This is a genomic window from Pseudarthrobacter sp. TE3704 (genome assembly GCF_056279405.1).
In genome coordinates, this window is record NZ_JBWCCJ010000002.1 from 340,036 (window position 1) to 792,376 (window position 452,341).

Below are 452,341 nucleotides of genomic sequence, written 5' to 3' on the forward strand. Positions count from 1 at the left end.
GGCGGTGCAGCCCCGGAGTGTCCACCAGGATCAGCTGGGCGTCATCCCGGTGCACGATGCCACGGATGGTGTGGCGGGTGGTCTGTGGTTTGGCGGACGTTATGGCCACCTTTTTCCCCACCAGGGCGTTGGTCAAGGTGGACTTTCCGGCGTTGGGGCGCCCCACCAGGACTGAAAAGCCTGCGCGGAAGCCGCCGAAGTCTTCCTCTGCTGCTGCTTTATTTTTCTTGCTCACGTGGAACTCCCTGCTGGGTTGTTTCCGCCTCTTCGAGGAGGTCTTCAAGGTCAGTGTCTACTCTTGGCACCGCTGCCGCAATAATGTGGCTGACGCGGTTCCGCCGGCCTTCCAACCGGTCTGCCCGGAGCGAGACTCCGTGGACTTCCACGTGGCTTCCAACGATCGGAACCCTGCCGAGCGCCTTGGCGAGCAGGCCGCCCACGGTGTCCACTTCGTCGTCGTCGAGCTCCATGTCGAAGAGCTCGCCCAGGTCGTCGATGCTCATGCGCGCGCTGACCCGATAGGAGCCATCGCCAAGCTCCACGGCTTCCGCGCTTTCGGTGTCGTACTCGTCAACAATCTCGCCCACGATCTCTTCGATCAGGTCCTCAAGGGTGACAAGTCCAGCCGTGCCGCCGTATTCGTCGATGACGATGGCAACGTGCGTGGATTCCTTCTGCAGTTCACGCAGCAGGTCGCTCACCGGCTTGGATTCCGGCACGTACCGGACCTCCCGGGCCAGTGACTCCACCAGTGGCGGTTCCTCGTCCGGGGCCAGCTCGTGCAGGACGGCGGCAACGTCCTTAAGGTAGATGATGCCGAGGATGTGGTCGGTGTCCTCGGCGATCACGGGGATCCTGGAATAGCCGGAGCGAAGGAACAGCGTCATGGCCTGGCGGAGGCTGGAGCCCGCTTCGATGCTGAGGATGTCCGTCCTGGGCACCATGACCGCGCGCACCAACGTGTCGCCGAAGTCGAACACGGACTGGATCATCTCAGCCTCGGTGTCCTCGATCATGTCCGATTCGCTGGCCCGCTCCACAAGTTCACGGAATTCCTGCTCGCTGAAAAACGCTTCGTCGCCGCCCGGCGCGCCGGGCGCTGCCGCGCTTCCCAACGCCACGAGCCAGCCGGGGATGGGCCCCAGGACCCAGGTGAGGAAGCGGATCAAGGGGGCTGTGAAGCGGACCACGGCAGCAGAATGCAGCCTGCCCAGCTGCCGGGGTGAGACACCCACGATCACGAATCCCAGCAGGGCCATGATGCCGGTAGCTGCCAGGCCGGCAAGCCAGATGTTGTCCAGCAGGCTGTAAAGCAGGACGGCCACAGCCACCGCGGATGCCATCTCGAACCAGATGCGCCAGAACCGGAGGGCCCGGATATGCGCCACGGGCTGGGCGAGGATCCGGCGCATGGCGATATTGCGGCTCTTGAGGAGTGCCTCCTCGGCGTCGTGGCGCGGGAGGAAATTGAAGGCGGCCTCGGCCGCGGTCAACACCGCCGCGATACCCAGGAAGACCAGGGCCATCGCGACAAGGAGCAAAGGCGTCACTGGGTGGTCTCGGCGGGTGCTTCTTTGCCGGTGAAGCCTGACAGGAGTTCCCGCTGGAGCCCGAACATCTCGGCCTTCTCCTCGGGTTCTGCATGGTCATAGCCCAACAGGTGCAGGATGCCGTGTGTTGTCAGCAGCAGCATTTCATCCTGGAGCTGATGGCCCGCGTTCCGGGCCTGGACCACGGCCACCTGGGGGCAGATGGCAATGTCGCCAAGCATTCCCTGCGGGGTGGGCCGGTCGGGTGTTCCGGGTGTGAGCTCGTCCATGGGTACGGACAGGACATCGGTGGATCCCGGCTCATCCATCAGTTCGATGTGCAGCTTCTCCATTGCCGGCTCGTCCACGAGGAGGATCGACAGTTCTGCCTGGGGATGGATATACAGCTGTTCGAAGATGTACCGGGACAGCGCAACGAGTTCCGCTTCGTCAACCTGGACGCCGGACTCGTTGTTCACCTCGATGCTCAAGCGTGTTCCCCCCGTTTTTCCTTGGTTGCTGAATGTTTGACGCGGCGGCGCTGGGCATCGTCCCAGATGCTGTAGGCATTGACGATGTCGCCCACCAGGCGGTGCCGGACGACGTCGGCCGCGTCCAGGACCGAAAAGTTCACGCCTTCGATGCCGGTCAGGATTTCCTCCACGATCCGCAGTCCGGACCGGGTGCCGAAGGGCAGGTCAACCTGGGTTACGTCACCGGTGACCACCATCTTCGAGCCGAAGCCGAGCCGCGTCAGGAACATCTTCATTTGCTCAGGCGTGGTGTTCTGCGCCTCGTCGAGAATGATGAAGGCGTCGTTGAGCGTGCGGCCGCGCATGTAGGCAAGGGGTGCCACCTCGATGGTGCCGGCTGCCATGAGCCGCGGAATGGATTCGGGATCCATCATGTCGTGCAGTGCGTCATAGAGCGGACGGAGGTACGGATCGATTTTGTCGCTCAGGGTTCCGGGGAGGAAGCCCAGGCGTTCCCCGGCTTCAACCGCCGGACGGGTCAGGATGATCCGGCTGACCTCTTTTTGCTGCAGCGCCTGTACTGCTTTGGCCATGGCAAGGTACGTCTTGCCGGTTCCGGCCGGCCCGATACCAAAGATCACGGTGTTGTCGTCAATGGCGTCAACGTAGTTCTTCTGGTTCAGGGTTTTCGGGCGGATGGTGCGGCCGCGGCTGGAGAGGATGTCATGGGTCAGCACGTCCACGGGGTTCTGCAGGGACTGGGTGCGCAAGAGTGCCACCAGCTGCTGGAGCACCGTGGGACTGATCACCGTGCCGCGGGCAACGAGGCCGCGGACTTCATGGAGGAGCCGCATGATCCGCGGTACGTCACTGGTGGGACCGCTGATGGAGAGTTCGTTGCCGCGGACGTGGAAATTAACGTCCGGGAACTGTTCCTCGATGTACCGCAACGCCTCATCATGGCTGCCGAGTGACTGGACCATCTGATCGGAGTTGTCAAAAAGGACTACCTCGGTCCGGATGCCGGGGAGGGAATGGGGGAACTCCCCGGACGTGCCCTCTCCGGTGGTGAGCCGGCGCTTTCCGTTAGCTGATTCAGTCATGGTGCTGGCCCGCAGGCCTGTGGTCCCCTCGAGGTCGGTTCAGTTGTTGGGCTGTTGCGCGGAGGCCGTTGCCCGTTCTCCCCGTCCAGCGATCCTTCCATCTTACGCCAGAGCATCCCCCAGCCGGATAAAGCGAGGCTGCCCTGCAGGGCCAAAAGGGCCTGCCGTGGCGGCGGTGCGTCATAAGGTATCAACTTCATATCGGCCTCATATCGTTCCCGTTGCAGTTGGCCGCCAGTGCCGCTCCGCGGCTCTTCGGCTCCGCGCGTTGTGCCATGCTGGAAATCCAGCTGCAGCTGGAACACCAGGCCGCCCGGGGATCGGCCCTCCATGCAAGGAAAGGACAGGCAACAAAAGTGCCGGAAACCGCTGCGCCCAAGGGCGCCGCCCGTGCCATGGGCCGCGCGCGCGCACTTGTACTTGCCGGTGTCCTTGTTGCCGTCCCTGCCTTGACGGGCTGCATTGCCGAAGCGGGACCGTCACCCACAGCCACGCCGCTCACAGGTCCGGCCGCCTCGGGCACCGCACAGCCTCCATCCACCAGCGCGCCGCTGGAAACCACCCAGTCCTCCAACAAGGCGCCGGTGTACTGGATCGGCCGCAGCGACAGCGGCGTTTTCCTTTACCGGGAATTCCGGGATGTCCCTGACCAGGAAAATCCGGTGACCCGGGCATTGCGGGCCATGATGTCCGACAAACCCCTCGACCCTGATTTTTTTACCCCGTGGCAGAACCCGGGCCAGCTCGCCACGTCGATTTCGGGCAAGGACGTCATCACTGTTGATGTGTCCGAGGATGCGTTCAACAGCAACCTCGACGCCGACATGGCTGCCCGGGCCATCCAGCAGCTGGTGTATACGGCGACGGCCGCGGCTGCCAGCTCAGGACTGATCGACTCGGGGCAGCAGATCCGGGTGCGGATCCTGGTGGACGGACATACGGACTACGTGGCCTTTGACCACATCCAGCTGGGAGCCCTGATGACGCGGACCGCGGGCCTTGTTGCGCCCGTCTGGATTATTGGCCCCCAGGAAAACGTGGAAGTGGGCGGCGGCAGCGTCAAGATCACCGGGCGCAGCACAACGGCAGGCGGCAAGCTCCGCTGGCAGATCCTCCAGTCCAGGGACAACGGCGCCAAGGAGCCGTTCCTCACGGGCGAGACCACCGCGTCTGCTGAACAGGGACAGGCCGGGGTGTTCACCCTGGCGTTAAACCTGCCGCCAGGTGACTACGAGCTGCGGGTGTCCCAGGCGGGCACGGGCGACCAGCCGGACCAGTACGAGGACACCCGGGCCTTTAAGGTGCGGTAGCCTTCCAGCGGCCCAGGATGTCGCTGGCAAGGACGACGGCGGCAGGCCCGGCCGTTGATGAGCGCAGGACGTGGTGGCCCAGGAGTGCTGTCACGGCGCCCTTGTCACAGAGTTTCGTGACTTCCCGGGGGCTGATGCCGCCTTCCGGCCCCACGATCAGGAGGACTTCCCGGGGCACCGCTCCCCCCGCGCCATCCCATGCTTCGAGGACGTTTCGAAGTGGCCGCACGGCGTCCTCATGAAGGATGACCGCCAGGCCGGCCGCTTCCACCACCCCGGACAGGGCGGCTGTGTCGACGGCGGGCCGGACCTCGGGAACCCAGGCCCGGCGCGCCTGCTTGGCCGCCGCGCTCACGACAGACTGCCATTTGGCATGGGCTTTAGCGGCCCGGTCACCTTTCCAGCGCACGATGGAACGCTCGGACTGCCAGGGAATGACGGCGTCGATTCCGAGCTCTGTCGCCGTTTCGATGGCCAACTCGTCCCGGTCGCCCTTCGCAAGCGCCTGGACCAGGACCAGCCGGACATCGGGGCGGTCTTCGACAGCCACCGACGTGCACTCGACCTCCAGAGCCGCGGAAGAAGCCGCGGTGACGCGTCCGCTCATCCGTGTGCCGGCACCGTCCACGATGTCCACAGCTTCACCGGGTGACAGCCGTTTAACCGCAACAGCGTGCCTGGCTTCGGCTCCTTCCAGGATGAACCGTGTTGCGGGCGCGACGCCGTCCAGGGACCCGGCGGGAGTGAAGAAGACGGGGTTGCTCACCGCTACAGGTTACCGAGGCGGTCCCGGAGTTTGGCGAACATGCCGCCGCTGGCAGCGAGTTTGCCCTCGGTGATCTGCTCGCCGCGCATCTTGGCGAGCTGCCGCAGCAGGTCCTCCTGGGCGGCATCCAGCTTTGCGGGGGTCTCAACCTGCAGGTGCACCTTCAGGTCGCCGCGGCCGTAGCCGCGCAGGTGGGTAACGCCGAGGCCGCGGAGGGTGATGATCTCACCGGACTGCGTTCCGGGCTTGACGTCGATTTCCTGGGTCCCGTCGAAGGTCTCAAGGCTTACCTCTGTACCCAGCGCTGCGGCTGTCATGGGGATGTTCAGCGTGGCGTGGAGGTCGTCTCCGTCGCGGACGTAGGTGGCGTCGTTGTTGACGCGGATTTCCACGTAAAGGTCACCGGAGGGTCCGCCGGCGGGCCCGGCCTCGCCCTGGCCCGAGAGCTGGATCCGGGTGCCGGTGGCCACGCCGGCGGGAACCTTGATGGTCAGGGACCGGCGGCTCCGGATCCGTCCCTGGCCGCTGCATTCGTTGCAGGGGTCCTTGATGACGGTGCCGAAGCCTTCGCAGCTGCCGCAGGGCGCAGCCGTCATGACCTGGCCCAGGATGGAGCGAACGGCCCGCTGGACCTGGCCGCTGCCTCCGCAGATGTCACACCGTTCGGGGTGGGTGCCGGGCCGGCAGCATGATCCCTCGCAGGTGGGGCAGGTGACCGCGGTGTCCACTTCGAGTTTCTTGTTGACGCCGAACACCGCATCGCGGAGGTCGATCCGGACACTGATGAGGGCGTCCTGGCCGCGGCGGACACGGGAGGCAGGCCCGGTGGAGCCGCCGGCGCCAAAGAACGTGTCAAAGATGTCCTGGAACGCGAAGCCCTGGCCGGCGTAGCTGCCGCCGCCGAATCCGTTGTCCGTACCGTTTTCGTTGCCGGTGGTGTCATAGACGCGCCGCTTTTGGGGGTCGGAAAGGACCTCGTACGCGTGGGTTACTGCCTTGAAGCGGTCTGCGGCGTCCTCACCCGGGTTAACGTCCGGGTGCAGGGTCCGGGCCAGTTTTCGGTAGGCCTTCTTGATTTCTTCGCCGGTGGCCTCCGGTGAGACTCCAAGGACGTCATAGTGGCTGCTCAAAGTTCGTATCTCTTCCTTGTTGTACTGCCTGCATGCGGGGTGCCCTGCCCGTGGTTCCGGCGGCCTAAGCGCCGGGACCGCCGGTCAGGGTCCCAGGATCCGGGAAAGGTAACGGGCAACAGCCCTGACGGCGGCCATGGTGGTGGGATAGTCCATGCGCGTCGGCCCCAGCACGCCAATCTTGGCCGTGCTGTCCGGGCCATATCCCGTGGCCACGACAGACGCCTCTGAAAGGCCGTCGTAGGGGTTCTCGCGGCCGATGCTGACGGCCACGCCGCGGTGGTCCTGCGCCATCTCGCTCAAGAGCCGCAGCATGACCACCTGCTCCTCAAGGGCTTCCAGGACGGGGCCGATGCTGAGCGGGAAATCGACGTTGGACCGTGCAAGGTTCGCCGTTCCCGCCATCACCATCCGGTCCTCACGGCTGCTGTGCGCCAGCACCTCCAGCCCGTGGGCCAACGCCTGAGCGGCCGGCCTCTGGCTGGGACTGACGGCCGACACCACGGCCGGAAGTGACTGGGCCAGCTGGCCGAGCGGCGTTCCTGAAAGGGAACCCAGGAACCGGGTCCGCAAGGCGGCCAGGGCGTCGTCCCCCATGTCCTGCCCGACGTCGATGACCCGCTGTTCCACTTTGCCGCTGTTCGCGATCAGCACCACCAGCACCTTGCGGGGAGCAAGCAGGACGAATTCGATGTGCCGGATCAGGGCACGGCTCAGGTGCGGATACTGGACCACCGCCACCTGGTTGGTGAGCTGCGACAGCAGGCGGACCGTCCGGTCCAGGACATCGTCGAGGTCGTCCGAGCCCTCGAGCAACGACTGGATGGCCCGGCGCTCGGCCTGCGACAGGGGTTTGACGGCCGAAATCTGGTCGACGAACAGACGGTAGCCCTTGTCGGTGGGAATCCGGCCCGCGCTGGTGTGCGGGGCGGTGATCAGGCCCTCGTCCTCCAGCGCCGCCATATCGTTGCGGATTGTCGCACTGGAGACGCCGAGATGATGCCTCTCGACCAGGGCCTTGGATCCCACCGGCTCGCGGGAGTGGACGTAGTCCTCCACGATGGCCCGCAGTACTTCCAGCTTGCGTGGCTCGCTCACACTCCACCTCCATCCAGGGTCAGGGCGGCCGTGCCGCCCGCACCGTGCCACCACCAGGGTTAGCACTCGACATGCCTAAGTGCTAACAGTCTATTATGCCCCGGGCCGTTGTTAGCATTGGTACCGCTCCGGGCGAAATTCCGGTGGCACTGATCTAGCGCTAGGCGGAGTCGATCCATGGATTACCAGAACTGGGGGCCCCGGGACATGTCCGCGCCCGTCCGGACCCAATTGCCCGAAGTGCCCGTTGAGCGCGGCATGGTGCTGGAGGACGTCCAGTCCGGTTGGGTCGGCGCCGTCACCCGGGTGGAAAAGTCCGGTGGGATGCACGTGGTGGTCCTCGAGGACCGCCGCGGGAAGTCACGGACCTTCCGGCTGGGTTTCGGCTTCCTCCTCGAAGGCCGCGCAATCCGCCTCATGCCCCCAGCACCCCGTCCGGCCACGGCCGGCCCCGCCGCCGGAAGGACAGCCTCCGGCTCGGTGCGGGTTGCCGGCCATCGCGCACAGGTAGCCAAGGCAAGCCGCATCTGGGTGGAGGGAAAGCACGACGCCGAACTGGTGGAAAAAGTGTGGGGAGACGACCTTCGGGTGGAGGGCATCGTCGTCGAACCCCTGCACGGCATTGACGACCTGGCCGGCGCAGTGGCCGACTTCCGGCCCGGACCGGGACGGCGCCTGGGCGTGCTCGTGGACCACCTTGTGCCGGACTCCAAGGAGTCGCGCATCGCTGATGCCGTCATGGCGTCTCCCGGCGCGGCGGGGAACGTGCTCATCGTGGGCCATCCCTACGTGGACGTGTGGCAGGCCATCCGGCCCGCTGTCCTCGGCATCGAGAAGTGGCCCGTTGTGCCACGGGGGCAGGACTGGAAGACCGGGATCCTGGCCGCTTTCGGCTGGCCCCACGCCACGAAGGAAGACATCGGGCTGGGATGGCAGAAGCTGTTGGGGGCTGTCCGCAGCTATGCAGACCTGGAAGCATCCCTGCTGGGGCGGGTTGAGGAAGTGATCGACTTCCTCACTGTTCCTTGATTGGGCAGCCAGCACCCGGATAGCCAGTATTCTTGGTACTGCGGTGCCTGCGAAAAAGGGGCAGGCACCGCACCCAACCACCGGCATCCGCACCATTTGCACTCTCGAAGGAACAGACTGTGTCAGAAAACGCACGTGATCACAGGGACAGCCAGGGCGGCGCGGGCCGCTCGGAATACCACGGCGTCCCGGCGAATGCGCTGCCCCTGACGGCGGGCGAGGACCGGCAGTGGGCCACGCTGGCGCACTTTGGCGGGATCCTCGGCTGCGTTCCTGCGCTGCTGATCTTCCTCATTTTCAGGGACCGGGGCCCGTTCACCGCCCAGGAGTCCAAGGAAGCCCTCAACTTCAGCCTCCCGCCCACCATCGCGGCCGTGGTGGCCAATATCCTGGTTTTCATCCCCGTAATCGGCAACATTTTTGCCGTGATCGCGACCCTCATCTGGATCGCCCTCACCTGCTTCTCCGTGGCCGCCGGGATCCACGTCAACCGCGGCCAGCCGCACCGCTACCCGTACAACCTTCGCTGGATCAAGTAACCGCAACACGGGGTCACTCCCTGCCCAACAACCACGCGCTTTTGGGCCGGGAGTGACCCGTGTTGGTTTAGCGGATTACTCGGGAAGGATGCGGCGGACCACGGCGTCAGCCAGCAGGCGTCCCTTGAGGGTGAGGACCAGTTTCCCCCGGAACGCCGCGGCCGGGTCCACCAGGCCGTCGGCAATCAGCCCGGCAATCTCATGCCGACCCACGGCGCTCAGGGCGGCCACCTCAAGCCCGGCCTGAAGGCGGGCTTCGAGCATGACGCGCTCGATGTTCCGGGTTTCCAGGTCCAAGGTTTCCCTGCCCGCGGCCGGGGACAGGCCCTGGGCCAGGCGGCCGGCGTAGGCAGTGGGGTGCTTGACGTTCCACCAGCGGACACCGCCCATGTGGGAGTGCGCGCCGGGGCCGATCCCCCACCAGTCGTCCCCGCGCCAATAGGCGAGGTTGTGGCGGCAGGCATGGTCCGGGGTACGGGCCCAGTTGCTGACTTCGTACCAGCCCAGCCCGGCTTTGGTGATCAGCTCATCGGCGAGCTCGTACTTGTCCGCATGGTCGTCGTCGTCAATCCCGGGAACCTCACCACGGCGGATCTGGGCGGCCAGCTTGGTGCCGTCCTCGATGATCAGCGCGTAGGCGCTGATGTGGTCCGGACCGTACGACAACGCCGTGTCCAGTGTGTGGCGCCAGTCGGCCAGGGACTCCCCCGGCGTTCCATAGATCAGGTCTAGGCTGACGGCGAGACCCGCCTCGCGCGCCCACTGCACAACCTCCGGCACCCGGCTGGGCGTGTGCGTCCGGTCCAGGACCTTGAGCACATGCGGAACCGCCGACTGCATGCCGAACGAGATCCGGGTGAACCCGGCGTCTTTCAAAATGGCGAGGGATTCGGGCGTGACGGAGTCGGGATTGGCCTCCGTGGTGACTTCGGCGCCGTCCTCGATCCCCCACTGGTCGATGGCCGTCCGAAGAATCAGGGCAAGGTCGTCCGCGGGAAGCAGCGTGGGAGTGCCGCCGCCGAAGAAGACGGTGCTGAGCTTCCGGTCGGGGATCCCGGACCCGGCCAGCACCTTGGCCGCCAGCGCCACCTCGGACGCCGCGGTTTGGGCGTAGGCATCCTGCGACGCACCGCCGCCCAGTTCGGTGGCGGTGTAGGTGTTGAAGTCGCAGTAACCACAACGGACGGCGCAGAACGGAATGTGCACATACAACCCGAATGCCCGGTCCGCCGCACCTTCCGCTGCCTGGGCAGGCAGCAGTCCGTCCGACGGCGCCGGGTCGCCGAGTGGAAGAACGCTAGGCATCGTTGCGGCCCTGGTTATGTCCGGCCACCATCATCACTACTTCTTGGCCTTGTCCTTGGATTCGTCGGTGGTGAGTGCGGCGATGAAGGCCTCCTGCGGGACCTCAACGCGGCCCACCATCTTCATGCGCTTCTTGCCTTCCTTTTGCTTCTCCAGCAGTTTGCGCTTACGGGAGATGTCACCGCCGTAGCACTTGGCCAGGACGTCCTTGCGGATGGCGCGGATGCTTTCGCGGGCAATGATCCGGGAGCCAATGGCTGCCTGGATGGGCACCTCGAACTGCTGGCGGGGAATGAGTTCGCGCAGCTTGGTGGTCATCATGACCCCGTAGGAGTAGGCCTTGTCGCGGTGGGTGATGGCGGAGAACGCATCCACCTGCTCACCCTGGAGCATGATGTCCACCTTCACCAGGTCGGCCACCTGGTCGCCGTCGGCCTTCCAGTCCAGGGAACCGTAACCGCGGGTCTTGGACTTGAGGATGTCAAAGAAGTCGAACACGATCTCGGCGAGCGGCAGGCGGTACCGGATTTCCACCCGGTCCTCGGACAGGTAGTCCATGCCGCCCATCACACCGCGGCGGCTCTGGCACAGCTCCATGATGGCACCAACAAACTCGTTGGGGGCCAGGATAGTTGCGGAGACCATGGGCTCGCGGACCTCGGATATTTTGCCGGAGGGGTATTCGCTGGGGTTGGTCACATGGACCACCTTCTTGTCCTCCAGCGTCACCTCGTATTCCACGTTCGGGGCGGTGGAAATGAGGTCCAGGTTGTATTCGCGTTCCAGCCGCTCGCGGGTGATTTCCAAATGGAGCAGGCCGAGGAAGCCCACGCGGAAACCGAAGCCCAGGGCAGCGGACGTTTCAGGTTCGTAGACGAGGGCGGCGTCGTTGAGCATCAGCTTCTCCAGCGCATCGCGGAGCACCGGATAGTCCGTGCCGTCCAGCGGGTACAGGCCGGAGAAGACCATCGGCTTGGCATCGGCGTAGCCGGGCAGGGAATCAGCCGCCGGTTTGGCGAGGTTGGTGACGGTGTCGCCCACCTTGGACAGGCGGACATCCTTCACCCCGGTGATGAGGTAGCCCACTTCGCCGACGCCCAGGCCCTTGGAGGGTGTGGGCTCCGGTGAGCTTACGCCGATCTCAAGGAGTTCGTGCGTGGCCCGCGTGGACATCATCTGGATGCGTTCGCGGGGGTGGAGCATGCCGTCCACCACGCGGACATAGGTCACCACGCCGCGGTAGGTGTCATAGACGGAGTCGAAGATCATGGCACGGGCGGGGGCGTCTGCGTCGCCTTCGGGGGCCGGCAGGTCGCGGACAATCTTGTCCAGCAGGGCTTCAACGCCCATGCCGGTCTTTCCCGAGACCCGAAGGACGTCCTCCGGATCCCCACCGATCAGGCTGGCAAGTTCGGCCGCGTACTTCTCGGGCTGGGCTGCCGGGAGGTCGATCTTGTTCAGGACCGGAATGATCGTGAGGTTGTTTTCCATCGCCAGGTACAGGTTGGCGAGGGTCTGGGCCTCAATACCCTGGGCTGCGTCCACCAGGAGGATCGCCCCTTCGCATGCGGCCAGCGAGCGGGAAACCTCGTAGGTGAAGTCCACGTGGCCCGGGGTGTCGATCATGTTCAGCGCGTAACTGGTGCCGTCGAGTTCCCAGGGCATGCGGACTGCCTGGGACTTGATGGTGATGCCGCGCTCGCGTTCGATGTCCATCCGGTCCAGGTACTGGGCCTTCATGTCGCGGGACTGAACGACGCCGGTGAACTGCAGCATGCGGTCTGCCAGGGTGGACTTACCGTGGTCAATATGCGCGATGATGCAGAAGTTCCGAATGAGGGCCGGATCTGTCGCGGCGGGCACCGGGGCGGTGCGGGCCATGGGAGACACGCAGGGTCCTTACTGTTGGCATTCACGCGGCACCGCCGGGGCACTGCAAAAGGCCCCTGCGGTTAAGCCGCACATCTGGAACATCCAGTGTCCCACGTCCGGACCTGTGGCACTGCATTCCATCCTCGATCTGCCGTCATTCCCCCGCGCACCGCCGGCTATAGGGTGGCGGAATGGCTATCAACCTCCTCCGTTCCCTGGGAAACGCCGCCGGAAGCGGCTTCCGGCTGCTGCGGAAAGCAGGACGGGCAACACCACCCGCCGGCCTTCGCCCCTCACAGGACCGCGCTTCCCGGGATTCCACGTCCAGGAATTCCGGTTCCCGGAATGCAGCTTCCACAGGTGCTGTTTCCGCGGACCGTCCCGGAGACCCCTACCCCGGCGATTTCCAGGGGCGGTTAGAAATCTCATATGCGCCGCAGCCAGACGGTGCGCCCGATCCGGGCGAAGTGGTGTGGGCGTGGGTTCCGTACGAAGAGGACCACACCCGCGGGAAGGACCGCCCGGTCCTCCTGGTAGGGCGCAGCGGGCCCTACCTGCTGGGGCTGATGCTGACCAGCCGGGACCGCATACCCGCCGCGTCGGTTTCCACCGAATATGTGGACCTGGGCAAGGGAAGCTGGGACCGGCAGGGCCGGCCGAGTGAGGCCAAGCTTGACCGCATCCTGCAGATCAGGCCGGACAGCATCCGGCGGGAAGGCGCGGTCCTGGACCGGGCGCGCTTCGACAGCGTGGCAGCCGGGCTGCGGCAGCGACACGGCTGGTCTTAACGGCAAAATGGCCAGTCCGGCGCCTGACCTGCTATTCTTTATAGCTGTGTGTCCGTGCAGGTCGACGGCCACTGATGGTTGGCCGCCATAGGTATCCCCACGCCGCTCAGTCAATGGCCAATCTGAAAGCCCTCTAGACCATTTCCGCATTAAAAAGAGAGTTCACACGTGGCGAATATCAAGTCCCAGAAGAAGCGCATCCTCACCAACGAGAAGGCACGCCTGCGCAACAACGCAGTCAAGTCCGAGCTGAAGACGGCCATCCGCGCCGTCAACACCGCCGTTGAGTCCACGGACAAGGATGCAGCTGCTGCTGCCCTGGTTACTGCCAGCCGCAAGCTGGACAAGGCTGTCAGCAAGGGTGTTCTGCACAAGAACAACGCAGCGAACCGCAAGTCGGCGATCTCCAAGAAGGTCAACGCACTCTAAGGTTTCCAGTTCGTCTGAACTGATGGTTGTGGCCGGTATCCTCGGGTACCGGCCACACATCTTTAAGCACCAATAGGCAGCACCGTGAAGCGGGGCCGCAACGGGTCAGCGGCCCCCGCGTGCACGGGCGCGGGGGCGCGTTACCTGCCCTGGACGGACATCGCTATCACCGTCACGGCATGCTCTACCGCGTACACCGGGTCGCGGGACAATCCCTTGACCTGGGCGTCGGCTTCGGCAGTTGCCTGGATGGAGCGCACCAGCCCTTCCGGTGTCCAGCGGCGGACGTCGCGTTGGGCCTGTTCCACCAGCCAGGGCTGCATTCCCAGTTCCGACGCGATCTGGGCTGAGGAACCGGAGGCTCCCGCCACCCGGGCTACGGTGCGCAGTTTGGCGGCGAGGGCTGCCACGAGCGGAACCGGGTCGGCGCCGGTAGCCAGTGCGTGGCGGAGCGTGGACAGCGCCAAGGGGCCGTTGCCTGCCATCGCGGCATCGGCCACCTTGAATGCGGTGGCCTCGATCCGCCCTCCGTAGTAGCGGTCCACCACTTCCGACGTCACTGTGGTGCCGGCGTCTGCCACCAATTGGCTGCATGCGGCCGCGAGCTCGGAAAGGTTGGCTCCGACTGCGTTGACGAGGGCAAGGACGGCTTCCTGTTCGATGCGGCGCCCTGCGGTCTTGAATTCGGCGGAAACGAACGCCATCTTGTCGGCGTCCTTTTTCAGGGGCTGGCAGTCAACCACGGGCCAGCCGGCCTTCTTGATGGCGTCCAAAAGCTTTTTGCCGCGCGTTCCCCCGGCGTGCCGCAGGACCAGCACGGCGTCCGGTTCCGTATGGTCCAGGTACCGAAGGGCGTCAGCGAGGAAGGCGTCGTTCATGGCTTCGACGCCTTCCACCTCGATCAGTTTGCTTTCACCGAACAGTGACGGGCTGACCTGCATCAGCAGCGTTCCGGCCTCGTAGCCTGCCGCGTTGATGCGGCTCACTTCCACGTCCGGAGCCGCTGCCCGGACCTGCGCGCGGATCGTGTCCATGGCCCTGATGCCCAGGTATTCCTCAGGCCCGCTGACCAGGACGACGGCGGCAGGGGTTACGTCACGCCAGGTGGCGGCATTCGACGCCGGGGAACGGGTTGCTCGCTTTTGCGCAGCGGCCATCGGGGGTTCCTTCCGGAAAGTTTTGTGGAGTATCCCAGCCTGCCACGTCCCGGCCCGCGGTCAAAGCCGCAGCGGGCCCGGACGGCAGCGACGTGCCGCTCGAGCAGTCCAAGGAGCACCACCGTGTGCCGGTGCGAAGCGAGAACCAGGTCCAGGGCCCGCCGGGGCCGGGCCACCGCCCACACAGCGGCCACTGTCAGAATCGAAAAGAGCACCATGGACAGCAGCCCGGGGACGCCCTCGGGCCAGGCCAAGGCCGAGCCGGGAAGGCCGGCGGCGATCCGGGCCGTGCCGGCCACCCCGGCGCTGAACGTCCCCGCCACCGCGATCAGCACGGTTGCCAGCCAGGGTGCCAGGACAACAAGGGGAACGGCCGCTGTCCCCAGCAGCGTCACGGGCGCCACCAGCGGCGAAGCGACCACGTTGGCCAGGAGCGAATACGTGGAGAACTGGGGCTGCAGCAGCACAATCACCGGCCCGCACAGCAGCTGGGCCGACAACGGGACCGCCACGGCTGCAGCTGCCCAGCGGGGAACTGCAGCAGGCGTCCACTCGATGATGCGCCGGCCCAGGACGATAATCCCGAGCGTCGCGAGAACCGACAGCAGGAAGCCGAAACTGCCGCCAAGCCCGGGGTCCAGGAGGAGTAATCCCATAACGGCCAGGCAGAGGAAGCTCAGTCCCCGGCCTGAACGGCCTCCCGCCAACGCAACCACCCCCACCGCCCCCATCAAGGCGGCCCGCAGGACACTCGCATCCGGGCCCACCAGCACCACGAACAGCCCCAATACCGTGAGGGCAACCGCCGCCGCAGGAATGCGCGGCAGGCGGAACCGCCGGCAGGCGAGCAGGACGGCACCGAGAACCAGGCTGCAGTTGGCCCCGCTGACCGCCGTCAGGTGCGTCATGCCCACAGCTTTCATCGAGTTTTCCAGCCCCTCATCCAGGGCGCTGGTATCCCCTGTGACCATTCCCGGGAGCAGGCCTGCGGCATCAGGCGACAGGAAGGCCGAGGCCGCAACAAAACGCGTCCGCAAATCCTTGGCCGCGCCCTCCAGCCTCTCCCCGCCGGTGGGCATGCCCGGTGCGGATGACGCGGTAAGGGTGCCTGCCTCCTGCCGCCCGGGGTTTGGGGGCCGGAGCTTTCCGGTGGCACGCACGGATTGCCCGGGGACCAGCGCTGCCCACGTGTCGCCACCCATCACCACCAACTGCGCGCGGGTCCGGAGCAACATCCCGCCCGTGGTCACCTCCCGTGTCCAGACCGAAACCGACCAGCGCGCCGGCGGCCCTGCCTGCCCGGGCGCGTCCAGGGCACGCGGCGCCCCGGCCACTTCGACGACGGCCACAACGGACTTGCCCGAGGCTATGGCCGCGGCCAAGGGACCCTCGAACCGCTGGCTTGATGCTGTGGAGGAGTGTGCTGCTGCGGCGGCGGCCAGCACGCAGGCCACAGCAGTGGTGGCGAGGAAGCTTCGCCGGGCGGGTATGCGGCCGGCGAGCCGTGCAAGCCGAACCAGCAGAAATGCCGCCAGGGCAAGCAACCCGATACACAGCACAGCCAGGACAGACGGCGTGAGCCAAAGGCCCGCGATGGATGCACCCCAGACCATGGCGGCCGGCAACGCGAGGCGCACGTCGGTGCGGCGCCTCGGGGCCTCATTGCCGGCGTCGTTCCCCTGTCCCGCACCTTTGGTGCCGGCCCGCTCCCGGGCGTAGTGGGCAAGCCTTCCGCCATATTCACGGATATCCCGGCGATGGGGTCCTGCGGGGCGGGGCGCCCGCCGTCCCGAAGGGCGCTGCCCCGAACGGCCGGCCGGGGCATCCCGGGCAGGCAACGGGACCCGGTCCCCTACGGCATCCACTTCAACGGAGGGAGCATCAGCTGCCCCGCCCCGGACGGCTGACGCCACGTAGCGGCTCCAGGGGCTGGGCCTCCGCTGCCCTCCGCCGGTGCCCATTTGGCTGCCGTTCATGGCCGGTCCCGCTTCATACCGTCACCAGCGGCAGCAACGCCTCAAGCATCTTGGGCCCGACGCCGTCAACGGCATCCAGTTCCTCGATACTCTTGAACGCTCCGTGTTCCTTGCGCCAGTCCACGATCCGCTGGGCAAGCACCGGGCCCACCTTGGGCAGGGCATCAAGTTCAGCGGCCTCCGCCGTGTTGATGTTGATCTTCGACCCCGCCGGTGCGCCCGCAGCCCCACCGGCGCCGGGACCAGGGGTTCCTGAACTTTCCGGTCCCGCCGGAGCTGCTTCCCCGTGCCGCGGGACGTGGATCTTCTGGGCGTCCTCGACAACGAGGGCAAGGTTGAGGCGGTTCAGGTCGGCATCCGGGGTTCCGCCGCCGGCGGCCGCGATGGCCTCGTGGACACGGCTTCCGGCGGGCAGGTGGACCACGCCCGGGCTGGCCACGGCACCGGCGACATGGACCACCAGCGTGCCGGAGGACGGATCACGGCCCGGGGGATCCCCTCCCCCCGGCTCCACGCCACCACCAGGCTGCGCATCGACCTCCGGCTGCCCGGCACCCTCTTCCGCTGCATCCCCGCCTGTCGCTTCGGTTCCGCCCGGGCTGATTCCGCTCAGGGGCAGGATTTCCGGCCGCCCGGATGCGGTCTGCCACCAGAACAGCGCCCCCACAGCTACGGCTAGGATTCCCAGGAGGATGGCGACGCGCATGCCCACCCGCCACCGCAGCGCGGGCCCCACCTTCGGGGAGCCAAGGGATTCGGGGCCTCCACCGTTCCCGTGCCCCTCAAGGCCGTCCGAGTCCCCCTGCTCCGGGCCCAGGTATTCAAACGCCTGCTCCCCGCTCCCTTCCAGCAGGAGGCCCCCGGGGCCGGGCCCAAGGGTGGCCTGCAGCCTGTCCCTGGCATGGCGCGCCTGATGACCTGCTGCTCCAGCATCCCGGCGTGACATGCCTTCACGCTAGGTACATCCGGCCACGCGGCAACAGGACCGGCGGCGGCTATGTGGACAGTTGCGCCGCATCAGCCCCGGCAGTTTCCTGGCCCACGATGACGGCCAGGACCCCCAGCCCCGCATGCGCGGCCAGCACGGCCGGCAGGGAACTGATCTGGGCGGGCGGGCAGTGGGGCAGCGCCGCCGACAGCCGGACGGCCAGGCTTTCGGCTTCCTCCGGATTTCCGAAGTGGTGGACGGCCAGCCTCACGGCCCCAATCCGTGCTTCCGCCTCGGCGACAACGATTTCCTCCAGGCGCGCCACTGCCTTGGCTGCTGAACGCACTTTCTCCAGCGGAACGATCTTGCCGTCATCCACCGCCAGAATCGGTTTGATGGCGAGCATGGTTCCCACCAGGGAGGCCGCCGCGCCGATCCGTCCGCCACGGCGGAGCTGCTCAAGGCTGGGCACGTAAAAATACACTTTGGTGCGCGCAGCCTGGCTTGCTGCGGCAGCAGCGGTCCCCGCCGCGTCCGCACCTGCTGCCGCGGCGGCCACTCCGGTCTGCACCGCCATGCCCAAGGCCATGCCGACGGTGCGTGAGTCAACCACTTCCACGGGAATGTCCACACGCGCAGCAGCCAGCCGCGCGGCGTCGGCTGTGCCCGAAAGTTCCCCGGAGATGTGGATGGACACCACGGCCTCGTACCCCAACCGCTGGGCGGCACGGTAGGCGTTCTCGAACTGGCCCGGGGAAGGCCGCGACGTCTTCACCGCCGTCCCCGCGGCCAGGGCCAGCGCGATGGTCTCGAGGATGTCGTCTTCGCCCTCGCCGTAAATTTCCGCGCCCACCATCACGGGCATCGGAATGACCGTCAGCAGTCCCTCTGCCTCCAGCCCGTTCATCCACTCTGCCGGCAGGGCAGCAGCGGAGTCGGTCACCACCGCCGTGCGTACGACGGCGGCTCCCGGCCTGGCTGGGGGGCGGAGGCCCGCCAGGCGCGCACGGAACCAGGTCCAGGCGGCGGTGTTTCTCTCGGGCAAGTGGCCTCCTGGTGTCGGTGACCGGCCACCGGAGTTATTCCGGTGGCCGGGGCCGGCTTGCTGGGTGCTAGGCCGGGACGATGTTCACCAGTTTAGGTGCGCGGACAATAACGGTGCGGATGCCGCGGCCGTCAAGGGCGCGCTGGACGTTTTCGCTGGCCAGTGCCTGTTCACGCAGTTCGTCCTCGCTGATGTCCGGGGAGACTTCGAGCCTGTCGCGGACCTTGCCCTGGACCTGGACGACGGCGGTGACGGTCGCCTGGACCAGCAGCGCCTCATCGTGGACAGGCCAGCCGGCGTTCGCGACGGAAGCCGGGTGGCCCAGGACGTTCCACATGTCCTCGGCCGTGTACGGCGCGAAGAGGCTGAGGATGACGGCAACGGCCTCGGCAGCCTCGCGGACAGCAGGATCGGCCCCGCCTGCGCCGGCGTCGATGGTCTTGCGGGTCGCGTTGACCAACTCCATCAGCTTGGCCACCACCACGTTGAACTTGTTGTTGTCCAGCAGCGCCGCGGCATCGGCAATGGTCCGGTGCGTGACGGAGCGCAGCGCCCGGTCACCGGCCGAGGGGTCAACACCGGGCTGGCTGGTGACGTCCTGCGCAAGCCGCCAGGCCCGGGCCAGGAACTTCGCGGAACCCGACGGCGACACGTCCGCCCAATCGACGTCGTCCTCCGGCGGGGAGGCGAAAATCATGGTCAGGCGGACGGCGTCCACGCCGTACTTGTCCAGCTGCTCGCCGAGGTCAACACCGTTGCCCAGGGACTTGCTCATGGCCTTGCCGCCGTTGAGCACCTGGCCCTGGTTCAGCAGGGCACTGAACGGCTCGTCGGCGTCGATCATGCCGAGGTCGTGGATGACCTTGGTGAAGAACCGCGCGTACAGCAGGTGCAGGATGGCGTGCTCCACGCCGCCCACGTACTGGCCCACCGGCATCCAATCGTTGATCTTTTCCGGATCGAAGGGACCCTCGGTGTACTGCGGCGACACAAAACGCAGGAAGTACCAGGACGAGTCCACGAACGTGTCCATGGTGTCGGTGTCCCGCTTGGCAGGTCCATGGCAGTTGGGGCATTCAACGTTGACCCAGGCCTCGGCGGCAGCCAGCGGGGACGTCCCCTTCGGCGACAGGTCCTCGCCGCGGAGGTCAGCCGGGAGCGTGACGGGCAGCTGCTCGTCCGGAACTGCCACCTCGCCGCAGGCGGGGCAGTGGATGATCGGGATGGGGGTGCCCCAGAAGCGCTGGCGGCTCAGCAGCCAGTCGCGCAGGCGGAAGTTGACGAACTTTTCGCCCGTGCCCTGCTTTTCCAGGATGGCGATGGCGGCGGGGATGGCTTCGGACTTGGGCAGGCCGTCCAGATCGCCGGAGTTGATCAGGGTACCTTCCCCTGCCGTCGCGGTTCCGGAGACTGCGGGGTCCTCCTCGCCGGTGTCCAGGACGGCGCGTACGGGGAGGTCGAACTTGCGGGCGAAGTCGAGGTCGCGCTGGTCGTGGGCGGGGACGGCCATGATGGCGCCCGTGCCGTAGTCAGCCAGGACGTAATCGGCGGCCCAGACGGGAAGCTTCTCCCCGTTCAGCGGGTTCACGGCATAGCGGCCGGTGAACACGCCGGTTTTTTCCCGCTCGGTGGACTGGCGCTCGATTTCGGTGAGCGCCTTGACCTTCTCGCGGTATTCGTCCAGGGCAGCGGCGTGCTCCTCCGTGACGAGTTCGACGGCGAGTGGCGCATCGGCTGCCACCACGAAGAACGTGGCGCCGTACAGCGTGTCCGGGCGGGTAGTGAAGACCGTAACGTCCTTGGCGGGCTTGCCGCCGTCGGCCTCGATCACGAAGTTGACGTGGGCACCTTCGGAACGGCCGATCCAGTTTTTCTGCATGGCCAGGACCCGCTCGGGCCAGTGGCCCCGCAGCTCTTCCATGTCATCCAGCAACCGGTCGGCGTAATCGGTGATCTTGAAGTACCACTGGTTCAGCGACTTCTTGGTGACCGTGGTGCCGCAGCGCTCGCAGGCTCCGTTGACAACCTGCTCGTTCGCGAGGACAGTCTGGTCCTTCGGGCACCAGTTGACCGGCGAGTCCTTGCGATACGCCAGGCCGCGCTCGTAGAACCGCTTGAAGAGCCACTGCGTCCAGCGGTAGTACTCGGGGTCCGAGGTGTGCAGCCGGCGCGACCAGTCAGCCGAGATGGCGTAACGCTTGAAGGACGCCGCCTGGGTGTCGATGTTCGCGTAGGTCCACTCGCTCGGGTGGGCGTTGCGCTTGATGGCGGCGTTCTCGGCAGGCAGCCCGAAGGAGTCCCAACCGATCGGGTGGAGCACGTCGTAGCCCTGCTGGCGCAGGTAGCGTGCCACCACGTCCCCCATGGCGAACGCTTCGGCGTGGCCCATGTGCAGGTCGCCCGACGGGTAGGGGAACATGTCCAGCACGTACCGGCGTTCCCGTGATCCGTCGTCGACAGGGGTAAAGACCTTCAGGTCTTCCCACACCTGGGGCCATTTGGCCTCCATGGCCGTGAAGCTGTAGGTGCCCTCCTCGGGCCCATCCGCCGCCACTGTTGCTGCTGTTCCGGTCTCTGTCTCCGGCTGAACGCCCACTGCTGCCCTCTTCTGTTCTGTTACGGCATCTGTGCTGCCATAACGGCCTGATCCTCCTGCTGCCGGCCCGGAAATACTCCCGGACACACAAAAGCCCCTCACCATGGAGGGGCTGCCGCTCAGCTGTCCGTTGTCCCGGACACCTGGCGGCTAACTAAGCAGAAGGATCGCACGCATGGAACTACTTTAGCGCACCGTAGCACCGCGGTGCCGCTGCGTAGACGGCCCTGTCCTGCCCGGAAGCGCAGGAATAGACTGGGGTCCGCGCAACAACTGATCCGGACCGGTGACTCCCGTGAGCGAAGACATCCTGTTTCCCCCTCTGGACCACCCCGCCGCGCTGGCAAGGGAAACCGCCGGCAGCAAGGCTGCGGCCTTGTCCGGGCTGGCCGCGGCCGGGTTCCCGGTCCCGGCCGGATTCGTTGTGACCTGCACTGCCCTCGCAACAGCCAGGACGCAGGACGCCGGCGCCGGGCTGGATGGCACACTCCAGGCCGCTGCCCGCAGGGCCGGGCCTGGCCCGTATGCTGTGCGGTCCTCGGCCTCCGCCGAGGACCTGCCCGGGGCGTCGTTCGCGGGCATGTATGAGAGCTACCTCAACGTGTCCGCCGCTGGCCTGGCTGCCGCCGTCGAACGCTGTTGTGACGCTGCCACGGCGGACCGCGTCCGCGCCTACGAGTCGGGCCTCGAGCAGCATCGCTATGACCTTGGTCCGGCGCATGCAGGCCAGGGCATGGCCGTCCTGGTACAGCAGATGGTGGATGCCGCGGCCGCAGGCGTCGCCTTCACCGCCAACCCCCTGACCGGGGACCGCAGCGAAACCGTCATCTCCGCTGTCCAAGGGCTGGGTGAGAGCCTCGTCTCGGGCCTGCAGGCAGGAGAGGAATGGATCGTCCGGGCGGGACGGCCCATGCAGGCGCGCGGTGAGGGCGCAGTCCTGTCGGGTGAAACCGCGACGGCGGTGGCCGCCATTGCGGGCAGGATCGCCCTGCATTTCGGCTGCCCGCAGGACATTGAATGGGCGGCGGACCGCGACGGCCATGTCCAGATCCTGCAGGCCCGCCCCATGACCGCCCTGCCTGATCCCGTGGTGTGGGAACCGCCAGGCAAAGGCATCTGGGTGAGGAATTTCCGGCTGGGCGAATGGCTCCCCGAACCTGTGACGCCCTTGTTCATGGACTGGCTGGTCCCGCGGATGGATGATGCCTTCAACGGGACATTGGGAGAGACCCTGGGAGTCGCCGCGCCCGTGTTCAGCGGGGTAGTCAACGGCTGGTATTACTTTTCCCCGCCCAGTCCCACGTCCATCCCCCGGATGCTCTTCGGTGGGGAGGCCAGACAGTCCTTGTCGTTCTTCATCAACGCCGTCCTGCGGCCCACGTTCGACCCGGCGGGTGCGGACAGGACAATCCTTCGCGGCCTTGAGGGCACATGGCGCCAAGACTGCCTGCCTGCTTACAAGGCCCTTATCGACTCATCGCAGCGGGCAGTGCCTACTGCAACAATGCCGGAACTGATGTCCATTGTGGATGAGGTGGCCAGGCAAGCTGGGGAATATCTCTGGTTTATCTCGGCCACAGGCGGCGCCGCATGGAAAATGGAAGTTGCCCTGGGCAGGTTTTGGCGCCGGCACCTCGCCGGCGCGCTCGCAGCGGCAGCACCCGATTCGGAGAACGCCATGGGGTACCAGGTCCTTCTGGGCGGCCTGTCGCCCCTGCCTGCCGTTGTTCCCCATGCCGTATACAGCATCGACTGGTACCACCCGACGGCGGGTGAACGCTTCCCCTCCTACGCGGAGTCCGGTGGCACGTCCGGACCGCTTCGTGTGCCCGCCACGGTGGCAGCTGAGCGGCGAACAACAGCTGAGGCGGCGTGCCGCGCGGTACTCAGGGGAACCCCTCGGCTGAAAAAGTTCGAAGTCCTCCTGAGCGTGGCACAGCACTACGCAATCCTCCGCGAAGAGCAGGTGCGGGACTTCACCCTGGGCTGGCCACTGCTTCGCCGCTGTGCCGTGGAGTTGGGCGCCCGTCTCCATGCCCGCGGGATCATCGCGGCCCCTGACGACGTCTACTTCGTAACGCTGGATGCCCTGCGTACGGACGCGCCGCCCCAAGAAGGATGCCGTGTCCCGGCGCCGGGCTGACTGGCTCCGGCAGCGAAAGCTGGCAGCCCCGCTGACCCTGGGTAAGATGCCGCCGCTGCTGGGCAACGCCTTTGACCGCATTGCCAATTCGGCCCGGAGCACCAGGAACCTGCCGGGCGGTGCGATTGTGGGGCATCCGGCCAGCCCGGGCCGGGCCATGGGCCGGGTGTGCGTGGTCGACGGCCCCGGGGACTTCGCCCGGTTCATGCCGGGCGAAGTCCTGGTAGCGAGGGTCACGACGCCGGCCTGGACCCCGCTTTTCACGGATGCCGCGGCAGTAGTCACCGACGGCGGCAATCTGGCAGCGCATGCCTCCCTGATTGCACGTGAGTACGGCATCCCCGCAGTGGTGGGCACCGGCAACGCCACCCACGTCCTGAGAACAGGACAGTTAGTAACAGTCGATGGCAACGCCGGCATTATCGAAACCCACGAGGGCTGACAGAAGCCGGGAAACGAGGAAGGCGGCCCCTCGCCCGGGTGTGGTGGGCACCCGTGAGGGGCCCACTGCTGCGAGGGCCCCGACACGAGCTTGCGAGTGTTGGGAGCAGCTGGGGACGGGCGGGGCAGGGGCCGCCTTCCTCGTTCAGACTGGGTTACTTCACGTCCTCGTCCACCCAATCCATGGACTTGGTGACGGCCTTCCTCCACAGCCGCAGCTGCCTGTCCTGTTCGGCCTGGTCCAGTTGGGGTTCCCAGCGCTTGTCCTCGGACCAGTTGGCCGAGAGTTCGCCGAGGTCCTTCCAGAAGCCGACGGCGAGGCCTGCGGCGTAGGCTGCGCCGAGGGCAGTGGTTTCCACGACCATGGGACGGATGACCGGCACGCCCAGGATGTCGGACTGGAACTGCATCAGCGCGTCGTTGGCGACCATGCCGCCGTCGACCTTCAGTTCGGTGAGCGGCACGCCGGAGTCCGCGTTGACCGCGTCCAGCACCTCCCGGGTCTGGAATGCGGTGGCTTCCAGTGCGGCACGGGCGATGTGGTTCTTGTTGACGAAGCGGGTGAGACCCACGATGGCGCCGCGCGCATCGGAGCGCCAATAGGGGGCGAACAGGCCGGAGAACGCCGGCACGATGTACACACCGCCGTTGTCCTTGACGGATGCGGCCAGGGTTTCCACCTCGGGGGCGCTGCTGATCATTCCCAGGTTGTCCCGCAACCACTGGATGAGGGAGCCGGTGACGGCGATGGAACCTTCCAGGGCGTAGTGGGGTGCGGAGCCGCCGAGTTTGTAGGCCACCGTGGTGAGGAGGCCGTTCCTGGAATGGACGATCTCTTCGCCGGTGTTGAAGATCAGGAAGCAGCCGGTGCCATAGGTGTTCTTGGCCTCGCCGGTCTGGAAGGCTGCCTGTCCGAAGGTCGCCGCCTGCTGGTCGCCCAGGATGCCGGCCACCGGAGTTTCCCTGAGCAACTGGGACGTGTGCACGCGGCCGTAGACCTCCGAGGAGGATCGGATCTCCGGCATCATGCTCCGCGGGACCCCGAAGATCCCGAGGATTTCGTCGTCCCACTGCAGGGTCTCCAGGTCCATGAACAGCGTGCGGGAGGCGTTGGAGACGTCGGTGACGTGGACTCCGCCGTCCACGCCGCCGGTCAGGTTCCAAAGAACCCAGGCGTCGGTGTTGCCGAACACCAAATCACCGGCCTCGGCTTTTTCCCGGGCGCCGGCCACGTTGTCCAGGATCCACATGATCTTGGTGCCGGAGAAGTAGGTTGCCAGCGGCAGGCCCACTTTCTGTTTGAAGCGGTCCGCTCCCCCGTCCCTGGCCAGCTCATCCACGATGTCCTGCGTGCGCGTGTCCTGCCACACGATGGCGTTGTACACGGCCTCGCCGGTGGTTTTGTCCCACACCACAGCGGTCTCGCGCTGGTTGGTGATTCCGACGGCGGCAATATCGTGCCGTGTCAGGTTCGCCTTGGCCAGGGCGGAGGCGATGACCTCCCGGGTGTTGTTCCAGATCTCGGCCGGATTGTGCTCAACCCATCCCGCCTGGGGGAAGATCTGTTCGTGTTCCATCTGGCCCGATGAGACGATCGCCCCGCTGTGGTCAAATATGATCGCGCGGGTGCTGGTGGTGCCCTGGTCGAGGGCGAGTATGTACTGGTTCATGTGACGTCCTTGTCTTGGTGGCGGCTGTCGGCAAGCGCCCGTCCCTGCAATGATCGCACCGGACTCGTGACAAGCCCTGGAAGCCACCGCGCGGAGCTGGTGGATTTCGAAGGCCCCGCCACACTGAATGGGTAGAGTCGGTGTTATGAGAACCTCACCCAAGCTCAGCCTGAACAATGGCGTGCTGATCGACCAGCTTGGCTTCGGGCTGTACAAGGTGCCTGCGCAAAACGCGGAAGGGCTTGTCGCCGTCGCACTTGATGCCGGCTACCGGCGTTTCGACACCGCGGCCATGTATGGCAACGAACTTGGCGTGGCACGCGGCATCGGCCCGCAGCTCAGCACGCAACCCGGCAGCGGCGGGTCGGGTGAATCTTTTCCGGCGCTGTCCAGGGAGGACGTGTTCATCACCACCAAGGTGTGGAACGACCACCACGGGTACGACGCCACGCTGCAGGCCTTCGATACCTCCATGGTGAACCTGGGGCTGGACTACGTGGACATGTACCTCATCCACTGGCCCTGCCCGCGGAAGGGGCTTTTTCCGGAGACCTACCGGGCGCTCGAGACGCTCTACCGGGAAGGCAGGGTGCGTGCCATCGGCGTCAGCAATTTCCAGCCCGCCCACCTGGACCGCCTGATGCAGACGGCCGAAGTGGTTCCGGCCGTCAACCAGGTGGAACTGCACCCGTGGCTGCAGCAGGAGGAACTGCGCGGCAAGCACCGCGAGCTGGGCATCATGACCGAAGCGTGGAGCCCCCTGGGCCGCGGCCAGGTCCTGGCTGACCCTGTTGTCCAGGCGTGCGCGGCGGAACACCGCAGGACACCCGCCCAGATCATCCTCCGCTGGCATGTGCAGCTAGGGCACGCCGCCGTGCCCAAAGCCAGCTCCGAGGCCCGCATCCGGGAGAACCTGGACGTGTTCCGCTTCGAACTCTCCGACCGGGACATGGCTGCACTCGCAGGACTTGAGCGGGGACAGCGCACCGGCTCCCACCCGGACAACGTCAACTAAGGCCACGATTCATGAAAACAACAAACCCCGGGCCATCAGCTGCGCCTGCCTACATCAGCCCGGACCTGGCGGCACGCACCACCGCCTCCACCGTCGAGCTTGATGGAACCAAGGTCGCCTTCTGGACTTATGACCCCCTGGAAACCGGCCCGGACACGCGGACCATCCTGGTGATCCACGGGTTCCGCGGCGACCATCACGGCCTCCTGCGGGTTGCGGACCAGCTTCCGGACATGCGCATCATCATGCCCGACCTTCCCGGGTTCGGCAGTTCCGGGCCTTTCGGGTCCGGCCCCCACTCCGTGCAGCGCTACGGCCAATTCATCACAGACTTCATGGCGGCCCTGGATCTGGGACCGGACACGGTCCTGCTGGGGCACTCCTTCGGGTCCATCATCGCGGCACACTTTGTGGCAGGGCACCCAACGGCCGTTACCCCGCTGATCCTCATCAACCCCATTGCCGCTCCGGCCCTCGAAGGGCCAAAGGGAATCATGACCCGGCTGGCCGTGCTGTACTACCGGCTGGCCGCACGGCTCCCCCGTCCCCTGGGACTGGCACTGCTCCGCAGCCCGCTCATCGTCCGGGTGATGAGCGAAGCGATGGCGAAGACGGGCGACCGCAAGCTCCGCCGTTTCATCCACGGCCAGCACCATGCCTACTTCAGCGCCTTCGCCAACCGGGACAGCCTGCTCGAGTCCTTCACCGCATCGGTCAGCAGCCATGTTGCGGAGGTGGCCGCACGGCTGGTCCTTCCCGTCCTGCTGATCGCCGGCGAGAAGGACGAGATCGCCACCCTCCCGGACCAGCACCGGCTGCTGGCCCTGCTCCCGGACGCGGAACTCCGGGTGATTCCCGGGGTGGGCCATCTGATCCATTACGAGACTCCCGGGCCGGCCGCCACCTACATCCGCAGCTTCCTGAAGGACCACCCCGCATGAAGATCGTCATCGATGCCCGGTTCACCAGGACGGACCACCATGACGGCATCAGCCGCTACGGGGCAAGCCTGATCGCCGCGACCGCAAAAATCGCTGACGTGTCCATGCTCATCTCCGACGTCCGGCAGCTGGCACTGCTCCCGGACGTTCCCTACACCCTGATCAGCAGCCCGCTCTCACCGCTGGAACTGTTCGTGGCCCGGAAGGTCAATGCCCTGGGGGCCGACGTTGTGGTGTGTCCCATGCAGACAATGGGCACCTGGGGGCGCAGGTACGGGCTGGTCCTGACCCTGCACGACCTGATCTACTACGAGCACCCGGAACCGCCCGGGTTCCTGCCCGCCCCGGTGCGGTTGCTGTGGCGGCTCTACCACAAGGCGTTCTGGCCGCAACGGCTGCTCCTTGACCGGGCCGACACGGTGGCCACTATCAGCCGTACCACTGAGGCACTGATTGCCAAGTACCGCCTCACCCGCCGGCCCGTGCGGATCATCAGCAACGCCCCGCAGCCAGAGCAGGACCCGCGGCCGGCGAATGCAGCTCCCGGGCAGTCCATTGTCTACATGGGGTCCTTCATGCCCTACAAGAACGTGGAAACCATGGTGGCCGGCATGGCGGAGCTTCCCGGCTACACCCTCCACCTGCTCAGCAGGATCACGCCGCAGCGCCGGGCAGAGCTGGAATCCCTGGTTCCACCGGGCGCCTCGGTGGTCTTCCACAACGGCGTGACGGACGAGGAGTATGCCGCATTGCTGAGGACTGCAACCGCGCTGGTGAGCCTTTCCCGGGCCGAGGGGTACGGCCTTCCGCTGGTGGAGGCCATGGCGATCGGCACGCCCGTCATCGCCAGTGACATTCCCATCTTCCGTGAAGTGGGCGGTGACGCGGCAACATACGTGGATCCGGCATCCCCGCAGCAGTTCGCCGAAGCGGTGGCAAAACTTCAGGACGGCGAACGGTGGCAGGAGGCGTCCCGGCGGGCCGTAAGCCGCGCACGTGAGTTCAGCTGGGAGGAGTCCGCCCGCCAGCTGGTGGACGTCGCCGCAGAGATTGTGAAGCGGCGCCGCTAAAGGACATCGACCCCGTCCAGCCGGACCTGGACGGGTTCCGTGGTGCGCTTGGCCGCCGCCGCTGCCCGTGTCACCCGCAGCACGCGGACGACGGCGGCCGCCTGGCTGTACGGGAAGAACAGCAGGGTGCGGACGTCCTCGGCCGGGCGCCGGATTGAGGGCTGGCTGGTGAGCAGCACGGGTGCCGGGCCTGCGGTGCGCAGGGTGATGCCCGCCGAACCGAGTTCTGCTTCCACCGCTCCGGTGTAGTGTTCGACGGCGGAGCGGGGCCCAGTGACGGATGCGATGCGCACCGCCGGCGGAAGCTGCAGCTCGGCCCGCAGGGACAGTTCCCGCTGTGCATAGCCGGCCGGGTCCCAGCGCAGCAGGGCTCCCACCGCGGCGGTGTCCGCGGCGGTCACCACCACCAGCCCGCCCTCGGGCGCCGGGCGGACCAGGGCTGCAGCGTTGAACCAGCGGCGCACGGTGTCTTCGCCGGCACGGAGCGTTTCGCGGCGCAGCAGCGAATCGCCGTCCAGCAGCAGGGCCGCCGCGTAACCGCCGTCGGCCACCGGTTCGGCGCCCACCGTGGCCACCACCAATGCTTTGCCGCCGCCCACCGAGGCCTTCACCTGGTCGCCGGAGGAGGTGATGACGGTTTTTCCGGGGAACGCACGGCCGAGTTCTTCCGCCGTTCGCAGGACCCCGGTGGCACCCTTGCGGAGCCGGCGGCCACCGCAATGCGGGCATTGCCAGTCCGGGGCCGGGGTGGAACACCAACGGCACTGGGGCATGGCGGACGTACCGGCGAGAGCCAGGGGCCCCTGGCAGGCTCCGCACCGGGCGGGCTCGCGGCAGGTCTCGCAGGCGAGGGACGGCGCGTAGCCGGCGCGGGCCACCTGGACCAGGACCGGGCCGCGTTCGAGGCCCTCCTTGGCAGCACGCCAGGCGGCACCGGGAAGGCGGGCAATGGTGGCCAGCGGATCGCGTTCCTGCTCGAAGCTGTCTGCCGTGTTGACGACGCGCGGCACAGTCCGGCGGGTGGCGGCACGCTCCGACTCGACGGGCAGTGCCCAGCCGGCATCCACAAGCCGCTGGACCTCGGTGCTGCGGGCATGCCCTGCCAGCAGGCACGCGGCGCCTTCCTGCCGGGCGCGCAGGAGCAGGACCTCCCGGGCGTGGGCATAGGGTGCGCGCTGCTCGATATGGAGGTCGTCGCCGTCGTCCCAGCACGCCACCAGGCCAAGTTCTTTGACGGGGGCGAAGGCGGCAGACCTGGTGCCGATGGCCACCCGGGCGGTCCCTGCCAGCAGGCGCAGGAAGTTCCGGTACCGGGGGGTGGGGCCGTCATCTGCGGCGAGCCTGGCCACAGCTTCCTCCGGCAGCATTTCCTTGAGCGCGTCTTCGAGCCGGTCGAGGTCGCGGTAGTCGGGCACCACAAGCACGGAACCGCGTCCTGCGGCGTACGCAGCGGCGGCCGCCTCAGCCAGCAGGCGGGACCAGCCGGCCGGGCCGTATCCCTGCAACGGGTTGAGAACGGCACGGGGGGCACCGCCGTCGGCAAGATGCCTCAGGAAAGCGGGGCCGTTGCGGTAAGCGGCCCAGGCGGAGGAAGGGTCAGGCGGCAGGCCGTCGTCGTCCTGGCCTGTGCCTTCCGGCTCCGCAACCGTTCCCGCCTCCGCGCCTGCGCCGGGAAACTCCTTTTCCAGCCTGGCCACCCTGGGCGGTACGGCAACGCGGAGGACATCACTCACGGTCCCCGCATAGCGGGCGGCAACGGCGGTGGCCAGGTCCCGCACGGCCGGGGTCAGGACCGGGACCGGGGACACAACCTTCGACAGCGGCACCAGGGTGTGCCCGGCATCCGATTCGGCAACCCGCTCCAGGACAAAACCGCTGAGGTCCTGGCCGTTGAAGCTGACTTTGACCCGGACGCCCGGCTGGGCGGCGTGGTCAAGGGCGGCAGGAACTGCATAGTCGAAGGGGCGGTCCAGGTGCGGCAGGGACGATTCCACCAGCACCCGGGCCACGGAGAGGTGGCTGGCCAGGGTGATCCCCGCAGGCAGCTTCCGCGACGGAAAGCCCTGCAGCAGGGAGGGCTGAACGGCATGCCCGGACCCGGCGGGAAAGTCCAGCCCGGGTTGTACTGGGTTGTCAGCAACCATTGCGGCTACCTCCATTCAGCTCCCGGGTGGACATGCCAAGCCAAGCACCGGGCACTGACATTTGCGCCAGGGGCCCGGATGCAATGTTCCTAGGCGTTGAAGAAAGCCTTCAGCTCGTCTACGCGGTCCAGGCGCTCCCAGGTGAAGTCGGGTTCGTCGCGGCCGAAGTGGCCATGCGCTGCGGTCTTGGCGTAGATGGGGCGCTTCAGGTCCAGTGCATCGATGATGGCACGCGGGCGCAGGTCGAAGATTTCGGCGATGGCAGCGCTGATCCGGGCGGGATCGACGGTTTCGGTGCCGAAGGTTTCCACATAGGTGCCTACCGGGCGGGCCTGGCCGATGGCGTAGGCAATCTGGATTTCCGCCCGCTTGGCCAGCCCGGCCGCCACCACGTTCTTGGCAACCCAGCGCATGGCATAGGCCGCGGACCGGTCCACCTTGGACGGGTCCTTGCCGGAGAAGGCTCCGCCGCCGTGCCTCGCCATGCCGCCGTAGGTGTCCACGATGATCTTGCGGCCGGTCAGGCCGGCATCCCCGACGGGGCCGCCAATGACGAACTCGCCGGCAGGGTTGAGGATATTCTTGGTCCGCGAAATATCCAGGTTTGCGCCTGCCAGGACCGGGTTGATCACGATAGCGGCCAGGTCTGCCCGGAGCTGCTCCAGGCTTGCGCCTTCCGCGTGCTGGCTGGAGATGACCACGGTTTCCACCGAGACGGGTACGTCCCGGTCGTAGCCCACGGTCACCTGGGTTTTGCCGTCCGGGCGCAGGTAGGCCAGTTCACCGGATTTCCGGACTTCGGTGAGTCGTTCCGACAAGCGGTGTGCCAGCCAGATGGGCGTGGGCATGTAGGAGGGTGTTTCGTCGCTGGCGTAGCCGAACATCAGGCCCTGGTCGCCGGCGCCCTGCAGGTCGTAGTCGTCCTCCTGGCGTCCCTCGCGGGCTTCCAGCGAATTGAAGACGCCGCCCGCGATGTCGTTGGACTGCTGGCCGATGGATACCGAGACGCCGCACCGGGCGCCGTCGAACCCGTTGGCCGAGGAGTCGTAGCCGATCCCCAGGATGGTCTCGCGGACGATCTGCGGGATTTCAACGTAGGCGTCGGTGGTGACCTCACCTGCCACGTGCACCAGCCCGGTGGTGGCCATGGTTTCCACGGCTACCCTGGATTCCGGATCCGCCGCCAGCAGGGCGTCCAGGATAGCGTCACTGATCTGGTCGCAGATCTTGTCCGGGTGGCCTTCGGTGACCGACTCGGAGGTGAACAGCCGGAGCGCGGTGGGCGCGGCGCCGGAGGTCTGGGGAAGGTGCAGGGGTAAAGTCACTCAACTACCTTACTGGTTGGAGTCCGTACGCCCCGCTGGAGATGTCCCCGTGCTAAGCGAACGTGGCGGGGAACACTCAGGCCCGGGGCGAAACGTGGTTCAGTTCAAAGCCGATCCGGCTGATGATGGCAGCGGCAACCTCTGTCTTGGTTCCGGCCGCCTCCTGTGGTTCGGAGCCTGACCGCGCCAGGATGACCACGGAATTGGTGTCCTGGCCGAACACCTTGTCGGAGCCGACGTGGTTGACCACCAGCAGGTCGCATCCCTTGCGCTGGAGCTTCGCCTGCGCGTAGGCCAGGACATCGCCGTGGCTGTCCCCGGTTTCAGCGGCGAATCCGACGATCAGCTGGTGATCGCCGGCAGAGCCGGCAACGTTTGGAAGTGCCCTGTTACGCAGTTCCACCAGTTCATGGAGGATGTCCGGGTTGCGGACCAAAGTTATGACGGGGTCGGCGCTGTCATCGCGTTTCTTGATTTTGGTGTCCGAGACCTCAGCGGGACGGAAATCTGCCACGGCAGCGGACATGATGATGACGTCGGAGTCAGCGGCGGCTGCCAGTGCCGCCTCGCGAAGCTGCAGCGCTGTTTCCACGGGCACCACGTCCACGCCGGCGGGCACAGGAACTTCCATGTGGGCGGCGAGCAGCCGGACCGTGGCCCCGGCGTTGCGCGCGGCGACGGCCAGCGCCACCCCCTGTTTTCCGGAGGAACGGTTGCCGAGGAACCGCACGGGGTCGAGGGGTTCGCGGGTTCCGCCAGCGCTGATGGTGACGGTGCGGCCGGCCAGCGGCAGCTGGTAGTCGGTTTGTCCCTGCACCAGGGCCATGGCGGCGTCAAAAATGACCTGCGGCTCGGGCAGCCGCCCGGGACCGGAGTCGGCGCCGGTGAGCCTGCCGGTGGCGGGCTCGAGGACTGCGGCACCGCGGGTACGCAGCATCTCCACGTTGGCGCGGGTGGCGGCGTGCTGCCACATCTCCGTATGCATGGCGGGCGCGAACAGCACCGGCCCGCGGGCCATGAGGAGGGTGTTGGTGAGGAGGTCTCCGGCTTGTCCGGTGGCAGCCTTGGCGAGCAGGTCCGCCGTGGCCGGTGCGATGACCACGAGGTCGGCCTCGTGGCCGAGCCTGACGTGATTAACCTGGTGGACGTCGTCGAAAACGCTGTTGCTGACCGGGTTCCCGGACAGCGCCTCCCACGTGGCGGTGCCGACAAAGCGCGTGGACGCCTCCGTGGGAATCACCGTGACGTTATGGCCGGCTTCAGTAAAAAGCCGGAGGAGCGATGCCACCTTGTAGGCGGCAATCCCTCCCCCGACTCCGAGGACTATGCGCACGTGACCTCCGTCAACAGCAAGTCAGATAAGCGGCAGGATTACTCTGCGGCTTCGATCGGTGTGGAAACCAGCTTGCCTTCGTTGATCTCGCGCAGTGCGATCGAGAGCGACTTTTCGTTCAGCTTGGTGTCGACCAGCGGGCCGACGTACTCGAAGAGGCCCTCGTGCAGCTGGGCGTAGTAGGCGTTGATCTGACGAGCACGCTTGGCACCGAAAATCACCAGGCCGTACTTGGAGTCGGCTGCTTCAAGCAGCGAGTCGATCGGCGGGTTGATGATGCCTTCAAGGTTCGTGGACACGAATTCTCCAAATTTCTAGCGGGCTGACGGTTCCGGCAGGTGTGGGTGCGGCGTCAGCCCCATGAGTGAAACAAGCTCGTCCGCTGCCCGGCGGACGTCGTCATTGATGACGGTGTGGTCGAACTCCGGTTCAGCAGCAAGTTCCAGTTTAGCGGTTTCCAGCCGCCGCTGCTGTTCCTCGGGTGTTTCGGTGCCGCGGCCCACCAGGCGGCGCACCATTTCGTCCCAGGTGGGCGGGGCCAGGAACACGAACTGTGCGTCAGGGACGGCCGCCTTGACCTGCCGGGCGCCCTGCAGGTCAATCTCCAGGAGCACCGACCGGCCCTCGGAGATGGCCTGGTTCACCGTGCTCTTCAGGGTGCCGTAGGTGTTTTGGCCATGCACCACGGCCCATTCCAGGAGTTCCCCGGCAGCAATGAGCTGCTCGAACTCCTCCTTGGTTTTGAAAAAGTAGTGGACTCCGTCCACTTCGCCGGGCCGGGGGGCCCTGGTGGTGGCCGAGACGGACAGCCAGACCTCAGGGTAGTTGTCGCGGATGTAGGTAGACACGGTGCCTTTGCCAACAGCCGTCGGACCTGCGAGGACTGTCAGTCCAGGATTCTTGCTCACGTATTCCTTTGCCGGAGTTCGGGGATGGCCGGCCGCAGGCCGCCCTAATGCTCGTCTATAAAATCTACCAGCGCCCGGCGCTGGTGCACGCCCAGGCCGCGGACCCTGCGGGACGTCGCAATGCCCAACTGGTCCATAATTGCCGCAGCCCGGACCTTGCCGATTCCCGGCAGTGCCTCAAGGAGCTCTGAAACCCGCATCCGCGCCAGGGCGTCATCCTCCATGGCGGAGTTGATGATGTCCGCCGCGGACCTCTCGCCGTTTTTCAGGCTTTCCTTGGCAGCGGCCCGGGTAGCCCTGGCCGCGGCTGCCTTGTTCAGGGCGTCAGCCCGTTCCGTCGCGGATAGCGGTCGCAGCACCATGAAGGACACCCCCGGATTCGGCGGATTATGTCCAAGGGCGGCCGCCCTTGGACCTGTCCTGAAACTACCCTTTGGTGCTGCCTGAATCAATGCAAAACGCGAAACGGGGACACTATTCGGCGCGCAGCCCGTCCAGCGTCCGCAGGGCAGCTTCGCGAAGTCCGTGCAGGTCAGGCCCGGCCGAGAGGATGTCCCGGCTGGAGGTGCCCAGAACGTACCGGTAAGCAGCCCCGAATGTGGCCCGAAGGTCCGCCGGCGTTGCCCCCTGGGCTCCCAGTCCCGGGGCAAGGATGGGGCCGCGCACGGCCGCCAGGTCCAGGTCCAGTTCGGTCAGGGCGGACCCGACGGTTGCGCCGACCACCAGCCCGACGGAGCCGAGGCTCCCCTGATAGCGGGCGTTTTCCGCGGCTGCTGCCTCCGTGATCCGGCGCGCCACGGAGTCAGCTCCCCCAGCGTGCTGGACCGAGGCACCCTCGGGGTTGGAGGTCAGGGCGAGGACGAACACTCCCCGTCCGGTCTCCGCTGCCAGGTCCAGCGCCGGACGCAGCGACTCGAACCCCAGGTAGGGGCTGAGGGTGACAGAATCTGCGGCCAGCGGGGATCCGTCGCGGAGCCAGGCATCGGCGTAGGCGGCCATAGTGGACCCGATATCGCCGCGCTTGGCATCGGCGATGGTGAGCACCGATTCATCCCTGGCAGCGGCAAGAAGCTCTTCCAGCACAGCCATCCCGGCCGAGCCGTGGCGTTCGTACAGGGCCACCTGCGGCTTGACCGCGGCAGCGAGCGAAGCCACCGCCTCCAGGACTGTCAGCGAAAAGCGCCGCAGCCCGGCGGCGTCGTCGTCCAGCCCCCAGCTCTTCAACAGCGCAGGGTGCGGATCGATGCCCACGCACAGCGGGCCGCGGGCGGCCATGGCCGCGCCGAGCCGGGAGCCGAAAGACTCCCGGCCGGCTGCGGATACCTGCTCAGGCATGCTGGAGGGCCGCCTTCTGCGAGGCCGCCAACGCCGCTGCGTGCTCCTGCAGGCTGGTGACGGACCACTCGTAGGTGCGCATGGCTTCAATGGCCTGGACCGCGGCGTTGAACTCGGCCACCGTGGTGATGCAGGGGATGCCGATGGACGTTGCGGCGGCACGCAGCTCGTAGCCGTCGCTGCGGGCTTCGCCGCCGGACGGGGTGTTGAAGACCATGTCGATCTCGCCGGCGATGACGAGATCGGCAATGGTGCCTTCGCCTTCGGCGCTGCTGCCCTCGGCCACCTTGCGGACGGGTGTCGCCTGGATGCCGTTGCGGCGCAGGACGTCCGCCGTGCCCCCGGTGGAGACGATCTCGAAGCCGAGGTCCGAGAGCCGCTTGACGCCCATGATCACCGAGCGCTTGTCCCGGTTGGCCACGGAGACAAAGATCTTGCCTTCGGTGGGGAGGGCGTTGTTGGCGCCGGCCTGGCTCTTGGCGAAGGCGGTGTCGAAGTGCTTGTCGATGCCCATGACCTCGCCGGTGGAGCGCATTTCCGGGCCGAGCAAGGAGTCGACCACCTTGCCTTCGAGCGTACGGAAGCGGCTGAACGGCAGGACTGCTTCCTTCACCGAGACGGGGGCGTCCAGGGGCAGGGTGGAGCCGTCGCCGGTTTCCGGCAGCATCTTGTAGGCAGTGCGCAGCTGGTTGATGGTCACGCCGGTGCCGATCAGGGCTGCGGCCTTTGCCATTTGGACGCCGGTGGCCTTGGACACGAACGGCACGGTGCGGGACGCGCGCGGGTTGGCTTCCAGGACGTACAGGACGTCGGAGGCCAGCGCGAACTGGATGTTGATCAGGCCGCGTACGCCCACGCCTTCAGCGATGGCGCGGGTTGCCGTCCGGACCCGCTCCAGGACGTTGCTGCCCAGGGTGATGGGCGGCAGGACGCAGGCGGAGTCGCCGGAGTGGATGCCGGCTTCCTCGATGTGCTCCATGATGCCGCCCAGGTACATGTCCGTGCCGTCGAAGAGCGCGTCGACGTCGATTTCGACGGCGTCCTCAAGGAACCGGTCGATCAGCACCGGGTGGTCCGGAGTGATTTCCGTGGCGTTGGCGATGTAGCGGGAGAGGTTGGGCTCGTCGTAGACGATTTCCATGCCGCGGCCGCCCAGGACGTAGGACGGGCGCACCAGCACAGGGTAGCCGATCTCATCCGCGATCTTCTTGGCGTCCTCGAAGGAAACGGCGGTGCCGTTCTTCGGAGAGATGAGGCCGGCCTTGTCCAGCACGCGGGAGAACATTCCGCGGTGCTCGGCGAGGTCGATGGCCTCCGGCGACGTGCCAAGGATGGGAACACCGGCGTCAGCCAGCTGCTGGGCCAGCTTCAGGGGTGTCTGGCCGCCGAGCTGCACGAACACGCCCATGACGCCGCCGGTGCGTTCCTCCGCAGCGATGACCTCCAGGACGTCCTCAAGCGTGAGCGGCTCGAAGTACAGGCGGGTGGAGATGTCGTAGTCGGTGGAGACGGTTTCCGGGTTGCAGTTGACCATCACGGTCTCGTAGCCGGCCTTGCGCAGTGCCATGGAGGCGTGGACGCAGGAGTAGTCGAACTCAATACCCTGGCCGATGCGGTTGGGGCCGGAACCCAGGATGAGGATGGACGGCTTGGAGTGCAGCGCCACCTCGTCCTCCTCGTCGTAGGCCGAGTAGTGGTACGGGGTGTACGCGGCGAACTCGGCGGCGCAGGTGTCCACGGTCTTGTAGACGGGGCGGATGCCCAGTGCCTGGCGGACGCCGCGGACCACGGCCTCCGGGTTGTGGGTGAGCGCGCCGATCTGTTCGTCGGAGAAGCCGTGGCGCTTGGCGCGCTGGAGCATCTCCTTGGTGAGGGCGCCGGCCTGGCGGATCTCGTGGGAGATCTCGTTCAGGAGCTGGAGCTGGTCGAGGAACCAGGGGTCGATCTTGGTCGCCTCGAAGAGCTGCTCTACGGTGGCGCCGCCCAGGAGGGCGCGCTGGACCTGGTGCAGGCGCTCGGTGGTGGGGCGCTTGGCCTTTTCGATCAGCTCTGCCACTTCCCATTCCGGGACGCTGCTGAAGTCCAGCTGAGAGCCCTTCTGCTCGAGTGAGCGCAGGGCCTTCTGCAGGGCTTCGGTGAAGTTGCGGCCCATGGCCATGGCTTCGCCCACCGACTTCATGGTGGTGGTCAGGGTGTTGTCCGCGGCGGGGAACTTCTCGAACGCGAAGCGCGGAACCTTGACGACGACGTAGTCGAGGGTGGGCTCGAAAGATGCCGGGGTCTTCTGGGTGATGTCGTTGGGGATTTCATCCAGCGTGTATCCCAGCGAGAGCTTGGTGGCGATCTTGGCGATGGCGAAGCCGGTGGCCTTGGACGCCAGTGCCGAGGAGCGGGACACACGGGGGTTCATCTCGATGACCACCACGCGGCCGGTGGCGGGGTCGATGGCGAACTGGATGTTGCAGCCGCCGGTGTCCACGCCCACTTCCCGGATCACGGCGATGGAGATGTCGCGCAGCCGCTGGTATTCACGGTCGGTGAGGGTCAGCGCGGGAGCGACGGTGATGGAGTCGCCGGTGTGGACGCCCACGGGGTCGAAGTTCTCGATGGAGCAGACAACAACGACGTTGTCGTTCTTGTCGCGCATCATCTCGAGCTCGTATTCCTTCCAGCCGAGGATGCTCTCTTCGAGCAGCACCTCGCTGGTGGGGCTGTACTGCAGGCCCTGGCCCACGATGCGGCGGAGGTCATCCTCGTTGTAGGCCAGGCCGGAGCCCAGGCCGCCCATGGTGAAGGAGGGGCGGACCACCATTGGGTAGCCCAGGTCCTCGGCGGCTTTGAGGGCCTCGTCCATGGTGTGGATGATGTGGCTGCGGGCCGATTCTGCGCCGCAGCGCTCCACGACGCCCTTGAACTTCTCGCGGTCCTCGCCGAGTTCGATGGCGGCGATGTTGGCGCCGATGAGCTCCACGTTGTACTTCTCGAGGACGCCGTTCTTGTCCAGCGCAATGGCGGTGTTCAAGGCGGTCTGTCCGCCCAGGGTGGGCAGCACGGCGTCCGGGCGTTCCTTGGCGATGATCTTCTCCACCACCTCGGGGGTGATGGGCTCGACATAGGTGGCATCGGCGAACTCGGGGTCGGTCATGATGGTGGCCGGGTTGGAGTTCACCAGGATGACCCGGAGGCCCTCCTCTTTGAGGACGCGCAGCGCCTGGGTGCCGGAGTAGTCGAACTCGGCCGCCTGGCCAATCACGATGGGTCCGGATCCGATGACCAGAACGCTCTTAAGGTCAGTTCTCTTGGGCATTACTTCTTGTCCTCAGTCTTGTTGTCAGCGGCGTTGCGTTCGATCGGATTGTGCACGGAGTCCACAGGCTCCTTGGACAGGTTGGCGGTCCTGCCGTCCCGGGTTCCCTCCATCAGCTCGATGAAGCGGTCGAAGAGGTAGGCGGCGTCGTGCGGGCCGGCGGCTGCCTCCGGGTGGTACTGCACGGAGAAGGCCGGGATGTCCAGGCAGGCGAGGCCTTCAACGACGTCGTCGTTCAGGCTGACGTGGCTGACCTCGACGCGCCCGTAGCGTTCTTCCGGAGCCTGCGTGGCGCCGTCGAGCGGTGCGTCCACAGCGAAGCCGTGGTTCTGGGAGGTGATCTCCACCTTGCCCGTGCGGCGGTCCATGACGGGCTGGTTGATGCCGCGGTGGCCGTAGCGGAGCTTGTAGGTGCCGAATCCCAGGGCGCGGCCCAGGATCTGGTTTCCAAAGCAGATGCCGAAGTACGGCAGCTTCTCGTCCAGGACGGAGCGGAGCAGCTTCACCTGGACGTCGGCGGTGGCGGGGTCGCCGGGGCCGTTGGACATAAAGACACCGTCCGGGTTGACGGCCTTGACGTCTTCCAGGGTGGCGGTGGCCGGGAGGACGTGGACGCGCACGCCGCGCTCGGCAAACCGGATGGGCGTCATGGCCTTGATGCCGAGGTCGATCGCGGCGATGCTGAACCGCGCGTCGCCGTCCCAGCCGTGGTCCTTGGGATCGACGACGTAGGCCTCGTCCACGCTGACTTCCTCCGCCAGGCGGGCGCCCTCCATGGGGGCGCTGCCCAGGACGGCGTCGAGGAGTTCCTTGTCTGTTGCCTGCGCGGCGTCGCCCGAGAAGATGCCGGCGCGCATGGTCTTGTGCTCGCGCAGGTGGCGGGTGATGGCGCGGGTGTCAACGCCCTGGATGCCCACGATCCCCTGCTCTGCCAGTTCCTCATCGAGGGAACGCTCGGAGCGCCAGTTGGAGGGCCGGCGGGCGGCATCGCGGACGATGTAGCCGGCAACCCAGATGCGGCGGGATTCGGCGTCCTCGCTGTTGACGCCGGTGTTGCCGATGTGCGGGGCGGTCTGGACCACCAGCTGGCGGGCGTAGGAGGGGTCCGTGATGGTTTCCTGGTACCCGGTCATGCCGGTGGCGAAAACGGCTTCGCCCAACGCGGTTCCGGTGGCTCCGTAGCTGGTCCCGCGGAAGATGCGGCCGTCCTCGAGGACGAGGACTGCCGGAGCGGAGGTGGTTGCTGTCACTGTATTCGCTTTCACTGCTGGGTCTGTGGCTGCTGTCTGGTTCGCTGCTGGTGTGGTCGCTGCGTGGTCCGTCACTGTCTTACTTTCCACTGTTGGCGTCGGCCGCCGGGGCTGAGGAAATCAATTGCTGAAGTGCTGTGAACAGCACGTCCTTGTCCGCGGCACGGCGGGTGCGGAACCCGGTGTCCAGCTCATGGGAGCCGAGCACCCATGTCACCACCAGCAGGCCGTCCTTCTCGACGAACTTGCCGGCCATGCCGCTGTCCTGCCGTACGCCGCCCAGGGAGGTGGCCGGGATGTAGAGCGCCGGGGCCCCGGAGCGGTCGAAGAGGACTCCGTGCGGGTACACCGCGAGGGTGGACGTGGTGCGGATCCCGAGGCCGTGCACGGCGATCCGGTCCAGCCAGTCCCCGCCTGTGGTGGTCGCAATGTACTGGCCCTCCGCGACGGCGAGGGGCTCGCCGGGTTCCGCAGGCACCGGGGGCAGCTGTTCGACGTCGGACTGGCGCTTCAGGCGGTTCCGCCACCCCATCCAAATGAGGCCGAACGCGACGGCAATGAGTGCCAGCGTGATGGCCAGCGAGAGCAGCTGGGTATCCATCAGGCTGCGCCTGCGGACGCCGCATGCGGGTACGGGGTGTTGAGCTCGCCGTCCAGGACGGTGGGGTGTCCCTTGAAGAAGGTGGCCACCACCTTGCCCGGCAGCTCCCGGCCCTTGAAGGGCGAGTTGCGGCCCATGGTGGCCATTCGGAACGGGTCCACGGTCCAGCGCGCGGCGGGGTCCACCAGGATGACGTTGGCGGGTTCCCCTGCTTCGAGGGGACGGCCCTGGTCCTCGAGCCGGCCGATGCGTGCCGCCGCGGTGGAGGTGACGCGCGCAAAGTCCGCCCAGCCCATCAGGCCGGTTTCGATCATGGTGTGCTGCACTACGGACAGGGCGGTTTCGAGGCCGGTCATGCCCATGGCAGCCTGCGCCCACTCGCACTCCTTGTGCTCGCTGGGATGCGGCGCATGGTCGGTACCCACAACGTCGATGGTGCCGTCTGCCAGCCCTGCGCGCAATGCCTGGACGTCCGCGTCTGTGCGCAGCGGGGGGTTGACCTTGTAGACGGGGTCGTAGCTGCGGACCAGGTCATCGGTCAGCAGCAGGTGGTGCGGCGTCACCTCTGCGGTGACGTTGATGCCGCGTTCCTTGGCCCAGCGGATAATTTCCACCGAGCCGGCTGTGGAGACGTGGCAGACGTGCAGGCGGGAGTCCACGTGCTGGGCCAGCAGGACGTCGCGGGCGATGATGCTTTCCTCTGCCACCGCGGGCCATCCGGCGAGGCCCAGTACGGCGGACACCTCGCCTTCGTTCATCTGGGCACCGGCCGTGAGCCGCGGCTCCTGCGCGTGCTGGGCCACTACGCCGTCGAACGCTTTGACGTACTCCAGGGCGCGGCGCATCAGGACGGGATCGTGGACGCAGATGCCGTCGTCGGAAAACATGCGGACCCGGGCGCGGGAATCGGCCATGGCGCCAAGTTCGGCCAGCTGCTCCCCCGCGAGGCCCACGGTGACAGCGCCGACGGGACGCACATCCACCCAGCCGGCCGTCCGGCCCAGCGAGTAGACCTGTTCCACCACGCCGGCGGTGTCCGCCACGGGGGTGCTGTTGGCCATGGCGTGGACAGCGGTGTAGCCGCCCAGCGCTGCTGCGCGGGTTCCTGTTTCCACCGTCTCGGCGTCCTCGCGGCCCGGTTCGCGGAGGTGCGTGTGCACGTCCACCATGCCGGGCAGTGCCACCAGGCCGGCGGCGTTGATCACCGTGGCCCCGTCGGCTGAAAGGCCGTTGCCGGTTTCGGCGATGATGCCGTCACGGATCAGCAGGTCCGCCGGTTCACCGCCCAGGATGGAGGCGCCTTGGATCAGATAGGTTCCGGTGTTGCCTGCCATCAGTTGGTCTCCTTGGTGGAATGGGTGCCGGCGTAGGCCAAGGCGGGAGTGGCGGCTGGTTCGCGGGTGTCCCCGGAGAGCAGCAGGTAGAGGGCGGCCATGCGCACCGACACTCCGTTGCGGACCTGGTCCAGCACGGTGGAGCGGGGTGAGTCAGCGGCGGCCGCGGAGATTTCCAGGCCCCGGTTCATGGGGCCGGGGTGCATGATGATGGTGTCTTTCATGCCGAGCTTGTCGAGGGACCGGAGGCGGGTGTCGTCGAAGCCCCAGCGGCGGGAGTATTCGCGGGTGGTGGGGAAGAATGACGCGTTCATGCGTTCGCCCTGGACGCGGAGCATCATGACGGCGTCCACTCCGCCTTCGAGGGTTTCGTCCAGGTTGTAGCTGACCTTGCAGGGCCACTTTTCGACGCCGATGGGCAGCAGCGTGGGCGGCGCCACCAGGGTGACGTCCGCGCCGAGGGTCCGCAGGAGCCAGACATTGGAGCGGGCAACCCGGGAGTGCAGGACGTCGCCGGCGATGGCGACGCGCATTCCTGTGAGATCGGCGCCTTCGGACCCGGTGCCGGCCAGGCGCGACCAGTGCCGGCGCATGGTGAAGGCGTCCAGCAGTGCCTGGGTGGGGTGTTCATGGGTGCCGTCGCCGGCGTTGATGACTCCGGCGTCGATCCAGTCCGTAGCGGCCAACCGGTGCGGCGCGCCGGAGGCCCAGTGGCGGATGACGACGGCGTCCGCGCCCATCGCGGAGAGTGTCTGGGCCGTGTCCTTGAGGGATTCGCCCTTGGACACCGAGGATCCCTTCGCGGCGAAGTTGATGACGTCCGCGGAGAGGCGCTTGGCGGCCGCTTCGAAGGAGATGCGGGTGCGGGTGGAGTCCTCAAAGAAGAGGTTCACCACCGTGCGGCCGCGCAGGGCGGGGAGCTTTTTGACTTCACGGTCGCCGACGGCCGCCATTTCCTCTGCGGTGTCCAGAATCCGGATGGCGTTCGACCGGCTGAGGTCCTGGGTGGAGAGCAGGTGCTTCACGAGCCGCCTTCGATCACTACTTCGTTGACAGGGGTGCCGCCGGCGGGCGTGTCCGTTTCTTCCAGTCGGACCCGGACTTTCTCGGCGGAGGAGGTGGGGAGGTTCTTGCCCACGTGGTCTGCGCGGATGGGGAGTTCGCGGTGGCCCCGGTCGATCAGCACGGCGAGCCGGACAATGCGGGGACGTCCGAGGTCAATGAGGGCGTCCAGGGCTGCGCGGATGGTGCGGCCGGAGTAAAGGACGTCGTCGATCAGGACCACCACCTTGTTGTCGATGCCAGTACGCGGCAGCTTGGTGGGGTAGGGCGGGCGTGTCCCCTGGTGCGAGAGGTCGTCCCGGAACATGGTGACGTCGAGCTGGCCCACGATGGCTGCGGCGTCAACAGTGTTGTCCGCGGCGGCGATTTTTTCGGCGAGCCGGACTGCCAGCGGATAGCCGCGGCGTGGAATGCCCAGCAGGACGAGGTCCTGGGAACCCTTGTTGGACTCAAGGATCTCATGGGCGATACGAGTGAGGGCCCGGTCAATGTCCGCCTGGCTAAGGACTACCCTGGCTGGAACCGGTGCGCTGGTGACAGAAGTCAACGCTCGTCTCCCCTTTCCCCGCCTCACAGGACGGAATTAAAAAAGGATCATGTGCGTACCAAAATTACCACATGGGCTCCGGCCGGCCGGTGCCGGCGGGACGCGGTGCTGGTCACATCCGCGGCGCCACCGCAGCCGGGTCCTTGGTGCGACGGCGCCTCACCCCTAGGCTTTCGGATATGTCGATGTATCCACGCCAGCCGTACCAGGGCCCGCCGGACGATCCACACTTCGGAAGGCCCGGGCCGCTCCCCCGCGAGGCGAATCCGAGCTGGATGGGGCACGTTGAGCCGGAAAACTACCGCCCTGCGCCGGGCCATCAGGGCAGGCCCGTGAACGCGGTGGTTCCGCCGGAGTTCCAGGGCGCGGCAGTACGCGCGGCCCGGACCCGCGGCGGCCTGCTGGGCCTCACCGTGGCCGGCAGCGCGCTGGCGTTCCTCAGCCTGTTCCTGGTGGTGCCGTTCCTGCTGTCCAACACCGGCACGGCGGGTTTCCTGATTGGATTCCTGGCCTCGCTGCTCCCGCTGTCGGCGGTGCTCCTTGCGGTCTACGTCATCGACAAGTGGGAACCTGAGCCGAAGCGCCTGCTGTTCTTTGCCTTTACCTGGGGCGCCGCTGTGTCCATCGCCGTCACGCTCCTCATCCAGCCGTTTTTTGTGCTCACCTTCCAGTTTTCGGACGTCCCTGACCTGCAGACGTACATGGCGACCGTGCAGGCGCCCATCGTGGAGGAGTTTGCCAAGTCCCTCGGCCTGCTCCTGCTTCTCCTTTTCGCGAGGAGGCATTTTGACGGGCCCGTGGACGGTGTGGTGTTCGCGTTCACCATCGCGGGCGGCTTCGCCTTCACCGAGAACATCCTGTACTTCGGGCGGGCGATTGCGGAATCGGCGAGCCCCGCAAGCGACTTTGCGCAGGTCTTTTTCCTCCGCGGCGTGATGTCCCCGTTCGCCCACGCGATCTTCACCGGCACCACGGGGCTCATCATGGGTTTCGCCGCCAGGCGCTGGCATACGGGCGCCTCGGTGGCCGCCTTCGTTGTGGGGCTGCTGCCGGCCATGTTCCTGCACAACCGCTGGAACAGCATGGGCCAGGGCTTCCTGGTGGACTACATCCTGGTCCAGGTGCCCATCTTTTTCCTCGCGGTGGGTGGCATCATCCTGCTGCGGGTGGCCGAGAAGCGCCTGACGCGCCAGCGGCTGCTGGAATACTCCGCCGCCGGCTGGTTCACCCCGGCCGAGGTGGAGCTCCTCGCTACGTTGGGCGGCCGGCGCACTGCCCTGAACTGGGCGGGCGGTTACGGCAGGAAGCGGCAGATGAAGGAATTCCTGAAGGCCGCGACGCATCTCGCGAACACCAGGCAGCGCATCCTGAGCGGACGCGACGTCCAGCTGCACCAGGCTGAGGAACGGCAGCAGCTGCAGCGCATCCTTGCCCTGCGCGCGGCAGTCGCCGCCTGAGGCCCCGACGGCGGAATCCTTAGGTAAGAGCAAAAGGGCCGGCCTCCACGGTGGTGGAAGCCGGCCCTTGTCCCGGTGTGCCGGGTGGCCGCGCCTGGCTAGGCGAGCAGCGAAGGCTTCAGCTGCTGCAGCCGGCCCAGCAGTCCGTTGATGAACTGGGGCGACTCATCGGTGGAAAGCGTCTTGGCGAGTGCCACGGCTTCGCTGACCGCCACGCCGTCCGGGACGTCGTCGTTGTAGAGCAGTTCCCAGGTGCCGATCCGCAAAATGATGCGGTCCACGGACGGCATCCGTTCCAGGCTCCAGCCCTGCGAATAGGTTTCCAGGAACTCGTCGATGGCGGCCTGCTGGGACAGCACGCCCTCGACGATTTCCAGTGTGTAGGGATTGATGATTTGGTCGGTCTTTTCCCTGCGCGCCCGGAGGACGTCGAAGGCTGACACCGAGCGCTGCTCGGCCTCGAAAAGAACGTCCAGCGCCCTGTTGCGGGCTTTACCGCGTGCGCTCACTACTCGGTGACCCGGCCGAGGTAGCTGCCGTCGCGGGTGTCCACCTTGACCTTGGTGTTGTTCTCGATGAACAGCGGGACCTGGATCTCGTAGCCCGTTTCGAGGGTGGCCGGCTTGGTGCCTGCGGAGGAGCGGTCGCCCTGCAGGCCCGGCTCGGTGTAGGTGATCTCCAGCACAACGCTGGGTGGCAGCTCGATGTAGAGGGGGGTGCCCTCGTGGATGGCGATGTTGACCATCTGGTTTTCGAGCATGAAGTTGGTGGCGTCGCCCACCGTGGCGCCCGAGACGGTGATCTGGTCGTAGTCGGAGGTGTCCATGAAGACGAAGTCTGCGCCGTCCTGGTACAGGTACTGGTAGTCGCGGCGGTCCACCGTGGCGGTTTCGATCTTGAGGCCGGCGTTGAACGTCTTGTCCACAACCTTGCCGGACATCACGTTGCGCATCTTGGTCCGCACAAAGGCTCCGCCCTTGCCCGGCTTGACGTGCTGGAATTCAATGATGTTCCAGAGCTGGCCCTCAAGCTTCAGGACCGTTCCGTTCTTGATGTCGTTAGTGGTTGCCACTGGTTTCCTCTGGTTTCTGTGTCTGGTTACGTGGTCAGACGTTCTATGCCGGCCAGGCATGCCATACGGCTTGCCGGCGCGTGTTTGTCAAAAATCGCGTGGTTCGAAAAAATCCAAAAACTATTCTACCGGTAAATACGCGGCAGCTTGCCGGCGGGCTGGAAACCCGGATTCAGCAGGCCAGGTCCAGGGCGTCCCGCGCACGCTGCAGGGCCACCGTTGACGAGTAGATCAGGGCTGCGTCGGCCGACTGGGCAACCCGGAGATCCAGTGCGCGGGTGAATGCCTCAACGGCCGCGGACATGTGGCCGGCCGTGTACTGCGTCTTGCCCAGGTAATGCAGGACCAGGGCTTCACGGTCCGTCCCCTGGAACTCACCGAGCAACTGGCGGAAGAGCTCCACGGCGCGGTCGGTCCGGTGGGTAACCCGCAGCACCTCGGCCTCGAAAGTCCGCAGGCGGAATGACTCGGGATCGTTGAAGCGGGCTTCCGCCAGGAGTTCCGCCGCTTCCGAGGCATGTCCCTCGACGATCAGGACAAAGATCCGGTCGGCCGGATCGGTGGAGTCCGCCAAAGCGGCACGGCATGCGTCCTCGTTGACGATCTCCGGCAGCAGGGTCTCCGGGTTGATCCGGATTCCGGGGAAGCCGGCTTCGGGCCAGTCAGCCGTTCCTTTCATGTCGCCCTGCATCAGGAAGCAATTTCCTGGTAGGCGGCGAACAGGAGGGACGTGTCCGGGACGTCAAGTATGCCCGGTTTTGCCACGCCGTCCAGCACAACGAAGCGCAGCAGGTCGCCGCGGGATTTCTTGTCGCGGCGCATGCCGTCCAGGAGGCCCTGCCAACGGTCCCGGCGGTAGGTGACGGGAAGTCCCATGCCGTCCAGGATGCTGCGGTGCCGGTCGGCATCGGCATCACTGAGACGCCCCACGCTGCGGGCCAGTTCGGCAGCGAACATCATGCCCACGGATACCGCGGCCCCGTGCCGCCAGGAGTAGCGTTCCACGAGTTCGATGGCGTGGCCGAGGGTGTGGCCATAGTTGAGGATCTCGCGCAGTCCCGACTCTTTCAGGTCCTGGGAGACCACATTTGCCTTGACGGCAATGGCCCGCTCGATGAGTTCCCGGAGCGTGTCCGATTGCGGGTCCACGACGGCAGCGGTGTCTTTTTCCACCAGGTCCAGGATGGCCGGATCGGCGATGAAACCGCATTTGATGACCTCGGCCATGCCGGAAATGAGCTCGTTTTTGGGCAGCGTGTTCAGCGTGTCCAGGTCGGCGAGGACCGCCGCGGGCGGGTGGAAGGCGCCCACAAGGTTCTTGCCCTCGGCGGTGTTGATGCCGGTCTTGCCGCCGACGGAGGCGTCCACCATGCCGAGCAGACTGGTGGGCATGTGGATGACCTTGACACCGCGCAGCCACGTGGCGGCCACGAAACCGGCAAGGTCCGTGACGGCGCCGCCGCCGACGGCAACGATGGCGTCGGAGCGGGTGAAATCGTTCTGCCCCAGGACCTGCCAGCAAAAAGCGGCGACCTGGATGTGCTTGCCTTCCTCGGCGTCCGGTATCTCGGCCGTCAGTGAGGTGAACCCGGCTTCCGCCAGTTCGTCGCGCACGGTGTCGCCGGTAAGCCGAAGCGCCCGGGGGTGGATCACCAGGACCCGCCGGACGCGCTCACCCAGCAGCCCGGGAAGTTCGCCCAGCAGCCCGCGTCCAACGACGACGTCGTAGTTATTGGCGGCGGATTCGCCGGTGACCTTGATCACTGTTGATTCGGTGCTCACTTTTCAACTTCCTGTTGGGCAGCTGCGTAGGTCCGCAGTGCTGCTTCGAGCCGGGCGCCGAGCTCGGTAACCGAGCCCTGGCGCACGTCCAGGGTGATGTCTGCCAGCCGTTCATAGACCGGTTTGCGGGTGGCGAACATTGCTGCCCAGCGGCCCATGGCGTCGCCGGCCAGCAGCGGCCGCCCGGAATTGCGGGCGATGCGGCTGGCCACCGTGGTGGCGTCGCATTCGAGGTAGACCACCGTACAGCGGCCAATCAGCTGCTGGGTCCCGGAGTCGAGGACGGCGCCGCCCCCGAGCGAGATCACGCTGGTGGTCCCTTGGGCGGCCTCGACGGCGTTGGCCACGGTTCGGGCCTCAATCTCGCGGAAAGCATGTTCCCCCCGCCCGGCAAAGATGTCGGCAATGGACCCGTGCCCCGCCACGATGACGGCGTCGGTATCCACGAACGGGGCACCCAACTGCTGGGCCAGCTGCTGCCCGATGGCGGATTTGCCGACTGCCATGGGACCGATCAGGACAATCGGCCGGTCACCGACAGGACCGGTATTGCTGCGGTGCGGCACTACTGTCCGATCGAGTCCAGGGACGCCGGAATCCCGTCCAGGTAACCCTTGATGTTCCGGGCGGTTTCCGCCACGGAGTCTCCGCCGAACTTCTCGGTCACGGCCTCGGCCAGGACCAGCGCCACCATGGCTTCGGCCACCACGCCGGCGGCCGGGACGGCACAGACGTCGGAACGCTGGTGGTGGGCCTTGGCGGGCTCGCCGGTGCTGATGTCAATGGTCTTCAGTGCCCGGGGCACGGTGGCGATGGGCTTCATGGCGGCACGGACGCGGAGGACGTCCCCAATGCTCATGCCGCCTTCAATGCCGCCGGCGCGGTTGGTGGTGCGGACGATCCTGCCGTCGGCGTCCCGGACGATTTCGTCGTGCGCGGCGGAACCGCGGCGTGCTGCGGTGCGGAAACCGTCGCCTACTTCCACTCCCTTGATGGCCTGGATGCCCATCAGGGCGGCGGCAAGCCTGGAGTCAAGCCGGCGGTCCCAGTGCACGTAGCTGCCCAGTCCCGGGGGAAGGCCGTAGGCGAGGACCTCCACGACGCCGCCAAGGGTTTCGCCTTCCTTGTGCGCCGCGTCCACCTCAGCCACCATGGCGTCCGAGGTTTCCCGGTCGAAGCAGCGCAGCGGATCGGCGTCAAGCGCGATGACGTTGGCGGGAACGGGCAGCGGACGGCCCTCGGGGACCGTCACGCTGGCGATGGAGACGGTGTGGCTGACCAGCTCGATTCCGAGGTGCTTAAGGAACTGCGCAGCCACGGTGCCCATGGCAACCCTGGTTGCGGTTTCCCGGGCGCTGGCCCGTTCCAGGACGGGGCGGGCTTCGTCGAACCCGTACTTCTGCATCCCGGTGAAGTCGGCGTGGCCCGGCCGGGGCCGCGTCAGGGGCGCGTTACGGGCCTGGTCGGCCAACAGTTCGGGATCCACCGGATCCGCGGACATGATCTGCTCCCACTTGGGCCACTCCGTGTTGCCCACCTGGATCGCGACGGGACCGCCCTGGGTCAGTCCGTGGCGGACACCGCCCAGGATGGTCACAACGTCCTGTTCGAACTTCATGCGTGCGCCGCGCCCGTAGCCCAGGCGGCGGCGTGCCAAGGAGTCGGCGATGTGCCCGCTGGTGATCTCCACACCGGCGGGGACGCCTTCAATAATTCCCATCAGAGCCGGACCATGGGATTCCCCGGCAGTCAACCAACGCAACATAATTTCCATCCTGCCACTAGGGCGGTCACAACGCCCGTCGGGGAAGGCCGACTGCGTCACACATCACATCTATGACAGCTGCATTAACGTCATCTCCACGGCGCGTGAAAAGGCGCACCTGTTCCACGGCCTGGTACAGCAGCATTTCCAGGCCGGGCACCACTGCGCCGCCGCCTGACTGCCACACCGTGGCTATCAGGCTCGGCCAGGGATCGTACGCCACGTCCAGCAGCACGCCCTGGGTAGGGGTCTTCAGCGCCGCCACTTCAGCCGCAAGTCCGTCCGCCGCGCGCGGCGGCAGGGTGGAGATGACGACGTCGGCACTGGCCGTGGGGCGGGCCGCGTCAGTAAGGCTGCGGATCTCCAGCTCCACTCCGAGGGCTTCCGCTGCCGCGCGCACATCGGCGGTGCGGGACGTGTCCCGGACAAAGACCTGGGCGTGGGCCGTCCCGAGTTCCTTGAGGGCAGCGACCGCTGATGCGGCGGTCCCCCCGCCCCCGAGGACGACGGCTGAAGGTGCTGCTGCACCGCCGGCGTGGCGGACCGCGTTGACGATGCCCGCCACATCGGTGTTGGAGCCGATGGCTTTCCGCGTCCCGTTGTGGTCTTCGAAGGAAACCGTGTTTACCACGCCCAGGGTCCCGGCGACGCCCCGTACTTCATCCACCTGGCTGAGCATGGCGGTCTTCAACGGCATGGTCACCGAGAGCCCGCGCCAGCCCTGCTGGTCACGGATCTGTCCCATCAGCGAAGGCAGCAGGCCTTCGGTGACGTCGATGGCCGTGTAGCTGATCCCGATCCCCAGCTGCGTGTACGCGGCAAGATGCAGTGCCGGGGATTTCGAGTGGCTGATCGGGTGGCCCAGGACGGCAGCCCGCAGGCTCATGCGCAGCGGCCCACGTTTGCCATGCACCAGGCGTTGTACTGCTCCACGTAACCGTTGTGTTCAGCCAGAGTGCGCGAGAACTTGGTCTCCTTGGTATCCAGGTTGATGGTCACCCAATACAGGTAATCATTGGTTTTGGGCCTGGCGGCCGCATCGATGGCGGTCTTGCCCGGCGAACCGATGGGGCCCGGCGGAAGGCCGGGGTTTGCATACGTGTTGTAGGGGTTGGAGCTGTCCTGGCGCTGCTCGTCCGTGAAGTTGTAGCTCTTGGTTCCCAGGCCGTAAGTGACGGCCGAGTCCACCTGCAGGAAGCCGTTGGTCTGGTCGTTGGGCTTGAGCCTGTTGTAGATCGCCCCCGCCACGTCACCGTATTCTGCCTGCCCCCCTTCTGCCTGGACAATGCTGGCAACGATGACGGCCTCGTACTGCTTGGCAGGATCAGTGATTCCCTGCGACACGAGTTCGTCGACGGTTATTTTGACCAATGCCTGCAGGATGTCCTTCGCCGGTGTGCCAAGCGGGAACCGGTGCTCACCCGGGGCCAGGTACCCTTCGAGGTTCTTCGCGTTCGCGGGCAGGCCGAACTGCTGCGGCTGGTCACTCAATGCCTGCAGGTCCTGGACGGAAACGCCGGATCCCTCGGAAATCGCCTGCAGTGATTCGTTAACGCGCAGTCCGGCGCTCAGGGCAAAGTAGATAACCTTTGTCTTGTCCTGGCCAAGAAGGACGTTGACGGCGTCCGAATTCTTCATTTCGGATTTGAAGGTGTAGTCGCCCGGCGACAGTATTCCACCGGAAGCGGCGAACGCCTGCAGGAACGTGTCGGCGTTGGCCACCACTCCCTTGCTTTCGAGGTCGGCGGCAACCGACCGGGTGCCCTCGCCATTGTCGACGGTCACCTGGACTTCGCCTGAACCCGGGCCCGGGAAGTCGCTGGGCTTGTCGGTGCCAAGGAGGGGCTTCAGGAACTGGGCGCCCACCGCCACAGCCGTAACGAAGACGGCGAGCGTCAGGAACAGCGCCAGCAGCCTGCGGCGGCGCCGGACCTTCTTCGACGGCTTCGCCACTACCTGCGCGGCCGATGAACCGGGAAGGAACTCATGGTGCGTACCGCCGTCGTGATGCGCCTCGTAGTGGGTTGGGTCATGGTGGGTCGGGTCATGGTGGACGTCATGATGGGCGGCCTCACCATATTCCTGGCCATGGTCCGGGTAGTCGTACCCGCCCGTGTGGTGGGCATGGTCGGCATACTGCGTGTCTGCCGCATACTGGTGGCCCACCAAGGCAGGTTCGGCGTAGGCGTCATGCGCATCATCCTGGTGGTCCGCCTCGTCCGGAAGCGCCTCCTGGATGGACGGGGGCGCCTGGGGAGCGGCCGGTACCGGCTGGGCTGCTGTCACAGGCTCAGCAACGGGAGCCTCAGGAACCGACGGTGCGGGCACGGCCGGCGGTTCATCGGGCAGTGGCGGAACATCGTGTCCGGTCTCGTACGCCTGCTCGGGAACAGTTCCCTGGCCGCCGGTGTTGAGGCTCTTTTCGCGTGCCCGTATTTCCTTGCGGGTCAGCGGCCTCGCTGCCCCGGCGTCCAAGGGGCCGGAAGCGTCGTCAATGTTGGCAGGGCTCACTGTTGCCTTCCATTATCTGAAGATGGGGCCGTGTCCCCCGGGGTACCGCGGATGGACTCGTCCACCTCGCCGACCCCCAGGCCCACGGACGGGGAAGGCGGTGTCACGCGTGAGCCGACATCCGCTCCCCTGGCTTTCTGCATGTCGATGGCGTGCTGAAGGATACCTGCCGCCGCGACCTGATCAACTACTTTACGGTGATTCCTGCTGCTCATGCCAGCTTCATGCAGGCTGCGGTGGGCCGTGACGCTGCTCAGGCGTTCATCCACGAGGTTCACGGGCAACGTCAAACCGCGGGCCGCGAGCTCGGTGGCCACCAGCAGGGCGTACTCCGTGGCCATCCGTGCGGACGAGTGCTCTTCGCCCTTCATGGTGCGCGGCAAACCGACGATGACCTGTACGGCTTCCAGTTCCTCGGCAAGCTTGGCGATGACGCGGACGTCCGAGTTCTTTTTGGCGTTGCGGTCCAGCGTTTTGTAGGGCGTTGCCAGGATCGAGTCGCGGTCACAGATGGCCACCCCCACCCGGACGGTGCCCACGTCCACCCCCAGTTTCACACCCTGGGGGTAGCCGCCGGCAGCTGCAGGATTGGTCATGGCAGGGTTAGCGCCGTTCGACGGCGTCGACGACCGCTGCCAGGGCAGCGCCCACCTTGCCGGCGTCCGTGCCGCCGCCCTGGGCGACGTCGTCCTTGCCGCCCCCGCCGCCGCCAAGGATGCCGGCAGCGAGCCGGACCAGGGCGCCGGCTTTGACGCCGGCCGCCCGTGCTGCCTCGTTGGTTGCCACCAGGATCATGGGCCGGTCGTTCGCCACGCCTGCCACGGCTACGGTGGCTGCGGCGGAGCCGAGCCGGTTCCGCAGGTCAAGGGCGAGGCCGCGGAGGTCGTCGGCGCCGCTGACCGTGCCGGCGTCATGGGCGATGACGCTGACGCCCGCGGCGTCCCTGGCGCTGTTCACCAGCTGCGCGGCGGAGGCTGCGAGCTGCTCCTTGCGGAGGCGGTCCAGTTCTTTCTCGGTGGCCTTGAGCTTTGCGAGGGTTGCGGCGATCCTGTCGGCGAGCTGCCCGGAGGGAACCTTCAGCATGTCCGTCAGCTCCGTCACCAGCGCGCGCTCGGCGGCCAGGTGGCGGAACGCGTCCATGCCCACGAAGGCCTCCACCCGGCGGTTTCCCGAACCGACGGACTGCTCGCCAAGGAGGGACAGGCTGCCGATCAGCGAGGTGTTGGCAACGTGGGTTCCGCCGCAGAGCTCGCGGGACCAGGCGCCGTCGATCTCCACCACGCGGACTTCGCTGCCGTAGTTTTCGCCGAAGAGTGCCATGGCACCCAGGGCCTTGGCCTCGGCCAGTCCCATCACCTTGGTCTCCACCGAGTAGTTGTTGCGGATGGCGAGGTTGGACACTTCCTCGATTTCGGAACGGGTGGCAGTGCTCAGGCCCTCGCCCCAGGCGAAGTCGAAGCGGAGGTAGCCGGCCTTGTTGTAGGAGCCGCGCTGGGTGGCTTCCGGGCCAAGGATCTGGTGCAGCGCGGCGTGCACAATGTGCGTGCCGGTGTGGGCCTGCTCCGCGGCGTGCCGGCGGTCGCGGTCCACGGCGGCGCGGACCAGCGAGTCGGCGCCGATTTCGCCTTCCCGGACGATCGCCTTGTGCACGCTGAGGCCCTTGAGCGGGCGCTGGACGTCGAGGACCTCGACGACGAACCCGTCCCCGGTGATGAGGCCGGTATCGGCTGCCTGTCCGCCCGCTTCGGCGTAGAACGGGGTTTCCGCGAGCACCAGCTCGATTTCATCGCCCGTTGCGGCCTGCTGGACCGGGCGCCCGGCGGCGAGCAGTCCGCGGACGCGGGATTCGCCGTCGAGCTCGGTGTAGCCCGTGAAGACCGTCTCGCCCTGGCCAAGGATCTCCTGGAAGGCAGAGAGGTCGGCGTGGCCGCCCTTCTTGCCCTTCGCGTCGGCCTGGGCGCGCTGGCGCTGCTCCTGCATCAGGCTGCGGAACGCGGCCTCGTCCACCTTGAGCCCGGCTTCTTCAGCCATTTCGAGGGTGAGGTCGATGGGGAACCCGTAGGTGTCGTGCAGGGTGAAGGCGTCTGCGCCGGACAGCGGCTTGTTCGCGGCCTTGGACTCCTTGACGGCGTCTTCGAGGCGTGCGGTGCCGGAGGCGATGGTACGCAGGAAGGCTTTCTCTTCTGCGTATGCGATGCGGCTGATCCGGGCGAAGTCGGTTTCGACAACCGGGTAAACGCCCTTCATGGCGTCGCGGGAGGCGGGCAGCAGCTCGGGCAGGCAGGCCTGCTCCACGCCCAGGAGCCGCATGGAACGCACGGCACGGCGGATGAGGCGGCGCAGGACATAGCCGCGGCCCTCATTGGAGGGAGTGACGCCGTCGGAAATCAGCATCAGGGCGGAGCGGATGTGGTCGGCGACGACGCGCATCCGGACGTCGTCCGTGTGGTGCGGATCCTCGTCGGTTTCGGCGGAGGTGTATTCCTTGCCGGACAGCTCAGCGGCCTTGTCGATGACCGGCCGGACCTGGTCCGTCTCGTACATGTTTTCGACGCCCTGCAGGATCATGGCCAGGCGCTCCATGCCCAGGCCGGTGTCGATGTTGCGCTTGGGCAGTTCGCCCACCACATCGAAGTCTTCCTTGGAACGCACATTTTCGATCTGGTACTGCATGAACACAAGGTTCCAGATCTCGATGTAGCGGGTTTCATCCGCCAGCGGGCCGCCTTCAACACCGTAGGCGGGGCCGCGGTCGTAGTAGATTTCCGAGCAGGGGCCGGCCGGGCCGGGCTGGCCTGTGTGCCAGTAGTTGTCCGACTTGCCCATCTTCTGGATCCGCTCGGCGGGAACACCGGTGTTCTTCAGCCAGAGTTCCTTGGCTTCTTCGTCCTCTTCGTAGACCGTCACCCACAGCAGTTCGGGCGCAAGTCCGTAGCCGCCGTCGTCAACGCTCTTGGTGAGCAGCTCCCAGGCGAATTTGATGGCGTCTTTCTTGAAGTAGTCGCCGAAGGAGAAGTTGCCGCACATCTGGAAGAACGTGCCGTGCCGGGCAGTTTTGCCCACTTCCTCAATGTCGCCGGTGCGGATGCACTTCTGCACACTGGTGGCGCGGGAGTAGGGGGCTTCTTCGCGGGCCGTGAGGTAGGGGATGAACGGCACCATGCCGGCCACCGTGAACAGCAGCGAGGGGTCGCTGGAGACCAGCGACGCGGAGGGAACCGCTGTGTGGCCCTTGCTGACAAAAAAGTCAACCCAGCGCTTTGTGATCTCCTGCGACTTCATGAGCTGTTTCATACCCTTCTTGGTCCGCGCATTGGACGGCGCGGAAATATTCGTTCAGGTGGCAGGACCCAAGGTGTGCGGTTCCTGCCGGTGGTTCAGGCGGTTGGCCGGCGGCAGCCTGCCGGTCAGCGGCGGGCCACTTCCCCGGATTCGACGCCGAGCGCGGTCCGCAGATCCGTTTCCCGTTCCCGCATTCCGGCCCGGACGGCGTCCGCGAAGTCGTAGACACCGTCCGCCAGCCGCCCCACTGCCCGGTTGAGGCCTTCGGGCCCCAGGTTGGACTGCGCTTCGCTCACCTTGCGGAAGGCGATGACTCCGATGGCCACGCCGATTCCCATCCAAACAAGTCGTTTCATTTTAGATCTTTCCGGACTTAGCGGCTGCGGCGGCCGGCAGCGGGCTTCTTGCGGTTGGCCAGCGCGGTGCGGACACCGTAGCTGAACGCAGCCACCTTGATGAGCGGCGAGCCGACGGTGGCGGCAACCAGGGAGGACAAAGCCGAGAGGTTGGCGGAGGCGTCCGAGACGTTGGATGAAATGCCGTCCACCTTCTTCAGCTGCTGGTTGGTGGTTGATACCGTGGCGGTGACCTCATCCATCAGGGGCGTGGCGCCGTCGCTGATGGACCTGATGGCAGTCCGTACCTCGTCGAAGACCTTGCCGAGCTTCAGGATGGGCACGGCGAGCAGCAGCACCAGCAGCGCAAACACCCCGGCAGCGATCAGGCCGGCAATATCGCCACCAGACATAGACGTTCATCTCCTCGAAATTCTGTGGTTCGCAACATCCTGCACGCGGCGCCGAAAAGCGCATTCCGCGGATGTCCCCCAAGTACCTTACATACAAAGAAGCCCGTGGCGCTTGCCACGGGCTTCTTTGGATACGCTGCTGGGATTAGCGTGCGTAGAATTCGACGACGAGCTGCTCTTCGCAGGTCACCGGGATTTCGGAGCGCTTGGGGCGGCGGACCAGGCGTGCCTGGAGTGCCTCGAGCTTGACGTCCAGGTAAGCCGGAACTGCAGGCAGGACGTCGCGGTGGGCGCCGGCTGCTGCAACCTGGAGCGGAACCATGGTTTCGCTGCGGCTGTGGACGTGGACCAGCTGGCCCTCGCCGACGCGGAACGACGGACGGTCAACGCGGATGCCGTCAACCATGATGTGGCGGTGCACAACCAGCTGGCGGGCCTGGGCGATCGTGCGGGCGAAACCGGCACGCAGGACCAGGGCGTCAAGGCGCATTTCGAGCAGTTCGATGAGGTTTTCACCGGTCAGGCCCTTGGTGCGGCGTGCTTCTTCGAAGGCACGGGTCATCTGTGCTTCGCGGATGCCGTACTGGGCGCGCAGACGCTGCTTTTCGCGCAGACGTACGGCGTAGTCGGAGTCCTGCTTCTTGCGGGCGCGGCCATGCTCACCGGGGCCGTACGGGCGGCGCTCCATGTATTTGGCGGCCTTGGGGGTCAGAGCAATGCCGAGGGACCGCGAGAGGCGGGCCTGACGGCGAGCACGAGTGTTGTTAGCCACTTGTGTCCTTCCAATATCTGCGGTGTGTCAGTGTTACTGGCCTCCACGATGGAGAGCATCGGCCAACCGCTGCCTTTTGCTACTGGGCACAGGGCATAACCAACTCGAAGAAATTCGGGGGGATTGTGCGTCCGTGCCTTGCCAGACAAACATCTATCCTACCACGGCGGTTACTTCCCCCGGACAATCTTCCGCAGGCGCTCCAGCCGGACGGCGATGTCCCGTTCGGCGCCGTTCCCGGTGGGCTTGTAGTAGTCCCTTCCCACCAGGTCGTCCGGCGGGTATTGCTGGGCGGCCACGGAATGCGGGGCGTCGTGGGCGTACTTGTAGCCCACGCCGTGGCCCAGCTGCTTGGACCCGGGATAGTGCGCGTCGCGCAGGTGCGCGGGGATTCCGTTGCCAAGGCCTGCGCGGACGTCGGCGACGGCCTGGTTGATCCCCATGTAGGCGGCATTGGACTTGGGTGCCGTGGCCAGGTGGACCACGGCCTCGGCCAGGATGATCCGCCCCTCGGGCATGCCGATCAGCTGGACGGCCTGCGCGGCTGCCACCGCGGTCTGCAGCGCGGTGGGATCGGCCATGCCAACATCCTCGGATGCTGAAATCACGATACGGCGCGCAATGAAGCGGGGGTCCTCGCCCGCTTCGAGCATGCGCGCGAGGTAGTGCAGGGCTGCGTCCACGTCAGAGCCGCGGATGGACTTGATGAAAGCGCTGATGACGTCATAGTGCTGGTCCCCGGCACGGTCGTACCTCACAGCGGCGACGTCAAGCGCGCGTTCCGTGTGCTTCAGTTCGACGGCGACCGGCCCCTCCCCCGCGTCGTCCGCGTCACCGAAGGCCACACCTGCCGCAGCTTCCAGGGCGGTCAGCGCACGCCGGGCATCACCACCTGAGAGCCTGACCAAATGGTCCAGAGCTTCCTCGGTGAGATCCACCTTCCCGCCCAGGCCGCGCGGATCGGCGACGGCGCGCTGGATCAGCCCCTCGATGTCCCCGTCCGTCAGCGGGCGGAGCGTCAGCAGCAGGGAACGGGACAGCAGCGGGGAGACCACGGAGAACGACGGGTTTTCCGTGGTGGCGGCCACCAGCACCACCCAACGGTTTTCCACCCCGGGAAGCAGGGCATCCTGCTGGGCCTTGTTGAAACGGTGGATCTCGTCAAGGAACAGGACAGTGGTTGTTTTGTAGAGGTCCCGGGCGGTGAGTGCGTCGTCCATGACGCGACGCACGTCCTTGACGCCGGCAGTAATCGCGGAGAGCTCCACGAACTTCCGGCCAGGTCCGCGGGCAATGACGTGCGCCAGCGTTGTTTTGCCGGTTCCCGGCGGGCCCCAGAGAATGAGTGAGGTGGGACCGGCGGGGCCCGAGGTGTCTGCTCCCGCCCCTGCAGCGAGCTGGCGCAGGGGCGAGCCCTGGCCGAGGAGGTGCTGCTGGCCTACGACCTCGTCGAGGGTGCGGGGACGCATCCGGACGGCGAGCGGACCGCGGGGGGAAGTGTTGCCCCCTCCGCCGGCAGTCCGGGCGGCGGCAGGCGCATCGTCGTCGCCGTCGTCGTCATTACCGGGCCCGTGCCCGAAGAGATCATCCACATAGATAGGCTACTTCCAGTCGTCCGGCTTTCCTGCCGGCACCCAGCTGCCTACCAAAGGATCCCGCCATGTCCGCCCGAGCTGCCGCCGGAGACCGGCCGACTTCCGTCCGGACCGCATTCGTTCCCGGCAGCCGCCTGGCCGGCTGGGTGCAGCGGTTCAGCGCCGCGCATGGCGGCTACGTGCTGCAGGATGACGACGACGGGCTGCGGCTTGTGGCCGCCGACGGCGCCGCAGCACTCCTGCAGGCGCCGTGGCCCATGGATGGAAGGCCGGGACGCGGCTCGGATGCCTTGGAACGCCTGGCATCGCTCGCATCGCAGCCGCGCCGGATTGGTCTCTTGCTGGTCCGCCGCGGAGGTTACGGCCTGGGCATCGCCGCCGAAGGGCAGCTGCTGACGTCGAAAGCGGGCAGCAGGTACGTGCAGTCCCGGACGGCGGCCGGCGGCCAGTCCCAGCAGCGCTTCGCCCGGCGCCGGTCCAACCAGGCCGATGCGCTGGTGGAGGCGGTGGCGGCGCAGGCAGCTGAAGCGTTTGGCCGGGGATCCTTCGAATATCTGCTTCCCGGCGGCGACCGGGCGCTGGCGGACCAGGTCCTCATGCACCCGGCGCTGCAGGTGTACGCCCGCCTGCCGCGGCTGGCCTACCTCGACGTAGCCGAGCCCAAGGCAGCGGTTGTGAAAAAAGCGGCGGCAGATGCCTGTTCCGTCCGGGTCCAGGTGACCGACGCACAGCCCGGATAGTCAGCAGCCGGTAAGGTGCCGCCTGGGCCGTTCCTGCCGGTAGAGGTAACGTCCCGTTTCCTGGAACCCCGCCTTTGCATAGAGCTCCTGGGCGGCCCGGTTCGCGGCGGTGACCAGGAGCCAGCAGCCTTCCAGCCCCCGTTCGGCCGCGGCCTGCAGCAACGCGTCGAGGATCCGCGTACCGTGGCGGCGGCGGCGTGCGTCCGGATGCGTGCCCATGCAGTAGATGCCGCCCCACCCCTGCGTCCCGTCCGGAAGGGCAAGGCGTCCGACGGCGGCGGGGCGGCCGCCGTCGTCCCGCACGAGGGCGTACAGAGCTGGGCAGCCTTCCAGGATTCCGCGGGCGGTTGCCAGTGCCTCCGCACCACCGCGGCCGTCCACGTCCCACCACACCCGCAGCCATTCATCCGATGGCTGCGCTGAAAGTTCGACGGTGCGGTCAGGCGCCGCCGCAGCCGCCAAAGGCCGCCTTGTCATGATCAGCGTCTCCGACTGCCGCGTGAAGCCCTCCGCATCCAGGAGATCGTTGAGGGGTGCCGTGCGGGCATCGTCAAAAACCTGGAAGATCACCGGCAGCCGCCGGCTGCGGTACCAGGACCTGGCGTCCCGGAGCAGAGCCGGAAAGTGAGGGGAACCGCCGTCGGGAATCCGGCGCGGCCAGATGGAGTTGGCGCGCTGTGTTACTCCGTCCGCGGCACGGAAAACCCAGCCGCCCGATTCGTGCCGTTCCACAGCAGGCCAGGCAGCATCCATGGCCGCCTCGACCGCGAAATGTGTTGTGTGGACGCCCGGCACATTCATCTCCTTCATAAATGGCAGAAGGCTCCCCGGACGTGCCGGGGAGCCTCCTGACGTACGGCCGTCAGCCGTTACTTGGCGACCGCTTCTGCCTTCTTCACCTCGACGGGCCTGGTGGCCTCAGGCTTGAAGTCGACGCCGGCTTCCTTGCGCTGCTGCGGCGTGATGGGGGCCGGAGCGTCAGTCAGGGGGTCGTGGCCGCCGCCAGACTTCGGGAAGGCGATGACGTCGCGGATGGAGTCCACTCCCGCCAGCAGGGAAACCACGCGGTCCCAGCCGAAGGCGATGCCGCCGTGCGGAGGCGCGCCGTACTTGAACCCTTCAAGCAGGAAGCCGAACTTGGTCTGGGCGTCCTCCTTGTCCAGGCCCATCAGTTCAAAGACGCGCTCCTGCACGTCGCGCTGGTGGATACGGATGGAGCCGCCGCCGATTTCGTTGCCGTTGCAGACAATGTCGTAGGCGTAGGACAGCGCGGACTCGGGGTCCTTGTCGAAGGTGTCCAGGAACTCGGGCTTGGGCGAGGTGAAGGCGTGGTGGACGGCGGTCCACTGGCCGGCACCCACCGCCACGTCGCCGGAGGCCACGGCTGCGGCAGCAGGTTCGAACATGGGCGCGTCCACTACCCAGCAGAACGCCCAGGCGCTGGGGTCGATCAAACCGGTGCGGTGCCCGATTTCCACGCGGGCGGCACCCAGGAGGGCGCGGGACGGCGTCTTCTCGCCGGCGGCGAAGAAGATGCAGTCGCCGGGCTTGGCTCCCACGGCGTCGGCCAGGCCGGCCCGCTCGGTGTCGGTGAGGTTCTTGGCCACCGGGCCGGCAAGCTCGCCGTCCTCCTTGTACAGGACGTAGGCCAGGCCCTTGGCGCCGCGCTGCTTGGCCCATTCCTGCCAGGCGTCCAGGGCACGGCGTGCCTGGGACGCCCCGCCGGGCATCACGACGGCACCCACGTACGGGGCCTTGAAGACGCCGAAGTTGGTGTCCTTGAAGAATTCGGTGAGCTCGGTCAGCTCCTGGCCGAAGCGAAGGTCCGGCTTGTCGGAACCGAAGCGGGCCATCGCGTCGGCATAGGTGATCCGCTGGATGGGCGTGGGGATCTCGACGTCGATGAGCTTCCACACGGCCTGGACGATGTTTTCGCCCAGCGTGATGATGTCGTCCTGGTCCACGAAGCTGGCCTCGATGTCCAGCTGGGTGAACTCCGGCTGGCGGTCCGCGCGGAAGTCCTCGTCACGGTAGCAGCGGGCGATCTGGTAGTACTTCTCGAAGCCGCCAACCTGCAGGAGCTGCTTGAAAAGCTGCGGCGACTGCGGAAGCGCGTACCACGAGCCCGGGGCCAGGCGTGCCGGAACCAGGAAGTCACGGGCGCCTTCCGGCGTCGAACGCGTCAGCGTCGGGGTCTCAATCTCCACGAAGCCGTCCCGGTGGAGCAGTTCGCGGGCCACCCGGTTGGCTTCCGAGCGCAGCCGCAGGTTGCGGCTGGGGCCGGGGCGGCGGAGGTCCAGGTAGCGGTGCTTGAGGCGGGCTTCCTCGCCCACTTCCACGTGCTCGTCGATCTGGAACGGCAGTGGGTCCGAGGTGTTCAGGACCGTAACGTCCTCGGCGATGACCTCGATCTCACCGGTGGCAAGCGCCGGGTTCTCATTGCCTTCCGGCCGCTTGGAAACGGTGCCCTTGATCTGCAGGACGTACTCGTTGCGCAGGCCGTGGAAGACCTCTTCCTCGCGGACCACAACCTGGGCCACGCCCGAAGCATCGCGCAGGTCAACGAATGCCACACCACCGTGATCACGGCGGCGGCCCACCCAGCCGGCCAGGGTTACGGTTTGTCCAATGTGCTCGGAGCGAAGGGATCCGAGGTCATGTGTGCGCAGCACAGCACACCTTTCTAGAGAGAACAGAGGGAAAGCAGTGGGAATTTAAAAGGAACCACTCCAGGAACGGTCCCGTCCGAGTTTACCCGCTGGACGGCGGCTGTGACCGCAGGGCGGACCCGGGGCGGGCGAACCGTCCTAGACGGCGGTTGCCACCTGGGTTGCCGTGGCCACCTGGACGGTGAGGTCCTCCGACGGCGGCGCCCAGGTTTCGGGCGCGGCTGCCACCTGTTCCCCCGACCGGATGTCCTTGACCTGGTGGGTGCCGTCGTCGTCCGTGAACCAGACGAACGGGATGCCGCGCCGGTCAGCGAACTTGATCTGCTTGCCGAACTTCTCCGCCTTGGCGGCGACCTCGGTGGGGATGCCGCGGCTGCGCAACTGCGCTGCCACGTCCTGGGCTGCGTCCCAGCTGTCATCGCTCGCCAAAGCCACCAGCACCGCCGTAGGCACCGAACGGGAAGCCTTGGCCAGGTCCTGGCTCAGGATGCGGGAGACCAGCCGGGTAACGCCGATGGACAACCCGACGCCCGGGAACTTCCGGTTGCCTTTGGATGCCAGGGCGTCGTAACGGCCGCCGGAGCAGATGGAGCCCAGCTGCTCGTGGCCCACCAGGACGGTTTCCACCACTGTTCCCGTGTAGTAGTCAAGGCCGCGGGCGATGCTGAGGTCTGCCACCACCTTGCCGGGAGCCCGCTGGACAGCGGCGTCAATGACCTGTTCCAGCTCGTTCAGGCCTTCGTCCAACAGGTCGTTGCTGACGCCCAGCGCCCGGACCTGGGCCACGAAAGAGGTGTCCTCAGTGCGGATACCGGCCAGCTGCAGCGCCTTATGTGCCTGCTCATCGGTGGCACCCAGTTCTTCCTTCAGCAGTTCCGCCACCTTGGCCGGGCCCACCTTTTCGAGCTTGTCGATGCTGCGCAGCACGCCGGCGGTGTCCTCAAGGCCGATGCCCCGGTAGAAGCCTTCGGCGAGTTTGCGGTTGTTGATCCGCAGCCTGAAGTCCGGGATGGGCACCGCGCTGAGCGCCTCCGCGATCACCAGCGCGATCTCAACGTCGTAGCGGAAGGGCAGTTCACCGTCGCCCACCACATCGATGTCCGCCTGCGTGAACTCGCGGGCACGGCCTTCCTGCGGACGCTCACCCCGCCACACCTTCTGGATCTGGTAGCGGCGGAACGGGAACGCCAGGTAGCCGGCATTCTCCACAACGTACCGGGCGAAGGGGACGGTCAGGTCGAAGTGCAGTGCAAGTGCGTGCGGATCGGCTTTGCCTCCCTTGACGGGGTTGGCGCTTTCGTCGTCCTGGAGCCGGCTGAGCCCGTACACTTCCTTGTCGATTTCGCCCTTGCGCAGCAGCTGGCCCACCGTCTCCACGGCGCGGGTCTCGATGGAGCCGAACCCGTGCAGTTCGAAGACGCGGCGCAGGGTGTCCAGGACATGGAGTTCCACCAGCCGCTCCTCGGGAAGCCACTCGGGGAATCCGGACAGGGAGGCGGTGCGTGCCATGGAAGTTCTCCTCTTGGTGCGCCGGATGCAGCCGCATTTCGCCCGCTGTGGGCGCGGAACCGCGGCAGTCCAGCCAGTCATGCATAAACTATGTGCGGCAGTCAGTTTATGCGTCATCCGTGTGCATCTCTAATGCGCCGGACCGGCAGGGCTCGGCCGTCAGAAAACTGTGCCTGCGGCCTTCATGTCCGCTGCGCAGCAGCCCGACAACCAGATGGCGCAGCAGCCCGACAATGAGGAGGACCCTTGGCGGCCAGTTCACGCAGTGCACGCGAAGCCAAACGGCGTATCCAGCAGATGGAAGCCAAGCGCGAGCTGAGGCGGGACCAGGAGAAGCGGCGCAAGCGCGACAATCTCGTGGCCGCAGGTGCCGGAACCGCCGCCGTGGTGCTCGCCGTCGTCCTCCAGCTCACTGCCTTCGCCGGCAACCCGACGGAGGACGAATTCGCTGCAGCCGAGGCCGGCCTGACCAGTCCCTCCGCTACGGCCGACCCCTCTGCCAGCCCGTCAGCCCCACCCACCAATGGCCCCAACATCCCGGCCGCCGATACCGCCGCCGGCAAGACCTTCACTGGTGACCTGGTCCTGAACGGCAGCCCGCTGGGCGTGGAGCTGGACGGCACCAGCGCCCCGCAGGCGGCGGCGGTCTTCAAGTCGCTCAGCGATGAGGGCTTCTACAACGGAAAGACCTGTCATCGGCTGACCACCGCGGATGCGTTCGGCGTCCTGCAGTGCGGGTCGCCCACGGGTGACGGGCAGGGCGATCCCAATTACACCTGGGGACCCCTGGAAAACACGCCGGCCGACAATACCTATCCTGCGGGCACCATCGCCGTGGCCAGGACCGGCAACAACGCCTACGGCAATGGCACGCAGTTCTTCATCGTCTACAAGGACACTGCCATCCCGGCCGACTCGGCAGGGGGCTACACGGTGGTCGGAAGGGTGACGTCGGGACTGGACGTGGTGTCGAATATTGCTGCCGCGGGGATCACGCCGGGCAGCAGCGACACAGACGGCGCGCCTGTTGAACCAGTCACGATAGACTCGTTTTCTCTGAAGTAGGAAGCCGGGCCAACGTGGCCGCGGTGCAGAACGTGAGTATTTCCCTCCAAGCGAAAGACTTTTAGCGGTGACAGACAGTCAGAAATCCGACGAAACAGCAACAGACCTGACCGAAGCGGCGGCCGACGCCACGGACCTCGCAGGAACTGAAGCAGCCAGCACACCGGAAACGGAAGTTCCCGCCGAGGTCTCCGCCGAAGACGGTACCCCCGCAGAGGACGCCGTCGAAGCTCCAGCCGATGAGGCCCCAGCCACTGAGGCTCCGGCTGAGGAAAGCCCTTCCGTCAAGGTTCCCGAAACCGCCGCCGCACCTGCACCGGCCCCCGGCCCCCGGCCCTCCGCCCCGTCGCCCGCAGCCTTCGCCTCCCGTCCCAAGCCGGCAGCAGCAGCCCCAGCCGCAGCGGCGGTCCAGGCACCGCCGGCCACGTCGCTGGCTGAGGCCTCGAAGTGGGGACGCGTGGAAGGCGACGGGCACGTCTTCCTGGCCATCGACGGCGGCGAGCACCCCGTGGGCCAGTACCCCGGCGTGAGCGACGACGAGGCCCTGGCGTACTTTGCACGGAAATACGACGACGTGGTGGCCCAGATTGTGCTGCTTGAACAGCGGGTCAGCTCCAAGGCCCCCAGCACCGACATGCAGAAAACGGTGACGCACCTGCGGGAGCAGCTCGCCGAACGCAACATGGTGGGTGACCTGCGCGCTGCCGAGGCGCGGCTGAACAGCCTTTCCACGCAGATCTCCGAACTCGAAAAGGCGGAGAAGGCCGAGCACGACGCCGTCCGGGCGTCCGAGCTTGCTGCCCGCGAAGCCATCGTGGCTGAAGCCGAGCAGATCTCCGGCCAGGATCCCGCACAGACACAGTGGAAGACATCCAGCGCCCGCATGAACGAGCTGTTTGAGAGCTGGAAGGCTGCGCAGAAGAGCGGCGTCCGCCTGGGCCGCAGCAACGAAGACGCCCTGTGGAAGCGGTTCCGTGCCGCACGCACCGTTTTCGACCGCCACCGCAGGGCCTACTTCTCCCAGTTGGACAGCAACAACTCCACGGCCAAGGCCGCGAAGGAAAAGCTGATCGCCGAAGCTGAGGCGCTGTCCACGTCCACGGACTGGGGATTCGCCGCCGGTGAGTACCGCCGACTGATGGACCAGTGGAAGGCCTCCCCGCGGGCAAGCCGCAAGGACGACGACGCCCTGTGGGCCCGCTTCCGCGCCGCGCAGGATGTGTTCTTCACGAACCGGCAGGCCGCCAACGACGAGATCGACCAGGAGTATGCCGCCAACCTCACCGTCAAGGAAGCCCTCCTGACGGAAGCCAACGCAATCCTTCCGGTTAAGGACCTTGCAGCCGCCAAGAAGGCACTGCAGTCCGTCCGTGACCGGTGGGAAGAGGCCGGCAAGGTACCGCGCGCCGATATGGGCCGCATCGAGGCCGGGCTCCGCAAGGTTGAGGACGCCGTGCGCCACGCCGAGGAAGAGCAGTGGCAGCGGTCCAACCCGGAGCGTAAGGCACGCACCAACAGCGCCCTGTCCCAGCTCGAGTCCGCCATCGCCGGCCTGCAGGATGACCTGGCCAAGGCGGAAAAGAGCGGCGACCAGCGCAAGATCAAGGCTGCGCAGGAAGCCCTCGAGGCGCGCCAGGCGTGGCTTGACCAGATCCAGCGTTCGGCCAGCGAGCTCTCCTGACCTTCCGGCTGTTCCTTCAGCGGACAGGCCCGGTTCCGGTTTTCCACAAAACCGGAACCGGGCCTGTTCCCGTTAACGGGGTTCGCGGCAGGATGGATGGATGGCGACACCATCGGTTCCTTCCACCGCCGCAGCAGGCATTGACCCGCCGCCGGGCGGTTCCCCAGCGGCGCCCCGCTTTCCCGAACTGTATGCGCCGGGCATGCCCTTTGCCTTGCCGGAACTGCAGTCGCTCGCGTCGGACGGACTGCTTGCCCGCTTCCATCAGCATGGCTACACCCTGCCGGAAGTCCTGGCCTCCCCGCAGCTGAGGGCAAGGGCTGCCGCGTCCGCCGTCCCTGCATCCGTGAGGCAGCGGGTGGTGGCGGGCCGGATGACGGCGGCATGGATCTACGGCTGTGCGGCCGAGCCGGACCGGCTTGCACTGCTGGTGGATGCCAAGCGGCGGGTGTCCAGCCTGCGCAATACCAGGGGCTGCACCCTCCACGAGGTCAAACTGGGGCCGTTCGACGTTGTCAGCCTGGGCGGTCTGATGGTCTCCAGCCCGTTGCGGACGGCACTGGACGTCGCGCTGCACGTCGATGCCGAGCGGGCCGTGCCCACGCTTGAGCGGTTACTGGCGCGCCCGCAAAAGGACGTGCGGCTACGGCTGCTGGTCCTCGCAATTGAGGCATCGCCGCGGGTGCCGCACAAAAGGGCGGCACTGGACAAGCTGGCCCGGCTAGCTCCGGCGCTTATTTCCAGTGGTGCGGTAGACGTCAAAGACACCGTCGATCCGGCGGACGGCGCTGAGGACGTGGCTCAGGTACTTGGGGTCGCCCATCTCGAAGGCGAACTTTGAGATGGCCACACGGTCGGTGGATGTGTGAACGCTGGCGGCAAGGATGTTCACATGGTTTTCCGAAAGCACCCGGGTCACGTCGGACAGCAGGGACTTGCGGTCCAGGGCTTCCACCTGGATCTCGACGAGGAACACGCTTGACTGGGTGGGTGCCCAGTCCACATCAACAATCCGGTCCGGCTGGTCCTTCAGGTCCGAAATGTTGGTGCAGTCCGTCCGGTGCACGGATACGCCCGAACCGCGGGTCACGAAGCCCAGGATGGGGTCGGGCGGTACCGGGGTGCAGCAGCGCGCCAGTTTGACCCAGACGTCGCCGACGCCACGGACAACCACACCGGAATCCGAGAACCGCGCCTTGGTGACCTGGGTGGGGATGCTGACTTCGGAGATGTCGTCGTCGGCGCTCTCGTTGCCGCCGAGGCTTTCGACGAGTTTCTCCATCACCGACTGGGCGGAGGTGTGGCCGTCGCCCACGCCGGCGTAGAGGCCGGAAATGTCCACGTACTTGAATTCTTCGGCAACCGCTGCCAGGGCCTCGTGCGTCATCAGGCGCTGCAGCGGAAGGTTCTGCTTCCGCATGGCCCGGGTCAGGAGTTCCTTGCCGCGGTCGATCGCCTCTTCGCGGCGTTCCTTGCTGAACCACTGCCGGATCTTGTTCCGGGCACGTGCGCTCTTGACGAAGTGCTGCCAGTCCTGGCTGGGCCCGGCGCCTTCGGCCTTGGACGTGAAAATTTCCACCCAGTCGCCGTGGTTCAGTTCGCTGTTGAGCGGAACCAGCTTCCCGTTGACGCGGGCGCCGATGGTGCGGTGTCCAACTTCCGTATGGACCGCATAGGCGAAATCGACAGGGGTGGAGCCGGCCGGAAGCGCCATGACCTCACCCTTGGGGGTGAAGACGAACACCTCCCGGGCGTTGATCTCGAAGCGCAGGGAGTCCAGGAACTCGCCCGGATCGGAGGTCTCCTGCTGCCAGTCCACCAGGGAGCGGAGCCAGCCCATGTCGCCGTCACGGGGGCTGCCGGGGCCCACGGCGGTGCGGTTGGGCTGGTCCTTGTACTTCCAGTGTGCTGCCACACCGTATTCCGCGCGGCGGTGCATTTCGTGGGTCCGGATCTGGATTTCCACGGGCTTGCCGCCGGGGCCGATCACCGTGGTGTGCAGCGACTGGTACATGTTGAACTTGGGCATCGCAATGTAGTCCTTGAACCTGCCGGGCAGCGGGTTCCAGCGCGAATGCATCGTGCCCAGGGCTGCATAGCAGTCCCGGACGGAGTCCACGAGGACGCGGACGCCCATGAGGTCGTTGATGTCGTCGAAGTCCTTGTCGCGGACGATCATCTTTTGGTAGATCGAGTAGTAGTGCTTGGGCCGTCCTGTGATGGTGGCCTTGATCCGGGCGGTGCGCAGGTCCTCGGTGATCTGGTCACGGATGACGCTCAGGCTCTTCTCGCGCTCGGGCGTCCTGTCCCCCACCATCCGCACGATCTCTTCGTACACCTTGGGGTACAGTGCGGCGAAGGAGAGGTCCTCCAGCTCCCACTTGATGGTGTTCATGCCCAGGCGGTGCGCCAGCGGAGCGAAGATCTCCAGGGTTTCGCGGGCCTTGCGTGCCGACGATTCGGCCGAGACGAAGCGCCAGGTGCGGGCGTTGTGCAGCCGGTCGGCCAGTTTGATCATCAGGACACGGATGTCCTTGGCCATCGCGACAACCATCTTGCGGACCGTTTCGGACTGGGCTGCCTCGCCGAAGCTGACCTTGTCCAGCTTGGTGACGCCGTCAACCAGCATGGCCACTTCGGGGCCGAAGTCCCGCTTCAGGTCAGCGAGGGTGTAGGGGGTGTCCTCTACAGTGTCGTGCAGGAGGGCAGCTGCCAGGGTGGTTCCGCTGAGCCCCAGCTCGGCGAGGATGGTGGCCACTGCCACGGGGTGGGTGATGTACGGATCGCCGCTTTTCCGTTTCTGGCCCCGGTGGCTCTGCTCCGCGACGTCGAACGCGCGCTGGATGAGGTCGAAGTCCTCTTTGGGGTTGTTGGCCCGTACGGTCCTCAGCAGCGGCTCGAGGATGGGCGAATAGGTGGCGGTGCCGCGCCCGGTCAGGCGGGCCAGCCTGGAGCGGGTTCGCTCCCTGCGCCCGGGAAATGTGGGGCGGGACCCCGAGTTGTCAACGGGCACCAATGAGCCAGGGCGCGCTGATGCCGCAACCCCGGTTTGTACACCGGCAGGATTCTTGTCTCCCTGTGCCGTTGGCGCCGACGCCGAACGTTCTTCCAATGAAGCACCCCTCACCACCGTCTTAATTACTTCAGTCTATTCCCCGCGACGGCGACTTTTATAACCGGCCCCTAAATGTCCGCCGAAGGAACAGGCAAGGGCCGGACACCTGAGGTGTCCGGCCCTTGCTGGCTCTCAGGCAGTCAGCCTGGAGTGTTGCGCCCGTTCGTGCATTGCGCCTGTTCAGGCCTGGGCAGGTTCAGCCGAAGCGGGCCGTTCCGTGGTGCTGGCCCGGCGGTGCTCCACGCGCTTGGCCTGCCTGACAAGGTCCGGCTCGTTCTGCCGCAGCCAGGCGTACATCGGGGCAGCGACGAAGATCGTGGCGGCCGTGCCAATGAGGATGCCGACAAACAGCGCCAGCGAGAGGTCGCGGAGAGTACCCGCACCCAGCAGGCCTGCACCGATGAACAGAATGGCACCCACCGGGAGGATGGCCACCATCATGGTGTTGATCGAGCGGACCAGGGTCTGGTTCACGGCGAGGTTGACTTCCTCCGCGAACGTGCGGCGCGTCGAAGCGTCCAGTTCTGCCGTATTTTCGCGGATCTTATCGAACACCACCACCGTGTCGTAGAGCGAGTAGCTCAGGACGGTGAGGAAGCCGATGATGGCCGACGGCGTCACTTCGAAGTCGCTGAGGGCATAGACGCCGGCCGTGATGAACATGGTCACTGCCATGCCCGCGATCGCAGAAAGCGACATCTTCCAGGTCCGGAAGTAGAGTGCCATCAGCACGGCAGCGAGGAGCACGAAGATCACCAGGCCGATCAGTGCCTGCTTGGTGACGTCGGCGCCCCAGGTGGGTCCCACGAAGGTCGAGGTCACCTCGTTGTCGGTGACGCCGTACGCCGTGGTCAGGCCCTCCTTGATCCGGAGTGTCTCATCATCCGTGAGCTTGTCCGTCTGGATCCGCATGGTGGTTCCGGCCACGTTGGCTACGCGGGGAACACTGCCCTCCACCACGTCCGTGACGGCTTTCTCGCCCAGGGCCGCGTCCGTGGTCTTCACGTTGGAGACCGTGAACTCGGATCCGCCCCGGAATTCAATGCCCAGGTTGAAGCCGCCCTTGGCCACCGGGATGATGATGGACAGGGCCACCGCGACGGCGGCGATGATGAACCAGATTTTCTTGGAACCCACAAAGTTGTAGGAACGCTTTCCGGTGTAGAGCTCGTTACCGAAGTTGGCGAAGCCGGACATTACTTGTTCTCCTTCGCTGCGGTCTTCGAGGAGCCGGCAAGCTGCTCCTGCTTCTCCGCCAGGCGGCGTTCCGCGATGGTCATCCTGCGTTCAGCTTCCGCCGCCGCGCCGGCGTTCTTGGCACGCACCACCGACGGTTTGTCCTCGGGGGTGCGCAGGCGTCCGGCACCGCGATAGAGCGGCACGGCTCCCAGGCGCTTGGGATCAAGGCCGGACAGCGGGTGGCCCTCGCCAAAGAACCTGGTGCGGGCGAGCAGCTGCAGCGTGGGGTGCGTGAACATGAACACCACGATGAGGTCGGCGATGGCGGTCAGGCCCAGGGTGAAGGCGAATCCGCGGACGTTGCCCACTGCTACGAAGTACAGGACCAGCGCGGCCAGCAGGTTGACTGCCTTGGAGGCAAGCACGGTGCGCTTGGCCCGCTTCCAGCCGTTCTCGACGGCGGACACCAGGCCGCGGCCTTCGCGCAGCTCATCACGGATCCGTTCGAAGTAGACGATGAACGAGTCCGCTGTCTGGCCGATGGCAACGATGATGCCGGCGACGCCGGCCAGGGACAGGCGGTAGTTTTCCGTCCAGCCGAGGATGGCGATGGCCAGGTAGGTGAGGACACCGGCCACCACCAGGGAGGCGATGGTGACGAAGCCCAGCGCCCGGTATTGGAAGAGCGAGTAGACCACCACCAGCAGGAGCCCGATCAGGCCGGCAAGAAGGCCCATGCGCAGCTGTTCGCCACCCAGGGTGGCGGAAATCTGCTGCTCACTCTGGATTTCGAAGCTGATTGGAAGGGCGCCGAACCGGAGCTGGTCGGAGAGTGCTTTGGCCGTCTGCTCCGTAAAGCCGCCCGTGATCTGCGGACGGCCGTCGGTGATGACAGCCAGCGAACGGGGTGCGGAGATGACCTGGTCGTCCAGGACGATGGCGAACTGGGCCTTGGGGTCGGTGCCCGATTCCCCGCCGGCGGCGACGTAGAACTGGTTCAGGCGCTCGGTGACTTCCTTGAACTTGGCCGTTCCCTCGTCGTCGAACTGGATGTTCACTGCCCAGTCGTTGGTGACGGCTCCCTGTGCGCCCTGCTGCAGCTGGAAGGACGAGGTGACAATGTTGCTGCCTTTGACCTCAACCGGCCCCAGGATGTACTTGATGGCAGGCGTGGTGTCAGTGGCGGGTTCGCAGGTGACCAGCGGCTTGGCCGGGTCGGAGCGTTCCTGCTCGTCCTGCGACGGATTGTCGCAGTCCAGGGTCTCGAACTGGCGGTAGATTTCGGGCGTGATCCAGTTGATGTCGCTGCTGTTGGCGGGCTGGGCGGTCGGCTTGGGCAGCTGGTCTTCGGGTGCCCGGGACTCCTCGGGAACCGGCGCACCGGCTCCGTTGAGGAGCACGGGGCGGAAGTTCATGTCAGCGGACGCCTGGATCAGGTCGCGGGTCTGGCTGGAGGGGGTTCCGGGAAGGCTGACCACCACGTTGCGCCCGGACTGGGTGCTGATTTCGGCTTCGGCGACGCCTGAGCCGTCAACCCTTTGGCGGATGATGGCCACAGCCTGGTTGAGCTGCTCTTCGTTGATGTCCGAACCGCCCTCAACCTTGGGCGCCAGGATCATCTGGGTTCCGCCTTCGAGGTCCAGAGCCAGCTTGGGCGCCCAGCTTGCCTGCCCGCCCAGGGTGCCGCCGGCCAGGACGGCGGTCAGCGCGGCGATGATTACACCGAGCCAGACCAGGACCCTGAGGCCTGGTTTCTTGGGGCCAGTTCGTGCCATTGTCGATCTTTCTCTTATTCACGGAGGAACCGCCGGTGCCTGCTGTTGCTTGCACCGGCGGTGACCCGCTGCGGTAGAGGTGAAAAGCGGTGCGGGACTAGATGTCCTTTTTGCCCTCATCGTTGAGGCGCTTCAGGGTTTCGTCAGGCGTCTCGGCCGGCACGGCGGTGCTTCCGGTGTCCTGGACGGTGAGGGAAGAGGCATCGTCCGGCACGGCGGGGGACTCGGCTTCCGCCACCGGCACTGCGGCCGGCTCCACGATCTTGGTGACGGCCTGGCGGTGCACGGTGGCCAGGTTGCCGGGGGAAAGCTCAAGGGTGACCTTGTTCTCAGCCTCGTCAATGCTCGCGATCCGGCCAAAGAGGCCGAAGCTGGTCATAACGTCGACGCCCGGGGCGAACTGCGACTGGAGCTCCGCCTGCTGCTGCTGCGTCTTCTTGTTGCGGCGGAACATCATGAAGATGAACACGCCGAGCATGACGAACAGGAGAATTGACATTAGATCCAAGGGGAATTCCGTCCTTTTATTTTTAGCTAGCTGAATTTCCAGCAACATCGGCTTCGCTCCGGCCGGGCCAGGACCCTCAGGCAGGCAGAGGCCTGACCGGTTCCTTCCCCAGCGACGCAGGGGGCCGGTGCCACCCACGAAACAGAGACCCGAACGTGCCGGGCGTCATACCAGTCTAAAGGGAAAAGCTGAAGGGAGCCTGCTATTGGCTTTCCGGAGCCCAATCCCCTGCCGCTTCGTCGCCGCCCGTCCCGGGGTCGAACAGGTCCAGCTGCTCCTGCGCGAAGACACCGGACGGGACGGCATAGCCGAGGTGGGTCCAGGCCGGGGCCATGGCGATCCGGCCCCGCGGGGTGCGGCCAAGAAGCCCTTCACGGACCAGGAAAGGCTCGGCCACCGTTTCCACGGTTTCGGTTTCTTCGCCGACGGCGATGGCCAGGGTGGAAAGCCCCACCGGTCCCCCGCCGAACTTGGTGATGAGGGCCTCAAGCACCGAACGGTCCAGGCGGTCCAGCCCCTTTTTGTCCACCTCGTACATGTCCAGGGCAGCGGAGGCTGCCCGCGCGTCGATTTGTTCGATGCCGTGAACCAGCGCCCAGTCCCGGACGCGGCGCAGCAGCCTGTTGGCGATACGGGGTGTCCCGCGTGAACGGCCGGCGATTTCGGTGAAGCCGGCGGAGTTCACCTTCAGATCCAGCAGCCCGGCGGAGCGGCGCAGGACGAGCTCCAGTTCCGGCACGGAGTAGAACTCCAGGTGTCCGGTGAAGCCGAACCTGTCGCGCAGCGGCCCGGGAAGCAGCCCGGCACGGGTTGTTGCACCCACCAGCGTGAACGGGGGCAGTTCCAGCGGGATGGCCGTGGCGCCGGCGCCCTTGCCCACCACGATGTCCACCCGGAAGTCCTCCATGGCCATGTAAAGCATCTCTTCGGCCGGGCGGGACATGCGGTGGATTTCGTCGAGGAACAGGACCTCGCCCTCGGACAGGGAGGAAAGGATGGCTGCGAGGTCTCCGGCGTGCTGGATGGCGGGACCGCTGCTGATGCGCAGGGGGGCGTTCATCTCGGACGCGACAATCATGGCAAGGGTGGTCTTGCCGAGGCCGGGCGGTCCGGAGAACAGCACATGGTCTGCGCTGCGGCCCCGCATGCGCGATGCCTGCAGAACCAGCGAGAGCTGTTTCCGAACCCGGTGCTGGCCCACAAAGTCGTGCAGGTTCTTGGGCCGGAGGGCGGCTTCGATGGCGCGTTCTTCCGGCTCCTCCCCCGCCGCCACCAGGGACGGTTCAGCCACGGCTGCCTACACGGTTGCCGGCACGCGCCCCGTCCTGGCCGAGCCAGCGCAGGGTGGTGCGCAAAATCTCAGGAACGTTGCCACGGAAGGAGACCTCAGGATCGTCCGCCAACGCCTTGTCGATGCTGGTTGACGCATCCTTCTCAGACCAGCCGAGGCTGGTCATGGCGGCAACCACCTGTGGCTTCCAGGCGGCCTCGGCGGCGGTGGGCGCCGCCGCTGAACCGGCGGTGCCGTGCGGGACGAGTTTTCCGGCCAGTTCCAGCACGATCCGGCCTGCCACCTTGGGACCGATGCCGGGAACTTTGGTGAAGGTCTTGCTGTCGCCGGTGTGGGCTGCAACCCGGATGGCCTCGGGATCATGGACTGCCAGGACAGCCAATGCCAGCCTGGGGCCCACTCCGCTGACGCTGAGCAGCACGTCGAACACATCGCGTTCGTCGTCGGAGGCGAAACCAAAAAGCGTGAGGGAATCCTCCCGGACGATCAGGGAGGTGAACAGCTTTCCTTCCTCGCCGGTGCGCAAGCCACTGAGGGTCTGCGGGGTGGCGTAGACGCTCATCCCGGCACCGTTGAGGTCAATCACGGCCGTGGACAGGCCTACGTGCGCTACGGTTCCGCGGAGGAAACTGATCAAAGCCGGGCTCCTGGTGTCTGCCGGCCTTCTGGGAACGAGCCGGCTATCCGAACATATTTACTAATACCCTAGCAAGAGGCGGGGACATTCAGCGTGCGCGCCGCGCCTTGGCTTCAGCCTCTGCCCATGCCCGCTGCGCCGGAGTGAGCGATGAACTCCCCGGGCCCGTGGTGGCCACGGACGCGCCGCTGCCCGCGCGCCAGGCGTGCGTGATGGCCAGGGCGAGGGCGTCCGCGGCGTCGGCGGGGCGTGGCGGGGCGTCCAGGCGGAGGATCTTGGTGACCAGTTTGGTGACCGCATCCTTGTTGGACGAGCCGCTGCCCGTCACCGCCGCCTTGACCTCCGAGGGCGTGTGCAGGGCCACGGGAATTCCGCGGCGGGCCGCGGCGGCGATCACCACCCCGGAGGCCTGGGCCACGCCCATCACGGTGCTGACATTGAGTTGGGAAAAGACGCGTTCGACGGCGAGCACCTGCGGCTCGTAGCGGTCCAGCCACTCATCGATGGCCAGGGCGATCACGAGGAGGCGCTGGTCAAGTGTCTCGTCCGGGGAGGTGCCCACCACACCAACCGCAACCATGGTGGCCCGCCTGTTGCGTTCGACATCCACCACACCGATTCCGCAGCGGGTGAGGCCGGGGTCCACGCCCAGAACGCGCAGCGTCACGGGCGCAGGACTTCAGCAGGCAAGGCCAAACGTCACTCGGATTCCAGGGCGGCCTGGACTTCGTCGGTGAGGTCGGCGTTGCTGTAGACGTTCTGGACGTCGTCGAGGTCCTCAAGGGCATCGGCGAGCTTGAGGAACTTGCGGGCACCGTCGACGTCCAGCTCCACCTGCATGGACGGCACGAACTCCACCTCGTCGGTGTCGTATTCGATGCCGGCTTCCTTCAGCGCCTCGCGGATGGCAGGCAGGTCGCCGGGCTCGGAGTGGATTTCGAAGGTGTCGCCGTTGTCCTTGACTTCCTCGGCGCCGGCATCCAGGACCGCCATCAGGACGTCGTCCTCGCTGAGTCCGTTCTTCGGCAGGTTCACCACGCCCTTGCGGGTGAAGAGGTAGCTGACGGAGCCGGGATCGGCGATGGTGCCGCCGTTGCGGGAAATGGCGAGGCGGACCTCGGAGGCGGCGCGGTTCTTGTTGTCCGTCAGGCACTCGACCAGCAGGGCCGAGCCCTGGGGACCGCGGGCTTCGTACATGATCTCGGTGTAGTCCACCACTTCGCCGGTAAGGCCGGCCCCGCGCTTGATGGCGCGGTCGATGTTGTCATTGGGGACGGACGTCTTCTTCGCCTTGGTGACGGCCAGTTCCAGGCCGGGGTTGCCCGCGAGGTCCGGGCCGCCCATCCGGGCTGCAACTTCGATGTTCTTGATCAGCTTGGCGAACGACTTTGCGCGGCGGCTGTCAATGATCGCCTTCTTGTGCTTGGTCGTCGCCCATTTGGAGTGGCCTGACATGCTTTACGCTTCTCCTCTGATCATGCGGATAAAAAGTTCGTGTACGCGTTTTTCGCCAGTCACTTCCGGGTGGAAGGAGGTGGCCAGCAAGTGGCCGGAACGCACTGCAACAATTCTAGCCGTCCCGGGCAGCGGGACAGCGTGGGACGCGTGCTCGGGGTCGGCCGGTTCCACCTGTGCCAGGACTTCCACGTCCGGGCCAACCCGTTCCACCCACGGCCCGCGGATAAAGACGGCGTGGACCGGTGCGACGCCCGAATCCGTGGCGCTGAAATCCAGGCCCTTGAATTCAAGGTCCGCTTCGAAGGACTCACGCTGGCGGCCGAAGGCGTTGCGCCGGACAGTGATATCCAGGCCGCCAAATGTCTGCTGCGGATTGCCGGCGAGGTCAGTGGCGGGGTCGGCGATGTCAGAGGCCAGCAGGATCATCCCTGCGCAGGATCCGTAGACGGGCAGCCCCTCGGCAATGCGCTCCCGCAGCGGTTCCGCCAGCTCGAAGGCACGGGCCAGTTTGTCGATCGCCGTTGATTCGCCGCCGGGAATGATCAGTCCGTCCAGTCCGTCCAGTTCCTTGGGACGGCGGACGCTGACGCCCTCGGCGCCGGATGCCTCCGCTGCCCGAAGGTGCTCGCGGAAATCGCCCTGGAGCGCCAGCACGCCGATCCGCAGGCCTGCGCCAAGGCGCGCCGAAGCAGCTGAAAGGGAATTTGTCATCCATCCAGCATACGGGGACCGCGCACTTCTGCCCGTCGGGGAAGCACCCCGGCGGCGGTTGCATGCCGCTGCTGGGATATATTCGAATCATGTTTTCCTTCAGTGTTCCGCTCGGCAAGCTGGTCCGCCGGGCGTCCCGGCTCCGGGGCGGCGGTTCTGCCCTGCCGGGCCTGGTGGTCGAAAAAATCGACCCCGGCTTCATGCGGCGGACGCTCAGCACCCTCCCCCACGGTGTCGCCGTCGTCAGCGGCACCAACGGCAAAACCACCACCACCAAAATGGTGGTGGAACTGCTGGAGAGCCAGGGTCTCAAGGTCTTCACCAACCGCACCGGCAGCAACTTCACGCGCGGCGTCGCCGCGGCCCTGCTGGGCGAGGTGGACTGGCGGGGAAGGCTTAATGCCGATATCGCGGTCCTGGAGCTGGACGAGGCGCACGCCGTCCACTTCGTCAACAGCGTGCCCCCGCGCTATTGCCTCCTGCTCAACGTCCTTCGGGACCAGCTGGACCGGTTCGGTGAGATCGATAAGACGGCGCAGCTGCTCCAGCACATCGCCGCCAAGACCACGGGGACGGTTGTTCTAAACCGTGAAGACCCCCGGGTGGCCAGGATCGCCGACACCCTCACGGGGCAGGAAGTCAGGTACTTCGGCTTGGACGATTCGCTGCTTGGAACGTTCCCCAACGACGACGACATGCGCGCTGCCCCCGGAAGCCCCGCCCCGGCGGGGCTTCCGGAAAAGCCCGCTGCCGACGTCGTACTCCGAAAGGTTGGCGCGGACAGTGCCGACTTTGAGTACGACGGCGTCACGGTCACCACCGGGATGAAGCTCCGGGGGGTCTACAACATCTTTAACGCGGCCGCTGCCCTGACCCTGGCGCGGAGCATCTGCGGAAGCGGAGCGGCCACCGCGGACCACGAATCCCTGCTGGAGGCTTTGTCCCAGGTTGCGCCTGCCTTCGGCCGCGGCGAAAGCCTCACGGTGGACGGCCAGCCCCTGGACCTGGTGCTGGTCAAGAACCCCAGCGGTTTCCGGCTGGGCCTCAAGTCCTTCCCCGCCGGCGGCTACGCCACGATGATCGCCATCAATGACAATTACGCGGACGGCCGCGACATGTCATGGCTGTGGGACGTGGAATTCGACTCCCTCCGCGAGGAGGGCGTGGACCAGCTGACCGGAACCCGGGCCTACGACATGGCGCTCCGGCTGCAATACGACGACGTCCGCACCGGGGCCGTGCAGCCGGAGATAGCGCCGGCACTGGCTGCGTTCATCCGGGATGCCCAGGGCAAGCCCAAGCGCATCTTCTGCACCTACACCGCCATGCTGGCCATCCGGCGTGAACTGTCCAAAATCACCACCGTGGAGGTTGTCTCTTGAGCACTGAAACACCCGCCACGGCTGAGGGCAAGGGCACCCTCCGGGTGGTGCAGCTCTATCCGCGCGACATGAACATCTACGGCGACTGGGGCAACGCCCTGGTCCTGCAGCGGCGCATCGGCTGGCACGGCTACACGCCCGAACTGCTCGAATATAACGTCGGTGATCCTTTTCCAGATGGCGTGGACATCATTGTGGGCGGCGGCGGCCAGGACAGCGGCCAGCTGGTCATCCAGGACGACCTGCAGTCAAGGGCGGGCGCTCTCAAGGACCTGGCCGAGGACGGCGCTCCCATGCTGGTCATCTGCGGGCTTTACCAGCTGTTTGGCCGGTTTTTCAAGACCCGCACCGGCGCCGTGATCCCCGGAATCGGCATCCTTGACGTGGAAACCCACGGTACCGACGAACGCCTGATCGGAAACGTCAAGGTATCGACGCCCGAATTCGGTGAAGTCCTCGGCTACGAAAACCACAGCGGCCAGACGACGCTGGGCAGCGGGGTCCTTCCGCTCGGCTCCGTGGCCAAGGGGACCGGCAACAACAGCGACGACGGTCATGAAGGAGCCCGCTACCGCAACATCGTGGCCAGTTACCTGCACGGTTCGCTGCTGCCGAAAAACCCTGCCATTGCCGATTTCCTGATCCGCACCGCAGCTGAACGGAAGTTCGGGACGTTTGAGCCCGGCCAGCCGGATGACCGCTTCGCTGAACTGGCGAGGGAGCACGCGGCGCGCCGGCCGCGCTGAGCTGTTACTGCTCGCGGGTGATGAGGAGTTCGTGCGCGCCGGCGGCCGGTGCGCCCATCGACTCCACTACGGCCACCGTCCGCTGCCGGGTTGCGGCGTCGGCTTCCGGTCCCGCGCACGGCCCTTGCGGCGCGTCCGCGGCCACCGAGCACCACCGGTAAGGGTCGCGGACAATCACTGAGGGCGCCCATGCGAGGTCGGTGGCAGTCCACCTGCCGGAAGCATCCTGGCCGAACTGGGCGCGGACCAGCAGGCCTTCATTGTTGACCACATGCGAGGGTGAGATCTCTGTGATGCCGTTGCCCAGCCCGTACACGATCCAGGTGCCCTTGTAGTTTTCGATCGGCAGCACCGAGTGGGTGTGGTGCCCGTAGATCAGGTTGAACTGCCCGCTGTCCACAAGGGCGTGCGCCACGTCCTGCTGCTGCATGTTCGGTTGGCTGGCGTACTCGTCGCCCGCGTGCATGGCTCCCACGACGATATCCGCACCCAGTGCACGGGCTTTCTCGGCCTTGGCAATCATGGCCGTCGCGTCCAGCATGTCCACCTGCCAGGGGTGTTCCGCAATGAGCCCGTTGAGCCCATAGGTGGCCTGGATGACAGCCACTTTTGCGGCTGGTGCCTGCAAGATCAGAATCCCCTGGGATTCCGTTTCCGTACGGTACGAGCCTGTGTGCTTGAGGCCCGCCCCGTCCAGTGCGTCCAGGGTCCGCAGCAGCCCGTCCGTGCCGCGGTCGATGGTGTGGTTGCTCGCCGTGGTGCACGCCTGGTAGCCCACCGCTTTGGTGGCTGTGATGATGTGGGGCGGGACGTTGAAGGACGGATAGGCGGAGAAGGGCCCTTCCGGGACCGCCACGGGTGTTTCCTGGTGGCAGATGGCAAGGTCGCCGTTGTTAATGTAGCGGCGTTGGCCCTCCAGCAGTGGCACGAAGTCCAGGCCTGGCTTGCCGGCGGCAGCGGCGTCCTGCTGTGCCTGCTGCCAGAGCTCGGCGTGGACCAGCATGTCGCCCGTGACCAGGACCGACGTGCAGCGGAGGACCGGGCAGTCCGGACCCTTTCCGGGCGTGGGAGTGGGTGTGGGCGTGACCACCGGGGCGGTACCGGAAACTGCCCCTGCCACCGGCGCTGTTCCGGCGGAGGCAGAACCTGCCGGTGCGGACGGAGCCCCGTTCTGCTCGGCGAGCAGCCCGCAGCCCGCCAACGCCCCGGTTAGCCACAGTGCTCCGGCCAATGACATCGCCAAGGCGCGGGCGCTGATGCGCCCGGGCGCCTTACCGGCTACGGTCCCCATAGCCGCCATTCTAAAGAGGTCAGCGCCCGGCCGGTGATATTTCCCCCACATTGAGAAGCCTGCCTTGCTGTGAAAGGTTTAGCCCATGACGACGAACCCCCTTCTGGTCCCCAGTCCCCTGCCGTACGGGCTTCCGCCTTTTGGCGCGATCGATGCCTCCCATTATGGGGAAGCCCTCGAGGCCGGGCTTGCCGAACACTTGGCGGAAATCCGGGCGATCGTGGACGATCCGGCGCCGGCAGACTTCGACAACACAGTGGTGGCGATGGAACGGTCCGGGCGGCTCCTGGAGCGTGCAGCCGCGGCATTCTTCACGCTGGTGTCAGCAGATGCTTCGGAGCAGATCCGCAGCCTCGAGACCGAATATTCACCCCGGTTCTCGGCGCACCAGGACGAGATCTTCCTGAACCGGGCACTGTTCGAAAGGTTTGCGGCGGTTGATGCCTCCGCATGTGACGCCGAATCCGCCCGGCTGGTGGAGGAGTATCTGAAGGAGTTCCGGCAGTCCGGCATCCAGCTCGACGGTCCCGGACGGGAACGGCTGATGGCGATCAATGCCGAACTGGCCCGCCTCGGTACCGAATTCGGCCAGCGGGTCAAGGAAGGCATGAAGTCCTCGGCGTTGCTCCTGGACAGCGCCGGCGAACTCGCGGGCCTGCCGGCGGATGATGTTGCCGGCGCCGCCGAAGCGGCCCGGGCAGCAGGCCATGAGGGCAAATTCCTTCTCACACTCATCCAGCCCGGTAACCAGCCGGCCCTGTCAGCGCTTGAGGACCGGCATGTCCGCCGTCGTCTTTTTGAGGCTTCGGTGGCCCGCGGCAGCGGCGGCGGAAGCCTTGACGTGCTTGATCTGGCGCGTTCCATGGCAGTCCTGCGGGCGGAGAAGGCCTCCCTCCTGGGCTTCGCCAACTACGCGGAGCTGGTGGTGGACCGCCAGACCGCACCGGACTTCGGGTCCGTCCAGTCGATGCTGAACCGCCTGGCCCCGGCAGCCGTCCGTAACGCGGACACCGAGGCCGCCGCGCTGGCAGACGTTGCCGGCCACCCCCTGGAGGCCTGGGACTGGGCCTACTATTCGGCCAAGGTCCGCCGGGAAAAGTACGACGTTGATGAGCAGGCGCTCCGCCCGTACTTTGAGCTGGACCGGGTCCTGACCGATGGAGTGTTCTTTGCCGCGACGACCCTGTACGGCATTACGTTCCATGAGCGGACGGACCTGGCCGGCTACCACCCGGACGTCCGGGTCTGGGAGGTCCGCAACGAGGATGGCAGCGGGTTGGGCCTCTTCCTGGGCGACTACTACAAGCGGGAGTCCAAGCGTGGCGGAGCATGGATGAATTCCCTCGTGGACCAGTCGGCCCTGCTCGGGACCCGGCCCGTGGTCATCAACAACCTGAACATCTCCAAGCCGCCGGCTGGCGAACCCACGCTGCTGACCCTGGACGAGCTGCGGACGGCGTTCCACGAGTTTGGGCATGCCCTGCACGGTCTCTTCTCCAACGTCACGTATCCGCGGTTTTCGGGCACGTCCGTGCCCCGCGACTTCGTGGAGTACCCGTCGCAGGTCAATGAGATGTGGATCATGTGGCCGAAAGTGCTCGCCAACTATGCCCGGCACCATGCCACGGGCGAGCCGCTTCACCAGGATGTTGTGGAGCGGCTCAACGCATCCCGGCTGTGGGGCGAAGGCTTCGCCACCACGGAGTACCTGGGCGCCGCGCTGCTGGACCTGGCGTGGCATGTGCTGGAGCCCGGCGATGTGCCGGAGGACGCGCTGGAGTTTGAGGCGAAGGCCCTCGCCGCTGCAGGAATTGCCCATCCCCTGATCCCGCCGCGGTACCGGACGGGCTACTTCCAGCACATCTTTGCCGGTGCCGGGTACGCGGCCGGCTACTACTCCTATATCTGGAGCGAAGTGCTGGACGCCGAAACGGTGGACTGGTTCACCGAGAACGGTGGCCTCACCCGCGCCAACGGCGAACGCTTCCGCAAGGAGCTGCTGGCGCAAGGCAACAGCCGCGACCCGCTGGAATCCTTCCGCACCCTCCGCGGCCGCGAAGCAAGACTGGAACCGCTGCTAAAGCGCCGCGGCCTCGAGTAAACTCCCCCTCCCAACTGAGTAGCGCTAAGTGTCGTTCTGAGCCCTCAAAACGACACTTTGCGCTACCTACTTGGGTTAAGCGAACGACGCCGGTCCCCCACCACAAAAAGGTGAGGAACCGGCGTCGTACTTCTTTAGCCAACGCACACTGGCGAGGGACGGTGTCATCCGGCAGCGCGCGTAAAAGGGCCCCCGCGCCGGAAGCAGCTACTTAGCTGCCAACAACGCGCGGGGAATAGCGCGCCGAGGATGACGCCGTCCGGCGCCCCCAAGGCGACCAAAGGCAGAAGTTACCAGCCGCGCTCAGCGAGACGGTGCGGCTGGGGGATCTCGTCCACGTTGATGCCCACCATGGCTTCGCCCAGGCCGCGGGAGGCCTTGGCGATGACATCGGGATCATCGTAGAAGGTGGTGGCCTTCACGACGGCGGCCGCCCGCTGGGCGGGGTTGCCGGACTTGAAGATGCCGGAGCCGACGAACACGCCATCGGCACCGAGCTGCATCATCATGGCGGCGTCGGCCGGGGTGGCGATGCCGCCGGCGGTGAACAGCACCACCGGAAGCTTGCCGGCAGCGGCGACTTCCTTGACCAGTTCGTACGGAGCCTGCAGTTCCTTGGCCGCAACGTAGAGTTCGTCCTCGGGCAGGGCAGCGAGCTTGGCGATCTCCGAGCGGATCTGGCGCATGTGCCCGGTCGCGTTCGAGACGTCGCCGGTGCCGGCCTCGCCCTTGGAGCGGATCATCGCCGCGCCCTCGTTGATGCGGCGCAGCGCCTCACCGAGGTTGGTGGCACCGCAAACGAAGGGAACGGTGAAGTTCCACTTGTCGATGTGGTTGACGTAGTCAGCCGGGGTCAGGACCTCGGACTCGTCAATGTAGTCCACGCCCAGGGACTGCAGGATCTGGGCTTCGACGAAGTGGCCGATCCTGGCCTTGGCCATGACCGGAATGGAGACCGCATCGATGATCTGGTCGATCATGTCCGGATCGGACATCCGGGACACGCCGCCCTGGGCTCGGATATCAGCCGGAACGCGTTCCAGCGCCATCACAGCAACAGCACCGGCGTCTTCGGCGATGCGGGCCTGTTCGACGTTGACGACGTCCATGATGACGCCGCCCTTGAGCATCTCAGCCATGCCCCGCTTCACGCGGCTGCTGCCCGTGACGCTGTTCGCGGACGAACCGGCTTCGCTGCTTACATCAGGTGTAGACACAAAAACCCCTATGGGTAGATAGATGACCTTCGCCGGGCGTGCAGGCGGCAAGTGCCGGACTGTGCACACACGGATTTGCCGGATCCATTGACCGGGCAGTCCTAATACTAGTCCCCCCGCGGCCGGCCGGCTTAATCATGCTTAATCAGCCGGCGAAGGTTCCGCCTGGGCCTGCCTGCGGACGGAAATCACGCGCTGCACCACGGTGACGAAGCTTGCCAGCGCGAGCAGCACCAGGGTCACCAGCAGCACCACAGATGGAAGGCCCAGTCCGGTGAACCCGGTCACCACCAGGACCGAAACCAGGCGTTCGGCGCGCTCGGCTATCCCCACATTGGCCGTGAACCCGAGCGACTCCGCCTTGGCCCTGGCGTAGGAAACCACCATGCCCAGGACAAGGCAGACCATGGCGGCCATGGCGATAGGGGTATCAGCGCCGCCGGTGAAGAACCACACGGCCAGCCCGGCGAAGAGCGCGCCGTCGGCGATCCGGTCGAGGGTGGAATCGAGGAAGTTTCCCCAGCGGCTCTTGACGTCCTGCATCCTGGCCATGATGCCGTCCAGGACGTCGGAGAAAATAAAAGCCGTGATGAAAAGTGTTCCCCACCAAAGTTGCCCCAGCGGGTAAAACACCAGGGCTCCGACCACCACACCGGCCGTACCGATGATGGTCACTGCGTCGGGCGAAACACCAATTTTCAGGAGCCAGCGGGCAAGCGGAGTAAACAGGGCGGTGAAAAAACCGCGGGCGTGCCTATTCAGCATCCGTCTCCCCGGGCCAGGCGTCGGCCACCTGCTGGCGGACCTCGTCGAGGGTCTGGGTGATGGCCTTGGTCTGGGCAATGATGGGGAAGAAGTTCCCGTCCCCGCCCCAGCGCGGAACGATGTGCTGGTGCAGGTGGGCGGCGATTCCGGCGCCGCCCACCACGCCCTGGTTCATGCCAAGGTTGAAGCCGCCCGGGTTCGCCACCTTCCGCAGGACCCTCATGGCCGTCTGCGTCAGGTCGGCGAACTCCGCCGTCTCCTCCAACGTCAGGTCGGTGTAATCCGGGATGTGGCGGTAGGGGCACACCAGCAGGTGCCCTGGATTGTAGGGAAAGAGGTTCAGCACCACGTAGCAGGTCTTCCCGCGGTAAACGATGAGCGCGTCCTCATCGGTCCGGCCGGGCCCCACGCAGAAGGGGCAGTCATCTTCATTCTTGAACTGGTGCTGCCCGCCCTTGATGTAGGCCATGCGGTGCGGAGTCCACAGGCGCTGGAAGGCGTCCGGGACACCGGCGAGGTCAAAGTCGTCGGTAACGCCGGCATCACCTGGATACCCGCCGCCTGTGTTCTCCTGCACGGTGCTGTTCCGTTCCCTAGCTGGTCCGGTTACGGACGGCTTCCGTGATCCGCTTGACGGCCTCTGCAACCGGCACGCCGTTGTCCTGGCTTCCATCACGGAAGCGGAAGGACACGGCGCCGGCTTCGGCGTCGTCGCCGCCGGCGATCAGGACAAAGGGGATCTTGTCCTTGCTGGCAGTACGGATCTTCTTCGGGAAGCGGTCCGAGGACGTGTCCACCTCGGCGCGGATGCCAACCGCCTTAAGCTGGTCGACGACGTCGAACATGTACTCGTTGAACGTCTCCGCCACGGGGATGCCCACCACCTGGATGGGGGCCAGCCAGGCGGGGAAGGCACCGGCGTAGTGCTCGGTGAGCACGCCCATGAACCGCTCGATGGAGCCGAACAGGGCGCGGTGGATCATGACGGGCCGCTGCCGCGTGCCGTCGGCCGCCTGGAATTCGAGTTCGAAGCGTTCCGGCAGGTTGAAGTCCAGCTGGATGGTGGACATCTGCCAGGTGCGGCCGAGCGCGTCCTTTGCCTGGACTGAGATCTTGGGACCGTAGAAAGCTGCTCCGCCCGGATCGGGGACAAGTTCCAGCCCTGACTCCTGGGCCACCTCGGCGAGGGTCCTGGTGGCTTCCTCCCAGGTGGCGTCGTCGCCGACGTACTTTTCGGGGTCCTTGGTGGAGAGTTCGAGGTAGAAGTCGTTCAGCCCGTAGTCCTTGAGCAGGCCCAGGACGAAGTTCAGCGTCTTGGTGAGCTCGTCCTTCATCTGTTCGCGGGTGCAGTAGATGTGGGCATCGTCCTGTGTCATGCCGCGCACCCGGGTGAGGCCGTGCACCACGCCGGACTTTTCGTACCGGTAGACGGACCCGAACTCGAACAGTCGCAGCGGAAGCTCGCGGTAGGAGCGCCCGCGGGACCTGAAGATCAGGTTGTGCATGGGGCAGTTCATCGGCTTCAGGTAGTAGTCCTGCGCCGGCTTGCGGATGGTGCCGTCGGCGTTGAGTTCCTCGTCGACGCGCATCGCGGGGAACATGCCCTCCTTGTACCAGTCAAGGTGGCCGGAAACCTCGTACAGGTGGCCCTTGGTGATATGGGGGGTGTAGACGAACTCGTAGCCGGCCTCGACGTGGCGCTGGCGCGAGTAGTCCTCCATCTCCTTGCGGATGATGCCGCCCTTGGGGTGGAACACAGGCAGGCCGGATCCCAGCTCATCCGGGAACGAGAAGAGGTCCAGTTCGGAGCCGAGCTTGCGGTGGTCGCGGCGTTCGGCCTCGGCGATCCGCTCCTGGTAGGCCTTGAGGGCATCCTTGGTGGGCCACGCCGTACCGTAGATCCGCTGCAGCTGCTGGTTCTTCTGGTTGCCGAGCCAGTAGGCGGAGGACGAACGGGTCAGGGCGAAGGCGTTCGAGATGAGCTTGGTGTTGGGCAGATGGGGGCCGCGGCAAAGGTCGCACCAGACGGTGGTGCCTTCCTTGCGTTCCACATTGTCGTAAATGGTGATGTCGCCTGCGCCGACCTCGACGTTGACGCCTTCGCCAGCTTCGGCGGCCTCGTTCTTCTTGCCCAGCAGCTCGAGCTTGTAGGGCTCGTTCTTCATGGCCTCGCGGGCTTCGTCCTCGTTGACCACGCGGCGGACGAACTTCTGGTTCTGGTTGATGATCTTCTGCATCATCTTTTCGAGGGTCTTGAGGTCCTCGGGGGTGAAGGGCTCCGCGACGTCAAAGTCGAAGTAGAAGCCGTCCGTGATGTAAGGGCCGATTCCGAGCTTGGCGTCCGGGCGCAGCTGCTGGACGGCCTGGGCCATGACGTGGGCGGTGGAGTGGCGGAGCACGTTCAGCCCGTCGGGGGAATCGATGGTGACGCCTACGATGTCGGCGCCCTCCGGAAGTTCCTGGTCCAGGTCCTTCAGCTCGCCATTAACGCGGGCCACAACAACGTCGCGGCGCTCAAAGAAGAGTTCCGCACCGGTTGTCCCGGTAGTCACCTTGGTCTCTTCGCCATCGACGAGAAGGGTGATCTGCTGGGCATCTGACACGGGTGTCTCCTATTCAAAGTTAAGGCTTCATAGCTTGTGGCGTACGGGGACCACAGCCAGCCATCGTCAATGCTATCGGTTCAACTGAGGGCCGACCAACGCGGCGCACGGCATGCTCAGCCGTTAAATCCCGTGATGGCGAGGCTCCTGCTGATCCCGTCCAGGGGGTGGGGCACATCCTGCCCGGGCGTGGAGGGGTCCGGAAACGGAAGGGTTTCGGTCCTGCTCAGGTCCCAGGCCATGCTGGCGCTCAGGCTGATCCCACGCGGGCCCGTCCGGCGTGTGGTGCCCCGGATCAACAGCAGCCGGGTGCCAAACAGGAGCATGCCGGCGTTTTCCTGCGCTTCGTGGAAAAACACCGAATCGATGCATCCGGTGCCGTCGTCGATGCTGATGAAGACCACCCTCCTGCCGCCCCTCATGGGAGGCGTCTGGGTGGCAACCCGCACGCCGGCCACCAGCACTTCCGTGCCGTTGCGCAGGCCAAGGAGTTTGTCTGCGGTGATGACGCCCAGCCTGTCCAGCATGGGCCGGTGGCTGTCCATCAGATGCGAGCTGACATCAACCGCCATCAGGTCAAGCTCCGCACGGACATTGTCCACCAGCGTGGGTGCCGGCAGCCCCGGGCTGACGTTGCGCAGTTCAACATCGCCCAGCGGGAGGGACAGTTGCCCCTCAAGGACTTCAACCCCCTTTTTGCTGCTGCTGGTTGCCTGGAGCTTCTGCAGATGGTGCACCAGGTCAGCCCGGTTGGCCGTGCCTCCCGCCTCCCGGTGCAGGGAATCAAAGGCGCCAAGCTGCGCCAGCCGCTTGATGCTCGGCTTACTGATTCTTGACCGTGCCCGAAGGTCCGCCAGGGAGTCGTAGGGCTGGCCTGCGACGATTCTTTTCAACTCCGTTGCAGAGAGCCCGTAAATACCATTAAGGCTCAGCCGGATCCCCAGCTTGCCGGCATCCTGCCCTGACCTGACCCGTTCCACCCGGTATTCGGCTTTGCTCAGGTTGATGTCCAGGGGAAGGATCGGGATGCCAAGCCTTCGCGCTTCCGCCACCAGCAGCCGCTTGGGGTACATCCCGGGATCGTGCTCCCACAACCCGGCAAGGAACGCCTCGGGATGGTGCGCTTTCAACCATGCTGACTGGTAGGTGGGGACAGCGAAGGCAGCTCCGTGAGCTTTGCAGAACCCAAAGCTGGCAAAGGACTTCAGGGTTTCCCATACCTTGTCGATGACATCGGGGGAAAAATTCCTGGCCTTTGCTTGCTTGCGGAAATACTCCTCAACCTGGGATTCGCCATCCTCGCTGCTGAGGGCCCGGCGGAACTCATCGGCCTTCGCAAGCCCGCAGCCGGTCATCACGTCGAATGTCCTGAGGATCTGTTCGTGGAAAACCGTCACCCCGTGGGTTTCCTGAAGAACAGGCTTCAGGAGCGGGTGGGGGTAGACCTCGGGGGCGAATCCGTGCCGGTGTTCCAGGAAGGGCCGCACCATGTCAGATTTCATGGGACCGGGACGGAACAGGGAAATATCAATGATGAGGTCGTTGAACTCCCGCGGCGCCATCTTGCCGATCAGTTCACGCTGGCCCGGGGATTCGATTTGGAAGCAGCCAAGGGTGTGCGTGCTCCTGATCAGCTCGAACGTGGCTTCATCATCGAGGGGCACTGCATTGAGGTCGATGTGGCCGTTGTCCGCGATGTAGTCAGGTCCCGACCCGCCCTGGCCGGGAGGATGATTCCCGGCAGCCACCACGTCCTCTTTCGTGGGATGGATGCGGATGATCTCCCGGACAGCAAAAGCCATGGCGCTTTGCATCCGGACACCCAGGACATCAAGCTTGAGCATGCCCATGGGATCCATGTCGTGCTTATCGAACTGGCTCATGGGCAGCCCGAGACCGCTGGGCTGGACCGGGGTGCGGTCCAGCAGGGAGGCATCACCCAGGATCACTCCGCAGGGATGCATGGAAATGTGGCGGGGCAGCCGGTCAAGGCGTTCAGTCAGGTCAACCAGCAGGTCCAATTGCTGGTTTCCGGCAGCATCGCGCCGCTCAACCCTTCCGGCAAACTCCCGCAGTTCAGGCTTTTCCTGCAGCGCCTCCCGGAATTTGCCGGCCGAAAAACGCCACAACTGTTTGGCGATCTCCCCTACCTCGCCGTCGTCCATGCCCAGCGCCATACCGGCGTCGCGCACGGCACCCCTGGCGCGGTAGCCGTTCTGCATGCTCATCAGCGTGACGCGTTCGGCACCGAACCTCTCGAAAATCCGCCGGTACACGTTATGGCGCTCCGCGCTTTCGACGTCGATGTCTATGTCAGGAAGAGTGGCACGGTCCTGGGAAAGGAAGCGTTCAAAGATCAGGTCATGCTGGAGGGGGTTTACCTGGCTGACATCAATCAGGTAATTCACCAAGCTGGAAGCCCCCGACCCCCGGGCAGCAGCACGGACGCCCATCTCCTGGATCATCCGTGACACTTCAGCGACGGTGAGGAAGTAGGAGGAGAAGCCAAGATTCCGGATGATGCCCAGTTCATGCTCCAGCCGGGTAAGCATGTCCCTCTCCCCGGCTCCGCTTATCCCGGGGAACCTCCTGCCGATTCCGGCGTGGCAACGCTGGACCAGTTCATCATGGGGATCCTGGTTGATCCCGATCACCGAGGCCTCCGGAACCACCGGTTGTTTCCACCCCATGTCCGTAGTGGGATCGATCCGGCACAGATCGGCGAGCGCCTCGGTTTGGGTCATCAGTTGTTTGAGGTCTGCGGCGCCAAATCCTGCTGCGGAAATGATCTCCTTGCCAAGTTGGAGCATCTGGGCCGATGTTTTCAGCCATCCCTGGCCGGTGGGCTGCAGCATGGGCTCCCTGGCAAGTTCCGGCAGGGACTTCAGGGTGCGGGCAGAGTCAAGCACATCGGCAGTGGGCGCTCCATCCGCCGCGCAGTACCTGACGGCGTTGGTCAGGATCGCCGGGATGTGGTGTTCTTCGGCGAGCCGGAGCATACGCACCGCGTGGGAGGTACTCAGCGGGGAACCTGGGGGACTTAGCTGCGAGACAATCTCGGCAACCACTGTCCCGCCGGGCATGACGTCCAGCCACTGCTTGAACAGTGTCCGAGGCCGGAGGTATCTCCGCCCTCCCATGGCCAGGCCGACGTCCGAATCCGGCCCGAGCAGGACGGTCAATACCGGCTTGAGTGTGTGGGGGTCAAGGGTCCGGGAGGCAAGCTCGGCGCGTGTGACAGCCACCGGGACGGCGCCCCCGGACTTCCCTGAGGTCCGGGCATGGGCATCAGAGACCAGCCGGCATAAGGCACGGTACCCTGCCCCGTTGTTATGGCCGCGTGCAAGCACCACCACCCTGCCCGCCACCTGGGTGCGGTGATCGCCGTCGTCGTCAAAGACTGCAAGGTCCACCCCAACAATGGGATCGATTCCTGCCGCCATGCATGCCTTGAGGTGCTTGATGGTCCCGTACAGGCCGTCGCGGTCAGTGCAGGCGAGCGCTGTGGCACCGTCAGCTGCCGCGCTTTGGGCAAGTTCTTCCGGCCAGGAGACGCCATAGTGGGCACTGAATGCCGTGGAGACGTGAAGATGCGTAAAGCTCATGCTGGTGAGGGTCGGAGGCCGTCATGGATCCGCAGCAGCCGCCAGCGGCCGCTGCCAATGTGCCGGGTGAGGTCGAGGGTGAGCGGTTCTTCCTGCTGCCGAGGGGCGCTTTCGCCGGCTTCAACCGGCAGTACCTGGACACGCCAGATTTCGTGGTCAACCACTCCCTGTCCGCTTCCGAGCGGTGCCCGGCTTACTTCATCCCACCATTGCCGCCGTTCATACCAGCGGACTGGTTCAGCACAGACAGCGTAGGAACGTCCTGACCAGGTAAGGCTCACCGGCTGGCCGTCAGGAGCGCAGGCAACATCAACGGATTCGCTGAACATGCCCATGGGCGCCTCCCGGTGAAACTGGACCTATTCGAATATGTATTCGAATAGGTCCAGTCTACGCCCGGTTCCCGGCCAACGCATCTACAGGTGGACAAAGAAGCCCCGCCGGCTTCCTCCGTTTCCTCTTCACAGGGGTGGACGGACCGTACGCCAGGGAGCAGGATTGTGCCATGGACACCAAAGACGCACTCCTCAAGCAGGTCAGCATCAAAGCCCAGGACTCAACCCTGGTGGCCACCTTCGACCTGGACGGCACCATTCCGGGCTCCGGCGCCTACGTGGTGGGGCTTGTCGCAGCCAGCCCGGACTATTCATCCCAGCGGCGGCTCGGCATTGAATTCATGAACGGCGAACCCATCGCCTTCTACTCGTTCAGCCACGAGCAAAGCACGGAAGAGAACTACGACCTCTCGGGCGTAACCCACTCAGAGAACACCATCACCGGCCACTTTCCCCTCGCTGCCATTAATGGGCTCGGAAAGTCACACGTCATGACAGGCTTCAGCGAGGCGGACGGCCGGGAATTCCAGTCCGGCGTTCCGGTGGATGAAGCACTGTAAGAAGGCGTGAGCTGACCTGTAAAGGGTCAGCTGTTTTCTTTGTGGACCCGCATCTCGAGCTCGATGAAGCCGGAGATCATGGCGCGGTAGGTTGATTCGACGATGTCCGGATCGATGTCCTTCTTTTCGGCCGCGGACCGGACATGTTCGATGATCCGTTCCACCCGCCCCGGGGCGCGGACTTCAGCGTCGTCGCCCTTCAGGGTTCCGGCGATGCGGATCAGCCGTTCGCGGCGGGCGATGAGGGTGACAATCTGCTCATCCACTTCGTCAACAGCAACCCGGACGGCAGCGAGCTGTTCCTTGTCGGCCAAAGCGTCTCTATCGTTTCCTTGAATTGTTGCCATCGTCTGACAGTATCGAAGCATGCAGCCCCGAGTCGACTTCATCTCATTAGGTGTCCGCAGCGTCCCGGCGTCCCGTGCCTTCTATGTTGAGGGCCTCGGCTGGCCGGTCCATCAGGAGGTCCCCGGCGACGTCGTCTTCATCCAGGTAAACCACGGCCTGGTGCTCTCGCTGTGGGACGCCCGGCAAATGCAGGCCGAGGCGGGCGTCAGCGCTCCGGGTCCGGTGCCGTGCATCACCTTGAGCCACAACCTCGGCAGCACGGAAGAGGTGGACCGGGTCATGGCGGAGGCAGCAGCGGCGGGGGCCGCCATCATCGCCGAGCCGGTGACGCAGCCCTGGGGCGGCTACAGCGGCTACTTCGCCGACCCCGACGGTTTCCGCTGGGAAGTTGCGTACAACCCCGCCTGGGCCGTGGACGACGGCGGCGCGGTCACCGTATAGGGCGGCGGCAGCGTCCCTGGGCTGCTAGAGAATCCCGGGCTGCTAGAACAGTGCCTCCACCGGCTGGATCAGTTCCGGCCCGTTGTTACGAACGTTGCCTACCTCCTTGCCCACGGACTCCACCCGCCAGTCCGCTGCCACGTCCTTGACCCCCGACCGCACCAGGTCCACCAGCCCGGCGGCGTCATCCACGTCGGGATCGAGCCACGCCTGCATAGTCGCCTTGTCCATGGGCAGGGGAACCCGGTCATGCAGTGCGGTCAGCTTTCCGAAGACCGTCGATTCACTGCCCGGGGGCGGCGTATCGGTCGTAAGGATGGACGTTGAAAGCAACCACTGGCCCGGTTCCCCGGCTGGGACGGACGGGTCCTTCCACCACTCGTAGAGCCCGGCAAAGACCAGGCCCCGGTTTTCTCCGGGATGCACGTAGTAGGGCTGCTTCGATTTCCCGGGGCCCTGTTTCCATTCGTAGTACCCGTCTGCCGGCACCGCGCAGCGCCGGGACTGGACGGCCTTGCGGAAGGCCGGCTTCTCCAGCACCGATTCGCTCCTGGCGTTGATCATCCGTGACCCGATGCCGGGATCCTTCGCCCAGGAAGGGACCAGGCCCCACTTTGCAACATGCAGCTGGCGTACCTGCTTACGAGTCGGCCCGTCGTCAATCAGCCGTTCCAGGACGATCGGGACATCATCGGTGGGCGCCACGTTCCACGAGGGCGGGATGCTCACCTCGTCCTCCAGCTCGGCGTCGAACTCTGCCAGGAGGTCCCCCACGGCACGTGCCATCACATAGCGTCCACACATGGCTCCAGCATGCCATCGGCGCCACATACTGTCATCCACGCGGCACCGGGACCGCCGGGGCAGGGGGAATACCGGGCGGCGCGCTACCGTTGACAGGAACGAAACCTACATCGACGCAGAGGAGAATTCTGTGGACTTCACTCCCGAATCCGGCACCATCACCATGTTTTCCACCACCTGGTGCGGTTACTGCAACCGGCTCAAAAAGCAGCTGGACGCGCAGGGCATCGGCTACACCGAGATCAACATCGAGGAAGTGGAGGGCACGGCCGAACTCGTGGAGCAGCTGAACGGCGGCAACCGCACCGTTCCCACGGTCCTGTTCCCGGACGGCACAGCCGCCACCAACCCCTCCGCCGCCGAGGTCAAGACGCGCCTGGCAGCATAACCACCGCGGCCGCCCGGCCGTTCGAACCGTTGCGGGTCATGCCCCCAGGCTGCTGAATGAAGCAGTTTCCAGGGTGGCATGGCCCGCATACGTCTGCAGGACTGCCTCCACCACGGCCTCCACATGCACGCCGGGAACCAGATCGTCCACCGCCCCGGCCGTGGCAGGGTCCCACTCCAGCCCCAGGGCTGCGTAACTGTCGGTCAGGACTTTCCGTATCGGTGCGGAGTTTTCCACCACAATCACCGAACTGAAAAGCCACCCGCCGGCAACCACCCGCTGCGCTGTGCCCACGAGCTTCACGCGGTGCGCCGGGCGGGCGGGATCAGTGCCGTGCACGCTGAACTCGCCGGGGCAGTATTCACCGGGTATTTCCCCGACAGCCGCCTGTACCCCTGCCCTGCGCAACGCCTGGGCAAACAACTCCCCGAAGTGCCCGAACCGGGTCTTGGAGCCGGCAATGGCATCCGGGTCCGGCTCGATGTGATCCACTACCAGTGTGCCCTGGTGGTAGGCGGCGGCGCGTCCCCCGGCCCTGCGGACCAGCGGCTCGAAGCCGTTGGCCCTGCATGCCTGCGCGGCTGCTTCGAATCCCGGCAGGCGGGTGTCGCGCTGGCCGAAGGCGACGGTGGGGGCGGGCCGGTAGAGCCGCAGGGTTGGCCCGATCTCCCCGGACCTGGCCCTGGCCAGGAGCTCCAGCCCGAATTCCAGGTCACGGCCTGCTCCCAGCGAGGCTTCCTGCCGCACCACTGTCAGTGTGCGGGGTCCCGGACCGGCGTCATGCATGTTGCTGAGCTCCCTTGTGGTCTTGCCATTCCTTGTTCTTGCCGCCGCGTTCGCCGCGATTGACGCCGTCTGACTCTGGCGGGCAAGCCCCACCTAGGTTACGCCGTAGCCTTCCAGATCATTTACATCGCGGCATCGTGTTCGCCTCGGTTCAGCCCCCGGATCACAGGCCGCGGCGCCCCACCCACAGGCCGTGGAGCAGCGGCACCACGGACGCTGCCATCAGCAGGTTGCCCAATGCGGAGTCGTCCGCCCGTATCAGGGCCCCCGCAACCAGGAGTGCAGCGAAGACCACGGCCGACGCCGAACGGCGGGCCATGCGGTCCAGCCGGGCAACCTGCCGCTCAAGGCGCGGGTTGGCAACAGGGAGGTTCCCCTCCTCAGCCCGGGTGATGAGGCCGTCCAGCCGCCCGGGCAGCCGAAGGGCGAGTCCCCCGGCCTCAAGCGCCTGCCGGGCGGCGTCCTGCACGATGTTGCCGCGCTCTTCGCGCAGCAACCGGGCCGCATACGGTTCCACCGAGTCCCAGAGGTTGTACCGGGCGTCCAGGGAGCTGCACACCCCCGATGTCAGTGATACTGCGCGGATGATGAGCAGGAAGTTCTCCGGCAGCTGGAATGGCAGTGAACGGACCACGTCACCGAATTCCACCGCGAAGTCACGGAACTCGCGTGGATCCACCTCGCGAAGTTCCGCGAAACCCATCCCGCCGAACCGGGCGAAGAGATGCGTCATGGCCCGCTCCAGCTCCACGGTGTCGGCCGCCGGTACCAGGACTCCCACTTCACGGATGGCGGCAACGAGTCCCTTGCCATCACGGGCTGCGGCAGCGATCAGGAGCCTGCGAAGGCCGGTGCGGGTGGAGGCAGTGACCTCGCCCATCATGCCGAAATCGATGAACGTCAGTTTCCACGGGTGTTCCCCGGCGCCGGCAGGTGCGGGGGTGACGAAGATGTTGCCGGGGTGGGGGTCGGCATGGAAGAAGCCGTTGGTGAACAGCTGGTCGAACATGACCGCGGCGAAGACGGGAGCCACCGCCGCGGGGTCGATGCCGGCCGCACGAAGCGCAGCCACGTCGGTGATCTTGATGGCCGTGACATCCTCGAGGGTGAGGACGCGGCGGGTGCACCGCTCCCAGACGGGCAGGGGCACCTGCACCCGGACGTCGCCGGCAAAATCGGCGGCGAAACGCTCGGAGCTGGCAGCCTCGTGAATGTAGTCGATCTCCTCAAAGCTGGTCTGCGCGAATTCCTCCACCAGGGCGGGCATGTCGGCACGCTCGGAGACAAAAGTGAAGTGGCTGAGCCAGCCCGCCACCCTGCGCAGCGCGGCCAGGTCGACATCGACGATCGCGTCAATCCCCGGACGCTGCACCTTCACCACGACGTCCTTGATCCCGAACTCGTCGGCGTCGTCAGGAAGGAGCCGCGCACGGTGCGCCTGGCCCAGGGATGCGGCGGCGAGCGGAGTTTCCTCGAACATGGCGAACGCCCGCTCAAGCGGGAATCCCAGTTCGGACTCTGCAAGGGCGCGGATGGCAGGGAATGGGACCGGCGGAACCTCGTCCTGAAGGCCCTCGAGCTCCTCGGTGATTTCGGGTGGCAATACGTCAAGCCGGGATGACAGGAACTGGCCCACCTTGATCATCAGGCCGCCCAGGTCCACGGCCAGGACATGGAAACGCCGGGCGAAGCGCTGCATCCTCTGCGAACGGGTCCGTGCGGCAACCCTGGCCAGCCCGATCCTTGGGAGGAACAGCTCGAACCACCAGGTGACTGCCAGGTTCCAGGCAGCGAACCGGAGGATGCGGCGGTAGCGGGCACGGGTGTCTCCCGCGCCGGGTGCCGGAGCGGGCCGGCCCCGGCGGATGGGCGGCACCCGCGTCAGTCCTGGGCGAGAATCGAGTACATCCGGCGGCGTGCCTCCTCGAGGACCGCCACGGCCTGCCTCACCTGTTCGGGTGATCCCGTGCGTCCCACCTGCGCTGCTGCCTGGGCGAGCTCAACGCCCGCCTTGGGCAGGGACATGAATTCGGCCCCGCCGTGCGGGCCTGCTGCGTCCCATGGAGCCGATGGATGGTCGCGGGCAACTTCCTCCCGGCCGGCTTCGGTGAGGCTGTAGATCTTGCGGCCGTTGGATTCCTCGGCACTGATGACGCCCTCGTCGGCCAGCAGTTGAAGCGTGGGGTAGACGGAGCCCGCGCTCGGCTTCCAGCTGCCGCCGCTCCGGTCCTCAATTTCGCGGATGATCTGGTAGCCGTGCATGGGACGCTCTGCCAGCAGGGCCAGCACCGCCGCCCGCACCTCGCCCTTGCCGGCGCGGGTGCCCGCGCGCTTCTCAAACCGGGAACGCAGTTCGTCCACAGCCTGCCACAGGCCGTCGATATTGGTGCCGCCGAATCCATATGCCGGGTATGAGCCACGCATGATGGTCTCCTCTGTGAATCGCGAACGATATACAACGATACTTAACGATACAACCGGGGAGGCCCGGCAGGACGGCCCGCCAGAGGAGTCAGGTCCTGCGCAGCGTCAGGATCTGCTCGGCGCGGCCGAACGGGCCCTGCCGGTCGTGCAGGACCGTTGACGTCAGTCCAATCCCGTCCCGGCCGAAGGACACGGCGTTGTCCAGGCCCAGCCACTCCCCCTCCGGGCGGCGGTACATGTGAATCTGCAGGTCCAGGTTGGGAAAGGCGTAGCTGTCCTTGCCGGGTGGAACCCGGGCGGCGATGCCGTTGGCTGTGTCCACCAGCCCCATCAGCCGGGCCAGGTCGCTGCTGTCGTTCCGGTCAGTCAACGGATGGTCGGTGCGGAGCCAGACTTTGCCGGCACCCGGCCGGTGCCCTTCGGCCACGCGCATCTCAAGGGACCTGATGTAGCCGCCGGGCCAAACGGCGGAACCGTCATAGGGTTTGCAGTCGTCGGGCCCGGGAATGGCCGCGTCCTCAATGGCTGCCACGGCGGCGGTGTCGCTGGTAATCATCCGCCAGGCGGTGGCGCGGATGGCGGTCCGGCCGTCGGCGACGAGTTCGGCCTGCAACAGCTCGATGGTCCGCCCGGGCCGGAGGGTGGAGGTTTCAATGTGGGACACGCCGCCAGGGATCAGCCCCAGGATCTCGTAGCTCAGGCGTGCCATCCGCATGTCCGCCCGCGGCTGGTGCCGTTCCAGGGCATCAGCCATCAGGCCGGATGCGGGTGCCATGTGCTGCTCGTGGGCGTTCCAGGCGCCCTGCGCGTGGATGGTGGAGCGGAAGCGGCCGCCGCCCAGGTTTTGGTAGTAGGCATTGCCGTGCGCCAGTTCGGGAAGCTCTTCAGTCAACGGTGACCTTTCGCCGGATCTCAGTGAATTGGCACTAACTCTATCCGTTGGGGCCGGAGGACCGGCCAGCGGGTCGGATTGAAATGTTTGAACGTGGAGGAAGGCGGCGGACTAGACTCAGGAACTGGTCCTGTCAGCATCCCTCGGAAGAGGTGTTCCATGCGCGTCATCAGCTACAACCTCCGCAAGCACAAGGCCAGCGGCGAGCTCCTCGCCCTGGCCCGGAATCATGACATCGATGCGCTGTGCCTCCAGGAGGTGGATTCCAGCGACCTGCCGGAAACCCTGGGTCCCCTGCACCTGGCGGACACCACCAAGGGCAACCGGCTGGGTTTGGCCATCTACTACCGCACCAGCCGCTTCACCGCACTGGACACCCAGTCCTTCGCGCTGAAGAAGTCGATGCATGACAGGGTGCTGGCACCGGCCCATGAGAGGCTGATCGGGACGCGGGTGATGGACAATGACACGCAGCATGAACTGGTGATCGGATCGTTCCACGCCGCCCCGCTCACCGCCTCCAATTCGCTTCGCCGCAAGCAGATCCATGCCGCCCATGCCGAGCTGCTGAGCATGGGCAAGGGCCTGATGACCCTGATGGTGGGCGACTTCAACTACCCGTTCTTCACCAAGAACCTTGATATCCACATGAAGAATTCGGGTTATGCGCTGTCCCTGAGCAACCGCCGCACCTACACCCGGTACAAGGTGTTCAAGGGCCACTTCGACTTCGCGACATCGCTGGGCCTGGACATCCAGAGCGTGGAGACACTTCCGCGCGGCAACTCAGACCATCTTCCCATCCTGGTCACTGCCGAATACGGCCCGGACTACTAGGCAGCCCGCTTTACGGGGACGCCAGCCGCTCCCGCAATGCAGGCCATGCCGTCGCGAATCCGGGGTGCAGTTCCTTCGATTCCACCTCGCCCAGCGGAACCCAGAGCAGTTCAATGCTCTCGGGATCGCTGATCACCGGATCGAAAGGCTCCCGCACCAGCACCACCACCGTGGTGTAGGACCAGTAGCCGAGATCCAGCACCGAGGTGAAGAGCACGTCCACGCCCGCAGGCGGCACCGCCGCTTCCTCGTAGGCTTCGCGGAGGGCCCCGTCAACGGGTTCTTCGTTTTCGTGGAGGGCCCCGCCCGGCAACCCCCAGGTACCGCCGTTGTGGCTCCAGACCGCCCGGTGCTGGAGCAGGACGCCTTTGGACGGGTCATAGGCAAGCACTCCCGCAGCCCCGAACCGGCCCCAGTAGCGGCCGCGCTCCCCCTCCACCCAGGCGTCGCCGGGATCCCGGGGACCGGTACGGACGGGCGGAGTGGAGGATGCTGCGGAGGCCGGTGAATGATCCATCACGCCAGTCTGCCAGCTCATCCATCCTGGGCCCAGCACACCGCCCGGCCTCAGGTGCCGTGCCCGCGTTCGACGGCGAAATCACCGCCGGGGTACATGATGGTTTCGTGTCCGTCGTCGAAGCGGACCAGGTAGGGCGGTGTTCCGCCCTGGCCACGCACTTCAACGATCACCCCGTGACGGTCCGTGGATCCCACAGTCCTTCCGTGGACGATGATCCGGTCACCCTGCGCTGCCTCCATGGCAATCACCTCCAGCCCCCAGATTACGTCCACGCGGCGGGCCGGAACAGGCCCCGCATGGCAGGATTTCCCTATGCCGCTCAGCCTCCTCCTGATTGCCGATACCCATGTCCCCAAACGGGCCAGGGACCTTCCCGCCCAGGTGTGGTCCGCCGTCGAACACGCCGACGTGGTGTTCCATGCGGGGGACTGGGTGGAAGCGGCATTGCTGGACCGGTTCGAACAGCGGAGCCGTTCGCTGGTGGGCGTGTACGGGAACAATGACGGACCGGACCTGCGCAGCCGCCTCCCCGAAACGGCGCACGTCACCGTGGAAGGCGTCCGTTTTGCCATGGTGCATGAGACCGGGCAGGCCAAGGGGCGGGAGTTGCGGTGCGAGGCCCTTTTCCCGGATGCCGATGTCCTGGTTTTCGGGCACAGCCACATCCCCTGGGACACAACCTCCCCGGGTGGCCTGCGGCTGCTGAACCCGGGCTCTCCCACGGACCGCCGCCGGCAGCCCGCCTGCACTTTCATGACGGCGACGGTCGACGGCGGCAAGCTCACGCGGGTGCGCCTGGTGGAAGTCCAGCGGGTGTAATCACGGGTTGGCAGGTGGCCGCTCGATGCCTAGGCTTGAACGGTAAGCATGCTTAGCTTTTGGAATCCACCAACCACCAGGAGGACCACCATGACAGACCAGTACACCTTCCGTAACCCGGTCACCGCCTATGAGCAGATCTCCCCGCCGGAACAGCACCAGCCCGAGCCCGGCCTGGATGCGGAGCTGACGCCCAAGGCGGACCTCGGGGAGGACACCTACCGCGGTACCGGCCGTCTGGAGGGCCGGAAGGCGATCGTCACGGGGGCGGACTCCGGGATCGGCGCGGCGGCGGCCATCGCCTTCGCGCGGGAAGGGGCCGACGTTGTCCTGTCGTACCTGCCCCAGGAGGAGGAGGACGCTGCCCGGATTGCCGGCATCATCGAAGCCGCGGGCCGCAAGGCCGTCAAGGTTCCCGGGGACCTCAAGGACCCGGTGGTCTGCCGCGAGGTCGTGGACACGGCGGTGGCTGTCCTGGGCGGCGTGGACATCCTGGTCAACAACGCGGGCAAGCAGGTGGCGCAGGAGGAGCTGGCCAACATCACCGACGAGCAGTTCGACCACACGCTCAAGACCAATGTGTATGCGATGTTCTGGCTGACCAAGGCCGCACTGCCGCACATGCCTGCCGGTTCCACCATCATCAACACCACGTCCGTACAGGCCTACAACCCGTCGCCGACGCTCGTGGACTATGCCACCACCAAGGCCAGCATCAACAATTTCACCAAGGGCCTGGCGCAGCAGCTGGCGCCCAAGGGCATCCGGGTCAACGCCGTTGCGCCGGGGCCCATCTGGACCCCGCTGCAGGTCAGCAGCGGCCAGCCGAAGGAGGACCTGCCGGAGTTCGGGCAGTCCACTCCCCTGGGCCGCGCCGGGCAGCCCGCGGAACTTGCGCCCGCGTACGTGTTCCTCGCCTCTCCGGAGTCCAGCTTCGTCATTGGTGAAACGCTGAACGTCAACGGCGGCAGCCCCACGCCGTAGCGGCTACGCGCCGTCCTGTTCAGCCAGCAGGGCGTCGGTGGCTTCGTCCGGCTGGCCGTCGAAAAACTGGGCCAGGACGGTTTTGAACACCGTTTCGCCCGGCGCGGCGCGGAGGAAAAGGGTCATGGACGACTGCAGTTTGCGGGCGTCGATGCCGCCCAGGATGTCCTCTGCGGCGCGCCCGGCGTGGTTGGTGAGTGCTTGGGCGCATTCGAGCAGGCGCGGTCCCAGCACGTCGTGCTCAAGGTATCCGCGGGCTTCGGCCAGCGAACTGATGGCATATGTCCGGGACGTTGCGCTGTGCCCCAGGCCCGCGATCTGCGGAAAGATGAACCACATCCAGTGGCCGGATTTTCGGCCCAGCTGCAGCTCTGCCAGCGCCTGATCGTAGGTTCCGCCGCTGTCCTGCGCCGAGACGAAGCGTTCGAGGTCAAAGGGCTCGTTCATGGCTGTCTCCTTGTGGTGGGGCTTCTGGTCTGGCTTGCTGGTCAATCAGGGCCGCCGCCTGGCGCAGCCGTGTATCCGGGTCCTTCCGCCACCGGGCCAGGACAACGTCCGCCCTCTGCCGGTCCCGGTCGGGCAGCCCGGCAAGCAGCGGCACCACCACATCGGCCACCAGCGGATCGGCGAGTTCCCAGGTCTGCGCGGAGCGGAGGAAGCCCTCCATCCGGGTAAGGTCGGAGTGCCGGAGGACACCCACCCTGGACTGGAGCAGCACCACGGCCGCCAGCCGCCGTTCGAAGACGGGCCGGGCGCCCGGCTTCGGCTGGCCCCACAGGGCGGAGGCGAGCAGGACCACGCCGTCATGGTCCAGGTCCTTGTACTTCCGGAGTGCATCGCGGACGGTTCCCCGGACTGCGCCCACCGAGGAACCGTAGGAGGCGAGGGCCCCGCCCAGCCTGCCCCCGACGTCGTCCGCCCGGTACCAGGCACCCTCGTTCTTCAGCGTGCGGTCAATGAATCCTGCCGCCGCCGTGACAGTGTCCGCGGCGCCGCTCACTGGCGCCCCGCCGCAGCGTGGTTGATGCAATACGGCGTCCAGGGCCGGGCCTCCAGCCGCCCTTCGGCTATGGCTTCACCGCACACGGCGCAGCTGCCGTAAGTCCCTGCCGCAAGGCGTGCGAGGGCGGCTTCCACCTGGTCCAGGCCTGCGCTGCTCTGCTTCAGAAGCGCCGAAGCCTGCGAGAGTTCGAAGGCGATGGTGGCGCCCTCCGGATCGTGTTCGTCATCCACATTCGAGTCCTGGCGGGCCGAGTTGGCCGACGCGATGTCCGCGCGAAGGGACGGAAGCAGGGCCACCTTCCGTTGCCGCTCCTCCTCGAGCATGATCCGGAACCGTTCGAAATCAGGCATGTGAAAAGCGTAACCGCCCGTGCATCCAGTGGGGGTCAGTACCAGTTTTTCGCCACGGAGTGGTTCCAGGCCGCGCACGGCGAGCCATACCGTTCACGGATGTAGCCAAGGCCCCACTCGATCTGCGTGCGGTAGCTGGTGAGCCAGTCACCGCCGGCGCTGGCGTACTTTCCCGGCGGCAGCGCCTGCGGGATTCCATACGCGCCGGAATAGGGGTTGGTGGCGGTGGTCAGCCAGTTGGATTCCTTGGTCCAGAGCTGGGCGAGGCACAGGAACTGGTCCTGGCCCCAGCCATAGGCGCCCAGGCGGCCGGAGGCATAGGTCTTTGCCCCCGCCGGATCGTTGACGGCGCCGCCGGGCACGGAAGGTACGACGACGGCGGGCGGGACAGGCGGGACAGCAGGCGCCGGCGGAGGTGCTGGAGCGGCGGGAGCCGCCGGGACAGGATTCGCCTGTGCCGGATTAGGAGGGGCCGGATTGGGAGGGGCGGGGTTCAGGAGGCCAGGATTCGCGGCCGGCGGATTCTGAGCTCCGGCACCGGCACCATTGGCGGCGGCTGCCGCGTGCCGACGGGCCTGTTCCTCGGCGGCCGCCCGCTTTGCCGCCCGGGCTCCCTCATAGGCGGCGAGCGCCGCCTGGCCCTGCCGGTACTCCTCCTCCACTGCCGCCGTCGTCCCCTTGAGGGAGGCAAGCTGTGCGGTCAGTTCCCCGCTGCGCCGCTGTTCCTCCCCTATGTGTCGCGCCACTGCATCCTGTGCGGAACGCGCTGCGTCCAGTTTGCTTTTTGCCTCCGCGGAAAGGCGCTCGCGCTCTGCCCTTGCAGCCTTCTCCCGGTCGGCCAGCGAGGCAGTGATTTTCCCGCCGGCCGCCGCCTTGTTGACGAGGGCTGCGGTCTTGTCACCCACAATGTGAACGACGTTGAGTCCATGGACGCTGTTGGCCTCCAGGGCGTCCAGGGCCACGAAGAAACCCATGGCTGTCCCGCCGGTGCGGTAGGACTGGGCGGCCAGCGCTCCGATCTCCCTCCTGTGCTGCAGCAGTTCAGCGCTTGCCCGGGCAGCCTGCGCGGCCAAGGCGTCCACCCTGGCGGTGGCGGACTGCAGGGCGGCGTCGGCCACGGCATAGTCCGCAGCCGATGTCACTGCGGCGCTCCCCAGCGACTCGGACTGGGCCTGGAGACCGCTGAGCAGGTCATTGATCCTGTTGATTTCGGCGGCCTTGCCGGCCGCCGTTTGCTGGGCCTTCTGCACGTCCTCCCAGGACGGATACCCGCCGGGCGGCGCCTCGTCCGCGGACGCCGGGAGCAGCACGGCCGAAGCGGTGAAGGCAACGGCCAGCAGGCCTCCCAGCAACGGGGATCTCGCCTTGGTCACGAACGGGGACATAGTTCCGAAGCCTACCGGTGGCACAAAGGCCCCGTGGGTCACAGTAGCCACATCGTTACATTTCCGTGTGGTGGATACGAAAGCTGAAGACAGCTGTCGCGTAGCACCCGATTCCGCCCTCGGGGCAGTGCCGATCCTAGACTTGTCCCATGGGCGGGAACAGCGCACCGGCACGCACTCGAGCGCTCCTTCCACGCCTTCGCCGCCTGCGGCTCCTGGCCGCAGCGGCAGCGCTGGTGGCGGTACAGGCAACGTCGGCCTGCACGCCGACGCCGGCGCCGCGGGCTACCGGGCCGGCACCGACTGCCGCAGCAGGGCAAGGACCCATAGCTGTCGAGCTAAACCAGTCGCGGGACCAATATGGCAAGCCTGAGGTCCAGCTGCAGCTCACCAATACGTCGGACGCTGCTGTGACGGTGATCCAGGCCGAAGTCATCTCTCCCTTCTTCAAAGGAGCGATCAGCTGGATGCCCGCCGGGGGTGGCATCGAACTGCCGCCCGGCCAGCCGAAAAGCCTGCCGGCGGCGCTTCCCGCTGCAACGTGTGAGGAGCACCCGTCCCCGGACGGGGAAACGGCGACGGCCACCGTGCTCGTGACCTCACCCGGACAGGCCCGGCGCCGGCAACTGACCTTCAACGCCTCAGATCCATTCGGGGTCCTCCGGCGCAACAATGGCGAACTCTGCCTCGCCACCGCAGTAGCCGCCGTGGCGGACATCCGCCTGGGCACCCAGCTGGAGGTGGCGCCGGACGCGCGCACTGCCGTCGTCCATCTTGTGGTGGCCCCGCACATGGCAGCAGATAGGACAAACCCGGACCAGGCGGCCCGATCCCTGACCATACGGAGCATCGGCGGCACTCCCCTGCTGGCCGAAGCGCCCTGGAATCCCTGGCCGGAAAACCTCACCGTCGCGGCGGGTGACGGGCCCAGTCAGTTCCCATTGCACTTCCGCCCCGCCCGCTGTGACCCGCATGCAATTGCGGAGGACAAAGTGGGCACTGTCCTGCCTCTCCACGTCACTGTCAACGCCAGGGAGGGACCCATCCGCGTTCCAGCAGAAGCAGTGTTACGTGCGCAACTTTATGACTTTGTTACGCGGTCCTGCGCGCAGGGTTAGCAGCGGACTATTAGGCGAGGTCAAGACGGGATCCTTCTGTGCAATCAAGACGATTGCCTAATCCGAGAGGAGGGCCTCGTATGTTATCCAAATGTGACAATCAGCGGCTGGGCGGGTTATGGTCTTTCACGTGTCCCTCCCAAGCGGGACATTCCCCTCAGCATGCCGAGCCCTGCCGCTGATACGGGATTCAATCGCTTTCCTGTTGGCAGGGACGGGGGAACCAAGTTTCCGCGGCTTTTTAAAGCCTTGGGGTTAAGTCGACAGCGCCTCGTTCCGTTCGGGGTTGCTTTCGGCCGGGTATCTCCAACCCGAACCCGACAGCTCACCCCGCAGGCATGGGAGAGGCGATCAACCGTGTCAAAAAATTCCATCACCGCCCGTCACCGCGCGACTCCGGCCCGCTCAATCGTGCTTCACGGTTTGGCTGTTTCCGCCAAGTCCCAGGCCCGGACGCTCGGCCGCCCGGCCCTCGCAGTTGCCGCTGCATCCGGCATTGCGTTCGGCGTCGGAGCTCCGGCCCATGCAGGCGTGACCGGCCCGGACAGCACCGAAGCCACTAACGTCCAGGCCTACTCAGCGCCCGCCGCCGCAGTTGCCGCCCCCGCAGCAGCAGCCGCCGCCAACGTCCACACCGTTGTTTCCGGTGACACCCTGGGCGCCATCTCGGCAGCCAACGGCGTCAGCCTCAACGATGTCCTCGCCGCCAACGGGCTGGACATCTCCACCATCATCTACCCGGGTGACCAGATCACCATCCCGGGCGCCGGATACGCAGCACCCGCCGCCGCTCCGGTCCAGGCCGCATCCGCTCCCGCGAACACCGGCATGAACATCTCCTACGCCTCCACCGCCCCCGCTCCGGCACCGGCCCCCGCACCGGCACCGGCTGCTCCCGCCGCCACCGGAACGGGCACCGGCGCAGCCATCCTGGCCAACGCCTACGGCCAGCTCGGCGTCCAGCAGGATTGCACCGCCATGGTGGAGAAGGCCCTCCGCGCCGTCGGCAAGTCCGTGGGAGACCTGGCCCCGGGCCAGTTCTACCAGTACGGCTCCGTGGTGGGCACCCCTGCCCCCGGTGACCTGGTGATCACCGCCGGCCACGTTGGCGTCTTCGCCGGCAACGGCCAGGTTGTCAGCGGCGGCGTTGACGGCTTCAAGACCGAGGTCCACTCCATCAGCTGGCTCAGTGGAGCTTCCTTCGTCCGCGTAGCTTAATTCCGCAGGCGCACCGAAGAAGCGCAGACAAGGGCGGCAGCCGGGATATCCCGGCTGCCGCCCTTGTTTCGTTCCCGGTCTTCCGGGCTACGTACCGCAGAAGGTCATGTAGGTGCCGAAGTCTTCCGGCGGGCCTTCCGTATAGCGTTCAAGGCCCGGGCGTTCATCGTAGGGAGCAGTGACGGCCTGCAGCAGCCCGTGCAACGGATCAAGGTCCCCCTCGGTGGCGGCCGCGAGCGCTTCCTCCACGAGGTGGTTGCGCGGGATGTACACCGGGTTCACCGAATCCATCAGGTCAGCGTCGGGATCCAGTGCCAGCCACTGCCCGGCCCAGGCGTCGAACGCAGCGAGGTCCAGGACCATGCCGCGGGCCGGCCGGACGTTCCCCCGCGCTGCCTGGCCGAGGTTCCGGAAGAACTGGGTGTAATCGACGGGCCCGTCCTTGAGCAGCGCCACAACCCCGTCCACCAGCTCCGATGCTGCGGCGTCCCCGGGGCTCCCGGCAGGGGCTTCCGGCAGGCCCAGCTTGGTTTTCATGCCGCTGAACCAGGCATCACTGTACTGCTTCCGGAATTCGCCCAGGGCTTCCACGGCGGGGGTAACGGCCTGCTCCTGGTCCTCATTGAAAAGCGGCAGCATCGCTTCGGCGAGGCGGGCGAGGTTCCATTCGGCCACCACGGGCTGGTTGGCGTACGCATAGCGCCCGCCGACGTCAATGGAGCTGTAGACCGCGGCGGGATTGAAGGCGTCCATAAAGGCGCATGGTCCGTAGTCGATGGTTTCACCGGAGATGGTCATGTTGTCCGTATTCATCACGCCGTGGACAAACCCCACCAGCATCCACTGCGCCACCAGCGAGGCCTGGGCGGACACTGCGCCCTTAAAGAGCGCCAGGTATGGGTTGTCTGCTTCTGCAGCGGCCGGGTAGTGCCTGGCGATGGCGTGGTCCGCCAGCCGGCGCAGGAGCTCGATGTTGTCCGTCGCCCGCGCGTACTGGAAACTCCCCACGCGCAGGTGGCTGCTGGCCACCCGGGCCAGGACCGCGCCGGGCAGCATGTCGTCCCGGCGCACCTGCCGTCCGGTGCCCACCACGGCGAGCGAGCGGGTGGTGGGGATGCCCAACGCATGCATTGCCTCGCTCACCAGGTACTCCCGCAGCATGGGCCCGACGACGGCGCGGCCGTCGCCTGCCCGCGCAAAGGGTGTGCGGCCCGAGCCCTTGAGGTGGATGTCCCGCAGGCGGCCGTTGGCGTCCACGATCTCGCCGAGGAGCAGGGCCCGGCCGTCGCCGAGCAGGGGCGAGTACCCACCGAACTGGTGTCCGGCATAGGCCTGGGCCACGGGGGTTGCCCCTTCCGGCAGGTGGTTGCCGAGCAGGAGCCGGACGCCCTCGGGCGTGCGGAGGTAGTCCGGGTCGAGTCCCAGCTGATGTGCGAGCGCCTCATTGAAGACCAGGAGCTGCGGGTCGGGGGCTTCCTCCGCCTGCCAGGGAACCGCCAATTCCGCCAGTTCCCTGGCGAAGCGGCCGTCGAAAGTAACTGTTGATTCTGCAGAGGCAGTCATGGATTAACCCTATCCCTGTCGTTTGTCCGCCGGTTGACCAGCCAGGTAACCAGCCACAGGACAACACCGATCGCCATCAGTCCGCCGGCAATCTGGTATTGGATCACATTGCGGCCTACCCACGGGCCGGCAAGGAACGCGCAGAGCAGTGCCGCCACGAGGGGCAGCTGTCCAGGAGAGGTGAAGAACACCTTCCGGTCAGGGTCCCGCTTGCGCCGCAGCACCAGGCAGGCCACGTTCACCACGGTGAAGACGCACAGCAGCAGGAACGCCGTCGTGCCGGACAGGTTGGCCACAATGTTGCTCTTGGGATCGCTGGTCACGTAGAGGATCAGGCCCAGCGCGAGGATGGTGGAGAAGGCGATGCCGGCCCAAGGGGTGCGGCGAACGGGCAGCACCTTCCCCAGGGCCCGTGGCAGGACGTGTTGCCGGGCCATGCCATAGATGAGGCGGCTGGCCATCAGCATGTTGATCAGGGCTGTGTTGGCTACGGCGAAGACGGCCAGGAACGGGAAGACCCTGTCGATCGGGAAGTCGGGTGAGCCTTTGTGGACAACCTCCAGGAGCGCCGCTCCCTCAGCTTCCCGGATCCCTTCAAGCTCAGTGGGGGACAGCACGCTGACCACGGAGACCGCCACCAGCATGTAGAGGAGCACGGCAATGCCGAGCCCGGTGAGCATGGTCCGGGGGAAGATCTTCTCCGGGTTCCGGGTTTCTTCCACCATGTTCACCGAGTCTTCGAAGCCCACCATGGCAAAGAAGGCGATGGAGGTGGCGGCGGTGACAGCCAGGAACAGTCCCTTGTCCTGGTAGTCGTTGAACACGAAGATTTCGCCCGGATTGCCTGTCCCCTGGGCCATCACGTAGAAGCCGACGCCGATCACGATGCAGAGCGCGATCATCTCCACGAGGGTCAGCACCACGTTGAATTTGACGCTCTCCCCCACTCCGCGCAAATTGATGGCCGCCAGCAGGAGCATAAACCCGAGGGCCACCGCAGTGATCACGCCCTGCCCCGGATCACCCATCACCCCGTTGATCTCCAGCCCGCCGAAAAAGTTTTGGGCCAGGACGTTCGCCGATGTCGATGCGCTCGTAATGCCGGAACAGACCACGGCGAAGGCCACGAGGAAGGTGACGAAGTGGATCCCGAATGCTTTGTGCGTATAGAGCGCGGCCCCCGCAGCCTGCGGATACTGGGTGACCAGCTCAAGGTAGGAAAAGGCTGTCAGCGTCGCCACCACGAACGCCAGCAGGAAGGGCAGCCAAACGATGCCGCCCACTGTCCCGGCCATGGTTCCGGTCACGGCATAGACGCCGGCGCCCAGGATGTCCCCCACGATGAACAGCAGGAGGAGTTTGGGGCCAAGCACCCGTTTGAGGGCGGGTTCCTTGTCTTCGGGAGTAACGTCAAACACTTCTTCCGATGTGGCACTCACTGTCCGCCTCCTTGCGGGTTCGGTGGCCGGGCTCCGGTGTCCGCGCCACGTCTTTCACTCTGATCCTCCTTGCGCCCTTTGGCAATGCTCCCGGTGCGCGCACCGGGTCCGGCCGGGACCCCGCCCTCCGGCCAGCGGTCACGCCGGGGGAAGGCGATCCGTTGCAGGTCATGGGCGGCAATGACACGGGTGCTGTCCGCCCGCGCGGCGGCGTGCCCGGCAAGCATGGCGAGGTCGTCGCCGTACCTGGACGAGAAATGCGTGAGCACCAGGGTGCCGGCAGCGGCGCCTGCCGCCAACTCCCCTGCCTGCCCGGCGGTGAGGTGGCGGTACTGGTCCGCCAGCCCGGCGTCGTCGTCGCTAAAGGTGGACTCGGCGACCAGGAGGTCCACGCCGTCGGCCAGCTCTTCCGCGCCCGTGCACGGCGCGGTGTCCATGACGAACGCAAAGCGCTGCCCGGGCCGGGGCACGCTGACGTCTTCCAGGCCGACGCCGGCGAGGGAGCCTTTGCGCTGCAGGCGCCCCACGTCGGGGCCTTCAATGCCCGCTGCCGCAAGCAGGTGGGGCAACAGGGTGCGGCCGTCCGGTTCCGTGAGCCGGTAGCCGTAGGTTTCGATGCGGTGCTTCAATGGCCGGACGTCCAGTCCTTCAGCAACGGCCCCGGACGCGCCGTGGGGGTGGAGCCTCAGGTCGATCCCGGGCGAACTGATGGAAACGAGGGCCTGGACCACATCCTCCCCGGACGCGGGATAGTGGAGGTGCACGGGATGTGTGACCCCGTCCAAAGCCATGCGGGACAGAACGCCGGGCAGGCCGAAGCAGTGGTCGCCGTGGACGTGGGTGAGGCAGATCCTGGTGATCTGGGTTGCCGATACACCGGCATGGATCATCTGGCGCTGGGTGCCCTCGCCGGGGTCGAAGAGCAGGCCTTCGCCGTCCCAGCGCAACAGGTACCCGTTGTGGTTCCTGGTGCGGGTAGGGACCTGCGATGCAGTTCCAAGGACAATGAGTTCACGCATGGTTAAAGGGGGAAACCAAAAAGCAGGCTCCGGAGGAACCTGCCTTGTGGTGTGTCATGTGGGGGTCAGTGCCGCCTGAGCATTCCCATAATCTTGCCGGCGATGCCACTTTGCCTGCCGCCCACCGCACCGGTTGTGTGCGGGGTGCGTCCTGGTGCGCCGATGCCGCGCCGGCGCACTGTTCCGCCGGTCTCGGTCCTGCCTGCGAATCGTCCAGCGGCGTTCTTGATCATGCTTCCCAAGTTCATGTGAAACTCCTTCAGTCTTGATCTTGCCAACCGATATTCATCAGTCTGCTTAGTATTTTAGCCCACTTTGGGCTGAAGGCCAGATGCTGTTGGCTTTAGCGTTCCAAATCGTCGGGATCGAATTCGCTGAGCGGGGAACCGCCGAAGTTCTCCGTATCGTCGCTGCCCTCGGCTTCCGGGCCGCCGGGGTTCTCGCCAAAGTCAACGTCTGCAACGGCTTCGCCGAGGGTCGGCGTGCCAGGGGGCACCTGCTCGTCGCCGGCCTCGTACCGGGCTTCAGCCGTCTCGTCCCGCAGCGTCTGATCGCTCAGGAAGTCCTCTTCTTCGCCGGATACGGCCTCGTCCTGGAGCAGGGGATCTTCCTGCCAGCGGTCCGGATTGTTTTCGGCGGCACCCGGGTAGCTGTCCGGTTCGCCGGAGACGGGGTCGAGTTCGAAGGATGCGGCGGCGCCGGGAGTCTCGTCGAGAAGTACGTCGTTTTCCTCGACAACTTCCAGCTCGTCGTCAGGGAGGTTCTGTTCAGTCATGATGATGCCTTCCTCGTGATCGGCTTACCCAACAATAGTAAGCATACTGATGAACGGCAGGGGTGGAAACTTGCCGTCCACCGGATTAAAGCTGCTGCCCGAACCAGGCCAGCGTGTCGTTCCACGCGGCCGTTGCTTGCGCTTCGTTGTAGCGCTCGCCGGTGTCGTTGTGGAAGGCATGGTCGACGCCGGGATAGACCGTGAGCTGATGCGTTACCGACGTTCCGGCCAAAGCGTCCCGGAGTGCCGGCATGGCTCCGGTAATGCGCTGGTCCAGCTCGGCGTAGACGCCGAAGACGGCCGCCTTGATGGCAGGGACCCTGCTGAGGTCCGGGGCTGGTCCGTAAAACGCGGCAGCGGCTTTGAGGCCGCTCAGTTCTGTGGCCGCTTGCCAGGTAATGCCGCCTCCGAAGCAGTAGCCGTTCATGCCAATGCGGGCAGGGTTAACGAAGTCCTGTGCCGCCAGGTAGTCGAAGGCCGCGGCGAAGTCGCCCACATGGCGCGGTGCACCGGCCTTGGTCAGCGCACCCGGCACGGCGTCGGGGTCCATGCCCGCCGTTCCCCCTTCCCTGCTGAGCAGGTCAAGAGCGAGGGCGCTGTAGCCTGCCTTGGCAAAACGCCGGGCCACGTCCTGGATGTGCGGCGTCAGTCCCCGGTTTTCGTGGCAGATCATCACGGCAGGACCGGCCGCGGCGCCGTCCTGCCGTGCAAGGTAACCACTGATGTCCGTGCCGCCGGAGGGGAAGGTGACGGTCGACGTCGTTATCCCCTGCGTGCCCTCCGGAACGGACAGCGGGCTCTTGGCTCCCGGGACGGCGCCCGACGTCGACGTGCCGTTGCCCGCCGTCGAGGATGACGGACTGGGCGTGGGCATGGGGTCCGTGCTGCGCGGGACCTCCTCGGGCGTGCAGCCCACAAAAAGCATGGCGGCGGAAGCGGCGGTCATGCTCCCGGTGATGAATGCGACCCGGCGGGTGAAGGTCCGGTGGGTCATGTCGCCGGCCCGGTAGTCGTCGAAGAATTCCTCGATCAGGTACTTTTCGAATTTGCCCAGCTGGACCATGGCCGCCTCCTGGAGTAGATCACCATCGTTGCCTAACTCCAGGCCGACGACAAGGGGTTTTCGGCTGCCTGGACCGGTCGGTTGCCTCTTCTCCCCGGGTGCCAATGCTGTTAGATTTGCACCCCTGAAGGCTGGCCGCTGCCAGGACATTCCGGAAGGACCGATGATGCTCTCTGACACGTCACGTCCCGTCATCGAGGCGACCCTGCCCGTGGTGGGAGAGCATATCGGGGAGATCGCCAAACGCTTTTACAAGCACATGTTCGAAGCGCGGCCGGACCTGCTGGACGGTCTCTTTAACCGGGGCAACCAGGCGGACGGCCGCCAGCAGCAGGCGCTGGCCGGATCAATCGCTGCGTTCGCCAAGTATTTAGTGGAGAAACCGGACCAGCTGCCTGACCACCTGCTGTCACGCGTTGCCCATAAACACGTCTCGCTCGGCCTCAGCCCGGACCAGTACCAGACCGTCCATGACCACCTGATGTGGGCAATCGTGGATGTGCTGGGCGACGCCGTCACCCCGCCGGTTGCCGAAGCCTGGGACGAGGTCTACTGGCGGATGGCGAACATGCTGATCAACAAGGAACGTGGCCTCTACAACGCGGTTCACCTTTCACCGGGCACCATCTGGCGCACGTGGCGCGTGGCCGAGCGCATCCAGGAGACCGGGGATGTGGTTACCTTCGTGGTGGAAAGGACCGACGAACGCGAGGTCAAGCCGTCCCTGCCCGGACAGTACGTGACCATCAAAATGCTCATGAACGACGGCGTGCATCAGCCGCGCCAATACAGCCTCACCCGCGCGGACGACGGGAAACACCGGCATTTCGCGGTCAAAAGGGTGCACGGGTTGAGCACTCCCGACGGCGAGGTGTCCAATCTGCTGCACAACGACGTCAAGGTGGGCGACGAGGTGGTGCTGTCAGCGCCTTTCGGCGACGTGGTGCTGGGGTACACGGACAGGCCGGTGGTTCTGGCGAGCGCAGGGATCGGCATCACGCCGATGGCCGGAATGCTGTCCCACCTGGTAAAGGCCGGCTCGCAGCGCCAGGTGATGTTCCTGCACGCAGATGACAGTCCGGCCTCGTTTCCGCTCCGCCGGCAGGTCACCGAAGACCTCAGCCTGCTGGCTGACGGGTCCCTGTACACCTGGTTCCTGAATCCGGAGGAAGATTCAGGCGGCACCTCATTCCAGGGGTTCATGGACATCAACGCGGTGGAGTTTCCGATCGACGCCGAGTACTACCTCTGCGGCCCGCTGCCGTTCCTCCAGGCTGTCCGGAGCGACCTGATCGCTACGGGAATCCCGGCGAAAGACATCCAGTACGAAGTCTTCGGGCCGGATCTCTGGCTCGCCGACTTCCAGTAGCCATAGAGAGAGGAAAACCATGGCACAGTTCACAGGCGCAGTTGCGCTGGTCACCGGAGGTGGCTCCGGCATCGGCGAAGCAATCTGTAAGGAACTCGCGGCCAAGGGTGCCAGCGTGGTGGTAACCGACATCAATCTGGAGGCGGCGGAGCGCGTTGTCCAGGAAATCGCTGGCGACGGCGGGACCGCCTCGGCCGTCCGCCAGGACACGGCGAACAGGGAGGACGCCGAGATGGTTGTCCGCCACGCTTACACCGCCGCAAAGCATGGGGTGGTGGGGATTACCAAGAACGCCGCCGCCGAATACGGACCCCAGGGCCTGCGCATCAACTCGGTTGGCCCCGGTTACATCCGGACGCCGCTCGTTGAGAGCAGCCTCAGCGCCGAAGCCCTGCAGGTGCTCGAAGGAAAGCACGCCCTGGGCCGGCTTGGCAGGTCCGAGGAAGTCGCCCACCTCGTTGCCTTCCTCCTGTCCGAGGACGCATCGTTCATGACCGGTGGCTACTACCTCGTAGATGGAGGATACACAGCCGTCTGAACGGAGAGGCGCCGTCTCTCCGGGCCGCCTCGTTTCGTTCACTCGCAATACGGCCGGGGCGGATGTGGAGTAAGGACAACGGAGTGACTGGAAGCAGGCGGATGAGCGGACCGCACTGGCGGCGTGTGATGGCAGCTCTCGCCAACGATGACGCAAGGGCTGCGTACGCGCACATAGTGCTCGGCGCCGAGGTCCCTGGTGATGCCAACGATCAACGGCGTAAGCGGGCCGTCGCTGCCCTGCTCGATTCCGGTCTTGTGGAACGGAATGCTTCCGGTGACTTGGAGGCACCCGGATCGATATTCCGTGACCTCCTGGGGCAGCAACCGCGACGGCAGGCGCAGACAGGTGTGGACCGCTTCATGCGCCTGGGCAGGATCGAGAGGTATCCCGCTAATAAGGCAGAGCGGCGGGAGCTCCTGGGCTGGATTGTCAGTCAGGCCATCAATCCGGGTGAAACCCTGACGGAGAGACAGGTCAATGAACGGCTCCTCAGCTATACCGACGACGTAGTGCTGCTGCGCCGCTACCTGGTGGACTTCGGGCTGCTGTCACGTACGCCGTCAGGCTCCTCGTACTCGTTGCCGGAAGAAGAACACGCTTAGGGTGCTTTCATCCCGCCACTTATGCTGGTCGGGTGACTCCCGCCCCCTCCCCCAGCCCGCTCGACGTCGTAGTCCATTCAGGGCCGGCCGACTGGTGGGTAATACTTGCCGGCCTGGGACCCCTGGCCGTTCTCATTGCGGCCCTTCTGGCTTTTTACATCAACTGGCGCACGCTCAAGCAGCGTACGGCTGCAGACAAGACGGCACTGGATCAAAAGCGGGAAGCGGACGTGCAGGCGCTGAGGCAGAAGACCGAAGCTGACAGCCGCGCCGAATGGTGGCGGCGGACCCAGTGGGCGCTGGACCGCGCATTGGACGAAGATGAAGGAACCAAGGCCCTGGGGCTCGCAACGCTGGAAGTTCTGGCGCGGAGCGAACTGGCGCGCGAGGAGGAACTCGAGTTGTTCGATATCGCCTGGAAAAACGTCTCGGGCGATGAGAACGGGGAGGACTACGACTCGGCCCAGGATGTCCCGTCCGTGGACTCCGATGGAGACATGGGCGACAATGAAATGACTGGTAAGCACAAGACTGAGGAGGTTGGACAATGAGCGCTGCATCATCTGAACACCGGTTCGTCCATACTCCCCGGAGTACCACTGCCAAACCGGCGAAGAAGAAGGCCACCCCTGCCGAGCACCGTGTCCAGGTTGCAGCGGCCAGGCTAAGGGTGACGCTCGATGAGCGTCTCGGACGTGAAACGCCCGCCAAAACCAAGGCACTGGCCAAGGAACCCATCTAGTCCGGCTGCCTGGCTGAAGCAGTGGCAGCAGTAATTCTGGGATGGAATACGGACGGGCGGAACCCTTGGAACTACCGGGACGCCGTCGAGCAGGTCAGGGAAGCCGGCCGGCTTTTTGTCCGCTGGGATATTAATCGACGCCGGAACATTGGGCCCGGAACGGAAGTTTGGCTTTTCCTCCACGGCAGCAGTGACGCAGGCAGCGGCCTGATCGGCCACGGCGCTGTGCTCACCGGGATCTGCGAAGCGGGGCTTCGCCACGACCCGCAGGCAGACGGGCAGTATGTCGGCGTCGTCTTCGACGCCTTGCTGCCCCTTGGCGAGCAGATAAGGCCGGACGTGTTGACCGCAGCAGTGCCCGGCGTCCGGTGGGGCAACGCGATCCGCCAACCGACGTCGGTCCCGTTGCCAGCGGAGCCTGGGCTTCGCCGGCTGTGGCGGGAGCTGGGACCTGCCGCGGCCACCGTCAACGAACTGGTTCCAGGAACCTACCCGGTGGAGGCGGTCAGCAGTATTGAAGTGAACCGCTATGAACGCGACCCGGACGCGCGGCGAATATGCCTGGCGTATCACGGGACGTCATGCGCGGCCTGTGGTTTCTCCTTCGAGGCCCGTTACGGTGAACTCGGAGAAGGATTCATCCACGTCCACCACACTGTGCCGGCATCCTTGCTGGGCAACGGATACCAACTGGACCCCGTCGCGGACCTTGTGCCCCTGTGCGCCAATTGCCACGACATGGCGCACCGGGACGCCGGCACAGCACGCAGTGTCACGGAACTTCGAAACATGATTGCCAGCGCAGGCCACCTTCGCGGCGAGATGGTCGCTGAGCAAACACTGGAGGCGCAGGAGAACGCCCTGCGGATCCTTAATGCGGGCCTGGACTGACTGACGGTGCGGGCAGGCAGTTACTGCCCTGCCGGCGTTGTCCCGAACATCAGTGTGCGCCGGCGGACGTCGTAGTACACGGTCGCCGAGCGTTTCAGGAGGCCCTGGAGGACCTCGGCGTCCTCTGCGTCAAGGGTGAGGACCTCCTCCCACGCCCCTTGGTCAAGGACCAGCTGGAGGGTCCAGGTACCCGGCTTTCCGGCGTCCCCGGCCACCCAGCTGAACTGGTAGTGGTTAACCTGTCGGACCTGGATGCTGTCATCGGTGATCGGTTGTTTTGGTGTGGGGCTCATGGTCCCCTCCTGGATCGGCGGCGGGTAGGCCCTCTGCATAAGCCAATTACCAATGTAGACCTGGCACCCGTCGTGATCCAGAGCACGTAAGCCAGGATCAGGAACCCACAAAATTCCGTCAACAACCTGAATCTTTGCGCCCGGCGGGGTTATCCTCAGAATGCGTATCCAGTTGCGGGGGCATCCGGGCGGGGGGCTAGGCGCACCCGCGGTGTGACTGCCGCGGGCCAGTTTCATAATTTGCATTCACACCGGGGTGACCCGGCGGATTTCAAAGGAAACGAGCATGGGCCGTCGACGCGCAGCAACTGACCCGATCTATCCGCGATGGATCTGGGTCGCAGCGGCGGCCACAGTGGCGCTTCTCATCGTTGGCGGCGCATTCGTGCTGCGCACCATGCTCTTTCCCGATCCAGGGGAAGGTGGCACGTCCGGGGGGAATGGCAACACACCTTCAGCAACCGAGCCCTTGACGCAGGACAATCCTGCCGCCGTCGCCGGGGCCTCGCCCTGCATCTCCCTGAACATCCTCACTTCGCTCGAAAACGCCGAGATGGTCCGCGCCCTGGCCGCGGCGTACACGGCGAAACCCCGCAGCGTGGACGGTAAATGTGTGACGCCGGCAGTCACCCAGGAAAAATCGGGAGTCGCTGCCGGCAAGGTGGGGGCGCAGTTCCCTGGCGTTCCGGCCAGCGACAGGCCCTCCATCTGGCTGCCGGATTCCTCCGCGTGGTTACGGATCGCAGGGGAAGATGCCACCGGGAGCCCTGCCGGCCAGGAGGGAACCAGCATCGCGCGGAGTGCGATCGTTGTCGCCATGCCGGAGACGATGGTGCGCGCCCTCGGCTGGGACAACACTCCGCCGTCGTGGTCCGACGTCTTCAAAATGTCCGAAGAGCAGGACGTCTGGGAACGCCTCGGCCATGGCGACTGGGGGAAATTCAAGTTCGGCAAGGCCAGTCCACTCGTCTCAACGTCGGGCTTGATGGCCCTTGCTGCTTCCTACGGTGCCGCCGGCGGCAGCCTTGGGGGCTTGAACGACATGGACCTGGATGCACCGTCCCTGGTGGAAAAGGTGCGTGCCGTGGAACTGGGCACCAGCCACTACATGGCCACTCCCGAACATTTCCTGTGGCACGCCAGGGAAGCTGACGACGCGGGGAACGTCGCGGAATTCCTCTCCGCGGTGATCGTGGATGAAAAGGCGGTCTGGGACTATAACCGGGGAGTGGTCAGCGAGGACGGTACGAAAAAGCAGTCCGGCCCCGTGCCCAAGGAGCCCCTCCGGGCCATTTACCCCAATGACGGCGTGCACGTGGCTGACAACCCGGCAGTAATCCTTGACAGCGAATGGGTGCAGAGCCAGCAGCGTCTGGCCGCGCAGGACTTCCTCGCGTTCGCGGTGACGGAGCAGGGCCAGGACGTCGTCAAGGCGTCCGGCTACCGCAGCATCCAGGGAAAGCTGGACGCCACCGTGGCGGCAACCGGCCGGTACGCCGAGACGCTCCAACCGCTGCCACTCCCCAAAGCGAAGGCGCTTGTTGCCATTCAGGACAGCTTCCACGAGGTCCGCAAGCGGGCCAGGGCCTTGTTCCTGCTGGATGTTTCTGAGTCCATGGTGCAGGAGACCGGAGTGACGAAGTTGCAGCGGGCCAAGGACGCCGTTGTCAAGGCACTGGACCATTTCGTGGGTGAGGACGAGATTGGCCTGGCCGCGTTCTCCCATGTGGATGACGGCCCCCTGCAGCCGGGCATCGTCAGCCCGGTAGCCCCGCTGAAGACCAATAAAGAGGACATCATCGCCAAGCTCAACGGGCTCCAGGCCGTGGACGCTACGCCGCTGTTTGAAGCGGTTGGCCGCTTCGCCGGCGATCAGGCCAAGGACTACAAAGACAGCTTCATCAACACCATTGTGCTCTTGAGCGACGGCAAGAATGATTCCACCCACCCCGGAGACCTGCCCGGGCTCACCGAACAGCTGAGCCACCAGAACCACGCGACACCGGTGCTCGTCTTTACACTCGCATACGGGCCCGACGCCGACGTCCCCACTTTGCTTGAAATCGCCAGGGCGAGCGGGGCGCACTACTACGACGCCACCGACCCGAACAGGCTCGAGGAGGTACTCGGCGAACTGGTGACCAGCTTCTAGGCCTTGACGGTTGCAAAACGTTTTGCATATAGTGATGCAAGCAACATACAAAACGTTTTGCAAAGGAACGAAGTCAATGGCGACAAAGGTCAACATCCGGGACGTGGCGAAAGCTGCCGGCGTCTCCGTAACCACCGTGTCGCATGCCCTGAGCGAAGCGCACAGCTCCCGGGTCAACGCCCGGACCGTGGAACACATCAAAGCCGTAGCCGGTGATCTCGGCTACGCACCGAACCGCCTGGCAAGCGGACTGCGCAACCAGCGTTCACAGATCCTCGGCCTTGTCAGTGACGAGATCACCACCACGCCCTTTGCCGGTGCCATGATCCAGGGCGCCCAGGACGCCGCCTCGGAGCACGGGTACTTGCTGATGGTGGTCAACTCCGGCTTGGACAATGAGCTGGAGCGCCAGGAAATCCGGGCCCTGCAGCAGCACCAGGTGGACGGCATCGTCTACGCCCGCATGTTCAACCAGAAGGTGTCCGTTCCGGGCGAACTGGGTGCAGCCCCCACCGTTGTCCTCGACGCCACCCCGGACAACCCCGCACTGTCCTCTGTGGTGCCGGACGAGTTCGGCGCCGGCGAGTCCGCGGCCGAACTTCTGGTTACGGCCGGTCATCGCCGGATTGCCATGGTCAACAACGAGGACGATATTCCGGCCGCCCACGGGCGGCTCGCAGGGTTCCGCGCAGCGCTTGTCCGCCATGGACTGGAACTACCCGCGGACTGCCTGGTGGCCGGACATCCAAGCACTGCGGGAGGCCGGGAAGCGGCGCTTCAGCTGTTGTCCCGGGCGGAACCACCTACCGCGCTGTTCTGCTTCAATGACCAGATGGCCATGGGCGCCTACCAGGCGGCAGGCCACCTTGGCCTGAAGGTTCCGGCTGACGTTTCAATTGTGGGCGTTGACAACCTTGAGCTCATCGCCGACGGCCTCTGGCCGGGCCTGTCCACCATGGCCCTCCCCCACTATGAGATGGGCCGGTGGGCTGTCCTGAAACTCCTGGAGGAGCTTGAGGACCCCGGGGCGCCGCGGGGGCAGGAAAAGATTTCCTGTCCCGTCATTGAGCGGGAGTCCGTCGCTCCGCCCCGGAACTGACATCCAGGCGCAAGAAAACCCCCCGTTAAAAACGGGAACGCAGCCGTTGCAGCGGCCACGTTCCCTGCAGGACCTACATCAATCCCCCGCTGTCCAAGCAGAAAGACCGACCCATGAACAAGAAGTTCACAAAGATCCTGGCGACCAGCATAGCCGCAGCCGCCCTCACTGCCACCCTCGCCGGCTGCGGCAAGGGCAGTGCATCGTCTTCCACCGAAGGTTCCGGCGAGATCGCGCTCTGGACCCACAACGCCGGCAACCCGGAGGAACTGGCCGCAGTCCAGAAGATTGTTGACTCCTACAATGGCAGCCAGGACACCGTGAAGATCAAGGTCCAGGCCTTCCCGCAGGACTCCTACAACGACTCCGTGGTCTCCGCAGCAGCGGCCGGCAACCTGCCCTGCATTGTGGACATTGACGGCCCCAACGTGCCCAACTGGGCCTGGGCCGGGTATCTGAAGCCCCTCGAACTGGATGCGGACCTTTCCAAGCACCTCCCCAGCACTGTGGCTGAATGGGATGGAAAGCCCTACGCCGTTGGCTACTACGATGTCGCCCTGGCCATGATGGCCCGCGCCTCGGACCTGAATGAGGCCGGCGTACGTCCGGCCACCATGGAGAAGCCGTGGACCAAGGAAGAGTTCCAGGATGCCCTCACCAAGCTCAAGGCTCTGGGCAAGTGGGAGCACCCGCTGGACCTGGGCACCGCCGGCACCGGCGAATGGCTTCCGTACGGCTACTCCCCCCTCCTGCAGTCGTTCGGCGGCGACCTGGTGAACAGGGACGGCTTCCAAAGTGCCGAGGGCGCACTGAACGGCGACAAAGCGGTGGAGTGGGCCGAGTGGTTCCGCGGCCTGGCGGACCAGGGCTTCATGGCCAAGAAGAGCGGCAAGGACTCCACGCAGGACTTCCTGAACAACAAGTCAGCGATCGTGTACACGGGCTCGTGGGCCGGGGACAAGGCCAGGGCGGTCCTTGGCGACGACCTCGTCGTCATGCCGCCGGTGGACCTCGGCGAGGGCCCGAAGATCGGCGGCGCCTCCTGGCAGTGGGGCGTCACCAGCGGCTGCAGCAACGCCGAGGCAGCCATGGACTACCTCTCCTACTCCCTGAAGCCGGAAAACATTGCGGCAGTGGCCAAGGCCACCGGCGCGATTCCTGCCAGTGAGGAGGCGGCGGCCCAGATTCCGGCCTTCGCGCAGGGCGGCGCCAACCGGATCTTCATGGACTTCTCCCGCGAATACGCCGTCATGCGGCCCGAGACACCCGCCTACCCCTTCATCGCCACAGAATACGGGAAGGCCGTGCAGGACATCCTGAACGGGGCGGACGCGAAGTCCACCCTTGATAACGCCGTGAAGGCGATCGACGCCAACATCAAGTCCAACGGCGGCTACAAGAACTAGCCGGAGCCCCGGATGGCTGCGGAGCTAAACCACGCGCAGCCGTCCGGCAGCCCGACCTACGGAGATCCTCATGGCAACTGTTCCCCTTCCCACCCGCCCACGTACCGCCACCCCTGAAACTGCCCTGCCGCCGTCGAACGCGAAAGGCAAGGCCCCCAAGTCCCACAGCCGCCCTGGCTTCCGCCGGGAACAGCTCAGCGGCTGGGGCATGATCGCCCCGGCGGCACTGCTGCTGCTCGCCTTCATCTTCATCCCGGCCGTCCTTGGCTTCGGCCTGGCCTTCACCAACGCGCGGCTCATCTCGCCGCGTCCGGTCGAATTTGTGGGTGTGGAGAACTTCGCCCGGCTCTTCTCGGACCCCACGTTCTACCGTGCCCTGCTCAACGTCGCCTACTTCACCGTGGTCATCGTTCCCGTGCAGTCCGGCCTGGCCCTGGTGATGGCGCTGCTGATCAACAAGAAATTCCGCGGCGTGAACTTCTTCCGCACCGTGTACTTCCTGCCTGTGGTTACCTCCATGGTGGTGGTCTCGCTGCTGTGGCTGTTCATGTACCGCAAGGACGGGCTGATCAATGAAATCCTCGCCGCCGTCAGCTTCGGCTTGATCGACGGCCCGGACTGGCTCGGCGACCCTAACACCGCAATGCCGGCGATCATTATCCTGTCCATCTGGCAGGCGGCCGGATTCCACATGATCATCTGGCTCGCCGGGCTCCAGGGCATCTCCGGTGAACTGTACGAGGCCTCGCAGCTGGACGGTACCAGCCGGTGGCAGCAATTCCGCTACGTCACCTGGCCCGGCCTCTTCCACACGCGCAGCCTGGTCCTTGTCACCATCACCATCCAGGCCCTGGGGCTCTTCGACCAGATCAGCGTTATGACCCAGGGCGGTCCCATGGACTCGACCACCACCATCATTTACGAGGCTGTCCAGTCCGGCTACCGGCAGCAGGAAACTTCCTACGCCTCCGCCATCTCGCTGGTGTTCTTCGTCCTCGTGCTGATCGTCTCCGCGGTGCAGCGCTACCTCACGCGGGAGAAAGACTGACATGAAAAACCAACTGCTCCTGAAAAACGCCGGCACCATGCTGGTGCGCATCCTCTTCGCCGTCGTCGCCGCGTTCCCCATCGTCTTTATGCTCGTGTCCTCCCTGAAGCCGGACCAGCAGATCTTCGGCGACATGTCCTCCCTGGCCGCATTCCTGCCGGTGGGCAACATCTCCTTCGACAACTACACCGCCGTCTTCGACCGCGTCCCGGCCGCCCGCTTCCTGCTGAACTCGGTAGGGGTCTCCGCCGTCACCGTGATCCTGGGCATCTTCGTCAACAGCCTGTGCGCTTTCGCGCTGTCCCGCATGCAGGTCCGCGGCAAGAAAATCGTCTTCACCGCGATCCTGGCCACGCTGATTGTGCCTTTCCAGACCCTCGCCCTGCCGCTGGTCTGGTGGGTCAACCAGCTTCCCTACTTCGAGCTGAACGGCTTCAGCCTCGAATTTTCCAAGGGCTGGCTGGACACGTACCAGGTACAGATCATCCCCTTCATCGCCAACGCGTTCTCGATCTACCTGTTCCACCAGTACTTCGAATCCATTCCGAAGGAACTGGACGAGGCCGCGCGGATCGACGGCGCCGGCTGGTTCAAGATATACCGCCAGGTGGTCATGCCGCTGTCCGGCCCCGCCACTGCCACGGTGGCGATCCTGACCTTCCTGCCGGCCTGGAACTCCTATCTCTGGCCCCTCATGGTGGTCCAGTCCGAGGAGCTGCGCCCGGTGATGATCGGCATCCAGTACTTCTTCCAGCTGAACGTCTCCTGGGGCGAGGTCATGGCGTACGCGTCCCTCATCACCGTTCCCGTGGTGGTGCTGTTCATCGCCTTCCAGCGTTCCTTCGTCAACAGCATCGCCTCCAGCGGCGTGAAGGGCTAGGCGACAATGAATTCATTGACGACGACGGCGGCTCCGGCGTCCGCCGCCGCCCCGACGGTTCGGTCGAGGGACCGGTTCCGCCCCGAATGGCACTACACCGCCGATCGCAACTGGCTTAATGATCCCAACGGGCTGGTCTACCTCAACGGGACGTACCACCTCTTCTACCAGCACAACCCCTTCGGCACGGGCTGGGGCAACATGTCCTGGGGCCACGCCACCTCCCGGGATTTGCTCCGCTGGGAGGAGCAGCCGGTGGCCATTTCCTGCGATGCGCAGGAAGCCATTTTCTCCGGCTCGGCGGTATTCGACCGGAACAACAGCAGCGGATTCGGCACTGCCCAGTGCCCGCCGCTCGTGGCCGTCTACACCAGCGCCTACGGTGCTGACTCACCCCTGGCCGGGCGGCAGGCCCAGTCCCTCGCCTACAGCCTGAACGAGGGCAAAACCTGGACCAAGCACCAGGGCAACCCGGTCCTCGACCGCGCCTCGGCGGACTTCCGGGACCCCAAGGTTTTCTGGTACGACGGCGCCGCCGGAAGGTACTGGGTCATGGTCGCCGTCGAGGCGGTGGAGCGGCAGGTGGTGCTCTACAAGTCCGCGGACCTGAAGGCCTGGGAGTACCTGAGCACGTTTGGGCCTGCGAACGCCACCGGCGGAGTGTGGGAGTGCCCCGACCTGTTCGAGCTGCCCGTGGACGGGAACCCGGAGGACAGGAAGTGGGTCCTCATCGTGAACATCAATCCGGGAGGTATCGCCGGCGGCTCAGCGGGGCAGTACTTCCTGGGCGGGTTCGACGGCGTGACGTTCCGGTCCGAATCGACCGTCACCGAGGGCCTCCAGAAGGACGGCAGCCGGATGCGCGAGTACGGCTGGCTGGATTGGGGACGTGACTACTACGCAGCCGTCTCCTTCAGCAATGTGCCCGACGGCCGGCGCATCATGATCGGCTGGATGAACAACTGGGACTATGCGGGCTCAACCCCCACCGGCGGCTGGCGAAGTGCAATGTCGTTGCCGCGGGAAGTTACGCTGGCCCGGGTGGACGGCAAGGTGGTGCTCCGGCAGACGGCTGTCGATCCCTTCGAGGGATCGGAGTTTGGAAGCTTCCACCTGGGACCGCAGCGGCTGGTGCCGGGCACGCTGGAACTTCCGGTCACCGGGATAGTGGCGCGCATCGACGTTGAGTTCGAGCCGGGCACCGCGACCCGGGTGGGACTGATGCTCCGCGCGGGCGGCGCCCAGGCCACGCTGCTCACCTACGATGTGGCGGAAGGAACGCTGCGCCTGGACAGGCGCACGTCGGGGCACGTTGATTTCCACGGAACCTTCGCCTCCGTTGAGACGGTGGCGGTCCCGTTGCAGGACGGCCGCCTCCGCCTTCGCGCCTACCTTGACCGTTGCTCAGTGGAGGTCTTCGCCCAGGACGGGCTGGCCACCATCACGGACCTTGTGTTCCCTGCTGAGGCGGGCACGGCTTTGGCAATCATCGCTGAAGGTGAGGGCGCGCAACTCCTGGCGCTCGACGTCGTCGGCGGCTGAACCCGGGTGTCAGCCCGCTTCCGCTTCATCGTCCGGTGCCGCTCCCAGACCAAGCTCTGCCAGTAGCGATGGATGGTCGAACGTGTCTGCGACGCAGCCGATAAGCGCCGGGGGCACCCGGAAATGGGTGTCAATGGTCAGCAGCCCGAGTTCTGAAAGTTCCTCCAAGCGGGCCATGGCCACCCTGGTCAATTCGGTGACGGCAGCCTTCTCGGCTTCCTGGGCACGATCTGGGGCTGTCTTCATGCGTTCCACGGACGGTGGTTCCGCCGTGGCTGCCGCCAGCAGGATGGACACCTGCACTGCGGAGAGTGGATGCTCCCAGGGCTCCTCGGGATCAAGCCGCAGCACGGCGTGCTCCAGGAAGCACGAGGTGAACATGATGAACTCGTCCAGCTGCTCCGCGACGCTGCCGTCCAGGAAGTGCGCGGGATCCTCGAACGGCACCACTTTCGTCGGCTTGACCCGTATCAGCTCGGCTGCCTGAAGCGTGGCCCAGATTTCGGCAAGCAGTGGCACCTCGTACATGCTGCGCACGGTCAGGACGTCTTCGGGCTCACCTGCCCGCTTGGTGCCGCCCCTGGCCGACACGCCGACGCAGGCGGCGGCTTCCTCGATGTCCTTCAGGCGAAGCGCACCCGTTCCGGTCACGGGCTTCCCGTCGCCGATCCATCGAAGCAGGGCTGTCGCTTTCTGGATCAGGGGCAGTGCGGTGAAGGCTGCCAGTGCCTGCTCCTGGGGAATGTCCGGAACCTCAATGGACTCCTGTCCGTCGTCGCCGTCGGCGAGGCTGTCGAAGAAGTCCAGGGCTTCGGCCAACTGCTCCGCCGGCCCGGTCCACCGGCTGGTTTCAGACAGGAACTCGAGGTAGCTGCGGACAGAATCAACGATCAGGGCGGCCTGTTCCGGGTCAGCGGTTTCGGGGTCCTGCGCACGGCTGGCGGCGGTGACTTCCGCCGCGACGGCGTTGGCCAGGGCAGCCGGGTCGAAGCTTGTCACGTCGGGCGCAGCAGTGGTCTCCAGATAGCGGCTGATGGTGGGTTCCATCAGCTTCAGGTATTGCAGGGCAGCGGCGCCCGCTCCGGGGGTGCCGTCGTCGAACCATTGGACATAGGCCGGCGCCAATGCGTCCAGGGCGCGAGCGGCACGGAAGGAACTAAGGGAGACCGGCCCCGGACGGCGTTGTCCCACCGCACCCTTGCCGGAGCGACGGTTTTTACTGTTCTTGCCCAAGGAGTACCTAACTGCCGGAGAATGTTTTGCGGGAACGACGCTACTGAGTTCTGCAGTGGTCTGCCACTTTAGGCGAAGAAGGCTGGTTAGGCTGTATGGATGGCGACAGTTATCCTCGTGCGGCACGGCCGCACCACAGCCAACGCCGCTGGAATGCTGGCGGGCAGGGCGGCCGGCGTCAGTTTGGACGAGTTCGGGCGCGAGCAGGCAGCCTTGACCGGAGACCGACTCGCAGTGGTGCCCTTAGCCGGGGTGGTATCGAGCCCCCTCGAGCGTTGCCGGCAAACCGCCCAGCTCATCCTCGATCGCCAGGCTGGTAGTCCCTATGCGCCGACCGATCCCGATCTCACCGAGTGTGACTATGGCCAGTGGCAGGGCCGCATGCTCACCGATCTCGCCGCCGAAGACCTATGGGCGGCCGTGCAGTCGCAGCCGTCGGCCGTCGTGTTTCCCGGCGGTGAATCCATGGCGGCGATGCAGGCCCGGTCGGTGGCAGCAATCCGACGGCACGATGCAGCCTTCGAATCCGAGTACGGGCCAGGAGCCGTTTGGGTGGCGGTGAGTCACGGCGACATCATCAAATCAATCCTTGCCGACGCGTTGGGTATGCACCTCGACCTGTTCCAGCGCATCAACGTGGGCCCGGCCTCCGTGTCGATCGTGCACTATGGTGCTGTCCGGCCCAGCGTCTATGCGACGAACACCACCGCGGGGGACCTGTCATGGCTGTCGAAAGGCGTCAACTCCGGCGATGCGCCCGTGGGTGGCGGCGCGGGACAGACGGCGCAGTAAAACCTTATGTGCCTAAAATACTGACATGCCCACACTTGTTCACGAGTTTGCCTGGCCTGACCGGGTCGTCATCGGTACCGTCGGCGCTCCAGGGTCACGCACGTTCTACCTCCAGGTACGCACAGGCAAGCAAATTGTGAGCATCGCCCTGGAGAAGCAGCAGTCGGCCCAGCTTGCCGAGAAGATCGACGAAATCCTCGATCAGCTCCTCACCCTCGAGGGCAACCCCTTCAGCGTACCCACCGGTACTCCCATCGAACTCGTCGACAATGACCAGCTCGAGGCGGTCGAGGAGCAGTTCCGCACCGGTGCCATGACCTTGGGCTGGGACCCGACGACGGCGCAGGTGGTCATAGAGGCATACCCGATCCTCGATGTAGATGACGACGACGAACCGCTTAATGCGAACGGCACTGAAGCGCCCGAAATGTTGCTGGTGCGGATGCCGGTTGGCGCCGCCCGCGCATTCGCTAAACGGACCCGCGAGGTGGTGGGCGCCGGGCGTCCCGCATGCCCGCTCTGCGGTTATCCCGTGGACGCCGACGGGCACGTCTGCACCCTGCCCGAGGTCTGATGCCCGCGCCCGACCTGATGACTGCCGAGCTGACGCTCACGGGGCGGATCACCACGGCGTCGAATGCCACCTTTGTGGGCACCATCGCCGGCACCACGGTCGTTTATAAACCGATAGCCGGAGAGAAACCGCTGTGGGATTTTCCCGACGGCTTCCTTGCGCACCGGGAGGTCGCCGCCTACCTGGTATCTGAGGTCCTCGGCTGGAATGTGGTGCCACGCACCTGGCTCCGCGATGGTCCTTTGGGCGAGGGAATGGTGCAGCTGTGGCAGGACAGGGACCCCGACCAGAACGCGGTGGATCTCTTTGCGGCGGACGACGTGCCGGAGACCGGGTGGAAACACGTCCTCGAGGGCCAGGATGAGACGGGACGGATGGTCGCCCTCGTCCACGAGGACACACCGGAGCTCCGACGCATGGCGGTGTTCGACGTGGTGGTCAACAACGCTGACCGCAAAGGCGATCACATCCTTGCCATGCCCAACCGACACCGGCACGGCGTGGACCATGGACTCACCTTTCACCGTGACCACAAGCTGCGCACGGTGCTGTGGGGGTGGCTGGGAGAGACCCTGACCGAGCAGGAATGCGAAGGCGTCGATCGCGTCATTGAAGGACTGCACGGTGAGCTGGGCCGAAGCCTCGCGAAGTTGCTCAGCGCCGGAGAAATTGCCTCACTCGCCGCGCGCTGCACCCGGTTACGGTTGACGGGGCGGTTTCCGGCTCCGAGCGGTGATATGCCCGCGGTGCCTTGGCCGCTGTTTTAAGGACACCAGGGCTGCAGGCTTCGCAGCCTTGTTCCACGTGGGTGGCCCGAACAATTACCTGGTGTGGATTGACGGGCCGCGTGCCCGGAATAGCGTTCCCGAAGGCGGCGCTAGATCACCTCAAGCACGCGTTTGCGAGTGGGCGGGGGATAAACACGATCCAAGTCGGCCAGGTCGCGGGGCGTGAGCCGAACGTCGAGTGCCTTTCGGCATTCCTGAACATGGTGCGGGCTTGAGGCTTTTGGAATCGCCAGGACGAGCGGCTGCCTGAGCACCCAGGCGAGGGCGATCTGAGCGGGGCTGACATTGTGTTCGCTTGCGATGCGGACCAGCACGGGATCGTCCAGCATTCGGCCCTGCTCCAGGGGCGAGTACGCCATCACCGGGATGCCCCGGCCGATGCACCGGGGCAACAGATCGAACTCGATGCCCCGGCGGGTCAGGTTGTACACCACCTGGTCGGTCGCGACCTTCTGGCCGCCGGGCAGTCGCATAAGGTCTTCCAGATCCGCGACGTCGAGGTTGCTGACGCCCCAGTGCCGGATCTTTCCGGCGCGCTGCAGGTCTTCGAAGGCTTCGAGCGTTTCCGCCAAGGGAACCGCGCCCTGCCAATGCAGTAGATATAGGTCGATGCTGTCCGTTCCGAGGCGACGCAGACTGCCCTCGCAAGCGGCGATGGTTCCGCGCAGGGTGGCGTGATGCGGCAGGACCTTGGTGACCAGGAACGCTTCGTTGCGGCGTGCTGCCAGCGCCCTGCCAACAAGTTCCTCGGCGGCGCCATTCCCATACATCTCGGCGGTATCTACCACGGACATCCCAAGGTCCAGGGCCATCTGGATCGCCGCCGTCTCGCGCGCGGCGTTGCCGGGGTGCTCTCCCATTCCCCACGTTCCGATTCCGAGCGCCGGGACAGCTTCACCGGACGGAAGAAGTACCTCACGCATCGTAGCTCCCATCAGAAATGCCCGGTCCCGTCCTGGGATGCACCGCGTCCCTGTTGCCGGCCGATGGTCGGGCGCTGCTGCTGGCTGCACGGTTGGTGATCCTGCCCGGCAGCAACATGTTCGAATCTACTCCCCCGGACCAGGACAGGATAGGTGCCGAGGTCCGGGCCGGCGCCGCACAGCAACCCGGTAGCGGTCACCTTCGCCTACACCAGTGGCCAACCATGTGATTACGGGGACCCTCGGAAACCGAAGCCGGAGTCCGGCTTGGCCCGTCCGCCTGACCCGCTTTCCCTGCTGCCACTCTTCCGGTCGGCGCGTTTCCCGGCGTAGAGTTTCTGGCCTAGGAAAGCGGTGCAATCGACGAAAGGTCGTGCCGCATACGTCAGGAGCAGCGACGAACGAACGGGGAAAGGGCAATGTCAATCACTCCCGAACACGCTTCACCGATCGACCCCGATGATTCCAGGGCTGAGCACAAGTCCGCAGATCACGAACATTCCCACCAGCACGGCCCCGGGTGCGGACACGAAACTGTGGAGCACGACGGCCACGTGGACTATTTGCACGATGGGCACCGGCACGCCGCTCACGATGACCACTACGACGAGCACTGAGCCCGCCCCTATGAAGCACCAAGAGAGGGCTCTAATTCTATGAACAGAAGAGACCTGGAAGAAGCAGTGCGAGTAGCGGAAGACACGGAACGCCAGGCGGCGGAAGAGTATCGGCGTGAGATTGGCGAAAGTGGAGCAGAAGGAGGTAACGACCCTGGTCTTTCGCCAAAAGGCGCGGTTTGGGTGATCGCCTACGACGAGCTTGCTGCTGCCCGTGATGCTCTCGAAGCAGCCAGCCGGCCACCCGAAAGTCTTTGAACGTTAGAAGCAGGTAACCATTTGACCGGCCACCAGACAGCGACGCCGGCGACGACCCTTTGCACGGCGGCGCCGAGCAGTAGCTCCTCCACCGCCACCCCATTTACAGGACCGGGCTAGGCCGGATTGGCTGCTCCCCCGGTGGGAGGGCGCTAGGTGGCGTCAAGTCAGGTGGGCGTCAATGGGATGCCGCGAATCCACAGCGGTCGTCCATGCTGCGGCGCTCGTCTTGGGGGAAGAGCCCGGCCAGGATCCGATCGGATTCCGCCTGTGCCGCGACGTCGAAGGCTCCGCCTGTGACGAGCAACTCGTTAGCTCCGGAGGTGGCGAGAAGGCGCTGGACTTGAGTCCGCACCTCGGAGGCCGTGCCGTAAAGCGACGTGGACAGGCTGCTTTCGACAGCTTCCTTTTCCCTGAGACTCAGCCCGGCCCACTCGGTCGGACCCACGGGCGCCAAGGCAGCGAATTCGCCGGTGGTCCTGGAGCGGGCCAGCGCGACGGCTTCGGGCAGAAGCAGTTCCCTCGCCGCCTGGCGGGTGGCGGCCACCGCTACGTTGGCGGAAACCAGGATAAACGGCCGCTCGAACCAACGTGATGGACGGAACTGTGAGCGATACCTTTCCAGCGCCGGGAGTGTGCCGTTCTGATCCGTCCGGAACACGGCCGGTCCGCCCAGCACCACAGCCAGGCCGGCACGGGCTGCAATATCGATTCCCGAACCGGTGGCCAGCACGAATACCGGTGTAGCCGAATCATTCCGCGGCCGGGCAGTGATGGGCGCGGCTCCGGACAGGTAAGCAAGCAGTTGGGCCAGCTGGTCTTCAAACTGCTCCGCGTCCTGTTTCCCGGCGCGAAGCGCATTCCGGATCGCCGGGGTGAAACCGACAGACCGGCCAACGCCCAAGTCGATCCGCCCGGGATGCAGAGCCTCCAGCGTGGCCGCCTGTTCTGCCACCACCAGTGGTTGGTGGTTGGGAAGCATGATGCCTCCTGAACCGACCCGGATGGAGTGCGTCCGGGCAGCCACAGCGGCCATCAGCACGGCCGGAACGGAACCGGCGATGCCTGGCACCGCGTGGTGCTCTGCGACCCAGAAGCGGCGGTAACCCCAGTCCTCGGCCCGCTGAGCCCGTTCCAGCACCCGATTAAGGGCGTCCGAAGCAGGAAACCCGTCCCGCGCGTTGGCACGGTCGAGAATGGTAATCCGGGGAAGGGGAAGGGCCATACTGCTTGAACCCCTCCGGGCGCGGAAGAATTCCGTTCCGGAAGGCGGGTACGGCATCCGGGGTCCGACGCTGTCCAACGTGATGTGCGGAGTGCCGAGGGCCACTCCCCTCCCGGGAGGCTGACAAAGCGGGCCCTGCGCGATTTACCGTGCAGGGCCCGCTTAGTGGCAGTTACTTGGAAGAAGACGTCCAACTAGACGACAGGGGGAATTAGAAGTCCCAGTCCTCGTCCTCGGTGTTGACTGCCTTGCCGATGACGTAGGACGAACCCGAGCCCGAGAAGAAGTCGTGGTTCTCGTCAGCGTTCGGGGAAAGCGCCGACAGGATCGCCGGGTTCACGTCCGTAACCGAGGACGGGAACATCGCCTCGTAGCCCAGGTTCATCAGGGCCTTGTTGGCGTTGTAGTGCAGGAATTTTTTGACGTCCTCGGCCAGACCAACGCCGTCGTAGAGATCGTGCGTGTACTGGACTTCGTTTTCGTACAGCTCGAAGAGCAGTTCGAACGTGTAGTCCTTGATTTCCTGCTTGCGTTCCTCGGACAGGCCCTCCAGGCCCTTCTGGAACTTGTAGCCGATGTAGTAGCCGTGAACAGCTTCGTCGCGGATGATCAGGCGGATCAGGTCAGCAGTGTTCGTCAGCTTGGCACGCGAGGACCAGTACATGGGCAGGTAGAAGCCCGAGTAGAACAGGAAGCTTTCCAGCAGCGTGGACGCCACCTTGCGCTTCAGGGGGTCGTCGCCCTGGTAGTAGTCCATGACGATCTGCGCCTTCTTCTGAAGGTTCGAGTTCTCGGTGGACCAGCGGAACGCTTCGTCGATCTCCTTGGTGGAGGCCAGGGTGGAGAAGATGGAGGAGTAACTCTTGGCGTGCACCGATTCCATGAAGGCGATGTTGGTGTACACGGCCTCTTCATGAGGGGTCAGCGCATCCGGGATGAGCGAAACTGCGCCGACGGTGCCCTGGATGGTGTCCAGCAGCGTCAGGCCGGTGAATACGCGCATGGTGAGCTGCTGCTCAGCGGGCGTCAGGGTGTTCCACGACTGGACGTCGTTGGACAGCGGAACCTTCTCCGGCAGCCAGAAGTTGTTGACGAGCCGGTTCCAGACCTCCACGTCCTTGTCGTCCTGGATGCGGTTCCAGTTAATGGCCTCGACGTGGCTCAGTAGCTTGACCTTCTCGGTCATGTCATCCCCTAAACGTTGGGTGGGTTTCTCTAAGTTAAAGCGTACGACGGCGGGCGGGCGCCCGCCGTCGTCATTTCACAAGTTAGTTGAGGCTACAACTACAGCATGCAGCTAACGCAACCCTCCACCTCAGTCCCTTCCAGCGCGAGCTGGCGGAGACGGATGTAGTAGATGGTCTTGATGCCCTTCTTCCAGGCGTAGATCTGGGCCTTGTTGATGTCGCGCGTGGTGGCGGTGTCCTTGAAGAACAGCGTCAGGGACAGGCCCTGGTCCACGTGCTGCGTGGCTGCGGCGTAGGTGTCGATGACCTTCTCGTAGCCGATCTCGTACGCGTCCTGGTAGTACTCCAGGTTGTCGTTCGTCAGGTACGGCGCCGGGTAGTAGACGCGGCCGATCTTGCCTTCCTTGCGGATCTCAATCTTGGACGCCACCGGGTGGATCGAGGAGGTGGAGTTGTTGATGTAGGAGATCGAGCCCGTCGGTGGTACGGCCTGCAGGTTCTGGTTGTAGATGCCGTGCTCCATAACGGAAGCCTTCAGCGCGCGCCAGTCCTCCTGGGTGGGGATGTGCACGTTCTTGAACAGCTCGCGGACCTTCTCGGTCTGCGGCACCCACTCCTGCTCCGTGTACTTGTCGAAGAACTCACCCGAGGCGTACTTGGACTTCTCGAAGCCGCCGAAGGTCTGGCCCGTCTCGATGGAGAGCAGGTTGGAGGCACGGATGGCGTGGTACACCACCGAGTAGAAGTAGATGTTAGTGAAGTCCAGGCCCTCTTCGGAGCCGTAGTGGACCCGCTCACGGGCAAGGTAGCCGTGCAGGTTCATCTGGCCCAGGCCGATGGCGTGGCTCTGGTCGTTGCCCTTCGCAATGGACGGCACCGAGGTGATGTTGGACATGTCCGATACCGCCGAGAGGGAACGGATGGCCGTCTCGATGGTCAGGCCGAAGTCCGGCGAATCCATGGTCTTCGCAATATTCAGCGAGCCCAGGTTGCAGGAGATGTCCTTGCCGGTCTCGTCGTAGGACAGGTCATCGTTGTATGTGGTGGGCTGGGAGACCTGGAGGATCTCGGAGCACAGGTTGGACATGATGATCTTGCCGTCGATCGGGTTGGCCCGGTTCACCGTGTCCTCGAACATGATGTACGGGTAGCCGGATTCGAACTGGATCTCGGCGAGGGTCTGGAAGAACTCGCGCGCCTTGATCTTGGTCTTCTTGATCCGGGAATCGTCCACCATCTCGTAGTACTTCTCGGTGACCGAGACGTCGGAGAAGGGCATGCCGTAGACGCGTTCGACGTCGTAGGGCGAGAACAGGTACATGTCCTCGTCCTTCTTGGCCAGCTCGAACGTGATGTCCGGGATGACAACACCCAGCGAGAGGGTCTTGATGCGGATCTTCTCGTCCGCGTTCTCGCGCTTGGTGTCCAGGAAGCGGTAGATGTCCGGGTGGTGGGCGTGCAGGTACACCGCGCCGGCACCCTGGCGGGCACCGAGCTGGTTGGCGTAGGAGAAGCTGTCTTCGAGGAGCTTCATCACGGGGATGACGCCGGAGGACTGGTTCTCGATCTGCTTGATGGGCGCGCCCACCTCACGGATGTTTGTCAGGGCGAAAGCCACGCCGCCGCCGCGCTTGGACAGCTGCAGCGCCGAGTTGATGGAACGGCCGATCGACTCCATGTTGTCTTCGATGCGCAGCAGGAAGCAGGAGACCAGCTCACCGCGCTGCTTCTTGCCGGCGTTGAGGAATGTAGGTGTGGCCGGCTGGAAACGGCCCTCGATGATCTCGTCCACCATCTGCAGGGCGAGCTGCTCGTTGCCGCGGGCCAGGTGCAGGGCAACCATGCAGACGCGGTCCTCGTAGCGCTCCAGGAAACGCTTGCCGTCGAAGGTCTTCAGCGTGTAGGAGGTGTAGAACTTGAACGCGCCCAGGAAGGTCTCGAAGCGGAACTTCTTTTTGTACGCACGGTTGAACAGGTCACGGATGAAGTTCATCGTGTACTGGTCCAGCGTTTCGCGCTCGTAGTAGTCGTTCTTGACCAGGTACTCGAGCTTCTCTTCCAGGTCATGGAAGAACACGGTGTTGTTATTAACGTGCTGCAGGAAGTACTGGTGCGCAGCCTCGCGGTCAGCCTCAAACTGGATCTCGCCGTTGGGGCCGTACAGGTTCAGCATTGCGTTCAGCTCGTGATAGCCCAGGCCCTTGTAGGCGGCCGGCATCTCAGGCTTTTGGGCCCTGGTTACTTCCGTGTCTGCGACAGTCGTGTCCAAAACGTGTCCAATCCATTGTTTACACGGGACACGTCGTCTGGCGTGCCCATTAATTCGAAGCGGTAGAGGTGCGGCACTCCGCACTTGGCGGCAATGATGTCCCCCGCCAGGCAGTAGTTGTCCCCGAAGTTTGTGTTGCCGGCGCCGATGACCCCGCGGAGCAGCTGCCTGTTCTGCGGGTTGTTCAGGAACCGGATGACCTGCTTGGGAACGGAGCCCTCTCCCCCGGTGCCGCCGTAGGTGGGCACCACCAGCACAAAAGGCCGGGTGGCGAGGAGGGGTGCATCCCTGGAGTACAACGGAATCCGGGCAGAATCGCGGCCAAGCTTCGACACGAAGCGGCCGGTATTCTCGGATGCCGAGGAAAAGTAGATGAGCTGGCTGCCGGTTGTGACCTGCCCTGTGGCATCTTGCTGCGGTGCCGGCGGGGACACCTCCACGCGCTGAGCCGCGTGAATTTGTCGAGCCGTGTGGTTCTGCTGTGCTGTTGGTGCCGCCATGGGAGTCACCTCAGCTGGTTGCTGGTTGCCGGCAGGAAAAACGTGGCCCCTTAGGCCACGGAGGAAACGGCGGAAAGCGCCAGTTCTTCGATCTTGTCCGGACGGAAGCCTGACCAGTGGTCCTGGTCCGTGACCACAACGGGCGCCTGCATGTAGCCCAGCGACTTCAGGCGCTCGAGGGCCTCGGCGTCCTGGGAGATGTCAACGCTCTGGTAGGTGATGCCCTTCTTGTCGAGCGCGCGGTAGGTGGCGTTGCACTGAACACAAGCAGGCTTCGTGTAAACCGTTACGGTCATGGTTCCTGTCCCCTTTTCTGGAAAACTTGCTCGTCCGGTGTTCCCGCCCAAGCTGTATCTAGATACTACATCTAGTGCAGACGCCTCTTAGGAACCCCAAGATGATGTATTACAAGTATGTCATTTAATGCACCTTTAATCCACAGGCAGGTGCCGTCAAAATGTCCGGAATCCCGGCGATTTCGCGGACGGAATCCACATGCTGTGGAGTACTTAGCCACATTTAACGCCCAGCGTGTCGTGGAAAAGACGGCGTGTCGGTCCTGGTGGCGACCCGCGTAAACACACCACAAAGGGGCCCCGACGTGACCTTCGGAACCCCTCCTGGTGACGAAACGCACGGAAGTTAGAGCTGCGCCTCCCGGCGGTCCAGCACGATCTGCTGCACGTCCAGGTAACCGGACTGGAATCCTGCCCTTGAGTAGCAGAGATAGAACAGCCACATCCGCTGGAAGACGGCGTCGAAGCCCAGTTCGCCCACGTCGCGGGAAGTCTCCAGGAACCGTTCCTCCCACAGCCGGAGGGTGGCGGCATAGTGGTCCCCCATTCCCATCCGCTCCCGCACCCGCAGCGTGGTGTGCTGCTGCGTTACACCCTCGATGGCGCGGACGGACGGCAGGAACCCGCCCGGGAAGATGTATTTGTGCACCCAGGTGTAGGCGTTGCGGGTGGCCAGCATGCGGCCGTGCGGCATGGTGATCGCCTGGATGGCCACCCTTCCGCCCGGCGCGAGGACGCGGTCGATGGTCTGGAAGTAGATGGGCCAGTATTCGTAGCCCACCGCCTCGACCATTTCCACCGAGACGACGGCGTCGAACTCGCCTTCCACGGCCCGGTAGTCCTGCAGCGCAACCGTGACCTGGCCCGCGTACCCGGCGGCCGCAATCCGGTCCTGGGCCAGCGCCTGTTGCTCGCTGGACAGGGTGACGCTGTACACGGTGGCCCCGCGGGCCGCTGCCCGCAAGGCCAGCTCACCCCATCCGGTGCCAATTTCCAGCAGCCGCGTTCCGGGACCCACCCCCGCCTTGTCCAGCAGCCTGTCAATCTTGGCCGCCTGTGCTCCCGCCAGCGAGTCCCATCCCACCGAGGACAGCGGACCCGCCTGGAGCGGGAACAGCGCTGATGAGTAGCTCATGGTTTCATCCAGGAAGCTGGAGAACAGATCGTTGGACAGGTCGTAGTGCCGGGAGATGTTGCTCCGCGTGTTCTGCTCGGCGTTGCGCTCCTGCCGGGGCGTGCGCGGCAGGTAGAGGGACCGCAGCGTCTGCAGCGGCGCCGGAATCAGGGTGCCAACGGAAGCGGCGAACACCTCCAGGACACCCGCCAGGTCATCGGCTTCCCAATCCCCTGCCATAAAGGACTCGCCCAGGCCGATCAGGCCGTTCGCGCCGATCCGGGCTTCGAACGCCCCCGGACGGAGCATGGTCATCACCGGCGCGTCCTCCCCGCCGATGCCCAGGACGGATCCGTCCGGATATGCGACGCGCAGGGGCAGGCGCTTAACGGCGCCTTTGAAGAGGAGTCCGGCAGCCTTTCCGGCCACGGCCGCTTTGGCGCCCGACGGCGGCTGGGCCACACCGGGCCAGACCTCGCCGTCGATAGTGGCGGGCGACGCCGGCACACCTGCAGCGGTCCACGCTGCGGGAGTGCCCCGCACGGCTTTGTCCCCGAGCGCAGCTGCAGTCCCGTTATCGTCTATGAGTGTCATTGAACTGCCTCCTGTGAGGGGTGAAGTGGTCGGGCGACGACGGGCAGTCGGCGTGCCCAGAGTTTGATGCCCTGCACCCGGATGAGTGCGGATACGAGAAGCGGGGCGGCCGGTACGGCGACCGCCGCGGCGAGAATGTTGCGAACGCTGGCCGGGTGCCGGCGGCCATCCATGGTGGCGACGAATGGCCGGTGGCCATCCCGCTCAAGCACAATCGACACAGCCAGGCGGTCATCCGGAGCGGGCAGCTTCATGCGGTACTGGCCGTCCACGTCATTGAAGGGTGAGACGTAGAAGGCCTTGGGGACGGAGGCCCGGCCCGCAGGATCAGTCCGCAGCAGGTAGCAGTGGCGTTCGCCGTAGGTGTTGTGGACTTCCGCCACCACGCATTCCAGCTCGCCGCTGGACCGGTAGCACCAGAACAGGGTCAGCGGGTTGAAGACGTGGCCGAACACCCTGGCGCTGGCCAGCATGTGGATGGGGCCGCCGTCGGGCTCTATCCCCTGCGTCCGCAGGTACCGCTCCACGTTCGAGCGGATGGTGGCATCCGGATCCCCCAGGTGGTCTCCCGCGCGGAACACCGCCAGCTGCCGGAGCAGGAACGGCAACCGGGGAAGCCGGTCAACATCAACCAGCCAGCTGTAGCTGCGGTAGGTGAACGCATTCTTCAACGGGCTGTTCCGCACGTGGGAAATGGAGGTGCGGTAGATGGCTGAGCCGGTGGTCATGCGGGTTCGCCCGCGGCAGCAAGTTCCCGCCCGCCGTCATCCGACGCTCCAGGCCCGGCGGCCGTAACGGAAGCGGGCAGCACGGGAGCCCAGTGCCGGCCCAGCTTTTCGGCGGCCCGGACGCCGGAGAGCGCACCGTCCTCGTGGAAGCCCCAGCCCAGGTACGCTCCGGCATAGGCAATGCGGCCGTCACTGAGCGCCGCAATCGCCTGCTGCGCCTGCAGTGATTCCGGGGTGTACTGCGGGTGCTCGTAGACCATGCGTTCGAGCACGGCGTCGCCGGCAATCAGTTCCGACTCCCCCAGGCTCACCAGGTAGGGGCGGCCGTCGCCGGGTTCAAGCCGCTGCAGGCGGGTGAGGTCGTAAGTGACCAGGACCTTGTCCGGCCTGGCCCCGCAGGACGGGAGCCGGTAGTTCCAGGACGCCCTCGCGTTGTCGGCGGAGGGCAACACAGCAGGATCCTGGTGGAACACGGTGTGGTTGACGGAGTAGGGCATCCCGCCCAGCGCCTCTTTTTCGTCAGGCGTGGCGTCGGCCAGGAAGCCGAGTGCCTGGGCCGGGTGCGTGGCAACCACGACGGCGTCGAAGTCTTCCAGCCCGCGGTCCGTTGCGAGTTTCACGCCGCTGGGCAGGCGCCGGATGGCGGTGACAGGGGTGTTGAGCCGGACATCAGCCAGGGTGGCGGCCAGTTTTTCCACGTACCGGCCGGAACCGCCGGTGACGGTACGCCATTGCGGGGAGCCCTTGACGCCCAGCATCCCGTGGTGGCCGAGGAACGTGAAGAGATACCGTGCCGGATAAGCCAGCGCTGTGGTGGGGTCGCAGGACCAGACGGCGCTGACCACCGGGGTCATGAAGTGGGAGATGAAGTACGGGCTGAAGTTTTCGCGGGCCAGGAACTCGCCGAGGGTCAGTTCGGCAATATCGGCTCCGCCGCCGACGGCAGCGGCAGGCGCGGTGTTCAGCAGCGTGCGTGCCTTGCGGTAGAAGCGGGTGATCTCCAGCAGCATCAGCAGGTACCGGCCCCGCAGCAGGGAGGACGGGCGGGCGAAGATTCCACGGGCACCTTCACGCGCGCCGGCGTATTCCAGCCCGCAGCCGTCGCACCGGATGGACATGCTCATCTCCGAGTCCTGGGTTTCGACCCCCAGTTCGGCAAACAGCCGCAGCAGCGTGGGGTAGGTCCGCTCGTTGTGCACGATGAACCCGGTGTCCACGCCAAGGATCGTGCCGTCAGGTTGTGGCATGTCGTGGGTGTGGGCATGGCCGCCCAGCCGGGAATCCGCTTCGAAGAGCGTGACGTCGTCCTGCCTGTTAAGGACGTAGGCGGCGGTCAGTCCGGCCACGCCGCTGCCGATGACGGCCACGCGCCGCCTTCCGCCTCCACCTGCTGCTGGGTCTGGTGACAATTCATGCTCCTCTGCTGAACATTTGCCAATGGTTGGATATACAGAGGGCAATTCGAAGCCGGTGATGGCGCGGATGGGTGCAGTACTGTGGGCTGGTGGTAAATCCGGTACACCTGAAGACCCTGATGGAGGTCACGCGGCTGGGCTCCTTCGCAGCCGCCGCGTCAACGTTGGGCTATACGGCCTCTGCCGTCTCCCAACAGATGTCCGCCCTGGAACGCGACACCGGCGTCGTCCTGTTCCAGCGCTCGGCGCGGAGCGTGGTCCCCACGGAGGCCGCCGTCGTGATGACCCGGCACGCAGCCAAGGTGCTGACGGATATCGAGGCGCTGATGGCTGCCGCCGCCAAAACCCAGGACAGCGCCAGCCAGGAACTCCGGCTCGGAATCTTCCCCAGCCTGGCGACGTACGTCCTGCCGCGGATCCTGAAGAAACCGGCGTGGAAGAACCTGGGCATCGACCTCAAGGTGTCCGTGGCCGAGCCGGGCCAGACCATCCAGGGGCTGCGCGCCGGCGGTGAACTGGACCTCGCCGTGGTCTTCCAGGTGGGCCAGACCGGCGTGGCCTGGCCCGCCACCATCAACAGGCAGTGGATCGGCGACGACGATTTCCGGGTGGTGCTGCCCGCCGGCTGGGGCTTCCGCCCGGACGCGAAGGTAGCGGCAGACCATCTCTCCGAGATGCCCTGGATCATGCACCACCCCGGCACCAGCGACGCCATGGTCATTGAGCGGCTCTTCGCGGGCTGCAACCTTCATCCGCGCGTGGTGGCGCACAGCGACGACTTCCACGCCAGCCTGGAGATGGCAGCCGCAGGACTGGGGGCGGCGCTGGTTCCCGAACTGGCACTGCGGAACAAGCCGGCGGGTGTGGTGGTGCTGGACGTTCCCGAAATCCGGCTGGCCCGGAACGTTTTCGCGCTTCTGATCAACGACCGGAAAACCGCACGGGTGCAGCTGTTTGTCGACCTGCTGGCAGAGACGCTCGCCGGAATGCGCACCTCAGTGAATTAGGCCTGAACGCTGGAATGCACCGCTGTTCGGGTCTATGTTGAGAATATGAACAAGGTAGCGAGCCAGCACTTTGGCGAGATTGAGCTCAATCACGGCAGGGATCACCTGATCGCCGCGAAACATGAGCTGCGCGGCCATCCACTGGAACTCGACCTGAACATCACCGCCCACGACCACTTTGACGAAGCCGCACTGCGCAAGGTGGACTACCGCCTGCGGTTCCTGCCCGAACTCGTGGATGAGGTGCGGGACATGATCGCCGAGGAGCTGGACCAGGAAGGCACCACCCCGCAGGAATACCTGCAGTTCCACTGCAACGCCCTCAAGGATGAGCACCTGCACAAGGTCTTCGGCGTGGAGACCCGCAGCCAGCTCACCAAGGATGTGTTCCTCAAGGCACTGAAGCTGGGACACGTAGCAATCTACCCGGGCCAGCCGGAACGTTACTTCGTGATGGACTTCACGCTCGGCCAGCACTTCACCGATGAAGTCCTGGTGGCCTCCGCCGACGAGGACGGCGTGGTGGACGACGAGATTCTCTGGGAATCCTGAGCCGATTGCTTAACGGCCGACGGCGGCCGGTCACCTGAGGTGACCGGCCGCCGTCGTCGGTGGTTGAGCTTGTCGAAACCCTTACTTGGCTGCTTCCAGCAGGTCCGCGCGGACCGCCTGGGTTGCCTTGACCAGGTTGCGCAGGGACTCTTCGGTCTCGACGTAGCCGCGGGTCTTCAGGCCACAGTCCGGGTTCACCCAGAGCTGGCGGGACGGGACGTGCTTGACGGCGGTGGCCAGGAGTTCGGTGACCTCGGCTTCGCCCGGAACACGAGGCGAGTGGATGTCGTAGACGCCGGGACCAACGCCGCGGCCGAAGCCGTGGGACTCCAGGTCGTGGACAACCTCCATGCGCGAGCGTGCAGCTTCAATGGAGGTTACGTCGGCGTCGAGGCCGTCGATCGCGTCGATGATCACGCCGAACTCGGAGTAGCAAAGGTGGGTGTGGATCTGGGTGGCGTCGGCGGCGCCGGCGGTTGCCAGGCGGAAGGAGTCCACGGACCACTTCAGGTAATCAGCGTGGTCTGCCTTGCGCAGCGGGAGGAGTTCGCGCAGGGCGGGCTCGTCCACCTGGATGACCTTGATGCCGGCAGCCTCGAGATCGGCAATCTCGTCGCGCAGCGCAAGGCCAACCTGGTTGGCGGTCTCGCCCAGCGGCTGGTCGTCCCGGACAAAGGACCAGGCCAGGATGGTGACCGGACCGGTCAGCATGCCCTTCATCGGCTTGCTGGTCAGCGACTGTGCGTATTCTGCCCAGGCAACCGTGATGGGGGCGCTGCGGGTGACGTCGCCCCACAGGATGGAGGGACGGGTGCAGCGGGAGCCGTAGGACTGGACCCAGCCGTGGACCGTGACGTCGAAACCTTCAAGGTTCTCGGCAAAGTACTGGACCATGTCGTTGCGCTCGGGCTCGCCGTGGACCAGGACGTCGTAGCCGAGCTCCTCCTGCAGGTCGACGACGCGCTTGATCTCGTCCTTCATGAGCTTTTCGTACTGCTCGTCGGTGAGGTCGCCCTTGTTGTTGCGGGCGCGGGCCGAACGGATTTCGGACGTCTGCGGGAAGGAGCCGATGGTGGTGGTGGGCAGCGGCGGCAGGTGCAGCGCTTCTTCCTGGGCGGCTTCACGGACCGAGTACTCGGAGCGGCTGAAGTCGGCGGCGGTGAGGGCTTCGGTGCGGGCGCGGACGTCCTCGCGGCGGACGCCTGCGGCGGTGGCGCGGGATGCGATTACAGCGGAGGCTTCGTCGATGGCTGCCTTGGCGGATGCGGGGTCAGCCAGGTAGGACGCGAGGGTCTTGACCTCGACGGCCTTCTGATCGGAGAAGGCCAGCCAGCTGCGGAGCTGCTCTGAGAGCTGGGTTTCCTCGGCTACATCGTGCGGGACGTGCTGGGTGGAGGTGGAGGTGCTGACGGTGAGCTTCCCGGCGGCGGCCTTCAGGGCGTCCAGCTTCGCAGCGGATGCTGCGAGGTCGTTGCGCCAGATGTTGTGGCCGTCAACCACGCCGGCAACCAGGGTCTTGTTGCCCAGGCCGGCAAGGGCGGCCGCGGACGGAACGGCGCCCTTGAAGACATCGATGTGCAGGGCGTCGATGCTGGTGGCGGCGAGGGTGCCGAGCTGGCCGTCGAGGGCGCCGTACGGGGTGGAGACGAGGATCTGCGGGCGGTTGGCAGCGGCGGTGAGGACCTCGTAGGCACGGGCGACGGCTGCTTCGATTTCGGCGGCGGGGGTGTCCTGGTCCACCACGAGGGCGGGCTCGTCGAGCTGGACCCAGCTGGCACCGGCAGCGGCCAGCTTTTCGAGCAGCTGGACGTAGACGGGCAGGATGTCCTCGAGGCGGGACAGCGGAGCGAAACCGGCCGGGGCGTCGTCGGAGGCCTTGGAGAGCAGCAGGTAGGTGACCGGGCCCACGATGTACGGGCGGGTTTCGATGCCGTTGGCGAGGGCGAAGGCGAACTCGTCAACCTTGGCAGTGGAGGCGAGGGTGAAGTTGGTTTCCGGGCCGATCTCGGGGACCAGGTAGTGGTAGTTGGTGTCAAACCACTTGGTCATCTCCAGCGGCTGCTGTTCCTTGTTGCCGCGGGCCAGCGTGAAGTAGCCGTCGATGTCCAGCTGTCCCTCTTCATTGAGGAGCTTGCCGAAGCGGGCCGGCACGGCGCCGAGGTGGGCGGTGGTGTCCAGAACCTGGTCATAGTAGGAGAAGGTGCCCGCGACGGCTGCGGCTTCGGTCAGGCCGAGTTCCAGCAGGCGCTTGGCGATGGTCAGCTGGATGTCCTTGGCGGCTGCGTCCAGTGCGGCGGCGTCGATCTTGCCGGCCCAGTAGGCCTCGACGGCCTTCTTGAGTTCGCGGCGGCGGCCGATTCGCGGGTAGCCGAGGAGCGAGGCGGAGGGGAAGGGCGTGTTCTGTGAAGTCATGGCAGATTCCTAAAGGTGGGAGCTGTAATGTCTGAAGGCTGTGTGCTGGGTGATGATCAGCTGGCGAGCTGCGGGCGCGCCGCAACGCTGTGGCGGCTGGCTGCCCGCTGGTGCCGCGGAAGGGCGAGCTTGTCCAGCACCTCCAGCGCGCTTTGGTGCTCATTGAAGGTGTAGAGGTGGATGCCGGGGGCTCCCGCATCCAGTGCCGCATTAGCAAGGTCAACAGTGGCGCGGACGCCGATCCGGAGGCGTTCGATGTCGTTATCGGCAGCAGCAAGCCGCTCCAGCAGATCCGGAGACGGCTCTACGCCCGCCAGTTCGCCCAGCCGGGTGACCCGGCGGAGGCTGGTCAACGGCATAACGCCCGGGATGATGGGGATGGTGACCCCGGCCCGGCGGGCCCGGGTCAGAAGGCTTACGTACTGCTCAGCGTCGAAGAAGACCTGGGTGATGGCGAAGTCAGCACCGGAACGCTGCTTCGCAAGCAGCACTTCGATGTCGTGTTCCTCGCTCGGCGACTCCGGGTGCCGTGTTGGGTAGGCTGCTACGCCCACGGCGATTTTTCCGGCGCACAGCAGGGCCGACCTCCGCTGTTCAACCCGGCGAATGAGCTCGATCAGGTCCTGGGCGTAACGGAGAGACCCTTCTGCCGGCTGGCCGCCGTCCTTGGGCTGGTCACCGCGAAGGGCAAGGATGCCGCGCGCACCGATGTCCAGCAGTTCGCCGATGATCCCCGCCAGTTCCTGCGGGGTGTTGCCCACGCAGGTCAGGTGAGCGATCGGGCGGAGGGTTGTTTCCAACAGGAGCCGGTGGATCAGTTCCACCGCGGTGTCCCGATTGGAACCGCTGGCCCCATACGTGACGGAGACGTAGTCCGGTGCGGTGGTCTCCAGTTCCCGGATAGTGGTCCAGAGCGTTTCAGCGGCAGCCGCTGAACGCGGCGGGAACAGCTCGTAGGACAGCGCCACGGGAGCGGCGTCGGTAAGATTCGGGTGTGCGTCAATAAGGCTTGGTGGTGACATTTGCGTCCTTGGCTTTGGGCCATTGAGGGTCAGCTGTCAGCAGATGTGACGGCGGGCCGGCAATGAATTGAGTTTGGGGAACACGAAAAAACTCCACAGGAACGCAGCCGCGACTGTTACGCCTGTTATGGAGTTATCCGTGAGCAAATGTCAGGCCCACATGGGGGCACCCACACCCTCCACAAGGAGGATCGCTGACACGTTACCGCGGTAACTTGTATACGACTCTAGGAGCGGCCGGCAGAGCATTCAAGTCGGCCTTCGAATTAAGACGCAGCTTTACGCCTTATTTCGCAACGGGACAGAATTATCTTCGCCTGCTCAACCTCTTTTCTACCTGCCCTGCGCCGCCGCGAAGTCCAGCCCGCCGGCTGATGCCGAGACCATTAGCCGGCGGGCCCCGCCCGACCCAGTCTCTGGACGGCGGGCTTCATCGCTTCCTGGCGCCGAACCGGTTCCCCAAGTGATGCGTGGCCGGTACGACGGCGGATGGCCGGCTCAGTTCCAACTCTCGCCTGCGTGCCGGGCACCGCTTTTCGGGCGAGCGGCGATGGGGGCAGCGGCGCCGGATGTTGACGAGCCTCGGGCAGAGGGGCCATATCCCGTGAAGTCCCAGGCAGTGGGGGTGCTATGGAGTGGTAGGTGTGGCCTGTAGGGGTTCGGGTTTCGACGGTGTGGCGGGTTCCGGGTATGGGTATGGCGGTCCAGCCGGGGTTTTCCTTGGTGTGGTTGCAGGCTTCGCAAAGCCCCTGACCGTTGGTGCCGCTGGTTGGGCCGTCGTTGTGCCAGGGGATGATGTGGTCATCATGCCGGATGGGCGCGTCGCAGTACGGGGTCCGGCAGGTGTCGTCCCGTACTTGGAGGAAGCGGCGGAGCCCGGGCGGGAAGAATCTGGCTTTTGAGTCCATCGCGACCAGCTCGCCGGTGCCGGGTGCTGTGTAGAGCCTGCGGAGCCAGACGGCCAATTCATGCTGGTCAGGAGAACCCGAACCAGAACCGGCGGCAGCCTCAGCACCAACAGCAGTGTCAGCGCCAGAGTCCCCGCCGGCGACAGAACCAGCAACGGCATCGGAGCCAGAAGCAAGGCCAGAGCCGGCATCAGCATCAAAGCCGGGGCTGGTTGTCCTGTTCAGGATGGTTTCGCGTGCCCATTGTGCGGGGACGGTGCCGTAGCCGGTGAGGCGGGCGGGTTCGCTGTCACCTTGGAAAAGGGTTCGGTCGGTCATGACGAGCTGGATGTCGATCCCGGTGATTCCGCCGGGGGTGCCGGTGACGCGTTCGACCAGGGAATCGGCCATGATCTGGCCCTTGGAGCGTTCATCACCGGAGGACCGCAAAGCGTCGGCGTGCCGGCTGATGGACGCGTAGGCGGCCACACCCTCAGCAACGGGCAGCAGGGCGGTCAGGTAAGTCATGGTGTCCGGGGCCGGGCGTAACGACACGGTCCGCTCGGTCACCGCGTGCGATGCCCGGCGCGCAACTGAGCGTGGATCGCGCCGGTACGCCGCGGCACGGACAGCGGCAACGATGGCGCGGTCCCCGAACCCGTCAAGGGCGCCGGTGTCCGCGGCGAGCTCCTCGTCCACCGCGCACCGGTCGTCCACTGACAAGCACACGGTTTCCTTCACCAGCAGCGTGGTCCGCCACTCATTCAGCTGCCCGGACCGGAACGCAGTGAAAGTGCGGGGCATCTCCCTCAGAGCTTTGGCCAGGCCCAGCAGCCTCCCTCCGCGGGACGGTGACTCCCGCCGCGCCAAAGCCACCTGGGCGCCAACCCCGGCACCTTGCTCATCGGCAGGGACCCCGGCCGCGGCCTGCTCCCGCCGCTGCTGCAGGTCAAAAGCAACAGCGATATCAGCCTGCTTCGCAGCCGCAGCCGACTTCAAATCCTCAAGCTCCCGCAGCTGATCAATCATGCCCGCACCATCAGCACAGACCCGCACTGCATCCAGGGCCTCCCGGACAGCGGCAACCGACGGGACACCCGAATGGTCCTCCAAGGCTCCGGCGACAGACGGGACACCCGCAAGGGCACCCCGGACAGCGGCAACGCGGGGCACAGCAGCATGGGCCGCCGGGGCGTGGGCATCCATCGGGATATCCGCAATAGCTTTCTGGGCGTTGGCCACCGAGGGCGCCGCAGGAACAAGCCGCACACCGAGAATGCCCGCCCCGCTCAACCCTGCCAAAGCCCCAGCCGCTTCCATAAACAAAGTCTTCCAGCAGGGTGTGACAATCGCCGGAAGCCCAAGTTCCTATGTGGAAAACCGGGTTGTCACCTCACATCGTGCACTACCAGGGGCGGTCCGGCCCTGCGGCGTAGTCATTGTCGCGCAAGTATTCATCCCGTTCGCGTGCGTTATTGCGTTCGCGCTCAGCCTGCCGTGCGCTGTCCCCGAGCTGCTCCAGCTGGCTTTCGTCGGGGGATTCCTGTCCCTCCGGGCCGTCCTGCTGTGCTCCTTCCGGTGACTCCGCCGCCTGCCCGGCCGCGAGCTTTTCCTTCAGGCGCCCCTCTGCCTCGGCCAGCTGCTCCCCGGGCTCCCCCGCCGCGCCTGCGGCGAAGCACCCCGCAGGCGCGGCCTCCGCCACCGCCAGTGCCTCCCCGTACAAAACAGCGGCCGACGCCGGGCCCTCCTCCCGGAGTTGGGCGTCACCGATCTGTTCAATCGCCAGGCTGAGGTTGACGCGGACAACGCACTCGTCCGAAGACTCCCGGGGCACCCTGACCAAGGCGTCCTCAAACATGCGCCGTGCCGCGGTAAATTCACCGGCCAAAGCATGGGCATCGCCTGCCGCGAACGGCGCCTTGTGGGGTTCGATGACGTTGGCCAGGCCCAGTGCTTGGGCTGCCGTTCCAACCGCCGCTGCATCCCGGGCAGCAAAGGCGCCGGCAGCCTGCCCCGCGAGGAGGCCCAGGCTCAGCAGCTTGCCCGCCACGCAGAGGATGAGCACCACCGGTAGTGCCGACCACAGCAGGAGACGCCGCCGCACCGCCCTTCTGTCGCGGTTCCCGTTGCCTTCGGCCGATCCCGGTCGGGCTATCATCGAACTTCCTCCCCCGCCATACGAGAGCGGTGCGCAGAACGCGTGGCCATCCGGGGTTCAGTAGATTCCGCGTCAGGAAGGGGCCGCAGCTCACGGACCCACCGAAAGATGGTGCCCGCCTCCATCAGGCCCAGGACAAAGGCGCCGGCCGCGAAGACCCAGTAAAGCTCTGTGCGGCCCTCAAGGGATTCGGCATCCTGCCTGTGCTCCAGCGCGCCGGGCCGGGCCTGCTGCAGCATGGCCGCAGGCGGGTCACCGGCCGCCCGGTGGACGTACGGCACGCCCAGCTGCCCTGCGATCTCCCGCAGCCTTCCCTCATCGATACGGGACACGGCGTCCCTGGCAGTCCCGCCGCTGCCGTCCTGGACGTACGGGACGCCCTGCGCTCCGCCGTCGTAATCCCTCCCCGTGTTCTCCTTCATCCGCCCGCCGGCCTCAGTGCCGTAGCCCAGCACAGCTCCCCCGGCCACCGGCCCCTTGTCCGGCACCAGCGGTTCCGGTTCGTCGCCGCTGGTCTGCTCACCGTCGCCGAGGTAGAAAACAAGGTGCGGACGTTCAGGATGGCTGTCCCGCGCTGCCGCCAATCGCTCGCCCAGCACCTGGCGGGCGGCGGTGATGCTGCTTCCTTTGGCGTAGGAGGTCACCTGCGGCTCAAGGACGGACGTGATGGTTTCCAGGGCCAGCGTGTCGGTGGTCAGCGGCATCCGGACATGCCCCTTGGTGTCGAAGGTGATCAGGGAAAACCGTGCTCCCGGCAACCCTTCGGCAATGGCCATGATGTCCTGCCGCACGCCGTCCATCCGGGGCGCCCCGTTTCCATGGTCCTCCGCCACCATGCTGGTGGTTGTATCCACCACGATAAAGACGTTGAGATCCGCGGTGGCCGCATCCGCCGAGCCTCCCGGCAGTCCCGGGCGCAGGATGGCAACGCACAGCAGCGTCACGAGCAGGCCACGGCGTAGCCAGGGTCTTTTGGCGATTCGGAGTACGGATCTGCGCCGGGTCATAGCCGCAACCGCCACAACGCCGTGCAGAGGGCAAGGCCGGACAGGAGGGCAGCGGTCAAGGGAAGCCCGGGTTCGTCCGAGACGACGGCGCGCGGCGCACCCTTCAACGCTGCTGTTTCGGTCTTCTCCACCGCCGCAACGATGCCCGGGATGGCGTCCGGGTTGTCCAGCGGGTAGTAGCCGCCGCCGGTCGATTCCGCAGCAGCCTTCAGCTGCGCCCCGGGCTGGTGGGCACCGGAGCCGTAGTCAAAGTCGCCCGGGTTGAGGGCGTAAACGCGGACTGCCCTGTCCTTCGCCAAGGCCGCCGCCTCAGCGAGGGTCATGATGGGTTCACCGGAGAGGAAATTGTCGGTGGCGAGCACCACGGACCGCGAGCGCTGTGCCGCATCCCCGTCCGGTGCGCTGCCTGCTTCAGTGCGCATCCGCGGGAAGCTGTTCAGGCATGAGGCCAGGCCGTCGCCGATCAGGGATGAGCCGCGGCCGCTCCAGGTCCCGTCCAGGAATCCGGAACTGCCGGGATTCCCGTCGAAGGCGTCCCGTGCCAGTTTCAGCTGCTCCTGGGCGTAGCCGTAGTCGTCCGTGAGTGGAAAGACCTGGATGGCCGTGCTGTCAAAAATTGTCAGGCCGATCCGTTCGCCATCAAACTCCTTGGCGAGGCCCGCAAAAACGTCCACCACCGCCGCGTCGGCGCTGCTCATGGACCCAGAGGCGTCCAAGCACAGCATGATGTCCCGGTTATGCTGCTCTGGGTGGGTGGTGGTGAGCTCCACCGGCCGCGCCGCCGCCACCGCGGCAGACACCAGCAGCGACGCGCAGGCGAGCGCGGCAACTGCCAGCCACCGGCGGTGCCTCCGCAGTGCCGCCTGGTATTCCGGCAGGGTGGTGAGTCTGTCAACATGCGCCGCCGGCCGTCGTCGTGCGTTGTCCTTCCGACCGGACCGGACGACTGCCCACCCACAGGCAGCCGCGGCCAGGGCAGCCAGCGGAACAACCCACCAGAACATCAGCTCCATGTGCTTACCGCGTTCCGGGCGCTGAGGGCGGACACGGCGACAGACGGCAGCGGCTCCATGCCGAACTGTGCCGGGTACAGAATCCCCACGACGGCGGAGGCCGCGGGAAGCGGGTGGCGTTCCAAGTCCTGGCGGGTCATCCGGAGCGCGTCCACGCCCGTGGCGTCACGGACAAAGCTGCGGAGCAGGAGGCTGATCTCCCCGTGCGCGGCACGGAGGCTGAGGTTCCCGGCAGCGGCGTCCTGTTCGACGTCGTCAATGCGTTGCAGGTAGGCCGCCTTGAGCACTGACAGATCAGTCAGGGCAGCGGAACGGCGGACGCCTTCCGCCATCCGCGGGCGGCGGGTGGAAGCAAAGACGACGACGTACCAGCCGGCCACCAGGGCGACGAGTGCAACGCCTGCCCACATCCATACCGGGCTGTACTGGAGGGGGCCGTAAAAGGCGGGATCAGCCTGCACGGCGGTGCCTTTCCAGGAGGGCGAACAGGGCGGTGACCACGTCCTGGCTACCGTCCACTTCGCCGTGGGTGATGCCGGCCTGGCGGAGCATGGCGTGGCGGGCTGCATCCCGCTCAGCAGCGGCCTTCGCGTAGGCAGCCGCTATGGAGGCGGACTGTGCAAGGTGTCCTGGGAGGACCGCGGAATCGGCCACGCTGTAGAACTCAGCGGAGTGGCCGCCGGGGCTACCAGGACCTGGTACCAGCCCGGCGTCGCGTACGGTGAGCCACAGGATTTCGTGCTGCGCCCGGAGCCGGCGAAGTAGCTGGCCCAGTGCCGGGCTCGCCTGCACCTCGTCAGCGACGACAAAGAGGAGATTGCGTCCCTTGACCGTCCGTGCCACGTAGTCCAGCTGGTCCTCGATCCTGCTGGCGGCTGCGTCCAGCGTGGCATGCTCACTGACATGCCGCAGGAGCCGTTCCAGATGCGCTTCCCCCGCCTTGGCGGGGATTGTCCTGGTGCCGGCGGAGTCGCCGCTGACCAGCCCCACAACGTCGCCGTGCCGGTGGGCCAGGTACCCCATCACCCCCAGTGCCATGACGGCGATGTCCTTCTTGGTCTCCCCCGCCCTCGACAGGGCCGACATGTTCCGCCCGGTGTCCGTGAGGAGGAACAGCGTCTGCCGGCGGACCGCCACATACCGCCTGTTCAGCGGGGATCCGTGACGTGCCGAGGCCTTCCAGTCAATGTCCCGCACTTCATCACCGGGGACGTACGCGCGGAGGTCGTCGAAGTCCAGGCTGCGGCCGCGGAAGACGGAACCGTACTCACCGTCGAGCATGCCGCGGGCTTTGCGGTGCGCGAAGATGGCCATCTTCGACTTCACACGCAGGAGGAGGCTGGGCACGCCGGCCTCAGGGGGTCTGGACGGCGGCGACGACGGCGTCAATCACCGATTCCACCGGCACCTGTTCGGCCACCGCGTCAAAGTTGAGGATCAGCCGGTGGCGCAGGACCCGGTGGGCCAGTGCCTTGACGTCCTCAGGGAGGACATGGTCCCGGCCGTTCAGCAGGGCCACCGCGCGGGCGCCCTGGCTGAAGGCGATGCTGGCGCGCGGGCTGGCTCCGAATTCGATGAAGCCGGCCAGCCGGTGATCAATGTATTGGTGGGCGTTGCGGGTGACGAAGACCAGTCCCACGATGTAGTTGATGATGGACGGGTCGATGTAGATGCGGCGGACCAGTTCCTGGACCCCGGTGACGGCATCCAGCGAGGCCGCTGCCGGGGGCGTCTGTTCAGCGGTGAAGACCCCCGCGTCGATGCGGCGGATGATTTCTGCTTCCTCGGCCGGCGACGGGTAGTCCAGCACGTCCTTGAGCATAAAGCGGTCCATCTGGGCTTCCGGGAGCTGGTAGGTGCCCTCCTGCTCGATGGGGTTCTGGGTGGCCAGCACCAGGAACGGTGAGGGGAGCCGGTAGTCCTGCCCGCCGATGGACGTCTGCCGCTCCTGCATCGCCTCCAGCATGGCGCTCTGGGTCTTGGCGCTGGAGCGGTTGATCTCGTCCAGCAGCACGATGTTGGCGTGGACCGGGCCCAGCTGCGTGACGAATGTTCCCTTAGCAGCGTCATAGATCTGGGTGCCCACGATGTCGCTCGGCAACAGGTCCGGGGTGCACTGGATGCGGCGGAACTCCGCGCTGACCGCTTCAGCCACGGTTTGCGCCGCCGTGGTTTTGGCCAGGCCCGGAACGCTTTCCAGCAGGATATGACCCCCGGTCAGCAGTCCCACCAGCAGCGATTCGCGAAGCCGGGCCTGGCCCACCACTTTGGCCTCGAAACTCCTGGAGATGCTGGCCACCACCTGTTGGGCCCGGGCCAGCTCCGCCGGTTCGATTCTCGCGGACGCGCTGGTCTGGAGCACTGTCATTCCCCCTGGTGAACTGTTGATGGCTGTGCCGGCCGGACGGCTGCACTCCGCCCGCCATCCTATCCAAGACCCCACCCCCGGGTCCGGCAATGGGGACCCCTCCCCATCCAGGGAATGCGGGTCTATCCTTTTGCCATGAGTGAGCTTCCAGCCAGCTACAAGGAGTTTCTCGCCGACAAAAGCGAGATGTTCATCAGCACCGTCAAGCCAGTCCTGCAGCAGTCCGCGGCAGACCGGCTTCACGGAGTCCGGGTTGTTTACAACCCCGGCTCCACCGGCCATCAGGCCCACCTCGACGACAGCATTCCCTTCGGTGTGGTGGTGGAGGACATCGACTAGCCCCTCACCGCTCCGGACAGCGCAAAGGAGCCGCCGGCGCCCCTGGCCACAATGACGTACAGGGCCAGCACCGGCAGTGAATACAGGATGGAGAACGCGGCCAGCTGGCCGTAGGCCACTGCACCATGCTGTCCGAAGAAGCTGTAGATCGATACGGCTGCCGGCTGCCGTGCCTCTGACAGGAGCAGCACGAACGGCACGAAGAAGTTCCCCCAGGCCTGGATGAAGACGAAGATGAACACCACACCCAGGCCTTGGCGCATGAGCGGCAAAACGATGGTCCGCAACGCTGCCATCCGCGACGCTCCGTCCACCCAGGCAGCTTCTTCCAGGGACAACGGAACGCCGTCCATGAAGTTCTTCGTCATCCAGATCGCCATCGGGAGGGTGGTGGTGGCCATAAAGAAAATGGTTGCCGGCATCGAATCCAGTAGTTCCAACTGCACGAACAGGCCGTAGACGGGCACCATGATGGCGGTGATGGGAAGGCAGGTCCCGAAGAGGACGGCGTACAGGAACGGTGCGTTGAACCGCGACCGGTAGCGGGACAGCGGATAGGCAGCAAGTACAGCGGCCACAAGCGTCACCGCTCCGGTTCCGGCAGACAGCAGCATGCTGTTCCACAACGGCTGGAGCAGCAGCTGCGGGGTCAGGACCGCGGCGAAGTTGTCCAGCCCGGGCTGCCGCGGCACTTTGGTTTCGTGGCCGGCCTCGGGGTCCAGGGAACCCAGGACAAGCCACAGCAGCGGCAGCAGGAAGCAGGCGCCCACCAGCAGCAGGGCCAGGTCGGCCGGGGCGGAGCCGCGGCGGAGCCGTGCCCGGAGCACCGGGGCAGGGGCAGGCTGCCGTATTTTGGCGGGGGCGGTCATGGCCGGGGCTCCCGGAGCAGTCGGATATAGGCTGCCCCAAACACGCCGCCGATGATGATGAGGACAGAGGCCACCGCGGTGCCGTAGCCGATGTCGCCGAATTTGAAGGCTTCCTGGTACGCGAGGACGGGCAAGGTGGTGCTGGCATTCGCGGGTCCGCCGGCCGTCATCACCCAGATGAGGGTGAACACGGCCAGCGTCTGCAGCGTGATGAGCATCAGGTTGGTGGCGATGCTGCCCCGGATCATGGGAAGCGTGATGAAAACCAGCCGCTGCCAGCTCCTGGCACCGTCCATCTGGGCGGCTTCGGTCACTTCGGTGGGAACATCGTTCAGGGCCGCCCGGTACACCAGCATGGAAAAGGCGGTGCCGCGCCACACGTTGGCCAGCATGATGGCCACCATCGGATACGCGTACAGCCAGTCCGCCTCGGGAAGGCCCAGCCCGCCCAGCACCTGGTTCAGGGTTCCGTCCCTGCTGAAGTAGGCGTAGGCGGCGAAGGCGGCCACGATTTCCGGAAGGACCCAGGCGGCCACCACGGCGGTTCCCACCAGGGAAGACACTGCCGGGCGGGCCCGCCGCATCAGCACGGCGATGGCCAGGCCCAGCAGGTTCTGGCCCAGCACCGCGGAACCTCCCACGAACAGGACCGTGAGCGCCAGCGAGAGCGGAAAGGCGGGGTCCGCCAGCAGCCGCTGATAATTTTCCAGCCCCACCCACTCGGGATTCCGGGCGCTGCGGCCGGTCAGCCCCGCGTTGGTGAGCGAAGCCTGGAAAGCCCAGAGCACGGGTCCGGCGAGGAACACCAGCAGGAGCAGGATGGCAGGGAGGACCGGCAGGTAGCGGACCCAGTGCCGTGTCCGGTGGCTAACGGTCACAGGCTACTTCCGGACGGTTTTGTCGCCGCCCACAATGTCCGTTACCGCTGCGTCGTAGTCTGCGGCCGCCTGCTCCGGTGTCCTGCTCCCCGTGATCACGGCTTCGGTTGCCTCCTGGACAGCCGCCGAGATCCGGGGATAGTCCGACGTTGCCGGGCGGTAGCGGGTCACGGAAACAAGGTCAGAGACGTCCTTCACGAACGGGTTGGCATCCTGGTAGCCGGCATCCGCCGCCACATCCGACCGGACAGCGATCTGCGAGCTTTCCACGGTGAACGCGAGGGAGTTCTTCTCGTTGAGCGCAGTGGTGAGGAATTTGAATGCCAGGTCAGGTTCTTTGGTCCCGGCACCCACTGCCAGGGTCCAGCCGCCGGACATGCTGACGGCCCCGGGCGCCTGGCCGTCCCGGGTGGGGAACGGGGCCACGCCCATGTCCTGTTCGTACCCGGGCCATTCGTAGCTTCCGCCCTCTTGCCAGAACGACGGCGCGTAGGAGCCTTCCACGGTGGCGCCCAGCTTCCCGTTCGGGAACCACTCGCCGAACACCTTTTTCCAGACGTTGGCGTCCAGGGCCTCAGCCGGCGACACTGCGAGTTTCTCGTCGTACAGGGTTTTGAGGAAGGCCAGGGAGTCCGTGAAGCCGGCCGAGCCCACCACCCATTTCTTCGATTCCTCGTCGTAGAGGCTGGAGCCGGTGCCGTAGAGCAGTTCATAGAAGCCCTGCATAACGGTCCCCTCGCCGGTGCCCTTGCCGGCGTACATGTTGAACGGGATCACGGAGGGGTCGTTGGCTTTGATCTTCCGGGCGGCATCCAGGATGTCCTGCCAGCTGCGCGGCTGCCAGGGGTCGCTGATGCCGGCGGCTGCCAGGACTTTTTTGTTGTACCAGATGGCCCGCGTGTCGGTGCCCAGCGGCACTGCGTAGGTGCCGCCGTCGTCCGCCTTTCCTGCGGCCTTGGCGGCGTCGTTGAACGTGTCCCAATCCACCCAGCCGTCAAGGTGGCTGTCCAGCTTCAACAGGTAGCCGGCGTCGACGTCGGAGCGGACCTTGAAGGTGTCCTCGTAGAACACGTCCGGCGCGGTGGACGGCGAGCGCAGGGCGAGGGCCAGTTTGGTGCCGTAGTCGTCGTCGTTGCCCTGGATGGGCTGCAGCTCGACGGTGACCCCTTGGTTCGCCGCTTCGAACTCCTGCTTGGCGGCCTGGAACATGGTGTCCAGGGCCGTGAAGGAATCCGTCTTCTGATAGACCACCTTCAACGTCTTGGACTCTTCAGCGGCGGGACTGCCCGGGGTGCAGGCCGTCAGGGCAACCAGCGCGGAGGCGATCAGGGACAGTGTCTTCAGGGCCCGGCGACGCATGGTGCTCCATTCGGTCTAAAGCTGCGGACCCCATTTGTCAGCGGGCCCCAGCCGCGGCAATATGCACATGCTAGATGGGCGGGGTGCCGCAAGCAAGGTGCCCGCGAAATGCGTCCTGTCAGCTCTCCAGCAGGAGCCGCTGGGCGCGGGGCGCAAGCGTGTGCTCGAGGACCAGCGACGCCGCACCGATGGCGCCCACGTCCTCCCCTACACCCGTGCCAACAACCTGGATGGGGTGGATCAACCGCGCCGCACTGTTGGCATCCAGCAGCGGCGGCACCTTCTTGAGAAAACGCTCTGCCATGCCGCTCCAGAACGGCCCGCCGAAAACCACCCGCTCGACGTCGAGCGTATTGGTGACCACCGATACCGCCCGGGCGACCAGCACGGCGGACTTGTCGATGATGGCGGCAGCACGCTCGTCTCCGCCGTCCGCCAGTTCGCACAGCCTGGCGAAGCTTTGCTGGATCTCGGCCCCGCTGTTGCCCGAACGCGAGCCGTCCAGGATGCCCGCCGCCTCCGCTTCGGCCACCAGCACTTTGGGAATGCAGGAGGATTTCACGCAGCCCCGCTGCCCGCAGTCGCACAGGGGTCCGTCCGGGTCCACCACAATATGCCCGATTTCGCCCGCGTTGCCGGACGTTCCGCGCACCACCTCGTCATTGAGGACAATGCCGCAGCCGATGCCGGTCCCCATGTACATAAACACGAAGCTGCCGGCGCCGCTGGGGCCGCCGGCCCAGGTTTCAGCGACGGCGGCGCTGGTGACGTCCTTGTCCATCAGCACCGAATAGCCCGTTGCCTCGGACAGCGCGTTGCGCAGTTCCACGCGGTCCCAGCCCGGAAGCAGCGGCGGATCCACCACCGTGCCGTTGTCCAGGTCGATGGGGCCCGGGGCTGCAACACCCACGCCGGCAATCCTGTCCCGGTCCACGTCCGAGTCCGCGACAATCTGCGAGATCCCGGCAGCAATAGTGCTGATGATGACGGAAGGATCGTTGCCGCCGGGAGTCTTGATCCGGGAATGCCGGACCACCGCTCCCACGAGGTCCAGGACCACGAAGGTGCTCACGGCGGGGTCGAGGTGGACGCCCACGGCGTACATGCCGCCGGGGTTCAGGCGCAGAATGGTGCGGGGTTTTCCAGGGCCGCTGCCTTCCTTGCCTGCCTCGACGATGAGGTTCTGGTCGAGGAGCCGGCGGGATATGTTCGAGATAGTCTGGGGCGACAGGCCCACGATCTGTGCGAGCTCCACCCGGCTCAGGCCACCCGAGGACCTGCGAATGGCGTCGAGGATGACTGTGAGGTTGAAGTCCCCCATCCTGGGCAGGTTGGTTCCGCGCCTCGGTGAGGATTGGCGGATCTCAGTCACAGTGTCCCCTAAAGATCTTCGGCCACGTGGTTGTGGTGCTGCTTGAATCGTACGTTAAGCGTAGGCACAGACCCATAGGCGGGACCGTGGCGTGGCATACCTTGTGGATACCTTTACCGAACACTGCGCCGGACGCTCCGGGTCACCGTGAACTTGGGGTTTTGGCCCTTGATGGCGGTGGGGCCCACGTGCCGCTCCAGTGCCGGCAGGTAGGGCAGGTGGCGGTTATAGACCGTCCATAATTCCCCGCCCGGCGCCAGTACCCGGCCTGCGGCTTCAATCATCTTCAGCCCGGCGCCGGCATGCACACCGGCACCCACGTGGAAGGGCGGATTGAGCAGCACGAGGTCCGCACTGCCCGGCTCCATGGTGCTCAGCGCGTCATCCTGGAGACCGCCGATCCGGCTTTCCAGTCCATTGGCGCGGGCCGTTGCCAGCGCGGAGGCCACCGCCGCAGCCGACTGGTCCGTGGCCGTCACCCGAGATTCCTGATAGTGCCTGGCATACATCGCTGCAAGGATTCCGGTGCCGCAGCCCAGGTCTATGGCGTGGCTGGCAGGCTTCATCGATGGCAGGAACGTCAGCAGGAACCTGGTGCCGATGTCCAGCTTCGGGCCGGCGAAGACCGCTCCGTGGGCCGCCACGTTAAGGTCCAGCTCAGCGAGGTGTTCGACGACGGGAAACCGGTCCGGCGCGGGTGTCGCCTTGGGGCCGGTGGCCAGGAGGACGCGGGACTTCTGCCGGGCGAGCTGGGGCTGGACGGTATGGAAGTACCGTTCCAGGACGGCATTCATGCCCAGGGACATGTGCTTCACTCGGCCGCCTGCCAGCAGCACCACGCCGGCGGTCGCATACCGGGCGACGGCCGCCGCAATCTGCTCCAGCTCGGCCAGGGTCTTGGGCAGCTGCAGGAGCACAGTCTGTGCGCCTGCCAGGAGTTCTGGCCCGAGCGGCAGGTGCTGGAAGCCGGCCGGCTCAGTCGTGCTGTTCCCTGCCGCGGGCGCCATCCCCGTGCCGGCAGCCCGCAGTTCTTCCGCGTTGCGGCGCAGGGCCCGTTCGCCGGTGATCAGGTCCTGGTGCACGAGGACGCCGGCGGGGTTGAGCACAGCCAGCGCGCCCAGGGTCAGGGCGCCGTAGCGGTCACCGACGACAGCTACCGTGCTGCCCTCCTCCACATGGTCCGCTGCCGTTTCCAGCAGCAACCGGTCGGTGGCATCCCACGCCTGGAGATTGGGCGCTTCCACGTCGGGCCGCCGCCGAAGGATCCCAAAGACGTCCTCAAGCCTGTCTGATGCCACTTAGTGCCTGCCGCTTTCTTCTGTCCCGAATGCTCCCGCGCTGCCTGGCGCGTTCCCGCGGCGGGTCAGCCCCACGTTACCGTTTCCACGGCGGGAGCCAGTCCGGGCAGCTTCAGGATTGCGGCAACGGCCGCCCGGCCGGCCCGGTTGGCCCCGATGGTGGACGACGAGGGGCCGTAACCTACCAGGTGCACGCGCGGCTCGGCTGCCACCTGCGTCCCGTCCATCACAATGCCGCCTCCGGGCCCCCGCAGGTGAAGCGGGGCAAGATGTTCCAGCTCCGCCCGGAAGCCTGTGGCCCACAGGATGACATCCGCCTTCAGGAGGTTCCCGTCCGGGAGCCGGACGCCGTCCGGCTCAATGGCGGTGAACATGGGCTGCCGGTCCAGGGCACCCCGTGCCGCCGCCGCGCGGAGTGCCGGCGTCCAGATCAGCCCCGTTACCGACACCACGCTCTGCGGCGGCAGTCCCTTGCGCACCCGCTCTTCCACAAGTGCCACCGCATCGTGGCCTGCGCGGGAGTCGAACTCCGCGTCGCGCCACACCGGTTCCCGGCGGGTGAACCAACTGGTTGAGGTGACCTGGGAGATTTCGTCCAGCAGCCCGACAGCGGAGATCCCGCCGCCCACCACGATGACATGCTTGCCGGTAAACTCTTCGGCTGCAACATAGTCGGCCACGTGCAGTTGCCTGCCCCGGAAGGTGGACTGGCCCGGGTAGATGGGCCAGAACGGCCGTGTCCAGGTCCCGGTGGCGTTGATCACCGCCCTGGCTGTCCAATCGCCGCGTGATGTGTCGAGCCGCAGCCTGCCTGCGGGATCGTTGTCTTCCCGGCTCACCGCCCGCACTTTGACGGGGCGTTGGACGGACAGGCCAAGTTCCTCCTCGTACTCGCGGAAATAACGGGTGAGGAACTCCGAACTGGGCTCCCTGGGATCGACGGCGGGCTTCGCTATGCCCGGAAGGTCGCTGATGCCGTTCACGGTGGCCATGCGCAGGCTCTTCCAGCGGTGCCGCCATGCACCCCCCGGTCCTTCTTCGGCGTCGAACATCACATAGCTGACGCCGCGGCGCTGCAGATGGTAGGCGGCCGACAGGCCTGCCTGGCCCGCACCAATGACGGCAACATCGGTTTGGGCGGCGGTCACTCCCCCATGATAGCCGCGCCCCTTATGGGGTGTACCTGCCGGACAAGACTCGGGACCTGGACGGAACCTTTGGCAAAAATTTACAGGGCGCTCCCTGACAGCGCGGCGCGCCGGCTTTAGGGTAGGCCCATGGAACCGGCCCGGGAGGGCATCGGAAGCAGGCCCTCCCCGCGGGCGGCCTCAGCGGAAGAAAGGCACCACCATGACCACAGACCGCGGCGCAGCCGCCCGGCTCGCCACAGCCCTGGGGATTGTCCTGGGAACCGAACAGATACCGCTGCGCCTGCGTGCCTGGGACGGCTCGGAAGCCGGCCCGCAGGAAGCGCCAGTCCTGGAATTCCGCTCCCGCCGCGCGCTGCGGCGGATTATATGGTCTCCGGGCCAACTGGGACTGAGCAGGGCGTATGTTGCCGGCGAGATTGATGCGCCCGGCGATATCTTCGAGGCTTTTTCTGCTTTGAGCTCCGCCGGCAAATTCGCGGAACCGGGTCCCTTCCGTCCCCCCACTGCGGCTGAGCTGTGGACATTGGTTCGCACTGCCATTCGTCTGGGAGCAGTGGGACCCAATCCCGCGCCGCCGCCGGAGGAGTCACGGATCGCCAGGAAGGGCCGGCTGCACTCGCGCCGCCGGGATTCGGCTGCTATCTCGCACCATTACGACGTCGGCAATGACTTTTATGGCCTCGTCCTGGGACCGTCGATGGTTTACTCCTGCGCGGTGTGGCCCGAAGACGCCGACGAAGCGCAGGGCCCGGGTTCGGGCGCCAGGTTAGTGGAGGGCCTCGATGCCGCCCAGGAAGCGAAACTGGACCTGGTTTGCCGCAAGCTCGGGCTCAAGCCGGGGATGCGTGTGCTGGACGTGGGCTGCGGCTGGGGCAGTTTCGCCCTCCACGCGGCAGGAAGGTACGGGGCCACGGTGGTGGGTGTGACGCTCTCCTCGGAGCAGGCCAACCTTGCACGCAAGCGGGCAGCCGAAGCGGGGCTCACCGAAAAGGTGGACATCCGGGTGCAGGATTACCGGGACGTCACGGATGGGCCGTTCGATGCCATCAGTTCCATCGGGATGTCCGAACATGTGGGGCGGGAGCAGACCCCAGGATACGCTTCGGCCTTGTTCGCTCTGCTCCGCCCGGGCGGCCGCCTGCTCAACCATGCCATCTCCTGGAACGCCGGGCCCACCAGCCCTGACCCGGATTCGTTCCTCCCGCGGTATGTCTTTCCGGACGGCGAGATGATCAGCCTGGGCGAGATGGTCACGGCGCTGGAGGGCGCCGGCTTCGAGATCCTTGACGTCGAGGCGCTGAGGCGGCACTACGCGCTGACCCTGCGTGCTTGGGTCAAACGACTGGAGGACAGCTGGGAGCAGGCCGCCAGGCTGTCCGGGCTGGGCCGTGCACGTGTGTGGCGGCTGTACATGGCCTCCAGTGCCATCGGTTTTGAAAACGGCCTGACGGGTGTCAACCAGGTTCTGGTCCAGCGTCCGGGCGGGGAAGAGCCTCCTCTGCGCCGTACCGCCTGGCTCTGACGGGAGCCCCACTGGCTTAAACAGAAGAGGAACCATCCTGGGGTGGATGGTTCCTCTTCTGTTCTCCTGAAGGAGATGTCCGGTGGAGCTGAGGGGACTCGAACCCCTGACCCCCTGCATGCCATGCAGGTGCGCTACCAGCTGCGCCACAGCCCCGAACTTTCGCTGTTCCGGGCGATTCCCCCGGAGCAACCTGATCAGCTTAATGCACTTTTGCCTGATGCGCCAATCGGGGGGATGTGAAACCTTTTGGCGGATATTTGAAGCGTACGCCTCCGGCGGGCTGGGTCCCAGCGGCGCCAGCAGACAAACAAAAAATCCGCCGGAATCAAATGATTCCGGCGGATTATCCGGTGGAGCTGAGGGGACTCGAACCCCTGACCCCCTGCATGCCATGCAGGTGCGCTACCAGCTGCGCCACAGCCCCGAATTATTGCTGCTCCCAAGAGCTTTCTTCCGGGCTTCCCCGAAGCAACTCAAATATCTTAGAACAGCAATTCCGAAAATTCCAAATCGGGAATATTCGGCGTGTTTCCGCGGATCTACTCGGTCTCGGAGGCGGCCGTGGCCTTGGCCGAGGCGTCGTCACCCAGCTGGAGGTCCACCACGGGGCAGTCCTTCCAGAGGCGTTCCAGGGCGTAAAACACGCGGTCTTCTTCATGCTGGACGTGGATGACCAGGTCCGAGTAGTCCAGCAGGACCCAGCGGCCACCGGAGCGGCCTTCGCGGCGCACCGGACGCAGGTCCTGCTTGGCCAGCTCCTCCTCAATCCCGTCCACAATTGCATTGACCTGGCGTTCGCTCGGCGCGGACGCGATGAGGAAGACGTCGGCCAGCGCCAGGCGCTCACTGACGTCCAAGGCAACGATGTCCTGGGCGATCTTGTCCGCGGCGGCCTTGGCGGCAGTGCGGGCTATGGTGATGGATGAATCTGATGCAGTCACGGGACTCCTTGTTGGTTTAAAAGTATTGGTGCTGACCGGTCAGCTGGACATGCCGCTGATGATAAGGAAAATGCCTGAGATGAGCGCCACGAGGCCGAACAGCAGGATGCAGAGCTGCAGGATCCGGTTCCGCTTGGCCCGGGCAAGCCCGGCGGTGGCCGCATCCAAAGGATCGAGTCCGTGGGCCGAGCTGGCCGGAACCCTGGGCAGGTCCTCCCCCGGGCCCTCTGCCGGGTTCTCGGGAAAGACCACAGGTTTGGGGCGGGTGGCTGCCCTGGCAGCAGCTTCCGCCCGGGCGATAACCTGCGAACGGCCCGATGCGGCGTCTGCCGAGGCAGCGTTCGGACGGCTGGCGGGGCGCCGCTTTCCGGCACCTCCCGGCTGGGCCTTAATTCCCGTCTGGGCTTTTGTATCGGGCTGGACCTTTGTACCCGGCCGTGTGGTGACGGGGACATGGGAGGTGGCCGGCGGTTTCATGACAGGGCGGTCGACGCCCGGAACCTGGACAAACTCCAAGGGGGTCACCATGGCCAGGTTGTTGGCCGTCGAAGGCGCCGGCCGGTCCTTCGCTCCGGGTTCCCTGCCGGGTGCTGCGGGAGTTCCTGCCTGTTCGGCCAGCTTCTGCTTGGCCAGGGCCCGGCGGTTCATGACGGCGGCACGTTCGGCCAAGGCAATCTGTTCCGCGAGGATGTCCGGATTGACCGCTTCCGGATCGAGGGAAGCGATGTGCTCCATCTTGGCGATCTGGTTCTTTGCCTGCTCGGCGATGAGTGCCCGCGCCTGCAGTGCCTGCTCAACAGTCATCCCGTCGGGGACCCCGGAACGGGACCCGGATGTGGCATTGGCTGTAGCGGCGGTGCTCTTGGCGGTGGGACCGGCAGTTTTCGCGGCTGGCTTCTTTTCCGCTGCCGCCGGAGACGACTGCGAGGATCCGGCGGCCAAGGGTCCGGCAGCCGGACCGTTTTGTGCCGGCGTACCGCCCTTTACCGATGTACCGGTCTGGACTGAGGGACCGCCTGCGGGCGGCACGATGGGGTTGGCCGCGGTCAGCGCCTGTTCCTTGAGCTGCTGCAGCCTGAGCTGGCGCCGGGTAGGGGCGCCGCCGGTGGCGAGCTGGCCTTCTTTTTCTTCCAGCTCCTTGATGGTGCGCAGCGCCGCACGGTCCCGCGCGCGGATCTGTGACGACCGCTGGGTGTGGGTCTGCTCCGGGGCGGGACTGGAGCCGCGGCCCGGCTGCCCGGCGGCCGGTTGGCCTGCCGCGCCCGGGGTGGCAGGCTGCTGGGAGGCAGGCTCCTTCGCGGCCGGCTGCTGTGCGCCCGCCTGCGGTTGTGACACCTCCGGTACATGGGCAGGGGGAAGCTGGTCCGTGCCTGTGGACACGGACGCCTGCTGGGCATCCCTGGCCTTCCGGAGTTCCCGGCGGCTGCGGATGGGGGGCTGTTCCTGACTCATTGAGAACTCATTCAGTACTGGCTGGTTCACGTGCTTCGGAAGTTAACTCATTCCCGACCGCCGGCGCATGGGCGTAGAGACCGTACTTGGCGATGTACTGGACCACTCCGTCCGGTACCAGGTACCAGACGGGGTTGTTCGCTGCAACGCGGGTCCGGCAATCAGTTGACGAGATCGCCATGGCCGGAACCTCAAGGAGGCTGACATCGTCCCGTCCCATTCCGTCCAGGACATGGCCGGGGCGCGTCACACCCACGAAATGGGCCAGCGACCACAGTTCATCGATGTCCTTCCACGACAGGATCTGCGCCAGGGCGTCAGCCCCCGTGATGAAGAACAGGTCGGCGTCCGGGCGCTGCGCACGCAGGTCACGCAACGTGTCAATGGTGTACGTGGGGCCGGGACGTTCGATGTCCACGCGGCTCACGGTGAACCGTGGATTGGAGGCCGTGGCGATGACGGTCATGAGGTACCGGTGCTCGGGCTCGCTGACCTGTTTGTGGGACTTCTGCCACGGCTGGCCGGTAGGGACGAAAACCACTTCGTCCAAATCAAACTCGGCAGCCACTTCACTGGCTGCGACCAGGTGGCCGTGATGGATGGGATCAAACGTCCCACCCATCACGCCCAGCCGAAGCCTGCCGTTGGCACCACTGTGGTGCAGAACGCGGGAAATGTTAGTGGCCCTGCCCGTGATCGTGCTTGTTGGGGTGCTGGCGGTGCGGGTCCGCGTGCTCCTCAGTGGCAGCGTGGCGGTTGCCCAGGTTGGAGTAGGACAGGGTGACGAACATCAGCACCAGCAGGATGGCGAAAATGACGACGCCGAAGACCCACGGCTCAGCCCAGAGCGGCGCGAGTTCGTGTTCTTCGCCTTCGGCGATGGTCGTGGCGATCTGCTGGAACAGCATTTTCTCCCCTAGGGTTCAAAGGTTTATGGCAGCGGAAGTTCCCGCTGCTTTCTGGCGTTCGGTCTATGTTACCGCGTTGCTACCCGCGGACCTGGCCCTCGCCCTGCACGATCCACTTGGTGGTGGTGAGTTCGGTCAGCCCCATGGGGCCGCGGGCATGCAGCTTCTGCGTGGAAATACCCACCTCGGCACCCAGGCCCAGTTCGCCGCCGTCCGTGAAACGGGTCGATGCATTGACGATGACAGCCGCGGAATCCACTTCCGCAATGAACCGTTCGGCGTTGGAAAGGTCGTTGGTGAGGATGGCCTCGGTGTGGCCGGTGGACCAGGTGCGGATGTGCTGAACCGCCTCATCCAGGCTGTCCACCATGGCCACGGCCAGGTCAAGGTTCATGTACTCGGTGCCCCAGTCCTCGTCGGTGGCCGGTTCCGCCTCAATGGATGCGGGCAGGGCGGCGCGGACGCGGTCATCGGCGTGCAGCCGGACGCCGGCCTTGCTCAGGGCTGCGGCAACGGCCGGCAGGACAGTGGATCCGGAGTGGACCAGGAGGGTCTCCACGGTGTTGCAGACACTGGGCCGCTGGGTCTTGGCGTTGAGCAGGATCTCAACGGACATCTCCTCATTCGCCGATTCGTCGATGAAGATATGGACGTTGCCCTCCCCCGTCTCGATGACGGGCACGGCGGAATTGGTGACCACTGCCTGAATGAGGTCGCGGCCGCCGCGGGGAATCAGCACATCAACCCTGCCGCGGGCGCGCATGAGCACGTTCGCGCCGGCCCGGCCGTACTGGTCCACGGTCTGCACGGCGTCGGCAGGCAGTCCCACGGACTCCAGCGCTTCGCGCAACACCCGGACAAGTACTTCGTTGGTGGCCTCAGCCGCGCTGCCGCCGCGCAGGATCACGGCATTGCCGCTCTTGAGTGCCAGCCCGGCGATGTCCACCGTGACGTTGGGGCGCGCTTCGTAGATGGCGGCCACCACGCCCATGGGAACGTTGACCTGGCGCAGGCGCAGGCCGTTGGGGAGGGTCTGGCCGCGGACCACGTTGCCCACGGGGTCGGGCAGGTTGGCTAGGTTTTCCAGCGCAGCCACCAGCCCGGCGATGCGGGCTTCCGTGAGCGTGAGCCTGTCCAGCATGGCAGCGGACGTGCCGTTGGCTTTTCCGGCAGCTACGTCCTTGGCGTTGGCATCAAGGATGGCCTGCGTGTTCTCCTGCAGGGCATCTCCCACGGCGCGCAGGGCGCGGTCCTTCCAGGACCGGTTGGCCATGGCAATCCGGCGGGCAGCCTGGCGGGAACGGTCGGCGATGGCGTGGACTGCCGCTTCGACGTCGGCATCGGACAGCGGGACGTCAGCTGATACCGGCACTGCTGCGGGGGCTGGCTGCTGCGCCTCGGACGCGGCAGCAGTGTCTCCGGAGGTGTGAGCAGTTGTGTGGATCAGGGCCTCAGTCATGTTTCAAGTTTAGGCGAGGGTGGAGCTCAGACCAGCACCAGGTCATCAACATGAACAACTTCACGGTCATAGCCGCTGCCGAGTTCCTCGCCAAGGTCCCGGGTGGACCGGCCCAGCATGCGGGGCAGCTCCTCCGAGGAGTAGTTCACGAGGCCGCGGGCAACCACGGTTCCATCGGCACTGACGATCTCGACGGCGTCGCCCGCTTCGAAGTCGCCATGCACGGCGGAGATGCCTGCCGGCAGCAAGGACGTCCGGTGGTGCCGCACGGCCTTAACCGCACCATCGTCGAGGACCAGGCGGCCCTGGACCGAGGCGATATGTGCCAGCCAGAGGAGCCGGACGGGCTTCCGGGCCCCGTTGACGGCGAACCAGGTGCCTACGTCCTCGCCGTTGAGTGCAGCTGCCGCGTTGGGCGTGGAGGTGACGACGGCATGGATGCCGGAGCCGGCGGCCATGGTGGCGGCTTCGACCTTGGTGAGCATTCCGCCGGTGCCGACGCCCGCCTTGCCGGTTTTTCCGATGGACACGCCCTCGAGGTCGTGGGCGCCCTCAACCAGGGGGATCCGTTTCGCGCCCTGGGAAGGCGGACCGTCGTAGAGGGAGTCGACGTCGGACAGCAGCACCAGCGCATCGGCCCGCACCAGGTGCGCCACCAGGGCCGCGAGCCGGTCATTGTCGCCAAAACGGATCTCGTGCGTGGCCACCGTGTCGTTTTCGTTCACGACGGGGACGACGCCGAGGTTCAGCAGCCGGTCCAGGGCACGGAAGGCGTTGGTGTGCTGGCTGCGCCGCATCAAGTCCTCGGCCGTGAGGAGCACCTGGCTGACCGTCACGCCGTGGGCGCCGAAGGCGTGGGTGTAACGCGCCATCAGCAGGCCCTGCCCCACACTGGCCGCCGCCTGCTGGGTGGCCAGGTCGCGGGGCCGCTTGGCCAGGCCCAAAGGTGCCAGGCCCGCGGCGATGGCGCCGGAGGAGACCAGGATGATCTCCGTTCCGGTGTTGCGCTTGGCCGCCAGGGCGTCCGCCAGGGCGGTCAGGGATTCCTCCGAGATGCCACCTTTGATGCTGGTCAGTGACGACGAGCCCACCTTCACCACGATCCGGCGCGCGTTGGCGAGCACGCTCCGGTCCACGGACCGCACCAAGGGGTCCGTGACGACGGCCCTAGAGGTCATCGTCCGCTTCCAGTCCGCTCTCCTTCAGGGGCTTGGCCACACGCCGTCCGCTGACGGACTCCGTCCAGATGCCGGCCTTCCGCTCTGCCTCGAGCTCGGCGCGGGCTGCTGCCTTGGCGTCCCGGCGCTCCTGCTGCTCTTCGCGCTTCTGGCTGCGGGTGGGGCGGTCGCCGATATCGGCGAAACGGACATCGGTGCCGCGGGGTGACGCCAGCAGTTCGGCGCCGGCCATCATGGTGGGCTCCCAGTCGAAGACGACGCCGTCGTCCTCGCCGATCACCACGGTGTCGCCGGGCTTTGCGCCCTGCTTGAACAGCTCGGTCTCCACGCCGAGCTTGGCCAGCCGGTCGGCCAGGTAGCCGATGGCTTCCTCATTGGTGAAGTCCGTCTGCTTGACCCAGCGCACGGGCTTTTCGCCGAGGACGCGGAACAGCGGCTCGAGGCCCTTTTCCTCACGGCGGATCCGGAACCCGGACTCGTTGACGGGGCGCGGACGCAGGACGGCCGGCTGCACCTTGGGCGGGGCGGCCGCGACGGCGTCACGGGCTGCCTGGACGATCTCGGCCATGGCGAAGCCCAGCTGGCGCAGGCCTTCGTGGCTGGTGGCCGACACTTCGAAGACGCGGTAGCCGCGGGATTCCAGTTCCGGGCGGACGAAGTCTGCCATGTCCTTGCCGTCAGGCAGGTCCACTTTGTTCAGCGCCACCAGTCGGGGGCGGTGGTTCAGGGGGACCACTTCGCCGTCCTGGCCGGCGTAGCTCATATCCACGGCGTACTTTTCCAGCTCGGCCTCAATAATGGCCAGGTCCGAAAGGGGGTCGCGGTCCGATTCCAGGGTTCCGCAGTCCAGGACGTGGACCAGCGCGGCGCAGCGCTCCACGTGGCGCAGGAAGTGGTGGCCCAGGCCCTTGCCCTCGCTGGCACCCTCGATCAGTCCGGGGACGTCGGCGATAGTGAACCGGACATCGCCCGCCTGGACAACGCCCAGGTTGGGAATGAGCGTGGTGAACGGGTAGTCCGCGATCTTGGGCCGGGCAGCCGACATCGCGGCGATGAGGCTTGACTTGCCGGCAGACGGAAAGCCCACCAGTGCGATGTCGGCAATGGACTTCAGTTCCAGGACGATGTCGCTGGATTCGCCTTCGATGCCCAGCAGGGCGAAGCCGGGGGCGCGGCGCTTCTGGGAGGACAGGGCAGCGTTGCCGAGTCCTCCGATCCCGCCGGCAGCGGCAACGTATTCGGCGCCTTCGCCGACGAGGTCCGCCAGGACCGTTCCGTCCTTGGACTTGACCACGGTGCCGTCGGGCACGGGCAGGATGAGGGTCTCACCGTTCTTCCCGCCGCGCCAGTCACCCATGCCGGGGCCGCCGTTGGTGGCGTGCCGGTGGGGGGCGTGGTGGTAGTCAAGAAGGGTGGTGGTCTGGTGGTCCACGCGCAGGATGACGTCGCCGCCATTGCCGCCATTGCCGCCGTCGGGACCACCCAGGGGCTTGAACTTCTCGCGGTGGACGGAGACGCACCCGTGGCCGCCGCTACCGCCGGATACGTGCAGTACTACCCGGTCTACAAAGCTGGCCACGTGGATCTCCTCAGTGCTGTGTTTCGAGACGCCCCAAGGCGCCAAATCGATTGTAATGCGGTTAAAAGAACAGTGGAGCGGGCCATCAGGCCCGCTCCACCGCTTTAGGATCTGTTGTTACTCTGCAGCTGCAGCAGCAACGATGTTGACGACGCGACGACCGCGGCGGGTACCGAATTCAACGGCTCCCGGGGTCAGTGCGAACAGGGTGTCGTCGCCGCCACGGCCAACGCCGGCGCCCGGGTGGAAGTGGGTGCCACGCTGGCGGACGATGATCTCGCCTGCGGATACTACCTGGCCGCCGAAGCGCTTGACGCCGAGGTACTGAGCGTTGGAGTCACGACCGTTGCGAGTGGAGCTCGCGCCCTTTTTATGTGCCATCTGAAATGCCTGCCTCTAAATTCTGGGGAATCTGCTGAAAAACCTGAACGTAACCGGTGGTTACTGAATGCCAGTGATCTTGACCTTGGTCAGTTCCTGACGGTGACCCTGGCGCTTCTTGTAACCGGTCTTGTTCTTGAACTTCTGGATGACAATCTTAGGACCGCGGAGGTCCTGGAGGATTTCAGCCGTGACAGTTACCTTGGCCAGGTCAGCAGCGGCGGAGGTGACCTTGTCACCGTCTACCAGGAGCAGTGCGGGCAGCTCAATGGTGCTGCCAGCTCCACCGGCGACGCGGTTCAGGGTAACGAAGTCTCCAACGGAAACCTTCTCTTGGCGGCCGCCTGCGCGGACAATCGCGTACACCACTTGGGAACTCACTTCTCTCGACGTTTATTACTAGATTTGCGTGCGGTACCCGGCGCTGAAGTGGCTGGGTTTCCGCTGTGCCTCAACGCCGTGGATTCCCCGGGGAAATCCGTGAGCTATCCCCGAAGGGGTCATAACCCAAGTGTTGGCGTAAGCACCGAAGAACTAGACTACGCTAATTTCGTCTTCGGCCGCAAATGAGGCTGGTTCCGGCGCGTTGGCTGTGATAGGAACCACAGGCCAACCAGGCGGCGGGACCGCGCCCCACCATCCTACCGGCAGAGCGCCCGCCTGCCGGTCAGGAGTGGAGGCGCGGCGCGTCGAAGAAGTCCACTTCCAGGCGGCAGGACTGCCGGAAGGCGGTGACCATCGCCGCCCGCTCGGTATCCGAGGCGTTCCGCCCGGCCCCGTCCACGATGGCGATGGCCTTGCGGGTTGCTTCGGCGAAATCTTCGTCCGCGTAGGTACGGAGCCAGTCAGCATAGGGGTGTGCTGCCGGTTCGCCCGCGGCGACAAACCGGGCGTGGAGTGTCTTGCCCACCTCGGCATACAACCAGAAGCAGGGCAGGACGGCGGCCGCGAGCACGGCATAACTGCCCGACGCCGATGCGGCCGTCAGGTGGTCCACGTAGGACTTGGTGACCGGGCCCAGCTCGGCCTGGACGGGGCGGGTGCTCAGCCAGGACCTGTGCAGCTCCGACTCCACTTCCAGGCACTGCCGCGCGGAGGCAGCCCAGAACACCTGCTCCGTTTCGGTGGGTGCCAGGGCGCTTGCCCGTGCCAGGACCCGGGAGTAACCGTTGAGGTAGATGGCGTCCTGGGCGAGGTAGTAGGCAAACTCCTTTTCGGGGAGGCTGCCGGAGGCCAGTCCACGGATGAAGTCCAGCCCGTAGATCGCTTTGAGGTCCTCGTCGGCTTCGGCCCGCAGCCGCGCGGCGAATCCTCCGGCGGGCGGGATGGGGCGCAGGTGGTGGAAATGGTGGACGGGCCCGTTCCCTGTTCCCACGTCCAGGCGTCCGGAGGCTTCCAGGGCCCCTGCCAGCCAGGGCTTCACTTCCCGCAGCGATGCCTCCCAGTCCCCCAGCCGCGCCTGCACAGTCGCCATCGCGGATGAGAGCGAACAGCCGGTGCCGTGACTGTTGGGGGTGGCCACCCGCTCCCCCGGCACCTGGATGACTTCTGCTCCCAGCAATCCGTTCATGTTGACCAGCGCGTCCGGGCATTCGGCCCCGGCCAGGTGTCCTCCCTTCACCAGCACGGTGGTCCCGGTGGCTGCCGCCAGGCGCTTCCCCTGATCGAGCGCGCCTTCCCAGGAATCCTGCGGGCTTTCGCCAACCAGCATGGCGAGTTCGGCCAGGTTGGGCGTGAGGAGATGGGCGAGCGGCAGCAGGTCGCGGAGCGCGGCCTCGGCTGATTCCTGCAGCAGCCGGTCGCCACTGGTGGCGACCATCACCGGGTCGAGGACCACGACGGCGGGACGCACCTTTTCGAGCCATTCCCGGACCGCCCCAATGACGGCGGCGTCCCCCAGCATGCCGATTTTCACGGCGTCGATGGTGATGTCGTCACTGATGGCGTCCAGCTGGCTGGCCAGGAAGGAAGCCGGCGGGACGTGGACGGCTTCCACGCCGCGGGTGTTCTGTGCGGTGAGGGCTGTGATGGCGGCCATGCCGTACCCGCCGTGCGCGGCAATACTTTTGAGGTCCGCCTGGATGCCTGCTCCACCGGAGGGGTCCGAACCCGCAATGGACAGGACACGGGGCAGGTCCCGGCCGGAATCCGGCAGGACAGGAGTGGACTGGAGAGCTTCCGCGGGCATTGCAAGAGTCGAAGACAAGAGACATCCCTTCGCCGGTACTAGCCGGACAGGTTCAACGGGTGTGGATCTCAGCCGGCCCTTCGCGCGGCACCCCGTGTCGGTTCCCCAGCCTAGCCGTTTTGCCGCCGCCGCACCGAAGGTGACGTGCCGCTGCTGTTGGCACCTGATCCGGGCCGAAACATTGTTAACCCCGGATGCCCGGAACCGGCCGTGAGGGCGGTTCCGGGCATCCGGGTTTTTGTTGTGCTGCCTGCGGTCAGAGCTCGGAAGCAGGAACTCCCACACCGAGGATGATCGGAGCCTCGGCCTGCTTGGCGCCTGCAGTGTCCGCACCGGAGGCCGCAGCCGGTTCCGGCGCCTTCGCGGCATGCGAGTGTCCTGCGCTGGCGGCCGGGACGCTCTCATGGTGCTGGACCGACGTTTCGTTGGCAGCACCCTGGGCACGGCTGGCGCTGCGGTTGCGCCGTGGCCTCCGCTGCCGTGACTGCTCCACGGTGTGGTCCGACCAGTCCTTCTCAACGGTGGCGGCGCCGGACGGCTGCCCGGCCTTGGCCGGTTCCGAAGCTACCGGTGCCGCAACTACCGGTGCCGAAACTACGGGTGCCGGAGCTGCCGGTGCCGAAACCGCAGCTTCCGGCTGTTCTGCCGGAGCCTCGGCAGCCGGAGCGGGCTCACCGAGGTGCGCAAAGGCTTCAGCGAGCCGGTCCAGGGTGAGGGCAGGCTGCGGCTGCTGTTCTTCCGCGTGCTCGACGAAGGGCAGGGCAACCTTCTCGCCGCCGAACGTCAGGACAGCGGCGGGACGGGAGGAGGCATCGGCGTCGTGCTTGTCCGCCTCGGCCGGCGCTGCCTGCTGGGCCGGCTGTGCCTGGCGGGCAGCCGCAACCTCATCGTCGTGCAGGTGGGCCGCGTGGGCTGCTGCAGCGATGTTGGCGAGCGCCAGCCGGGTTGCTTCCGCCTTGGCATGGCGTTCGGCGTCTGCCGGGTCCGGGTGGACGGTGTGCACGTGTACGGCTGCGGCCGCCGGGGCAACGTCAGGCTGCTGGCCGCCGCGTCCGCGCCGCCGCTTCCGGTCGGGACGGACGCCAGGCTGGGTGCTGTCGGTTCGCTGGCCTTCGTTGCGGTGTCCTTCAGCACGGGCTTCAGGCCGGCTGTCGGCACGCTGCACGTGGTGCTCGGCGGCAACGATGTTGGCGCGGCGGTGCTCCACGGGATCGTCGTGGGTGACCACGCCGCGCCCGGCGCACGCCTCACACTGCTCACCGAAGACCTCCAGGAGCCCGGTGCCCATGCGCTTGCGTGTCATCTGGACCAGCCCCAGCGAGGTGACCTCGGCAACCTGGTGCTTGGTACGGTCACGGCCCAGGCACTCCACCAGCCGGCGCAGCACCAGGTCCCGGTTGGACTCCAGGACCATGTCGATGAAGTCGATGACGATGATGCCGCCGATGTCGCGCAGCCGGAGCTGCCGTACAACTTCCTCGGCCGCTTCAAGGTTGTTCTTCGTGACGGTTTCTTCGAGGTTGCCGCCGCTGCCGGTGAACTTGCCGGTGTTGACGTCCACCACGGTCATGGCTTCGGTACGGTCGATGACCAGCGAACCGCCGGAGGGCAGGAACACCTTGCGTTCCAGGGCCTTGTGAATCTGCTCGTCGATCCGCCAGGCAGCAAAGATGTCCTGGTCCTTGGTCCACTTCTCGAGGCGGCCCACCAGGTCCGGGGCCACGTAGGTGACGTAGGCCTCAATGGTGTCCCAGGCTTCCTCGCCGGAAACGATCAGCTTGGAGAAGTCCTCGTTGAAGACGTCACGGACCACCTTGATGGTGAGGTCCGGTTCGCCATAAAGCAGTTCCGGTGCCAGGACCTTGGTGGAGGTGGACTGGCTTTCGATGCCTTCCCACTGGGCGCGCAGCCGGTTGATGTCGTGCGTCAACTCTTCCTCGGATGCTCCCTCGGCGGCTGTGCGCACAATGACGCCCGCGTGTTCCGGAAGGCGGTCCTTGAGGATGCGCTTGAGGCGGTTGCGTTCGACGTCGGGCAGCTTGCGGGAGATGCCGGTCATGGAGCCGCCGGGCACGTACACGAGGTAGCGGCCGGGCAGCGAGATCTGGCTGGTCAGGCGTGCACCCTTGTGGCCCACCGGGTCCTTGGTGACCTGAACCAGGACGGTGTCGCCGGACTTGAGGGCGTTTTCGATGCGGCGCTGCTTGCCTTCGAGGTTGACAGCCTCCCAGTTCACCTCGCCGGCGTACAGGACGGCGTTGCGGCCGCGTCCGATGTCAACGAAGGCAGCCTCCATGGAGGGCAGGACATTCTGGACCTTGCCCAGGTAGACGTTGCCGATCAGCGAATCCTGCTGCGTCTTGGACACGAAGTGTTCCGCCAGGACGCCGTCCTCGAGGACGGCAATCTGAATTCTGTCGTCGCGCTGCCGGACGATCATTTGCCGGTCAACGGATTCGCGGCGGGCCAGGAACTCGGCCTCGGTGATCACGGTGCGGCGGCGGCCGGTGTCGCGGGACTCGCGGCGGCGCTGCTTCTTCGCCTCCAGGCGGGTGGAACCCTTGACGCTGGTGACCCGGTTGCTGACGGCCGGTTCGGTGGCAACACGGGGCGCGCGGACGCGGGTCACGGTGTTGGGCGGGTCGTCATCCCCGCCGCCGGTCAGTTCCAGGTCCTGGTCGCCACGGCGGCGGCGACGGCGGCGGCGCGATGTGACGCCCTCTTCCAGCTGCCCGGCCTGCTCTTCGTCGGCATCCTCGGCCGTTTCGTCGTCGCCCTCGGCGCCTGCCTCTGCATCGCGGTCGTCAAGGCGGCCACGGTTCCGGCGGCCACGGCTGCGGCGCCGGCGGCGGCCGGCGGAATCCTCCGCGTCGCTTTCTTCGGCGTCGTCCTCTTCCGGCTCTTCGGTGGCTGCCGCAGCGGGGGCGGCGGGGCGCACCACCGTGCTGAGGTCCGGGGCCTGGAACAGCACGGACGTGGGGGAAGCAGGTTCCAGGAAGAGCGAGCCGAAGGGGCTGGGAGCAGTGCCGGTGGCGGCTGCGTTGCTTTCTTCCTCGGTTTGGGGTTGGGAGACGGCGGCTTCAGGCGTTGCGGCCGACGGCGTCTGGGCCACTTCCGGCGTTACGGCTGCCTCCGCCGGGGTAGCCGCTGCCGGGGTTGCCCCGGCAGGAGCGTCTACTGCTGCGGCAGTGCCCGGGGTTTCTGCCACCTCGCCGGCTGCGTCGGGGGCTTCCGGACCGGCGGAAACCGCTTCGGTGGCTGCTGCTTCGGGGGCTGCAGCTTCAGCCGGAACTTCAGTTTCCACCGCGGGTGCGGAAGTTTTGCGCGTGGCGACACGGCGGCGGCGGACCGGTTTGGTTTCGGCTTCCGCTTCGGGGGCAGTTGCGGACGGTGCACCCTCTTCGGCTGGGGCCGTAACGCCGGCAGTGGCACCGGTGTCCGTTGCTTCGTCGGCGAAGGCGGGAAGCGGTTCGTCAGCTTCCACTTTCTTGCGGGCCCGGGTACGCCGGGCCGGCGCCTTGGTTTCCGCGGCGGCAGCTTCAACGTTTTCAGCAGTGGCGCTTTCCGCGGGGGCGTCACCCACCGGCCTGTCTATGGCGTCCTCGACCTTCGGCGCAGCCTTCCGGCGCGTCCTGACGGCCTTCTTGGGTGCAACAGCGGACTCTTCAGCCGCGGCATCATCGTTAACGGCCAGTTCTTGTTCATTTTCCATATGCAGCAGCGCTCCTGCCCCTGACGTACCGCCACATCCGGCACCCATTGGGGCACATATTGTCAAAACCCGCAGGCGTTGACAGAAGTCAAGTGGATACTCCCAGGTTCGCACCGGCGGTGGGGTGCGGCAGCCCGTGGGAGCCGGTGGGATGTCCTGAAACCCGTTGTTCTGCGTTGCTACAACCAGGTGCCGCCCAATGGAGTCGCGGGAGTGTGCATCGGAAGCACTCCGAAGCCTGCCCTGCTCGTCATTGGCGGTCTTGAGAACAAGCCACCGGACCGGAGTCCGAATGTGGATCGGCTTCCAGCCACGTTTATTCTCTCATACCCGGACTAAATCACGGCGGAGGCGGGCCCCGTTCTCCTTTTGCCTGGGGATGGCTTCCAGCCGCCGGCGTTACAATCGGGCTAGGAGCACCGGACGAAAAGGACGCCACACCAATGCCCAGCATCTCCCCCGCCAGCGACACCCACGCCGCCGACCGGACCCTCGGCACGGACAGCACTCCCGCGTCCGTCCCCACCATGGCCCGCAACCGCCCCTTCGGCTGGCTGCTGGTGATCACCGGCGTGGTCGGCTGGCTCGCCTCCGGGACCCTGGTCCTGGAAAAACTCGCCGTGCTGCAGGACCCCAACCACACCACCGTGTGCGACGTGAACCCCTGGATCTCCTGCGGTGATGTCATGAAAACCTGGCAGAGCTCGCTGTTCGGCTTCCCCAACATGTTCATTGGCATTGTGGCGTTCGCCGTCATCATCACCGTGGGGATGGCGCTGCTGTCCGGGGCCACTTTTGCCCGCTGGTTCTGGGTGGGACTGCAGACAGGCGTCACGCTGGGCTTTGTCTTCGTGGTGTGGCTGTGGTCCCAGGCACTCTACGACATCCACATCCTGTGCCCGTTCTGCATGATCGTCTGGGCGGCCATGATTCCGCTGTTCGTCTGGGTGACCATCCGGAACATCACCGCGGGCGTCATTCCCGTCCCGACCGGTGCTGCCCGCGTCCTGGCTGACTCCGGCTGGATCATTACCGCGCTTCTTTACGTGGCCGTCATCGCCACCATCTTCTTCGCGTTCATCCAGGTGTTCGCGGGTACCTCGGGTTTCTAGGTCCGCACCAGCCAGCGAAATGACAGATAAGGCCGATGTTCACGAAGAACATCGGCCTTATCTGTCATTTCGCTGGGGTTAGCCCTGGAACCAGATCTTGATCTCACGCTCGGCGGAATCCGTGGAGTCGGAGCCGTGCACCAGATTCTGCTGGACCTTCAGGCCCCAGTCGCGGCCAAAGTCGCCGCGAATAGTGCCCGGTGCGGCGGTTGTCGGATCGGTGGTGCCGGCCAGCGAACGGAAGCCTTCGATGACGCGGTGGCCTTCGAAGATGGCCGCAACAACGGGTCCGCTCAGCATGAACTCCACGAGGGGCTCATAGAAGGGCTTGCCCACGTGCTCCTCGTAGTGCTGCTCCAGCAGGTCGCGGGTGGCGTCCACCTTCTTCAGCTCAGCAAGGGTGTACCCCTTGGCTTCAATCCGGGCCAGGATGGATCCGGTGAGGTTACGGGCGACGCCGTCGGGCTTGATCAGGACGAGGGTGCGCTCAGTGGTCACAACTGCTCCAATGCGTTGGTGGGGTTTCGGGATAAGTCTACGGGGAATGCGCTGCGCGGAGTCCGCGCGTCAGGGGGTCTGCGGCTGCCCGGGCCCGGCGGCCTGGTCCGGGTGTGCGGCTTCCCATTCGGCCTGCTCACGGGCGCGCTGGACAGCTTCCCGGTCCAGCCTGATGCCGGTACGGATCCCATACCACCAGGCCAGGGCGAACAGGGCCCCCACCAGGAACATGGCGGGCTCGAAAATGCCCGTCAGGATCAGGATGATCTGCAGGATCCAGCCCAGTCCCACGCCCCAGGGTTTGGTGAGGAACGCGCAGGCCACGATCATCACCACGCTCAGGGCGATGCCCACGCCCAGGATGAGCGCCGGCGGAAACTCACCGCGGCGCAGCCCAAACACCGCCAGGGTGGCGAAGAACATCACGAAGGCTTCCAGCAGCAGGACCGTGGAGGCGAACATCACCTTGGTGGAGCGGCGCTTCTTAGGCATGCCCGGCCGCCATTCGCGCTGGGCTTTCGTCAGTTTGGCCATCCCCTAAGCCTCCGTCTTTCCGAGCAGGATGCGGGCTTCGGCCACAAGGGTGATGGAGCCGGTCACCAGCACGCCGCCGGAAAGGTCGTCGTTGGCTTCGGCCCGTTCCACGGCCCACTCCAGGGCGTCGTCGAGCTTTTCGGCGATGTGGACGTTGTCCTCGCCGAATCCCAGGTCCACGGCAAGCTCAGCCAGTTCCGCGGCGGGGACAGCCCGCGGGGAGTTCGACTGCGTGAAGCAGTACTCCTCGGCCATGCCGCCCAGCGATTCCTTGAGCTGGCGGAGGATTTCCTCGGCGTCCTTTTCCTTCAGCACACCCACCACCGGGACCAGCCGCGTGAACGTAAACGCCTCCTGCAGCGCGGCGGCTGAGGCCTTGATCCCGTCCGGGTTATGGGCGGCATCGACGATGATGGTGGGCGCGGTCCGTACCACCTCAAGCCTGCCGGGCGAGGTGACGGCGGCGAAGCCTTCCTGCAGCACTTCGAAGTCCAGTTCCTTTTCGCCGCCGAAGAAGGCTTCCAGGGCGGCCACCGCAACGGCGGCGTTTTGCGCCTGGTGCTCGCCGTGCAGCGGCACCAGCAGTTCCGGGTAGCGTCCGGCGATGCCTTGGATGGTCACCACCTGGCCACCGACGGCAACGGTGCGGGACTCCACGCCAAACTCCACGCCCTCAAAGCGGAACGGCACCCCCACGTCCTTTGCCTTCTCCAGGAGGACCTGGGCGGCGTCCAGGGGCTGCGCGGCGCTGATGAGGTACCCACCGGGCTTGATGATGCCGGCCTTTTCCAGGGCAATGTCCCCGGTGGTGTCGCCCAGCAGGTCGGTGTGGTCCAGCGAGATCGGCGTGATGACGGAAACCTGGCCGTCACCCACGTTGGTGGCATCCGTGATGCCGCCCAGCCCCACCTCGATGATGGCCACGTTGACGGGCTGGTCTGCGAAGATGGCGAAGCCCAGGATGGTGAGGCACTCGAAGTAGGTCAGCCGGGGATGCCCGTCCGCTTCCAGCTCGGAATCGACAATCTGCAGGTAAGGGCGGATCTCGTCCCAGATCCGGACAAACGTCTCATCCGGGACGGGATGCCCGTCGATGCTGATCCGCTCCGTGACCTTGGAGAGGTGTGGGCTTGTGTAGCGGCCGGTGCTGAGCCCGTGGGCCCGCAGGACGGACTCGATCATGCGGGCGGTGGAGGTCTTGCCGTTCGTGCCGGTCACGTGAATGATCGGGAACGCCTTGTTGGGTTCGCCGAGCACATCCATGGCCCGGAACAGCGGCGCGAGCCGGGGCTCCATCTTGTTTTCGGGCGCCCGCCCCAGGAGCTCCGCATAAACGCTTTCCACGGAAAATTCGTCGGTCATGTCCTAGGCCTCCACTTTTTCGACGGCGACAGCCGGTTCTTCGACGTCTGCCGGTTCGGCTGCCAGGTCCACGGTGAGCGTCTCGCCCTTGACCAGTTCTGCGTTCGCCAGCAGCGCGTCCACAACATTCTGCCGGGCACTGACCGACGTGCGGATCCGGTCACTGACATTAAGCCCGGCGTCCTTGCGTGCCTGCTGGATGGCACGGACCATGTCGCGTGCCAGGCCTTCGGCCTCAAGCTCCGGGGTCACCTCGGTGTTGAGGACCACGAAGCCGCCGCCGGGGAGCACGGCGACAGACGCCGACCCGCCCTCGGATTCGGCCACAACGGTTTCCAGGGTGTACTCCTGCGGTTCCAGCTGGAGCCCGCCGGCGGTGACCACACCGTCGTCGTCCACGGACCAGTCGCCGGACTTGGAGCCCTTGATGGCGGCCTGGACGTTCTTGCCCAGGCGCGGGCCCGCTGCCCGGGCGTTGACCACCAGCTTCTGCTGGATGCCGAACTCCTCCGGAGCGGCGGTGGCTGCGTCGAGCAGCCGCACGGAACGGAGGTTGAGTTCGTCCGCGACGACGGCGGCGAAGCCTTCCAGCACGTCGGCACCGGGTGCCACCACCGTGAGTTCCTGCAGCGGCAGGCGGACGCGCAGGTTGGCTGCTTTGCGGAGGGACGAACCGGTGGAGCAGATCTGCTGGACCCGGTCCATGGCCTGGACCAGGTCCGGGTTTGCGGGGAACAATCCGGCGTCCGGCCAGTCGGCCAGGTGCACCGATCGGCCGCCGGTGAGGCCGCGCCAGATTTCCTCGGACACGAGCGGCAGCAGCGACGCCGCGGCCCTGGAGACCGTCTCGAGGGCCGTGTACAGCGCGTCGAAGGCGTCCCGGTCTTCGTCGAAGAAACGCTGGCGGCTGCGGCGGACGTACCAGTTGGTGAGCATGTCCAGGTAGCTGCGCAGTTCATCGCAGGCCCCGGAGATGTCATAGGTGTCCAGCTGCGCGGTCATGTTCCGGACCAGGTCCCCCGTGTTGGCCAGCAGGTACTGGTCCAGGGTGTCGCTGTACCCGTCGTAGCGCAGGGTGGCGTCGTAGCCGGCGCCGCCGCTGGCCGCGTTGGTGTACAGCGTGAAGAAGCTGTACACGTTCCACAGCGGCAGGATGACTTGCCGGACGCCGTCGCGGATCCCCTGCTCTGTGACCACCAGGTTGCCGCCGCGCAGGATGGGGCTGGACATCAGGAACCAGCGCATGGCGTCGGAACCGTCGCGGTCCAGCACCTCGGACACGTCGGGGTAGTTGCGCAGGCTCTTGGACATTTTTTGTCCGTCGGAGCCCAGCACGATGCCGTGGCTGATGACGTTGCGGAATGCCGGCCGGTCGAACAGTGCCGTCGACAGGATGTGCAGCATGTAGAACCAGCCACGGGTCTGGCCGATGTATTCGACAATGAAGTCGGCCGGGTTGTGCGTGTCGAACCAGGCCTCGTTCTGGAACGGGTAGTGCACCTGGCCGTACGGCATGGAGCCGGAGTCGAACCAGACGTCCAGTACGTCCTCAACGCGGCGCATCACGGACTGGCCCTCTTCCGGACTGCGGGGGTCGTCCGGGTTAGGGCGCGTGAGTTCGTCGATGAACGGGCGGTGCAGGTCCACCTGGCCGTCGTTGTTCAGGGGCAGCCGGCCAAAGTCCGCCTCGATCTCGGCGAGGGAGCCGTAGACGTCGGTGCGCGGGTATTCGGGGTCGCTGGACTGCCATACCGGGATGGGGCTGCCCCAGTAGCGGTTGCGGCTGATGGACCAGTCGCGGGCGTTTTCCAGCCATTTGCCGAACTGGCCGTCCTTGACGTTGCCGGGGATCCAGTTGATCTCCTGGTTCAGTTCGGACATCCGGTCCTTGAACTTGGTGACTTCCACGTACCAGGAGGACACCGCGCGATAGATCAGGGGGTTGCGGCACCGCCAGCAGTGCGGGTAGCTGTGCTCGTAGCTTGCCTGCCGGACCAGGCGGCCCTGGGCGCGGAGCACCTGGGTGATGGGCTTGTTGGCTTCGAAAACCTGCAGCCCCACGATGTCGTGCAGGTCGCCGTGCTTGAACAGGGGCAGGAACTTGGCGCCCTCGTCGACGGACAGGATCACCGGGATGCCGGCCTCTTCGCAGACCTTCTGGTCATCCTCACCGTAGGCGGGAGCCTGGTGGACGATGCCGGTGCCGTCCGTGGTGGTGACGTAGTCGGCCACCAGGATCCGCCACGCGTTCTCCATGCCGTACTTTTCGTTGTCGGCGAAGTCCTGCCACAGCGGCTGATAGGCCAGGCCCTCCAGCTCCGCGCCGGTGTGGGTGGAGACCACGGCGGCCTGGGCATCCTCGAAGTTGTCGTAGCCCAGGTCCTTGGCGTAGGAGCCCACCAGGTCAGCCGCCAGCAGGAAGCTGCCGGCGACGGGGGCATCAGCTGAGGCGGCCTTGATGCCGTTGGGGCCTGCCGGGAGGACGGCATAGGTGATGGAAGGCCCGACGGCGAGCGCGGCGTTGGTGGGCAGCGTCCAGGGGGTGGTGGTCCAGGCGAGGGCCTGGACGCCGGCCAGCTGCCGCGACAGCTCCGACTCCCCCGCCGTGATGGGGAACGTCACGGTGACGGTCTGGTCCTGGCGGTTCTTGTAGACGTCGTCGTCCATGCGCAGTTCGTGGTTGGACAGCGGCGTTTCGTCCTTCCAGCAGTAGGGCAGCACGCGGTAGCCGTTATAGGTCAGGCCCTTTTCGTGCAGCTGCTTGAAGGCCCAAAGGACCGACTCCATGTACTCCACGTTGAGGGTCTTGTAGTCGTTGTCGAAGTCCACCCAGCGGGCCTGGCGGGTGACGTAGTTGCGCCATTCGTCGGCGTACTTCATCACGGACGCACGGCAGGCGTCGTTGAACTTGTCGATGCCCATGGCTTCGATCTGGGTTTTGTCCGTCATGCCCAGCTGCTTCATGGCTTCCAGTTCAGCGGGAAGCCCGTGGGTGTCCCAGCCAAAGCGGCGCTCCACACGTTTGCCGCGCTGGGTCTGGTAGCGGCCCACCAGGTCCTTGGCGTATCCGGTGAGCAGGTGGCCGTAGTGGGGCAGGCCGTTGGCGAACGGGGGGCCGTCGTAGAACACGAACTCGTTGCTGCCGGGTTCACCGCCGGGGGCGTCGGCGCTGCGCTGGTCGATGCTGGCCTGGAATGTGCCGTCCTGGTCCCAGTACTTCAGGATGCGCTCTTCGATCTCCGGGAACTTCACGGAGGCGGAAACGCCTGCACTGCCGCTGGAAGAGGTGCCGCTGGTGGAGGCTGAGGCCTTGGGGTAATACGTCATTCTCGACATCCTGGGTTGAGCGTGGCGAACTGCCGGCAGGTGCCGGGCAGTTCCGTTCAGGATGCGAGGACGGCTGCCGTGCTGTCCTGGGACTGCACGCTCACCGCGGTACCACCTCACTTACCGGCGCTGCACGCTCCCTGGGGAACGGGCTCTGCTCCGGCCTCTCATTGACTGCTGTAACGGGCTTACCCGTCCGGTTCTACTGGCGCTGGCCGCCGTGCTGGCAGTTTCGCGTGTTCTTCCGGAAGCTCACCGGTGATTGCCGGGTCATAGCTGCCTTTCGAGTCTACTATTGCCGCAGCCTCCAGTGCCATTCCCCGTATCCTCAGGGCGTCAGCTTTTCCTGATCAGCTTGTGGTTGGCTGCCTGCGCCACAGGCCGGATGACGATCTGGTCCAGGTTGACGTGGTGCGGGGCGGTGACGGCGTAGCGCACCACGTCGGCGACGTCTTCGGCCGTGAGCGGCTTCTCCACTCCCTGGTAGACCTTGTCCGCGGCCTGCCGGTCGCCGAGCCGGTTCAGGGCGAATTCCTCCGTGTAGACGAGGCCGGGGGCAACCTCGATCACGCGGACGTTGTGTTCGGCTTCCTCCAGGCGCAGCGCTCCCGTCATGGCGTGCTGGGCGAACTTCGCCGCGTTGTAGCCGCCGCCACCTTCGTAGGCCGCCAGCGCCGCCGTCGAGGTCAGGTTGAGCACCGTGCCTTCACCGGTGGCCCGCAGCATGGGCAGGAAAGCCCGGGTCAGTTTCATAGTCCCCAGGACGTTGACGCGGTACATCCATTCCCAGTCGTCCGTGCTGGCCCCGCCGATGGTGTCGGCGCCCCTGGCCCCGCCTGCGATATTGATCAAGGTGTCGACGCCGCCGGCTTCGGTGACCCGGGAGAGGAGCCGGGACACGTCGTCGTCCTCGGAAATATCGGCAGGGATGGCCACCGCGCCCGTCTCAGCCGCCAGTGCCGCCAGGCGGTCCCCCCGGCGGGCCACGGCAAAAACGGTCCATCCTGTGGTCCGCAGGGCACGCACGGTGGCTTCCCCAATGCCGCTGCTTGCACCCGTCACCAAAGCTGCCTTGTTCTGCACGTCATCAGTCATGGCACCACCCTAACCGCGCCTGGTCGGCCTCGGCATGGCCCGCTACTCCCGGCTTCGTTCTGTGGGATTGAACAGAGCATGAAAGAATTGCCGAATGGCTGAAGACAAACAGGGTACAGACACGCCCACCACCGCCCCCATTAACGTTCCGGACAAGCCGGCCCTGGAGGGCCTTGAAGCTGCCCTGACGCAGCGCTGGCTGGCAGAAGGGACCTACAAGTTCAACCCGGACACCACCCGGGAGCAGGTCTACTCGATCGACACTCCCCCGCCCACCGCGTCGGGCTCACTGCACGTGGGGCACATGTTCTCCTACACGCAGACGGACGTGCTGGCGCGCTACCAGCGGATGATCGGCAAGAACGTCTTCTATCCCATGGGCTGGGACGACAACGGCCTGCCCACCGAACGCCGGGTGCAGAACTACTACGGCGTCCGCTGCGACCCCTCCATTCCCTACAACGCCGACTACCGTCCGCCGGCGCAGCCCGCCAAGAACCAGCGGGATTTCGACGTGGTCTCCCGCCGGAACTTCATTGAACTGTGCGAAGAACTGGCCGTCGAGGACGAGAAGGTCTTCGAGAACCTCTTCCAGACCCTCGGACTCTCCGTTGACTGGGCGCTGACGTACCGCACCATCGATGACACCTCGCGCGCAGTCTCGCAGCGCGCGTTCCTTGCCAACCTGGCCGCCGGGGATGCCTACATGGCCGAAGCACCCACCCTCTGGGACGTAACGTTCCGTACCGCGGTGGCCCAGGCCGAACTCGAGGACCGTGAAGTTGCGGGGGCCTACTACCGGTACCCGTTCTTCACCGAAGACGGCGAAAAAATCTACATCGAGACCACCCGGCCCGAACTGCTGGCCGCCTGCGCCGCGCTGGTGGCAAATCCCGACGACGAACGGTACCAGCCGCTGTTCGGCAAGAAGGTCACCTCGCCCGTGTTCGGCGTCGAAGTGGAGGTCAAGGCCCATCCGCTCGCAAAGGCCGACAAGGGCTCCGGTATCGCCATGGTGTGCACCTTCGGTGACCTCACCGACGTCACCTGGTGGCGCGAACTCCAGCTGCCCACCCGGGCGATCGTAGGCCGCGACGGACGCATCGTCACAGAGACCCCCGACTGGATCACCACGGACATCGGCCGCGAGGGCTTCGCCGCGATTGCGGGCAAGACCGTCTTCAGCGCGAAGGAAGCAGTGGTCAAGCTGCTGGAGGCTGCCGACCTGCTGGACGGTGAGCCCAAGAAGATCATGCACCCGGTCAACTTCTACGAAAAGGGCGACAAGCCCCTCGAAGTTGTCACCTCACGCCAGTGGTACATCCGCAACGGCGGCCGGGACGAGGACCGCCGGGAGCGCCTGATTGCCCGCGGACATGAAATCGACTTCCACCCCGCCTTCATGCGCTCACGCTACGAGAACTGGATTTCGGGCCTCAACGGCGACTGGCTGGTGTCACGGCAGCGCTTCTTCGGTGTGCCCATCCCCGTCTGGTACCCCCTGGACGCCGACGGCAACCCGGACTACGACGCCCCTATCGTGCCCTCTGATGAGCAGCTGCCGGTGGATCCCGCCGCGGATGCCGCACCCGGCTACGATGAAGCCCAGCGCGACGTCCCGGGAGGCTTCACCGGCGACGCCGATATCCTCGACACCTGGGCAACGTCCTCCCTGACCCCGAACATCGTGGGCGGCTGGCGCCGCGACGAGGAACTGTTCGCCAAGGTGTTCCCGTTCGACCTGCGCCCGCAGGGCCACGACATCATCCGGACCTGGCTCTTCTCCTCCGTTGTCCGTGCGGATGCCCTGGAGAACAGCGCACCGTGGAAGCACGCAGCCATCTCGGGCTGGATCCTGGACCCGGACCGCAAGAAGATGTCCAAGTCCAAGGGCAACGTGGTGGTACCCACGGACGTGCTCGAGGAGTACGGCTCGGATGCCGTCCGCTACTGGGCAGCGTCAGCCCGGCTCGGGGCTGACACGGCCTATGAGATTGCCCAGATGAAGATCGGCCGGCGCCTGGCCATCAAGCTGCTGAACGCATCCAAGTTCGTGCTGAACCTGGGTGCCACCGAGGCATCGGTGCTGTCTGATGACCTGTCGGTCCTCAGCAACCCGCTGGACCGGGCGGTACTGGCCCAGCTGGCCGAGGTTGTGGCCCAGTCCACCAAGGCGTTCGACAACTACGACTACGCCCGTGCGCTGCAGGTCACCGAGAGCTTCTTCTGGCAGTTCACGGACGACTACGTGGAGCTCATCAAGGACCGCGCTTACGGTGCTGCCGGCGAAGCCGAGCAGGCCTCGGTGCTGGCAGCACTGGCCACCACGCTTGACACCCTGCTGCGCCTGTTCGCGCCGTTCCTGCCGTTCGCCACCGAAGAGGTATGGAGCTGGTGGCGGAACGGCTCGGTCCACCGTGCCGAATGGCCTGCAGCGCTGGAGATTCCGGGCGGAGACACCACGATGCTGGCCACGGTGGGCGTTGCACTCAGCGGCGTCCGGAAGGCTAAGTCCGAGGCGAAGGTCAAGCAGCGCACCGAGGTGCTGTCTGCCACCATTACGGCTCCGGAAGCGCTGACCGCACAGCTCCAGGCCGGCCTTTCAGACTTGAAGGCTGCGTCCAACGCCCGGGAAATCACCTTGGTGGCGGGCGAAGGCGAGCTGCTGGTGAGCGACGTGGACCTGGCGGCTTCGGACGAACCTGCCAAAGCATAGGTCCGGGTCCCTGTTTTAGGGCAAAGGGGAAGCCCCATCAGCGTTTTGCCGTTGGTGGGGCTTCGACTTTTCGGCCATTTGGTGACGTCTTTAATGGTCTGGCAGGATCCTCGGATCTTCAGGTCTTCCTACCTCGTCACTGGTAGCTTATATCCGGCTTTGCCGATGGCTGCGTCAGATATATATCACTGAATCTTTGGTTCCTGCGTCCCACTTCTTTCGAAGTGGGTAAGAACCATTGTTGTCCGGGGCAGGGCCAAGCGCAAGGGCCCCGGGAGAACTACAAGCAGGTAGTTCTCCCGGGGCCCTTCGACGTTTACGGCAGGGCCGGGTCAGCTGAATTCCGGGCGTTCCGTGCGGCTGCGCTTCAGCTCGAAGAAGTGCGGGTAGGCGGCCAGGGCGGTGGTGGCGTCCCACAGCTTGCCAGCCTCTTCGCCCCGTGGGATCCGGGTGAGGACGGGGCCGAAGAACGCCGTTCCGTTGAAGGCCACCACCGGCGTGCCGACGTCCTGGCCAACCAGGGAAATGCCTTCCTCGTGGCTTGCCCGGAGCTGGGCATCATAGGCGTCGCTGGCTGCAGCGTCGGCAAGGGACGCCGGGAGGCCGCATTCCGCCAGGGCCTTGGTGATCACGAGTCCCCGGTCCTTCTCGCCGGCGTCGTGGATCAGGCTTCCCATGGCGTCGTACAGGGCCTTGACCGTCTCCCGGCCGTGCTCCTGCTGGGCGGCGATGATGACGCGGACCATGCCCCAGGCGTTATCCATGGATTCCCGGTAGGAGGGTTCCAGGTCGCGTCCTTCATTGAGGACAGCGAGGCTCATCACGTGCCATTGCGTTTCGATGTCGCGGACGCCTTCAACCTCGCCAATCCAGCGGGAAGTAATCCAGGCGAAGGGGCACAGCGGATCAAACCAGAAGTCGGCCTTGTTCTTTACGGATTCAGGCATAGCGGATCCTTCAGGGGCGGGCGGCTGCACAGGGGGCAGCCACGGCTGGCAGGGTGTATTTCGTGCAGTAGCTAGGCGGACTTCCGTCGCTTGGCGGCATGCGGGATCATGGTGGGCTCCGCGCCCTTCAGCACGACGTCCTCGGTGATGACCACACTCGCCACATCCTCGCGGCTGGGGAGATCGAACATCACGGGAAGAAGCACTTCCTCCATGATGGCCCGCAGCCCTCGTGCACCGGTGCCCCGCTCCAGGGCCTGTTCGGCGATGGCATCGAGTGCCGTGTCATCGAAAACCAGTTCCACACCATCGATCTGGAACATCTTCTGGTACTGCTTGACCAAGGCATTCTTGGGCGTGGACAGGATCTGGATCAGGGCGTCCCGGTCCAGGTTGGAGACCGTGGTGATGACGGGGAGCCGGCCGATAAATTCGGGAATCAGGCCGAACTTGAGCAGGTCCTCCGGCATCACTTCGCCGTAGGAATCGACCTTTTTGCTGGCCTCGTTGAGCGGTGCACCAAAACCGATCCCCTTGCGGCCGGAACGCGATCCGATGATCTCCTCCAAGCCGGCGAAGGCGCCTGCGACGATGAACAGGACGTTGGTGGTGTCGATCTGGATGAATTCCTGGTGCGGGTGCTTCCGGCCGCCCTGCGGCGGTACCGAGGCAACGGTGCCCTCCAGTATTTTCAGCAACGCCTGCTGGACACCCTCGCCGGAGACATCGCGGGTGATGGAGGGGTTTTCGCTCTTGCGGGAGATCTTGTCGATCTCGTCAATGTAGATGATGCCTTGTTCGGCCTTTTTGACGTCGTAATCGGCCGCTTGGATGAGCTTGAGGAGGATGTTCTCCACGTCCTCGCCCACATAGCCCGCCTCGGTGAGTGCCGTTGCATCCGCGACGGCGAAAGGTACGTTGAGGCGGCGGGCGAGGGTTTGGGCCAGGTAGGTCTTGCCGCAACCGGTGGGGCCAATCAGCAGGATGTTCGACTTGGCGATTTCGACGTCGTCATGGTGCCCGCCGTCGGCGAGGCTGCCGGACTTGGGGGCGTGGCCGGCCTGGATGCGCTTGTAGTGGTTGTAGACGGCGACGGCCAGGGAACGCTTGGCAGGTTCCTGGCCGATGACGTATTCCTGCAGGAAATCGAAAATCTCACGGGGCTTGGGCAGTTCAAAGCTCCCCAGGTCAGCGACTTCCGCGAGCTCCTCTTCGATGATTTCGTTGCAGAGCTCAATGCACTCATCGCAGATATAGACCCCGGGCCCGGCAATGAGCTTGCGCACCTGCTTCTGGCTCTTTCCACAGAAAGAGCACTTCAGCAGATCCGTGCTCTCGCCAATCCGAGCCATATGTGAACCCCTTAGTATCCTGCTGCCTGGCAGCCTTGCACCGTTGCTGGAATCTATCCCGGCCCGCGAGGGCCGGTTGTGACAACATCCACTCTAGGTCACATTGGCTCCCAAGGGTGGAAGGAAAAGGCCGGTGGGGCCAAATGAACTGGCCCGCACCGGCGCTTTACGTGCTGCTACCTCGTAATTGCCTGAGGTTTGATCTTGCGTGAATCCAGGACCTGGTCGATCAGCCCGTACGCCTGGGCTTCGTCGGCGGTGAGGATTTTGTCACGTTCGATATCGTTGTTGACCTGCTCCGACGTACGGCCCGAGTGGTGGGCCAGGGTGTCTTCAAGCCATGACCGCATGCGCATGACCTCCGCCGCCTGGATCTCCAGGTCTGAGGCCTGTCCGCCCTGGCCGCCGGAGAGGGCGGGCTGGTGGATCAGGACACGGGCGTTGGGCAATGCCAGGCGCTTGCCGGGGGTTCCGGCGGCGAGGAGGACGGCTGCGGCGCTTGCGGCCTGTCCCAGGCAGACGGTCTGGATTTCCGGCCGGATGTACTGCATGGTGTCGTAGATGGCCGTCATGGCGGTGAAGGACCCGCCCGGCGAGTTGATGTAAAGGGTGATGTCGCGGTCCGGGTCGGTGGACTCGAGGACCAGCAGCTGGGCCATGATGTCGTCAGCGGAAGCGTCATCCACCTGCACGCCGAGGAAGATGATGCGGTCCTCGAAGAGCTTGGTGTAGGGGTCCTGGCGCTTGAAGCCGTACGGGGTGCGCTCCTCGAACTGCGGCAGGACGTAGCGGCTGGACGGAAGATTACCGGCGGACCACCCGAAGTTGTAGTTCATGTCATTGCTCCTGATCTGAGTGTTCTTGATGCCGGGTTAGTTCTGTGAGGCAGTCTCGCCGGAGGTGCCGTTGGCGGTGCCGCCGCCGCCGGACACGGAACCTGCATGCGCGGCGATCTTGTCAAAGAAGCCGTACTCGAGGGCCTCGGTGGCCGTGAACCACTTGTCGCGGTCGTTGTCCTTGAGGATGGTATCCACGGTCTGGCCGGTCTGCTCGGCTGTCAGCTCCGCCATGACCTTCTTCATGTGCAGGATGAGTTCTGCCTGGATCTTGATGTCCGAGGCGGTGCCGCCGATGCCGCCCGAAGGCTGGTGCATCAGGACGCGGGCGTTAGGGGTGGCGTACCGCTTGCCCTTGGTGCCGGAGGACAGCAGGAACTGTCCCATGGACGCGGCCAGGCCGGTTGCCACGGTGACGACGTCATTGGGGATGAACTGCATGGTGTCGTAGATGGCCATGCCGGCGGTGACAGAGCCGCCCGGGGAGTTGATGTAGAGGTAGATGTCCTTGTCCGGGTTCTCGGCGGACAGGAGGAGCAGCTGCGAGCAGATGGCGTTCGCGTTGTCGTCCCGCACCTCCGAACCCAGCCAGATGATCCGCTCCTTCAGCAGGCGGTTGTAAATGTAGTTGTCCTGGGCTGCAGGATCGACGGTCGCCATCCGGGGGGCCTCTGGGTGCTGTGACATGTTTACTTACCTCTCGCTGGTGACGGTGACATCACTGAAAATCACTACTTGGACACTAACCGGTTTCACCGACATTTTGTTCGTGCCCCGAGGGCTGTTCGCTGACGGCGCACGATCGGCGGACCAGACGCGCCGGAGCCCTGCCGGAACGCGAACGGCCCCCGGATCTCGCGATCCGGGGGCCGTTCCATGCGTCGTGCGACTAAGCCTTTGCCTCGGCCTTGTCGTCCTCGGCAGCGGTGCCTGTAGCTTCGGCGTCGACAGCTTCGGTGTCGACCGCCTCGGCTTCTGCAGCGGGAGCTTCCTCTTCGCCGCCCGGGCGCACGAAGTCGCTCAGGTCAACAGCATTGCCCTCGGTGTCGGTCACGGTGGCCTGGCCCAGGACGACGGCCAGCGCCTTGCGGCGGCGGACCTCGGAAACCATCATGGGGACCTGGCCGCTCTGATCGATGATCTGGGCGAACTGGTTCGGGTCCATGCCGTACTGGCTGGCGGTGGTGACGATGTAGTCGATCAGCTCGTTCTGGCTGACGTTGACTTCTTCCTTCTCCGCAATGGCGTCGAGGATGATCTCGTTCTGGAAGGCGCGGGCGGTGTTGGCGCGGACCTCTTCACGGTGCTCCTCGGTGTCATGCTCGCCCTCACCGTGGCCGTTGCCCTCCTTGAAGTGGGCTTCGAGCTGCTCTTCGACCACCGAGTCCGGAACAGGAACCTCGACGAGCTCAACGAGCTTGTCCAGGACCTTGTCGCGGGCCTCGACGCCCTGCTCGACGACCTTTGAATCGGCAGCCTGCTTGGCAAGGTCTTCGCGGAGTTCGGCGAGGGTGTCGAACTCGGAAGCCAGCTGGGCGAAGTCGTCGTTCGCTTCGGGCAGCTCGCGCTCCTTGACGGCTTTGACAACGACCTTGACCTGGGCCTCTTCGCCGGCGTGGTCGCCGCCCACCAGGGTGGTGTTGAAGATGGCGTCCTCGTCGGTGCTGAGGCCGGTCACGGCTTCGTCGAGGCCTTCGAGCATGGTGCCGGAGCCAACCTGGTAGGACAGGCCGGCAGCGGAGTCCACGTCCTCGCCGTCGATGGTGGCGGTGATGTCGATGGTGAGGAAGTCACCGTCGGCTGCGGGACGGTCGACGGACTTCAGCGTGCCGAAGCGGCCCCGCAGTTCGTCCAGGGCCTTGTCCACGTCTTCGTCGGACGACTGTGCGGCTGCAACCTCAACCTTGATGCCGGCGTAGTCCGGCAGTTCGATTTCGGGGCGGACGTCAACCTCGGCGGCGAACTTCAGGCCGCCGTCAGTGGCGGAAGGGTCCGGAACCTCGGTGATTTCAACCTCGGGACGGCTCAGGGGGCGGATGCCGGATTCCTGCACGGCAGCCTGGTACCAGCCGTTGAGGCCGTCGTTGATGGCCGTCTCCAGGACGTAGCCGCGGCCGACGCGCTGGTCGATGAGCTTTGCGGGCACCTTGCCCTTACGGAACCCAGGAACCTGGATCTGCGAAGCAACAGTCTTGTAAGCCGAGTCGATGCTGGGCTTCAGTTCCTCAAAGGGAACCTCAACGTTGAGCTTGACCCGCGTGGGGGTGAGGTTCTCGACAGCGCTCTTCACGGTCTAAGTACTCCTGGGTTTGTGGGATGGGTTTCTGCAAACGCAATGTTTTGTCCAGGCCGAGTGGTCCGGGCCGCAGAGTCGGGGTGACAGGATTTGAACCTGCGACTTCCTGCTCCCAAAGCAGGCGCTCTAGCCAAGCTGAGCTACACCCCGTTAGTGCACAGGCAAGTCTACGGTGATACGCGCCGTCTTTGCACATTTGACACGTAGCCCCTGGATTAGGTTTAGTTGTATCCGGCTTGAACAGCCAGCCCGGAGTTTCCCAGCTGCTAATGTTGCAGATGGAGCTTCCTTCGGGGACGTAGCTTAATGGTAAAGCCTCAGTCTTCCAAACTGATTACGCGGGTTCGATTCCCGTCGTCCCCTCTGCGGAACAAACGAAAAAGGCCCCTCACCGAGGGGCCTTTTTATGTTCGGGGCCTTTTTCGTGTTCGGGGCCCTTTTTATGTTTCGGGCCCTTTTGTGTTTCAGGAACGATTTTCAGGCTGACTGCTGGCAGTACGGGCACCAGTACAGCTTGCGGGCAACCAACTCGGCGATCAGCACGGTGGTGCGGCAGACCCTGCACGGCAGCCCGTTGCGCTTGTAGACGAAGTGCGCATCCTCCCGGGCAGGGAACGTATGGGTCTTCACGACGGCGGCGGCCGGCTTCCCGGTGCCCGCTTTCCCGCTGCCAGCCTGCCCGGTGCCCGTCCAGTACTTGGGCGGGGTGGTGATGATCCGGCCGTCGGCCACGCCGTCGTTCATGAGGGACACAACGTCACGCCACAGTTTCCGGGCAGTGGTATCCGGTACGGCAGCCCCAGGCATCCACGGGTCCAGGCGCAGGCGGAAGAGGACCTCGGCGCGGTACACGTTGCCCACACCGGCAATGATCTTCTGGTCCATCAGCAGCGCGGCCACCGGTGTTTTCCGGTTTTGCAGGTTGGCGGCAAAACGGCCGGCATCGCCCCGGAGGTTACGCAATGGGTCGGGCCCCAGCCGTGCGAGCACGGCGTCAGCTTCGGCGGCGGTGATGGTTTCGCAGGTTGTTGCACCGCGCAGGTCAGCCCAGCCGTGGCTGCCGGCAAGACGTACCCGGACCGCGCCGACCGGGGCGGGCGGCCCTGCATAGGGGGCGACGGCGTCGTCTTCCCCGTCGGCGAAGGCCTCCTGCTCGCCTACCCGGCGGGGCGCACCAATGCTCGAAGACCCCGTGAAGGTGCTGTCGCCGCCGAAGCTCCAGGCACCGTACAGGCCCAGGTGGACGTGCAGCACCAATGCGTTGTCGAAGTGCAGGAAGAGGTGCTTCCCGTGGGCTTCGGCGGCGAGCAGCGTATGGCCGTCGAGCAGCGCCGCTCCCCCGCTGAACCTGCCCTGGGGGCTGGTCACGGCGAGGCTTTCCCCGGTGAAAACGTCCCCGAACTGGCGCGCCAGGCGCCGGACCGAATGCCCTTCAGGCACTACTCGACAACCTCGCCGGTGGCCTCGTAGGCGGCGATCTTGCCAATCCTGCGGACGTGCCGCTCGTCGTTGCTGAAAGGCTCGGCCAGGAAGGCTTCGATAAGTTCCGTTGCTTCCTCCACCGTGTGCTGCCGGCCGCCCACGGCCACCACGTTCGCGTCGTTGTGCTCACGGGCCAGGGTAGCCGTGGAGTGGTTCCAGGCGAGGGCTGCCCTGACGCCCTTGACCTTGTTCGCCGCGATCTGCTCACCGTTGCCTGATCCGCCCAACACGATGCCCAGCGCATGGACACCTGCCTGCTGGTCAGCCACTACAGCCAGGGCGGCGTTGATGCAGAAGGACGGGTAGTCGTCCTGGGCGTCGTAGACCTTGGGTCCGTGGTCCACCACTTCGTATCCCTTGGCCGTCAGGTGGGACACGAGGTGGGCGCTAAGCTCCATGCCTGCGTGGTCGGTGGCGATGTGGACCCGCGGGAAGGCAGGGGAAGAGGTCACGAGCAGAATCCGTTCAGTTGGCGGCGCTGGCAGCCGGCACAAGGGGCGCCGGCCCGTAGAACAACACGGACAAGAATACTAGGACTCCGGCAGGCCCGCCGCAGGCGAGGGGCCGCCGCCCCGCCTCGCCCGGGCAGCCACCCGGGTGAGGACTTCGGCCAGGCGGGCGGCCGAGGCCTGGCTCCCGCCGCTCACCGCCAGCCGCTGTCCGTCCGTTTTGCTGACGACGACGGCGGGGCCGCTGCTGACGAGCATGGCGGCGGTTCCACCGTGGTTCCGGTAGCCCCACCCGCCGTAGTCCGCAGCCCGGACATCCGCTGCGCTGGCGGCCGAGATGGATCCGGCGGGAATGTCCATGACCGGCACGACGCCGGCCAGCAGGACTTTCAGCCCGCCGCGGTCCGCCTTGACGCGGGCGCACAGGAAGGCAGCACCAAAAAATGCCACGGCTATGAGCAGGACACCGAGCCAGGGAACTGCTATGCCGATCAGGACCGCCGGGAACACCGAGGCGATGGCAATCATGACGAAGACCGAGCTCCTGGCATGAACCCACAGCCGGATGCTGTCCCGGGTCAGATCCGGGTCCAGCTCCCTGGCAATGGCGGACTGCAGGGCCCTGTCGTCATCCGGGGACCATTGCTGGTCCGCTTTGTAGACGAGGGCCATGATCACACCAAGTGGCAACGCGGCACCGGCGCCGAGCGCAAGGACCGTCAGGTCAACCCGGGAATCACGGGCATCGGCTACACCCGCCTGGCCCACCAGGCCCGCGGCAAGTGCGCTGGTGATGAAGAGGCTCAGGAAAAGCCCGGCGCCCATCATGATGCGCCGCATCAGGACCGGCCTGCCCACCGGTACCGCCTGGCAGAGGACCAGCCAGCCGAAAACCACAATCATCAGCGCTCCCCCGCCCACATAGGCGCCGAAGGGCGCGAAGGCGGCTCCGCCGTCGTCCGTCCAGCGGATGGCGAGCGGCTCGGGGAGGTCCCGCCGCAGCAATGACGCGCCCAGGACGAAAGCGGCCGCCAGGACGACGGGAAACCCGATGGCAAAGCGCAGGGCCTTGGCATCCACCGAATCCAAAAACTTTCCCATGACTTAACGCTACCCCTGGTGCCGGGCCCCTAACCCGTCAGGTGGCGTCACGGGCTGTGACCAGGGCAACTTGCCAAGGGGTCAGCCAATGCAAGAATGATCAGTGCCGGAGCTGGGTACCCCCAGCCGGCAACCGCAACTTTCTGGAGGTCCATTTGCCAGGCATGAACCTGACGCGCGCTGAGGCCCGCGAACGCGCCGAACTCATTACCGTCGAGTCCTATGACGTCCAGCTGGACCTGACAAGGGGCGGGGAGGTTTTCGGGAGCACCACCACCGTAAAGTTCAGCGCGAAGCCTGGCTCCTCCACCTTCATCGATGCCGTGACCCGCACCGTGCACAGCGTGACGCTCAACGGCCGCAGCCTGGACCCGGCCTCGGTGGCGGACGGCGTGCGCATCCAGCTGCCCGGCCTGCAGGAAACCAATGAGCTCACCGTCGTTGCCGATGCGCCGTACATGAATACCGGCGAAGGGCTGCACCGCTTCGTGGACCCGGTGGACAACGAGGTCTACCTGTACACGCAGTTCGAGGTTCCCGATTCACGCCGGATGTTCGCCGTTTTCGAGCAGCCGGACCTGAAGGCGACGTTCGCATTCACCGTAACGGCACCATCCCACTGGGACGTCATCTCGAACTCCCCCACCCCCGAGCCGGCGCAGGCCACGCCGGGCGACGACGGCGGCGCCCGCTCCACCTGGACCTTCCCTGCCACGCCGCGGCTGTCCTCCTACGTCACGGCGCTGATTGCGGGCCCGTACCAGTCGGTGCGCAGCGAGGTGGCCAGCTCAGACGGGCGGGTGATCCCGCTGGGCGTCTTCGCACGGAAATCGCTCATGCAGTACCTGGATGCGGACAACATCTTCGAACTGACCCGGCAGGGTTTTGCCTTCTTCGAAGAGCAGTTCGGCTGCCCCTACCCCTTTGCGAAGTACGACCAGCTGTTCGTCCCGGAGTTCAATGCCGGGGCCATGGAAAACGCCGGTGCCGTGACCATCCTGGAAGGCTACATTTTCCGCGGAAAGGTCACCGGCGCACAGGTTGAACGCCGTGCCATCACCGTCCTGCACGAACTCGCGCACATGTGGTTCGGGGACCTCGTGACGATGCGCTGGTGGAACGACCTGTGGCTCAATGAATCGTTCGCGGAGTACATGTCCCACCTTGCGGCGGTGGAAGCCACCTCCTTCACCAGCGCGTGGACCACCTTCGCCTCGGTGGAAAAATCCTGGGCCTACCGTCAGGACCAGCTGCCCACCACCCACCCGATCTTCGCCGAGATCAACGACCTGCAGGACGTCGAGGTGAACTTCGACGGCATCACCTATGCCAAGGGTGCATCCGTCCTCCGCCAGCTGGTGGCATGGGTGGGGCCGGAGCAGTTTATGGCGGGCGTCCGTGAATACTTCGCCAAGCACTCCTGGCAGAACACCGAACTGGGCGACCTCATGGTGGAACTGGAGAAGGCCAGCGGGCGGGACCTGGATGACTGGGGACGGCAATGGCTTGAAACTGCCGGGGTGAACACCCTCGCCCCGGAGCTGGAAGCTGATGCCGACGGTTCGCTGCGCTCCTTCACCATCGTCCAGTCCGCGGTGGAGGAATGGCCCAGCATCCGCCCGCACAGGCTCGCCGTGGGCTTCTACAACCTCAACGCTGCCGGAAAACTCGAGCGGGTGCACCGCGAGGAACTGGACGTCGACGGCGAACGCACCGACGTTCCCGGGCTGGTGGGCCTGCCCCAGCCGGACCTCATCCTGGTCAACGACGACGACCTCGCCTACGCCAAGGTCCGGCTGGACCCGAAGTCACTGGCAACGGCCACGGCACACCTCAAGGACTTCCAGGACAGCCTGCCGCGCACCCTGGTCTGGAATTCCGCCTGGGATGCAGCCCGTGACGGCGAGACCCCGGCCCGGAAGTACGTGGAGCTCATCCTCTCCAACGTGGCGGCGGAGACAGACTCCTCGGTGATCCTGGTACAGCTCCGCCAGCTCGCCACCACACTGAACTTCTACGTGGCCGAAGAGCACCGCGAGGCTGCCACGGCAGCCGCGGCGGACAGGCTCTGGGACCTCGCCTCCGGGGTGCCCGGCGGGTCCGACGCGCAGCTGCAGTTCGTGAAGTCCTTTGCGCTGCTGGCCGGCAGCGCGGCCCACCTGGACAGCGTGGCAGGGCTGCTGGACGGATCGGCAGTCCTGGAAGGACTGGCCGTCGACCAGGACCTGCGCTGGGAGCTCGTGGCTTCCCTCGTTGCCGGCGGCCGGATGGAACAGGAGGGGATCGACGCCGAACTGGCGCGCGACAACACCTCCAGCGGCCAGAACGCGGCGGCTCTGGCCAAGGCCGCCATCCCCACCCCCGAGGCGAAGGCCGCGGCCTGGGACTCCATCGTGGTCAAGGGCGAACTGTCCAACGCCCTGCAGGGGTCGGCGGTGACCGGCTTCATGCGGGTCCTCGACCGGTCGCTGCTGGAACCCTACGCGGAGAAGTACTTCGAGGCGGTGCCGGGCATCGTCGAGAACCGCACGCACGCACTCGCCCAGCAGATCGTCGTCGGGCTCTACCCCGCGCTGCTGACCACCCAGGCCACCGTTGACCGTACGGACGGCTTCCTGGAAGCCCTGCCGCCAGAGAGTGCCGCGCTGCGGCGGATGATGCTGGAAAACCGCGACGGCGTTGCCCGGGCACTGCGCGCACGGGCCGCGGATGGCAGCGGGGACGGGAAGGGAAACGCATGAGCCTGTCTGAGCACCGCTACGGCCTGGCCGTGGAGTGGACCGGCAACCTGGGTCACGGGACGTCGTCCTACCGCGGCTACTCACGTGACCATGACGTGGTCATTCCCGGCTTGCCGGTCCTGAAGGGATCCGCTGACCCCACCTTCCATGGCGACCGCGAGCGGTACAACCCCGAGCAGCTGCTCCTGGCCGCCCTGGCCCAGTGCCATCTGCTCTCATACCTGCACGTGGCAGTCAAACACGGGGTAGTGGTGACCGCCTACCGGGACGAGGCCTCCGGCCTGATGCGGCTGAACCGGGACGGCAGCGGCCAGTTCGAGCGGGTGACGCTGCGTCCCCATGTCACAGTCGCCGACGCCAGCCAGGTGGAGCTGGCCGGCCGGCTCCACCACGAGGCCAACCAGGTCTGTTTCATCGCCCGCAGCGTGAACTTTCCCGTGGACCACGAACCGGAAACGGCGGTGGCTTAGGCAGCCAGTCTGCTGACAAGGCGGGCCTCCGTCTCCGGCGCCAGTCCCGCCTTGCGGGGCCGGGCCAGCCCGCGGGCGCGTTCATCCCGGAGCGTGTCCTCCAGGGTTTCCTGCCACGGCCGCAGCACCAGGCCGGCCGCCCGGGCGGCCTGGTTGCTGCGCGCCATGAAGCCTTCATGGTCCGGAGGAAGCCAGAGCGGCAGGGAATCGGGTCCCGCCCAGTACACCACTCCTTGACCCACCAGCCACGCTTCCGGTGCAGGCACCACGGAGCCGGTATGGCCGGTTATGTGGCGGGATGCGCCCACGTACTGGCCGAACGGCACCTGGTCCCCCACGGCGTTGAGCACGCCGCTGGTTCCCTGTTCCGCGGCGAGCAGGATCCAGGCTGCAAGGTCGCGGACGTCGATGACCTGCGTAGGATCCGCGTCAATGTCCGGAACGATGACGGGCCCGCTGTCCCGGGCGAAGCGGCCCGGCCAGTAGCCGTACCGGTCGGAAGCGTCCCCGGGACCGCCAATGAGCCCTGCGCGGCAGAGGTGGACCCTGCCGACCATTGCCCCGAGGGTGGCTTCCTCAATTGCCACCTTGGATTCACCGTAGTTCTCCGCTGTTGACTGCGCTCCGGGCGGCAGTGCAGGCAGAAGGGCCGCGTCCTCCGCCGCGCCCGGCACGCAATGGTTGGCATACACGGAACAGCTGGAAACAAAAGTCCAGTGGCCTGCCCGCTGTGCAAGGGCATCCAGGGCACCCTGTGCGGGGTCCGGATCGCGGGCAACCTCGACGACGGCATCCCAGTCCCCCGACACACCGGCGTAGGGGTTCGCGTCCAGTGAACGGTCGGCCCTGATCCAGGCCGCACCGCTGGGCGGCTGAACCGCTGATCCGCGGGCCAGGCACGCGACATGGTGCCCGGCCGCCACTGCCTGGCCGGCGATTTCTGCGGACAGGAAGGCGGTTCCGCCGAGGACAAGGATGCGCATGGCCCCACGCTACGGCGCTAGGGTTAAGACAGAACAGAGGCTTCCGCCCCGGCATAACCGGCGCTGAAGCAACTCGTCCCGGTTCTGCCGGCACAAACCCCAAGGAGCACTTCTTCCCTATGGTCAGCATGTTGTCAGTCCTCCCTTCCGCCGCCACCGACCCGGACGGCATCAGCATTACGGGGATCGTGATCAGCCTGGGCGTCGGCGTCGCCGTCTGGCTGGCGGCGACGTTCGTCATCTCCCGCATCACCTCGCGGGTGGCGTCCGGGAGCAACTTCTTCAAGAAACCCACGTTCAAGTGGGCGGCTCCCGCTTTCCGGGCCTTGGATCACGAACGCCGGGTGCAGCGGGCGGAAACCATCGGTTCACTGCTGAACAGCATCGTGGGGGTGCTGGTGGTGGTCATCACCGGCATGTACGTTCTGCAGAACCTCGACATCAACATCGCGCCGCTCCTGACCAGCGTCGGTATCCTCGGTGTAGCCATCGGCTTCGGCGCCCAGCAGCTGATCCGCGACTTCCTGGCCGGGATTTTCATTACCATTGAAGACCAGTTCGGCATCGGCGACGTGATCGAAACCAGCGAGGTGGTGGGCGTGGTTGAATCCATGGGCCTGCGCATCACGCGGGTCCGGTCCGACGACGGCGCCATCTGGTACCTGCGCAACGGTGAGATCCTGAGGGTAGGCAACCGTTCGCAGGGCAACTATGTGCCGTTGCATGAATCGGAAGACGGCACCACGGACCAGAGCTCGGATCACGGCGCCGAGAACACGAAGACCGAGCAGAAAGCCGGAGAATAGCGATGACCATTCCCGTAGGACCGCAGCAGCCACGCCAGCTGATGCAGAACGATCCCTTCAGCCAGCCCGGCTACACCGACAACTTCTACGACGCCGTGGGCGGCCACGAAACGTTCGTCAAGCTGATCGACGTTTTCTACGACGGCGTGGCCACCGATCCGCTGCTGCGCCCGATGTACCCCGAAGAGGACCTGGGACCAGCCAAACGGCGCTTCCTGATGTTCCTGGAGCAGTACTGGGGCGGACCCACCACCTACGGTGAAGAGCGCGGTCATCCGCGTCTCAGGATGCGGCACATGCCGTTCAAGGTGTCGCCGGAGGCCAAGGACCGCTGGCTGTTCCACATGCGCAAGGCCGTGGAGGCCCTTGAACTGCCGCCCCTGCACGAGGGGACGCTGTGGGACTACATGGAGCGCGCGGCGTTGTCCATGGTGAACAGCCCGTCCGGCTCCTGACCCTGCAGCTCCGCCCTTAGAGCAGACCGCTTCCGGTGCGCGCCAGCACGTGCCCGCGGCTGCCCGAGAGCCGGAACCAGCGGCCTGCACGGTAGAGCTTCTGGTCGCCGTCGGCGAGGAAGCCTAAGGCAAGGGCCGCGAAGGCCGCTCCCGTCGGCAGCCCCGAGGAGTCCATGTCCCTGCCCCAGACCGCGGCGCGGGCGTTATTCACGATCAGTGCTCCGGGCTTGTCCGGAACAATTCCCGCCACTTCGGCGATGCCGGCCTCTGCCGCCTGCCGCAGGGCGGAGTCGCTGAGCGAGCCCACAAGTTCCCAGCCGCCCCTCGGGGCGCTGACGCCCGTCCAGGACTCGGTGACCGTAGCCGGCGGAACCGGCAGTTCGACGTCGCCTTCCCCTGCCCGGGCGAGGCGGTCCAGGACGGCCGACAGCGGGACGGTCACGTCCGTTTCCGAAGGTGCCGCCAGCGCCATGGTGCGCAGGCCCAGGATGGTGGGCGTGGATTCGCCCAGCAGCCGGGGCCGCAGCACGCACACGTACGCGGCGAGGACGGAACCTGCCGCCTGCAGCCGGATAGCGCCGTCGTCGATCGCTTTTGCCCGTGTGACGTACGTCTTCAGGTCGGCGAGATCCCTGGGGTCGGCGAAACGGAAGGACGAGGTAAGAAGATCAGACACACCAAGAACACTACCGGGTGCACGCTGATTGGACACTGCCCCGGCTGGTTGAGCGGCACCGGGGCTCCGTCTAGAGTCAAACCATGACTGAAGCCGAAGCCGGACTCCTGGCACCTCCCAGCGGTGACCCCACCGCATCGCTGATCAAACTTCTCGACCTTGGCCAGCTGGAAGGAGCCCGGACGGACGAGGACATTTTCCTTGGACCGTCCCAGCAGCAGCCGCACCACCGGGTATTCGGCGGCCAGGTCCTGGCACAGTCACTCATCGCCTCCATCCGGACCGTGGACGACGGGCGTTTTGTCCACTCCATGCACGGCTATTTCCTGCGCCCCGGCGACGCCAACAAGCCCATCACGTTCGGTGTCCAGCGCCTCCGTGACGGCCGGTCGTTCTCCGCACGGAGGGTCCACGCCTATCAGGACGGCGTGCCGATCCTGTCCATGATCGCGTCCTTCCAGGGGGAGGACGAAGGCATCGAGCACGAATCCACGATGCCCGCCGGTATCCCGGACCCGGAGTCCCTGCCCAGCACCGCTGACCTGCTGGGGAAGTTCGACCACCCGGTGGCCAGGCACTGGGCGTATGAGCGGCCCTTCGATATCCGGCACATCGATCCGCCGCTGTACGTTTCGGCCAAGGGCACGAAGGAAGCCCGGAACGCCGTGTGGATGAAGACGTTCGGGCCGATGCCGGACAATGCCAACCTGCACCGGGCCGCCCTGGCGTATGCGAGCGATTACACCCTGCTTGAGTCCATTTTGCGGCGGCACGGGCTGAGCTGGATCACACCGGGCATGAATGTGGCGAGCCTGGACCACGCCATGTGGTGGCACCGCCCCGCCCGGGTGGACGAATGGCTCCTCTACGTCCAGGAGTCCCCGAGCGCGCAGGGTGCACGGGGACTTGCCACCGGCAAGATCTTCAACCGGGCCGGGCAGCACGTTGCCTCCGTTGCCCAGGAGGGCATGGTCCGCGTGCCCACCGACCTGAAGAACAAGGTGGTGGGCGCCTTCCAGTCCAAGGTGTTGGAGCACCAGATCCGCAAGGCTGTGCGGGACTAGCAGGATTGCATTACGTACGGAGGAGGCCGGCACCCAAACGGGTGCCGGCCTCCTTTTGCCCTTGCTGGTGACCGGTCGGGCGGCCGGTGCCTGGATCCCTAGTCGCGGGTCAGGCGGCGGTGGGTGACGCGGTGCGGCTTGGCCGCATCGGGGCCCAGACGCTCCACCTTGTTCTCCTCATAGGATTCGAAGTTGCCCTCGAACCAGTACCACTTGGATGGGTTCTCCTCGTCACCTTCATAGGCCAGGATGTGCGTGGCAACCCGGTCCAGGAACCAACGGTCGTGCGAGACCACCACGGCGCAGCCGGGGAACTCAAGCAGCGCGTTCTCCAGGCTGCTGAGGGTTTCGACGTCGAGGTCATTGGTGGGCTCGTCAAGGAGCAGGAGGTTGCCGCCCTGCTTGAGCGTCAGGGCGAGGTTCAGGCGGTTGCGCTCACCGCCGGAGAGCACACCGGCCTTCTTCTGCTGGTCCGGGCCCTTAAAGCCGAAGGCCGCAACGTAGGCGCGGGACGGCATTTCGACGTTGCCCACCTGGATGAAGTCGAGCCCGTCGGAGACGACCTCCCACAGCGTCTTGTTGGGGTCGATGCCGCCGCGGCTCTGGTCCGCGTAGGAGATCTTGACCGAGTCACCGATCTTCAGGTCTCCACCATCCAGCGGTTCCAGGCCGACGATGGTCTTGAACAGCGTGGTCTTGCCGACACCGTTGGGGCCGATAACGCCGACGATGCCGTTCCTGGGCAGGGTGAAGGAGAGCCCGTCGATCAGGGTCCGGTCTTCAAAGCCCTTCTGGAGGTTCTTCGCTTCCAGCACCAGGCCGCCCAGGCGGGGTCCCGGCGGGATCTGGATTTCTTCGAAGTCCAGCTTGCGGGTGCGGTCCGCTTCGGCAGCCATCTCCTCGTAGCGTGCCAGGCGGGCCTTCGACTTGGTCTGGCGGCCCTTGGCGTTGGAACGCACCCACTCGAGTTCCTCGGCAAGCCGCTTGGCCTGCTTGGCGTCCTTCTTGCCCTGGATTTCCAGGCGGGCACGCTTCTTCTCCAAGTACGTGGAGTAGTTGCCTTCGTAGGGGTACAGGTGGCCGCGGTCCACCTCGGCAATCCACTCGGCAACGTGGTCGAGGAAGTACCGGTCGTGGGTTACGGCCAGGACGGCGCCCGGGTAACTGGAGAGGTGCTGTTCGAGCCAGAGCACGCTTTCAGCGTCCAGGTGGTTGGTGGGCTCGTCAAGGAGGAGCAGGTCGGGCTTCTGCAGGAGAAGCTTGCAGAGGGCCACGCGGCGGCGTTCACCACCGGAAAGGTTGGTAACGTCGGCGTCGGCGGGCGGGCAGCGGAGCGCGTCCATGGCCTGTTCCAGTTGGGAGTCGAGGTCCCAGGCGTCGGCGGCGTCGATGGCTTCCTGAAGCTTGCCCATTTCCTCGAGGAGGGTGTCGTAGTCAGCATCGGGGCTGGCCATTTCCTCGGAAATTTCGTTGAACCGCTGGATCTTGCCGTAGATCTCGCCTACGCCTTCCTGGACGTTGCCCAGGACGGTCTTTTCTTCGTTCAGCGGCGGTTCCTGCAGCAGGATCCCTACGCTGTAGCCGGGGCTGAGCCGGGCCTCGCCGTTTGAGGGGGTGTCCAGTCCGGCCATGATCTTGAGGATGGTGGACTTACCGGCACCGTTCGGGCCCACAACACCGATCTTGGCACCGGGGAAGAATGACATGCTTACGTCATCAAGAATGAGTTTTTCGCCAACGGCCTTACGGGCCTTGGTCATTGTGTAGATAAATTCCGCCATGGTTCCAAATCTAGTGGGTAGGCGGGCATAACTCACATTTACGGCGGACTCAGGACCCTACGAAGCACTTGCCGCTGGCCAGCACCGGAAGGACCGTGACGGTGACTGTTCCTTCCCGGACCTGGCCGATGACGCAGTCGTTCCCCTGCAGCACCGCCGCCTCGATGGCGTCGGCTTCAAGGCCGGTGGGGGTACGGCTTTGCGAAACCTGAAGGACAGCGGGGGCAATGCCCGCGCCGGTGAGTGCATCGCTGACCTGGGCGGTGGCGGGTTTCGGCGCCGCCGCTGCCAGCTGGGTCAGGGTGTTTGTCACGGTCTGCCTGACCGTTTCGGTGGCCGCCGCTTCCGCGCTGGCTGACGGTGCGGCTGAGGTGTCCGCGAGCGCGTCCCCACCTTCCTCGCCGTTGCCCTCGGTACCGCTGTCCTGGGTACCGCTGTCCTGTGCCGCCGCGGCCGCAGTTTCCGTTGCCTGGGTTCCACTGTCTGCGGGTCCGGGCGAAGCGGTGGAACCCGGGATGCAGCCGGCCATGACGGCGACGAGGGCTACACCCGCGGCGAAGCGAAGCATCATGGTGCGGGCCCTGATCGTTTCTGGAGGAGCAGCCGGTGAGGCACCGGCTCCATGATTGTGCCGGTGGTCCAGGTTGTGCCGCATGCTGTCATTCTGCCACGGGTCCCGGAGCCGGTGATGCAGCCTGGGCGGACAGGGCACGGCCGGGGGGTGCCGAAGCCCTGCCCGCCCAGGAACTTGAGAGGGCGTTGATGACAGTTCCTACACTCCTGATTCCGCGAGCTCCCCCGTTTCCAGATCCAGTGGCACAAGGTCGCCGTTGCTGTCCTCGATGTAGGCAGCGGCAGGATCGCCGCCCAGGTCCTCGTCGCCGTCCCCGGGTTCGTCGAACGGTCCGTCGGTACCGGCACTGTGGTCGCCGGCGAGGGGGGCGTCCTGGTCAACGAGAGAGAGAAGCGGCTTGGTGGAGGATCGGATGAAGTTGGCAGTACCCCAGGTGAGGTCGTGACCCACGGCGTCAGCATCGATGGTGTGTGAGTAGTAGACCCTGCCGTCCCGTTCCCAGCTGCGGATTTTCAGCGTGCCAACCACGATGACCGGCTGTCCCTTTCTGATGCTGCAGCCCATGCTTCCCGCGAGGTGGCGGTAGCCCTGGACCAGGAACCAGTTGGTGTGGCCGTCCATCCAGGCGCCCGTTTCCTTGTCACGCCGCCGCGAGGTGGAACCAATCCGGAAAGAGGCGGTCGCCACTCCCCCTGGCGTTGTGCCGCTTTTGATCTCGGTGGCAACGAATCCCCGGATCGTGATGGTGGTGTCGCTCATCTTTACGTCCTGTCTTCAATGGTGGTGCCTTAGCAGGCAAAACCAGCATCATCCCGGCGAACAACAGGAGGTAGGCCGGGGCGCTTCTATGTGGACAAAGCACGGCCCTCAGCTCCTTGTTGAGGAGAAGTCAGGTGTTGCCGGGAAGCGACACCACTGGCAGTCCGGGCAATGTAAACTTTTTGAGGCGCCAGGCTTCAGGCCCGGATGCACCCGCCTCAGTAGCTCAGGGGATAGAGCAGCGGCCTTCTAATCCGCCGGTCGGGGGTTCGATTCCCTCCTGGGGCACCGATGTGATGAGTCGGGTCATCGGTAGCACCCCGGTCTTCGGACCGGGGTGTTTTCTTTCTTAAATTCCCCCAGTGCTAGGGCTGAACCAGGTATGGCGCCTCGACGAGCGAGCGGACCACGCTGCCCGCCGCGCCAAGCAGCGCTCCGGCTTGCCCCACAGCAGTGAGGGACACCTGCTCCGCGGCGATCCTGCCCGGCGCGTACTTTTCAAGGCTCGCCACGAGCGGCGCCCGCAGCCAGGGGTCGAGGACCGCAAAGTGGCCGCCCAGCACCACCGAACCGATGTCCGTCACCCTGGCGGTTGAGGCAAGAGCCATGCCCAGGTATTTGCCGGCACGATCGACGGCGAGCAGGGCACCGGGCTCCCCCGCCGTCAGGGAATCCACCAGGGCGGACATGTTTTCAGAGCGTGTCCGGCTGCCTGAGATGCCGGCTGCCGTGAAGATGGCGTCCTGGCCGGCCACTGTTTCCAGGCATCCGGTTCCGCCGCAGGAACACAGGCTTCCGTCAGGGTCCACCACCACATGCCCCACTTCGCCGGCATGCCCTTCAGGCCCGGTGAACAGTTCTGCCCCGATGACCAGCCCGCCGCCAACACCCACCTCCCCTGATACGAAGAGGAAGCCGGAGCCACCATTGGCCTGCCGGTGCTGGAGTTCGGCCAAGGCGGCAGCGTTGGCTTCGTTGAACAGGGCAACACCCAAAGCAGTACCCGGCAGCAGCCGGGCGAGATCGAGGTCGACGCCGGTCCAGCCGAGGTTCGGGGCGAGGAGGACCCTTGACGTCGCAGCATCCACGAGCCCGGGTACAGCCAGCCCGCCCCCAAGGATCTGGACGCCGCGCTTGCCCGCCGCGCTGGTCACCGTCGCCGCCAGCAGGGCAAGGGCGTCCATGACAGGGCCGCTGTCGCTGTCCCGGTTGTCGCGCTCCTGGATTTCCTGCACCAGCAGGGTACCCGCGAGGTCGATGACTCCGGCCGCGATGTAGTCGACATTGATTTCCATGCCCATCACCGCGCGGTCCGGGTTAAGCTGCAGACCCACACCCGGCCGCCCGCGCTCCCCCTGCGGGTTCAGCCCTATTTCGCGGACAAGCCCGGCTTCCAGGAGCTCCAGGACCAGGCTCGAAACCGACGCCTTGGTGAGGCCCGTGGCCGAGGCAACCTGGGCGCGGGTGAGATGGGTATCAGCGGAGGCCTGGGCGATCCTTCCCAGAACGAGGGCAAGGTTGCTCCGGCGAACATCACCCATGCTGCCGGGCACGGCGGACTCGGTAAGGACTGCGGCCGGCACCGGCATCACCATCAGGACGCTCCTTGAAAAGAATTTTGCCGGCGGGAGGCCGGGGCTGTTGACCCCAGCCTACGTCCACGCATATAGTTCAGGCAATAAACTAATAGCCGCACCAAGGCGGCACCTGACTGCAAGGACGCATCATGACTCTCTCCCCCACTCCCGCGGACAACTTCACCTTCGGCCTGTGGACCATAGGCTGGACCGGCGCCGACCCCTTCGGTGTTGCCACCCGCGCCGCCCTCGACCCGGTCGAAGCGGTCCACCGTCTGGCTGAACTGGGTGCATACGGCATCACCTTCCACGACAACGACCTGGTTCCCTTCGACGCCACCGTCTCAGAGCGTGAGCTGATCCTGAAGAACTTCCGGACCGCGCTGGCCGAGACCGGGCTGAAGGTTCCGATGGTGACCACCAACCTGTTCAGCCACCCGGTGTTCAAGGACGGCGGGTTCACCTCCAACGACCGCTCCATCCGCCGCTTTGCCCTCTCGAAGGTCCTGCGCAACATCGACCTCGCCGCCGAGTTCGGAGCCGAAACCTTTGTTATGTGGGGCGGACGCGAGGGCAGCGAGTACGACGGTTCGAAGGACCTCTCGGCCGCCCTGGACCGGATGCGCGAGGGCGTGGATACCGCCGCGGCCTACATCAAGGACAAGGGCTACAACCTGCGGATCGCGCTTGAGCCCAAGCCCAACGAGCCCCGCGGTGACATCTTCCTGCCCACCGTCGGGCACGGCCTGGCGTTCATTGCACAGCTCGAACACGGCGACATCGTGGGCCTGAACCCCGAAACCGGGCACGAGCAGATGGCAGGCCTGAACTTCACGCACGGCATCGCCCAGGCGCTGTGGGCCGGCAAGCTCTTCCACATCGACCTCAACGGCCAGCGCGGCATCAAATACGACCAGGACCTCGTCTTCGGCCACGGCGACCTCACCAGCGCCTTCTTCACCGTGGACCTGCTCGAAAACGGCTTCCCCAACGGCGGACCCCGCTATGAAGGCCCCCGCCACTTCGACTACAAGCCCTCCCGCACGGACGGCTACGACGGCGTCTGGGAATCAGCAAAAGCCAACATGGCCATGTACCTGCTGCTGAAGGAACGCGCCACCGCATTCCGCGCCGACCCCCAGGTCCAGGAAGCCCTCGCTGCCTCCGGCGTGTTCGAGCTCGGCCAGCCCACCCTGGCAGCCGGTGAGACCGCCGCAGACCTGCTCGCCGACGCCGCCTCCTTCGAGGACTTTGACGCCGACAAAGCCGCGGAGCGTTCCTTCGCGTTCGTCCGGCTCAACCAGCTCGCCATCGAACACCTCCTCAACGCCCGCTAAGCCATGGCTCTTGTAGCAGGCATTGACAGCTCCACCCAGTCCTGCAAGGTGGTGGTCCGCGACGCGGACACCGGAGCGCTCGTCCGGCAGGGCCGCGCCGCCCACCCCGAGGGCAGCGAGGTCCACCCCGACCACTGGTGGTCCGCACTGCAGGAAGCCATCAGGCAGGCCGGCGGGCTGGAGGATGTGGCCGCGGTTTCCGTCGGGGGACAGCAGCACGGCATGGTGTGCCTGGATGATACCGGCAACGTCGTCCGGCCCGCCCTGCTCTGGAACGACACCCGGAGTGCAGGCGCCGCGGCGGACCTGATCAAGACGGCCGGTGACGGTGACGCCGCTGCCGGTGCACGCTACTGGGCCGGTGCAACCGGCACCGTCCCGGTAGCGTCGCTGACCATCACCAAGCTGCACTGGCTTGCACAGAATGAGCCGGAGAACGCGGCGAAGGTGGCTGCCGTCTGCCTTCCTCATGACTGGCTGACCTGGCGGCTGATGGGCTTCGGTCCGGGAAGCGGCGGGGCCGGCCTGAAGGCGCTGGTCACGGACCGCTCGGACGCTTCGGGCACGGGCTACTACTCAAGCGCGGATGGACAGTATCTCCCCGATGTCCTGTCCGCCTCACTGGGTCACGTCCCGTTGCTGCCGAAGGTGCTTGGTCCGCTGGAACCAGCGGGCAGGACCCCTCAGGGCTGCCTGATTGCGGCAGGCGCCGGCGACAACGCGGCCGCAGCATTGGGTGCAGGCGCCGCGCTGGGCGACGTTGTGGTGTCGCTGGGTACGTCCGGCACGGTTTTTGCCGTGTCGGACATCCCGGCAGCCGATCCGTCAGGACTGGTAGCGGGCTTCGCCGATGCCGCTGGCCACTACCTGCCACTCGTATGCACCCTCAATGCAACCCGGGTTTTTGATGCCACCGCGGCGCTGCTGGGCGTGGACCTGCGGGAGTTCAATGATCTTGCGCTCTCCTCGGGATCCGGCGCGGGGGGCCTGACCCTGGTGCCCTACTTTGACGGCGAGCGGACCCCCAATCTGCCCGACGCCACCGGTTCCCTGCACGGCATCACCCGCGCCAACTACACGACCGCCAACCTGGCCCGGGCCGCCGTCGAGGGCGTTGTCTGCTCACTGGCGGACGGCCTGGCGGCACTCCAGGACCAGGGGGTGGTGGCCCGGCGGGTCATCCTGGTGGGCGGCGGCGCACAGTCTCCCGCGGTTCAGGATGCGGCCGCGCGGCTCCTCGGCGTCGCCGTCACCGTCCCGAAGCCGGGCGAATACGTTGCCGACGGCGCTGCCCGCCAGGCCGCCGCAGCGCTCACCGGGCAGTTCCCCTCCTGGGCGCTGGACGCCGTCGACCTTCCTGCAGCGAAGGACGACGGCGGAGTCCTGGCCCGGTACCGGCGCTGGGCTGCCCTGCACGGGCAGTGAGGCCGTAAAGAAGAATGGACCCGGACCGCTGAGCGGTCCGGGTCCATTCATATGTGGGGCGCAGGCTCCTGCCGTGACGTAGCAGGAGCCCGCGGTCTGGACAGGACATCCAGAGCGTGTCAGGCGTACGGGAGGACAAGCTCCGCGTAGCGCTTCTTCACTGTGGCCAGGACGGTATTGCCGTCCGTGTCCCAGATGTCCTGATTGAAGATTTCCACTTCGATGTCACCGGTGTAACCGGCATCCCGGACCCAGGTACCGATCGTGGCGAAGTCCACCACGCCGTCGCCCATGTAACCCCGCGAGAGCAGCGGGTCGGCAGCAATGGGCATGTTGAAGTCGCAGACCTGGTAGGAGCCGATCCTGTTTTCCCGTCCGGCCCGTTCAATCTGTGCCTTCAGTTCCGGGTCCCACCAGACGTGGAAGGTATCGACGGCGACGCCCACCGTCGATGCATCGAACGGTGCTGCGAGGTCCAGCGCCTGGCCCAGGGTGGAGATCAGGGCGCGGTCCGCGGCATACATCGGGTGCAGCGGCTCCAGGACCAGCCGGACACCGTTCTCCTGCGCGAACGGAACGAGGTCCGCGAGGCGGTCAGCAACGCGCCGGCGCGCCGCCACCACGTCCTTCTCCCCCGGCGCGAGGCCGCCCACCACCAGGAAAAGTTCCCGGGTGTCCAGTGCTACGGCCTCAAGGATCGCCGCGCGGTTGTCAGCGAGCGCCGCGGCCTGCCCCTCGGCGTCGGCTGCTGTGAGAAAGCCGCCCCGGCAGAGGGAGGAGACGCGCAGGCCGGCGTCCTTAATCAGGCGCGCAGCCTTGTCCAGTCCGGCTTCCTCCACGCGGTCCCGCCAGGGGCCGATGGCGGGGATGCCCGCCCTGACGCAGCCCTCTACAACCTGGGCGAGTGTCCACTTCTTGGTGGTGGCGCTGTTGATGGACAGCCGGGAGAAGTCGCTCATACTCCCACTCCGTTGATCCGCAGGTAGTCGGACATCCTGAAGGCAGCCAGGGCGGGGTCCTTGAGCAGGCCGGCCTGGTCCGCCAGTTCGAAGGTCTTGGCGAGGTGGCAGACCGAGCGGCCGGAGTGCAGGCCGCCCACCATCTGGAAGCCGGGCTGCTTGCCGTTCAGCCAGGACATGAAGGCGATGCCGGTCTTGTAGTAGAACGTGGGGGCGCTGAAGATGTGCTTGCCCAGTTCGCGGGTGGAATCGAGGATTTCACGGGCCTTGGCGGCGTTGCCTGCATCGTAGTTCTGCAGTGCCACCGAGGCGGCCGGGTAGATCGCCGCGAAGATGCCGAGCAGGGCGTCGGAGTGGTGGCTGCCATCGCCGTCGATAAGCTCCGGGTAGTTGAAGTCGTCGCCGGTGTAGAGGCGCACGCCTTCGGGCAGCGCCGCGCGGAGGGCCACCTCGTGGCTGGCATCGAGCAGCGAGACCTTGACGCCGTCAACCTTGTCCGCATTGTCCCGGATGAGGCCAAGGAACGTTTCGGTGGCGGCGGCGACATCGTCTGAGCCCCAGTAGCCCGCCAGGGCGGGGTCGAACATGGTGCCCAGCCAGTGCAGGATGACCGGTTGGTCCACTTCCTGCAGCAGGGTGGAGTACACCTGCAGGTAATCCTCGGGGCCGTTGGCGACCTTTGCCAGGGCACGCGATGCCATCAGGATGACCTTGGGCCCCGCTTCGCTGATCACGGCGATCTGCTCCCGGTAGGCCTCAAGGACGGCCTTCAGGCCCGCTTCGCCGGTGGGAAGGGAGAGGATGTCCAGCTGGTCGGTGCCGGCACCGCAGGAGACAAGGTCACGGACGGTCTTGCCCGCCGTGGCGGCGTTCCCGGCGGAAACCACCGAGGCAGCCTCCACGCCGGTCCGCTTGATGAGCTGCTGGGTCGCTGCCCAGTCCAGGCCCATGCCGCGCTGGGCCGTGTCCATGGCGTCGGCAACGCCGAGGCCGTAGGACCACAGCTCGTGCCGGTAGGCCATGGTGGCCTCCCAGTCGAGCCGGGCCGGGGCGCCAGGGGTGTTGTCGGCCAGGACTTCAGGGATGACGTGCGCGGCGGCGTAAGCGCGCCGGGCAGTCAGCGGGGCGGTGGGGCGCGCCCAGGTGGTGCCGCCCTGCAGGCGGTACTCCCTGGTGCCGCCGTCGTGGGAAGGAAGGATGAGCGAGGTCATTAGAGGGTGATCTCCGGGATGTCGATGGTGCGGCGTTCGTCGTTGGACTGCAGGCCCAGTTCGGCAAGCTGGACGCCGCGGGCGGCGGACAGCAGTCCGAAGCGGTGTTCCCGGCCGGCGACGACGTCGCGGAGGAATTCTTCCCACTGCAGCTTGAAGCCGTTGTCCAGTTCCGCGTTGGCGGGCACTTCCTGCCACTGGTCGCGGAAGGATTCGGTGACCGGAAGGTCCGGGTTCCAGACCGGCTTGGGGGTGTGGGCGCGCTGCTGGGCGACGCACTTGTTCAGGCCGGCGACGGCGGAGCCGTGCGTGCCGTCCACCTGGAATTCAACGAGTTCGTCGCGGTAGACCCGGACCGCCCAGGAGGAGTTGATCTGGCCGATGACGTCGTCGCCGGCGGGGGTCTCAAGTTCGAAAATGCCGTAGGAGGCGTCGTCGGCCGTAGCCTTGTACTCCTTGCCGGCCTCGTCCCAGCGGGCGGGGATGTGGGTGGCGGTCTTGGCGTTGACGCTCTTGACCTTGCCGATAATGCCTTCGAGGACGTAGTTCCAGTGGCAGAACATGTCCGTGGTCATTCCGCCGCCGTCTTCCTTGCGGTAGTTCCAGGACGGGCGCTGGGCGGCCTGGATGTCGCCTTCAAAGACCCAGTAGCCGAATTCACCGCGGATGGAGAGGATGCGGCCGAAGAAGCCTTCGTCCACCAGGCGGCGGAGCTTGACCAGGCCGGGGAGGTAGAGCTTGTCGTGGACGACGCCCGCGGTAACGCCGGCTTCCTTGCCGATGCGTGCCAGCTCGATGGCTTCCTCGAGGGTTTCAGCCGTGGGCTTCTCGGTGAAGATGTGCTTGCCGGCCAGCATGGCCTTCTTCAGTGTCGCAGCGCGGAGGCTGGTCATGGAGGCGTCGAAGATGACATCCACGGTGGGGTCGTTGATCACGGACTCGAGATCCGTGGTCCATTCGGCAACCTTGTGTTTTTCGGCGAGTTCGCGGATCTTGGCCTCGTTGCGGCCCACAAGGATCGGTTCGACCTGGACCTTGGTGCCGTCTTCCAGGGTGAAGCCGCCGGCGTCGCGGATGGGAAGGATGGAGCGCAGCAGGTGCTGGCGGTAACCCATCCGGCCGGTGATGCCGTTCATGGCGATGCGGATCGTCTTTGTTTCGAAGCCCATGTGTCCTCCACGGTGAGTGAGCAGTTTTACTCAAGCTGTACTGGGAAAGCGCATTCCCACTGCATCCATCATGCACCGCCATGACTTAGTTGGCAAGCGCTTTCCGAAAGGATCTTCCAACTGCCATAATGTGGTAACCGCTTTATTGGCTTATCGACGCCCAGGAGTTGCTGTGGCTGCAAGTACCCTCACCGAGGTGGCCCGGCTGGCCGGGGTATCCCCCGCCACGGCGTCCCGTGTCCTGAACGGCTCTGCGCGCAAGCCTGGAAAGGACATCGCGGACCGTGTCCGGCAGGCCGCCGATTCGCTGGGTTACATTCCCAACGCGCAGGCCCAGGGGCTGGCCAAATCGAGTTCCGGCCTCATTGGGCTCATCGTCCATGACATCGCGGACCCCTACTTCGCCGCCATCGCCCGCGGAGTGCAGGACGCGGCCAGGGAGCAGCGCAAGATGGTCCTGCTCGCCACTACCGGCGGCGCGCCGGCAGAAGAGAAGGAAGCCGTGGCAGCCTTTGCCGCACGCCGCGCCGACTCCATCGTGATCGCCGGGTCCCGCTCGTCCCGGACCGAGGACCGGGACGACAACGCCGAACTGGCTGCCGAGCTCGACAGGTACTGCCGCAACGGAGGGCGGGTGGCCGTCGTCGGTCATCCCGTGGTGGGCGCAACGGCTCCCGAGGGCTACCACGTCATCGCCGTTCCCAACGAGGAACTGGCACGCGCCCTGGCAACCGAACTGGCCGCCGGCTGGGACGGCGACTTTGTGGTCATCGGCGGTCCGGAAGGCCTCTTTACTTCCGACGACCGGATCCGGGGCTTCCAGGAGGGGCTCGCCAAGGCGGGACGGGCACCGGCGGAAATCCTGCGCAGTTCCTTCAACCGTGCCGGCGGCTACGAGGCGGGCCTCACGCTGGCGGCCCGGATCAAGGGCGGCCAGGCTGACACCGGCGAAGCCACCGGCCCCAGGCTGTGCATCTTCGCTGTCAACGACGTGATGGCCATCGGTGCCGCCGCCGCGCTGAGGGCGGAGGGGCTGCGGATTCCCCGGGATGCCACCATTGCCGGTTTCGACGACATCGAGACGCTCCGCGATTTCCGCCCCGCACTCTCCACCGTCCGCCTGCCGCTGGAGGAGATAGGACGGCTCGCCACCCGGGCCACCGCGCCGGGGGCGGACGGCGGGGATGACCACGACGCCGGCCCGCCGCAGCAGATCACCGGCGAAGTCACACTCCGCCGCAGCACAGAAGTGGCAGCGTGACCATGGCTGCCACCCTGACGGCGGTCCCGGCACATCCCGGTGCAGCCGGCGACGGCGCCCGGCCCGCGGTCCTGGTGCTTCCCGGCGGCGGCTACGCCAGGCAGGCCGGCCACGAGGCTGAGCCGGTAGCCGAGTGGCTTGCGGGGCTGGGCATCCACGCCTTCGTGCTCAGGTACCGTGTGGCGCCGGACCGGCACCCGGCACCCCTGGAGGATGCCAAGGAAGCCGTGCTCCACATCCGCAGCGGCGCACACGGCCTCGCTATAGACCCGCAACGCGTGGGCGTGCTGGGATTTTCAGCCGGCGGGCACCTCGCGGCTACCCTTTCCACAGCCGCCGTTACCGGCAGCCCGCGCCTGGACGTCCCTGAAGCCGTCCCGGACCTTTCGGTGCTGTGCTACCCCGTGGTGTCCTGCACGGAGGACGTCCACCAGGGATCGGTGGACAACCTCCTGGGCCACGCGCCGTCGTCGGACATCCTTGCTGCCCTGTCAGCAGACCTGCAGGTCACCGCGGAGACGCCGCCGGCGTTTCTCTGGCACACCGCAGACGACGCCGCCGTACCCGTCAGCCACAGCCTGCGCTATGCCGGTGCCCTGCTGGGCGCCGGGGTGCCGGCCGAACTGCACGTTTTCCCCCAGGGCCGCCACGGCCTGGGCCTGGCGGCCGGAGAGCCAGGGGCGGAGCAGTGGCCTGCCCTTTGCGCCGACTGGCTTGCGCGTGCGGGCTGGACATTCCCGGCCCGCGAAGCAGTGGGCGCGAATTAGCAGCTACGGGAAGGGTGCCGGCAAGGACGCTGCGGCAGTCTCACAGCGCCCGGATGGTCCACGCGGCCGCGTGTGACCCGCCCGGCTGGAGGTGAACCAGGTCCCGGCCCGAATTGTAGGCATCCGGCGGGCAGGTCATTGGCTCGACGGCTAGTCCCAGCCGGTCCGGACCGAAGGGCTTGTCCGCTGTATGGATCTGGACCCAGGGCCACTCGGCGCCCCACTCCAGTTCAACTCCGGTTCCGGACGGGTCCGTCACCCGCACCCGCGCGAGCCCGTCAGTATCCCGGGTGATGGAGGTAAAGGCATGGTCGATTTTCAACGCGCCCAGGCGGCGCGGGCTGCGGAAATCGAATGGATGGCCCATGACGGTACGCATGCCCACGGGCAGCAACCGGTCCGGCGTCACCTCAAGGAACTCCCCCGCCGGAACCTCCTCGGACCACTCGTCCAGCAGTGATGGACCAGCCACCAGGTAGGGATGGGGGCACACGCCGTAGGGGGCTGCCCGGGTTCCGGCATTCATTGCGGTGACGGCACTGCGCAGGCCGTCCGCAGACAGGGTGTAGGTGACTGACAGCTCCAGCTCGCCGGGGAAGGCCGTGCCGGCGTCGATGCGGCAACCAAGGACCACTTCTGTCCCGCTTGTGTGCCGGACATCCCAGATTTTCTCCGTGGCAAGGCCGTGAAGGGCGGAGCCGCGTTCCGGTTCGTTGATGGGGGCCGCATAGGATCCGCCCGCATAGGCGTAGGTGCCGTCGGCTAGGCGGTTGGGCCAGGGAGCGCAGATGACACCCCGGTAGTCGGGGATCCGGCCGTCCGCCCCAAAACTGACCACCAGGTCGCGGCCGTTGTGCTGCAGTTCCCGGAGGGCGCCGCCGCGGGCCGTCACCACGGCGGAGTAGGGTCCGTGGGCGACGGGGAATTCGGTGGCAGTCATGAGCATGCTCCGGGTGGCTCGTAGGCGGGGGTGCCAAAACTTGTTAGCGCTAACCAGCTTAGCGGAGATCGGGAGTCTTGCCCCGCTAGAGTTGCCCCATGACCAATCCCGGCGCGGTTAACCAGGAAGTTCTCGACGCCGTTCGGGCAGCCCTGCGGGAACGGGCGGACCCCGCCCGTGCTGCCGGCGCGCAGGCTTACATGAAGTCCACCCTGCCCTCGCTGGGAGTGCGGGTACCCGAAGTACGCCGGATCGCCGCGTCGGCCGCTTCCGCGGCGCCGTTTGAGTCGGGAGACCAGCTCCGTGCCACGGTACTGGAGCTGTGGCGGACCTCCACCGTCAGGGAGGAACGGTACGCGGCGATCGACCTGACGGGCAGCCGGCTGGTGGCCAGGGACCTGTACATGCTGCCGGTGTATGAGGAGGTCATCCGCAGCGGAGCCTGGTGGGACTTCGCGGACGGGGTGTCGGGCCGCCTGTGCAACCTGCTGCAGGCCCACCGCCCCGAGATGACCGCTGTACTTCTGGGCTGGAGCACCGATGCCGACTTCTGGGTCAGGCGCGCGTCCATTACGGCGCAGCTGAAGGCGAAGGGCAGCACCGACACCGCACTCCTGGCACGCGTGGTCGAGGCCAACCTGGCGGACCCGGAGTTTTTCGTCCGGAAGGCGATCGGCTGGGCCCTGCGGGAATACGCCAAGACCAACCCCGAGTGGGTGGCGGCCTTCGTTGCCGGCCACGCGTCCGCCATCAGCCCGCTCTCCCGCCGGGAGGCGCTGCGGCGGATCAACGGGAAGGCAGGCTAGATGACGGGACGTTCGACGACGTTTTCGTTCACCTTCCGGAACAGGCTCCTGGTCCCCCGGTCCCAGAACACCAGGTACAGGCCGAACAGCAGGCCGGTGAGGGCGGCCGCAACCCGGGCCATCGCCAGCGCAAAACCGAGATCCTCGGTCTGGAGGTAGGGAAAGACTTCCAGCTGGTCGGAAATGGCGTAGATCATGAAGAACGAAACCACGAAGTAGAGTGCCTTGACCTGCCAGTCGTTCCGGATGCCGGTGACGGCAAACAGCGGGATCAGCCACACCACGTACCAGGACTGGATCATCGGAGCCAGCAGGACCACCGCGGCAAACCCCAGCGTCAGGCGCCGCATCAGCCGGTCATAGTCCCCCCGGAATATCTGCGACGCGACCACGCCCACGGCCAGCAGCTTGCCGGCGTCGAACACCACGTCAGCCAGGACCGCTCCGTCCAGGCCAAACGAATTGGCCAGCGAGGCAACCACCATGCCGATCAGGCCCACAGGCGCGTACCAGATGGAGATGCTTCCCGGGGCAGACAGGCCGTTGATCCAACCGAAGCCGAAGCCGTTGACCAGGCTCATCAGGGTAAGGATGCCCAGGCTCAGCCCGCCTGTCATCGCCCAGAAGGCGAACTTCCGTGCCCAGCCGGCGTCACGTCCGGCCCACAGCAGCCCGATGAAGGGCAGGAAGACGATGGTGATGGGTTTGACGGCAATGGAAAGGGTCACCAGGACCACGCCCCGGATCACCCGCCGGGTGGCCGAGTAGTACAGTCCGGCCAGCGCCAGGCCGATCATCAGCGCGTCGTTGTGGACACTGGCGATGAAGTTCGTCAGGAAGAGCGGGTTCGCCACGGTGAGCCAGAGGGCGCGGTGCGGGTTGACGCCGTGCAGTTCAGCGAGCTTGGGCACGTAGATGACGCAAAGGACAACACCTGCCAGCGCCACCAGCCGGAACAGCATCACGCTCGCTTCCGGCTGGACATTGGTAACCCATACGACGAACTGTTCGATCCACAGGAACAGCTGGCCGTACGGAACGGGCGCCTCCGTCCACATCTTGTCCGCACCAAGCTGGAAGTAGTTGGACAGGGCCGAGATGCCGTTTTCGTAGGGGTTGAAGCCTTCCACCATGAGGCGGCCCTGGCCGATGTACGCGTAAACGTCGCGGCTGAAGAGCGGGACGCTGAACATCATGGGCAGGCCCCAGGCCACCACGGCCATCAGGGTGGCATTGCGCGCCTGGTCCCCCCAGACCCGCACTTTTTGGCCCAGCCGCAGCCAGGCCCGGACCAGGAGCATGCCGCCCACGGCCAGGAGAACGATTGAGAGGGCAACACCCGCTGCTTCGGCACGCATCCAAATGAACAGGGGCATCCGGCGAAGTTCCGAGACGGGGGCAAGCCAGCCCACCCCAAGCGAGCCGATGAGCATGAACACGGAGCCCACAAAACCGGCGATCAGGGGCGAGCGGGGATTGTCCACCTCTGCACCGCCTGCTACGGCAGTGGCGGCTGCCGCCAACTCCCCCGTCGCGGGCACAGGCGCCGTCATCTCAGGATCGTCCAATCTTCTTGCGTTTGCGCGGCTTCTGCCCGCGGGCCGCACAGCCGGCCGGGGCGCGTTTCCTCAGCGGCAGGGCGACCCGCCGCGTACCCGAAATCCTAGCACCGGCCGGTTGCCCGGAGGTGTAACGGTAGGCTGGTCCGGTGCCTATATCTAACGAACGAATCGTCTGGATCGACTGCGAAATGACCGGCCTGGACATCAAGAACGACGCCCTGATCGAGGTGGCAGCCCTGGTCACGGACTCCGAACTGAACATCCTCGGCGACGGCGTGGATGTGGTCATCAAACCCGACGATGCCGCCGTGGCCCAGATGAACGATTTTGTCCGGGACATGCACACCAAGTCGGGCCTCCTGAAGGAACTTCCCGCCGGCAAAACCATGGCCGAGGCAGAGGCAGCAGTCATGGAGTACATCGCAGAGTGGGTGCCCGACCCGCGGAAGGCCCCGCTGGGCGGCAATTCGGTGGGCACGGACCGGGTCTTCCTCTCCAGGGACATGCCTGCCGTGGTGGAGCACCTGCACTACCGGGTCATTGACGTCAGCACCATCAAGGAGCTCTCCCGCCGCTGGTTCGCCCGGGCCTACTTCCAATCCCCGGCAAAGAAGGGCGGCCACCGTGCGCTCGGGGACATCAAGGACTCCATCGACGAACTCCGCTACTACCGGGAAGCGGTTTTTGTGCCGTCCCCCGGACCGGACAGCGCCACCGCGCAGAAAATTGCCCGCCGCATCACCGCCGGCGGGAATGCTGAGCTCGCTGAAACGTAATCTGCGCCACGTTTCCAGGATTTTTTGCTGAAAAGGCCGAAAGTGGACAAAGCACTCCCGAAGAGCAGGTAAGCTATTTGAGTTGCCTTTCCAGAGGGCCGGTTAGCCGGAAATCTGCAGGGCGCATGGTGGGCTTAGCTCAGTTGGCAGAGCGCCTGGTTGTGGTCCAGGAGGTCGCGGGTTCAACCCCCGTAGCTCACCCTCACAGGATGGTATTGCAGCCGTCCAGCAAGGAGGCCGCACCGGATATCCGGTGCGGCCTCCTTTGTTTTGTCCTATTGCTTTTGCACGAGATACCGCCGAAGGACCGCTGACATGACCGTTCTGCCGATCACCATCTGGGGAGAACCCGTACTGCACCGCCGGGCTTCCGAAGTGGAAGTGTTCGACGACGAGCTGCGCACCCTGATTGCCGACATGTTCGAAACCAACGACGCCGCCAACGGCGTGGGCCTCGCAGCACCCCAGATCGGGGTGGGCAAGCGGATCTTTGTGTACAAGTACGCCAACGACGACGACGCTCCCCCGGCCGGCGTCCTGGTCAACCCCGTCCTGACACTCTCCAAGATCTCCGGCGCTGTTCCTGATCCCGACGAGGAAGAAGAGGGCTGCCTGTCTTTTCCCGGGGAAGTGTATCCCCTGAAACGCGCAGAATGGGCGCGGGTGGAAGGCTTTGACGGGTTCGGGCAGCCGGTGAAGTTCGAGGCCACGGGCTGGTTCGCCAGGGTCATCCAGCACGAGTTCGACCACCTTGACGGCAAGCTGTACGTCAACCGGCTGATGGACCGCTACGCCCGCAAGGCGATGAAGCAGGCCAAGAAGAACGGCTGGGGCGTGCCGGGGCTGACCTGGATGCCCGGGGTGGACCCTGACCCCTTCGGGCACTGACGCCTGCAGCCGGAGCCGGTCAGTCCGCCCTGATGGTCTGCTGGCCGGGGCAGGATCCCAGCACCCGCTTCATGGCATCCTTTTCCGCCTCCGTTACCCACAGGCTGTAGGCGGCCTTGACGGAAATCTGGCGCGCGACGTAGTGGCACCTGATTGACTTGTTCTTTGGAAGCCAGGTGGCGGCGTCGCCGGCGCCTTTTTGCTGGTTGGCGGGGCCATCGGCCGCGACCAGGTTCAGGGGATCGTTGGCGAGGCTTTGTCGCTGGCCGGGAGTAAGATGCTGGGCGCCCTTCTGCCAGGCATCGGCCAGTGCCACCACGTGGTCGATCTGCACTGCCCGGCTGCTCTCGGAGCCGCGGCGGAAGTCGACAAACCGGGCCGTGTAGGGCTCGTGGAAACGTCCGGCCGCCACACTGCAGGAGGAATCCTTCGCGAAGATAACGTCCGCCAGGTCGCGGCGGAGGATGTCGTTGCGGGTATCACAGCCGTTCCGGTCAACGTCCAGCCAGGCCTGGCCAAAAGCCTCCCGGTCATAGTTGTCCTTGCCCGCCCGTCCCTTAACAGCGAGCTCCTCCAGGGCGTCGAGGGCTCGGCCTTCCGGGATGCGGTTGACCGGCACCACGGGCTTCATCCAGGCGGGATCGAAAACCGGCGCCTCGGCGGGACCGGCCACGGCCGGTTCTGCGACCGCAAACTGGCCGGCCGTGAAGAACCAAAACAGGACCGCCACCGTGGAAACGGCGGCAAGTGCGAGCACCATCCACGCCTGGCGCGAACGGCGGCGGGCCTGCCGGTAGGCGGACCAGCTCACGGTCACGGGATTGCTGCCGCTGGGTCAATATCACGCACCACATGAGCCTAGGGCAGCTGCAGGGCCACCCGGCTGTTTTCCACAGTGTGGAGGGGAGGTGAGGGTTCAGCCGGGGGCAGTCACTGCTCCCGCATCACTCTTCGGAGGTCTTCCTCCGCTATCGCCAGGAGTCCTTCAAGCTGGCGGACGCGGTCCTCGCCCACGTCTCCCGCTGCGTGTCCGGCGCGGGCGCCCTCAAGCAACCGGATGGCTTCCTTGTGGTTGGCTTTGGCGACGTCGAGGGCGTGCTCAAGGGTAGTCTCGTGCTGGAGCGTCGATTCTTTATCCATGGCACAAGTGTGGTCCCGTTTCCCGGCTGATTCCAGAGAACCAGCCGGGAAATGTGGAACCGGGGCGGGACTAGACGGCGATTGCCGCCAGGGCCGCCGCGGTTTCCTTCGCGGGGAACGACGGCGGGTTGACGCCTGCCATCTCTTCCATCACGCGGACAACCTGGCAGCTGTAGCCGAATTCGTTGTCGTACCAGACGTAGAGGACCAGGTTCTTGTCCGTGGACACCGTCGCGAGGCCGTCCACGATGCCGGCACGGCGGGAACCGACGAAGTCTGTGGAAACCACTTCGGGGGAATCGATGTAGTCGATCTGCTTGCGCAGGTCCGAGTGCAGCGACATCTCGCGCAGGTAGTTGTTGACCTCGTCCTTGGTGGTTCCGTTTTCCAGGGTCAGGTTCAGGATGGCCAGGGAAACATCCGGGGTGGGGACGCGGATGGAGCTGCCGGTCAGCTTGCCGAGCAGCTCGGGCAGCGCCTTGGCCACGGCCTTGGCGGCACCGGTTTCGGTGATCACCATGTTCAGCGCGGCGGAGCGGCCGCGGCGGTCGCCCTTGTGGAAGTTGTCGATCAGGTTCTGGTCGTTGGTGAACGAGTGGACGGTCTCCACGTGGCCGTGGATCACGCCGAACTTGTCATTGATGGCCTTCAGCACCGGGGTGATGGCGTTGGTGGTGCAGGACGCCGCGGACACGATCTGGTCGGTGTCCTCAATGGTGCGGTGGTTGATGCCGTGGACGATGTTCTTCAGCTCGCCCTTGCCCGGAGCGGTCAGCAGGACCCGTGCAACACCTTTACTCTGCAGGTGCTGGGACAGGCCTTCGGCGTCGCGCCAGCGGCCGGTGTTGTCCACCACGAGGGCGTTGTTGATGCCATAGACGGTGTAGTCGATGGTGGAGGGGTCGTTCGAGTAGATGACCTGCACCTGGACGCCGTTGGCGGTGATGGTGTTGGCTTCCTCGTCGATGCGGATGGTGCCTTCGAACGAGCCGTGGACTGAGTCGCGGCGCAGGAGGCTGGCGCGCTTGGAAAGGTCGTTGTCGGACCCGCGGCGGACCACGATGGCGCGCAGGCGCAGGCCGTGGCCGCCACCGGCCTTTTCGATGAGGAGGCGGGCCAGGAGCCGGCCGATCCGGCCGAAGCCGTAAAGCACCACATCGGTGCTGGTGCGGTCGTCGCCGCCGCGCTTGCCCACGATCTCGGCGAGCTCGGCACGCAGGAATTCCTCCAGTGTGAGGCCGTCGCCCTCTTCCTTGAACTTCTGGTTCAGCCGGGCGATGTCGATCGCGGCGGCCCCCAGCTCCAGCTGCGCCAGGGTGTTCAGCAGCGGGGCGGTCTCCTCCAGGAGCAGTTCGTCCTTGCTCATCCGGCGCGCAAAGCGGTGCGCCTTGAGGATGTTCATGGTGGACTTGTTGATCAGGCTCCGGCCATGGATGCTGGTCACCACGTTGTTCTCGCGGTACAGCCGGCCGATCACCGGAATCATGGCCTCGGCGAGGGCCTCCCGGCCCATCCACGTATCAAGACAAGAATCTGACGTCTGGCTCACAGAAATACCTTCCTCGGTTCAGCCGCATACGTCTTCGTACGCGAATGTCGGCCACCTGATGATGTCCAGGGGCACCCACGCCTGCAGGGTTCGGCCCCCAGGCGCGTGGATCGTGTGCAAAGAAAAACCGCCGGCTGCGAACGCAACTTTCGGCGGTAGAACCCCTACGTCCGGTATCCATTCTAAGTTGGCTGACTGCCAGGAACAGGCACGGGCCGCGTGAAATCACTCACACGTGACGTCAGTTGTGGAGGGCTGAGTAGAAATTGAGGCTTGAGGAAAACACAACCCAGGAGAAGTACGGCAGCACCAGCAGGCCCGCCGGTGCGCTGACCGGGCCAAACCGGAGGATCAGGAACACCAGGGACAACGCCAGTCCGCTGATCACCGCCAGGGCCCCCCACAACGCAGCGGTACCGAAAACGGGAAACAGGCCGAAAAACGTCAACGGCCACCCTGCGTTGAGCACCAGTTGGACCACATAGCCGGCCAAGGTGCCGCCGTGCAGCGCCCCCTTCCGCCAGACCAGCCAGGCGGCGACGGCAACACCGGCATAAAGCATCATCCACATGGACCGGAACATCCATCCCGGCGGCATCCACGGCGCCTTGACCGAGCCGGCGAACCAGCCGTTCGAGTTCAGGATGATGGGGATCGAGGCAAGGGCCCAGGCGGCAAGCGACAGGGCCAGGAAGCCCAGCAGGGCCAGTGCCTGCCGGCCGCGGCCGGGAGTCAGCACGCGCGGAGCGCCGGCGGGCGGTTGCGGATCAGTATTTGCGGGCACGGTTCAGGATCCCCAACAGAGCTTCCAAGGTCAAACGTCATGAGTGGATGGGCCACCCGATCCGCCGGTTCTGAAGCTTTTCCGCGTAATTCCTCCCCGGCGAGGGCAATCCAGGGCAAAAGCTTCCAAATCCATTGTTACTCCCCCGTGCGGGATGGCGGCAGCGTTTGTGTCATCGGCGCCAAAAAGATGCCCGTATGTAAGGACTGCGGAGGGGCACGCCGGTGCCATTGCTAGTAAAGCCTTCGTACGCGGCCGCACTGGCCTGTGAAGCCGTTTCTCCACAAAGCGCTTCATCTTTTCGGAGGTGGGGCGCTTCCTTTGGTTGGTCTCGGCCATCGCGTTATACACCTCGGTTGACCGGTCTTGTATTCCCTATTGAGGGGACGCATGAAAGCACCAGAGCGCGATAACTTTCTGGGACTATTCGCACCAAGAAAGGCCTTGAAATGAGATTCGCTCTAGCATCAGGTGTCCGTAAAAGGTTGGCGGCCGGAGGCCTGGCCCTGGCGCTCGGGCTGGGAGGAGTAGCAGCCTCGGCTGTTCCGGCCAGCGCCGCCCCGTGGAACTGTCCTATCAGTGGGGCCGGAAATAGCCGCTCGACTTACTGCTTCAATGGTTCCGGTGAGTTCCGAGTAGCAATCCATTGCATCAACCGCGCATCGCTGGGCAGCACAAGCCGCTACGTTTACGGACCTTGGATGCCCATGTTCAGCAAGCCATCCGGTGCATGGTGCGAGTGGTATGAGTACGTCGGTGCTGCTTGGGCGCAGACGCGCTAACGCAGCTTGGTCCCAAAGATGCTGAACGCCCGTCCACTTCGGTGGGCGGGTGCTTCTGGTGTTCCAGGGACCGGTAGCGCGTAGGCCTAGGTCGGATATGGCCCACGTTTGTAGGCTTGTGTCACAAATCAGAGTGTGTTCTAGGGAGCACCAAGAATGGGGGACGCATTGACCGACGGGATCGAGACTCGGAAAGAAGCTCTTGTGCGGCGCCTGGGGGCGCTGGCTAAGCAGAGGCGTGAAGAACTCGGCTCAGCGAGGGCCGCGTTGGCGAAGGAAGCAGGCATCGAGTCAGACAAAACGATCCGAGACTTTGAGTTCGGCCGGAGCCTCCCGCCAGAAGATACCCGCCGGAAGCTTGAGGCGGCTCTGGGATGGCGGCTGGAGATCATCGACGACGTGATTCGGATGACGGGCCGCGCAGCCGACACCCTGACCATGAACTAGACGCCGAAGACAGCTATGACTTGGCGTCACGCGGCGGGGGCACGTCTCTGGCGGCCGCATCGGACGCCGACCTACTAGCCGAGGTTGCACGCAGGATGCGGTCCGGCGCGACCAACTAAACGCCGTGGTTTGCACGACAAGCCAACCAGGTTCACCTGGACGGGGCCGAGTACGAGCATGCCGATCCGCAGCCCGAGGTGGACGTCGGCGGGGTGACCCGGTTCGAGCACCGCATCGAGCCGGAGGTCATCGCCCAGGTTCCACCGGCGAGTGGCGGGACGGTCGAGGTCCACGGCTTCGCCAGGTACTACTCGCGGGACTGGGTGGATGTGGTGTGGACGGACGACAAGTCGCAACACTTCGGATGCTGGGTCCCGGCCGCCGATGTGCGCCGCCCTGCTGAGGGCGAATGGCATGGGCATTACGTCCAGTTCTGAGGCTGGATCTCATGGGCAAATTATGGGCAAAACACCCCACCAAAAGACGATCGAACCCAGTCACAGCGCGACAAGCGGAACTTGCATAAACCCCGGAATGCAGGGCAAAAGCCCCGTAATCACGGGGCTAAACGCCTATTGAGTGGATGGGACAGCCGATACGCCGGGTTCTGTGCCTCCCCTTCCGTTGCCGGAAAGGGAGCGACGGCCATCCATCTACGAGTACCGTTGCCGGCACCCTCCAGCGGCCTACCCGGACACTCGGGCGGGCAGCCCTCAAACGTGTCCTGTCTGGCCTTGCTCCGGGTGGGGTTTACCTAGCCTTCCCGGTCACCCGGGAAGCTGGTGGTCTCTTACACCACCGTTTCACCCTTACCTGCTTCGTGCCGCTTTCAAACCGGCGCGACCCAGGCGGTCTGTTCTCTGTGGCACTTGCCTGCGGGTTACCCCGAGTGGGCGTTACCCACCACCCTGCCCTGCGGAGCCCGGACGTTCCTCGAGCCACTTGCGTGACGCGCGGCCGCCTGGCTGTCCCATCCGCCTCCAGTCTACCGGCGCGGGCCCACCATCAGGGCGCCGGTAGTATCGGACGGTGCTGATTCTGCTTCCCCCCTCCGAAGGCAAGACACCCGCGGTCCGTGGTTCGGCCGTCGACTGGCATTCTTTGGGCTTTCCGGAACTCAACCCGTACCGGGCAAAAGTCCTGGAATCACTGGGCACGGTCAGCGCCCACGAGGACGCACTCGCCCTGCTGGGCGTGGGCACGTCGCTGCGGGACGACGTCGAGCGCAACACCCGGCTCCACGCGGAGCCGGCGGCTCCGGCGCACCGGATCTATTCCGGGGTCCTTTATGACGCGCTGGGCTACCAGAGCCTCACCCCCGCCCAGCGCCGGAAGGCGGAGGAGTCCGTGCTGGTGATCTCGGCACTCTGGGGCGCCATCCGCTTTGGCGACAGCGTGCCCGCCTACCGCCTGTCGATGGGGACGGCACTGCCCGACGTCGGACGCCTCGCCCCGTTCTGGAAGCCCCTCCTGGCAGAGGCCCTTGGCGCCGTGGCTGAGGGGCACCTGCTGGTGGACTGCCGGTCCAGCACTTATGCCGCCGCGTGGGCCCCGCCGTCGGGCCAGACCGTGGCTGTCAACGTGTTCACGGAAACCGGCGGGGTGCGCAAGGTGGTCAGCCACTTCGCCAAGCACACCCGGGGTGAGCTGGCACGGCACCTGCTGGTGCGCCGCGGGAAGGCCCCCGGCACGCCGGAGCAACTGCTCAAGGCCGCCCGGGAGAAATGGGACGCGGAGCTGGTTGAGGGTTCAGCCCGCAAGCCGCACGCCCTGAACATCATCCTGCCCAACTAAGTCTCTCCAAGTGGCGTTTTGAACCCTCAGAACGACACTTAGCGCTACCCAGTTGGGTCAGGCCCACTCCTCCGAGCGGACCAGGATGGCGCCGGAGTCCGGGCAGAAGACGACGTCGTCGGCGGAGGCGGATTTGATCTCGGCGAGGTCGCCGGGGCTGAGCTTCATGCCGGAGGCTTCGGACGTCCCGTGGAACAGCCGCGCGGCACCCACACCGCGCTTGGCCAGCGTTTTCTCGTAGACAGCAAGCAGCCCGGCGTCCAGCCCCTGCGCAAACTCCGTCCGTTTCGCCCGGACCTCGCCGGCTTCGGCGTCCACCGCGGTCAGGGCCTCATCAAGTTCCGCGCGAATGTTTCCGAAGGACCCCTGGATATCGTCCACGATCAGCTGCTGGGCCGCCTGCCGGGCACGGAGGGTGTCCAGCCGCTCTAGGACCTCCAGCTCCACGTCTTCGAGGTCCGAGCGGCGCTTGTTCAGCGAGGCAATGTCCTTCTGGAGGGCAACGAGGTCCTTGGACAGGCCCGTGCCGCTGTTGAGCCGCGCCTCATCCCGCTCGATGCGCGAGGCAACCTGTTCCACGTCCGCTTCCGCGCGCTTCAGCTCGGCCTCGGCATCGTGGACTGCCACTTTGGCTGCCCCCAGCTCACCGCTGGCAACCGAAAGCGCGGCCTCCAGGTCCTTGATCCGGGGATCGTTCTCCAGCGAGCGGCGGCGGTTGGCGAGCGACTTCAGTTTGGCATCCAGCCCCTGCAGTTCGAGCAACTTCAACTGTTCCGCCGGTGCTGCCTTCGCCACTGTTACCTCCGCTTGATCCCTGCCGGCCGGAACCGGGCGCCTGAACGGCGCTTCCTAGACTCTAGCGCTTAGCCCGGAGTGAGTATGAAGTCCCACGGATCGCTGTTGGTGGCACTGACCTGGATTTCGACGTCGTGGCCCTGGTCGGCGAGGACGTTGCCCAGGGCGGCCGCCGCGGCGGGCAGCCACAGCCATTCGCTGGCAAAGTGGGAAACGTCCACCAGGTAGGGCCGGCCGTTGACTGCAGCCTCCCTGGCCTCGGACGCGGGATGGTGGCGGAGATCGGCCGTGACGTAAACGTCCGCATTGCTGGCCCGGACCTCGTTAAACAATGAGTCCCCCGCGCCGCCGCAGACCGCGATGCGCCGGACCAGGCCGTCCTTGTCACCGGAAACCCGCACTCCCCCGGCAACAGACGGCAGGATTCCGAAGACCCGGGCGGCAAAATCACCCAGGCTCATGGCATCGGCGAGGTCCCCGACACGGCCGATGCCCTCTTCCGGCAGTCCGTTCGCGGCCACCGTGAGCGGGGCGACGTCCTGCAGCCCCAGTGCATCCGCCAGGACATCGGATACACCCCCGACGGCGGAATCACCGTTGGTGTGCACGGTGAGGAGAGCCGTCCCCGACTCGATGAGGCGGTGCACGGCGCGGCCCTTCGCGGTAGTGGCAGCGACGGACGTAACACCCTTGAGCAGCAGCGGGTGATGCGTGATGAGGAGTTCAGCCCCCCATTCCACGGCTTCCTCGATGACTTCGAGCGTGGGATCCACCGCGAACATCACCTTGGTCACCGGAGCGGAGGGGTGGCCGGCCACCAGGCCCACCTCGTCCCAGTTCTCCGCCAGGGATTCCGGCCACAGCTCCTCGACGGCCAGGAGCAACTCACCCAGCGTGGGAGCATCCGCGGGACCGGCCGCGGCCGGCTCGCCGGCGGGAGCGTCGCCGTCGGGATTCTTAGGGCCGGTAACGTCGGTGTCCACAGGTTCCATAGTCTTAGTTTTACCCCATTGCCCGGTACCGGCCGCATACCTGCGCGGCGCCACGGCTGCCAGGGAATCATCCGGGGCCGCCAACCATTGAAGAGGTCATGAAAACTTTTGTTCTTGGCGGAGGCTGCTTCTGGTGCCTCGACGCTGTCTACCAGAAGACCAGGGGCGTTACCTCCGTGGTGTCCGGCTACACCGGCGGGCACGATCCGAACCCGGACTACTACTCGGTATGCAACGGCACCACCGGCCATGCCGAGGTTGTGGCGGTGACCTTCGACGAGGACATTGTCCCGGCAGACGTCATCCTGGACATGTTCTTTGCCCTGCACGACCCCACCACGCTGAACCGCCAGGGGTACGACGTGGGCACCCAGTATCGCTCATCCATGTTCTACGAGACCACCGAAGAAAAGATCCTGTTCGAGGAAGCCATTGAGCGGAACCAGGCGCTGTGGGCCCATCCGATCGTCACCGAGGTAAGCCGGCTGCCGCGCTTTTATGTCGCGGAGGAGTTCCACCAGGACTACTACGCCAAGCATCCCGAGCAGGGGTACTGCCAGGTGATCATCAACCCCAAGCTCGCGAAGGCAAGGAAATATTACTCTGCATGGCTTAACGCTTAGCCACGGTTACGCCGCCTCGTTAGGCTGACCTCAGTATTCACCCCTCAGAGATAGGCGTATGTACATGGCACGGATCTATGACGATGTAACGCAGCTGGTCGGCGGTACCCCGCTGGTCAAGCTCAACCGGCTCAGCGAGGGGCTGGACGCCACCGTTGCCGTGAAGCTTGAGTTCTACAACCCGGCCAACAGCGTCAAGGACCGCATCGGCGTGGCCATCGTCGACGCCGCCGAAAAGTCCGGCGCCCTGAAGCCGGGCGGCACCATCGTTGAAGGCACGTCCGGCAACACGGGCATCGCCCTGGCCATGGTGGGTGCTGCCCGCGGCTACAAGGTCATCCTGACCATGCCCGAGACCATGTCCACCGAGCGCCGGGTCATGCTGCGCGCTTTCGGTGCCGAGATCGTCCTGACGCCGGGCTCCGAGGGCATGCGCGGTGCCGTGGAGAAGGCCCAGGAGATCGTGGCCAACACCGAGAACTCCATCTGGGCGCAGCAGTTTGCCAACGAGGCCAACCCCGAGATCCACCGCAGCACCACGGCCGAGGAAATCTGGACTGACACCGACGGCAAGGTGGACATCTTCGTTGCCGGCGTTGGCACCGGTGGAACCGTGACCGGCGTCGGACAGGTCCTCAAGGAGCGCAAGCCCGGCGTCCAGATCGTCGCCATCGAACCCAAGGACTCCGCGATCCTCAACGGCGGCGCCCCCGGCCCGCACAAGATCCAGGGCATCGGCGCCAACTTCGTGCCCGAGATCCTGGACACCAACGTGTACGACGAGGTCCTGGACGCCACCCTGGAAGACTCCGTTCGGGTGGCCCGCGAGCTCGGCGTCAAGGAAGGCATCCTGGGCGGCATCTCCTCGGGCGCCATCGTCTGGGGCGCGCTGGAGCTGGCAAAGCGCCCCGAGAACGCGGGCAAGCTGATCGTCGCCGTCGTCTGCGACTTTGGTGAGCGTTACATCTCCACCGTGCTCTATGACGACATCCGCGGCTGATTAAGCCGCCTGTCGCCCCGTTTCCTGTAGAAAGAACTTTGTGGGCTTTTTCGCAAGACTAAAGGAAGACCTCGAGGCCGCCCGGTCCCACGACCCGGCGGCCCGGGGTTCTTTCGAGAACTTTTTCGCTTACTCCGGCCTGCATGCCATCTGGATCCACCGGCTGACGCACCGCCTCTGGCAGAATCCCGGCCTGCGCTTCCCGGCGCGGCTGCTCTCCCAGCTGGGCAGGTTCGTGACCGGCATCGAGATCCACCCAGGTGCCACGATCGGCCGCCGCTTCTTCATCGACCATGGCATGGGTGTGGTTATTGGAGAGACTGCCGAGATCGGCGAGGACGTCATGATGTATCACGGCGTGACCCTTGGCGGACGCTCGCTGGCACGGATCAAACGCCACCCCACCATCGGCGACCGCGTGACCATCGGCGCCGGTGCCAAGATCCTCGGTCCGATCACCATCGGCGAGGACAGTGCCGTAGGCGCCAACGCCGTGGTGGTCAAGGACGCCCCGCCGGAATCCATCGTCACCGGCGTTCCTGCCAAATGGCGCCACCGCGATGCCCAGCGGGAAACCAAGCCCGCCGTGGACCCGGCCGAATACGAGATCGAGTACCATCTCTGACGCTCAGCCGGCGGCGACGCGTTTGAGCACTATCCTCACCGCCGCGTCGTAGGGCCGGTCCGGCAAAATCCGGCGCAGCGCCAGGATCACTTGGCTCCGCTGCCCACGGGGTAGCGGGTCCTGGGCGGAACGGGCGGCATGCAGCACGGCTCCGGTAATGACTTCAGGCCGTGTGGATGTCCTGGCCCTGTTGGTGGACTCCAGCGCCCCGCCATTTCCGTGCTAACCAGCACGTCGATCCGTCCCCGTTCCGCCAGGACGCGCCCGACGGCGGCTCGCATCGATGCGTCGTCCGTCACGTCAAGCGGCAGGACAGTGACCCCGAGCGGCTTCAGCGGGTCCATCCGGTCCACCCGCCGGGCACCGGTTTAGACGCTGAATCCGTTTCCGGCCTGTTTCCGTGCCGCCTCATAACCGATCGATCCCGGCGGATGCGCCGGTGACGATTGCTACTGGCTGGACCATTCTGGGCTCCCCTGGAACAAACCGCTCTGGAAGAAAGCGCCGGACGCCGGAAACAGCAACGGCCGGCAGTTCCCACAATAAGCGGGAACTGCCGGCCGGAGCAGGGTTCTACAGGCTGTTAGTGCGTGTCAACAGCTGCGATTTCCGACTTGTCCTCGCCCCAGAGGGTGTGGAACGTGCCTTCAGCGTCGACGCGGCCGTAGGTGTGGGCGCCGAAGAGATCGCGCTGGCCCTGGATCAGGGCGGCGGCGACGCGCTTGCGGCGCAGGCCGTCGTAGTACGCCAGCGAGGAGGAGAACACCGGTACCGGGATGCCAAGCTGCACGGCGGTGGCAACCACGCGGCGCCACGCCGGGAGGGCATCGCCGATGGCCTTGGTGAACGCCGGTGCGAACAGCAGGTTGGCCGGCTTCTCGTCCGCGGCGTAAGCCTTGGTGATGTCCTTGAGCAGCTCGGCGCGGATGATGCAGCCCGCACGCCACAGGGACGCGATTTCGTCCAGCTTCAGGTCCCAGCCGTATTCCTTGGCTGCCGACGTCAGCATGTCCAGGCCCTGGGCGTAGGAGACGAGCTTGGAGGCGTAGAGGGCCTGGCGCACGTCCTCGACGAAGGTCTCGGGGATTTCAACCGAAGCTTCGTTGCCCGGCAACAGTTCCTGGCCCAGCTTGCGCTGCCCGGCCTGCGAGGACAGGGCACGAGCGAAGACGGATTCGGCGATGCCGGAAACCGGGGAACCCAGTTCCAGAGCCGAAATGACCGTCCAGCGTCCGGTGCCCTTCTGGCCGGCGGCATCCACCACGACGTCGACGAACGGCTTGCCGGTCTTGCCGTCAACGTGGCCCAGGACCTCTGCGGAGATTTCGATCAGGAAGGAGGACAGCTCGCCCTTGTTCCATTCGGAGAAGATCTTGGACTGTTCGGCGGGCTCGATGCCGGCGCCTGAGCGGAGCAGGTCGAAGGCCTCGCCGATGACCTGCATGTCGGCGTACTCAATGCCGTTGTGGACCATCTTGACGAAGTGTCCTGCACCGTCGGTTCCCACCCAGGCGCAGCACGGCTCGCCGTCCACCTTGGCGGAAATCTTTTCCAGCAGCGGGCCAAGTGCCTTGTAGGACTCCTTGGAACCGCCGGGCATGATGGAGGGGCCGTTCAGGGCGCCTTCCTCGCCGCCGGATACGCCGACGCCCACAAAGTGGAGGTCCTTCTTGGCCAGCGCGGCTTCGCGCCGGCGGGTGTCCTCGTAGTGGGAGTTTCCGGCGTCGATGATGATGTCGCCGGCTTCCAGGAGCGGCTCGAGCTGCTCGATCACGGAGTCAACCGGCTTGCCGGCCTTGACCATGATGAGGACGCGGCGGGGCTTCTCCAATGAGTCCACCAGTTCCTGCAGGGTTTCGGTGCGGACAAAGTCGCCTTCCGAGCCGTACCGCTCCAGCAGCGCGTCCGTCTTCTCCACGGACCTGTTGTGCAGCGCGACCGTGAAGCCGTTCCGCGCCAGGTTGCGGGCCAGGTTGGCGCCCATCACCGCGAGGCCGGTGACACCGATGTGTGCAGACATCAAAACTCCAATTCGTTTCTGTGCGACGGATGCGCAGGGGCGTTTTCCATGCCGGTAACGCCGTGACATTTTTCAAGGGTCGGAATAAAGCATATATATTCAGGAGCCTCGGGGGAAGTGCCGCCCACCCGGTGAACGTTTTGTGTCACCGCCGGTCCGGGCCAGGGCGGGCTCGCATGCCTCTTCGCACTAGGCTTAGCTGCATGACCAGCAGCCTGCACCACCGTGCCATAGAGAATCTTGGCACCCGGATCATCTCCGGTGAGCTGCCTGCTGGCCACGTTATGCTCGCCGAGCATCTCGAGGACGAACTTAAGGTTTCCCGTTCGGTAATCCGCGAAGCTGTTCGGGTGCTGCAGTCGCTGGGTTTGGTGGAAACCACCAAGCGCGTGGGAATCCGCGTGCTGCCGGCCAGCCGCTGGAACCCCTTCGACCCGCAGGTCATCCGGTGGCGGCTTGCCAGCGATGCGCGCGGCGCGCAGCTGCGGTCCCTCGCCGAACTCCGGGCAGCCGTGGAGCCGGCCGCCGCCGAGCTCGCGGCCCAGAATGCGCCCGCCCCGCTGCGGCTGGAGCTGGTGGACGTTGCCTATGCAATGCGCGACGCCGGACACAACGGTGAAGTGCCACGCTTCCTGGAGCTGGACATCCAGTTCCACTCCCTGCTGCTTTCCGGCTCGGGCAACGAGATGTTTGCCAACCTCATGGGACAGGTGGCTGAGACGCTGACCGGCCGCACCGTGCACGGCCTGATGCCCGACCATCCGCATGAGGCTGCCCTGCAGTGGCACGTGGACCTGGCCGAAGCCATCGCCAGGGGTGACGCAGCCTCCGCCAGGGAAACGTCGGACCGGATCATGCGGCGGACTATGTCCCGGATGTCGGATACCTGGACGGAGCAGCCGCGCGTGTTTATCCCCGTGCGCCGTTAAAGTCCGTAGCCCGATTGCGTCACAGACTCGCGGCTACTTTTTGTTTCCGGGAGTTCACGGTATATTCATTTCAGGCCCTCCACCGCGGCATCCCCCAATAGTCGTGGTGGAGGGTTTTCCAATGCCTGGATACTGCCGGTCAGCAGCCCGGCGCCCGCGTCACGCGGCGTCGGCAACTGATTCCCTGAGGCGCCAGCCCCCGCCCAGGCCGTCGCGCTCGAGGAGCATGGTGGTCAGGGCAGAACTCTTGTTGCTACCCAGCCTCACCTGGACCTGCAGGACTTCCACATCCACCCTGCTGTTGCCCTTCGGCATCCTCCGGCGGGTCTCCCACCAGTTGATCCGCTCGAACCATCTGACAGGTTCGGCACCCACTGACCATTCCCTCCCGCGGCTGACAACCGCCGTCGGCATTCCATTTTTGCCAGTGCGGACTATCACGTGTTCCATACCTGGAAAACTATGGCAGGGGTCCGACAATCGGCGCTGCGGGCGGAAGACACAAAAAACCCCGCAATTTTCACCATTACAGGCGAAAACTACGGGGTTTTGCTGGTGGGTCCTACCGGGATCGAACCGATGACATCCACGGTGTAAACGTGGCGCTCTACCAGCTGAGCTAAAGACCCAAGCCGCTGAATCCGGCGTTTCCGCCGCAACCAACGAACATAGACTCTACCCGACCCGGGGCCGTAAACGCGAATCGGACAGGAAGTGCGGCCTGGTGTCCCCTGCACGTCACAGCGGCGGCAGCTCGGCCGCAAGCCAGCTGAGTGATTCTGAGACCCCGGCCTCAAGCTTGATGGTGGATTTGTCGTCCCCGCGGGTCTCTCCCCTGTTGATGATGACTACCGGCTTGCCGTCCTTCGCGGCGTGCCGGACAAACCGTAATCCGCTCATTACTGTCAGCGAAGAACCGGCCACCACCAAAGCGGCGGCTTCATCGACCATGGCGTAGGACTTCTCCACCCGGTCCTTCGGCACGTTTTCACCGAAGTACACAAAGTCGGGTTTCAGCGTGCCGCCGCAGGCCGGACAGGCGGCCACAACAAAGCTGCTGATCAGGGCCTGGTCCTCCACGGTGGCGTCAGCATCAGGTGCCATTTCCACCAGCCCTGTTTCTTTCGCCCGTTCAAGGAACTCCGGATTCAGCTCCTCCAGCATTCCTGCGAGGAGGCGGCGCGAGTAGGTCCTGCCGCAGTCCAGGCAGACCACCTGGTCAAACCGGCCGTGGAGATCGATGACGTTCACGCTTCCGGCATCCTCATGCAGGCGGTCCACGTTCTGGGTGATCAGCCCGGTGAGGTAACCACGGCGTTCAAGCTCCGCCGCTGCGTAGTGTCCCGGGTTTGGATCGGCGTGGCGGAGATGCGACCAGCCGATGTGGTTTCGCGCCCAGTACCGCTGCCGGTTTGCGGCATCCCGGACAAACTCCTGGTAGGTCATGGGTGTCCTGGGTGGCGAACCAGGGCCTCGGTAATCGGGGATGCCCGAATCGGTGCTGAGTCCCGCGCCTGTCAGCAGCGCGAAACGGGTGCCGGCCAGGATGTCCCGGATACGGACCAGGATCTCAAGGTCAGCGGCAGACGGCCGGGCCGGAAGCGACGGCGGCATGCTGGCAAATCCGGTCAGACCTACCCCGTGCCGCCGCGCGTCCATGGCCCGTCAGCCCTGGTCCAGGCCGGCCAGTGCTGTGCGGTACTCGCCAAAGTCGCGGGCCTGGCCCCGCGGGTTCACCACTGTGTAGCGGATGCGTCCGGCGGCGTCGATGATGAACGTGCCGCGCCTTGCCATTCCGGTGTCCGGATCGAAAACACCATACGCGCTGGCTGCGGCGCCGTGGGGCCAAAAGTCCGAGAGCAGGTCGAAACTGTAGCCTTCCTGCGCCGCGTAGGCACGGAGGCTGAACTTGCTGTCCACCGATACGGCCAGGACCGTCGCATGGGCATTCTCGAAGACAGCGAGGTTGTCCCGTATTTCGCAGAGTTCCCCCGTGCAGATCCCCGAGAACGCAAACGGGTAGAACACCAGGACCACGTTCTGCCCGCGGAATGACGACAGCCGGACCGGCTCGCCAAACTGGTTGGGGAGTTCAAAGTCAGGAGCTGTCCCGCCGACCGCGGGTACAGCAGCGGAGGCAGCGGCAAGCGCTGCCGTCACTTGTTCTTCCTGCTCACCAGCCGGGCAGCGCTCCAGTCCTTGGACACGCCGGCTGATGTGGTGACGTGCAGGCCGGCGGTGGGGGCGGCCTCCTGGATGTCCGCCGGGGAGACGTAGCCATCCCTTCCGGACTTCGGGGTAAGGACCCAGACAACGCCGTTTTCGCTGAGGGTGGTCAGCGAATCCATCAGGCTGTCAACAAGGTCGCCGTCACCGTCGCGCCACCAAAAGATCACGGCGTCCGCAACTTCGTGGTCGTCCTCGTCCAGCAGCTCTGAACCGGTGAGGTCCTCTATATCGTCACGCAAGTCGAAATCGACATCGTCGTCGTAACCGAACTCCTGAATCAGATCCCCGTTTTTGAAACCCAATTTTTCCGCCACATTTACCGAAGTGGCGGCGTCGGCCTCGCTCACGTGTTCCTCCAATGCCTCATATATGCGGTGCGCATAGTGATTTCCATTACTCCCAAGCCAACACCCTTTGTGCCTGCGCTTCAAGCTGCCGCCCCCGTGGAACGGCATATTCTGCGTCACATCGGGTGTGGTCAGCCCGCCTTGCAGCGGCTTTTCGTCACACAACCAGTATGACGGCGAAATACAACAGAGGTGCCAAAGGTGCAGCTACGCATCGCCTTGGTGTGAGGGCTAGAGTGGCTGATGACAACTATGCCTGCGGGACAACAACCCTGTAACTCCGTGCAGACATAGGAGCGCTAGGACCCTGCCCGGCACACATGCCCGGGCTGTTGTAACCGATACGTCGCACACGGCGTATGTACGCCGGGCAGTCACCCTGCCTGGCCTGAGTGCGCCGATTCATGCGCGCAAAGAGAGGTTGGACGTGGCTGCAGGAGAAGATACCTCCCATATCCTCAGCGGGTTGACTAACCAGCTGCCTGATCGTGATCCGGAAGAGACTGCCGAGTGGGTTGAGTCCCTGGACGCGCTGATCAGGGAACAGGGCACCGAGCGTGCCCAATACATCATGCGGAGCCTGCTGCAGCGCGCCGGCGCGCAGAGCGTCGGGGTGCCGATGGTGACCACCACCGATTACGTGAACACCATCCCGGTGGACCAGGAAGCACCGTTCCCTGGCAACGAGGAATACGAACGCCGCTACCGGGCGTACATGCGGTGGAACGCCGCTGTCATGGTGCACCGGGCGCAGCGGCCCAACATCGGCGTCGGCGGGCACATCTCCACCTACGCGGGAGCTGCGACCCTGTACGAGGTGGGCTTCAACCACTTCTTCCGCGGCAAGGACCACCCCGGCGGCGGGGACCAGGTCTTCTTCCAGGGCCACGCGTCCCCGGGCATGTACGCCCGGGCGTACATGGAAGGCCGGCTCTCCGAGGAGGACCTGGACGGGTTCCGGCAGGAAAAATCCCGTGAAGGCCACGCCCTCTCCTCCTACCCGCACCCGAGGCTGATGCCCGCGTTCTGGGAATTCCCCACCGTGTCCATGGGCATCGGTCCGATGAACGCGATCTACCAGGCCCAGTCCAACCGGTACCTGCACAACCGCGGCCTGAAAGACACCTCGGACCAGCAGGTCTGGGCGTTCCTGGGCGACGGCGAAATGGACGAGCCCGAATCCCGCGGCCTGCTCCAGCTCGCCGCGAACGAGAACCTGGACAACCTGAACTTCGTCATCAACTGCAACCTTCAGCGCCTGGACGGGCCGGTGCGCGGCAACGGCAAGATCATGCAGGAACTCGAAGCGTTCTTCCGCGGCGCCGGCTGGAACGTCATCAAGGTCGTCTGGGGCCGGGAATGGGATGACCTGCTCACCCGCGACACCGACGGGTCGCTGGTGAAGATCATGAACGAAACCCCCGACGGGGACTACCAGACCTACAAGGCCGAATCCGGCGGGTTCGTCCGCGAACACTTCTTCGGCAAGGACCCCCGCACCAAAGACCTCGTCGCGGACCTCACCGATGACCAGATCTGGAACCTCAAACGCGGCGGCCACGACTACCGCAAGGTCTACGCCGCATACAAGGCAGCCACCGAATTCAAGGGCAAACCCACCGTTATCCTCGCCAAAACCGTCAAGGGCTACGGACTCGGACCCCACTTCGAAGGCCGCAACGCCACCCACCAGATGAAGAAGCTGACCCTGGACGACCTGAAGAAGTTCAGGGACCACCTGCGGATTCCGGTCACGGATGAGCAGCTGGAGAAGGATCCGTACCAGCCGCCGTACTTCCACCCGGGCACCGATGCGCCGGAGATCCAGTACATGATGGAGCGCCGCGCAGCCCTGGGCGGTTCCGTGCCGGAGCGCCGCTCCAAGCACGCCGAGATCACCCTGCCCGAGGACAAGTCCTATGAGGTGGCAAAGCGCGGCTCGGGCAAGCAGCAGGCCGCCACCACCATGGCGTTCGTCAGGCTCCTGAAGGACCTGATGCGGGATAAGAACTTCGGCAAGCACATCGCCCCGATCATCCCGGACGAGGCCCGAACCTTCGGCATGGACGCCTTCTTCCCCACTGCCAAGATCTACAACCCCAAGGGCCAGAACTACCTGTCCGTGGACCGGGACCTGGTCCTGGCCTACAAGGAATCCGCCCAGGGCCAGCTGATCCACCCCGGCATCAACGAAGCCGGCGCCGTGGCAGCCTTCACCGCCGCCGGCACCGCCTACGCCACCCACGGCGTACCCCTGGTCCCCGTTTACGTGTTCTACTCCATGTTCGGCTTCCAGCGCACCGGCGACGCCTTCTGGGCAGCAGCGGACCAAATGACCCGCGGCTTCATCATCGGCGCCACCGCAGGGCGCACCACCCTCACCGGCGAAGGCCTCCAGCACGCCGACGGCCACTCCCCGCTGCTGGCCTCAACCAACCCGGCAGTGGTCACCTACGACCCCGCCTACGGCTACGAGATGGGCCACATCATCCGCGACGGCCTGGAACGGATGTACGGGCCGGACTCGGACGACCGGAACCTCATGTACTACCTCACGGTCTACAACGAGCCCATCACCCAGCCCGCCGAGCCGGAGGAACTGGACGTCGAGGGCGTCATCAAGGGCATTTACCTGCTCGCCCCCGCGAAGATCGACGGTCCCCGCACCCAGATCCTGGCCTCCGGCGTCTCGGTTCCGTGGGCGCTGGAAGCCCAGCGGATCCTGGCCGAGGACTGGTCCGTCTCCGCCGACGTCTGGTCCGTCACCTCCTGGAACGAACTGCGCCGCGACGGCCTCGCCGCCGAGGAAGAAGCGTTCCTGAACCCCGGCGAAACCGCACGCGTACCCTTCGTGACCCAGCAGCTCGAAGGTGCTACCGGACCTGTCGTGGCCGTGTCCGACTACATGAAGGCCGTCCCGGACCAGATCCGCCAGTTCGTTCCCAACGAGTACGCCACCCTCGGCGCGGACGGCTTCGGCTTCTCCGACACCCGCGCAGCAGCACGCCGCTTCTTCAAGAACGACACCCACTCCATCGTGGTGCGTTCCCTGGAGATGCTGGCACGCCGGGGCGAGGTGGACGCGCAGGCTCCCATCAAGGCCATCGAGAAGTACCGGCTGCACAACGTGAACGCCGGCTCAACCGGCAACGCCGGAGGAGAGGCTTAACCACCTCCAGCGCAGCATCAACGACGGCGGCTCCCTCCGGAAGGCGGGGGCCGCCGTCGTTCGTCCGGAGGGGCGCCCATGGTGTGACGCACACCAAGGCGGATTGTAGCCTTTGCACAAATGGAGCTTGCGGGACGCTGCCCGTATGCTCGAAGGATGCCAGCACCAGCCACCCCGTCCGCCAAGCGCAAACCGTCCCAGCCCAAGGTCACCCCGGAGAAGTCCGAGACCCTGAAAAAGCTGCGCGCAAATGTGGGACAGCTGTCCACCACCACCATGCGTGAGCTGGAAAAATCGCTCCCCTGGTACAGCCGGCTGAGTTCCGACGAACGGTCAGCCTTGGGCATGGTGGCGCAGAACGGCATCGCAGCGTTCGTCACCTGGTACGAGCGGCCCAGTTCCCCGTCATGGATCCTTACGGACGTCTTCGGCACCGCCCCGACGGAACTGACCCGCTCGATCAGCCTGCAAAAGGCCCTGCAGCTGATCCGGATCGTGGTGGAGGTGGTGGAGGACCAGGTTCCGGTGATCGCGCCGGAGGCGGACCAGCCCTCGCTCCGGGAGGCTGTGCTGCGGTATTCCCGGGAAGTGGCCTTTGCCGCGGCGGACGTCTATGCGCGCGCCGCGGAATCCCGCGGTTCCTGGGACACCCGCCTCGAAGCATTGATCGTGGATGCCATCCTGCGTGGCGAAAACACCGACGCCTTGCGCTCCAGGATTGCCGCGCTTGGCTGGAAAGCGCAGGAACGCTTCACTGTCATGGTGGGCAATTCACCCTCCGAACCCAGCGCCAGCTACGTCAGCGAGCTGCGGCGGACGGCCGGGCGCTACGCGGAAGACGCGCTCGTGGGCATCCAGGGCGACCGGCTGATCCTCATTCTCGGAGGGGTCCAGGACCGCGAAACCGCCTACGTGAAACTCAGCGAGATGTTTGCGCCCGGGCCCGTTGTGTATGGCCCCGAGGCCGGTTCCCTGCTGGAGGCCAGCGGCTCAGCACAGTCCGCCTTTGCTGGTCTCACCGCCGCCAAGGCCTGGCCGTCCGCGCCGCGGCCGGTGGCGGCCGACGACCTACTCCCCGAGCGCGTCATATCCGGCGACGACGCCGCCCGCCGCTCGCTGGTCAAAAACATATACCGGCCCCTGCTGGCTGCGTCCAATGGACTGGTCGAAACGCTTGGCACCTACCTCGAACTGGGGCATTCGCTCGAGGCCACAGCCCGTGAACTCTTTGTCCATGCCAACACCGTGCGCTACCGGCTGAAGCGGGTTTGCGACGTCACTGGCTGGGATCCGCTGCTTCCCCGCGAAGCGTTTGTCCTGCAGGCAGCGCTCGTGGTGGGCCGCCTTTCGGCCCCTCCAAAAGCCGCCACGGAAAGACAGCCGTCGCGGAATCAACCCTGAGGCGTTGTAGACTTCCTACAACCTGACCCCGTGAGCTTGGTGCGGACAAACACCGCTGGATCACACAGTAATTTGGAAAGCTGGTTACGTGCTTGCAATAGTCTGCCCTGGACAGGGCTCACAAACCCCGGGTTTTCTGGCCCCTTGGCTGGAACTTCCCTCGGTGGCAGGCCAACTGGCCGCCCTGAGCGACATCGCGGGTATTGACCTGATCGCCCACGGAACCACCTCCGATGAGGAAACCATCAAGGACACTGCCGTAGCGCAGCCCCTGATTGTCGCCGCCGGACTGGTGGCCGCGGCGTCCCTCTTCGACGTCGAACTCAACTCCCTGCCGGTGATCCTGGCAGGCCACTCGGTCGGTGAAATCACCGCCTCCGCCCTGGCCGGCGTCCTGACCGAGCAGGAAGCCATGACCTTCGTCCGCGAACGTGCCAACAGCATGGCAGCCGCTGCCTCCGTCACCCCCACCGGCATGAGCGCCGTGGTGGGCGGGGACCCGGCCGAGGTCCTGGCCGCCATCGAGGCGTCCGGCGCCACACCCGCCAACGTCAACGGCGCAGGCCAGACAGTCGCCGCAGGAACCTTCGACCAGCTGAAGGCACTCGCCGACAACCCGCCGGCTAAAGCACGGGTCATCCCGCTGAAGGTTGCCGGCGCCTTCCACACCGGCCACATGTCCCCCGCAGTCAGCGCGCTGAAGGCGCTCGAGCCGCAGCTGAAGCCGCAGGCGCCCACTGTTCCCCTGCTGTCAAACTACGACGGCGGCGAAGTCACCGACGGCCCTGCCGCCGTCGACAGCCTCATCGCCCAGGTATCCCGCCCCGTGCGCTGGGACCTCTGCATGGAGGCCATGGTCCAGCGCGGCGTCACGGGCGTCATTGAACTGGCTCCCGCCGGTACCCTCGCCGGCCTGGCCAAGCGCGGCATGCCAGGGGTCAAGACCGTGGCGGTCAAGACCCCCGATGATCTCTCCGCCGCCCTGGCACTCTTCGCAGAACTGGAGGGCAACGCATGAGCGTTCCCACCCTGAAGCAGGCTCCCCTCCAGGAGCACACCCGGATCCTTGGGCTGGGCGCGTACCGGCCGGACGTCATCGTCACCAACGAGGATGTGTGCCAGTGGATCGACTCCTCGGACGAGTGGATCCGGCAGCGTACCGGAATCGTGACGCGCCACCGCGCCAAGGCGGATGTGAGCGTCATCGACATGGCCGAGGGCGCTGCCCGTGAGGCGATGGAGAAGGCCGGAATCCAGGCCTCTGACCTCGGCGCCGTGATCGTTTCGACGGTGACCCACCCCTACGCCACCCCCTCGGCTGCAGCGAGCCTGGCTGACCGGCTGGGCGCCACCCCGGCACCTGCCTTCGACATTTCCGCGGCATGCGCCGGCTACTGCTACGGCATCGCCCAGGGTGACGCCCTGGTCCGGTCCGGAACGGCCAAGTACGTGCTGGTGGTCGGCGCCGAAAAGCTCTCCGATGTCATCGACAACCGTGAACGAACCATCTCCTTCCTGCTCGGCGACGGTGCGGGCGCCGTCGTCATCGGACCGTCCGAAACTCCGGGCATCGCGCCCTCGGTGTGGGGCTCGGACGGCAGCAAGTGGGACGCGATCGGTATGACGCGCTCCATGCTGGACGTCCGCGACCTCGGCATGGCTGCCCGCCAGTCGGACTCCACCGGCGACCTCGCGCTCCTCGAAGAAGCCCAGGAGCTCTACCCCACGCTTCGCCAGGACGGCCAGACGGTGTTCCGCTGGGCTGTCTGGGAAATGGCGAAGGTGGCCCAGCAGGCACTTGAGGCTGCCGGCGTCGAGGCCGAAGACCTGGTGGCGTTCATTCCCCACCAGGCCAACATGCGCATCATCGACGAGATGGTGAAGAAGCTGAAGCTGCCGGAGACGGTTACAGTGGCACGGGACATTGCCGACGCCGGCAACACGTCTGCCGCGTCCATCCCGCTGGCAACGCACCGCCTGCTGCAGGAAAACCCGGAACTGAGCGGCGGTCTCGCCCTGCAGATCGGCTTCGGCGCCGGGCTGGTGTTCGGCGCCCAGGTAGTTGTCCTTCCCTAGCAACGCCCCCACGGGCCGCATCCGCGGCCCGGCCCATTTCCGGCAGCCCCTGCCGGCAACACAAGAAAAGGAGCCACTAATGGCTAGCAACGAAGAGATCCTGGCCGGCTTGGCTGAAATCGTCAACGAAGAAACCGGCCTGGCCCCGGAGGCTGTAGAGCTGGACAAGTCCTTCACCGAAGACCTGGACATCGACTCCATCTCGATGATGACCATCGTGGTCAACGCCGAAGAGAAGTTCGGCGTGCGCATCCCGGACGAAGAGGTCAAGAACCTCAAGACCGTTGGCGACGCCGTCAGCTTCATCGCCGGAGCACAGGCCTAGTCAAGGCTTTCGCCGTTTCGACGGCATGGCGGGGCTGCCGGTCCGGATGGCCGGACCGGCAGCCCGCCGCTTTTTTCAGCAGGGTGCCCCAGCCGGCACTCCTGCTTCATATCCGGCCGAGCGCCGTTCAACAACACGCGGGACCCTCCGGACGACGGAGACGGATTCCCACCGACAGAGAGTGATCCCATGACACGCAAAGTAGTCATTACCGGTCTGGGTGCCACCACGCCCATCGGCGGCGATGTACCCACAATGTGGAACAACGCGCTCAAGGGGGTCTCCGGTGCCCGCACCCTGGAAGACGACTGGGTCGCCAAGTACGAGCTTCCCGTCCACTTCGCCGCCCGGTGCAGCACCCCGGCACTTGACGTGCTCAGCCGTGTCGAGGCCAAGCGGATGGACCCCTCCACCCAGTTCGGCGTCATCGCTGCCCGCGAGGCCTGGGCCGACTCCGGCATCATCGAATTCGACAAGGACCGCCTGGCTGTTGCCTTCGCGACCGGCATCGGCGGGGTCTGGACCCTGCTGGACGCCTGGGACACGCTGAAGGAAAAGGGCCCCCGCCGGGTCCTCCCCATGACCGTTCCCATGCTGATGCCCAACGGTGTTGCGGCGGCTGTCAGCCTGGACCTGGGAGCACGTGCAGGCGCCCACACGCCTGTATCTGCCTGCGCCTCCGGCACTGAGGCCCTGCACCTGGGCCTGGACCTGATCCGCTCGGGCAAAGCGGACGTGGTGATGTGCGGCGGCGCGGAAGCCGCCATCCACCCCATGCCCCTCGCGGCCTTCGCCTCCATGCAGGCCCTCTCGCGCAGGAACGATGAACCGGAGCGCGCATCCCGGCCCTACGACCTTGGCCGAGACGGCTTCGTGATGGGCGAAGGCGCAGGCGCGCTGGTGCTTGAGGCCGAAGAGCACGCCCTGGCACGCGGAGCCCGGATCTACGGTGAACTCGCCGGAACGTCCGTTACCGCCGACGCGTACCACATCACCGCACCGGACCCCGAGGGCCTCGGTGCAACCCGCGCACTTAAGGCAGCCATGTTCGACGGGCGGATCCAGGCTGAGGACGTGGTCCATGTGAACGCCCATGCCACGTCCACCCCCGTGGGCGACAAGCCGGAATACACGGCCCTCCGCGCCGCCCTCGGTTCGCACATCGACAACGTGGCGGTTTCGGCCACCAAGTCGCAGATGGGCCACCTCCTGGGTGCGTCCGGTGCCGTCGAAGCCGTCCTCACCGTGCTCGCCGTCTACGAACGCAAAGCGCCTGTCACGATCAACCTCGAAAACCAGGATCCGGAAATTCCGCTGGACGTTGTCACGTCTGCCCGCGACCTGCCGGCAGGCAACATCGTGGCACTGAGCAACTCCTTCGGTTTCGGCGGCCACAACGCCGTCGTCGCTGTCCGGAGCGTCTGACACCGGCCCCGGGCCTGATCCCGGACCACAAGAGGAGGCCCCGCCAGCTGGCGGGGCCTCCTCTTTGCTATGGAGTCCTTACTGAAAAACGTACGACGGCGATCAGCCCACCTGGTGGAGCCAGCGCACGGGAGCGCCTTCGGCGGCGTGCCGGAAGGGCTCAAGTTCCTCGTCCCAGGCCTCGCCCAGTGCGAGCGACAGCTCGTGGTAGACCGCTGCGGGATCGCCTGCTCCGGACTCGTACGCGTAGCGGATCCGGTCCTCGGACACCATGATGTTGCCGTGCACGTCGGTGACCGCATGGAAAATACCGAGTTCGGGGGTATGGGACCAGCGGCCGCCGTCCACACCCTGGCTCGGTTCTTCCGTGACCTCGAAGCGCAGATGCGCCCAGCCGCGGAGCGAGGACGCCAGTTTGGCTCCCGTCCCGGGTGTCCCGGTCCAGGACAGCTCGGCACGGAACATTCCGGGCGCGGCAGGTTGAGGGGTCCACTCAAGGTCCGTCCGTTTGTCCACGACGGAGCCAATGGCCCACTCAACATGAGGGCACAGGGCCGTAGGGGCCGAGTGAACAAACAGCACACCACGGGTCATTGCAACAGACATTCCATCCTCCATAGCTCTAGGTACGTCTTCCCCAACGACCTCTGCCTGGATGGAACTGCTGTGCCTTTTCCTGCGGGAGTTGCCTGCCCGGTTATTCAGATGTATCGGATTAAGCTGTGTCCGGACTTGCCGCGCCGCGTAAAGCCTCATGAGCTTCAAGCGTCACTTGAAAGTTGCCGGACGTGACTCTTATTGTGCCGTACCCCGCCGAATTACGCCAGTGCGATTACCCACACTGTCACTCATGCCCGGGGGTGTGCCTGCTGGTAGCTATTGCGCAGCCGGTCCACCGAAACATGGGTGTAGATCTGGGTGGTGGCGAGGCTGCTGTGTCCCAGGATTTCCTGGACCGCTCGAAGGTCCGCACCACCGTCAAGGAGATGCGTGGCTGCGGAGTGACGGAGGGCGTGTGGTCCGGATGCCGAGGTGTCCCCCAGTGACCCGAAGAGGCTGTTCACCAGAGCCCGGACCTGCCGCTGGTCCACCCGTCCTCCGCGGGCACCAACGAAGAGTGCCGGACCGCTGGTGTCCCTGGCCAGCAGCGGCCGGCCCCGCCGCAGCCAGTCATCCACCGCGACAGCCGCCGGAACACCGAACGGTACCGTCCGTTCCTTGTTGCCCTTGCCGATGACCCGCAGTGTCCGGCGGTCCGGGTCCAGGTCATCGATGTCCAGGCCTGCCAGTTCACCCACGCGCACGCCTGTGGCATAGAGGAGTTCCACGATGGCGCGATCGCGGACTGCCATGGGTTCACCGTCGGCTGCCGCTTCCTCCATCTTTGCCAGCAGACGGGTCAGCTGGGCAGTCTGCAGGACGCCGGGCAGGGATTGTTCACGTTTTGGCGCCTTCAGCCTGAGGGCGGGATCGGCTGCGATCCGCTCCTCGCGCAGCGCCCAGGCCGTGAACGACCTTACGGTGGCGGACCGGCGGGCAAGGGTTGCCCGTGCGGCACCTGCCTGGCTCTGCACGCCCAACCAGCGGCGGAGCGTTCCCAACTCGAGGTCCTTGAGCCCGGCGGCCCCTTCGGTTGCGGCGTGGGCCAGGAGGCTCCGCAGGTCACCCAGGTACGCCCGCCGGGTGTGGGCCGACAGGGCGCGCTCCCCTGACAGATAACCGGCGAACGCATCCAGTGCTTCCTCGAGCTCCGCGGGCAATTCCTCATGATCCACTCTCCTACTGTCTCAGTTTTGGCCGGCGAACCGCCGGCTGACACGGCCGGGCCGCTCTACAGCATTTTGTGCCGAATCACGCTGATGCCTTGCCGCGTTTCCAGCCGCCCCGTTCTGAAACTGCCAGCCCGAGCAATCCCAGGCGGCCGAGCCCGGCGCGCACCGATTCGACACCCAGGCCGGCGACTGCGGACAGCTTCTCGACAGAAGTGGTGGAGCGCAGCGGCAGCGCATCCAGGAGGATCAGGTCCTCGAGGGTCAGCCCATCCTGGATCTGGGCGCGGCCCGGCCGTTGTTCCGGCAGCGCTGCACCACTTGGTGATGCCAGCTCCGCCACTTCTGCAGCATCAGTGACGCACACCGCTCCCCCGTCCCGCAGCAGCCGGTGGCAGCCTGCCGAGTTGGCACTGTGCACCGATCCGGGAACGGCTCCGACGGCACGGCCCAGCGTTTCGGCGTGATGGGCCGTGTTAAGTGCCCCGGAGCGCCATCGGGCCTCCACCACGACGGTTACAGCAGAGAGAGCGGCAATCAGCCTGTTCCGCTGCAGGAACCGGTACCGGGTAGGCGCAGAACCCGGCGGTACCTCGGCAAGCACCGCGCCCTGGTTGCAGACAGCCCGCAGGAGATCCTCGTTACCGGACGGATAGAACCGGTCCACACCGCCCGCCATCACGGCGATGGTGGGTACGGCGCCGGAGCCCCCGGCCAGCGCAGCCCGGTGGGCATGGGCATCGATGCCGTATGCGCCACCCGAGACCACGGTGAATCCGCGCTGCGCCAGCGAGTAGGCGAGGTCGCCCGTGACGGCCGCTCCATAGCTGGTGCTGTCCCGCGACCCCACCAGGGCGATACAGGTGCCAGCGGCCGGGAGCGGCTGCTCCTGGCCGCGCCACCACAGGCAAATCGGTTCCTGGATTCCGAGGTCAGCCAACTGGCCGGGCCACAAATCGTCGGACGGGATAATGAGCCGTCCGCCCAGGCGGGCCATGGTAGCAAGGTCGCGTTCCGGCGCAAGGTCAGGGATCCGTGGCTGCCAACGCTTAAGCGCAGCGGCCATTCCGGCCCAGCTTGTGGCGGAGCCGTCGTCAGCAAGGAGTCCGGTGATTTCACGCTCCAGTTCCGGCCCCGCCTTCAGCTGGCCGGTGGCGATTCCGAGGGCGTCCACTGCGCCCGCCAGCTGGACGAGGGCGAGGCCCGCAGCGTCCTGGGGCTCCATGAGCCGTGACAGCGCGGCGCGTGCCAGCCGTTCCGCATCGATGGTTTGTTCCTTCATGCCGCGGCCGCCGCTGCCTGCCGCAGGCCAAGGGCCTGCCCGATGTGGTCCGTATCGGGGATGTCCCGATGGGCCAGGTCGGCAAGCGTCCACGCCAGGCGCAGAACCCGGTCATAGCCGCGGGCTGTCAGGACGCCGCGTTCCAGGGAATGGTCGAGGATGCGGGTGGCAGTTGGGGGAAGCCGCAACTCCCCGCGCAGGATGCGGCCAGGCACCTCCGAATTGGTCTCCAACCCGAACGGGCCTAACCGCTCGGCCTGCCGGGAGCGCGCAGCCCGCACCCGCCGGGCAACTGACGCCGTATCCTCCTCTTCCCCGGCCTGTCCGAACTCGGCCAGGGACACCCGCTCCACCTGGAGCTGGATATCGACGCGGTCCAGCAAAGGCCCCGACATCCTGGCGAGGTAGCGGCGCCGCATCATGGGGGTGCAGGTGCAATCGAGCCCTTTGCCGGAGGCCTTCCCGCACGGGCAGGGATTGGCGGCGAGCACCAGTTGGAAACGCGCGGGGTAGGCAGCGGTTCCTGCCGACCGGTGGATGACCAGCTCACCGCTCTCCAGGGGCTGCCGCAGGGCATCGAGGACCCGGCGTTCGTACTCGGGGGCCTCGTCCAGGAACAACACCCCGCGGTGTGCCCGCGACGCCGCTCCCGGCCGGGGCAGCCCGGAGCCGCCGCCGATGATGGCAGCGGCGGTAGCGGAATGGTGCGGGTTTTCAAAGGGCGGCCGGCGCAAGAGCTGGACCGCGGATGACGGCAGGCCGCACAACGAGTGGATGGCGGTGACCTCCATGGATTCATGGTCGCCAAGGTCAGGCAGCAGGCCTGGCAGACGTTCCGCGAGCATGGTTTTGCCGGCGCCCGGCGGACCGGTGAGCAGCAGGTGATGGGCTCCGGCGGCCGCGACCTCGAGGGCACGGCGGGCATCGCCCTGGCCTGACACATCCGCCATGTCCGGGAAGCTGGCGGCCTCGCCGGGCGCATCGCCGTAGTCCTCGGCGTCGTCCGGTTCGAAATCCAGGGCAAGTTCCTGCGGATCTGCCCCGAAGTCCAGCACCAGCCTGGCGAGCGTCCGGTATCCGCGGACGTTGGCGCCGGGGACCAGCGAAGCCTCTGCGAGGTTGGCCTGCGCCACCACGATCTCCGGATATCCGGCCTGCACGGAGGCCATCACGGCAGGAAGGATTCCCCGGACGGGCCGGAGCCTGCCGTCAAGCCCGAGTTCCGCGATGAAGACCGTGCGGCCGGTCGGTTTGATGTCGTTGGCGGCCCGGAGCACAGCCATGGTGACTGCGAGGTCAAAACCCGATCCACGCTTGGGAAGCGATGCCGGGATCAGGTTTGCGGTGATCTTCCGCCGGCTGAGCGGGATGCCGGAGTTCTTCGCCGCGGACCGGATGCGCTCCTTGGCTTCATTCAAGGCGGCATCCGGCAGGCCGAGGATCACAAAAGCCGGGAGGGTCTGGCCGATATCGGCCTCAACCTCCACTATGTACCCGTTCAAACCCACCAGCGCGATGGAGTACGTGCGGCCCAGCGCCATTCACCCCACCCCCTTGAGGTGCTCCACCAAGGGTTCGCCGCCGCCGTCGTCCACGACCGCTATCACGTCCACGCGCCGCAGGGGCATCCGCAGTTCCCGGTCCCGGCACCACGCCGAACCGAGCCGGTGCAGCCGGGCGAGCTTTTCGGGCCCGACGGCCTCGAAGGGATGGCCGTAATCCAGCGAGCGGCGGGTTTTGACTTCGGCGATGACCAGCGCGTCGCCGTCGAGGGCCACGATGTCTATTTCGCCCTCGGTGCAGCGCCAGTTGCGCTCCACCACCAGCATGCCCAGGGATTCAAGGTATCCGACGGCGAGGTCCTCGCCGTGCCGGCCCAACAGGTCTTTTGATTTCATCTTCTACCTCCGCAACCAGCCTGCTGCCGGAAGCAAGCGGAGGTAAGGGAACAACTGCCCTATGTGGACCGGGCAGGATGTGGAGGAGAAGTGGAGCGGCGAGCCGGGCGCTAGTTGCCCAGGTCCACGTCCTTGGGCATGGCCAGCTCCTCGTTGCGCGGAAGCTCTTCCACGTTAACGTCCTTGAATGTGAGGACCCGGACGCTCTTGACGAACCGCGCCGACCGGTACACATCCCACACCCAGGCGTCCTGCAGTGTCAGGTCGAAGTAGACTTCACCGTCCGCGCTGCGGGCCTGAAGATCAACATGGTTGGCCAGGTAAAAGCGCCGCTCGGTCTCGACAACGTAGCTGAACAGTCCGACGACGTCGCGGTATTCACGGTAGAGCTGCAGCTCCATGTCGGTTTCATAGTTTTCAAGATCTTCAGCACTCATGGTTCCATCTTGCACCATCTCCACCGCCGCAGGCGCCGGGGCATGGCAGGACTCAGTCTTCCGCCGATTCTTCCCCGCCGGGCAGCCCGCCGGGGTCCGGTTCGCCGTCCTGCAGCTCCCCGTCCACCAACTCCCCGCCCAGCAGGCGCCAGCTCACCCGGTGGTAGGGAGTGGGCCCCGCCGCGCGGAGCACGTCGCGGTGCAGCGCCGTGGCATACCCCTTGTTGATGTCCCAGCCGAAGTCGGGGTACTCAACGTGCAGTTCCCGCATGGTCCGGTCCCGCTCGACTTTGGCGATGACGCTGGCGGCAGCCACGCTCAGGCACTGCATGTCCGCCTTGACCTTGGTGTGCACGGGGGCGTCGCAAGCAACGTCCAGGACCGGCGGATCGAACAGGGACGGCTGCCCGGCCGGCGAGAGCCAGTTGTGGCTGCCGTCGAGCAGCACCATGTCCGGGGTGACGCCACCGGCAAGGATGTCACGCCAGGCACGGGTACCGGCCAGACGCAGCGCGGCGATGATACCAAGCGCGTCAATCTCCTGCGCTGAGGCATGCCCCACGGCGGAGGCAACGCTCCACCGCCGCACCAGGGGCTCCAGCCGCTCCCGCTCCGCAGGGGGCAGGAGCTTGCTGTCCCGTACCCCGGCCAGTGACTTCTGCCGTTCGAGGTCAACCACGGCGATGCCCACGCTCACCGGGCCTGCAAGTGCACCGCGTCCCACCTCGTCCACCCCGGCAAGGTACCGGACCCCCTGCGCCTTGAACGACCGCTCGTGGCGCAACGTCGGGGCCTTGGCGCGGACGACCTTGGTGGATCCGGACCGGGTCCTTCCAGGAGCGGCCTTAGCCGGGCTCGCCTTGACTGCCGGGCACATGTCAGGGGGCCGCCGGCACGTTCCGGAACACGTCCGGGTGGTTGTCCAGGGAGGTGATGCGGCTTAAAGGCCACGCGATGACCGCTGCCTTGCCCTCGAGGTCGTCGACGTCGATGAAGCCGCCGTCGGCGTCCATGTGGGCGCGGGAATCGGCGGAGTGGTTCCGGTTGTCACCCATCACCCACACCTTCCCTTCAGGGACAACGACGTCGAAGTTGCGGACCTGCGGGACCTCGGCAGGGTTGACGTACGTTTCGTCAAGGGCGGTCCCGTTAACAGTGATTTTACCGCCGGTGTCGCAGCAGACCACGTGGTCCCCGGGCAGGCCGATGACCCTCTTGACGAGGTGCTGCTCCGAATTGTCCGGCAGCAGCCCAACGAACGTCAGACCGTCCTGCACCCAGGTGAACGGCCCCTCAGCCTTTGCGGGCGCTGCCGGCAGCCAGCCCTTGGTATCGCGGAAGACCACAACGTCCCCGCGGCTGAGCGAGAAGGGTTCCGGCACCAGGAGGTTGACGAAGATCCGGTCATCGACATCCAGTGTGTTCACCATGGATTCGGACGGGATGAAGAAGGCCCGGAAGAGAAAAGTCTTGATGAGGAAGGAGAGCACGACGGCGATCACCACAACGGTGGCTACTTCCTTCAGCCAGGCGAACACCGGGTTGCCGGTCGGCTTGTCCGCCGCTTTCGCAGCGGAACGGCTTTCCGCCTGCGCCGGGGCCGGAGAAGCGGGGGCCGGCGCGTCCGCACCGGGGACAGTTGCCCCGGAGGCCGGGCTGGCCGGGGTATCCGAAGTGCCGTCGTGGCGCGGTTCCGGTGTCCGCGCGTGGTTCTCGGGCATCTACTGTCCGTTCTCTATGGTTGGTTCAGCCGCGGGCGGCCGTGGTACTGGAGCAAATCTATCAAGCGGCCAGATGATCTGGACGGGCCTGCCGATAACGCGGTCTACGGGCACCATTCCCCCGCCGGGTGCGCCCAGCAGGCTGCGGGAGTCTGCGGACAGGGAACGGTGGTCGCCCAGCAGCCACAGCCGGCCGTTCGGGACCACCGCACTGAACCTTTGGGTACTGGGCGCGTCACCATCGAAAATGTACGGCTCCTCCAGAACCTGGCCGTTGACGGTGATCTTTCCTTCCGCATCGCAGCAGACCACTGTGTCACCGGGGAGTCCGATGACCCGCTTGACGTAGGTGGTGTCGCTGCCGGTGAGTCCGAGCCACTGGGTGATTCCGGATGCGGCGTCCGCGAGCGGGCCCCGGCCGCTGTTGAGTGGCGCAAATGTGCCCCGCCCGTCAAAGACAACAATGTCTCCCCGCCGTATCGGTTCCGCCTGGAAGCCGGTCCGGGATACGAGGATCCGGTCTCCGCCCTCCAGGACAGGCTCCATGGATTCGGACGGGATGAAGTAGACATCAATCCACAGGGACCGGACCAGGCCGCTGACCGCAACGGCCAGGAGGAGCGCCAGGAACGCAAAACGCCAGCCCATTTTTGGGGGCTGGCGTTTTGTCTGGTCCATGTCCGTATCCTGCCGCGCTGGTGCTGATTGGCTCCGGCGCTGGCCGGTTACGGCTGCGGCCCAGCCTTCGTAGGTCCGGAAGGGACTTACTTGGCGGTGCTGAAGTCGCGCTTTTCCTTGATCTTTGCAGCCTTACCGCGCAGTGCACGCATGTAGTAAAGCTTGGCACGGCGAACGTCGCCCTTGGTGACAACTTCGATCTTGTCGATGATCGGGGAGTGTACCGGGAAGGTACGCTCAACGCCGACACCGAAGGAGACCTTGCGGACCGTGAAGGTCTCACGGACGCCGTCACCCTGGCGGCCAAGGACGAAGCCCTGGAACACCTGGACGCGGGAGTTCTTGCCTTCGATGATGTTCACGTGAACCTTGAGGGTGTCACCCGCGCGGAACTCGGGAACATCGGTGCGCAGCGAAGCTGCATCTACGGAATCGAGAATATGCATGATTGCACTCCTGGTGAACGCCACAGGTCATTCACTTTGGGTCACGGCAGGCAAGCCCGGGCGCTTGGAAGCGGCCCGGAAATTGCTGCCGAAAGTTAAGTGGTCCGGCCGCCTCAATGGTTGACGAGGCCGGTTGCCTAAGCTGTTGGTTGCGCTCCCCCTATGGCAGGTGCGGACCCAGCAGACACAAGGACTAATTTTGCCACAGTGGAACCGTTACAGCCAATCCCGACGGCCCGGCAGGCAGGATAGGCCGGGTAGCGTGGATCAGGGGTGCTGCCCGGTCGCTTCGGGGCGGCGCGTCAGCCTCCCGTCCACGACGTCGTATCCCAGGTTCTGCAGTTCGGTGCGGTCCGCACGGGGGAGGCTTCCGGCGTCGAACCCTTCCAGCAGGTCCGGACGGCGCGACGCCGTCCTGCGGAACTGCTCGTGGCGGCGCCACTGGGCGATCTTGCCGTGGTTGCCGCTCAGCAGCACGGCCGGGACTTCCCGCTCCCGCCAAACGGCGGGCTTGGTGTAGACGGGATACTCCAGGAGGCCGTCGGAATGGGACTCCTCCACCAATGATTCCGGGTTGCCCACCACGCCGGGCAGCAGCCGGCCGATGGCCTCCACCATGGCCAGGACGGCCACTTCCCCGCCATTGAGGACGTAATCCCCCAGGCTGACCGGCCGCACATCGAAGTGCTCCCGTGACCACTCCATCACGCGCTCATCGATTCCCTCGTAACGCCCGCAGGCGAAAGCAAGATGCTCTTCCTCCGCGAGTTCGTAGGCCAGCGCCTGGGTGAACCGCTCCCCTGCCGGCGAGGGGACGATCAGGACGGGCTTGCCCTCGGCCTGGGGCCGCTCCCCGGCGATGGAAGCAAGGGCCTGCGCCCAGGGTTCCGGCTTCATGACCATGCCCGCGCCGCCGCCGTAGGGGGTATCGTCCACGGAACGGTGCTTGTCGGCGGTGAAGCTGCGGAGGTCATGGACATGGAGGTCCAGGATCCCGTCCTGCCGGGCCTTGCCGATCAGCGAGAGTTCAAGGGGTGCCAGGTACTCGGGAAAGATGCTGACGACGTCGATGCGCATCTAGGCGTTGCCTTCAGGTTCCGAGGGGGCTGCTTCGGCCTCCGCATTCAGCTCGAAAAGGCCGGCCGGCGGCGTAAGGAGGATGTACCCTTCCTCGATGTTGACCTCGGGAACAATCTGCTCGACAAACGGAACCAGGATTTCGTTGCCGTCCGGGGTGGTGACCATGAGCAGGTCCTGCGCGGTACCGGTGTTGAGCGCGGCAACCTTGCCCACCACGTCTGAGCCCACCCGGGCCTCGAGTCCAACGAGTTCGTGCTCGTACCAGCCTTCGTCGTCGTCCTCATCCAGCTCCTCGGTTTCGATGAAGAGCTTGGCCCCCCGGAGGCTCTCCGCTTCATTGCGGGTCTCAATTTCCTCGAAGCCCAGCAGCAGGATGTCCTTGTTCCAGCGCGCACTCATTACAGTGAGCGGGCCGGCGGAGGCCGGCTCAACTACAAACTCAGTGCCGGGGACAAACCGGTCCCCAGGGGCATCGGTCAGGACCTGGACCGTGACTTCCCCGCGGATGCCGTGGGGCTTGCCAATGCGGGCCACCTGAAGCTGCATGTGTTCCTCTGTTCCAATGTGTGGATTGCGGTTGTTCGGGAAAAGCACTCCGGCCCCTCCACCTGATGGTGGAGGGGCCGGAGCATAACTGATGTTGCCGGACGCTCAGCGGCGGCGGTCGGTGTCGACGACGTCAACCCTTACCGGCTCGCCGCCGGCCAGGGCTGCCACAACGGTGCGCAGCGCGCGTGCCGTGCGGCCCTGGCGGCCGATCACCCGTCCGAGGTCATCCTGGTGAACGCGCACCTCGAGGGTGTCCCCGCGGCGGTTGCTCTTCGAGCTGACCTTGACTTCGTCCGGGGAATCAACGATTCCCCGGACCAGGTGTTCCAGCGCGTCTGCCAGCAATTTACTCAGCCTCGGTGGTCTCTGCTTCGGCCTCGGCGGCGTCAGACTTGGCTGCCTTCTTGGTGATGGCTTCCGGGATGATCACGGAACCCTTTTCCGGGGCAACGAAGGCTTCCTTCTGAGCTTTGGTCTTCAGGGTGCCTTCCTGACCCGGCAGGCCCTTGAACTTCTGCCAGTCACCGGTGATCTTCAGGATGGCGGCAACCTGCTCGGACGGCTGGGCGCCGACGGACAGCCAGTACTGGGCACGCTCGGAGTTGACCTCGATGTATGAGGGCTCTTCGGTGGGGTGGTACTTGCCGATTTCTTCGATTGCACGGCCGTCACGCTTGGTGCGTGAGTCGGCGACAACGATGCGGTAGTACGGTGCGCGCATTTTGCCAAAGCGCTTAAGGCGAATCTTTACGGCCACTTTTGTGGTCACTCCTGTTTCAGAAAAGGGGGTGAACCCGGCTTTCTGCACCCGTGGGGCGGGCCGTACTTGCGGGCTCGAAGGACAGGATCCGGACGCGGAGAGAGGGGCCACGCAGATCGAGTACCTGTTTATTGTGCCAGATCAGCGCCGGGATTTCGACTTGACACAGCGGCGGCCGGAAGATGGCCGGGGGCGGGCCGCTCAGGCGGACCAGACGTAGAGCCCCGTCCGCTCCGAATCTTCCACGCTGCCGGCCAGTTCAGCCAGCTGCTGCACATAGGTCCGTGCCTGGTCCGCGCCGAAGGGCATGTCGTCCTGGGCGGCCCACTGCCCGGCAACGTCATCAAGGATGTTGCCTTCGCCTTCGGTTTCATACGAGAGCAGGTCCGCCAGGGCGCGGACCATGGCCGGCGGGACGGCCAGGAGCGAATCGCTGGACACGTCCACCATGGTCAGTTCATAGTCGGCACCGCCGGCATGCACGGCAGTTCCGGCGAGGTCCCCCAGCTGTTCAACTTCGAAATCACTGATCCCCGGGATCCGGACGGCCTGGCCGGCGGGTGCACTGCCGCCTTCGTCCAGGACGCCGGCACGCTTGAGCGCGGCGTCATGGGTGGCAACAAAGATCTCGGTGAAGCCCATGGGAAGTACCCTTCTTCCGTTGACGGTGGTGCCGGCCGGGAGCAATGCCTGCCGCCCGGCCGTTCGGGTTCAGCCTAGTACGGGAACGCCCGGGTCAGCGTGCCGCTACCCGGATGCTGTTCCGCCAGGGGTCTTCAAACCGCAGTTCTGCTCCGGTGTGGTGGGCCGGCACGCCGGCGACTTTCAGGCGGTCCGCCAGCGCGCCGACGTCGTCACCCGTGGGCACCTCGATGAGGACCTCACCCAGGCCCAGTGTGTCTTTGCGCGGCCCGGCGCCGCGGCTGTTCCAGACATTCATGGCCATGTGGTGGTGGTAACGGCCAGCGGAGACGAAGAGGGCCTGGCCATGCCACCCGGCCGTTTTCTCGAACCCCAGGACACCTACGTAGAAATCCCGCGCGGACTGCACGTCACCCACCTGGAGGTGGACGTGGCCCACTCCTGCGGCCGTCCTGCGCTGCCCTTCCAGGGAATCCTCCGTCAGGTGCTGCTCAAGGTACCGCTGCGGCGGCAGGGCCAGGCTGTCCATGACCACGTCGGTTCCGTTCCAGGACCAGTTGCTGCGGGGCCGGTCCCAGTAGAGCTCTATGCCGTTGCCTTCAGGGTCGTTGAAGTAGAAGGCTTCGCTGACCAGGTGGTCGGCGCTCCCGGTGAAGGACCGCGGCTCGTATTGGGCAGCGGTGGCGATGGTCGCCGCGAGGGAGGCCTGGTCCTCGAACAGCAGGGCCGTGTGAAACAGGCCCGCTTCTCCCCTGCCCGGAAGGTTCAGCCCGGGCGCGGGCGCAAGGTGGACCAGCGGCTTTTGCAGCCGGCCCAAGTACAGCCCGCCGTCCTGCTCGGCCACCACCTCAAGGCCAAGGGCGCGCTGGTAGTAATCGGTCATGACCTTCATGTCGCCTACTTTGAGCATGACGGTGCCCATTGTGAGGTCTGCAGGAAGAAGATCCTGGCTGGTGGCTTCTGCAGTCATTGAACGCTCCCTGTGCTGGCGGCCGCCGGGATGGGGCGGCCTGTCACAGTTAAAATTACTTGAAGCTTCAATTTATTCCAAGTGCTTCGACCCGGAAACCTGCTCAGCGGATGATGCGGCCTCCCAGCACCACATGTGACAGTTGACTGACCGCCCGGGGAACCGTCAGCGGATCCTCGCTGCAGAGGACGACGTCGGCGCGCGCACCCTCGTGCAGGCCGTCCGCGCCGAGCCACTCGCGGGCTGACCAGCAGGCTGCGTCCAGTGCAGCAGCCATAGGCAGCCCGGCCTCATGCAGGGCCAAAATCTCGTCCGCGATTCTTCCGTGGTTGATGACGCTGCCGGCGTCCGTGCCGGCGAAGATCCTCACGCCGGCCCCGTAAGCTTCCGCCACCCGCTCCATCCGCCGCTCCCACAGCGCCAGCATGTGGTCCGCGTACCGCGGAAACTTGGGCCGGGCCTGGGCGGCGATGTCCGGGAACGTCGCGATGTTGATGAGTGTGGGGACGATCGGCACTCCCTGTTCGGCGAACCGGGGAAGATGCCGGGGCAGGAGTCCGGTGGCATGCTCAATGCAGTCGATGCCGGCGTCCAGCATCTGGTCCAGGGTGTCCTCAGCGAAGCAGTGGGCGGTGACCCGGGCGCCTTCGTCATGCGCCGCCTGTACCGCGTCCCGCACGACGGCGGAGGGAAAGGACGGCGCCAGGTCACCAATGCCGCGGTCAATCCAGTCCCCCACGAGCTTGACCCAGCCGTCGCCGTCGCGTGCCTGCTTGCGCACGGCTTCCACAAGGCCTTCCGGTTCCACCTCGTCGGCGAAACCGCGAAGATATCGGCGGGTCCGGGCAACGTGCCGTCCAGCGCGGATCAGCACCGGGAAGTCCCGGCCGCCCTGCATCCAGCGGGTGTCGGCCGGGGAGCCGGCATCCCTGACCAGCATGGTGCCGGCCGCCAGGTCTGCCCGGGCCTGGTCTTCGGCGGCAGCAGCGTCCACCGGGCCGCCGGGTCCGAGCCCGATGTGGCAGTGGGCATCCACGAAACCTGGCAGGACCCAGCCTTCCAGCACCTTGTCCGGCACCTGCTGCGGGCGTGTGAAGGTCAACAGCCCGTCAATGGACCACAGGCCCCGCCGCTCGCTGTCCGGCCCGGCAAGCACCGGGCCGCTGAATTCGATGATCTCCGGCATTGGACTCCTTTTCCCGCCAGTCAGGCTAGCACCGGCCATGTGACAAGCCCCTCCCGCAAGGCTGTGGTAGCTTTCTTCCTGACCACACGGGTGCCCCTGCAGGGGCTGAGATCGGGCTGACGCAGCCTGCGACCGTTGAACCTGTCCGGGTAATGCCGGCGAAGGAAGTGAGTATTCCTTGAATACACCCAATGAACAGCTGGACCCTGCCCTGAATCAGTCCCGCGAAAGCGTGGCCGGTGGGGCGGCGGAAGCCCAGGTTACCCAGTCCCTGACGTCGCATTCGCTGGCGTTCATCGAAGACGCGGAGTCGGGAATCCGGGTACCCGTAACGGAAATTGCCCTGGAGCCTTCCCCCAACGGGGAACCGAACGGACCCTTCCGGACCTACCGGACGGCCGGACCCGGCAGCGATCCGGTACGCGGCCTCAGCCCCTTCCGGTCCGAATGGATCGTGGCGCGGGGAGACACCGAAGCGTACGGCGGCAGGGAGCGGAACCTGCTCGACGACGGCCGCTCGGCTGTCCGCCGCGGCGCCGCCTCCGCGGAGTGGCAAGGGGCTCAGCCGGTGCCCCGCCGCGCCGTCGAGGGCAAGACGGTAACGCAGATGCACTACGCCAGGCAGGGCATCATCACCCCCGAGATGCGCTTCGTGGCGCTGCGCGAGAACTGCGACGTTGAGCTGGTCCGCAGCGAAGTCGCGGCCGGGCGGGCCATCATTCCCAACAACATCAACCATCCCGAGTCAGAGCCGATGATCATCGGTAAGGCCTTCCTGGTCAAGATCAATGCCAATATCGGCAACTCGGCCGTCACCAGCTCCATTGCCGAAGAAGTGGACAAGCTGCAGTGGGCCACCCAGTGGGGGGCCGACACCGTAATGGACCTGTCCACCGGCGATGACATCCACACCACCCGGGAGTGGATCATCCGCAACTCCCCCGTCCCGATCGGCACCGTGCCCATCTACCAGGCATTGGAAAAGGTCAACGGGGAAGCCAATGCGCTGACCTGGGAGATTTTCCGCGACACCGTGATCGAGCAGTGCGAGCAGGGTGTGGACTACATGACCGTGCACGCCGGCGTCCTGCTCCGGTATGTTCCGCTGACCGCCAACCGGGTCACGGGCATCGTCTCGCGGGGAGGCTCCATCATGGCGGGCTGGTGCCTGGCCCACCACCAGGAAAACTTCCTGTACACGCACTTCGACGAGCTGTGTGAGATCTTCGCCAGATACGACGTCGCATTTTCCCTCGGCGACGGCCTGCGGCCGGGAGCTACGGCGGATGCCAATGACGCTGCGCAGTTCGCGGAGCTGGACACGCTGGCCGAGCTCACCCAGCGGGCCTGGACATATGACGTGCAGGTGATGGTGGAGGGCCCGGGGCACATTCCGTTCCACCTGGTCCGGGAAAACGTCGAACGGCAGCAGGAACTCTGCAAGGGAGCACCGTTTTACACCCTGGGGCCGCTGGTCACGGACGTGGCTCCGGGTTATGACCACATCACGTCAGCGATCGGCGCCACGGAAATCGCCCGGTACGGCACGGCCATGCTGTGCTACGTCACGCCGAAGGAACACCTGGGCCTGCCCAACAAGGACGACGTGAAAACCGGTGTCATCACCTACAAAATCGCCGCCCACGCCGCCGACATTGCCAAGGGCCACCCGGGGGCGCACGAGCGGGATGACGCGCTGTCCAAGGCACGCTTCGAGTTCCGCTGGCGGGACCAGTTCGCGCTGTCCCTGGACCCGGTGACGGCCGAGGCTTTCCATGACGAGACTCTTCCCGCGGAGCCGGCCAAGACTGCCCACTTCTGCTCAATGTGCGGGCCAAAGTTCTGCTCCATGCGGATCAGCCAGGACATCCGTGACGAATACGGGTCCGCCGAGGCGCAGGCTGCCCTGGCTGAGGCGGCCTCAGGCATGCGCGCGAAGAGCCGGGAGTTCATGGCCGCCGGGGCCAAGGTGTACCTGCCGGAGCTGAACGTTCCGGCAGCGGGACGTAGCTGACTCCCCTCGAGTTTCCCGTCCGGCCGGCAATTGGGGGCCGGCCGGACGGGAAGGCTGCGTGCCCTCCGGGGTCAGGAGGCCCTGGCAGGCTCGGTCCTGCTGACCTCGCTGATGAAGGAGCGGATGGCGCGGTCGCCGTCCCGTGAGTCGTGGGGCCGGTGGCCCCCGGCAGCAACGCGGTGCAGGGCGCCCGTCTCACGGAGGTAGCCGGCGATCTCCTCATAGAGGGGCTCCCATCCCCCGGTCAGGACCAGGGTGGGGACGCCCGGAACGATGTGCAGCGGTGCCTCCCACGACGGTGACTGCAGCCGCAGCCGCCTGGCCGAGCGCTTCTCCTCGGCAGTGACCGGCTCCTGAAGGTCCGTGGCGTAGACCCGCCGGACGAACTCCCGCTGGAAATCCTCGTCGCTGAGTTGGCGGCGGACATCGAACAACGGCTGCATGAGGCGGATATGGGCCGCTGTCGCCGGCAGTTCCGCGGTAAGGGAGAGGCACGCCGGCTCCACGAGGGTCAGCGAATAAACGAGGTCGGGCCGTTCGACGGCGGCCGTCATGGCGGCGATGGCCCCTTGTGCGTGAGCCACGATGTGTCCGCCCGCGGCACCACGGCCGTCGTCCGCCAGGGACCGCAGCACGATGGCCGTGTCCTCGGCGAAGGAGGACTCCACGGGTTCGGCGACGGGATCGTACCCGTGGCGGCGCAGGAACAGTGCGTCGTAGGACAGCGCCATGCCGTGTTGGCGCGGCCAGGCCGCGGCGCCGAAACTCCCGGCGCCGTGCACGAACACTACCCTCTGCTTGAACATGACCCAACCCTATTCCACGGCGCCGGCAACCCCTGCAAACGGCAGCAGGTGTCGTTTTGAGCCCTCAAAACGACACCTGCTGCTACCTGGTTTGGATGCTGTTACTTGCCGAGGAACTTGTCGAAGCCCTTGGGCAGGTTCAGCTGGGACGGGTCGAAGTCGCCGCCCTGCTGGCCGAAGGCCGCGCCGGTGGGCAGGGCCTTGGCTGCATTGGCACGGCGTGCTTCGGCGTCCTTGCGCTCCTGGGCGGCCTTTGCAGGGTTGCCAGACTTTGCCTTCTTCTTCGGTGCGTTCTTGGCGTTCTTCCGGGCTCCGCCGCCCGCCCCGGGCATTCCGGGCATCCCGGGCATTCCCGGCATGCCGCCCTGGGCCATCTTCTTCATCATCTTCTGGGCCTGGGCGAATCGTTCCAGCAGGCCGTTGACCTCGGAAACGTGCACACCTGAACCGCGCGCGATGCGGGCGCGGCGGGACCCGTTGATGATCTTGGGCGCAACGCGCTCGTGCGGGGTCATGGAGCGGACAATCGCCTCCACGCGGTCAATCTCGCGCTCGTCGAACTGCTCCAGCTGCTGGCGGATGTTCTGCGCGCCGGGCATCATCATGAGCATCTTCTTCATGGAGCCCATGTTGCGGATCTGCTGCATCTGGGCCAGGAAGTCGTCCAGGGTGAAGTCCTCCTGGTCGGCGAACTTCTTCGCCATCCGGGCAGCTTCATCCTTGTCCCAGGACTTTTCGGCCTGCTCGATGAGCGTGAGGACATCGCCCATGTCCAGGATGCGCGAGGCCATCCGGTCCGGGTGGAACAGCTCGAAGTCGTCAAGGCCCTCGCCGGTGGAGGCGAACATCACGGGCTTACCGGTGACCGACGCGACGGACAGCGCGGCACCACCGCGGGCGTCGCCGTCGAGCTTGGACAGGACGATGCCGGTGAAGTTGACGCCTTCGTCGAAGGCGTGCGCCGTGTTCACGGCGTCCTGGCCGATCATGGCGTCGATGACGAACAGGACTTCGTTGGGCACGATGGCGCGGCGGATCTGGCGTGCCTGTTCCATCATGTCGGCGTCGACGCCGAGGCGGCCGGCGGTGTCAACGATGACGACGTCGTGCAGCTTCTGGCGGGCTTCCTCGACGCCGGCGCGCGCCACCGCCACGGGGTCACCCGCAGGGTGTTCAAGTTCGGACGAGGTGGCGCCCGGATGGGGCGCAAACACCGGTACGTTGGCGCGCTGGCCCACCACCTGCAGCTGGGTGACGGCGTTGGGGCGCTGCAGGTCACAGGCCACCAGCATGGGGCTGTGGCCCTGGGCCTTCAGCCACTTGGACAGCTTGCCGGCCAGGGTCGTCTTACCGGCGCCCTGCAGGCCGGCCAGCATGATGATCGTGGGGCCGTTCTTGGCGAGCCGGATGCGGCGGGTCTCGCCGCCGAGGATCTCCACGAGTTCCTCGTTGACGATCTTGACGATCTGCTGGCTCGGGTTCAGTGCGGCCGATACCTCGGCGCCCAGGGCGCGTTCGCGGACCCGCCCGGTGAATTCCCGGACAACGGGGACTGCAACGTCGGCGTCCAGAAGGGCGCGGCGGATCTCGCGGACTGTTGCGTCGACGTCGGCCTCGGTGAGGCGGCCTTTGCCGCGGAGATTCTTGAAGGTTGCTGTCAACCGGTCAGAGAGTGAATTGAACACGCGCCGTGCACTTCTTTCAGTGGATGATCGGGACTCGACTATCTAGGGTACCAAGTCGGGCACCCAAGATGGCATGCTGGCAAAATGACGAGCCAAACAACTGTAAGAACCCTGCTCATCCTCGGTGCCTCCGGCGATCTCACCGGCCGGCTCCTCCTGCCCGGGCTGGCGCGGCTGGTGGCGAAGGGCCGCGCCGCAGGGCTGCGGCTCGTCGGGGCGGGATCTGATCCGTGGACCCCGGAACAGTGGCGGGAGAGGGTGCATTCGTCGTTTGCTGCAACCGCCGAAGCCGCAGCCGCCGAGGGACAGGAAGCGCTTCAGGCGCTCGAAAAGGAAACTGTCTACCATCAGCTGGACGTCACCGCCGGCGGCGGCCTTGCCGCACTACTGCGCAGCCTCGAGGGGCCCGTGGCCGTCTATTTTGCGCTCCCCCCGAAGATCAGCCAGCTCGCGTGTGAGGCCTTGCAGCCCGAGGACGTCCCGGACGGGACGCGGCTGGTGATGGAGAAACCGTTCGGGTCGGGCGAGGAATCCGCACGGTCCCTTAACCGGACCCTGGTGCGGCTGGTGCCCGAGGACCACATCCACCGGGTTGACCACTTCCTGGGCAAGGCCACCGTGCTGAACATCCTGGGCCTGCGCTTTGCCAACAACTTCCTTGAGCCCGTCTGGAACCGCCACCACATTGAAAAGGTGGAAATCATCTTTGACGAGGACCTGGCGCTGGAAGGGCGGGCGCGCTACTACGACGGCGCCGGCGCCCTCCGGGACATGATCCAAAGCCATCTGCTGCAGATCATGGCCCTGATGGCCATCGAGCCGCCGGCCACCGTGGGCGAGCGGGACCTGCGCGATGCCATCTCCGCCGTCCTTCGGGCCAGCAGCGTCCGTGCCCCGTTCGCCGCCTCCACCCGCAGGGCCCGCTACACCGCAGGCTCGGTGGCAGGAAAAGCGGTGCCGGACTACGCCAGGGAGGAGGGAGTGGACGCGGACCGCGGAACCGAAACCCTCGCGGAGATCCAGATTGGAATCGACAACTGGCGCTGGAAGGATGTCCCTTTCATCCTGCGTTCCGGAAAGGCGTTGGGAGCCAAGCGCAAGGAAGCCGTGGTCACCTTCCGCCCGGTCCCCCACCTGCCCAAAGGCTTCACGGGCGTGGACTCCCCAAACCAGCTGCGGATTGGCTTCGGCCCGGACACCCTGCAGTTCGACGTCGATGTCAACGGCCCCGGAGACATCTTCAGCCTGAGCCGGGCCACCCTTCAGGCCGAACTGAGTGCCTCCGAACTCCTCCCCTATGGGGAAGTCCTGGAGGGCGTGCTCGCAGGTGATCCCCTGCTGTCGGTCCGCGGCGACACCGCGGAGGATTGCTGGCGGATCGTTGAGCCGGTGCTTCTGGCCTGGCAGCGCAACGACGTCCCGCTTGAGGAGTACGACGCCGGTTCCGCCGAGCCCGCTTCCTGGCACACCGCAGGGCGCGCTGACAGCGGGTCCTGAGGACCGGGCGGACGACTTACGGCGCTTCGCTGTTAAAGGCGGAGCGGGCAGGAAACCTTCCGGTTTCCTGCCCGCTCCTGCTTTGCTCTTCAGGTTTCGGGAGAAGACGCTTCAGCCCTAGATGGCGGCGACTCCCCGTTCACCGGTGCGGACCCGGACGGCTTCGAAAACGTCCATGGTCCATACCTTGCCGTCGCCGGCACGGCCGGTGTTGGAGCTGGCAATGATGACGTCCAGGATGTCGTCAGCCTGTTCGTCCGTGGCCAGCACCTCCACCCGGATCTTCGGCAGGAGATCCACATTGTACTCCGCACCACGGTAAACCTCGGTGTAGCCCCGCTGCCGGCCGTAACCGCTGGCCGCGCTGACCGTCAGGCCCTGTACGCCGTAGGCTTCCAGTCCTTCCCGGATGGCTTCGAGCTTTTCCGGCCTGACGATAGCAGTAATCAGTTTCATGCCCCCACGCTTTCCTTGCCTGTTGCTGATTCGTTCTTCTGGGCAGCCGTTGCGGGCTGGTCAGAGGTGTCCTGCTGGTTCTTGCCGGTGATCATGTCGTGCAGCGGCTGGAAGCTTCCACCGTGGCCGCCCACACCGAACTCGTAGGCGGTCTCGGCGTGCAGGCTGAGGTCCACACCCACCGTTTCCTGTTCCTGCGAGACGCGGAAGCCCATGGTCTTGTGGATGGCGAAGGCGATGATCGCGGTCAGGATTGCCGAGTACGCGATGGCGATGCCTGCCGCTGCCAGCTGTGCCCACATCTGGGTCATGCCGCCGCCGTAGAAGAGGCCGCCGCCCACACCGTCTGTGGGCAGTGCGATGAAGCCGAGGGCAACGGTGCCGATGATGCCGGACACGAGGTGGACGCCTACAACGTCGAGCGAGTCGTCGAAGCCCCAGCGGAACTTCAGGCCAACAGCCAGGGCAGAGGCGACACCGGCCACGACGCCGAGGCCGAGGGCACCGACCGGGCTGACGTTGGCGCACGCCGGGGTGATGGCCACCAGGCCGGCGACCACACCGGAAGCGGCGCCGAGGGAGGTGGGGTGTCCGTCACGGATGCGTTCGGTGACGAGCCAGCCGAGCATCGCCGCTGCAGGAGCCGCGAGCGTGTTGACCCAGATGACGCCGCCCTGTTCAGCAGAGGAGGCAAGGCCGCCGTTGAAGCCGAACCAGCCGAACCACAGGATGGCTGCTCCGAGCATCACGAACGGGATGTTGTGCGGGCGGTGGTTGGGGTCCTTGCCGAAGCCCTTGCGGTTGCCGATGATCAGGACGAGGATCAGGGCCGCCACACCGGCGTTGATGTGGACCACGGTGCCGCCGGCGAAGTCGATGGCCGGGCCGAGGGCCTGGCCAATCGCGCCTTCCTCACCGAAGAGGCCGCCACCCCACACCATGTAGGCGAGCGGGCAGTACACGAGGGTCACCCACACGGGCACGAAGACGCTCCAGGCGCCGAACTTGGCGCGGTCAGCGATCGCACCGCTGATCAGGGCCACAGTGATGATGGCAAAGGTGGCACCGTAGCCGACAAGGATAAGGCCGTCCGGCGTGTCTGCCGTGTTGACTCCTTCGAGGCCAAAGCTGGTGAACGGGTTGCCGACGATCTGCAGGAAGCCCTCACCGCCCGTCATGGAGTAGCCCCACAGTACCCACACAACGCTCACGATGCCGATGGAGATGAAGCTCATCATCATCATGTTCAGTGCTGCCTTGGCACGGGTCATGCCGCCGTAGAAAAATGCCAGGCCCGGTGTCATAAACAGCACGAGTGCTGCCGCCACCATGAGCCAAACGTGACCTGCGGTAAGTTCCATGGTGCACGTCCTCTCTCATCGAATGTTGCGGAATCCTCCGCCTGCCAACGCCTTTTTGCGTCCTGTAAAAATTGTGTCGGCGGCGTGTTTCGCCCGGAGAGGATTTAGATTGCCGCTCTGTTACAAGAACCTCTAGGAAGTAAATGGTGCATATCCGGGTTGTTACGGTTGTGTTTCACCACTCCCGCCGGACCCCGGCCGCACTCTCTGCAAGGAACTCCGCTTCATGACTGCAACACCCCGCGTGAGCGGCGCCACATCAAGGATCTTGGCGCGCCTTCGGCCGCGACGGGAGAAGCTTCCGCGAGACATCAAGGTGATGCTCGCCGCCGCATTCCTGATCGCGCTTGGATTCGGGCTTGTTGCGCCCGTATTGCCGCAATTCGCCACAACCTTTGGCGTGGGAAACACCGAGGCGGCGGTGATCGTGGCGATTTTTGCCTTCATGCGGCTCGTTTTTGCTCCGGCAGGCGGCACCCTGATCGGCCGGCTGGGCGAACGGCCCGTTTACGTGGCGGGCCTGTTGATTGTGGCGGGGTCCACGGCGGCGTGCGCCTTTGCCCAGGACTACTGGCAGCTGCTGCTTTTCCGGGGGCTGGGAGGTGCCGGTTCCGTGATGTTCACCGTCGCATCCATGGCTCTGGTGATCAGGCTGGCGCCCCCGGAGAGCAGGGGCAGGGTGTCCGGCGCCTATGCGTCAGCGTTCCTGATCGGCAACGTCTGCGGTCCGATCGTGGGCGGCCTCTTGGCCGGTTTCGGGCTGAGGATCCCATTCCTGGCCTACGCCGCGGCCCTGGTGATCGCCGCAATCGTGGTGCAGACCCAGTTGAGCCACCAGCGCCGCGGGTCCAGGGAATCCCGGGAAAAGGCGCCGGACATGCACTTCGGCGAGGCTCTGCGGACCGGAGCCTACCGGTCAGCCCTGATTTCCAGCTTCGCCAACGGATGGGCCACGTTCGGGGTGCGCATGGCCACCGTTCCCCTGTTTGCTGCGGCTGCCTTTGGCTCCGGCCCGGAAGCGGCAGGGCTGGCGCTTGCGGTCTTCGCCGCCGGAAACGCAGCCGCCCTGACGTTTTCCGGGCGCCTGGCCGACAGCTTGGGGCGCAAGCCGATGATGATCTGGGGCCTGCTGGTGGCCGGTCTCGCCACCGCCGGCATCGGCTTCACGTCTGACCTCGCCTGGTTCCTGGCAGCCTCGGCGCTGGCGGGTGTGGGATCAGGCCTGTTTGGCCCTGCCCAGCAGGCCGCCGTCGCCGACGTGATCGGCAACGGGCGGTCCGGCGGGAAGGTGCTGGCCGTCTACCAGATGACGTCCGACGTCGGCGCAATCGTTGGGCCTGTCCTGGCGGGCGTGCTTGCCGACCGGCTGGGCTTTGGCTGGGCTTTCGGCGTGACCGGCGGCATCATGCTGGTGGCCGCGTTCGCCTGGTTTGCCACCCGGGAGACCCTCCAGTCCGCCAGGACCCCGGGCTGACCCGGACAGGATCCGGGCAGGCGGGTTATCAGTTCAGCAGGGCGTCAACAAAGCCTTCTGCCTCGAACGGGGCGAGGTCGTCGGCGCCCTCGCCGAGCCCGATCAGCTTCACGGGAACGCCGAGGCTCTTCTGGATGGCTACCACAATGCCGCCCTTGGCCGTTCCGTCCAGCTTGGTCAGGACAATGCCGGTGATGTTGACCACCTCAGAGAAAACCCGTGCCTGGTTCAGGCCGTTCTGGCCGGTGGTGGCATCCAGGACGAGCAGGACCTCGTCAACTTCGGCGAGCTTTTCGATGACGCGCTTGACCTTGCCGAGCTCGTCCATCAGGCCGACCTTGTTCTGCAGGCGTCCGGCGGTGTCGATCATCACGACGTCCACTTCCTGGTCGATGCCTGCCTTGACCGCCTCATAGGCGACGGACGCAGGATCCGCGCCGTCGACGTCGGACTTGACGGTGGGGACGCCAACACGCTGGCCCCACGTGGCAAGCTGCTCAGCGGCTGCGGCGCGGAAGGTATCGGCGGCACCCAACAGGACGTCCTTGTCTTCGGCCACCAGCACGCGTGCCAGTTTGCCCACGGTGGTGGTCTTTCCCACACCGTTCACGCCCACCACCATCATGACGGCGGGCTTGTCGGCGTGGCGCTGAACGTTGAGGCTGCGGTCCATGGTGGGGTCCACCAGCTTGATGAGCTCCTCGCGGAGCAGTTTCTTGACGTCCTCCGGGGTCCGGGTGCCCAGTACCTTGACCCGCTCGCGCAGCGCATCCACCAGCTGCATGGTGGGCTCGGTGCCAAGGTCTGCCAGAAGGAGCGTTTCCTCTACTTCGTCCCAGACGTCCTCGTCGATTTTGTCGCTGGAGAGCAGCGCCAGCAGGCCTTTGCCCATGATGTTGTTGGAGCGGACCAGCCGCTCCCGCAGGCGCATAAGCCGGCCCGCCACGGGCAGCGGGGTTTCCACCGGAATGACTTCCAGCCCGGCGGCGGTGTCGGGAACAGTGGTGGCATCCAGGTCGTCGAGGGCGATTTCCTCCGGTGCCTTCCGGTCCGCCACCGCCGGGCCGTCAGCCACCAGGGTGCTGCCGCCGGACCGGATTTCCGGATCGTTGGCGTCACGGGTACCTGGGTACCTGGTGATGTTCTTCCGAGTCTTCAGCAGGACAGGAATCAGCCCGCCGATAACCGCCAGGGCAGCAACAATGGACAGGATAATGGGAAGGATGTCATTCACTCCCCTAGCTTCTCACAAACGGAACAGGCGTTTTGGGCCGCTGGGGACGCTTGACCTGCCCCGACGCCGCCAGGATCCCGTGCCTACACCTCGGCGCTGAGCCGCTGGCTGATCACGGTGGAAACGCCGTCGCCCCGCATGGTCACTCCATACAGCGCATCTGCCACCTCCATGGTGCGCTTCTGGTGCGTGATCACAATGAGCTGGCTGGATTCCCGCAGTTCCTCAAAAATGGTGATCAGCCTGCCCAGGTTCGTGTCATCCAGGGCGGCCTCCACCTCGTCCATCACATAGAACGGGGAGGGCCGAGCCTTGAAGATCGCCACCAGCAGTGCCACTGCCGTCAGCGAACGTTCACCGCCGGACAGCAGCGAGAGCCGTTTGATCTTCTTGCCGGCGGGGCGGGCCTCCACCTCGATGCCCGTGGTGAGCATGTCCGCGGGATCCGTCAGGACCAGCCGTCCCTCGCCGCCGGGAAAGAGCCGTTCGAAGACCCTGACGAACTGGGCCTGGGTGTCTTCAAAGGCTTCCGTGAAGACCCGCTGGACCCTGTCGTCCACTTCCTTGATAATGTCCAGCAGGTCCTTGCGGCTGGCCTTGAGGTCCTCAAGCTGTGTGCTGAGGAACTGGTGCCGCTCTTCCAACGCGGCGAATTCCTCCAGCGCAAGGGGGTTCACCTTGCCGAGGCTGGCAAGATCCCGCTCGGCTTTCCGCAGGCGCTTCTCCTGCTCCGGGCGGTCGTAGGGCTTTCCCTCCCTGATCTCCTCCCCGCCGGCATCAACGGGGGCGCGAAGGGCCGCCCATTTGTCGGCGCTTTCGTCCGCAGGAACAGGAACAGGCACGTGAGGCCCGAATTCGTCCACCAGCGCGTCGGGGGTGATCCCCAGTTCATCGATGGAGCGCGTCTCCAGGGCCTCGATCCGTGCGCGCTGTTGGGCACGGGCAAGCTCGTCCCGGTGCACATTGTCCGTGAGGTCGGCAAGCTCCCGGGCCAGCGCCTCATTCGCGTTCCGGATCTCCTTCAGCCCCCGGTCCCGCAGCTCACGGTTCTCCTCGGCGAGGTCCCGCTCGTGCCGTGCAAGGTCGACGGAGATGTCCACGTGGCGGAGTGCGAGGCCTACGGCTGCCGAAACTGCCGCTGCGCGCTGGGCCTGTACGCGACGGCGGCGGGCCCGTTCGGCTGCTTCCTCGCGGGCCCGGCGTTCCGTGGCGGCAGCACGTTCCAGCGATGACACGCGGTTGCGGGTGGCAGACAGCTGTTCCTCGGCGCTCCGCAGGGACAGCCGCGCCTCCACTTCGGCGGCGCGGGCCTGAGACGCCGTCCGGGCCAAAGCGTCCCGGTGTTCAGTTGACGGCTCCTGCTCCAGCGGCACCTCCTGCGCCGCCGCCAGGCGGGCAGCGACGGCGGCGAGCGCTTCTTCCTCCGCCACGACATTTGCCTCGGCACGGACCAACGAAGCCGCCAGCCTGTCACTTTCGCCGACGGCGCTGCGCAGCAGGGAGTTCAGGTGGCCGAGGCGTTCCGCCACCGCCGCCAGCCTCGCGTCGGACTCGTGCAGCTTGTCCAGGGCGGCGTCGGCCCGTTCCTGCGCCTCGGCGCGCCTGGCCTCAGCGCCTGCCAGGGCGAACCTGTTTTGTTCCATCGCGGTGGTGACCGCCGAAAGCTGCCTGTCGGCGTCGTCCACGGCGGCCTGAACTTCAAGCAGTGACGGCGCCTTGGCCGAGCCTCCCGCGACTGACAGCGCCGTGAAAACGTCCCCTGCGCGGGTAACGGCCGTGAGGCCGGGGTGCGCCGCCACCAGTGCGGCGGCACCTTCAATGTCGGGAACGACGGCGGTACGGGACAGCAGGTGCCTGACCAGTGCCAGGGACCTGCTTTCGCCGGACACGAGGGCCTCGGCCCATTGGGCGTCCCCGTGCAGGTCGGGCAGGGTTGTGAACTCCAGGTCAGCGTCCGCCGCGGAAGCGATGAGGACTGACGCCCGGCCGGCGTCGTCGTCCTTGAGCCGCTGCAGTACCTCGGCGGCCGTGGACGGGTCCCGTACAACAACCGCCTCCGATGCCTCCCCCAGGGCGGCAGCGACCGCCGTTTCGAATCCGGACTCCACCGTGAGTTCCGTGGCGAGGCCTGCCTGCACGCCGGGGATTCCGGACTGCAGGACATGCCTGGCGCCGTCCTTGCGGTCCAGCCCAAGCTTCAACGCATCCCGGCGGGCCCCCAGCGCATCACGCTTGCGGATCCCCTCGTTGATGGCTGCCTTCAGGTCCGAGATTTCGCTGAGGACGCCGTCCAGGGCAGCACTTGCGGCCTCGTAGTCGGCATCGAGGGATTCCTCGCCCTCTTCAACTCCTGCCACCTGGTTTTCCAGGGCTGTGAATTCGGCCTGTGCACGGGCGCGGCGCTCGGCACCGGCGGCCACCGACTCCCGCAGCCTGCCCAGCTCGGCCTGTGCGGATTCCACCCGCGACCTGGCCGCCGCCACCTGTCCTGCCAGGCGGGCCAGGCCCTCGCGCCGGTCCGCCACTGCCCGCAGTTCCGCGGTAAGCCGCTGATCTTCCGCATGGGCATCCTGTTCGGCCTGGACCTTTGCGGCAGTGGCGGATTCCAGGGCACCCCGCCGGTCCAGGATGGACCGTTCGAGTTCGGCAAGTTCCTCGCGGACACGCGCGGCCTGGCGTTCCAGCTGTTCCGGATCCCGCCCCGGGGGTGGTGCGGAATCCACGGATCCGAGCAGGCGGCTGCGGTCCTCGGCGAGCGAGCCGAGGGAACGAAGCCGCTCCCTGGCCGCCGACAACCGGTACCAGGTATCCCTGGCGGCGTTCAGTGCCGGCGTGGCCTCCGCCGCCAGCTGCTCAAGCGTTGCCTGCTGCCGGCGGCCCTCCTCCAACTCCTGGCCGACGACGGTCCGCCGGGCCTTGAGAGCCTCTTCGTCCGCCACATCCTGTTCCAGGGCAAGCTGCAGCTGGACAAGGTCGTCAGCCAGCAGCCGGGCACGGGCGTCCCGGACATCAAACTGGACGCGCTGGGCCCGTCGGGCCACCTCGGCCTGCTTGCCCAGCGGTGTGAGCTGGCGCCGGATTTCGCCGGTGAGGTCGGAGAGGCGCTGGAGGTTGGCCTGCATCGCCTCGAGTTTGCGCACAGTCCGTTCTTTGCGCCGGCGGTGTTTAAGGATGCCGGCCGCTTCCTCGATGAAGCCCCGCCGGTCCTCAGGGGTGGCATGCAGGATCCGGTCCAACTGTCCCTGCCCCACGATGACGTGCATTTCCCGGCCGAGGCCCGAATCGGACAGGAGTTCCTGGATGTCGAGAAGGCGGCAGCCTGCGCCGTTGATGGCGTATTCGGACCCGCCCGTGCGGAACAGGGTCCTGGAGATGGTGACTTCGCTGTACTCGATGGGCAGGGCACCGTCGGTGTTGTCGATGGTCAGCGAAACGTGGGCCCTGCCCAGGGGCGGCCGGCCCGATGTACCGGCGAAGATCACATCCTCCATCTTGCCGCCGCGGAGGGTCTTGGCGCCCTGCTCGCCCATCACCCAGGCCAGCGCGTCCACCACGTTCGATTTGCCGGAACCGTTCGGGCCGACTACGGCAGTGACGCCCGGCTCAAAGTCGAAGGTGGTGGCGGACGCAAAAGACTTGAACCCCCGGACGGTGAGGCTTTTGAGGTGCAAGGCGTTTCGGATCTCCTGAATGGCTGTAGCGGCTGCTTTCGCAGACACAAATCTACTTCGTCTCCGGCCAAAGTCCGGGATTCCCACGGCTTCCGCCGTGCACTCCGGCGGCCCGGTTCCCACCGTTCATCGGTCCACGCCAGGGATGGCAACCCGCACTTACGTGGTGGCTACCAGTGTCCGTTGCGGGGACGGGGCTGGCAGACCGGGCACGTGTGCGATGAGCGGTTCATAAACTGCTCACGGCGGATCGTGGCGTGGATTCCGGCGGCGGCGCAGCGTTTGCAGGGCTCGCCGGCCCGCCCGTAGGCGTTGAGGGACCTGTCAAAGTATCCGGAGGCACCGTTGACGTTCACGTAGAGGGAGTCGAAGCTGGTGCCGCCTGCTGCAAGTGCATCGAGCATCACCTCGCGGGCGCTGCTGACCACTCTTTCGGCTTCGCCCCTGCGCAGTGTCTCGGTGGGCCGGGCGTAGTGCAGCCGCGCACGCCACAATGCCTCGTCAGCGTAGATATTGCCGATGCCGGACACCAGGCCCTGGTCCAGGAGAGCGCGTTTGAGCCCGGTTTTGCGCTTCCGCAGCCGGCGGTAAAAGAGGTCGAAGGAGAAAGCCGGGTCCAGCGGATCCCGGGCAATATGCGAGGCCTCTTCCGCGATCAGCGGCAGGGGCGATTCGGCCAGGCCGCCAGGGCCGCCGTCATCCGTGGGCACCATGGCCGTGACGAAGAGGCCGCCGAAAATCCGCTGGTCCACGAACCGCAGTTCTTCCGGCATCCCGTCACGGGCGCTGAGCCGGAACCGCACTTTGAGATGCTTTTCGTCCGGAACCTGGCCGTCCTGCATCAGGAGCTGGCCGCTCATGCCCAGGTGCGCCATCAGAGCGACAGCAGGCCGCACGAATGCGTCGGGGCTAGCCGCTTCCCGGGCGCCTGAGTTGTCCGAAAGCGGCAGCCAGAGGAATTTGCCGCGGCGTACGACGTCGGTCACCGTGGTGCCTTCGAGGTTGCCGATGAAATCCCTGACCCCCAGGGAGTGGCGGCGGACTGACCGAGGGTCCAGTACGTCAACGGCTTCGATGGTCCGGCCGCGGACCCAGCTCACCAGGCCGCGGCGGACCACTTCCACCTCGGGGAGTTCCGGCACGGCGCCTACTTGGCTGCTACGGAACCGGTGGACTTGCCGGATGCGTCGGAAGGACCTGTTCCGGAAAGGACGCGCCAGGCATCGGCTGCGGCTTCCTGCTCCGCTTCCTTCTTGGAATGTCCGGAGCCCTTGCCGCAGGGCTTGCCACCGATGTTCAGGACTGCCGTGAAAGTCCGGGCATGGTCCGGACCCGCACCGTCCACAGCGTAGTGAATGGTGCCGAGCTGGCGGCTGGCGGCAAGCTCCTGGATGCTGGTTTTCCAGTCTGTCCCCGCGCCGAGCACGGCCGCGTCCTTCAGCAGGGGCCCGATGAGCCTCATGACCAGCTGGCGGGCGGTCTCGATATCGTTTGACACATAGGTGGCACCGATCAGCGCCTCCATGGTGTCGGCGAGGATGGACGCCTTGTTCTTGCCTTCGGTGAGCTTCTCGCCCTGCCCAAGGTAGATGTAGTCGCCAATTCCGAGGCTGCGTCCAATGTTTGCCAGCGCGCGGGTGCTGACCACGGCTGAGCGGCGCTTTGCCAGGTCTCCCTCGGGGAGGTCCGGGTTGTCCCGGTAGAGGGCATCAGTAACGGAGAAACCCAGGATGGAGTCGCCGAGGAATTCCAGCCGCTCATTCGTGGGAATGCCGCCGTTTTCGTAGGCGTACGAACGGTGTGTGAGCGCAAGACGAAGCGTCCCGGCGTCAATAGTGACACCGAGACGCTTCAAAAGCTCTTCAGTTGAAGACATCAGGTCAGCCTTAGTGGCCGATTAGACGTCAGCGACCTTGCGGCCCTTGTACTCAAGGAACAGCGCAGTGCCAGCAGAGTCGGTAACGACCTTCGCCTGGTGCGGCAGGCTGTAAGTAACCTGGCCGTTCTCAACGGTCTTCACCAGGTGGGGGGCGGTCGCCTTCCACTGCGAGCGGCGGGCGCGGGTATTCGAGCGAGACATTTTCCGCTTGGGAACAGCCACGGCTAACTCATTTCTCTCTAGACAAACACGTACAAATCAATTTTGCCGGTCAGGCTTAGCCATATCAGCTAGGGCAGCCCAGCGAGGATCCAAGACCTCGTGGTGGTGCCCCGGCTCGTCTTCCAGGCGAACTCCACATTCGGAGCAAAGACCCTGGCAGTCTTCCCGGCACACCGGCTGGAACGGCAGGTTGGTGACAACCGCGTCCCGCAACACCGGTTCAAGATCGATTACATCGTGCTCGACTCGACGTTGCTCTTCATCATCTTCTTCGTCCGAAAGCTCAACACCTTCATAGAAGAAAAGTTCTTGCACATTGACCTCAAGGTCATACGCAAGGGGATCCAGGCATCGACCGCACTCACCGGTTACTTCCGTGAGGACGGTTCCTGATACCAGAATTCCTTCGTGTACGGCCTCAAGCCTCAGATCCAGCTCGACATCCGAGCCTTCCTGAACACCAATGAGCGCCACACCAAGATCACTCGGTGCGGGTACATGTTCCTTCAGTGTCCGCATGCTTCCCGGGCTGCGCCCGAGGTCCTTGACGTCGAACGCCAAGGGCGAACCAGCATCTCTTTTAATGAGAACTCCTGTTGAACATATGACCGACGTACCATCTTAGCCTGAAGAGTCACGGGGACTCAAACCGGCGGCCGGCGGCGCCGAAGTACCGGACCAGCCTACCGCTTTGGCGCCTGATCCTGTGCAGGCTCGCCAGTCAGCATCCTCCGTTGGACGGATCTTGGGACATACTCGGACACGCTGCCGCCAAGGGCTGCCACCTCTTTGATGAGGGTGGAGGACAGGTGGACATAGTGGGCCTCGGCCGGCAGGAAGACTGTTTCCACGCCGCTCAGCTGCCGGTTCATGGTAGCCATTGGCAGCTCGTAATCGAAGTCCGAGGACGACCGAAGCCCCTTGACGATGGCCGACACACCGCGCTGCCGGCAATATTCGGCCAGCAGGCCCTCCCCCACCGGCTCAACCACAATGCCTTTGAGCGAAGCGAGGGTCTCGCGTGCCATCTCCAGCCGCTCGTCCAGGCTGAACCTGTACTTCTTGGCGTAGTTAGTGGAAATCGCCACGATGACTTCGTCAAAGAGTCCGGCCGCCCGCGCAATGACTTCAAGATGGCCGTTGTGGATGGGGTCGAAGGATCCTGGGCAGACAGCTCGTCTCATGCTCCGAACCTACCCCATGAAAAGCCCGGGATACCATGACTGGATGCATCCTCCACGGGAACTTTCCCCACCCCTGGCTCCTGCTCCATGGCAGCGCGCCGCGCTGGGCGCCAACCTCCTGGCACCCGACGGCAGCCTGGGTGTCACCATCTTCGAAGAGATGACCGGTTTGGCCCTCCAGACCGGCGCCATCAACCTCGGCCAGGGTTTTCCTGACGAGGACGGGCCGCTGGAGATCCGGGAGGCAGCCCGAGCCGCGATCTCTGCCGGAGCAAACCAATACGCGCCCGGCAAAGGCCTCCCCCAGCTGCGCGAAGCCGTCGCCGCGCACCAGGAGCGCTTTTATGGGCTCACATTCAACCCGGACACAGAGGTCATCGTCACCACCGGCGCCACGGAAGGTATCGCAGCGGCCCTTCTCGCGTTTGCCGGTCCCGGCGACGAGGTGTTGACCTTTGAACCCTTCTACGATTCCTACGGGGCGATGATCGGCCTCGCCGGCGCCACCCACGTGACGGCCCCGCTGCTGGCCCCGGATTTCCAGCCGGACATGGCAGCCCTTGAGGCCGCCTTCAGCGAACGGACCCGCGTAGTACTGCTGAACAATCCGCACAATCCCACCGGTGCGGTCTTTCCCCGGAACGTGCTTCAGCGCGTGGTGGACCTCGCCCGGAAACACGGCAGCATCATCATCACCGATGAAGTCTATGAACACCTCACGTTCGGTGTTTCCCATCTGCCGGTGGCATGCCTGCCAGGCGCAGCGGAGCGGACCATCACCATCTCATCTGCCGGGAAGACCTTTTCCCTCACCGGATGGAAAATCGGCTGGCTCTCAGGGCCCGCGGAGCTCGTGGCCGCTGCCCGCACCGTGAAGCAATTCCTCACCTACAGCTCCGGGACGCCTTTCCAGTCAGCCATCGCTGCCGGCCTGGCACTGCCCGACGCTTTTTACAACGGCATCGCCGCGGACCTGGAGCATAAGCGCAACATCCTCCGCCAGGGACTGGCTGCCGCCGGGTTTGATGTTTTTTCCCCGCAGGGCACCTACTTCATCAATGTGGACACCGCCCCTCTGGGCATCGAAGACTCCGTTGACCTGGCCAGGCGGCTTCCGGCCCTGGTTGGTGTGGCCGCAATCCCGGTCCCGGTGTTCTGCCATCCGGAGGGCGCCGCCAGGACGCGCAGCCTGCTCCGTTTCGCCTTCTGCAAAAGGACCGAAGTTCTTGAAGAGGCCGCGGAACGGCTTGCCACGCTCAGCGGAAGGCTCTGATGGCTGCCAGCCAGGGGCACGCGGCACGGTTCCTGCAGACCACGGGCCAGCATGCCTCCATCGAACCGGACGCGTTCACCGAGGGCAGCTATGTGCTCAGCATCGGCGGTTCCGAGCAGTCGCACGTAAATCTTGCCCACCCCGAAGAGATCTTCTACGAATACCTCCGGCGGATCGGGCACCTGGTGGACCTCGCAGCGCCTCCCGCAGCCCCTGTGAAGGCACTCCATCTCGGGGCAGGGGCGCTGACGCTGGCGCGCTACATCCAGGCGACCCGGCCTGGGTCGCAGCAGTACGCAGTGGAGCTGGAGCGTGAGCTGCTGGACTTTGTCCTGCGCCAACTTCCGCTTCCGGAGGGAACGGACCTGCGGACCATCACGGGCGACGCCCGGGAGGCACTCGGTGAGCTCGACCCCGGCCTGATGTTCGACGTCGTGATCCTGGATATCTTTTCCGGGCCGGAGGCCCCGGCCCATATTGCCACTGCGGAGTTTTACCGGGAGGTGCGGGGACGGCTTGGGCCGCGGGGCGTGCTGGTGGTCAATGTGGGCGACGAGCCGGGCCTGACGCTGGTCCGCAGCCAGGTGGCGGCCATGCGGCAGGCAATGGCTGATGTGGCCGCCTTTGCCGAATCAGGAATGTTCCAGGGACGCTATCCGGGCAACATCATCCTGGCCGGGACGCAGGTGCCGTGGCCGGAGGAGTGGTCGGCGGAACTCGCCGCCCGCGGCCCGCACCCGGCAAAAGTGCTGGCAGGAGTGGATCTGGACCCGCTGGCGGGCTAACCGTGAAATGAGGGCCGCCGGGGTGGCTCCCCCGGCGCCGGGGCTAGTACCCGGATCCTTCCGGTTCTGCCACCGCCGGAACGTCATGGCTGTCGATGGCGTCGGGGACGAAGGGCTCCGCGAACCACAGCCTGGTTTCGCCGTATTTCTTTTCCGCGAACCGTGCCAGGGCGCCGGGCCATTGCGGTTCAGGAGAACGGGACGAGCGTTCCACCACCACCACCGCCGCCGGTGCCAGGTGGGCGGAAAGCTTTTGGAGGACGGCGGCCAGCGCCTCCTCCTCCAGCGGATACGGCGGGTCAAGGAATACGAGGTCCCAGGTATCGTCCGGTTCGGCGCGGTCCAGGAACGGTTCCACCTTCGAACGGTGCACCGTGACGGCTTTGCGGCCGAGGACGCCATTGATGAGGTCGGCGTTACGCTGGCAGACGGCGCTGGCCTTGGCGTCAGACTCCACGAGTTCCACCGTCCGGGCTCCACGGCTGCCGCTCTCCACCCCCAGCGAACCGGAACCGGCGTAAAGATCGAGCACGCGGGCGCCCGCTATGACGTCAAAAGCGTCAAGGCGGGAGAACAGGGCCTCCTTGACCCGGTCGGTAGTGGGCCGCGTCAGGGAGCCCGGGACCGCTGACAAAGGGGTGCCGCCGGCGGCACCCGCGACGATCCTGGTCATTCGCTCCACCTGAATCCACTGCCGCCCACTGCGGCATCCTGGTTAACCGCGCTCAAGGAACGCCTCCTTCTCCGGGTTGAGGTACTTATCAATGGCATCCGCGAGTTCCGGGTGGCCGGACAGGAAGGGATCCTTCCCCACGATGTCCTGCGCGTCCTCCCGGGCCCGGGCGATGACGTCCTCGTGTTCCAGAACACGCAGCAGTTTCAGGGTGGAACGCCCGCCGGACTGGGAGGCACCCAGGATGTCACCCTCACGGCGCAGCTTCAGGTCCTCCTGCGAAAGGATGAACCCGTCAGTGGTCGCAGCCACTGCCTCCAGCCTTCGCCGGCTGGGATGGGCGGGCTCAAGCGCCGTGACCAGCAGGCATGTTCCGGGCAGGCCGCCGCGGCCCACCCGCCCCCGAAGCTGGTGCAACTGGGAGATGCCAAACCGGTCGGCATCCAGGATCACCATAAGCGTTGCGTTATGCACGTCCACACCCACCTCGATCACCGTGGTGGACACCAGCAGTTTGACGCTGTTGGCGACGAACCCTGCCATGGTGGCGGACTTGACCTCAGGATCCTGGCGCCCGTGGAGCGGAGCCAGCGGGACGCCGGCGAGGGACGGTTCGGTCGAGAGGTGCTCGACGACGGCAGCCACCGATGCCAGTTCGCGGACGTCGTCATCCTGCTCGAGGCCGGGCGGTTCGGCTTCGCCGGGGCTGAAATCGCCGTCGTCGTCCGTGCCGATCTTGGGGCAGACAACGTACACCTGGTGACCGGCGTCAATTTCCTCGCGGGCGCGGGCCCAGATACGCCCGGCCCAGGCCGGGTTCTCGGAGAGGCCCACCAGATGCGTGGTGATGGGAGCCCTGCCCTTCGGCAGCTCGTCAAGGGTGGACGTCTCCAGGTCACCGAAGACGGTCATGGCAACAGTGCGGGGAATGGGCGTGGCAGTCATGACCAGCAAGTGCGGGGGCTTTCGGGCCTTGGCACGAAGGGCATCGCGCTGCTCCACGCCGAACCGGTGCTGCTCGTCCACCACGATCAGTCCGAGATCGTAGAAGGACACATTGTCGCTGAGCAGGGCGTGGGTGCCGATCACAATTCCGGCCGTCCCGGACGCCGCGTCCAGCATGGCCTGCTTGCGCGCCGCGGTGGGCATGGACCCGGTCAGGAGGGTGACCTGGACGGAGGCGCCGTCCGGTCCGGCAAGCCCGCCGAGCAGGCCGTCCCGGGAGAGCGGGCCGAGGGTGCGGCGAATTGAGTCGTAATGCTGGGCGGCGAGGACTTCCGTGGGTGCCAGGAGCGCCGCCTGGCCCCCCGCGTCAACCACCTGCAGCATGGCCCGCAGAGCCACCACCGTCTTGCCCGAGCCCACCTCCCCCTGCAGCAGCCGGTTCATGGGGGCATCGTGGGCCAGTTCCGCGGCGAGCGTCTTCCCGACGGCGGCCTGCCCGTCCGTGAGCGTGAAGGGAAGGTTTCTGTCGAAAGCGGCCCGCACCCCGTCTGCCACCGGCCGGCGGGCGGTGGCTTCTTCCGAGGCGATTTGGGCCCGGCGCCGGGCGAGCGCGGACTGCAGGACCAGGGCTTCGTGGTACCGGAGCCGTTCCCGGGCCCGCTTCCAGTCCACAGCAGTCTCCGGCGCATGGATGAGCCGGTAGGCCTGGGCCAGGGTTAGGAACTTTTCCCGCTCGGCAACCTTGGGCGGCACCGGATCCGGAAGCGAAGCGAGATCCACGGTCTCAAGCAGTGTTGTAATGACCTTCTGGATCTTCCAGCTGGGAAGTTTGGCGGTGGCGGGGTACACCGGAATAGGCATGGCCGCCAGCTTCTCCGGATCCTGGCCGCCGTCGCTGAACGGGTCCTCGTCCAGGACATGGAAATCCGGGTTCGTGAGGCCCAGGACACCGTTGAAGCTGGTGACCTTGCCGGAGAACAGTGCACGGCGTCCCTGCAGCAGTTCAGCCTTGGCCCGGTATCCGTTGAAAAAGCTGATCTTGAGTGTCCCGGGGACCTTGCCCCGGTAATCCGTCCCGCCTACCACCCTGAGGCCTGTCTTGCCGTCGTCGTCCGAAACCACGACGTCGGTGATGCTGCCGCGGCGCGCCCGCATGGTGCGGGTGCTGCTGGACAGGACCCGGGCGATCAGGGTGACCTCCTCATCGCGCGGGATTTCGCTGATCGGCGTCAATTCACCGCGGGTCAGGTACCGGCGGGGAAAGTAGTTCAGCAGTTCTTCCACCGTGGTGATGCCCAGGTGCTTCTCGATGACGGCGGCGGAACGTTTTCCGATGCGGCGTTCCAGGCCCAGGTCCAGCTCAGCGTTCATGCCCACTGGAGTTCACTGCGTCCGTGTCCGGATCACGCGGCAGCGCGAGTTCGCTGATGCTGATCTGGGAGGGTTCCCCCAGGGATCTGATGATAGCGACGGCGGGGTCGGGGTCGGGGACGTGGACGTGCACCCGCCACCGGTAGTTCCCGTTGGCATCCACGCCGCTCCCTACCTGGCTCATGATCACCGACTCGCCGATCTCGTCCAGCCGTTGCCGGAGTGTGGCGGCATTCAGGGGTGAAAGGCTGATGGTGCACATGACTTCCACACCGTCGTCGTCCGGCATATCGGTGTGGATGTGCGGATCGGCGACGTCATAACCGTGGAGGCCGTCAAGGAGTTCGCTCTGCAGTTCCTCGCCCAGCACAGCGGAGCGGAGGCAGTCCAGGATCAGGAGCATTCCCACTCCGCCGGCGTCCACCACATGCGCGCTGGTGAGTGCGTCAAGCTGGTCCTCGGTGTGGATGACGGCCGTGAGTGCCGCTTCGACGGCGGCGTCCAGCACAAGGCCCAGGGCGTGGTTGCTGTCATCTCCATTTTGCCCGGCATCCACGGCCGCTGCTGCGCGTGCCGCAGCTTCCATCACGGAAAGCATGGTGCCTGGAACGGGGTCGCTGAGGGCGGACCAGGCACGGATCTGGGCCCGGTTCAGGGCCGCCGCCAACAGCGTGGACGTCAGCCGGGTATGGCCCGCGAGCGGTTCGGCAGCCGCGCACAGGAACACGGAGAACAGCGTGCCGGAATTTCCCCTTGCCTCTTCGAGGGCGGCCTGGCCGGCTGTGGCCAGCACGGCGCCGACGTCCATCTGGACCGGCTGGTCGCCGCTGGTGGCAAGGGCCCGGGCCGCGGCGCGTACCGTCAGGTACAGGTTGGTTCCTGTGTCCCCATCCGCCACCGGGAAGATATTGATGGCATTCAGGCGGTCGCTGTGGTTGCCCAGGGCCGTCTCAGCCTTGCCCAACCACCTCTTCATCGCTTGCGCGTTGGCGGCAACCTTAGTGTGCAAAGTGATCCCATCCCCCGGTGTCCGCGGACCGGCCCGCAATCATGACGCCCGGGCCTTCATCGATTCCCAGTGCTTGTACCGAGCCTATCGCAGTGAATCCCACAGGCAGCTGGAAGCCCGGCGGGAATGTGGCGAGGAGTCCGTGGTCCTCGCCGCCGCCCAGTACCCATGCCGCTGGGTCCATGCCGAGCAGCTCCGCTGCCGGATGCAAAACCGCCGCCAGGCGGGCCAAGTGTCCGGGATCGAGGTCGATGCCGACGTTGCTGGCAACCGCCATGCGCCGGCCATCTCGCAGCAGTCCGTCCGAAACGTCCAGCATGGCTGTCGCTCCGGCTTCCCTGGCGGCCGGACCTGCGGCGAGCGGTGGCCGCGGCCGGCACTGGAGGTCAAGGAAGACGCGCTGCGCCGGGGTGAGGAGCTCCACGTTCACAGGGGATTCAAGAAGGGCCAGGCCTGCGGCGGCATGCCCGGCGGTGCCTGCCAGCGCCAGGATGTCACCCGGGCGCGCGCCGGAGCGGAGTACCGCCTCTCCCCCATGAAGGGTCCCCACCACGGCCACGGTGACAGAGATTTCACGCCCGCGGCCAAGGTCACCGCCTGCCACCGAGCAGCTGTCCGCCCCGAGTTCCCTGATGCCCGCTGAAAGGCCGTCGGCCACGCCTTCAACCCACCTGACGGGGGTGTCCGGCGGCAAGGTGAGGCTCACCACCATGGACGTTGCCGTTGCCCCCATGGCGTTGATGTCGCTGAGGTTTTGCGCTGCCGCTTTCCACCCCACGTCAAAGCCGGTGGTGCGGTAGCCATTGGACCAGCGAAGGCGGAAGTCCTGGTCTTCAACCTGGGTGTCAATGCTGATGACAGTCTTTCCGTCAGGGGCAGCCACCACGGCGGCGTCGTCCCCCGGGCCAAGGAGGGTGGCTGCGGAGTGGGCCCCTGCCATGGAAAGCCGGGGAAAGATCCGGGCCAGCAGTTCGGCTTCGGAGAGGTCAGCCACGGCCGGCTGCTGTCCCGGTCCGGACCCGACCGGGCCGGCCTGGCCTGCGGATGTCCCGTCCGTGCGGGTCTGTTCACTGCTGCTTATGGGCTTTTCTGGCACGGCACTACGCTACAGCGCGGCACCGACATTGGGGCCCGGAGTCCTTTTAGCTACTTGCCCGGTAGGAGCTTGCAGGGAACAGCTACCTGCCAGTTTGCCGGTGTGACCGGGATAACCGCCTCAGTCATCGACGGGTCCGCGGCGCACTGCACGGTAGCGGTCTGGACGCCTGTCATCCACTCGGGGCCGGTTTGCCGGGCAGGCGTGGCCTGCAGGTAGCTGTTGGAGAGAAAGACCGCCAGCAGGACAGGCGCGAGGTACTTGGTCTTGTTGGAGCCGATCACCCCTTTGTCTTCCGCCACTGCGCAGGCTATGGGAACCAGTGCGAGCAAGAACATGGAGGGTGCGGCCGCGTAACGGAAAAACGTGAATTTTGACAACCACTCTTCTTTGGAAAAGTTGGCGAAATCGAATTCCGGTGACGGATTGAGTACCGTTGCGGCAGCCCAGCAGGATGCAGCGGCGGCGAGGGCATACAAGGCAGTCACTTTCCACTGTGCGCGACCGTACGCCACGATGTACGCGAGCAGTCCAAAAATGACGATGACGGGAATGGCCACGGCAAACCCACCGAATGTCACGACATTGAGTGCCATCGTGTCCGCATCCGTCTCCCAGATGGATCCGACCGCTTGCAGGAGAAACCCGTAGATGACTGACAAAGGGTCCATCGAATCGAGACGGGGAGCTTCGGAGTAACGCGGATTTGCGACCGTAGCGAGAAACTGCAGGCCAATGCCAAGAATGAGCGCGGCCGGCGCGGCATAATTCTTCCTTTTGACGATCTCCCAGATCGCCAATGGCAGGAAGATTCCTACGATGATTTCCGTGGTGGCAGCTGCCAGCGTGGCAACAATAAGGACGGCACGCACGGGCCAGGTGCGCGGCTCAAAAATCAGCAGCCATGGACAAAGCCAGAGCAGATACCAATGGAGGTTTGCCGCGTTTCCCAAAACTTCAAGCGGTCCAACAGGTACGAGGACCGGGATGAGCGCCACCATCAAACGATAACTTTTGCGCTGGAAAAGCTGCCCGGACAAAAAGTACGTGCCTGTTGCTATCGCTGCAACCGTCATGCAACTGAGGAAAGTAACAAGCATCGCATACGCCTCAATGGGGCCGACTGTGTAGGCAATAGCAGATACAACCCGCGGAATCGTGTGAAGATACCCCGCATACGGCTCAACGATGCTTTGCCAGGACCCGACGGATATCGTCTCGGCCAGGAAAACAGCGGCATCCTCGGCCCACAGAGTCCCGCGGGATACTTCAGGAAGGCGGAACCACGTCAAGAAGGTCAGCCCTATCACCGCCGCCACCACGCTCACGGCCCTCAGGCTCCGCACACGGTAGGACCGTTTGGCCTTTTTCTCTGGATCCAGCCGGTGGCATGGCGCAGCGACAGCAGTGTTATTCATGATGGAACCAGCTTATAAGGAGAAGAAACCGACACGGGCCACGCACTCGTCAGGCGAAGTGGAACACAGGAGCCAGCCCAGGAGCCCGGCCCTTATGCCTTTCACTGTCCCCGCAGCTCCGGGCAGGCAATCTCGACCTGCGCGAACTTCCAGGCAGCAGGTGCGACTACCACCACTGCAGCGGCCAACGCCCTGTCGTTGCTGCAGGCCGTGCGGGCTGCTTCTACTCCCGGTGCCCACGCCGGGCCCGTTTGCCGGGTTGTGGCAGTGGGAAAGTAGCTGATGAGGAGAAATATGACGAAAATGCCCGCAAAGTAGGGGACGTTGCCGCGACTGATGTGCCCATTCTGCACGGCAGTGGCGGCGGCCAGGGGAACCAGCAGGAGAAGGAACATCCCAGGGGCAGCCGCATAGCGTATATACGTAAAGCTGTTGGCCCAATCCGATTCCGCATAAGCGGCATAGTTGAACATGGTATTTCCACTCAGAACTACTGATGCCGCCCAACACAATCCGGAAGCTGCAATAGCAGCCGCTGCCCCGAATTTCAGAGCTGTGGCGCCTTTCGCCAGTACAAACGCCAGCAGCCCAATAAACAGCAAAGTCGGAATAACAAGGACCCACGAACCGAAGTTCACAATTCCAGACGCCAATGTCCTGCTGTCCGGATGCCAGATCGATCCGATGGGCAGCAGCACGTATCCCATAAGGACAGACAATTTGTCGACTGCATCGGTCGGAGGTGCTGCCCCATCGAACCTCGGGCTGACGAGGGTTGTCATGACTTGGAGAACCAGACCCAGCAGCAGTCCCGCGGGTGCTGCGTAGCTCCGCCGCTTCCAAGCAACCCAAACAGCGAGGGGCAAAAACATGCCGCTGATAATTTCGCTCGCTGCCGTCACGAAGGAAAGCACGAAAAGCACGGCACCAGCGGCCGGGTTGGCTGGCTTCTTTAGCAGGAGCCAGGGCGCCAGCCACAGCAGGTACCAGTGCAGATTGGCTGCATTTCCCAGGACTTCGTTCGGACCAATCGGCAACAGGATCGGAATTACGGCGATCATGAGGCGGACTGACACTGATTCGGTCAGTACGCGGGCCAAGTGGAAAACGCCAATTGATATTCCTGCCACTACAGCACAACTCAGCAGCGACATAGCGATGGCGTAACCCTCCAACGGTACAAAGGCGTGGGAGATGCTGGCCAGGAGCCTGGGCAGGACGTGCAAGTAGCCGTCATACGGCAGAAAAATGCTTTGGAGGTGTCCAGCGCGCAAAACGTCCCGGAGGAACACTCCGCCGTCCTCAGCCCACACGGTCTCCCGGGTCAGGATGGGTAGACGGCCCCACGCGGTAAGCGTCAGGACACAAGCGGCGCCCAGCAGACCGGCTGCCTTCAGTATGCGGCTCCTCATCGGTGGGGAGGCCTCCACAGTCGGACGGGCGGAGTCAATTATTCTTGTCATTGTTTCTTCAGCTTATCGCCCTGTCGACCGGCAGATTGTCCAGTCGAGCGCGGCAGCGTTCGTCTTAGGTTCGTGCAGAGGCCGGCGACCCGGGAAGATTGGCGTGGGGCTCTGTGGCCGGAGATGATGGTTGTCATGCCCACTTTCCTGTCCAAGCCACATCCCGCCCGCATGACGAAAATGCGAACGGCTCTCGCAGCGGCGTTCACCATCTCTTTGTTGGCAGGATGTTCTCCCGCGGTGGACGTCACCGCCGCCAAAGATGCAGCGGATCCCGCCTGCGCACCCATGATGGTGGCACTGCCGGACGCGATCGGGGACGCCCGCCTGCGGAAGACGAACAGCCAGGCCACCGCGGCCTGGGGGGACCCGTCTCTGGTCATCCTCCGCTGCGGCGTCAACGTTCCCGGCCCCACCACCGACCGCTGCGTGACGGTCAATGGCATCGACTGGGTCATCAAGGAAGGCGACCCGGTGTGGACCCTGACCACCTACGGCCGTGAACCTGCTACCGAGATCCTGATGGACCCGGACAAGATCAGCTCCGCCACGGTGCTGGCAGATCTCGCAACGGCGGCCGGCAAGGTGCCGGCCACCCGCAACTGCGTGGGCCAGGAAGAACTCCAGGACCTGCCGCAGAGCCAGTAGGCGCAGCCCGGCCCGCCGGGGTCTTTCGCCACGCTCAACCGTGGGGAAGCCCCTGCTAGCGCAGTCCGGTCTTCCGGTTAAGCGCGAGGTGGATGAGTTCATCGATCAGGTCCGCGTAGCCCAGTCCGGACGCTGCCCACATCTGCGGATACATGCTCTTGGGCGTAAAGCCGGGCATGGTGTTGATCTCGTTGATGATGAGTTCGCCGTCGGGCGTGTAGAAGAAGTCGACGCGGCTCAGGCCCTCGGCCCCGACGGCGTCAAACGCGGCTGCCGCCAGCTCGCGGACCCTTGAGATGGCTTCCTCCGGGATATCCGCGGGGCAGCTCAGCGCTGCAGCATCGTCCTCCACGTACTTTGCGTTGAAGTCGTAGAACTCGTGGCTGCCACCGGCTACTGAGATCTCGCCCGGCATCGATGTCCTGGGGGCGTCGGTGCCCCTGCCTTCCAGCACGGCGCATTCAATTTCACGGCCGGCGATTCCGGCTTCGATGACCAGCTTGAGATCGTGCCGCCGTGCTTCCTCGATGGCGGCATCCAGTTGGTCGAGGGAGTCAACCTTGGAAATTCCCATGGACGATCCGGCCCGTGCGGGCTTGACGAAAACGGGGAATCCGAGCAGGTCCACCTGCTTCCGGACGGCTTCCGGATCCTTGCGCCACTGCCGGTCAGTCACGGCGATGTAGGGACCGACATGGAGCCCGGCCGCCTCAAAGACCACCTTCATGAAGTGCTTGTCCATGCCCACCGCGGAAGCCAGGACACCGGCACCCACGTAGCGGGTGTCGGAAAGCTCCAGGAGCCCCTGGATGGTGCCGTCCTCCCCGAAGGGTCCGTGCAGCAGCGGGAAGACCACGTCCACGGCGCCCAGTTCCCGGGGGACTTCATTCGGCGAAGCCACGATCAGCTGGTGTTCGCCGCCGATCTCGGCCAGGGTCACCGTGTCCGAAGACGGCGCCACCTCCGGGAGGGATGACGCAGCCAGGGACCACTGCGCGGTGTCGGTGGAGGCGAGGACCCACTGTCCGGACTTGGCAATCCCGATGGGAATCACGTCGTACTTGTCTTTGTTGATGGCGCCGAGCACTCCGGCGGCCGTTACGCAGCTCACGGCGTGTTCACTGGAGCGGCCTCCGAAAAGTACGGCCACCCGGGGCTTTGCCGGCACTCCTGCAGTCAGGTTGTCAGGGGACATCGTCAGTAATCGCCTTCAGGTTTCAGTTCCCGGGACAGCAGGAGGGGCCCCAGTTGGTCAACGGACAGCTTGCCGGCCAGCACCGCCACGACGGCGGCCGTGATGGGCATATCGACGCCCAGCTTGCCGGCCAGCTCATGCACGGCCTGCCCGGACTTGATGCCTTCGGCAGTCTGGGTCATTTTTTGGCCCACTTCCTCCAGCGTAAGGCCTTCTCCCAGCAGTCGCCCTGCGGTGTGGTTCCGCGACAGCGGTGATGAGCAGGTGGCCACGAGGTCGCCGAGGCCGGCGAGGCCGGCCATGGTTTTCGCGTTCCCGCCCAGCGCCAGTGCAAGGCGCGAGGTTTCCGCCAGTCCACGCGTGATGACGGAAGCCTTGGTGTTGTCGCCCATCTGCTTGCCCTCGCAGATGCCCACAGCCAGTGCTATGACGTTCTTGACGATGCCACCGATTTCGACCCCCACCACGTCGGAGGTGGTGTACGGCCGGAAATACGGCGCCGTGCAGGTCCTGGCAAGCCAGCCGGCGACGGCTGAATCGGCGCATGCCACCACCGATGCCGTGGGCTCCTCCCGCGCGATTTCCATCGCGAGGTTGGGGCCGGAGACGACGGCGATGCGTTCAGCCGGAAGGGCGAGTTCCTCGCTGATGACCTCGCTCATGCGGGCATCAGTGCCGAGCTCCAGTCCCTTCATCAGGGACACGACGATGGCGCCGGGGGCGATCATGTCCTTCCATTCGCGCAGTTGGGGCCGCAGAGACTGGGCCGGCACTGCAAGGACCACCAGATCCGCTCCCTGGAGCACCTCCCGGACGTCCGAGGAGGCTGTGATACTCGCCGGAAGTTCGATGTCTTTCAGGTACTGAAGATTGCGGTGGATGCTGTTGATCTGCTCCACCACTTCATCGCGCCGCCCCCAGATCCGGATGGCGCGCGTGGTGTCCGCCGCGATGGCGGCGTCCCCGAGGATTTTCGCGAACGTGGTACCCCAGGACCCCGCGCCGAGCACGGCGACGGAACGGGCGGAGCCCGTCATGTTCCCGGAGGTCACTGAGCATCCGCCCCATTGCCGGGCTGCTGCTTCTGCTGCTCGCGCTCCACGAAACGTCCGTGCTTTGCCTGCTGCTGGCGGGTCGGATCCCAGCGCTCTGCCGGTGGCTCCTCGCCCCGGATCCCCGCCAGGAGTCCGGTGATGGCGTCCATGATCGCGTCTGTGGCGGCCGACAGCGTGGCCTTGTCCAGCGGCCGCCCGGAGAATGCGCTGAGGTCCACGGGATCACCCACCACAACCCTGGACTGCTTGCGTGGAAAAATATGGAACCGCTTACCATAGCGGGGAAATACCTCGTGTGCGCCCCAGTGGGCGATGGGAACCACCGGGATTCCGCCTTCGAGGGCCAGCCTGGCGGCACCCGTATGCCCCTTCATGGGCCACAGCTCCGGATCGCGTGTCAGCGTGCCTTCGGGGTAGATGATGATCGCCCCGCCTTCGGCGACAATCTCCTGGGCGACCTGCAGCGAGCGGTTCGCTCCCGCCGTCGAACGTTCCACCGGCACCTGCTTGGTGGCCCGCAGGAGCCAGCCGAGGCCCGGCACGTTGAACAGTGCTGCTTTGGCCAGGAAGTGCGGCGCGCGCTTCTGGTTATAGAGCATGTGCCCCACCACGAGGGGGTCTATTTCTGTGCAGTGGTTGGGCGCGGCGATGAAGCCGCCGGCGGGAAGCTTTTCGATCCCCTCCCATTTCTTGGCCATCATGAGGTTCAACAGCGGGCGGACGACGCCGGCGATGAACACGAATGTGGCCCTGCTCTTGGCAGATTCCTTCACGGCCCGTCCCGTTACTTCGTGGTGGTGATGTCGAAGTCAGCACCCAGGCCGGCGAGCTTTTCGGTGAAACGCTCGTAGCCGCGGTTGATGATGTCGATGCCGGTTACCCGCGAAGTACCGGTGGCCGCCAGGGCGGCAATCAGGTGGCTGAAGCCGCCGCGGAGGTCGGGGACGTCGATGTCGGTTCCCTTGAGCTGGGTAGGCCCGGAGATGACTGCCGAATGCAGGAAGTTGCGCTGCCCGAACCTGCAGGGAACGCTGCCGAGGCACTCTCGGTGGACCTGGATGCTGGCACCCATCCGGATGAGGGCTTCGGTGAAGCCGAAGCGGTTTTCGTACACCGTTTCGTGGACGATGGAGACTCCCTCGGCCTGCGTGAGCGCCACGACGAGCGGCTGCTGCCAGTCCGTCATGAAACCGGGGTGCACGTCTGTTTCGAGGACCAGCGGGTTGAGCTTGCCGCCCCGGTGGTAGAAGCGGATGCCGTCCTCGCCGATGTCCATTCCGCCGCCCACCTTGCGGTAGGTGTTCAGGAAGGTCATCATGTCCCGCTGCGAGGCGCCTTCGACGAAGATGTCACCGCGGGTGACCAGGGCAGCGGATGCCCAGGATGCTGATTCGTTGCGGTCCGAAAGGGCCCGGTGGTTGTAGCCCCCAAGGTCGCGGACGCCTTCGATCCTGATGGTGCGGTCCGTCTGGACGCTGATGATGGCGCCCATCTTCTGCAGCACGGCAATGAGGTCGATGATCTCGGGCTCGGTGGCCGCGCCGGACAGCTCGGTGATGCCCTCGGCGCGGGTGGCGCTCAGCAGCACCTGCTCGGTGGCCCCCACGGACGGGTAGGGCAGGGAGATCTTGGCTCCGTGCAGTCCCTTGGGTGCTGAAATGTGGATTCCGCCGGGACGCTTCTCCACGACGGCACCGAACTGGCGCAGGACGTCCAGGTGGTAGTCAATGGGGCGGTCGCCGATCTTGCAGCCGCCCAGGTCCGGGATGAACGCCTCGCCGATCGCGTGGATCAACGGTCCGCAGAGCAGGATGGGGATCCGGGAGTCGCCGGCGTGCGCATCGATGGCCGTACTTGGTGCCGTCTTGGCAGCCTTGGGGTCAAGGGTGAGGTCGCCGTTTACCGGGTCCTTCTCCACGGTGACGCCGTGCAGCTGCAGGAGGGAGGTGACTACCTCCACGTCCTTGATCTCCGGAACGTTCCGCAACACCGACGGTTCGTTGCCCAGCAACGCCGCCACCATCGCCTTGGGGACCAGATTCTTGGCCCCGCGGACGTTGACGCGGCCTGTAAGCGGGACTCCGCCGCGGATTGTCAGAACACTACTCATATACCGGTTTCCTCACGATTACTCGCCCCCAAATCCTTGCAAAGGCTCCAACCAAGCATAGGAGGTCGCGTTACCGAACCGAAATACGCGGGCTCCGCCGGCAGGGCGTGGCGGACCCGCGTACCGCAGATTCCCGCGTCAGTGCGGCTGGGAAAGCCGCGCGGGCAGGGTCTTGGGCTTGAAGGCAGGGCGCGTGGCTTCGTAGGCCGTGATGTCCGCCTCGTGCTGCAGGGTGAGCCCAATGTCGTCCAGGCCTTCCAGCAGGCGCCACCGGGTGTAGTCGTCGATCTCGAACGGTGCGACGATGGTGCCGCACACCACCGTTTTGGACTCCAGGTCCACCATCACCTCAGTACCGGGAGCGTTTTCCAGCTCTTTCCAGATCAGTTCGATGTCATCCTGGGCAACCTGCGCTGCCAGCAGTCCCTGCTTTCCGGAGTTGCCGCGGAAGATATCGGCAAAGCGTGATGAAAGGACGGCTTTGAAACCGTAGTCCTTCAGCGCCCACACAGCGTGTTCCCGGGAGGAACCGGTGCCGAAGTCCGGTCCCGCCACCAGGACGGAGCCGGCGTTGTAGGGCTCCTGGTTGAGGATGAAGGAAGGGTCCTTGCGCCAGGCGGAGAACAGCGCGTCCTCGAAACCGGTGCGGGTAATGCGCTTGAGGTAGACCGCGGGGATGATCTGGTCCGTGTCAACGTTGCTCTGGCGCAGCGGGACGCCGATGCCGGTGTGCTTGGTGAACTTTTCCATGATGTGTCCTAGGCTGCGTCGGTGCGGATGGCTGCGGGCTCAAGGTCCGACGGCGAGCTGAGCGTGCCGCGGACGGCTGTGGCTGCCGCCACCACCGGGGAAACCAGGTGGGTGCGGCCGCCCTTGCCCTGGCGCCCTTCGAAGTTGCGGTTGGAGGTGGAGGCGCAGCGCTCCCCCACGTCCAGCTGGTCCGGGTTCATGCCCAGGCACATGGAGCAGCCGGCAAAGCGCCATTCGGCGCCGAAGTCCTTGAAGACCTTGTCCAGGCCCTCGGCTTCGGCTTCCAGCCGGACGCGTGCCGAGCCGGGCACCACCAGCATGCGGATGTTCGGGTCCTTTTGGCGGCCGCGGACGATGTCCGCCGCGGCACGGAGGTCCTCCATCCGGGAGTTGGTGCAGGAACCCAGGAAGACCGTGTCAACGCGGATGTCCTTCATGGGGGTGCCGGCCTCCAGTCCCATGTACTGCAGGGCGCGCTCCGCGGCGGCCTTGGCGTTCTCGTCGCCGAAGTCTTCCGGGGACGGGACGGACTGGGACAGCGAGACTCCCTGGCCGGGGTTGGTGCCCCAGGTGACGAACGGCTCAAGGGTGTCGGCGTCCAGGTCCACTTCGACGTCGAAGGTTGCGTCGTCGTCGGTGCGCAGGGTGTTCCAATACTCGACGGCGGCGTCCCACTCCGCGCCCTGCGGCGCGTGCGGGCGCCCGTACATGTAGTCGTAGGTGGTCTGGTCCGGAGCGACGAGGCCGGCACGGGCGCCGGCTTCGATGGACATGTTGCAGATGGTCATCCGGGCATCCATGGACAATGCGCGGATTGCCGAGCCGCGGTATTCGAGCACGTAGCCCTGGCCGCCGCCGGTGCCGATCTTGGCAATGACGGCCAGGATGATGTCCTTCGCGGTGACGCCGGGACGCAGTGTCCCTTCCACGTTAATGGCCATGGTCTTGAACGGCTTCAGGGAGAGCGTCTGGGTGGCCATGACGTGCTCCACCTCGGAGGTGCCGATGCCCATGGCCAGCGCGCCGAAAGCGCCATGGGTGGAGGTGTGGGAGTCACCACAGACCACGGTCATGCCCGGCTGCGTGAGCCCGAGCTGGGGGCCCACCACGTGCACGATGCCCTGTTCGGCGTCGCCCAGGCTGTGCAGCCGGACGCCGAACTCGGCGCAGTTGTTGCGCAGGGTCTGGATCTGGGTGCGGCTGGTCAGGTCGGCGATGGGCTTGTCGATGTCCAGGGTCGGAGTGTTGTGGTCCTCCGTGGCGATGGTCAGGTCCGGGCGGCGGAGCTTGCGCCCGGCCAGGCGCAGGCCTTCGAATGCCTGCGGGGACGTGACCTCGTGGACCAGGTGAAGGTCGATGAAGAGAAGGTCGGGCTGAGCGTTGGCTCCTTCGCCGTCGCCTTTGCGCACCACATGTGCGTCCCAGACTTTCTCGGCCAATGTCTTTGCCATGGCCATCTCCCTTCACTGCTGTTTGGCTGATTGGTTCAACTGAATCAGCATGGCTCATACTGCGCCAGCCGAAAGATTTGCATCTCAGATAATGAGACGGCAATATCATTACATGGACAATTCTAGTGGAGTCGGTGTCATTGATAAAGCGGCCCAGGTGCTTGATGCGCTGGAGGCCGGCCCCACCACGCTGGCACAGCTGGTGGCGGCAACCGGCCTGGCCCGGCCCACCGTCCACCGCCTGGCCCTGGCCCTCGTCCACCACCGGCTGGTCAGCCGCGACATCCAGGGGCGGTTCGTCCTCGGCAGCAGGCTGGTGGAGCTGGCATCGGCCGCCGGCGAGGACCGCCTGATTGCCTCGGCAGGTCCCGTACTCATGCAGTTGCGCGATGCGACGGGCGAGAGCGCGCAGATCTTCCGCCGCCAGGGCGACTGGCGTGTCTGCGTCGCCTCTGCCGAGCGTCCCATCGGCTTGCGGGACACCATTCCGGTCGGCACGCAGCTGTCCATGAAGGCAGGCTCCGCGGCGCAGGTCCTGCTCGCATGGGAAGACCACGACCGCCTGCTCGAGGGCCTGCAGGCCGCACGCTTTACGCCCACCGTCCTGGCAGGCGTACGACGGCGGGGCTGGGGCCAGAGCCTCGGCGAACGCGAGCCGGGGGTCGCCTCCGTCTCGGCACCGGTGCGGGGTCCGTCCGGCCGGGTGATCGCCGCGGTGTCGATTTCGGGTCCGATCGAGCGGCTTACCCGCCAGCCAGGCCGCCTGCACGCCGAGGTTGTGTGCAACGCCGGGCGGATCCTCACCGAAGCGCTGCGCAAGAACAACGACTGACAGCATCCTCCTGAAGCCCGGGCGCTAGGCTGTGGCCATGGGCAGCTACGCAGTGTTTCTCCGCGGCATCAATGTGGGCGGCATCAACATCAAAATGGCCGACCTCAGGGAAGCCCTGAAGGCCTGCGGTTTTCCGGACGCCCTGACCCTTCTGGCCAGCGGAAACGTGGTGCTGACCAGCAGCCTCGGTGCCGCCGCCGTCAAGCGGGAATGTGAAAAGTGCCTGCGCGCCGCTTTCGGCTATGAAGCCTGGGTGGTGGTCCTTGACGCGGGCAGGGTGGCCGAACTGGTGGAAGCCTGCCCTTACCCCGACGATGACAGGTCCACGCACACCTACATCACCCTGTCCTCGGACACAGCGGTGCTGGACGAACTGGATACGGCAGGGGCTGCCCTCGACGGCGCCAAGCAAAAACGGCTGGGACCCGAGGCCCTGGCCTGGCTGGCGCCGGCAGGCGGAACGCTGGACAGCCCCTTCAGCAAGATCACTGCCAAGGCCCGGTTCAAGGCAGCCACCACCACCCGCAACCTGCGGACGTTGATCAAGGTCCGGGACGCCGCTGCCGCCCTTAATAAAGGGTAGGCGCCCGTACAGAACAGGAGCCGGGCTGCTGCCGGAGCCCTACCGGGGCCCGGCCTTCTTCAGCGCGGCGTTGAAGGCGCCCAGCCTGCTGACCTCAACCTCCACGGGTTCCACCACGAGCTCCTGCGCTACAGACGCGACGGCAGCGTTCAGCCGTTTCCGTGCCCTGCCTGACCGTCCGCGGGCTGCCCCGGCCGCAATGAAGCGTCCGGTGATTGCCAGGAAGATCCCCAGCACCACTCCCAAGGCAATCATCAGGGTTGGGACCGGCCACCCTTCCACCCGGGGCACCTCCGGTACGGGCATCTGGAAGTAGCCCAGCGCCGCCAGGACGCCAAGCCAGCCGAGTCCGCCCACGACAGTCAGCAGTGCCAGCCACTGCACCACGTTGAACGCGCCCCACCACCAGGATGTGCGGTTGGCGCCCAGGTCTGTTCCAGCAATGGCCTGGTCCAGGGCATCGGGAAGGCGGTCCCTCCCCTCACGGGCTGCGCCCCGGATGGCGGCGCGCCAGGGGCCGGGAGCACCGGCACTGGCTGCATCGGCGAACTCCCGCACTGCCGCATCCGTCCGGGCCCGCTCCGGTGCACCGGCCGGCGGCAGTGATGTCCGGTTCAGTTCTGCTGGTGTGCTGCTGCGAAGGTTGAGCCGGCGCAGCGGGTCCGGGCGGAACCTGGAGAGCCACCGGGTTACCGGCCAACCGGTCCGGCGCACGGATTCGAGCCGGTAGGACTGGCCCACTGCCCTGACTACCACCGGCACGTTCGCCGCCACGGCCAGCTCATCGGAGAGCCGGGCTTTGGCCGGGGACCGTACGCCTGCGGCTTCACCGTCGCCGGACACGGCCTGCAGCTCGTGTGCTGCCTTGGCGATGTCGGCAGCCAGCCGCTGTGACTGCGCCTTGCGCTGCATGGCCACGCTGCGGATGGCGGCGCGGAGGGCGTCAACGCCGGCACCTGTCGTGGCCGAGGACGCGAGGACCCGGACCTCCCCGAGGCCGTCGCGGGCCAGGATGCCGCGCAGGGAGTCGAGCACGGGCTGCACGTCCCGTGCGGGCAGCCGGTCCACCTGGTTCAGGACGACGAGCGTGACGGCGCCGTGGGAGGCAAGCGGGGCGAGGAAGCCGTTATGCACGGCTGCGTCGGCGTACTTTTGTGGATCCAGGACCCAGACCAGCACGTCCACCAGGCCCACCATCCGCTGCACTGTCTCGCGGTTCGCTTGCCGGGTGGAGTCGAAGTCGGGAAGGTCCAGCAGGATCAGCCCGGTTTCCTCATCGGCGAAGCCGTCAACCGCTGCAGCGTGGTGCCGGTTGCGCACCTCCAGCCAGTCCAGCAGCGGCTCGCTGCCTGCTGCTCCCCAAACCCCGGCCAAAGGTTCCGATGTTGTGGGGCGGCGGGCGGCCGCCGTCGCGATTTCCGCGCCGCTGACCGCATTGAACAGGGACGATTTTCCGCTGCCGGTCGCCCCAAAGAAGCCCACCACAGTGTGGTCCCCGGACAGTGAACGGCGGGAACTGGCCCGTTCCAGGACACGGAGCACTTCCTGCAGTGTTTCATCCGGAAGGACGCCTTCGCCCAGCTCCCGGGCGTCGTCGAGCGCCTGAAGCCGGCCGTCGAGCCGCGTTGACTCCCGTGCGTCGCTGTGCCGGCTCACGCGGTGCCCGCCAGCCGGGCCAGGGCGTCGGACTGGGCCGGCAGCGCATCTTCGGCAGCCCAGTCGGCAGCCGGCAGCCGGAGCAGGAACTTCTGCTGCTCCCCGTCCAGCAGGCGCTGGCAGCGGGCTGCGAGGTCCTCCCGGGCTTTTTCGGCCATGCGCCGCACCGCATCCTCTCCGAAGACCGCTTCCAGCAGCCGCTGGCCCACGACGGCGGTCCCGCCGGCCACACCAATCTCCAGGCCGGTCAGTCCCGCGGTCATCGAAAACACGACAATCATTAGTGCCGCTCCCAGTCCGTTGATCCCGAAGGACAACCAGCGGGCCTGGGTGCGCTTGCCCTGGCCCTCCGTGCGGATGAGTTCCATCAATGCCTCCTGCCAGGCACGGATTTCCTCGGCAGTGCGTTCGGCGAAGCCCGGCGAGGTGCCGGAAAGATCGTCAGTGCCCAGCAGTTGCCTGCCCGCCGGATGGGAGCGCCAGCGCTGGTCAGTCTCCTCGGCAGCGTTGGCCGCTTCATCAACGATCACCGCCTGCAGGCCGGTCTCAATGGCGGCCTCGACCTGCACGGCCGGTGCCGGTTCGCCCCGGAAGAAGGCTCCCAGCCGGTCCCGGAACCGTCCGACGTTCTGTTCCAGGGTCCGGAAGAATTCGCCGGTGCCGACGAAGTCCTGCCAGCGTGCCAGGACTTCACCGCGCAGGAGTGCCCCGTCCCGGGTGGCGTCCAGGATGCGCTCCGCTGCATGCCGGTAGGCTGCCACGGCGTCAGCTTCCAGGCTGCCGGCAGCGCGCTGCTGTTCGCGGGCCGCCTGGGCAATTGCGGCAACCCGGCCGGAGAGGGCACGGACCGACCCGTTCAGGGTCCGGCGGGCAACCTCGGACCGGCCCGCGGCATCGGCCGCCAGCTCGTCCAGCCAGGTTTTCAGCTGACGGACTGCTCCTTCCGGCAGCATGCCCCTGGAGTCCAATGGGGTTTCGGGGATGACGAACATCGGTGCGCTCCCCAGCCCTTCCTTGTCCAAAAGTGCACGGAGGTCCTCGCTGACCTCCGCCTCCGCACCCGGCGGGACCCGGTCCAGCACCACCGCCACCATGATGTCCCGGGTGGCAGCGTCCAGGAGCAGCTTCCAGGGGACGGCGTCGGCATAACGGTTGGCGGTTGTGACGAAGATCCAGAGGTCCGCGGCCGCCAGGAGTTGCCCTGCCAGCTTCCTGTTTTCGTCAGAAATGGAATCGACGTCGGGGGCGTCGAGGAGGGCGATCCCGGCCGGTACGGACGGGTCGGCCAGCAGTACCAGCGACGACATCGGGGCTGCGTCGGACGTGATCACGTCCATGGCGGAAGGAACCCGGGCCACGGCGAGGGCGCCGCGGATCCGGTTAAGGCCGGGCAGGACGCGCTGCCCCTCGAACGAGGCCGCCTCAGCCGGGTTGTGCAGCAGGATGGGCTGCCGGGTTGTGGGGCGGATCGCTCCCGCGCGGGTCACCGGGTGGCCGACGAGCGCGTTGACGAGGGTCGATTTCCCCGCGCCGGTGGAACCTCCGACGACGGCGAGGAGTGGAGCATCCAGGCTGCGGTAGCGGGGAAGGATGTAGTCATCGAGCTGGGTCACCGCGTTCGCGGCCTCGAGGCGGGCCTGCTCCGCTCCCGGAAGAGCCAGCGGCAGGGCGACGTCCGCAAGCCCGTTGCGCACATCCTCCAGCAGCGCCAGCGCTTCGGCGGTCCGCGGCTCCGGCTGCGTGTGATCGTGGGGCTCGTTGGACATAGTCACAGCAACATCATGCCAGCTCAAAGCGGCACGCGCCGGGAAATGGAAAATGGCCCCGGGCTGTTGCCCGGGACCATTTCCGTTGGTGACCCCAGCGGGATTCGAACCCGCGTTACCGCCGTGAGAGGGCGGCGTACTAGGCCGCTATACGATGGGGCCGTGTACTTCCTGCCAGCGTTTCCGCTGGTCAAGCTCAGTGATTGTTTCACACACTGCGCTGTCGTTTCAAATCGGCGGACCGCTTGAAACCGTTCCAGTTCGAGGCCGGAACGGCACTCAAACCAGAGCTGGGATACCAGGACTCGAACCTAGAATGACGGTACCAGAAACCGTAGTGTTGCCAATTACACCATATCCCAATGATACTTTCGGGCCGGTTTTCAAGGCTTTTGCCCTGCTCCGTGCCCCTCAGCACGAGAAATTACTTTACCCGAGACTTCCGGCTCGCACAAATCGGCACGGTGTGACTTAGCTGACCAGCTGGTCCAGCGAGGCAACCATGCCGCCGTCGAACCCCTGCCCCGGCTCCCCCGTCCGGTTCAGCCAGACGCCCAGCAAGCCGGCCGCCGTCGAGCCTTCCGCATCAAGCAGCCGGTTATCGCCGACGTAGAGGGTTTCCGCGGCAGGGGTGCCCAGCAGCCGGACGCCTTCGAGGTAGATGGCCGGGTTGGGTTTGGCCACCCCGAGGGTGTCCGTCCCGACCAACTGCGAGACGCGCTCCAGCCCGGCGCTGTCGAGTTTGGCCCGCTGGTAATCGTGGACATTGTTGCTGACCGCGCCGTAGGGAATACCCGCGCGGTCCAGGACGTCGAGCAGCGGCAGCACGTCCGGGAAAGGTTTGACGTAGGAGGGCTGCTTCTCCACGTAGGCGCTGAGCCACCGGTGCGATTCCTCACCCTCCCCCAGGTCCACGCCAAAGTGCCCCAGCGCGGCACGGCCGCGCAGGAGGCGCTGCTCGTTGAACGTCAGCTCACCGGCGAGGTACTGGTCGTAGTAGTGCGTGGTCTCGTGGGTGAAGATGCGGCCAAACCGCTCCCACCCGGCCTGGTCCAGGCCGGGCAGGAGGTGTTCGCTGACTTCCCGCAAGGCAGTCGTCATCGAATATTCGAGGTCCACCAGGGTGTCGTCAATGTCGAAAAGGACGCCCCGGACTGGCCCGAAGGGCGTTTCCAGGACCCCGCTGCGTGCCTTGCTGGGAGCAGTCATCAGCCGCGGAAGGTCCGGAGCCGGCGCAGGGAGGATTCCTTGCCCAGGATCACCATGGATTCAAACAGCGGCGGCGAGATCCGCCGCCCCGAAACCGCTGTGCGGACGGGGCCGAAGGCGAGCCGCGGCTTGATGCCGAGGTCTTCCACGAGCGCCTGCTTCAGTGCCGTCTGGATGTTGTCCGGGGTCCACTCATCAACGGGTTCGAGCGCCGTGATGGCCGCGTCGAGGACTTCGGCCAGGTTTTCCGGCAATCCCTTGCGGGCGTCGTCCGCGATGTCGATGGCGTCGTCGGCCTTGAAGAGGAAGGCCAGCATTTCCGGTGCCTCGCCCAGCAGCGTGATGCGCTCCTGGATGAGCGGCGCGGCTTCGGTGAGGATCTCCTCTTCACGGTCAGTGAGGATTTCGCCCACCAGGTCCGCGGCGCGCAGGTAGGGTGCCAGCCGTTCCCGGAACACCTCGGGTGAAAGCATCCTTACGTGGGTTCCGTTGATGGCCTCTGCCTTCTTCAGGTCGAAGCGCGCCGGGTTGCCCAGGACGTCGTGGATGTCGAAGTTCTCCACGAGCTGGTCCACCGTGAAGATATCCTCATCGGCGCTGAGCGACCAGCCCAGCAGGGAGAGGTAGTTGAGCAATCCCTCGGGGATGAAGCCGCGTTCGCGGTGCAGGAACAGGCTGGATTCGGGATCGCGCTTGGAAAGCTTCTTGTTGCCCTGGCCCATCACGTAGGGCAGGTGGCCGAACTCCGGCATGTACTGCGCAACGCCCACCGCGTGAAGGGCCCGGTACAGGGCAATCTGCCGCGGGGTGGAGCTGAGCAGGTCTTCGCCGCGCAGGACATGGGTGATGCCCATCAGCGCGTCGTCCACCGGGTTGACCAACGTGTACAGCGGGGCGCCGTTGGCGCGCACCACTGCGAAGTCCGGCACGGAACCGGCACGGAAGGTGATCTCCCCGCGGACCAGGTCGTTGAACGTGATGTCTTCCTCGGGCATCCGGAGGCGCAGGACGGCCTCACGGCCCTGGGCCTTGAACTCCGAAATCTGCTCGTCCGTCAGGGTCCGGTCGAAACCGTCATAGCCGAGCTTCGGGTCCCGCCCGGCCGCGCGGTGGCGGGCTTCGATCTCCTCCGGCGTGGAGAAGGACTCGTAGATGAACCCGCCGTCACGGAGCCGCTTGATGACGTCCTGGTAGATGTCGCTGCGCTGCGACTGCCGGTACGGCTCGTGCGGGCCGCCCACCTCCACGCCCTCGTCCCAGTCGATGCCCAGCCACTTCAGCGCGTCCAGCAACTGGTGGTAGCTTTCCTCGCTGTCCCGCGCCGAGTCGGTGTCCTCGATCCGGAACACCATGGTGCCCTTGGTGTGCCGGGCGTAGGCCCAGTTAAACAGCGCCGTACGGATCAGCCCGACGTGCGGGGTTCCGGTAGGCGACGGGCAAAAGCGGACCCGGACGGGCGTATCCGCGGTGACGGACGGAATGGAGGCAGCAGGCGACGCAGAAGCAGTAGTCATAGTGGCTTCAACTTTACCGCCTGGCACCACGCGTCAGGGCGGCCGGGGTCAGCGGCGGACTATCGGGTTGGACAACCGTCCGATTCCTTCGATCTCCACTTCGAAACGGTCACCGGCATTGACCAGGCCGACGCCTGCAGGGGTGCCGGTCATAATGACATCACCGGGGAGCAGCGTGAAGGCCTGGGAGACCACGGACACAAGTTCGCGCACGCCGCGGATCATCTGGCTTGTGCTGCCGTCCTGGCGCAGTTCGCCGTTGAGCCGGCCCTGGATCTGCAGGTCCTCGGTATCCAGCTCCGTCTCGATCCATGGTCCCAGGGGTGCGGAGGTGTCAAAGCCCTTGGCCCGCGTCCACTGCAGGTCGCTCTTCTGCACGTCCCGGGCGGTGAGGTCATTGCCGCAGGTGTATCCGAAAATGACGTCGTCCACCCGGTCTTCCGGGACGTCCTTGCAGATCCGGCCGATCACTACGCACAGTTCCGCCTCGAACGAGACTTCCTCGGAGAATTCCGGCAGGACAACGGGATCGTTGGGGCCAACGACGGCGGTGTTGGGCTTCAGGAAGAGGAGCGGCTGGGCGGGCACTTCGTTGCCAAGCTCATGGGCGTGCTCCACGAAGTTGCGGCCCACGCCGATGACCTTGCTGCGCGGGATGATCGGCGCCAGCAACCGGACGTCCTCCAGCTTGTGCCGGACGGACGTGCGCTCCACGCCGTTGAAGAAGGGGTCTCCGTGGATGACAGTGATTTCCTCACTGCCCGTTTCACCTTCCACAACGCCGTACAGGGGATCAGAATCGACAACAAACCTGGCAATACGCATGGTCCCTACCCTACCGTCCCGGCTTGGCCGCTTCCTTCAGCGCGCAGGTAGTGCAGCTGCGCGGCAACCGACATTTCGGCTGCCCGCCGGACGGAAGGGCCGACGTCGGAATAGACGACGTCAGCCACCTCACCCACGGTGGCGTCCCGGCCGAGTTGTGCCAGCGCCGCGCGGATCTGGCCGAGCCGCTCCTGCCGGTGCAGGCGGTAATCCCGCGCAATGGACTCCACGGAGGGCAGCACGGGTCCGTGCGCCGGGAGGACGGTGGCCGGACCCAACGCCTCAAGCCTGTCCAGCGTTGCCAGGTAGTCCCCCAGTGTGCCGTCGGGGAAGTCCAGCATGGTGGTGCCCCTGCCCAGGATGGTGTCACCGGTCAGCACGGAACCGTGGGGGCCGTCGTCGGGAAGATGGAAGGACAGCGAATCCGAGGTATGGCCGGGAGTGGGCAGCACGTTAATCTCCAGCCCGGCGGCGTGGACCACCCCGCCGCGCAGGGGTTCTCCGCCGTGGCAATGCACGGGATCGGCGGCACGGACCGGGGCGCCGGTCAGTTCATGCAGGCGCGCCGATCCGGCAGTATGGTCAGCGTGGCGGTGGGTGATGAGGATCAGTTCCACCGGGCCGGCCTCAGCAAGTGCTTGGAGGTGGGCCTCGTCCAGCGGGCCGGGGTCCACCACGACGGCGCCGGGATACCCAGCGGCCCGCACCACGTAGGAGTTGGTTCCCTCGAGGCTCATGGGCCCGGGGTTCGGGGCCAGGATGTACCGCGTCAGGGCGGAGCTGCGCTGCAGAATGGGGCCGGAAGCTGAAGTCACCATCACATCTTTGCATCCGGCGCCGGACCACCGCCGCCCCGCGTCCGGAATAGAACATCGGGGTGCCCGGGTTGACCACCAGTGAATCCCCTCGCTGTCTCCCAGGAAGCCGGAACCACACACCATGAGCACCACAACACTTGCAGACCTCCTCGCCGAAGCCGATTCCGCCGGTCACGACCATGCCACGACGGAGAAGAACAGCGGGCTCCTGCACATCCACAACCATGCAACGGGCGGCATCGTCTGGTTTCCCACGTGGCGGAAGTTCCGCGAAACCGCCGATTGGAGTGAGGCGGTGGAAAAAGCGGCCAGGGACCTGCCTGCGGATTCGGTACCCGCGGAGGAAGCGGCAGCTCGTATTCTGGCCGACGACCTGGAGGATCTCCTGACGCGCGCCGCCGCGGCCAGTGACGCAAACACGTTTGTCCAGGAGAACCTCACACGCCACCTGACCCGGACCTGGGCTGTCGCAGACGCAGTCGCCAAGGCGGCAGGCAAGGATTTGCCCGGCGGCACCACCACGCCGCCCATCTTCGCCGGCTACCCCTACAACGTGTACGCCCAGGACGGCGGCGTCTTTGCGACGACGCTGTGGAACGACATGATCGACGCCCGCCGCAACCGGGCGCTGGAAGAAGAAGCTGCACGGAAGGCCCTGAAGCCTGTTTCCCGCAAGGCCTTGAAGAACGCCGCTAGGAAGGCCGCCCGCCGCTGACCCGGACGGCTGACTCCCGCCGTGGTACGTACACAACGAACGGCGCCCGCCGGGCAGAAGCCCGGCAGGCGCCGTCGTTGTTGCAGGGCTTGAGCGCCGGCTATGCCAGGCGGGTCAGCCAGCCGTGGGTGTCCGGGACCGCCCCGGTCTGGATGCCCAGCAGCTGCTGGCGGATGGCCATGGTGGTCTCCCCCGCCGTAGCGTCCTCGGAGCCAATGAACTCGGTGGCGTCCTTCAGGATACCGATGGGGGTGATGACGGCCGCGGTGCCGCACGCGAAGACCTCGGCAATATCGCCGGAAGCGACGCCGTCGCGCCACTCATCAAGGGTGATCTTGCGTTCGGTGACCTGACGGCCCATGTCCTTGGCCACCTGGATGACCGACATCCGGGTAATGCCTTCCAGGATGGTGCCGGTGAGGGCGGGCGTGACGAGCGAACCGTCCTTCATCACAAAGAACACGTTCATGCCGCCCAGTTCTTCAACAGCATCGTCGTTGAAGTGGTCCAGGAACAGGACCTGCTTGCAGCCGTTGGCTTCAGCCTCCTGCTGGGCTATGAGCGAGGCCGCGTAGTTGCCCCCGCACTTGGCGTCGCCCGTGCCGCCCCGGCCGGCCCGGGCGTACTGGCGCGAAATCCAGATGGAGACAGGCTTGAGTTCGCCGCCGAAGTAGTTGCCGGCGGGCGAGGCGATCACGCGGAAGGAAACTTCACGGGCTGCACGGACGCCCAGGAACGCCTCCGTGGCGATCATGAAGGGCCGGAGGTAGAGTGCTTCGCCGTCGCCGGCGGGAACCCATTCCTTGTCAGCGGCCACCAGTTCGCGGATGGCTCCGAGGAAGTACTCTGCCGGCAGTTCCGGCAGGGCCAGCCGACGTGCCGACTTGTTCAGGCGGGCGGCATTGGCTTCCGGACGGAAGCTCCAGATGGAGCCGTCGGCGTGGCGGTAGGCCTTGAGCCCCTCGAAAATCTCCTGCCCGTAGTGCAGCACGGCAGCCGACGGGTCCAGGGTGATGGGTCCGTAGCCTTCCACCCGGGGATTGTGCCAGCCGCCGTTGCCGTCCGCGTCCACGCTGTAATCGACGATGGCGGTGTGGTCGGTGAAGTGGTTGCCGAATCCCGGGTTCGCCAGGATGGCTGCACGCTCTTCAGCAGACTTCGGGTTGGCCGAAAGCTGCTGGCTGAATTCGACGCCATGGGCAGTCTGGGTCATGGTTCCTCCACGATCGGCCGCCCCGGGTTCAGCGCTGAACGGCAGGGCGGCATTTGGTGATTCGAGACAAGCTTACGCCCGATGCAGGAGGCCTCGGCGCGCTAGAGTCCGGCGGCGATGGCATCGCCCACCGCACTGGTGCTGCGGGGGCTGCCGTCGCGTTTTTCGACGTCGGCAACCACCGCGGATTCGATCTTCCGGGCCGCACCGGCGTAGCCGAGGTGGTCGAGCAGGAGGGCCGCCGAGAGGATTGCCGCGGTGGGGTCTGCTTTGCCCTGCCCTGCGATATCCGGGGCGGAGCCGTGGACGGGTTCGAACATGGACGGCGCCGTGCGGTCCATGTTGATGTTGCCGGACGCTGCCAGCCCGATGCCGCCGGTAATGGCCGCGGCGAGGTCGGTGAGGATGTCACCAAAGAGGTTGTCAGTGACAATCACATCGAAGCGGGACGGGTCCGTGACCATAAAGATGGTGGCGGCGTCCACATGCAGGTAGTCGTGCGTCACGTCAGGGAACTCCTGGGCAACGGCCTCGACGGTGCGCTTCCAGAGATGCCCGGCGTAGACCAGGACGTTGTGCTTGTGAACCAGGGTGACGTGCTTGCGTTCCCGGGCGCTGGCCCGGCGGAAGGCATCGCGGACCACGCGCTCCACGCCGTGGGCGGTGTTAAGGGACACTTCGGTGGCAACTTCGTGCGGGGTGCCGGCGCGCAGGGTGCCGCCGTTGCCCACATAGGGGCCCTCGGTTCCTTCGCGCACCACGATGAAGTCGATGGTGCCGGGGTTGGCCAGCGGACTGCCCACTGTTCCGTAGAGCCGGGACGGCCGCAAATTGACGTAGTGGTCCAGGCTGAAGCGGAGCTTCAGGAGCATCTCGCGTTCAATGATGCCGGAGGGAATGCGCGTGTCGCCGGGAGCGGCGCCCACTGCGCCGAAAAGGATGGCGTCCCGGGTTCGGAGGTCGGCCAGGACCTCGTCCGGCAGCGTCTCCCCCGTGGCCAGCCAGTGCTCGGCACCGAGCTTGTAGTGCGTCTGCTTGAGCTCCACTCCCTCAGCGGCCACAGCCTTTTCCAGTACTTTGACTGCCTCGGCGATGACCTCAGGGCCAATGCCGTCGCCGGGAATAACTGCCAGATCAATGGAGGATGCGCTCATGCTTTCAGGGTAGCCAAGACATCCATATCGTGGTCAAGCTGTCTCAATATGCGGGCGAGGCCACAACGACGACGTTGGTTCCCCAGAGGTCATCCGTGTAGCAGGAAATAAGAACCAGCCTGTTGGGAGCAACGTCCCAAATAGCGCTGTCCTTAAGGCTGGATTTTTCGTAAGTGGTGACCGATTCAACACGGTAGCCGAGTTCGCCGCTACCGGTGGCTACGGTGAGCAGGTCGCCGGCAGTGGCCCGGCTGCTGAGGCGGTTGAAGGGCGCCTCACGGTCCTGCCAGCTGTGGCCCACCACGTAGGTGGTATTGGTCGAGCCGGCTCCCGGTGCACCGTATGGCGTTAGCCAGTATCCGTCCATGGTGGGAGGCGGAATGATGGTCCGGCGTTCCTTGTCGTCGTCGCTCGGATCCAAGGGATGAACCACCACGTCAATGTCCGCGGACGGGTAAACCAGCCGTTGCGGAGGCGCCGCGGGCGGCCAGGCGGGAACGGCCGCCGGCATGTCGGCAGGCAGCAGGGCCGCCGGGGATTCCGGGGCCGTTCCGGAACCCGTCGACGACGGCGGTGCCGAAGCCAGGGACGGGTGGCCGCCAGGCTGGACGCTGCCGCCTCCCATATTTACCAGTGCCGGCAGCAACAGGAACATCAGGCAGCCCAGCGCGGTGAGCAGGCCCAGGGCAGCGATAAAGCGAAGGCGCGGCGCGTGCCATCGGATCCTTTTCCGGGCGGCAGGACCTACTTTGTGATGGGTAGTGGCTGGGCCGGGTTCGTTCACGGGCACCTCGGGCTTCGGTCAATTCGAACAAAGGCATCAGGGAGCAGTTGAAGGCGCAGTGTTAAAGGCACCGGTTGTTAAAGGCACACGGCGCCGTGCCAGTTTCGGGGCACGGCGCCGTGCGCATCATTCAGCGTCTTGCCGACGGCAGGCCAGCCGGCGTGCTAACTGCGGGCTTCACCATGGCGGCCGCCGCCTGCCATGGTTTTCCGTGCTGCAATGGCACCCCCGGCGAGCAGCAGGGCGGCCACGCCTCCGAGCCAGGGAGCCATCCCCGGATCCGCGTCAGACACCGCAGTCTGTACGTTGAATCCCTCGTTGACCGCGGTCACTGCGCCGCCTCCAACGACAGCCCCGGCCGGCGCCGGGGCAGGAATCACAGCACCGGCCGGAGGTACGACCACCGGCGGCACTACGGCAGGTGGAACCACCGGTGGAACTACGGCAGGTGGAACCACGGGCGGGACTACGGGCGGTGCCTTCGTGGGAACGCACCCGTTGTTGTACGTGGCTTTCCCGTCGTCAGTCCAGTTCTGCCCCGCGGGGATTACCTTCCCATGGTTGGGCGGGATGATGTCCTCGGTGTGCTGGTGGTGGTCACCGGCGTGGCCGTTGAGGCCCTGCAGAGCGATGGTGATGACCACGTAGGGATTCGACGCCGATCCCGTCGCGTGGCAGATGGTGATTTTCTTGTCGTTGTCCTCATGCGGGGTTCCGCCCGGCTTGGCGCAGCCGGCATTCCACCAGTCCACCTTGTGGAGGTTTTGGCCTGCAGGCAGCATGCTGTTGGCCGGAATGATGTCCTCATTGTGCTGGTGGCCCAGGTGGGCTTTGAGTGCGTTGAGGCTCATGGTGACCGACACGTAGGGGTTCGTATCTGAGCCCGTCGCGTGACAGATGGTGATCTTCCCGTCACCGCCGGATGATTCCGGCGGCGAGGCCACGGCTGTGGCTGACGCGCCTAGAAGGGCGAGGCCTGTGACCCCGAGTGCGGCTAGGATCCGTTGCATTTTTTCCGTCTCCGTCCATAGTCTGCTTCAAACTGCAAGACGTACGGGAGAACACGACCGCCCCAACCTGACGGGTCACAAGGCAAACAGACAGCATCGGGGCGACGGTTCTCCCAGATGCGAACTGTCAGTTTGCTAACCCGTTCAGGCTATGGAAGTCGGGGCGGAGAGTCCCGAGTAGGAATTACCTGTGTTCGAACCGCCGGACTACTCCGCGACGGGAAAGATACCTGCCCGGACCTTCCGGAGCCGGGCATTCTGCTTAGGCTTCCGCAGGCTCTTCGTACTTCGGGAACACCGGTGCCGGGGCAGGCAGGGCAGTCCCGGCAACGATCGGGGTACTGATGGCCGCAAACTGGCGGGCTTCCCCTTCGGGCTGGCCCAGGGTGTCCAAGAGCGCGGCCGTAGCGGTGGGCATCACCGGCTGTGCCAGGATGGACACAATCCGGAGTACCTCAAGCGTCACGTACAGCACGGTGTTCATGCGTTCGACGTCGGTCTTCCGCAGCACCCAGGGCGCCTGCTCGGCAAAGTAGGCATTGGTATCGCCCAGGACAGTCCAGATGGCTTCCAGCGCCCGGCTGAATTCCTGCTTCTCGAAGGCAGCCCGGGCAGTTTCGAGGAGGCCGCCCGCCTGTTCCAGGATGGCGGTATCCGCGGCCGTAAAGGCACCTGGGGCGGGAACCGCGCCGCCGCAGTTCTTCGCCACCATGGACAGCGAACGCTGAGCGAGGTTGCCGAAGTTGTTGGCAAGATCGGAGTTCATCCGTCCCACGATGGCCTCGTGGTTGTAGCTTCCGTCAGCGCCGAAGGGAACCTCGCGGAGGAAGAAGAAGCGCACCTGGTCCAGGCCATACTGCGCCACGAAATCCGCGGGAGCCACCACGTTGCCGAGGGACTTGGACATCTTGACGCCGTTGTTGTGCAGGAAGCCGTGGATCATCACCCGCTTGGGCAATTCCAGGTCCGCGCTCATCAGGAACGCAGGCCAGTAGATGGCATGGAATCGGGAGATGTCCTTGCCGATCACGTGGACGTCGGCCGGCCAGTACTTACGGAACTTCTCAGAATCGACGTCCGGGTAGCCAACGCCCGTGAGGTAGTTCGTGAGCGCGTCCACCCACACGTACATGACGTGTTTGTCGTTGCCGGGAACGGGAACGCCCCAGTCGAACGTGGTGCGGCTGATGGACAGGTCCTCCAGCCCGCGGCGGACGAAGCTGATCACCTCGTTGAACCGGGACTGGGGTGCGCCGAACTCCGGCTGCGCCTCGTAGAGGGCCAGGAGCCGGTCCTGGTAGGCGGAGAGCCGGAAGAAGTAGCTCTCCTCTGCCGTCCAGGTCACCTCGGTGTCGGTCTCTTTCGAGTAGCGCACGCCGTCGTCCTTGACCACGGTGTCATCCTCACCGTAGTAGGCCTCGTCCCGGACGGAGTACCAGCCCTCATACTTCGACAGGTAGATGTCGCCCTTAGCTTCCATCTTTTTCCAGATGGCCTGCGACGCGGCGTAGTGGTCCTCGTCCGTGGTGCGGATGAAGCGGTCGTACGTGATGCCCAGGGCGGAATGCGCCGCTTTGTACACCTCCGCGTTGCGGTCCACCAGCTCCTTGGGCGTGATGCCCTCCTTCTCGGCCGTCTGAGCGATCTTCATGCCGTGCTCGTCCGTGCCGGTCAGGAACATCACGTCAAAGCCGTCCAGCCGCTTGAAGCGGGCCATGGCATCGGTGGCAATGTACTCGTAGGCGTGGCCGATGTGCGGCACGCCGTTGGGGTAGGTGATGGCCGTGGTGATGTAGAACGGCGTTTTCTCTGAAGCAGTCACGTGCGGACGGTACCTTCGGTGCGGAGGGGCGGGCTAGATCAGTTCAGTCAGGGAATCGCTGAGCCGGACCAGTTCGTGGTCGTGCGACGCCACCAGGACGGCGATTCCATCGGACGTGGTGTCTTTCAGGATACTGATAATGCGGTTGGCGGATGCGCGGTCAAGGCTGGCGGTCGGCTCGTCCACTACCAAAACCCTGGTGCCCAGGATCAGGGCCCGGGCGATGGCCACGCGCTGGCGTTCGCCGCCGGACAGCTGGGCGGGGCGGTGCCGCATCCGGCGGCCCAGGCCCACGAGGTCCAGCAGGTCCTTGGCCATGTCCCGCCGCTGGTCCACTTCACCGTCGGGAACGGCCGGCAGGAGCACGTTTTCGAGGGCGCTCATACCGTCGATCAGGGCCCCGCCCTGGTCCACGTATCCGATCAGCGCACGACGGCGGTCCGCGATTTCGTCATCGCCCATGCTTTCCAGGGAATCGCCTTCCCAGAAGACGCGTCCCGACGTCGGCAGCGTGAGTCCCGCGCCGACGGTCAGGATGCTGGTCTTGCCGGAGCCGCTTCGGCCTGCGACGCAGTGCATCTCGCCGGCGTGCAGGGTGAGGTCGAAGCCTTCCACAACGCTGACGGCTTCAGCACCGCCCTTGCCGCCGCCGTAGCGGATGGTGATGTCGCTCAGCTCCAGCGGGGTGGCGTGGTCAGCCTCCTTGACGATGGTGTTGGCGCGGGTCTGCAGGGGAACCTCGCCGGAGCCGCCCCGGCGGCTCCGCTGGACATTGGTCGGGTTTGTCATTGGACCACTTTCGTTGCAATCGGTATCCAGCAAAGTACAGCCACGAGGCCGGCAACGCCTGCCCACAATGCGGCATAGGGTGCCAGCAGGAGGCCGATGCCCAGGGCGCCCAGCACGCCCAGCGGCAGGGCCACGGTTCCTACCAGCGCGTTCTCGAAGAGCCGGACCTGGCGGAGCATGTCCGGGTTCCATCCCATCGCCTCAAGGATGCCCAGGTACTGGCGCTTGGCGTTGAGCTCAAACCGGCCGGTGACCAGTGTCAGCACCAATCCCACCACAACCCCGGCGAGTGCCAGGAGGATGCTCGGCAGCGCGACGCTGGCGGCGGCCAGCCCGCTCAGGGCGCTGGCGCCGGCCGCGCGGGGGATGTCGATCAGCAGGGCGATCAGCCCGCCCACAGCGGCACCGAACACGCCGACGGCGACGGCCAGGGACAGCGTATTGAACTTGTTGGTGCCCAGCTGCCGGTTGGCGAAAGTCAGCGGCGAGTCCACAGGAATTAGCCGCTCGTCGTGCTGCGGCTCCTGGTCGATGACGTCGCGGTGGCGGAGCTGCTGGGCTGCGAAGAGGGCAGCGCCTGCGTAGAGCACCAGGACGGCAACGCACACCAGGGCGGTGGCCAGGCTCCAGCTGAGCAGGCTGAGCACGATGCCGGCCACTGCCAGCAGCACGGCTCCCACGCCGAATTCCTCCAGCACCCAGCTGCGGATCCGCCGCTGCGTCCAGCCCATGGCCCGGAGGGTGCCGGCTTCGCTTCGCCGCTTGCGGATGTAGCTCACTGTTGACGCGCCGGTCAGCAGGGCGGCACCGCACAGGGTCAGGAAGAGCAGGGTGATGTTGGTTCCCGACAGCGATCCGGTGACCGCCTCCGCTGCATTCTGCCGGACCCAGGACTGCTGGACGGTGCCCAGGGCAGATTCCTTGCCGGCGTCGTCCTTGGAATATCCGGGGACGAAGATGCTGGCGTCCTCACGTGCGGAGCCGGCCACGATGGTGGCTTCGAGGCCCATCGCGCGGATGTCGTTGGCGAGCTTTTCCACCTCGGGCTGGGCTTCCTTCCAGCTGCCCGGCGCCTTGGCACGGACACGGATGGCGTCGATGACGTCCGCGTTGTCCGTGTAGCCGCGGGCGGCAGCCAGACCGTAGTAGTCGGTGATCGCACCGGCAGACTGGCTGGCGAGGCCGGTGGCGCTCAGGGAGGGTTCCAGCTCGGTGGCGGGCACGTCCTTGCCCTCGGCATCCTTGACCAGGGTGAACGGAGTGGGGTCGTAGCCGCCAAGGGGCAGCTTGTTGACGTCGCCGGCGGCCTCTGCCACAGCGGCGGGATCAAAGGTTCCGTAGACCATGGCCAGCGGAGCTGCCACCTGCTCCCCTGTGGCCAGGTTTTCCCGGTAGGAACGCTCATCCACGGGTTCGCGCTGGGTCTGGTCCACGGGTGTTCCGTTGGCGCTCTTTTCAGGCAACCGGTTGATGGTTACCCATTCGCCGGGAACGGCGGTCTTGTCCACGGCGCCGTTGGCTGCGGCCTCGCCGTCGGTGTATTTGGGGGCGGCGGCAAAGTCGGTGCTCCAGGTGGCAGGGGTGTAAAGGCCCTGGTTGAAGTTGCCGGTGCTGCCCAGGAGTGAGGAGTGGTCCGTGGAGCCGGGCCAGGACAGGACGAAGGGGTCCTTGGAGACGAACGGCAGGTAATCCTTGTCCAGGGAACGGGAGACGGTTCCGACGTCCTTGACCACCTTGCCGGCGTCGTCGATCTCTTCGATCTTGACGTTGTACGTCAGGTCCAGGGAGGTGCCCGAGCGGACAATCAGCGGAATGGCCTGGGAGTCGGCGGTCAGCTGGCCGGTCCTCTTTGCCTGCTGGTACTGGGTCATCAGGGGTGCCCAGTACTTGAGCTTGACGCCCAGGAAATCCGGTCCTTCTTCGAGCTGGTCGAGGCCTATGCCGTTGGTGAAGAGGCCTTCGAAGTAGCGTCCGATGGCTCCGGCATCGCGGGCGTCGGCAGGCGGGGCCTTCTCCAGCGGGGCCAGGAAGTCACCGGAGGAGCCCAGCAGGGCACGCTCCGCGGCGGGGTCGACGGCCACCACGGATTCCGTAACCTCGGGGGCCAGCGGCAGGGACACGGACAGGTTGAAGAGGTTGTGCTCGGAGCCGCCGGCCGGTGCGGGGAACTTGATGCCCGTTTCGCCTTCGGGCGCGGCAATCCGGATGCTGTTGCCGCCGGCGGCCTTTTCCTCGACCAGCTTTGCCTTGCCAAGGCTTCCCTCGGCAGTGGATTTGAAGAGTGTTTGTTCGGAGACGCCGTCGGAACTCACGGCGCTGGCGGTGAGGCGGTACTTCTTGGTTTCGTCGCTCAGCACGGACTCCGCCGCGGGCCACTTGTCCGGAGCCGTGGCGCCGGCCGCCTGGTCCGCCGTGGCGGTTCCGGCCAGCCCGGCGTTGTAGCCGAGGTAGTCCATGGCGTCCAGGCGCGGGGACTCAAGGTTTTGCGTGACGCGTGAGACCAGACTGATGGGGGCGGCAACCGATGTGCCGGACAGCTTCCGTATCGAGTCCAGTTGTTCAAAGCTGATGCCACCGGTGCCGTTGGCGATTTCGGGCTGCAGCAGCGCACCGGAGGGCGCTTTCGCCTGGACCAGGACGTCGTAGAGTCCCCGGGAATTTTCATCCACGGTCCTGTTGAGTGCAGCCTGTGACTGGCTTTGGACGAGGACCGACAAGCACATGGCTGCGATCAAGATGGCCGCGGTCAACAGCAGCACTTTGCTTCTGATGAACCTCTGGACGGCGTTCATTGAACTCCCTGAAACCTGGATTGCGTGCGCACACCGGTTCATGCCCGGCGCGGACATGGACGATTAAGGACGGATGTGCAAAAGGTATTGGCCGGCCTGCCGGGCCGGTCCTGAAGCAGGACCCAGCCATTGTAAGCAGACCGGCCAATCATACGTGGCCCCGCCGGGACGCGCCGAGCGGAGGCCGTTGGGACGGCGTTTCGCGGACCGTGGGTTAGTCCTCCAGGTCCACTTCCCGGACCATGTCGGCACCGATGCCGGCCTTGATGGCGTCGAGGACCTGCTGGGGCACGGAGCTGTCGATGGTCAGCAGCGCGAGTACCTGGCCGCCCTGGTCGTGGCGTGCCACCTGCATGCCGGCAATGTTGATGTTGTTCATGCCCAGGATGTGACCGATGGTTCCAATGACGCCCGGGCGGTCCGTGTAACCCACCACCACCAGGTGCTCGCTGATGGGGATTTCAACTTCGAAGCCGTTGATGCCCACCAGTTTCTGGATCTGCTTGGGGCCGGTCAGGGTGCCGGCCACGGAGATCTGGCTGCCGTCGCTGAGGGCACCGCGCAGGGTCAGGACGTTGCGGTAGGACTCGGTTTCGGGGGTGGTGATTAGGCGGACGTTGATGCCGCGCTGTTCGGCGATGACCGGGGCGTTGACGTAGGAGACCTGTTCGGTCACAACGTCGGCGAAGATGCCCTTCAACGCTGCCAGTTCCAGGACCTTGACGTCGAGCGACGAGATTTCGCCGGCCACCTCCACGTCGAACTGGGTCAGGGAATCGTGGGTCAGCGCGGTGAAGATGCGGCCCAGCTTTTCGATCAGCGGGATGCCCGGGCGCACGTCGGGGGCGATAACGCCACCGGCCACGTTGACGGCGTCGGGAACCAGTTCGCCGGCGAGGGCGAGGCGGACGGACTTGGCAACAGAGACGCCGGCCTTTTCCTGGGCTTCGTCGGTGGAAGCGCCGAGGTGGGGGGTCACCACCACGTTGTCCAGCTTGAAGAACGGCAGGTCGGTGCTGGGCTCCTTGGCGAAGACGTCCACGCCGGCGCCGGCGATTTCGCCGTCCTGCAGGGCAGTGAAGAGGGCTTCCTCGTCCACGAGTCCGCCGCGGGCAACGTTAACCACGTAGGCAGTATTCTTCATCTTCTTGAACGCCGCGGCGCCAAGCATGCCCACCGTTTCCGGGGTCTTGGGCATGTGGATGGTGATGAAGTCGGACTGGGCCAGGAGCTCGTCCAGGGTGACCAGCTGCACGCCGAGCTGCGCTGCGCGGGCGGAGGTGATGTAGGGATCGTACGCAAGGATCTTGGTGTCGAAGCCTTTGAGCCGTGCTGCCACCAGGGCGCCGATCCGGCCAAGGCCGATGATGCCGATCTTCTTCTCGAACAGTTCGATGCCGGTGTACTTGGAGCGCTTCCACTCGCCGTCCTTAAGGGCGGCGCTGGCCTGCGGAATGTGGCGGGCGAGGCTGAGGATGTGGCCCACGGTGAGTTCGGCGGCGGAGACGATGTTGGACGTGGGGGCGTTAACCACCATGACGCCGGCCTGGGTGGCGGCCTTGATGTCCACGTTGTCCAGTCCGACGCCGGCGCGGGCGATGACCTTCAGGTTCTTGGCGGCCGCGATGGCCTCGGCATCGACCTGGGTCGCGGAGCGGACCAGGATGGCGTCAACGTCACTGATCGCCGAGAGCAGCTGGGAACGGTCGGCGCCGTCGGTCTGGCGGATTTCAAAGTCCGGGCCAAGGGCCTCGACGGTGGCGGGGGAAAGTTCTTCGGCGAGCAGTACTACGGGTTTTGACACGGCTGATCCTCTGCGTTGCAGTCCTGGGGATGGAACAAGTCTAGGCCGACGGAAAGGCCGGGCTCACATTGTTAAGTGTGAACCCGGCCTCACGTTGCCCGTTATGGGGGGGGAAAGGAACCGGCAGCCTTAGCGGGCTGCGGAGCCTTCAACGTAGTCCACGTCCTGCTGCTGCCAGGAGAACAGGGAGCGCAGCTCGCGGCCAACACCCTCGATGGGGTGCTGCTCAGCCTTGGCACGCAGTTCCTTGAACTCGACGCCGCCGTTGTCCTGGTCCTCGATGAACCGCTTGGCGAAGGCACCGGACTGGATGTCGGCCAGGACGGCCTTCATGTTTTCCTTCACCTCGGGGGTGATGACGCGGGGGCCGGAGACGTAGTCTCCGTACTCTGCGGTGTCGGAAACGCTCCAGCGCTGCTTAGCGATGCCGCCTTCCCACATGAGGTCGACGATGAGCTTGAGCTCGTGCAGTACCTCGAAGTAGGCGATCTGCGGCTGGTAGCCGGCTTCGGTCAGGGTCTCGAAGCCGTACTGGACCAGCTGGGATACGCCGCCGCAGAGGACAGTCTGCTCGCCGAAGAGGTCGGTTTCGGTCTCTTCGGTGAAGGTGGTCTTGATGACGCCGGCGCGGGTGCCGCCGATCGCCTTGGCGTAGGACTTGGCGAGGTCCCAGGCGGCGCCGGAAGCATCCTGCTCGACGGCGATGATGTCGGGGATGCCGCGGCCGGCCTCGAATTCGCGGCGCACGGTGTGGCCCGGAGCCTTCGGGGCCACCAGGATGACGTCAACGCCTTCCGGTGCCTGGATGTAGCCAAAGCGGATGTTGAAGCCGTGGGCGAAAGCCAGTGCCTTGCCGGGGGTCAGCTTGTCCTTGATGGAGTCGTTGAAGATCGAGCGCTGGTGCTGGTCCGGTGCCAGGATCATGATGACGTCGGCCCATTCGGCGGCGTCGGCAACGTTCTTGACCGTGAAGCCTGCGTCCTCGGCCTTGGCGGTCGACGTCGAACCCTCCTTGAGGGCGATGACAACCTCGACGCCGGAATCGCGCAGGTTGAGGGCGTGGGCGTGGCCCTGTGAGCCGTAGCCAACGATGGCAACCTTGCGGCCCTGGATGATCGACAGGTCGGCGTCGTCGTCGTAGAACATTTCAGTCACTTGCGTAACTCCTCTTGAGTGGTGTGTAGATAGGTGTTGTGTGGTGGTGCGGTTACGGGCGGTGGTTCCGCCAGGGCATTCGCCTAGGCGGAGCGCAGCGCCCGGTCACTCATGGAGCGGGATCCCCGTCCAACGGCCAGGGTGCCGGACTGCACGATTTCGCGGATGCCGAAGGGCTCCAGCACTGAGAGCAGTGCCGTGAGCTTCTCGGGATGGCCGGTTGCTTCAATGACGACGGAATCGGTGGAGACGTCGACCACTGAGGCGCGGAACAGGTCTGCAGCCTGGGTCACCTGCAGGCGTGTTGCGGCATCCGCACGTACTTTAACCAGGATGTGGTCGCGTTGTACGGAAGATTCGGGGGTGAGCTCAACGATCTTGATGACGTTGATCAGTTTGTTGAGCTGCTTGGTGACCTGTTCGATCAGGTCGCCGTCGGCGTCGACCACCACGGTCATCCGGGAGATGCCGGGGACTTCGGTGGGGCCGACGGCCAGGGAGTTGATGTTGAAGGCGCGGCGGGCGAAGAGGCTCGCAACGCGGGTCAGGACGCCGGGCTTGTCTTCAACCAGGACGGAGAGTGTGTGGCGGCTCATGGTCAGTCCTCTTCTTCCCATTCCGGGGTCATGTTGCGGGCAACCTGGATCTGGTCGTTGCTCACGCCGGCGGGCACCATCGGCCACACCATGGAGTTGGGGCTCACCACGAAGTCGATGACCACGGGGCGGTCGTTGATCTCCAGGGCCTTCTGGATGGTGGCGTCGATGTCCTCGTCGCGTTCGCAGCGGAACGAGGCGCAGCCGTAGGCCTCCCCCAGCTTGACGAAGTCCGGGATGCGGACGGTGTCATGGCCGGTGTTGAGGTCGGTGTTGGAGTAGCGGCCCTCGTAGAACAGGGTCTGCCACTGGCGCACCATGCCCAGCGAGGAGTTGTTGATGACGGCAACCTTGATGGGAATGTTGTTGATGGCGCAGGTGGCCAATTCCTGGTTGGTCATCTGGAAGCAGCCGTCGCCGTCGATGGCCCACACCACGCGGTCCGGTTCGCCCACCTTGGCGCCCATGGCCGCCGGAACGGCGTAGCCCATGGTCCCGGCGCCGCCGGAGTTCAGCCAGGCGTGCGGGCGCTCGTACTTGATGAACTGCGCTGCCCACATCTGGTGCTGGCCCACGCCTGCCACGTACACGCCTTCGGGGCCGGTGAGGGCGCCGATGCGTTCGATGACCCGCTGCGGGGCGCTGAGCCCGTCGTCGGGTTCGGTCCAGCCCAGCGGATAGGTTTCCTTGAGGTTGTTAAGGAAGGCCCACCAGGTGGTGAGGTCCGGCGTACCGGATGCGTCGAACTGCGTACGGACCGCCTCGGTCAGTTCCGGGATGATTTCCTTCACCGATCCCACGATGGGAACGTCGGCGGTGCGGTTTTTGGAGATCTCGGCGGGGTCAATGTCGGCGTGGATGACCTTGGCCATCGGCGCAAACGTTTTGAGGACGCCCGTCACGCGGTCATCGAAGCGGGCGCCGAGGGTGATCAGGAGGTCGGCCTGCTGCAGCGCGGTAACGGCGGATACGGTTCCGTGCATGCCGGGCATGCCGACGTGCTGCGGGTGCGAGTCCGGGAAGACGCCCTTCGCCATCAGGGTGGTCACCACGGGGGCGCCGGTGGCTTCGGCGAGGGCCAGCAGTTCGGCGCTGGCGTGTGCCTTGACCACGCCGCCGCCGACGTAAAGGACCGGTTTGGTGGACGCGGCGATGAGCTTCGCGGCCTCGCGGACCTGCTTGTTGTGGCCGCGGGTGACGGGCCGGTAGCCGGGCAGGTCCACCTTGGGCGGCCAGGAGAAGGTCATCTGCCCCACCTGGGCGTCCTTGGCGACGTCCACCAGGACGGGACCGGGACGGCCGGTGGACGCCAGGTGGAATGCTTCAGCCATGACATGCGGAATGTCGTTGGGATCGGTCACCAGGAAGGAATGCTTGGTGATGGGCATGGTGATGCCCACGATGTCGGCTTCCTGGAAAGCATCGGTGCCGATCACCCCGCTGGACACCTGGCCGGTGATGGCTACCAGCGGCACGGAGTCCATGTGGGCATCCATGATGGCGGTAACGAGGTTGGTGGCGCCCGGGCCCGAGGTGGCGATGCAGACGCCAACCCGTCCGGTGACCATGGCGTAGCCTTGCGCTGCGTGGCCGGCTCCCTGTTCGTGACGGACCAGCACGTGGTTCATGGTGGAGGCCATCAAGGGGTCGTAGGTGGGCAGGATCGCGCCACCAGGCAAACCGAAAATATCGTCGACGCCGAGTTCTTCGAGCGAGCGGACAATAGCTTGCGAGCCGGTCATCACCGTTGGGGGTACAACGTTGTTCGGCCCAAGGACAGGAGAGACGGCAGCAAGGTCGGCGACGACGGCGGCATGGTCAGCCGTCCGGTCGGCGCGTTCCGGAGCCTTGGTGGCTCCAGCGGACTTGGTAGCCATCAGCGAGGGGCTGATGGGCGATCCTTTGCTCATCGGACTCTTCCTTGTGGATCATCTGTGGTTCATGGAAACAGCGGGAAATAAAAAAACCCCTCAGCCTGGCGGCTCTTCGAGGGGTTTGCGCGTGACGGTTCGTTACCGGAGGAGGCTAATGTGCCACGCGCTTGGTAAGGACGACGACGGTGCCGGCGGTAACGAAGGTCATGCGTTCAGTTTTCCCTCTGGTGAGATACGTGTCAACGAGCCGCTACCCGATCTCACCATGTGGACATCATTGTCCACCTTTTGATCCTGCGTACAGGACCAACCCCTGCCCGCCCTACTGTAGCCAACCGCAAAAGGCGGCAGGGCTTAATAAGGCTAAGGCCGAGGGCCCCAAGGGATTCGGCGCCCCGCGCCGAATCCCTTGGGAAGGCCTTAGCCGCAATAGGCGCCGGTGCTGGCGCTGTGCACCAGCTTGGCGTACTTGGCAAGCACACCCTTGGTGTACCTGGCCGGCAGCGGCTCCCAGCCCACCTTGCGGGCTTCGAGCTCAGCCTCGTCCACCAGCAGGTCGAAGCTGCGCGCTGCGATGTCCACGCGGATGCGGTCGCCGTCCTTGACGAACGCGATGGGGCCGCCGTCCACCGCTTCGGGCGCGACGTGGCCGATGCAGAGTCCCGTGGTGCCGCCGGAGAACCGGCCGTCGGTGAGGAGCAGGACGTCCTTGCCGAGGCCCGCACCCTTGATGGCGCCGGTGATGGCAAGCATCTCGCGCATGCCCGGCCCGCCCTTGGGTCCTTCGTAGCGGATCACCACAACATCGCCGGCGTGGATGCGGCCGTTGTCCAGTGCGTCCAGGGCACCCTGTTCGCGCTCGAAGACGCGGGCGGTGCCTTCGAAGACGTCTGCGTCGAAGCCTGCGCTCTTCACCACTGCGCCCTCGGGGGCCATGGTGCCGTGCAGGATGGTGATGCCGCCGGTCTTGTGGATCGGGTTGTCCAATGCGCGCAGGATCTTGCCGTCCAGGTCCGGCGGGTTGATGGCTTCGAGGTTCTCCGCCACGGTCTTGCCCGTGACGGTGAGGCAGTCACCGTGCAGCAGGCCGGCGTCGAGCAGTGCTCGCATAATGACCGGCACGCCGCCGATCTTGTCCACGTCGGTCATCACGTAGCGGCCAAACGGCTTCAGGTCGCCCAGGTGCGGAATCTTGTCGCCGATGCGGTTGAAGTCATCGAGGGTCAGCTCCACCTCTGCTTCGCGGGCAATGGCCAGCAGGTGCAGGACGGCGTTGGTGGAGCCGCCGAAGGCCATGGTGACGGCAATGGCGTTCTCGAACGCCTTCTTGGTCATGATGTCCCGGGCGGTGATGCCCAGGCGGAGCAGGTTGACCACGGCCTCGCCGGACTTGCGGGCGAATTCATCACGACGGCGGTCTGCCGAGGGCGGGGCGGCGGAACCCGGCAGGGACATGCCGAGGGCCTCGCCGATGCAGGCCATGGTGTTGGCCGTGTACATGCCGCCGCAGGCGCCTTCACCCGGGCAAATGGCCTTTTCGATGCGGGTCAGGTCTTCCATGCTCATCTTGCCTGCGGCGCAGGCGCCGACGGCCTCGAAGGCGTCAATGAGGGTGACTTCCTTTTCGGAGCCGTCCTCAAGCTTGACCCAGCCGGGCATGATGGAGCCGGCGTAAAGGAACACGCTGGACAGGTCCAGGCGGGCGGCGGCCATGAGCATGCCGGGCAGGGACTTGTCACAGCCGGCCAGCAGCACCGAACCATCGATGCGCTCGGCCTGCATGACGGTCTCCACGGAGTCTGCAATGACTTCGCGCGAGACCAGTGAGAAGTGCATGCCCTCATGGCCCATGGAGATGCCGTCCGAGACGGAGATGGTGCCGAACTGCATGGGGAAACCGCCGCCGGCGTGGACGCCTTCCTTGGCGCCCTGCGCAAGCCGGTTCAGGGAAAGGTTGCAGGGGGTGATTTCGTTCCATGAGCTGGCGACACCCACCTGGGGCTTTGCGAAGTCGTCATCCCCCATGCCGACCGCCCGGAACATGCCACGTGCCGGCGCGGCGTGGATTCCGTCGGTAACGACCCGGCTCCGGGGTTTGATGTCAGGCTTGTTCTCGGTTGCGATTTGGGTGTCACTCATAGGGGAAAGTCTATGGCTCCGCGCGGGGCCGCAACGACCGTAAAGCTCCGGTTAAGCGCAAAATCAAGATTATTTCGATCAGATAGTGGACTTTCATCTCGAATAATGAGATGCCCATCGCCGGGCCGACCAGCTCCTGTGGCGCAGGTCACCGGGACGCCCGCTTTCCAGCCCACCTATCAGGCCGTGGTTCGCTGCCCGGGCGGGGAACCACAGCGGGACGCCCGGAGGGACATCCAGGCCGGTCAAAGTGCTGGACAGCGATGTGGACCCGACGTACCGTCGGGGCAAGGGACCTTGCCAACCGACCGAAGGGCTTGCCATGGAAGCTGTCTTCTTGATCATTCTGCTCGCTGTACTGGCAGGTGTTGTGTGGTGGAGGCTGAACGCCAAGAAATCCCCCGATGCCCGGAATAGTGCCGGCCAAGCAAACATCGCCCGCAGCGACCGGGGAACCCGCACTGATGGTGCACTTTCCGGCGGCAGCGCCGCGGCGTCGGCCGAGGCCGCCGGCACCACGGGAATTCCCACAGCCGCGGGCTTTGGCCGGCCGGCCGAGCCCGCCGCGCCCCTCACGGCGGACGAGCCCGCAGAAACCTCGGCCCCGGTGGATGCACCGCGTCCTGAACGTACAGGTTCAGGGTCCTCCGCAGCCTCCCCCGCCGGCACGGCGGAAGCCGGCGCAGCGACCGCGGATGCGGGTGCTGGTGCAGCGACTGCGGGACCCGGCGACGACCGCCGACGCCAGGACCAGGCCGAATGGGAAACCCAGTGGTCCGAAGCCAGCGGCGCTCCCTCCGCCCGGACCAATCCAACCCCGCCAGTGCAGTCGGTCGCAGAGAAGACGGAGGCGCAACAGGACGCTGTGGCGGAAGCAGCACCGATCCATCACCCCGAGTACACGGAACCGCACGCCCCCACGCTTCCCGGGGCCGAGTCCGCCGCCTTGGAAGAAGCGGACGACGACGGCGGGGCAGCCCCCGCCGTCGGACGTTCAGCAGACCGGCCAGAGGCTGCGGGCGTTTCCGGCGGCACCATCCCGGCCGGTGCCGCCGCAGCGGAAATGCAGGACCGCACCCAGTCCTCTGCCCTCGTGGAGACCGGGGCGGACCACCTGCCGGAACAAGAGGCGGCCCCGCGTGGTCACTCGCCGGAGGCTGCCGGCCACCTCGCGGCCGACGAACCGTACGGGGCAGGCTCTGCGGCCGCGCGTGCCGACGGCAGCGGGCCGGCAGATTACGGCGTCAAGGCCGATGCCGGCGCCATGGTCTATTACGAGGAGGGGCACCCGGACTATGAACAAGCCAGGGCTGATGTCTGGTTTGAATCAGCCGCCCACGCGGAGGCGGCAGGCTTCCGCGCCCCACGGCGCAGGCGCCTCTAGGAGCAGGTACGGCCTGACCTCAAGGACGAACCCGCCCTGCTTCCTCCCGGGCGGGGAGGAAGCAGTACGTCCTGTGGCCCATTTCACACGTGCGAAGGGGTGGATCCGAGCCGGGATCTTGACTCCTGAAGGAGGTTTCCGGCTTCCTGCGGGCGACCAGACCCTTGATTTTGCGCGGATTTTGCCGCTGCCGGAATGATCAGCCACCCGAATGGCCGGCCGATTTCACATGCACCAAAAGTTCGTGTAGAGTTTCATGTCGTTGCGGAGATCAACGGGGAAAGAAAAGCCCCGAATGATTGAAACAAAAAGATGCACCTCTAGCTCAATTGGCAGAGCAATTGACTCTTAATCAATGGGTTCCGGGTTCAAGTCCCGGGGGGTGCACCACTGGGAAAACAGCCTCCGGCTTTGCGGAAACGCAAGCCGGGGGCTGTTTTGTTTGTGTCCCCAACTGACGGCTCAACAAAAAAGGGGTTATAGGACAAAACGTGTGTAAATCCCGGGTGTGTCAGGTGCGTCCTGCCCATCCTTTGCGGTGCCAGAGGCCTTCGTCTGCGCTGAGTCCAGCGCTGTAAAGCTCGGGCTTGGGATCCTGGTCGACGGTGGTCAAGGCTTCGGTCTTGGCCGGGCGGTAGTGCTTGGCTTTGATGAGTTTGGCCGGTGGCAGGGGTTGTTCGCTGTGGAGGTAGAGGTACCACCCGATCGCGCGTTTGCGGTGCTCTTCGCTCATGCCCCGGTGCGCCCGGAGCAGCAATCGGAGCTGGGCGTTGGTGCCGCCTTCGATGCGGTTGGTCGTTGAGGCGATCTGCAGGCCGGCGAACTCAGCGCGCAGGTAGGTGAACAGTGTCCCGGCCTGACTGAGCCGTTCCAGGAGCCGGTAGGCCTTACGGAGCCGGTCGTGGGTGTACCACCATGCCTGATTCGCCCTGACCCAGCCCGGCACGACGGCGCTGCCGCTGCGATAAGTGCGGGCTTTGACCAAATGCCCATGACTCTGATGCCAGTCATTCAACCCGCCCAGCCACGCGGCGGCTTCGGCCGCAGTCGTGATCCGGGTCAGGGCCCGACCGAGGCGCAGCAACGCCTTGCCCGCCTCGGTCCTGGGCCGGCCGGTCAGGTAGGTCCGGACGTTCCGTTGGACGTGCACCAGGCACCGCTGAACCGCGGTCTCACTCCAGCATTCGGACAGGGCCGCCGCGATCCCGGAGCCGCCATCGGTGACCACGACGGTGGGGGCGGGAAACCTGGCCAGCAGGGCAGCCCACGCGGCCTTCTTCTCGGTATCGCACCACTGCCAGCCCAGCACGTAATCCCCGGCCACAGCGATCAAACAGCACCATGAGCCCACATAGATCCCGTCGACCTGAATCTGGTCATGGACCTCACCGGTGACCGGAATCTCGGGGGCGATGTTCCAGCACCAGGCGGTGCGGCGCCGGAAAGAACGGCCCGTGCCGAACGAGGTTGCCGCTGATTGGTTTGAGGTGCCCAGCAGCCATCCAAGGAAGGCGTCCAGTTCAGCCCGGCGGCTCACATCAGGACGTTCACCCGAGCGGCTCGCCCCGCAGTGAAGGCACCGGTACCGCTGCTTACCGGCAGCTGTTTTCCCGTTCCGAACCAGCCCGAAGCCACAAATCAAACACTCAAGAGATATGCAAGCACCCCAGCCACCCTAAGCTTCAAAAGCTTAGCTACCCCGGATATCCCGCGCGCTCACTGGGGAGCAAGCCTCTCCCATACACACGTTTTGTCCTATAACCCCAAAAAAGGCGTGACCACAGTTTGCATACTGCGGTCACGCCCGGCCGTCCGGCGGCGAAGTGTAGTCAGGGTGAATTTTCCACGAGCGCGGCGGCGTTGCCGGGCGTGGTGGCGAACTGGCTTGCGAGTTCCCTGACCACTGCCTGGAGCTCCTGGCGAAGGACTTCGGGATCAATGGACGCCGAAGCCAGGACGGAACGCTCCATCTCCACGGCGGCAGCGACCGCCTCCTTGCCCCGTTCGGTGAGGGACACCACGTGGCTCCTGCGGTCCGACGTGCTGCGCACACGGGCGATATGCCCGTGGGACTCCAGCCGGCTGAGGGTCTTGCCCATGGTCTGGGCCTGCACACGCACATATTGGGCAAGTTGGGCCTGGGTCATTGGGCCCTGTGCGTTCAGCACCTCGATGGCAATGACCCCGGCGTGGGTCAGGCCGATGGCACCAAGTTTTTCGTTCCAGGAGTGTTCGACGAGGCGCGCAGCAGTGGACAAGAGGCGCCCCGTGGGCCAGTGATCCATATCAGGCATAGCAGCAAGTATAGCCAAGTGCCGATTAGCACTGGTTCCTCCCCCTTACTAGGCTGTTGTGACCCGCCTGCAACAAGGAGAAAAACATTGGCCGACAGACTCGTTACCGGTGATGAAGCGCCCGGTTTCACATTGAAGGATTCAACCGGCAAGGACGTTTCCCTGTCCCCCGGTGAAGGCCGCCATACAATCGTCTACTTCTACCCGGCCGCTTCCACTCCCGGCTGCACCAAGGAAGCCTGCGACTTCCGTGACAGCCTCGCTTCACTGCAGTCCGCCGGGTACGACGTCCTGGGAATCTCACCGGACCCCGTGGAAAAGCTGGCCAAGTTTGCTGCCAGTGAGGAACTGAGCTTTCCCCTGCTCTCGGACCAGGACCATGCTGTAGCGGACGCCTATGGCGCCTGGGGTGAGAAGAAGAACTACGGCAAGACCTACCAGGGCCTGATCCGGTCAACCATCGTGGTGGATCCGGAGGGCAAGGTGGCGCTCGCCCAGTACAACGTCCGGGCTACCGGCCATGTCGCCAAGCTGCGGCGCGACTTGAAGCTGGACGCCTGACCGGCAGCGTTGCCTGCTCCGGTCCTGCCGGGGCAACGCTACAATAAAGACTGGCATCCGCCGTCGTACCTTTTGTGTGACGCCGGCAGGACGCTTGGCGCGAGTGGTGGAATTGGCAGACACGCAGGATTTAGGTTCCTGTGCCTTCGGGCGTGGGGGTTCAAGTCCCCCCTTGCGCACCCAAAGAAATACAAGAATCCCCCGGTTGACTACCGGGGGATTCTTTGTGTTTATGCCCTGCCAGGCACCCGGGAACTGTTCCCCGAAAAAGGCCGGATTCGTACTCCGCCGAAAAAACTCCTTGGATTCCACCCATCCGTATCTGCGCACCGGCCGAATACCCAGTGAGACACCAGCCAAGGGCAGGTGCCCGCCAGCCAGACAAGAACAATGCCGTGAACACCAGTCCGCGGCAGGCATAACGCCATAATCCAAGGAGAACTCACATGCAGACAATCAAGCGCACAACTTTCACCGTCGCAGGCGTTGCAGCTGCAGCTCTGCTGAGCCTGACCGCGTGTGGCGGATCCGCCGGCTCGTCAAGCTCCTCGGCACCGGCTGAGTCCCCCGCCGCTTCCAGCATGGCCCCGTCCCCGTCGGCCAGTTCCTCGGCCGCAGCCATGGACCCAGCCGCCAACCTGGTGGGCCCCGGTTGCGCCGGCTACGCCGAGCAGGTCCCCACGGGAGCCGGTTCCGTTGAGGGCATGGCCCTTGACCCGGTGGCCGTTGCCGCATCCAACAACCCGATCCTGACCACCCTCACCGCCGCTGTATCCGGCAAGCTGAACCCCAAGGTGGACCTGGTGGACACGCTCAACGGCGGCGAGTTCACCGTCTTCGCCCCGGTGGATGAGGCCTTCGCCAAGATCGATGCAGCCACCATCGAAACCCTGAAGACCGATGACGCCCTGCTGAGCAAGATCCTGACCTACCACGTTGTACCGGGCCAGATCACTCCTGACAAGATCGCCGGCACGCACGCAACCGTCCAGGGCGGTTCGGTGACGGTTACGGGCAGCGGCGACGCCCTCAAGGTTGACGATGCCAGCGTCATCTGCGGCGGCGTCCAGACCAAGAACGCCACGGTCTACCTGATCGACTCGGTGCTGATGCCCAAGTAACCCTTGGCAACCCACACCTTCTGAAGCCGTGCCCGCACAAGCGGGTACGGCTTCAGTGCTGACCGCCCGAACCGGCCTCCCGGGGAGCCTGGACCGGTCAACTAGACTGGGTCCCGCGGCCCGCAAGCGGCGGAGCCGGCAAGATCCAGAGGTGATAAACGAGTGCCCAGCAGTACATCGCGGCGCGCGGTCCTTAAGGCCGGCACCGTCCTCCTGGCGTTGGGGGCAACCTCGTGCACGGCAGTACCATCCCCCTCGCCGTCGTCGGAATCGCCCAGCGCCACAACCCCTGCCGAGCCCACCGCCACCTTTAACTTCGGCACCGCCGCACAGCCCCTGGGACTGGACCCTGCCCTCTCCAGCGACGTGGAATCCCAGCGCATCACCCGCCAGATCCTTGAAGGCCTGGTGGGCGTGGACCAGACCACCGGCAAACCGACACCCCTCCTTGCTACTGAATGGAGCGAGTCCAACGAGGGCCGCTCCTACACTTTTACCCTCCGCACCGGCGTCACCTTCCAGGACGGCACGCCGTTCAACGCCGACGCCGTCTGCGCCAACTTCAACCGCTGGTTCGGCTTCCCGGCAGACCTGCGCCGGCAGGCACCCGGCAGTTCCTTCAAGGGAGTGTTCAAAGCCCACTCGGACGAGCCCGACCTGTCCATTTTCAAGAGCTGCACCGCCCTCTCTGCAGACACTGTGCGGATCGACCTCACCCAGCGCTTCACGGCGTTCCTCCAGGCCCTGACGCTGCCGGCCTTCGCCATGGCATCGCCGGCGGCCCTGGCGTCCGGCACCGCAGACGTCCTTGACCAAAGCCGCGGCGGGCGGCCAGTCTCGGCCTTCGCCACCCGCCCTGTGGGCACAGGCCCATTCAGCTTCGCGTCATGGGACGAGCAGAGCGTCACCCTGGTCACCAACAACACCTACTGGGGCGACCGCGGCCAGATCGCCACCATCAACTTCCTTGCGTACAACCACCCCCAGACCAGGCTCCAGGCCCTGCTCGACGGCAAGATCGACGGTTATGACGCCGTCACGGTGGGGAACTTCGACCAACTGGTCAAACGCGGCAAGCAGATTGTCCAGCGCGATCCGTTCTCGGTGATGTACGTGGGCATCAACCAGGACATCCCGGTGCTGCAGAACCAGAAGGTCCGGCAGGCAATCGAAATGGCAATCGACAAGGACACCCTGATCCGCAGGTTCTTCATCGACAACACCGCCAGGGCAACGCAGTTCGTCCCCCCAAAGATCAGCGGCTTCAACAACGACGCCCCCGAGTTGGGCCACGACCCGGCCAAGGCCAGGGAGTACCTCAAGGAAGGCGGCTACGCCGGCGAGGAACTGAAGTTCTACTATCCGTTGAACGTCACGCGGCCGTACCTGCCCACTCCGGAGAAGGTCTATGCCGAGATCAGCCGGCAACTGACGGCAGCAGGGTTCAACATCCAGCCTGTCCCCGTGGACTGGTCGGACGGCTACCTCCAGAAGGTCCAGTCACCCGGTGACCACGCGCTGCACCTGCTTGGCTGGAACGGATCCTATTCCGACGCCGACAACTTCGTGGGCCCCCTCTTCGGCGAAAAGAACGGTGAGTTCGGCTACCAGGACCCGCAGGTCTTTTCCAAAATCAACCGGGCGCGCGGCCTGCCGGAAGGCGAGGAACGCGATGAGCAGTATCACACCATCAATGCCCAGATCGCAGCCACCGTGCCGGCGGTTCCCATCGCCTTTCCCATCTCGGCCCTGGCCCTGTCCGACCGCGTGGTGAGCTATCCCGCATCGCCGGTCTTAAATGAAGTTTTCACGAAGGTGCAACTAAAGCCTTGACGGACTGGTCCAATTTCAGTATGTCGGCTGCCCGGGGATATTCTGTGACAGCCAGAGCCGCTGCAATCGGAGACTGATCGTGACCTTCATTTCCAAGACCCCACATGCCGACGTCGTCCTGATTGGCGGCGGCATCATGAGCGCCACGCTGGGGGCATTTCTCAAGCAGCTGGAGCCGAACTGGACCATTTCCCTGTTCGAGCGGCTGGACCAGCCCGGACTGGAAAGCTCCGACCCCTGGAACAACGCCGGAACCGGCCACGCTGCCCTCTGCGAACTCAACTATTCCCCTGCAGCCAAAGACGGCTCAGTGAACCCCGCCAAAGCCCTGCTCATCAACGAGCAGTTCCAGCTCTCCCGGCAGTTCTGGTCCCACCTGGTGGACCGGAACCTGATCGGCTCGCCCAAGGGCTTCATTAACACGGTGCCGCACATGAGCTTCGTGCTCGGCGAGGACCACACCCGGTTCCTGAAGACGCGGTATGAGGCGCTGAAGCCCCACACCCTGTTCCGGAGCATGGAGTATTCCGAGGACCACGGCCAGATCGCCAAGTGGGCGCCGCTCATCGTCAAAGGACGCGACCCGAAGCAGCGCATTGCCGCCACGCGCGCCGTCGAAGGGACCGACGTCGACTTCGGGGCACTCACCCGGGAGCTGACCACCTACCTCGGGAACAACGGCGTCGAAATCAATTACGGCCATGACGTGACCGGAATTTCCCGGGCGTCCGGCGGCGGCTGGGACCTCTCCCTGAAGTACCCGAAGTCCGGCGAACACGGCAAGATCCACGCCAAGTTCGTCTTCGTCGGCGCCGGCGGCGGGGCCCTCCACCTGCTGCAGGCCTCCGGCATCCCGGAGAGCAAGGGCTATGGCGGCTTCCCCGTTTCCGGCCAGTTCTTCCGCTGCACCGACGAAACCATCGCCGCCCAGCACAGCGCCAAGGTCTACGGCCAGGCGTCGGTGGGTGCTCCCCCCATGTCCGTCCCGCACCTGGACACGCGGTACGTCAACGGCAAGCGGTCGCTGCTGTTCGGCCCCTACGCCGGGTTCTCCACCAACTTCCTGAAGAACGGCTCCTACCTGGACCTGCCGCTCTCCATCCGCCCCGGCAACATCATCCCCATGCTGGCCGTGGCCAAGGACAACATGGACCTCACCGCGTACCTGATCAAGGAAGTGGCCAAGCGCCACGGGGACAAGGTCGAGGCGCTGCGTGAGTACTACCCGGAGGCCAAGGACGGCGACTGGGAACTGATCACCGCCGGCCAGCGTGTACAGATCATCAAGAAAGACCCGCAAAAGGGCGGCATCCTGCAGTTCGGAACTGAAGTGATCGCCGGCCGTGACGGCTCCATCGGTGCGCTCCTTGGCGCCTCCCCCGGAGCATCAACCGCTGTTCCCATCATGATCGAACTGCTGCAGAAGACGTTCCCCAAGAACTTCAAGGGCTGGCAGTCGAAGCTGAAGGACATGATGCCCGGCTACGGGGTGAAGCTGGATGAAAATCCGGACCTCGCCGTCGAGCTGGAGCAGGCAACCGCCAAATCCCTCCAGCTGGAGGGCGTTTCCGCCAGCCGCTGACCCTGCCGGGGTCCGCGGCCGGCACCATCGGTCCGCACCAGTTAGTCAACCCCACAGGAGTTCATGCGATGTTCCGGCTGGCACACCTTTCACTGGCGAACCGGGCGCTGATCGCACTGATCACTGTTTTCGCTTCCGTTTTCGGCGTGATCACCATGTCGTCGCTGAAGCAGGAGCTCATTCCCTCCATTGAGTTCCCCCAGATCACGGTGCTGACTGCCATGCCCGGGGCTTCCCCGGAGGTGGTGGACAAACAGGTCAGCGGGCCACTGGAGACTGCATTGAACGGCGTGGAGGGGCTGGAATCCACCTCCTCCACGTCGCGCAACGGGGTTTCGCAGATCACGATGGTGTTTACCTACGGTTCCAACCTGGACCGGGCACGGAACCAGATTGACCGGGCCATCTCCAACGCCAAGCGGTCCCTCCCGGAAGACGTCCAGCCGCAGGCTATTGCCGGCAGCATCAGCGACTTCCCCATCGTGTTCCTCGCGGTGTCTTCGGACAAGACCCTCAGTGAACTGAATGCGGACCTCCAGCGGCTGAGCGTGCCCCGGCTGCAGAAGATCGACGGCGTCCGGGGCGCCGATGTCACAGGCGGCGCCTCCCAGCACATCGAGATTCTCCCCCGGAGCGACGCCATGGCGTCTGCCGGGGCGTCCATCACGTCCATCCGGGATGCGCTCGCAAACAACGGCGCGCTGCTGCCGGCCGGAACGCTGGAGGAACAGGGCAAGACGCTCTCACTGCAGATCGGCAGTCCTGTCGATTCGCTCGACGCCATCAAGGCCCTCCCGTTATCCGGAGCAAAGAATGCGGCCACCATCGGCTCGGTGGCGGACGTCTCCCTCCAGGACGACGAGCGGACGTCCATCACCCGCACCAACGGGACCGAAACCCTGGCCGTGTCCGTCACCAAGAAACCCGAGGGTGACACGGTGGGCATTTCGCACGCAGTGCGGGACACCCTGGACGAACTGGAGGCAGAGCTCGGCTCCAACGCGAAGTTCACTCCGGTCTTCGACCAGGCACCCTTCATCGAAAAATCCATCAAGGACCTCACCACCGAGGGACTGCTGGGGCTGGGCTTCGCCGTCGCCGTCATCCTGGTCTTCCTGATGTCCGCACGCTCCACCCTGGTTACCGCGGTATCCATTCCGCTGTCCCTGCTGATCACCTTCATCGGGCTCTCAGCCACCGGCTACTCTCTCAACATCCTCACTTTGGGTGCGCTCACCATCGCCATTGGCCGCGTGGTGGACGACTCGATCGTCGTCATCGAGAACATCAAGCGCCACCTTACCTACGGCGAGGACAAGGTCACCGCCATCCTCACGGCCATCCGCGAGGTGGCCGGCGCCATCACGGCATCCACCTTGACCACCGTTGCCGTATTCCTGCCCATTGCCTTCGTCGGCGAGCTGGCAGGTGAGCTGTTCCGGCCCTTCGCCCTGACCGTCACCATGGCGCTGCTCGCATCCCTGCTTGTCTCGCTGACCATTGTTCCGGTGCTCGCTTACTGGTTCCTCCGGACCCCCGGTGCTTCCGGAAGCTTCCAGCCGGATTCCCCCGCCGCCCGGTCATTTGCCGCCGAGGCGCGGGCGAAGGCCCAGGAAGCCGAACAGCGCAGCAGGCTGCAGCGGGGCTACCTGCCCATCCTCAGTAAGACGCAGAAGCACCCCGTCATCACCCTGGTGGCAGCAGTCCTGGTTCTCGGCGCCACCGCCGCCATGACCCCTCTGCTGGCCACCAACCTCCTGGGCAATTCGGGCCAGAACAGCCTGACGGTCCGCCAGGTGCTGCCGGCCGGAACCAGCCTGGCGGACACCAGTGCCGCGGCCATCCGCCTTGAGGAGGTCCTGCGCGGGATCGACGGCGTCAAGGACGTCCAGGTGACATCCGGCAACGCGCAGGCCGGCTTCGCCGCCCTCATCTCCACCGGCTCCTCCAACTCGACATTCACCGTGGTGACCGACGAGAAGGCAGACCAGGTGCAGCTGCAGGACACCGTCCGTTCGGAGCTGGTCAAGGTACCGGATTCGGGCAAGGTATCCGTGGGAACGCAGCAGGGCGGCTTCGGCACGTCCTCCACCGTGGATATCACCCTCAAAGCCGCCACCACGGCGGATCTGCAGTCAGCCAGCGACACCATGGTCGAAGCGATGAACGGTGTGCCCGGCACCAGTGAAGTGGCAACCAACCTTGCCGCCACCCAGCCGGTGGTGCAGGTCAAGGTGGACAGGGCCAAAGCCGTGGCGGCCGGCCTCAACGAGGAACAGGTTGCAGGCGTCCTGGCATCCACCATCAGCCCCATCCCGGCAGGGGAAGTACGGATCGACACCGATGACTTCCCCGTCCAAATCGGCAAGGGCACCAGATTCACCAGCATCGAAGCCGTCCGCAATATTCCGCTGCCGGCAGGGGGCGCCCCCGTCACCCTGGGCAGCATCGCCGCCGTGGAGCAGGTGGAGGTCCCTGCTTCCATCACCGCCAGCAACGGCCAGCGGACCGCACGCGTGTCCGTGACGCCGTCGGGGTCCAACCTGGGAGCGGTCAGCGCCGAAGTCCAGAAGCGGCTCACGGACGTGCAGCTGCCGCCGGGCGTCACGGCGGAAATCGGCGGAGCGACAACCCAACAGGCCGAGTCCTTCAGACAGCTTGGCCTGGCCCTGCTGGCGGCCATCGCCATTGTGTACGTCATTATGGTGGCCACCTTCAAGTCCCTTATCCAGCCGCTGATCCTGCTGGTCTCGGTTCCCTTCGCTGCCACCGGAGCCGTGGCGTTGCTCCTGGTGACCGGCGTCCCGCTCGGCCTGCCGTCCCTGATCGGCATGCTCATGCTGGTGGGCATCGTTGTCACCAATGCCATCGTGCTGATCGACCTGATTAACCAGTACCGGCAGCCGCGGGACGGACAGCCGGGCATGAACGTTGCCGACGCCATTACCCATGGGGCCCGGCAGCGCCTCCGGCCCATCCTGATGACCGCACTGGCAACCGTGTTTGCCCTGACCCCCATGGCCATGGGGCTCACCGGCGGCGGAGGCTTCATCTCGCAGCCGCTGGCGGTAGTGGTGATCGGCGGCCTGATCTCCTCCACCGCCCTGACCCTGGTCCTGGTCCCGGTCCTGTACAGGCTGGTGGAGGGCCGGCGCGAGAAAAAGGCCCTGCTGCGGGAGCTTCAGGAACGTCCCGAATTCGGGGCTGCAACCGATGTGGACGAGGAATTCCAGGACTGGACCACCGGTATGGTTCCGAAGGTCAGCGGACGCCGGGCGGCTCCCGGCAGCACGGAGTAAAACAGCGGAATATTTTCGTGCGGGATGTGTTGTATCCGTCGATAGATGCAAATGCATCTAAATTGGTCTACACTGGAACCAAGCCAGCAAGTCCACGAACGGAAAGGCACATCATGCAGATCGGTGTTTTCAGCGTCAGCGACATCACCACGGACCCCACCACGGGCCGGACCCCCACCGAGAACGAGCGCATCAAGGCCTCCGTTGCCATCGCCAAGAAGGTCGAAGAAATCGGCATGGATGTCTACGCCCTGGGTGAGCACCACAACCGGCCGTTCTTCTCCTCCTCCCCCACCACCACCCTCGCGTACATCGCCGCGCAGACCGAACGCATCACGCTGTCCACGGCCACCACACTGATCACCACGAATGATCCGGTCAAGATTGCCGAGGATTTCGCCATGCTCCAGCACCTTGCCGACGGGCGCGTTGACCTGGTGCTGGGCCGCGGCAACACCGCCCCGGTCTATCCGTGGTTCGGGAAAAACATCCAGGACGGCGTGGAACTGGCCATCGAAAACTACAGCCTCCTGCGCCGGCTCTGGGACGAGGACACCGTCAACTGGTCGGGCAAGTTCCGCACGCCGCTCCAGAACTTCACCTCCACTCCACGCCCGCTCGACGGCGTCGCCCCCTTCGTCTGGCACGGCTCCATCCGTACCCCGCAGATTGCGGAGGTGGCTGCCTACTACGGCGACGGATTCTTTGCCAACAACATCTTCTGGCCCAAGGAGCACTACCAGCAGCTGATCGGCCTTTACCGTGAGCGCTACGAGCACTACGGGCACGGCAAGGCGGACCAGGCGATCGTGGGCCTGGGCGGCCAGTTCTTCATGCGGAAGAACTCCCAGGATGCCGTGAAGGAATTCCGCCCCTACTTCGACAACGCTCCTGTCTACGGGCACGGACCGTCGCTGGAGGACTTCACATCGCAGACACCGCTGACAGTCGGCAGCCCCCAGGAAGTCATCGAAAAGACCCTGACGTTCCGTGAGTACTTCGGGGACTACCAGCGGCAGCTGTTCCTGATTGACCACGCCGGGCTTCCGCTGAAGACCGTGCTGGAGCAGCTGGACCTGTTCGGCGAGGAAGTCCTTCCCGTCCTGCGCAAGGAGTACGCTGCCCGGAAGCCGGCGCACGTCCCCGAGCCGCCCACCCATGCAGCCCGCGTGGCCACGCTGCTGGCCTCGCAGGACGCCGAGAAGACCTCCGCGGAGGCGTGATGGCTGCCGGAGGATCGGAATCACCCGTCCGCCTTGCCGCAGAGACCTGGGAGTCGCTGTTCCGGGCACAGGTGGCGGTCATGCGGAAGCTGCAGTCGGGCCCGGCCTTCCGGAAGCTCGCGGTGAATGAGTACGACGTCCTGTTCACGCTCTCCCGCTGCCCGTCCGGCTGGCTCCGGCTCAACGAGCTCAACGACAACGTCCTGTTGAGCCAGTCCAGCCTGAGCCGGCTGGTGGAGCGGCTGGAGAAGCGGGGGCTGGTGGCCAGGATGCCGGCCCCGGAGGACGGCCGCGGCGTGCTGCTGAAACTGACCGACGAGGGGCGGGAACTCCAAAAGGAGATTGGCCGCGAGCACGTGCGTGACATCTCCGCGCTGGTGGGCCCGGCCCTCACCGCTGCTGAGCAGAAGGAACTCCGGAGGCTGACCGAGAAGCTTCGGAGCTCCCTGGGCCCCCGCCCGCCCCGCTAGCGATCCCGCGTCGCTGTCGCTCCGTGATGGGAGAAAGTATGCCCTCGGCAGCAGCACGCGAGGGCCCCGGCCCTGGCAGGTGGCAGCCAGTCAGCCCAGCTGCACCAGCCGGGCAGGGTCCTCCACGGGCAGGTCGCCGTTCACCACGGCGGTAACCCCGAGCTGGTTCAGGACCAGGCTGCCGCCCACGGTGGACAGGAAGGCAGTGTCGGACGAGTCCCGGCCGGCCGTGATGCGCAGCATCGACTCCCGCGGGGCCAGCCCCGTGGGGTCGATGACGTGCCAGGCACCGTCCACGTAGGCCTCGGTTACCGCGTGGAAGTCCATGGGGCTGAGGCCGGGCGCGTAAACAGCCGCCAGCCTCGCCGGGATGTCCTTCGAGCGAAGCAGGGCGATGGCCAGGTGTGCAAAGTCCCGGCAGACGCCGCGCCGGCTCAGGAGCGTTTCCACCGCGCCGTCCGTGCCCCGGGATGAGCCGCTGAGGTAGCGCAGCTCGCCATGGACCCAGTTGCGTACCGCATGCAGCAGGTCGCTGCCCTGGACAGTGTCGAATTCCGCATAGGCGGTGGGCAGCAACCGGTCTGATTCCGCGTACCTGCTGGGGCGGACGTACCGGATGCGGTCCGCCAGGTCTGCGTCTTCCGGTTCCGCCCTGCCGGCCACGGTGGCGGAGTACTCCACGGTCACGTCCGCGGGCTCCGCGAACTCCATGTAGTGGAGCCGGCCGCCGTGGTGGTCGGAGACCTCGGTGAGCGGGACCTGTTCGCCGCCGGCCATCACGGACAGGGATTCCTCAAACGAGGAGTAGCCGCTGTTCCTCGCTACGGCGATGGCCATGGCCACCTTGGTGTTGGCTACGGTTCGAAAGGCCAGGCGTGCGGAAACAGAGCGTTCCATGAATCTCCGGGGGTATCGGCGTCGGAAGGAAAGCCGCCGTTTGCCCCGGCACCTGTGGGAGCCGGAAACGGGGACTAGTTTTTGATCTCCAGAGACATTAGCATCCGCTGGACGTTCGCGAATTCCGAACTTTCGCCGGCGTACTCAGCGGCCTGGCCCAGGGTGTCAAACGCCTTTGCCGGAGCCACCTTTTCATCCGGTGCGAAAGCCTTCAGGGACACCAGGTCCCCAAAGGACCAGTCTCCCTTGCCGGCCGGTCCGCGCACCACATTCCGCAGCTCGCAGGCCTGGTTGTCCGCACCGCCCACCACGTTGGTGATGCCGTAGGAACCGAAATACCGGTAGCCCTGGATGACGCGGAAGACCATACGCGGCGGGATGGTTCCTTCGCCACCCGTAACGGACACGTCCACGGGAACGCTGCTGATCACCGTATAGGCCCGGCGTGAGCCTTCCGGGCATTCAGCGGACGACGGCGGCAGTCCCGTCCGCAGGGCAGCGACGTACGTGCCGTCGGGTTTCTTCACCTCGATTTTGAGCGCTCCGGGCAGGGTGCCTTCCTCCGGCGTCACGGATTGGGCGATCCACTCCTGCGGCAGTTCGAAACTCACCGTCTTTGCGGGATCGGAGAACGTCTTCCAGGCAGAGGCGGTGGCAGCAGCCTGCGGCGTCGCGGAAGCGGAAGCATCGCCGGTGGCTGACGGCGTTGCCCCGGCAGACGGGCTCGAGGTTCCGGAGTCCCCCGGGCGTTCCGAGGTGTCCGGCTGCACTGTCGGACCCGGCTGCGCCGTCCAGCCCGCACCGCTGCCCTGCGGACTTGAGCAGGCCGCCAGGACAAGCGCGACCGCCAGCAGTGGTGCGCCGGACAGGACTGTCTTTGATGCCTTGCCTCTCATGCAGCCAGCCTAGCCGCGGAGCCCGTGCCGGCCGTCCACCCGCCGGGCGTTTCCTGCCAGGCCCCGTGGGCCGGAACCGGTGCACCCGCGGGGCGTGTCGCCGTCGGACGGCTGTGCCTGCCCCGGGGGCTAGGCTGGGGCTATGGCGGAACAGCACGGCACAGCCGAAGAAAGCCCGGCGGACATCTCCGCCGTCGACATTGCGGACTGGCGGCTGCGGACATTTGCGCTGTATGACAATGTCCGGAAGCTCTCCGCGGAGAATCCGGCGGAGGCGCATTCCTACTGGCGGCACCAGCGCGACCTGATGTTCGCCACGCACCCGGCGTCCGCGCTGACCGCGGCAGACAAGGCACGGTTTTCCGGGCTGAAGACTGCGGACTACGATCCGATCTACCGCTTCCATGTGCCGCTGACCAAGGAAGGTGCCGGCCGCGAACTGACCGTGGATACGGGCACCGACGGTGTGGTCCGTTTCATCCGGCTGGGCACGTTCGACCTGCCGGAGATGGGCCAGCTCGCGGTCTGGAAGCTCCACGGTTACGGCGGCGGAATCTTCGTGCCGTTCCGCGACGCCACAGCCGGGCAGTCGGGTGGAACCTACGGGGCAGGCCGGTACCTGCTGGACACCATCAAGGGCGCTTTCCACGGCGTCCAGGGCACCGGCCCCGCAGCCACCTTCGTCCTGGACTTCAACTTTGCCTACAACCCCTCGTGTGCGTACAACGAGGCCTGGGCATGCCCTTTGCCCGGCCCGTCCAACAGGCTGGCCGTGGAGATCCCGGTAGGCGAGCTTTACTGACGAGTGACGGATTATTCCCGTCCCTGCCCTTGCGGAGGAATAACAGCCCGTCCGCCGCCTGCTCACGACCAGGCACCGCTAGCCCCCGCCGAGGGTCCTGACACTCGCGACCGCCGTGCTGACTGCCCCGGCAGCAGCGTCCAGGTCTTCCATCGTCACCGACGCGTCAAAACTGAACCGTACCGCCGTCTGCGCCACCTCGGCGGAAATCCCGAGGGCGGTCAGCACGGGTGAGGGCGCATCGGAGCCTGCGGCGCATGCTGATCCGCTTGAGCACACTACCCCCTGGCGTTCCAGTTCCAGGAGCACGGATTCGCCGCTCGTCCCGGGAAAGCAGAACGACGCCACGGATGGAAGCCGCTCCGTGGGATGGCCGGTGAGGACCGCCCCGGGTACAGCGGACAGCACGGCACTGATGAACGTGTCCCTGAGCGCCGTTACCCGCACTTCCTGGTCCCGCTGCCGGGACTGGGCAAGTGTCAGGGCGGTGGCCAGGCCAACGGCTCCGGCCACATTTTCCGTCCCGGAGCGCCGGCCGCGTTCCTGGCCGCCGCCGTGGATGACCGGCTCCAGCCTGGTCCGGCCCCGCACGAACAGCACGCCGCAGCCTTTGGGCGCACCGAGTTTGTGCCCGGAGATGCTCATGGCATCAACGCCCAGCGCCTTGGTGTCCAGCGGCAGCCAGCCCGCCGCCTGGACGGCATCGGTGTGGAAGGGCACACCGTGTTCCCGGGCCAGCGCGGCCAGCCGGGCGATGGGCTGGACGGTGCCCACCTCGTTGTTGGCATACATGACGCTGACGAGCGCGGTTTCCGGCCGGAGAAGGCCGGCCAGTGCTTCCGGCGTGACCTGGCCGGTGCTGTCCACGGGAAGCACATCGATGGTGAAGCCGTGGAAGCGCTCGAGGTACCGGGCTGATTCCTCCACCGCGGGATGTTCGACGGCGCTGATCACCACCCTGGTCAGTGCCGGGTCGGCGGCCTGCCGTGCCAGGGCAATACCTTTGACGGCCAGGTTGTCCGCCTCCGTGCCCCCGGAGGTGAACGTCACCTCGCCGGGCCGGCAACCGAGGACGGCAGCAACCGAGGCCCGCGCATCTGCGAGCGCCCGGGCCGCTGCCTCACCGAGGGTGTGGTGGCTCGAGGGGTTCCCGAATTCGCCGGTCAGGTAGGGCCACATGGCGTCCAGCACTTCCCGGCGGACCGGGGTGGTGGCGGCGGCGTCGAGGAAGATCACGGCGTGTTCACCCTACGGTCAGTTCGACGTCCAGGCCGAGGTCCAGGGCCGCCACCGTGTGTGTGAGGGCGCCGACGGAGATGACGTCCACACCCGTGGCGGCGATGGCTGCAACGGTCTGCAGGTTGACGTTTCCGCTCGCTTCCACCCGTGCCCGTCCTGCCACCAGGGCCACGCCCGCCTTCAGCTCGTCCACGGTGAAGTTGTCCAGCATGATGGTGTCCACGCCTGCGGCCAGGACGGGTTCGATCTGGTCCATGTGGTCCACTTCCACTTCGAAGTGCGTGGTGTGGCCCAGCTGGGCCTTGGCGGCCAGCAGGAGTCCGGTGAGCTTGGCCGGGTCCCCGCCGGTCATGACGGCAAGGTGGTTGTCCTTGGCCAGGACGGCGTCGGAGAGGCTGTAGCGGTGGTTGGCTCCCCCGCCGCAGCGCACGGCGAACCGTTCCAGGACGCGCAGCCCGGGGGTTGTCTTGCGGGTGTCCGTGATTCGGGCGGACGTGCCCTGCGTGAGCTGCACGAACTCGGCGGTCCTGGTGGCGATGGCGGACATCCGCTGGACCAGGTTGAGCGCTACCCTTTCGGCAAGGAGCACCGACCGCGCCGGTCCGCTGACCCGGGCGAGGTGGGTTCCGGCGTCAAACGTTTCCCCGTCGGCCACCAGCAGCTCAACGGAGGTGCCGGGGTCCACGAGCTGCATGGCGTCCCGGAAGACTGTTGCCCCGCTCAGGACTCCGGCGACGCGGGCGTTCAGCACGGCCGTGGCGCGCGCGTCGGCGGGAATGAGGAGCTGTGACGTGATGTCACCGGCAGGAGCGTCCTCGGCAAACGCGCGTTCGAGGATCTCCCGGACAGGGGCCGCGGGCAGGGTCAGTGCGGGCGCCGCGTGCCTGCGGATGGCCTGGTCCAGCACGGAGTGTTCAGTCATTGAGGAGGCTCGCTTTCGGGCGAAGGGAATAAGTTTCGGGTTCTTCGGGCTCGTCGCTGCGGTAATGCGCCCCAAGGGAGTCGCGGCGGGCAAGCGCGGCAGCGACGAGCAGCCGGGCTGCCAGCAACAAATTCCGGTCCTCGAGTTCCACAGGATCGCCATCCCCGCCGGCAGCAACAGCATCGGGAAGAACGACGGCGGCCCACCGGTCAAGGATTCCGGCCGCCTCTTCCAACAGTTCCTTGGAGCGGAGCACCCCGGCATGCGACGTCATCAACCGCCGAAGAGCATCCCGCGAAAACGGCTCACTCCCCCCACCGAAGTTGGCAAGCAGGCTCCCCCCCGAAGCACCAAATTCGGCCGCCGCGTTGATCGGAAGCCCTTCTGAAGGTGACCCGCACTCGTCGACTGCCGGGGCTCCGGAAGCGTACGTCAAAGGGAGGCCGCCCGCGGCCGAGCTAGTACGCGGAGGAGCGCCGTCAGGCGACACCCATGCAGAGCAGGAAAGAAAGGATTCAACAGCTCGGCGCCCGAAGACGAGTCCTTCGAGAAGGGAGTTGCTGGCCAGCCGGTTTGCCCCTTGGACGCCGGTGCAGGCAACTTCGCCGGCCGCGTACAGGCCGGGGATGCTGGTGCGGGCGTGGAGGTCGGTGGTGATGCCGCCCATCCAGTAGTGGGCAGCGGGGGCGACGGGGACCAGTTCGCGGGTCCAGTCGATGCCGGCCTCGCGGGTTTTCCGGGTGAGGGTGGGGAACCGGCGTTCGAGGAAGCCGGTGCCGCGGTTTTCTTCGATGACCCGGGCGTCCAGGTAGACGTGGCCGTTGGGGTCGCCGAGTTTGGCCAGGTGCAGGGCGATGCTGCGGGATACCACGTCGCGCGGGGCAAGTTCGGCGTCGGGGTGGTAGGCCCGCATGAAGCGGCGGCCACCGGCATCCAGCAGGACTGCCCCTTCACCGCGGACTGCTTCAGAGATCAGCAGGGGCCCGTCCAGGCGGGAAGGATGGGCCGTGGCCGCGTTCACCAGGCAGGTGGGGTGGAACTGGAAGAACTCCAGGTCTGACACGGCGGCGCCGGCGCGGACGGCGAGCGCGAGGCCGTCGGCGGTGGCCACGGCGGGGTTGGTGGTCTGGGCAAACAACTGCCCGGCGCCCCCGGTGGCCAGGAGGACAGCGTCCCCCTGGATGCTGCAGCGGCGGCCGTCCCGCAGGTACTCCAGGCCGGTAACTTTGCGGTCCCGCTGCACGAGGGCGGTGGCGTAGGCCCCCGCCAGGACGGTGAGCTTTCCCTCCGCCTCCCGTGCCAGTACCGAGCGGATGAGACCTTCAGCCACCTTGGCTCCGGTGGCATCGCCGCCCGCATGCAGGATGCGGGGGGCACTGTGTGCCGCTTCCAGGCCCAGGGCCGGGCCGCCGTCGTGCCCCAGGTCGAAACGCACGCCGAAGCGCTGCAGCCCTGCGATGTCCTGGCGTGCTTCGGTGCACAGCAGGCGGACGGCGTCCTCGTCGCAGTGCCCGGCCCCGGCCTGGAGCGTGTCGGCAATGTGCGCAGCCACGGAGTCTCCGGGTGCGGGGTGGGCGAGCACGGCCGAGATGCCGCCCTGGGCGTACCAGGTGTTGCTTTCATCCAGCTGGCCCTTGGTCAGCAGGACAACGTCGGCGCCTGCGTCCGCTGCCAGCAGCGCGCCGTACAGTCCGGCGATGCCGCTGCCGACGACGATCAGCCGCCGCTGCGGGACGCCGCCCGCGTTGCCCCGCGGCATAGTTGCCGTCCTGGGGGCGGGCATGTTCGGCTGCCTTTTCATTACGGCCTTGCGGCGAGCATGCGCTCGAGCGCGGTCCGGGCGTTGGCCTGCACAGCGTCATCTACGGTGATCCGGTTGACCACCCTGCCGGCAACGAGTTCCTCGAGCACCCAAGCCAGGTAGCCCGGGTGGATCCGGTACATGGTGGAGCAGGGGCAGATCACGGGGTCCAGGCAGAAGATGGTGTGCTGCGGGTATTCGGCCGCCAGCCGGTTCACCATGTTGATCTCGGTGCCGATGGCAAACGTGGTGGGCTCCGTGGCGCCGGCGATGGCCTTTTTAATGAAGTCCGTGGAGCCCGCCGAATCCGCAGCGTCCACCACCTCCATGGGGCACTCGGGGTGGACGATCACCTGGACGCCCGGGAAATCGGCCCGGGCCTTCTCGATCTGCGCCACGCTGAAGCGCTTGTGGACCGAGCAAAACCCGTGCCACAGGATGACCCGTGAATCAAGGAGAGCCTGTTCGTCATTCCCGCCGAGGTCCTTGCGGGGGTTCCACATGGGCATCTGCTCCAGCGGCACACCCAGGGCCTTGGCGGTATTGCGGCCCAGGTGCTGGTCGGGGAAGAACAGCACGCGACGGGCCCGCTGGAAGGCCCATTCCAGGACGGTTTTGGCGTTGGACGAGGTGCAGACAATGCCGCCGTGCTCGCCGCAGAAGGCCTTGAGGGCTGCGGAGGAATTCATGTAGGTGACGGGGATGACCGGAACCCGGCCGTCGGCGTCGGGCTCGGTACCGAAGATTTCCTCCAGCTGTTCCCAGCACTCAGCCACGGAGTCGGCGTCCGCCATGTCGGCCATGGAGCATCCGGCGGCAAGGTTGGGCAGGATGACGGCCTGTTCGGGGGTGGAGAGGATGTCTGCGGTTTCGGCCATGAAGTGGACGCCGCAGAAGATGATCGCCTCCGCGTCAGGCCTGGTGAGTGCGGCGTTGGCCAGCTGGAAGGAGTCACCCACGAAGTCCGCGTACTGGATCACTTCGTCCCGTTGGTAGAAGTGGCCCAGGATCACGGCGCGGTCCCCCAGTTCAGCCTTTGCCGCGAGGATACGTCCGGCCAGTTCGGCATCGCTGGCCTGCTTGTACTCCTCGGGAAGTTGACCCTGGCGGGGCGTGGCGGCCGGGGCAACGTCGGCACTGGACGCCCCGGGACCGTAAGCGGGCACGCCGGCGAGGGCCTCGGCCAGGTCGTAGTCCCACGGGCCCTTGGCGAGGGCGGGGCTGCAGGTGCTGCCCTTCGCCGCCGCGCCTTTTTCGGCCTGTTCGCGCGTGATCAGCTGGATTGCTGTGTTGACGCTGCTCATAGTGTGCTCCTGTTGTCTGGGTCAAGGCCGGGCCGGCCGGTAAAGCGGTAGAGGCGTGGCGGGCGGTGCTTGCCGCCCTGGAGGAATTGGTCTGTTTCTTCGATTTCGGGGGTGGACCTGAGTTGCCGGCGAAAGTTTGCGGGATCCAGTTCGCGGTCCAGCACGGCCTCGTAGACTTCCCGGACCTGCGCCAGGGTGAAGTACTCGCCCAGCAGGTGGTAGGCCACGGAGCCGTAGGCAAGTTTGTTGCGCAGTCGCCACAGCGCGTAGTCCACGATGGCGTTGTGGTCGAACGCCAGGTCCCCAAGGCGGTCCGCGCGGAACCAGCTCACGTTCTCCGAGACGTCCGCCAGGGCAGCCTCCGTCGGCTGGACCAGCGCCCAGTAGACGATCGAGACCACGCGCTGGGTGGGTGAGCGGTGCAGGCCGCCGAAGGCGTACAGCTGTTCCAGGTAGCTGGGGGCCAGTCCGGTTGTCTCCCGAAGGTTCCGTGACGCGGCGTCCTGCAGCGATTCGCTGTGGGTGAGCGGCCCTCCCGGCAAAGCCCAGAGTCCTTTGAAGGGCTCCCGGATGCGGCGGACCAGCGGCAGCCAGAGCGTGGGCCGACCGGACGTTTCGCTGGGCCGGAGCGCGAAAATGACGGTGGAGATTGCGAGTGACGGCGGCGCAGCCTGGCGCTCCGAGACATTCGCTGAGCTGCTGTACATGCTTCCACCGCCTTCGGCCGATATGGGCGCTGAGCGCCCGCTTTAGTTATGGTCATCGTGACCAAAACTAATTCTACGGGGATTCCGGCCGGAATGGGAAATGTTTCCGGCCGCACGTAGTCCAGCCCCGGATGTGCCGGGTACGGCCGGCGCCCCCAACACGGTAAATTCAAGTGGTCCCACGAGGAGCCCTTTCCCTAGACCCCAAGAAGGTTCAGCCCGCATGACAACGAAGTCCGCCACCGCGCGTCCGCACAGCCACCTCGGCCACAGCATGAAACCCCGCCAGCTCACCATGATGGGGCTGGGCAGCGCCATCGGCGCAGGACTGTTCCTCGGGTCGGGGGCCGGCGTCCAGGCGGCAGGCCCGGCCGTGCTCATTTCCTACCTGGTGGCGGGAACCCTCATCATCCTGGTGATGTGGGCGCTGGGTGAGATGGCGGCCGCGAACCCGAACAGCGGCGCCTTCTCCGTCTACGCCGAACGGGCCATGGGCAAGACCGCGGGCGCCACCATCGGCTGGCTGTGGTGGCTGCAACTGGTGGTGGTGATCGCTGCGGAAGCACTTGGCGCAGCGGGCCTGCTCTTCTCCGTCTGGCCCGTGGTTCCCGTCTGGGCGCTGGCACTGGTGTTCATGGTGGTGTTCACCGGCATCAACCTTGCCGGCGTCCGGAACTTCGGTGAGTTTGAGTTCTGGTTCGCCATCCTCAAGGTGGCGGCCATCGTGCTGTTCCTGGCCGTGGGCGCCGCCCTGCTCCTGGGCATCCTTCCGGACGTCGCGTCCCCCGGCCTGGCCAACCTCACCGCAGATTTTGCCCCGCAGGGCCTGGGCGGCGTCGCGTCGGCGCTTTTTGTGGTGATCTTCGCGTTCGGCGGCACGGAGATCGTTTCGGTGGCAGCCGCGGAGACCGAAGACCCTGAACACAGCGTGGGCAAGGCCATCCGCACCGTGGTGTGGCGCATCCTGGTTTTCTACATCGGTTCGGTCTTTGTGATTGCCGCCGTGCTGCCGGCCACCTCCGAAGGTTTGGCCTCACCCTTTGCGGGCGTCCTGGACGCGGCCAGGATTCCCGGCGCCGCAACCGCCATCACCCTGGTGGCCGTCGTCGCCCTCCTGTCGGCACTGAACGCCAACCTGTACGGGGCGTCGCGGATGGTCTACTCCCTGGCCGAGCGGGCGGAGGCGCCGCGCTTCCTGTCCCGGCTGAGCGGTGCGAGCGTCCCGATGCTGGCAGTCGGGGTGTCCGTGGCCTTCGGCTTCATCGCCACGGTCCTGGAACTGCTGTTCCCGGAGCGGATCCTGCCTGCCCTGTTCCAGCTGGTCGGGTCCACCTGCCTGGTGGTGTGGGGCAGCGCGCTGGTGTCCCAACTGGTCCTGCGGCGCCGCGCCGACCGCGACGGCACTCCCCTGCCCCTGCGGATGAAGGGATTTCCAGGGCTTACCATCCTGGGACTGGTCCTGCTGGGCCTTATTTTCACGGTGGGTTTCAGCGCCGAGAGCAGCCGGGTGCAGCTCTTCAGCACCTTCGCACTGATTGCGGGCATCGCGGCGGCCTGCGCAGTGAGTGCCCGGCTCGCCGGCCGGACACGGCAGGACCGGTAGGCCGCGCCACGCCCGGGGTGGAAACGGGCAGCGGGCCTTGGTTTTTCCGGTTCGCCCGGCAGGTAGAGTGGTGCCTACCTTCGCGGGCACGGCTCCGAAGGATGAGGAACCGTAGCGCCGGGTCCCCGGGCGCCGTAGTTGATGAGGACTGACACCATGAGCGGCAGGCACACAGGGCAGCAGCAGACGCACACCGTGGAGGGCACCGACCCGCAGCTGTATGTGGCGCTGCATGATCCCGCCGTTGACGCCGGGCTCCGGCCAGTCCTGCTGCTCCACGGCTTCTCTTCCTCCTCCAAGCTGAACTGGGAGGACACCGGCTGGGTGGCCGCCCTCCTCGAGGCCGGACGCCGGGTCATCACCGTAGACCTGCCGGGCCACGGCCGCAGCGGCGCCCCCGAGGACCGCGACTCCTACTCCCCGAGCAGGATCCGCGCGGACCTGCTGCAGACAGCGTTCGACGCCGGCGTGCGGCCCCTGCAGGACGGTGACCCTTCCAGCGGCCTGGACGTGGTCGGTTACTCACTGGGTTCCCGGCTCGCCTGGGAGTTTGGGGCCACCCAGCCTGAGCTCGTCCACCGCCTGGTCCTGGGCGGGCCGAACATTGCCGATCCGCTGGCCGAGTTCGATCTTGTGGCCGCCCAGGACTACCTGGCCGACGGCACGCCGATCGCCGACGAATCCACGGCCAGGCTCCTGAAGATGGCCCTGCTGCTGCCCAGTAACAACATCTTCGCGCTGCTCTCCCTGGTGGAGGCAATCAAGGCGGAACCCTACGACCCGTCCGAAGCCGTCCCGCATGTGCCGATGCTCCTGGTGGCCGGTGACCAGGATGAACGGATTGGGAGCCTGCCGAAGCTTATGGAGCTGGCACAGAACGCCGGCTCCATGGCCGAGCAGCTGGTCCTGCCGGGGCGGAACCACACCAACGCCGTCACCAGCAGGGCCTTCAAGCAGGCCGCCATCACGTTCCTGTCGGTGTGACGTCCGGTTTCCCCAGCGGAACGCCCGCCGAACGCACCGTGCCGGGTTCCTGGCGGTAGGCTGAAACCGGGGGCCTGGAAAGCCTGGAGGAGCAGATGGCTACGCTTTTTGAAGACCGCACGGAGGCGGGTGAGCGCCTGGCCGCGGTGCTTCCGCAGTTCCGCGAGCGGCCGGACACCCTGGTCCTGGGCCTCGCCCGCGGCGGGATCCCGGTGGCCGCTGCTGCAGCAAAGGCCCTCTACCTCCCCCTGGGAACCGTGCTGGTACGCAAGCTGGGGATTCCGGGCCATGAGGAAACGGCCTACGGAGCGCTGGCGTGGGCACGCGGCCGAACCGTCCGGCTGATCAACAAGCCCCTGCTGGACCGCGTCGTGGAGCACGGTGTCCGCCCCGAGTGGCTGGACGAGGTGGAGAAACGCGAGCGCGCCGAACTGCTCCGGCGGGTGGACGTCTACCCCGGAACCGGCCATGACGTGGCCGGCAAGACCGTCCTGCTGATCGACGACGGCCTGGCCACCGGCGCCACCATGCGGGCCGCCGTCGAGGCAGTTCGCGAGGGCGGGGCGGCCGCGGTGGTTGCCGCCGCCCCGGTGGGGTCCATCGACGCCGAAGCCTCGGTGGAGCGGGTCTGCGACGCTGTGTTGTGCCTGCACGTACCGGGCAAGTTCCGCGCGGTAGGCAGCTTTTACCGGCATTTCGAACAGCTGACCGACGACGACGCCATCAGCTTCCTGAAGCAGTAACAGCGCCTGGAATTGGTAGGCAAGGACGGCGGGCCCGGACTGGAGAAGTCCGGGCCCGCCGTCGTATGAATGGGCCCACGCCGTCAGGGTTCCCTGGCCGAAGCGGAGCGAGGTTAGGGGGACGGTGGGGATTAGTGGTGGCTGACGCCCAGCGGCCGCCCCTTCGTTTCCTTTGCCAGCAGCACGCCGATGGCGGAAATGACGCACAGAACCATGATGTAGATGCCAATGGACCCCGTCCATCTGGTCGTCTGCAGCAGGAATTCGGCGATGGTCGCGGCGAAGGCGCCGCCCAGGATGGCGCCGAAGGCGTATCCGATGGAGATGCCCGAGTACCGGACATTCGCGGGGAACATCTCGGCGTACATCGCGGACATGGGACCGTAGGACAGGCCCAGGCCGATCGTGAGGACAAAGAGCGCCAAGCCGTAAAGCCAGATGTTTTTGGTGTCGATCAGGGCGAACATCGGGATCATCCAGGCAAAGATGATGGCGTAGCCGGTCAGGAAGGTCTTGACCCGCCCGATGCGGTCCGAGAGCCAGCCGCCGGCCAGGGTGAAGATCAGCCAGCCGAAGGAGGCCAGGGTGGTGGCCAGGAGGATCTGCGGGGTGGGCATCTGCAGTGTGCGGGTGGCGTAGGCGATGAAGAAGGCGATCAGCAGGTACCCGGCCGCGTTGTTGGCGATGAAGATCATGGTGGAGTACAGGACCGGCTTCTTGTGGCTGCGGACCAGCTCGCCCAGGGGCGCCTTGCTTTCCGCTTTCCGGGCCGCCATTTCCTGGAAGACCGGGCTTTCCGCCACGGCCCGGCGGATGAGGTACCCCACCACGATCAGGACGATGGACAGCAGGAACGGCACGCGCCAGCCCCAGGCAGCGAAGTCCTCACGGGACATGCTGCTGTTGAGGAAGAACAGCAGGCCGGTGGCCAGGATCATGCCGATCGGCACGCCGATCTGCGGGTAGGCGCCGAACAGGCCACGCTTGTTCAGGGGCGCGTGTTCCACGGCCATGAGCGCTGCGCCGCCCCACTCACCGCCCGCCGAGAAGCCCTGGATGATCCGCAGGAGGATCAGGAGGATGGGAGCCCAGGCGCCGATCTGCGCGTAGGTGGGCAGCATGCCGATCAGTGCGGTGGCGGCACCCATCATCACCAGGGTAAAGACGAGCATGGCCTTGCGTCCCAGCCGGTCGCCGAGGTGGCCGGCGACGACGGCGCCCAGGGGCCGGAACAGGAAGCTGATGCCGATCAGGGCAAAGGAGAGGATCTGCGCCAGCCCCGGGTTGGACTGGTTCAGCGGCGCCAGGAACAGCGGTGACAGCAGCGTGGCGGTCAGCTGGGCGAAGATGAAGAAGTCGTACCACTCGATGGTGGTGCCGACGAGGGTGCCGGCGAGGACTTTGCGTTCCTCCTGCCGGGTACTGGGACCGGCAAGAGTGTCCACCTTGGAAGGTGTGGTCATTGAAACTCCATTGTTTATCGGCAGCAGTGCCGCCGGGACGCCTTCATGATTACCGACAGAACGGTCAGTTAGTTAGTAGGGTACTACGAAAATGTGAGGCGGGACACGCCTGGCGCAAACTTTGCCTTGATGGACTCCGGAAGCGGTGAGTTCTATATTGGAACCGCCTGTTCTTATTCAGGAACGCTAGCCTTGTAAGGGCTGCTCAACAAGAGCCGCACTACCGCGGCGGACGGCCACCTAGGATGGACACCATGACTCCCACCGCCGCAGCCCCGGCCGGAGCAGCGCCGGCACAGGCTTCTCCGTCCCAGACTCTCTCCCGCGGGATCCGCGCCCTGGAAATCCTCGCAGCGGCGCCCGGCCCGCTGACCATCGCAGAACTGGCCGATGCCATGGGTGTGCACCGCTCGGTGGCCTATCGGATCCTGCGCACCCTTGAGGACCACTCGCTCCTGGTCCGGGATGACGCCGGCCGGGTCCAGCCGGGACCCGGGCTTGCGGTGCTGGCGCGGGGAGTTTCGCGCAACCTCCAGACGGCCGCCCTCCCCGAGCTCACGCACCTGGCCAACACCCTGGACATGACAGCCTTTGTGGCGGTGTGGGACCACCACGACTGCATCACCCTTGTCACGGTAGAGCCCCGGCATTCAGGGGCAACGGTTGCCCAGCATCCCGGTACCCGGCATCCCATCAACGCCGGCGCTCCGGGTATCGCCATCCAGTCGGCAATGACCGAGGCCGAATGGGACCGGCTGAACACGGGCATCCCCTACCGGGCGGAGGCCGGCGAGGCCCGCCGGAACGGATACTCGGCCAGCCACGACGAAGTGATCGCCGGCGTATCGTCCCTGGCAGCCCCGGTTCGGGTTCCGGGTGGACGGCCGGCAGCACTCGCCGTCGTCTACATCCGCTCATCACACGAGCCGGAAAGGGTCGGCGCGGCACTGGCCGAAAGCGCGGCCCGGATCGAGCGCCAGCTGGCCTGACGGCAAGGGCGCCACCGCCGTACGGAGTGCCCCCGCAGGGGTAACTTTGCGGGAATGTTCCCCTTGGTCAGGGCACTTGTGTCCGGTTGCGTTTGCGGCGGAGGACGACGGCGGCAGCAGCTCCCAGGAGGGCCAGCGACACCGCGGCGCAGACGGGCACCAGGAAAGCCGCGTGGTGGCCGCCCGCCTCGGCGAGGTGGCCGCCGATGGACGAGCCAAGGGCCGTTCCCGCCACAATGCCGCTGGCGAGCGCCGTCATGACCGTGCCAAGGCGTCGTGCCGGCGCCACCACACCGCCGACGGCGAAGACAGTCACCATGACCGGCCCAACCGGGAGCCCCAGGATCAGCAGCACCGCCACCATCGCGGCCAGCGACGACGGCACCAGCAGGAGCAGTGCCAGCGCCGCCATCAGGCCGGCGCACAGAACCCAGCGCCAGGACAGGCTGAACCGCCGGGGCCAGTAGGCGACCGACAGCGCGGTGGCCGCTGAACTCAGGCCCATCACGGCGTACAGCAGGCCGGCGATTTCCGAGCCGGCGACACCTGCCGAGAAGGAGCTGAGGGCAGCCTGCGTTGAACCGAAGAACGTTCCCATGCAGACCATGGCGAACACGGGCAGCGCGACCGCCGGCGGGATTCTGCCGGCAACCGGGGCGGTGCCCGTCGCCTTGCCCGCCGGCCGGCGGTGTGGCCGCACCGCACGGTGTGTGGGGTGGGCGGCGAAGGCCGGCACCAGCGTGATGGTCATGGCGGCTGCCAGCGCCAGCGGAAGCCAGGGTGCCAGGAGGCTTGCCAGGATCCCCACCAGCGCCGGTCCGAGGACAAAGGTCACCTCGTCGGCGGTGCTTTCATAGGAAAGCGCGGTGTCCAGGTCGCGCGCGTTGTCCTGCAGGCGGCCGCGTGACGTCAGGGCCATCCACCTGACCCGGGCCAGCGGGCCCACCTGTGGGCAGCTGGCACCGGCCGCGAAGGCTGCGGCAAGGACGGCAGCCTGGAAGCCGGACGTTCCCATGCCGGCGGCGGCGAGGATCAAAGCCAGCACGGCTGCGGTGTTGATGACGGCGGCGGCGACCAGCACCGGCCGCTGTCCCTGCCGGTCGGCCAGGGCTCCCAGTAGCGGGGCGCCCAGTGCGGAGCCGATCCCGACCGCTCCTGCTGCAACACCGCCCACAGCGTAGGAACCACTGACGGAGGTGATCATGGTGAGGGTTCCCACCGTCAGCATGGCAAGGGGCAACCGGGCAAGGAGGCCAAGTGGGATGAAGCTGCGGCCAGCCAGGAGCGGAAGGCGGGCGAAACGGCCGCGTCCGGCAGCCCCCGCTGAGGCGGAACGACCCGGGCCTGTGCCGGCGGCGTGGTCAGGGGAAGCGGCGTCCGGGGTGGCGTGTGGACTGGTGGCGTGTGGCGCGCCGCGGGTTTCTGCCGCGCTGGTGGTTGAAGGGGAGGTTGATGATGTCAATTCCGGGCTCGTTCAGTCATGCGCATCGTCCCTCCTCCCGATGCGCGCAACCCGGTAACTGACCCAGTATACCGCCGTAGCAGGGCAGCCCTATGCTCCCACCAGTACGTCCAGCGCCTCGGAAATCCGGAGGGTGGATCCGTTGCGGCCTTTCAGCACCTGGAGCTGAGTGCCGATGCGCTGCTTCATCTCCCCGACGTGGCTGACAAGCCCTACCACGCGGCCGCCGTCGCGCAGGCCCTCGAGGGCGTCCATGACCTGTTCCAGGGACTGCTCGTCGAGGCTTCCGAACCCTTCGTCCACGAAGAGCGTCTCGATTTCCACTCCGCCCGACTCCTGCTGGACGACGTCCGCCAGCCCCAGCGCCAGTGACAGCGACGCCATAAAAGACTCACCGCCGGACAGGGTGGACGTGTCACGCCGGTATCCCGTCCACTGGTCCACCACTTCCAGGCCGAGCCCCGATTTTGCACCGCGGGCGGCCTTCGCGTCCGTGTGCTGCAGCAGGTAGCGGCCGTCACTCATGGCCACCAGGCGTTCGGACGCTGCGAGGGCCACCTGCTCCAGGCGGGCGGCCAGGACGTAACTGTTCAGGCTCATCCGGTAGCTGTTTTCACCCCGGCCGGCCGCCGCGTCCGCCAGCCCTGCCAGCATCTGTGCCCGTTCGGCCGGTTCCCGCGCAGACCCGGCGAGAGCCTCATACTCGGCTCTGATGGCGGTAAGCGAAGACAAGCACCGTTCGGCCAGGCCGGCTGCGAGGTCCGCTGTGCGGGCCTCCTCCCGGGCGGCAGCAGCCTCGTTGCGCATGAGTGCGAGCCTCTGCACGTCCACCTCGAACCCGGCAGACTTTTCCTGCAGGGCCAGCACGATGTCATCTGAAGCAAACAGTTCGCTGACACGGGCAGCCTCGTCCTGGGCGTCACGGACCTCAGCGTGCAGCGCGGTTGCCTCCGCCGCGGCAAGCAGCTGGCTGCGCGCTTCATCAGCCGATTCGAAGCCCGCCTTGGGCAACGCGAGTGCCAGCTGTTCATGGGCCTCGGCCGCCTGGGCATGTGCAGCCGCAAGGGACGCCTGCGCTTCCACTGCCTTGTCCAGCACAGCGACGGCGTTTTCCAGCGACCGCAACCGCTGGGCCAGGCTGCGGTGGCTTCCCCTGAGTCCGGAAAGTGCCTTGTCCAGCGCGGCCGACTGTTCGGCCGCGTCCCCAAGCGAGGCCACAGCGTGGGCAAGGTCGGCTTCGGTAGCGGCCTTCGCCGTCCGCGCGGCTTCAATGCCGGCGTCGAGGGTCTCAAGCCGCCGCCTGACCGATGCCAGCTCCTTGACTGCCTGCTGGGCGTCCGCCGCCGCAGCCCGCGCCTGCTCAGCAGCGGCAACAGCCTCCGCTTCTGGAGTGTCGCCACCCTGGCCGGCGAGGACCGCCACCAGCTGGTCGGCGTTGGCCAGTTCGGCGCTGACCCGGGTGAAGGCGGCCTCGGCCGCCTCGAAAGCTGCGTGTGCAGCCTCCTCTTCCTGCGCAAGCCCTGGCCCGCCGCTGCCCGCGGCAGCAGGGGCAGGATGCTCTCCGCTTCCGCAGACCGGGCACGGCTCCCCCTGCTCCAGCTGGCCGGCAAGTTCGGCGGCGGCATTGGCCAGCCGTTCCTCCCGGATATCCAGCCAGCGGCGCTTCCCTTCCAAATGGTCATCGCGGGATTCGTCGTACCGCAGCTTCACGGCATGGCGTGCCGCAACGGCGGCAGCATACCGCCGGACGACGTCCAGCAGTTCTCCGGCCGATGCAGCTTCCTTGGTCCGCAGGGCGGCGGTACCCGCACGCTCTTCCAGGCGCTCCAGCCCTGCCTCGATGCCTGCCTTCTCCTCGCGGAGCAAACCCGCGCGATTGTCCAGCTCCGCGGCAGCCGCGGCAAGGTCCTCCCGCTTTTTCACCAGCACCCCGTGCCGTTTGCGGAGGGCCTGGAGCCTGTCCTCGTCCGGCAACCTGGCCTCGACGACGGCCAGGAGCGACCGCAGGCGCCCCAGTTCTTCCGCGGCAGCGCCGGCCGTCGCGGCGTAATCCTGTCCGCGGTCTTCGGCCACGTCCAGGTCCAGATGCGCCAAGTCCAGGTTGGCCAGTTCATCGTCCTCGGCGACGGCCATGCGCAGCAGGGTGAAGGCTGATTCGGCAGCCCTGGCGGCGCTGCTGACCTTGGCTGCGGCGGCGTCGGCGCTGCGGAGCTGCCCGTCCAGGACCTCCGCCTGGCGGTGGCGGGCAAGCCGCATGGACAGGTCTTGAAGCCGGGGCGCTGCTTCCTCCACAGCGCCCTGCCGTGCTGTTGCTTCCTCCAGTTTGCGGCGCCTGTCCTGGCGGGCGCCTTCCTCCTCAACGGCGTCAGCCCGCCGCGTACTCGCCGCGTGTGCAGCCTTTGCCTGCCCGGTCAGTTCACCCAGGCGTTCCTCAACGGCGTTCCGCAGCGACGAAAGCCGGGCTTCGGTGTTTTCCACGGAAGGGGAACCTGCCTCATCAAGCCCGAGTGCGGCCGCTTCGGACTCTGCCCTTGCCGCCAGGAGCCCAAGCTGCCCGGCCAGGACGGATACGTTGTCCCGGGCATCCTGCGCCTGGCGCGAAAGTTCCTGTTCCAGGGCTTCAAAGCGCTGGGTGCCGAAAAGCTTCTGCAGCAGTTCCAGCCGGTCCGCGGCTTTCGACCGCAGGAAGGCGGCGAAGTCACCCTGCGGCAGCATGACAACGCGGGTGAACTGTTCGCGGTCCATCCCCAGCAGGGCCATGATTTCGGCTCCGGCTTCATCGTTCCGGGCGGACTTTTCCACCCAGGCGCCATCCACGCGCTCGCGCAGCAGCGTCTTGGCCTGCTGGGTGGTGAAGCCGTTCCTGCCGCGGGCGCTTGGCTTGTCCCAGGCGGGCGACCTCGTCACTTCGAAGCGCCGCCCCTGGGCGGAGAACTCGCATGTCACAGCCGGTTCCTGCGCCGGCTCCGCATGGTCGCTGCGGAGGCGTTTGCCGTCCTGGCGGGCACCGGGAACGGAACCGTATAAGGCAAAGCAGATGGCGTCCAGGACGCTGGTCTTTCCCGCGCCGGTGGGTCCGTTGAGGAGGAAGAGGCCGTGTGCGCTCAGCCGGTCAAAGTCGATGTCCTCGGTACCGGCAAAGGGGCCAAAGCCGGAAATCCGCAGATGGTGGATCCTCATCGTGAGCCCTCCAGGAGGCGGACGTTCTCCAGGGCTGCGGCGAGCGCTGCCGTCTCTGCGTCGTCAGGGACGCGGCCGCGGACGTGCTCCAGGAACCCGCAGCATACCGAGAGGTCATCCGGGGCCTCGGCCAGCCTGCTGCTGTACGTGGCGGCCGGGGCAGCGGTGGCACCTTCCGGATCGAATCCCAGCACAAGCGTGTGGGGGAACCGCGCACGGAGCCGGTCCATGGCCCGGGCGGGGCGTTGCGCATCCGTCAGCGTGATCTGGCAATACGCGGCCTCAGCCCATTCATGCTTCGGTGACTCCACGAGGTCTGACAGGGAACCCCTGAGCACGGCAAGGGCTCGCGGGGCTTCCCACAGAACCTCCTCCACGGCGCTGACCCCGCCGGGACCGATGTCCACCAGCCACGCCCCTTTTTGGTGCCTGGCTTCAGAGAAGGAGTATGCCAGCGGAGATCCAGAGTACCTGACCTGCGGCGACAGGGACTGCCGGCCGTGCAGGTGGCCCAGGGCTGTGTAGCTGAAGCCGTCGAACAGGTCCAGGGGGACCGCCCCCACACCGCCGATGCTGAGGTCGCGCTCGCTGTCCGAGCTGATGCCCCCACTGGCGAAGGTGTGGGCCAGGACCACTGAATGGACCACGGAGGACGCTTCACGGCGTTCGATGTCCTGCCGGATCAGGGCTGTGGCCGCCCGGGTCACCTCGAAGTGGCTGGCGGTATCCACCCCGAGCTGCTCGGCAACGAGCCGGGGTTCGAGCCACGGGATGCCATAGATGGCTGCCACGCTTTCTTTTCCTGCCGCATCCTGGCCCAGCGGCAGCAGCAGCGGCTGGTCCAGGCTCTCCAGCCTGGTCCGGAGGTGTACTCCCCCGCGCTCCAGCAACCGGGCAGCGAAGCCCAGACGGATGGCCGAGTCATGGTTGCCGCTGGTCAGCACCACTTTGGCCCCGGCGGAGGTCAGCCGGACCAGGGCGTCGTCCAGCAGGTGCACGACGTCCACTCCGGGCAAGGCGCGGTCATAGACATCACCGGCAATCAGGACGACATCAACGTGGTGCCGGGACACAGCAGCCACGAGCTGGTCGATGAAGGCGCGCTGGGCGTCCAGCATGCCCACGCCGTGGAAGGAACGGCCCAGGTGCCAGTCCGATGTATGAAGTAACCGCATATTCCTAAGCTATCGGCTGCCACTGACAGTGTGCGTAACCGCCGCAGTTGCCGGCATCACGCCCGCTTGCCCTCGAAAAACTCCTGCGCCTCGCTGTCTGCCTGCGCACCGCGTGATTGGGCTTTGTCCGCCTGCACACCGTCCGCCGGTACGCTGCCCGTTGCATCCGCAGCGCTGGCCCCGGGCACTTCCTGGGGTTCGTCGTCGGCGTCCCCGGCGGGGGTTCCCGTCGTGGTCGCTGCAGCGCCGGGGCCAGCGGACGCTGCAACCCGGAAACTGCGGAACAGGAGGCCTGCAATGGCAGCTCCCACCAGCGGCGCGGCCAGGAAAACCCACAGCTGTTCCAGCGCCCAGCCGGAACTGAAGATGGCGGAGGCAGCAGCCCGCGCCGGATTGAACGGCAGGTTGCCCACCGCCTGGCCCAGCTGCAGCAGGGCAGCGAAGGTCAGGCCAACGGCAACCGGGGCAGCGGCCCCGCTGATGCGGTCGCGGGCGGCCGCACCAAGGAAGACGGCCACGATGATGGCAGCGCCCAGGACCTCAAGGAGCAGCACCGCTGCCAGTGGCGCAGAAATGATGGAGTGCTCGCCAAAACCGGCGGTGACCGTATCAAACGCCGTCCGGCTGTCGGCGATGCCGGGAAGCGTGCGCAGTACCGCGTGCAGGGCCAGGGCGCCAACCGCGGCACCCGCCAGCTGCATTGCGGCATAGGCCGCGGCTGCGCCGGCCCTGATCCGGCCGGCCAGGAGGTGGCCCAGCGTAATGGCCGGGTTGAGGTGGCCACCGGAAACGTGGCCGACGGCGAGCATTGCAGCCGTCACCGCAAGGCCTGCGGCGAGCGCCGCGGGCAGCGGGCTGGACTGCGGGATGCTGAAGAGGGGCACCCCGAGCCCGGCAACCGCAACGAAGAGGCTGCCGAAGCCCTCGGCGGCAAGCCTGGGCAGAAGCCCCGGCGGGGCAGCGTCCGGACTGCCTGCCGGCAGGTTGTCGTGTCGGGCTGGATCGGGCGTGCTCATGGGGGAACCTTCAGGTTGTTGTGTGGCGTACGGGGTGCTGCCGCCGGGCAACCCAAGCATTATTCCAGCCCAGACTGTGCGTTTGCTGGGCTGTACTTTGCTGGCCATGCTTCTACTGGGCGTGCTTTTTGGGACGGTACGTTTTGCTGGTGCGGGCTGCCGGCGCCTGTCCCCCGCCACGGTAAATTTACTGCATGAGCATCGAGACCCGCGCTTCCGCGCCCACCCTGAAGTCCCGCATCAACGGCTGCCTGCTGGGTGGCGCGCTGGGGGATTCCTTGGGGTACGCGGTGGAGTTCGACGCGATCGATGAGATCCGGCGCCGCTTCGGGGCGCAGGGCCTCACCGGTTTTGCGGAGCTTCCCGACGGCACCCATTTCTCCGACGATACCCAGATGACCCTGTACACCGTGGACGGGCTTGTGGAAGCCCTCGAATGGGCCAACTCGGGCGTCGGCGCGGACGTCAACGCCTGCCTCTGGCTGGCATACCTGCGCTGGCTCGCCACGCAGGGTGAGGACGCGGGTCCGGCTGCACCCGCCCCGCAGCCACGCTGGATCGACGGAAACACGGTTCTCCACCAGCGGCGCCACCCCGGGAAGGCCTGCATCTCCGGACTGGCAACAGGAGAAATGGGAACCTCCGTGCGCCCGGTTAATCCCGAGTCCAAGGGCTGCGGCACGGTGATGCGTTCTGCCCCGTTCGGACTGATCCCGCACATCACGCCCGACGCCGTCTACAAGTTGAGCGCTGACGCCGCCTCACTGACGCACGGCCACCCGTCCGCCCGCCAAAGCGCCGGAATCTTCAGCCTCCTCATCCACCGCCTGGTCACCGGCGAAAGCCTGCAGGAGGCGGCCGCCGGCGTGGCCGCCCACGCCGCCACCCTCACCGATGTGGCGCCGGAGCTGCCGGAACGCCTTGCGGCAGCCCTCCGCCTGGCGGACAAGGGCGTTGTGGCGCCGGAAGAAGTTGTCAGCACCCTGGGCGAAGGGTGGGTGGCCGAGGAAGCGCTCGCCGTCGGACTCTATGCGGTGCTGGCCACCATCCCTGACCCGGCCGCCGCCGGCGGGGACCCCCTGCCTGTCCGCCACTTCCGTGCCGCGGTGGCCCTGGCTGTCAACCACAGCGGCGACAGCGACTCCACCGGATCGGTGGCCGGCAACATCCTGGGGGCCTACTACGGCGAGGACTGCCTGCCCGGACAGTGGCTGGAAGCATTGGAAGCGCCGGAGGTCATCCGTGGCATGGCTGACCAGCTCGTGAAGGTCACAACCGGCGAAGGCTGATGTTGTTGCAGGCCTCACAGACCTCCGCCGGAATAAGGCCGCGGCGCTGCAGGAGCCCAAAGATCGCGCACCCCAGGCAGAAGCCCAGGAACGCTTCCAGGGAGGCCGCTACGACCAGGATGCCCAGCACCGTCCATGCAGCCGGTACGGCTCCGGCAGCGTAGAGCAGCAAGGACGCGGTTGACACGAAGGCACCCATTCCCTGGGCAAACCGCTTGGGCGGGCCGGGGACCAGCTTCACCTTCCCCAGCCTGGGCGTGATGACTTTCACCGACAGAAGAGCCAGGGGCGAGATCCGCGGACCGAACAGCAGGCGCAGCCAGAAACCCGCGGCGATGGCCAGCAGCCCCCACACCGATCCGGACGCGGCGGTGAGCAGCGCCAGGAGGACAACCAGGCCCGCCGTGACGCGGGCCGCGTATTCATTGACGGGATTCGGGAACGCAAACACGGACATGGTGCAAGGGTAGGAGCGGGCGGAAGGGCAGGGAAGGTTTATTGCGCCCCGTGAACCTGACCGTGCCTGCGTGGCGAGGCAGCCCGGCACCAGGCAGCCCTACGCGGTGGCTCCCGCAAAGCTGCCCACCATCTGCAGGAATTCACCCTCGGACAGCACCTCGATCGACTGTCCGCGTTCGTGGAGCTCCAGCACGCGGCGCGCCTTGCCCGTCAACCGGCCCGAGCGGAGGTCTGAAGCCACAAAGCCGTCACCCACCACCAGGACAGTGGTGCGGCCGGTCACCCGGCTTTCCGTGCGGGCGCCCACCTCGGCTGAGCGCACCTTGGCTTCCGGGCGTCCGATGGAGAGCTGGCCGGTAAAAACCACGGTCTGCCCGAACAGCGGATGGCCGGGCTCTGCCTCCGGATTCGGGTCAGGATTGATGCCCTCCTCGGGCCAGCCGGACTGGAACGGCCGGACCAGCGCCGCGCCATTGGTGGAGGAGCCGGCGACGGCGGCCAGGCTGGCTTTGGACAGGGCGTCGACGGCCGGGTCGAATGCCTGTTGCCGGGGCATCACCAGGCCGAGCGAGAGGTAGAGCTCGGCGAGGCTGTTGGCGCCGTTGCGCCGGGCGATGTCGATCAGGATGCCGGCGCAGGCCCGGGCGTCCTCCGCGGCGTCGTGGTGCTTAACCAGCGGCACGCCGGCTTCCTCGGCGGCAAACGGCAGGGAATTGGACACCAGCGAATAGCACCGCCGGGACAGCATCACGGTGCAGACGTAGTCGTAGGCCGGCCCGGGAAGCCCCGACACCTCCAGGGCGGAACGGATCACGCCCAGGTCGAACGCCGCATTGTGGGCGGCCAGCACGTCATCACCGATGAAAGCACCGATCTCGGCGAAGAGTTCGCCGAAGCGGGGCTGCCCGGCGACGTCTGCGGCGCTGATGCCGTGGATCCGGACGTTGTGGTAGTCGAAGTGGTCGTGGTTCCGCGGGGGCCGCATCAGCCACGAGGCTTCCTCCACGATCCGTCCGCCCCGGACCTTGGTGAGTCCCACCGAGCAGGGCGAGCCCCGGAAGCCGTTCGCCGTCTCAAAGTCGATCGCAGTAAAGTCCAAACCCACGGCCCAACCTTACCGCCGGAAGCAGGCCAAACCTGTCAAGTACCCTTGAGGGGTGAACTTTCCTGTGATGAACGACCTCGCTGTGTCCATGCTGGGCGGGGCAGGACCGGTCCAGCCGCAGCTGGCCTCCTTCCTGCCCGACTGGCTGAACCCCCAGATCTTCCTGGCCGATCCTGCCCTCGCACCGTGGGTGGTCCTCCTTGTGTGCGGAATCGTCTTCGCGGAAACCGGCCTGCTGGTGGGGTTCTTCCTGCCGGGCGACTCCATGCTGTTCACCGCTGGCCTGCTCGTTGCAACGGACACCATCAAGTTCAACGTATGGCTGTTTGCGCTGCTGATTGTGATTTCCGCCATCATCGGCAACCAGACGGGGTACCTGATCGGTTCCAAGGCCGGCCCCGCTATCTTCAACAAGCCCAACTCCCGGCTGTTCAAGCGTGAGAACGTGGAGAACGCGCACGCCTTCTTCGAAAAGCACGGCGGCAAGGCGCTGATCCTTGCCCGGTTCGTTCCCATCATCCGTACCTTCGTCCCGGTGATCGTGGGCGTGGCCCAGATGAACCGGAAGAAGTTCTTCCTTTACAACGTCATCGGCGCAGTGCTGTGGGGCGGCGGCGTTACCCTGCTCGGCTACCTCCTGGGCGACCGCATCCCGTGGGTCCGCGACAACCTGGACATCATCTTCATCGTCATCGTGCTGGTGTCGGTCCTGCCCATCGGGATTGAGGTCCTTCGCGGCCTGTCCGCGAAGCGCCAGGCAGCGGCGTACGGCACAGACCCGGTGGACGAATTCATCGAGGAACACGCTCCGGAGGACGAGCAGAAGACGCCCCGCCTTCCGTAGTGGCTGGACGAAAAAGGTGTGCTCCCCGGCCGGGGAGCACACCTTTTTTTATTCAGCAGGCAAGGGACGGCGGCCTCAGGCGTCTGCGGCCTCCAGCGCTTCGACGATGGACGGCAGGAGCGCGCGGAACGCCTTGCCGCGGTGGCTGATGGCGTTCTTTTCCTCGGCGGAAAGTTCGGCGCAGCTGCGGTGCTCGCCGGCGGGCTGCAGGACGGGATCGTAGCCGAATCCACCCGCGCCGCGGGGCTCGCGGAGCAGGACGCCCTCCAGCTGCCCGTACTCCACCACCTCGCGCCCGGGCGAGCCATCCACCGCGGGCACGGCAAGGGCTGCCGCGCACACGAATGCTGCGCCGCGGTGCTGGTCCGGAACATCGGACAGCTGGTTGAGCAGGAGTGCCAGGTTGGCCGCGTCGTCGCCGTGGCTGCCGGACCAGCGGGCGGAAAAGATGCCGGGCGCTCCGCCCATCACGTCCACGGCGAGGCCCGAGTCGTCGGCGATCGCAACCAGTCCCGTGGCCTGCGCGACGGCGCGGGCCTTCAGCAGTGAATTCTCCGCGAACGTCACGCCTGTTTCGACGACGTCGGGGGCACCTGCCGCCGCTGCGTCCACCACCTGCGTGTCGACGTCGAGCCCTGGAACCTGCCCCCGCAGCAGCTCACGCAGCTCCCGGAGTTTGCCCTTGTTGTGCGTGGCGAGGACCAGCCGCGGGGCGGCGCCTGCGGCGGTCACAGTGTGTCGGCCAGGGTTTCGCGCTGGATGGCCGCGAGCTGGGTGGTGCCCAGCAGTGCCAGGTCAAGGAGCTGGTCCAGCTCGGCGCGGTCGAACGGCGCACCCTCGGCGGTTCCCTGGACCTCCACGAACTTCCCTGAGCCGGTGACCACCACGTTCATGTCGGTTTCGGCGCGGACATCCTCGACGTAGGGCAGGTCCAGCATGGGGACGCCGTCGATGATTCCCACCGAGACCGCGGCAATGGTGTCGATGAGGGGCTGTGCGTTCCTGGCGATCAGCTTGTTGTCGCGGGCGAAGCGGATGGCGTCGGCCAGCGCCACATACGCGCCGGTGATGGCGGCCGTGCGGGTTCCGCCGTCGGCCTGGAGGACGTCGCAGTCAAGCACAATGGTGTTCTCGCCCAGGGCCTTGGTGTCGATGATGGAGCGGAGGGACCGGCCGATGAGCCGGGAAATTTCGTGGGTGCGGCCGCCGATCTTGCCCTTCACGGATTCGCGGTCGGAGCGGGTGTTCGTTGCGCGCGGCAGCATGGCGTACTCGGCGGTGACCCACCCCCGGCCCTCCCCCTTCAGCCAGCGGGGGACGCCGGCGGTCAGCGAGGCGGTGCACAGGACCCTGGTGTTGCCGAATTCGATCAGTGCCGATCCCTCAGCCTGGTTGGACCATCCGCGGGTGATGCTGATGGGCCGGAGCTGGTCCGGGGCGCGGCCGTCGGCGCGCACGATGGGCACTGCAGTTGCTTCAGAAGTCATGCCTTTAGCTTATCCACTGCAGGTGGCGCCGGCCGCTGCGGGAGCCCGGACCCCGCCAGGCAACCTAGATGGTGTAATGCACTCCGGCAACGGCCACCGCAACGTCCCCGCCAAACACCGGCCGGGCCTCAGCCATCACGGTGGTCTGGGACGTCCACACGGGAATGTGGGTCAGCAGGAGGCGTCGGGCCCCGGCCGCAGCGGCGGCCTCCCCGGCGCGCTTGCCGGTCAGGTGGACGTCCTTGATGCCGTCATCCCGGCCTTCCTCGAAGGCCGCCTCGCAGAGGAAAAGGTCGGCGTCCTTGGCCGCTTCCTCGAGCCCCGCACAGGAGTCCGTGTCGCCGGAATAGGTCAGGACGCGGGAGATCTGGTTGCCGGCCTTGTCCGGCTCCACCACCTCGACGCGGAGTGCGTAGCACTCCTCGATGGGATGGTTGACCGCGAACGGAGTGACCGTGAAGGGTCCCACAGTCACGGGCTGCCGCTCGGCCCAGTTGGTGAAGTCGAATTCCTCGTGCATCCCCGGGTCGAGGTCCAGTCCGTACGCGGTGGCCATCCGGTCCGCCGTCGCCGCCGGCCCCCAGACGGGGATCCGGTCGCGGCCCCAGCCGCCCGGCTTCCACCGGACCGCTACGTGCAGGCCGCAAAGGTCCATGCAGTGGTCCGGGTGGAGGTGCGTCAGGAAGATCGCGTCGATGTCCTCAAGGTCCGTGTACCGCTGGATGGCGCCGAGCGCACCGCTGCCCAGGTCCATGACAACTTTCCAGGTCCGTTCGCCGTCGGTGGCGGTCAGCAGGTAGCACGACGCCGGGGAGCCGGGGCCGGGAAACGAACCGGTGCAGCCTACGATGGTCAGCTTCACAGCGCGGAACCTCCGGCGCGGCCGGCATCCGCGAAGCCGGTGTCCACGAAGTTGGAGATCCGGGGGCGGTTCCGGGCGGCCTGCGCGGCGGCAATCATTTCCGGGGTGATCCGCGCCAGGCTTCCGGTAGGGTACTGCGCTGCCACATGGTCGACGTGGCGGACGGACAGCACCTCGGGGCCCAGGAACCTCCTGGCCAGGGCCTCGAACTGGGCGGCGTCGCCGGTGGCCACGAAGTGGTGTTCGGGCGGCGTCCCGGCCGTCCGCTGCAGGTCATGGGTGGCCAGGGCCCTGTACACGTCCTTGGCGGTTTCCTCGGCGCTGGACACCAGGGTGACGTCGGCGCCCATGACGTAGGAGATGACGCCGGTCAGCAAGGGGTAGTGTGTGCAGCCCAGCACCACGGTGTCCACTTCGGCGGCCTTCAGCGGCGCCAGGTATTCCTCCGCGACGGCCAGCAGGGCGGGCCCGGTGGTGATGCCGGCTTCCACATAGCTGACGAACTCGGGGCAGGCCACGGATGTGATGGCGAGGTCCGGAGCGGCTGCGAACGTATCCTCGTAGGCGCGTGAGCCGATGGTCGCGGACGTCCCGATCACGCCCACGCGTCCCGTCCGGGTGGCCGCCACGGCCCGGCGGACGGCAGGCTGGATGACTTCGATGACCGGGATGCCGTACTTGGCCGTGTACCGTTCGCGGGCGTCGCGGAGCACAGCGGCCGACGCCGAGTTGCAGGCGATGGTCAGCAGCTTGACGCCGGAGTCCACCAGTTCGTCCATCACGCCCAGGGCGTTCGCCCGGACTTCGGCGATGGGCAGTGGGCCATAGGGCCCGTGGGCGGTGTCCCCCACGTAGAGGATGGACTCGTTGGGGAGCTGGTCGATGATGGAGCGGGCCACGGTAAGGCCCCCTACACCGGAATCGAAGACGCCGATGGGGCGTGCTTCCAGGGCGGCGGCGGGGAGGCCGCCGGCTGCGGAGGCCTGTTCAGCTGCCGCTGACGGGTCCATGCTCGAGGCTGTTGTCATGATTATTCGAGGATAGGTGCTCGCTGAAGCGTCAGCCATCATCTTGTGGCCCGCGACTCATGTCTAATTTGTCACAGGGCCGGCAAGGACGGTGGCGGGCACCCCTCAACGGCGGCTTTCCAGCGACTGCAGCATGGCCTGGACCAGCGATTCCTGCAGCCAGGTGGCGAAGTTGTAGACCAGGGCCAGGTAGCTTTCCACGTCCTCGGCCTGGGACCAGTCCTGCATCAGGTGGACGTGCTCGGCGTCCTCCTCGTCCCGGATGTCCAGGCGTTCGGCCAGCACCAGCCGGACGTCGTTCAGCGCCATGGACCAGTGCTTGGCCCCCTCGGGCGTCAGCACGATCTCCGCTTTGTCCAGATCCAGCGCGGCGGCCCGCAGGGCCCCGATCTTCGTCTCGCGCAGGGACCGCTCGGTGAGCTGGCGGAACTCCAGGGACGCGGCGCCGTCGTCCTTCACAACGTTGGGCAGGAGGCGCTTGACCGCACGGTCGGACGGCTCAGCCACGTCCATGTCCAGGCCAATGAGCGCAGCAAGGGGATCCTGGCCCGTACGGTCCTCCGGCTGCAGCATGGAAATAACGTCATCAATCAGGCTCCGCAGCAGCTCCCGCTCAGCCGGTTCGAGGTAGCCCGTGATGCCTTTCAGCCCGTTCTTGAATGCCTTAGCCACGTTTCCCCTTGCCCTGGCCCGGTCCGCCGGACTTCCCCGAGTTGCCGCCGGGACCGCCGCTGGCTTTTTCCACGGTGGCCCACAGCCCGAAGCCGTGCATGGCCACGGCGTGCCGCTCCACCTGTTCCTTACTGCCGTGGGTAACGATGGAACGGCCCTTCTTGTGGACCTCCATCATGAGCTTGTTCGCTTTGCTTTCCGAGTAGCCGAAGTAGCTTTGGAACACGTAGCTGACGTAGCTCATGAGGTTGACGGGATCGTTCCAGATCACCAGGTTCCAGGGGATGTCCGGTGCGGTCAGGGAATCTGTGGATTCCGCTGTTCCGGTCCGGGTGCCCTCCTGCGTATCAGGGCCGAGCGCAACGCTTAAGGTCATCTGTCCATTCTATGGGGAGGATGGGCCCACACCGGCGAGGGCCCCGCGGCGAAGCGAAGCGAGACGTGGGAGCCGGTGGGTGGGCCCACACCGGCGAGGGCCCCGCGGCGAAGCGAAGCGAGACGTGGGAGCCGGTGGGGACTAGAGTGAATTTCGTGAGTACCTCTGCCGGCTGGGACCATCCCCGCACGTCCTTTTACACTGACCACTACGAGCTGACCATGCTGCAGGCGTCACTCCATTCGGGCGCCGCGCACCGCAAATCGGTATTCGAGGCGTTCGCCCGCAGGCTCCCCGACGGCCGGCGCTACGGCATCGTTGCCGGGACAGGCCGGCTCCTGGAAGGCATCGCCAACTTCCGCTTCGGCGACGCCGAGCTGGAGTTCCTGGAGCGCACCAACGTGGTGAACCGGCAGACACTGGAATACCTGGCCTCCTACCGTTTCTCCGGTGACATCTGGGGCTACGCCGAGGGCGAAGCATACTTTCCCAACTCCCCCATTCTGATCGTGGAGGCAACGTTCGCCGAGGCCTGCATGCTGGAGACGTATCTCCTGTCCGTCCTCAATCACGACAGCGCCATCGCCTCCGCCGCCTCCCGCATGGTCAGCGCGGCGCACGGCCGCCCGTGCATCGAGATGGGTTCCCGGCGCACCCATGAGGAAGCGGCCGCATCCGCCGCGCGCGCTGCAGTCATCGCCGGATTCGACAGCACCTCCAACCTGGAGGCCGGTATCCGCTACGGCATCAAGACCGTGGGCACCGCAGCCCACTCCTTCACCCTCCTGCACGACACAGAACGGGACGCCTTCGAGGCGCAGATTGCCGCGCTCGGCGACGGCACGTCCCTCCTGGTGGACACGTATGACGTCGAAACGGCCGTCCGCACGGCCGTGGACCTGGCAGGTTCCCGGCTGGGCGCCGTCCGGCTGGATTCCGGCGACCTGGTGGACCAGGCCCAGTGGGTGCGCCGGCTCCTGGACGACCTCGGCAACGAGAACACCAAGATCGTGGTCACCTCCGACCTCGACGAATATGCGATCGCCGCGCTGCAGTCCGCCCCGGTGGATTCCTACGGTGTGGGCACGTCCCTGGTGACCGGTTCCGGCGCGCCCACCGCGAGCATGGTCTACAAGCTGGTCAGCCGCACCGACGATGACGGGGACTTCGTCTCAGTGGCCAAGGCCGCCAAAAACAAGGCCAGCGTGGGCGGGCGCAAGTACGCGCTCCGCAAGCTGGACGAACGGGGCATCGCCACCGCCGAGATCGTGGGCGTCGGCCGCCGCCCGGAAGATGACGGCAATGACCGGTCGCTGCTGCAGCAGTTCATGAAAAACGGTGAGCTGCTGCCGGGATGGACCGGACACGAAGGCGTAATCCGCGCGCGCCGGCGCCACGCTGACTCGATGGCCGAACTGCCGCCGGTGGTCAACCGCCTGCAGCGGGGCGAGGCTGCCATCCCCACCATCTACGAGGAGAACTGATGTCGCGTGCGCTGATCATCGTCGATGTCCAGAACGATTTCTGTGAGGGAGGCTCGCTCGCCGTCGAGGGCGGTGCAGCGGTGGCCGGCGCCATCAGCGACTATGTGGACGCCCACCACAACGAGTTCGACCACATCGTGGCCACCCAGGACTGGCACATCGATCCCGGCGACCATTTCTCGGAGAACCCGGACTTCAAGGACAGCTGGCCGCCGCACTGCGTGGCGGGCACCCGCGGCGCCGAGCTCCATCCGGACCTGGATACCGAATACATCCAGGCGTACTTCCAGAAGGGCCAGTATGCCGCAGCGTACTCCGGCTTCGAGGGGCTCCTGGCTCCCGAGGACGCCGTGCCCACTGGAGAGCGCCAGCCCGGCGCCCTGCCCGGCGGCGATGGTGTGGACAGGTTCGCTCCCGACGAGGACGCCATCGGCCTGGACGACTGGCTGCAGAGCCATGACGTGGAGGACGTTGTGGTGGTGGGCATCGCCACCGACTACTGCGTGATGGCCACGTCCCTCGACGCCGTCCAGGCCGGGTATGCGGTCACCGTGATCCGTTCCCTGACTGCGGGAATAGCCGGGGACCTCGAGGAGGCCGTGACGGAAATGGAGCTTGGCGGCGTGGACGTCGCCTGACGCCGGCCCTCCCCGGCAGGCAACTGCAAGAAGCAGGACGTCACAGGGGCCCGGGTGCTTAGCACCCGGGCCCCTGTTATTGCATCACCGCTATTTCCGGCCGATGAACCAGTCCTGGAGCTTCCGCAAACGCGACTGCAGCTGCTCCTCGTTGGCCTGCGCCACGGGCGGGCCGCCGCACACGGTGCGCAGTTTGGTATGGACCACGCCGTGCGGCGTACCCGTCCGGGCGGACCAGGCTGCCACGTTCTTGGCCAGCTCGTTCCGCAGGTCCATCAGCATCCGGTGATCGGGGACGGCCGGGGCCTGGCTTTCCGCGGCCGCCGCGGGTGCCTTCCGGTTCTTCCGGTTCAGCTGCTCGTGCTGCCGCTGCCGCAGGAGCGTGCCCACCTGCTCGGCGTCCAGCAGGCCGGGGATGCCCAGGAAGTCCATCTCGTCGTCGGACCCCACCTCGCCGCCGGTGCCGAACTCGCCGCCGTCGAAAAGCACCCGGTCAAACGACGCCTGCGAGTCCAGTGCCTCGAACTTGCCCTTGGTGAGGCTGTCGGAGGCCTTGTCCTCGCGGTTGGCCTCCGCCATCAGCGAGTCTTCCGGGTTGAACAGGCCGTCGCCGTCCTCCTTCTCGGGGCGGTCCAGGGCATGGTCCCGCTCCGCTTCCATGGAGTTGGCCAGCGCCATCAGCTGCGGGACGGACGGCAGGAAGACCGACGCCGTCTCGCCCCTTTTACGGGCACGCACGAAGCGGCCCACAGCCTGGGCGAAGAACAGCGGCGTGGACGTGGACGTCGCGTAAACCCCGACGGACAGCCGCGGGACGTCCACGCCTTCGGAGACCATGCGGACGGCCACCATCCAGCGTGTTTCCCCCGCGGAGAACTCCTCGATCTTGCTCGAGGCCTTGGCGTCATCGGAGAGGATCACCGTGGGCGACTGGCCCGTGATCTTCTTCAGCTGCCCTGCGTAGGCACGGGCATCCTCGTGGTCCGTGGCAATGACCAGGCCACCGGCGTCGGGAACGGTGCGGCGCACCTCGCTGAGGCGCTTGTCGGCCCCGGCCAGGACGGCCGGAATCCACTCGCCGGCAGGGTTCAACGCCGTCCGCCAGGCGTGGGAGGTGATGTCCTTGGTCACCGCGGCCTCGCCCAGCGATGCGGCCATCTCCTCGCCGGCGCTGGTGCGCCAGCGCATCTGTCCGGAGTAGGCCATGAACATCACGGGCCGGACCACGTGGTCCCGCAGCGCGTTCCCGTAGCCGTACGTGTAGTCAGCCTTTGAGCGGCGGATGCCATCCCGGTCCTCGGCGTATTCCACGAACGGGATGGGCGAGGTGTCCGAACGGAACGGGGTACCCGTCAGGGACAGCCGCCGCACCGCGGGGTCGAAGGCCTCGCGCAGGCCGTCGCCCCAGGACAGCGCCTCGCCGCCGTGGTGGATCTCGTCCAGGATCACCAGGGTGCGCGCCGCTTCAGTCTTGGCCCGGTGCAGCAGGGGCTTGCTGGCCACCTGCGCGTACGTGACGGCAACCCCGATGAAACCGCGGCCGTGCTGGCCGTCGGAGTTCTTGAAGTTGGGGTCGATGGCGATTCCCACCCGGGCCGCCGCGTCCGCCCACTGCCTCTTTAGGTGGTCCGTGGGCGCCACAATGGTCACCCTGTTGACGGCGCCGGACTCGATGAGCGTGGACGCCACCCGCAGTGCGAAGGTGGTCTTACCGGCGCCGGGGGTGGCTACCGCCAGGAAATCCCGGGGGTTGTTCCGCAGGTAGAGGTCGAGTGCTTCCTGCTGCCAGGCACGCAGTTTCGGGGCGGTTCCCCAGGCTGCACGTTCCGGATAAGCCGGAGGCAGGGTGGGGCCGCCAAAGAGTGTTTCCGTCACTATTTGTTGTTGCCTGAGTCCCCTCCGGGACCCTTGCCGCCGTCGTTGCCCGGGCGGAGGCCATCGTAGACCTCTTTGCACATCGGGCACACCGGGAACTTCTTCGGATCCCGGCCCGGCGTCCAGACCTTGCCGCACAGTGCGATGACGGGTTCACCGGTCAGCGCGGACTCCATGATCTTTTCCTTGCGCACATAATGCGCAAAGCGCTCCCGGTCGCCCGGCTCCACCTCCTGGCGCAGTTCCTCGCGCTCGATGGTGGCTGTGGACGTTCCAGCCCCGGAAAGCTCGCGCATCGGGTCGTTTTCGAGAGGGTCCGTCATGCTAGTCATGCCAACCATCTTAGCCGTTCCGGCGGACAGGCGTTCGACGGCGGCGCCGCCGTGGCGCCGCCCGGAACCTCCCGCCGTCGGGCGTTTCAGCCCTGCTCCAGGCAGGAATCCGGGGCGCTACAGGCCTTGCCAGGCGGGCTTGTTGTCATAGGTGTGCCGGTAAAAATCGGCAAGCTTCAGCGCCGAGGCCGCCGCTTCATCCAGCAGGACGGTGGCGTGGGGATGGAACTGCAGCACCGAGGCCGGGCAAATGGCCGAGACCGGGCCCTCCACAAAGTCGCGGACTGCCTGCGCCTTCTGTGCCCCGGTGGCGAGCAGGATCACATGCCGCGCCTCCATGATGGTTCCCAGCCCCTGCGTGAGGACATGGTGCGGGACCTCGGCCAGGCTGTTGAAGAACCGGGCGTTGTCACGGCGTGTCCGTTCGATCAGGCTCTTGATCCGGGTGCGGGAGGCAAAGGAGGACCCGGGCTCGTTGAAGGCGAGGTGGCCGCCTGTACCCACGCCCAGGAGCTGCAGGTCTACGCCGCCGGCGGCCGCGATGGCTTCCTCATAGGCCTGGCACGCGGCGGGAATATCCTGTGCCGTACCTTCCGGTCCGTGGACGTTCTCCGGAGCGATGTTGACCCGGTTGGTGAATTCGCGCCGGATCACCTCCCGGTAGGACTCGGGGTGACCGGCGGGCAGGCCCACGTACTCGTCCAGGGTGAACGCGGAGGCCTGGCTGAAGTCCAGGCCGCCCTCGTGCCGGTTGGCCAGCTCGTCGTAGACCGGCAGCGGCGAGGAGCCCGTGGCGAGGCCCAGCACGGCGTTGGGCTTGTGCCGGACCAGGTCCTCGATGGCGTCCGCCGCCAGCTTTCCGATCTGCTTGCTGCTGCCCAGGATGACGATTTCCATGCTGTTTCCTCCCCTGCCGTGACGGTTTCCGTCAGCGGTTGACGGCCACCTGGGCCAAAAGCTCCGGGCCGCGCGCGTCAAGCCATTTTCCGCCCAGCCGCACGCCCACCACAAACAGAACAACGCCCAGGACGGTTCCCACCGCGAGGTTGATCCAGCCAAAGACGCTGTTTCCCGTCACCAGCTGCGCGAACAGCAGGGCAGCCTCGGGCAGCACCAGGACCAGCAGGACCAGCATTCCGCCGAACTGCACAGCAAGTGTCTGCCCCACGTTGCCGGGCGGCTTCTTGAAGGGGCTGTCCCCGGGCAGCGGAACGGCCACGGTATAGCGCGCCGACACGACGGAGGCCAGCCCCAGGCCCGTAAAAAGGATCCCCAGGCTCAGCCCGAGCTGGCCCGGCAGCCCGGACCAGTCGCCGGTGAATGCCGCATGGCCCACGGCGAACACGAGCACTACGGGGAGGGCGAACGCCAGGCAGGCCAGTGCACGGCCCAGCCGGTCGGCCACTCCCCGGACGCCCGTTGCGACGTGCAGGGCGAAGGCCGTGTTGTCGTAGGAGACGTCGGCAGAGATGGACCAGGCGAGGATGAAGGCGGACAGCGGGGCAAGGACAGCAAGGCTGGAGAAGTCACCCACCTGGGCCCCCTGGAATCCCAGCACCACGGGCAGCAGCGGGATGACCACCAGGGACCCGGAATAGCGCGGGTCGCGGAACCAATAGGTCAGTGACCGGGCCATCACCGCGCCGGCCGGTACCGCCGGCAGGAGTCCCAGGAGCCCCAGCTTGCCGCCCTTGCGCTTGCCGCTGCCGGCAGAGGGCGGGGTGACCAGGGCACGTTCCAGCAGGAGCTTCCAGCACCATGCCAGGGCAGCGAGCGCGGCAACGGAGACCAGGAGCTTCAGCGCCGCCGGCCCAAACTGGCCGGCATGGACATTTCCGGCCAGGGACCACGGCGCGCCCAGCGGCGTCCAGGACAAAGTCCGTGCGAAATCCGGCAGGAACCCTGTGGACGCCGAAATTCCCTGGCCCACTCCCGCCACGATCGGCCCCAGCAGGACCAGCGGCACCATGAACGCGATGGCACTTAGGTCCTTGAAGCGCCGGGAGGCGGCAAGGCTGGCGGTGGCCGTGGTCACCACCTTGGCGAGCACAACGCAGGTGAGGACGCCCAGCGCAGCTCCCAGCAAGGCGGCGAGGGCGGGCAGCACGCCCCGGAACCAGGTCATCACCGTGGACAGGGCCACCAGTGCCGTGGCCAGGCCCGGAATGCCGATCAGTCCGCCCAGGGCAAGCCCCGCCAGCATCTGCTTCATGGGTATGGCGAAGGTGGTGAAGCGGGCAGGGTCCAGGGTCATGTCGGTGGCGGAAGCCACCACCGGGATGATTCCCCACCCAAGGACAGCGGCGGACCCGCCGAGCACCACGGCGGTCTGTGCGAGTTCGGGGTCGGCCGTGCGCAGCAGGACCAGGGCCACCACCAGCGTTGCGATAATGCCCAGCGCGTAGAGTCCCGCAAAAGCCATGCCCACCAGCTGCCACGGGCTGCGGCGGAGGCCGTTGCGCAGCAGGGTCAGCTTCAGCCTCAGAAGGTGCGCAACCATTCCAGCCCTTCCGTGTGGCTGCGGCCGCCCACCAGCTGGACGAACCGGTCCTCGAGGGATGCACCGCCGCGGACTTCATCCACGGTGCCGGCAGCCAGCAGCCGGCCGCCTGCCACCACGGCCACGTGGTCGCACATCCGCTGGACCAGGTCCATCACGTGGCTGGACACGATCACGGTGCCGCCGGACGCCACGTAGCTGTCCAGGATGGAGCGGATGTTGGCCGCGGACACCGGATCCACGGCTTCGAAGGGTTCGTCGAGGACCAGCAGGCGCGGCGCGTGGATCAGGGCGGAGGCGAGCGCAATTTTTTTGGTCATGCCGGCTGAATAGTCCACCACCAGCGTTCCGGCGTCCTGCGACAGGTCCATGGCCGCCAGCAGCTCGCCCACCCGGGATGCCACCACGTCTTTCTGCATCCCCCGCAGGAGGCCGGAATACGTGATCAGCTGCTCGCCCGTGAGCCGGTCGAACAGCCTGACGCCGTCGGGCAGGATGCCCATCAGCTTCTTGGCTTCCAGGGGCCGGGTCCAGACGTCCACGCCGTGCACCACCGCCGTGCCGAAGTCAGGACGCAGGAGCCCGGTGGCCATGGACAGCGTTGTGGTCTTGCCGGCACCGTTTGGTCCGACGATGCCGAAGAAGGAGCCGGCCGGAACCTCCAGGCTGATGCCGTCCACCGCGATTTTTTCGCCAAACCGTTTGGCAAGGCCCCGGATGGACAGGGCCGCCACGGGCCTTGGTTGCGGTGCCGGGTCAGGTATCGGAGCGCTCATGAAGCCAGACTAGCCCTCACCATCCGGTCCGGGGGTCCTCCCGCAGGAGTAGCAAAAAAGGCGTACGCAGGGATCCGTTGCTGATGCCTCCGAGAGGCCGGCTGCTACCGCACTTTCCGGATCCGGATGGGGCCTTTGGCGGTGGAGGGATCAACCACCGAGCCGCCCTGGGTGATCTGCACCTCGCCTGCGTCAACCAGCCGGCGCGCGGCCCGCCGGGCTGGCTCCATGAGGTCGCGCCAGTTTTCGTCGCCCACGGCACGTGCTGCGTCCGACGGGCAGATGGTGGATGACGCCGCCCTGGCCGCCAGAAGCTCCAGGATCGCGGCTTCGAGCTTCTGCTCTGTTGGGTCACCAGGGGCTTGCGCCCCGTCGGGCTGCCGGTCCGTCATCATCCACGCACCAACTAGAACGTGCGCCTCGGCAGGGCCCGCTCGTACTGCGGGGCCCACGGAATGTCATTGCCCAGCTCGAAGGCCGCACGCAGCCACCAGTGCGGGTCCCGGAGCGCGGCCCGGGCGATGAGGACGGCATCGGCCTGGCCCGTGGCGATGGCATGCTCGGCCTGGCCTGCCGACGTCAGCAGGCCAACCGTTCCGGTGGGAATACCCGCTTCCTCCCGGATGGCGGCGGAGAACCCGGTCTGGTACCCCGGGCGGGGTGTAATGCTTTGGTGGGCCACTGCTCCCCCGCTGGAAACGTCGATCAGGTCCACGCCGCGCCCGGCGGCTTCGCGGGCAAGGCGGACCGAGGCCGGCAGGTCGATGCCGCCCTCTGCCCAGTCGGTGGCGGAGATCCTCAGCAGCAGCGGCATCGAGTCCGGGATGACCGCCCGCACGGCATCGACGACGGCCAGCATCAGGCGGTTGCGTCCGGTTTCGTCACCGCCCCATTCATCGTCCCGCAGGTTGGCCAGCGGGCTTTGGAACTGGTGCAGCAGGTAACCGTGGGCGCCGTGGACCTCCACCGTGTCAAAGCCCGCCTCAACTGCGCGCACGGCCGCCGCGGCGAAGTCGGAGATCACTTCCTGGATCTGTTCCGCCGTCATGGCGGCAGGAGCGGCATAACCCTCAAACGCCAGCGGCGACGGCCCCACGGTGGCCCAACCCCCGTCGGCCGCGGTGACGCTGCCGTGCTTGCCGGAGAAGGGCCACCACGTGGATGCCTTCCGGCCGGCGTGCGCGAGCTGCGCGCCGATTTTGGCGCCTGCGGCTCCGTGCCGGTGCACGAACGTGGTGATCCGCTGCCACGCTTCCGCCTGGGCGTCGTTGTACAGGCCGGCGTCCCGGGGGCTGATGCGGCCTTCGGGACTCACGGCGGACGCCTCGGCGAGGATCAGCGCGGCACCGCCGGCGGCAAAGGAACCCAGGTGCATCAGGTGCCAGTCGTTGGGCACGCCCGGAGCGGCGTCTGGGTCGCAGCTGTACTGGCACATGGGCGACACCCAGCCGCGGTGCTGAAGCTCGAGTGAGCGCAGCTTCAGCGGCTCGAAAAGCGCCGGCACTAGAAGAGGACCCTCGCGAGGGCCTGCCGCGCCTTGCCGACGCGTTCGTCGGATGCCCCCACCACGTCGAAGAGTTCCAGGAGCCGGACCCGCGCGGTCTCGCGTTCAGGGCCGAAGTTCCTGCCGATGAACGCCACCAGGCGGTTCAGCGCGTCCTCCACATGCCCGCCTGCCACGTCCAGGTCGGCAATCCCCAGCTGGGCCTCCACGTTGTCCGGCTCGTTGGCGGCCAGCGTACGGAGCGCCTCACTGTCCTGGGCGGACAGGGGCTGCAGCCTCGCCATGAGCTCAACCTGCGCAAGCCCGGCCTTGGCGTCATGGTCGGACGGCATCTCGTTCAGCGCCTGCCGGTAGAAACCGGCGGCGGCCTCATAGTCGCCGGCCTCGATGGCGTCGAAGGCGGCCTGGTGCAGCGGCGGGAGCGGTGCGGGCTCCGGTTCCCCGGCGGCACCCGCGTTCAGGCTGCCTGTCACGCCGTTTGCGGCAGCCACCTTCAACAGTTCGTCAAAGAGGCTGCGCACCTGCTGCTCGTCGGCACTGCCCTGGAAGAGCGGCACAGGCTGTCCCTTCAGGACCGCGACGGCGGTGGGAACGGCCTGCACCTGGAAGGCCTGGGCCAGTTGCGGGAAGGCGTCGATGTCTGCGGCCCCGAGGACCAGCCGGCCGCCGTAGCTTGCCACCACGCGGTCCAGGGTCTCCAACATGCCTGTGGATTCCGGCGAGTACGGGGCCCACAGTGCGAAGACCACGGGCACCTGCGCGGACAGCTCCACGAGCTGCTGGAAGTTGGCTTCGGTGACGTCGACCCTCAGCTCAGGCCCGCCGGCCTGCGCCCCCTCCGGCCCGTTCCCGGCCGGCGCGCCTGTCCCGGCAGGACCTCCGGTTGTGGCCGGCGCCGCAGGGCGCTGTTTCAGGGTGGAAAGGTCGACGGCGCCACGCAGGTTAAGCAGGCTGGCAGCGGCTGGAGGGACAGGGCGGGAAGCTGGCGAACTCATGCTTTCCACTTTAGCCACTCCGGCCGCTGCCGGAAGTACTGCGGTAGTCGGGTTACTTGAAGCTGGCCCCCACCAGGCCGCGGGTTGCCGCGACGAGCTTCATGGGATCGGTCGATCCTGCGGGCGGAACGTACACCGCCATGGATTCAGCGAAGCGGAGCACCATTCCGGTGGTGGTTTCCTTGCCGCCGGCAAGGGCTGCGGCGTCGTCCCCGATGGTCAGTTTGTCGCCGGCCGCCTTGGGCGTCCCTTCGAAGCTGAAGTTGATCCGGCCCAGGACCAGCGCGCCGCCGTCTTCGGTCCGGAAGACAACCGTGCTTTCCGGAGCAACCTTGTGGGTGAAGGAGAAGTTGCCGTTCTCGCCGGCCTTGACCACTTCAGCCTGGTAGGACAGCGTGTCAGCGATGTACGGCGAGGACTCGCCTTCCACCAGCTTGTCCTTGAAGGCCGATTCTGGGGTGGTCAGGCGGTCTGCGAGCCCGGAAAGGGCTTCTTCACCGCTGTACAGGAGCCCGGTCTTGTCCCCGGCTGCAAGGGTGTCCGTCCCCGTGCGGCTGATCGTGGGGAAGGTGGTGCCGGGCTGGAGCGGAGTGGTTTCCATCAGCTTGTAGTTCTCGCGGGGCGACTGCTGGACCAGGGTCAGCAGCTGCGGGACCACGTTGCCGTCGCCCTGCGTGACGGCCAGCACCGAGCGGGGCCAGTCGCGGTCACTGGTGACAACCGTGGTGAGCAGCTTGGTGGACCGTACCGGCATCCGGGCCTCGTAGGACCCCACCTGCGAGCGGATCTTGTAGTTCTGGGTGCGGACCTCCAGTTCCGTGCCACCCACGCGCTCGGTGAGCTGTGCAGCATCCTTGGCCGCATCACCGGCGTCGGCAGCGCTGGAAACCTGTTCCAGGATCCGCCGGAACTGTGCGTCCAGCAGGACCGGGGACGCAGCCTCTTCCTGGGCGGCGGCCGACGAGGAGCCGGAGGGCTCGGGGGCGGGGGTCGCGGCGTTCGCGGCAGTACCGGTACCCGCCAGGACAGCTGCAGTGATACCGGCGGCCACCATGCTGGCGCGCGACGTCGTCCGGGCCTCGCTCTTGGCACGGGCACGCTGGGCGAAGCCGCTGCCCGCACCGTCGCCTTCGCCTTCACCGTTGGGCTTGCGGGCCGAGAGCAGCGCCAGCGCAATGCCGCCGAGGATCAGCAGGGAGCCCAGGACGATCAGCGGGATGGCCCACGGAGTGGACGTGTCGTTCGGGAACGTCATGGACACGGAGGCGGGAGCAGCCTTGGTGCCGTCGGACGCGAGCAGGAGGGTCCAGTCGCCATCAGCCGGCGGGGTCCAGGAGTACTCCAGGTCGCCGCTGGCGTTCTCCGTGGAAACCCAGAGATCCGAGCCGGCCGGGTTGGGTGCCGTGGCTTCGCCGTCGGCATGCTCAACCTGCAGCGACTTGCCGTCCTCGGAAACGCCGCTGATGGTGTTGTGGGCCGCCTGGCCCACCCACGCTTCCACGTCATCGGGACGGCCGGCCGCGAGCATGAAGTTGCCGTCACCTTCGATGGTGATCTTGACGGTGCCGCCGTGAAGGGTGCGCAGATTCTGGTCAATGACGGTCAGCGGCGCCTCCGCGGCATCGGCCGGCGCGGACGCCGTGAAGGTCTCGGAGGGGGCCCAGATGGTTCTCTGGCCGATGCCGGCCAAAAGTGTCAGGAGGCCGAGCAGCACGAGTGCGACTGCAGTCTTTAAACGCAAGGGAAACACCAATCATCAGCGGGGGTTTAGCTTCAATAGTAACGGTTTTGTTACCACGGGCCCTGATCGGCGGCGCGCGCTGCACCCGCAGGAGCCCAGGGCACGGACTCCTCCGTGGCTATTGACAAGGCGGCTGATAGTGTTTGCGATGATCATCACACCGGCCCGCCGACGCGGTGCCACGCACGGAACAGGCCCGAAAAACCAGTGACTGACAAGACGGACGAGTCCTCCGCGGCAGACGGGAATCCTCGAAGCCCGGAGCCTCCGGCTGCCGTCCCCCCGGGACCCGAAGCCGTGCGCCGGAAAGGCACCGCGGCGGCCGCACTTGGCCTGGTGGCCCGGCGGCTTCGCCAGCCGCTGCCGGGTGCGCAACCGAGGCTCCGGTTCGAAATGCCGCCCGAGTACGTCCAGGAGCACCAGGCCGGCGAGGAAGAAGCTGACCTTGACAGCGAGGTGCGGCCGCAGTTCGGCCGCCCGGGCCCCCGGATGTCGCCGCAGCACCCCCTGTACCTCGGGTTCATGGGAACGGTGGGCGTGGGGCTTGCCCTGCTGGTGTACTGGATCGGCTCCAACACCACGCAGCTGCTGCTGTGGATCGTGGCGGCGTTGTTCATCGCCCTCGGCCTGGAACCGGTGGTGGGCTGGCTGGAAAACCGCAAAATCCCCCGCCCGGCCGGCATCCTGGTCTCGGTCACCGTGCTGATCAGCGCCGTCGTCGGCTTTTTCGCCACCCTGATCCCCACCATCGTGGAGCAGGTGACGGAAATTGTGGAGCAGGCACCGGTCTGGATCCGGGACTTCATCGACTCCGAGTTTTTCCGCAGCCTTGATGACCAGTTCGGGGTGCGGGACCGCGTGTCCGAAGAGCTGGACAAGTTCGTCAACGACCCCGCAGCGGTAGGTGGGATCTTCGGCGGGGTGGTGGGCTTTGGATCCACAGTCGCCAACGGCCTGTTCGGCACCCTGATCGTGCTGGTCCTGAGCCTGTACTTCCTGGCCGCACTGCCTGCCATGAAGAAATGGGGATACCGGCTGGCCCCGCGCTCCCGCCGGAACCGGGTGGAAGCCCTGTCGGAGGAAATCACCCGTTCAGTGGGCAACTACGTGATCGGACAGGCCTGCGTGGCACTGCTCAATGCCACGTTCGCCTTCATCGTGATGTCCATCGTGGGCATCCCGTTCGCCCTGCTGCTCGCGTTCGTGGTCGCCCTGCTCGCGTTCATCCCCCTGGTGGGTGGCATGATCGCAGGCATTGTGGTGCTGCTCGTCTCGCTGACGGAGGGCTGGCAGACCGCCGCGATCTACGGCATCTGCTACTTCGCGTACCTGCAGTTCGAGGCCTATTTCATCTCGCCGCGCATCATGCAGAAGGCTGTGGCAGTGCCCGGTGCCGTTGCCGTCATTTCCGTCATCGCCGGCGGCAGCGTCCTGGGCGTCCTGGGCGCCCTGATCGCCATTCCCACGGCAGCCGCCGTCCTGTTGCTGATCCGGGAGATCTACATCGTCAGGCAGGACCAGCACTAGCGGCCCGTCCGCCTAGGCGGACGCGGTGGCAGAGGGCCCGTCCCACTCCTGCGGCAGCCCGGCAGCGCCGGAGCCTGCCTCGGTGACCTCATCGACGATTTCGTTCAGGACCCGGGAAGCGTACTTCTCCCCCACCCACAGGTGCTTGGCTCCTGCCACGCCCACTACGCGCGCCTGGGGCACCAGGCTGAAACGTTCCGCCGCCTCGGCCGGCTGCAGGAAGTCATCGTGCTCCGGCACCAGGACCGTGAGGGGCTTGCCCGATTCCGCCCACTGCTGCAGGTGCTTGTCCGTGGCGCGGTGCAGCGGCGGTGACAGGAGGACCGCGCCTTCCACTTGCGACGCAACCGGTTCCACTGCCCCGTACATCAGGGCCAGTTCGGTGCCGAAGGACCAACCCACCAGCCACCTGTTGGGCAGGCCCCGCCCGACGGCGAAGCGGACGGCGGCCTCGACGTCGTACTTTTCGCCGATGCCCTCCTCGAAGGTGCCGGTGCTTGTCCCATGCGGAGAGGCGGTTCCGCGGGTATTGAACCGCAGCACGGCGATGCCTGCCAGGGCCGGCAAACGGTAGGAGGCCTTGCGGTAGACATGCGAGTCCATGAACCCGCCGTGGGTGGGCAGCGGATGAAGGGTGATCAGCGTGGCATGGACCGGCCCCGATTCGGGCAGCGCCAGTTCCCCAATCAGGGTATGTCCGTCGTCCGTCTGCAGCTGCACGTGTTCGCGCCGCGCGGGCAGGACCGTGGAGGCCCGGATGGGAACAGGTGTGCCGGAGGAGCTGAATTCGTACGACGCCGGATCAAAAGTCATGCATGCCAGCTTAGCGACAGCAGGGGTCCGGCCGCTCGCGGTACTCAGCGGTAGCGGTAACTGCGCGACATCCAGCAGTTGGTGTGCCAGTGGCGCCGCTCCGCCAGGCCGGCGGCCGCTCCGAAGAGGTGGTCGTCCTTCCAGACCACCAGATGCGCGACGCCCGGCAGCACCGCAGTGGAGCACTCCGGGCAGATGTAGGTCTTCTCGGCGTTCTTAGCGGTCATGGTGCGGACCATCCACTCGCCGTCCGGCGCGCTCTCCCGCCGGGCGATGCCTGCCCGGGCCCGTTCCAGGTCAAGCTCGGGCACCTCGCCGCCGCCCTTCCTGCCGCCGCTCCGGCCGGAAGCGGCACCCTTGCCGGAGACAGGACGGCGGGGACGGTTGGAACGCGGCATGCATCCATTCTGCCCCAGCCGCCCGCCGTCGCCGCGCGTCCCCGATTGCCGGCAGCGCCGCCGTCGGGATCAGCCCGGGCAGCGGCAGACGGTAGTCTGTACGGCGTGCGACTTGTCATAGCCCGATGCTCCGTTGATTATGTTGGCCGGCTCAAAGCCCACCTCCCCCTCGCCTCCAGGCTCCTGCTGGTGAAGGCGGACGGTTCTGTGCTGGTCCACTCGGACGGCGGCTCCTACAAGCCGCTCAACTGGATGAGTCCGCCGGCTACCCTCCGGGTTTCCTCGCCGGAGGACGTGGACCTCGAACTGGGCGTCGTTGAGCAGTGGACCGTCCAGTCAGCCAAGACCGATGACCGGCTGATCATCAACATCCACGAAAAGCTCAGCGACTCTTCACACGACCTGGGGGTTGATCCCGGACTGATCAAGGACGGCGTGGAGGCGGACCTCCAGCGGCTCCTGGCTGAACAGATCGAAACACTGGGCACCGGATACTCGCTGATCCGCCGCGAGTACTTCACCGCCATCGGTCCGGTGGACATCCTGGCACGCGACGCCGACGGTGCCACCGTGGCCATCGAACTCAAGCGCCGTGGCGACATCGACGGCGTGGAGCAGCTGACCCGCTACCTGGAGCTTCTGAACCGCGATCCGCTCCTGGCCCCGGTCCGCGGGATCTTTGCAGCCCAGCAGATCAAACCGCAGGCCAAGGTGCTGGCCAACGACCGCGGGATTGACTGCGTCACCCTGGATTATGACGCGATGCGCGGCGTTGACGACAGCGAATCCCGGCTCTTCTAGAAGTACGTATCCCTCGGGCCTTTTACCGAATTCGCCCCTGACGAGGCATTTAACCTGGTCTTTACCTAAATTTTGTTTCTTTCGACGTCCAAACCGTTGACCTGCGGGAACGGGCATGAAATTCTTGTCTCAGTCTTTGTGTAGGTGTTTTTCATGCTCGCAAGACATGTTGCGAGCGCGAAGCTCCTGCAACACCGGTCCGTAATTCGGGCGGGTAATTCAGGATTCTTCTCGCGGAGTGACCAAGGCCGGCACGAGGTGTGCCGATCTTAAAAAGTTCCACAATGAGGAGAAATAAATGGCACAGGGAACCGTCAAGTGGTTCAACGCTGAAAAGGGCTTCGGCTTCATTACCCCGGATGACTCCGACGGTGATGTCTTCGTTCACTACTCGGAAATCCAGACCGGTGGCTTCAAGACCCTCGACGAGAACCAGCGCGTTCAGTTCGAGATCGGCCAGGGCGCCAAGGGCCCCCAGGCTACCGGCGTAACGCTGGTCTAGTCCCCCGCCTTGAGCCGTTCGCGGCTCTCAGCGAAACAAATGATCCCCGGCAATTCTGCCGGGGATCATTTGTTGTTAAGCCCCATTGCGGGGTATGCCATCACCGGCTTGCCGGCCTTTTCCCACGCTTTGGAATTGCCCTACTTGACCAATTTGCGCACCAGGCGGGCGCCCTGCGGCAGGGAAAGCCCCGGCAGGTACGCCCGGGTCAGGGCCCGGCCGATTGCGGGAAGGTGCAGCGGATCCTGGTAGTAGAGGTACAGCGCCCGGTACTCGGGCTTGAACCGCGATTTGAAGGCCGCCAGGGAGCGGAAGCCGTACACCGGCTCCAGGGCATGCCCCACCAGGTCCAGGATGCGGACCAGGTTCTGCGCACCATCTCCTGCCGTATCGCTTCCCTTATCGGCCGTCGGATGCGGCTGGCCGGCCTGGATGTTGTCCTTGGCCTGGGCGTGCTCCTTGGGCTGGGCTTCCTGGGCCTCCTGTGGGCGGCTGGCAAGCGGAGATCCGGACAGTGAGATGACCTCCACGGAGTCGCGCAGCTCGAGCACTGCGGAGGCAATCAGGAACTCCATAACGCCCGGAAACCCTTCGGCACCGCGACGCATCACGTCAAGCGTCCTGCTGACCAGCCGCCCGCCGTCGTACACCGGAAGCCAGCTGGTCACCCCGTGGACCGTTCCGTTACCGTCCACCGCGAGGCAGCACAGCACTTCCTCGTCGTCGAGTTCGTCCACCCCGCCAAGGGTGAAGCCCATTTCAGGAACGGATTTGTTGGCCGCCCATTCCTCCGACACCTCGTTCAGGCGGGAGCGCAGCGACGCCGGCAGTGCATGATAAGGGCCCCAGACCGCCTCGACGCCGAGCTTCGCCGCCCGGTTCAGCGCGGTCCGGACGTTTTGCCATTCCTTCCCCTTGAACTCGAGTTCGCGGATGGCCAGCCGGGTTTCCTGCGCCACGGCCACCCTGGCGAAGCCGCGTTCCCGCAGCGCAGGCCACACGGAATCATCACAGGAGTACAGCGCGGGAATGAGTGCGTGGCTGCGGCAGTGCGCCAGGAATCCCTCGGTGGCTGCGTGCTGTGCCTGCCGGGGACCGAACGCGCCGCCCAGGGTCAGCGCCACGCTGCCGTGCTGCTGGTAGGCCACGGCCCCCTGTCCGTCGGGGCTGAACCAGTACGTATTGGGTTCCCACAGCGCCATCCATGACAGCGGACCACCGCCCTGGTGCAGCAGTTCCCGGGCCCGCGACCGGTCCTGCCGGCCGGAATCGTGGCCGTAGTGCCCGCCGATGAGCGCCCACCACACTGCGGCAAGCGCGACCACCCAGAAGACAGGTCCGGAGTAGGCAAAGAGGACAGCTTCCACGCTGTTCCGGTCAGCAAACACGCGGTGGTAGTGCTGCGGAATGGGAACCGGGACATACTGCCGTGCCAGTTCCGCGAAGAGGCCCAGCAGCCCGCCGTCGCGTGCCAGTCCGTCCGACCAGAACCAGGCTGCGGCGTAGCCGCCTGCCAGCAGGGCCCAGCAGCCGCCAACCACCATAGCCAGCGTCCGCCGGGCGGCTGGCATCGTCTGCACCCTGAACTGCCGCCGGTTGAGCCAGAGGACCACAGCCAGCAGCAGGGGCACGACGACGAGCGGAAGCACGTGTGCGAAGGCCGACCCCATGGGTGCCGCCTGGGGGCCCTGCGGGCGTGACGGGACCAGCGCGAACAGCGCCAGGTACACAGCGGCCAGCGCTGTCACGGCCAGCTGGATGGCGATGGCTATGTTCAGCGCGAGCCTCCGGCCGCGGCGCATCCCGTCGGCACAGATCAGCAACAGGACCACCGGAACCACGGCCAACGCCAGGCCAAAGGGGCCTGCGAACCCGGCCCGGCCCGCTTCCAGGCACGAGGCTTCGACGGTTGCCCCACAGTTGAATGCCAACTGCCCCAGCGTAGGCATCGGGTTGAGGACCACGTCCCGCAGCAGCGCCAGCGGTCCGGTGGGCGCCCGTGCAATCCCCGTAAGGATCGGGCCCACAGCGAAAACGGCCACAGTAAGGGCGAGCAGGTTCCGGGTTTCGCGGCCTGTGGAGCGGTGCCGGTGCAGCTGGCCCTGGTCACCCTGGATCCACCACCCGACCAGCAGGCCAAGGAGTGCCCCCAGCAGGCCGATGACGGTTTCGGCATGCCCCACGTACAGGACCAGCAGGAGCGAAATGGACACCACCGCTGTGCGGAGCCGCCGCTGCCACAGCACCGGCAGCCGCGCGCTCCCGGCCATGCCGGCAGCAAGGACCGGCCCGTAGGGTCCGATGAGGATGTCGTCCGCCATCCGGTCCAGCCACCCGTCGCCGGCATATGCGGCCAGCTGGGTAATCAGCAGGAACAGCGTGACGGCTGCGAACTGTCCGCCAAAGAACAGCGCCGCGGCGGCGCGCCATCCCAGTTTCCGCTCCGCAAGCCCCAGCAGCACGATGATCATGAAGGAGGCTGCGAGGTACGCCAGGGGGTTGGTGGCGAAAAAGAGGCTGGTGAACAGTGACCACCAGTGGCCGGAACGGAGCCCCGGGCCACTGACCCCGGCCAGCTCCAGCAAGTGTTCAGGCGGTCCGGCCAGGTAGCTTCCGGTGACCGCCCCGGCTGCCAGGAACAGCGCAAGGACCGTCAGCGAGAAGGGCACCGACTTCAATGAGGCCAGTGCACGGAACAGCGCCGGGCGCCCCACGGTGTCCCAGGCAAGGGCAGCGGTCCGGACCTGCCTCTCGGCGCTCACTTCTGCAGCCCCCATCTGTCGGCCAGGAGCTGCAGCGCATCCGCGAACCGCCGCGACGACGTGTCCCAGGAATGGCCCGTGTGCTCCACTTCGTAGGCGCGGACATCGAAGCCCGCGTCCTTCGCCGCAGCCGCCAGAGTGCGCAGGTAAGAAACGAACTCCGGGTCATCCTGCCCGGCAGTCAGGTACAGGAGGCTGCCGTCAAACCGTTGCTGCTTCATGATGCCCAACGGGGTCTGCCGGTTGAACGCTTCCGGATCCCCGGGGAAGGATCCTTCGATGGTCTTCTGACGTTCCTTGGCGATGGCGGGTTCGGCCTCTGCCGAGAAGGCCAGCGCAGCGGGAAACAGATCGGGATGCCTCGTGGCCATCTGCACCGCGCAGGTGCCGCCGAAAGAGAATCCGCCAACAGCCCAGCGGCTGTGGTTGCTGTCCACGGTGAGGGTATCGCTGATCCACCGGGTCACGTCCTGGGACAGGTACGTGTCCGCCCGGGCTATCCGGCTGTCCATGCACATCGTGTTGGCGGATTGGGAACCGTTCGGGTCCGGGACCACCACTACGGGCGCCAGCCCGCCATGAGAGGCGGCAAAAGAATCCATGTGGTCCTGGAGCGAACCGCCGGTCAGCCAGTCTGCAGGGCCGCCGGGCTGACCGGCAATGAGGACCAGCACGGGAAGCGCGGGGCGGTTGGGGGCGAAATACGCGGGGGGCAGGTAGATGTAGGCGTCGCGGGTGTTCATCCCCGAGGCGGTGCCCGGGATCGGTGACGTGCGAAGGACTCCCCCTGCCGGCAACGCACCCTGCGGGCTCCAGCCCTGGAGGGGGACGCCGTCGGACCCGCCGGCCTGGCGCATGAGGGCCGGCTCCAGCACGGGGATACGGGACAAAGCGGTGCCCAGCAGGTCGCTGATGGTCCGGTTGAGCCCGAAATAGGCATTGATCTGAACGGACGACAGGGCGACCACCAGCAACGCAGCGGCGATCCCGGTCCCCCGGCGCAGCCAACTGCTCCGCGGCAGGCGCATCAGCACCAGGAGCACGGCACCAACGGCGGGGACCACCCACAGCAGGACGGCGTCCGGAATGTTTTCCGGGAAGACGGAGAAGACGTTGATGAGGGCCCAGTGCACCGTGACCACCAGGGCGAAAGCGGCGGCGGCGGCGGTGATGAGCCGAAGGATCCAACTCCTGCCCGCGCTGTGCGGAGGAGGGAGCACGAGGTAGGCGGCGCCCGCCAGGCCGAGGACCAGGATTGCCCAATAGAGCGGGCCATCGGTGAGCCGGACGTCAAAAAACCAGTCCACGCCGGTTAGCGCCAGGTCCCCACGCCGATGACCGGGCCGGCCTCCAGCCAGGAGGACAGTCCCGTATAGGCGTCGAACTTCATGGCGAGCCGGAAGTCCTGGCCTTCGTAGCGGAGTTCGACAATCACGACGTCGGGCTGGACCTTTACTGCCTCAGCCTCCGTGGGCTTGCGCCGGCCAAGGAGTTCAAGGGAATGCCGCTTGAACTTGTGCTTGGGCCGGACGCTCAACGAGAGCAGCCTGAACCACTCAAGGTCGTTGTCCTGATAACGACAAACCCCCATCCGCCAGCTGTTTCCAGCCATGCAGATGGAGGCGTCCACCGTGCCGAGGGCACGCCGCAGGTTGAAGCGGCGCACCCCCAGAAGGCACAGTGCAAAGATCAGCAATCCGAAAGCGATTGCCATGGCGATGAACGGAAGACTCGGAGCGTCCATCAAGGTGGTGCTAGCGGATCCCAGCGGTAGCCGAGCCGCCCAGGTGGGCGTTGTCAGCAACAATAACCACGCGGTCGTTGTCGACGGAGAAGAATCCGCCGTCAACATCTACGGCAATACGGTCCCCGGAAACCGGCTGGATGGCCAGTTCACCTTCGGCCAGGATCGCCAGCAGGGGCGAGTGGCCGGGCAGGATTCCGATTTCACCATCGCTGGTGCGGGCCTTGACCATCTTGGCCGCTCCGGACCACACAAAGTGGTCCGCTGCGACAATCTCAACCTCAAGCTCAGCCATATTACTTGGTCTGTTCCTGGATCTTGGCCCACTGGCGCTCAACGTCATCGAGGCCGCCGACGTTGAAGAACGCCTGCTCCGCGATGTGGTCGAGTTCGCCGTCGCAGATGGCCGAGAAGCCTTCAACGGTGTCCTTGATGGAAACCGTGGAGCCTTCAACGCCGGTGAACTGCTTGGCGGTGTAGGTGTTCTGCGAGAGGAACTGCTGGATGCGGCGTGCACGCGACACGACGATCTTGTCCTCTTCGGAGAGTTCGTCAACGCCGAGGATGGCGATGATGTCCTGGAGTTCCTTGTTCTTCTGCAGGATCTGCTTCACGCGGACAGCCGTGTTGTAGTGGTCCTTGCCGATGTACTGGGGGTCCAGGATTCGGGAGGTGGACGTCAGCGGGTCAACGGCCGGGTACAGACCACGGGAGGCGATTTCACGGGAAAGTTCCGTGGTCGCGTCGAGGTGTGCGAAGGTGGTTGCCGGCGCCGGGTCCGTGTAGTCATCTGCGGGAACGTAGATGGCCTGCATCGAGGTGATGGAGTGGCCCTTGGTGGACGTGATGCGCTCCTGGAGGAGGCCCATCTCGTCTGCCAGGTTGGGCTGGTAGCCCACGGCCGAAGGCATGCGGCCGAGGAGGGTGGAAACCTCGGAACCTGCCTGCGTGAAGCGGAAGATGTTGTCGATGAAGAGCAGCACGTCCTGGTTCTGCACATCACGGAAGTACTCCGCCATGGTCAGTGCGGACAGGGCCACGCGCAGGCGCGTTCCCGGCGGCTCGTCCATCTGGCCGAACACAAGGGCGGTGTCCTTGAGGACGCCTGCCTCTTCCATTTCAACCCAGAGGTCGTTACCTTCGCGGGTACGCTCGCCAACACCGGCGAATACCGAAGTACCACCGAAGTTGCGGGCCACACGCGTGATCATTTCCTGGATCAGAACGGTCTTGCCCACGCCGGCGCCGCCGAACAGGCCGATCTTTCCACCCTTGATGTACGGGGTGAGGAGGTCGATGACCTTGATGCCGGTTTCCAGCATCTCGGTGGAGCCTTCGAGGGAGGCGAAGCTCGGTGCCTTGCGGTGGATGGGCCAGCGTTCGCTGATGTTCAGTTCCGACTCCGCAACGTCAAGGGGCTGGCCCAGGACGTTGAAGATGTGGCCCTTGACGCCGTCGCCGACGGGCACGGAGATCGGGGCGCCGCTGTCCACCACGGACGTACCGCGGACAAGTCCGTCGGTAGCCTGCAGGGAGATGGCGCGGACGAGGTTGTCGCCCAGGTGCTGGGAGGTCTCGAACGTGATGGTCTTGGTTACACCGTTGAGAGTAATCTCGGTGGTGAGGGCGTTGTAGATGGACGGGATTGCGTCAGCCGGGAATTCGACGTCGACAACCGGGCCGATTACGCGCGCAATGCGGCCGGTGGCACCGGACGTTGCGGCTACGTGTTCGGTAGCAGTGGCAGTCATCTCTCTCACTTCACTCAGTAGATGGCGTGGGTTTAAGTTTATCTGTGGTGCAGGTCCAGCGGATCCGAAGGTGGTGCAGGCTAGGACGCGAGGGCGTCGGCGCCGGCAACAATCTCGGAAAGCTCCTGCGTAATTTCAGCCTGGCGGGCGGTGTTGCGCAGACGCGTGTACTTCTTGATGAGGTCCGTGGCGTTGTCGCCTGCGGACTTCATGGCCCGCTGGCGTGCCGCGAGCTCGGAAGCCGCTGCCTGCAGCATGGCCGCGAAGATGCGTGATTCGATGTAGCGCGGCAGCAGAGCGTCAAGAACCCGCTCGGTTTCCGGCTCGAACTCGTACAGCGGCAACAGGTCCGATTCAGAAGCTGCCTGCTCTTCCACTACTTCCAGCGGAAGCAGGCGGATGACCGTGGGCTCCTGGGTAACCATGGACTTGAAGCGGGTGTACACCACGTGGATCTCGTCCACGCCGCCCTCTTCGTAGTCGGTAGCGAAATCGGTCAGCAGTGCTTCGCCAACCTCGCGCGCGGTTGTGAACTCGGGTGCGTCGGTGCCTCCGGTCCAGACCCGTGCGTATTCACGGTTCCGGAATTCGAAATAGGCCTGCGCCTTGCGTCCGACGAGGTACGTCTTGACTTCCTTGCCTTCAGCGTGGAGCAGCTCATTGAGACCCTCCACCTGCTTGAGCACGCTTGCCGAGTAGGAACCAGCCAGGCCACGGTCCGAGGTGATTACCAGGACGGCGGCGCGGCGGATTTGCTCCGGCTCAGTGGTCAGCGGGTGGTCGATTTCGCTTTGGCTGGCGACAGCAGAAACGGCGCGCGTGATCGCGTTCGCGTAAGGCAGTGAAGCTGCTACGCGCGCACGGGCCTTGCCGATGCGCGAGGTAGCGATCAGTTCCATCGCCTTGAAGATCTTGCGCATCGACGTGGTCGAGCTGATCTTCTGGCGGTAGACCCGGATCTGGGCTCCCATACTTATCCTTTCCTAACATTCCGTAGACCGGGTCAGCCGGGCCCTTGCGGCCCGGCTGACCCGGTCAGTGGAATTAGCGCTTCTGCTTGACGATTTTTTCCTGGTCAACGTCGCCCTCGGAGATGGCGTCGTGTTCCTCGTGGCCAGCGCCTACCAGGTGGTTGTCGCCTTCGCCGAAGAAGCCCTTCTTGAAGTCGATGATTGCCGACTTCAGAGCTGCTGCGGTGTCGTCATCCAGCACGTTGGTCTGCGCCAGCGTGGTGAGGATCGAGGACTTGCGGCTCAGGTGGTCGAGGAACTCGCCCTCGAAGCGGCTGATGTCCTCAACCGGAACGTCGTCCAGGTAACCGTTGGTGCCGGCCCAGATGGAAACAACCTGGTTCTCAACCGGGAACGGTGAGTACTGGCCCTGCTTGAGCAGTTCCATCAGGCGGGCGCCACGGGTCAGCTGCTGACGGGATGCGGCGTCCAGGTCCGAGGCGAACATGGCGAATGCCTGCATGTCGCGGTACTGGGCCAGGTCCAGCTTCAACGTACCGGAGACCTTCTTCATGGACTTCACCTGTGCGGCACCGCCCACGCGGGACACCGAGACACCCACGTCAACAGCGGGACGCTGGTTGGCGTTGAAGAGGTCCGACTGGAGGAAGATCTGGCCGTCGGTGATGGAGATGACGTTGGTCGGGATGTAGGCGGAAACGTCGTTCGCCTTGGTCTCGATCAGCGGCAGGCCCGTCATGGAACCGGCACCCAGTTCGTCGGACAGCTTTGCACAACGCTCCAGGAGGCGGGAGTGCAAGTAGAAGACGTCGCCCGGGTAGGCTTCGCGTCCCGGCGGGCGGCGCAGCAGCAGTGACACTGCACGGTAAGCCTCGGCCTGCTTGGACAGGTCATCGAACACGATGAGGACGTGCTTGCCGCCGTACATCCAGTGCTGGCCGATGGCCGAACCGGCGTACGGTGCCAGGTACTTGAAGCCTGCGGGGTCCGAAGCGGGAGACGCCACGATGGTGGTGTACTCCAGTGCGCCGTTGTCCTCGAGGGTCTGGCGGATGGCGGCGATGGTGGACGCCTTCTGCCCGATTGCCACGTAGATGCAGCGGACCTGCTTGGTCACATCGCCGGAAGCCCAGTTGGCCTTCTGGTTGATGATGGTGTCGATCGCGATGGCGGACTTGCCGGTCTGGCGGTCACCAATGATCAGCTGGCGCTGGCCGCGGCCGATCGGGATCATGGCGTCGATTGCCTTGAGTCCGGTCTGCATCGGCTCGTGCACCGACTTGCGCTGGGTCACGCCGGGCGCCTGGAGCTCCAGGGCGCGGGTAGTCTCGGCCTTGATGTCGCCGAGGTCATCGATGGGCACGCCCAGCGGGTCGACAACGCGGCCAAGGAAGGCGTCGCCCACGGGAACGGACAGAACCTGTCCGGTGCGGTGGACTTCCTGGCCTTCTTCGATGCCGGTGAAGTCACCGAGGATGATAACGCCGATTTCGCGGACGTCGAGGTTCTGGGCCAGGCCCAGGGTGCCGTCCTCGAAGCGCAGCAGCTCGTTCGCCATGACCGAGGGAAGGCCCTCAACACGGGCGATGCCGTCACTAGCGGTGGTTACGCGGCCGACCTCTACGCGTTCTGCGTTTCCGGGTTCGTAGGACGCCGCGAACTCGTTCAGCGCATTACGGACGTCGTCGGCGTTGATGGTCAATTCGGCCATCTGCAGTCCCTGCTCTCCTGTTTTGTGATCACCGTAAGGTGACCGGGGTTTCTATCAGTTGGGTTGTGCTTGTCCGGCTAGCCGGCCAGCTGGCGCTGCAATTGGCCCAGCCTGGTGAGGACCGAAGCGTCTAGCACTTCGTCACCAATCTGGACGCGGATGCCGCCAATGAGTGCCGGGTCAACGTTGATGTTGACCTTCAGTTCCCGCCCGTACATGGCATTCAAGCCCGCCTGGAGGCGTGCAAGCTGCGTCTGCGTCAGGGGACGGGTCACGCTGACCGTTGCAATCCAGCGCTGCTGCCGCTTGGCCGCCAGTTCGGCGAACCGTTGCACGAGCCGGGTGGGCTTGATGCCGCGGGGCTGGGTGACGGCCTGTGTAATGAGGACTTTTGCTTCCTCACTGACGCCGGGCACCAGCTTCTCGGCCAGCACAGCCTTGGCGGCTCCGCTGGCCTGAGGCTCGGACAGAGCACGTTGTACCTCGTGGCTGGAGGCAACAGCCTGGTTGAAGGAGAACAGGTCATTCTCCAGCTCTTCCAGGCCAGTGATTCCGGAGGCAGAAACGGCCGACTTGTTTTCAGCAACGGAAATGACCACCGTTGCGGCAAGAGTCTCGAGTGCATCGCCGATATCCCGCGCCGATGCCCAGCGTGAACTGGCCAGTCCGCCCGCGATCTCTGCAGCATCAGCGGAGACTTTTCCGCCAACCAGCTGCCTGACCAGCGCCGACTTCTCGTCACCGGAGCGGGACGGGTCAGTCAGGGCGCGGCGCAAGCCAGCCGAGCTGTCCACCATTCCCAGAATTCCGAAGAGTTCCTTTGCCAGCTGCAGCGACGCCGTCGGAAGCTTGGCTTCCAACGCAGCCAGGGCTGTTGCCAGCGATTCGCTCGATACGCCTGCCATTACTTAGCTGCACCTGCGTTCTGGGTCTCCAGATCTGCCAGGAAGCGGTCCACAACCCGCGCTGCACGCTGATCGTCGTTGAGCGATTCGCCCACGATGCGTCCGGCGAGGGTAGTGGCCAGGGTGCCCACCTCCGAACGCAGGGACACAACGGCCGCCTGGCGCTCGGATTCGATCTGTGCGTGGGCCTGCGCAGTGATGCGGGCAGACTCTGCAGCTGCCTTCTCCTTGAGATCCGCGAGGATCTGGGCACCTTCGGCGCGGGCTTCCTCACGGATGCGGTTGGCTTCGGTGCGGGCGTCGGTCAGCTGCTGCTTGTACTCTTCGAGTGCAGCAGACGCCTCAGCCTGGGCCTTTTCAGCCTTTGCAATGCCGCCTTCGATGGCCTCGGCACGCTCGGCGAAGGTCTTTTCGAACATCGGGACAACGAACTTGACCACGATGAACATGAGGATGGCAAAGCCCACGAGGACAACGCCCATTTCCCAGACGTTGGGAACCAGGGGGTTGACTTCGCCTTCAGTGGCGGCTGAGATGATCAGCTGATTCATATTTCACCCGTCCTTTTCTACTCGGTTCTGAAAGTTCGCTTCGCTCTAGGACTAGAGAACGAAGGCGAAGACCAGGCCGAGGATGGCGAGGGCTTCGGTCAGTGCAAGGCCGAGGAATGCGATCGGCTGCAGCACGCGCTGTGCTTCCGGCTGGCGTGCGACGCCGTTGATGTAGGCAGCGAATACGAGGCCAACACCGATACCACCGCCGATTGCGGACAGACCGTAACCTACGAGGTTGAGATTGCCTTCCATTTTTCTTCCTTTCAAGATGCCATCCATGTGGCAGGTTGTTTGGGTTGCTCTTTCCCCGTGAGGGGAAGTCTGTGTGTGCCTGGCGGCGTCCGCCGCGGGGCGGTGCCTAGTGGCTGTCGGCGTGAAGCGCGCCTTCGATGTAGATCGCGGTCAGCAGGGTAAAGACGTAGGCCTGCAGGACCATGATCAGGGCTTCAAGCATGTACATGGCGATGGCGCCTGCAAGAACCAGGACCGACGTTCCCTTGAGCAGGATGTTCTCCTGCATCACGAGGTACTCGATGCCGGAGCCGGCGATCATCACGATGAGGTGTCCTGCGAGCATGGTGGCGAACAGACGGAGGCTGTGCGTCACGGGCCGGACCAGGAAGTTGGAGATGATCTCGATCGGAATCACGATCGGAAGGATGAACCAGGGAACACCGGACGGTACGGTGGCCAGCTTGAAGTAGCGCAGTCCGTTCTTCTTGATGCCGATGGCGATCCAGGTGACGTAGACGATGCCTGCGAGCACATAGGCGCCGCCAACGTGCGAGAACGTGGGGAGCTGGATGAGCGGGATGGCACCGTAGATGTTGTTCACCAGGATGAAGAAGAACAGGCTGAACAGCAGCGGGACGTACTTGATGAAGTCCCTGCCGCCGATGATGTCCTTGGCGATTCCGTTGCGGACGAAGCCGTAGGCGGCCTCGCCGGCGAACTGGAGCTTGCCGGGAACCAGCTGCTGCTTACGTGCGGCGAGCACGAAGAAAGCGCCGATAATGACGACAGAGAGGAGGACCAGCAGCATCTGCTTGGAGAATCCTTCTGCGGCACCCCACGGCAGGATTGCCGGCAAATGCATTTCGTTAATTCCAGGAGGAGCGAACTCTCCTGAATCTTGGGCCGGGAGCGCAAGCGCGATCAACGCGTTTCCTCTCTGCAGTGTCCATCATTGGGCGTTGGGCGGGGACCGGCAGCCTGACGGCTTGCTGTTCCCCCTGTGAAATTATTTGGCATTACTGTCGCCGTCCTTGGACGGCCCGCTGGCAGCAGGACGCTCGCCAGTATTTTTGCGAGAACTGGTGAGGCCATGCATGTGGGAAAGGTAAAAACCTCCGACGGCTCCAAGCAGAGCGCCTGCGAGCACAATCCAGCGCGTTCCCCACAGATAATCCAGTCCCCACCCTATCAAACTCCAGACGATGATCCCGCCAATGATGTAGCTGAAGACAGCCATTCCGGCGTTGTATCCGCCGTCGGAGTTGTCCCCGGATACACCTGGCGCGGAGCTGCCGGAGGCGCGGCTGCCGCTGGGGGCCTTACCGGGCTTCTTCGGATCACGCATCAGGAGTTTCCTTGGGTTCTGGATCGTTGTAGATCTGGAGGCGGGCTTTGCTGAAACCAAAGATTTCTGCAGCCTGCCATAAGACGACGGCGGTGACGGCCCCGGCCACGAACCAGCGGGCATGCAGCCATTGGGGTGCGCCCACGACGAACAGGACGGCGGCGAAGCCCACAACCTTGATGAAGTAGGTGGCCACGAACACTCCGATGGCCCCGGACGGATTGCTCCGCCCCACGAAGTGGCCCACCAGGAGGCTGATTCCGAAGAACAGCATCACCAGCAGGCCGCCTGCGGAACTTGAAAGGGCCCCCCCCGCTCCATCCAGCAGCGCCGCAGGAACTGCGCACAGCGCCAGGCCCGCAGCGGAGGCCGCGGAGCTGAGTCTCAACAGATGCAGCCAGAGGGACCGCGTGGGACCGGAAGCACCAACGTGTCCGTGGCCGGACGCAGGTCCGGACTCGGCGTTGGAGGTCATGTCGATCCCAATCGTCGGCACCAAGAGGCAGTCAGCCAATTGGCAGGTGTGTGAGGGGCAGCTTGGGCTGCCCTCAAATTCTACACGAGATAGAAATGTTTCCGCACGGCATTACGCCTGCGATTCTTCGCCCCTGCGGGCAAGGTAGGGCCAGGCGGTGACAAGTCCCATGACCAGCGTGGCGAACAGGTCCACCGAGAGGACAATCTGCCAGGGAAAGATGGCGAACGCGAGGCCGCCGAAGGACAGGACGCCGGTCCAGAGGTACATCAGGATGACGGCGGTCCGGTGCGAGTAGCCGATGTCCAGGAGCTTGTGGTGCAGGTGGCCCCGGTCCGCGGACCACGGCGACCGGCCGCGGGCCGTTCTGCGCACCACCGCAAGGCCCAGGTCCAGCAGCGGCAGGAAGAGCACGGCAAACGGCAGCAGGATGGGAATCACGGTGGAGATACCGTTGACCCGGTCGTAGAGCCCGGAGGTGATCTGGCCGGTGGAGACCACACCGGCGGATGCCATTAGCAGCCCTATCAGCATGGCGCCGGAGTCTCCCATAAAGATCTTCGAGGGAAACCAGTTGTGGGGCAGGAAGCCCAGGCAGCTTCCCACGAGGACTGCCGTGATGAGGGTGGCAAGGTCCGAGTAGTCCAGCAGTACTGCGTTCCGGTGGACCCAGTAGGCCGTGAAGAAGAAGGCTGTGCCGCCGATGATGGCCACTCCGGCGGCCAGGCCGTCCAGCCCGTCGATGAAGTTGAACGCGTTCATGGTGGTGACGATCAGCCCGGCTGTCAGCACTACCCGGATTGTTTCGTTCTCCAGGTAGATGGGCTCCGGCACCCAGGGCACGATGGTCATCTGGACTCCCCAGACCGCTACGGTCAGGGCGGCTGCGCTTTGGCCGATGAGCTTGACCCACCACCGGATGTCCAGCAGGTCATCAGCGACGCCGACCAGGACGATCACGGCCGCTCCCGCGAGGACGCCCCACGGCGAGAAGTTGTTGCGGTAGATGTCCTTGACGAAGAAGGACTGGCTTGCCACGATCAGCGCCGTCATGATGCCGAGGAAGATGGCAACGCCGCCCAGCCGGGAAACAGGTGTGGAGTGCATGTCGCGGCTGCGGATGGGCAGATGCAGCTCGAGCCGGTGGCCCACCACTCGGGCGGCCCAGGTGGCGGCGTAGGACACGACGGCAGCCGTCAGGCCCATGAGCAGATACATGATCATGGGGTGCTGGTCATTTCAGGTGTGGTGGTGAAGCAGGGCACCGGCGTTGGCCTTTGCCTGGGGGTGGGTGGGCTCACGGGCCGGGAATCTGTTCTTCGATAAATGAAACTTCTCCGTCGCCGATCGCGCAGCAGGCAGTGCGTTTTTACGTGGACGCGGTGCCTTACAGGGCTGTATTACAGTGGACTCTAGTCAAAGATACTAGCGCCACCGGCTTCATGGCTTCGCGCCACACGGGCGCATTACGAGCGGGGAAATCCCTGACAGCCATGCTGAAAGGACCCCCATGACACCCCGCATTGCAGTCGCCGCCGTCACCTTCGACCGGCCCAGGGAACTGGCCGTGCTGCTGGATTCCATCAACGCCCAGACCGCCGCGGTGGACACAATCTGCCTGGTGGACAGCGGCACCGTCCCGGCCATGGACGTCGCCGCAGGACACGCCAATGTTGACTACGTCCGCTCGGAAGCCAACCTCGGCGGGGCGGGTGGATTCGCCCTCGCTGCATTGAAGGCAGTGGCAAGCGGCGCGCGGTGGATCTGGATGATGGACGACGACGCCGAGCCGGCTGATCCCGAATGCCTCGCCACACTGCTGCGCGAGGCTGAGGCACGCGACCTTGAGGCAGTGGTCCCGCTGGTGACAGCGCCTGGCCAGCCGGACCGGCTGTCCTTTTTCTTCCGTCTGGACGGCAAGGTCACCCACGACCGTGCAGAGGTGGAGAAACGTGGCTTCCTGCCGAATGACGGGCACTTTTTCAACGGCGCCCTGATCCGCTCCGATGTTTTCTTCAAGGTGGGGCTGCCCGACATGCGCCTCTTCATCCGCGGTGACGAGGTGGATTTCACCATCCGGCTGCGCAAGGCCGGGATCCGGTTCGGAACGGTGACCACCACGGCCATCACCCACCCGCACGCATTTTCAGAGACGCAGCATGTCTTCGGTGCCCGCTGGCACGTCATTGTTCCGGAATCCGCCTTCAAGCGGTACTACTACTACAGGAACCGCGGCTACCTGATCCGCCGCTATTTCCGGGTCCGCTCACTGGCGGCCGACGTCGGCGGCTACCTGGGCTACTTCCTCCAGCGCCGCGACCTTGCCGGGTTCCTTGGCTGGGCCGCATCGTTTAGCAAGGGCCTTCGGGGCAAGGGCTTTGCGCCGCTGGAGGACCAGAAGTTTTAGCTCCGGACTACGGTTCCGGCGTCACGCCCGGCGCTTCAGCCGCCGGGCGGCAAGCAGCCACAGCAGGACCCACGGCTCACCGAACACGCGGTACGCCACCCGCTTCGGATGCAGGAGCAGCCGCCAGGCCCACTCCAGCCCAAGCCGGCCGAGCCAGCGGGGGGCGAGTTTCTGGATTCCGGCCAACTGCTCGATGGCGCCGCCCACGGCACAGTAGACGGCGGGCGGCAACGAACCGAGCCTGCGCTGGAGGACTTCCTCCTGCAGCGGCATGCCGAGGCCCAGGAGGACCAGCTGCGGCTGCTCCTCGTGGAGCCATGCAACTGCTGCTTCCTCCAGCTCCGTGTCCCAGCCTGCACCCGGGAAACCACTGACACGGGCGCCGGGGACTATTGCCTGCAGCCTGCTGACCGCTCCAGCGTTGGCGTCCGCGCCGGCGCCCACCACGGCGATCCGCTCCAGGCCCCGCACCTGGTCCAGAGCCGGAAGCCAGTCCGTCGAACCCAGCCGGTAATCCATGACGGGGCCTTCGGCGTTGCCGGTCCTCCCCCACAGCCAAAGCACGGGGGCGCCGTCAAGGAGCACCACGTCACTTCGCTCGTACAGGTTCCGGAAGCCGTCGTCGGACAGCGTGAGGGTTACGCTGTGCAGGTTGTGGCCTAGGACGGTTCGGGTGGATCCGTCCTGGATGTAGCGGCTGAGTTCCTCCACCAGCTCGGGCACCCGCAGCGGGGTGGCGTCGACCTCGAGTACGGGAATCTGCTGGCGCTCCAAGATCATCAAGGCTGCGGGTTCCCGGCCGGCGTGCCGGAGTCGGGCATCGCCCGCTCCACCACCGATGACCCGGAGGCGCCCGACGCTTCCGGGGCGGGTACGGACGCCGGTTCCGCAGCTACCGGTTCTTCCTCCGCCGGTTCCTCCTCGGCCATGGGAATCTCCCCGAGCCCCAGCACACCGGGCACATGCTCGCGCAGCTGGTCGAGACTTACGGCGCCGTTGCGCACCACCCGCAGCCGGGGCCCGGTGGCGTCCACGATCGTTGAAGGCACTGCGGCTTCGCCTTCGGCGGGCCGGAAGCCGCCCTCAAGGTAGACCTCCACGGAGTCGGCCAACTGCTCCCGGGCGGCTGAGGCGGTCTGCGCAGGAGCCTGCCCCGTACGGTTGGCGGAGGACACAGCCAGCGGCCCGGTGAGGGTCAACAGCTCCTGGGCTATATCGTCGGCAGGCATCCGCAGCGCAACGGTTCCCTTGGTTTCACCGAGGTCCCAGTCCAGTGACGGCTGGGCATGCAGGATCAGGGTAAGGCCGCCTGGCCAGAACGCTTCGGCAAGCTTCCGGGCCTCCGCCGGGACGTCCGTGGCCAGTCCGTCCAGGGCGTTGATACGCGGGATAAGCACCGGCGGCGGCATGGTGCGGCTGCGCCCCTTGGATACCAGGAGCATAGTGACAGCCTGCGGCGAGAACGCGTCGGCAGCGATCCCGTAGACCGTATCCGTCGGGAACACCACGCACTTTTTCTCGCTGATGGCACGCTGGGCGTGCTCCAGTCCCAGGGCGCGCTGATCGTCCGTACTGCAGTTATAGGTTGTGGTCACTGGCCTATTCTTTCATTCCGTGAGGTTTGGATCCGCGAGCACGGCGCTGGTGGCGCGCTCCTTGCCGTTGAGGTCCAGATGCGTCGTAATCCTGCTCCACTTCCCTGTGCGTCCCATCATGGCCGCGATCCAGCCGGCCTGGACCTCCGCATGTTCCATGACGAAGTAGCCGCCCGGGCGCAGCAGCCGTGCAGCGGAGGCCGCTGCCGCCGTCGGAAGTTCCATGCCGTCCGCTCCCCCGCCGTACAGCGCCTCGGGCGGATCATGAAGCGCAACTTCGGGCTCGTTGGGGATGGCCTCGGCAGGGATGTACGGCGGGTTTGAAACCACGACGTCGAACGTTCCGTTGAGCTCCGGCAGTGCGTTGCGCAGGTCCCCCAACACGAGATGGACGCCCAAGGGGGCGAGGTTTTTCGCCGCCCATGCGTGGGCGAAGGGGCTGAATTCGACGGCGTGCACTTCGGCTCCGGGCACTTCATGCGCAATGGAGCCGGCGATTGCACCCGACCCGGTTCCCAGGTCAACGATCCGGGGTGACGGGATGCCCTTGACATGGTCGATGACCAGCTGGACCACCGATTCCGTCTCGGGCCGGGGAATGAACACGCCCGGCCCTACCGCCAGCTCCAGGTAGCGGAAATGCGCCACCCCGGTGATGTGCTGCAGGGGTATCCGGCCGGCACGCTCCGCCACCAGGTCGGCGTACCCCTCGGGAGCCGGGGAATCACCCAGCATCATGGCGCGCAACCGCCCCAGGCCGACCTTCAGGAGATGGTCGGCGAGGAGCTCGGCGTCAACCCGCGGACTGGGCACGCCGGCGTCCCGAAGGATGGCAGTGGCCTCACTGATCGCGGCAGCGAGGGACTGGCCTGGCCCGATGGTCATCCGTCGGGCTAGTCGCCGATGGCGTCCAGGCGTGCCTGTTCGTCCATCTCGATGGCGGACTGGATGACGGGCTCCAGGTCACCGTTCATGACCTGGTCCAGGTTGTACGCCTTGTAGCCCGTGCGGTGGTCCGCGATGCGGTTTTCCGGGTAGTTGTACGTGCGGATGCGCTCGGAACGGTCCATGGTGCGGATCTGGGACTTCCGCTGGGCCGAGTTCTCGGCGTCGATCTGCTCCTGCTGGTGGGCGAGGATGCGGGCCCGCAGGACGCGCATGCCGGCTTCGCGGTTCTGCAGCTGCGACTTTTCGTTCTGCATGGCCACCACAATGCCCGTAGGCAGGTGGGTGATGCGGACGGCGGAGTCGGTGGTGTTCACGGACTGCCCGCCCGGACCGGACGACCGGTAGACGTCGATTTTCAGGTCGTTCTGGTTGATTTCGAGCTCTTCGGGCTCATCCACCTCCGGCAGGACCAGCACACCGGCCGCGGACGTGTGGATGCGGCCCTGCGACTCCGTGACAGGAACGCGCTGCACGCGGTGCACGCCGCCTTCGAACTTGAGCCGCGCGTAGACGCCCTCGGCGGGATCGTTCGAGCTGCCCTTGACGGCCACCTGAACGTCCTTGTAACCGCCGAGATCCGACTCGGTAGCGGAAATGATTTCGGTCTTCCAGCCACGTGATTCCGCGTAGCGGGTGTACATGCGCAGGAGGTCACCGGCGAACAGCGCGGCCTCATCGCCGCCTTCACCGCCCTTGACCTCAAGGATCACGTTGCGGGCATCGTCCGGATCGCGCGGAATCAGCAGGCGCCGGAGCTTGGCGGCAGCCGCCTCCAACGAAGCTTCAAGTTCAGGAACCTCCGCTGCGAACTCGGGATCCTCGTCAGCCATCTCCTTGGCGGCAGCGAGGTCATCGCGCAGCGCTTCCCACTTGTGATAGGCCTCAACAATGCCATTGAGCTGAGCCGACCGCCGCCCCAGCTTCCGGGCAAGCCGCTGGTCAGCATAAACAGCAGGATCCCCCAGCTGCGCCTGGATGGAATCATGCTCATCAAGCAGGCCCTGTACGGACTCAAACATCTATAAACCTCTTTCGACTTGTACAAGTCTAGTAATGCGGCGACCAAGGTGGGGAACCGGGAAGGTGACCCTACTGAGAGGCGTTCGGTTTTGCCGCCCCGGGAGTGGCATCGGGCCTGCCGGAGCTGGGCGGCAAACGATCGAAGATCGGAAGCCGCCCAGCGTAGGGGCGGGGGCGGCAAAACCGAACGACGAAGGCGGGGGCGGAAAACCCGCGCGGCGAACCACGCGAGGCATCCGCACCCCGCCCCTGAACTCAGCTACTTGTCGTTATCCGACTTCGCGCCAAGCGTCGTCTTCTGGACCTGCATGAGGAACTCGACGTTGCTCTGGGTTTCCCGGATCTTGTTGGTCAGCAGTTCAAGGCTCTGCTGGGTCTCGAGTCCGGAGAGGACGCGGCGCAGCTTCCACATGATCTTGACTTCCTCGGCCGAGAGCAGGTTCTCCTCGCGGCGGGTGCCGGACGCGTTGACGTCCACGGCGGGGAAGATGCGCTTGTCTGCCAGCTGGCGGGACAGGCGCAGTTCCATGTTGCCGGTGCCCTTGAACTCTTCGAAGATGACCTCGTCCATCTTGGAACCGGTCTCCACGAGGGCCGTTGCCAGGATGGTGAGCGAGCCGCCGTTTTCGATGTTGCGGGCTGCACCGAAGAAGCGCTTGGGCGGGTAGAGGGCTGCGGAGTCCACACCACCGGACAGGATGCGGCCGGAGGCCGGTGCTGCCAGGTTGTAGGCGCGGCCCAGGCGGGTCATGGAGTCCAGCAGGACCACCACGTCCATGCCCATTTCCACGAGGCGCTTGGCGCGTTCGATGGAAAGTTCGGCCACGGTGGTGTGGTCATCAGCGGGCCGGTCGAAGGTGGAGGCAATGACCTCACCCTTGACGGTGCGCTGCATGTCCGTGACTTCTTCGGGGCGTTCGTCAACCAGAACCATCATGAGGTGGACCTCAGGATTGTTGGTGGTGATGGCGTTCGCGATGGACTGCAGGATGAGCGTCTTGCCGGCCTTGGGCGGGGAGACGATCAGGCCACGCTGGCCCTTGCCGATGGGAGCCACGAGGTCGATGACGCGGGGGCCGATCTTTTTGGGATCGGTCTCCAGGCGCAGGCGCTCGGACGGGTAAAGCGGAACCAGCTTGGCGAATTCAACGCGGTCCTTGAGATCTTCGGCGGTCTTGCCGTTGACCGAGGTGACGCGGACCAGCGCGTTGAATTTCTGGCGGTTGGACTGCTGGCTGCGGTCTTCGCCGTCGCGGGGGGCACGGATGGCACCTACGACGGCGTCACCCTTGCGCAGGTTGTACTTCTTGACCTGGGCCAGGGAGACGTAGACGTCGTTCGGGCCCGGGAGGTAGCCGGAGGTGCGGATGAAGGCGTAGTTCTCCAGCACGTCCAGGATGCCGGCAACCGGCAGCAGGACGTCGTCTTCGGTGACCTCGACGTCGTCGACGTCGGGTCCCTGCGCACGGCCGCGACGACGGTCGTTGCGGTCGCGGAAGCGGTCGTTGCGGGAGCTGTTGTCCCGGTCCTGCCCGCCCGAGCGGTCATTGCGGTCGTTCCGGTCGCGGCGGTTGCGGCGGTTCCGGCGGCTGCCGCCGTCCGAATCGTCGCCGTCGCGGGTGTCGTCGCGGCGGTTGCCTTCGCGCTGGCCTGCCTCACGGCTGCCGGCGTTGTCACGCCCTCCGTCGGAGTCGCGGGCTGCGCTGTCCCGGCCACCGCGGGTGCGGCCTTCACGGCGGTCGGTGCGCTGGCCGGCGTCGACCGTGTCAGCGGCAGGCGCTTCGGAGCGCTGCTCCGTGGAGCGCTGTTCGGTAACAGCCTGTTCCGGTGCGGGCTGTTCCGCCGGGGCCTCAACAGGTGCCTCTTGGACGGTGGCCGCTGCTTCGCCGCGGCGGCGGTTGCGGGTCCGCGGCTGGCGGCGCTCGGCGGCGCCTTCGGTTTCCGTGGCTTCGGCCACGGCAGGAAGTTCCACCTGGGTGGGGGCGGCAGGAGCCTCGGCGGCTTCGCCGGCGGCAGGAGCTACGACGCCGTCGCTGACGGCCCGGCGGCTGCGGCCACGGCCGCGTGCACGGGTTGCTTCAGCAGGAGCCTCCGCAGTTTCGGGAGCAGCAGCGGCAGGAGCGGTGACAGCCGGAGCAGCCACGCTCTCGGTAGCCTTTTCCGCCTTCCGGGCCGGAGCCTTGGTGGTGGGGGTGCCGGCGCGATGGGCGGAAATGGCCGAAACCAGGTCTCCCTTGCGCATGCGGGAACCGCCTGAAATCCCCAGCTGGCTGGCAAGAGCCTGCAGCTGGGCGAGCTTCAGGCCGGCCAGGCCGCTGCTCTTGGCGGGTGCTGCCGGTGATTCGGCAGCAGAAGTTGATAGTTCCACAGCTGGCGACAGCTCAGTGGTTTCGGTCACGAAGGATCCTTCCCCCTCGACGGCGTCCAGACTGGGAGCTGGACGCGATGATTTGATCTGGGCTGCAGTTCAGATCTGCAGCCGGATTTCGGCCTTGCCGGTTGGATATCGGCCAGCAGGGCCGGATACTGATTCACCTTCCGCTCCGCCCATGGCGGAACGCCGGACTGACGCTTTAGGGGCAGTTGGATGCTGCAGATTCCTGCGACAGACCAAGCAGGCGGCACCGGAATACATTCGCAGTAGGAGATCAAAGAGCAAGTGAATGCAGGACCAGATCAGATAGGCGGAATTACCGCCGGTGCAAGTCCACCTTAGCACCTTCAACGTCCACTGCCAGCTTCAGAACACGCCAGGCCACATCAGGCGTGTTGGCGGAGGTGAACGCCTCGATGAATGCCAGTGCATCTGAGGCTTCCGCTTCGCCGTTGGCCAGGACCAGGACGGTGGGTCCGGCGCCGGAAACCACTGCCGCATGCCCCGCCGTGCGCAGGGCGGCGATGAGCGCTGCGCTCGGCTGCATCGCCTCTGCCCGGTAGCTCTGGTGCAGGTAGTCTTCCGTGCCGGCAAGCAGGAATTCCGGTTTCTGCGTCAACGCGTGGATCAGCAGCGCCGCCCGCCCGGAGTTCATGGCTGCGGCGTGGTGTCCCACCGAGGCCGGGAGCAGAGAACGGGCCGCTTCAGTGGAAAGTTCGAAATCCGGAACAGCCACGATGGGGATAACCGGGTCCGCGACCGTGACGCTGGTGCTGCTGTACTGGTCACTGTCCTGCCACGACAGCGCCAGTCCGCCGAAAATTGCCGGTGCGACGTTGTCCGGATGCCCTTCCAGCTCGCTGGTGAGCTGCAGGATCCATTCCTGTCCGCGCTGATGTTCTGCCGGCACCATCGCGTTCGCGGCCGAAACTGCCGCCACCACTGCCGAGGCGGACGAGCCCAGGCCCCGCCCGTGCGGGTTGACGTTGTCAGCCGTCACCTTGAGGCCGGCGTGCCGGAATCCCAGCCGCTCAAAGGCGGCGTCCATGGCCCGGATCACCAGGTGGCTGGCGTCCCGCGGCAAAGTCTCCGCACCTTCGCCGCGGAGATCGAACAGGAGCTCGTCCGTGTCCAGGCTTTCCACGGTCAGGGTGTCGTGCATTGCCAGGGCAAGCCCCAGGCTGTCATAGCCGGGGCCGAGGTTGGCCGTGGTGGCCGGAACCCGGACCGTGACGCGCTGGCCGGCCTCGATGAGTTGCAGTCCGACGGTGGCCTGCGAGGTGGTGTCCAAGGTTATTTTTCTTCCAGTCCCAGTTCAGCAGCAACGGTGACAACGTCGTTGGAAACCTTGACCGGCTGCACGTCGCTTCCATCCTCGGTGCGCAGGGCCCACTGGGGGTCCTTGAGGCCGTGGCCGGTGACGGTGATGACGATGGTTTTGCCCGAGGGAACTTCACCCGCGGCGTGCTTTTTCAGCAAACCTGCCACGCCGGCGGCCGAGCCGGGCTCCACGAAGACGCCTTCACGGGAGGACAGCCAGCGGTGCGCGTTGAGGATTTCCTCATCGGTGACGGCATCAATCAACCCGCCGGATTCGTCGCGGGCGCCGATGGCGCCATCCCAGGAAGCGGGGTTGCCGATGCGGATGGCCGTGGCGATGGTGTCAGGTTCCGTGATGGGGTGGCCCGCGACAAAGGGCGCGGCACCCGCTGCCTGGAAGCCCCACATAGCGGGCGTCTTGGTGGAAACCGCGGGAAGCGTGCCGGCCGTCGCGGACTCGAACGGCGCGGAGTACTCCTTGTAGCCCTTCCAGTAAGCGGTGATGTTGCCGGCGTTGCCCACCGGAAGAACGTGGATATCAGGAGCATCGCCCAGCGCGTCCACGATCTCGAAAGCGCCGGTTTTCTGGCCCTGGATGCGGGCGGGGTTGACGGAGTTCACCAGGAAAACCGGGTAGGACTCCCCCAGCTTCCGGGCGATGTCCAGGCAGTTGTCGAAGTTGCCGTCCACCTGCAGGAGCGTGGCGCCGTGCGCGATGGCCTGGCTGAGCTTGCCCATGGAGATCTTGCCTTCGGGCACCAGGACGGCGCACTTCAGGCCGGCCGCGGTGGCGTAGGCAGCAGCGGAGGCGGAGGTATTGCCGGTGGAGGCGCAGACAACGGCCTTGGCACCGGACTCGACGGCGGCCGTCATGGCCATGGTCATGCCGCGGTCCTTGAAGGAGCCGGTGGGGTTCATGCCCTCCACCTTGAGGTAAACCTCGGAACCAGTGAGTTCGGAAAGCTTCTGCGCGTGCACCAGCGGGGTGCCGCCCTCGCCCAGGGTGATGACCCGGGTGGATTCCGTCACGGGCAAACGGTCAGCGTATTCGCGGATAACGCCGCGCCATTGGTGAGCCACTTAGACTCCTTCTACCCGCAGAACGGATGTAACTGAATTGATGACGTCCAGGCCCTTCACGGCCTCGACGGTGGCCGCGAGGGCAGCCTCTGACGCGCGGTGGGTAACGATCCGCAGTTCCGCGGATTCCACGTTGGACTCCGCATCGCGGTGGATGGTCTGCCGCATGATTTCGATGGAGACGCCGTTTTCGGCAAAGATCTGTGCGATCTTGGCCAGGACGCCGGGCTGGTCGGCAACATCCAGGCCGATGTAGTAGCTGGTCACGGCCGCGTCGATGGGCAGCGCCGGAACATGCCCGGTGGTGGTCTCCGTGCGCTGCGGTCCGCCGAGGACCAGGCGCCGCGCCGCGGAGACGAGGTCGCCTAACACCGCGGACGCGGTGGGGGTACCGCCGGCACCCTGGCCGTAGAACATCAGCTCGCCCGCGTTTTCGGCCTCGATGAACACGGCGTTGAAGGCACCGCGCACGGCGGCCAGCGGGTGTTCACGCGGCAGCAGGGTGGGGTGGACACGGACGGACACGCCCTCGTTGCCGTCGGCATCCGTGAGCTTCTCGGCGATTGCCAGGAGCTTGATGACGAAGCCGGCGTCCTTGGCCGCGGCGATGTCCGCGGCGCTGACCTTCGTGATGCCTTCGCAGTGGACGTTTTCCAGGGCGAACCGGGTGTGGAAGGACAGCGTGGCCAGGATGGCGGCCTTGGCCGCGGCGTCGTGGCCTTCGACGTCGGCCGTGGGGTCCGCTTCCGCGTAGCCGAGGCGCTGGGCTTCCGCCAGGGCGTCGGCGAACTGGGCCCCGGTGGAATCCATCTGGTCCAGGATGAAGTTGGTGGTTCCGTTAACAATGCCCAGCACGCGGGTGATCCGGTCGCCGGAAAGGCTGTCCCGGATGGGGCGCAGGATGGGGATGGCGCCGGCAACGGCAGCTTCGTAGGAGAGCTGCACGCCGGCCTTGTCGGCTTCCTCGTAGAGGGTGGGGCCGTCCTGGGCCAGCAGGGCCTTGTTGCCGGTGACCACGCAGGCGCCGTTGCTCAGCGCGGAAAGGATGAGCGTGCGGGCCGGCTCGATTCCGCCCATCAGCTCGATCACCAGATCGGCGTCCTTGACCAGCGTCTCGGCGTCGGTGGTGAACAGGTCCTGCGGCAGCTCAACGTCGCGCTTGGAATTAACGTTGCGCACGGCGATGCCGCTGAGCTGGAGGCGGGCTCCGGTGCGGGCGGCCAGGGCGTCGGCGTCCTCAATGAGAATCCGCGCAACCTGGGCCCCAACGTTGCCACAGCCCAGCAGGGCCACTTTCAGGGTTCGCAATTCCGTCATTCAGACTCCCATGTCGCGGTTCAGCAGATCTTCTTCGGTTTCCCCGCGGACAATCAGCCGGGCAGATCCGTCGCGCACCGCGACAACGCCCGGCCGGGCCAGATAGTTGTAGTTGCTCGAGAGGGCCCAGCAGTAGGCGCCGGTCCCCGGTACAGCAAGCAGATCACCGGCTGCCACGTCCTCGGGCAGATATACATCTCTAACAACTATGTCGCCGCTCTCGCAATGTTTGCCCACCACGCGGGACAGCTGCGGGGCCGCGGCCGACGTGCGGGATGCGAGAATTGCCGAGTAATCCGCGTCGTAGAGCACCGGGCGGGCGTTGTCGCTCATGCCGCCGTCCACTGAAACATAGCGGCGCGGATACGTAACGTTGTTACCGTCCTCACGTCCGCCGGCAGCGGCCGGAGCGTCGACGCGCACCGTCTTCAGGGTGCCCACCTCATACAACGTGAAGGTCGTGCTGCCCACGATGGCACGTCCGGGTTCAATGGAGATCCGCGGCGACTCAATGCCCAGCTCAGCGCAGGTTGAACGCACGACGGCGGCCATCGCCGTCGCGATGTCCGCGGCGGGGCGTGGGGTGTCCACCGGGGTGTAGGCGATCCCGTAGCCGCCGCCGAGGTCGAGCTCCGGCATCAGGATGGAGTACTTTTCCTGCATCGCAGCGAGGAAACGGAGCAGCTTCTCCGCCGCCAGCGCAAAGCCGTCCGGTTCAAAGATCTGGGAGCCGATGTGGCAGTGCAGGCCCAGGAGGTCGATGCCGGGATGCGCCGATGCCGCCGCCACCGCTTCTTCGGCCGCCGACAGGCCGGCCTGCTCAGTGGTGTCGGCTGCCATGGAGAGTCCGAATTTCTGGTCCTCGTGGGCGGTGGCGATGAATTCGTGGGTGTGGGCGTGGACGCCCGGGGTGAGGCGCAGCATGACCTTCGCCTGCTCACCGCGGGACTGGGCAATGTCACCCACCCGGACGAGCTCGGACAGGCTGTCCACCACGATCCGGCCAAGTCCCATGTCGAGCGCACGGTTCAGCTCGGCGTCGGACTTGTTGTTTCCGTGCAGCGCCACCCGCTCCCCCGCGATACCGGCGCGGGCGGCAACTGCAAGCTCGCCACCGGAGGCGGTGTCCAGGCAGAGCCCTTCCTCCTCCACCCACTTCACCACGGCACTGCACAGGAAGGACTTTCCGGCGTAGTACACATCCACGCCGCCGCAGATATCAGCGAAGGCAGCGTCGAAGGAATCCTTGAAAGCGCGGGCCCGGGCGCGGAAGTCGGCCTCGTCCATGACGAACAGGGGCGTGCCGAACTGCTGCTTCAGCTCGGACACTGACCGCCCGCCGACGGTGAGTTCGCCGAGGTGGTTGCGCTGCACGCTTCCTGCCCACATCGGCTCCTGCAGGGCATTCAGGTCAGCAGGAACTGCCAGCCACTCCGGCGCCAGCGGGGATGCGGTGTTTCCGGTCTGCGCAGACATTGCCGTCACATCCGTTCCGGCGCCGAAACGCCAAGCAGGTCGAGGCCATTGGCGAGTACCTGGCTGGTGGCATCGTTGAGCCACAACCGGGTGCGGTTGACGTCGGTCACCTCTTCATCGCCCATGGGCGCGATGCGGCAGGCGTCATACCAGCGGTGGTAGGCGCCGGCGATGACTTCGAGGTGGCGGGCAACGCGGTGCGGTTCGCGCAGCTCCGCAGCCTTGGCGACGATCGAGGGGTAGCTGCCCAGGTGGGAGAGCAGCTCGTTCTCCGTGGCGTGGTCCAGCTGGGACGCGTCGAAGGCAGAACGGTCCACTCCCGCGGCCACGGCGTTGCGGGCTGCACCGCGCGAACGGGCATGGGCGTACTGCACATAAAACACCGGGTTCTCGTTGCTGTGCTTCTTGAGCAGCTCCGGATCAAGGGTGAGCGGCGAGTCGGCCGGGAACCGGGCCAGGGAGTAGCGGACGGCGTCCTTGCCCAGCCAGTCGATCAGGTCCTTGAGCTCGATGATGTTCCCGGCGCGCTTGGACAGTTTGGCCCCGTTGACGGACACCAGCTGGCCGATCAGCACTTCAATGTTCTTCTCCGGATCGTCCCCGGCACAGGCGGCAATGGCCTTCAACCGGTTGATGTAGCCATGGTGGTCGGCGCCAAGCAGGTAGATCTTCTCGGTGAAACCACGGTCCTTTTTGGACAGGTAGTAGGCAGCGTCCGCGGCGAAATAGGTGGGCTCGCCGTTGGCGCGGATCATCACGCGGTCCTTGTCGTCCCCAAAGTCCGTGGTCCGCAGCCAGACGGCGCCGCCGTCGTCGAACACGTGGCCCTGCTCGCGAAGTCGGGCAACGGCACTTTCGATCGCACCGGCGTCGTGCAGTTCCTGCTCCGAGAAGAAGACGTCGAACTCGACGCCGAAATCCGCAAGCGTGGCCTTGATGTCCTTCATCTGCGCCTTGTAGGCGGCAGAGCGGATCACCGGGAGCGCGGCAACTTCGGTGAGTTCGCGGATGTCCGGGTGCTCGGTGAGGACTTCATGGCCCAGGTCCGCGATGTACTGGCCCGGGTAGCCACCCTCCGGTACCGGGCGGCCGTGCAGGCGGGAGTAGACGGAGTTGGCGAAGACGTTCATCTGGGAGCCGGCGTCGTTGATGTAGTACTCAGCCGTGACATCCGCACCTGAGGCCCGCAGCACGCGGGCAATGGAGTCGCCGAGGGCGGCCCAGCGGGTGTGCCCAATGTGGAGGGGCCCGGTGGGGTTCGCGGAGACGAATTCCATGTTCACGGTGTGGCCGGCGAGCGCGGAATTGGTTCCGTACTGGGTGCCCGCTTCAACGATCATCCGGGCGAGGGCACCGGCGGCGGCGGCGTCAACGGTGATGTTGAGGAAGCCGGGTCCGGCGATTTCCACCCCGGCAACGCCGTCGATGGCCTTCAGGCGCGTGCTCAGGACGGTTGCGAATTCGCGCGGGTTGGTGCCCGCCTGCTTGGCCAGCTGCAGCGCGATATTCGTGGCCCAGTCGCCGTGGTCCCGGTTCTTGGGCCGCTCCACGCGTACCTCATCAGGCAGAGCTGATGCTGAAAGGGCAATGTCACCGGTGGCGACGGCGTCTTTCAGGCAGGCGGATATGGCGAGGGAGAGTTCTTCGGGAGTCACCCCTCTAGACTACCGGGGGCCGCTGACAGCAAAGAATTGGGGCTGGTCCGGCGACCTAGGCATTCCACAGGGAATCCACAAGCCGGCTACAAGTTGAACCAATACGCTGGTTTCAGCGTTGACTCCAGCGTAAGCACCGTCCCGAACACTTAACCGAAATGAGAGCCTTTTTATGAGACCGTCAGTCCGCAAGAGTGTTTACGCCGGCATCGCCGGCCTGTCCCTCGCCGGAACCGTGGCCGGCTGCGCGCCATCCGCTACTGAAAGCGTCCCCGTGTCCACCGGTGGCGCCACGTCGGAAACCGCGGCCGCCACGCCGTCGGCGGCCGCATCTTCCCTGGCCGGCAGCGGCTCCAGCTACAAGGACGGAACCTACAGCGCCGATGGGAACTACGTTTCCCCCAACGGCACCGAGACCGTGGGAGTGCAGCTGACTCTTGCTTCGGGCACTGTGACGGACGTCCAGATCACCCAGCACCCCTCCAACCCCAACACCCGCAAGTTCCAGGGCGAGTTTGCCGGCGGCATCGCCTCCCAGGTGGTGGGCAAGAGCATTGACGAGCTCAAGGTCTCCAAGGTTGCCGGTTCATCCCTTACCAGCGGAGGCTTCAACCAGGCAGTGGAACAGATCAAGTCGGAGGCGCAGTAGGCGGTGCCGGGCGGGAACTGGCAGGATTTCGTGTTCGACGGGATTGGCACGCGTTGGGAAATCTCAACACCGCTCCCGCTCGGACCGTCCCTGCGGGCACGCCTCCTGGCCAGGGTGGAAAAGTTCGACGCCGACTGGTCCCGTTTCCGGAGCGATTCCTTAGTGACCGCGATGGCCCGGGAACCTGGCCGCTATGACTTCCCTGCGGAAGCGGACCAGCTCGGAGAGCTCTACCGGACGCTGTACCGGCTGTCCGGTGGTGCGATGACGCCGCTGATCGGAGCCAGCCTGGAACGCCTGGGCTACGACGCGGACTATTCGCTTCGGCCTGCCGGTACCGCCTTGCCGGCGCCGGCCTGGGACACCGTCCTGGACTGGACCGGGACTGCCATCACGGCCCACGCTCCCGTTGTGCTGGACATTGGCGCTGCCGGCAAGGGCTTGCTGGTGGACCTGCTCGCTGCTGAATTGGAGGCTGACGGCGTCGACTCCTATGTCATCGACGCCAGCGGGGACCTCCTGGCGCACGCCGCGGGGCCGATGCAGGTGGGTTTGGAACACCCGTACAACCCTGAGCAGGCGATCGGGATTGTCCAACTGGAAGGCCGTTCGCTGTGCGCTTCGGCCGCAAACCGCCGCGCCTGGGGCGACGGACTGCACCACGTGCTGGACGGGATGACCGGACAGCCCGTCCGGACCGCCGTCGCCAGCTGGGCAATGGCGGACACTGCCGTACTGGCCGACGCGCTGGCAACGGCGCTCTTCTTCGTACCCGGGTCAGAGCTCCAGGAGACGTTCCGGTTCTCGTGGCTGACGGTGTTTTCCGATGGAAGTGCCGCCTACTCGGAAGAATTTGAAGGGACACTGTTCACATGAGCCCTGTTGAAACGCCGAAGACCGGTCCGGCTCCCTCCGTCGCAGGCCGCCTGGACACCATGCTTGGCCGGTTCACGATGTACCGGCTCATCCTGCTGGTCCTCGCAGCCCTGGCCGCCTACAGCCTTCTGTTGGATGTCCTCGGCTGGCTGACGTTCGGAATCCCCGAGATGCTGGCGCACCTGGTGCTCTGCCTTGGCCTGACATACGCCTCCAACCGAGTACTGGCGGCGCTTTTCCGGGTGCGTCCGCATTCGGAGTCCTCACTGATCACCGGGCTGCTGCTCTATTTCCTGTTCTGGCCCTCGTTCCAGGCTCTGGACGTGGCCGGTGTGGCGCTGGCGTGTGTGCTGGCGTCGGCGTCGAAATATGCGCTTGCCTGGCGCGGCCGGCACATCTTCAATCCTGCCGCCGCCGGCGCCTTTGTTGCCGGCCTTACGGGACTGAACATTGCCACGTGGTGGGCGGCCACCCCGGCAATGCTGTGGCTGCTGGTTCCGGGCGTGCTCCTGGTCCTGTACCGGACGCGGAAATTCCTGATGGCCGCGGTATTTACTATTGTTGCCACATCCATCATCACCGTGGAGCTTCTCCGCGCGGGGATGACGGCGGGCATGGGCATTTACCAGGCGCTGGCCCAGCGGCCGCTGCTCTTCTTTGTAGGTTTTATGCTCACGGAGCCCCTGACATTGCCGCCGCGCCGGTGGCAGCAACTGGCACTGGCAGCCGTGGTGGGTGCGGTGTTTGCGGTGCCCTACAACCTGGGTTTTATTGCCAACTCGCCCGAGGCAGCCCTGCTGCTGGGCAATCTCCTGGCTTTCCTGGTGGGCCAGCGCGGGGGCGTGAAGCTGCGGTTTGCAGGCAGCCGCCAACTGACCCCCAGCACCACCGAGTTCTCGTTCGAGCCGGCCAGGGCCGTGCGGTTCCTTCCGGGCCAGTACATGGAGCTGGACCTGCCGCACGCGAAGTCTGACGGGAAAGGACGACGCCGGGTGTTCAGCCTGACTGGTTCGCCTACGGAACGCCTCGTGAAGTTTGGTGTGCGGACCGCCGAGCCGCTGTCCGCCGCTAAAAAAGTCCTCCTCGCCCTAAAGCCTGGCGACGAGCTGGCCGCCACGTCCGTGGGCGGCGATTTCATCCTGCCCGGCGACCCCGGCAAGCCTGTCCTGCTCATCGCGGCCGGAATCGGCATCACTCCCTTCCTCTCCCATCTGGCGTCCGGCCAACTGCGGGAGCGCGACGCTTTAATGCTTCTTTTGGCCAGGAGCGCCGACGAGGTGGCCTACGCGGACGAACTCAAGGCTTCCGGCGTCCGGGTCCTGGTTCATCTCGCGGACGGTTCAGAGCCACCGGCTGGAATGGCCGCCGTTTCGGGTCGTGGCGGACGACTGGACGGGGAGACTCTTGGCCAGCTTGTGCCGGACATCGCCGCCCGGGACGTCTACATCTCCGGTTCGCCTGCCAGTGTGGCTTCGCTTCGCCGTGCTGCACGGAAAGCGGGCGCCCGCCGGGTCCATGTGGACTCTTTTTCCGGCTACTGATTGCCGCCATATATTGGCTGCCGGACGGACGGGAGTGGGTCGATTTTCCCTTGCAGGCCACCTTACTGCTAAGCTCTAGGACGTCCCGCCAGCAACGGCAGGAACCCCGGATTGCCCTCGTAGCTCAGGGGATAGAGCGTCTGCCTCCGGAGCAGAAGGTCGTAGGTTCGAATCCTATCGAGGGCACCATATGAAGCACCCCGGTCTGTTGACCGGGGTGCTTTCCTTTTGCCCCTGGCTAAACCCAAGCGTTTTGCGTTATCCAGCTGACTTCGAGCTCAATTCTGCCCGTTAGGCGTCACACGTCTCGAATGCCAACGAGAGGTGCCAGTCGGGGTCCGGGTCCCGTGGCAGCCAGACGTCCGGAACCCCTGGGTCTTCAGGCACGTCCCGGTCGTCCGGCAGATCAAGCAGCGCCAAGTCTTCAGGCAGATCAATCCATCCTGGGGGCTTCACATCCTCTGGCAGCTCAAGCCATCCCGGCAAACCCGGGTCTTCAAGCAGCTCCAGATCCTCAAGCACAGCCAACTCGTGCAAACGGTCCCCGGGCAGCACGTCAGGCTCGGACTGCCTGTCAGCCAACCACTCAGGCCACTCGGGTGGTTCCCAGTCGGGGTGTTCGCTGTGATATTTGCGGCCCGTGGGCGAGGTCCAGCCGGGCGGTTGATCTTTGGTGGCCGGTGATGGTGTCCAGGCGCTGTTGTGCTTGAGCCGGTGGTGTTTGGGGCAGAGTTGTGCCAGGTTGTTGATTCCGGTGTCCCCGCCGTGCTGCCAGGCTGTGAGGTGGTCAGTGTCGTTGTCCAGGCTGTGGTTGTTGCAGCCGGGGAAGGTGCATCTGCCATCACGAAGGCGGAGTGCCTGTTTCATGGCGTTGGTGAGCCGGTAGCTGGTGCGGCCGATCTCCAAAGGTGCCCCGTCCCGCGGGTCTACCAAGACCCGGTAGAAGGAGGTTGCCCCGTCCGCGACCAGTTTCCGGGCCATCGACGCCGGGATGGGGCCGTGGCCATCGAGGATGGCGGGTTCGTCGGTGAGGCCGAGCAGCGCGAACACCGGGACAGTGATCAGCACGTCCGTCCGAGGGGCCGGTACTTTTCCGGCGAGGGGGCTGGCGGGTCCTGTGCTGCCGGCATTGTCACTGCCCGGATTATTGCTGCGCGGATTGTCACTGCCCGGATTGTGGTCGGTGCCGTTGTTGTCCTGGGCGCCGGGGGTGCCGTTCGCGGGGATGTCCTCGTCGGTTGGGTAGTGGTCGCTGTCCGGGATGCCCAGATGCGCGGCTGCTTCGTCCGAGCCGACGAGCGTGGCGAGCCCGATGAAGGCCTCGGGGAGCTGTTCATCAATGCCAGCCTGGTCCTGGCTGCGGGTGTGGGGTTGGCCGCTGCCTGCTGTGTCCGCGCCAGCCAAGGTGGTGCGCGTGAGGAGGCGGTGGGCCAGGACGTCGGCGCGTCGTTGGGGCAGGGTCCGGGTCTCGTGAGGTCCCTGAAGGCCGCGTGCCATGGCGGTGGTGCTGTTCCAGATTGCTGATACGGAGTCGGCGGGCAGGTAGGCGGAGATCCAGGCCATTCCGTTGCGGTCCGGGCAGTGCTCCACCCGCCGGTCGGCCACGCTCTTGGCGTGCCGCTTCTCGAGGGATTCGGGGTGGTGCCGCTCCCGCCAGTTGCGCACCTTGTACCGGAACCGTGCGGGCACCAGGTCCCCGGGCGCGGCTCCCCGTGCCCGGATTCGGCGCATCCGGATCGAAGAAGTGCGCCACCAGCGCGGCGGCAGCGGCGGGGTCCAGGCCCTCGGTCTCGTCGGCGATGATCCGGGCGTGCAGCCATGACACGTTCCCGGCAGCCAGCGCGTCCATGGCCGGCGGCAGCGCAGACAATTGCCGGGACTGACGGACGAACGCCCCCGCGGCCCCCGAACCGATAGTCAGGACACCGGCGATCTCCTCCACGACGGACATCTCAACAAAAACCCGCTCCTGTATAGACGCTTCGGGCGGGATCACCGCCTCCTGCAGTTCAAGGGCCTCGGCGGCGTCCCGCGCCTTAATCGCCGCGACCTGCGCCTCCAACCGGGAAACGAGGCCCATCCGTTTCAGCCGGACCTCATACTGGCGTTCCAGCACATCAACCCCGTCGCCAGCCACAGCGCCAGCAGCACCGGCGCGCAGCGACGCATCCTCAACGAACAGCCCATCAATGGCAGCAACGGAGGCACAAACGCCCACCATCACTGCCGATACAACCGCCCCCTCACCCATACAAACATCATCTACGGAGGCACTGACATTGAGAGCCGACGGAAGTGGCGTCTCTGAGGCGCTGCCCGCAGCGGCGGTCGGCGCAGAAACCAGCCCCACCCCGCCTGCCGCCGCGCCCGCTTCGTTTCCCATGCCAACATCCTCTACGAGGCACTGACATTTTGATCAGTCCTCGGCACCGGATCGGAAGCGCCGGCGGCCGAAACCCTTGCTGCCCACCGCAGGAGGGACCCAGGCACCTCGGAAGGTGCCATGCCATCCAAGGTCAAAGCCGGCGTCGTACTCAGGCAGCTGACACGTAAGAACGCGGACCGTCCTTATCAGCGCGTGCGCCTGCCACGTATTGTCGGTGCCCCCTCGTAGTCTGAATTCACCAAGTTGAGGGGGTACGCCATGCACGTTCCATTCTGTTCCATCGTCCCGCCCTACCTGCTGAGGCGGCTGGCCCGGCAGGATGCGCCGGAATTCTCTGCTGCCGCGAGGGCTGCCCGGGAAGCCCTGGGCCATGTGGAGTCCGTCCACGCATCACGAACCCAGGCAATGCCGGACGCTCCTTCGGGTGTCCGCCAGGCCAAGCCCGGCCCGGCCAACCGCACTATCTATGACGCTGGCGGCTCCGAAAACCTTCCCGGAAAGCTGGTACGCAAGGAGGGAGAAGCGGCCATTGGAGACGCCGCAACCGATGAAGCCTACGACGGGCTGGGGCATACGCACCGCCTCTACGCCGACGTCTTCGGCCGTAACTCCGTTGACGGCCGGGGGCTGCGCCTGGATGCCACCGTGCACTTTGGCGCGCTGTATGACAACGCGTTCTGGGACGGAACCCAGATGGTCTTCGGCGACGGTGACGGAGAGGTCTTCGAGCGGTTCACCGCCTCGCTCAGCGTCATCGGCCACGAGCTTGCCCATGGTGTGACGCAGCATTCGGCGGCCCTCGCATACCGGAACCAGGCAGGGGCCCTGAATGAATCCATGTCTGACGTCTTCGGTGCGCTCGTTGAGCAGTACGTGAAAAACCAGACCACTGCGGAAGCGAGCTGGCTCATCGGCGAAGGGCTTTTTACCGCCGAGGTTGAAGGGGACGCTCTACGTTCCATGAAGGCTCCGGGAACTGCCTACGACGACGATGTGCTGGGTAAGGATCCGCAGCCGGACTCCATGGACTCCTACGTCCGGACCAGTGCGGATAACGGCGGGGTCCACATCAACTCCGGCATCCCCAACCGCGCCTTCTATCTCGTGGCGAATTCGCTGGGCGGAAACGCCTGGGACGCCCCGGGCCTCATCTGGTACGAAACCCTCACGGGAGGCTCCTTGCCCACAACCGCAACCTTCAGCGTCTTCGCACGGGCCACAGCCTCTACTGCCGTAGAGCTCTTCGGATCCGACTCGAAAGAGCATGACGCCGTGCGGCAGGCATGGGAAACTGTGAAGGTCAAGCTTTAACGGATGCCTGGTTGCCGGACTTTCAGCCGCCAGGCTGCATGGAAGCCCAGGAACCAGGCCATGAAGATCAGCGTGGAGCGCACCGGCGGCATAGCGGCGATGACGAGAGTGTGGACCGTGGACGCCCGGTCGGAAAACGCCATAAACCAGTGGCAACCGATCGTGGAAGCCTGCCCGTGGGACGCCGTGCCCCGGACTCCCCGGGCGGCGGCCGCGGAGTTCGCCGGCAACCAGCCTGACCGGTTCATCTACTCCATCCGCGCGGGCGAGCGCCGGGCAGCACTGCCGGAGCGGGCCGTGACGGGCCCCTGGCGGGTGCTCGTGGACCGCACCCGGGCCGCAGCCCAGGAATCCCGGACGGGGCAAGGCAACAGCAACCTGTAGGGCAGTTCGTTAGAGAGATAGGCTGTTCCGGCCCGGTCAGGGGCATGGCTGACCAACGCAGGCCCCGGCTAACCGACCTCAGCCAACTGGCCCCGGAAAGCCCGGCGGTAGGACTGCGGGCTGGTGTCGAGGACCTTGGCAAAGTGGTGCCGCAGCAAAACGGGATGGCCGAAGCCCGCTTCCCTGGCCACCTCGTCAATATTCAGGTCAGTGGATTCCAGAAGTTCCTGGGCGCGGAGCACCCGCTGCGAATTCAGCCACGCAGCGGGCGTGGCTCCCGTTTCCGAGCGGAAGCGCCGGGCAAATGTCCGGGCGGACATGTGCAGCCGGGCAGCCAGTTCATTGACCGTATGCTCACGGTCCAGGTTCTGCACCATCCAGCGCAGCAGTTCCTCCATGGGGGCGGAGCCGCAGGTGGGCATCGGCCGGTCGATGAACTGGGCCTGGCCGCCGTCGCGGTGCGGTGGAACCACCATGTCCCGGGCGATTGCGACAGCCACCTGCGCGCCCAGTTCCACCCGCACCAGGTGCAGGCAGGCGTCGATGCCCGCAGCGGTTCCTGCCGAAGAAATGATGGTGCCGTCCTGGACATACAGGACGTTCTCATTCACGTGGACGTCCGGATAGGCCGCCGCCAGCTCGTTGGAGTAATGCCAGTGCGTGGTGCAGCGCCGCCCATCGAGCAGACCGGCGCGGGCAAGGGCGAAGACTCCGGAACAGATGGACATCACCCACGCACCCCTGGCGTGGGCGGCGCGAAGTGCTTCCAGCACGGACTCCGGCATCTCCTGGTCCCGGCCGTAGGGGGCCATAATGACCAGGTCCGCGTCGCTGGTGGCGTCCAGCCCGAGGCTGACGTTCAGGGAAAGCCCGGATTTCATCTGCACATTCCCGGGAACGGGCGTGCACACGCGGAAGTCGAAGGCCGGGACACCGCTCCCGCGGTCGGACCTGTCGATCCCAAAGACCTCACAGGCGGTCCCGAATTCGAAGATCGAGAAGTTGGGGACCACAATCACAGCGACTGTTTTCAGCATGTATCCATCGTGGCAGGAATTATAGCTTTTTGGGCATTTCTGCCACTGTTTAATTCGCTGCGCCAGGAGAAGCATGGAGTCATGGAAATCTTCGCAACCATCATCGTCATCGTGCTCCTCCTCGTGGCTGCCGCCACCATCGCAGCCCTCCTCCGCGACGGGCGAGGGCACACACCTCCCGTCGAGTCGCACCAGGAATGGTCCGCACTGGACCTTCCCAGCACCAGCTATACCCTCCGCATTTTCTAGAAACGCAAGGAACGCCGCAGGCAGTCGACCCGGGGGTGCCGGCCCCGCCGCAGTAGACTGTCTGCAGCCATGACTTTTCATATCTCCTATCCCGCCGAGCTGCCGGTCTCCGAGCGCCGCGAGGACCTGATGGCCGCCATCGCCGCCAACCAGGTGACCATCATCGCCGGCGAGACCGGCTCCGGAAAAACCACCCAGATTCCCAAGATGTGCCTGGAACTCGGCCTGGGCGAAAACGGCCTGATCGGCCATACCCAGCCCCGGCGGCTTGCAGCCCGCACGGTGGCCGAGCGCATCGCCGAGGAACTGGGGGTGGACATCGGCCAGGAAGTGGGCTTCCAGGTCCGTTTCACGGGCGAGGTCAGCCGCGCCACCAAGGTCAAGCTGATGACCGACGGCATCCTGCTGGCCGAGATCCAGCGGGACAAACTGCTGCGCAAATACAACGCCATCATCATCGACGAAGCCCATGAGCGCAGCCTGAACATCGACTTCATCCTCGGCTACCTCAAGCGGATCCTGCCGCAGCGCCCGGACCTGAAGGTGATCATCACCTCTGCCACCATTGATCCTGAGCGTTTTGCCAACCACTTCGGCACGCCGGAGAAGCCAGCACCCATCATCGAAGTGTCGGGCAGGACCTACCCGGTGGAAATCCGGTACCGCCCGCTCTCGCAGCCAAAGTCGGACGAGGACGATCCCTCCGACGACGAACTCGAGGAGGACCGCGACCCGCTCGATGCAGTCTGCGACGCCGTCGACGAGCTCGCGGCGGAAGCCCCCGGTGACATCCTGGTGTTCTTTTCCGGCGAGCGCGAGATCCGGGACGCGGCGGACGCACTGCAGGCCCGCATCCAGTCCAACCGCAGGCTGGCCGGCACCGAAGTACTGCCACTGTTCGCCCGGCTGAGCCTGCAGGAACAGCACAAAGTCTTCCACCCCGGCAACAAGCGCCGGATCGTGCTCGCCACAAACGTGGCAGAAACATCCCTGACCGTGCCCGGAATCAAGTACGTCATCGACACCGGCACCGCCCGCATCTCGCGGTATTCGCACCGCACCAAGGTCCAGCGGCTGCCCATCGAACGGGTCTCCCAGGCGTCGGCCAACCAGCGGTCCGGGCGCTGCGGCCGTGTTTCCGACGGCATTGCCATCCGCCTCTACTCCGAGGAGGACTTCGAATCCCGGCCCCAGTTCACTGACCCGGAAATCCTGCGGACCAACCTCGCCGCCGTCATCCTGCAGATGACCGCCATGGGTGTTGCCCGCGGCCCGAAGGACGTTGAGAACTTCCCGTTCGTTGAGCCGCCGGAGACGCGGGCAATCAACGACGGCGTCACGCTGCTCCGCGAACTCGGCGCCCTGGCTGCCGCGAAGCCGCAGAACGCAGAAAGTGACGGAAGGACCGCCGACGGCCTCACCGCCGTCGGGCATAAACTCGCCCAGCTCCCCGTCGACCCGCGGCTGGGCCGGATGATTGTGGAAGCCGGAAAGCGGAACTGCGTCCGGGAAGTCATGATCCTGGCTGCGGCGCTCACCATCCAGGACCCGCGCGAGCGGCCCACTGACAAGCAGCAGCTTGCGGCGGAAAAGCACAACCGCTTCAAGGACGAAAATTCGGACTTCACCGGTTACCTGAACCTCTGGAACTACCTGCAGGAGAAGCAGCAGGAGCTGTCCTCGTCGGCGTTCCGGCGCCTGTGCCGTGCCGAATTCATCAACTACCTGCGGGTGCGGGAATGGCAGGATCTGTTCGCCCAGCTGCGGCAGCTGGCCCGCCCGCTGGGCATCAGCCTGGACAACAAGCGCCTCGCCGATCCGGTGGGCAACCATGACGGGATCCACATCAGCCTGCTGTCCGGGCTCCTGAGCCACATCGGCATCCTGGATGAGCGCAAGCGCGAGTACGCCGGAGCCCGCGGCAGCCGGTTCGCAATCTTCCCCGGCTCGGCGCTGTTCAAGAAGTCCCCCACGTTCGTGATGGCCGCCGAGCTGGTGGAAACCAGCCGGCTGTGGGCTCGGGTGGCGGCGAAATTCGATCCTGTCTGGGCCGAGCAGGTGGCGCCGGACCTGGTGAAGCGCAGCTACAGCGAGCCACACTGGTCCACCCGCCAGGGTGCGGTGATGGCGTACGAAAAAGTCACCCTCTACGGTGTGCCCATCATTGCGCAGCGCCGCATCAACTACGGCAAGGTGGACCCTGCCGTCGCCCGCGAGCTCTTCATCAGGCATGCCCTGGTGGAGGGCGACTGGAAGACCCACCACAAGTTCTTCCACCGCAACCGCGCCCTGCTGCACGAGGTGGAGGAGCTCGAGGCCCGGATGCGGCGCCGCGACCTGCTGGTGGATGACGAGACACTGTTCGAGTTCTACGATGCGCGCATCGGACCGGACGTGGTGTCCGAAAGGCACTTCGACAAGTGGTGGAAGGACGCCCGGAAGCAGAACCCGGACCTCCTGGACTACGACAAGTCGCTTCTCCTGAGCGACGATGCAGACGATCTCGACGAGGCCGCATACCCCAAGACCTGGCTGCACAAGGGCTTCGAGCTGCCACTCAGCTACGAGTTCCATCCGGTGGCTCCCGGCTCCCCGCCCAACCCATCCGACGGCGTCACCGCCGAAGTCCCCGTCCTGTTCCTCAACCAGCTGGATGACGCCCCGTTCCGCTGGCTGATACCCGGCCAGCGCGTGGAGCTGGTGACCGCCCTGATTAAGTCGCTGCCGAAGCAGATCCGGAAGAACTTCGTTCCGGCGCCGGACGTGGCGCGCCAGGCGGTGGCTGTCCTTGAGTCGGATTTCGATCCGGCCACCCATGAGCTGGAACCGTCGCTGGAGCTTGCCCTCCGGCGGATCCGCGGCGCCATCATCCCGCCCGGTTCCTGGAACTGGGACGCCGTACCCCCGCACTTGCGCGTCAGCTTCAAGGTGGTGGACAGCAAGGGCAAGGTGCTGGACGAAGGCAAGGACCTCGCGGTGCTACAGGAGCGGCTTGCCCCCGCCACCCGGCGTGCCATTGCCGAATCGTTGGGCGCCACCCCGGCGTCGACGGGCCCCGGCAGCCGGACACCGAATGCCAAGGGGGCCCGCGGGCAGGGCACCGCGAACGACGGCGGCTCCCCCGCAGTGCGGACGTCCGGGCAGGTGCAGGGTGCTTCCGCCGCGGCCGGGTTCAGGGAGCAGGACGGCCTGACGGAATGGAGCTTCGGAACCATCCAGCGGCAAGTCAGCAGCATGGTCAAGGGCCACACCGTCACCGGATACCCGGCACTGGTGGACGAGGGTAAGTCCGTATCCCTTCGCGTGTTCCAGACCCCGGAGGAGCAGCTGGACGCGATGCGCGGCGGTGTCATCAGGCTGCTCGCGCTGCAGGTTCCCGCTCCGGACCGCTACGTCCTGGAGCACCTGAGCAACACCGAAAAACTGACGTTCAGCCAGAACCCGCACGGCTCGGTGTCCGCACTGATCGCTGACTGCGCGCTGGCGGCGATCGACAAACTCACGCCTGCTGAGCTGCCGTGGGACCGGAAGGCCTTCGACAGTCTCTATGAGGTGGTGCGGGCGGAACTGATCGATACAGTCTTCAGTGTGACGGCAGTAGTGGAGCGCATCCTGGCCAGCACCCGCCGCATCGAAAAGCAGCTGAAGGGCACCACCAGCCTGGCGCTGATCAGCGCGCTCAACGATGTAAAGAGCCAACTGGAACAGCTCGTGTATCCAGGCTTTGTAGCACGCACGGGCTACGCCCAGCTCAGCCAGCTGCCGCGGTACCTGACTGCAATCGAGAAACGGCTTGAACGTCTTCCCGGCAACGTGCAGCGTGATGCGCTGAACATGGCAGTGGTGCAGAGGCTTGAGGATGACTACGACGACGCCGTGTCCGCCCTCCTGCCGGGCAAGCGCGCAGGCCGCGAGTTAACCCAGGTGCGCTGGATGATCGAGGAACTTCGGGTGAGCCTCTTCGCCGTCGAACTTGGCACGGCCTATTCCGTGTCCGAAAAGCGCATCCGGGCGGTCCTCAACAAGGCTCTGGCACCCGCCTAGCCGCACTGGACAGGAGGATGTCCCGGCCAACACCGGGACATCCTGCGGTTACGCGGACGGGACGAACTCGCCGTAGCCTGCTGCCCGGAGGCCCTCGCGGAGTTTTTCGGCATTCGCGTCGAGGACAGCCGGATCCGGATTCTGGTCCGCGGTGGCGAAGTTGAACTCCGCCATGCTCCTGGACGGCCATACGTGCAAGTGGAGGTGGTTGATCTCGTAGCCGGCCACAATCAGGCCCGCCCGTGCAGCGTCGAAAACATCCACCTGCACCGCGCCGATCCGGCGGGCGACCTCCATGACCCTGGCGAGGGTTTCCGGGGACGCGTCGGTCCAGCGGTCCACTTCCTCGGTGGGGACCACCAGCGTGTGGCCGTCGGCAAGCGGGCCGGTGGTGAGGAACGCGGACACGTCCGGTTCCCGCCAAACGAACCGGCCGGGAATCTCCCCGTTGAGGATCCTGGTAAAAAGCGTGCTCATGCGTCTGCCTCCTTGGCGGGTGCCTGCAACGTGCTGGTGTCCAGCACGAACCGGTATTTCACGTCCCCTGCGACCATGCGGTCGTAGGCCTCGTTGAGCTTGTCTGCGCCCACCACTTCGATGTCGGCTACAACGCCGTGCTCGGCGCAGAAGTCCAGCATCTCCTGGGTCTCGGCGATCCCGCCGATCAAGGAGCCTGCATAGGCGATCCTGCGCCGGATGAGGGCCCGGGGATTGACGGGAGGCATGGCCTCAGAGGGCAGTCCCAGCTGGAAAAGGGCGCCGTCCACCCGGAGGGTGCGGAACAGCGGGTTCAGGTCGTGCGGGGCGGCGACGGTATCGATGATCAGGTCGATGGTGCGGTTGGCCGCCGCCATGGCGTCTTCGTCCCGGGAGAGGATCACTTCGTCGGCCCCGAGCTCAAGCGCGGCAGGGACTTTGGACTCGGAGGTCGTAAAAACGACCACCTTGGCGCCCATGGCTTTGGCGAGCTTAACCGCCATGTGGCCGAGTCCCCCGAGCCCCACCACGCCTACGACGTCTCCCTCTTCCACGTCGAAGTGCCGCAGCGGGGAGAAGGTGGTAACCCCGGCGCAGAGCAAAGGCGCGACGGCGGCCGGGTCGAGGGATTCAGGGACCCGCACCACGTAGCGGCGGTCCACCACGATGGACGACGAGTAGCCGCCCTGGGTGATGGCGCCGCCGTTCCGGAGGTCTGTGGCACCGTAGGTGCCGGTCATGCCCTTTTCGCAGTACTGCTCCAGGCCGTCCAGGCAGCTGTCGCATTCACGGCAGGAGTCCACGATGCAGCCCACGCCGACCCTCTCGCCCACTCCAAAATCGGTGACACCTGCGCCGACCCGGCTGACGGTCCCTACGATTTCGTGGCCCGGCACCAGCGGATAGGTCTGGCCGCCCCATTCACCCCTCACGGCATGCACATCGGAGTGGCACAGGCCGCAGAATTCGATGGCAATTTCGACGTCGTCCTGCTTGGGGGCGCGCCGGGCGACGGTCAGCGGGACCAAACCGCTGTCACTGGATACTGCGCCATAGGCGGCGGCAAGGACTCCGGCGTCGGAAGCGGAGGTTATGGGTCTGGCGAGGGGCGGCGGTACGGGACGTCCTGGGGTCATAGTGCGACGCTACCCTTGCCGCCGGCCAACTTTCCACCCGACCGGTGCCCGCCGCCGGGTTCCGGGCCGGTGGCTACGGGCAATTCGGCATTGTTGGACCATTCCGAGAAGGAGCCTGGATAGAGGGCAGCCCGAATGCCGGCGACTTCCAGCGCCGCCACCTCGTGGGCCGCCGTCACGCCGGACCCGCAGTAAACAGCAACCGGGATGCCGTCACGCACACCCACCGATTCAAACCTGCGCCGCAATTCTGCCGCAGGCAGGAAGCGTCCGTTCCCATCCACGTTGTCCGACGTCGGCGCGCTCACCGCTCCGGGGATGTGGCCTGCCCGAGGATCAACGGGCTCGATCTCGCCGCGGTACCTCTCCCCCGCGCGTGCGTCGAGCAAAAGTCCGCTGCCCGCCCAGGTGGCGGCAGCAGCGGCGTCGAGCACTGGCATGTTCCCGTCAGCCAAGGTGACGTTCCCGGGCTCCGGCTGCACCGGGCCGGCTTCAACCGGCAGGTCCGCCGCACGCCAGGCGGCGAGGCCGCCGTCAAGAAGGTAGACGTCGGCGAACCCGGCGTTCCGCAGCATCCACCACACCCTGGCGGCGGCCATGTTGGCTGTGTCATCGTAGGCCACCACCACGTCTCCGTCGTTGATCCCCCAGCGCCTCGCTGCCGCCTGGAAGTCGTCCAGTGCCGGCAACGGGTGCCGCCCCCGCTCCGGAACCGGGGGTGCCGCCAGTTCAATGGCGAGGTCCACAAAGACTGCGCCAGGCAGGTGTCCGGCGAGGTAGTGGCGGTGCCCGTGCGGGTCACCCAACGCCCACCGGACATCCAACAGCACGGTGCGCCGGCGGCCATCAGCGAGATGCGCCTGCAGCCCGGCAACATCGATCAGGGGGTTCATGTGCACTCCTTTGGAGGTGGTGAAACCAACGGATCCAACTCTAGGCGGGTAGCCGTTCGGCCGCAGGTAGGCTGGATCGGTGATGAACGGGAACAGCGGCAACAAGCAGGGCGGCAGCAGCGAAGGCACTGACTGGGAAGGCCGCGGGTTGTCGGACCGGGACTGGGCTGACCAGGCCATTCGCAGGATCAGGGCAGAAAACAACCGCTCGGCCGACACACACCTCTACTCCGTGCCCCTGCCGGAACACTGGGGAGTCCAGCTCTACCTGAAGGATGAATCGACCCACCGCTCAGGCAGCCTCAAGCACCGGCTGGCGCGCTCCCTGTTTCTCTTCGGCCTGGTGAACGGCTGGATAAGGGCGGACACCACCATTGTGGAGGCTTCCAGCGGCAGCACCGCGGTCTCCGAGGCCTACTTCGCCCAGCTGCTGGGGCTGCCCTTCATCGCAGTCATGGCACGCACCACCAGCCAGGAGAAGATCGCCCTGATCGAACAGTTCGGTGGCTCGTGCCTGCTGGTGGAGCACGCCTCCGACGTCTATGCAGCTGCAGAAGAGGTGGCCGCTACCTGCAACGGCCACTACATGGACCAGTTCACGTATGCGGAACGGGCCACGGACTGGCGCGGCAACAACAACATCGCTGAGTCCATTTTCGGGCAGCTCCAGCTCGAGGAGCATCCGGTTCCCGACTGGGTCGTGGTGGGCGCAGGGACGGGCGGAACCAGCGCAACCATCGGCCGCTACCTCCGCTACCACAGCCATCCCACCCGCCTGCTGGTGGTGGATCCGGAGAATTCAGCGTTCTATCCGGGCTGGCTGGGTGGGACGGCCAATCCTCCGGCCGGCCTGCCGTCCCGCATCGAGGGCATCGGGCGGCCGCGGATGGAGCCCAGCTTCGTGCCCTCCGTGATCGACCGCATGGTCCAGGTTCCCGATGCGGCATCAGTCGCAGCCATGCGCCACCTGCGGGTCCTGGCCGGCCTCCACGCAGGACCGTCCACCGGCACCAACCTCTGGGGCGTCTGGCAGGTCGTCGCCGAAATGGTCGCCGAAGGCCGGCGGGGCAGCATCGTTTCGCTGATGTGCGACGGCGGTGAACGCTACGCGGGCAACTACTACAACCAGGAGTGGCTGGCATCCCACGGCCTCGACCCCGAGCCGTATGAAGCGGTCATCAGGACGTTTTTCGATACAGGGCAGTGGGACCCCACGGCCATCTAGATCTCTACAGACTCCCTGGCAGCCAGATGCGTGTACTCGGTGCCGTACTTGGCGCCGATCCGTGCCACGTGTCCTTCCACGATCTTCAGGCCGTTCTCATTGAGCAGCCCGTCATGGATCTGGAATGCCCGCGGGGCCCGCACTCCGACGACGAAGTCCACCACTTCGGCGGATTTGCTCCAGGGCGCGTGCAGCGGAACCAGCAGGGTCTTGACGCTGATGCCGTCCGGAATAACGAAAGAGTCGCCCGGGTGGTAGACGTTCTCGTCGATGAGGTAGCCGATGTTGGCGACAACCGGAATCTGCGGATGGATCAGCGCATGCTGGCCACCAAAGCTTCGGATCGCGAAGCCCGCTGCTTCGAAAGCTGTACCCGGCTCCACGGCGTTGACGCGGGCGACGGCCTCCGGAGCTTTGATCCGCAAGGTGTCCGCAACACCTGCGGGCGCGAAAACCGCCAGGCCAACGTTGCTGCGAAGGGCCTCAACGACGGGTCCGACGTCGATGTGGTCGGCGTGTTCGTGGGTGACCAGCACGGCTTCCGCACCCTTGAGGGCCTCGGCTGTTTCGGAGAAATTGCCGGGATCCACCACCAATACACGGTTGTCCTTCTCGAGCCGGACGCAGGCGTGGGTGTATTTCGTCAGCTTCATAGCGCCAGCCTAGGGTCCGGCGGCGGACAGTGTCCACGAGGCTGCGGCTGGTAATCTGTATCTTTGCCACCATCCCCACGGAAGCGAGTTCGTCCATGCCGCTCGGCGCCAAGGCTGATTCCACCACGCCGTCCCCCGTCACGGGTGGCGGCAAGGAACAGCGCGTCACCAAACAGCGCCGGGCCGTCAGTGCGGCGCTGGATGAGCTCGACGACTTCGTCAGCACGCAGGAGTTGTACCGGATCCTGCAGAACCAGGGCGTCTCGGTTTCGCTCGCCACCGCCTACCGGATCCTTCAGTCCCTTGCCGACGAAGGGCTCGTGGACGTCCTGCGCAACGGTGAAGGAGAAGCCGTCTACCGGCGCTGCGCCGTCACCGGCCACCACCACCATCTGCTGTGCAGGAACTGCGGGAAGGCCGTGGAGGTCGAAGCCCCCGCTGTGGAAACCTGGGCGGCGCGAACCGCCGCGGAACACGGTTACACAGAAGTCGCCCACACCGTGGAAATCTTCGGCCTGTGCCCCGACTGCACGGCCCTGAGGGCTGCGGGCAAGCTGTAGCAACCGGGCCCGGTGCGCTTACCGGGGCTGCAGGACCCGTCCGTTGATGCCCCTGCCGGCACGGACCGAACCCACAACGCGGCACACCACGTAGATCAGGAATGAGAGCGTGGTGACGTAGGGGCTGATGGGGATCCGGCCGCCGAGCGCCAGCAGGATTCCGCCGACCGTTGCCGTCACGGCGAAGACCACGCTCAGCACCACCACTGCCACCGGCGAGGACGTAACCCGCAGGGCCGCTGCGGCCGGGGTGATGAGCAGGGCCAGCACCAGGAGTGCTCCCACTACCTGGATGGAGAGGGCAACGCTGATGCCCAGCAGGACCATAAAAACGATGGCCAGCGTCCGCACCGGAACGCCCCGGGCTTCGGCGAGTTCCGGGTCCACGCTGGCGAAGTTCAGCGGCCGCCAGATGGCGATCAGGGCCACCATCACCACCACCGCTGTCCCGGCGAGTGCCTGCAGCTGGACCGTGTCGACGGAAACAATCTGGCCGGTGAGCAGGCCGAATTTGTTGGCCGCACGGCCCTCGTACAGGGAAAGGAACAGGATCCCCAGCCCCAGGCCGAACGGCATGATGACACCGATGATCGAATTCTTGTCCCTTGCCCTGACGCCCATGAGGCCCAGCAACAGCGCCGCGGCGACGGACCCGATGAGGGACCCGAAGACGATGTCCGCACCGATCAGGAGCGCAAAGGCCGCGCCGGCAAAGGAGAGTTCGGAAATACCGTGAACGGCAAAAGCCAGGTCCCGCTTCATCACGAACGTGCCCACGAGGCCGCCGAGGAGGCCCAGGACGGCGCCTGCCCAAATGGAGTTCTGGACGAGGACCAGCAGCTCGCCATAGTTCTCGAAATTGAAGATGGCCCCAAGGATGCTGTCTGCGTCCATCAGGCTGCCTCCCCTGCCAGCGCATGGGTCTCTGCGTGGTGGTGGGTGGTGGCGTCAGGAAGCCCGACCACCACGATGCGGCCGTTGGCATGAATGACCTCAACATGGCTGCCATAGAGGTCGGACAGCACCTCCGTGGTCATCACTTCGTCGGGAGTTCCCACCTTGAAGCGGCCCCCCGCCAGGTAAAGTACCCGGTCCACGTAGTCGATGATCGGGTTGATCTCATGGGTCACGAACACCACTGCGCTGTTCCGCTCGTGGCACTGCTTGTTGATCAGTGCGCTGACGGCCTGCTGGTGGTGCAGGTCCAGGGACAGCAGCGGTTCGTCGCACAGCAGGACCTGGGGATCGGTGGCAAGGGCCTGGGCAACGCGAAGCCGCTGCTGCTCGCCGCCGGAGAGCTGTCCTACCGGAACCCTTGCGTAGTCCGTGGCACCCACCAGGTCAAGGAGTTCGTCGATCCTGCGGTTAGCCTTGGCCGATGACAGCCGCAGTCCCCACCGGTGGCCGTCGACGCCGAGTCCCACCAGGTCCCTTGCGCGCATCGGAGTATCGGGGGCAAACGACTTCTGCTGGGGGATGTAGCCGATCAGGCTGCTGCCGCGTTCAACGGGGCGGCCGCCAAGCGCAGCCCGGCCCTGGTGCAGGTCCTGTAATCCGAGCAGGACTTTCAGGAAGCTGGTTTTTCCGCTCCCGTTGGGACCAAGCACGGCGAAGAACTCGCCCGGCCTGATGTCCAGGTCCAGGTCCTCCCAGAGCGCCCGCTTACCGAATTTCAGGGACGCACCGGTGAGGCTGACGACAGGTTTCAACTATTTGCTCTCCAGAACTTTGCTGATGTTGTCCACATTGTCCGTCATCCACTGGAGGTACGTCTTGCCTTCGGGCAGCGTTTCATTGAAATCCACCACCGGAACGCCGGCCGTTTCAGCCGCTTCCTTCAACGACTCCGTCTGCGGACCTTCGGTTTGCTCGTTGTAGGCCAGGAAACGGACCGACTTCGATGCCACCAGATCCGTTGCCGCCTTGAGCACGGCCGGGGGCACGTCGGAGTCTTCCTCGATCGCAGCAGTGTAGTCCTCGGGGGTGGCGTTCACCAGACCTGCATCCTCCAGCAGGTACAGCGGAACGGGTTCCGTGACAGCCACCGTGGCGCCGGCGGCGCTGCCCTTCAGCGAGTCGAGCTTTCCATGCAGTTCTTCCAGCGTGGACGTGAAGGTGGCCGCATTGGTCTCGAACGTCTGGGCCGACGCGGGATCGAGCTCCCCGAGCTTGGCTGCGATGTCACCGGCAAGCTGCTCCATGGCGTGCAGGCTGTACCACACATGTTCGTTGAGTTCGCCGTGGTCGTGGGCTTCCCCGCCTGCCGGTTCGGACTCGGTGGCGGTGGCTTCGGCGGAAGCTTCTTCCCCTTCCGGGTGCGCCAATCCGGACAGTTCGACGGCGTTCAGCACCTTGCCGGCGTCGAGGTTGCTGTCCTCCGCCAGGGTGTGGATGAAGTCGTCGTACCCGCCGCCGTTTTCGATGACGAGGTCAGCCTTGGACACTGCAAGCCGGTCCTGGGCGGTGGCCTCATAGGAATGCGGATCCTGGCTCGTCTTGTTGATGATGGCGGTGACGCTGACCTTGTCCCCGCCGATGGTCTTCGCGATGTCCCCGTAAACGTTGGTGGACGCCACAACGTTGATTCCCTCTGCAGCGCCGGGCGACGGCTCGGGCTGGGTGCTCTCAGCCTGGGGGCTGCAGGCACTCAGCAGCAGGCCAAGCCCGGCCAGGGCGGCAACGGATGAACGGGCAGCGGAACGGCGCACGGAAAACCTCAGTTCACTGGGGAGGGGAAACGACCTGTTCAGTTTATACCTAAATAGGAATCATTCCTATTTAGATTCACCCAATGCAGCGGGTGCCCTTCCCGTTCAAAGACGAAAAGGGCACCCCACGTCATCCTCCGTTGGGTTGCCCCAGGCGCCGGATCCCCGTGGCCTGGGTGGCGTCCCGGATCTCGCCCACGAGCTGTTCGATAACGTCCTCCAGGAACAGCACTCCCTGCGTATTGCCGTCAGGACCGATGACCCGGGCAAGGTGCGAACCTGTCCGCTGCATGACATACATCGCCTTTTCGATCTCGTCATCCAGGGCAAGGTTCGCCAGCGACCGGATGCGGCTTTCGGCGATGGGAAGCCCGTACGCCTGCTCCGGGATGGACAGGACGTCCTTCACGTGCAGGTAACCGTAAAGCATGTCCTCATCATCAAGCATCGGGAACCGGGAGAAGCCGGTGCGGCTGACGGCCTTCTCAAACTCCACCGGAGTGGTGGCGGCCTTCAACATGACCAGGTTCCCGAGCGGCACCATGATGTCAGCGGCGGTGTGCTCCGAAAATTCCAGGGCACCGTTAATCAGCCCGGCGTCGTCGTCCACCAGGCCGTGGCGGGTGGACTCCTGGACGATGGACTGCACCTCCTCAAGGGTGAACGAGGAGTTCACCTCGTCCTTGGGCTCGATCCGCAGCAGCTTGAGGATGTGGTTTGCCGACCAGTTGAGGACGGAAATCACCGGGTGCACCAGCCGGGCGATGAACATGAGCGGCGGCGCCAGGAACAAGGCCGCCTTGTCCGCTACGGACACCGAGATGTTCTTCGGCACCATCTCGCCGAAGGTCACGTGCAGGAATGTCACCAGCATCAGTGCCACGGCGAAGGCTGCCACGTCGGCCACCTCCATGGGCAATCCCACCATTTCCAGCGGGTAGGCCAGCAGGTGATGGATGGCAGGTTCTGCCACCAACAGGATCAGCAGCGAACAGACCGTGATGCCGAGCTGGGCACACGCCAACATGAGCGACACGTTTTCCATCGCCTTGAGGGTGGTTTGCGCGCGTTTGGAACCGCTCTCCGCAAGGGGCTCGATCTGGCTCCGCCTGGCGGACATGACAGCGAATTCAGCTGCCACGAAGAAGGCGTTTCCCAGGAGCAGGACACCCAGCCAGAGGATTCCGGCCCAGTCGCTCATCGTTCAATCCTGTCGCTGGTGTCCATGGCCCCGGCTTCCGGACCGGCCGGCCGGAAGCAGATCCGGTCGATCCGGCGGCCGTCCATCCTGGTGACGCTGAGGGTTCCGCCGCCAACCGGCACGGTGTCCCCCACCGCTGCGATCCGGCCGAGCTTGCTCATGACATAGCCGCCCACGGTTTCGTAGGCAGCTTCGTCAGGGACCGTCAGTCCCGGAATCTGTTCGGACAGTTCGTCCGGACGGAGCAGTCCCGGGAAGTACCAGTCGCCGGACGCGCTTTGCAGCAGACCCGGGCGGACCTTGTCATGTTCATCCGCCACTTCCCCGACGATCTCCTCCACCAGGTCCTCCAGGGTTGCGATGCCGGCGGTCCCGCCGTACTCGTCCAGGACGACGGCGAGCTGCAGGTTTCCCTCGCGGAGCTCGGCGAGCAGGGCATCAAGGTGGATGGTCTCGGGGACCCGGAGCACTTCCGTCATGATGGCGCCCGCTTCCAGGTTTTGCCGGCGCTCGGACGGAACCGCCACGGCCTTCTTCACGTGGACCAGGCCGCGGATATCGTCCGCAGAGTCACCGATGACGGGGAACCGCGAGTACCCCGTCCTGCGCGCGGCAGCCACGATGTCAGAAACAGGCTGGTCCGCGTCGATCGTTTCCACCCGGATGCGGGGCGTCATGACGTCCGCTGCCGTCCTGGTGGAAAAGTTCAAGGTGCGCGCAATGAAGTTGGCCGTGCCGGCGTCGAGCGTTCCCATCGCCGCCGAGCGGCGGACCAGCGAAGCAAGCTCCGCCGGGGTGCGTGCCCCGGAGATCTCTTCCTTGGCCTCCAGGCCGAAAACGTTGAGCACTTTATTGGAGAAGCCGTTGAGCACCACAATCGCCGGCTTGAAGACGGCAGTGAAGATCAGCTGGGGCCGCGCCAGGGCCTTACCCACGGGGAAGGACAAGGCGATGGCCATGTTCTTGGGAACCAGCTCGCCCAGGAGCATCGAGAGCAGGGTGGCAATCACCATCGCCAGGACCAGCGAAATGGACGCCACGGCCACGTCGGGAAGCCCGACGGCGGCCAGCGGGGCTTCCAGGAGCCGGCCCACCGAGGGCTCCATGACGTAGCCCGTGAGCAGCGTGGTGAGGGTAATGCCCAGCTGGCAGCTGGAGAGCTGCGTTGACAGGGACTTCAGGCAGGTGAGCAGGGCAATGGCGCCGGTGTCGCCGTCGTCCACCGCGCGCTGGACGGTGGGCTGGTCCAGGGCGATGAGGGAGAACTCAACGGCAACAAAGAAACCTGTACCGGCGATGAGCAGCAGACCTGCTGCAAGGAGTAGCCATTCCATTCAGCATCCCGCCTGGACGGCGTCGACCTGTGCAACGGCCGTACGCGGATTGCGGATGCTGGAAGATCTGCCCGGCGGAGGATGGTCGGCAGAAACCGACGCTCTTTCCTTGCGGGCCGCGGCCGGCTTGGCCGCTGGTGGGTGATGGGCGCGTGTTCGGGGTTTGCCGGCTCTGCGGGTGGACTGTGCGGCGCTGTTCTTCGTGCTCCGCTGACAGCCCCCAGGCCGGCACCTAGATTTACTGTCCATAAGGATTTCAGTCTACAGGAGCAGGTGCCCTGTCCCGGGCGGGCAAAGGACGGGTTGGGGCGGCAGATTCCCTTACCCACAAACCGCCCGTTGAGACGCGTCCGGCCGCCATATTCAGCCCTTGGCGCGTCACTTCATGATTTGGGTCACCCTTATTGGCAGTTAAGACGACAAGCTCACTAGACTTGCAAACGTCTGGGTTCAGAGGACGCAGAGACTGGTTCGAACGTAGTGCTGAAGCACCGTGGGGCCGGAGAGAAATCAAACTCATGGAAGAGGCGTATTTCAAGTGCCAGAGCAGCCAAGCCACCGTCTACCAGAGGAATTTGGCGGAAACGAGTGGCTCGTTGACGAACTGTACGAGCAGTACCAGCAGGACAAGAACGCTGTGGATGCCAAGTGGTGGCCGCTGTTTGAATCGTTCGACTCGGGCAGCAGTTCTTCTTCCAACGGAAATTCGGGACAGGCTACGGCCAACCCTCCCACCCGGCAGATGCCCATCGTGAACGCGGCTCCTGCAGCACCGGCACCGTCGCCGGCCGCAGCTCCGGCCGCTCCCCCGGCTCCGCCGGCCGCTGCCGCGCCCGCCCCGGCACCGGTGAAGAAGGCTCCCGCCACCGTGGCCCGCGACGGCGGCAAGAAGACCGAGGGCGCTACCGGATCGCAGCCGATCCCCGCTCAGCTGCCCAAAAACGTCAAGGCCCCCACCGCTCCCGAGGAAGACGTCGTCTCCGTCCTCCGCGGACCGGCCAAGGCCATTGCTACCAACATGGTCACCAGCCTCGAGGTGCCCACCGCCACCAGCGTCCGGGCCATTCCTGCCAAACTGCTGATCGACAACCGCGTTGTCATCAACTCCAACCTCGCCCGTGCACGCGGCGGCAAGGTCTCCTTCACGCACCTCATCGGCTACGCCGTGATCCGTGCCCTGTCGCAGTTCCCCTCCATGAACGTGTACTACGACGAGGTGGACGGAAAGCCTTCGGCTGTCCAGCCCGCCCACGTCAACTTCGGCATCGCCATCGACATGCCCAAGCCGGACGGGACCCGCCTGCTGATGGTTCCGAACATCAAGAAGGCCGAGACCCTTAACTTTGCCGAGTTCTGGCACACCTACGAGGACCTCATTAAGCGTGCCCGCAACGGCAAGCTCACCGCGGAGGACCACCAGGGCACCACTGTTTCGCTGACCAACCCGGGCGGCATCGGCACCGTCCACTCGGTACCCCGCCTCTCCAAGGGCCAGGCCGCCATCATCGGCGTTGGCGCCCTTGACTACCCGGCGGAATTCCAGGGCGCCAGCGAGAAGATCATCGCCCAGAATGCCATCAGCAAGGTCCTGACGCTCACGTCGACGTACGACCACCGCGTCATCCAGGGTGCCGGCAGCGGCGAGTTCCTGAAGCTCGTCCACCAGCTCCTGCTCGGCGCGCAGAACTTCTACGACGAGATCTTCGAAGCCCTCCGGATCCCGTACGAGCCTGTCCGGTGGAGCGCCGACAAGCAGGTGGACCCGGCCGACGAAATCAACAAGGTGGCCCGGATCCAGCAGCTGATCCACTCCTACCGCGTCCGCGGACACCTGATGGCGGACACCGATCCCCTCGAATACGTTCAGCGCAAGCACCCCGACCTGGACGTCCTGACCTATGGGCTGACGCTGTGGGACCTGGACCGCGAATGGCCCACGGGCGGCTTCGGCGGCAAGCCGCAGCTGAAGTTCCGTGACATCCTCGGTGTCCTTCGCGACGCCTACTGCCGCACCACCGGCATCGAATACATGCACATCCAGGAGCCTGCCGAGCGCAAGTGGTTCCAGGACCAGCTGGAGCACCCGTACTCCAAGCCGAGCCGTGAGGAGCAGCTCCGGATCGTTTCCAAGCTGAACGCCGCAGAAGCATTCGAAACGTTCCTGCAGACGAAGTTCGTGGGCCAGAAGCGCTTCTCCCTGGAGGGCGGCGAGTCCCTGATTCCGCTGCTTGACGCGATCATGTCCGACGCCGCCGACGACGGCCTCGACGAAGTCGCCATCGGCATGGCGCACCGCGGCCGCCTCAACGTGCTCACGAACATCGCCGGGAAGACCTACGCACAGGTGTTCCGCGAGTTCGAAGGCACCCAGGACCCCCGCTCGGTCCAGGGTTCGGGCGACGTCAAGTACCACCTGGGTACTGAGGGCACCTTCACGTCGGACAACGGCAAGGAAACCAAGGTTTACCTGGCCGCCAACCCCTCCCACCTGGAGGCCGTTGACCCCGTGCTCGAAGGCATTGTCCGCGCCAAGCAGGACCGCCTGGACCAGGGTGAATCGTTCCCTGTCCTGCCCATCGTGGTCCACGGTGACGCCGCCTTCGCCGGCCAGGGTGTTGTCGCCGAGACGCTCAACCTGTCCCAGCTGCGCGGCTACCGCACCGGTGGAACCATCCACATCGTGGTCAACAACCAGGTGGGCTTCACCACCGCCCCGTCCTCTTCGCGATCCTCCACTTACTCCACGGATGTCGCCAAGATGATCCAGGCACCGGTCTTCCACGTGAATGGTGACGATCCCGAGGCTGTTGTCCGCATCGGCCAGCTCGCCTACGAGTTCCGCCAGCGTTTCCACAAGGACGTTGTCATCGACATGGTCTGCTACCGCCGCCGGGGCCACAACGAGGGCGACGACCCCTCGATGACCCAGCCGCTGATGTACAACCTCATCGAAGCCAAGCGCTCCGTCCGCAAGCTGTACACCGAATCCCTGATCGGACGCGGCGACATCACCGAGGAAGAAGCAGAGCAGCTGCTCCGCGACTACCAGGAGCGGCTGGAACGCGTCTTCGCCGAGACCCACGCAGCGCAGACGTCCCCGATCCCGATTGTCACCGCAGACACCGCTGCAGTGTCGGACATCGAGCGGCCCATCGCCCAGCAGTCCGACTCCAGCATCAGCGCCCCGGCCTCCACGGCCATCTCGGCGGAGACGCTGGCCCGGATCGGCAAGGCGCACGTGGAGATCCCCGAGGGCTTCACTGTCCACGCCAAGCTGAAGCAGCTGCTGGAGAAGCGTGAGCAGATGTCCCGCGAAGGCGGCATCGACTGGGGCTTCGGCGAGATTGCCGCCTTTGGCTCACTCATCATGGAGGGCGTGCCCGTACGCCTTGCCGGCCAGGACTCCCGCCGCGGTACCTTCGTGCAGCGCCATGCCGTGTTCCACGACCGCGCCAACGGCAAGGAATGGCTGCCCCTGGGCAACCTTTCCGATGACCAGGCCAAGCTGTGGATCTACGATTCACTACTGTCCGAATACGCGGCCATGGGCTTCGAATACGGCTACTCGGTGGAACGGCCGGATGCGCTGGTCCTCTGGGAAGCCCAGTTCGGTGACTTCGTCAACGGCGCCCAGACCATCATCGACGAGTTCATCTCGTCGGCCGAGCAGAAGTGGGGCCAGCGTTCCTCGCTGGTGCTGATGCTTCCGCACGGCTACGAAGGCCAGGGCCCGGACCACTCCTCAGCCAGGATCGAGCGCTTCCTGCAGCTGTGTGCTGAAGAGAACATGATCGTGGCGAACCCCACCACGGCTGCTTCACACTTCCACCTGCTGCGCCGCCAGGCGTACAGCCGTCCGCGGAAGCCGCTGATCATCTTCACGCCGAAGCAGCTCCTCCGCCTGAAGGCCGCTGCATCCTCCGTCGAGGAGTTCACCACCGGCACTTTCCGCCCGGTCATCCCCGAGCATGAGCAGCTGGCGGCAGACGCCGTCGAACGCGTCCTGCTGGTCTCCGGCCGCCTGTACTACGATCTCCTGTCCACCCGGCAGAAGACCGGCGACAAGACCACCGCGATCGTCCGCGTGGAGCAGCTTTACCCGCTGCCGCACGCCGAGATTTCCGCGGAACTTGCCAAGTACCCGAACGCCGAGGTTGTCTGGGCCCAGGACGAGCCCGCCAACCAGGGACCGTGGCCGTTCATCGGCCTGAACCTGCCGGACGCCCTTGACCGCCGGGTGCGCCTGGTGTCGCGTCCCGCGTCAGCCTCTACGGCTGCCGGCTCCATGAAGCGGCACGCCGCGGAGCAGGATGTTCTGCTGAAGCAGGCATTTGCACGGAAGTAAGCAGTAAGGCTGCCCGGCCGGACGTCGAAATACCAGACTCCGGCCGGGCAGTTCTGTTTAATGGATGGACAGCGCCTCCCCGTTATCCCGCATCCGCGGCGCCACGGTGGCAGCGGCCAGTCAGGACCGAAGTAAAGAGGATCGTGTGGAAGACAGGAAGCTGCGTATTGCGGCTGTAGGAGATGAACTGCTCGCCGGACTGGGAGATCCCCGGGCGCTCGGCTGGCTGGGCCGCGTCCTTGCCCGCACTCCCCAGGACGGCATGCTGATGGAAAGTTATGCCCTCCCCTGTCCACAGGAAGGGACGGAAGGTCTGGCCGCGCGCTGGCTGGAAGAAGCGGGTCGGCGGTTCAGCCCGCAGGCGGAAAATCGCCTGGTGATCGGGCTCTCAGGCCGTGACATCGAGTTCGGCCTGTCCACTGCGCGAAGCCGGCTCAACCTCGCAAACATCCTGGACTCGGCGTCGCAGAACCGCATCGAAGTTTTCGTGGTGGGGCCGCCCCCCACCTTGGATCCGGCGCAGAACCGCCGGTTGGATGAATTGAACACCGCCTTCGCGGATGTCACCACGCGCCGGAAACACCTGTACGTGGACACGTTCTCGCCGCTCCTCAACCACGAGCAGTGGCGCCAGGACCTCGCGGCAAACGGTGGGACTCCCGGCCAGGCCGGGTACGGGCTCATGGCGTGGCTGGTGCTGCACCGTGGCTGGTTCCAGTGGCTCAAACTGGACGCACCCGCCTAGAATAGCTCGCGATATATCTTGACCCGCCCCTCCCCGCAGCGGTACCGTGGGAAGCCTGAACACGATATATCGCCTTTTGGAGGGGCCATGTCTGACCAGAACTGGACTGTAACCAGCCCGCAGACCATCGACATCGACGGCGTGACGTCGCTAAAGCTGGGCATGGTCCGCGGGCGGTTCGACGTCGTGACCCACCAGGAACCCGTTGCCCGTATTGAGATCACCGAGGTCCACGGAGACCCCGTGGCAGTTTCCATCAGCAACGGTAGGCTCGAAGTCCGCCACCAGCTTCACGGTGCGCAGGGCTGGTTCAAGAACCTCATGGGAGCGGTGAGCCACAACAGCGAGAACTCGGCCGTGATCAGCATCGCCGTTCCGCAGAACGTTGACGTCGAAGCCGGAATCGTTAGTGGTGACGGCCTGGTCTCCGGGGTTACCGGCAATACCCGGCTTAATACTGTCTCCGGTTCCGTCATGGCGAACGGCACAGGCGGAGAGCTGCACGTGAACACCGTCAGCGGCGAGGTGACCGCACGGGACCACACCGGCGTCCTCACCGCCAAGAGTGTTTCCGGCGAGGTGACGGCCTCCGGCCACTTCACCCATGTCCGGGCCAACACGGTCAGCGGCGACCTTAGCTTCGACCTTCTCGGCTTCACCGAAGACTTCGGCTCCAACTCGGTCTCCGGTGACCTCACCATCCGGCTGCCGCAGGACGTCGGCGTGGACATGGTGGCCAAGTCCGGCACCGGAACGGTGGTGATCGACGATCAGCGCTACGCCCATACAGGCGGCAAGGTGGAGACCATCGCAGGACCCGACGGACAGCTGATGCTGCTCCGCACCAACTCTGTCTCCGGCAAGACGTCCATCTTCCACAGGGCAACGGTCAAGGACACGGAAGCTGGCCACTGATGCCGCCGGTATTCGCGCACGGTGCACTGCGCCTGTACCTCCTGGCGCTGCTTGAATCCGGCCCCAAGCACGGCTACGAGCTCATCAAGGCCCTCAAGGACCGTTTTGGCGGCACCTACTCCCCCAGCGCCGGGACCATCTACCCCCGCCTCGGAAAGCTCGAAGAGGAGGGCCTGGTGGCCACGGAATCAGCCGGCCGGCGCACCAACTACCGCATCACCGCCGCGGGCCTAGCCGAACTGGACCGGCGGCGCGACGAGCTGGCCGGGGTGGAGAACGACATTTCGGCCTCGGTCCGCCGTCTGGCCGATGACCTGCGGGAGGACATCCGCAGCAACATGCGCGGCCTCCGTGCCGACCTGGCCGCCACGGCGGAAGCTGCGCGCGCCACCAGCCTGGCGGCGGACTTCCGGCTTCCGGGCGGACGGGGCCCTGTGGTGGGCCAGCGGTCCCTTAAGGAAGCGGAAATGATGCTCCAGGAGTTTCGCGACGATGTCCGCACCGAACTTCGACTGGGGGCCCGTACCCAGCCGCTGAGTCCTGTGACCCTCGAAACCATGAGGACGGTGCTGGAGCAGGCCCGCATTGCTATCCGGAACTCCCTGCACTCCTGAGTCCGGCGGCGTGGATGCGTCCAAGCGCAGGTCATGCGGCGGTTCCCGGTTCGCGGGCGGTCTGATGATGTGCGAGACTTGAGGGCAGCTCTTTTGAGTACCAACAGTAAGGAGGCCAGCTATGAGCAAGCGTGCACGCAAGCGTCGTGACCGTAAGCGTGGCGGCGCGAACCACGGGAAGCGCCCCAACACCTAGGCAAATGCCAGGGACTACGGTTCAAGCAAAGACCCCGGAAGCCATTCGGCTTCCGGGGTCTTTGCTGTCCAGGCGCAGTTGCGGCTGGATCCTGGCAGGCGCCTGGACTTACGCGTCCACCGGCCTGATGGCGTGGATACGGTCCAGGATGGCGTTCTTCAGGTTTTCCGGAGCTGCTTCGGTGCAGGAGCGCTTGACCATGTTGCGGATGACGCACTCAAGGTCGTACTGCTCCGTGCATTCCGGGCAGTCGTCAAGATGGTTCTTGATCTCCGTGATGTCCTCGCGGGTCAGCGCTCCGTCGAGGTACTCGTAGATGCGTTGCATCCGGGTGTCGTCGCAGTCGCCCAATCCCTGGCAGTCGCTCATTTCCTGTTCTCCTGTTGTGTGCTTGCAGCCGTGTCCTGTGCATCCGCGGCCGTTTTGAATCCCCGCTCGGCGGCGTACTCCGCGAGCATGTCCCGCAACATTTTCCGGCCGCGGTGGAGCCGGGACATCACGGTGCCGATAGGCGTGTTCATGATGTCTGAAATTTCCTTGTACGCGAACCCCTCGACATCAGCGAAGTAGACCGCAAGGCGGAATTCTTCCGGGATGTCCTGGAGCGCACGCTTGACGTCCGAATCCGGAAGGTGGTCCAGCGCCTCAGCCTCAGCAGAGCGGAGCCCACTGGACGTGTGCGATTCTGCCCGCGCGAGCTGCCAGTCCTCGATGGTGTCCGAGTTGGACTGGAGGGGCTCACGCTGCCGCTTACGGTAGAGGTTGATGTAGGTGTTCGTCAGGATGCGGTACAGCCATGCCTTCAGGTTGGTGCCCGGCTTGTACTGGTGGAACGCTGAGAACGCCTTGGTATAGGCCTCCTGGACGAGGTCTTCGGCATCCGACGGATTCCGGGCCATCCGCATCGCTGCGGAGTACAGCTGGTCCACGTACTGCATGGCGTCGCGTTCGAACCGCAGGCGGCGCTGTTCGGCTGTTTCGGTGGAAACATCCACCACGATTTCGGTGGTCTCAGCTCCGGGTTGTGGGGCCTCAGCCGCTTCGGACGCGGACGCCGCGTCCGCGGCGCCCTTCACTTCGTTGTTCGAAGCCTCATACATGGCCGACACGGCCGGATCCAGGGTGCTCATTGCCTTCAAGTCTACTGTCAGGCTGCGTGCACGCGGCGAGCCATACTCCGGAGGTTCCACCTCCAGGGAGCTCATTGCCACGGGGCCTGCCCCTTTGATTCCGTCCAACACCCGCCTCAAGGCCCAGCTCCGCTCATTGTTCCCGCACTTTGACTGTGACCCGACCTTCGCGGACCCGTTTGGCATAACCCCTGCCCTTGGGCAAATATTCCCCAAAAGTGCAAGACTAGGACGGACTCCGCCGTTCACGACGCGGTTCGTCCATCCAGGAGGAAATCCATGTCCTTTGTCCGCACGCTCGCCCGGCCCATGCTGGCTTCCAGTTTCGTTGTTGCCGGCGTGGATAAGCTGAAGAACGCTGACGATACAGCGCAGCAGCTCTCCCCCCTGCTCCGCAAGGCCGCGGCATCGTTGCCGTTCCAGGCTGACGAGAAGATGCTTGCCCGGGTCATCGGCGGAACGCAGGTGGGCGCAGGCGTCCTGTTTGGGCTGGGCAAGTTCTCCAGGCTTTCGGCCACCCTGCTGACGGTCATTTCCCTGCTCAACACCTTCGTCGAATGGCGCAGCGCGGACATCAGCAGCAAGGAAGGCCGCGAGACGCGCCGCAACCAGCTGCTGAAGAACCTGTCCCTGAGCGGCGGCGCCCTGCTTGCCTCCGTGGACACCGCAGGCAAGCCGGGTCTGGCCTGGCGCGCCGAGCACCTTGCCGCCGATGCCCGGAAGGGCGCCTCGCACTTTGCTGCGGATGCCAGGAAGACCACGAACAAGAAGCTCTCCAAAGCGGACAAGGCCGTGCGCCGCGCCGTGGAACAGGCCACGGGGGCATAAACACGAATGACCGCTGCAGCCGCCACCCGGGACAACTCCGGAACTCCTGTCCCCCATTGGTCCGCACCCTTCGCCTCGCGGCCCGTTGATGCCACCGTCACGGTTCCCGGTTCGAAATCCCTGACCAACAGGTACCTCGTCCTCGCGGCGCTGGCCGATGGTCCGTCCCGCCTGCGGGCGCCCCTGCACTCGCGCGACTCGGCACTGATGATCGAGGCCCTCCGCCAGCTCGGTGCCCGCATCACGGAAGTGCCCGGAGACGGCGCCTTTGGGCCGGACCTCGAGGTGGTTCCGCTGGGACAGGACAAAGCTGCGCCCCTTACCAGGATCGACTGCGGCCTCGCAGGCACCGTAATGCGGTTCGTCCCGCCGCTCGCGGCCCTCCGCAACGGGGACAGTGTGTTCGACGGCGATCCGCATGCCCGTAAGCGGCCAATGGGAACCATCATCGAAGCGCTCAAGGCGCTCGGGGTGGGCGTCTCCGCGGAAGGGGGCGGCGCCCCGGCGTCCCTGCCGTTCGTGGTGGAAGGCACCGGAGAAGTCCGCGGCGGCCACCTGGTCATCGACGCGAGCGCTTCCTCCCAGTTTGTCTCCGCGCTTCTGCTGGTGGGGGCGCGGTTCACCGACGGCCTCCACCTGGAGCACGTCGGCAAGCCGGTGCCCAGCCTGGACCACATCAACATGACGGTCGCCGTCCTCCGCGGCGCCGGCGTGTCCGTTGATGATTCAGTCCCCAACCACTGGGTTGTCTCACCGGGCCCCATCCGCGCTTTTGACCAGCGGATTGAGCAGGACCTTTCCAATGCCGGGCCGTTCCTCGCGGCCGCACTGGCATCGGGCGGAACGGTCCGGATCCCGGGCTGGCCTGAGCAGACGCAGCAGGTGGGTGACCTCTGGCGCAGCATCCTGGCCGAGATGGGTGCGGACGTGACGCTTTCGGACGGCGTCCTGACGGTCACCGGTGGTCCGGAGATCAAGGGCGCTGACTTTGCGGATACCAGCGAGCTGGCGCCGACGGTGGCGGCACTGTGCGCCCTGGCCACCGGCCCCTCCCGGCTCAGCGGCATTGCCCACCTGCGCGGACACGAGACGGACCGCCTGGCCGCGCTGGTGACAGAGATTAACCGCCTTGGCGGTGACGCCGAGGAGACCAGCGACGGCCTGGTCATCCGCCCTGCACGGCTGCACGCCGGCGTCGTCCACAGCTATGCGGACCACCGCATGGCTACCGCCGGGGCCATCCTGGGCCTGGCTGTCGACGGCGTCCAGGTGGAGGATATCGCCACCACGGCGAAGACGATGCCTGATTTCCCGCGGCTGTGGGCGGACATGCTTGCCCAGGGCGGCGCATCCGAAAGGGAGGCCGACGCCGGGGCGGAAGGTTCCAGCGGTGGCGCGGCGAACTGACTCGTGGGACGAATCGGACGTCCGGATCCGGCCCAGCAAGAAGGGCTCCCGGCCCCGCACGAAGGACCGGCCCAGCCACGACGACGCCGTCACGGGCCGCATCATCACCGTTGACCGGGGCCGCTACACCGCCGTGGTGGGCGAAGATTCCGGCAACGAACGCACGGTAATTGCCGCGCGGGCCCGCGAGCTGCGGCGCTCCCCCGTGGTGGCCGGTGACTTCGTTTCACTGGTGGGGGACGTATCAGGCGAACCCGATACTTTGGCCCGGCTGGTGAAAATCCAGGACCGGAAGACCCTCCTGCGGCGCAGCGCCGATGACACCGACCCTGTGGAGCGCGCGGTGGTCGCCAACGCGGACCAGCTGGTGATCGTGGTGGCGGCAGCCAACCCCGAGCCGCGGACCGGCTTCATCGACCGGGCGCTGGTGGCAGCATACGACGCCGGCATCGAGCCGATCCTGCTCGTCACCAAGGCCGACGTCAAGGACCCGGCGGAGCTGCTGTCCAACTACACGCACCTGGACTTCCCGGTGATCATCAGCCGTACCGCCGATATGAAGGCGTCCGGCATCGATGCGCGGTCCGACGACGGGCTGTCCGCCCGGCTGGACAGCGCGGCGGTCGCCGAACTCAGGGCCCACCTCGACGGGAAGGTCACGGTCATGCTGGGGCACTCCGGGGTCGGGAAGTCCACCATGGTCAACGCACTTACGGGTGCGGAAAGGGCCACCGGCGGAGTGAATGCCGTGACCGGGCGGGGCCGGCACACGTCGTCGTCGGCCCTGGCTTTGCGGCTTGCGGACGCACCTCCCGGCAGCTGGATCATCGACACCCCGGGCATCCGGTCCTTCGGACTGGCGCACGTGGATCCGGACCGGATCCTCCGGTCCTTCCCGGACCTTTCGCCGGGTATCGATGACTGTGAACGCGGCTGCAAGCACACTGCCACGGCAGTGGACTGCGGCCTGGATGCCTGGGTGGCCGGAGGCCATGCGGGTCCCACCGGCGAAGCCCGGCTTGCGTCCCTGCGCAGGCTCCTCGGAGCGGATCCCCGCATGGAAGCGCAGGAGACCAAGGAGCTCGGCAGCGTCAACTGACAACGCCGATCTCCCAGCAGAACCGCCCGCAGACGGTAGTTTGGAACCATGATCCAACCCGCCTCGAGCTACAACGATGACCTGCGCCTGGCCCATGTCCTGGCCGACTCCGTGGATGACCAGACCATGAGCCGCTTCAAGGCACTGGACCTCCACGTGGAGACCAAGCCTGACCTGACGCCGGTCACCGATGCGGACAAGGCAGCGGAGGAAGCCATCCGCGGCCAACTCTCCCGCTCCCGTCCACGGGACGCAGTACTCGGTGAGGAGTTTGGCAGCACCGGCCACGGCTCGCGCAGGTGGATCATCGATCCCATCGACGGCACCAAGAATTTTGTCCGCGGCGTGCCCGTGTGGGCCACCCTTATTGCCCTCGTTGATGAGGGCGAGCCGGTAGTCGGCGTGGTCAGTGCCCCGGCACTGGGCAAGCGATGGTGGGCGGCCAAGGGCATGGGCGCCTACATGGGCCGTTCACTTGCCGCGGCCACCCGGCTGCGGGTGTCTGACGTCTCCAGCCTGTCCGACGCGTCACTGTCATATTCCAGCCTCGGCGGATGGAAGGAACGCGGAAACCTTGACGAGTTCCTTGGCCTTACCGAGGACGTCTGGCGGACCCGCGCCTTTGGCGACTTCTGGTCCTACTGCATGGTGGCAGAAGGGTCGGTGGACATCGCCTGCGAACCCGAGCTCAACCTCTACGACATGGCGGCCCTGGTACCGATCGTGGTGGAGGCGGGCGGCCGTTTTACGTCACTGGAGGGCGAGGACGGCCCGTTCGGCGGCAACGCCCTGGCCACCAACTCCATCCTGCACTCCGAGGTGCTGCAGCGGTTGAACCCGGGGCTCGACGACCTTCTCTGACTCCGGCCCCAACCCCACCTGACCGAAGAATCGACGGCGGGCGCCCCCGAAAGGAGGCGTCCGCCGTCGTTTTCTTCGGCTAAAGACGCCTTTCACGCCGGCGCGTAACAAAAGCCTTAACATTTGCGCCGGCTTCAAACCTGGGCGCCCCATGTTCTACGCTCTTAACCAGGTCACGAGTGCCAGCGCAAAACCCCGGTTTGCTGGCCGGCAACCCTCCATTCGCGGTGGGGTGCCCCGGGTGACGACCAGGCCGGTCCGGAGCGGATGCGGCAAGCGCGGATTCCTGTATTGCGGAGTCCTGTTCTGAAGTGAGGTCTCTGTGACAACTGCCACCGTCTCCCCCAACGCCGCCATCACCACCGAAGCTGCGACCGTTTTCGATGCGCGCAAGGCGATCGCCGGCCGCCCCCTCGCCGCCGTCACCGGCGCGGAAATCCAGGCGCCGCTGATCGCCGGCGGGCATGTCCGTTACGCCAACCTCGACTACGGCGCATCTGCCCCCGCCCTCTCGGTGGTGTCCGCCTACCTCAACGAGATCCTGCCGTACTACGCCAGCGTCCACCGCGGCGCCGGGTACGCGTCGCAAATCAGCACCTCCGTGTACGAGAACGCCCGCAGCATCGTCCGCGATTTCGTGGGCGGCCGGGCGGACGATTCCGTTATCTTCACCAGGAACACCACGGACTCCCTCAACCTGCTGGCCGGCTGCCTGCCCGTCGCTGACGGACGCCATGCCGGTGACGTCCTATACCTGGACATCGAGCACCACGCCAACCTGCTGCCCTGGCAGGGAGTACCCCACCGCAGCATCGTTGCCGCCGACACCATCGCGGGAACCATCGAAGCCGTCCGCGCTGAACTCGAGCAGGGCGGCGTGAGCCTGCTGGCAATCACCGGCGCCTCCAACGTCACCGGCGAGATCCTTCCCGTCCGCGCCCTGGCAACGCTCGCCCACCAGCACGGCGCACGGATCGTGGTGGATGCCGCCCAGCTGGCGCCGCACCGCCGCATTGACATCAGCGCGGACGACGTCGACTACGTCGCGTTCTCCGGTCACAAGCTTTACGCGCCCTTCGGCGCCGGCGTCCTGGTGGGACGCCCTGACTGGCTCGACGCCGGTGTTCCACACCTCGCCGGCGGCGGCGCCGTCAAGGAAGCAAGGCTCGACGGCGTCAGCTGGGCAACAGGCCCGGCCCGCCACGAGGGCGGCTCCCCCAACGTCCTGGGCGCGGCCACCCTTGCCCGCGCCACCCAGGTCATCGCCGGGTTGGACCAGGACCGCTGGCACGCGCACGAGTCCGCCATCCGCTCGTTCCTGGTGGAAGGTCTGCAGGACATCGAGGGCGTCACGGTCCACCAGATCTTCAAGGACACCAACGCGGACACGGACACCATTGGCGTGGTCAACTTTTCCGTCGAGGGGTACGACGCAGGGCTCGTTGCCGCGTACCTTTCCGCTGAGCACGGGGTGGGGCTGCGGGACGGGCGCTTCTGCGCACATCCGCTGCTGAAGCGGCTGGGGCTTCCCTCCGGCTCCCTTCGTGCCAGCTTCGGCCTCGGTTCCCGGCTCGAGGATGCCGAACGGCTCCTGGCAGGCATCGCCAAACTTCGCCGCGACGGGCTGGGCTGGGACTATGTGGTGGATGCCGGCCGCTGGGTTCCCGCGAACGACACGCGCACCTACCCGCACTGGGCTCCAAACACACCGGGAACCGCGGGGGCTGCTCCCTGCCTCGACGACTGACCCTCGCCGGCGGCTGAACGGCCGTGCCCTGCTGTTGGACCCGGATGCGGTAAATTCGGAGGATACCGCAGGGCATTACTGAAGGAGGCCGCACGTGGTTCGGGGTGGCCCCAGGCTTGATCATGGGCGGCGCCGGGAGCTCGGCCAGAGCTTCCAGGACGGCGGCAAGCATTACCAGCGGGTCCGGCCCGGGTATCCTGCGGAATCGGCGCAATGGCTCGTTCCTGCCGGGGCCCGCGATGCACTGGACGTTGGCGCCGGCACCGGCAAATTCACCGAACTCCTGCTGGCTGCTGGGCTGGCGGTGACCGCCGTCGATCCATCCGCAGACATGCTCGAACAGCTGACTGCGCACTATCCGGACGCCACGGCTGTCCTGGGCACCGCCGAGGCGACGGACCTGCCGGCGGCGGCGTTCGACGTCGTCACCGTTGCCCAGGCCTGGCACTGGTGCGATGCCCTCGCGGCGAGCACGGAACTGGCCCGTGTGCTCCGCCCGCACGGAACGCTCGGGCTGGTCTGGAACCAGCTGGACACATCCGTCCCGTGGGTGCACCGGCTCTCCCGCATCATGCATGCGGGGGACGTGTACAAGCCGGACCACCGGCCTGTGGTGGGCCCCCAATTCCAACACCTTGAAGGCCACGTGACGCACTGGCAGGACCTTGTCAGCACCAGGGACCTGATGGAGCTCACGAAATCCCGCAGCTACTACCTTCGTGCCGGGGAAGCCACCCGGGCCAAGGTCCTCGCGAACCTTGACTGGTACCTGCATGAGCACCTGGGCCATGCCGACGGCGAGGACCTGGAATTGCCGTACCTGACCCTGTCGTGGCGGGCCGTCAAAGCATGACGAACGTCGCCGTTGCGGTCCACCGGCACCCGGTAGGCTTGGTCCTGTGAAGACCAGCGCGCCCTCCTCCTCCATCGAGGACTACGTCAAGGTCATCTACTCATTCACTGAATGGCAGGACAAGCCCATCACGTCCTCGCAGCTTGCCCAGCGGCTGGGGGTGGCCAACTCCTCGGTGTCGGAGATGGTCCGCAAGCTCAAGGACCAGGGCCTTGTTGACCACAAACCGTACAGTGCCATCACGCTGACCGATACCGGCCTGCGGCTGGCCTTGTCCATGGTGCGGCGCCACCGCCTGATCGAAACGTACCTGGTGCAGCAGCTGGGTTACAGCTGGGACGAAGTCCACGATGAAGCCGAACTGCTGGAGCACGCCGTCTCTGACACCTTCATTCAGCGGGTCGCCGCCAAGCTGGGCGACCCCAGCCGCGATCCGCACGGCGACCCGATTCCCACTGCCGACGGCAAGGTTCTGATGCCCCGGGCCCATTTGATGGGTGAGCTGGACAAGGGCCATACGGGCAGGATCACCCGGATCAGCGACGATAACCCGGATCTGCTCCGCTATCTGTCCGCCGAGGAGATAGACCTCGACGCCGAGGTGGAGGTGGTGGGCCGCCGGCCGTTCGGCGGAGCGCTGGTGGTGCGCATCCGCAACTCCGGCCGGACCCGGGACTACGATCTGGCCGACGAGATTACCTCGGCCCTGTGGGTCCACAGTGACCATCCGCATCCTGGCTGCATCCTGGCGGACGGCTGAGATGCAACCGGCAGGATGAGTTCTTCCGGAATGCCGTCTGCGCGGGCCTGGCTTGCGGTGGCCGCCGGTGGCCTGGTTGGCAGTGAACTCCGCTACGGCCTGGGGCTGGCCTTTCCCGACCATCCCGGATCAATCCCCTGGGCGACTCTCTGGATCAACGTCACCGGAAGCTTTGTGCTGGCGGCGTTAACGACGGCCTGGATAGCCCGGCCGGGGACAGCGTTCTGGCTGCGCGCAGGGCTGGGGCCCGGACTGCTGGGCTCCTTCACCACGTTTTCTGCGGTGGTGTTCGCGGTGGATCAACTGGCCCGGGCAGGCCAGCATTCCGTCTGGGTTGCCTACCTGGCGCTCTCAGTGCTCCTCGGACTGGGGGCTGCCGGCCTCGGGTGGCGTATGGGCAGGTTGCTCCCCCGTACAGCGGAGGCTGACGCTGTGGGCGGCAGGCCATGACCGCTGCCGCGCTGGTGGGGGTTTTCGGCGTCCTGGGCTCACTGCTGCGCTTTGCCATCGACAGCTGGTTCGCGCATCACCTTTCCACCCGCAGCGTCCGGACGGCGGGAGGGCAGGAAAAACTACACTGGCCATGGGCCACGCTGCTGGTGAACGTGCTGGGCTGCCTCATCATCGGGGTGTCCTTTGGCCTGAGCCGGCGGCTGGGACTGCCGGACGAGTGGCATGCCGGACTTGCCGCGGGGCTGGCCGGAGGCCTGACAACCTTCAGTTCGTGGACCACCGCCACCGTGCGGCTGCTGAGTGAAGCACGCTTCGGTTCCGCAGTCTTCAACATCGCTGCAAACCTGGCGCTGGGCTTCGCCGCTGCAGCGGCGGGCATCGGGCTGACAGCCTAGCCTGGCTGCCGGAGGAGCAGCCGATTTGGCGGCCTCCCGTATCGTGGATTCTGATGATCAGCAGACGTGACGCGGCAATTGCCCTGGATGTACCAATGGAAATGGCCCAACGCCATGGCCTTCCGAAGTGGATGACGGAGGCAGAACTGGGCGAAATCCTGGATAATCCGCCGCCGTGGCTGGTCCAGTCCCGTGCCAACCGGACGGGAAAGCGTCCGGTTTGGGTCCATCTGGAATGCGTCGTCTGCGGCTACGAGGAGGCGGCCCGCCCCAAGAAGTGGTGGCCGGACTTCACCTACGTCGTGTGCGGCCATCACGCACCTGCTGACGTGCCACCCGTCCAGGCCGGCTTCATTCGAAGCGAGTTCGACGGCGTCGGCACGCGGTTTGTAGGCATCGCGGACGTTGCGGCGCCGGACCACCACTAGGAACTTCCCGGGCGGCTCAGTTGCCGTTGCTGGACATCTCCTCGGGAACTGCCACCAGGTGGAGCTCCGCGCCGTCCCGCAGCACTGCAACATCGAGCGGCTCGCCGATGGCGTCAGAAAAAAGCAGCCGCTGCAGGCTCTCGGCATCGCTGACAGGGCGTCCGCCGGCTGTCAGGAGGATGTCCCCGGCTGTAAGGCCTGCCTTGTCTGCCGGTGATCCCGGCAGTACCTCAACTACGCGCAGGCCTTCCCGCTGGCCAGTCCTGATGACCGCGCTGGGGTTGAGCCTCATCGGCGTGCTGACCAGGCCAAGATAGGCCCGCCTGACACGGCCGTCGGACAGCAGGGCGGAGATAATCCGGCGGGTGGTTGCGTTGATGGGAACCGCCAGGCCCAATCCTGCTCCAGCCACTGCGGTGTTGATGCCAACGATCCTGCTGTGCGTATCGGCCAGCGCTCCGCCGGAGTTGCCAGGGTTCAGCGCTGCATCAGTCTGGATGACGTCTTCGATGACTCTCCGGTTGCCGCCCGACCAGACCGGAATGGCCCGGCCCAGGCCGCTGACCACGCCTGCCGTCACCGAACCGGCCAGGCCCAGGGGGTTGCCTACCGCCACAACGAGTTGCCCAACGCGCAGGGACTCCGCCGCGCCGAACACCGCCGGCGGCAACTTGGCCCGCCTGCCGTGGACCACTGCAAGGTCGGACAAGGGATCGGCGCCCACCAGTTCCAGTTCCATGCGGCTGCCGTCGGCAAAGACTGCATGGCCGGTCCGGGTTCCTGCCACCACGTGCGAATTGGTGAGGAGGTAGCCGTCCTCTGTGAAGAGCACCGCCGAGCCTGCGCCCACCCGCACGCGTCCGTTCCGCCGTGCCGCTGTCATTTCGATGGCAGCCACGTGCGGAGTGACCGCCGCTGCCACCCGCATGACTGTCTGTGAATACGAATCCAGCACATCGTCGTCGTACTCGTTAAAGGCTGGTTCCCTCGCCTGGTCCACCGCGCACCTCCTGGCTGTGCCCGCCCGGCGGCCCACGAAGGGTAGCCGGGTCCTATCGGAATCAACGATCCGGGAAGGCACAGTAGTCCCATGCCCGCTACGCCCTTGGTGAACGGGTGCATGGACCGGATCCGGGCAAAGAAAAACACCCCGGTCCGAAGACCGGGGTGTTTCCCAGGGTGGAGATGGGGGGAATTGAACCCCCGTCCGATGTCGTGTTGTCAGGGCTTCTCCGGGCGCAGTTTGCGTCGGATTTTCTCGGCCCCAGCCATGCTGCAAACAGCTGGCTGATCCGGGCCCAGTCATCAAAGAGTCCCACTCACCCCGATGACGAGGGTAAGCAGCAGTGGCTATCTAAATGACGCCAGCATCCGGGACGATAGCAACCCCGGGCTGACGAACTTGCTAAGGCTGCTTAGGCAGCGAGAGCGAAGTTATCGCGTTTTGATTCGGCGATTATTGTTTTGCAGACAGCGTTTACGAGATAATTCTGCATCCTCGGCCCGCTTCACCTGTCGCGACTAACATCGTCGAAACCGATCATCCCCATATTTTGTTACCAAACCGGCGGGCAAGCCCGCCGGACTACCTAGTATAACTCATCCTTCAGGCAATTCATTCCAGCCTACCGGCGGCGGTTGCGCTCCCGCATTTCCCGCTGCGCTTCGCGGTTGTCCTGCTGTTCGCGGAGGGTCTGCCGCTTGTCGTATTCGCGCTTGCCGCGGGCCACGCCGATTTCCACCTTGGCCCTGCCATCAACGAAGTACAGCTGCAGCGGGACGATGGTATAGCCCGATTCACGCACCTTGTGCGAAATCTTGTTGAGTTCCTCGCGGTGCAGCAGCAATTTGCGGCGGCGCCGGGCGGCGTGGTTGGTCCAGCTGCCCTGGTTGTACTCCGGGATGTGGATGGCTTCCATCCACAACTCGTCGTTGTAGAAGGTGCAAAATCCGTCCACCATGGAGGCGTGCCCCTCGCGCAGGGACTTTACTTCGGTGCCCATCAGCGCGATGCCGGCCTCGTAGGTGTCCAGCACGTGGTAATCATGCCGGGCCTTGCGGTTGGTGGCCACCACTTTTCGGCCACTTTCTTTAGGCACGGGAAAGCTCCTCAGGTTCAGATCCGTTGTCCTCCGGGCCGGTTCGGCGCGGAGTCATACCAGTGTACGGCAGGGCAATCAACCCCTACAGCAGCCCCATCGGGTCAACAGGAGCACCGTTGAGCCAGGTTTCGAAGTGGGCATGGCAGCCGGTGGAGTTGCCTGTGTTGCCGGAGTATGCGATGAGCTGGCCCTGCGAGACCCGCTGGCCGTTCGACACGACGATGCTGGCGTTGTGGTAGTAGATGGTGTTCAGGGTGTTGCCCTCCATCAGGCCGTGGGAAATCTTGACGCGCCAACCGCCGCCGTCTGCTGAGCTCCAGCCTGAGCTGAAGATTTCGCCTGCTGCTGCAGCGTAGACGGGCGTGCCGCAGGCTGCTCCAAAATCGAGCCCCGTGTGCATGTAGCCGCCCTGCCCATAGAAGTCGATGGTGCCCGGCGGGGTAGCCCGCCAGCCGAACCCGGACGTTATGGGTACGTTGCCGGAGAAGGGATGCCGCAGGCCAAAGGCCGACGGCGATCCGGCCGGGGGCATAAAGGACTGCACCGGCGGGGGCGGCGGGGGCGCCTGGCCCTTGGCAGCCGCTGCTGCTGCCGCGGCAGCCGCCGCAGCAGCAGCGGCTGCTTCTGCCTGCCTCCGCTGCTCGGCCTCCCAGGCCTCACGCAACCTCCGGTCGCGCTCCTCAATTTCTGCGGCAACCGCGTTTTGGCTGGCCTGGACGCCCGCCAGCTGCGCCTGGATTCCAGGCTTGGCAGCCTGCAGCTCTGCATCAAGCCGGGTGGTGTCGGCGATCAGCTGATCGACCTGTTCCTTCTTGGCGGCTGCCTCGTCCCGGGCAGCCTTTTCCCTCTCCAGGGCAGCATCCGCCTTGGCCTTGAGGTCTTTAATCTCCGCCTCGACGGCCTGCAGGCGCGCTTCCGAGTTCACGTTCGTGGCACTCTGCTGCGACAACTTGTCCATGGCCGCGTTTTGGCTGCGCATGGCCTGGTCCGCAAGATCCATGGTCTCCGTGAGGCTGGCGCCGTTGTTGTCGCCGAAGAACAGCGAAAGGTTGGAGGGGACTCCCCCGGATTTGTAGGCCTGGGTGGCAATCTGGCCGATGAGTTTCTTCGTATCGGCGATCTTTTGTTTGTCCGTTTCCAGCTGCTGGGTGATCTTGGCCTTGTTCTGCTGGGCCATGTCCACACGTGCTGAGAGCGCTTCAACCTCTTTGACGGCACCGGCCACGCGGCCTTGGGCTTCCAGGAGTGCCTGCTGGGCACCCGGCAGCTGGCCCTGGTACATCACCAGGTCGCTGGCTGCCTTGGCGATGCGGGAATCCACGAACTCCAGGGACTGCTGGACGCGCGCTGCCTCAGCCTCAAGTGCTGCCTGCTTGTCTTCGAGCTCGTCTGCGAAAGCCACCGGTGTGGATGAGGCGAGCCCGGCGGCGAGGACGACGGCAAGCACGCCGCTGATGACCCCTGACCGGCGGGAAGCAGTTCGGCGTCCGCGGACGGAGGTCTGATCGGTTACGTTCATGGGCATTCCTTGATCGGTTTGCATGGTCCTAGACGCGAAGGTATCTGCGCAAGGTCAAGAGAGACGAAATTCCAGCCAAGGATGCACCAAGGATTAGCAGAGCCGGTGCGAGGATCAGCGTCTGGCCTGAGGAGATGAAGGCCGTGTCCGGGTACTGCCGGGACATGAACTCGCCGAGGAAGAAGTGGGACACCGCCCACAGCGTGGCAGAGGCCAGGGCAGCCCCGATCACGGCGGCGATCACGCCTTCAAGGATGAACGGCAGCTGGATCACCGTCTTTGAGGCGCCCACCAGGCGCATGATCCCCGTTTCCCGCCGGCGGCTGAACGCGGAAAGCCGGATGGTGGTGGCGATCAGGAGGATGGCGCAGACAATCATGACGCCGGCGATGCTGACGGCCACAAGGGAGGCACCGTTCATGACGGAGAAAAGCCGCTCAAGGAGCTGGCGCTGGTCAATGACCGTTTCCACGCCGGGCTGCGAGGAGAAGGTCTCGCTGATGATCTCGTACTTCTGGGGATCCTTCATGTTGATCCGGAAGGATGCCGGCAGCTGGTCCGGCGTCACGGAATCCACGATGGGTGAGTTCGAGAACTGGTCCTTGAAGTGCTTGTACGCCTCTTCCTTGGACTCGAACTGGAAGTCGTTGATGTACTGAGCAACCGCCGGCGACTCCAGCAGGGTGTTCAGGCTTTCCTGCTGTTCGGAGGTGACAGGCCCGCCCGCGCAGCCAGCCGCCGTCGAACCTTCACTGCACAGGAAGATGGCCACCTGGACTTTGTCGTACCAGTAGCCCTTCATCTGGTTGATCTGCATCTGCAGCATGCCTGCGGCACCCACGAAGGTGAGCGACACGAAGGTGACAAGGATGACCGAGACCACCATTGACAGGTTGCGGCGGAGTCCGCTGCCGATCTCGCTGAGGATGAATGCAAGCCTCATCGCTGTGCCTCGCCTTCGCCGGGGACGCCCGTTTCAGGGTTTTCCCTGCCGCTGGCGTCCTTGAGCCTGCGGGACTGTCCCACCACGGGAATCATCGAGGTGTAAAGCGCCTTGGCTTCGTCACGGATGACCACGCCGTTCCGAAGCTCAACCACGCGCTTGCGCATCTCGTTGACGATGTCGTCGTCGTGCGTGGCCATCACCACAGTGGTGCCGTTCTGGTTGATCTTGTCCAGCACGCCCATGATGCCCATGGAGGTGGTGGGATCGAGGTTTCCGGTGGGCTCATCGGCGAGCAGGATACCCGGACGGTTGACGACGGCGCGGGCGATGGCAACGCGCTGCTGCTCACCGCCGGACAGTTCGTGCGGCATGCGGTGCTCTTTGCCCTCCAGGCCAACGGTCTTGAGGACTTCGGGAACGGTGTCACGGATGACGCTGCGGCTCTTGCCGATGACCTGCATGGCGAACGCGACGTTGGCGAAGACGTTCTTCTGCGGAAGGAGCCGGAAGTCCTGGAAGACGACGCCGATGCCGCGACGCAGCCGCGGGACCCGCCAGCTGGAGATCTTGGCGACGTTTTGGCCGGCAACATAGACGGCGCCGGATGTGGCGCGGTCTTCCTTGAGCACCAGGCGGAGGAAGGTGGATTTGCCGGAGCCTGATGCGCCGACCAGGAAGGCGAACTCGCCGCGGTCGATCTCAAGGTTGACGGAGTCCAGCGCAGGCCGGGTTGTCTGGTCGTAGACCTTGGTGACATTTTCGAATCGGATCATGGCCCTAAGTACCCTGCAGGGCATGGCTGATTCTCACATGCAGCCCAGTTCTGCAGCCGGTGCACGGGTTTTCGTTTGGGGGAAGTAGGGCCCCGGCCCCTCGACTATACGCACGAACCCCGGCCTATTAGCGGGGTTTGAAAGGGCGTGTCGCGGGAAGCGGGTGCTGGGAATGAACACACTGAAGCCTCTTACATGCGGGCCTTACGGGGAGAAGCGCAGCACTCTCCGGACCGCCTTTACTCGCTCCTATAATGGGTAGTTGCGCCTGCCGGCGGCCTGCTTGGCCGCCAGGTGCACCGACCGCTCCCTCCAGGAAAGGCCCTCTGTGCGCGTCCTTACGATCATTCCCACGTACAACGAACTGGAATCGCTGCCCAAGACGCTCCAGCGGCTCCGGTCTGCTGTCCCGGCGTCGGACGTCCTGGTAGTGGATGACAACAGCCCTGACGGCACCGGCAAGCTCGCGGACACCATCGCTGCCGGGGACTCCCAGGTCCACGTCCTGCACCGCAAGGGCAAGGAGGGACTGGGCGCCGCCTACATTGCCGGGTTCAAGTGGGGCCTGGATGCCGGCTACGACGTGCTCGTGGAAATGGACGCGGACGGATCCCACCAGCCCGAGCAGCTGCCCCAGCTCCTGGAGGCCATCGACCAGGGCGCAGACCTTGCCATGGGTTCCCGCTGGGTGCCCGGCGGCCGCGTGGTCAACTGGCCCCTCTACCGTCAGGCCATCTCCCGGGTGGGCAGCACCTACGCCCGCTTGATGCTCGGCCTGAAGATCAAGGACGTCACCGGCGGATACCGCGCCTTCCGCCGGACAACCCTGGAAAAACTCAACCTGGACCAGGTGGACTCCGTCGGTTACGGCTTCCAGGTCGACCTGGCATGGCGGGTGGCACGGATGGGCCTGCGCATCGAGGAACGCCCCATCACGTTCGTGGAGCGCGAACTCGGCGCCTCGAAGATGAGCGGCAACATCGTGGTCGAAGCCATGATCAACGTCACCAAATGGGGCCTGCAGGCACGCTGGAACACCCTCACAGGCAAAAAGCCCTCCGCCCAGCCGTAGAATGGCCCCCGCTCCGGACCGGACAATCACCGGTCCGGAACGCAGAACGCGAAAACGGATAGCGGCTGGAAGCGATGTGCCTGCCCCTTTTAGGGGCAGGCACATCGCAGCGATGACGGTGCTGGCCTTTTTACCTCGGCTTGCAGCACCGTTCGTCGCGACAAACGCTACCGGGCCCTCTCAACGGCGGCTACTTACTCTCCGCGTTGCGGTTGTCGGTGCGCCAGCGGATACCGGCGTCGATGAAATCGTCGATTTCGCCGTCGAACACGGCCGAGGTGTTCCCCACCTCGTGTTCGGTCCGGAGGTCCTTGACCATTTGGTAGGGGTTCAGGACGTAGGAGCGCATCTGGTCGCCCCAGGACGCTTTGACATCACCTGCCAGTGCCTTCTTCTCGGCATCCTCCTGTTCCTTCTTGAGGAGCAGGAGCCTGGACTGCAGGACGCGCATGGCCGCGGCGCGGTTTTGCAGCTGCGATTTTTCGTTCTGCATGGACACCACCGTGCCCGTCGGAATATGGGTGAGGCGGACCGCGGAGTCCGTGGTGTTGACCGACTGCCCGCCGGGGCCGGACGACCGGAAGACGTCCACGCGGATTTCGTTGTCCGGGATTTCGATGGAGTCCGTTTGCTCGATCAGCGGGATGACCTCCACGGCAGCGAAGGACGTCTGCCGCCGGCCCTGGTTGTCGAACGGGCTGATCCTGACCAGGCGGTGGGTTCCGGCTTCGACGCTGAGGGTGCCGAAGGCGTAGGGCGCCTTGACCTCGAAGGTGGCCGACTTCAGACCTGCCTCTTCGGCATAGGACGTGTCCATGACCGTGGTGGGGTAGCCATGCCGCTCGGCCCAGCGGAGGTACATGCGCATCAGCATCTCGGCGAAGTCGGCGGCGTCCACACCGCCGGCGCCTGCGCGGATGGAGACCACGGCTTCGCGTTCGTCGTACTCACCCGACAGCAGGGTGACGACTTCGAGCTCCTTGAGTGCCTTTTTGATGGACTCGAGTTCTGCGGCCGCCTCCCCCATGGAGGCGGCGTCATCCTCGTCCTGCCCCAGCTCCACGAGGACTTCGAGGTCGTCGATGCGTGAAGCCAGCGTGTTGAGGCGCTCAAGCTCGGACTGCCGGTGGGACAGCCGGGAAGTGATTTTCTGTGCCGCTGCAGGATCATCCCAGAGGTCCGGTTCGCCCGCCCGCTCGCTCAGTTCGGCGATGTCTTCCTTCAGAGTTTCCACATCGGAGACTCGTTCGATGGAATCGTAGGTGGCGCGAAGGGCGCGGATTTCAGCGGAAAAATCAATATTGGCCATGGTCGTTTAAGCCTACGCTATCCGGCGAAAGGCTCCGGTCCCGCCTGCCAGCAGCTGCCCGTGCTGTTCCTCAGCGCGTCAACCGTGAACGGGCGGTGGATGTTGCTTCTATCGGGATTCCGGCAGGTATCAGGAAGTTCACTACCGGCGGGTGGACTGCCGCCGTGAGAACCACGACGGCGGTGGAACCGTCGGGTGATCCTGTCGTCCCTGCCACCGCCAGGTCGGCAAACCGCTCCGACGCCGGGCTCCTGGCGACGAAGTCCGCCGCCACGTTTCGCACCCGTGCAGGATTGAGCACCGCCGACGGGCTCCCACCCTGCGCCGCTACTTCACCGAGGGTGTAGCTGTCCGCTGCCGCAAGCGAGGCGCCGTCTGCGAGGGACAGCAGCCGCTTGTGTTCGAGGTAGACGGCCGAGATACCGATGACAACAGTTGTGACAAGCAGGGCCAGCGCTACGTAACCCAAAATCATCACCATCATCTGGCCGTCTTCGTTCTTCGTCATCGGAACCTGCCCACCACCTGGGTTGCGGATGCCTCCACCTCAGTGGCGGATAATCGGAGGCCGTCACGGAAAGGAACAAAAGGCAGGGGCACTGCCAGCGTGACGTTTGCAGTCACCACCGTGCCCGCGGCCTGGCAGTCGTTGGGGTCGCAGCTGATAGCCACCGTGGCCTCCTCCGGCCTGTGCCCAAAGTCAGCCAGCGCAATGGCTACCGCTTGTTCGGCGGCTGCCTGGGCTGACGATGGGTCAGGCTGGGCGACGTAGACCTTCGCGGCCTGGTCAGCTGCCCCAACCGCGGCAAACGAACCACCCTGGATTTGTCCCACGGTGATGATGAAGTACACGAGGGGAACCATCAGCAAGAGCGCCAGGAACGTGAACTCAACAACCGCGCTCCCCTGCTCATGCACGCCCTTCTGCGGCCTTGCGCCGTGTCGCAGGGTTTGCTTGTCTCCCGGCCATACCTTTTCCATGTCCCGCATTGCCACAGCTGCAGCGTCCGTTTGCAGGCAGAGCGCTTCACGCAGCCGGGCATGAATCCGCCGCGGGACGTCAGGGCTGCATAGCGGCATGTCCCTTCACCTCCAGCATGTCCCGCGGGCCGATCAGACCAATGACCGGCATCGGCGCCCGCAC

418 protein-coding genes, 12 tRNA genes, 2 other RNA genes and 4 riboswitches (2 of these 436 running past the window's edge) are annotated in these 452,341 nt (G+C 65.8%); of the genes, 136 read left to right on the forward strand and 296 right to left on the reverse strand.

Annotated elements, in window-relative coordinates; genetic code table 11:
* The 4 genes in view from era to ACZ9BC_RS05555 are tightly spaced (each overlapping or abutting the next) and all read right to left on the reverse strand, a layout consistent with a single transcriptional unit that may run on beyond the window.
* A protein-coding gene (gene era, locus ACZ9BC_RS05540) for a GTPase Era (protein ID WP_476245091.1) crosses the window boundary here: on the reverse strand, positions 1–235 show its 5' end (the start). The gene continues 725 nt to the left of window position 1, outside the view; 235 of the gene's 960 nt are visible here — the first part of the coding sequence; its start codon is at positions 233–235; the stop codon falls past the left edge of the window.
* Entirely contained in the window at positions 219–1,550 is a 1,332-nt protein-coding gene (locus ACZ9BC_RS05545) for a hemolysin family protein (protein WP_079596174.1), read from the reverse strand. The genes era and ACZ9BC_RS05545 overlap by 17 nt, the downstream gene beginning before the upstream one ends.
* Positions 1,547–2,020 carry an rRNA maturation RNase YbeY gene (ybeY, locus tag ACZ9BC_RS05550; protein WP_079596175.1) on the reverse strand — a complete coding sequence of 158 codons (474 nt, stop codon included), beginning with the start codon at positions 2,018–2,020 and terminating at the stop codon, positions 1,547–1,549. The genes ACZ9BC_RS05545 and ybeY overlap by 4 nt, the downstream gene beginning before the upstream one ends.
* Complete coding sequence (locus ACZ9BC_RS05555; protein WP_476245092.1) at positions 2,017–3,105, reverse strand: PhoH family protein; 1,089 nt, start codon at positions 3,103–3,105, stop codon at positions 2,017–2,019. Before ACZ9BC_RS05555 ends, ybeY begins: the two co-directional genes overlap by 4 nt.
* Positions 3,106–3,500: 395 nt before the next feature.
* On the opposite strand from ACZ9BC_RS05555, the gene ACZ9BC_RS05560 reads away from it, so the two are divergent.
* Positions 3,501–4,415 carry a GerMN domain-containing protein gene (locus tag ACZ9BC_RS05560; RefSeq protein ID WP_476245397.1) on the forward strand — a complete coding sequence of 305 codons (915 nt, stop codon included), beginning with the start codon at positions 3,501–3,503 and terminating at the stop codon, positions 4,413–4,415.
* Here ACZ9BC_RS05560 and ACZ9BC_RS05565 read toward each other — a convergent pair.
* From ACZ9BC_RS05565 to hrcA, 3 genes are all read right to left on the reverse strand, one after another.
* Positions 4,402–5,181 (reverse strand): 16S rRNA (uracil(1498)-N(3))-methyltransferase, encoded by a 780-nt coding sequence (locus ACZ9BC_RS05565; protein ID WP_476245093.1) that lies wholly within the window; start codon positions 5,179–5,181, stop codon positions 4,402–4,404. The genes ACZ9BC_RS05560 and ACZ9BC_RS05565 overlap by 14 nt on opposite strands.
* 2 nt (positions 5,182–5,183) lie before the next feature.
* On the reverse strand, positions 5,184–6,311 hold the full coding sequence (dnaJ, locus tag ACZ9BC_RS05570; protein WP_079596178.1) for a molecular chaperone DnaJ: 1,128 nt from the start codon (positions 6,309–6,311) through the stop codon (positions 5,184–5,186).
* An 84-nt stretch (positions 6,312–6,395) separates the two neighbouring features.
* The gene (hrcA, locus tag ACZ9BC_RS05575) at positions 6,396–7,409 is read right to left on the reverse strand and encodes a heat-inducible transcriptional repressor HrcA (RefSeq protein ID WP_476245094.1); all 1,014 of its coding nucleotides are present in this window, start codon (positions 7,407–7,409) and stop codon (positions 6,396–6,398) included.
* A gap of 177 nt (positions 7,410–7,586) precedes the next feature.
* Here hrcA and ACZ9BC_RS05580 point away from each other — a divergent pair, with 177 nt between their 5' ends.
* Together ACZ9BC_RS05580 and ACZ9BC_RS05585 are read left to right on the forward strand one after the other, a co-directional pair.
* Positions 7,587–8,438: a DUF3097 domain-containing protein gene (locus ACZ9BC_RS05580; RefSeq protein WP_476245095.1), complete on the forward strand. Its 852-nt coding sequence runs from the start codon at positions 7,587–7,589 to the stop codon at positions 8,436–8,438.
* Positions 8,439–8,557: 119 nt separating this feature from the next.
* On the forward strand, positions 8,558–8,977 hold the full coding sequence (locus tag ACZ9BC_RS05585; protein WP_079596181.1) for a DUF4870 domain-containing protein: 420 nt from the start codon (positions 8,558–8,560) through the stop codon (positions 8,975–8,977).
* A 75-nt stretch (positions 8,978–9,052) separates the two neighbouring features.
* Here ACZ9BC_RS05585 and hemW read toward each other — a convergent pair whose 3' ends face one another.
* Both hemW and lepA read right to left on the reverse strand, forming a co-directional pair.
* A complete protein-coding gene (hemW, locus tag ACZ9BC_RS05590; protein ID WP_476245096.1) occupies positions 9,053–10,282 on the reverse strand; it encodes a radical SAM family heme chaperone HemW in 1,230 nt (409 codons plus the stop codon).
* 36 nt (positions 10,283–10,318) lie between these two features.
* Positions 10,319–12,172: a translation elongation factor 4 gene (gene lepA / locus ACZ9BC_RS05595; RefSeq protein ID WP_079596183.1), complete on the reverse strand. Its 1,854-nt coding sequence runs from the start codon at positions 12,170–12,172 to the stop codon at positions 10,319–10,321.
* A 173-nt stretch (positions 12,173–12,345) separates the two neighbouring features.
* Between lepA and ACZ9BC_RS05600 the strand changes: the two genes are divergently transcribed.
* The gene (locus ACZ9BC_RS05600; RefSeq protein WP_476245097.1) at positions 12,346–12,942 is read left to right on the forward strand and encodes a type II toxin-antitoxin system PemK/MazF family toxin; all 597 of its coding nucleotides are present in this window, start codon (positions 12,346–12,348) and stop codon (positions 12,940–12,942) included.
* A gap of 168 nt (positions 12,943–13,110) precedes the next feature.
* Entirely contained in the window at positions 13,111–13,371 is a 261-nt protein-coding gene (rpsT, locus tag ACZ9BC_RS05605; RefSeq protein ID WP_056739236.1) for a 30S ribosomal protein S20, read from the forward strand.
* A 140-nt stretch (positions 13,372–13,511) separates the two neighbouring features.
* Here rpsT and holA read toward each other — a convergent pair whose 3' ends face one another.
* From holA to leuS, 5 genes are all read right to left on the reverse strand, one after another.
* Entirely contained in the window at positions 13,512–14,528 is a 1,017-nt protein-coding gene (holA, locus tag ACZ9BC_RS05610; RefSeq protein WP_115525845.1) for a DNA polymerase III subunit delta, read from the reverse strand.
* The gene (locus ACZ9BC_RS05615) at positions 14,462–16,504 is read right to left on the reverse strand and encodes a ComEC/Rec2 family competence protein (protein WP_476245098.1); all 2,043 of its coding nucleotides are present in this window, start codon (positions 16,502–16,504) and stop codon (positions 14,462–14,464) included. Before ACZ9BC_RS05615 ends, holA begins: the two co-directional genes overlap by 67 nt.
* 13 nt (positions 16,505–16,517) lie before the next feature.
* Entirely contained in the window at positions 16,518–17,450 is a 933-nt protein-coding gene (locus ACZ9BC_RS05620) for a ComEA family DNA-binding protein (protein WP_476245099.1), read from the reverse strand.
* Between the two features lie 49 nt (positions 17,451–17,499).
* Positions 17,500–18,477 (reverse strand): DegV family protein, encoded by a 978-nt coding sequence (locus ACZ9BC_RS05625; RefSeq protein ID WP_476245100.1) that lies wholly within the window; start codon positions 18,475–18,477, stop codon positions 17,500–17,502.
* Positions 18,478–18,544: 67 nt separating this feature from the next.
* Positions 18,545–21,073 carry a leucine--tRNA ligase gene (leuS, locus tag ACZ9BC_RS05630; protein ID WP_476245101.1) on the reverse strand — a complete coding sequence of 843 codons (2,529 nt, stop codon included), beginning with the start codon at positions 21,071–21,073 and terminating at the stop codon, positions 18,545–18,547.
* A gap of 295 nt (positions 21,074–21,368) precedes the next feature.
* Between leuS and ACZ9BC_RS05635 the strand changes: the two genes are divergently transcribed.
* Positions 21,369–23,216, forward strand: a complete 1,848-nt coding sequence (locus tag ACZ9BC_RS05635) for a PEP/pyruvate-binding domain-containing protein (RefSeq protein WP_476245102.1) — start codon at positions 21,369–21,371, stop codon at positions 23,214–23,216.
* Complete coding sequence (locus tag ACZ9BC_RS05640) at positions 23,197–23,658, forward strand: PEP-utilizing enzyme (protein WP_476245103.1); 462 nt, start codon at positions 23,197–23,199, stop codon at positions 23,656–23,658. Before ACZ9BC_RS05635 ends, ACZ9BC_RS05640 begins: the two co-directional genes overlap by 20 nt.
* Positions 23,659–23,812: 154 nt before the next feature.
* Here the strand turns inward: ACZ9BC_RS05640 and glpK are convergent, their stop codons facing one another.
* Positions 23,813–25,327, reverse strand: coding sequence for a glycerol kinase GlpK (glpK, locus tag ACZ9BC_RS05645; RefSeq protein WP_476245104.1), 1,515 nt, complete (start codon positions 25,325–25,327; stop codon positions 23,813–23,815).
* 145 nt (positions 25,328–25,472) lie between these two features.
* Here glpK and ACZ9BC_RS05650 point away from each other — a divergent pair, with 145 nt between their 5' ends.
* The 3 genes from ACZ9BC_RS05650 to ACZ9BC_RS05660 are packed head-to-tail and all read left to right on the forward strand — an operon-like array spanning position 25,473 to position 28,353.
* Complete coding sequence (locus ACZ9BC_RS05650; RefSeq protein ID WP_476245105.1) at positions 25,473–26,342, forward strand: aldo/keto reductase; 870 nt, start codon at positions 25,473–25,475, stop codon at positions 26,340–26,342.
* Between the two features lie 11 nt (positions 26,343–26,353).
* Complete coding sequence (locus ACZ9BC_RS05655; RefSeq protein ID WP_476245106.1) at positions 26,354–27,283, forward strand: alpha/beta fold hydrolase; 930 nt, start codon at positions 26,354–26,356, stop codon at positions 27,281–27,283.
* Positions 27,280–28,353: a glycosyltransferase family 4 protein gene (locus ACZ9BC_RS05660; RefSeq protein WP_476245107.1), complete on the forward strand. Its 1,074-nt coding sequence runs from the start codon at positions 27,280–27,282 to the stop codon at positions 28,351–28,353. The genes ACZ9BC_RS05655 and ACZ9BC_RS05660 overlap by 4 nt, the downstream gene beginning before the upstream one ends.
* Here ACZ9BC_RS05660 and ACZ9BC_RS05665 read toward each other — a convergent pair.
* The 13 genes from ACZ9BC_RS05665 to pyrR form a co-directional block, all read right to left on the reverse strand.
* A complete protein-coding gene (locus ACZ9BC_RS05665; protein ID WP_476245108.1) occupies positions 28,350–30,497 on the reverse strand; it encodes a primosomal protein N' in 2,148 nt (715 codons plus the stop codon). The two genes, ACZ9BC_RS05660 and ACZ9BC_RS05665, sit on opposite strands and share 4 nt — an antisense overlap.
* Before the next feature lie 89 nt (positions 30,498–30,586).
* Complete coding sequence (metK, locus tag ACZ9BC_RS05670; RefSeq protein WP_476245109.1) at positions 30,587–31,822, reverse strand: methionine adenosyltransferase; 1,236 nt, start codon at positions 31,820–31,822, stop codon at positions 30,587–30,589.
* Between the two features lie 76 nt (positions 31,823–31,898).
* Positions 31,899–33,155, reverse strand: a complete 1,257-nt coding sequence (gene coaBC / locus ACZ9BC_RS05675) for a bifunctional phosphopantothenoylcysteine decarboxylase/phosphopantothenate--cysteine ligase CoaBC (RefSeq protein ID WP_476245110.1) — start codon at positions 33,153–33,155, stop codon at positions 31,899–31,901.
* 38 nt (positions 33,156–33,193) lie between these two features.
* Positions 33,194–33,454 (reverse strand): DNA-directed RNA polymerase subunit omega, encoded by a 261-nt coding sequence (rpoZ, locus tag ACZ9BC_RS05680; protein WP_003800778.1) that lies wholly within the window; start codon positions 33,452–33,454, stop codon positions 33,194–33,196.
* A gap of 15 nt (positions 33,455–33,469) precedes the next feature.
* Positions 33,470–34,063, reverse strand: a complete 594-nt coding sequence (gmk, locus tag ACZ9BC_RS05685; RefSeq protein WP_115525755.1) for a guanylate kinase — start codon at positions 34,061–34,063, stop codon at positions 33,470–33,472.
* A 44-nt stretch (positions 34,064–34,107) separates the two neighbouring features.
* A complete protein-coding gene (mihF, locus tag ACZ9BC_RS05690) occupies positions 34,108–34,425 on the reverse strand; it encodes an integration host factor, actinobacterial type (RefSeq protein WP_176156798.1) in 318 nt (105 codons plus the stop codon).
* A gap of 112 nt (positions 34,426–34,537) precedes the next feature.
* Positions 34,538–35,398: an orotidine-5'-phosphate decarboxylase gene (gene pyrF / locus ACZ9BC_RS05695; RefSeq protein ID WP_476245111.1), complete on the reverse strand. Its 861-nt coding sequence runs from the start codon at positions 35,396–35,398 to the stop codon at positions 34,538–34,540.
* On the reverse strand, positions 35,391–38,705 hold the full coding sequence (carB, locus tag ACZ9BC_RS05700; RefSeq protein ID WP_275725655.1) for a carbamoyl-phosphate synthase large subunit: 3,315 nt from the start codon (positions 38,703–38,705) through the stop codon (positions 35,391–35,393). Before carB ends, pyrF begins: the two co-directional genes overlap by 8 nt.
* A complete protein-coding gene (carA, locus tag ACZ9BC_RS05705; RefSeq protein WP_476245112.1) occupies positions 38,705–39,955 on the reverse strand; it encodes a glutamine-hydrolyzing carbamoyl-phosphate synthase small subunit in 1,251 nt (416 codons plus the stop codon). Before carA ends, carB begins: the two co-directional genes overlap by 1 nt.
* A 79-nt stretch (positions 39,956–40,034) precedes the next feature.
* Entirely contained in the window at positions 40,035–40,556 is a 522-nt protein-coding gene (locus tag ACZ9BC_RS05710) for a PH-like domain-containing protein (RefSeq protein WP_476245113.1), read from the reverse strand.
* Positions 40,556–41,890: a dihydroorotase gene (locus ACZ9BC_RS05715; protein ID WP_476245114.1), complete on the reverse strand. Its 1,335-nt coding sequence runs from the start codon at positions 41,888–41,890 to the stop codon at positions 40,556–40,558. Before ACZ9BC_RS05715 ends, ACZ9BC_RS05710 begins: the two co-directional genes overlap by 1 nt.
* The gene (locus tag ACZ9BC_RS05720; protein ID WP_275725651.1) at positions 41,890–42,915 is read right to left on the reverse strand and encodes an aspartate carbamoyltransferase catalytic subunit; all 1,026 of its coding nucleotides are present in this window, start codon (positions 42,913–42,915) and stop codon (positions 41,890–41,892) included. Before ACZ9BC_RS05720 ends, ACZ9BC_RS05715 begins: the two co-directional genes overlap by 1 nt.
* Positions 42,912–43,499, reverse strand: coding sequence for a bifunctional pyr operon transcriptional regulator/uracil phosphoribosyltransferase PyrR (gene pyrR / locus ACZ9BC_RS05725; protein WP_476245115.1), 588 nt, complete (start codon positions 43,497–43,499; stop codon positions 42,912–42,914). Before pyrR ends, ACZ9BC_RS05720 begins: the two co-directional genes overlap by 4 nt.
* 179 nt (positions 43,500–43,678) lie before the next feature.
* Between pyrR and ACZ9BC_RS05730 the strand changes: the two genes are divergently transcribed.
* Positions 43,679–44,956, forward strand: coding sequence for a PrsW family intramembrane metalloprotease (locus ACZ9BC_RS05730; RefSeq protein ID WP_476245116.1), 1,278 nt, complete (start codon positions 43,679–43,681; stop codon positions 44,954–44,956).
* 98 nt (positions 44,957–45,054) lie between these two features.
* On the opposite strand, the gene nusB is transcribed toward ACZ9BC_RS05730, so the two are convergent.
* The 14 genes from nusB to ACZ9BC_RS05800 form a co-directional block, all read right to left on the reverse strand.
* Positions 45,055–45,465, reverse strand: coding sequence for a transcription antitermination factor NusB (nusB, locus tag ACZ9BC_RS05735; protein ID WP_079596206.1), 411 nt, complete (start codon positions 45,463–45,465; stop codon positions 45,055–45,057).
* Entirely contained in the window at positions 45,465–46,028 is a 564-nt protein-coding gene (gene efp, locus ACZ9BC_RS05740) for an elongation factor P (protein WP_050054941.1), read from the reverse strand. The genes nusB and efp overlap by 1 nt, the downstream gene beginning before the upstream one ends.
* Before the next feature lie 172 nt (positions 46,029–46,200).
* Complete coding sequence (locus tag ACZ9BC_RS05745) at positions 46,201–46,719, reverse strand: tetratricopeptide repeat protein (protein WP_476245117.1); 519 nt, start codon at positions 46,717–46,719, stop codon at positions 46,201–46,203.
* The gene (gene aroB, locus ACZ9BC_RS05750; RefSeq protein ID WP_079596208.1) at positions 46,719–47,810 is read right to left on the reverse strand and encodes a 3-dehydroquinate synthase; all 1,092 of its coding nucleotides are present in this window, start codon (positions 47,808–47,810) and stop codon (positions 46,719–46,721) included. The genes ACZ9BC_RS05745 and aroB overlap by 1 nt, the downstream gene beginning before the upstream one ends.
* A complete protein-coding gene (locus tag ACZ9BC_RS05755; protein ID WP_476245118.1) occupies positions 47,807–48,376 on the reverse strand; it encodes a shikimate kinase in 570 nt (189 codons plus the stop codon). The genes aroB and ACZ9BC_RS05755 overlap by 4 nt, the downstream gene beginning before the upstream one ends.
* Positions 48,376–49,575 (reverse strand): chorismate synthase, encoded by a 1,200-nt coding sequence (aroC, locus tag ACZ9BC_RS05760; RefSeq protein ID WP_079596210.1) that lies wholly within the window; start codon positions 49,573–49,575, stop codon positions 48,376–48,378. Before aroC ends, ACZ9BC_RS05755 begins: the two co-directional genes overlap by 1 nt.
* 25 nt (positions 49,576–49,600) lie before the next feature.
* The gene (locus ACZ9BC_RS05765; protein ID WP_476245119.1) at positions 49,601–50,461 is read right to left on the reverse strand and encodes a shikimate dehydrogenase; all 861 of its coding nucleotides are present in this window, start codon (positions 50,459–50,461) and stop codon (positions 49,601–49,603) included.
* Positions 50,458–52,086, reverse strand: coding sequence for an endolytic transglycosylase MltG (gene mltG, locus ACZ9BC_RS05770; protein ID WP_476245120.1), 1,629 nt, complete (start codon positions 52,084–52,086; stop codon positions 50,458–50,460). Before mltG ends, ACZ9BC_RS05765 begins: the two co-directional genes overlap by 4 nt.
* Positions 52,083–52,682 carry a Holliday junction resolvase RuvX gene (gene ruvX, locus ACZ9BC_RS05775; RefSeq protein WP_476245121.1) on the reverse strand — a complete coding sequence of 200 codons (600 nt, stop codon included), beginning with the start codon at positions 52,680–52,682 and terminating at the stop codon, positions 52,083–52,085. The genes mltG and ruvX overlap by 4 nt, the downstream gene beginning before the upstream one ends.
* A 7-nt stretch (positions 52,683–52,689) precedes the next feature.
* The gene (gene alaS, locus ACZ9BC_RS05780; protein ID WP_476245398.1) at positions 52,690–55,368 is read right to left on the reverse strand and encodes an alanine--tRNA ligase; all 2,679 of its coding nucleotides are present in this window, start codon (positions 55,366–55,368) and stop codon (positions 52,690–52,692) included.
* Between the two features lie 125 nt (positions 55,369–55,493).
* Entirely contained in the window at positions 55,494–55,724 is a 231-nt protein-coding gene (locus ACZ9BC_RS05785; RefSeq protein WP_181884855.1) for a DUF6167 family protein, read from the reverse strand.
* A gap of 17 nt (positions 55,725–55,741) precedes the next feature.
* Entirely contained in the window at positions 55,742–56,116 is a 375-nt protein-coding gene (locus tag ACZ9BC_RS05790) for a DUF948 domain-containing protein (RefSeq protein ID WP_079596215.1), read from the reverse strand.
* 145 nt (positions 56,117–56,261) lie between these two features.
* Entirely contained in the window at positions 56,262–56,888 is a 627-nt protein-coding gene (gene rpsD, locus ACZ9BC_RS05795) for a 30S ribosomal protein S4 (protein ID WP_043454433.1), read from the reverse strand.
* Positions 56,889–57,058: 170 nt separating this feature from the next.
* Positions 57,059–58,480 (reverse strand): replication-associated recombination protein A, encoded by a 1,422-nt coding sequence (locus tag ACZ9BC_RS05800; RefSeq protein ID WP_476245122.1) that lies wholly within the window; start codon positions 58,478–58,480, stop codon positions 57,059–57,061.
* 68 nt (positions 58,481–58,548) lie between these two features.
* Here ACZ9BC_RS05800 and ACZ9BC_RS05805 point away from each other — a divergent pair, with 68 nt between their 5' ends.
* Entirely contained in the window at positions 58,549–59,223 is a 675-nt protein-coding gene (locus tag ACZ9BC_RS05805; RefSeq protein ID WP_476245123.1) for an acVLRF1 family peptidyl-tRNA hydrolase, read from the forward strand.
* On the opposite strand, the gene ACZ9BC_RS05810 is transcribed toward ACZ9BC_RS05805, so the two are convergent.
* The 3 genes from ACZ9BC_RS05810 to hisS form a co-directional block, all read right to left on the reverse strand.
* Complete coding sequence (locus ACZ9BC_RS05810; RefSeq protein ID WP_476245124.1) at positions 59,224–60,033, reverse strand: GNAT family N-acetyltransferase; 810 nt, start codon at positions 60,031–60,033, stop codon at positions 59,224–59,226.
* 59 nt (positions 60,034–60,092) lie between these two features.
* Positions 60,093–61,895, reverse strand: a complete 1,803-nt coding sequence (gene aspS / locus ACZ9BC_RS05815; RefSeq protein WP_079596219.1) for an aspartate--tRNA ligase — start codon at positions 61,893–61,895, stop codon at positions 60,093–60,095.
* A gap of 135 nt (positions 61,896–62,030) precedes the next feature.
* On the reverse strand, positions 62,031–63,401 hold the full coding sequence (gene hisS, locus ACZ9BC_RS05820) for a histidine--tRNA ligase (RefSeq protein ID WP_476245125.1): 1,371 nt from the start codon (positions 63,399–63,401) through the stop codon (positions 62,031–62,033).
* 246 nt (positions 63,402–63,647) lie between these two features.
* On the opposite strand from hisS, the gene ACZ9BC_RS05825 reads away from it, so the two are divergent.
* From ACZ9BC_RS05825 to ACZ9BC_RS05835, 3 genes are all read left to right on the forward strand, one after another.
* Positions 63,648–64,466, forward strand: a complete 819-nt coding sequence (locus ACZ9BC_RS05825; protein WP_476245126.1) for a peptidylprolyl isomerase — start codon at positions 63,648–63,650, stop codon at positions 64,464–64,466.
* Positions 64,467–64,533: 67 nt separating this feature from the next.
* Positions 64,534–66,147: a DUF349 domain-containing protein gene (locus tag ACZ9BC_RS05830; RefSeq protein ID WP_476245127.1), complete on the forward strand. Its 1,614-nt coding sequence runs from the start codon at positions 64,534–64,536 to the stop codon at positions 66,145–66,147.
* Between the two features lie 100 nt (positions 66,148–66,247).
* A complete protein-coding gene (locus ACZ9BC_RS05835) occupies positions 66,248–66,988 on the forward strand; it encodes a hypothetical protein (protein ID WP_476245128.1) in 741 nt (246 codons plus the stop codon).
* On the opposite strand, the gene ACZ9BC_RS05840 is transcribed toward ACZ9BC_RS05835, so the two are convergent.
* The 9 genes from ACZ9BC_RS05840 to pdxT all read right to left on the reverse strand — a co-directional run bounded on the left by ACZ9BC_RS05840 (position 66,869) and on the right by pdxT (position 76,821).
* On the reverse strand, positions 66,869–69,259 hold the full coding sequence (locus tag ACZ9BC_RS05840; RefSeq protein WP_079596223.1) for a RelA/SpoT family protein: 2,391 nt from the start codon (positions 69,257–69,259) through the stop codon (positions 66,869–66,871). The two genes, ACZ9BC_RS05835 and ACZ9BC_RS05840, sit on opposite strands and share 120 nt — an antisense overlap.
* 183 nt (positions 69,260–69,442) lie before the next feature.
* On the reverse strand, positions 69,443–70,459 hold the full coding sequence (gene secF / locus ACZ9BC_RS05845) for a protein translocase subunit SecF (protein WP_115525737.1): 1,017 nt from the start codon (positions 70,457–70,459) through the stop codon (positions 69,443–69,445).
* On the reverse strand, positions 70,459–72,216 hold the full coding sequence (secD, locus tag ACZ9BC_RS05850; protein ID WP_476245129.1) for a protein translocase subunit SecD: 1,758 nt from the start codon (positions 72,214–72,216) through the stop codon (positions 70,459–70,461). The genes secF and secD overlap by 1 nt, the downstream gene beginning before the upstream one ends.
* Before the next feature lie 97 nt (positions 72,217–72,313).
* Positions 72,314–72,715 (reverse strand): preprotein translocase subunit YajC, encoded by a 402-nt coding sequence (yajC, locus tag ACZ9BC_RS05855; RefSeq protein ID WP_476245130.1) that lies wholly within the window; start codon positions 72,713–72,715, stop codon positions 72,314–72,316.
* 211 nt (positions 72,716–72,926) lie between these two features.
* Positions 72,927–74,015 carry a Holliday junction branch migration DNA helicase RuvB gene (gene ruvB, locus ACZ9BC_RS05860; protein WP_476245131.1) on the reverse strand — a complete coding sequence of 363 codons (1,089 nt, stop codon included), beginning with the start codon at positions 74,013–74,015 and terminating at the stop codon, positions 72,927–72,929.
* The gene (gene ruvA / locus ACZ9BC_RS05865; RefSeq protein ID WP_476245132.1) at positions 74,008–74,652 is read right to left on the reverse strand and encodes a Holliday junction branch migration protein RuvA; all 645 of its coding nucleotides are present in this window, start codon (positions 74,650–74,652) and stop codon (positions 74,008–74,010) included. Before ruvA ends, ruvB begins: the two co-directional genes overlap by 8 nt.
* An 88-nt stretch (positions 74,653–74,740) precedes the next feature.
* A complete protein-coding gene (gene ruvC, locus ACZ9BC_RS05870) occupies positions 74,741–75,319 on the reverse strand; it encodes a crossover junction endodeoxyribonuclease RuvC (protein WP_476245133.1) in 579 nt (192 codons plus the stop codon).
* 32 nt (positions 75,320–75,351) lie between these two features.
* Positions 75,352–76,107, reverse strand: coding sequence for a YebC/PmpR family DNA-binding transcriptional regulator (locus ACZ9BC_RS05875; RefSeq protein ID WP_476245134.1), 756 nt, complete (start codon positions 76,105–76,107; stop codon positions 75,352–75,354).
* Between the two features lie 3 nt (positions 76,108–76,110).
* A complete protein-coding gene (gene pdxT / locus ACZ9BC_RS05880; RefSeq protein ID WP_476245135.1) occupies positions 76,111–76,821 on the reverse strand; it encodes a pyridoxal 5'-phosphate synthase glutaminase subunit PdxT in 711 nt (236 codons plus the stop codon).
* 89 nt (positions 76,822–76,910) lie between these two features.
* Here pdxT and ACZ9BC_RS05885 point away from each other — a divergent pair, with 89 nt between their 5' ends.
* Entirely contained in the window at positions 76,911–78,203 is a 1,293-nt protein-coding gene (locus tag ACZ9BC_RS05885) for a MurT ligase domain-containing protein (RefSeq protein ID WP_476245136.1), read from the forward strand.
* Positions 78,204–78,271: 68 nt separating this feature from the next.
* Positions 78,272–78,949: a type 1 glutamine amidotransferase gene (locus ACZ9BC_RS05890; RefSeq protein WP_476245399.1), complete on the forward strand. Its 678-nt coding sequence runs from the start codon at positions 78,272–78,274 to the stop codon at positions 78,947–78,949.
* 4 nt (positions 78,950–78,953) lie between these two features.
* On the opposite strand, the gene ACZ9BC_RS05895 is transcribed toward ACZ9BC_RS05890, so the two are convergent.
* Positions 78,954–80,240, reverse strand: coding sequence for a CapA family protein (locus tag ACZ9BC_RS05895; RefSeq protein WP_476245137.1), 1,287 nt, complete (start codon positions 80,238–80,240; stop codon positions 78,954–78,956).
* Between the two features lie 85 nt (positions 80,241–80,325).
* Here ACZ9BC_RS05895 and ACZ9BC_RS05900 point away from each other — a divergent pair, with 85 nt between their 5' ends.
* Positions 80,326–82,341 (forward strand): M3 family metallopeptidase, encoded by a 2,016-nt coding sequence (locus ACZ9BC_RS05900; protein WP_476245138.1) that lies wholly within the window; start codon positions 80,326–80,328, stop codon positions 82,339–82,341.
* A gap of 290 nt (positions 82,342–82,631) precedes the next feature.
* Here the strand turns inward: ACZ9BC_RS05900 and pdxS are convergent, their stop codons facing one another.
* From pdxS to ACZ9BC_RS05930, 6 genes are all read right to left on the reverse strand, one after another.
* Positions 82,632–83,558, reverse strand: a complete 927-nt coding sequence (gene pdxS, locus ACZ9BC_RS05905) for a pyridoxal 5'-phosphate synthase lyase subunit PdxS (RefSeq protein WP_115525730.1) — start codon at positions 83,556–83,558, stop codon at positions 82,632–82,634.
* Between the two features lie 141 nt (positions 83,559–83,699).
* The gene (pgsA, locus tag ACZ9BC_RS05910) at positions 83,700–84,323 is read right to left on the reverse strand and encodes a phosphatidylinositol phosphate synthase (protein ID WP_476245139.1); all 624 of its coding nucleotides are present in this window, start codon (positions 84,321–84,323) and stop codon (positions 83,700–83,702) included.
* Positions 84,313–84,900, reverse strand: coding sequence for an HIT family protein (locus ACZ9BC_RS05915; RefSeq protein WP_476245140.1), 588 nt, complete (start codon positions 84,898–84,900; stop codon positions 84,313–84,315). The genes pgsA and ACZ9BC_RS05915 overlap by 11 nt, the downstream gene beginning before the upstream one ends.
* 16 nt (positions 84,901–84,916) lie before the next feature.
* Entirely contained in the window at positions 84,917–86,926 is a 2,010-nt protein-coding gene (thrS, locus tag ACZ9BC_RS05920; RefSeq protein ID WP_476245141.1) for a threonine--tRNA ligase, read from the reverse strand.
* Between the two features lie 116 nt (positions 86,927–87,042).
* Positions 87,043–90,531, reverse strand: a complete 3,489-nt coding sequence (locus tag ACZ9BC_RS05925; protein ID WP_476245142.1) for a DNA polymerase III subunit alpha — start codon at positions 90,529–90,531, stop codon at positions 87,043–87,045.
* Positions 90,528–90,866: a DUF6504 family protein gene (locus ACZ9BC_RS05930; RefSeq protein ID WP_476245143.1), complete on the reverse strand. Its 339-nt coding sequence runs from the start codon at positions 90,864–90,866 to the stop codon at positions 90,528–90,530. Before ACZ9BC_RS05930 ends, ACZ9BC_RS05925 begins: the two co-directional genes overlap by 4 nt.
* 170 nt (positions 90,867–91,036) lie before the next feature.
* Between ACZ9BC_RS05930 and ACZ9BC_RS05935 the strand changes: the two genes are divergently transcribed.
* Positions 91,037–91,426, forward strand: a complete 390-nt coding sequence (locus ACZ9BC_RS05935) for a hypothetical protein (protein ID WP_476245144.1) — start codon at positions 91,037–91,039, stop codon at positions 91,424–91,426.
* A gap of 26 nt (positions 91,427–91,452) precedes the next feature.
* Here ACZ9BC_RS05935 and ACZ9BC_RS05940 read toward each other — a convergent pair whose 3' ends face one another.
* Positions 91,453–91,773, reverse strand: coding sequence for a chorismate mutase (locus ACZ9BC_RS05940; protein WP_476245145.1), 321 nt, complete (start codon positions 91,771–91,773; stop codon positions 91,453–91,455).
* 19 nt (positions 91,774–91,792) lie between these two features.
* On the opposite strand from ACZ9BC_RS05940, the gene ACZ9BC_RS05945 reads away from it, so the two are divergent.
* Positions 91,793–92,215: a VOC family protein gene (locus tag ACZ9BC_RS05945; RefSeq protein WP_476245146.1), complete on the forward strand. Its 423-nt coding sequence runs from the start codon at positions 91,793–91,795 to the stop codon at positions 92,213–92,215.
* A gap of 42 nt (positions 92,216–92,257) precedes the next feature.
* Here ACZ9BC_RS05945 and ACZ9BC_RS05950 read toward each other — a convergent pair whose 3' ends face one another.
* Positions 92,258–93,019: an SOS response-associated peptidase gene (locus ACZ9BC_RS05950; protein ID WP_476245147.1), complete on the reverse strand. Its 762-nt coding sequence runs from the start codon at positions 93,017–93,019 to the stop codon at positions 92,258–92,260.
* Positions 93,020–93,149: 130 nt separating this feature from the next.
* Between ACZ9BC_RS05950 and ACZ9BC_RS05955 the strand changes: the two genes are divergently transcribed.
* A complete protein-coding gene (locus ACZ9BC_RS05955; protein ID WP_079596246.1) occupies positions 93,150–93,407 on the forward strand; it encodes a mycoredoxin in 258 nt (85 codons plus the stop codon).
* Between the two features lie 36 nt (positions 93,408–93,443).
* Here the strand turns inward: ACZ9BC_RS05955 and ACZ9BC_RS05960 are convergent, their stop codons facing one another.
* The 4 genes from ACZ9BC_RS05960 to ACZ9BC_RS05975 all read right to left on the reverse strand — a co-directional run bounded on the left by ACZ9BC_RS05960 (position 93,444) and on the right by ACZ9BC_RS05975 (position 97,509).
* Positions 93,444–94,193, reverse strand: coding sequence for a lipoate--protein ligase family protein (locus tag ACZ9BC_RS05960; protein ID WP_476245148.1), 750 nt, complete (start codon positions 94,191–94,193; stop codon positions 93,444–93,446).
* Positions 94,194–94,356: 163 nt separating this feature from the next.
* Positions 94,357–96,069 (reverse strand): ABC1 kinase family protein, encoded by a 1,713-nt coding sequence (locus tag ACZ9BC_RS05965; protein WP_476245149.1) that lies wholly within the window; start codon positions 96,067–96,069, stop codon positions 94,357–94,359.
* A 5-nt stretch (positions 96,070–96,074) separates the two neighbouring features.
* Positions 96,075–96,617: a PadR family transcriptional regulator gene (locus tag ACZ9BC_RS05970; protein ID WP_476245150.1), complete on the reverse strand. Its 543-nt coding sequence runs from the start codon at positions 96,615–96,617 to the stop codon at positions 96,075–96,077.
* Between the two features lie 88 nt (positions 96,618–96,705).
* Positions 96,706–97,509: a thioesterase family protein gene (locus ACZ9BC_RS05975; protein ID WP_476245151.1), complete on the reverse strand. Its 804-nt coding sequence runs from the start codon at positions 97,507–97,509 to the stop codon at positions 96,706–96,708.
* A 159-nt stretch (positions 97,510–97,668) separates the two neighbouring features.
* Between ACZ9BC_RS05975 and ACZ9BC_RS05980 the strand changes: the two genes are divergently transcribed.
* Complete coding sequence (locus tag ACZ9BC_RS05980) at positions 97,669–98,346, forward strand: endonuclease/exonuclease/phosphatase family protein (RefSeq protein WP_079596251.1); 678 nt, start codon at positions 97,669–97,671, stop codon at positions 98,344–98,346.
* Positions 98,347–98,356: 10 nt separating this feature from the next.
* On the opposite strand, the gene ACZ9BC_RS05985 is transcribed toward ACZ9BC_RS05980, so the two are convergent.
* Complete coding sequence (locus tag ACZ9BC_RS05985; protein ID WP_476245152.1) at positions 98,357–98,863, reverse strand: NUDIX domain-containing protein; 507 nt, start codon at positions 98,861–98,863, stop codon at positions 98,357–98,359.
* A gap of 50 nt (positions 98,864–98,913) precedes the next feature.
* Positions 98,914–99,105 carry a DUF1918 domain-containing protein gene (locus ACZ9BC_RS05990; protein ID WP_275730002.1) on the reverse strand — a complete coding sequence of 64 codons (192 nt, stop codon included), beginning with the start codon at positions 99,103–99,105 and terminating at the stop codon, positions 98,914–98,916.
* 73 nt (positions 99,106–99,178) lie between these two features.
* Here ACZ9BC_RS05990 and ACZ9BC_RS05995 point away from each other — a divergent pair, with 73 nt between their 5' ends.
* Together ACZ9BC_RS05995 and ACZ9BC_RS06000 are read left to right on the forward strand one after the other, a co-directional pair.
* Positions 99,179–99,685, forward strand: a complete 507-nt coding sequence (locus ACZ9BC_RS05995) for a metallophosphoesterase family protein (protein WP_476245153.1) — start codon at positions 99,179–99,181, stop codon at positions 99,683–99,685.
* Between the two features lie 90 nt (positions 99,686–99,775).
* A complete protein-coding gene (locus ACZ9BC_RS06000; protein ID WP_079596253.1) occupies positions 99,776–100,669 on the forward strand; it encodes a glucose 1-dehydrogenase in 894 nt (297 codons plus the stop codon).
* Positions 100,670–100,672: 3 nt separating this feature from the next.
* Here ACZ9BC_RS06000 and ACZ9BC_RS06005 read toward each other — a convergent pair whose 3' ends face one another.
* The 4 genes from ACZ9BC_RS06005 to ACZ9BC_RS06020 are packed head-to-tail and all read right to left on the reverse strand — an operon-like array spanning position 100,673 to position 103,395.
* On the reverse strand, positions 100,673–101,116 hold the full coding sequence (locus tag ACZ9BC_RS06005; protein ID WP_476245154.1) for a DUF1810 domain-containing protein: 444 nt from the start codon (positions 101,114–101,116) through the stop codon (positions 100,673–100,675).
* Entirely contained in the window at positions 101,100–101,669 is a 570-nt protein-coding gene (locus ACZ9BC_RS06010) for a DNA alkylation repair protein (protein WP_476245155.1), read from the reverse strand. Before ACZ9BC_RS06010 ends, ACZ9BC_RS06005 begins: the two co-directional genes overlap by 17 nt.
* A complete protein-coding gene (locus tag ACZ9BC_RS06015) occupies positions 101,666–102,022 on the reverse strand; it encodes a TraR/DksA family transcriptional regulator (RefSeq protein WP_079596256.1) in 357 nt (118 codons plus the stop codon). Before ACZ9BC_RS06015 ends, ACZ9BC_RS06010 begins: the two co-directional genes overlap by 4 nt.
* A 35-nt stretch (positions 102,023–102,057) precedes the next feature.
* Positions 102,058–103,395 carry an aggregation-promoting factor C-terminal-like domain-containing protein gene (locus ACZ9BC_RS06020; protein WP_476245156.1) on the reverse strand — a complete coding sequence of 446 codons (1,338 nt, stop codon included), beginning with the start codon at positions 103,393–103,395 and terminating at the stop codon, positions 102,058–102,060.
* A gap of 161 nt (positions 103,396–103,556) precedes the next feature.
* Between ACZ9BC_RS06020 and ACZ9BC_RS06025 the strand changes: the two genes are divergently transcribed.
* Positions 103,557–104,525 (forward strand): hypothetical protein, encoded by a 969-nt coding sequence (locus tag ACZ9BC_RS06025; protein WP_476245157.1) that lies wholly within the window; start codon positions 103,557–103,559, stop codon positions 104,523–104,525.
* Between the two features lie 185 nt (positions 104,526–104,710).
* Positions 104,711–104,879, forward strand: a riboswitch (cyclic di-AMP (ydaO/yuaA leader).
* 3 nt (positions 104,880–104,882) lie between these two features.
* On the forward strand, positions 104,883–105,743 hold the full coding sequence (locus tag ACZ9BC_RS06030; protein WP_476245158.1) for a LysM peptidoglycan-binding domain-containing protein: 861 nt from the start codon (positions 104,883–104,885) through the stop codon (positions 105,741–105,743).
* Between the two features lie 87 nt (positions 105,744–105,830).
* Here ACZ9BC_RS06030 and ACZ9BC_RS06035 read toward each other — a convergent pair whose 3' ends face one another.
* From ACZ9BC_RS06035 to ACZ9BC_RS06060, 6 genes are all read right to left on the reverse strand, one after another.
* Complete coding sequence (locus ACZ9BC_RS06035) at positions 105,831–107,306, reverse strand: protein adenylyltransferase SelO (protein WP_476245159.1); 1,476 nt, start codon at positions 107,304–107,306, stop codon at positions 105,831–105,833.
* Positions 107,303–108,745 (reverse strand): APC family permease, encoded by a 1,443-nt coding sequence (locus tag ACZ9BC_RS06040; protein ID WP_476245160.1) that lies wholly within the window; start codon positions 108,743–108,745, stop codon positions 107,303–107,305. Before ACZ9BC_RS06040 ends, ACZ9BC_RS06035 begins: the two co-directional genes overlap by 4 nt.
* On the reverse strand, positions 108,742–109,764 hold the full coding sequence (locus tag ACZ9BC_RS06045; protein ID WP_476245161.1) for a ribonuclease Z: 1,023 nt from the start codon (positions 109,762–109,764) through the stop codon (positions 108,742–108,744). Before ACZ9BC_RS06045 ends, ACZ9BC_RS06040 begins: the two co-directional genes overlap by 4 nt.
* 65 nt (positions 109,765–109,829) lie before the next feature.
* On the reverse strand, positions 109,830–110,012 hold the full coding sequence (locus ACZ9BC_RS06050; RefSeq protein WP_079596262.1) for a hypothetical protein: 183 nt from the start codon (positions 110,010–110,012) through the stop codon (positions 109,830–109,832).
* A gap of 95 nt (positions 110,013–110,107) precedes the next feature.
* Complete coding sequence (locus ACZ9BC_RS06055) at positions 110,108–110,539, reverse strand: hypothetical protein (protein ID WP_476245162.1); 432 nt, start codon at positions 110,537–110,539, stop codon at positions 110,108–110,110.
* Positions 110,540–110,624: 85 nt separating this feature from the next.
* Positions 110,625–111,602, reverse strand: coding sequence for a dienelactone hydrolase family protein (locus ACZ9BC_RS06060; protein ID WP_476245163.1), 978 nt, complete (start codon positions 111,600–111,602; stop codon positions 110,625–110,627).
* Positions 111,603–111,768: 166 nt separating this feature from the next.
* On the opposite strand from ACZ9BC_RS06060, the gene ACZ9BC_RS06065 reads away from it, so the two are divergent.
* The 6 genes from ACZ9BC_RS06065 to ACZ9BC_RS06090 all read left to right on the forward strand — a co-directional run bounded on the left by ACZ9BC_RS06065 (position 111,769) and on the right by ACZ9BC_RS06090 (position 115,747).
* Positions 111,769–112,971 (forward strand): globin domain-containing protein, encoded by a 1,203-nt coding sequence (locus ACZ9BC_RS06065; protein ID WP_476245400.1) that lies wholly within the window; start codon positions 111,769–111,771, stop codon positions 112,969–112,971.
* A gap of 19 nt (positions 112,972–112,990) precedes the next feature.
* Positions 112,991–113,509, forward strand: a complete 519-nt coding sequence (locus ACZ9BC_RS06070) for an SDR family NAD(P)-dependent oxidoreductase (RefSeq protein WP_476245164.1) — start codon at positions 112,991–112,993, stop codon at positions 113,507–113,509.
* A gap of 83 nt (positions 113,510–113,592) precedes the next feature.
* Positions 113,593–114,114, forward strand: coding sequence for a DUF2087 domain-containing protein (locus ACZ9BC_RS06075; protein ID WP_476245165.1), 522 nt, complete (start codon positions 113,593–113,595; stop codon positions 114,112–114,114).
* A 32-nt stretch (positions 114,115–114,146) separates the two neighbouring features.
* Complete coding sequence (locus ACZ9BC_RS06080) at positions 114,147–114,665, forward strand: hypothetical protein (protein WP_476245166.1); 519 nt, start codon at positions 114,147–114,149, stop codon at positions 114,663–114,665.
* Positions 114,662–114,856, forward strand: a complete 195-nt coding sequence (locus tag ACZ9BC_RS06085) for a hypothetical protein (RefSeq protein WP_115525711.1) — start codon at positions 114,662–114,664, stop codon at positions 114,854–114,856. Before ACZ9BC_RS06080 ends, ACZ9BC_RS06085 begins: the two co-directional genes overlap by 4 nt.
* 21 nt (positions 114,857–114,877) lie before the next feature.
* Positions 114,878–115,747, forward strand: a complete 870-nt coding sequence (locus ACZ9BC_RS06090) for an HNH endonuclease (RefSeq protein WP_476245167.1) — start codon at positions 114,878–114,880, stop codon at positions 115,745–115,747.
* 20 nt (positions 115,748–115,767) lie between these two features.
* Here ACZ9BC_RS06090 and ACZ9BC_RS06095 read toward each other — a convergent pair whose 3' ends face one another.
* On the reverse strand, positions 115,768–116,040 hold the full coding sequence (locus tag ACZ9BC_RS06095; RefSeq protein ID WP_079596269.1) for a hypothetical protein: 273 nt from the start codon (positions 116,038–116,040) through the stop codon (positions 115,768–115,770).
* A gap of 286 nt (positions 116,041–116,326) precedes the next feature.
* Between ACZ9BC_RS06095 and ACZ9BC_RS06100 the strand changes: the two genes are divergently transcribed.
* The 6 genes from ACZ9BC_RS06100 to ACZ9BC_RS06125 all read left to right on the forward strand — a co-directional run bounded on the left by ACZ9BC_RS06100 (position 116,327) and on the right by ACZ9BC_RS06125 (position 124,167).
* Complete coding sequence (locus ACZ9BC_RS06100; RefSeq protein ID WP_476245168.1) at positions 116,327–118,192, forward strand: vWA domain-containing protein; 1,866 nt, start codon at positions 116,327–116,329, stop codon at positions 118,190–118,192.
* A 76-nt stretch (positions 118,193–118,268) separates the two neighbouring features.
* A complete protein-coding gene (locus ACZ9BC_RS06105) occupies positions 118,269–119,291 on the forward strand; it encodes a LacI family DNA-binding transcriptional regulator (protein ID WP_476245169.1) in 1,023 nt (340 codons plus the stop codon).
* Between the two features lie 113 nt (positions 119,292–119,404).
* Entirely contained in the window at positions 119,405–120,697 is a 1,293-nt protein-coding gene (locus tag ACZ9BC_RS06110; RefSeq protein ID WP_476245170.1) for an ABC transporter substrate-binding protein, read from the forward strand.
* A 70-nt stretch (positions 120,698–120,767) separates the two neighbouring features.
* A complete protein-coding gene (locus tag ACZ9BC_RS06115) occupies positions 120,768–121,745 on the forward strand; it encodes a carbohydrate ABC transporter permease (RefSeq protein WP_476245171.1) in 978 nt (325 codons plus the stop codon).
* Between the two features lies 1 nt (position 121,746).
* A complete protein-coding gene (locus ACZ9BC_RS06120; protein ID WP_079596273.1) occupies positions 121,747–122,625 on the forward strand; it encodes a carbohydrate ABC transporter permease in 879 nt (292 codons plus the stop codon).
* A 6-nt stretch (positions 122,626–122,631) separates the two neighbouring features.
* Positions 122,632–124,167 (forward strand): glycoside hydrolase family 32 protein, encoded by a 1,536-nt coding sequence (locus tag ACZ9BC_RS06125; protein WP_476245172.1) that lies wholly within the window; start codon positions 122,632–122,634, stop codon positions 124,165–124,167.
* Positions 124,168–124,176: 9 nt separating this feature from the next.
* Here ACZ9BC_RS06125 and ACZ9BC_RS06130 read toward each other — a convergent pair whose 3' ends face one another.
* Positions 124,177–125,400, reverse strand: a complete 1,224-nt coding sequence (locus tag ACZ9BC_RS06130) for a hypothetical protein (RefSeq protein WP_476245173.1) — start codon at positions 125,398–125,400, stop codon at positions 124,177–124,179.
* Between the two features lie 99 nt (positions 125,401–125,499).
* Between ACZ9BC_RS06130 and ACZ9BC_RS06135 the strand changes: the two genes are divergently transcribed.
* The 3 genes from ACZ9BC_RS06135 to ACZ9BC_RS06145 are packed head-to-tail and all read left to right on the forward strand — an operon-like array spanning position 125,500 to position 127,533.
* The gene (locus ACZ9BC_RS06135; RefSeq protein ID WP_476245174.1) at positions 125,500–126,192 is read left to right on the forward strand and encodes a histidine phosphatase family protein; all 693 of its coding nucleotides are present in this window, start codon (positions 125,500–125,502) and stop codon (positions 126,190–126,192) included.
* A 25-nt stretch (positions 126,193–126,217) separates the two neighbouring features.
* Positions 126,218–126,766 carry a DUF3090 domain-containing protein gene (locus ACZ9BC_RS06140; RefSeq protein ID WP_476245175.1) on the forward strand — a complete coding sequence of 183 codons (549 nt, stop codon included), beginning with the start codon at positions 126,218–126,220 and terminating at the stop codon, positions 126,764–126,766.
* Positions 126,766–127,533 carry an SCO1664 family protein gene (locus tag ACZ9BC_RS06145; RefSeq protein ID WP_476245176.1) on the forward strand — a complete coding sequence of 256 codons (768 nt, stop codon included), beginning with the start codon at positions 126,766–126,768 and terminating at the stop codon, positions 127,531–127,533. Before ACZ9BC_RS06140 ends, ACZ9BC_RS06145 begins: the two co-directional genes overlap by 1 nt.
* 110 nt (positions 127,534–127,643) lie before the next feature.
* Here ACZ9BC_RS06145 and ACZ9BC_RS06150 read toward each other — a convergent pair whose 3' ends face one another.
* On the reverse strand, positions 127,644–128,477 hold the full coding sequence (locus tag ACZ9BC_RS06150) for an aldo/keto reductase (RefSeq protein WP_476245177.1): 834 nt from the start codon (positions 128,475–128,477) through the stop codon (positions 127,644–127,646).
* A 419-nt stretch (positions 128,478–128,896) separates the two neighbouring features.
* Between ACZ9BC_RS06150 and ACZ9BC_RS06155 the strand changes: the two genes are divergently transcribed.
* Complete coding sequence (locus ACZ9BC_RS06155) at positions 128,897–129,094, forward strand: zinc transporter permease (protein WP_476245178.1); 198 nt, start codon at positions 128,897–128,899, stop codon at positions 129,092–129,094.
* Positions 129,095–129,133: 39 nt separating this feature from the next.
* Positions 129,134–129,352, forward strand: a complete 219-nt coding sequence (locus tag ACZ9BC_RS06160) for a hypothetical protein (RefSeq protein ID WP_476245179.1) — start codon at positions 129,134–129,136, stop codon at positions 129,350–129,352.
* 178 nt (positions 129,353–129,530) lie between these two features.
* Here the strand turns inward: ACZ9BC_RS06160 and ACZ9BC_RS06165 are convergent, their stop codons facing one another.
* The 8 genes from ACZ9BC_RS06165 to ACZ9BC_RS06200 all read right to left on the reverse strand — a co-directional run bounded on the left by ACZ9BC_RS06165 (position 129,531) and on the right by ACZ9BC_RS06200 (position 138,674).
* Positions 129,531–130,577 carry an MsnO8 family LLM class oxidoreductase gene (locus ACZ9BC_RS06165; RefSeq protein WP_476245180.1) on the reverse strand — a complete coding sequence of 349 codons (1,047 nt, stop codon included), beginning with the start codon at positions 130,575–130,577 and terminating at the stop codon, positions 129,531–129,533.
* Between the two features lie 211 nt (positions 130,578–130,788).
* Positions 130,789–131,763, reverse strand: coding sequence for a class 1b ribonucleoside-diphosphate reductase subunit beta (gene nrdF, locus ACZ9BC_RS06170; protein ID WP_050054849.1), 975 nt, complete (start codon positions 131,761–131,763; stop codon positions 130,789–130,791).
* A 98-nt stretch (positions 131,764–131,861) separates the two neighbouring features.
* Positions 131,862–133,982: a class 1b ribonucleoside-diphosphate reductase subunit alpha gene (gene nrdE / locus ACZ9BC_RS06175; protein WP_115525690.1), complete on the reverse strand. Its 2,121-nt coding sequence runs from the start codon at positions 133,980–133,982 to the stop codon at positions 131,862–131,864.
* Positions 133,983–134,002: 20 nt separating this feature from the next.
* Positions 134,003–134,473: a class Ib ribonucleoside-diphosphate reductase assembly flavoprotein NrdI gene (gene nrdI / locus ACZ9BC_RS06180; protein ID WP_476245401.1), complete on the reverse strand. Its 471-nt coding sequence runs from the start codon at positions 134,471–134,473 to the stop codon at positions 134,003–134,005.
* 110 nt (positions 134,474–134,583) lie between these two features.
* Complete coding sequence (nrdH, locus tag ACZ9BC_RS06185; protein WP_066276552.1) at positions 134,584–134,829, reverse strand: glutaredoxin-like protein NrdH; 246 nt, start codon at positions 134,827–134,829, stop codon at positions 134,584–134,586.
* A 346-nt stretch (positions 134,830–135,175) separates the two neighbouring features.
* Entirely contained in the window at positions 135,176–136,537 is a 1,362-nt protein-coding gene (locus ACZ9BC_RS06190) for a class I SAM-dependent methyltransferase (protein WP_476245181.1), read from the reverse strand.
* The gene (locus tag ACZ9BC_RS06195) at positions 136,534–137,265 is read right to left on the reverse strand and encodes a DUF1365 domain-containing protein (protein ID WP_476245182.1); all 732 of its coding nucleotides are present in this window, start codon (positions 137,263–137,265) and stop codon (positions 136,534–136,536) included. Before ACZ9BC_RS06195 ends, ACZ9BC_RS06190 begins: the two co-directional genes overlap by 4 nt.
* Entirely contained in the window at positions 137,262–138,674 is a 1,413-nt protein-coding gene (locus ACZ9BC_RS06200) for an NAD(P)/FAD-dependent oxidoreductase (protein ID WP_476245183.1), read from the reverse strand. Before ACZ9BC_RS06200 ends, ACZ9BC_RS06195 begins: the two co-directional genes overlap by 4 nt.
* A 95-nt stretch (positions 138,675–138,769) precedes the next feature.
* Between ACZ9BC_RS06200 and ACZ9BC_RS06205 the strand changes: the two genes are divergently transcribed.
* Positions 138,770–139,687 carry a LysR family transcriptional regulator gene (locus ACZ9BC_RS06205; RefSeq protein WP_079596422.1) on the forward strand — a complete coding sequence of 306 codons (918 nt, stop codon included), beginning with the start codon at positions 138,770–138,772 and terminating at the stop codon, positions 139,685–139,687.
* A gap of 45 nt (positions 139,688–139,732) precedes the next feature.
* The gene (locus ACZ9BC_RS06210; RefSeq protein WP_476245184.1) at positions 139,733–140,239 is read left to right on the forward strand and encodes a DUF2004 domain-containing protein; all 507 of its coding nucleotides are present in this window, start codon (positions 139,733–139,735) and stop codon (positions 140,237–140,239) included.
* Positions 140,240–140,320: 81 nt separating this feature from the next.
* Here ACZ9BC_RS06210 and metE read toward each other — a convergent pair whose 3' ends face one another.
* From metE to ACZ9BC_RS06255, 9 genes are all read right to left on the reverse strand, one after another.
* The gene (gene metE / locus ACZ9BC_RS06215) at positions 140,321–142,651 is read right to left on the reverse strand and encodes a 5-methyltetrahydropteroyltriglutamate--homocysteine S-methyltransferase (RefSeq protein WP_476245185.1); all 2,331 of its coding nucleotides are present in this window, start codon (positions 142,649–142,651) and stop codon (positions 140,321–140,323) included.
* A 56-nt stretch (positions 142,652–142,707) separates the two neighbouring features.
* Positions 142,708–143,673, reverse strand: a complete 966-nt coding sequence (locus ACZ9BC_RS06220; RefSeq protein ID WP_115525684.1) for a methylenetetrahydrofolate reductase — start codon at positions 143,671–143,673, stop codon at positions 142,708–142,710.
* A gap of 386 nt (positions 143,674–144,059) precedes the next feature.
* Positions 144,060–145,589, reverse strand: coding sequence for an HNH endonuclease (locus tag ACZ9BC_RS06225; protein ID WP_476245402.1), 1,530 nt, complete (start codon positions 145,587–145,589; stop codon positions 144,060–144,062).
* Between the two features lie 376 nt (positions 145,590–145,965).
* Positions 145,966–146,718, reverse strand: coding sequence for a hypothetical protein (locus tag ACZ9BC_RS06230; protein ID WP_476245186.1), 753 nt, complete (start codon positions 146,716–146,718; stop codon positions 145,966–145,968).
* Positions 146,715–147,725 carry a VWA domain-containing protein gene (locus ACZ9BC_RS06235; RefSeq protein WP_476245187.1) on the reverse strand — a complete coding sequence of 337 codons (1,011 nt, stop codon included), beginning with the start codon at positions 147,723–147,725 and terminating at the stop codon, positions 146,715–146,717. The genes ACZ9BC_RS06230 and ACZ9BC_RS06235 overlap by 4 nt, the downstream gene beginning before the upstream one ends.
* Positions 147,722–148,738 carry a vWA domain-containing protein gene (locus tag ACZ9BC_RS06240; protein WP_476245188.1) on the reverse strand — a complete coding sequence of 339 codons (1,017 nt, stop codon included), beginning with the start codon at positions 148,736–148,738 and terminating at the stop codon, positions 147,722–147,724. The genes ACZ9BC_RS06235 and ACZ9BC_RS06240 overlap by 4 nt, the downstream gene beginning before the upstream one ends.
* Entirely contained in the window at positions 148,729–149,199 is a 471-nt protein-coding gene (locus ACZ9BC_RS06245) for a hypothetical protein (protein ID WP_476245189.1), read from the reverse strand. Before ACZ9BC_RS06245 ends, ACZ9BC_RS06240 begins: the two co-directional genes overlap by 10 nt.
* On the reverse strand, positions 149,189–150,085 hold the full coding sequence (locus tag ACZ9BC_RS06250; RefSeq protein WP_476245190.1) for a DUF58 domain-containing protein: 897 nt from the start codon (positions 150,083–150,085) through the stop codon (positions 149,189–149,191). Before ACZ9BC_RS06250 ends, ACZ9BC_RS06245 begins: the two co-directional genes overlap by 11 nt.
* Before the next feature lie 7 nt (positions 150,086–150,092).
* A complete protein-coding gene (locus tag ACZ9BC_RS06255) occupies positions 150,093–151,100 on the reverse strand; it encodes an AAA family ATPase (RefSeq protein WP_476245403.1) in 1,008 nt (335 codons plus the stop codon).
* 141 nt (positions 151,101–151,241) lie between these two features.
* On the opposite strand from ACZ9BC_RS06255, the gene ACZ9BC_RS06260 reads away from it, so the two are divergent.
* The gene (locus ACZ9BC_RS06260) at positions 151,242–151,445 is read left to right on the forward strand and encodes a hypothetical protein (protein WP_066276588.1); all 204 of its coding nucleotides are present in this window, start codon (positions 151,242–151,244) and stop codon (positions 151,443–151,445) included.
* On the opposite strand, the gene ACZ9BC_RS06265 is transcribed toward ACZ9BC_RS06260, so the two are convergent.
* From ACZ9BC_RS06265 to ACZ9BC_RS06290, 6 genes are all read right to left on the reverse strand, one after another.
* Complete coding sequence (locus tag ACZ9BC_RS06265; protein ID WP_476245191.1) at positions 151,442–152,314, reverse strand: carbohydrate ABC transporter permease; 873 nt, start codon at positions 152,312–152,314, stop codon at positions 151,442–151,444. The two genes, ACZ9BC_RS06260 and ACZ9BC_RS06265, sit on opposite strands and share 4 nt — an antisense overlap.
* Positions 152,311–153,192: a carbohydrate ABC transporter permease gene (locus tag ACZ9BC_RS06270; RefSeq protein WP_476245192.1), complete on the reverse strand. Its 882-nt coding sequence runs from the start codon at positions 153,190–153,192 to the stop codon at positions 152,311–152,313. The genes ACZ9BC_RS06265 and ACZ9BC_RS06270 overlap by 4 nt, the downstream gene beginning before the upstream one ends.
* Positions 153,193–153,195: 3 nt before the next feature.
* Positions 153,196–154,551: an extracellular solute-binding protein gene (locus tag ACZ9BC_RS06275; RefSeq protein WP_476245193.1), complete on the reverse strand. Its 1,356-nt coding sequence runs from the start codon at positions 154,549–154,551 to the stop codon at positions 153,196–153,198.
* 118 nt (positions 154,552–154,669) lie between these two features.
* The gene (locus tag ACZ9BC_RS06280; protein ID WP_476245404.1) at positions 154,670–155,872 is read right to left on the reverse strand and encodes an ROK family transcriptional regulator; all 1,203 of its coding nucleotides are present in this window, start codon (positions 155,870–155,872) and stop codon (positions 154,670–154,672) included.
* A 164-nt stretch (positions 155,873–156,036) separates the two neighbouring features.
* Entirely contained in the window at positions 156,037–157,221 is a 1,185-nt protein-coding gene (locus ACZ9BC_RS06285; RefSeq protein WP_476245194.1) for a class I SAM-dependent methyltransferase, read from the reverse strand.
* 65 nt (positions 157,222–157,286) lie between these two features.
* Entirely contained in the window at positions 157,287–158,369 is a 1,083-nt protein-coding gene (locus ACZ9BC_RS06290) for an FAD-dependent oxidoreductase (RefSeq protein ID WP_476245195.1), read from the reverse strand.
* A gap of 202 nt (positions 158,370–158,571) precedes the next feature.
* On the opposite strand from ACZ9BC_RS06290, the gene ACZ9BC_RS06295 reads away from it, so the two are divergent.
* Complete coding sequence (locus ACZ9BC_RS06295) at positions 158,572–159,894, forward strand: class I SAM-dependent methyltransferase (RefSeq protein ID WP_476245196.1); 1,323 nt, start codon at positions 158,572–158,574, stop codon at positions 159,892–159,894.
* Between the two features lie 83 nt (positions 159,895–159,977).
* Here ACZ9BC_RS06295 and ACZ9BC_RS06300 read toward each other — a convergent pair.
* The 13 genes from ACZ9BC_RS06300 to ACZ9BC_RS06360 form a co-directional block, all read right to left on the reverse strand.
* Positions 159,978–160,050: transfer RNA gene (locus ACZ9BC_RS06300), tRNA-Ala, on the reverse strand.
* A gap of 198 nt (positions 160,051–160,248) precedes the next feature.
* Positions 160,249–160,321: transfer RNA gene (locus tag ACZ9BC_RS06305), tRNA-Ala, on the reverse strand.
* 115 nt (positions 160,322–160,436) lie between these two features.
* A complete protein-coding gene (gene rsfS / locus ACZ9BC_RS06310) occupies positions 160,437–160,838 on the reverse strand; it encodes a ribosome silencing factor (RefSeq protein WP_079596318.1) in 402 nt (133 codons plus the stop codon).
* A 39-nt stretch (positions 160,839–160,877) separates the two neighbouring features.
* Positions 160,878–162,290, reverse strand: a complete 1,413-nt coding sequence (locus tag ACZ9BC_RS06315; protein ID WP_476245197.1) for a hypothetical protein — start codon at positions 162,288–162,290, stop codon at positions 160,878–160,880.
* Between the two features lie 7 nt (positions 162,291–162,297).
* Positions 162,298–162,966 (reverse strand): nicotinate-nucleotide adenylyltransferase, encoded by a 669-nt coding sequence (gene nadD / locus ACZ9BC_RS06320; protein WP_476245405.1) that lies wholly within the window; start codon positions 162,964–162,966, stop codon positions 162,298–162,300.
* A gap of 1 nt (position 162,967) precedes the next feature.
* Positions 162,968–163,198 (reverse strand): hypothetical protein, encoded by a 231-nt coding sequence (locus ACZ9BC_RS06325; RefSeq protein ID WP_476245198.1) that lies wholly within the window; start codon positions 163,196–163,198, stop codon positions 162,968–162,970.
* A gap of 79 nt (positions 163,199–163,277) precedes the next feature.
* On the reverse strand, positions 163,278–164,657 hold the full coding sequence (locus ACZ9BC_RS06330) for a glutamate-5-semialdehyde dehydrogenase (RefSeq protein ID WP_476245199.1): 1,380 nt from the start codon (positions 164,655–164,657) through the stop codon (positions 163,278–163,280).
* Between the two features lie 26 nt (positions 164,658–164,683).
* A complete protein-coding gene (gene proB / locus ACZ9BC_RS06335; RefSeq protein ID WP_476245200.1) occupies positions 164,684–165,835 on the reverse strand; it encodes a glutamate 5-kinase in 1,152 nt (383 codons plus the stop codon).
* On the reverse strand, positions 165,825–167,414 hold the full coding sequence (obgE, locus tag ACZ9BC_RS06340) for a GTPase ObgE (protein WP_476245201.1): 1,590 nt from the start codon (positions 167,412–167,414) through the stop codon (positions 165,825–165,827). The genes proB and obgE overlap by 11 nt, the downstream gene beginning before the upstream one ends.
* A gap of 117 nt (positions 167,415–167,531) precedes the next feature.
* Positions 167,532–167,795: a 50S ribosomal protein L27 gene (gene rpmA / locus ACZ9BC_RS06345; RefSeq protein ID WP_009372867.1), complete on the reverse strand. Its 264-nt coding sequence runs from the start codon at positions 167,793–167,795 to the stop codon at positions 167,532–167,534.
* 60 nt (positions 167,796–167,855) lie between these two features.
* Positions 167,856–168,164, reverse strand: a complete 309-nt coding sequence (gene rplU, locus ACZ9BC_RS06350; protein WP_079596325.1) for a 50S ribosomal protein L21 — start codon at positions 168,162–168,164, stop codon at positions 167,856–167,858.
* A 298-nt stretch (positions 168,165–168,462) separates the two neighbouring features.
* Entirely contained in the window at positions 168,463–169,983 is a 1,521-nt protein-coding gene (gene thiD / locus ACZ9BC_RS06355) for a bifunctional hydroxymethylpyrimidine kinase/phosphomethylpyrimidine kinase (RefSeq protein ID WP_476245202.1), read from the reverse strand.
* Between the two features lie 7 nt (positions 169,984–169,990).
* Positions 169,991–170,088, reverse strand: a riboswitch (TPP riboswitch).
* A gap of 151 nt (positions 170,089–170,239) precedes the next feature.
* Positions 170,240–173,695: an Rne/Rng family ribonuclease gene (locus ACZ9BC_RS06360; RefSeq protein WP_476245203.1), complete on the reverse strand. Its 3,456-nt coding sequence runs from the start codon at positions 173,693–173,695 to the stop codon at positions 170,240–170,242.
* Positions 173,696–174,138: 443 nt separating this feature from the next.
* On the opposite strand from ACZ9BC_RS06360, the gene ACZ9BC_RS06365 reads away from it, so the two are divergent.
* Positions 174,139–174,807, forward strand: coding sequence for a vitamin K epoxide reductase family protein (locus ACZ9BC_RS06365; protein ID WP_476245204.1), 669 nt, complete (start codon positions 174,139–174,141; stop codon positions 174,805–174,807).
* Positions 174,808–174,885: 78 nt separating this feature from the next.
* Here the strand turns inward: ACZ9BC_RS06365 and ndk are convergent, their stop codons facing one another.
* The 5 genes from ndk to ACZ9BC_RS06390 all read right to left on the reverse strand — a co-directional run bounded on the left by ndk (position 174,886) and on the right by ACZ9BC_RS06390 (position 181,623).
* Positions 174,886–175,305, reverse strand: a complete 420-nt coding sequence (gene ndk / locus ACZ9BC_RS06370) for a nucleoside-diphosphate kinase (protein ID WP_079596329.1) — start codon at positions 175,303–175,305, stop codon at positions 174,886–174,888.
* 69 nt (positions 175,306–175,374) lie between these two features.
* The gene (locus ACZ9BC_RS06375; RefSeq protein WP_476245205.1) at positions 175,375–175,839 is read right to left on the reverse strand and encodes a DUF4233 domain-containing protein; all 465 of its coding nucleotides are present in this window, start codon (positions 175,837–175,839) and stop codon (positions 175,375–175,377) included.
* A 3-nt stretch (positions 175,840–175,842) separates the two neighbouring features.
* Positions 175,843–177,201, reverse strand: coding sequence for a bifunctional folylpolyglutamate synthase/dihydrofolate synthase (locus tag ACZ9BC_RS06380; protein WP_476245206.1), 1,359 nt, complete (start codon positions 177,199–177,201; stop codon positions 175,843–175,845).
* 3 nt (positions 177,202–177,204) lie between these two features.
* Positions 177,205–180,528, reverse strand: coding sequence for an isoleucine--tRNA ligase (ileS, locus tag ACZ9BC_RS06385; RefSeq protein WP_476245207.1), 3,324 nt, complete (start codon positions 180,526–180,528; stop codon positions 177,205–177,207).
* A gap of 336 nt (positions 180,529–180,864) precedes the next feature.
* Entirely contained in the window at positions 180,865–181,623 is a 759-nt protein-coding gene (locus ACZ9BC_RS06390; protein WP_476245208.1) for an SDR family oxidoreductase, read from the reverse strand.
* 94 nt (positions 181,624–181,717) lie between these two features.
* On the opposite strand from ACZ9BC_RS06390, the gene valS reads away from it, so the two are divergent.
* A complete protein-coding gene (gene valS, locus ACZ9BC_RS06395) occupies positions 181,718–184,339 on the forward strand; it encodes a valine--tRNA ligase (protein ID WP_476245209.1) in 2,622 nt (873 codons plus the stop codon).
* Positions 184,340–184,671: 332 nt separating this feature from the next.
* On the opposite strand, the gene ACZ9BC_RS06400 is transcribed toward valS, so the two are convergent.
* From ACZ9BC_RS06400 to ACZ9BC_RS06425, 6 genes are all read right to left on the reverse strand, one after another.
* Positions 184,672–185,286: a mycothiol-dependent nitroreductase Rv2466c family protein gene (locus ACZ9BC_RS06400; RefSeq protein ID WP_476245210.1), complete on the reverse strand. Its 615-nt coding sequence runs from the start codon at positions 185,284–185,286 to the stop codon at positions 184,672–184,674.
* Between the two features lie 71 nt (positions 185,287–185,357).
* Positions 185,358–186,638 carry an ATP-dependent Clp protease ATP-binding subunit ClpX gene (gene clpX / locus ACZ9BC_RS06405; RefSeq protein WP_079596336.1) on the reverse strand — a complete coding sequence of 427 codons (1,281 nt, stop codon included), beginning with the start codon at positions 186,636–186,638 and terminating at the stop codon, positions 185,358–185,360.
* 176 nt (positions 186,639–186,814) lie between these two features.
* Complete coding sequence (locus ACZ9BC_RS06410; protein ID WP_079596337.1) at positions 186,815–187,474, reverse strand: ATP-dependent Clp protease proteolytic subunit; 660 nt, start codon at positions 187,472–187,474, stop codon at positions 186,815–186,817.
* Positions 187,475–187,510: 36 nt separating this feature from the next.
* The gene (locus ACZ9BC_RS06415) at positions 187,511–188,134 is read right to left on the reverse strand and encodes an ATP-dependent Clp protease proteolytic subunit (RefSeq protein ID WP_079596338.1); all 624 of its coding nucleotides are present in this window, start codon (positions 188,132–188,134) and stop codon (positions 187,511–187,513) included.
* 229 nt (positions 188,135–188,363) lie between these two features.
* Positions 188,364–189,764: a trigger factor gene (gene tig / locus ACZ9BC_RS06420; protein WP_476245211.1), complete on the reverse strand. Its 1,401-nt coding sequence runs from the start codon at positions 189,762–189,764 to the stop codon at positions 188,364–188,366.
* An 81-nt stretch (positions 189,765–189,845) separates the two neighbouring features.
* Positions 189,846–189,920: transfer RNA gene (locus tag ACZ9BC_RS06425), tRNA-Pro, on the reverse strand.
* Positions 189,921–190,062: 142 nt separating this feature from the next.
* Between ACZ9BC_RS06425 and ACZ9BC_RS06430 the strand changes: the two genes are divergently transcribed.
* Positions 190,063–190,133: transfer RNA gene (locus ACZ9BC_RS06430), tRNA-Gly, on the forward strand.
* Positions 190,134–190,247: 114 nt separating this feature from the next.
* On the opposite strand, the gene ACZ9BC_RS06435 is transcribed toward ACZ9BC_RS06430, so the two are convergent.
* The 3 genes from ACZ9BC_RS06435 to ACZ9BC_RS06445 all read right to left on the reverse strand — a co-directional run bounded on the left by ACZ9BC_RS06435 (position 190,248) and on the right by ACZ9BC_RS06445 (position 192,802).
* The gene (locus tag ACZ9BC_RS06435; protein ID WP_476245212.1) at positions 190,248–191,210 is read right to left on the reverse strand and encodes an Fpg/Nei family DNA glycosylase; all 963 of its coding nucleotides are present in this window, start codon (positions 191,208–191,210) and stop codon (positions 190,248–190,250) included.
* Positions 191,210–191,704, reverse strand: a complete 495-nt coding sequence (locus ACZ9BC_RS06440) for a ribose-5-phosphate isomerase (RefSeq protein ID WP_079596341.1) — start codon at positions 191,702–191,704, stop codon at positions 191,210–191,212. Before ACZ9BC_RS06440 ends, ACZ9BC_RS06435 begins: the two co-directional genes overlap by 1 nt.
* Before the next feature lie 78 nt (positions 191,705–191,782).
* Complete coding sequence (locus ACZ9BC_RS06445) at positions 191,783–192,802, reverse strand: hypothetical protein (protein ID WP_476245213.1); 1,020 nt, start codon at positions 192,800–192,802, stop codon at positions 191,783–191,785.
* A 164-nt stretch (positions 192,803–192,966) separates the two neighbouring features.
* Here ACZ9BC_RS06445 and pepN point away from each other — a divergent pair, with 164 nt between their 5' ends.
* Entirely contained in the window at positions 192,967–195,543 is a 2,577-nt protein-coding gene (gene pepN / locus ACZ9BC_RS06450; RefSeq protein ID WP_476245214.1) for an aminopeptidase N, read from the forward strand.
* Positions 195,540–196,013, forward strand: coding sequence for an OsmC family protein (locus ACZ9BC_RS06455; protein WP_476245215.1), 474 nt, complete (start codon positions 195,540–195,542; stop codon positions 196,011–196,013). The genes pepN and ACZ9BC_RS06455 overlap by 4 nt, the downstream gene beginning before the upstream one ends.
* Here ACZ9BC_RS06455 and ACZ9BC_RS06460 read toward each other — a convergent pair.
* Complete coding sequence (locus tag ACZ9BC_RS06460) at positions 196,010–196,996, reverse strand: Rossmann-fold NAD(P)-binding domain-containing protein (RefSeq protein WP_476245216.1); 987 nt, start codon at positions 196,994–196,996, stop codon at positions 196,010–196,012. The genes ACZ9BC_RS06455 and ACZ9BC_RS06460 overlap by 4 nt on opposite strands.
* A 119-nt stretch (positions 196,997–197,115) precedes the next feature.
* Here ACZ9BC_RS06460 and ACZ9BC_RS06465 point away from each other — a divergent pair, with 119 nt between their 5' ends.
* Together ACZ9BC_RS06465 and ACZ9BC_RS06470 are read left to right on the forward strand one after the other, a co-directional pair.
* Positions 197,116–197,802 carry a mechanosensitive ion channel family protein gene (locus tag ACZ9BC_RS06465; RefSeq protein WP_079596346.1) on the forward strand — a complete coding sequence of 229 codons (687 nt, stop codon included), beginning with the start codon at positions 197,116–197,118 and terminating at the stop codon, positions 197,800–197,802.
* Between the two features lie 2 nt (positions 197,803–197,804).
* A complete protein-coding gene (locus ACZ9BC_RS06470) occupies positions 197,805–198,257 on the forward strand; it encodes a globin (RefSeq protein WP_476245217.1) in 453 nt (150 codons plus the stop codon).
* Between the two features lie 16 nt (positions 198,258–198,273).
* Here ACZ9BC_RS06470 and ACZ9BC_RS06475 read toward each other — a convergent pair whose 3' ends face one another.
* A complete protein-coding gene (locus ACZ9BC_RS06475; protein WP_476245218.1) occupies positions 198,274–198,933 on the reverse strand; it encodes a DUF8185 domain-containing protein in 660 nt (219 codons plus the stop codon).
* A gap of 83 nt (positions 198,934–199,016) precedes the next feature.
* On the opposite strand from ACZ9BC_RS06475, the gene ACZ9BC_RS06480 reads away from it, so the two are divergent.
* Positions 199,017–199,997, forward strand: coding sequence for an acyl-CoA thioesterase (locus ACZ9BC_RS06480; RefSeq protein ID WP_476245219.1), 981 nt, complete (start codon positions 199,017–199,019; stop codon positions 199,995–199,997).
* A 98-nt stretch (positions 199,998–200,095) separates the two neighbouring features.
* Here the strand turns inward: ACZ9BC_RS06480 and ettA are convergent, their stop codons facing one another.
* From ettA to ACZ9BC_RS06495, 3 genes are all read right to left on the reverse strand, one after another.
* Entirely contained in the window at positions 200,096–201,778 is a 1,683-nt protein-coding gene (gene ettA, locus ACZ9BC_RS06485; RefSeq protein ID WP_079596350.1) for an energy-dependent translational throttle protein EttA, read from the reverse strand.
* A 49-nt stretch (positions 201,779–201,827) separates the two neighbouring features.
* Positions 201,828–202,433, reverse strand: a complete 606-nt coding sequence (locus tag ACZ9BC_RS06490; RefSeq protein ID WP_476245220.1) for a DUF6993 domain-containing protein — start codon at positions 202,431–202,433, stop codon at positions 201,828–201,830.
* A gap of 117 nt (positions 202,434–202,550) precedes the next feature.
* Positions 202,551–203,111, reverse strand: a complete 561-nt coding sequence (locus tag ACZ9BC_RS06495) for a single-stranded DNA-binding protein (RefSeq protein WP_476245221.1) — start codon at positions 203,109–203,111, stop codon at positions 202,551–202,553.
* Between the two features lie 215 nt (positions 203,112–203,326).
* Between ACZ9BC_RS06495 and ACZ9BC_RS06500 the strand changes: the two genes are divergently transcribed.
* A tRNA-Arg gene (locus tag ACZ9BC_RS06500) sits at positions 203,327–203,399 on the forward strand.
* A 77-nt stretch (positions 203,400–203,476) separates the two neighbouring features.
* Here ACZ9BC_RS06500 and ACZ9BC_RS06505 read toward each other — a convergent pair.
* Entirely contained in the window at positions 203,477–204,706 is a 1,230-nt protein-coding gene (locus ACZ9BC_RS06505) for an ROK family protein (RefSeq protein WP_476245222.1), read from the reverse strand.
* Positions 204,707–204,837: 131 nt separating this feature from the next.
* Here ACZ9BC_RS06505 and xylA point away from each other — a divergent pair, with 131 nt between their 5' ends.
* Both xylA and xylB read left to right on the forward strand, forming a co-directional pair.
* Positions 204,838–206,025, forward strand: coding sequence for a xylose isomerase (xylA, locus tag ACZ9BC_RS06510; RefSeq protein ID WP_476245223.1), 1,188 nt, complete (start codon positions 204,838–204,840; stop codon positions 206,023–206,025).
* A gap of 3 nt (positions 206,026–206,028) precedes the next feature.
* On the forward strand, positions 206,029–207,450 hold the full coding sequence (gene xylB, locus ACZ9BC_RS06515; RefSeq protein ID WP_476245224.1) for a xylulokinase: 1,422 nt from the start codon (positions 206,029–206,031) through the stop codon (positions 207,448–207,450).
* Positions 207,451–207,569: 119 nt separating this feature from the next.
* Here the strand turns inward: xylB and ACZ9BC_RS06520 are convergent, their stop codons facing one another.
* The 3 genes from ACZ9BC_RS06520 to ACZ9BC_RS06530 are packed head-to-tail and all read right to left on the reverse strand — an operon-like array spanning position 207,570 to position 210,789.
* Complete coding sequence (locus ACZ9BC_RS06520) at positions 207,570–208,409, reverse strand: sugar phosphate isomerase/epimerase family protein (RefSeq protein ID WP_476245225.1); 840 nt, start codon at positions 208,407–208,409, stop codon at positions 207,570–207,572.
* Positions 208,406–209,620 (reverse strand): dihydrodipicolinate synthase family protein, encoded by a 1,215-nt coding sequence (locus ACZ9BC_RS06525; protein WP_476245226.1) that lies wholly within the window; start codon positions 209,618–209,620, stop codon positions 208,406–208,408. The genes ACZ9BC_RS06520 and ACZ9BC_RS06525 overlap by 4 nt, the downstream gene beginning before the upstream one ends.
* Positions 209,620–210,789: a Gfo/Idh/MocA family protein gene (locus ACZ9BC_RS06530; protein WP_079596357.1), complete on the reverse strand. Its 1,170-nt coding sequence runs from the start codon at positions 210,787–210,789 to the stop codon at positions 209,620–209,622. Before ACZ9BC_RS06530 ends, ACZ9BC_RS06525 begins: the two co-directional genes overlap by 1 nt.
* 172 nt (positions 210,790–210,961) lie before the next feature.
* On the opposite strand from ACZ9BC_RS06530, the gene ACZ9BC_RS06535 reads away from it, so the two are divergent.
* Entirely contained in the window at positions 210,962–212,050 is a 1,089-nt protein-coding gene (locus ACZ9BC_RS06535; RefSeq protein ID WP_476245227.1) for a LacI family DNA-binding transcriptional regulator, read from the forward strand.
* A gap of 2 nt (positions 212,051–212,052) precedes the next feature.
* Positions 212,053–212,817: an alpha/beta hydrolase gene (locus ACZ9BC_RS06540; protein ID WP_476245406.1), complete on the forward strand. Its 765-nt coding sequence runs from the start codon at positions 212,053–212,055 to the stop codon at positions 212,815–212,817.
* A gap of 40 nt (positions 212,818–212,857) precedes the next feature.
* On the opposite strand, the gene ACZ9BC_RS06545 is transcribed toward ACZ9BC_RS06540, so the two are convergent.
* The gene (locus ACZ9BC_RS06545) at positions 212,858–213,757 is read right to left on the reverse strand and encodes an aldose 1-epimerase family protein (protein ID WP_476245228.1); all 900 of its coding nucleotides are present in this window, start codon (positions 213,755–213,757) and stop codon (positions 212,858–212,860) included.
* A gap of 98 nt (positions 213,758–213,855) precedes the next feature.
* On the opposite strand from ACZ9BC_RS06545, the gene ACZ9BC_RS06550 reads away from it, so the two are divergent.
* Positions 213,856–214,563: a DNA alkylation repair protein gene (locus ACZ9BC_RS06550; RefSeq protein WP_476245229.1), complete on the forward strand. Its 708-nt coding sequence runs from the start codon at positions 213,856–213,858 to the stop codon at positions 214,561–214,563.
* Here the strand turns inward: ACZ9BC_RS06550 and mptB are convergent.
* On the reverse strand, positions 214,560–216,116 hold the full coding sequence (gene mptB, locus ACZ9BC_RS06555) for a polyprenol phosphomannose-dependent alpha 1,6 mannosyltransferase MptB (RefSeq protein WP_476245230.1): 1,557 nt from the start codon (positions 216,114–216,116) through the stop codon (positions 214,560–214,562). The genes ACZ9BC_RS06550 and mptB overlap by 4 nt on opposite strands.
* 155 nt (positions 216,117–216,271) lie before the next feature.
* On the opposite strand from mptB, the gene orn reads away from it, so the two are divergent.
* The 3 genes from orn (at position 216,272) to def (ending at position 217,789) form a co-directional block, all read left to right on the forward strand.
* The gene (orn, locus tag ACZ9BC_RS06560) at positions 216,272–216,901 is read left to right on the forward strand and encodes an oligoribonuclease (protein ID WP_476245231.1); all 630 of its coding nucleotides are present in this window, start codon (positions 216,272–216,274) and stop codon (positions 216,899–216,901) included.
* Between the two features lie 128 nt (positions 216,902–217,029).
* Positions 217,030–217,102: transfer RNA gene (locus ACZ9BC_RS06565), tRNA-His, on the forward strand.
* 114 nt (positions 217,103–217,216) lie between these two features.
* Positions 217,217–217,789: a peptide deformylase gene (gene def, locus ACZ9BC_RS06570; protein ID WP_476245232.1), complete on the forward strand. Its 573-nt coding sequence runs from the start codon at positions 217,217–217,219 to the stop codon at positions 217,787–217,789.
* A 19-nt stretch (positions 217,790–217,808) separates the two neighbouring features.
* Here the strand turns inward: def and ACZ9BC_RS06575 are convergent, their stop codons facing one another.
* The 4 genes from ACZ9BC_RS06575 to ACZ9BC_RS06590 all read right to left on the reverse strand — a co-directional run bounded on the left by ACZ9BC_RS06575 (position 217,809) and on the right by ACZ9BC_RS06590 (position 221,262).
* Entirely contained in the window at positions 217,809–218,606 is a 798-nt protein-coding gene (locus ACZ9BC_RS06575) for an HNH endonuclease family protein (protein ID WP_476245233.1), read from the reverse strand.
* 113 nt (positions 218,607–218,719) lie between these two features.
* On the reverse strand, positions 218,720–218,929 hold the full coding sequence (locus tag ACZ9BC_RS06580; RefSeq protein ID WP_115525795.1) for a hypothetical protein: 210 nt from the start codon (positions 218,927–218,929) through the stop codon (positions 218,720–218,722).
* 70 nt (positions 218,930–218,999) lie between these two features.
* Complete coding sequence (locus ACZ9BC_RS06585) at positions 219,000–220,478, reverse strand: glyceraldehyde-3-phosphate dehydrogenase (protein ID WP_476245234.1); 1,479 nt, start codon at positions 220,476–220,478, stop codon at positions 219,000–219,002.
* A gap of 241 nt (positions 220,479–220,719) precedes the next feature.
* Complete coding sequence (locus tag ACZ9BC_RS06590; protein WP_476245235.1) at positions 220,720–221,262, reverse strand: TspO/MBR family protein; 543 nt, start codon at positions 221,260–221,262, stop codon at positions 220,720–220,722.
* A gap of 938 nt (positions 221,263–222,200) precedes the next feature.
* On the opposite strand from ACZ9BC_RS06590, the gene ACZ9BC_RS06595 reads away from it, so the two are divergent.
* Both ACZ9BC_RS06595 and ACZ9BC_RS06600 read left to right on the forward strand, forming a co-directional pair.
* Positions 222,201–222,491 carry a helix-turn-helix domain-containing protein gene (locus tag ACZ9BC_RS06595; protein ID WP_476245236.1) on the forward strand — a complete coding sequence of 97 codons (291 nt, stop codon included), beginning with the start codon at positions 222,201–222,203 and terminating at the stop codon, positions 222,489–222,491.
* A 212-nt stretch (positions 222,492–222,703) separates the two neighbouring features.
* Complete coding sequence (locus ACZ9BC_RS06600; RefSeq protein WP_476245237.1) at positions 222,704–222,928, forward strand: hypothetical protein; 225 nt, start codon at positions 222,704–222,706, stop codon at positions 222,926–222,928.
* Between the two features lie 143 nt (positions 222,929–223,071).
* Here ACZ9BC_RS06600 and rnpB read toward each other — a convergent pair.
* An RNA gene (gene rnpB / locus ACZ9BC_RS06605) (RNase P RNA component class A) lies at positions 223,072–223,464 on the reverse strand.
* Between the two features lie 56 nt (positions 223,465–223,520).
* On the opposite strand from rnpB, the gene ACZ9BC_RS06610 reads away from it, so the two are divergent.
* On the forward strand, positions 223,521–224,285 hold the full coding sequence (locus ACZ9BC_RS06610) for a YaaA family protein (RefSeq protein WP_476245238.1): 765 nt from the start codon (positions 223,521–223,523) through the stop codon (positions 224,283–224,285).
* Between the two features lie 57 nt (positions 224,286–224,342).
* Here the strand turns inward: ACZ9BC_RS06610 and ACZ9BC_RS06615 are convergent, their stop codons facing one another.
* Together ACZ9BC_RS06615 and ACZ9BC_RS06620 are read right to left on the reverse strand one after the other, a co-directional pair.
* Positions 224,343–225,080, reverse strand: a complete 738-nt coding sequence (locus ACZ9BC_RS06615; RefSeq protein ID WP_476245239.1) for a zinc ribbon domain-containing protein — start codon at positions 225,078–225,080, stop codon at positions 224,343–224,345.
* Between the two features lie 68 nt (positions 225,081–225,148).
* Positions 225,149–226,072, reverse strand: a complete 924-nt coding sequence (locus ACZ9BC_RS06620) for a Nif3-like dinuclear metal center hexameric protein (protein WP_181884858.1) — start codon at positions 226,070–226,072, stop codon at positions 225,149–225,151.
* A 98-nt stretch (positions 226,073–226,170) separates the two neighbouring features.
* Here ACZ9BC_RS06620 and msrA point away from each other — a divergent pair, with 98 nt between their 5' ends.
* The 3 genes from msrA to epsC all read left to right on the forward strand — a co-directional run bounded on the left by msrA (position 226,171) and on the right by epsC (position 228,320).
* A complete protein-coding gene (msrA, locus tag ACZ9BC_RS06625) occupies positions 226,171–226,695 on the forward strand; it encodes a peptide-methionine (S)-S-oxide reductase MsrA (RefSeq protein ID WP_476245240.1) in 525 nt (174 codons plus the stop codon).
* A gap of 64 nt (positions 226,696–226,759) precedes the next feature.
* A complete protein-coding gene (cysK, locus tag ACZ9BC_RS06630) occupies positions 226,760–227,695 on the forward strand; it encodes a cysteine synthase A (RefSeq protein ID WP_476245241.1) in 936 nt (311 codons plus the stop codon).
* A 40-nt stretch (positions 227,696–227,735) separates the two neighbouring features.
* Positions 227,736–228,320: a serine O-acetyltransferase EpsC gene (gene epsC, locus ACZ9BC_RS06635; protein ID WP_079596372.1), complete on the forward strand. Its 585-nt coding sequence runs from the start codon at positions 227,736–227,738 to the stop codon at positions 228,318–228,320.
* Positions 228,321–228,903: 583 nt separating this feature from the next.
* Here the strand turns inward: epsC and gndA are convergent.
* The gene (gndA, locus tag ACZ9BC_RS06640) at positions 228,904–230,340 is read right to left on the reverse strand and encodes an NADP-dependent phosphogluconate dehydrogenase (protein ID WP_079596373.1); all 1,437 of its coding nucleotides are present in this window, start codon (positions 230,338–230,340) and stop codon (positions 228,904–228,906) included.
* A gap of 203 nt (positions 230,341–230,543) precedes the next feature.
* Here gndA and ACZ9BC_RS06645 point away from each other — a divergent pair, with 203 nt between their 5' ends.
* The gene (locus ACZ9BC_RS06645) at positions 230,544–231,269 is read left to right on the forward strand and encodes a FadR/GntR family transcriptional regulator (RefSeq protein ID WP_079596374.1); all 726 of its coding nucleotides are present in this window, start codon (positions 230,544–230,546) and stop codon (positions 231,267–231,269) included.
* 159 nt (positions 231,270–231,428) lie between these two features.
* Here the strand turns inward: ACZ9BC_RS06645 and ACZ9BC_RS06650 are convergent, their stop codons facing one another.
* From ACZ9BC_RS06650 to ACZ9BC_RS06670, 5 genes are all read right to left on the reverse strand, one after another.
* Positions 231,429–231,719 (reverse strand): hypothetical protein, encoded by a 291-nt coding sequence (locus ACZ9BC_RS06650; RefSeq protein WP_476245242.1) that lies wholly within the window; start codon positions 231,717–231,719, stop codon positions 231,429–231,431.
* Between the two features lie 103 nt (positions 231,720–231,822).
* Positions 231,823–231,898: transfer RNA gene (locus ACZ9BC_RS06655), tRNA-Val, on the reverse strand.
* Positions 231,899–232,007: 109 nt separating this feature from the next.
* A complete protein-coding gene (locus ACZ9BC_RS06660) occupies positions 232,008–232,928 on the reverse strand; it encodes an NAD-dependent protein deacetylase (protein WP_476245243.1) in 921 nt (306 codons plus the stop codon).
* Positions 232,929–232,934: 6 nt separating this feature from the next.
* Positions 232,935–233,429, reverse strand: coding sequence for a peroxiredoxin (locus tag ACZ9BC_RS06665; RefSeq protein WP_476245244.1), 495 nt, complete (start codon positions 233,427–233,429; stop codon positions 232,935–232,937).
* Positions 233,426–233,845, reverse strand: a complete 420-nt coding sequence (locus tag ACZ9BC_RS06670; RefSeq protein ID WP_079596430.1) for a DUF3052 domain-containing protein — start codon at positions 233,843–233,845, stop codon at positions 233,426–233,428. The genes ACZ9BC_RS06665 and ACZ9BC_RS06670 overlap by 4 nt, the downstream gene beginning before the upstream one ends.
* Positions 233,846–234,272: 427 nt before the next feature.
* On the opposite strand from ACZ9BC_RS06670, the gene aceE reads away from it, so the two are divergent.
* From aceE to ACZ9BC_RS06700, 6 genes are all read left to right on the forward strand, one after another.
* Positions 234,273–237,014, forward strand: coding sequence for a pyruvate dehydrogenase (acetyl-transferring), homodimeric type (gene aceE, locus ACZ9BC_RS06675; protein ID WP_476245245.1), 2,742 nt, complete (start codon positions 234,273–234,275; stop codon positions 237,012–237,014).
* Positions 237,015–237,170: 156 nt separating this feature from the next.
* A complete protein-coding gene (locus ACZ9BC_RS06680) occupies positions 237,171–238,415 on the forward strand; it encodes a PucR family transcriptional regulator (RefSeq protein WP_079598974.1) in 1,245 nt (414 codons plus the stop codon).
* Positions 238,416–238,503: 88 nt separating this feature from the next.
* Positions 238,504–239,433: an ACP S-malonyltransferase gene (locus ACZ9BC_RS06685; RefSeq protein ID WP_476245246.1), complete on the forward strand. Its 930-nt coding sequence runs from the start codon at positions 238,504–238,506 to the stop codon at positions 239,431–239,433.
* Entirely contained in the window at positions 239,430–240,491 is a 1,062-nt protein-coding gene (locus ACZ9BC_RS06690) for a beta-ketoacyl-ACP synthase III (RefSeq protein ID WP_476245247.1), read from the forward strand. The genes ACZ9BC_RS06685 and ACZ9BC_RS06690 overlap by 4 nt, the downstream gene beginning before the upstream one ends.
* Positions 240,492–240,570: 79 nt before the next feature.
* Entirely contained in the window at positions 240,571–240,816 is a 246-nt protein-coding gene (locus ACZ9BC_RS06695) for an acyl carrier protein (RefSeq protein WP_009359314.1), read from the forward strand.
* Positions 240,817–241,005: 189 nt separating this feature from the next.
* Complete coding sequence (locus ACZ9BC_RS06700) at positions 241,006–242,241, forward strand: beta-ketoacyl-[acyl-carrier-protein] synthase family protein (protein WP_476245248.1); 1,236 nt, start codon at positions 241,006–241,008, stop codon at positions 242,239–242,241.
* 102 nt (positions 242,242–242,343) lie between these two features.
* On the opposite strand, the gene ACZ9BC_RS06705 is transcribed toward ACZ9BC_RS06700, so the two are convergent.
* The 17 genes from ACZ9BC_RS06705 to ACZ9BC_RS06785 all read right to left on the reverse strand — a co-directional run bounded on the left by ACZ9BC_RS06705 (position 242,344) and on the right by ACZ9BC_RS06785 (position 255,659).
* On the reverse strand, positions 242,344–242,847 hold the full coding sequence (locus ACZ9BC_RS06705; RefSeq protein WP_009359312.1) for a DUF3145 domain-containing protein: 504 nt from the start codon (positions 242,845–242,847) through the stop codon (positions 242,344–242,346).
* A 242-nt stretch (positions 242,848–243,089) separates the two neighbouring features.
* Positions 243,090–244,016, reverse strand: coding sequence for a tyrosine recombinase XerC (locus tag ACZ9BC_RS06710; protein WP_476245249.1), 927 nt, complete (start codon positions 244,014–244,016; stop codon positions 243,090–243,092).
* A gap of 76 nt (positions 244,017–244,092) precedes the next feature.
* On the reverse strand, positions 244,093–245,292 hold the full coding sequence (dprA, locus tag ACZ9BC_RS06715) for a DNA-processing protein DprA (RefSeq protein WP_476245250.1): 1,200 nt from the start codon (positions 245,290–245,292) through the stop codon (positions 244,093–244,095).
* Positions 245,289–246,833: a YifB family Mg chelatase-like AAA ATPase gene (locus ACZ9BC_RS06720; RefSeq protein WP_476245251.1), complete on the reverse strand. Its 1,545-nt coding sequence runs from the start codon at positions 246,831–246,833 to the stop codon at positions 245,289–245,291. Before ACZ9BC_RS06720 ends, dprA begins: the two co-directional genes overlap by 4 nt.
* On the reverse strand, positions 246,834–247,190 hold the full coding sequence (locus tag ACZ9BC_RS06725) for a YraN family protein (RefSeq protein ID WP_115525545.1): 357 nt from the start codon (positions 247,188–247,190) through the stop codon (positions 246,834–246,836). It lies immediately after the preceding gene.
* A gap of 110 nt (positions 247,191–247,300) precedes the next feature.
* Positions 247,301–247,627, reverse strand: a complete 327-nt coding sequence (locus ACZ9BC_RS06730) for a DUF2469 domain-containing protein (protein ID WP_009359307.1) — start codon at positions 247,625–247,627, stop codon at positions 247,301–247,303.
* 52 nt (positions 247,628–247,679) lie between these two features.
* On the reverse strand, positions 247,680–248,504 hold the full coding sequence (locus ACZ9BC_RS06735) for a ribonuclease HII (RefSeq protein ID WP_476245252.1): 825 nt from the start codon (positions 248,502–248,504) through the stop codon (positions 247,680–247,682).
* A 1-nt stretch (position 248,505) separates the two neighbouring features.
* The gene (gene lepB, locus ACZ9BC_RS06740) at positions 248,506–249,348 is read right to left on the reverse strand and encodes a signal peptidase I (protein ID WP_476245253.1); all 843 of its coding nucleotides are present in this window, start codon (positions 249,346–249,348) and stop codon (positions 248,506–248,508) included.
* Entirely contained in the window at positions 249,349–250,026 is a 678-nt protein-coding gene (gene lepB, locus ACZ9BC_RS06745; protein WP_476245254.1) for a signal peptidase I, read from the reverse strand. It lies immediately after the preceding gene.
* An 86-nt stretch (positions 250,027–250,112) separates the two neighbouring features.
* Positions 250,113–250,472, reverse strand: a complete 360-nt coding sequence (gene rplS, locus ACZ9BC_RS06750; protein ID WP_079598963.1) for a 50S ribosomal protein L19 — start codon at positions 250,470–250,472, stop codon at positions 250,113–250,115.
* A gap of 267 nt (positions 250,473–250,739) precedes the next feature.
* Positions 250,740–251,549 carry a tRNA (guanosine(37)-N1)-methyltransferase TrmD gene (trmD, locus tag ACZ9BC_RS06755; protein WP_476245255.1) on the reverse strand — a complete coding sequence of 270 codons (810 nt, stop codon included), beginning with the start codon at positions 251,547–251,549 and terminating at the stop codon, positions 250,740–250,742.
* Positions 251,550–252,098 carry a ribosome maturation factor RimM gene (gene rimM, locus ACZ9BC_RS06760; RefSeq protein ID WP_476245256.1) on the reverse strand — a complete coding sequence of 183 codons (549 nt, stop codon included), beginning with the start codon at positions 252,096–252,098 and terminating at the stop codon, positions 251,550–251,552.
* 105 nt (positions 252,099–252,203) lie between these two features.
* Positions 252,204–252,446: an RNA-binding protein gene (locus tag ACZ9BC_RS06765; RefSeq protein ID WP_476245257.1), complete on the reverse strand. Its 243-nt coding sequence runs from the start codon at positions 252,444–252,446 to the stop codon at positions 252,204–252,206.
* 1 nt (position 252,447) lies between these two features.
* The gene (gene rpsP, locus ACZ9BC_RS06770) at positions 252,448–252,858 is read right to left on the reverse strand and encodes a 30S ribosomal protein S16 (RefSeq protein ID WP_476245258.1); all 411 of its coding nucleotides are present in this window, start codon (positions 252,856–252,858) and stop codon (positions 252,448–252,450) included.
* Positions 252,859–253,062: 204 nt separating this feature from the next.
* The gene (locus tag ACZ9BC_RS06775; RefSeq protein WP_476245259.1) at positions 253,063–253,503 is read right to left on the reverse strand and encodes a hypothetical protein; all 441 of its coding nucleotides are present in this window, start codon (positions 253,501–253,503) and stop codon (positions 253,063–253,065) included.
* Positions 253,504–253,597: 94 nt separating this feature from the next.
* The gene (locus ACZ9BC_RS06780) at positions 253,598–254,473 is read right to left on the reverse strand and encodes a VOC family protein (protein ID WP_476245260.1); all 876 of its coding nucleotides are present in this window, start codon (positions 254,471–254,473) and stop codon (positions 253,598–253,600) included.
* 103 nt (positions 254,474–254,576) lie between these two features.
* A complete protein-coding gene (locus tag ACZ9BC_RS06785; protein WP_476245261.1) occupies positions 254,577–255,659 on the reverse strand; it encodes an amidohydrolase family protein in 1,083 nt (360 codons plus the stop codon).
* A 76-nt stretch (positions 255,660–255,735) separates the two neighbouring features.
* Positions 255,736–255,843, forward strand: a riboswitch (TPP riboswitch).
* On the opposite strand from ACZ9BC_RS06785, the gene thiC reads away from it, so the two are divergent.
* Entirely contained in the window at positions 255,838–257,673 is a 1,836-nt protein-coding gene (gene thiC, locus ACZ9BC_RS06790) for a phosphomethylpyrimidine synthase ThiC (RefSeq protein WP_476245262.1), read from the forward strand. (Overlaps the previous riboswitch by 6 nt.)
* A gap of 71 nt (positions 257,674–257,744) precedes the next feature.
* On the opposite strand, the gene ACZ9BC_RS06795 is transcribed toward thiC, so the two are convergent.
* The gene (locus ACZ9BC_RS06795) at positions 257,745–258,479 is read right to left on the reverse strand and encodes an alpha/beta fold hydrolase (protein WP_476245263.1); all 735 of its coding nucleotides are present in this window, start codon (positions 258,477–258,479) and stop codon (positions 257,745–257,747) included.
* Positions 258,480–258,580: 101 nt separating this feature from the next.
* Positions 258,581–260,164, reverse strand: a complete 1,584-nt coding sequence (ffh, locus tag ACZ9BC_RS06800) for a signal recognition particle protein (RefSeq protein WP_079598956.1) — start codon at positions 260,162–260,164, stop codon at positions 258,581–258,583.
* Between the two features lie 84 nt (positions 260,165–260,248).
* Between ffh and ACZ9BC_RS06805 the strand changes: the two genes are divergently transcribed.
* A complete protein-coding gene (locus tag ACZ9BC_RS06805) occupies positions 260,249–261,661 on the forward strand; it encodes a glucose-6-phosphate dehydrogenase (protein ID WP_476245264.1) in 1,413 nt (470 codons plus the stop codon).
* Between the two features lie 117 nt (positions 261,662–261,778).
* Here the strand turns inward: ACZ9BC_RS06805 and ACZ9BC_RS06810 are convergent, their stop codons facing one another.
* Positions 261,779–262,117 (reverse strand): P-II family nitrogen regulator, encoded by a 339-nt coding sequence (locus tag ACZ9BC_RS06810; RefSeq protein ID WP_015937412.1) that lies wholly within the window; start codon positions 262,115–262,117, stop codon positions 261,779–261,781.
* On the reverse strand, positions 262,114–263,478 hold the full coding sequence (locus ACZ9BC_RS06815) for an ammonium transporter (protein WP_476245265.1): 1,365 nt from the start codon (positions 263,476–263,478) through the stop codon (positions 262,114–262,116). Before ACZ9BC_RS06815 ends, ACZ9BC_RS06810 begins: the two co-directional genes overlap by 4 nt.
* Positions 263,479–263,704: 226 nt before the next feature.
* Here ACZ9BC_RS06815 and ACZ9BC_RS06820 point away from each other — a divergent pair, with 226 nt between their 5' ends.
* Positions 263,705–264,952 (forward strand): MFS transporter, encoded by a 1,248-nt coding sequence (locus tag ACZ9BC_RS06820; RefSeq protein WP_476245266.1) that lies wholly within the window; start codon positions 263,705–263,707, stop codon positions 264,950–264,952.
* 28 nt (positions 264,953–264,980) lie between these two features.
* Here the strand turns inward: ACZ9BC_RS06820 and ftsY are convergent, their stop codons facing one another.
* From ftsY to coaD, 7 genes are all read right to left on the reverse strand, one after another.
* Positions 264,981–266,186 carry a signal recognition particle-docking protein FtsY gene (gene ftsY / locus ACZ9BC_RS06825; protein WP_476245267.1) on the reverse strand — a complete coding sequence of 402 codons (1,206 nt, stop codon included), beginning with the start codon at positions 266,184–266,186 and terminating at the stop codon, positions 264,981–264,983.
* Positions 266,187–266,269: 83 nt separating this feature from the next.
* Complete coding sequence (gene smc, locus ACZ9BC_RS06830; RefSeq protein WP_476245407.1) at positions 266,270–269,857, reverse strand: chromosome segregation protein SMC; 3,588 nt, start codon at positions 269,855–269,857, stop codon at positions 266,270–266,272.
* 170 nt (positions 269,858–270,027) lie between these two features.
* Complete coding sequence (gene mutM, locus ACZ9BC_RS06835) at positions 270,028–270,999, reverse strand: bifunctional DNA-formamidopyrimidine glycosylase/DNA-(apurinic or apyrimidinic site) lyase (RefSeq protein WP_476245268.1); 972 nt, start codon at positions 270,997–270,999, stop codon at positions 270,028–270,030.
* 5 nt (positions 271,000–271,004) lie between these two features.
* A complete protein-coding gene (rnc, locus tag ACZ9BC_RS06840; RefSeq protein WP_115525560.1) occupies positions 271,005–271,733 on the reverse strand; it encodes a ribonuclease III in 729 nt (242 codons plus the stop codon).
* A 21-nt stretch (positions 271,734–271,754) separates the two neighbouring features.
* Complete coding sequence (gene rpmF / locus ACZ9BC_RS06845) at positions 271,755–271,958, reverse strand: 50S ribosomal protein L32 (protein WP_009356569.1); 204 nt, start codon at positions 271,956–271,958, stop codon at positions 271,755–271,757.
* 36 nt (positions 271,959–271,994) lie between these two features.
* Positions 271,995–272,519, reverse strand: a complete 525-nt coding sequence (locus ACZ9BC_RS06850) for a YceD family protein (RefSeq protein ID WP_115525561.1) — start codon at positions 272,517–272,519, stop codon at positions 271,995–271,997.
* A 122-nt stretch (positions 272,520–272,641) separates the two neighbouring features.
* Positions 272,642–273,142: a pantetheine-phosphate adenylyltransferase gene (gene coaD, locus ACZ9BC_RS06855; RefSeq protein WP_476245269.1), complete on the reverse strand. Its 501-nt coding sequence runs from the start codon at positions 273,140–273,142 to the stop codon at positions 272,642–272,644.
* 43 nt (positions 273,143–273,185) lie between these two features.
* Between coaD and ACZ9BC_RS06860 the strand changes: the two genes are divergently transcribed.
* Positions 273,186–274,415, forward strand: coding sequence for an aminotransferase class I/II-fold pyridoxal phosphate-dependent enzyme (locus ACZ9BC_RS06860; RefSeq protein ID WP_476245270.1), 1,230 nt, complete (start codon positions 273,186–273,188; stop codon positions 274,413–274,415).
* Positions 274,415–275,200: a spermidine synthase gene (locus ACZ9BC_RS06865; protein ID WP_476245271.1), complete on the forward strand. Its 786-nt coding sequence runs from the start codon at positions 274,415–274,417 to the stop codon at positions 275,198–275,200. The genes ACZ9BC_RS06860 and ACZ9BC_RS06865 overlap by 1 nt, the downstream gene beginning before the upstream one ends.
* A gap of 43 nt (positions 275,201–275,243) precedes the next feature.
* On the opposite strand, the gene rsmD is transcribed toward ACZ9BC_RS06865, so the two are convergent.
* The 6 genes from rsmD to ACZ9BC_RS06895 all read right to left on the reverse strand — a co-directional run bounded on the left by rsmD (position 275,244) and on the right by ACZ9BC_RS06895 (position 282,773).
* Positions 275,244–275,873, reverse strand: coding sequence for a 16S rRNA (guanine(966)-N(2))-methyltransferase RsmD (rsmD, locus tag ACZ9BC_RS06870; RefSeq protein ID WP_476245272.1), 630 nt, complete (start codon positions 275,871–275,873; stop codon positions 275,244–275,246).
* Between the two features lie 42 nt (positions 275,874–275,915).
* Positions 275,916–278,189, reverse strand: a complete 2,274-nt coding sequence (locus ACZ9BC_RS06875) for an ATP-dependent DNA helicase RecG (protein ID WP_476245408.1) — start codon at positions 278,187–278,189, stop codon at positions 275,916–275,918.
* Positions 278,179–279,165, reverse strand: coding sequence for a DAK2 domain-containing protein (locus tag ACZ9BC_RS06880; protein WP_476245273.1), 987 nt, complete (start codon positions 279,163–279,165; stop codon positions 278,179–278,181). Before ACZ9BC_RS06880 ends, ACZ9BC_RS06875 begins: the two co-directional genes overlap by 11 nt.
* 22 nt (positions 279,166–279,187) lie before the next feature.
* Positions 279,188–280,138 (reverse strand): thiamine-phosphate kinase, encoded by a 951-nt coding sequence (thiL, locus tag ACZ9BC_RS06885; RefSeq protein ID WP_476245409.1) that lies wholly within the window; start codon positions 280,136–280,138, stop codon positions 279,188–279,190.
* Positions 280,139–280,344: 206 nt separating this feature from the next.
* Positions 280,345–281,622 carry a hypothetical protein gene (locus tag ACZ9BC_RS06890; RefSeq protein ID WP_476245274.1) on the reverse strand — a complete coding sequence of 426 codons (1,278 nt, stop codon included), beginning with the start codon at positions 281,620–281,622 and terminating at the stop codon, positions 280,345–280,347.
* Between the two features lie 191 nt (positions 281,623–281,813).
* Complete coding sequence (locus ACZ9BC_RS06895) at positions 281,814–282,773, reverse strand: hypothetical protein (protein WP_476245275.1); 960 nt, start codon at positions 282,771–282,773, stop codon at positions 281,814–281,816.
* 573 nt (positions 282,774–283,346) lie between these two features.
* Between ACZ9BC_RS06895 and ACZ9BC_RS06900 the strand changes: the two genes are divergently transcribed.
* Positions 283,347–283,823, forward strand: coding sequence for a DUF3515 domain-containing protein (locus ACZ9BC_RS06900; protein WP_476245276.1), 477 nt, complete (start codon positions 283,347–283,349; stop codon positions 283,821–283,823).
* A gap of 55 nt (positions 283,824–283,878) precedes the next feature.
* On the opposite strand, the gene ACZ9BC_RS06905 is transcribed toward ACZ9BC_RS06900, so the two are convergent.
* The 6 genes from ACZ9BC_RS06905 to leuC form a co-directional block, all read right to left on the reverse strand.
* Positions 283,879–285,018 carry a D-alanine--D-alanine ligase family protein gene (locus ACZ9BC_RS06905; protein WP_476245277.1) on the reverse strand — a complete coding sequence of 380 codons (1,140 nt, stop codon included), beginning with the start codon at positions 285,016–285,018 and terminating at the stop codon, positions 283,879–283,881.
* A 2-nt stretch (positions 285,019–285,020) separates the two neighbouring features.
* Positions 285,021–286,055, reverse strand: a complete 1,035-nt coding sequence (locus tag ACZ9BC_RS06910; RefSeq protein WP_115525588.1) for an NAD(P)H-dependent glycerol-3-phosphate dehydrogenase — start codon at positions 286,053–286,055, stop codon at positions 285,021–285,023.
* A gap of 11 nt (positions 286,056–286,066) precedes the next feature.
* Positions 286,067–286,846 carry a lysophospholipid acyltransferase family protein gene (locus ACZ9BC_RS06915; protein WP_476245278.1) on the reverse strand — a complete coding sequence of 260 codons (780 nt, stop codon included), beginning with the start codon at positions 286,844–286,846 and terminating at the stop codon, positions 286,067–286,069.
* Positions 286,847–286,857: 11 nt separating this feature from the next.
* Positions 286,858–288,183, reverse strand: coding sequence for a UDP-N-acetylglucosamine 1-carboxyvinyltransferase (gene murA, locus ACZ9BC_RS06920; protein ID WP_476245279.1), 1,326 nt, complete (start codon positions 288,181–288,183; stop codon positions 286,858–286,860).
* A 138-nt stretch (positions 288,184–288,321) separates the two neighbouring features.
* Positions 288,322–288,933 (reverse strand): 3-isopropylmalate dehydratase small subunit, encoded by a 612-nt coding sequence (gene leuD / locus ACZ9BC_RS06925; protein WP_476245280.1) that lies wholly within the window; start codon positions 288,931–288,933, stop codon positions 288,322–288,324.
* Positions 288,934–288,941: 8 nt separating this feature from the next.
* Complete coding sequence (gene leuC / locus ACZ9BC_RS06930) at positions 288,942–290,384, reverse strand: 3-isopropylmalate dehydratase large subunit (protein WP_476245281.1); 1,443 nt, start codon at positions 290,382–290,384, stop codon at positions 288,942–288,944.
* A 112-nt stretch (positions 290,385–290,496) separates the two neighbouring features.
* On the opposite strand from leuC, the gene ACZ9BC_RS06935 reads away from it, so the two are divergent.
* Positions 290,497–291,216 carry an IclR family transcriptional regulator gene (locus tag ACZ9BC_RS06935; protein WP_058266868.1) on the forward strand — a complete coding sequence of 240 codons (720 nt, stop codon included), beginning with the start codon at positions 290,497–290,499 and terminating at the stop codon, positions 291,214–291,216.
* A gap of 37 nt (positions 291,217–291,253) precedes the next feature.
* Positions 291,254–291,799, forward strand: coding sequence for a DUF1697 domain-containing protein (locus ACZ9BC_RS06940; RefSeq protein WP_476245282.1), 546 nt, complete (start codon positions 291,254–291,256; stop codon positions 291,797–291,799).
* Between the two features lie 39 nt (positions 291,800–291,838).
* Here ACZ9BC_RS06940 and ACZ9BC_RS06945 read toward each other — a convergent pair whose 3' ends face one another.
* From ACZ9BC_RS06945 to ACZ9BC_RS06980, 8 genes are all read right to left on the reverse strand, one after another.
* Positions 291,839–293,455, reverse strand: coding sequence for a GTPase (locus ACZ9BC_RS06945; RefSeq protein ID WP_476245283.1), 1,617 nt, complete (start codon positions 293,453–293,455; stop codon positions 291,839–291,841).
* Positions 293,452–295,221 carry a dynamin family protein gene (locus ACZ9BC_RS06950; RefSeq protein ID WP_476245410.1) on the reverse strand — a complete coding sequence of 590 codons (1,770 nt, stop codon included), beginning with the start codon at positions 295,219–295,221 and terminating at the stop codon, positions 293,452–293,454. Before ACZ9BC_RS06950 ends, ACZ9BC_RS06945 begins: the two co-directional genes overlap by 4 nt.
* A gap of 86 nt (positions 295,222–295,307) precedes the next feature.
* Positions 295,308–295,383 (reverse strand) — tRNA-Glu (locus tag ACZ9BC_RS06955).
* Positions 295,384–295,511: 128 nt separating this feature from the next.
* Positions 295,512–295,583: transfer RNA gene (locus ACZ9BC_RS06960), tRNA-Gln, on the reverse strand.
* A 109-nt stretch (positions 295,584–295,692) separates the two neighbouring features.
* Positions 295,693–296,430, reverse strand: a complete 738-nt coding sequence (locus ACZ9BC_RS06965; RefSeq protein WP_476245284.1) for an HAD family hydrolase — start codon at positions 296,428–296,430, stop codon at positions 295,693–295,695.
* A complete protein-coding gene (gltX, locus tag ACZ9BC_RS06970) occupies positions 296,430–297,944 on the reverse strand; it encodes a glutamate--tRNA ligase (protein WP_476245285.1) in 1,515 nt (504 codons plus the stop codon). The genes ACZ9BC_RS06965 and gltX overlap by 1 nt, the downstream gene beginning before the upstream one ends.
* 48 nt (positions 297,945–297,992) lie before the next feature.
* Positions 297,993–298,769, reverse strand: a complete 777-nt coding sequence (locus ACZ9BC_RS06975) for a fumarylacetoacetate hydrolase family protein (protein ID WP_115525574.1) — start codon at positions 298,767–298,769, stop codon at positions 297,993–297,995.
* 5 nt (positions 298,770–298,774) lie between these two features.
* Complete coding sequence (locus ACZ9BC_RS06980; protein WP_476245286.1) at positions 298,775–299,587, reverse strand: MBL fold metallo-hydrolase; 813 nt, start codon at positions 299,585–299,587, stop codon at positions 298,775–298,777.
* 121 nt (positions 299,588–299,708) lie between these two features.
* Between ACZ9BC_RS06980 and ACZ9BC_RS06985 the strand changes: the two genes are divergently transcribed.
* Complete coding sequence (locus ACZ9BC_RS06985) at positions 299,709–300,302, forward strand: hypothetical protein (protein WP_476245287.1); 594 nt, start codon at positions 299,709–299,711, stop codon at positions 300,300–300,302.
* Positions 300,303–300,402: 100 nt separating this feature from the next.
* Here the strand turns inward: ACZ9BC_RS06985 and ACZ9BC_RS06990 are convergent, their stop codons facing one another.
* From ACZ9BC_RS06990 to ilvD, 12 genes are all read right to left on the reverse strand, one after another.
* Complete coding sequence (locus ACZ9BC_RS06990) at positions 300,403–301,515, reverse strand: branched-chain amino acid aminotransferase (protein WP_476245288.1); 1,113 nt, start codon at positions 301,513–301,515, stop codon at positions 300,403–300,405.
* A 101-nt stretch (positions 301,516–301,616) separates the two neighbouring features.
* Complete coding sequence (locus ACZ9BC_RS06995) at positions 301,617–302,669, reverse strand: 3-isopropylmalate dehydrogenase (RefSeq protein WP_476245289.1); 1,053 nt, start codon at positions 302,667–302,669, stop codon at positions 301,617–301,619.
* A gap of 43 nt (positions 302,670–302,712) precedes the next feature.
* Positions 302,713–303,453 (reverse strand): class F sortase, encoded by a 741-nt coding sequence (locus ACZ9BC_RS07000; RefSeq protein ID WP_476245290.1) that lies wholly within the window; start codon positions 303,451–303,453, stop codon positions 302,713–302,715.
* Between the two features lie 164 nt (positions 303,454–303,617).
* Positions 303,618–304,463, reverse strand: coding sequence for a hypothetical protein (locus ACZ9BC_RS07005; RefSeq protein WP_476245291.1), 846 nt, complete (start codon positions 304,461–304,463; stop codon positions 303,618–303,620).
* Positions 304,464–304,725: 262 nt separating this feature from the next.
* Positions 304,726–306,285 (reverse strand): methionine--tRNA ligase, encoded by a 1,560-nt coding sequence (gene metG / locus ACZ9BC_RS07010; RefSeq protein WP_476245292.1) that lies wholly within the window; start codon positions 306,283–306,285, stop codon positions 304,726–304,728.
* Between the two features lie 33 nt (positions 306,286–306,318).
* Positions 306,319–307,074, reverse strand: a complete 756-nt coding sequence (locus ACZ9BC_RS07015; protein ID WP_079597736.1) for an ABC transporter ATP-binding protein — start codon at positions 307,072–307,074, stop codon at positions 306,319–306,321.
* Entirely contained in the window at positions 307,071–309,866 is a 2,796-nt protein-coding gene (locus ACZ9BC_RS07020; protein ID WP_476245293.1) for an ABC transporter permease, read from the reverse strand. The genes ACZ9BC_RS07015 and ACZ9BC_RS07020 overlap by 4 nt, the downstream gene beginning before the upstream one ends.
* Before the next feature lie 214 nt (positions 309,867–310,080).
* On the reverse strand, positions 310,081–311,670 hold the full coding sequence (gene serA, locus ACZ9BC_RS07025; RefSeq protein WP_476245294.1) for a phosphoglycerate dehydrogenase: 1,590 nt from the start codon (positions 311,668–311,670) through the stop codon (positions 310,081–310,083).
* Positions 311,671–311,799: 129 nt separating this feature from the next.
* Complete coding sequence (gene ilvC / locus ACZ9BC_RS07030) at positions 311,800–312,825, reverse strand: ketol-acid reductoisomerase (protein ID WP_476245295.1); 1,026 nt, start codon at positions 312,823–312,825, stop codon at positions 311,800–311,802.
* Between the two features lie 83 nt (positions 312,826–312,908).
* Positions 312,909–313,421, reverse strand: coding sequence for an acetolactate synthase small subunit (gene ilvN, locus ACZ9BC_RS07035; protein ID WP_079597732.1), 513 nt, complete (start codon positions 313,419–313,421; stop codon positions 312,909–312,911).
* Between the two features lie 2 nt (positions 313,422–313,423).
* Positions 313,424–315,331 carry an acetolactate synthase large subunit gene (locus ACZ9BC_RS07040; protein ID WP_476245296.1) on the reverse strand — a complete coding sequence of 636 codons (1,908 nt, stop codon included), beginning with the start codon at positions 315,329–315,331 and terminating at the stop codon, positions 313,424–313,426.
* A gap of 384 nt (positions 315,332–315,715) precedes the next feature.
* Complete coding sequence (gene ilvD / locus ACZ9BC_RS07045) at positions 315,716–317,434, reverse strand: dihydroxy-acid dehydratase (RefSeq protein WP_476245297.1); 1,719 nt, start codon at positions 317,432–317,434, stop codon at positions 315,716–315,718.
* Between the two features lie 322 nt (positions 317,435–317,756).
* Here ilvD and ACZ9BC_RS07050 point away from each other — a divergent pair, with 322 nt between their 5' ends.
* Together ACZ9BC_RS07050 and ACZ9BC_RS07055 are read left to right on the forward strand one after the other, a co-directional pair.
* Complete coding sequence (locus ACZ9BC_RS07050) at positions 317,757–318,818, forward strand: sunset domain-containing protein (RefSeq protein WP_476245298.1); 1,062 nt, start codon at positions 317,757–317,759, stop codon at positions 318,816–318,818.
* 314 nt (positions 318,819–319,132) lie between these two features.
* Positions 319,133–319,208: transfer RNA gene (locus ACZ9BC_RS07055), tRNA-Lys, on the forward strand.
* Between the two features lie 121 nt (positions 319,209–319,329).
* Here ACZ9BC_RS07055 and ACZ9BC_RS07060 read toward each other — a convergent pair.
* The gene (locus ACZ9BC_RS07060) at positions 319,330–320,460 is read right to left on the reverse strand and encodes an IS1249 family transposase (RefSeq protein WP_476245299.1); all 1,131 of its coding nucleotides are present in this window, start codon (positions 320,458–320,460) and stop codon (positions 319,330–319,332) included.
* A 187-nt stretch (positions 320,461–320,647) separates the two neighbouring features.
* Positions 320,648–321,103 carry a MarR family winged helix-turn-helix transcriptional regulator gene (locus ACZ9BC_RS07065; protein ID WP_079597727.1) on the reverse strand — a complete coding sequence of 152 codons (456 nt, stop codon included), beginning with the start codon at positions 321,101–321,103 and terminating at the stop codon, positions 320,648–320,650.
* Positions 321,104–321,199: 96 nt separating this feature from the next.
* On the opposite strand from ACZ9BC_RS07065, the gene bcp reads away from it, so the two are divergent.
* The 8 genes from bcp (at position 321,200) to ACZ9BC_RS07105 (ending at position 331,201) form a co-directional block, all read left to right on the forward strand.
* Complete coding sequence (gene bcp, locus ACZ9BC_RS07070) at positions 321,200–321,673, forward strand: thioredoxin-dependent thiol peroxidase (RefSeq protein ID WP_115525584.1); 474 nt, start codon at positions 321,200–321,202, stop codon at positions 321,671–321,673.
* A 97-nt stretch (positions 321,674–321,770) separates the two neighbouring features.
* Positions 321,771–321,852, forward strand: a tRNA-Leu gene (locus ACZ9BC_RS07075).
* Positions 321,853–322,119: 267 nt separating this feature from the next.
* Entirely contained in the window at positions 322,120–322,794 is a 675-nt protein-coding gene (locus ACZ9BC_RS07080; protein ID WP_476245300.1) for a fasciclin domain-containing protein, read from the forward strand.
* A 162-nt stretch (positions 322,795–322,956) separates the two neighbouring features.
* Positions 322,957–324,627 (forward strand): ABC transporter substrate-binding protein, encoded by a 1,671-nt coding sequence (locus ACZ9BC_RS07085; RefSeq protein WP_476245301.1) that lies wholly within the window; start codon positions 322,957–322,959, stop codon positions 324,625–324,627.
* 79 nt (positions 324,628–324,706) lie between these two features.
* Complete coding sequence (locus ACZ9BC_RS07090) at positions 324,707–326,209, forward strand: malate:quinone oxidoreductase (RefSeq protein ID WP_476245302.1); 1,503 nt, start codon at positions 324,707–324,709, stop codon at positions 326,207–326,209.
* Between the two features lie 68 nt (positions 326,210–326,277).
* Positions 326,278–329,508, forward strand: a complete 3,231-nt coding sequence (locus ACZ9BC_RS07095) for an efflux RND transporter permease subunit (protein WP_476245303.1) — start codon at positions 326,278–326,280, stop codon at positions 329,506–329,508.
* 113 nt (positions 329,509–329,621) lie between these two features.
* Entirely contained in the window at positions 329,622–330,731 is a 1,110-nt protein-coding gene (locus ACZ9BC_RS07100; RefSeq protein ID WP_079597720.1) for an LLM class flavin-dependent oxidoreductase, read from the forward strand.
* The gene (locus ACZ9BC_RS07105; protein WP_476245304.1) at positions 330,731–331,201 is read left to right on the forward strand and encodes a MarR family winged helix-turn-helix transcriptional regulator; all 471 of its coding nucleotides are present in this window, start codon (positions 330,731–330,733) and stop codon (positions 331,199–331,201) included. Before ACZ9BC_RS07100 ends, ACZ9BC_RS07105 begins: the two co-directional genes overlap by 1 nt.
* A 90-nt stretch (positions 331,202–331,291) precedes the next feature.
* On the opposite strand, the gene ACZ9BC_RS07110 is transcribed toward ACZ9BC_RS07105, so the two are convergent.
* Positions 331,292–332,098, reverse strand: coding sequence for a transglutaminase-like domain-containing protein (locus ACZ9BC_RS07110; protein WP_476245305.1), 807 nt, complete (start codon positions 332,096–332,098; stop codon positions 331,292–331,294).
* 74 nt (positions 332,099–332,172) lie between these two features.
* The gene (locus tag ACZ9BC_RS07115; protein ID WP_476245306.1) at positions 332,173–332,994 is read right to left on the reverse strand and encodes a hypothetical protein; all 822 of its coding nucleotides are present in this window, start codon (positions 332,992–332,994) and stop codon (positions 332,173–332,175) included.
* Between the two features lie 142 nt (positions 332,995–333,136).
* Here ACZ9BC_RS07115 and ACZ9BC_RS07120 point away from each other — a divergent pair, with 142 nt between their 5' ends.
* Positions 333,137–333,796, forward strand: coding sequence for a DUF1684 domain-containing protein (locus ACZ9BC_RS07120; protein WP_476245307.1), 660 nt, complete (start codon positions 333,137–333,139; stop codon positions 333,794–333,796).
* 78 nt (positions 333,797–333,874) lie between these two features.
* Here ACZ9BC_RS07120 and ACZ9BC_RS07125 read toward each other — a convergent pair whose 3' ends face one another.
* From ACZ9BC_RS07125 to ACZ9BC_RS07145, 5 genes are read right to left on the reverse strand one after another with little or no spacing between them, the layout of a single operon-like run.
* On the reverse strand, positions 333,875–335,032 hold the full coding sequence (locus ACZ9BC_RS07125; RefSeq protein WP_476245308.1) for a cysteine desulfurase family protein: 1,158 nt from the start codon (positions 335,030–335,032) through the stop codon (positions 333,875–333,877).
* A gap of 7 nt (positions 335,033–335,039) precedes the next feature.
* The gene (nadC, locus tag ACZ9BC_RS07130; protein ID WP_476245309.1) at positions 335,040–335,957 is read right to left on the reverse strand and encodes a carboxylating nicotinate-nucleotide diphosphorylase; all 918 of its coding nucleotides are present in this window, start codon (positions 335,955–335,957) and stop codon (positions 335,040–335,042) included.
* Positions 335,950–337,716 carry an L-aspartate oxidase gene (nadB, locus tag ACZ9BC_RS07135; RefSeq protein ID WP_476245411.1) on the reverse strand — a complete coding sequence of 589 codons (1,767 nt, stop codon included), beginning with the start codon at positions 337,714–337,716 and terminating at the stop codon, positions 335,950–335,952. The genes nadC and nadB overlap by 8 nt, the downstream gene beginning before the upstream one ends.
* 41 nt (positions 337,717–337,757) lie before the next feature.
* On the reverse strand, positions 337,758–339,062 hold the full coding sequence (nadA, locus tag ACZ9BC_RS07140) for a quinolinate synthase NadA (protein ID WP_079597712.1): 1,305 nt from the start codon (positions 339,060–339,062) through the stop codon (positions 337,758–337,760).
* A complete protein-coding gene (locus tag ACZ9BC_RS07145) occupies positions 339,059–339,769 on the reverse strand; it encodes an NUDIX hydrolase (RefSeq protein ID WP_476245310.1) in 711 nt (236 codons plus the stop codon). Before ACZ9BC_RS07145 ends, nadA begins: the two co-directional genes overlap by 4 nt.
* Positions 339,770–339,992: 223 nt before the next feature.
* On the opposite strand from ACZ9BC_RS07145, the gene ACZ9BC_RS07150 reads away from it, so the two are divergent.
* The 3 genes from ACZ9BC_RS07150 to ACZ9BC_RS07160 all read left to right on the forward strand — a co-directional run bounded on the left by ACZ9BC_RS07150 (position 339,993) and on the right by ACZ9BC_RS07160 (position 343,099).
* Positions 339,993–341,372, forward strand: coding sequence for an amino acid permease (locus ACZ9BC_RS07150; protein WP_476245311.1), 1,380 nt, complete (start codon positions 339,993–339,995; stop codon positions 341,370–341,372).
* A gap of 156 nt (positions 341,373–341,528) precedes the next feature.
* Positions 341,529–342,356 carry an alpha/beta fold hydrolase gene (locus tag ACZ9BC_RS07155; protein WP_476245312.1) on the forward strand — a complete coding sequence of 276 codons (828 nt, stop codon included), beginning with the start codon at positions 341,529–341,531 and terminating at the stop codon, positions 342,354–342,356.
* Between the two features lie 95 nt (positions 342,357–342,451).
* The gene (locus ACZ9BC_RS07160) at positions 342,452–343,099 is read left to right on the forward strand and encodes a phosphoribosyltransferase (RefSeq protein ID WP_476245313.1); all 648 of its coding nucleotides are present in this window, start codon (positions 342,452–342,454) and stop codon (positions 343,097–343,099) included.
* Between the two features lie 131 nt (positions 343,100–343,230).
* Here ACZ9BC_RS07160 and ACZ9BC_RS07165 read toward each other — a convergent pair whose 3' ends face one another.
* Positions 343,231–344,562, reverse strand: coding sequence for an MFS transporter (locus tag ACZ9BC_RS07165; protein WP_079597708.1), 1,332 nt, complete (start codon positions 344,560–344,562; stop codon positions 343,231–343,233).
* Between the two features lie 254 nt (positions 344,563–344,816).
* Here ACZ9BC_RS07165 and ACZ9BC_RS07170 point away from each other — a divergent pair, with 254 nt between their 5' ends.
* Positions 344,817–345,551: an IclR family transcriptional regulator gene (locus tag ACZ9BC_RS07170; RefSeq protein WP_476245314.1), complete on the forward strand. Its 735-nt coding sequence runs from the start codon at positions 344,817–344,819 to the stop codon at positions 345,549–345,551.
* Between the two features lie 67 nt (positions 345,552–345,618).
* Here the strand turns inward: ACZ9BC_RS07170 and ACZ9BC_RS07175 are convergent, their stop codons facing one another.
* The 4 genes from ACZ9BC_RS07175 to ACZ9BC_RS07190 all read right to left on the reverse strand — a co-directional run bounded on the left by ACZ9BC_RS07175 (position 345,619) and on the right by ACZ9BC_RS07190 (position 352,384).
* Positions 345,619–347,013, reverse strand: a complete 1,395-nt coding sequence (locus ACZ9BC_RS07175; RefSeq protein ID WP_476245315.1) for an MFS transporter — start codon at positions 347,011–347,013, stop codon at positions 345,619–345,621.
* 90 nt (positions 347,014–347,103) lie between these two features.
* Positions 347,104–350,193 carry an AAA family ATPase gene (locus ACZ9BC_RS07180; protein WP_476245316.1) on the reverse strand — a complete coding sequence of 1,030 codons (3,090 nt, stop codon included), beginning with the start codon at positions 350,191–350,193 and terminating at the stop codon, positions 347,104–347,106.
* Complete coding sequence (locus ACZ9BC_RS07185; protein WP_476245317.1) at positions 350,190–351,368, reverse strand: exonuclease SbcCD subunit D; 1,179 nt, start codon at positions 351,366–351,368, stop codon at positions 350,190–350,192. Before ACZ9BC_RS07185 ends, ACZ9BC_RS07180 begins: the two co-directional genes overlap by 4 nt.
* 56 nt (positions 351,369–351,424) lie before the next feature.
* Positions 351,425–352,384, reverse strand: a complete 960-nt coding sequence (locus tag ACZ9BC_RS07190) for an aquaporin (RefSeq protein WP_476245318.1) — start codon at positions 352,382–352,384, stop codon at positions 351,425–351,427.
* Between the two features lie 194 nt (positions 352,385–352,578).
* Here ACZ9BC_RS07190 and ACZ9BC_RS07195 point away from each other — a divergent pair, with 194 nt between their 5' ends.
* Positions 352,579–353,673 carry an ADP-ribosylglycohydrolase family protein gene (locus tag ACZ9BC_RS07195; protein ID WP_476245319.1) on the forward strand — a complete coding sequence of 365 codons (1,095 nt, stop codon included), beginning with the start codon at positions 352,579–352,581 and terminating at the stop codon, positions 353,671–353,673.
* Here the strand turns inward: ACZ9BC_RS07195 and ACZ9BC_RS07200 are convergent.
* Both ACZ9BC_RS07200 and ACZ9BC_RS07205 read right to left on the reverse strand, forming a co-directional pair.
* Positions 353,654–354,130, reverse strand: a complete 477-nt coding sequence (locus tag ACZ9BC_RS07200) for a DUF4395 domain-containing protein (protein WP_476245320.1) — start codon at positions 354,128–354,130, stop codon at positions 353,654–353,656. The two genes, ACZ9BC_RS07195 and ACZ9BC_RS07200, sit on opposite strands and share 20 nt — an antisense overlap.
* Positions 354,131–354,229: 99 nt before the next feature.
* The gene (locus tag ACZ9BC_RS07205; RefSeq protein ID WP_476245321.1) at positions 354,230–355,237 is read right to left on the reverse strand and encodes a 3'-5' exonuclease; all 1,008 of its coding nucleotides are present in this window, start codon (positions 355,235–355,237) and stop codon (positions 354,230–354,232) included.
* A 67-nt stretch (positions 355,238–355,304) separates the two neighbouring features.
* Between ACZ9BC_RS07205 and ACZ9BC_RS07210 the strand changes: the two genes are divergently transcribed.
* Entirely contained in the window at positions 355,305–356,081 is a 777-nt protein-coding gene (locus ACZ9BC_RS07210; RefSeq protein ID WP_476245412.1) for a DedA family protein, read from the forward strand.
* Positions 356,082–356,156: 75 nt separating this feature from the next.
* Here the strand turns inward: ACZ9BC_RS07210 and rdgB are convergent, their stop codons facing one another.
* The 6 genes from rdgB to clpS all read right to left on the reverse strand — a co-directional run bounded on the left by rdgB (position 356,157) and on the right by clpS (position 360,506).
* The gene (gene rdgB / locus ACZ9BC_RS07215; protein ID WP_476245322.1) at positions 356,157–356,813 is read right to left on the reverse strand and encodes an RdgB/HAM1 family non-canonical purine NTP pyrophosphatase; all 657 of its coding nucleotides are present in this window, start codon (positions 356,811–356,813) and stop codon (positions 356,157–356,159) included.
* Positions 356,810–357,568 carry a ribonuclease PH gene (rph, locus tag ACZ9BC_RS07220; RefSeq protein ID WP_079597699.1) on the reverse strand — a complete coding sequence of 253 codons (759 nt, stop codon included), beginning with the start codon at positions 357,566–357,568 and terminating at the stop codon, positions 356,810–356,812. Before rph ends, rdgB begins: the two co-directional genes overlap by 4 nt.
* Before the next feature lie 64 nt (positions 357,569–357,632).
* Positions 357,633–358,430: an MBL fold metallo-hydrolase gene (locus tag ACZ9BC_RS07225; protein WP_476245323.1), complete on the reverse strand. Its 798-nt coding sequence runs from the start codon at positions 358,428–358,430 to the stop codon at positions 357,633–357,635.
* Complete coding sequence (murI, locus tag ACZ9BC_RS07230; protein ID WP_476245413.1) at positions 358,427–359,440, reverse strand: glutamate racemase; 1,014 nt, start codon at positions 359,438–359,440, stop codon at positions 358,427–358,429. Before murI ends, ACZ9BC_RS07225 begins: the two co-directional genes overlap by 4 nt.
* Before the next feature lie 123 nt (positions 359,441–359,563).
* On the reverse strand, positions 359,564–360,130 hold the full coding sequence (locus ACZ9BC_RS07235; protein ID WP_476245324.1) for a DUF2017 domain-containing protein: 567 nt from the start codon (positions 360,128–360,130) through the stop codon (positions 359,564–359,566).
* Positions 360,123–360,506, reverse strand: coding sequence for an ATP-dependent Clp protease adapter ClpS (gene clpS, locus ACZ9BC_RS07240; protein ID WP_079597695.1), 384 nt, complete (start codon positions 360,504–360,506; stop codon positions 360,123–360,125). The genes ACZ9BC_RS07235 and clpS overlap by 8 nt, the downstream gene beginning before the upstream one ends.
* A gap of 155 nt (positions 360,507–360,661) precedes the next feature.
* Between clpS and ACZ9BC_RS07245 the strand changes: the two genes are divergently transcribed.
* A complete protein-coding gene (locus ACZ9BC_RS07245; protein WP_476245325.1) occupies positions 360,662–361,990 on the forward strand; it encodes a nicotinate phosphoribosyltransferase in 1,329 nt (442 codons plus the stop codon).
* Positions 361,990–362,628 carry an isochorismatase family protein gene (locus ACZ9BC_RS07250; RefSeq protein ID WP_476245326.1) on the forward strand — a complete coding sequence of 213 codons (639 nt, stop codon included), beginning with the start codon at positions 361,990–361,992 and terminating at the stop codon, positions 362,626–362,628. The genes ACZ9BC_RS07245 and ACZ9BC_RS07250 overlap by 1 nt, the downstream gene beginning before the upstream one ends.
* A 90-nt stretch (positions 362,629–362,718) precedes the next feature.
* Here the strand turns inward: ACZ9BC_RS07250 and ACZ9BC_RS07255 are convergent, their stop codons facing one another.
* The 9 genes from ACZ9BC_RS07255 to ACZ9BC_RS07295 all read right to left on the reverse strand — a co-directional run bounded on the left by ACZ9BC_RS07255 (position 362,719) and on the right by ACZ9BC_RS07295 (position 372,324).
* A complete protein-coding gene (locus ACZ9BC_RS07255) occupies positions 362,719–364,503 on the reverse strand; it encodes a DEAD/DEAH box helicase (protein WP_079597693.1) in 1,785 nt (594 codons plus the stop codon).
* Positions 364,503–364,844 (reverse strand): DUF3039 domain-containing protein, encoded by a 342-nt coding sequence (locus ACZ9BC_RS07260; protein ID WP_079597692.1) that lies wholly within the window; start codon positions 364,842–364,844, stop codon positions 364,503–364,505. Before ACZ9BC_RS07260 ends, ACZ9BC_RS07255 begins: the two co-directional genes overlap by 1 nt.
* 108 nt (positions 364,845–364,952) lie before the next feature.
* Positions 364,953–365,732, reverse strand: coding sequence for a glucosamine-6-phosphate deaminase (gene nagB / locus ACZ9BC_RS07265; protein WP_476245327.1), 780 nt, complete (start codon positions 365,730–365,732; stop codon positions 364,953–364,955).
* Between the two features lie 31 nt (positions 365,733–365,763).
* Positions 365,764–367,335 carry a transporter gene (locus ACZ9BC_RS07270; protein ID WP_476245328.1) on the reverse strand — a complete coding sequence of 524 codons (1,572 nt, stop codon included), beginning with the start codon at positions 367,333–367,335 and terminating at the stop codon, positions 365,764–365,766.
* On the reverse strand, positions 367,317–368,111 hold the full coding sequence (locus ACZ9BC_RS07275) for an ABC transporter ATP-binding protein (protein WP_476245329.1): 795 nt from the start codon (positions 368,109–368,111) through the stop codon (positions 367,317–367,319). The genes ACZ9BC_RS07270 and ACZ9BC_RS07275 overlap by 19 nt, the downstream gene beginning before the upstream one ends.
* Positions 368,112–368,215: 104 nt before the next feature.
* The gene (locus tag ACZ9BC_RS07280; protein ID WP_476245330.1) at positions 368,216–368,506 is read right to left on the reverse strand and encodes a DUF3253 domain-containing protein; all 291 of its coding nucleotides are present in this window, start codon (positions 368,504–368,506) and stop codon (positions 368,216–368,218) included.
* A gap of 11 nt (positions 368,507–368,517) precedes the next feature.
* Positions 368,518–369,615: an NADH:flavin oxidoreductase/NADH oxidase gene (locus ACZ9BC_RS07285; RefSeq protein ID WP_476245331.1), complete on the reverse strand. Its 1,098-nt coding sequence runs from the start codon at positions 369,613–369,615 to the stop codon at positions 368,518–368,520.
* A complete protein-coding gene (locus tag ACZ9BC_RS07290; RefSeq protein WP_476245332.1) occupies positions 369,615–370,610 on the reverse strand; it encodes a tetratricopeptide repeat protein in 996 nt (331 codons plus the stop codon). The genes ACZ9BC_RS07285 and ACZ9BC_RS07290 overlap by 1 nt, the downstream gene beginning before the upstream one ends.
* Positions 370,611–370,662: 52 nt before the next feature.
* Positions 370,663–372,324 carry a DUF8094 domain-containing protein gene (locus ACZ9BC_RS07295; protein ID WP_476245414.1) on the reverse strand — a complete coding sequence of 554 codons (1,662 nt, stop codon included), beginning with the start codon at positions 372,322–372,324 and terminating at the stop codon, positions 370,663–370,665.
* A 234-nt stretch (positions 372,325–372,558) separates the two neighbouring features.
* On the opposite strand from ACZ9BC_RS07295, the gene ACZ9BC_RS07300 reads away from it, so the two are divergent.
* Positions 372,559–373,878, forward strand: coding sequence for an AI-2E family transporter (locus ACZ9BC_RS07300; RefSeq protein ID WP_476245333.1), 1,320 nt, complete (start codon positions 372,559–372,561; stop codon positions 373,876–373,878).
* A 12-nt stretch (positions 373,879–373,890) separates the two neighbouring features.
* Here ACZ9BC_RS07300 and ACZ9BC_RS07305 read toward each other — a convergent pair whose 3' ends face one another.
* Positions 373,891–374,691: an alpha/beta hydrolase gene (locus ACZ9BC_RS07305; protein WP_476245334.1), complete on the reverse strand. Its 801-nt coding sequence runs from the start codon at positions 374,689–374,691 to the stop codon at positions 373,891–373,893.
* Between the two features lie 44 nt (positions 374,692–374,735).
* Positions 374,736–375,089 (reverse strand): ATP/GTP-binding protein, encoded by a 354-nt coding sequence (locus ACZ9BC_RS07310; RefSeq protein WP_476245335.1) that lies wholly within the window; start codon positions 375,087–375,089, stop codon positions 374,736–374,738.
* Between the two features lie 105 nt (positions 375,090–375,194).
* Here ACZ9BC_RS07310 and nucS point away from each other — a divergent pair, with 105 nt between their 5' ends.
* Both nucS and ACZ9BC_RS07320 read left to right on the forward strand, forming a co-directional pair.
* Positions 375,195–375,890, forward strand: coding sequence for an endonuclease NucS (gene nucS, locus ACZ9BC_RS07315; protein ID WP_476245336.1), 696 nt, complete (start codon positions 375,195–375,197; stop codon positions 375,888–375,890).
* 298 nt (positions 375,891–376,188) lie between these two features.
* The gene (locus tag ACZ9BC_RS07320) at positions 376,189–376,392 is read left to right on the forward strand and encodes a cold-shock protein (protein WP_011692441.1); all 204 of its coding nucleotides are present in this window, start codon (positions 376,189–376,191) and stop codon (positions 376,390–376,392) included.
* 140 nt (positions 376,393–376,532) lie between these two features.
* Here the strand turns inward: ACZ9BC_RS07320 and ACZ9BC_RS07325 are convergent, their stop codons facing one another.
* From ACZ9BC_RS07325 to ACZ9BC_RS07390, 14 genes are all read right to left on the reverse strand, one after another.
* Positions 376,533–379,169, reverse strand: a complete 2,637-nt coding sequence (locus ACZ9BC_RS07325; protein ID WP_476245337.1) for a bifunctional lysylphosphatidylglycerol flippase/synthetase MprF — start codon at positions 379,167–379,169, stop codon at positions 376,533–376,535.
* Entirely contained in the window at positions 379,151–380,461 is a 1,311-nt protein-coding gene (locus tag ACZ9BC_RS07330; protein WP_476245338.1) for an alpha/beta hydrolase, read from the reverse strand. The genes ACZ9BC_RS07325 and ACZ9BC_RS07330 overlap by 19 nt, the downstream gene beginning before the upstream one ends.
* 5 nt (positions 380,462–380,466) lie before the next feature.
* A complete protein-coding gene (locus ACZ9BC_RS07335) occupies positions 380,467–380,898 on the reverse strand; it encodes a DUF2550 domain-containing protein (protein ID WP_079597678.1) in 432 nt (143 codons plus the stop codon).
* Positions 380,899–380,908: 10 nt separating this feature from the next.
* A complete protein-coding gene (locus ACZ9BC_RS07340; protein ID WP_079597677.1) occupies positions 380,909–381,193 on the reverse strand; it encodes a F0F1 ATP synthase subunit epsilon in 285 nt (94 codons plus the stop codon).
* A 1-nt stretch (position 381,194) separates the two neighbouring features.
* Positions 381,195–382,649 (reverse strand): F0F1 ATP synthase subunit beta, encoded by a 1,455-nt coding sequence (gene atpD / locus ACZ9BC_RS07345; protein WP_476245339.1) that lies wholly within the window; start codon positions 382,647–382,649, stop codon positions 381,195–381,197.
* 80 nt (positions 382,650–382,729) lie between these two features.
* Positions 382,730–383,620, reverse strand: a complete 891-nt coding sequence (locus ACZ9BC_RS07350) for a F0F1 ATP synthase subunit gamma (RefSeq protein WP_476245340.1) — start codon at positions 383,618–383,620, stop codon at positions 382,730–382,732.
* Between the two features lie 73 nt (positions 383,621–383,693).
* Positions 383,694–385,331 carry a F0F1 ATP synthase subunit alpha gene (atpA, locus tag ACZ9BC_RS07355; RefSeq protein ID WP_079597674.1) on the reverse strand — a complete coding sequence of 546 codons (1,638 nt, stop codon included), beginning with the start codon at positions 385,329–385,331 and terminating at the stop codon, positions 383,694–383,696.
* Between the two features lie 77 nt (positions 385,332–385,408).
* On the reverse strand, positions 385,409–386,236 hold the full coding sequence (locus ACZ9BC_RS07360) for a F0F1 ATP synthase subunit delta (RefSeq protein ID WP_476245341.1): 828 nt from the start codon (positions 386,234–386,236) through the stop codon (positions 385,409–385,411).
* Positions 386,236–386,787 carry a F0F1 ATP synthase subunit B gene (locus ACZ9BC_RS07365; RefSeq protein ID WP_476245342.1) on the reverse strand — a complete coding sequence of 184 codons (552 nt, stop codon included), beginning with the start codon at positions 386,785–386,787 and terminating at the stop codon, positions 386,236–386,238. Before ACZ9BC_RS07365 ends, ACZ9BC_RS07360 begins: the two co-directional genes overlap by 1 nt.
* A gap of 51 nt (positions 386,788–386,838) precedes the next feature.
* Complete coding sequence (atpE, locus tag ACZ9BC_RS07370) at positions 386,839–387,042, reverse strand: ATP synthase F0 subunit C (RefSeq protein WP_009356484.1); 204 nt, start codon at positions 387,040–387,042, stop codon at positions 386,839–386,841.
* Positions 387,043–387,148: 106 nt separating this feature from the next.
* Positions 387,149–387,949: a F0F1 ATP synthase subunit A gene (gene atpB, locus ACZ9BC_RS07375; RefSeq protein WP_050054629.1), complete on the reverse strand. Its 801-nt coding sequence runs from the start codon at positions 387,947–387,949 to the stop codon at positions 387,149–387,151.
* 81 nt (positions 387,950–388,030) lie between these two features.
* Positions 388,031–388,369, reverse strand: coding sequence for an AtpZ/AtpI family protein (locus ACZ9BC_RS07380; protein ID WP_079597671.1), 339 nt, complete (start codon positions 388,367–388,369; stop codon positions 388,031–388,033).
* Positions 388,362–388,844 (reverse strand): hypothetical protein, encoded by a 483-nt coding sequence (locus ACZ9BC_RS07385; RefSeq protein ID WP_476245343.1) that lies wholly within the window; start codon positions 388,842–388,844, stop codon positions 388,362–388,364. Before ACZ9BC_RS07385 ends, ACZ9BC_RS07380 begins: the two co-directional genes overlap by 8 nt.
* A gap of 111 nt (positions 388,845–388,955) precedes the next feature.
* Positions 388,956–390,068 carry an MraY family glycosyltransferase gene (locus ACZ9BC_RS07390; RefSeq protein WP_476245344.1) on the reverse strand — a complete coding sequence of 371 codons (1,113 nt, stop codon included), beginning with the start codon at positions 390,066–390,068 and terminating at the stop codon, positions 388,956–388,958.
* Positions 390,069–390,354: 286 nt separating this feature from the next.
* Between ACZ9BC_RS07390 and ACZ9BC_RS07395 the strand changes: the two genes are divergently transcribed.
* Positions 390,355–391,251, forward strand: a complete 897-nt coding sequence (locus ACZ9BC_RS07395; RefSeq protein ID WP_476245345.1) for a glycosyltransferase — start codon at positions 390,355–390,357, stop codon at positions 391,249–391,251.
* Positions 391,252–391,272: 21 nt separating this feature from the next.
* On the opposite strand, the gene ACZ9BC_RS07400 is transcribed toward ACZ9BC_RS07395, so the two are convergent.
* The 10 genes from ACZ9BC_RS07400 to argS form a co-directional block, all read right to left on the reverse strand.
* Positions 391,273–392,031 (reverse strand): WecB/TagA/CpsF family glycosyltransferase, encoded by a 759-nt coding sequence (locus ACZ9BC_RS07400; protein WP_476245415.1) that lies wholly within the window; start codon positions 392,029–392,031, stop codon positions 391,273–391,275.
* Positions 392,031–392,846: an L-threonylcarbamoyladenylate synthase gene (locus ACZ9BC_RS07405; RefSeq protein WP_476245346.1), complete on the reverse strand. Its 816-nt coding sequence runs from the start codon at positions 392,844–392,846 to the stop codon at positions 392,031–392,033. Before ACZ9BC_RS07405 ends, ACZ9BC_RS07400 begins: the two co-directional genes overlap by 1 nt.
* A 12-nt stretch (positions 392,847–392,858) precedes the next feature.
* Complete coding sequence (gene prmC, locus ACZ9BC_RS07410; RefSeq protein ID WP_476245347.1) at positions 392,859–393,731, reverse strand: peptide chain release factor N(5)-glutamine methyltransferase; 873 nt, start codon at positions 393,729–393,731, stop codon at positions 392,859–392,861.
* Between the two features lie 8 nt (positions 393,732–393,739).
* On the reverse strand, positions 393,740–394,813 hold the full coding sequence (gene prfA / locus ACZ9BC_RS07415) for a peptide chain release factor 1 (protein ID WP_079597664.1): 1,074 nt from the start codon (positions 394,811–394,813) through the stop codon (positions 393,740–393,742).
* 260 nt (positions 394,814–395,073) lie between these two features.
* Positions 395,074–397,212 (reverse strand): transcription termination factor Rho, encoded by a 2,139-nt coding sequence (rho, locus tag ACZ9BC_RS07420; protein ID WP_476245348.1) that lies wholly within the window; start codon positions 397,210–397,212, stop codon positions 395,074–395,076.
* Positions 397,213–397,504: 292 nt separating this feature from the next.
* The gene (gene thrB, locus ACZ9BC_RS07425) at positions 397,505–398,479 is read right to left on the reverse strand and encodes a homoserine kinase (RefSeq protein WP_476245349.1); all 975 of its coding nucleotides are present in this window, start codon (positions 398,477–398,479) and stop codon (positions 397,505–397,507) included.
* Positions 398,480–398,481: 2 nt separating this feature from the next.
* Positions 398,482–399,588, reverse strand: a complete 1,107-nt coding sequence (thrC, locus tag ACZ9BC_RS07430; protein WP_079597661.1) for a threonine synthase — start codon at positions 399,586–399,588, stop codon at positions 398,482–398,484.
* Entirely contained in the window at positions 399,589–400,905 is a 1,317-nt protein-coding gene (locus ACZ9BC_RS07435) for a homoserine dehydrogenase (protein ID WP_079597660.1), read from the reverse strand.
* Positions 400,906–402,381: a diaminopimelate decarboxylase gene (lysA, locus tag ACZ9BC_RS07440; RefSeq protein WP_476245350.1), complete on the reverse strand. Its 1,476-nt coding sequence runs from the start codon at positions 402,379–402,381 to the stop codon at positions 400,906–400,908.
* 5 nt (positions 402,382–402,386) lie between these two features.
* Positions 402,387–404,036 carry an arginine--tRNA ligase gene (gene argS, locus ACZ9BC_RS07445; RefSeq protein WP_115525459.1) on the reverse strand — a complete coding sequence of 550 codons (1,650 nt, stop codon included), beginning with the start codon at positions 404,034–404,036 and terminating at the stop codon, positions 402,387–402,389.
* Positions 404,037–404,208: 172 nt separating this feature from the next.
* On the opposite strand from argS, the gene ACZ9BC_RS07450 reads away from it, so the two are divergent.
* From ACZ9BC_RS07450 to ACZ9BC_RS07465, 4 genes are all read left to right on the forward strand, one after another.
* Positions 404,209–404,685 carry an FMN-binding protein gene (locus ACZ9BC_RS07450; RefSeq protein ID WP_115525458.1) on the forward strand — a complete coding sequence of 159 codons (477 nt, stop codon included), beginning with the start codon at positions 404,209–404,211 and terminating at the stop codon, positions 404,683–404,685.
* A gap of 3 nt (positions 404,686–404,688) precedes the next feature.
* Complete coding sequence (locus tag ACZ9BC_RS07455; RefSeq protein WP_476245351.1) at positions 404,689–405,561, forward strand: FAD:protein FMN transferase; 873 nt, start codon at positions 404,689–404,691, stop codon at positions 405,559–405,561.
* On the forward strand, positions 405,558–407,102 hold the full coding sequence (locus ACZ9BC_RS07460) for a ferredoxin--NADP reductase (RefSeq protein WP_476245352.1): 1,545 nt from the start codon (positions 405,558–405,560) through the stop codon (positions 407,100–407,102). Before ACZ9BC_RS07455 ends, ACZ9BC_RS07460 begins: the two co-directional genes overlap by 4 nt.
* Positions 407,103–407,215: 113 nt before the next feature.
* Positions 407,216–407,291, forward strand: a tRNA-Arg gene (locus ACZ9BC_RS07465).
* 102 nt (positions 407,292–407,393) lie between these two features.
* Here the strand turns inward: ACZ9BC_RS07465 and ACZ9BC_RS07470 are convergent.
* A complete protein-coding gene (locus ACZ9BC_RS07470; protein ID WP_476245353.1) occupies positions 407,394–408,833 on the reverse strand; it encodes an HNH endonuclease signature motif containing protein in 1,440 nt (479 codons plus the stop codon).
* Between the two features lie 139 nt (positions 408,834–408,972).
* Here ACZ9BC_RS07470 and ACZ9BC_RS07475 point away from each other — a divergent pair, with 139 nt between their 5' ends.
* The 3 genes from ACZ9BC_RS07475 to ACZ9BC_RS07485 all read left to right on the forward strand — a co-directional run bounded on the left by ACZ9BC_RS07475 (position 408,973) and on the right by ACZ9BC_RS07485 (position 411,183).
* Positions 408,973–409,410, forward strand: coding sequence for a hypothetical protein (locus tag ACZ9BC_RS07475; protein WP_476245354.1), 438 nt, complete (start codon positions 408,973–408,975; stop codon positions 409,408–409,410).
* Between the two features lie 336 nt (positions 409,411–409,746).
* Entirely contained in the window at positions 409,747–410,799 is a 1,053-nt protein-coding gene (locus ACZ9BC_RS07480) for a M4 family metallopeptidase (RefSeq protein ID WP_476245355.1), read from the forward strand.
* A gap of 60 nt (positions 410,800–410,859) precedes the next feature.
* A complete protein-coding gene (locus tag ACZ9BC_RS07485; RefSeq protein ID WP_079597653.1) occupies positions 410,860–411,183 on the forward strand; it encodes a protealysin inhibitor emfourin in 324 nt (107 codons plus the stop codon).
* 68 nt (positions 411,184–411,251) lie between these two features.
* On the opposite strand, the gene ACZ9BC_RS07490 is transcribed toward ACZ9BC_RS07485, so the two are convergent.
* A complete protein-coding gene (locus ACZ9BC_RS07490; RefSeq protein ID WP_476245356.1) occupies positions 411,252–412,220 on the reverse strand; it encodes a GlxA family transcriptional regulator in 969 nt (322 codons plus the stop codon).
* 81 nt (positions 412,221–412,301) lie between these two features.
* Between ACZ9BC_RS07490 and ACZ9BC_RS07495 the strand changes: the two genes are divergently transcribed.
* Together ACZ9BC_RS07495 and hrpA are read left to right on the forward strand one after the other, a co-directional pair.
* Positions 412,302–412,469, forward strand: coding sequence for a hypothetical protein (locus ACZ9BC_RS07495; RefSeq protein WP_275726781.1), 168 nt, complete (start codon positions 412,302–412,304; stop codon positions 412,467–412,469).
* Positions 412,470–412,538: 69 nt separating this feature from the next.
* On the forward strand, positions 412,539–416,513 hold the full coding sequence (gene hrpA, locus ACZ9BC_RS07500; protein ID WP_476245357.1) for an ATP-dependent RNA helicase HrpA: 3,975 nt from the start codon (positions 412,539–412,541) through the stop codon (positions 416,511–416,513).
* A 48-nt stretch (positions 416,514–416,561) separates the two neighbouring features.
* Here hrpA and ACZ9BC_RS07505 read toward each other — a convergent pair whose 3' ends face one another.
* From ACZ9BC_RS07505 to ACZ9BC_RS07515, 3 genes are read right to left on the reverse strand one after another with little or no spacing between them, the layout of a single operon-like run.
* On the reverse strand, positions 416,562–416,990 hold the full coding sequence (locus ACZ9BC_RS07505) for an HIT family protein (protein WP_476245358.1): 429 nt from the start codon (positions 416,988–416,990) through the stop codon (positions 416,562–416,564).
* The gene (locus tag ACZ9BC_RS07510) at positions 416,987–418,126 is read right to left on the reverse strand and encodes an NAD(P)-dependent alcohol dehydrogenase (protein WP_476245359.1); all 1,140 of its coding nucleotides are present in this window, start codon (positions 418,124–418,126) and stop codon (positions 416,987–416,989) included. The genes ACZ9BC_RS07505 and ACZ9BC_RS07510 overlap by 4 nt, the downstream gene beginning before the upstream one ends.
* Entirely contained in the window at positions 418,123–419,019 is an 897-nt protein-coding gene (locus ACZ9BC_RS07515) for a sulfurtransferase (protein WP_476245360.1), read from the reverse strand. The genes ACZ9BC_RS07510 and ACZ9BC_RS07515 overlap by 4 nt, the downstream gene beginning before the upstream one ends.
* An 82-nt stretch (positions 419,020–419,101) precedes the next feature.
* Between ACZ9BC_RS07515 and ACZ9BC_RS07520 the strand changes: the two genes are divergently transcribed.
* Positions 419,102–420,244 carry a PLP-dependent cysteine synthase family protein gene (locus tag ACZ9BC_RS07520; RefSeq protein ID WP_476245361.1) on the forward strand — a complete coding sequence of 381 codons (1,143 nt, stop codon included), beginning with the start codon at positions 419,102–419,104 and terminating at the stop codon, positions 420,242–420,244.
* Here the strand turns inward: ACZ9BC_RS07520 and ACZ9BC_RS07525 are convergent.
* Entirely contained in the window at positions 420,241–420,897 is a 657-nt protein-coding gene (locus tag ACZ9BC_RS07525; RefSeq protein ID WP_476245362.1) for an MBL fold metallo-hydrolase, read from the reverse strand. The two genes, ACZ9BC_RS07520 and ACZ9BC_RS07525, sit on opposite strands and share 4 nt — an antisense overlap.
* 95 nt (positions 420,898–420,992) lie before the next feature.
* Here ACZ9BC_RS07525 and ACZ9BC_RS07530 point away from each other — a divergent pair, with 95 nt between their 5' ends.
* Entirely contained in the window at positions 420,993–421,457 is a 465-nt protein-coding gene (locus tag ACZ9BC_RS07530) for a Fur family transcriptional regulator (RefSeq protein ID WP_079597646.1), read from the forward strand.
* Positions 421,458–421,475: 18 nt separating this feature from the next.
* On the opposite strand, the gene ACZ9BC_RS07535 is transcribed toward ACZ9BC_RS07530, so the two are convergent.
* The 5 genes from ACZ9BC_RS07535 to ACZ9BC_RS07555 form a co-directional block, all read right to left on the reverse strand.
* A complete protein-coding gene (locus tag ACZ9BC_RS07535) occupies positions 421,476–422,351 on the reverse strand; it encodes a metal ABC transporter permease (RefSeq protein WP_079597645.1) in 876 nt (291 codons plus the stop codon).
* A complete protein-coding gene (locus ACZ9BC_RS07540) occupies positions 422,351–423,166 on the reverse strand; it encodes a metal ABC transporter ATP-binding protein (protein ID WP_476245363.1) in 816 nt (271 codons plus the stop codon). The genes ACZ9BC_RS07535 and ACZ9BC_RS07540 overlap by 1 nt, the downstream gene beginning before the upstream one ends.
* The gene (locus tag ACZ9BC_RS07545) at positions 423,167–424,165 is read right to left on the reverse strand and encodes a metal ABC transporter solute-binding protein, Zn/Mn family (protein ID WP_476245364.1); all 999 of its coding nucleotides are present in this window, start codon (positions 424,163–424,165) and stop codon (positions 423,167–423,169) included. It lies immediately after the preceding gene.
* Between the two features lie 130 nt (positions 424,166–424,295).
* Positions 424,296–425,366 carry a hemolysin family protein gene (locus tag ACZ9BC_RS07550; RefSeq protein ID WP_079597643.1) on the reverse strand — a complete coding sequence of 357 codons (1,071 nt, stop codon included), beginning with the start codon at positions 425,364–425,366 and terminating at the stop codon, positions 424,296–424,298.
* Positions 425,363–426,700 carry a hemolysin family protein gene (locus ACZ9BC_RS07555; protein WP_476245365.1) on the reverse strand — a complete coding sequence of 446 codons (1,338 nt, stop codon included), beginning with the start codon at positions 426,698–426,700 and terminating at the stop codon, positions 425,363–425,365. The genes ACZ9BC_RS07550 and ACZ9BC_RS07555 overlap by 4 nt, the downstream gene beginning before the upstream one ends.
* A gap of 538 nt (positions 426,701–427,238) precedes the next feature.
* Between ACZ9BC_RS07555 and ACZ9BC_RS07560 the strand changes: the two genes are divergently transcribed.
* From ACZ9BC_RS07560 to ACZ9BC_RS07580, 5 genes are all read left to right on the forward strand, one after another.
* A complete protein-coding gene (locus tag ACZ9BC_RS07560) occupies positions 427,239–431,045 on the forward strand; it encodes a multifunctional oxoglutarate decarboxylase/oxoglutarate dehydrogenase thiamine pyrophosphate-binding subunit/dihydrolipoyllysine-residue succinyltransferase subunit (protein WP_476245366.1) in 3,807 nt (1,268 codons plus the stop codon).
* A gap of 145 nt (positions 431,046–431,190) precedes the next feature.
* Positions 431,191–431,790, forward strand: a complete 600-nt coding sequence (locus tag ACZ9BC_RS07565) for a GDSL-type esterase/lipase family protein (RefSeq protein WP_176156864.1) — start codon at positions 431,191–431,193, stop codon at positions 431,788–431,790.
* An 87-nt stretch (positions 431,791–431,877) separates the two neighbouring features.
* Positions 431,878–432,705: a DUF4097 family beta strand repeat-containing protein gene (locus ACZ9BC_RS07570; RefSeq protein ID WP_476245367.1), complete on the forward strand. Its 828-nt coding sequence runs from the start codon at positions 431,878–431,880 to the stop codon at positions 432,703–432,705.
* A complete protein-coding gene (locus ACZ9BC_RS07575) occupies positions 432,705–433,319 on the forward strand; it encodes a PadR family transcriptional regulator (RefSeq protein ID WP_476245368.1) in 615 nt (204 codons plus the stop codon). The genes ACZ9BC_RS07570 and ACZ9BC_RS07575 overlap by 1 nt, the downstream gene beginning before the upstream one ends.
* A 121-nt stretch (positions 433,320–433,440) precedes the next feature.
* Positions 433,441–433,515, forward strand: a complete 75-nt coding sequence (locus tag ACZ9BC_RS07580; RefSeq protein WP_369299106.1) for a 50S ribosomal protein bL37 — start codon at positions 433,441–433,443, stop codon at positions 433,513–433,515.
* Positions 433,516–433,623: 108 nt separating this feature from the next.
* On the opposite strand, the gene rsrA is transcribed toward ACZ9BC_RS07580, so the two are convergent.
* Entirely contained in the window at positions 433,624–433,884 is a 261-nt protein-coding gene (gene rsrA, locus ACZ9BC_RS07585) for a mycothiol system anti-sigma-R factor (protein ID WP_476245369.1), read from the reverse strand.
* Positions 433,881–434,720, reverse strand: a complete 840-nt coding sequence (locus ACZ9BC_RS07590) for a sigma-70 family RNA polymerase sigma factor (protein ID WP_476245416.1) — start codon at positions 434,718–434,720, stop codon at positions 433,881–433,883. The genes rsrA and ACZ9BC_RS07590 overlap by 4 nt, the downstream gene beginning before the upstream one ends.
* A gap of 204 nt (positions 434,721–434,924) precedes the next feature.
* On the opposite strand from ACZ9BC_RS07590, the gene ACZ9BC_RS07595 reads away from it, so the two are divergent.
* From ACZ9BC_RS07595 to ACZ9BC_RS07640, 10 genes are all read left to right on the forward strand, one after another.
* Positions 434,925–435,473, forward strand: a complete 549-nt coding sequence (locus tag ACZ9BC_RS07595; RefSeq protein ID WP_476245370.1) for a DoxX family protein — start codon at positions 434,925–434,927, stop codon at positions 435,471–435,473.
* A 6-nt stretch (positions 435,474–435,479) separates the two neighbouring features.
* On the forward strand, positions 435,480–436,880 hold the full coding sequence (gene aroA / locus ACZ9BC_RS07600) for a 3-phosphoshikimate 1-carboxyvinyltransferase (protein WP_476245371.1): 1,401 nt from the start codon (positions 435,480–435,482) through the stop codon (positions 436,878–436,880).
* The gene (rsgA, locus tag ACZ9BC_RS07605; RefSeq protein WP_115525063.1) at positions 436,864–437,979 is read left to right on the forward strand and encodes a ribosome small subunit-dependent GTPase A; all 1,116 of its coding nucleotides are present in this window, start codon (positions 436,864–436,866) and stop codon (positions 437,977–437,979) included. Before aroA ends, rsgA begins: the two co-directional genes overlap by 17 nt.
* 48 nt (positions 437,980–438,027) lie before the next feature.
* A complete protein-coding gene (gene hisN, locus ACZ9BC_RS07610; protein ID WP_079597633.1) occupies positions 438,028–438,840 on the forward strand; it encodes a histidinol-phosphatase in 813 nt (270 codons plus the stop codon).
* 171 nt (positions 438,841–439,011) lie between these two features.
* Positions 439,012–439,125, forward strand: a riboswitch (SAM riboswitch).
* A gap of 37 nt (positions 439,126–439,162) precedes the next feature.
* Positions 439,163–440,587, forward strand: a complete 1,425-nt coding sequence (locus ACZ9BC_RS07615) for an aminotransferase class V-fold PLP-dependent enzyme (protein WP_476245372.1) — start codon at positions 439,163–439,165, stop codon at positions 440,585–440,587.
* Positions 440,588–440,681: 94 nt separating this feature from the next.
* A complete protein-coding gene (locus ACZ9BC_RS07620) occupies positions 440,682–441,440 on the forward strand; it encodes a class I SAM-dependent methyltransferase (protein WP_476245373.1) in 759 nt (252 codons plus the stop codon).
* Positions 441,441–441,486: 46 nt separating this feature from the next.
* Complete coding sequence (locus tag ACZ9BC_RS07625; protein ID WP_079597630.1) at positions 441,487–442,200, forward strand: metal-dependent transcriptional regulator; 714 nt, start codon at positions 441,487–441,489, stop codon at positions 442,198–442,200.
* A 15-nt stretch (positions 442,201–442,215) separates the two neighbouring features.
* Complete coding sequence (locus tag ACZ9BC_RS07630) at positions 442,216–442,650, forward strand: fluoride efflux transporter FluC (RefSeq protein WP_476245374.1); 435 nt, start codon at positions 442,216–442,218, stop codon at positions 442,648–442,650.
* Positions 442,647–443,048 (forward strand): fluoride efflux transporter FluC, encoded by a 402-nt coding sequence (locus ACZ9BC_RS07635; RefSeq protein ID WP_476245375.1) that lies wholly within the window; start codon positions 442,647–442,649, stop codon positions 443,046–443,048. Before ACZ9BC_RS07630 ends, ACZ9BC_RS07635 begins: the two co-directional genes overlap by 4 nt.
* Before the next feature lie 53 nt (positions 443,049–443,101).
* Positions 443,102–443,476, forward strand: coding sequence for a hypothetical protein (locus tag ACZ9BC_RS07640; protein WP_476245376.1), 375 nt, complete (start codon positions 443,102–443,104; stop codon positions 443,474–443,476).
* 16 nt (positions 443,477–443,492) lie between these two features.
* Here ACZ9BC_RS07640 and ACZ9BC_RS07645 read toward each other — a convergent pair whose 3' ends face one another.
* From ACZ9BC_RS07645 to ftsE, 6 genes are all read right to left on the reverse strand, one after another.
* Positions 443,493–444,476: a S1C family serine protease gene (locus ACZ9BC_RS07645; protein ID WP_476245377.1), complete on the reverse strand. Its 984-nt coding sequence runs from the start codon at positions 444,474–444,476 to the stop codon at positions 443,493–443,495.
* Between the two features lie 177 nt (positions 444,477–444,653).
* Positions 444,654–445,024, reverse strand: a transfer-messenger RNA (tmRNA) gene (gene ssrA / locus ACZ9BC_RS07650).
* Between the two features lie 77 nt (positions 445,025–445,101).
* Positions 445,102–445,575: an SsrA-binding protein SmpB gene (gene smpB / locus ACZ9BC_RS07655; protein WP_079597625.1), complete on the reverse strand. Its 474-nt coding sequence runs from the start codon at positions 445,573–445,575 to the stop codon at positions 445,102–445,104.
* Between the two features lie 85 nt (positions 445,576–445,660).
* The gene (locus tag ACZ9BC_RS07660; RefSeq protein ID WP_476245378.1) at positions 445,661–447,097 is read right to left on the reverse strand and encodes a peptidoglycan DD-metalloendopeptidase family protein; all 1,437 of its coding nucleotides are present in this window, start codon (positions 447,095–447,097) and stop codon (positions 445,661–445,663) included.
* 28 nt (positions 447,098–447,125) lie between these two features.
* Positions 447,126–448,040: a permease-like cell division protein FtsX gene (ftsX, locus tag ACZ9BC_RS07665; protein WP_079597623.1), complete on the reverse strand. Its 915-nt coding sequence runs from the start codon at positions 448,038–448,040 to the stop codon at positions 447,126–447,128.
* Entirely contained in the window at positions 448,037–448,816 is a 780-nt protein-coding gene (ftsE, locus tag ACZ9BC_RS07670; RefSeq protein ID WP_275724689.1) for a cell division ATP-binding protein FtsE, read from the reverse strand. Before ftsE ends, ftsX begins: the two co-directional genes overlap by 4 nt.
* A 328-nt stretch (positions 448,817–449,144) precedes the next feature.
* On the opposite strand from ftsE, the gene ACZ9BC_RS07675 reads away from it, so the two are divergent.
* A complete protein-coding gene (locus tag ACZ9BC_RS07675; protein WP_476245379.1) occupies positions 449,145–449,888 on the forward strand; it encodes a polyprenol monophosphomannose synthase in 744 nt (247 codons plus the stop codon).
* 190 nt (positions 449,889–450,078) lie between these two features.
* Here the strand turns inward: ACZ9BC_RS07675 and prfB are convergent, their stop codons facing one another.
* The 4 genes from prfB to ACZ9BC_RS07695 form a co-directional block, all read right to left on the reverse strand.
* On the reverse strand, positions 450,079–451,197 hold the full coding sequence (gene prfB, locus ACZ9BC_RS07680; protein ID WP_079597620.1) for a peptide chain release factor 2: 1,119 nt from the start codon (positions 451,195–451,197) through the stop codon (positions 450,079–450,081).
* 70 nt (positions 451,198–451,267) lie between these two features.
* Positions 451,268–451,705, reverse strand: coding sequence for a pilus assembly protein TadG-related protein (locus ACZ9BC_RS07685; protein WP_476245380.1), 438 nt, complete (start codon positions 451,703–451,705; stop codon positions 451,268–451,270).
* Complete coding sequence (locus ACZ9BC_RS07690; protein ID WP_476245381.1) at positions 451,702–452,115, reverse strand: hypothetical protein; 414 nt, start codon at positions 452,113–452,115, stop codon at positions 451,702–451,704. Before ACZ9BC_RS07690 ends, ACZ9BC_RS07685 begins: the two co-directional genes overlap by 4 nt.
* A 142-nt stretch (positions 452,116–452,257) precedes the next feature.
* Positions 452,258–452,341, reverse strand: the 3' end of a protein-coding gene (locus ACZ9BC_RS07695) for a TadE family protein (RefSeq protein ID WP_476245382.1). 333 nt of this gene lie beyond the right edge of the window; 84 of the gene's 417 nt are visible here — the last part of the coding sequence; the start codon falls outside the window, past its right edge; its stop codon occupies positions 452,258–452,260.

Excerpts from the sequence above, each read along its gene's own strand:
- ACZ9BC_RS05555 (WP_476245092.1), bottom strand. The coding sequence starts at position 3,105 with ATGACTGAATCAGCTAACGGAAAGCGCCGGCTCACCACCGGAGAGGGC.
- ACZ9BC_RS05560 (WP_476245397.1), top strand. The coding sequence starts at position 3,501 with ATGGGCCGCGCGCGCGCACTTGTACTTGCCGGTGTCCTTGTTGCCGTC.
- ACZ9BC_RS05580 (WP_476245095.1), top strand. The coding sequence starts at position 7,587 with ATGGATTACCAGAACTGGGGGCCCCGGGACATGTCCGCGCCCGTCCGG.
- hemW (WP_476245096.1), bottom strand. The coding sequence starts at position 10,282 with ATGCCTAGCGTTCTTCCACTCGGCGACCCGGCGCCGTCGGACGGACTG.
- ACZ9BC_RS05600 (WP_476245097.1), top strand. The coding sequence starts at position 12,346 with ATGGCTATCAACCTCCTCCGTTCCCTGGGAAACGCCGCCGGAAGCGGC.
- holA (WP_115525845.1), bottom strand. The coding sequence starts at position 14,528 with ATGGCCGCTGCGCAAAAGCGAGCAACCCGTTCCCCGGCGTCGAATGCC.
- ACZ9BC_RS05615 (WP_476245098.1), bottom strand. The coding sequence starts at position 16,504 with ATGAACGGCAGCCAAATGGGCACCGGCGGAGGGCAGCGGAGGCCCAGC.
- ACZ9BC_RS05620 (WP_476245099.1), bottom strand. The coding sequence starts at position 17,450 with ATGTCACGCCGGGATGCTGGAGCAGCAGGTCATCAGGCGCGCCATGCC.
- glpK (WP_476245104.1), bottom strand. The coding sequence starts at position 25,327 with ATGAACCAGTACATACTCGCCCTCGACCAGGGCACCACCAGCACCCGC.
- ACZ9BC_RS05650 (WP_476245105.1), top strand. The coding sequence starts at position 25,473 with ATGAGAACCTCACCCAAGCTCAGCCTGAACAATGGCGTGCTGATCGAC.
- ACZ9BC_RS05655 (WP_476245106.1), top strand. The coding sequence starts at position 26,354 with ATGAAAACAACAAACCCCGGGCCATCAGCTGCGCCTGCCTACATCAGC.
- ACZ9BC_RS05660 (WP_476245107.1), top strand. The coding sequence starts at position 27,280 with ATGAAGATCGTCATCGATGCCCGGTTCACCAGGACGGACCACCATGAC.
- ACZ9BC_RS05665 (WP_476245108.1), bottom strand. The coding sequence starts at position 30,497 with ATGGTTGCTGACAACCCAGTACAACCCGGGCTGGACTTTCCCGCCGGG.
- mihF (WP_176156798.1), bottom strand. The coding sequence starts at position 34,425 with ATGGTGCTGCGACCGCTATCCGCGACGGAACGGGCTGACGCCCTGAAC.
- pyrF (WP_476245111.1), bottom strand. The coding sequence starts at position 35,398 with ATGCCTGAGCAGGTATCCGCAGCCGGCCGGGAGTCTTTCGGCTCCCGG.
- carB (WP_275725655.1), bottom strand. The coding sequence starts at position 38,705 with ATGCCCAAGAGAACTGACCTTAAGAGCGTTCTGGTCATCGGATCCGGA.
- ACZ9BC_RS05710 (WP_476245113.1), bottom strand. The coding sequence starts at position 40,556 with ATGGATACCCAGCTGCTCTCGCTGGCCATCACGCTGGCACTCATTGCC.
- ACZ9BC_RS05715 (WP_476245114.1), bottom strand. The coding sequence starts at position 41,890 with ATGGCAGGCAACACCGGAACCTATCTGATCCAAGGCGCCTCCATCCTG.
- ACZ9BC_RS05730 (WP_476245116.1), top strand. The coding sequence starts at position 43,679 with ATGTCGATGTATCCACGCCAGCCGTACCAGGGCCCGCCGGACGATCCA.
- ACZ9BC_RS05745 (WP_476245117.1), bottom strand. The coding sequence starts at position 46,719 with ATGCAGGGCGACATGAAAGGAACGGCTGACTGGCCCGAAGCCGGCTTC.
- aroC (WP_079596210.1), bottom strand. The coding sequence starts at position 49,575 with ATGTTGCGTTGGTTGACTGCCGGGGAATCCCATGGTCCGGCTCTGATG.
- ACZ9BC_RS05765 (WP_476245119.1), bottom strand. The coding sequence starts at position 50,461 with ATGAGCCTGCGGGCTGCCGTCCTGGGCCACCCGATCAGCCACTCGAAA.
- ruvX (WP_476245121.1), bottom strand. The coding sequence starts at position 52,682 with ATGACCAATCCTGCAGCTGCCGGCGGCTACCCCCAGGGTGTGAAACTG.
- alaS (WP_476245398.1), bottom strand. The coding sequence starts at position 55,368 with ATGAAGTCGCAGGAGATCACAAAGCGCTGGGTTGACTTTTTTGTCAGC.
- ACZ9BC_RS05785 (WP_181884855.1), bottom strand. The coding sequence starts at position 55,724 with ATGAAACGACTTGTTTGGATGGGAATCGGCGTGGCCATCGGAGTCATC.
- ACZ9BC_RS05790 (WP_079596215.1), bottom strand. The coding sequence starts at position 56,116 with ATGTCTGGTGGCGATATTGCCGGCCTGATCGCTGCCGGGGTGTTTGCG.
- ACZ9BC_RS05805 (WP_476245123.1), top strand. The coding sequence starts at position 58,549 with ATGTCCGCCCGAGCTGCCGCCGGAGACCGGCCGACTTCCGTCCGGACC.
- ACZ9BC_RS05810 (WP_476245124.1), bottom strand. The coding sequence starts at position 60,033 with ATGAAGGAGATGAATGTGCCGGGCGTCCACACAACACATTTCGCGGTC.
- hisS (WP_476245125.1), bottom strand. The coding sequence starts at position 63,401 with ATGGCACGCACCGCCTCCCTGTCCGGATTCCCCGAGTGGCTTCCCGAG.
- ACZ9BC_RS05835 (WP_476245128.1), top strand. The coding sequence starts at position 66,248 with ATGGCGACACCATCGGTTCCTTCCACCGCCGCAGCAGGCATTGACCCG.
- secF (WP_115525737.1), bottom strand. The coding sequence starts at position 70,459 with ATGTCCGGCTTCGCCAACTTCGGTAACGAGCTCTACACCGGAAAGCGT.
- secD (WP_476245129.1), bottom strand. The coding sequence starts at position 72,216 with ATGGCACGAACTGGCCCCAAGAAACCAGGCCTCAGGGTCCTGGTCTGG.
- yajC (WP_476245130.1), bottom strand. The coding sequence starts at position 72,715 with ATGTCAATTCTCCTGTTCGTCATGCTCGGCGTGTTCATCTTCATGATG.
- ACZ9BC_RS05875 (WP_476245134.1), bottom strand. The coding sequence starts at position 76,107 with ATGTCAGGCCACTCCAAATGGGCGACGACCAAGCACAAGAAGGCGATC.
- pdxT (WP_476245135.1), bottom strand. The coding sequence starts at position 76,821 with ATGACAAATTCCCTTTCAGCTGCTTCGGCGCGCCTTGGCGCAGGCCTG.
- ACZ9BC_RS05885 (WP_476245136.1), top strand. The coding sequence starts at position 76,911 with ATGTTTTCCTTCAGTGTTCCGCTCGGCAAGCTGGTCCGCCGGGCGTCC.
- ACZ9BC_RS05890 (WP_476245399.1), top strand. The coding sequence starts at position 78,272 with ATGAACATCTACGGCGACTGGGGCAACGCCCTGGTCCTGCAGCGGCGC.
- ACZ9BC_RS05895 (WP_476245137.1), bottom strand. The coding sequence starts at position 80,240 with ATGGGGACCGTAGCCGGTAAGGCGCCCGGGCGCATCAGCGCCCGCGCC.
- ACZ9BC_RS05900 (WP_476245138.1), top strand. The coding sequence starts at position 80,326 with ATGACGACGAACCCCCTTCTGGTCCCCAGTCCCCTGCCGTACGGGCTT.
- pgsA (WP_476245139.1), bottom strand. The coding sequence starts at position 84,323 with ATGCTGAATAGGCACGCCCGCGGTTTTTTCACCGCCCTGTTTACTCCG.
- ACZ9BC_RS05925 (WP_476245142.1), bottom strand. The coding sequence starts at position 90,531 with ATGAGCTTTACGCATCTTCACGTCTCCACGGCATTCAGTGCCCACTAT.
- ACZ9BC_RS05930 (WP_476245143.1), bottom strand. The coding sequence starts at position 90,866 with ATGGGCATGTTCAGCGAATCCGTTGATGTTGCCTGCGCTCCTGACGGC.
- ACZ9BC_RS05935 (WP_476245144.1), top strand. The coding sequence starts at position 91,037 with ATGGACACCAAAGACGCACTCCTCAAGCAGGTCAGCATCAAAGCCCAG.
- ACZ9BC_RS05940 (WP_476245145.1), bottom strand. The coding sequence starts at position 91,773 with ATGGCAACAATTCAAGGAAACGATAGAGACGCTTTGGCCGACAAGGAA.
- ACZ9BC_RS05945 (WP_476245146.1), top strand. The coding sequence starts at position 91,793 with ATGCAGCCCCGAGTCGACTTCATCTCATTAGGTGTCCGCAGCGTCCCG.
- ACZ9BC_RS05950 (WP_476245147.1), bottom strand. The coding sequence starts at position 93,019 with ATGTGTGGACGCTATGTGATGGCACGTGCCGTGGGGGACCTCCTGGCA.
- ACZ9BC_RS05960 (WP_476245148.1), bottom strand. The coding sequence starts at position 94,193 with ATGCATGACGCCGGTCCGGGACCCCGCACACTGACAGTGGTGCGGCAG.
- ACZ9BC_RS05970 (WP_476245150.1), bottom strand. The coding sequence starts at position 96,617 with ATGCGTGGCTCATACCCGGCATATGGATTCGGCGGCACCAATATCGAC.
- ACZ9BC_RS05980 (WP_079596251.1), top strand. The coding sequence starts at position 97,669 with ATGCGCGTCATCAGCTACAACCTCCGCAAGCACAAGGCCAGCGGCGAG.
- ACZ9BC_RS05985 (WP_476245152.1), bottom strand. The coding sequence starts at position 98,863 with ATGGATCATTCACCGGCCTCCGCAGCATCCTCCACTCCGCCCGTCCGT.
- ACZ9BC_RS05990 (WP_275730002.1), bottom strand. The coding sequence starts at position 99,105 with ATGGAGGCAGCGCAGGGTGACCGGATCATCGTCCACGGAAGGACTGTG.
- ACZ9BC_RS05995 (WP_476245153.1), top strand. The coding sequence starts at position 99,179 with ATGCCGCTCAGCCTCCTCCTGATTGCCGATACCCATGTCCCCAAACGG.
- ACZ9BC_RS06000 (WP_079596253.1), top strand. The coding sequence starts at position 99,776 with ATGACAGACCAGTACACCTTCCGTAACCCGGTCACCGCCTATGAGCAG.
- ACZ9BC_RS06005 (WP_476245154.1), bottom strand. The coding sequence starts at position 101,116 with ATGAACGAGCCCTTTGACCTCGAACGCTTCGTCTCGGCGCAGGACAGC.
- ACZ9BC_RS06015 (WP_079596256.1), bottom strand. The coding sequence starts at position 102,022 with ATGCCTGATTTCGAACGGTTCCGGATCATGCTCGAGGAGGAGCGGCAA.
- ACZ9BC_RS06025 (WP_476245157.1), top strand. The coding sequence starts at position 103,557 with ATGGGCGGGAACAGCGCACCGGCACGCACTCGAGCGCTCCTTCCACGC.
- ACZ9BC_RS06035 (WP_476245159.1), bottom strand. The coding sequence starts at position 107,306 with ATGACTGCCTCTGCAGAATCAACAGTTACTTTCGACGGCCGCTTCGCC.
- ACZ9BC_RS06045 (WP_476245161.1), bottom strand. The coding sequence starts at position 109,764 with ATGCGTGAACTCATTGTCCTTGGAACTGCATCGCAGGTCCCTACCCGC.
- ACZ9BC_RS06050 (WP_079596262.1), bottom strand. The coding sequence starts at position 110,012 with ATGAACTTGGGAAGCATGATCAAGAACGCCGCTGGACGATTCGCAGGC.
- ACZ9BC_RS06055 (WP_476245162.1), bottom strand. The coding sequence starts at position 110,539 with ATGACTGAACAGAACCTCCCTGACGACGAGCTGGAAGTTGTCGAGGAA.
- ACZ9BC_RS06060 (WP_476245163.1), bottom strand. The coding sequence starts at position 111,602 with ATGGTCCAGCTGGGCAAATTCGAAAAGTACCTGATCGAGGAATTCTTC.
- ACZ9BC_RS06065 (WP_476245400.1), top strand. The coding sequence starts at position 111,769 with ATGCTCTCTGACACGTCACGTCCCGTCATCGAGGCGACCCTGCCCGTG.
- ACZ9BC_RS06070 (WP_476245164.1), top strand. The coding sequence starts at position 112,991 with ATGGCACAGTTCACAGGCGCAGTTGCGCTGGTCACCGGAGGTGGCTCC.
- ACZ9BC_RS06085 (WP_115525711.1), top strand. The coding sequence starts at position 114,662 with ATGAGCGCTGCATCATCTGAACACCGGTTCGTCCATACTCCCCGGAGT.
- ACZ9BC_RS06095 (WP_079596269.1), bottom strand. The coding sequence starts at position 116,040 with ATGAGCCCCACACCAAAACAACCGATCACCGATGACAGCATCCAGGTC.
- ACZ9BC_RS06100 (WP_476245168.1), top strand. The coding sequence starts at position 116,327 with ATGGGCCGTCGACGCGCAGCAACTGACCCGATCTATCCGCGATGGATC.
- ACZ9BC_RS06105 (WP_476245169.1), top strand. The coding sequence starts at position 118,269 with ATGGCGACAAAGGTCAACATCCGGGACGTGGCGAAAGCTGCCGGCGTC.
- ACZ9BC_RS06110 (WP_476245170.1), top strand. The coding sequence starts at position 119,405 with ATGAACAAGAAGTTCACAAAGATCCTGGCGACCAGCATAGCCGCAGCC.
- ACZ9BC_RS06115 (WP_476245171.1), top strand. The coding sequence starts at position 120,768 with ATGGCAACTGTTCCCCTTCCCACCCGCCCACGTACCGCCACCCCTGAA.
- ACZ9BC_RS06120 (WP_079596273.1), top strand. The coding sequence starts at position 121,747 with ATGAAAAACCAACTGCTCCTGAAAAACGCCGGCACCATGCTGGTGCGC.
- ACZ9BC_RS06125 (WP_476245172.1), top strand. The coding sequence starts at position 122,632 with ATGAATTCATTGACGACGACGGCGGCTCCGGCGTCCGCCGCCGCCCCG.
- ACZ9BC_RS06135 (WP_476245174.1), top strand. The coding sequence starts at position 125,500 with ATGGCGACAGTTATCCTCGTGCGGCACGGCCGCACCACAGCCAACGCC.
- ACZ9BC_RS06140 (WP_476245175.1), top strand. The coding sequence starts at position 126,218 with ATGCCCACACTTGTTCACGAGTTTGCCTGGCCTGACCGGGTCGTCATC.
- ACZ9BC_RS06145 (WP_476245176.1), top strand. The coding sequence starts at position 126,766 with ATGCCCGCGCCCGACCTGATGACTGCCGAGCTGACGCTCACGGGGCGG.
- ACZ9BC_RS06150 (WP_476245177.1), bottom strand. The coding sequence starts at position 128,477 with ATGCGTGAGGTACTTCTTCCGTCCGGTGAAGCTGTCCCGGCGCTCGGA.
- ACZ9BC_RS06155 (WP_476245178.1), top strand. The coding sequence starts at position 128,897 with ATGTCAATCACTCCCGAACACGCTTCACCGATCGACCCCGATGATTCC.
- ACZ9BC_RS06160 (WP_476245179.1), top strand. The coding sequence starts at position 129,134 with ATGAACAGAAGAGACCTGGAAGAAGCAGTGCGAGTAGCGGAAGACACG.
- ACZ9BC_RS06165 (WP_476245180.1), bottom strand. The coding sequence starts at position 130,577 with ATGGCCCTTCCCCTTCCCCGGATTACCATTCTCGACCGTGCCAACGCG.
- nrdF (WP_050054849.1), bottom strand. The coding sequence starts at position 131,763 with ATGACCGAGAAGGTCAAGCTACTGAGCCACGTCGAGGCCATTAACTGG.
- nrdE (WP_115525690.1), bottom strand. The coding sequence starts at position 133,982 with ATGCCGGCCGCCTACAAGGGCCTGGGCTATCACGAGCTGAACGCAATG.
- nrdH (WP_066276552.1), bottom strand. The coding sequence starts at position 134,829 with ATGACCGTAACGGTTTACACGAAGCCTGCTTGTGTTCAGTGCAACGCC.
- ACZ9BC_RS06190 (WP_476245181.1), bottom strand. The coding sequence starts at position 136,537 with ATGACACTCATAGACGATAACGGGACTGCAGCTGCGCTCGGGGACAAA.
- ACZ9BC_RS06195 (WP_476245182.1), bottom strand. The coding sequence starts at position 137,265 with ATGACCACCGGCTCAGCCATCTACCGCACCTCCATTTCCCACGTGCGG.
- ACZ9BC_RS06210 (WP_476245184.1), top strand. The coding sequence starts at position 139,733 with ATGAACAAGGTAGCGAGCCAGCACTTTGGCGAGATTGAGCTCAATCAC.
- metE (WP_476245185.1), bottom strand. The coding sequence starts at position 142,651 with ATGACTTCACAGAACACGCCCTTCCCCTCCGCCTCGCTCCTCGGCTAC.
- ACZ9BC_RS06220 (WP_115525684.1), bottom strand. The coding sequence starts at position 143,673 with ATGTCACCACCAAGCCTTATTGACGCACACCCGAATCTTACCGACGCC.
- ACZ9BC_RS06225 (WP_476245402.1), bottom strand. The coding sequence starts at position 145,589 with ATGATTGATCAGCTGCGGGAGCTTGAGGATTTGAAGTCGGCTGCGGCT.
- ACZ9BC_RS06230 (WP_476245186.1), bottom strand. The coding sequence starts at position 146,718 with ATGATAGCCCGACCGGGATCGGCCGAAGGCAACGGGAACCGCGACAGA.
- ACZ9BC_RS06235 (WP_476245187.1), bottom strand. The coding sequence starts at position 147,725 with ATGACCCGGCGCAGATCCGTACTCCGAATCGCCAAAAGACCCTGGCTA.
- ACZ9BC_RS06240 (WP_476245188.1), bottom strand. The coding sequence starts at position 148,738 with ATGGAGCTGATGTTCTGGTGGGTTGTTCCGCTGGCTGCCCTGGCCGCG.
- ACZ9BC_RS06260 (WP_066276588.1), top strand. The coding sequence starts at position 151,242 with ATGAGTGAGCTTCCAGCCAGCTACAAGGAGTTTCTCGCCGACAAAAGC.
- ACZ9BC_RS06265 (WP_476245191.1), bottom strand. The coding sequence starts at position 152,314 with ATGACCGCCCCCGCCAAAATACGGCAGCCTGCCCCTGCCCCGGTGCTC.
- ACZ9BC_RS06275 (WP_476245193.1), bottom strand. The coding sequence starts at position 154,551 with ATGCGTCGCCGGGCCCTGAAGACACTGTCCCTGATCGCCTCCGCGCTG.
- ACZ9BC_RS06280 (WP_476245404.1), bottom strand. The coding sequence starts at position 155,872 with ATGGGGGACTTCAACCTCACAGTCATCCTCGACGCCATTCGCAGGTCC.
- ACZ9BC_RS06295 (WP_476245196.1), top strand. The coding sequence starts at position 158,572 with ATGACCACAGACCGCGGCGCAGCCGCCCGGCTCGCCACAGCCCTGGGG.
- ACZ9BC_RS06315 (WP_476245197.1), bottom strand. The coding sequence starts at position 162,290 with ATGAGTCAGGAACAGCCCCCCATCCGCAGCCGCCGGGAACTCCGGAAG.
- ACZ9BC_RS06325 (WP_476245198.1), bottom strand. The coding sequence starts at position 163,198 with ATGCTGTTCCAGCAGATCGCCACGACCATCGCCGAAGGCGAAGAACAC.
- ACZ9BC_RS06330 (WP_476245199.1), bottom strand. The coding sequence starts at position 164,657 with ATGACTGAGGCCCTGATCCACACAACTGCTCACACCTCCGGAGACACT.
- proB (WP_476245200.1), bottom strand. The coding sequence starts at position 165,835 with ATGACCTCTAGGGCCGTCGTCACGGACCCCTTGGTGCGGTCCGTGGAC.
- rpmA (WP_009372867.1), bottom strand. The coding sequence starts at position 167,795 with ATGGCACATAAAAAGGGCGCGAGCTCCACTCGCAACGGTCGTGACTCC.
- thiD (WP_476245202.1), bottom strand. The coding sequence starts at position 169,983 with ATGCCCGCGGAAGCTCTCCAGTCCACTCCTGTCCTGCCGGATTCCGGC.
- ACZ9BC_RS06360 (WP_476245203.1), bottom strand. The coding sequence starts at position 173,695 with ATGGAAAATGAACAAGAACTGGCCGTTAACGATGATGCCGCGGCTGAA.
- ACZ9BC_RS06365 (WP_476245204.1), top strand. The coding sequence starts at position 174,139 with ATGCCCAGCATCTCCCCCGCCAGCGACACCCACGCCGCCGACCGGACC.
- ACZ9BC_RS06375 (WP_476245205.1), bottom strand. The coding sequence starts at position 175,839 with ATGGCCAAACTGACGAAAGCCCAGCGCGAATGGCGGCCGGGCATGCCT.
- ACZ9BC_RS06380 (WP_476245206.1), bottom strand. The coding sequence starts at position 177,201 with ATGACCGACGAATTTTCCGTGGAAAGCGTTTATGCGGAGCTCCTGGGG.
- ileS (WP_476245207.1), bottom strand. The coding sequence starts at position 180,528 with ATGACGTATTACCCCAAGGCCTCAGCCTCCACCAGCGGCACCTCTTCC.
- ACZ9BC_RS06390 (WP_476245208.1), bottom strand. The coding sequence starts at position 181,623 with ATGACTGATGACGTGCAGAACAAGGCAGCTTTGGTGACGGGTGCAAGC.
- valS (WP_476245209.1), top strand. The coding sequence starts at position 181,718 with ATGGCTGAAGACAAACAGGGTACAGACACGCCCACCACCGCCCCCATT.
- ACZ9BC_RS06400 (WP_476245210.1), bottom strand. The coding sequence starts at position 185,286 with ATGCCTGAATCCGTAAAGAACAAGGCCGACTTCTGGTTTGATCCGCTG.
- clpX (WP_079596336.1), bottom strand. The coding sequence starts at position 186,638 with ATGGCTCGGATTGGCGAGAGCACGGATCTGCTGAAGTGCTCTTTCTGT.
- ACZ9BC_RS06410 (WP_079596337.1), bottom strand. The coding sequence starts at position 187,474 with ATGAACTACAACTTCGGGTGGTCCGCCGGTAATCTTCCGTCCAGCCGC.
- ACZ9BC_RS06415 (WP_079596338.1), bottom strand. The coding sequence starts at position 188,134 with ATGGCGACCGTCGATCCTGCAGCCCAGGACAACTACATTTACAACCGC.
- ACZ9BC_RS06445 (WP_476245213.1), bottom strand. The coding sequence starts at position 192,802 with ATGGGAAAGTTTTTGGATTCGGTGGATGCCAAGGCCCTGCGCTTTGCC.
- pepN (WP_476245214.1), top strand. The coding sequence starts at position 192,967 with ATGAACCTGACGCGCGCTGAGGCCCGCGAACGCGCCGAACTCATTACC.
- ACZ9BC_RS06455 (WP_476245215.1), top strand. The coding sequence starts at position 195,540 with ATGAGCCTGTCTGAGCACCGCTACGGCCTGGCCGTGGAGTGGACCGGC.
- ACZ9BC_RS06460 (WP_476245216.1), bottom strand. The coding sequence starts at position 196,996 with ATGCGCATCCTTGTCCTCGGCGGAACCGCCTTCCTGTCCGCAGAAATC.
- ACZ9BC_RS06465 (WP_079596346.1), top strand. The coding sequence starts at position 197,116 with ATGGTCAGCATGTTGTCAGTCCTCCCTTCCGCCGCCACCGACCCGGAC.
- ACZ9BC_RS06470 (WP_476245217.1), top strand. The coding sequence starts at position 197,805 with ATGACCATTCCCGTAGGACCGCAGCAGCCACGCCAGCTGATGCAGAAC.
- ACZ9BC_RS06480 (WP_476245219.1), top strand. The coding sequence starts at position 199,017 with ATGACTGAAGCCGAAGCCGGACTCCTGGCACCTCCCAGCGGTGACCCC.
- ettA (WP_079596350.1), bottom strand. The coding sequence starts at position 201,778 with ATGGCGGAATTTATCTACACAATGACCAAGGCCCGTAAGGCCGTTGGC.
- ACZ9BC_RS06490 (WP_476245220.1), bottom strand. The coding sequence starts at position 202,433 with ATGCGGCACAACCTGGACCACCGGCACAATCATGGAGCCGGTGCCTCA.
- ACZ9BC_RS06495 (WP_476245221.1), bottom strand. The coding sequence starts at position 203,111 with ATGAGCGACACCACCATCACGATCCGGGGATTCGTTGCCACCGAGATC.
- ACZ9BC_RS06505 (WP_476245222.1), bottom strand. The coding sequence starts at position 204,706 with ATGGTGATGCCGGTGCCGGCCGCAGTCCTTACCGAGTCCGCCGTGCCC.
- xylA (WP_476245223.1), top strand. The coding sequence starts at position 204,838 with ATGACTCTCTCCCCCACTCCCGCGGACAACTTCACCTTCGGCCTGTGG.
- xylB (WP_476245224.1), top strand. The coding sequence starts at position 206,029 with ATGGCTCTTGTAGCAGGCATTGACAGCTCCACCCAGTCCTGCAAGGTG.
- ACZ9BC_RS06520 (WP_476245225.1), bottom strand. The coding sequence starts at position 208,409 with ATGAGCGACTTCTCCCGGCTGTCCATCAACAGCGCCACCACCAAGAAG.
- ACZ9BC_RS06525 (WP_476245226.1), bottom strand. The coding sequence starts at position 209,620 with ATGACCTCGCTCATCCTTCCTTCCCACGACGGCGGCACCAGGGAGTAC.
- ACZ9BC_RS06530 (WP_079596357.1), bottom strand. The coding sequence starts at position 210,789 with ATGGGCTTCGAAACAAAGACGATCCGCATCGCCATGAACGGCATCACC.
- ACZ9BC_RS06540 (WP_476245406.1), top strand. The coding sequence starts at position 212,053 with ATGGCTGCCACCCTGACGGCGGTCCCGGCACATCCCGGTGCAGCCGGC.
- ACZ9BC_RS06545 (WP_476245228.1), bottom strand. The coding sequence starts at position 213,757 with ATGACTGCCACCGAATTCCCCGTCGCCCACGGACCCTACTCCGCCGTG.
- ACZ9BC_RS06550 (WP_476245229.1), top strand. The coding sequence starts at position 213,856 with ATGACCAATCCCGGCGCGGTTAACCAGGAAGTTCTCGACGCCGTTCGG.
- mptB (WP_476245230.1), bottom strand. The coding sequence starts at position 216,116 with ATGACGGCGCCTGTGCCCGCGACGGGGGAGTTGGCGGCAGCCGCCACT.
- def (WP_476245232.1), top strand. The coding sequence starts at position 217,217 with ATGACCGTTCTGCCGATCACCATCTGGGGAGAACCCGTACTGCACCGC.
- ACZ9BC_RS06580 (WP_115525795.1), bottom strand. The coding sequence starts at position 218,929 with ATGGATAAAGAATCGACGCTCCAGCACGAGACTACCCTTGAGCACGCC.
- ACZ9BC_RS06595 (WP_476245236.1), top strand. The coding sequence starts at position 222,201 with ATGGGGGACGCATTGACCGACGGGATCGAGACTCGGAAAGAAGCTCTT.
- ACZ9BC_RS06620 (WP_181884858.1), bottom strand. The coding sequence starts at position 226,072 with ATGGAACCTGTGGACACCGACGTTACCGGCCCTAAGAATCCCGACGGC.
- msrA (WP_476245240.1), top strand. The coding sequence starts at position 226,171 with ATGAAAACTTTTGTTCTTGGCGGAGGCTGCTTCTGGTGCCTCGACGCT.
- cysK (WP_476245241.1), top strand. The coding sequence starts at position 226,760 with ATGGCACGGATCTATGACGATGTAACGCAGCTGGTCGGCGGTACCCCG.
- gndA (WP_079596373.1), bottom strand. The coding sequence starts at position 230,340 with ATGTCTGCACACATCGGTGTCACCGGCCTCGCGGTGATGGGCGCCAAC.
- ACZ9BC_RS06645 (WP_079596374.1), top strand. The coding sequence starts at position 230,544 with ATGACCAGCAGCCTGCACCACCGTGCCATAGAGAATCTTGGCACCCGG.
- ACZ9BC_RS06650 (WP_476245242.1), bottom strand. The coding sequence starts at position 231,719 with ATGGAACACGTGATAGTCCGCACTGGCAAAAATGGAATGCCGACGGCG.
- ACZ9BC_RS06660 (WP_476245243.1), bottom strand. The coding sequence starts at position 232,928 with ATGGACGCGCGGCGGCACGGGGTAGGTCTGACCGGATTTGCCAGCATG.
- ACZ9BC_RS06680 (WP_079598974.1), top strand. The coding sequence starts at position 237,171 with ATGCCAGCACCAGCCACCCCGTCCGCCAAGCGCAAACCGTCCCAGCCC.
- ACZ9BC_RS06690 (WP_476245247.1), top strand. The coding sequence starts at position 239,430 with ATGAGCGTTCCCACCCTGAAGCAGGCTCCCCTCCAGGAGCACACCCGG.
- ACZ9BC_RS06695 (WP_009359314.1), top strand. The coding sequence starts at position 240,571 with ATGGCTAGCAACGAAGAGATCCTGGCCGGCTTGGCTGAAATCGTCAAC.
- ACZ9BC_RS06700 (WP_476245248.1), top strand. The coding sequence starts at position 241,006 with ATGACACGCAAAGTAGTCATTACCGGTCTGGGTGCCACCACGCCCATC.
- ACZ9BC_RS06705 (WP_009359312.1), bottom strand. The coding sequence starts at position 242,847 with ATGTCTGTTGCAATGACCCGTGGTGTGCTGTTTGTTCACTCGGCCCCT.
- dprA (WP_476245250.1), bottom strand. The coding sequence starts at position 245,292 with ATGAAGGAACAAACCATCGATGCGGAACGGCTGGCACGCGCCGCGCTG.
- ACZ9BC_RS06720 (WP_476245251.1), bottom strand. The coding sequence starts at position 246,833 with ATGGCGCTGGGCCGCACGTACTCCATCGCGCTGGTGGGTTTGAACGGG.
- ACZ9BC_RS06725 (WP_115525545.1), bottom strand. The coding sequence starts at position 247,190 with ATGAAATCAAAAGACCTGTTGGGCCGGCACGGCGAGGACCTCGCCGTC.
- ACZ9BC_RS06730 (WP_009359307.1), bottom strand. The coding sequence starts at position 247,627 with ATGAGTGCTGAAGATCTTGAAAACTATGAAACCGACATGGAGCTGCAG.
- ACZ9BC_RS06735 (WP_476245252.1), bottom strand. The coding sequence starts at position 248,504 with ATGTGCCCGGCAGTCAAGGCGAGCCCGGCTAAGGCCGCTCCTGGAAGG.
- lepB (WP_476245253.1), bottom strand. The coding sequence starts at position 249,348 with ATGCCCGAGAACCACGCGCGGACACCGGAACCGCGCCACGACGGCACT.
- lepB (WP_476245254.1), bottom strand. The coding sequence starts at position 250,026 with ATGGACCAGACAAAACGCCAGCCCCCAAAAATGGGCTGGCGTTTTGCG.
- rplS (WP_079598963.1), bottom strand. The coding sequence starts at position 250,472 with ATGCATATTCTCGATTCCGTAGATGCAGCTTCGCTGCGCACCGATGTT.
- trmD (WP_476245255.1), bottom strand. The coding sequence starts at position 251,549 with ATGCGCATCGACGTCGTCAGCATCTTTCCCGAGTACCTGGCACCCCTT.
- rimM (WP_476245256.1), bottom strand. The coding sequence starts at position 252,098 with ATGCAGCTTCAGGTGGCCCGCATTGGCAAGCCCCACGGCATCCGCGGG.
- ACZ9BC_RS06775 (WP_476245259.1), bottom strand. The coding sequence starts at position 253,503 with ATGGGCTTCACCGAGATCTTTGTTGCCACCCATGACGCCGCGCTCAAG.
- ACZ9BC_RS06780 (WP_476245260.1), bottom strand. The coding sequence starts at position 254,473 with ATGACTGCAGAAGCCACCAGCCAGGATCTTCTTCCTGCAGACCTCACA.
- ACZ9BC_RS06785 (WP_476245261.1), bottom strand. The coding sequence starts at position 255,659 with ATGCCGGAGATCATCGAATTCAGCGGCCCGGTGCTTGCCGGGCCGGAC.
- ACZ9BC_RS06795 (WP_476245263.1), bottom strand. The coding sequence starts at position 258,479 with ATGTTCAAGCAGAGGGTAGTGTTCGTGCACGGCGCCGGGAGTTTCGGC.
- ACZ9BC_RS06805 (WP_476245264.1), top strand. The coding sequence starts at position 260,249 with ATGACGAGCCAAACAACTGTAAGAACCCTGCTCATCCTCGGTGCCTCC.
- ACZ9BC_RS06810 (WP_015937412.1), bottom strand. The coding sequence starts at position 262,117 with ATGAAACTGATTACTGCTATCGTCAGGCCGGAAAAGCTCGAAGCCATC.
- ACZ9BC_RS06815 (WP_476245265.1), bottom strand. The coding sequence starts at position 263,478 with ATGGAACTTACCGCAGGTCACGTTTGGCTCATGGTGGCGGCAGCACTC.
- ACZ9BC_RS06820 (WP_476245266.1), top strand. The coding sequence starts at position 263,705 with ATGACTGCAACACCCCGCGTGAGCGGCGCCACATCAAGGATCTTGGCG.
- rnc (WP_115525560.1), bottom strand. The coding sequence starts at position 271,733 with ATGTCTTCAACTGAAGAGCTTTTGAAGCGTCTCGGTGTCACTATTGAC.
- coaD (WP_476245269.1), bottom strand. The coding sequence starts at position 273,142 with ATGAGACGAGCTGTCTGCCCAGGATCCTTCGACCCCATCCACAACGGC.
- ACZ9BC_RS06860 (WP_476245270.1), top strand. The coding sequence starts at position 273,186 with ATGCATCCTCCACGGGAACTTTCCCCACCCCTGGCTCCTGCTCCATGG.
- ACZ9BC_RS06865 (WP_476245271.1), top strand. The coding sequence starts at position 274,415 with ATGGCTGCCAGCCAGGGGCACGCGGCACGGTTCCTGCAGACCACGGGC.
- rsmD (WP_476245272.1), bottom strand. The coding sequence starts at position 275,873 with ATGACCAGGATCGTCGCGGGTGCCGCCGGCGGCACCCCTTTGTCAGCG.
- ACZ9BC_RS06875 (WP_476245408.1), bottom strand. The coding sequence starts at position 278,189 with ATGAACGCTGAGCTGGACCTGGGCCTGGAACGCCGCATCGGAAAACGT.
- ACZ9BC_RS06880 (WP_476245273.1), bottom strand. The coding sequence starts at position 279,165 with ATGAAGAGGTGGTTGGGCAAGGCTGAGACGGCCCTGGGCAACCACAGC.
- thiL (WP_476245409.1), bottom strand. The coding sequence starts at position 280,138 with ATGGCAGGGGCCCACTCCGCAGCCACCCTCCTTGGCCCGGGGGACGAC.
- ACZ9BC_RS06895 (WP_476245275.1), bottom strand. The coding sequence starts at position 282,773 with ATGATCGCCGTAATTCCGATCCTGTTGCCGATTGGTCCGAACGAAGTC.
- ACZ9BC_RS06900 (WP_476245276.1), top strand. The coding sequence starts at position 283,347 with ATGACGAAAATGCGAACGGCTCTCGCAGCGGCGTTCACCATCTCTTTG.
- ACZ9BC_RS06905 (WP_476245277.1), bottom strand. The coding sequence starts at position 285,018 with ATGTCCCCTGACAACCTGACTGCAGGAGTGCCGGCAAAGCCCCGGGTG.
- ACZ9BC_RS06910 (WP_115525588.1), bottom strand. The coding sequence starts at position 286,055 with ATGACGGGCTCCGCCCGTTCCGTCGCCGTGCTCGGCGCGGGGTCCTGG.
- murA (WP_476245279.1), bottom strand. The coding sequence starts at position 288,183 with ATGAGTAGTGTTCTGACAATCCGCGGCGGAGTCCCGCTTACAGGCCGC.
- leuD (WP_476245280.1), bottom strand. The coding sequence starts at position 288,933 with ATGGAAAAGTTCACCAAGCACACCGGCATCGGCGTCCCGCTGCGCCAG.
- leuC (WP_476245281.1), bottom strand. The coding sequence starts at position 290,384 with ATGGCAAAGACATTGGCCGAGAAAGTCTGGGACGCACATGTGGTGCGC.
- ACZ9BC_RS06935 (WP_058266868.1), top strand. The coding sequence starts at position 290,497 with ATGGACAATTCTAGTGGAGTCGGTGTCATTGATAAAGCGGCCCAGGTG.
- ACZ9BC_RS06940 (WP_476245282.1), top strand. The coding sequence starts at position 291,254 with ATGGGCAGCTACGCAGTGTTTCTCCGCGGCATCAATGTGGGCGGCATC.
- ACZ9BC_RS06950 (WP_476245410.1), bottom strand. The coding sequence starts at position 295,221 with ATGTCCAACGAGCCCCACGATCACACGCAGCCGGAGCCGCGGACCGCC.
- ACZ9BC_RS06965 (WP_476245284.1), bottom strand. The coding sequence starts at position 296,430 with ATGACTGCTCCCAGCAAGGCACGCAGCGGGGTCCTGGAAACGCCCTTC.
- gltX (WP_476245285.1), bottom strand. The coding sequence starts at position 297,944 with ATGACTACTGCTTCTGCGTCGCCTGCTGCCTCCATTCCGTCCGTCACC.
- ACZ9BC_RS06975 (WP_115525574.1), bottom strand. The coding sequence starts at position 298,769 with ATGCGTATTGCCAGGTTTGTTGTCGATTCTGATCCCCTGTACGGCGTT.
- ACZ9BC_RS06980 (WP_476245286.1), bottom strand. The coding sequence starts at position 299,587 with ATGGTGACTTCAGCTTCCGGCCCCATTCTGCAGCGCAGCTCCGCCCTG.
- ACZ9BC_RS06985 (WP_476245287.1), top strand. The coding sequence starts at position 299,709 with ATGAGCACCACAACACTTGCAGACCTCCTCGCCGAAGCCGATTCCGCC.
- ACZ9BC_RS06990 (WP_476245288.1), bottom strand. The coding sequence starts at position 301,515 with ATGACCCAGACTGCCCATGGCGTCGAATTCAGCCAGCAGCTTTCGGCC.
- ACZ9BC_RS06995 (WP_476245289.1), bottom strand. The coding sequence starts at position 302,669 with ATGAGCGCATCCTCCATTGATCTGGCAGTTATTCCCGGCGACGGCATT.
- ACZ9BC_RS07005 (WP_476245291.1), bottom strand. The coding sequence starts at position 304,463 with ATGCAACGGATCCTAGCCGCACTCGGGGTCACAGGCCTCGCCCTTCTA.
- ACZ9BC_RS07015 (WP_079597736.1), bottom strand. The coding sequence starts at position 307,074 with ATGACAAACCCGACCAATGTCCAGCGGAGCCGCCGGGGCGGCTCCGGC.
- ACZ9BC_RS07020 (WP_476245293.1), bottom strand. The coding sequence starts at position 309,866 with ATGAACGCCGTCCAGAGGTTCATCAGAAGCAAAGTGCTGCTGTTGACC.
- ilvN (WP_079597732.1), bottom strand. The coding sequence starts at position 313,421 with ATGAGCCGCCACACACTCTCCGTCCTGGTTGAAGACAAGCCCGGCGTC.
- ACZ9BC_RS07040 (WP_476245296.1), bottom strand. The coding sequence starts at position 315,331 with ATGAGCAAAGGATCGCCCATCAGCCCCTCGCTGATGGCTACCAAGTCC.
- ilvD (WP_476245297.1), bottom strand. The coding sequence starts at position 317,434 with ATGAGTGACACCCAAATCGCAACCGAGAACAAGCCTGACATCAAACCC.
- ACZ9BC_RS07050 (WP_476245298.1), top strand. The coding sequence starts at position 317,757 with ATGGAAGCTGTCTTCTTGATCATTCTGCTCGCTGTACTGGCAGGTGTT.
- ACZ9BC_RS07065 (WP_079597727.1), bottom strand. The coding sequence starts at position 321,103 with ATGGATCACTGGCCCACGGGGCGCCTCTTGTCCACTGCTGCGCGCCTC.
- ACZ9BC_RS07080 (WP_476245300.1), top strand. The coding sequence starts at position 322,120 with ATGCAGACAATCAAGCGCACAACTTTCACCGTCGCAGGCGTTGCAGCT.
- ACZ9BC_RS07095 (WP_476245303.1), top strand. The coding sequence starts at position 326,278 with ATGTTCCGGCTGGCACACCTTTCACTGGCGAACCGGGCGCTGATCGCA.
- ACZ9BC_RS07100 (WP_079597720.1), top strand. The coding sequence starts at position 329,622 with ATGCAGATCGGTGTTTTCAGCGTCAGCGACATCACCACGGACCCCACC.
- ACZ9BC_RS07105 (WP_476245304.1), top strand. The coding sequence starts at position 330,731 with ATGGCTGCCGGAGGATCGGAATCACCCGTCCGCCTTGCCGCAGAGACC.
- ACZ9BC_RS07110 (WP_476245305.1), bottom strand. The coding sequence starts at position 332,098 with ATGGAACGCTCTGTTTCCGCACGCCTGGCCTTTCGAACCGTAGCCAAC.
- ACZ9BC_RS07115 (WP_476245306.1), bottom strand. The coding sequence starts at position 332,994 with ATGAGAGGCAAGGCATCAAAGACAGTCCTGTCCGGCGCACCACTGCTG.
- ACZ9BC_RS07120 (WP_476245307.1), top strand. The coding sequence starts at position 333,137 with ATGGCGGAACAGCACGGCACAGCCGAAGAAAGCCCGGCGGACATCTCC.
- nadC (WP_476245309.1), bottom strand. The coding sequence starts at position 335,957 with ATGACTGAACACTCCGTGCTGGACCAGGCCATCCGCAGGCACGCGGCG.
- nadB (WP_476245411.1), bottom strand. The coding sequence starts at position 337,716 with ATGCCGCGGGGCAACGCGGGCGGCGTCCCGCAGCGGCGGCTGATCGTC.
- nadA (WP_079597712.1), bottom strand. The coding sequence starts at position 339,062 with ATGAGCAGCGTCAACACAGCAATCCAGCTGATCACGCGCGAACAGGCC.
- ACZ9BC_RS07145 (WP_476245310.1), bottom strand. The coding sequence starts at position 339,769 with ATGTACAGCAGCTCAGCGAATGTCTCGGAGCGCCAGGCTGCGCCGCCG.
- ACZ9BC_RS07150 (WP_476245311.1), top strand. The coding sequence starts at position 339,993 with ATGACAACGAAGTCCGCCACCGCGCGTCCGCACAGCCACCTCGGCCAC.
- ACZ9BC_RS07155 (WP_476245312.1), top strand. The coding sequence starts at position 341,529 with ATGAGCGGCAGGCACACAGGGCAGCAGCAGACGCACACCGTGGAGGGC.
- ACZ9BC_RS07160 (WP_476245313.1), top strand. The coding sequence starts at position 342,452 with ATGGCTACGCTTTTTGAAGACCGCACGGAGGCGGGTGAGCGCCTGGCC.
- ACZ9BC_RS07165 (WP_079597708.1), bottom strand. The coding sequence starts at position 344,562 with ATGACCACACCTTCCAAGGTGGACACTCTTGCCGGTCCCAGTACCCGG.
- ACZ9BC_RS07170 (WP_476245314.1), top strand. The coding sequence starts at position 344,817 with ATGACTCCCACCGCCGCAGCCCCGGCCGGAGCAGCGCCGGCACAGGCT.
- ACZ9BC_RS07180 (WP_476245316.1), bottom strand. The coding sequence starts at position 350,193 with ATGAGGATCCACCATCTGCGGATTTCCGGCTTTGGCCCCTTTGCCGGT.
- ACZ9BC_RS07185 (WP_476245317.1), bottom strand. The coding sequence starts at position 351,368 with ATGCGGTTACTTCATACATCGGACTGGCACCTGGGCCGTTCCTTCCAC.
- ACZ9BC_RS07190 (WP_476245318.1), bottom strand. The coding sequence starts at position 352,384 with ATGAGCACGCCCGATCCAGCCCGACACGACAACCTGCCGGCAGGCAGT.
- ACZ9BC_RS07195 (WP_476245319.1), top strand. The coding sequence starts at position 352,579 with ATGAGCATCGAGACCCGCGCTTCCGCGCCCACCCTGAAGTCCCGCATC.
- ACZ9BC_RS07200 (WP_476245320.1), bottom strand. The coding sequence starts at position 354,130 with ATGTCCGTGTTTGCGTTCCCGAATCCCGTCAATGAATACGCGGCCCGC.
- ACZ9BC_RS07210 (WP_476245412.1), top strand. The coding sequence starts at position 355,305 with ATGAACGACCTCGCTGTGTCCATGCTGGGCGGGGCAGGACCGGTCCAG.
- rph (WP_079597699.1), bottom strand. The coding sequence starts at position 357,568 with ATGACTTCTGAAGCAACTGCAGTGCCCATCGTGCGCGCCGACGGCCGC.
- murI (WP_476245413.1), bottom strand. The coding sequence starts at position 359,440 with ATGGACCCGTCAGCGGCAGCTGAACAGGCCTCCGCAGCCGGCGGCCTC.
- clpS (WP_079597695.1), bottom strand. The coding sequence starts at position 360,506 with ATGACCTTAAGCGTTGCGCTCGGCCCTGATACGCAGGAGGGCACCCGG.
- ACZ9BC_RS07250 (WP_476245326.1), top strand. The coding sequence starts at position 361,990 with ATGTCGCGTGCGCTGATCATCGTCGATGTCCAGAACGATTTCTGTGAG.
- ACZ9BC_RS07260 (WP_079597692.1), bottom strand. The coding sequence starts at position 364,844 with ATGGTTGGCATGACTAGCATGACGGACCCTCTCGAAAACGACCCGATG.
- nagB (WP_476245327.1), bottom strand. The coding sequence starts at position 365,732 with ATGGAAATCGTCATCCTGGGCAGCAGCAAGCAGATCGGAAAGCTGGCG.
- ACZ9BC_RS07270 (WP_476245328.1), bottom strand. The coding sequence starts at position 367,335 with ATGGTTGCGCACCTTCTGAGGCTGAAGCTGACCCTGCTGCGCAACGGC.
- ACZ9BC_RS07275 (WP_476245329.1), bottom strand. The coding sequence starts at position 368,111 with ATGAGCGCTCCGATACCTGACCCGGCACCGCAACCAAGGCCCGTGGCG.
- ACZ9BC_RS07280 (WP_476245330.1), bottom strand. The coding sequence starts at position 368,506 with ATGATGACGGACCGGCAGCCCGACGGGGCGCAAGCCCCTGGTGACCCA.
- ACZ9BC_RS07290 (WP_476245332.1), bottom strand. The coding sequence starts at position 370,610 with ATGAGTTCGCCAGCTTCCCGCCCTGTCCCTCCAGCCGCTGCCAGCCTG.
- ACZ9BC_RS07305 (WP_476245334.1), bottom strand. The coding sequence starts at position 374,691 with ATGACTTTTGATCCGGCGTCGTACGAATTCAGCTCCTCCGGCACACCT.
- ACZ9BC_RS07310 (WP_476245335.1), bottom strand. The coding sequence starts at position 375,089 with ATGCCGCGTTCCAACCGTCCCCGCCGTCCTGTCTCCGGCAAGGGTGCC.
- ACZ9BC_RS07320 (WP_011692441.1), top strand. The coding sequence starts at position 376,189 with ATGGCACAGGGAACCGTCAAGTGGTTCAACGCTGAAAAGGGCTTCGGC.
- ACZ9BC_RS07325 (WP_476245337.1), bottom strand. The coding sequence starts at position 379,169 with ATGGGGGCTGCAGAAGTGAGCGCCGAGAGGCAGGTCCGGACCGCTGCC.
- ACZ9BC_RS07335 (WP_079597678.1), bottom strand. The coding sequence starts at position 380,898 with ATGGACGCTCCGAGTCTTCCGTTCATCGCCATGGCAATCGCTTTCGGA.
- ACZ9BC_RS07340 (WP_079597677.1), bottom strand. The coding sequence starts at position 381,193 with ATGGCTGAGCTTGAGGTTGAGATTGTCGCAGCGGACCACTTTGTGTGG.
- atpD (WP_476245339.1), bottom strand. The coding sequence starts at position 382,649 with ATGACTGCCACTGCTACCGAACACGTAGCCGCAACGTCCGGTGCCACC.
- ACZ9BC_RS07350 (WP_476245340.1), bottom strand. The coding sequence starts at position 383,620 with ATGGGAGCCCAGATCCGGGTCTACCGCCAGAAGATCAGCTCGACCACG.
- atpA (WP_079597674.1), bottom strand. The coding sequence starts at position 385,331 with ATGGCCGAATTGACCATCAACGCCGACGACGTCCGTAATGCGCTGAAC.
- ACZ9BC_RS07360 (WP_476245341.1), bottom strand. The coding sequence starts at position 386,236 with ATGGCAGGCGTATCGAGCGAATCGCTGGCAACAGCCCTGGCTGCGTTG.
- ACZ9BC_RS07365 (WP_476245342.1), bottom strand. The coding sequence starts at position 386,787 with ATGAATCAGCTGATCATCTCAGCCGCCACTGAAGGCGAAGTCAACCCC.
- atpE (WP_009356484.1), bottom strand. The coding sequence starts at position 387,042 with ATGGAAGGCAATCTCAACCTCGTAGGTTACGGTCTGTCCGCAATCGGC.
- ACZ9BC_RS07380 (WP_079597671.1), bottom strand. The coding sequence starts at position 388,369 with ATGCGTGATCCGAAGAAGCCCGGTAAGGCCCCCAGCGGCAGCCGCGCC.
- ACZ9BC_RS07385 (WP_476245343.1), bottom strand. The coding sequence starts at position 388,844 with ATGACCTCCAACGCCGAGTCCGGACCTGCGTCCGGCCACGGACACGTT.
- ACZ9BC_RS07390 (WP_476245344.1), bottom strand. The coding sequence starts at position 390,068 with ATGATCATGTATCTGCTCATGGGCCTGACGGCTGCCGTCGTGTCCTAC.
- ACZ9BC_RS07395 (WP_476245345.1), top strand. The coding sequence starts at position 390,355 with ATGACACCCCGCATTGCAGTCGCCGCCGTCACCTTCGACCGGCCCAGG.
- ACZ9BC_RS07400 (WP_476245415.1), bottom strand. The coding sequence starts at position 392,031 with ATGATCTTGGAGCGCCAGCAGATTCCCGTACTCGAGGTCGACGCCACC.
- prmC (WP_476245347.1), bottom strand. The coding sequence starts at position 393,731 with ATGACCATCGGGCCAGGCCAGTCCCTCGCTGCCGCGATCAGTGAGGCC.
- prfA (WP_079597664.1), bottom strand. The coding sequence starts at position 394,813 with ATGTTTGAGTCCGTACAGGGCCTGCTTGATGAGCATGATTCCATCCAG.
- ACZ9BC_RS07435 (WP_079597660.1), bottom strand. The coding sequence starts at position 400,905 with ATGACGGAATTGCGAACCCTGAAAGTGGCCCTGCTGGGCTGTGGCAAC.
- lysA (WP_476245350.1), bottom strand. The coding sequence starts at position 402,381 with ATGTCTGCGCAGACCGGAAACACCGCATCCCCGCTGGCGCCGGAGTGG.
- ACZ9BC_RS07450 (WP_115525458.1), top strand. The coding sequence starts at position 404,209 with ATGAGACCGTCAGTCCGCAAGAGTGTTTACGCCGGCATCGCCGGCCTG.
- ACZ9BC_RS07460 (WP_476245352.1), top strand. The coding sequence starts at position 405,558 with ATGAGCCCTGTTGAAACGCCGAAGACCGGTCCGGCTCCCTCCGTCGCA.
- ACZ9BC_RS07470 (WP_476245353.1), bottom strand. The coding sequence starts at position 408,833 with ATGCGCCGAATCCGGGCACGGGGAGCCGCGCCCGGGGACCTGGTGCCC.
- ACZ9BC_RS07480 (WP_476245355.1), top strand. The coding sequence starts at position 409,747 with ATGCACGTTCCATTCTGTTCCATCGTCCCGCCCTACCTGCTGAGGCGG.
- ACZ9BC_RS07485 (WP_079597653.1), top strand. The coding sequence starts at position 410,860 with ATGAAGATCAGCGTGGAGCGCACCGGCGGCATAGCGGCGATGACGAGA.
- ACZ9BC_RS07490 (WP_476245356.1), bottom strand. The coding sequence starts at position 412,220 with ATGCTGAAAACAGTCGCTGTGATTGTGGTCCCCAACTTCTCGATCTTC.
- ACZ9BC_RS07495 (WP_275726781.1), top strand. The coding sequence starts at position 412,302 with ATGGAAATCTTCGCAACCATCATCGTCATCGTGCTCCTCCTCGTGGCT.
- hrpA (WP_476245357.1), top strand. The coding sequence starts at position 412,539 with ATGACTTTTCATATCTCCTATCCCGCCGAGCTGCCGGTCTCCGAGCGC.
- ACZ9BC_RS07505 (WP_476245358.1), bottom strand. The coding sequence starts at position 416,990 with ATGAGCACGCTTTTTACCAGGATCCTCAACGGGGAGATTCCCGGCCGG.
- ACZ9BC_RS07510 (WP_476245359.1), bottom strand. The coding sequence starts at position 418,126 with ATGACCCCAGGACGTCCCGTACCGCCGCCCCTCGCCAGACCCATAACC.
- ACZ9BC_RS07515 (WP_476245360.1), bottom strand. The coding sequence starts at position 419,019 with ATGAACCCCCTGATCGATGTTGCCGGGCTGCAGGCGCATCTCGCTGAT.
- ACZ9BC_RS07520 (WP_476245361.1), top strand. The coding sequence starts at position 419,102 with ATGAACGGGAACAGCGGCAACAAGCAGGGCGGCAGCAGCGAAGGCACT.
- ACZ9BC_RS07525 (WP_476245362.1), bottom strand. The coding sequence starts at position 420,897 with ATGAAGCTGACGAAATACACCCACGCCTGCGTCCGGCTCGAGAAGGAC.
- ACZ9BC_RS07530 (WP_079597646.1), top strand. The coding sequence starts at position 420,993 with ATGCCGCTCGGCGCCAAGGCTGATTCCACCACGCCGTCCCCCGTCACG.
- ACZ9BC_RS07535 (WP_079597645.1), bottom strand. The coding sequence starts at position 422,351 with ATGGACGCAGACAGCATCCTTGGGGCCATCTTCAATTTCGAGAACTAT.
- ACZ9BC_RS07550 (WP_079597643.1), bottom strand. The coding sequence starts at position 425,366 with ATGAGCGACTGGGCCGGAATCCTCTGGCTGGGTGTCCTGCTCCTGGGA.
- ACZ9BC_RS07555 (WP_476245365.1), bottom strand. The coding sequence starts at position 426,700 with ATGGAATGGCTACTCCTTGCAGCAGGTCTGCTGCTCATCGCCGGTACA.
- ACZ9BC_RS07570 (WP_476245367.1), top strand. The coding sequence starts at position 431,878 with ATGTCTGACCAGAACTGGACTGTAACCAGCCCGCAGACCATCGACATC.
- ACZ9BC_RS07575 (WP_476245368.1), top strand. The coding sequence starts at position 432,705 with ATGCCGCCGGTATTCGCGCACGGTGCACTGCGCCTGTACCTCCTGGCG.
- rsrA (WP_476245369.1), bottom strand. The coding sequence starts at position 433,884 with ATGAGCGACTGCCAGGGATTGGGCGACTGCGACGACACCCGGATGCAA.
- ACZ9BC_RS07590 (WP_476245416.1), bottom strand. The coding sequence starts at position 434,720 with ATGAGCTCCCTGGAGGTGGAACCTCCGGAGTATGGCTCGCCGCGTGCA.
- ACZ9BC_RS07595 (WP_476245370.1), top strand. The coding sequence starts at position 434,925 with ATGTCCTTTGTCCGCACGCTCGCCCGGCCCATGCTGGCTTCCAGTTTC.
- aroA (WP_476245371.1), top strand. The coding sequence starts at position 435,480 with ATGACCGCTGCAGCCGCCACCCGGGACAACTCCGGAACTCCTGTCCCC.
- hisN (WP_079597633.1), top strand. The coding sequence starts at position 438,028 with ATGATCCAACCCGCCTCGAGCTACAACGATGACCTGCGCCTGGCCCAT.
- ACZ9BC_RS07630 (WP_476245374.1), top strand. The coding sequence starts at position 442,216 with ATGAGTTCTTCCGGAATGCCGTCTGCGCGGGCCTGGCTTGCGGTGGCC.
- ACZ9BC_RS07635 (WP_476245375.1), top strand. The coding sequence starts at position 442,647 with ATGACCGCTGCCGCGCTGGTGGGGGTTTTCGGCGTCCTGGGCTCACTG.
- ACZ9BC_RS07640 (WP_476245376.1), top strand. The coding sequence starts at position 443,102 with ATGATCAGCAGACGTGACGCGGCAATTGCCCTGGATGTACCAATGGAA.
- ACZ9BC_RS07660 (WP_476245378.1), bottom strand. The coding sequence starts at position 447,097 with ATGAACGTAACCGATCAGACCTCCGTCCGCGGACGCCGAACTGCTTCC.
- ftsX (WP_079597623.1), bottom strand. The coding sequence starts at position 448,040 with ATGAGGCTTGCATTCATCCTCAGCGAGATCGGCAGCGGACTCCGCCGC.
- ftsE (WP_275724689.1), bottom strand. The coding sequence starts at position 448,816 with ATGATCCGATTCGAAAATGTCACCAAGGTCTACGACCAGACAACCCGG.
- prfB (WP_079597620.1), bottom strand. The coding sequence starts at position 451,197 with ATGGCCAATATTGATTTTTCCGCTGAAATCCGCGCCCTTCGCGCCACC.
- ACZ9BC_RS07685 (WP_476245380.1), bottom strand. The coding sequence starts at position 451,705 with ATGACGAAGAACGAAGACGGCCAGATGATGGTGATGATTTTGGGTTAC.